Origin of the sequence: Pseudomonas sp. MWU12-2029 (genome assembly GCF_023242425.1) — a bacterium.
GTDB lineage: Bacteria > Pseudomonadota > Gammaproteobacteria > Pseudomonadales > Pseudomonadaceae > Aquipseudomonas > Aquipseudomonas kribbensis.
Genome location: NZ_JALJDY010000002.1, coordinates 1 through 461,373, shown reverse-complemented (window position 1 = coordinate 461,373; position 461,373 = coordinate 1). Strand labels below are relative to the sequence as shown.

At 61.6% G+C, this 461,373-nt stretch carries 400 protein-coding genes, 4 tRNA genes, 4 pseudogenes and 1 riboswitch; of the genes and pseudogenes, 206 read left to right on the top strand and 202 right to left on the bottom strand.

Annotated elements, in window-relative coordinates; genetic code table 11:
• Window positions 1-154 precede the first annotated feature (154 nt).
• From M5B44_RS07005 to M5B44_RS06980, 6 genes are all read left to right on the top strand, one after another.
• A complete protein-coding gene (locus M5B44_RS07005) occupies window positions 155-823 on the top strand; it encodes a DsbA family protein (RefSeq protein WP_248738645.1) in 669 nt (222 codons plus the stop codon).
• A 298-nt stretch (window positions 824-1,121) separates the two neighbouring features.
• Window positions 1,122-2,408, top strand: a complete 1,287-nt coding sequence (locus tag M5B44_RS07000; protein ID WP_085733304.1) for an OprD family porin — start codon at window positions 1,122-1,124, stop codon at window positions 2,406-2,408.
• Between the two features lie 232 nt (window positions 2,409-2,640).
• A complete protein-coding gene (locus tag M5B44_RS06995) occupies window positions 2,641-3,387 on the top strand; it encodes a 2OG-Fe dioxygenase family protein (protein ID WP_114881035.1) in 747 nt (248 codons plus the stop codon).
• Window positions 3,388-3,466: 79 nt separating this feature from the next.
• Complete coding sequence (locus M5B44_RS06990) at window positions 3,467-3,844, top strand: GNAT family N-acetyltransferase (protein ID WP_007952618.1); 378 nt, start codon at window positions 3,467-3,469, stop codon at window positions 3,842-3,844.
• On the top strand, window positions 3,841-4,557 hold the full coding sequence (locus tag M5B44_RS06985; protein WP_085608636.1) for an AzlC family ABC transporter permease: 717 nt from the start codon (window positions 3,841-3,843) through the stop codon (window positions 4,555-4,557). Before M5B44_RS06990 ends, M5B44_RS06985 begins: the two co-directional genes overlap by 4 nt.
• On the top strand, window positions 4,536-4,853 hold the full coding sequence (locus M5B44_RS06980; RefSeq protein WP_007952614.1) for an AzlD domain-containing protein: 318 nt from the start codon (window positions 4,536-4,538) through the stop codon (window positions 4,851-4,853). The genes M5B44_RS06985 and M5B44_RS06980 overlap by 22 nt, the downstream gene beginning before the upstream one ends.
• Here the strand turns inward: M5B44_RS06980 and M5B44_RS06975 are convergent.
• The gene (locus M5B44_RS06975; RefSeq protein ID WP_115076202.1) at window positions 4,770-5,696 is read right to left on the bottom strand and encodes a LysR family transcriptional regulator; all 927 of its coding nucleotides are present in this window, start codon (window positions 5,694-5,696) and stop codon (window positions 4,770-4,772) included. The genes M5B44_RS06980 and M5B44_RS06975 overlap by 84 nt on opposite strands.
• A 379-nt stretch (window positions 5,697-6,075) precedes the next feature.
• Here M5B44_RS06975 and M5B44_RS06970 point away from each other — a divergent pair, with 379 nt between their 5' ends.
• The gene (locus M5B44_RS06970) at window positions 6,076-6,294 is read left to right on the top strand and encodes a tautomerase family protein (RefSeq protein WP_065257763.1); all 219 of its coding nucleotides are present in this window, start codon (window positions 6,076-6,078) and stop codon (window positions 6,292-6,294) included.
• 49 nt (window positions 6,295-6,343) lie between these two features.
• Window positions 6,344-7,054, top strand: a complete 711-nt coding sequence (locus M5B44_RS06965; RefSeq protein ID WP_248738644.1) for an SDR family NAD(P)-dependent oxidoreductase — start codon at window positions 6,344-6,346, stop codon at window positions 7,052-7,054.
• A 58-nt stretch (window positions 7,055-7,112) separates the two neighbouring features.
• Here the strand turns inward: M5B44_RS06965 and M5B44_RS06960 are convergent, their stop codons facing one another.
• Window positions 7,113-7,379 carry a DUF3077 domain-containing protein gene (locus M5B44_RS06960; protein WP_248738643.1) on the bottom strand — a complete coding sequence of 89 codons (267 nt, stop codon included), beginning with the start codon at window positions 7,377-7,379 and terminating at the stop codon, window positions 7,113-7,115.
• A 526-nt stretch (window positions 7,380-7,905) separates the two neighbouring features.
• Here M5B44_RS06960 and M5B44_RS06955 point away from each other — a divergent pair.
• Entirely contained in the window at window positions 7,906-8,331 is a 426-nt protein-coding gene (locus tag M5B44_RS06955; protein ID WP_248738642.1) for a type II toxin-antitoxin system HicB family antitoxin, read from the top strand.
• A 422-nt stretch (window positions 8,332-8,753) separates the two neighbouring features.
• On the opposite strand, the gene M5B44_RS06945 is transcribed toward M5B44_RS06955, so the two are convergent.
• The 8 genes from M5B44_RS06945 to M5B44_RS06910 all read right to left on the bottom strand — a co-directional run bounded on the left by M5B44_RS06945 (window position 8,754) and on the right by M5B44_RS06910 (window position 15,255).
• A complete protein-coding gene (locus M5B44_RS06945) occupies window positions 8,754-9,605 on the bottom strand; it encodes a hypothetical protein (RefSeq protein WP_248738641.1) in 852 nt (283 codons plus the stop codon).
• Window positions 9,606-9,710: 105 nt separating this feature from the next.
• Window positions 9,711-9,786 (bottom strand) — tRNA-Thr (locus M5B44_RS06940).
• 75 nt (window positions 9,787-9,861) lie between these two features.
• Window positions 9,862-10,698 (bottom strand): FkbM family methyltransferase, encoded by an 837-nt coding sequence (locus M5B44_RS06935; protein WP_248738640.1) that lies wholly within the window; start codon window positions 10,696-10,698, stop codon window positions 9,862-9,864.
• 344 nt (window positions 10,699-11,042) lie between these two features.
• A complete protein-coding gene (locus tag M5B44_RS06930) occupies window positions 11,043-12,278 on the bottom strand; it encodes a methyltransferase (RefSeq protein ID WP_248738639.1) in 1,236 nt (411 codons plus the stop codon).
• Window positions 12,259-12,948 carry an ABC transporter permease gene (locus M5B44_RS06925; protein ID WP_085712748.1) on the bottom strand — a complete coding sequence of 230 codons (690 nt, stop codon included), beginning with the start codon at window positions 12,946-12,948 and terminating at the stop codon, window positions 12,259-12,261. Before M5B44_RS06925 ends, M5B44_RS06930 begins: the two co-directional genes overlap by 20 nt.
• A complete protein-coding gene (locus tag M5B44_RS06920; RefSeq protein ID WP_114881079.1) occupies window positions 12,945-13,640 on the bottom strand; it encodes an ABC transporter permease in 696 nt (231 codons plus the stop codon). The genes M5B44_RS06925 and M5B44_RS06920 overlap by 4 nt, the downstream gene beginning before the upstream one ends.
• Before the next feature lie 78 nt (window positions 13,641-13,718).
• Window positions 13,719-14,468 carry an ABC transporter substrate-binding protein gene (locus M5B44_RS06915; RefSeq protein ID WP_085712750.1) on the bottom strand — a complete coding sequence of 250 codons (750 nt, stop codon included), beginning with the start codon at window positions 14,466-14,468 and terminating at the stop codon, window positions 13,719-13,721.
• Between the two features lie 13 nt (window positions 14,469-14,481).
• A complete protein-coding gene (locus tag M5B44_RS06910; RefSeq protein ID WP_007897462.1) occupies window positions 14,482-15,255 on the bottom strand; it encodes an ABC transporter ATP-binding protein in 774 nt (257 codons plus the stop codon).
• 551 nt (window positions 15,256-15,806) lie between these two features.
• On the opposite strand from M5B44_RS06910, the gene gabP reads away from it, so the two are divergent.
• Window positions 15,807-17,198, top strand: a complete 1,392-nt coding sequence (gene gabP / locus M5B44_RS06905) for a GABA permease (RefSeq protein ID WP_085712751.1) — start codon at window positions 15,807-15,809, stop codon at window positions 17,196-17,198.
• 70 nt (window positions 17,199-17,268) lie between these two features.
• Here the strand turns inward: gabP and M5B44_RS06900 are convergent, their stop codons facing one another.
• The 5 genes from M5B44_RS06900 to M5B44_RS06880 all read right to left on the bottom strand — a co-directional run bounded on the left by M5B44_RS06900 (window position 17,269) and on the right by M5B44_RS06880 (window position 20,421).
• Window positions 17,269-17,721: a hypothetical protein gene (locus M5B44_RS06900; protein WP_248738638.1), complete on the bottom strand. Its 453-nt coding sequence runs from the start codon at window positions 17,719-17,721 to the stop codon at window positions 17,269-17,271.
• 6 nt (window positions 17,722-17,727) lie between these two features.
• Entirely contained in the window at window positions 17,728-18,141 is a 414-nt protein-coding gene (locus tag M5B44_RS06895) for a hypothetical protein (RefSeq protein WP_085712753.1), read from the bottom strand.
• Between the two features lie 31 nt (window positions 18,142-18,172).
• Window positions 18,173-19,147, bottom strand: coding sequence for an alpha/beta fold hydrolase (locus tag M5B44_RS06890; RefSeq protein ID WP_248738637.1), 975 nt, complete (start codon window positions 19,145-19,147; stop codon window positions 18,173-18,175).
• Window positions 19,148-19,216: 69 nt separating this feature from the next.
• Window positions 19,217-20,275, bottom strand: a complete 1,059-nt coding sequence (locus tag M5B44_RS06885; protein ID WP_248738636.1) for a PDDEXK nuclease domain-containing protein — start codon at window positions 20,273-20,275, stop codon at window positions 19,217-19,219.
• A complete protein-coding gene (locus M5B44_RS06880; protein ID WP_248738635.1) occupies window positions 20,275-20,421 on the bottom strand; it encodes a hypothetical protein in 147 nt (48 codons plus the stop codon). Before M5B44_RS06880 ends, M5B44_RS06885 begins: the two co-directional genes overlap by 1 nt.
• 115 nt (window positions 20,422-20,536) lie before the next feature.
• On the opposite strand from M5B44_RS06880, the gene M5B44_RS06875 reads away from it, so the two are divergent.
• Window positions 20,537-20,986 carry a carboxypeptidase regulatory-like domain-containing protein gene (locus tag M5B44_RS06875; protein WP_119428649.1) on the top strand — a complete coding sequence of 150 codons (450 nt, stop codon included), beginning with the start codon at window positions 20,537-20,539 and terminating at the stop codon, window positions 20,984-20,986.
• A gap of 42 nt (window positions 20,987-21,028) precedes the next feature.
• Here the strand turns inward: M5B44_RS06875 and M5B44_RS06870 are convergent, their stop codons facing one another.
• On the bottom strand, window positions 21,029-21,340 hold the full coding sequence (locus tag M5B44_RS06870) for a hypothetical protein (protein WP_248738634.1): 312 nt from the start codon (window positions 21,338-21,340) through the stop codon (window positions 21,029-21,031).
• Between the two features lie 168 nt (window positions 21,341-21,508).
• Here M5B44_RS06870 and M5B44_RS06865 point away from each other — a divergent pair.
• From M5B44_RS06865 to M5B44_RS06855, 3 genes and pseudogenes are all read left to right on the top strand, one after another.
• A pseudogene (locus M5B44_RS06865) lies at window positions 21,509-22,003 on the top strand (RNA polymerase sigma factor); the annotation flags it as partial.
• 7 nt (window positions 22,004-22,010) lie between these two features.
• Window positions 22,011-22,970 (top strand): FecR family protein, encoded by a 960-nt coding sequence (locus M5B44_RS06860; protein ID WP_248738632.1) that lies wholly within the window; start codon window positions 22,011-22,013, stop codon window positions 22,968-22,970.
• Window positions 22,971-23,092: 122 nt separating this feature from the next.
• Complete coding sequence (locus tag M5B44_RS06855; protein WP_248738631.1) at window positions 23,093-25,543, top strand: TonB-dependent siderophore receptor; 2,451 nt, start codon at window positions 23,093-23,095, stop codon at window positions 25,541-25,543.
• A gap of 140 nt (window positions 25,544-25,683) precedes the next feature.
• Here the strand turns inward: M5B44_RS06855 and M5B44_RS06850 are convergent.
• The 4 genes from M5B44_RS06850 to M5B44_RS06835 form a co-directional block, all read right to left on the bottom strand.
• Window positions 25,684-25,759: transfer RNA gene (locus tag M5B44_RS06850), tRNA-Phe, on the bottom strand.
• A 103-nt stretch (window positions 25,760-25,862) separates the two neighbouring features.
• Entirely contained in the window at window positions 25,863-26,135 is a 273-nt protein-coding gene (locus M5B44_RS06845) for an oxidative damage protection protein (RefSeq protein WP_085712761.1), read from the bottom strand.
• The gene (gene mutY, locus M5B44_RS06840; protein WP_248738630.1) at window positions 26,132-27,199 is read right to left on the bottom strand and encodes an A/G-specific adenine glycosylase; all 1,068 of its coding nucleotides are present in this window, start codon (window positions 27,197-27,199) and stop codon (window positions 26,132-26,134) included. The genes M5B44_RS06845 and mutY overlap by 4 nt, the downstream gene beginning before the upstream one ends.
• Window positions 27,196-29,427: an AsmA family protein gene (locus M5B44_RS06835; RefSeq protein WP_248738629.1), complete on the bottom strand. Its 2,232-nt coding sequence runs from the start codon at window positions 29,425-29,427 to the stop codon at window positions 27,196-27,198. Before M5B44_RS06835 ends, mutY begins: the two co-directional genes overlap by 4 nt.
• 354 nt (window positions 29,428-29,781) lie before the next feature.
• Here M5B44_RS06835 and M5B44_RS06830 point away from each other — a divergent pair, with 354 nt between their 5' ends.
• The 7 genes from M5B44_RS06830 (at window position 29,782) to M5B44_RS06800 (ending at window position 35,616) form a co-directional block, all read left to right on the top strand.
• Window positions 29,782-31,446 (top strand): OFA family MFS transporter, encoded by a 1,665-nt coding sequence (locus M5B44_RS06830; protein WP_085712763.1) that lies wholly within the window; start codon window positions 29,782-29,784, stop codon window positions 31,444-31,446.
• A 291-nt stretch (window positions 31,447-31,737) separates the two neighbouring features.
• Window positions 31,738-32,331 carry an imidazoleglycerol-phosphate dehydratase HisB gene (gene hisB, locus M5B44_RS06825; RefSeq protein ID WP_085712764.1) on the top strand — a complete coding sequence of 198 codons (594 nt, stop codon included), beginning with the start codon at window positions 31,738-31,740 and terminating at the stop codon, window positions 32,329-32,331.
• A complete protein-coding gene (hisH, locus tag M5B44_RS06820) occupies window positions 32,331-32,969 on the top strand; it encodes an imidazole glycerol phosphate synthase subunit HisH (RefSeq protein WP_085712765.1) in 639 nt (212 codons plus the stop codon). Before hisB ends, hisH begins: the two co-directional genes overlap by 1 nt.
• Window positions 32,970-33,227: a DUF2164 domain-containing protein gene (locus tag M5B44_RS06815; RefSeq protein WP_085712766.1), complete on the top strand. Its 258-nt coding sequence runs from the start codon at window positions 32,970-32,972 to the stop codon at window positions 33,225-33,227.
• Between the two features lie 42 nt (window positions 33,228-33,269).
• Complete coding sequence (hisA, locus tag M5B44_RS06810) at window positions 33,270-34,007, top strand: 1-(5-phosphoribosyl)-5-[(5-phosphoribosylamino)methylideneamino]imidazole-4-carboxamide isomerase (protein ID WP_248738628.1); 738 nt, start codon at window positions 33,270-33,272, stop codon at window positions 34,005-34,007.
• Between the two features lie 9 nt (window positions 34,008-34,016).
• A complete protein-coding gene (gene hisF, locus M5B44_RS06805) occupies window positions 34,017-34,787 on the top strand; it encodes an imidazole glycerol phosphate synthase subunit HisF (RefSeq protein WP_007909211.1) in 771 nt (256 codons plus the stop codon).
• Window positions 34,788-34,860: 73 nt separating this feature from the next.
• Complete coding sequence (locus tag M5B44_RS06800; protein WP_248738627.1) at window positions 34,861-35,616, top strand: substrate-binding periplasmic protein; 756 nt, start codon at window positions 34,861-34,863, stop codon at window positions 35,614-35,616.
• Here M5B44_RS06800 and M5B44_RS06795 read toward each other — a convergent pair.
• The 5 genes from M5B44_RS06795 to gpmI form a co-directional block, all read right to left on the bottom strand.
• Window positions 35,597-36,976, bottom strand: coding sequence for a Vps62-related protein (locus M5B44_RS06795; RefSeq protein WP_248738626.1), 1,380 nt, complete (start codon window positions 36,974-36,976; stop codon window positions 35,597-35,599). The two genes, M5B44_RS06800 and M5B44_RS06795, sit on opposite strands and share 20 nt — an antisense overlap.
• Before the next feature lie 107 nt (window positions 36,977-37,083).
• Window positions 37,084-37,860 (bottom strand): divergent polysaccharide deacetylase family protein, encoded by a 777-nt coding sequence (locus M5B44_RS06790; RefSeq protein WP_248738625.1) that lies wholly within the window; start codon window positions 37,858-37,860, stop codon window positions 37,084-37,086.
• Between the two features lie 2 nt (window positions 37,861-37,862).
• Window positions 37,863-39,182, bottom strand: a complete 1,320-nt coding sequence (locus tag M5B44_RS06785; protein ID WP_248738624.1) for a S41 family peptidase — start codon at window positions 39,180-39,182, stop codon at window positions 37,863-37,865.
• Window positions 39,183-39,213: 31 nt separating this feature from the next.
• Window positions 39,214-40,518 carry a murein hydrolase activator EnvC family protein gene (locus M5B44_RS06780; protein ID WP_085712772.1) on the bottom strand — a complete coding sequence of 435 codons (1,305 nt, stop codon included), beginning with the start codon at window positions 40,516-40,518 and terminating at the stop codon, window positions 39,214-39,216.
• Window positions 40,519-40,654: 136 nt separating this feature from the next.
• Window positions 40,655-42,181, bottom strand: coding sequence for a 2,3-bisphosphoglycerate-independent phosphoglycerate mutase (gene gpmI / locus M5B44_RS06775; protein ID WP_248738623.1), 1,527 nt, complete (start codon window positions 42,179-42,181; stop codon window positions 40,655-40,657).
• A gap of 153 nt (window positions 42,182-42,334) precedes the next feature.
• Here gpmI and M5B44_RS06770 point away from each other — a divergent pair, with 153 nt between their 5' ends.
• Genes M5B44_RS06770 through secB form a run of 3 tightly spaced genes read left to right on the top strand, consistent with a single transcriptional unit; the run spans window position 42,335 to window position 43,543 of the window.
• Window positions 42,335-42,748: a rhodanese-like domain-containing protein gene (locus M5B44_RS06770; protein ID WP_085712774.1), complete on the top strand. Its 414-nt coding sequence runs from the start codon at window positions 42,335-42,337 to the stop codon at window positions 42,746-42,748.
• A 1-nt stretch (window position 42,749) separates the two neighbouring features.
• Window positions 42,750-43,004: a glutaredoxin 3 gene (gene grxC / locus M5B44_RS06765; RefSeq protein ID WP_085712775.1), complete on the top strand. Its 255-nt coding sequence runs from the start codon at window positions 42,750-42,752 to the stop codon at window positions 43,002-43,004.
• Window positions 43,005-43,057: 53 nt separating this feature from the next.
• Entirely contained in the window at window positions 43,058-43,543 is a 486-nt protein-coding gene (gene secB, locus M5B44_RS06760) for a protein-export chaperone SecB (protein WP_085712776.1), read from the top strand.
• Between the two features lie 61 nt (window positions 43,544-43,604).
• Here secB and M5B44_RS06755 read toward each other — a convergent pair whose 3' ends face one another.
• Window positions 43,605-44,060, bottom strand: coding sequence for a tRNA (cytidine(34)-2'-O)-methyltransferase (locus M5B44_RS06755; protein WP_114881098.1), 456 nt, complete (start codon window positions 44,058-44,060; stop codon window positions 43,605-43,607).
• Between M5B44_RS06755 and M5B44_RS06750 the strand changes: the two genes are divergently transcribed.
• The gene (locus tag M5B44_RS06750; RefSeq protein WP_248738622.1) at window positions 44,059-44,499 is read left to right on the top strand and encodes a hypothetical protein; all 441 of its coding nucleotides are present in this window, start codon (window positions 44,059-44,061) and stop codon (window positions 44,497-44,499) included. The two genes, M5B44_RS06755 and M5B44_RS06750, sit on opposite strands and share 2 nt — an antisense overlap.
• A 410-nt stretch (window positions 44,500-44,909) precedes the next feature.
• Here the strand turns inward: M5B44_RS06750 and ntrC are convergent, their stop codons facing one another.
• From ntrC to glnA, 5 genes are all read right to left on the bottom strand, one after another.
• On the bottom strand, window positions 44,910-46,346 hold the full coding sequence (gene ntrC / locus M5B44_RS06745) for a nitrogen regulation protein NR(I) (RefSeq protein ID WP_085712778.1): 1,437 nt from the start codon (window positions 46,344-46,346) through the stop codon (window positions 44,910-44,912).
• The gene (glnL, locus tag M5B44_RS06740; protein ID WP_085712779.1) at window positions 46,343-47,428 is read right to left on the bottom strand and encodes a nitrogen regulation protein NR(II); all 1,086 of its coding nucleotides are present in this window, start codon (window positions 47,426-47,428) and stop codon (window positions 46,343-46,345) included. The genes ntrC and glnL overlap by 4 nt, the downstream gene beginning before the upstream one ends.
• A gap of 231 nt (window positions 47,429-47,659) precedes the next feature.
• Entirely contained in the window at window positions 47,660-48,283 is a 624-nt protein-coding gene (locus M5B44_RS06735; RefSeq protein WP_248738621.1) for a DUF4124 domain-containing protein, read from the bottom strand.
• A complete protein-coding gene (locus M5B44_RS06730) occupies window positions 48,280-48,789 on the bottom strand; it encodes a DUF4124 domain-containing protein (RefSeq protein ID WP_248738620.1) in 510 nt (169 codons plus the stop codon). Before M5B44_RS06730 ends, M5B44_RS06735 begins: the two co-directional genes overlap by 4 nt.
• 143 nt (window positions 48,790-48,932) lie before the next feature.
• Window positions 48,933-50,339: a glutamate--ammonia ligase gene (gene glnA, locus M5B44_RS06725; RefSeq protein ID WP_085712782.1), complete on the bottom strand. Its 1,407-nt coding sequence runs from the start codon at window positions 50,337-50,339 to the stop codon at window positions 48,933-48,935.
• A 328-nt stretch (window positions 50,340-50,667) separates the two neighbouring features.
• Here glnA and thiI point away from each other — a divergent pair, with 328 nt between their 5' ends.
• Window positions 50,668-52,122: a tRNA uracil 4-sulfurtransferase ThiI gene (gene thiI, locus M5B44_RS06720; protein WP_085712783.1), complete on the top strand. Its 1,455-nt coding sequence runs from the start codon at window positions 50,668-50,670 to the stop codon at window positions 52,120-52,122.
• 139 nt (window positions 52,123-52,261) lie between these two features.
• Entirely contained in the window at window positions 52,262-54,082 is a 1,821-nt protein-coding gene (typA, locus tag M5B44_RS06715; RefSeq protein WP_085712784.1) for a translational GTPase TypA, read from the top strand.
• Window positions 54,083-54,196: 114 nt separating this feature from the next.
• Here the strand turns inward: typA and M5B44_RS06710 are convergent, their stop codons facing one another.
• Entirely contained in the window at window positions 54,197-54,634 is a 438-nt protein-coding gene (locus M5B44_RS06710; RefSeq protein ID WP_007961740.1) for a YkgJ family cysteine cluster protein, read from the bottom strand.
• Window positions 54,635-54,892: 258 nt separating this feature from the next.
• On the opposite strand from M5B44_RS06710, the gene M5B44_RS06705 reads away from it, so the two are divergent.
• The 5 genes from M5B44_RS06705 to M5B44_RS06685 all read left to right on the top strand — a co-directional run bounded on the left by M5B44_RS06705 (window position 54,893) and on the right by M5B44_RS06685 (window position 64,212).
• Window positions 54,893-57,343 (top strand): glycogen/starch/alpha-glucan phosphorylase, encoded by a 2,451-nt coding sequence (locus M5B44_RS06705; RefSeq protein ID WP_085712786.1) that lies wholly within the window; start codon window positions 54,893-54,895, stop codon window positions 57,341-57,343.
• Window positions 57,344-57,445: 102 nt separating this feature from the next.
• Window positions 57,446-61,039 (top strand): DUF2339 domain-containing protein, encoded by a 3,594-nt coding sequence (locus M5B44_RS06700; RefSeq protein WP_248738619.1) that lies wholly within the window; start codon window positions 57,446-57,448, stop codon window positions 61,037-61,039.
• Window positions 61,036-62,400, top strand: a complete 1,365-nt coding sequence (locus M5B44_RS06695) for a DUF3999 domain-containing protein (RefSeq protein ID WP_248738618.1) — start codon at window positions 61,036-61,038, stop codon at window positions 62,398-62,400. The genes M5B44_RS06700 and M5B44_RS06695 overlap by 4 nt, the downstream gene beginning before the upstream one ends.
• Before the next feature lie 195 nt (window positions 62,401-62,595).
• Window positions 62,596-63,606, top strand: coding sequence for a class 1 fructose-bisphosphatase (locus tag M5B44_RS06690; RefSeq protein ID WP_065261556.1), 1,011 nt, complete (start codon window positions 62,596-62,598; stop codon window positions 63,604-63,606).
• Between the two features lie 3 nt (window positions 63,607-63,609).
• Window positions 63,610-64,212, top strand: a complete 603-nt coding sequence (locus M5B44_RS06685) for a DUF924 family protein (RefSeq protein WP_248738617.1) — start codon at window positions 63,610-63,612, stop codon at window positions 64,210-64,212.
• 62 nt (window positions 64,213-64,274) lie between these two features.
• Here M5B44_RS06685 and M5B44_RS28985 read toward each other — a convergent pair whose 3' ends face one another.
• Both M5B44_RS28985 and M5B44_RS28980 read right to left on the bottom strand, forming a co-directional pair.
• Window positions 64,275-65,039, bottom strand: coding sequence for a methyl-accepting chemotaxis protein (locus M5B44_RS28985; protein WP_371320915.1), 765 nt, complete (start codon window positions 65,037-65,039; stop codon window positions 64,275-64,277).
• Between the two features lie 93 nt (window positions 65,040-65,132).
• Window positions 65,133-66,155 (bottom strand): annotated as a pseudogene (locus M5B44_RS28980) (cache domain-containing protein); the annotation flags it as partial.
• 294 nt (window positions 66,156-66,449) lie between these two features.
• Between M5B44_RS28980 and M5B44_RS06675 the strand changes: the two are divergent.
• The gene (locus M5B44_RS06675) at window positions 66,450-66,704 is read left to right on the top strand and encodes a hypothetical protein (RefSeq protein ID WP_007952486.1); all 255 of its coding nucleotides are present in this window, start codon (window positions 66,450-66,452) and stop codon (window positions 66,702-66,704) included.
• A 31-nt stretch (window positions 66,705-66,735) separates the two neighbouring features.
• A complete protein-coding gene (locus tag M5B44_RS06670) occupies window positions 66,736-67,305 on the top strand; it encodes a lipocalin family protein (protein WP_085712791.1) in 570 nt (189 codons plus the stop codon).
• 48 nt (window positions 67,306-67,353) lie between these two features.
• On the opposite strand, the gene M5B44_RS06665 is transcribed toward M5B44_RS06670, so the two are convergent.
• Entirely contained in the window at window positions 67,354-68,718 is a 1,365-nt protein-coding gene (locus M5B44_RS06665) for a formimidoylglutamate deiminase (protein ID WP_248738615.1), read from the bottom strand.
• 145 nt (window positions 68,719-68,863) lie between these two features.
• Here M5B44_RS06665 and hutC point away from each other — a divergent pair, with 145 nt between their 5' ends.
• The 20 genes from hutC (at window position 68,864) to M5B44_RS06565 (ending at window position 92,977) form a co-directional block, all read left to right on the top strand.
• Window positions 68,864-69,574 carry a histidine utilization repressor gene (gene hutC / locus M5B44_RS06660; protein ID WP_162803449.1) on the top strand — a complete coding sequence of 237 codons (711 nt, stop codon included), beginning with the start codon at window positions 68,864-68,866 and terminating at the stop codon, window positions 69,572-69,574.
• Window positions 69,571-70,140, top strand: coding sequence for a HutD family protein (locus M5B44_RS06655; RefSeq protein WP_248738614.1), 570 nt, complete (start codon window positions 69,571-69,573; stop codon window positions 70,138-70,140). The genes hutC and M5B44_RS06655 overlap by 4 nt, the downstream gene beginning before the upstream one ends.
• 420 nt (window positions 70,141-70,560) lie before the next feature.
• Window positions 70,561-72,243, top strand: a complete 1,683-nt coding sequence (gene hutU / locus M5B44_RS06650; RefSeq protein ID WP_248738613.1) for a urocanate hydratase — start codon at window positions 70,561-70,563, stop codon at window positions 72,241-72,243.
• Window positions 72,244-72,324: 81 nt separating this feature from the next.
• Window positions 72,325-73,797, top strand: a complete 1,473-nt coding sequence (locus M5B44_RS06645) for a purine-cytosine permease family protein (RefSeq protein ID WP_085711025.1) — start codon at window positions 72,325-72,327, stop codon at window positions 73,795-73,797.
• A 71-nt stretch (window positions 73,798-73,868) separates the two neighbouring features.
• Window positions 73,869-74,837, top strand: coding sequence for an ABC transporter substrate-binding protein (locus M5B44_RS06640; protein WP_085732540.1), 969 nt, complete (start codon window positions 73,869-73,871; stop codon window positions 74,835-74,837).
• An 83-nt stretch (window positions 74,838-74,920) separates the two neighbouring features.
• Window positions 74,921-75,772 carry an ABC transporter permease gene (locus M5B44_RS06635; protein WP_085711027.1) on the top strand — a complete coding sequence of 284 codons (852 nt, stop codon included), beginning with the start codon at window positions 74,921-74,923 and terminating at the stop codon, window positions 75,770-75,772.
• Window positions 75,769-76,599, top strand: a complete 831-nt coding sequence (locus M5B44_RS06630) for a quaternary amine ABC transporter ATP-binding protein (RefSeq protein ID WP_085711028.1) — start codon at window positions 75,769-75,771, stop codon at window positions 76,597-76,599. The genes M5B44_RS06635 and M5B44_RS06630 overlap by 4 nt, the downstream gene beginning before the upstream one ends.
• Before the next feature lie 69 nt (window positions 76,600-76,668).
• On the top strand, window positions 76,669-78,192 hold the full coding sequence (gene hutH / locus M5B44_RS06625; RefSeq protein ID WP_248738612.1) for a histidine ammonia-lyase: 1,524 nt from the start codon (window positions 76,669-76,671) through the stop codon (window positions 78,190-78,192).
• Between the two features lie 117 nt (window positions 78,193-78,309).
• On the top strand, window positions 78,310-79,842 hold the full coding sequence (gene hutH, locus M5B44_RS06620; RefSeq protein WP_248738611.1) for a histidine ammonia-lyase: 1,533 nt from the start codon (window positions 78,310-78,312) through the stop codon (window positions 79,840-79,842).
• Between the two features lie 100 nt (window positions 79,843-79,942).
• Entirely contained in the window at window positions 79,943-81,148 is a 1,206-nt protein-coding gene (gene hutI / locus M5B44_RS06615; protein WP_248738610.1) for an imidazolonepropionase, read from the top strand.
• Window positions 81,149-81,158: 10 nt separating this feature from the next.
• Complete coding sequence (gene hutG, locus M5B44_RS06610; RefSeq protein WP_134825198.1) at window positions 81,159-81,959, top strand: N-formylglutamate deformylase; 801 nt, start codon at window positions 81,159-81,161, stop codon at window positions 81,957-81,959.
• A gap of 148 nt (window positions 81,960-82,107) precedes the next feature.
• A complete protein-coding gene (locus M5B44_RS06605; RefSeq protein WP_248738609.1) occupies window positions 82,108-83,055 on the top strand; it encodes a choline ABC transporter substrate-binding protein in 948 nt (315 codons plus the stop codon).
• Window positions 83,055-83,960 carry an alpha/beta hydrolase gene (locus M5B44_RS06600; protein ID WP_248738608.1) on the top strand — a complete coding sequence of 302 codons (906 nt, stop codon included), beginning with the start codon at window positions 83,055-83,057 and terminating at the stop codon, window positions 83,958-83,960. The genes M5B44_RS06605 and M5B44_RS06600 overlap by 1 nt, the downstream gene beginning before the upstream one ends.
• Window positions 83,961-84,064: 104 nt before the next feature.
• Window positions 84,065-85,036: a prolyl aminopeptidase gene (gene pip, locus M5B44_RS06595; RefSeq protein WP_114881117.1), complete on the top strand. Its 972-nt coding sequence runs from the start codon at window positions 84,065-84,067 to the stop codon at window positions 85,034-85,036.
• On the top strand, window positions 85,033-85,470 hold the full coding sequence (gene dtd / locus M5B44_RS06590; protein WP_065260939.1) for a D-aminoacyl-tRNA deacylase: 438 nt from the start codon (window positions 85,033-85,035) through the stop codon (window positions 85,468-85,470). Before pip ends, dtd begins: the two co-directional genes overlap by 4 nt.
• A gap of 321 nt (window positions 85,471-85,791) precedes the next feature.
• On the top strand, window positions 85,792-87,606 hold the full coding sequence (locus M5B44_RS06585) for a glucan biosynthesis protein G (RefSeq protein WP_085711291.1): 1,815 nt from the start codon (window positions 85,792-85,794) through the stop codon (window positions 87,604-87,606).
• A complete protein-coding gene (gene mdoH, locus M5B44_RS06580) occupies window positions 87,599-90,169 on the top strand; it encodes a glucans biosynthesis glucosyltransferase MdoH (RefSeq protein WP_248738607.1) in 2,571 nt (856 codons plus the stop codon). Before M5B44_RS06585 ends, mdoH begins: the two co-directional genes overlap by 8 nt.
• Window positions 90,170-90,357: 188 nt before the next feature.
• A complete protein-coding gene (locus M5B44_RS06575; RefSeq protein ID WP_085711037.1) occupies window positions 90,358-91,155 on the top strand; it encodes a transporter substrate-binding domain-containing protein in 798 nt (265 codons plus the stop codon).
• Between the two features lie 135 nt (window positions 91,156-91,290).
• A complete protein-coding gene (locus M5B44_RS06570; RefSeq protein WP_007952431.1) occupies window positions 91,291-92,250 on the top strand; it encodes an amino acid ABC transporter permease in 960 nt (319 codons plus the stop codon).
• Window positions 92,243-92,977, top strand: a complete 735-nt coding sequence (locus M5B44_RS06565; RefSeq protein ID WP_085711038.1) for an amino acid ABC transporter ATP-binding protein — start codon at window positions 92,243-92,245, stop codon at window positions 92,975-92,977. The genes M5B44_RS06570 and M5B44_RS06565 overlap by 8 nt, the downstream gene beginning before the upstream one ends.
• A gap of 54 nt (window positions 92,978-93,031) precedes the next feature.
• On the opposite strand, the gene M5B44_RS28975 is transcribed toward M5B44_RS06565, so the two are convergent.
• The 11 genes and pseudogenes from M5B44_RS28975 to ubiE all read right to left on the bottom strand — a co-directional run bounded on the left by M5B44_RS28975 (window position 93,032) and on the right by ubiE (window position 101,111).
• The gene (locus M5B44_RS28975) at window positions 93,032-93,745 is read right to left on the bottom strand and encodes a methyl-accepting chemotaxis protein (RefSeq protein ID WP_371320914.1); all 714 of its coding nucleotides are present in this window, start codon (window positions 93,743-93,745) and stop codon (window positions 93,032-93,034) included.
• Between the two features lie 141 nt (window positions 93,746-93,886).
• Window positions 93,887-94,831: pseudogene (locus tag M5B44_RS28970) on the bottom strand (methyl-accepting chemotaxis protein); the annotation flags it as partial.
• Between the two features lie 222 nt (window positions 94,832-95,053).
• Window positions 95,054-95,761: a 16S rRNA (uracil(1498)-N(3))-methyltransferase gene (locus tag M5B44_RS06555; RefSeq protein WP_085711040.1), complete on the bottom strand. Its 708-nt coding sequence runs from the start codon at window positions 95,759-95,761 to the stop codon at window positions 95,054-95,056.
• On the bottom strand, window positions 95,758-96,546 hold the full coding sequence (gene tatC, locus M5B44_RS06550; protein ID WP_065261773.1) for a twin-arginine translocase subunit TatC: 789 nt from the start codon (window positions 96,544-96,546) through the stop codon (window positions 95,758-95,760). The genes M5B44_RS06555 and tatC overlap by 4 nt, the downstream gene beginning before the upstream one ends.
• Window positions 96,543-96,995 carry a Sec-independent protein translocase protein TatB gene (gene tatB, locus M5B44_RS06545; protein ID WP_248738605.1) on the bottom strand — a complete coding sequence of 151 codons (453 nt, stop codon included), beginning with the start codon at window positions 96,993-96,995 and terminating at the stop codon, window positions 96,543-96,545. Before tatB ends, tatC begins: the two co-directional genes overlap by 4 nt.
• Window positions 96,996-97,005: 10 nt before the next feature.
• Window positions 97,006-97,284, bottom strand: coding sequence for a twin-arginine translocase TatA/TatE family subunit (locus tag M5B44_RS06540; RefSeq protein ID WP_007952423.1), 279 nt, complete (start codon window positions 97,282-97,284; stop codon window positions 97,006-97,008).
• A gap of 25 nt (window positions 97,285-97,309) precedes the next feature.
• On the bottom strand, window positions 97,310-97,642 hold the full coding sequence (locus M5B44_RS06535) for a phosphoribosyl-ATP diphosphatase (protein ID WP_007952422.1): 333 nt from the start codon (window positions 97,640-97,642) through the stop codon (window positions 97,310-97,312).
• The gene (gene hisI / locus M5B44_RS06530; RefSeq protein WP_025110285.1) at window positions 97,635-98,036 is read right to left on the bottom strand and encodes a phosphoribosyl-AMP cyclohydrolase; all 402 of its coding nucleotides are present in this window, start codon (window positions 98,034-98,036) and stop codon (window positions 97,635-97,637) included. The genes M5B44_RS06535 and hisI overlap by 8 nt, the downstream gene beginning before the upstream one ends.
• Window positions 98,037-98,116: 80 nt before the next feature.
• On the bottom strand, window positions 98,117-99,721 hold the full coding sequence (gene ubiB / locus M5B44_RS06525; RefSeq protein WP_085683997.1) for a ubiquinone biosynthesis regulatory protein kinase UbiB: 1,605 nt from the start codon (window positions 99,719-99,721) through the stop codon (window positions 98,117-98,119).
• The gene (locus tag M5B44_RS06520) at window positions 99,718-100,341 is read right to left on the bottom strand and encodes an SCP2 domain-containing protein (protein ID WP_248738604.1); all 624 of its coding nucleotides are present in this window, start codon (window positions 100,339-100,341) and stop codon (window positions 99,718-99,720) included. Before M5B44_RS06520 ends, ubiB begins: the two co-directional genes overlap by 4 nt.
• Window positions 100,341-101,111 (bottom strand): bifunctional demethylmenaquinone methyltransferase/2-methoxy-6-polyprenyl-1,4-benzoquinol methylase UbiE, encoded by a 771-nt coding sequence (gene ubiE / locus M5B44_RS06515; RefSeq protein ID WP_007952418.1) that lies wholly within the window; start codon window positions 101,109-101,111, stop codon window positions 100,341-100,343. The genes M5B44_RS06520 and ubiE overlap by 1 nt, the downstream gene beginning before the upstream one ends.
• Window positions 101,112-101,276: 165 nt before the next feature.
• Here ubiE and M5B44_RS06510 point away from each other — a divergent pair, with 165 nt between their 5' ends.
• From M5B44_RS06510 to M5B44_RS06500, 3 genes are all read left to right on the top strand, one after another.
• Complete coding sequence (locus M5B44_RS06510; protein ID WP_085711042.1) at window positions 101,277-101,552, top strand: polyhydroxyalkanoic acid system family protein; 276 nt, start codon at window positions 101,277-101,279, stop codon at window positions 101,550-101,552.
• Between the two features lie 160 nt (window positions 101,553-101,712).
• Window positions 101,713-102,135: a phasin family protein gene (locus M5B44_RS06505; RefSeq protein WP_248738603.1), complete on the top strand. Its 423-nt coding sequence runs from the start codon at window positions 101,713-101,715 to the stop codon at window positions 102,133-102,135.
• A 10-nt stretch (window positions 102,136-102,145) separates the two neighbouring features.
• The gene (locus M5B44_RS06500; protein ID WP_248738602.1) at window positions 102,146-102,985 is read left to right on the top strand and encodes a phasin family protein; all 840 of its coding nucleotides are present in this window, start codon (window positions 102,146-102,148) and stop codon (window positions 102,983-102,985) included.
• 58 nt (window positions 102,986-103,043) lie between these two features.
• Here M5B44_RS06500 and M5B44_RS06495 read toward each other — a convergent pair whose 3' ends face one another.
• From M5B44_RS06495 to M5B44_RS06450, 10 genes are all read right to left on the bottom strand, one after another.
• Window positions 103,044-103,664: a TetR/AcrR family transcriptional regulator gene (locus M5B44_RS06495; protein WP_248738601.1), complete on the bottom strand. Its 621-nt coding sequence runs from the start codon at window positions 103,662-103,664 to the stop codon at window positions 103,044-103,046.
• Window positions 103,665-103,694: 30 nt separating this feature from the next.
• On the bottom strand, window positions 103,695-105,377 hold the full coding sequence (phaC, locus tag M5B44_RS06490; protein ID WP_248738600.1) for a class II poly(R)-hydroxyalkanoic acid synthase: 1,683 nt from the start codon (window positions 105,375-105,377) through the stop codon (window positions 103,695-103,697).
• A 150-nt stretch (window positions 105,378-105,527) separates the two neighbouring features.
• Window positions 105,528-106,382 (bottom strand): poly(3-hydroxyalkanoate) depolymerase, encoded by an 855-nt coding sequence (gene phaZ, locus M5B44_RS06485; protein WP_065259455.1) that lies wholly within the window; start codon window positions 106,380-106,382, stop codon window positions 105,528-105,530.
• A gap of 68 nt (window positions 106,383-106,450) precedes the next feature.
• Window positions 106,451-108,130, bottom strand: coding sequence for a class II poly(R)-hydroxyalkanoic acid synthase (gene phaC, locus M5B44_RS06480; protein WP_085711047.1), 1,680 nt, complete (start codon window positions 108,128-108,130; stop codon window positions 106,451-106,453).
• 257 nt (window positions 108,131-108,387) lie between these two features.
• Window positions 108,388-108,765: a gamma-butyrobetaine hydroxylase-like domain-containing protein gene (locus M5B44_RS06475; RefSeq protein WP_085711048.1), complete on the bottom strand. Its 378-nt coding sequence runs from the start codon at window positions 108,763-108,765 to the stop codon at window positions 108,388-108,390.
• Between the two features lie 76 nt (window positions 108,766-108,841).
• On the bottom strand, window positions 108,842-110,179 hold the full coding sequence (gene hslU / locus M5B44_RS06470; protein WP_085711049.1) for an ATP-dependent protease ATPase subunit HslU: 1,338 nt from the start codon (window positions 110,177-110,179) through the stop codon (window positions 108,842-108,844).
• Window positions 110,180-110,227: 48 nt separating this feature from the next.
• Window positions 110,228-110,764 carry an ATP-dependent protease subunit HslV gene (gene hslV, locus M5B44_RS06465; RefSeq protein ID WP_003220875.1) on the bottom strand — a complete coding sequence of 179 codons (537 nt, stop codon included), beginning with the start codon at window positions 110,762-110,764 and terminating at the stop codon, window positions 110,228-110,230.
• Window positions 110,765-110,919: 155 nt separating this feature from the next.
• Complete coding sequence (locus M5B44_RS06460) at window positions 110,920-111,636, bottom strand: SPOR domain-containing protein (RefSeq protein WP_085711050.1); 717 nt, start codon at window positions 111,634-111,636, stop codon at window positions 110,920-110,922.
• Window position 111,637: 1 nt separating this feature from the next.
• On the bottom strand, window positions 111,638-113,374 hold the full coding sequence (gene argS, locus M5B44_RS06455; protein ID WP_134825209.1) for an arginine--tRNA ligase: 1,737 nt from the start codon (window positions 113,372-113,374) through the stop codon (window positions 111,638-111,640).
• Between the two features lie 142 nt (window positions 113,375-113,516).
• On the bottom strand, window positions 113,517-115,736 hold the full coding sequence (locus M5B44_RS06450) for a primosomal protein N' (protein WP_248738599.1): 2,220 nt from the start codon (window positions 115,734-115,736) through the stop codon (window positions 113,517-113,519).
• A 169-nt stretch (window positions 115,737-115,905) separates the two neighbouring features.
• Here M5B44_RS06450 and rpmE point away from each other — a divergent pair, with 169 nt between their 5' ends.
• The 3 genes from rpmE (at window position 115,906) to M5B44_RS06435 (ending at window position 118,401) form a co-directional block, all read left to right on the top strand.
• Window positions 115,906-116,124, top strand: coding sequence for a 50S ribosomal protein L31 (gene rpmE, locus M5B44_RS06445; RefSeq protein WP_007952398.1), 219 nt, complete (start codon window positions 115,906-115,908; stop codon window positions 116,122-116,124).
• A 41-nt stretch (window positions 116,125-116,165) separates the two neighbouring features.
• A complete protein-coding gene (locus M5B44_RS06440) occupies window positions 116,166-116,948 on the top strand; it encodes a thermonuclease family protein (RefSeq protein ID WP_248738598.1) in 783 nt (260 codons plus the stop codon).
• Between the two features lie 184 nt (window positions 116,949-117,132).
• Window positions 117,133-118,401, top strand: coding sequence for a malic enzyme-like NAD(P)-binding protein (locus M5B44_RS06435; protein WP_085711053.1), 1,269 nt, complete (start codon window positions 117,133-117,135; stop codon window positions 118,399-118,401).
• A gap of 162 nt (window positions 118,402-118,563) precedes the next feature.
• Here the strand turns inward: M5B44_RS06435 and M5B44_RS06430 are convergent, their stop codons facing one another.
• A complete protein-coding gene (locus M5B44_RS06430) occupies window positions 118,564-121,008 on the bottom strand; it encodes a penicillin-binding protein 1A (RefSeq protein ID WP_412546963.1) in 2,445 nt (814 codons plus the stop codon).
• Between the two features lie 219 nt (window positions 121,009-121,227).
• On the opposite strand from M5B44_RS06430, the gene M5B44_RS06425 reads away from it, so the two are divergent.
• The 11 genes from M5B44_RS06425 (at window position 121,228) to hemE (ending at window position 136,972) form a co-directional block, all read left to right on the top strand.
• Window positions 121,228-122,292, top strand: a complete 1,065-nt coding sequence (locus tag M5B44_RS06425; protein ID WP_248738596.1) for a pilus assembly protein PilM — start codon at window positions 121,228-121,230, stop codon at window positions 122,290-122,292.
• On the top strand, window positions 122,292-122,858 hold the full coding sequence (locus M5B44_RS06420) for a PilN domain-containing protein (protein WP_192552747.1): 567 nt from the start codon (window positions 122,292-122,294) through the stop codon (window positions 122,856-122,858). The genes M5B44_RS06425 and M5B44_RS06420 overlap by 1 nt, the downstream gene beginning before the upstream one ends.
• Complete coding sequence (gene pilO, locus M5B44_RS06415) at window positions 122,855-123,478, top strand: type 4a pilus biogenesis protein PilO (RefSeq protein ID WP_085711057.1); 624 nt, start codon at window positions 122,855-122,857, stop codon at window positions 123,476-123,478. Before M5B44_RS06420 ends, pilO begins: the two co-directional genes overlap by 4 nt.
• On the top strand, window positions 123,475-123,999 hold the full coding sequence (locus tag M5B44_RS06410; protein ID WP_114881131.1) for a pilus assembly protein PilP: 525 nt from the start codon (window positions 123,475-123,477) through the stop codon (window positions 123,997-123,999). Before pilO ends, M5B44_RS06410 begins: the two co-directional genes overlap by 4 nt.
• Window positions 124,000-124,012: 13 nt before the next feature.
• Window positions 124,013-126,091 carry a type IV pilus secretin PilQ gene (gene pilQ, locus M5B44_RS06405; protein ID WP_248738595.1) on the top strand — a complete coding sequence of 693 codons (2,079 nt, stop codon included), beginning with the start codon at window positions 124,013-124,015 and terminating at the stop codon, window positions 126,089-126,091.
• 4 nt (window positions 126,092-126,095) lie between these two features.
• Window positions 126,096-126,614: a shikimate kinase AroK gene (aroK, locus tag M5B44_RS06400; RefSeq protein WP_011332081.1), complete on the top strand. Its 519-nt coding sequence runs from the start codon at window positions 126,096-126,098 to the stop codon at window positions 126,612-126,614.
• 142 nt (window positions 126,615-126,756) lie between these two features.
• Window positions 126,757-127,857, top strand: a complete 1,101-nt coding sequence (gene aroB / locus M5B44_RS06395) for a 3-dehydroquinate synthase (RefSeq protein ID WP_119429530.1) — start codon at window positions 126,757-126,759, stop codon at window positions 127,855-127,857.
• 10 nt (window positions 127,858-127,867) lie between these two features.
• Window positions 127,868-129,466, top strand: a complete 1,599-nt coding sequence (locus M5B44_RS06390; RefSeq protein ID WP_248738594.1) for an AAA family ATPase — start codon at window positions 127,868-127,870, stop codon at window positions 129,464-129,466.
• Window positions 129,467-129,816: 350 nt separating this feature from the next.
• Entirely contained in the window at window positions 129,817-134,262 is a 4,446-nt protein-coding gene (gene gltB, locus M5B44_RS06385; RefSeq protein WP_248738593.1) for a glutamate synthase large subunit, read from the top strand.
• Between the two features lie 33 nt (window positions 134,263-134,295).
• The gene (locus M5B44_RS06380) at window positions 134,296-135,714 is read left to right on the top strand and encodes an FAD-dependent oxidoreductase (protein WP_007909438.1); all 1,419 of its coding nucleotides are present in this window, start codon (window positions 134,296-134,298) and stop codon (window positions 135,712-135,714) included.
• Between the two features lie 190 nt (window positions 135,715-135,904).
• Window positions 135,905-136,972 carry a uroporphyrinogen decarboxylase gene (hemE, locus tag M5B44_RS06375; protein WP_007952372.1) on the top strand — a complete coding sequence of 356 codons (1,068 nt, stop codon included), beginning with the start codon at window positions 135,905-135,907 and terminating at the stop codon, window positions 136,970-136,972.
• A 56-nt stretch (window positions 136,973-137,028) separates the two neighbouring features.
• Here the strand turns inward: hemE and M5B44_RS06370 are convergent, their stop codons facing one another.
• On the bottom strand, window positions 137,029-138,243 hold the full coding sequence (locus tag M5B44_RS06370; protein ID WP_263860129.1) for an MFS transporter: 1,215 nt from the start codon (window positions 138,241-138,243) through the stop codon (window positions 137,029-137,031).
• A 179-nt stretch (window positions 138,244-138,422) separates the two neighbouring features.
• Here M5B44_RS06370 and M5B44_RS06365 point away from each other — a divergent pair, with 179 nt between their 5' ends.
• Entirely contained in the window at window positions 138,423-139,319 is an 897-nt protein-coding gene (locus M5B44_RS06365; RefSeq protein ID WP_039766450.1) for a LysR family transcriptional regulator, read from the top strand.
• On the opposite strand, the gene M5B44_RS06360 is transcribed toward M5B44_RS06365, so the two are convergent.
• The 22 genes from M5B44_RS06360 to M5B44_RS06255 form a co-directional block, all read right to left on the bottom strand.
• A complete protein-coding gene (locus tag M5B44_RS06360) occupies window positions 139,320-139,757 on the bottom strand; it encodes an excinuclease (RefSeq protein WP_248738591.1) in 438 nt (145 codons plus the stop codon). It abuts the gene before it with no gap.
• A 303-nt stretch (window positions 139,758-140,060) separates the two neighbouring features.
• A complete protein-coding gene (locus M5B44_RS06355; protein WP_248738590.1) occupies window positions 140,061-140,504 on the bottom strand; it encodes an excinuclease in 444 nt (147 codons plus the stop codon).
• Between the two features lie 20 nt (window positions 140,505-140,524).
• Window positions 140,525-141,760, bottom strand: coding sequence for a beta-ketoacyl-ACP synthase (locus M5B44_RS06350; RefSeq protein WP_248738589.1), 1,236 nt, complete (start codon window positions 141,758-141,760; stop codon window positions 140,525-140,527).
• Window positions 141,760-142,488 (bottom strand): 3-oxoacyl-ACP reductase FabG, encoded by a 729-nt coding sequence (gene fabG / locus M5B44_RS06345; RefSeq protein ID WP_248738588.1) that lies wholly within the window; start codon window positions 142,486-142,488, stop codon window positions 141,760-141,762. The genes M5B44_RS06350 and fabG overlap by 1 nt, the downstream gene beginning before the upstream one ends.
• Window positions 142,481-142,945 (bottom strand): hotdog family protein, encoded by a 465-nt coding sequence (locus M5B44_RS06340; protein ID WP_085732583.1) that lies wholly within the window; start codon window positions 142,943-142,945, stop codon window positions 142,481-142,483. The genes fabG and M5B44_RS06340 overlap by 8 nt, the downstream gene beginning before the upstream one ends.
• Window positions 142,942-144,138, bottom strand: coding sequence for a beta-ketoacyl-[acyl-carrier-protein] synthase family protein (locus tag M5B44_RS06335; protein WP_248738587.1), 1,197 nt, complete (start codon window positions 144,136-144,138; stop codon window positions 142,942-142,944). The genes M5B44_RS06340 and M5B44_RS06335 overlap by 4 nt, the downstream gene beginning before the upstream one ends.
• Window positions 144,135-144,617 carry a hypothetical protein gene (locus M5B44_RS06330; RefSeq protein WP_248738586.1) on the bottom strand — a complete coding sequence of 161 codons (483 nt, stop codon included), beginning with the start codon at window positions 144,615-144,617 and terminating at the stop codon, window positions 144,135-144,137. Before M5B44_RS06330 ends, M5B44_RS06335 begins: the two co-directional genes overlap by 4 nt.
• The gene (locus M5B44_RS06325) at window positions 144,617-145,342 is read right to left on the bottom strand and encodes a class I SAM-dependent methyltransferase (protein WP_248738585.1); all 726 of its coding nucleotides are present in this window, start codon (window positions 145,340-145,342) and stop codon (window positions 144,617-144,619) included. Before M5B44_RS06325 ends, M5B44_RS06330 begins: the two co-directional genes overlap by 1 nt.
• Window positions 145,339-146,586, bottom strand: coding sequence for an NAD(P)/FAD-dependent oxidoreductase (locus tag M5B44_RS06320; RefSeq protein ID WP_248738584.1), 1,248 nt, complete (start codon window positions 146,584-146,586; stop codon window positions 145,339-145,341). Before M5B44_RS06320 ends, M5B44_RS06325 begins: the two co-directional genes overlap by 4 nt.
• Window positions 146,573-147,733, bottom strand: a complete 1,161-nt coding sequence (locus tag M5B44_RS06315) for a sodium:proton antiporter (protein ID WP_248738583.1) — start codon at window positions 147,731-147,733, stop codon at window positions 146,573-146,575. Before M5B44_RS06315 ends, M5B44_RS06320 begins: the two co-directional genes overlap by 14 nt.
• Window positions 147,730-150,069 carry an MMPL family transporter gene (locus M5B44_RS06310; protein WP_248738582.1) on the bottom strand — a complete coding sequence of 780 codons (2,340 nt, stop codon included), beginning with the start codon at window positions 150,067-150,069 and terminating at the stop codon, window positions 147,730-147,732. The genes M5B44_RS06315 and M5B44_RS06310 overlap by 4 nt, the downstream gene beginning before the upstream one ends.
• Window positions 150,053-150,655, bottom strand: a complete 603-nt coding sequence (locus M5B44_RS06305; protein WP_248738581.1) for an outer membrane lipoprotein carrier protein LolA — start codon at window positions 150,653-150,655, stop codon at window positions 150,053-150,055. The genes M5B44_RS06310 and M5B44_RS06305 overlap by 17 nt, the downstream gene beginning before the upstream one ends.
• Window positions 150,652-151,077 carry an acyl-CoA thioesterase gene (locus M5B44_RS06300; protein WP_011332100.1) on the bottom strand — a complete coding sequence of 142 codons (426 nt, stop codon included), beginning with the start codon at window positions 151,075-151,077 and terminating at the stop codon, window positions 150,652-150,654. Before M5B44_RS06300 ends, M5B44_RS06305 begins: the two co-directional genes overlap by 4 nt.
• A complete protein-coding gene (locus tag M5B44_RS06295; RefSeq protein WP_248738580.1) occupies window positions 151,070-152,614 on the bottom strand; it encodes an HAL/PAL/TAL family ammonia-lyase in 1,545 nt (514 codons plus the stop codon). Before M5B44_RS06295 ends, M5B44_RS06300 begins: the two co-directional genes overlap by 8 nt.
• Window positions 152,595-153,542, bottom strand: coding sequence for a glycosyl transferase (locus M5B44_RS06290; protein WP_248738579.1), 948 nt, complete (start codon window positions 153,540-153,542; stop codon window positions 152,595-152,597). The genes M5B44_RS06295 and M5B44_RS06290 overlap by 20 nt, the downstream gene beginning before the upstream one ends.
• Window positions 153,539-154,273 carry a glycosyltransferase family 2 protein gene (locus tag M5B44_RS06285; RefSeq protein WP_085711079.1) on the bottom strand — a complete coding sequence of 245 codons (735 nt, stop codon included), beginning with the start codon at window positions 154,271-154,273 and terminating at the stop codon, window positions 153,539-153,541. Before M5B44_RS06285 ends, M5B44_RS06290 begins: the two co-directional genes overlap by 4 nt.
• Window positions 154,266-155,945, bottom strand: coding sequence for an acyl-CoA synthetase family protein (locus M5B44_RS06280; protein WP_248738578.1), 1,680 nt, complete (start codon window positions 155,943-155,945; stop codon window positions 154,266-154,268). The genes M5B44_RS06285 and M5B44_RS06280 overlap by 8 nt, the downstream gene beginning before the upstream one ends.
• Window positions 155,942-156,487 (bottom strand): hypothetical protein, encoded by a 546-nt coding sequence (locus tag M5B44_RS06275; protein WP_085711081.1) that lies wholly within the window; start codon window positions 156,485-156,487, stop codon window positions 155,942-155,944. The genes M5B44_RS06280 and M5B44_RS06275 overlap by 4 nt, the downstream gene beginning before the upstream one ends.
• Entirely contained in the window at window positions 156,484-156,738 is a 255-nt protein-coding gene (locus M5B44_RS06270; RefSeq protein WP_007909503.1) for an acyl carrier protein, read from the bottom strand. Before M5B44_RS06270 ends, M5B44_RS06275 begins: the two co-directional genes overlap by 4 nt.
• Window positions 156,739-156,747: 9 nt before the next feature.
• Entirely contained in the window at window positions 156,748-157,008 is a 261-nt protein-coding gene (locus M5B44_RS06265; RefSeq protein WP_085711082.1) for a phosphopantetheine-binding protein, read from the bottom strand.
• Window positions 156,989-157,798 (bottom strand): lysophospholipid acyltransferase family protein, encoded by an 810-nt coding sequence (locus tag M5B44_RS06260; protein ID WP_248738577.1) that lies wholly within the window; start codon window positions 157,796-157,798, stop codon window positions 156,989-156,991. Before M5B44_RS06260 ends, M5B44_RS06265 begins: the two co-directional genes overlap by 20 nt.
• A complete protein-coding gene (locus M5B44_RS06255; protein WP_248738576.1) occupies window positions 157,774-158,499 on the bottom strand; it encodes a beta-ketoacyl synthase chain length factor in 726 nt (241 codons plus the stop codon). The genes M5B44_RS06260 and M5B44_RS06255 overlap by 25 nt, the downstream gene beginning before the upstream one ends.
• Before the next feature lie 370 nt (window positions 158,500-158,869).
• Between M5B44_RS06255 and M5B44_RS06250 the strand changes: the two genes are divergently transcribed.
• Complete coding sequence (locus M5B44_RS06250; RefSeq protein ID WP_085711085.1) at window positions 158,870-159,640, top strand: ParA family protein; 771 nt, start codon at window positions 158,870-158,872, stop codon at window positions 159,638-159,640.
• Window positions 159,641-159,770: 130 nt separating this feature from the next.
• Here M5B44_RS06250 and trxC read toward each other — a convergent pair whose 3' ends face one another.
• From trxC to M5B44_RS06225, 5 genes are all read right to left on the bottom strand, one after another.
• Complete coding sequence (trxC, locus tag M5B44_RS06245) at window positions 159,771-160,205, bottom strand: thioredoxin TrxC (protein WP_248738575.1); 435 nt, start codon at window positions 160,203-160,205, stop codon at window positions 159,771-159,773.
• An 81-nt stretch (window positions 160,206-160,286) separates the two neighbouring features.
• Window positions 160,287-161,750 (bottom strand): protein adenylyltransferase SelO, encoded by a 1,464-nt coding sequence (selO, locus tag M5B44_RS06240; RefSeq protein WP_248738574.1) that lies wholly within the window; start codon window positions 161,748-161,750, stop codon window positions 160,287-160,289.
• A 48-nt stretch (window positions 161,751-161,798) separates the two neighbouring features.
• Window positions 161,799-165,152: a mechanosensitive channel MscK gene (gene mscK, locus M5B44_RS06235; RefSeq protein ID WP_248738573.1), complete on the bottom strand. Its 3,354-nt coding sequence runs from the start codon at window positions 165,150-165,152 to the stop codon at window positions 161,799-161,801.
• Window positions 165,153-165,186: 34 nt separating this feature from the next.
• Window positions 165,187-166,929 carry a potassium/proton antiporter gene (locus M5B44_RS06230; protein WP_085711091.1) on the bottom strand — a complete coding sequence of 581 codons (1,743 nt, stop codon included), beginning with the start codon at window positions 166,927-166,929 and terminating at the stop codon, window positions 165,187-165,189.
• A 157-nt stretch (window positions 166,930-167,086) separates the two neighbouring features.
• A complete protein-coding gene (locus M5B44_RS06225) occupies window positions 167,087-168,712 on the bottom strand; it encodes a methyl-accepting chemotaxis protein (protein WP_134825239.1) in 1,626 nt (541 codons plus the stop codon).
• 278 nt (window positions 168,713-168,990) lie between these two features.
• On the opposite strand from M5B44_RS06225, the gene M5B44_RS06220 reads away from it, so the two are divergent.
• The 3 genes from M5B44_RS06220 to M5B44_RS06210 all read left to right on the top strand — a co-directional run bounded on the left by M5B44_RS06220 (window position 168,991) and on the right by M5B44_RS06210 (window position 171,558).
• A complete protein-coding gene (locus M5B44_RS06220; RefSeq protein ID WP_007952320.1) occupies window positions 168,991-169,221 on the top strand; it encodes a hypothetical protein in 231 nt (76 codons plus the stop codon).
• On the top strand, window positions 169,218-169,520 hold the full coding sequence (locus tag M5B44_RS06215; protein WP_011332115.1) for a cell division protein ZapA: 303 nt from the start codon (window positions 169,218-169,220) through the stop codon (window positions 169,518-169,520). Before M5B44_RS06220 ends, M5B44_RS06215 begins: the two co-directional genes overlap by 4 nt.
• Window positions 169,521-169,620: 100 nt before the next feature.
• Window positions 169,621-171,558: a methyl-accepting chemotaxis protein gene (locus tag M5B44_RS06210; protein WP_248738572.1), complete on the top strand. Its 1,938-nt coding sequence runs from the start codon at window positions 169,621-169,623 to the stop codon at window positions 171,556-171,558.
• 74 nt (window positions 171,559-171,632) lie between these two features.
• Here M5B44_RS06210 and M5B44_RS06205 read toward each other — a convergent pair whose 3' ends face one another.
• Together M5B44_RS06205 and putA are read right to left on the bottom strand one after the other, a co-directional pair.
• Window positions 171,633-173,435, bottom strand: coding sequence for an acyl-CoA dehydrogenase (locus M5B44_RS06205; RefSeq protein ID WP_248738571.1), 1,803 nt, complete (start codon window positions 173,433-173,435; stop codon window positions 171,633-171,635).
• A 143-nt stretch (window positions 173,436-173,578) separates the two neighbouring features.
• A complete protein-coding gene (gene putA / locus M5B44_RS06200; RefSeq protein ID WP_248738570.1) occupies window positions 173,579-177,532 on the bottom strand; it encodes a trifunctional transcriptional regulator/proline dehydrogenase/L-glutamate gamma-semialdehyde dehydrogenase in 3,954 nt (1,317 codons plus the stop codon).
• A 458-nt stretch (window positions 177,533-177,990) separates the two neighbouring features.
• Between putA and putP the strand changes: the two genes are divergently transcribed.
• From putP to M5B44_RS06180, 4 genes are all read left to right on the top strand, one after another.
• Window positions 177,991-179,475 (top strand): sodium/proline symporter PutP, encoded by a 1,485-nt coding sequence (gene putP / locus M5B44_RS06195; RefSeq protein ID WP_248738569.1) that lies wholly within the window; start codon window positions 177,991-177,993, stop codon window positions 179,473-179,475.
• 228 nt (window positions 179,476-179,703) lie between these two features.
• Window positions 179,704-181,719: a type VI secretion system tip protein VgrG gene (locus M5B44_RS06190; RefSeq protein ID WP_248738568.1), complete on the top strand. Its 2,016-nt coding sequence runs from the start codon at window positions 179,704-179,706 to the stop codon at window positions 181,717-181,719.
• The gene (locus M5B44_RS06185; RefSeq protein WP_248738745.1) at window positions 181,709-182,416 is read left to right on the top strand and encodes a DUF4123 domain-containing protein; all 708 of its coding nucleotides are present in this window, start codon (window positions 181,709-181,711) and stop codon (window positions 182,414-182,416) included. Before M5B44_RS06190 ends, M5B44_RS06185 begins: the two co-directional genes overlap by 11 nt.
• A gap of 334 nt (window positions 182,417-182,750) precedes the next feature.
• A complete protein-coding gene (locus M5B44_RS06180) occupies window positions 182,751-183,068 on the top strand; it encodes a hypothetical protein (protein ID WP_248738567.1) in 318 nt (105 codons plus the stop codon).
• A 74-nt stretch (window positions 183,069-183,142) separates the two neighbouring features.
• Here the strand turns inward: M5B44_RS06180 and M5B44_RS06175 are convergent, their stop codons facing one another.
• Entirely contained in the window at window positions 183,143-183,556 is a 414-nt protein-coding gene (locus M5B44_RS06175; RefSeq protein WP_248738566.1) for a hypothetical protein, read from the bottom strand.
• Window positions 183,557-183,678: 122 nt separating this feature from the next.
• Between M5B44_RS06175 and M5B44_RS06170 the strand changes: the two genes are divergently transcribed.
• On the top strand, window positions 183,679-184,518 hold the full coding sequence (locus M5B44_RS06170) for a 23S rRNA (adenine(2030)-N(6))-methyltransferase RlmJ (RefSeq protein WP_085711101.1): 840 nt from the start codon (window positions 183,679-183,681) through the stop codon (window positions 184,516-184,518).
• 49 nt (window positions 184,519-184,567) lie between these two features.
• Here the strand turns inward: M5B44_RS06170 and msrA are convergent, their stop codons facing one another.
• The 5 genes from msrA to aceE all read right to left on the bottom strand — a co-directional run bounded on the left by msrA (window position 184,568) and on the right by aceE (window position 194,572).
• Window positions 184,568-185,233 carry a peptide-methionine (S)-S-oxide reductase MsrA gene (gene msrA, locus M5B44_RS06165; RefSeq protein WP_085732613.1) on the bottom strand — a complete coding sequence of 222 codons (666 nt, stop codon included), beginning with the start codon at window positions 185,231-185,233 and terminating at the stop codon, window positions 184,568-184,570.
• Window positions 185,234-185,338: 105 nt separating this feature from the next.
• Window positions 185,339-188,035, bottom strand: coding sequence for a putative bifunctional diguanylate cyclase/phosphodiesterase (locus tag M5B44_RS06160; RefSeq protein ID WP_114881165.1), 2,697 nt, complete (start codon window positions 188,033-188,035; stop codon window positions 185,339-185,341).
• Window positions 188,036-188,274: 239 nt separating this feature from the next.
• Entirely contained in the window at window positions 188,275-189,672 is a 1,398-nt protein-coding gene (locus M5B44_RS06155) for an alkaline phosphatase D family protein (protein ID WP_248738565.1), read from the bottom strand.
• A 278-nt stretch (window positions 189,673-189,950) separates the two neighbouring features.
• Window positions 189,951-191,915 (bottom strand): dihydrolipoyllysine-residue acetyltransferase, encoded by a 1,965-nt coding sequence (gene aceF / locus M5B44_RS06150; protein WP_248738564.1) that lies wholly within the window; start codon window positions 191,913-191,915, stop codon window positions 189,951-189,953.
• A gap of 11 nt (window positions 191,916-191,926) precedes the next feature.
• Window positions 191,927-194,572, bottom strand: a complete 2,646-nt coding sequence (gene aceE / locus M5B44_RS06145; protein ID WP_248738563.1) for a pyruvate dehydrogenase (acetyl-transferring), homodimeric type — start codon at window positions 194,570-194,572, stop codon at window positions 191,927-191,929.
• Between the two features lie 384 nt (window positions 194,573-194,956).
• Between aceE and glnE the strand changes: the two genes are divergently transcribed.
• The 16 genes from glnE to M5B44_RS06065 all read left to right on the top strand — a co-directional run bounded on the left by glnE (window position 194,957) and on the right by M5B44_RS06065 (window position 213,577).
• Window positions 194,957-197,899 carry a bifunctional [glutamate--ammonia ligase]-adenylyl-L-tyrosine phosphorylase/[glutamate--ammonia-ligase] adenylyltransferase gene (gene glnE, locus M5B44_RS06140; RefSeq protein ID WP_248738562.1) on the top strand — a complete coding sequence of 981 codons (2,943 nt, stop codon included), beginning with the start codon at window positions 194,957-194,959 and terminating at the stop codon, window positions 197,897-197,899.
• A gap of 51 nt (window positions 197,900-197,950) precedes the next feature.
• Window positions 197,951-198,985 carry a lipopolysaccharide heptosyltransferase II gene (waaF, locus tag M5B44_RS06135; protein ID WP_248738561.1) on the top strand — a complete coding sequence of 345 codons (1,035 nt, stop codon included), beginning with the start codon at window positions 197,951-197,953 and terminating at the stop codon, window positions 198,983-198,985.
• Window position 198,986: 1 nt separating this feature from the next.
• Window positions 198,987-200,048, top strand: coding sequence for a lipopolysaccharide heptosyltransferase I (waaC, locus tag M5B44_RS06130; RefSeq protein ID WP_085711109.1), 1,062 nt, complete (start codon window positions 198,987-198,989; stop codon window positions 200,046-200,048).
• Window positions 200,048-201,169: a glycosyltransferase family 4 protein gene (locus M5B44_RS06125; protein ID WP_248738560.1), complete on the top strand. Its 1,122-nt coding sequence runs from the start codon at window positions 200,048-200,050 to the stop codon at window positions 201,167-201,169. Before waaC ends, M5B44_RS06125 begins: the two co-directional genes overlap by 1 nt.
• Window positions 201,170-201,976 (top strand): lipopolysaccharide core heptose(I) kinase RfaP, encoded by an 807-nt coding sequence (gene rfaP, locus M5B44_RS06120; RefSeq protein ID WP_248738559.1) that lies wholly within the window; start codon window positions 201,170-201,172, stop codon window positions 201,974-201,976.
• Window positions 201,976-202,710 carry a lipopolysaccharide kinase InaA family protein gene (locus tag M5B44_RS06115; RefSeq protein ID WP_085711112.1) on the top strand — a complete coding sequence of 245 codons (735 nt, stop codon included), beginning with the start codon at window positions 201,976-201,978 and terminating at the stop codon, window positions 202,708-202,710. The genes rfaP and M5B44_RS06115 overlap by 1 nt, the downstream gene beginning before the upstream one ends.
• Entirely contained in the window at window positions 202,707-203,459 is a 753-nt protein-coding gene (locus M5B44_RS06110; RefSeq protein ID WP_248738558.1) for a lipopolysaccharide kinase InaA family protein, read from the top strand. The genes M5B44_RS06115 and M5B44_RS06110 overlap by 4 nt, the downstream gene beginning before the upstream one ends.
• Entirely contained in the window at window positions 203,459-204,910 is a 1,452-nt protein-coding gene (locus M5B44_RS06105) for a lipopolysaccharide kinase InaA family protein (protein WP_248738557.1), read from the top strand. The genes M5B44_RS06110 and M5B44_RS06105 overlap by 1 nt, the downstream gene beginning before the upstream one ends.
• Window positions 204,911-205,069: 159 nt before the next feature.
• Window positions 205,070-205,405: a YceK/YidQ family lipoprotein gene (locus tag M5B44_RS06100; protein ID WP_248738556.1), complete on the top strand. Its 336-nt coding sequence runs from the start codon at window positions 205,070-205,072 to the stop codon at window positions 205,403-205,405.
• A gap of 272 nt (window positions 205,406-205,677) precedes the next feature.
• Window positions 205,678-207,435: a carbamoyltransferase gene (locus M5B44_RS06095; RefSeq protein WP_007952261.1), complete on the top strand. Its 1,758-nt coding sequence runs from the start codon at window positions 205,678-205,680 to the stop codon at window positions 207,433-207,435.
• Window positions 207,419-208,549: a glycosyltransferase gene (locus tag M5B44_RS06090; RefSeq protein ID WP_248738555.1), complete on the top strand. Its 1,131-nt coding sequence runs from the start codon at window positions 207,419-207,421 to the stop codon at window positions 208,547-208,549. The genes M5B44_RS06095 and M5B44_RS06090 overlap by 17 nt, the downstream gene beginning before the upstream one ends.
• Entirely contained in the window at window positions 208,549-209,445 is an 897-nt protein-coding gene (locus M5B44_RS06085) for an antimicrobial resistance protein Mig-14 (protein ID WP_248738554.1), read from the top strand. The genes M5B44_RS06090 and M5B44_RS06085 overlap by 1 nt, the downstream gene beginning before the upstream one ends.
• A gap of 8 nt (window positions 209,446-209,453) precedes the next feature.
• Window positions 209,454-210,899, top strand: coding sequence for a PIG-L family deacetylase (locus tag M5B44_RS06080; RefSeq protein ID WP_248738553.1), 1,446 nt, complete (start codon window positions 209,454-209,456; stop codon window positions 210,897-210,899).
• A complete protein-coding gene (locus M5B44_RS06075) occupies window positions 210,896-212,050 on the top strand; it encodes a glycosyltransferase family 4 protein (RefSeq protein ID WP_248738552.1) in 1,155 nt (384 codons plus the stop codon). The genes M5B44_RS06080 and M5B44_RS06075 overlap by 4 nt, the downstream gene beginning before the upstream one ends.
• Before the next feature lie 14 nt (window positions 212,051-212,064).
• Entirely contained in the window at window positions 212,065-212,949 is an 885-nt protein-coding gene (locus M5B44_RS06070) for a glycosyltransferase (protein WP_305833384.1), read from the top strand.
• A 4-nt stretch (window positions 212,950-212,953) separates the two neighbouring features.
• Complete coding sequence (locus M5B44_RS06065) at window positions 212,954-213,577, top strand: CatB-related O-acetyltransferase (RefSeq protein WP_248738550.1); 624 nt, start codon at window positions 212,954-212,956, stop codon at window positions 213,575-213,577.
• A gap of 4 nt (window positions 213,578-213,581) precedes the next feature.
• On the opposite strand, the gene M5B44_RS06060 is transcribed toward M5B44_RS06065, so the two are convergent.
• Together M5B44_RS06060 and M5B44_RS06055 are read right to left on the bottom strand one after the other, a co-directional pair.
• The gene (locus M5B44_RS06060) at window positions 213,582-214,802 is read right to left on the bottom strand and encodes an acyltransferase family protein (protein WP_248738549.1); all 1,221 of its coding nucleotides are present in this window, start codon (window positions 214,800-214,802) and stop codon (window positions 213,582-213,584) included.
• A gap of 2 nt (window positions 214,803-214,804) precedes the next feature.
• The gene (locus M5B44_RS06055) at window positions 214,805-216,670 is read right to left on the bottom strand and encodes a bifunctional O-antigen ligase/aminoglycoside phosphotransferase family protein (RefSeq protein WP_248738548.1); all 1,866 of its coding nucleotides are present in this window, start codon (window positions 216,668-216,670) and stop codon (window positions 214,805-214,807) included.
• Window positions 216,671-216,824: 154 nt separating this feature from the next.
• Between M5B44_RS06055 and msbA the strand changes: the two genes are divergently transcribed.
• From msbA to hldE, 4 genes are all read left to right on the top strand, one after another.
• On the top strand, window positions 216,825-218,627 hold the full coding sequence (gene msbA, locus M5B44_RS06050) for a lipid A export permease/ATP-binding protein MsbA (protein ID WP_248738547.1): 1,803 nt from the start codon (window positions 216,825-216,827) through the stop codon (window positions 218,625-218,627).
• A gap of 163 nt (window positions 218,628-218,790) precedes the next feature.
• Window positions 218,791-219,495 (top strand): sulfotransferase family 2 domain-containing protein, encoded by a 705-nt coding sequence (locus tag M5B44_RS06045; protein ID WP_248738546.1) that lies wholly within the window; start codon window positions 218,791-218,793, stop codon window positions 219,493-219,495.
• Window positions 219,488-220,096 carry an adenylyl-sulfate kinase gene (gene cysC / locus M5B44_RS06040; RefSeq protein ID WP_248738545.1) on the top strand — a complete coding sequence of 203 codons (609 nt, stop codon included), beginning with the start codon at window positions 219,488-219,490 and terminating at the stop codon, window positions 220,094-220,096. The genes M5B44_RS06045 and cysC overlap by 8 nt, the downstream gene beginning before the upstream one ends.
• A gap of 102 nt (window positions 220,097-220,198) precedes the next feature.
• A complete protein-coding gene (hldE, locus tag M5B44_RS06035) occupies window positions 220,199-221,623 on the top strand; it encodes a bifunctional D-glycero-beta-D-manno-heptose-7-phosphate kinase/D-glycero-beta-D-manno-heptose 1-phosphate adenylyltransferase HldE (protein WP_248738544.1) in 1,425 nt (474 codons plus the stop codon).
• 66 nt (window positions 221,624-221,689) lie between these two features.
• Here the strand turns inward: hldE and M5B44_RS06030 are convergent, their stop codons facing one another.
• The 4 genes from M5B44_RS06030 to M5B44_RS06015 form a co-directional block, all read right to left on the bottom strand.
• The gene (locus M5B44_RS06030; protein WP_248738543.1) at window positions 221,690-222,658 is read right to left on the bottom strand and encodes a metal ABC transporter ATPase; all 969 of its coding nucleotides are present in this window, start codon (window positions 222,656-222,658) and stop codon (window positions 221,690-221,692) included.
• 31 nt (window positions 222,659-222,689) lie between these two features.
• Window positions 222,690-223,502 carry an aldo/keto reductase gene (locus M5B44_RS06025; protein ID WP_248738542.1) on the bottom strand — a complete coding sequence of 271 codons (813 nt, stop codon included), beginning with the start codon at window positions 223,500-223,502 and terminating at the stop codon, window positions 222,690-222,692.
• Window positions 223,499-224,674, bottom strand: a complete 1,176-nt coding sequence (locus M5B44_RS06020) for an NAD(P)/FAD-dependent oxidoreductase (RefSeq protein WP_248738541.1) — start codon at window positions 224,672-224,674, stop codon at window positions 223,499-223,501. The genes M5B44_RS06025 and M5B44_RS06020 overlap by 4 nt, the downstream gene beginning before the upstream one ends.
• Window positions 224,675-224,802: 128 nt before the next feature.
• Entirely contained in the window at window positions 224,803-225,135 is a 333-nt protein-coding gene (locus tag M5B44_RS06015; RefSeq protein ID WP_085608473.1) for a DMT family transporter, read from the bottom strand.
• A 102-nt stretch (window positions 225,136-225,237) separates the two neighbouring features.
• Here M5B44_RS06015 and M5B44_RS06010 point away from each other — a divergent pair, with 102 nt between their 5' ends.
• A complete protein-coding gene (locus M5B44_RS06010; RefSeq protein ID WP_119429471.1) occupies window positions 225,238-226,140 on the top strand; it encodes a LysR family transcriptional regulator in 903 nt (300 codons plus the stop codon).
• Between the two features lie 11 nt (window positions 226,141-226,151).
• Entirely contained in the window at window positions 226,152-227,432 is a 1,281-nt protein-coding gene (gene waaA, locus M5B44_RS06005; RefSeq protein WP_248738540.1) for a lipid IV(A) 3-deoxy-D-manno-octulosonic acid transferase, read from the top strand.
• A 31-nt stretch (window positions 227,433-227,463) separates the two neighbouring features.
• Here waaA and M5B44_RS06000 read toward each other — a convergent pair whose 3' ends face one another.
• Entirely contained in the window at window positions 227,464-228,897 is a 1,434-nt protein-coding gene (locus M5B44_RS06000) for a TolC family outer membrane protein (protein WP_114881190.1), read from the bottom strand.
• A gap of 206 nt (window positions 228,898-229,103) precedes the next feature.
• Window positions 229,104-229,209: riboswitch (TPP riboswitch) on the top strand.
• A 146-nt stretch (window positions 229,210-229,355) separates the two neighbouring features.
• Between M5B44_RS06000 and thiC the strand changes: the two genes are divergently transcribed.
• Together thiC and cytX are read left to right on the top strand one after the other, a co-directional pair.
• Window positions 229,356-231,245: a phosphomethylpyrimidine synthase ThiC gene (gene thiC, locus M5B44_RS05995; protein ID WP_085711132.1), complete on the top strand. Its 1,890-nt coding sequence runs from the start codon at window positions 229,356-229,358 to the stop codon at window positions 231,243-231,245.
• Window positions 231,246-231,339: 94 nt separating this feature from the next.
• Window positions 231,340-232,632: a putative hydroxymethylpyrimidine transporter CytX gene (cytX, locus tag M5B44_RS05990; protein WP_134825272.1), complete on the top strand. Its 1,293-nt coding sequence runs from the start codon at window positions 231,340-231,342 to the stop codon at window positions 232,630-232,632.
• On the opposite strand, the gene M5B44_RS05985 is transcribed toward cytX, so the two are convergent.
• Window positions 232,601-233,347, bottom strand: a complete 747-nt coding sequence (locus M5B44_RS05985) for an RsiV family protein (RefSeq protein ID WP_192552768.1) — start codon at window positions 233,345-233,347, stop codon at window positions 232,601-232,603. The two genes, cytX and M5B44_RS05985, sit on opposite strands and share 32 nt — an antisense overlap.
• A gap of 230 nt (window positions 233,348-233,577) precedes the next feature.
• Between M5B44_RS05985 and M5B44_RS05980 the strand changes: the two genes are divergently transcribed.
• From M5B44_RS05980 to M5B44_RS05940, 9 genes are all read left to right on the top strand, one after another.
• Complete coding sequence (locus M5B44_RS05980) at window positions 233,578-234,195, top strand: NUDIX domain-containing protein (protein ID WP_134825273.1); 618 nt, start codon at window positions 233,578-233,580, stop codon at window positions 234,193-234,195.
• Window positions 234,186-234,638 (top strand): DUF1249 domain-containing protein, encoded by a 453-nt coding sequence (locus tag M5B44_RS05975; RefSeq protein WP_085711136.1) that lies wholly within the window; start codon window positions 234,186-234,188, stop codon window positions 234,636-234,638. Before M5B44_RS05980 ends, M5B44_RS05975 begins: the two co-directional genes overlap by 10 nt.
• Before the next feature lie 116 nt (window positions 234,639-234,754).
• The gene (gene cpdA / locus M5B44_RS05970; protein WP_248738539.1) at window positions 234,755-235,570 is read left to right on the top strand and encodes a 3',5'-cyclic-AMP phosphodiesterase; all 816 of its coding nucleotides are present in this window, start codon (window positions 234,755-234,757) and stop codon (window positions 235,568-235,570) included.
• Window positions 235,571-235,666: 96 nt separating this feature from the next.
• Window positions 235,667-236,275 carry a YqiA/YcfP family alpha/beta fold hydrolase gene (locus M5B44_RS05965; RefSeq protein ID WP_085711138.1) on the top strand — a complete coding sequence of 203 codons (609 nt, stop codon included), beginning with the start codon at window positions 235,667-235,669 and terminating at the stop codon, window positions 236,273-236,275.
• A 51-nt stretch (window positions 236,276-236,326) separates the two neighbouring features.
• The gene (gene parE / locus M5B44_RS05960; RefSeq protein ID WP_248738538.1) at window positions 236,327-238,234 is read left to right on the top strand and encodes a DNA topoisomerase IV subunit B; all 1,908 of its coding nucleotides are present in this window, start codon (window positions 236,327-236,329) and stop codon (window positions 238,232-238,234) included.
• Window positions 238,234-239,223, top strand: coding sequence for an esterase-like activity of phytase family protein (locus M5B44_RS05955; RefSeq protein WP_248738537.1), 990 nt, complete (start codon window positions 238,234-238,236; stop codon window positions 239,221-239,223). The genes parE and M5B44_RS05955 overlap by 1 nt, the downstream gene beginning before the upstream one ends.
• Window positions 239,220-239,744, top strand: coding sequence for a TIGR02281 family clan AA aspartic protease (locus tag M5B44_RS05950; protein ID WP_134825277.1), 525 nt, complete (start codon window positions 239,220-239,222; stop codon window positions 239,742-239,744). Before M5B44_RS05955 ends, M5B44_RS05950 begins: the two co-directional genes overlap by 4 nt.
• Before the next feature lie 7 nt (window positions 239,745-239,751).
• Window positions 239,752-242,016, top strand: a complete 2,265-nt coding sequence (parC, locus tag M5B44_RS05945; protein WP_085732649.1) for a DNA topoisomerase IV subunit A — start codon at window positions 239,752-239,754, stop codon at window positions 242,014-242,016.
• A gap of 231 nt (window positions 242,017-242,247) precedes the next feature.
• Window positions 242,248-242,958, top strand: coding sequence for a membrane integrity-associated transporter subunit PqiC (locus tag M5B44_RS05940; RefSeq protein WP_085711143.1), 711 nt, complete (start codon window positions 242,248-242,250; stop codon window positions 242,956-242,958).
• 237 nt (window positions 242,959-243,195) lie between these two features.
• Here M5B44_RS05940 and M5B44_RS05935 read toward each other — a convergent pair whose 3' ends face one another.
• On the bottom strand, window positions 243,196-244,707 hold the full coding sequence (locus M5B44_RS05935) for an AhpA/YtjB family protein (protein ID WP_134825279.1): 1,512 nt from the start codon (window positions 244,705-244,707) through the stop codon (window positions 243,196-243,198).
• A gap of 134 nt (window positions 244,708-244,841) precedes the next feature.
• Here M5B44_RS05935 and serB point away from each other — a divergent pair, with 134 nt between their 5' ends.
• Window positions 244,842-246,056 carry a phosphoserine phosphatase SerB gene (serB, locus tag M5B44_RS05930; protein ID WP_007952163.1) on the top strand — a complete coding sequence of 405 codons (1,215 nt, stop codon included), beginning with the start codon at window positions 244,842-244,844 and terminating at the stop codon, window positions 246,054-246,056.
• Between the two features lie 39 nt (window positions 246,057-246,095).
• Here the strand turns inward: serB and M5B44_RS05925 are convergent, their stop codons facing one another.
• Complete coding sequence (locus tag M5B44_RS05925; protein WP_248738536.1) at window positions 246,096-247,850, bottom strand: molecular chaperone; 1,755 nt, start codon at window positions 247,848-247,850, stop codon at window positions 246,096-246,098.
• Window positions 247,851-248,071: 221 nt separating this feature from the next.
• Here M5B44_RS05925 and M5B44_RS05920 point away from each other — a divergent pair, with 221 nt between their 5' ends.
• On the top strand, window positions 248,072-248,473 hold the full coding sequence (locus tag M5B44_RS05920) for a lectin OAA (protein WP_085732653.1): 402 nt from the start codon (window positions 248,072-248,074) through the stop codon (window positions 248,471-248,473).
• 60 nt (window positions 248,474-248,533) lie between these two features.
• Here the strand turns inward: M5B44_RS05920 and asd are convergent, their stop codons facing one another.
• From asd to M5B44_RS05905, 3 genes are read right to left on the bottom strand one after another with little or no spacing between them, the layout of a single operon-like run.
• A complete protein-coding gene (asd, locus tag M5B44_RS05915; RefSeq protein ID WP_065258758.1) occupies window positions 248,534-249,394 on the bottom strand; it encodes an archaetidylserine decarboxylase in 861 nt (286 codons plus the stop codon).
• Between the two features lie 18 nt (window positions 249,395-249,412).
• Entirely contained in the window at window positions 249,413-250,228 is an 816-nt protein-coding gene (locus tag M5B44_RS05910) for a rhodanese-like domain-containing protein (protein WP_248738535.1), read from the bottom strand.
• Window positions 250,229-250,267: 39 nt separating this feature from the next.
• Entirely contained in the window at window positions 250,268-251,806 is a 1,539-nt protein-coding gene (locus M5B44_RS05905; protein ID WP_248738534.1) for an HDOD domain-containing protein, read from the bottom strand.
• Between the two features lie 166 nt (window positions 251,807-251,972).
• Between M5B44_RS05905 and motA the strand changes: the two genes are divergently transcribed.
• Window positions 251,973-252,824, top strand: a complete 852-nt coding sequence (motA, locus tag M5B44_RS05900) for a flagellar motor stator protein MotA (protein ID WP_169428596.1) — start codon at window positions 251,973-251,975, stop codon at window positions 252,822-252,824.
• 3 nt (window positions 252,825-252,827) lie between these two features.
• A complete protein-coding gene (gene motB / locus M5B44_RS05895; protein ID WP_248738533.1) occupies window positions 252,828-253,904 on the top strand; it encodes a flagellar motor protein MotB in 1,077 nt (358 codons plus the stop codon).
• A 48-nt stretch (window positions 253,905-253,952) separates the two neighbouring features.
• On the opposite strand, the gene rsgA is transcribed toward motB, so the two are convergent.
• A complete protein-coding gene (gene rsgA / locus M5B44_RS05890; RefSeq protein ID WP_085711151.1) occupies window positions 253,953-254,984 on the bottom strand; it encodes a small ribosomal subunit biogenesis GTPase RsgA in 1,032 nt (343 codons plus the stop codon).
• A 107-nt stretch (window positions 254,985-255,091) separates the two neighbouring features.
• Between rsgA and orn the strand changes: the two genes are divergently transcribed.
• From orn to M5B44_RS05860, 6 genes are all read left to right on the top strand, one after another.
• Window positions 255,092-255,634 (top strand): oligoribonuclease, encoded by a 543-nt coding sequence (gene orn / locus M5B44_RS05885; protein WP_065258764.1) that lies wholly within the window; start codon window positions 255,092-255,094, stop codon window positions 255,632-255,634.
• 145 nt (window positions 255,635-255,779) lie between these two features.
• On the top strand, window positions 255,780-256,391 hold the full coding sequence (locus M5B44_RS05880; protein ID WP_064379088.1) for a trimeric intracellular cation channel family protein: 612 nt from the start codon (window positions 255,780-255,782) through the stop codon (window positions 256,389-256,391).
• A 124-nt stretch (window positions 256,392-256,515) separates the two neighbouring features.
• Window positions 256,516-257,547: a hypothetical protein gene (locus tag M5B44_RS05875; RefSeq protein ID WP_248738532.1), complete on the top strand. Its 1,032-nt coding sequence runs from the start codon at window positions 256,516-256,518 to the stop codon at window positions 257,545-257,547.
• Window positions 257,548-257,911: 364 nt separating this feature from the next.
• Entirely contained in the window at window positions 257,912-259,282 is a 1,371-nt protein-coding gene (locus M5B44_RS05870) for a leucine-rich repeat domain-containing protein (RefSeq protein ID WP_248738531.1), read from the top strand.
• A gap of 289 nt (window positions 259,283-259,571) precedes the next feature.
• Window positions 259,572-260,519, top strand: a complete 948-nt coding sequence (locus M5B44_RS05865) for a hypothetical protein (protein WP_248738530.1) — start codon at window positions 259,572-259,574, stop codon at window positions 260,517-260,519.
• Entirely contained in the window at window positions 260,516-265,357 is a 4,842-nt protein-coding gene (locus M5B44_RS05860) for an RHS repeat domain-containing protein (protein ID WP_248738529.1), read from the top strand. The genes M5B44_RS05865 and M5B44_RS05860 overlap by 4 nt, the downstream gene beginning before the upstream one ends.
• A 22-nt stretch (window positions 265,358-265,379) precedes the next feature.
• On the opposite strand, the gene queG is transcribed toward M5B44_RS05860, so the two are convergent.
• Window positions 265,380-266,462, bottom strand: a complete 1,083-nt coding sequence (queG, locus tag M5B44_RS05855; protein WP_248738528.1) for a tRNA epoxyqueuosine(34) reductase QueG — start codon at window positions 266,460-266,462, stop codon at window positions 265,380-265,382.
• A 63-nt stretch (window positions 266,463-266,525) separates the two neighbouring features.
• On the opposite strand from queG, the gene M5B44_RS05850 reads away from it, so the two are divergent.
• The 12 genes from M5B44_RS05850 (at window position 266,526) to M5B44_RS05795 (ending at window position 281,521) form a co-directional block, all read left to right on the top strand.
• Window positions 266,526-268,025, top strand: a complete 1,500-nt coding sequence (locus M5B44_RS05850; protein ID WP_248738527.1) for an NAD(P)H-hydrate dehydratase — start codon at window positions 266,526-266,528, stop codon at window positions 268,023-268,025.
• Entirely contained in the window at window positions 268,013-268,483 is a 471-nt protein-coding gene (tsaE, locus tag M5B44_RS05845) for a tRNA (adenosine(37)-N6)-threonylcarbamoyltransferase complex ATPase subunit type 1 TsaE (RefSeq protein ID WP_248738526.1), read from the top strand. The genes M5B44_RS05850 and tsaE overlap by 13 nt, the downstream gene beginning before the upstream one ends.
• 51 nt (window positions 268,484-268,534) lie before the next feature.
• Window positions 268,535-269,920, top strand: coding sequence for an N-acetylmuramoyl-L-alanine amidase (locus M5B44_RS05840; RefSeq protein ID WP_371320912.1), 1,386 nt, complete (start codon window positions 268,535-268,537; stop codon window positions 269,918-269,920).
• Entirely contained in the window at window positions 269,917-271,824 is a 1,908-nt protein-coding gene (gene mutL, locus M5B44_RS05835) for a DNA mismatch repair endonuclease MutL (protein ID WP_248738525.1), read from the top strand. Before M5B44_RS05840 ends, mutL begins: the two co-directional genes overlap by 4 nt.
• Window positions 271,824-272,795 (top strand): tRNA (adenosine(37)-N6)-dimethylallyltransferase MiaA, encoded by a 972-nt coding sequence (miaA, locus tag M5B44_RS05830; RefSeq protein WP_248738744.1) that lies wholly within the window; start codon window positions 271,824-271,826, stop codon window positions 272,793-272,795. The genes mutL and miaA overlap by 1 nt, the downstream gene beginning before the upstream one ends.
• Window positions 272,796-272,888: 93 nt before the next feature.
• Window positions 272,889-273,149, top strand: a complete 261-nt coding sequence (gene hfq / locus M5B44_RS05825; protein ID WP_007902656.1) for an RNA chaperone Hfq — start codon at window positions 272,889-272,891, stop codon at window positions 273,147-273,149.
• Between the two features lie 12 nt (window positions 273,150-273,161).
• Complete coding sequence (hflX, locus tag M5B44_RS05820; protein WP_064379099.1) at window positions 273,162-274,463, top strand: ribosome rescue GTPase HflX; 1,302 nt, start codon at window positions 273,162-273,164, stop codon at window positions 274,461-274,463.
• 96 nt (window positions 274,464-274,559) lie between these two features.
• Window positions 274,560-275,732 carry an FtsH protease activity modulator HflK gene (gene hflK / locus M5B44_RS05815; RefSeq protein ID WP_085711157.1) on the top strand — a complete coding sequence of 391 codons (1,173 nt, stop codon included), beginning with the start codon at window positions 274,560-274,562 and terminating at the stop codon, window positions 275,730-275,732.
• Complete coding sequence (hflC, locus tag M5B44_RS05810) at window positions 275,732-276,601, top strand: protease modulator HflC (RefSeq protein ID WP_027611416.1); 870 nt, start codon at window positions 275,732-275,734, stop codon at window positions 276,599-276,601. The genes hflK and hflC overlap by 1 nt, the downstream gene beginning before the upstream one ends.
• Window positions 276,602-276,914: 313 nt before the next feature.
• Window positions 276,915-278,102 carry an ATP phosphoribosyltransferase regulatory subunit gene (locus M5B44_RS05805; RefSeq protein ID WP_248738524.1) on the top strand — a complete coding sequence of 396 codons (1,188 nt, stop codon included), beginning with the start codon at window positions 276,915-276,917 and terminating at the stop codon, window positions 278,100-278,102.
• 54 nt (window positions 278,103-278,156) lie between these two features.
• Window positions 278,157-279,446 carry an adenylosuccinate synthase gene (locus M5B44_RS05800; protein ID WP_085711159.1) on the top strand — a complete coding sequence of 430 codons (1,290 nt, stop codon included), beginning with the start codon at window positions 278,157-278,159 and terminating at the stop codon, window positions 279,444-279,446.
• A 140-nt stretch (window positions 279,447-279,586) separates the two neighbouring features.
• Window positions 279,587-281,521 (top strand): methyl-accepting chemotaxis protein, encoded by a 1,935-nt coding sequence (locus M5B44_RS05795; protein ID WP_134825289.1) that lies wholly within the window; start codon window positions 279,587-279,589, stop codon window positions 281,519-281,521.
• A gap of 41 nt (window positions 281,522-281,562) precedes the next feature.
• Here M5B44_RS05795 and M5B44_RS05790 read toward each other — a convergent pair whose 3' ends face one another.
• From M5B44_RS05790 to M5B44_RS05775, 4 genes are all read right to left on the bottom strand, one after another.
• Window positions 281,563-283,128 carry an ABC transporter permease gene (locus M5B44_RS05790; RefSeq protein WP_248738523.1) on the bottom strand — a complete coding sequence of 522 codons (1,566 nt, stop codon included), beginning with the start codon at window positions 283,126-283,128 and terminating at the stop codon, window positions 281,563-281,565.
• Window positions 283,128-284,138 (bottom strand): extracellular solute-binding protein, encoded by a 1,011-nt coding sequence (locus M5B44_RS05785; RefSeq protein ID WP_134825291.1) that lies wholly within the window; start codon window positions 284,136-284,138, stop codon window positions 283,128-283,130. The genes M5B44_RS05790 and M5B44_RS05785 overlap by 1 nt, the downstream gene beginning before the upstream one ends.
• 188 nt (window positions 284,139-284,326) lie before the next feature.
• Window positions 284,327-284,413, bottom strand: a tRNA-Leu gene (locus M5B44_RS05780).
• A gap of 180 nt (window positions 284,414-284,593) precedes the next feature.
• A tRNA-Leu gene (locus tag M5B44_RS05775) sits at window positions 284,594-284,680 on the bottom strand.
• 225 nt (window positions 284,681-284,905) lie between these two features.
• Here M5B44_RS05775 and rnr point away from each other — a divergent pair.
• The 11 genes from rnr (at window position 284,906) to M5B44_RS05720 (ending at window position 301,582) form a co-directional block, all read left to right on the top strand.
• The gene (rnr, locus tag M5B44_RS05770) at window positions 284,906-287,536 is read left to right on the top strand and encodes a ribonuclease R (RefSeq protein ID WP_248738522.1); all 2,631 of its coding nucleotides are present in this window, start codon (window positions 284,906-284,908) and stop codon (window positions 287,534-287,536) included.
• Window positions 287,533-288,300: a 23S rRNA (guanosine(2251)-2'-O)-methyltransferase RlmB gene (gene rlmB / locus M5B44_RS05765; protein ID WP_248738521.1), complete on the top strand. Its 768-nt coding sequence runs from the start codon at window positions 287,533-287,535 to the stop codon at window positions 288,298-288,300. The genes rnr and rlmB overlap by 4 nt, the downstream gene beginning before the upstream one ends.
• A 306-nt stretch (window positions 288,301-288,606) precedes the next feature.
• Window positions 288,607-289,035, top strand: coding sequence for a 30S ribosomal protein S6 (gene rpsF, locus M5B44_RS05760; protein ID WP_007950702.1), 429 nt, complete (start codon window positions 288,607-288,609; stop codon window positions 289,033-289,035).
• Between the two features lie 28 nt (window positions 289,036-289,063).
• The gene (gene rpsR, locus M5B44_RS05755) at window positions 289,064-289,294 is read left to right on the top strand and encodes a 30S ribosomal protein S18 (RefSeq protein WP_002551829.1); all 231 of its coding nucleotides are present in this window, start codon (window positions 289,064-289,066) and stop codon (window positions 289,292-289,294) included.
• Between the two features lie 37 nt (window positions 289,295-289,331).
• A complete protein-coding gene (locus tag M5B44_RS05750) occupies window positions 289,332-290,222 on the top strand; it encodes a hypothetical protein (protein WP_248738520.1) in 891 nt (296 codons plus the stop codon).
• Window positions 290,223-290,241: 19 nt separating this feature from the next.
• Window positions 290,242-290,688: a 50S ribosomal protein L9 gene (gene rplI, locus M5B44_RS05745; RefSeq protein ID WP_003186385.1), complete on the top strand. Its 447-nt coding sequence runs from the start codon at window positions 290,242-290,244 to the stop codon at window positions 290,686-290,688.
• A 120-nt stretch (window positions 290,689-290,808) separates the two neighbouring features.
• Entirely contained in the window at window positions 290,809-292,206 is a 1,398-nt protein-coding gene (gene dnaB / locus M5B44_RS05740) for a replicative DNA helicase (RefSeq protein WP_085711165.1), read from the top strand.
• A 112-nt stretch (window positions 292,207-292,318) separates the two neighbouring features.
• Complete coding sequence (locus M5B44_RS05735) at window positions 292,319-294,631, top strand: YgiQ family radical SAM protein (protein ID WP_085711167.1); 2,313 nt, start codon at window positions 292,319-292,321, stop codon at window positions 294,629-294,631.
• Window positions 294,632-294,841: 210 nt separating this feature from the next.
• A complete protein-coding gene (locus M5B44_RS05730; protein WP_248738519.1) occupies window positions 294,842-298,114 on the top strand; it encodes a DUF2126 domain-containing protein in 3,273 nt (1,090 codons plus the stop codon).
• An 88-nt stretch (window positions 298,115-298,202) separates the two neighbouring features.
• Window positions 298,203-300,689, top strand: a complete 2,487-nt coding sequence (locus M5B44_RS05725; RefSeq protein WP_248738518.1) for a circularly permuted type 2 ATP-grasp protein — start codon at window positions 298,203-298,205, stop codon at window positions 300,687-300,689.
• Window positions 300,689-301,582 carry a transglutaminase family protein gene (locus M5B44_RS05720; RefSeq protein WP_248738517.1) on the top strand — a complete coding sequence of 298 codons (894 nt, stop codon included), beginning with the start codon at window positions 300,689-300,691 and terminating at the stop codon, window positions 301,580-301,582. The genes M5B44_RS05725 and M5B44_RS05720 overlap by 1 nt, the downstream gene beginning before the upstream one ends.
• A 69-nt stretch (window positions 301,583-301,651) precedes the next feature.
• Here the strand turns inward: M5B44_RS05720 and M5B44_RS05715 are convergent, their stop codons facing one another.
• Together M5B44_RS05715 and M5B44_RS05710 are read right to left on the bottom strand one after the other, a co-directional pair.
• Window positions 301,652-301,831: a hypothetical protein gene (locus M5B44_RS05715; RefSeq protein ID WP_085701299.1), complete on the bottom strand. Its 180-nt coding sequence runs from the start codon at window positions 301,829-301,831 to the stop codon at window positions 301,652-301,654.
• A gap of 68 nt (window positions 301,832-301,899) precedes the next feature.
• Window positions 301,900-302,487 carry a TIGR00730 family Rossman fold protein gene (locus M5B44_RS05710; protein WP_085711171.1) on the bottom strand — a complete coding sequence of 196 codons (588 nt, stop codon included), beginning with the start codon at window positions 302,485-302,487 and terminating at the stop codon, window positions 301,900-301,902.
• A 339-nt stretch (window positions 302,488-302,826) separates the two neighbouring features.
• Between M5B44_RS05710 and azu the strand changes: the two genes are divergently transcribed.
• Window positions 302,827-303,273 carry an azurin gene (gene azu / locus M5B44_RS05705; RefSeq protein WP_065258792.1) on the top strand — a complete coding sequence of 149 codons (447 nt, stop codon included), beginning with the start codon at window positions 302,827-302,829 and terminating at the stop codon, window positions 303,271-303,273.
• A gap of 57 nt (window positions 303,274-303,330) precedes the next feature.
• On the opposite strand, the gene nadE is transcribed toward azu, so the two are convergent.
• The 3 genes from nadE to M5B44_RS05690 form a co-directional block, all read right to left on the bottom strand.
• Complete coding sequence (gene nadE / locus M5B44_RS05700) at window positions 303,331-304,158, bottom strand: ammonia-dependent NAD(+) synthetase (RefSeq protein ID WP_248738516.1); 828 nt, start codon at window positions 304,156-304,158, stop codon at window positions 303,331-303,333.
• A gap of 4 nt (window positions 304,159-304,162) precedes the next feature.
• Window positions 304,163-305,386: a nicotinate phosphoribosyltransferase gene (gene pncB / locus M5B44_RS05695; protein WP_085685119.1), complete on the bottom strand. Its 1,224-nt coding sequence runs from the start codon at window positions 305,384-305,386 to the stop codon at window positions 304,163-304,165.
• Window positions 305,387-305,493: 107 nt separating this feature from the next.
• Window positions 305,494-306,399 carry a LysR family transcriptional regulator gene (locus M5B44_RS05690; RefSeq protein WP_248738515.1) on the bottom strand — a complete coding sequence of 302 codons (906 nt, stop codon included), beginning with the start codon at window positions 306,397-306,399 and terminating at the stop codon, window positions 305,494-305,496.
• On the opposite strand from M5B44_RS05690, the gene M5B44_RS05685 reads away from it, so the two are divergent.
• The 10 genes from M5B44_RS05685 to M5B44_RS05640 all read left to right on the top strand — a co-directional run bounded on the left by M5B44_RS05685 (window position 306,398) and on the right by M5B44_RS05640 (window position 317,545).
• On the top strand, window positions 306,398-306,550 hold the full coding sequence (locus tag M5B44_RS05685) for a hypothetical protein (RefSeq protein WP_170931610.1): 153 nt from the start codon (window positions 306,398-306,400) through the stop codon (window positions 306,548-306,550). The two genes, M5B44_RS05690 and M5B44_RS05685, sit on opposite strands and share 2 nt — an antisense overlap.
• A gap of 10 nt (window positions 306,551-306,560) precedes the next feature.
• Complete coding sequence (locus M5B44_RS05680; RefSeq protein WP_248738514.1) at window positions 306,561-308,051, top strand: aldehyde dehydrogenase family protein; 1,491 nt, start codon at window positions 306,561-306,563, stop codon at window positions 308,049-308,051.
• 173 nt (window positions 308,052-308,224) lie between these two features.
• A complete protein-coding gene (locus M5B44_RS05675) occupies window positions 308,225-309,508 on the top strand; it encodes an NAD(P)/FAD-dependent oxidoreductase (protein ID WP_248738513.1) in 1,284 nt (427 codons plus the stop codon).
• Window positions 309,509-309,872: 364 nt separating this feature from the next.
• Complete coding sequence (locus tag M5B44_RS05670; RefSeq protein WP_248738512.1) at window positions 309,873-311,006, top strand: branched-chain amino acid ABC transporter substrate-binding protein; 1,134 nt, start codon at window positions 309,873-309,875, stop codon at window positions 311,004-311,006.
• A gap of 145 nt (window positions 311,007-311,151) precedes the next feature.
• On the top strand, window positions 311,152-312,066 hold the full coding sequence (locus M5B44_RS05665) for an ABC transporter permease subunit (RefSeq protein WP_007950661.1): 915 nt from the start codon (window positions 311,152-311,154) through the stop codon (window positions 312,064-312,066).
• A 3-nt stretch (window positions 312,067-312,069) separates the two neighbouring features.
• Window positions 312,070-313,371 (top strand): high-affinity branched-chain amino acid ABC transporter permease LivM, encoded by a 1,302-nt coding sequence (gene livM / locus M5B44_RS05660; RefSeq protein ID WP_114881230.1) that lies wholly within the window; start codon window positions 312,070-312,072, stop codon window positions 313,369-313,371.
• Complete coding sequence (locus tag M5B44_RS05655; protein WP_065258801.1) at window positions 313,368-314,240, top strand: ATP-binding cassette domain-containing protein; 873 nt, start codon at window positions 313,368-313,370, stop codon at window positions 314,238-314,240. Before livM ends, M5B44_RS05655 begins: the two co-directional genes overlap by 4 nt.
• Complete coding sequence (locus M5B44_RS05650; protein ID WP_248738511.1) at window positions 314,237-314,953, top strand: ABC transporter ATP-binding protein; 717 nt, start codon at window positions 314,237-314,239, stop codon at window positions 314,951-314,953. The genes M5B44_RS05655 and M5B44_RS05650 overlap by 4 nt, the downstream gene beginning before the upstream one ends.
• A 747-nt stretch (window positions 314,954-315,700) precedes the next feature.
• Window positions 315,701-316,465, top strand: coding sequence for an SDR family oxidoreductase (locus M5B44_RS05645; protein ID WP_115076362.1), 765 nt, complete (start codon window positions 315,701-315,703; stop codon window positions 316,463-316,465).
• Between the two features lie 174 nt (window positions 316,466-316,639).
• Complete coding sequence (locus M5B44_RS05640; RefSeq protein ID WP_248738510.1) at window positions 316,640-317,545, top strand: cation diffusion facilitator family transporter; 906 nt, start codon at window positions 316,640-316,642, stop codon at window positions 317,543-317,545.
• Between the two features lie 39 nt (window positions 317,546-317,584).
• Here the strand turns inward: M5B44_RS05640 and M5B44_RS05635 are convergent, their stop codons facing one another.
• The 7 genes from M5B44_RS05635 to M5B44_RS05605 form a co-directional block, all read right to left on the bottom strand.
• Entirely contained in the window at window positions 317,585-318,718 is a 1,134-nt protein-coding gene (locus tag M5B44_RS05635) for an AGE family epimerase/isomerase (RefSeq protein WP_248738509.1), read from the bottom strand.
• A 100-nt stretch (window positions 318,719-318,818) separates the two neighbouring features.
• Window positions 318,819-319,391: a HupE/UreJ family protein gene (locus M5B44_RS05630; protein WP_248738508.1), complete on the bottom strand. Its 573-nt coding sequence runs from the start codon at window positions 319,389-319,391 to the stop codon at window positions 318,819-318,821.
• A gap of 27 nt (window positions 319,392-319,418) precedes the next feature.
• On the bottom strand, window positions 319,419-320,033 hold the full coding sequence (ureG, locus tag M5B44_RS05625; protein ID WP_007950645.1) for an urease accessory protein UreG: 615 nt from the start codon (window positions 320,031-320,033) through the stop codon (window positions 319,419-319,421).
• A gap of 23 nt (window positions 320,034-320,056) precedes the next feature.
• Window positions 320,057-320,731 (bottom strand): urease accessory protein UreF, encoded by a 675-nt coding sequence (locus tag M5B44_RS05620; RefSeq protein ID WP_248738507.1) that lies wholly within the window; start codon window positions 320,729-320,731, stop codon window positions 320,057-320,059.
• The gene (ureE, locus tag M5B44_RS05615; protein WP_085711182.1) at window positions 320,728-321,228 is read right to left on the bottom strand and encodes an urease accessory protein UreE; all 501 of its coding nucleotides are present in this window, start codon (window positions 321,226-321,228) and stop codon (window positions 320,728-320,730) included. The genes M5B44_RS05620 and ureE overlap by 4 nt, the downstream gene beginning before the upstream one ends.
• A 203-nt stretch (window positions 321,229-321,431) precedes the next feature.
• Complete coding sequence (locus M5B44_RS05610; RefSeq protein WP_007950628.1) at window positions 321,432-322,064, bottom strand: TetR family transcriptional regulator; 633 nt, start codon at window positions 322,062-322,064, stop codon at window positions 321,432-321,434.
• A gap of 175 nt (window positions 322,065-322,239) precedes the next feature.
• A complete protein-coding gene (locus M5B44_RS05605; RefSeq protein WP_248738506.1) occupies window positions 322,240-322,704 on the bottom strand; it encodes a hypothetical protein in 465 nt (154 codons plus the stop codon).
• 375 nt (window positions 322,705-323,079) lie between these two features.
• Here M5B44_RS05605 and M5B44_RS05600 point away from each other — a divergent pair, with 375 nt between their 5' ends.
• A complete protein-coding gene (locus M5B44_RS05600) occupies window positions 323,080-325,155 on the top strand; it encodes an AsmA family protein (protein ID WP_248738505.1) in 2,076 nt (691 codons plus the stop codon).
• A gap of 102 nt (window positions 325,156-325,257) precedes the next feature.
• On the opposite strand, the gene M5B44_RS05595 is transcribed toward M5B44_RS05600, so the two are convergent.
• Both M5B44_RS05595 and M5B44_RS05590 read right to left on the bottom strand, forming a co-directional pair.
• The gene (locus M5B44_RS05595; protein ID WP_085711185.1) at window positions 325,258-325,788 is read right to left on the bottom strand and encodes a ferritin-like domain-containing protein; all 531 of its coding nucleotides are present in this window, start codon (window positions 325,786-325,788) and stop codon (window positions 325,258-325,260) included.
• Between the two features lie 90 nt (window positions 325,789-325,878).
• The gene (locus tag M5B44_RS05590; RefSeq protein WP_248738504.1) at window positions 325,879-326,808 is read right to left on the bottom strand and encodes a LysR substrate-binding domain-containing protein; all 930 of its coding nucleotides are present in this window, start codon (window positions 326,806-326,808) and stop codon (window positions 325,879-325,881) included.
• Between the two features lie 108 nt (window positions 326,809-326,916).
• Here M5B44_RS05590 and M5B44_RS05585 point away from each other — a divergent pair, with 108 nt between their 5' ends.
• The 3 genes from M5B44_RS05585 (at window position 326,917) to M5B44_RS05575 (ending at window position 328,843) form a co-directional block, all read left to right on the top strand.
• Window positions 326,917-327,555, top strand: coding sequence for an FMN-dependent NADH-azoreductase (locus M5B44_RS05585; protein WP_114881240.1), 639 nt, complete (start codon window positions 326,917-326,919; stop codon window positions 327,553-327,555).
• The gene (locus M5B44_RS05580) at window positions 327,556-327,861 is read left to right on the top strand and encodes a DMT family transporter (RefSeq protein ID WP_011332220.1); all 306 of its coding nucleotides are present in this window, start codon (window positions 327,556-327,558) and stop codon (window positions 327,859-327,861) included.
• A 91-nt stretch (window positions 327,862-327,952) separates the two neighbouring features.
• Window positions 327,953-328,843: an esterase/lipase family protein gene (locus M5B44_RS05575; protein WP_248738503.1), complete on the top strand. Its 891-nt coding sequence runs from the start codon at window positions 327,953-327,955 to the stop codon at window positions 328,841-328,843.
• On the opposite strand, the gene M5B44_RS05570 is transcribed toward M5B44_RS05575, so the two are convergent.
• Complete coding sequence (locus M5B44_RS05570; protein WP_248738502.1) at window positions 328,840-329,733, bottom strand: DMT family transporter; 894 nt, start codon at window positions 329,731-329,733, stop codon at window positions 328,840-328,842. The two genes, M5B44_RS05575 and M5B44_RS05570, sit on opposite strands and share 4 nt — an antisense overlap.
• A 98-nt stretch (window positions 329,734-329,831) precedes the next feature.
• On the opposite strand from M5B44_RS05570, the gene M5B44_RS05565 reads away from it, so the two are divergent.
• The 3 genes from M5B44_RS05565 to M5B44_RS05555 all read left to right on the top strand — a co-directional run bounded on the left by M5B44_RS05565 (window position 329,832) and on the right by M5B44_RS05555 (window position 332,107).
• A complete protein-coding gene (locus tag M5B44_RS05565) occupies window positions 329,832-330,626 on the top strand; it encodes an AraC family transcriptional regulator (protein ID WP_248738501.1) in 795 nt (264 codons plus the stop codon).
• A gap of 63 nt (window positions 330,627-330,689) precedes the next feature.
• Window positions 330,690-330,995, top strand: coding sequence for a PsiF family protein (locus M5B44_RS05560; protein ID WP_248738500.1), 306 nt, complete (start codon window positions 330,690-330,692; stop codon window positions 330,993-330,995).
• A 98-nt stretch (window positions 330,996-331,093) separates the two neighbouring features.
• The gene (locus M5B44_RS05555; RefSeq protein WP_085711192.1) at window positions 331,094-332,107 is read left to right on the top strand and encodes an AI-2E family transporter; all 1,014 of its coding nucleotides are present in this window, start codon (window positions 331,094-331,096) and stop codon (window positions 332,105-332,107) included.
• 61 nt (window positions 332,108-332,168) lie between these two features.
• On the opposite strand, the gene M5B44_RS05550 is transcribed toward M5B44_RS05555, so the two are convergent.
• Window positions 332,169-333,443 (bottom strand): Hsp70 family protein, encoded by a 1,275-nt coding sequence (locus tag M5B44_RS05550; RefSeq protein WP_248738499.1) that lies wholly within the window; start codon window positions 333,441-333,443, stop codon window positions 332,169-332,171.
• Between the two features lie 292 nt (window positions 333,444-333,735).
• On the opposite strand from M5B44_RS05550, the gene M5B44_RS05545 reads away from it, so the two are divergent.
• Window positions 333,736-334,686: a DnaJ C-terminal domain-containing protein gene (locus M5B44_RS05545; protein WP_248738498.1), complete on the top strand. Its 951-nt coding sequence runs from the start codon at window positions 333,736-333,738 to the stop codon at window positions 334,684-334,686.
• Window positions 334,687-334,709: 23 nt separating this feature from the next.
• Complete coding sequence (locus tag M5B44_RS05540; protein WP_119429418.1) at window positions 334,710-335,015, top strand: chaperone modulator CbpM; 306 nt, start codon at window positions 334,710-334,712, stop codon at window positions 335,013-335,015.
• A gap of 5 nt (window positions 335,016-335,020) precedes the next feature.
• Here M5B44_RS05540 and M5B44_RS05535 read toward each other — a convergent pair whose 3' ends face one another.
• Entirely contained in the window at window positions 335,021-336,148 is a 1,128-nt protein-coding gene (locus tag M5B44_RS05535; RefSeq protein ID WP_248738497.1) for a sensor histidine kinase, read from the bottom strand.
• 178 nt (window positions 336,149-336,326) lie between these two features.
• On the opposite strand from M5B44_RS05535, the gene M5B44_RS05530 reads away from it, so the two are divergent.
• Window positions 336,327-343,367 carry an NEL-type E3 ubiquitin ligase domain-containing protein gene (locus M5B44_RS05530; protein ID WP_248738496.1) on the top strand — a complete coding sequence of 2,347 codons (7,041 nt, stop codon included), beginning with the start codon at window positions 336,327-336,329 and terminating at the stop codon, window positions 343,365-343,367.
• Window positions 343,368-343,416: 49 nt separating this feature from the next.
• On the opposite strand, the gene ureC is transcribed toward M5B44_RS05530, so the two are convergent.
• The 24 genes from ureC to cbiE all read right to left on the bottom strand — a co-directional run bounded on the left by ureC (window position 343,417) and on the right by cbiE (window position 367,264).
• Window positions 343,417-345,117: an urease subunit alpha gene (gene ureC, locus M5B44_RS05525; RefSeq protein WP_248738495.1), complete on the bottom strand. Its 1,701-nt coding sequence runs from the start codon at window positions 345,115-345,117 to the stop codon at window positions 343,417-343,419.
• Window positions 345,118-345,267: 150 nt separating this feature from the next.
• Window positions 345,268-345,573 carry an urease subunit beta gene (locus tag M5B44_RS05520; RefSeq protein WP_248738494.1) on the bottom strand — a complete coding sequence of 102 codons (306 nt, stop codon included), beginning with the start codon at window positions 345,571-345,573 and terminating at the stop codon, window positions 345,268-345,270.
• A complete protein-coding gene (locus tag M5B44_RS05515; RefSeq protein WP_248738493.1) occupies window positions 345,573-346,106 on the bottom strand; it encodes a GNAT family N-acetyltransferase in 534 nt (177 codons plus the stop codon). Before M5B44_RS05515 ends, M5B44_RS05520 begins: the two co-directional genes overlap by 1 nt.
• Before the next feature lie 5 nt (window positions 346,107-346,111).
• A complete protein-coding gene (locus M5B44_RS05510) occupies window positions 346,112-346,645 on the bottom strand; it encodes a GNAT family N-acetyltransferase (RefSeq protein ID WP_248738492.1) in 534 nt (177 codons plus the stop codon).
• A 9-nt stretch (window positions 346,646-346,654) separates the two neighbouring features.
• Window positions 346,655-346,957: an urease subunit gamma gene (gene ureA, locus M5B44_RS05505; RefSeq protein ID WP_248738491.1), complete on the bottom strand. Its 303-nt coding sequence runs from the start codon at window positions 346,955-346,957 to the stop codon at window positions 346,655-346,657.
• A 33-nt stretch (window positions 346,958-346,990) separates the two neighbouring features.
• Window positions 346,991-347,830, bottom strand: a complete 840-nt coding sequence (locus tag M5B44_RS05500) for an urease accessory protein UreD (protein ID WP_248738490.1) — start codon at window positions 347,828-347,830, stop codon at window positions 346,991-346,993.
• Window positions 347,831-347,860: 30 nt separating this feature from the next.
• Window positions 347,861-348,559 carry an urea ABC transporter ATP-binding subunit UrtE gene (gene urtE, locus M5B44_RS05495; protein ID WP_248738489.1) on the bottom strand — a complete coding sequence of 233 codons (699 nt, stop codon included), beginning with the start codon at window positions 348,557-348,559 and terminating at the stop codon, window positions 347,861-347,863.
• Window positions 348,560-348,573: 14 nt separating this feature from the next.
• On the bottom strand, window positions 348,574-349,446 hold the full coding sequence (urtD, locus tag M5B44_RS05490) for an urea ABC transporter ATP-binding protein UrtD (protein ID WP_248738488.1): 873 nt from the start codon (window positions 349,444-349,446) through the stop codon (window positions 348,574-348,576).
• The gene (urtC, locus tag M5B44_RS05485; protein WP_248738487.1) at window positions 349,443-350,522 is read right to left on the bottom strand and encodes an urea ABC transporter permease subunit UrtC; all 1,080 of its coding nucleotides are present in this window, start codon (window positions 350,520-350,522) and stop codon (window positions 349,443-349,445) included. Before urtC ends, urtD begins: the two co-directional genes overlap by 4 nt.
• A complete protein-coding gene (urtB, locus tag M5B44_RS05480) occupies window positions 350,522-352,024 on the bottom strand; it encodes an urea ABC transporter permease subunit UrtB (protein WP_248738486.1) in 1,503 nt (500 codons plus the stop codon). Before urtB ends, urtC begins: the two co-directional genes overlap by 1 nt.
• A 157-nt stretch (window positions 352,025-352,181) precedes the next feature.
• Entirely contained in the window at window positions 352,182-353,447 is a 1,266-nt protein-coding gene (urtA, locus tag M5B44_RS05475) for an urea ABC transporter substrate-binding protein (RefSeq protein ID WP_248738485.1), read from the bottom strand.
• Between the two features lie 206 nt (window positions 353,448-353,653).
• Window positions 353,654-354,664, bottom strand: coding sequence for a FecCD family ABC transporter permease (locus M5B44_RS05470; RefSeq protein ID WP_248738484.1), 1,011 nt, complete (start codon window positions 354,662-354,664; stop codon window positions 353,654-353,656).
• The gene (locus M5B44_RS05465) at window positions 354,661-355,608 is read right to left on the bottom strand and encodes an ABC transporter substrate-binding protein (RefSeq protein ID WP_248738483.1); all 948 of its coding nucleotides are present in this window, start codon (window positions 355,606-355,608) and stop codon (window positions 354,661-354,663) included. Before M5B44_RS05465 ends, M5B44_RS05470 begins: the two co-directional genes overlap by 4 nt.
• Window positions 355,605-356,393 carry an ABC transporter ATP-binding protein gene (locus M5B44_RS05460; protein ID WP_248738482.1) on the bottom strand — a complete coding sequence of 263 codons (789 nt, stop codon included), beginning with the start codon at window positions 356,391-356,393 and terminating at the stop codon, window positions 355,605-355,607. Before M5B44_RS05460 ends, M5B44_RS05465 begins: the two co-directional genes overlap by 4 nt.
• A gap of 12 nt (window positions 356,394-356,405) precedes the next feature.
• Window positions 356,406-358,532, bottom strand: a complete 2,127-nt coding sequence (locus tag M5B44_RS05455; RefSeq protein WP_248738481.1) for a TonB-dependent receptor — start codon at window positions 358,530-358,532, stop codon at window positions 356,406-356,408.
• A gap of 161 nt (window positions 358,533-358,693) precedes the next feature.
• Window positions 358,694-360,073, bottom strand: a complete 1,380-nt coding sequence (locus M5B44_RS05450) for a PepSY-associated TM helix domain-containing protein (RefSeq protein WP_248738480.1) — start codon at window positions 360,071-360,073, stop codon at window positions 358,694-358,696.
• An 80-nt stretch (window positions 360,074-360,153) separates the two neighbouring features.
• The gene (locus tag M5B44_RS05445; RefSeq protein ID WP_248738479.1) at window positions 360,154-362,274 is read right to left on the bottom strand and encodes a TonB-dependent copper receptor; all 2,121 of its coding nucleotides are present in this window, start codon (window positions 362,272-362,274) and stop codon (window positions 360,154-360,156) included.
• Window positions 362,275-362,358: 84 nt separating this feature from the next.
• Complete coding sequence (locus tag M5B44_RS05440) at window positions 362,359-362,799, bottom strand: DUF2946 domain-containing protein (protein WP_248738478.1); 441 nt, start codon at window positions 362,797-362,799, stop codon at window positions 362,359-362,361.
• Window positions 362,800-362,820: 21 nt separating this feature from the next.
• Complete coding sequence (locus M5B44_RS05435; RefSeq protein ID WP_248738477.1) at window positions 362,821-363,300, bottom strand: copper chaperone PCu(A)C; 480 nt, start codon at window positions 363,298-363,300, stop codon at window positions 362,821-362,823.
• 48 nt (window positions 363,301-363,348) lie between these two features.
• On the bottom strand, window positions 363,349-363,750 hold the full coding sequence (locus M5B44_RS05430; RefSeq protein ID WP_248738476.1) for a DUF2946 domain-containing protein: 402 nt from the start codon (window positions 363,748-363,750) through the stop codon (window positions 363,349-363,351).
• 47 nt (window positions 363,751-363,797) lie between these two features.
• On the bottom strand, window positions 363,798-364,109 hold the full coding sequence (locus tag M5B44_RS05425; protein ID WP_134825329.1) for a hypothetical protein: 312 nt from the start codon (window positions 364,107-364,109) through the stop codon (window positions 363,798-363,800).
• A gap of 128 nt (window positions 364,110-364,237) precedes the next feature.
• Complete coding sequence (locus M5B44_RS05420) at window positions 364,238-364,966, bottom strand: cobalt-precorrin-6A reductase (RefSeq protein ID WP_248738475.1); 729 nt, start codon at window positions 364,964-364,966, stop codon at window positions 364,238-364,240.
• Window positions 364,963-366,060 (bottom strand): cobalt-precorrin-5B (C(1))-methyltransferase, encoded by a 1,098-nt coding sequence (locus M5B44_RS05415; protein WP_248738474.1) that lies wholly within the window; start codon window positions 366,058-366,060, stop codon window positions 364,963-364,965. The genes M5B44_RS05420 and M5B44_RS05415 overlap by 4 nt, the downstream gene beginning before the upstream one ends.
• The gene (gene cbiE / locus M5B44_RS05410; protein ID WP_248738473.1) at window positions 366,053-367,264 is read right to left on the bottom strand and encodes a precorrin-6y C5,15-methyltransferase (decarboxylating) subunit CbiE; all 1,212 of its coding nucleotides are present in this window, start codon (window positions 367,262-367,264) and stop codon (window positions 366,053-366,055) included. The genes M5B44_RS05415 and cbiE overlap by 8 nt, the downstream gene beginning before the upstream one ends.
• Before the next feature lie 144 nt (window positions 367,265-367,408).
• On the opposite strand from cbiE, the gene cobG reads away from it, so the two are divergent.
• The 4 genes from cobG to cobJ are packed head-to-tail and all read left to right on the top strand — an operon-like array spanning window position 367,409 to window position 371,760.
• On the top strand, window positions 367,409-368,707 hold the full coding sequence (gene cobG / locus M5B44_RS05405; protein WP_318653919.1) for a precorrin-3B synthase: 1,299 nt from the start codon (window positions 367,409-367,411) through the stop codon (window positions 368,705-368,707).
• Window positions 368,700-369,326 (top strand): precorrin-8X methylmutase, encoded by a 627-nt coding sequence (locus M5B44_RS05400; protein WP_085609238.1) that lies wholly within the window; start codon window positions 368,700-368,702, stop codon window positions 369,324-369,326. The genes cobG and M5B44_RS05400 overlap by 8 nt, the downstream gene beginning before the upstream one ends.
• On the top strand, window positions 369,323-370,057 hold the full coding sequence (locus tag M5B44_RS05395) for a precorrin-2 C(20)-methyltransferase (protein ID WP_007951035.1): 735 nt from the start codon (window positions 369,323-369,325) through the stop codon (window positions 370,055-370,057). Before M5B44_RS05400 ends, M5B44_RS05395 begins: the two co-directional genes overlap by 4 nt.
• A complete protein-coding gene (gene cobJ / locus M5B44_RS05390) occupies window positions 370,057-371,760 on the top strand; it encodes a precorrin-3B C(17)-methyltransferase (RefSeq protein WP_248738472.1) in 1,704 nt (567 codons plus the stop codon). The genes M5B44_RS05395 and cobJ overlap by 1 nt, the downstream gene beginning before the upstream one ends.
• 57 nt (window positions 371,761-371,817) lie before the next feature.
• On the opposite strand, the gene M5B44_RS05385 is transcribed toward cobJ, so the two are convergent.
• From M5B44_RS05385 to gcbA, 13 genes are all read right to left on the bottom strand, one after another.
• The gene (locus M5B44_RS05385) at window positions 371,818-372,411 is read right to left on the bottom strand and encodes a MarC family protein (protein ID WP_119429392.1); all 594 of its coding nucleotides are present in this window, start codon (window positions 372,409-372,411) and stop codon (window positions 371,818-371,820) included.
• Window positions 372,412-372,508: 97 nt separating this feature from the next.
• Complete coding sequence (locus tag M5B44_RS05380) at window positions 372,509-375,286, bottom strand: hybrid sensor histidine kinase/response regulator (RefSeq protein ID WP_114881273.1); 2,778 nt, start codon at window positions 375,284-375,286, stop codon at window positions 372,509-372,511.
• 102 nt (window positions 375,287-375,388) lie between these two features.
• Window positions 375,389-376,681: a phosphoribosylamine--glycine ligase gene (purD, locus tag M5B44_RS05375; RefSeq protein WP_248738471.1), complete on the bottom strand. Its 1,293-nt coding sequence runs from the start codon at window positions 376,679-376,681 to the stop codon at window positions 375,389-375,391.
• 189 nt (window positions 376,682-376,870) lie between these two features.
• Window positions 376,871-378,478 (bottom strand): bifunctional phosphoribosylaminoimidazolecarboxamide formyltransferase/IMP cyclohydrolase, encoded by a 1,608-nt coding sequence (purH, locus tag M5B44_RS05370; protein ID WP_248738470.1) that lies wholly within the window; start codon window positions 378,476-378,478, stop codon window positions 376,871-376,873.
• Between the two features lie 82 nt (window positions 378,479-378,560).
• Complete coding sequence (fis, locus tag M5B44_RS05365) at window positions 378,561-378,881, bottom strand: DNA-binding transcriptional regulator Fis (protein WP_003186237.1); 321 nt, start codon at window positions 378,879-378,881, stop codon at window positions 378,561-378,563.
• The gene (dusB, locus tag M5B44_RS05360; protein ID WP_085711228.1) at window positions 378,878-379,888 is read right to left on the bottom strand and encodes a tRNA dihydrouridine synthase DusB; all 1,011 of its coding nucleotides are present in this window, start codon (window positions 379,886-379,888) and stop codon (window positions 378,878-378,880) included. Before dusB ends, fis begins: the two co-directional genes overlap by 4 nt.
• 185 nt (window positions 379,889-380,073) lie before the next feature.
• Window positions 380,074-381,345, bottom strand: coding sequence for a DUF3426 domain-containing protein (locus tag M5B44_RS05355; protein WP_248738469.1), 1,272 nt, complete (start codon window positions 381,343-381,345; stop codon window positions 380,074-380,076).
• A gap of 30 nt (window positions 381,346-381,375) precedes the next feature.
• Window positions 381,376-382,254: a 50S ribosomal protein L11 methyltransferase gene (prmA, locus tag M5B44_RS05350; protein ID WP_085732735.1), complete on the bottom strand. Its 879-nt coding sequence runs from the start codon at window positions 382,252-382,254 to the stop codon at window positions 381,376-381,378.
• A 166-nt stretch (window positions 382,255-382,420) separates the two neighbouring features.
• Complete coding sequence (accC, locus tag M5B44_RS05345) at window positions 382,421-383,779, bottom strand: acetyl-CoA carboxylase biotin carboxylase subunit (RefSeq protein WP_085711231.1); 1,359 nt, start codon at window positions 383,777-383,779, stop codon at window positions 382,421-382,423.
• A gap of 17 nt (window positions 383,780-383,796) precedes the next feature.
• On the bottom strand, window positions 383,797-384,264 hold the full coding sequence (accB, locus tag M5B44_RS05340) for an acetyl-CoA carboxylase biotin carboxyl carrier protein (RefSeq protein ID WP_248738468.1): 468 nt from the start codon (window positions 384,262-384,264) through the stop codon (window positions 383,797-383,799).
• A 24-nt stretch (window positions 384,265-384,288) separates the two neighbouring features.
• Window positions 384,289-384,744 (bottom strand): type II 3-dehydroquinate dehydratase, encoded by a 456-nt coding sequence (gene aroQ / locus M5B44_RS05335; RefSeq protein ID WP_064585783.1) that lies wholly within the window; start codon window positions 384,742-384,744, stop codon window positions 384,289-384,291.
• 174 nt (window positions 384,745-384,918) lie between these two features.
• On the bottom strand, window positions 384,919-385,962 hold the full coding sequence (locus M5B44_RS28965; RefSeq protein WP_412546962.1) for a methyl-accepting chemotaxis protein: 1,044 nt from the start codon (window positions 385,960-385,962) through the stop codon (window positions 384,919-384,921).
• Window positions 385,963-386,916: 954 nt separating this feature from the next.
• Complete coding sequence (gcbA, locus tag M5B44_RS05325; RefSeq protein WP_085711233.1) at window positions 386,917-388,587, bottom strand: diguanylate cyclase GcbA; 1,671 nt, start codon at window positions 388,585-388,587, stop codon at window positions 386,917-386,919.
• Window positions 388,588-388,911: 324 nt separating this feature from the next.
• Here gcbA and M5B44_RS05320 point away from each other — a divergent pair, with 324 nt between their 5' ends.
• From M5B44_RS05320 to M5B44_RS05270, 11 genes are all read left to right on the top strand, one after another.
• On the top strand, window positions 388,912-390,060 hold the full coding sequence (locus M5B44_RS05320; protein ID WP_248738467.1) for a DUF2515 family protein: 1,149 nt from the start codon (window positions 388,912-388,914) through the stop codon (window positions 390,058-390,060).
• A 113-nt stretch (window positions 390,061-390,173) separates the two neighbouring features.
• The gene (locus tag M5B44_RS05315; RefSeq protein ID WP_248738466.1) at window positions 390,174-390,779 is read left to right on the top strand and encodes a hypothetical protein; all 606 of its coding nucleotides are present in this window, start codon (window positions 390,174-390,176) and stop codon (window positions 390,777-390,779) included.
• Entirely contained in the window at window positions 390,758-391,264 is a 507-nt protein-coding gene (locus M5B44_RS05310; protein ID WP_248738465.1) for an Hcp family type VI secretion system effector, read from the top strand. The genes M5B44_RS05315 and M5B44_RS05310 overlap by 22 nt, the downstream gene beginning before the upstream one ends.
• A complete protein-coding gene (locus tag M5B44_RS05305; protein WP_248738464.1) occupies window positions 391,261-391,737 on the top strand; it encodes a hypothetical protein in 477 nt (158 codons plus the stop codon). The genes M5B44_RS05310 and M5B44_RS05305 overlap by 4 nt, the downstream gene beginning before the upstream one ends.
• Window positions 391,738-391,873: 136 nt before the next feature.
• Window positions 391,874-392,941, top strand: coding sequence for a DUF2333 family protein (locus tag M5B44_RS05300; protein ID WP_085711234.1), 1,068 nt, complete (start codon window positions 391,874-391,876; stop codon window positions 392,939-392,941).
• Window positions 392,942-392,944: 3 nt separating this feature from the next.
• Window positions 392,945-393,502, top strand: a complete 558-nt coding sequence (locus M5B44_RS05295) for an NUDIX hydrolase (RefSeq protein ID WP_248738463.1) — start codon at window positions 392,945-392,947, stop codon at window positions 393,500-393,502.
• A gap of 187 nt (window positions 393,503-393,689) precedes the next feature.
• Complete coding sequence (locus M5B44_RS05290; RefSeq protein ID WP_085732741.1) at window positions 393,690-394,061, top strand: translation initiation factor Sui1; 372 nt, start codon at window positions 393,690-393,692, stop codon at window positions 394,059-394,061.
• Window positions 394,062-394,280: 219 nt separating this feature from the next.
• Complete coding sequence (speA, locus tag M5B44_RS05285) at window positions 394,281-396,194, top strand: arginine decarboxylase (RefSeq protein ID WP_248738462.1); 1,914 nt, start codon at window positions 394,281-394,283, stop codon at window positions 396,192-396,194.
• Window positions 396,195-396,426: 232 nt separating this feature from the next.
• Window positions 396,427-397,770, top strand: coding sequence for a type VI secretion system Vgr family protein (locus tag M5B44_RS05280; protein WP_248738461.1), 1,344 nt, complete (start codon window positions 396,427-396,429; stop codon window positions 397,768-397,770).
• Window positions 397,767-398,561, top strand: coding sequence for a DUF4123 domain-containing protein (locus M5B44_RS05275; RefSeq protein ID WP_248738460.1), 795 nt, complete (start codon window positions 397,767-397,769; stop codon window positions 398,559-398,561). The genes M5B44_RS05280 and M5B44_RS05275 overlap by 4 nt, the downstream gene beginning before the upstream one ends.
• A gap of 17 nt (window positions 398,562-398,578) precedes the next feature.
• On the top strand, window positions 398,579-399,454 hold the full coding sequence (locus M5B44_RS05270; protein WP_248738459.1) for an alpha/beta hydrolase: 876 nt from the start codon (window positions 398,579-398,581) through the stop codon (window positions 399,452-399,454).
• On the opposite strand, the gene M5B44_RS05265 is transcribed toward M5B44_RS05270, so the two are convergent.
• Together M5B44_RS05265 and M5B44_RS05260 are read right to left on the bottom strand one after the other, a co-directional pair.
• Window positions 399,448-400,797: an MATE family efflux transporter gene (locus M5B44_RS05265; RefSeq protein WP_248738458.1), complete on the bottom strand. Its 1,350-nt coding sequence runs from the start codon at window positions 400,795-400,797 to the stop codon at window positions 399,448-399,450. The two genes, M5B44_RS05270 and M5B44_RS05265, sit on opposite strands and share 7 nt — an antisense overlap.
• A gap of 37 nt (window positions 400,798-400,834) precedes the next feature.
• Window positions 400,835-401,128, bottom strand: a complete 294-nt coding sequence (locus M5B44_RS05260) for a hypothetical protein (RefSeq protein WP_248738457.1) — start codon at window positions 401,126-401,128, stop codon at window positions 400,835-400,837.
• A gap of 145 nt (window positions 401,129-401,273) precedes the next feature.
• Between M5B44_RS05260 and M5B44_RS05255 the strand changes: the two genes are divergently transcribed.
• The 5 genes from M5B44_RS05255 to M5B44_RS05235 all read left to right on the top strand — a co-directional run bounded on the left by M5B44_RS05255 (window position 401,274) and on the right by M5B44_RS05235 (window position 405,705).
• Window positions 401,274-401,576: a MazG-like family protein gene (locus M5B44_RS05255; protein ID WP_011332275.1), complete on the top strand. Its 303-nt coding sequence runs from the start codon at window positions 401,274-401,276 to the stop codon at window positions 401,574-401,576.
• Window positions 401,576-402,325: a methyltransferase gene (locus M5B44_RS05250; RefSeq protein ID WP_248738456.1), complete on the top strand. Its 750-nt coding sequence runs from the start codon at window positions 401,576-401,578 to the stop codon at window positions 402,323-402,325. The genes M5B44_RS05255 and M5B44_RS05250 overlap by 1 nt, the downstream gene beginning before the upstream one ends.
• Window positions 402,326-402,337: 12 nt before the next feature.
• The gene (locus M5B44_RS05245; RefSeq protein WP_248738455.1) at window positions 402,338-402,949 is read left to right on the top strand and encodes a DUF4136 domain-containing protein; all 612 of its coding nucleotides are present in this window, start codon (window positions 402,338-402,340) and stop codon (window positions 402,947-402,949) included.
• 54 nt (window positions 402,950-403,003) lie between these two features.
• Window positions 403,004-403,561, top strand: coding sequence for a DUF4136 domain-containing protein (locus M5B44_RS05240; protein WP_085711244.1), 558 nt, complete (start codon window positions 403,004-403,006; stop codon window positions 403,559-403,561).
• Between the two features lie 146 nt (window positions 403,562-403,707).
• Complete coding sequence (locus M5B44_RS05235) at window positions 403,708-405,705, top strand: pilus assembly protein TadG-related protein (RefSeq protein WP_248738454.1); 1,998 nt, start codon at window positions 403,708-403,710, stop codon at window positions 405,703-405,705.
• On the opposite strand, the gene M5B44_RS05230 is transcribed toward M5B44_RS05235, so the two are convergent.
• Together M5B44_RS05230 and M5B44_RS05225 are read right to left on the bottom strand one after the other, a co-directional pair.
• Window positions 405,702-408,452: an ATP-binding protein gene (locus tag M5B44_RS05230; RefSeq protein ID WP_248738453.1), complete on the bottom strand. Its 2,751-nt coding sequence runs from the start codon at window positions 408,450-408,452 to the stop codon at window positions 405,702-405,704. The two genes, M5B44_RS05235 and M5B44_RS05230, sit on opposite strands and share 4 nt — an antisense overlap.
• The gene (locus M5B44_RS05225) at window positions 408,449-408,895 is read right to left on the bottom strand and encodes a TadE/TadG family type IV pilus assembly protein (RefSeq protein ID WP_114881290.1); all 447 of its coding nucleotides are present in this window, start codon (window positions 408,893-408,895) and stop codon (window positions 408,449-408,451) included. The genes M5B44_RS05230 and M5B44_RS05225 overlap by 4 nt, the downstream gene beginning before the upstream one ends.
• A 75-nt stretch (window positions 408,896-408,970) precedes the next feature.
• Here M5B44_RS05225 and M5B44_RS05220 point away from each other — a divergent pair, with 75 nt between their 5' ends.
• Together M5B44_RS05220 and M5B44_RS05215 are read left to right on the top strand one after the other, a co-directional pair.
• Complete coding sequence (locus tag M5B44_RS05220; RefSeq protein ID WP_248738452.1) at window positions 408,971-409,441, top strand: prepilin peptidase; 471 nt, start codon at window positions 408,971-408,973, stop codon at window positions 409,439-409,441.
• A gap of 125 nt (window positions 409,442-409,566) precedes the next feature.
• Complete coding sequence (locus tag M5B44_RS05215; RefSeq protein WP_305833128.1) at window positions 409,567-410,343, top strand: response regulator transcription factor; 777 nt, start codon at window positions 409,567-409,569, stop codon at window positions 410,341-410,343.
• A 37-nt stretch (window positions 410,344-410,380) separates the two neighbouring features.
• Here M5B44_RS05215 and M5B44_RS05210 read toward each other — a convergent pair whose 3' ends face one another.
• The 8 genes from M5B44_RS05210 to cpaB are packed head-to-tail and all read right to left on the bottom strand — an operon-like array spanning window position 410,381 to window position 417,834.
• On the bottom strand, window positions 410,381-410,653 hold the full coding sequence (locus M5B44_RS05210) for a DUF3613 domain-containing protein (RefSeq protein WP_085711249.1): 273 nt from the start codon (window positions 410,651-410,653) through the stop codon (window positions 410,381-410,383).
• A gap of 16 nt (window positions 410,654-410,669) precedes the next feature.
• The gene (locus M5B44_RS05205; protein ID WP_248738450.1) at window positions 410,670-411,392 is read right to left on the bottom strand and encodes a tetratricopeptide repeat protein; all 723 of its coding nucleotides are present in this window, start codon (window positions 411,390-411,392) and stop codon (window positions 410,670-410,672) included.
• A 15-nt stretch (window positions 411,393-411,407) separates the two neighbouring features.
• Window positions 411,408-412,292, bottom strand: a complete 885-nt coding sequence (locus M5B44_RS05200; RefSeq protein WP_248738449.1) for a type II secretion system F family protein — start codon at window positions 412,290-412,292, stop codon at window positions 411,408-411,410.
• Between the two features lies 1 nt (window position 412,293).
• The gene (locus M5B44_RS05195; protein ID WP_085711252.1) at window positions 412,294-413,178 is read right to left on the bottom strand and encodes a type II secretion system F family protein; all 885 of its coding nucleotides are present in this window, start codon (window positions 413,176-413,178) and stop codon (window positions 412,294-412,296) included.
• Window positions 413,179-413,196: 18 nt separating this feature from the next.
• A complete protein-coding gene (locus M5B44_RS05190) occupies window positions 413,197-414,465 on the bottom strand; it encodes a CpaF family protein (protein WP_248738448.1) in 1,269 nt (422 codons plus the stop codon).
• Window positions 414,462-415,652, bottom strand: coding sequence for an AAA family ATPase (locus tag M5B44_RS05185; RefSeq protein ID WP_248738447.1), 1,191 nt, complete (start codon window positions 415,650-415,652; stop codon window positions 414,462-414,464). The genes M5B44_RS05190 and M5B44_RS05185 overlap by 4 nt, the downstream gene beginning before the upstream one ends.
• Window positions 415,649-416,872: a type II and III secretion system protein family protein gene (locus M5B44_RS05180; protein WP_114881296.1), complete on the bottom strand. Its 1,224-nt coding sequence runs from the start codon at window positions 416,870-416,872 to the stop codon at window positions 415,649-415,651. The genes M5B44_RS05185 and M5B44_RS05180 overlap by 4 nt, the downstream gene beginning before the upstream one ends.
• Before the next feature lie 20 nt (window positions 416,873-416,892).
• Entirely contained in the window at window positions 416,893-417,834 is a 942-nt protein-coding gene (cpaB, locus tag M5B44_RS05175; RefSeq protein WP_248738446.1) for a Flp pilus assembly protein CpaB, read from the bottom strand.
• A 331-nt stretch (window positions 417,835-418,165) separates the two neighbouring features.
• Here cpaB and M5B44_RS05170 point away from each other — a divergent pair, with 331 nt between their 5' ends.
• The 4 genes from M5B44_RS05170 to M5B44_RS05155 all read left to right on the top strand — a co-directional run bounded on the left by M5B44_RS05170 (window position 418,166) and on the right by M5B44_RS05155 (window position 421,757).
• Window positions 418,166-418,375 (top strand): Flp family type IVb pilin, encoded by a 210-nt coding sequence (locus M5B44_RS05170; protein WP_085711257.1) that lies wholly within the window; start codon window positions 418,166-418,168, stop codon window positions 418,373-418,375.
• 117 nt (window positions 418,376-418,492) lie between these two features.
• On the top strand, window positions 418,493-418,705 hold the full coding sequence (locus tag M5B44_RS05165) for a Flp family type IVb pilin (RefSeq protein ID WP_085711258.1): 213 nt from the start codon (window positions 418,493-418,495) through the stop codon (window positions 418,703-418,705).
• 63 nt (window positions 418,706-418,768) lie between these two features.
• On the top strand, window positions 418,769-419,176 hold the full coding sequence (locus M5B44_RS05160) for a response regulator (RefSeq protein WP_248738445.1): 408 nt from the start codon (window positions 418,769-418,771) through the stop codon (window positions 419,174-419,176).
• 190 nt (window positions 419,177-419,366) lie between these two features.
• Window positions 419,367-421,757, top strand: coding sequence for an autotransporter outer membrane beta-barrel domain-containing protein (locus M5B44_RS05155; RefSeq protein ID WP_248738444.1), 2,391 nt, complete (start codon window positions 419,367-419,369; stop codon window positions 421,755-421,757).
• 17 nt (window positions 421,758-421,774) lie between these two features.
• Here M5B44_RS05155 and M5B44_RS05150 read toward each other — a convergent pair whose 3' ends face one another.
• The 4 genes from M5B44_RS05150 to M5B44_RS05135 all read right to left on the bottom strand — a co-directional run bounded on the left by M5B44_RS05150 (window position 421,775) and on the right by M5B44_RS05135 (window position 427,692).
• Entirely contained in the window at window positions 421,775-423,445 is a 1,671-nt protein-coding gene (locus M5B44_RS05150) for a ShlB/FhaC/HecB family hemolysin secretion/activation protein (RefSeq protein WP_248738443.1), read from the bottom strand.
• Between the two features lie 134 nt (window positions 423,446-423,579).
• A complete protein-coding gene (locus M5B44_RS05145; protein ID WP_248738442.1) occupies window positions 423,580-425,133 on the bottom strand; it encodes a collagen-like triple helix repeat-containing protein in 1,554 nt (517 codons plus the stop codon).
• Window positions 425,134-425,482: 349 nt separating this feature from the next.
• Window positions 425,483-426,337, bottom strand: a complete 855-nt coding sequence (locus M5B44_RS05140; RefSeq protein WP_248738441.1) for a MaoC family dehydratase — start codon at window positions 426,335-426,337, stop codon at window positions 425,483-425,485.
• A gap of 2 nt (window positions 426,338-426,339) precedes the next feature.
• Window positions 426,340-427,692, bottom strand: a complete 1,353-nt coding sequence (locus M5B44_RS05135) for a 3-oxoacyl-ACP reductase (protein WP_248738440.1) — start codon at window positions 427,690-427,692, stop codon at window positions 426,340-426,342.
• Between the two features lie 177 nt (window positions 427,693-427,869).
• On the opposite strand from M5B44_RS05135, the gene M5B44_RS05130 reads away from it, so the two are divergent.
• Window positions 427,870-429,147, top strand: a complete 1,278-nt coding sequence (locus M5B44_RS05130; RefSeq protein WP_248738439.1) for an acetyl-CoA C-acetyltransferase — start codon at window positions 427,870-427,872, stop codon at window positions 429,145-429,147.
• Between the two features lie 49 nt (window positions 429,148-429,196).
• Here the strand turns inward: M5B44_RS05130 and M5B44_RS28960 are convergent, their stop codons facing one another.
• Window positions 429,197-429,925 carry a methyl-accepting chemotaxis protein gene (locus tag M5B44_RS28960; RefSeq protein ID WP_371320909.1) on the bottom strand — a complete coding sequence of 243 codons (729 nt, stop codon included), beginning with the start codon at window positions 429,923-429,925 and terminating at the stop codon, window positions 429,197-429,199.
• 129 nt (window positions 429,926-430,054) lie between these two features.
• A pseudogene (locus M5B44_RS28955) lies at window positions 430,055-431,143 on the bottom strand (cache domain-containing protein); the annotation flags it as partial.
• A gap of 445 nt (window positions 431,144-431,588) precedes the next feature.
• On the opposite strand from M5B44_RS28955, the gene M5B44_RS05120 reads away from it, so the two are divergent.
• Together M5B44_RS05120 and M5B44_RS05115 are read left to right on the top strand one after the other, a co-directional pair.
• Window positions 431,589-432,485 (top strand): PA4780 family RIO1-like protein kinase, encoded by an 897-nt coding sequence (locus M5B44_RS05120; RefSeq protein WP_085684872.1) that lies wholly within the window; start codon window positions 431,589-431,591, stop codon window positions 432,483-432,485.
• A gap of 56 nt (window positions 432,486-432,541) precedes the next feature.
• Window positions 432,542-433,759 carry an MFS transporter gene (locus M5B44_RS05115; RefSeq protein WP_248738437.1) on the top strand — a complete coding sequence of 406 codons (1,218 nt, stop codon included), beginning with the start codon at window positions 432,542-432,544 and terminating at the stop codon, window positions 433,757-433,759.
• Here M5B44_RS05115 and cueR read toward each other — a convergent pair.
• The 3 genes from cueR to M5B44_RS05100 all read right to left on the bottom strand — a co-directional run bounded on the left by cueR (window position 433,713) and on the right by M5B44_RS05100 (window position 437,008).
• Window positions 433,713-434,126 carry a Cu(I)-responsive transcriptional regulator gene (gene cueR, locus M5B44_RS05110; protein WP_248738436.1) on the bottom strand — a complete coding sequence of 138 codons (414 nt, stop codon included), beginning with the start codon at window positions 434,124-434,126 and terminating at the stop codon, window positions 433,713-433,715. The genes M5B44_RS05115 and cueR overlap by 47 nt on opposite strands.
• Window positions 434,123-436,513: a heavy metal translocating P-type ATPase gene (locus M5B44_RS05105; protein ID WP_248738435.1), complete on the bottom strand. Its 2,391-nt coding sequence runs from the start codon at window positions 436,511-436,513 to the stop codon at window positions 434,123-434,125. Before M5B44_RS05105 ends, cueR begins: the two co-directional genes overlap by 4 nt.
• A 108-nt stretch (window positions 436,514-436,621) precedes the next feature.
• Window positions 436,622-437,008, bottom strand: a complete 387-nt coding sequence (locus tag M5B44_RS05100; protein WP_248738434.1) for a hypothetical protein — start codon at window positions 437,006-437,008, stop codon at window positions 436,622-436,624.
• Window positions 437,009-437,156: 148 nt separating this feature from the next.
• Between M5B44_RS05100 and M5B44_RS05095 the strand changes: the two genes are divergently transcribed.
• Window positions 437,157-437,354, top strand: a complete 198-nt coding sequence (locus tag M5B44_RS05095; RefSeq protein ID WP_248738433.1) for a heavy-metal-associated domain-containing protein — start codon at window positions 437,157-437,159, stop codon at window positions 437,352-437,354.
• A gap of 117 nt (window positions 437,355-437,471) precedes the next feature.
• On the top strand, window positions 437,472-438,674 hold the full coding sequence (locus M5B44_RS05090; RefSeq protein ID WP_248738432.1) for a multidrug effflux MFS transporter: 1,203 nt from the start codon (window positions 437,472-437,474) through the stop codon (window positions 438,672-438,674).
• A gap of 11 nt (window positions 438,675-438,685) precedes the next feature.
• Here the strand turns inward: M5B44_RS05090 and M5B44_RS05085 are convergent, their stop codons facing one another.
• The 3 genes from M5B44_RS05085 to M5B44_RS05075 all read right to left on the bottom strand — a co-directional run bounded on the left by M5B44_RS05085 (window position 438,686) and on the right by M5B44_RS05075 (window position 440,364).
• Window positions 438,686-438,859 (bottom strand): hypothetical protein, encoded by a 174-nt coding sequence (locus M5B44_RS05085; RefSeq protein WP_167443758.1) that lies wholly within the window; start codon window positions 438,857-438,859, stop codon window positions 438,686-438,688.
• A 166-nt stretch (window positions 438,860-439,025) separates the two neighbouring features.
• Window positions 439,026-440,039 (bottom strand): zinc-binding alcohol dehydrogenase family protein, encoded by a 1,014-nt coding sequence (locus M5B44_RS05080; RefSeq protein ID WP_248738431.1) that lies wholly within the window; start codon window positions 440,037-440,039, stop codon window positions 439,026-439,028.
• 31 nt (window positions 440,040-440,070) lie between these two features.
• Window positions 440,071-440,364, bottom strand: a complete 294-nt coding sequence (locus M5B44_RS05075; protein ID WP_248738430.1) for a putative quinol monooxygenase — start codon at window positions 440,362-440,364, stop codon at window positions 440,071-440,073.
• 116 nt (window positions 440,365-440,480) lie between these two features.
• On the opposite strand from M5B44_RS05075, the gene M5B44_RS05070 reads away from it, so the two are divergent.
• The 3 genes from M5B44_RS05070 to M5B44_RS05060 all read left to right on the top strand — a co-directional run bounded on the left by M5B44_RS05070 (window position 440,481) and on the right by M5B44_RS05060 (window position 443,958).
• Window positions 440,481-441,410 carry a LysR family transcriptional regulator gene (locus tag M5B44_RS05070; protein ID WP_085711274.1) on the top strand — a complete coding sequence of 310 codons (930 nt, stop codon included), beginning with the start codon at window positions 440,481-440,483 and terminating at the stop codon, window positions 441,408-441,410.
• A gap of 307 nt (window positions 441,411-441,717) precedes the next feature.
• Entirely contained in the window at window positions 441,718-442,452 is a 735-nt protein-coding gene (locus tag M5B44_RS05065; RefSeq protein WP_248738429.1) for an ArsR/SmtB family transcription factor, read from the top strand.
• Window positions 442,453-442,578: 126 nt separating this feature from the next.
• Window positions 442,579-443,958 carry an MFS transporter gene (locus M5B44_RS05060; protein WP_248738428.1) on the top strand — a complete coding sequence of 460 codons (1,380 nt, stop codon included), beginning with the start codon at window positions 442,579-442,581 and terminating at the stop codon, window positions 443,956-443,958.
• 48 nt (window positions 443,959-444,006) lie between these two features.
• Here the strand turns inward: M5B44_RS05060 and M5B44_RS05055 are convergent, their stop codons facing one another.
• The 3 genes from M5B44_RS05055 to M5B44_RS05045 form a co-directional block, all read right to left on the bottom strand.
• Window positions 444,007-444,960 (bottom strand): adenosine deaminase, encoded by a 954-nt coding sequence (locus M5B44_RS05055; protein WP_011332312.1) that lies wholly within the window; start codon window positions 444,958-444,960, stop codon window positions 444,007-444,009.
• An 80-nt stretch (window positions 444,961-445,040) separates the two neighbouring features.
• Window positions 445,041-446,006 (bottom strand): 2-oxoglutarate and iron-dependent oxygenase domain-containing protein, encoded by a 966-nt coding sequence (locus tag M5B44_RS05050; protein ID WP_248738427.1) that lies wholly within the window; start codon window positions 446,004-446,006, stop codon window positions 445,041-445,043.
• A gap of 76 nt (window positions 446,007-446,082) precedes the next feature.
• Window positions 446,083-447,156, bottom strand: a complete 1,074-nt coding sequence (locus tag M5B44_RS05045) for a BMP family ABC transporter substrate-binding protein (RefSeq protein WP_248738426.1) — start codon at window positions 447,154-447,156, stop codon at window positions 446,083-446,085.
• Between the two features lie 285 nt (window positions 447,157-447,441).
• Between M5B44_RS05045 and M5B44_RS05040 the strand changes: the two genes are divergently transcribed.
• Entirely contained in the window at window positions 447,442-448,533 is a 1,092-nt protein-coding gene (locus M5B44_RS05040; RefSeq protein ID WP_134825384.1) for a calcium:proton antiporter, read from the top strand.
• Between the two features lie 62 nt (window positions 448,534-448,595).
• Here M5B44_RS05040 and M5B44_RS05035 read toward each other — a convergent pair whose 3' ends face one another.
• From M5B44_RS05035 to M5B44_RS05025, 3 genes are all read right to left on the bottom strand, one after another.
• Window positions 448,596-449,954 (bottom strand): 8-oxoguanine deaminase, encoded by a 1,359-nt coding sequence (locus tag M5B44_RS05035; protein ID WP_248738425.1) that lies wholly within the window; start codon window positions 449,952-449,954, stop codon window positions 448,596-448,598.
• 183 nt (window positions 449,955-450,137) lie between these two features.
• Window positions 450,138-450,833 (bottom strand): SDR family oxidoreductase, encoded by a 696-nt coding sequence (locus M5B44_RS05030; RefSeq protein WP_248738424.1) that lies wholly within the window; start codon window positions 450,831-450,833, stop codon window positions 450,138-450,140.
• A gap of 27 nt (window positions 450,834-450,860) precedes the next feature.
• Window positions 450,861-451,211: a MerR family transcriptional regulator gene (locus tag M5B44_RS05025; RefSeq protein WP_114886573.1), complete on the bottom strand. Its 351-nt coding sequence runs from the start codon at window positions 451,209-451,211 to the stop codon at window positions 450,861-450,863.
• Window positions 451,212-451,294: 83 nt separating this feature from the next.
• Between M5B44_RS05025 and M5B44_RS05020 the strand changes: the two genes are divergently transcribed.
• Window positions 451,295-451,723 (top strand): hypothetical protein, encoded by a 429-nt coding sequence (locus M5B44_RS05020; RefSeq protein ID WP_248738423.1) that lies wholly within the window; start codon window positions 451,295-451,297, stop codon window positions 451,721-451,723.
• Here M5B44_RS05020 and M5B44_RS05015 read toward each other — a convergent pair.
• The 6 genes from M5B44_RS05015 to M5B44_RS04990 form a co-directional block, all read right to left on the bottom strand.
• Window positions 451,691-452,617 carry an ABC transporter permease gene (locus M5B44_RS05015; RefSeq protein ID WP_248738422.1) on the bottom strand — a complete coding sequence of 309 codons (927 nt, stop codon included), beginning with the start codon at window positions 452,615-452,617 and terminating at the stop codon, window positions 451,691-451,693. The genes M5B44_RS05020 and M5B44_RS05015 overlap by 33 nt on opposite strands.
• Window positions 452,617-453,723, bottom strand: coding sequence for an ABC transporter permease (locus tag M5B44_RS05010; RefSeq protein WP_248738421.1), 1,107 nt, complete (start codon window positions 453,721-453,723; stop codon window positions 452,617-452,619). Before M5B44_RS05010 ends, M5B44_RS05015 begins: the two co-directional genes overlap by 1 nt.
• 11 nt (window positions 453,724-453,734) lie before the next feature.
• Entirely contained in the window at window positions 453,735-455,285 is a 1,551-nt protein-coding gene (locus M5B44_RS05005) for an ABC transporter ATP-binding protein (protein ID WP_248738420.1), read from the bottom strand.
• A 537-nt stretch (window positions 455,286-455,822) separates the two neighbouring features.
• Window positions 455,823-456,404: an IMPACT family protein gene (locus tag M5B44_RS05000; protein ID WP_248738419.1), complete on the bottom strand. Its 582-nt coding sequence runs from the start codon at window positions 456,402-456,404 to the stop codon at window positions 455,823-455,825.
• A gap of 7 nt (window positions 456,405-456,411) precedes the next feature.
• Window positions 456,412-457,062 carry a TetR/AcrR family transcriptional regulator gene (locus M5B44_RS04995; protein WP_248738418.1) on the bottom strand — a complete coding sequence of 217 codons (651 nt, stop codon included), beginning with the start codon at window positions 457,060-457,062 and terminating at the stop codon, window positions 456,412-456,414.
• 94 nt (window positions 457,063-457,156) lie between these two features.
• Window positions 457,157-458,077: a LysR family transcriptional regulator gene (locus M5B44_RS04990; RefSeq protein WP_007958517.1), complete on the bottom strand. Its 921-nt coding sequence runs from the start codon at window positions 458,075-458,077 to the stop codon at window positions 457,157-457,159.
• Window positions 458,078-458,216: 139 nt separating this feature from the next.
• On the opposite strand from M5B44_RS04990, the gene M5B44_RS04985 reads away from it, so the two are divergent.
• A complete protein-coding gene (locus tag M5B44_RS04985; RefSeq protein ID WP_248738417.1) occupies window positions 458,217-459,566 on the top strand; it encodes an aspartate aminotransferase family protein in 1,350 nt (449 codons plus the stop codon).
• A gap of 76 nt (window positions 459,567-459,642) precedes the next feature.
• Window positions 459,643-461,136, top strand: coding sequence for a CoA-acylating methylmalonate-semialdehyde dehydrogenase (locus M5B44_RS04980; protein ID WP_248738416.1), 1,494 nt, complete (start codon window positions 459,643-459,645; stop codon window positions 461,134-461,136).
• The last annotated feature ends 237 nt before the right edge of the window (window positions 461,137-461,373 follow it).

The following is a 461,373-nucleotide window of genomic DNA, read 5'->3' as shown; positions in this document are numbered from 1 at the left end:
GTGGTTTGATTGTGTCAATTTGTTTCTGGTTTGTATCTGCGCGGATAACGACGGCATTCGACCGATTGCCGAAACAGACTGAAAGCCATTCCGGCGTTTTTCCGCAACCGCCGAGGGACTAACGTGGCTGCCATCGATTTCCCGGAGTTTTCAGATGATCCTTCACTACATTTACGACCCTCTGTGCGGCTGGTGCTACGGCGCCAAACCTTTAGTCCAGGCCGCACAGCAAGTGTTGCCGGTAATCGGCCACGCTGGCGGCATGATGACGGGTGCCAACCGCCAGAGCGTTTCACCGCAACTGCGCAATTATGTAATGCCTCACGACCGGCGCATTGCCGAGTACACCGGGCAGCCGTTCGGCGAAGCCTATTTCGAAGGCCTGTTGCGTGATCACACGGCTGTATTTGATTCGGCTCCGCCGATTGCCGCAGTCATGGCAGCAGAAAGCATCGATGGGCGTGGACTGGAACTGCTGGGTCGTTTGCAAACCGCACACTATGTAGAAGGCCGGCGAATTGCCGATGAGTCCGTCCTCGTGGAGTGCGCGGTAGAGATGGGCTACGAGGCGGACACGTTCCTCAAAACCCTGAAAGCGACTGACACCGATCAACACATAAAGAACAGCCGCGCACTGTTGGCGAAACTTGGTGGCCAAGGCTTCCCGACCTTCGCGCTGGAACAGGACGGCCAGTTCACCCTGATCGATATCGGCCCGTGGCTCGGCAAACCGCAGGCGTTTGCACAATGGTTGAGCGAGTCGATTCCGTCGGCACCCGACGCGCAAGGCCTGCCGGTCTGTGGCCTCGACGGTTGTGCGTGACCGGGCATCAAATCCCTGACTACAGGCATTTCCCCGCACGAAGCTTTCGAAAAATTTACTTTTATTAGACGATTTTTGCCTATTTAAAGACGATTCTTGAAATTGACACATTGTTCAGGGCGCGGCTACGATTCGGCCCAACGCCTGTGGCTAACCGCCATGACTCAAAATCAGGAGCAGGCCCGCCATGACATTGTCTTGAGCGGGCCTTTTTGTTTCGGGGTGAATAAAAGAGTGCATCAAGCGCCGTTTCAGCCGTTCGACACAGCGCGTTTCAACCCGTAATAAGGAAAACAAAATGTTGAACAAGCGGATCAGTCTGATCGCATTGGGGATGTTGAGCGCCACTCAGGCCATGGCTAACGACCAGGCCGAGTCCAAGGGTTTTGTTGAAGACAGCAGCCTCAAAGTGCTGCTGCGCAATGCCTACATCAATCGTGACTACAAAGACGGCAACAAGGACAAATCCGAGTGGGGCCAGGCGGCCATCGGTACGTTCTCGTCCGGTTTCACCCAGGGTACTGTCGGTGTCGGCGTTGACGCATTCGGCCTGTACGCCCTGAACCTGGAGCGCAGCGAAGATCGCAGCGGCGCCGGCGGCATCGACTTCTTCAAGAAGGGCGACAGCGGCAAACCGGCCAACGACCTGTCCAAGGGCGGCGCGGCGGTGAAATTCCGCCTGTCCAACACCACCCTGACTTACGGTGACCAGATGCCGGCCCTGCCGGTGCTGAACTACGACAACTCGCGTCTGCTGCCGGAAAGCTACACCGGTACCTTGATCACTTCCAAAGAGATCAAAGGCCTGCAACTGGATGCCGGTCGTTTCACCGCCGAGTCGCGCAAGAGCGCTGAAGGCCGTGACAGCGGTGGTCTGAAGTCGATCAACGTATTGGGCGGTAGCTACCAGTTCACCGAACAATTCAAGGCTGCGCTGTACGCTTCCGACGTCGAAGACGTGCTGAAGAAGCAATACGTGAACGCCAACTACGTGTTCCCGATCGACAAGGATCAGTCCCTGACCCTGGACTTCAACGGTTACCGCACCAAGCTGGACAACTCCTATGTCCGCGAAAACGGTGTGACCGGCGACGACAACAAGATCTGGAGCCTGGCAGCGACCTTCGCCACCGGCCCGCACTCGTTCACCGTGGCGCACCAGCGTTCCACCGGCGACAGCAACCTGGGTTACGCCTACGGCGGCTACCAGAAAGGTCAGGGTCGCGTGGGTGACGGTGGCAACACCATCTACCTGGCTAACTCCTACTGGTCGGACTTCAACGCTGAAGACGAGCGCAGCTGGCAACTGGGCTACGGCCTGGACTTCGGCGCATTCGGCGTACCGGGTCTGAGCTACAACTTCGCGTACGTACGTGGCGACAACATCACCACGTCCACCAGCGAAGGCGGCACCGAGCGCGAAATCTTCAACCAGTTCAAGTACGTCGTGCAAAGCGGCCCGGCCAAAGACCTGAGCGTGAAAGTACGTAGCTCGATCCTGCGTGTGTCGCAGAAGTCCAGCGAATACAACGTCAGCGGCAACGAGCTGCGTGTGTTCGTGGATTACCCGATCAACATCTTCTGATGATCGGTTGAACCCGCGAAAAGCGATAAAAAACCCCGACTGGTTCGGGGTTTTTTTTTGACGATTTTTCTGAAAAAAACATGAAAACCCGTGTTTTTGTCATTTGAAATGCACTTTCAAGCCGTTTCAAATCGCGTTTCAAACAGGGCTTTAAATGCCTGAAATTCTTTCTCATGGACGCAAATTCTCCACCTAATAGATTAGGCCGCTCAATGCAGCGGAGAATTTGGTAATGATCGTTTTAACCAGAGAAGTGGGCGAATCGCTACGGCGCGACAAGTACGCCAATGTGCAGGGTGCTGACTTCAATCTCTACGGTCATTTCGCCGACTTCGTCAGACTGACCAAAAGTTGGGAAAACATGGAGCCTGACAGTTACTACGGTCAGGCCGAAGCCGGCATGCGTTACCGTCGTTACAGCGACTTTGAATACAACCCCAAGACGCGCGAGCTGAAGCAGCTGGAACACCGCGCATACGTGCAGTCCAAGGAGAACAACGCCTACGTGGGCGGTGTGGTGCGACACTTCCAGGACTTCTCGGACGAAGTCATCGAATCGCCCGTGATGCGCAGCCTGATCGACACCGATTTCGAAGTGTACAAAAGCGTGCTGCCGGAAGAGCTGCACGATGAAATCTGGCAATGCCAGATCCATCAGATCCGCATCGAGATCAAACCGGGCAAACAACTGGAAATCACGCCGGAAGGCATTCACTGCGACGGTTACCCGTTCAGCGGTGTGCACTTCTGGGGTCGCAACAATGTCGAGGGTGCCGAAAGCCGCCTGTACGACATTCACGAGCAGCAACTGGCGTCGACCACCTACCAGGAAATCCTCGACACCACTTACTTCCTCGACCGCGACATGCGCCACTACGTGACACCGGCGCGCAACACCCATTCCCATGCCATGGCGTACCGGCAGATTCTGGCGATTTCCTTCTCGCGGCCCGGGACCGCTTTCGACATTGTTCGCTAATCAGATCACCCAAATCGACGGCGTCGAATGTTCGACGCCGGTGGTGCTGCGGCGCGCGACGGCCAAGGACGCGCAGCGCATGGAGCGTTTCTTCCGCCAGTTCGACGAAGTGTCGTTCTGTGAATGGCAGGACGCCAAGTGCCTGCGCGGCGTGCTGATCCAGAAAACCACCACGGCGTATCTGGCCTTCGATGTTGAAGGCGAGATCGTCGGGGCGGTGCTGGGCGGCATGCTCGGCAGTCGCGGCACCATCAACCATCTGGCGGTCAGCCTGCGCTATCGCAGCCAGGGCGTCGGCCAGCGACTGGTAGAAGCGGCGTCGGCCGACATGAAGCGGGTCGGTGTGCTGCGGATGTTCCTGTTCGTCGATGATGCTAACCTCGCGGGCAAGCGTTTCTGGACTGCCCAGGGTTTCTGCGAACCTCACGGCGAACGGACATTTGAGAGGGATCTATGAATGAAACATCCGGCAGTGCGCCGCTGATGGTCGACCGTCAGCCGTCGCGCACGTTTGCCGAAGCCAGCCCGGTGGTGGCCGGTTATTTCACCGTGTCGTTCGTGTTCGGGCTGATGGCGGTCAACGCCGGGCTGCCGTTGTGGTTGCCGGTGGCAATGTGTCTGTTCGTGTATGCCGGGGCTTCGCAATTCGCGGCGCTGGCGCTGATCAGCAGCGGTGCGTCGCTGACCACCATCGTGCTGACCACGTTTCTGATCAACGCGCGGCACATGCTGATGTCGGTCTACATGGCGAAGGCCCTGCGGGCGCTGGGCCTGAGCCGCATGGAGCGCTGGTGCTACGCCGGCGGCCTGACCGATGAATCGTTCGCCTTCCACAGCGTCAAGTTGGGCACCGGTGCGCCGGTGAACATCCGTTATCTGATCGGCTTCAACCTGTTCTGCCACACCTCCTGGGTGATCGGCGGATTGCTCGGCGCCCTGTGCGCGCAGTACGCCTCGCACCTGATCAAGTATCAGCTCGACTATGCGCTGACTGCGATGATGCTTTATGTGCTGGTCTCGCTGTGCAACACCCGCAACAAACTCATCGCCGCCCTGGCCGCAGTGGTCTGCATGGGCGCACTGAGCCTGGTGGGCAGCTCGCCGTTCAACGTTTTCATCGCCACGTTTGTGGGCTGCGGAGTGGGTGTATGCCTGACCAAACGTTCCTGATTCTGGTGGTCGCGCTGATGATGGCCGTGACCTTTCTGCCACGGGCGCTACCGCTGCAGGTCAACACCGAGCACTGGCCACCCTTCGTCGCCCGGGCGCTGGAATACCTGCCGGTGGCGATCGTCGCTGCGATCAGCCTGACACCCTTGTTGATCAAGGATCAGCACATACAGCTCGACCGCCCGGAATTCTATGCAGCGATTCCGACGCTGTTATGTGCGTATTTCAGCAAAAACCTCTTTCTCAGTGTGGCGGTTGGGACGGCTGCGTACATTGCGCTCGGCTCGTTCATGTAGCGGCAGATCGACCACGTCGTTCAACGCCTGGCCGGACAGATCCGGGTTGTTCACCGCCAGGCGCACTTCGAGGAAATCCTCGAACCCGGGGAAAATCGTCAGGCCGTTCTTCTGCGCGGCCTCGCGAGAGACCATGCCGACGGCGTCCATCTGCGTGATGAGCGACAGGGTCAGCGTTTCGCTGCAGGAATAAATCGTCCGCTGACTGTTCTCGTGATTACCCAGCCCGGCGTCGAGAAAACGCAAAAAGCTGTGGGAATACGGGCAATCTTCTGCAGGACGCACCTGAAACTTGTTGCCTAGCAACGTCAGCGGATCGTTCTCCTGACCGCAGTGCGCGCCGACCACTTGCACCTGCACATCCGGCAGGACAATGCTCGGCAACCCCGGACGCTGCGGGCCGATCAGCACCGCGAGGTCGAAGTCTTCGTTCTTCAGCTTGCTGAGATTTTCCATCGACTCGGCGTAGCTGAATTCCATCTGGTAGTCGGGGAACACATCGATCAGGCGTCCGATCAATCGCCGGTTGAAGTCCGGGTCCAGCGTGGTGTTCAACGCCACTTTCAACGTGCGCTGTCCCGGCACCTTCAATGCTTCGACTTTCTCTTCCATCTGCCGCGTGGCAATCAGCACTCTGTCCATATAAGGCGTCAGCTCGGTGCCTTGCGGCGTCAGCGTCAAACCTTTGTTGGAACGGCGAAACAAGCGGAAACCGAACTGTTCTTCGACCTTGTTCAACTGCGCGGCCAGGGCCTGCACGGTCAGGCACGAATGCTCGGCTGCGGCCGACAAGGAGCCGGTCTGCACGATGCGCATGAGGTTGCGTAAGGTTCTGCTATCCATGGGTAATGCCCTCTGAAGTGGGCTGGGTATTGTTGTGTACGTGACGGCCTGAACGGCTCCATTTGCCGGCTATATTCCTGTACCTGAGCATAGTTGTCGCGCAATTAGTAGCGAATTGATGTCCCCGCCGATGGCTGGAGGCTGACACAGGATCGGGGTTTTTGGTGACGCGGGGGTGATTGGGGTCAAAAAAAGTGCACGGTTTGGGTGCGTTTGGGCGGATTTTCAAAGGAATTTTGGCGCGATTTTTACAGACTATTCATTACACCACCTCACAAATGAAGTACCCCACCCCTACTTTTTCCCCTCCCGGCTCACGCCTAAATTGAGCTCCAACACCTGACCATCATCCCGAGGGCAGGTCACTGGAGTCGTCGTCATGCCATTTGTCAGCGTACGCATCACCCGCGACGGTGTTACCCGTGAGCAAAAAGCTCAGGTTATCGCCGAAATCACTGAGACCCTGGAACGCGTCCTCAACAAACGCCCGGACCTGACCCACATCGTGATCGAAGAAGTCGACACCGATAACTGGGGCTACGCCGGTATCACCACCACCGAATACCGCCGGCAACTGGCGGAGCGGAATCAGTCCTGACCGCGCCCGCTGTCTTGTCGATCACCATCAATCTGTTGAGGATTTCATCATGAGCAATTCAAAAAAAACCGTCGTCATCACTGGCGCCTCCCAAGGTCTGGGTGAAGGCATGGTCAAGGCCTTCCGTGAACTGGGCTACAACATCGTCGCCACTTCGCGCTCGATCAAACCGTCGAACGACCCGCAGATCCTGACTATCGCCGGTGACATCGGCGATCCGGCCACCGCAAAGCGCGTGATCAGCGAAGGCGTGGCACGCTTCGGCAGCATCGACACCCTGGTCAACAACGCCGGCATCTTCGTCGCCAAACCGTTCACCACCTACACCCCGGAAGACTACGCCGCGGTGCTGTCGGTCAACCTCAATGGCTTCTTCTACATCACCCAACTGGCCATCGCCGAAATGGAAAAACAGGGCAAGGGCCACGTGGTCAACATCACCACCAGCCTGACCGACCATGCGGTAGATGGCGTGCCCTCGGTTCTCGCGTCACTGACCAAGGGAGGCCTCAACGCCGCCACCAAATCCTTGGCCATCGAATACGCCAAGCGCGGGATCCGGGTGAACGCGGTATCACCGGGCATCATCAAGACACCGATGCACGGCGAGGAAACCCACGCGGCACTGGGCGCGCTGCATCCGGTTGGGCACATGGGCGAGATTGACGACATTGCGCAGGCTGTGGTGTATCTCGATAAGGCGAAGTTTGTGACAGGCGAGATTCTGCATGTGGATGGTGGGCAGAGCGCCGGGCACTGATTGATCCGGTAACACAAAGCCCTTGCAGCGATGCGAGGGCTTTTTTGTGGGCGACATTTTATGGATCTGGACTCAGCACCTTGACCGCGTCATCGACCAGCGCCTTGCTCAACTCCTGCAAGTATTGCGAAGCGCAGGCGTGGAGTTCCGGATCGTTGGCGGCAGAGGTATCCGAGGTGAGCAGTTTGGAAATGTGGAGCAGATGGGACGCGTGGGATAGGGCGGTGGCGACCGGGACGCCGGAATTGGTGCGGAAGAGTGCGTGGTTGGACTGGAAGGAAAAATGGGTGAGGCCGAGGGTTTTCAGATCGTGTGGACGGGTCATGGCTTCACCTACCGTTTGCTGGAAGATGGAAAGGGCAGACTCTGGACGGATCGATGCTAATCATTTGTGAAACTCCCTGTATCAAATGAGCGCTGCCACTTCGTTCTCAGGCGAAAGGGTGGCAGCTATGCGCAGGCTGAGAAACCGGAGATACAGGAACCCGGCAGGTCCGAAGACCTCCCACGCACAGCCGCCATTGCACGGAAATGCAGGCACAAAAAAACGCCGGCAAACGTGGGTTGGGGCGCTGGTGCGCCTGCATCTTACGCGGGTTCTCAGGCCCGGTCGCTGAATTGGCAGCGACGGGTTTGACGGTAGCGTGGGAGAGGGATGTGCGCAATCGTGGCCAGGTGGTGGCGGTAGGCAGACATACTCGCATGCAACACTTATGTTGCATGGGTAACAAATATCTTGCACGGTCTCTCTGCTGAAATAGCGCGTGATGCGGATAAGCGACATTGAGCTTCGGCGATGCAGCTAGGCCACAAGGGTGAGGCTGAGTTTGTACCCCATGAGAGGAAACGTGATGTTCGAATATGCGTTGGAAGTCCACGAGGAGCCGAGCAGTGTCTGGTTGTCCTGCGCAGAAATTCCAGAGATGCACGCCGCTGGCGACACCCTCGAGGAAGCACTCGACGGCGCCATTGATGCAATGGAAACAGCCTTGTCGATCTACGTTGATGATCGCCGGTTGATTCCGACAGGTGATGCGGGAGAACAGGAAAGTGACGCGGTATTGCGTCTGCCTGCACTGACTGCGGCAAAGGTTGGGCTCTGGAATACGCTTTTGGAGTTTGGGGTGAGCAAGGCTGAACTGGCACGACGCTTAGGTGTGCAACGACCTCAGGTAGATCGGTTGGTCGATTTCCTACATCACTCCAAGATAGAGAATGTCGAGCGTGCATTGCAGCAGCTTGGGCGCCGGATTTTGCTTTCGGTTGAGGCTGCGTAGGTTCACCAACTGAGCGTTGGAGAAAAATAATTGGATGATGAGATAGCGATGGTCGATGAGCTGGAGCAGTTTCGGAAGGACTTGCTGGACTCTGTACTTCAGATGAAGTCTGCAAAGGCATCGCGTGTTACGGAGGAGCCGTTCTCCGCAAATGCAGTAGCACTGGCGGAGGCCGGCGTTTCACAAATTGCTTTCGTGAAGCCTTGCCCAGCAATATCAGACAAGAGTTGAATCGAGAAGGGCGGGTAAGAGAGGCATTACCCTAGGACAATGTTCACTGCTACGCCGCTGAGATATACCCAAAATAAACCGGTTTCAGGCGCTCTTGGTTTTAACCAAATTTGGATATTTATAAATCGCTTTGAATCAACAGAAACCTAGCGTCAATACTTAGGAGTAGGGTATCGAGTTACTCCCCAGGGCTAGTCGGTTAGGTTTTTTTTTGCGTATAAATCATCGGCACGCAAGAAATATCTCTTGATCACATAGGCGGCACCAATGCTGAGCACTAGAAAGCTGGCGATGAACCAGTTTTCATTTCTTTCCAGCCCTCCAGTTATCAAACCAAGCTCGTCAATGAATTTTCTCATAGACATAGCACCAGCCAGCCCACACCCCAGCATTGACGCTAGGGCGAGGCCATGATTAAACAATCTGGCTAATTGTTTAGAGAAAATGAATGCGTGAGTGAAGTATGTTGTTAAGGCGATTACACAGAAAATAAAATAGATAACAAGTTTTATTGGACTAGCAGTAGCTACGGATGAATCTACGATCGTGATCTCCCGTACCCCTGCAATCCGCGCTTTTACGCTGATAGCTGGGTTTGGACCAGACGTGATTATTGATAAAAAGACCTTGTCATTGGGGTTTGAGAGAAAAGGTGCAATAGTGACTTGTGTCGGTTCGACCCCGACTTTTACAGGGATGTCTTTAGGCTCAGTGAGGTCAACGCGGGCGCTTACAAAAGTAAGGCCATTATTTCCAGCGAATATGATTGGTGACTCAAAGTCAGAGTTGAGAATCGGTTTGGATCCAGAATTTACAAGCTCATATATTGAAAAATACGGATTGACTAGTTCGACACCATTTACCGTCATTTTTACATCATAAATTTTTGAGGTGGCGAAGGGTTGGAGTGAGGACGATGAGAGCAACCGCACTGAAATGTCGTGTGCTTTAAGGTCAGACTGCCATAAGTAGACGGGGAACATGAGGCTCGCAATCGCCAGCGCTGTGGCGAGGAGATACTTCCAATCGAAGCTCCATTTCATTGGTGTCCCTCAGGCGATACCGTAGCTTTTGACGGATTCCAGAATGCCTTGTTACGTAATGCAGATAAACAAAAGGCCCGCATTTCTGCGAGCCTTCGTTTTGTATGGTGCCGGCACCAGGAATCGAACCCGGGACCTACTGATTACAAGTCAGTTGCTCTACCATCTGAGCTATACCGGCGTGTGGGCGACGATTATAGCGACTGGGTTGGTTCTGTAAACCCCTGAATTCTGACTATTTTTGCGCGGGCTTCGATCAGGCTCGGCGCAGGACGTTGCGCAGTTTCTGGATGGCTCGCCAGGCGCGGTTGTTCTGGAGGGCGCGCAGTTGGGCTTCGGCGTGTTCGGCGCGTTGCGTGGCGGCGCTGATTTGCGCCAGGGCTTCGGCTTCGCCGGGGCTGACAGGGTGGGCGAAGGGGTGGCCGAGGCATAGCTGGAAGTTGTCGAGCTGGCAGGGCGGCATGTCGAAGGCCGGTTTGAGGTTCAGGTGTTCGTCGGCCAGGAAGTAGCTGTTGAGGCCGTCGAAGCAGACGTTGGTGTAGCCCGCGTCGGTGATCAGGTGTTCCCAGGTGTGGTCGCGTTCGAACGGGGTTTCGATGAGGATGATCCACGGGCGGAAGCGGACGAAGTCCATGCCGCGCAGCACGGTTTCTTCGTGGCCTTCGACGTCGATTTTCAGGAAGTGGATTTCGCGGCCGGCGACGTGTTCTTCGCAGATCGAGGTCAGGGTGCGGGCCTTGACGGTGAGGCTGCGCACATCGAGGCCAAGGTCGCGACGCTCCTGGGCGGTGACCGGGTCGGCGGTGGACAGGCCGGTGCCGGGAATGCCGTAGAAGGTCACTTCGCCGGGTTCATCGCTGGCGATGCATTGCAGCGTGGTGTCGCGGGGGCGTTGCTGGCGCAGGGCGTCGTGGAAGTTCTGCATCGGCTCGACGTTGATGCCGCTCCAGCCGCGATCATAGAACGCCTTGGTCACCGAATCGTGGGTCGGGTCGTTGGCGCCGACATCTATATAGAAGCCATTCTCGAAGAATTTAAGGGCGCGCCACAGGCGGATGTCTTCGAAATTCTGTGCGTAAGAGATGAACGTCACGGTCGCTCCCTGTCGGTCAGGTTCTTCTTGTTCGTGCGTGCGCTGCCGGCACGGTGTGAGCCTGTATAGCAAGGGTGGTTGGCAGGTGCAATTTTCCGTTCCCCCCGTCCGCGATTCGGCGGTTATGTCCTTTTGCTTGGGGGCTTATGCACAACGGGCTTTGAAGAGAGCGGGCTTAGAGGGGATTTTGTGGACGGGTTCTCATTTGATGCGCAAATCCCTGTTTTACCGGTTTTTTATTTGTGTGAACAAAAAATGACCAAGGCTGTTAATGGCTTGAAACAGGCGTGGATATTGGATCCACGAGAATTCCATCAACAGAGTTATCCACAGGCTGTAAAGATTTAAACGCATTCCGCTAGCAGCAGGAAATTGCGCGGTGTGAGCGGCGCTTCGCAGAAGGTGCCGAGACGTACAACGTATCCCTGCTCGGTGAGGAAAAGTGCCCGATCAAGATTCAGCCAAAGTTCCAGCGGGCGTCGGAACAGTCCGCGGAGCAATTCCAGGTTACGAACTTCGGCCAATCGCTGCCAACCGGCGGTTTCCAGTGCCGGCCAATCCTGCTCGCCGATTGTGGATAACTCTTTCAACGCTGCCAGGTCGCGGCAGAAGTCGGCGAACGGTTTTTCCAGCCATGCGATCGGCAGGGAAGGTGTCGGCAGGTATTCGTCGATGCCGCGTACTTGCCGTTGCAGCAAATCGAAAGCCAGTCTGCGGGCCATGGAGGTGTCGCGTTGACGTCGGACGCGGGCACCGGCGGTGACGGTTTCGCTCATCGGCAGGGACAGATCTTCCAGTGAGAGCTGTAGGTTTGATCGCGAACCTGCGGAGGACAATGGCTGATATTCAGTGCGACTGATCCGGTTGTAGCAGCATGGTGCGATCGCCAATTGTCGGCATCCAGTCGCCGAAGCCAGTTGCATCAGGCGCACATGCAAGTCGCCGCAAGCGTGCAGGGCGACAGGTGTGTGTTCGGTGTTCAGCAATAAAGCCGTGTCCGCCGCGAGCACATCCTGCTCGACATGCAGCGCATGCAGGTGATGACGCTCACTCAGCGCCTGACCACTGGCGACCAGCGCCGGGTCATATTCCAGACATGTGAGCTGCTGACCAGCGCCGAGCAGGCGCCGCCCCAAATGGCCTTTGCCCGAACACCAATCCAGCCAGTGCTTCGGTTGTGAGGCAAACGACAAGCGGCTGGCGAAGGCCTCGATCTGCCGCCATTTGCGCCCCGGTACATCGACATTCAGGCGATGGCTGGCGGCTTCCAGTGAGTGTGCGGGCAACTCACCCACCACACTCAGCTCAAGCGACAACGCCGCCAATGAAGCAAACGGCTCCGGCGCATCAAAGAGTTCGGCAGGATTGTTGTGGGCGTTTTCCGCATCTTCCAGCGAGCGTCCACGTAGCCACGCGGACAGTTCCGGGCAGGACGCTTCCCAGGGAAGTTGCAGATGAGTAAACGGGCGAGGCTTCCACAGCGTCTGATGCGCTGTGAGAAATGTATCCAGTGCGGTGAAACGGGCGAGTAGGTCCTCGCCCATCAGCACGTAAGAAGAATCAGCGTCCCTGGCACGCATCGACGCGCAGCCAGCGTTCCAGCAATTTGAAACCGCGAACCAGCACGTAGGCCATCACCAGATAGAACAAGCCGGCAGCGAAGAAGATCTCCACCGGCAGGTAAGTGCGGGCAATGATCGTGCGCGCCATGCCGGTCAGTTCCAACAAAGTCACGGTGCTGGCCAGGGCGCTGGCCTTGAGCATCAGGATCACTTCGTTGCTGTAGGCCGGCAGGCCGATGCGGGCGGCGCGCGGCAGGATGATGTAGAACAGCGCTTTCGGCCGGGACATGCCTAGCGCCCGCGCCGCTTCGATTTCACCCGGCGGAATAGCCTGGATTGCACCGCGCAGGATCTCGGCGATGTAGGCGGCGGTGTGCAGGGTCATGGTCGCGGTCGCACACCAGAAAGGATCGCGCAGGTATGGCCACAGCGCGCTGCTGCGTACCGCGTCGAACTGCGCCAGGCCGTAATAGACCAGAAACAGTTGAACCAGCAACGGTGTGCCACGGAAAAAGAAGATGTAGGCGTAGGGCAGCGAGCGCACATACCACAGCTTCGAAGAGCGGGCGATGCCCAGCGGAATTGCCAGCAGCAGACCGGCGATGACTGCGATGGCCACCAGTTCCAGAGTCAGGGTCGCGCCCTGCGCCAGTTTCGGCAGCCACTTGATGATGACTTCCCAGTTCATTGAGCGCTCCTCGCGAAGCCGCGGGCGGCGCGTTTTTCCAGGAAGTGCATGCCGGTCATCGCCAGTACCGTCAGGCACAGGTACATGAGGGCAGCGACCATATAAAAGGTGAACGGCTGTTTGGACACGGTCACGCCGATCTGTGCGTGACGCATGATTTCTTCCAGGCCGATGACCGACACCAGCGCGGTGTCTTTCATCAGGATCATGAACAGATTACCCAGGCCTGGCAGGGCGATGCGCCACATCTGCGGCATGATCAGCCTGGTGAAGATCCGCCATTTCGACAGGCCCAGGGCCACGCCGGCCTCACGGTGGCCCTTGGGAATGGCGAGGATTGCGCCGCGGAACACTTCCGTGGCGTAGGCGCCGAAGCACAGGCCCAGCGCGATGACGCCGGCGGCGAAGGCGCTGAGTTCCAGTTCGGGATTGCCGAAGAACTCTCCGAGTGCGCGCATGGCGTTGACCGTACCGAAGTAGATCAACAGTACCCAGAGCAATTCCGGGACGCCGCGCACCAGGGTCGAATAAGTGCCGCCAAGCCATTGCAGCGGCTTGTACGGGGAAGTCTTGGCCAGGGCGCCGAGCAGACCGAGCACCAGCCCGAGGCACAGGGCCGTAAGTGCCAGTTTGACGGTCATCAGCGCGCCGGCGGCGAGCGCCGGGCCGAATCCGTAGAGGTCGATAATCATGGATTTCTTTTCAAATCGCGGCAGGCAAGGCCGGGAGCCTGCACCGTTGGATCACGGCGCAGGTCCCGCACGTCAGGATCAGTAGATGCTGAACGGGAAGTACTTGTCGTTGATCTTCTTGTAGGTACCGTCGGCGACGATTTCCTTCAATGCGGCGTTCAGCTTCTCACGCAGCGGGTCACCTTTGCGCACGGCGATGCCGATCTTGTCGCTTTCCACGACCGGGTCGCCCTTGAACTCGTAGTTCTTGCCGGCATCGGTTTTCAGCCAGTCATAGTTGGCGTACTTGTCGGCGAGGATCGCGTCGACACGACCGGAAGTCAGGTCGAGGTAGGCGTTTTCCTGAGTGTCATAGAGTTTGACCTGGATATCGCTACCGTAGGTGTCTTCAAGCCAGGTGCCGGCCAGGGTCGCGCGCTGCGTGCCGATGATCTTGCCTTTGAGCGCGTCCTTGTCGGTTTTGAAATCGACGTTTTTCGGCGCGATGAACTGCAGTTTGTTCGAGTAGTACGGGTCGGTGAAGTCCACCGCGCCCTTGCGCTCGTCGGTGATCGACAGCGAGGAAATCAGGAAGTCGAACTTCTTGGCGTTCAGGGCCGGGATGATGCCGTCCCAGTCGGAAGTCACGACGCTGCACTCGACTTTCATCTTGGCGCACAGGGCGTCGCCGATGTCTTTGTCGAAGCCAACAACCTGGCCGCTGGCGTCTTTATTGTTGAACGGCGGGTAAGCGGCTTCGATGCCCATCTTCAGGGTCTCGGCCATGGCGCCGGCGCTGAACGCCAGGGAGACGGCGGCGGCCAGGAAGACCTTTTTGTAGTTCTGCATGCGGGTAGCTCCGTTAGCGGTTGCTGGACATGAATTGTTTGCAGCGCGCCGAAAGCGGGTTTTCGAACACCTGCTGTGGCGATCCTTGCTCTTCGACCAGGCCCTGGTGGAGGAACACCACTTCACTGGACACCTGACGGGCGAACCCCATTTCGTGGGTCACGAGCAGCATTGTGCGGCCTTCTTCGGCCAATGCGCGGATGACATTAAGTACTTCCTGGACCATTTCGGGGTCAAGGGCGGAGGTGGGCTCGTCGAACAGGATCACCTTGGGCTGCATCGCCAGCGTGCGGGCAATCGCCGCGCGCTGTTGCTGACCGCCCGACAGTTGCGCCGGGTAGGCGTGGCGCTTGTCGGCGATGCCGACCTTGGCCAGCAGGGCTTCGGCGACTTCGATGGCTTCGGCCTTGCTCTGGCCGAGCACGCGGCGCGGGGCTTCGATGATGTTGTCGAGCACGCTCATGTGCGGCCATAGATTAAAGTTTTGAAACACAAAACCAATCTCGGAGCGCAGGCGATTGATCTGCTTGCCGTCGGCGGCAACCAGCTCGCCATTCTTGGCGGCCTTGAGCTTGAGTTCTTCGCCGGCGACCAGGATCTGGCCCTGGTGCGGGTTTTCCAGCAGGTTGATGCAACGCAGGAACGTGGACTTGCCGGAACCGGAGGAACCGAGGATCGAGATCACATCGCCGTCGCGGGCGGTCAGCGAGATGCCTTTGAGCACCTCAAGCTGTCCGTAGCGTTTGTGCAGGTTGCGGATTTCAAGCGCGGGCGTGGCCTCAGCCATGTGCGTTCCTCATATATGTTGCGCTCCAGCTGTTGGTGGCCTTCCTGGCGAGGCGGCCAAGCTAGCATAGCGTTTCAATGGCAGCCAACAGCGCTACGAGCGGTAAACGGATGGCATGTGGCAGGTTGTCGCATCAGCGCAGCAGACTGTCGCCCCGTCAACAACCGAACGGGTGTTTGAACGTTGATTCCCGTGGGTGTCGCGTAAAAAAAGGCGCGATGTTGCCACCTTTGGCGGGGTGTTGGAAGCGCTATCCGGCCGAACGTTCCTCATTCGCCCTTTTATTGTGCATCCCGCACTTTTTCAGTGTGTTTCTGGTGCGCCCGTTCGTTTGAAAAGTGAGTCGCAGGGTAACGCTTTGGCGAAAGGCCAGTATTCTCAAGGACTTGCGATGACCGTCCGGTCGCGCTAAAAACCGCGGGCCAGAAGACTTTGAAACATTTTGGCGCAATTATTGCGTGCAGAATCTGGAACGCCCCGTTGGATTCTTTTTACGAGAAGGAACGCCAGACGGGCCGGACGCAATCGCTTTCCTCGCAAAGGTAGTTTCAATGAGCAGTACCCCAAGCTCCAATGGCCTCGAACAGGGGCTCAAACCGCGTCATGTGACCATGCTGTCGATCGCCGGTGTGATCGGTGCAGGTCTGTTCGTCGGCTCCGGCCACGCCATCGCTGCCGCCGGCCCGGCCGTGCTGCTGGCTTACGCCGCTGCCGGCATGCTGGTTGTGCTGGTCATGCGCATGCTCGGCGAAATGGCCGTTGCCTCTCCGGATACCGGCTCCTTTTCGACTTATGCCGACCGCGCCATCGGCCATTGGGCCGGTTTCACCATCGGCTGGCTCTACTGGTGGTTCTGGGTCTTGGTGATCCCGCTGGAGGCCAACGCCGCCGCGACCATCCTGCACGCCTGGTTCCCGAGTGTGGAGATCTGGGCCTTCGCGCTGATCATCACCATGCTGCTGACAGTGACCAACCTGTTCAGCGTAAAAAACTACGGTGAGTTCGAATTCTGGTTCGCCCTGCTCAAAGTCGTGGCGATCATCGGTTTCATCATTCTGGGTGTGGCAGCGATTTTTGGCTTCCTGCCGAACAGTCAGGTGAGCGGCGTTTCGCACATCTTCGACACTCAAGGCTTCCTGCCAAACGGCCTGGGCGCGGTATTGGGCGCGATCCTGACCACCATGTTCTCCTTCATGGGTACCGAGATCGTGACCATCGCGGCCGCGGAATCGAAGAACCCTGGCAAGCAGATTTCCAAGGCCACCAACTCGGTGATCTGGCGGATCGGTCTGTTCTACCTGGTATCGATCTTCATCGTCGTAGCCCTGGTGCCATGGAATGATCCAGCGCTGGCCAGCCTTGGCTCCTACCAGACTGTGCTTGAGCGCATGGGCATCCCTAACGCCAAGATGATCGTCGACATCGTGGTTCTGGTTGCTGTGACCAGCTGCCTGAACTCGGCGCTGTACACCTCTTCGCGCATGCTGTTCTCCCTCGGCAAGCGTGGCGATGCTCCTGCCATGGCAACTCGCACCAACAAGAGCGGCACGCCTTACTGGGCGGTGATGCTGTCCACTGGCGCGGCGTTCCTGTGCACCTTCGCCAACTACGTGGCCCCGGCTGCGGTGTTCGAGTTCCTGCTGGCCAGCTCCGGCGCCATTGCGCTGCTGGTGTACCTGGTGATCGCGATTTCGCAACTGCGCATGCGTAAACAACGTATGGCTCGCGGCGAAAAAATCGTCTTCAGCATGTGGCTGTTCCCGGGCCTGACCTATGCGGTGATCGTGTTCATCGTGGCCGCCCTGACCATCATGCTGTTCCAGGAAGCCCACCGCGTGGAAATCCTCGCGACCGGCCTGCTGAGCCTGGTGGTTGTCGCGACCGGCATGCTCGTGGCGCGTCGTCGCAAGGCAGAGAACCGTGGTGCGGTGGTGTTGAACTGATCCGTATCGCGTAATGCAGAACGGCCGCTGTCAGCGATGACAAGCGGCCGTTTTTGTTTGCGGGCGAGGTTTATTCGCTCTTTTCTTCCTGCGCTTCGAGCGACTGGCCGTAGGTGTCCAGTGCCTTTCCGAAATCGGTGATGAACTGCGGCTCGCTCAACCAGGCCTGAGCCGTCTCGCGATCCATGCCATCGGCCCACATGCGGTAGTCGATCAGCATGTCGGCGGCCAGGTGAGTGGCAGCCATGCCTTCGTCGTCGGCGTTTTCCATGTCCAGCAGTTCAGGATGGTCGACGATGATGAACGCCAGCTCCCGCAGCAGGGTCAGCAGCATGTCGTCGCGGCTGACGGCTTCGGCGTCGCGCATCTTGCTGAACATCGCCAGGGTGTATTCCGGGATCGGCTCGGCCAGGTGACCGTGGTCATCATCCAGGGCCAGAGGTTTGCGGCCGACCATGCGGATCTGCTTGGCTTTGGCCTTGGCGCGTTTGGCGCGTTTCTGCTGTTTGTTCAGGGATGCCATGGGAACTCAGTCTTTCTGTTGGGTTTGCGCGGCGATCGCGTCGGACGCGGCCACATAGTCTTTCTGGAAATCAGGCGACTCGATCCACGCCAGGGCACCGGCTTCGTCGGTCTCGGTGGACCACTGGCGGTACTCGATCAGGGCGGCGAGGATGAAATCCATCGCGCCTTCTTCGCCTTCCTGCTCGTACACCAGCTCCAGCAGCGGGTCCTCGAGGAACGCGGTGCACATGGCCTGCTGGCTGATCTTCTCGGCGTCGATCATTTTCTTGAACAGTTCGGTCAGGTCCACCGATTCGAAATCGATGCGGTCGTCGTTCGGGTCCAGCTCGACCGGTGCCTCGGCGCGTTTGGTACGGTTCTGCTTGGCCTTGGTCTTGGCCCGGGCGGCGCGTTTTTGCTGCTTGTTGGCGGAAGCCATGGTGTGTGTTCCGTGATGCGTTGGAGGGGACTCAACTGCGCGGCACTTGCCGCCCCGGTGTGTCGGGGGCCAGTGCGCCGGTCTGCAGCCAGGTCAGCGCGATGGGCCATAGTGTGGCTTGGTATGCGCTGCGAAAAAAGGCGAAATGTCCGACTTCCTGTTCACCGATGTCCTGCGGCTCGATTCGCAGGTGGGTCTTTTGCGCGTTGTGGAAGTAATCCAGCAGGCGTTCGGTTGCCGGGATGGTTCCGTAAGGATCGTCGCCGATGCTGATCGCAAGGGTATTTGCTCGGACGTTGGCGAAGGGCAGGTGGCCGTTTTTCGCCAGCATCACCCGACCGCTTGGGCGTCGTTCATACCGCGCGCTTGGCGTGCTCCAGTCACGCACAACACCAGCGGGCGTGTCCTCCAGCCAGCCGAGACGCTTGCCGGGGAAGTAGCCACAGAACAGCGTCAGCAGCGGCATCAGCAGATGCCATTTGCCAAACATGCGCCAGCGATGTTCCGGGGCATAATCACGCCAGTAGGCGAACTGAGCGCCGACGGTTACCAGTCGTCGGATCGCTGATCCGGAAGCGCCAAGTCCTGCCGCACAACCGCCGAAGCTATGCCCGACCACATCGATCGGCTGGTCGGGAAACTCCCGCTGAGCACGATTGAGCATCGCCTCGAAATCCAGTGCACCCCAATCCGTCCACGAAGCCTGCAAATGCCTCATCGACGTTGGTCGCGACTCGCCAATACCCCGGTAGTCGAAGATGATCACATCGAAATTTTGGGCGAACAGGTAAGCGGCAAAACGCGAATAGTGACGGCAACGCACCGAGGTTGCGGCGTTAATGATGACCACCGGGCGCTGTGGGTCAGGCACCGCGTGGCGCCAGGTGAAGCCGCCAAGGGGATAACCATCGGCGGCGGGCTCCCGGAAGGGTTCGTCCTGAACGTCGCTTGTGAGGGCGACCCTGTCCCGAGCATTTTCCAGTGCGTGCGTCTCTTGAAAACCCATGGCTCTCGACCTTCGCGAAGTAGCTGCCAACGATAGTCTCGGCAGGCCTGGTGAACAATCCGTCAGTGTTTATTCACTCGACTGATTGCGCAGGCGCTCTTCGAGTTGAAGCTGTTCGCGATTCAATTCCGCTCGCAATTCATCTTCGCTCGGCAGCACCAGTTTGTAGCTGCTGGCGAACAGTTGTTCGTTGCCCTTGAGCATCGAGTAGTGCGCGACCGATTCATTCTGTTGCGCACAGAGAATGATCCCGACTGTGGGCCCGTCGCCCTCGCTGCGTTTGAGGTCGTCGTACATGCGGATGTACATGTCCATCTGCCCGACATCCCGAGCGCTGAGTTTGCCGCGCTTGAGGTCAATGATGACGAAACATTTGAGCAGATAGTTGTAGAACACCAGGTCGATGTAAAAATCATCGTCGCCGGCGCTGATGCGTTGCTGACGGCCGACAAAGGCGAAGCCCTTGCCCAGTTCGAGGAGAAAACCCTGGAGCTGATCGATCAAGGCCTGTTCCAGTTCGGACTCCTGAAGCTTGCCCGGTGAGGGCAGGCCGAGAAACTCCAGAAGGACGGGATCGCGGATGAATTCCCGGGGATTGCTTTTCATCGCGGCGATATTGGTCGCTGCCTCTGCATAGAGGTCGGTCCTGTCTCGGCTCATCAACAGACGTTCGTAGTAGAGCGTGTTGATCTGCCGATCCAGGGCGCGGCTTGACCAGTTTTGCGAGGCGGATTCGTTCATGTACCACTGCCGGGCTGATTCGCTTTCGACCTGTATCAAGCGGCGGTAGTGGGTCCAGCTCAATTCGTGACGCAGTGCGTCACGAATTGGAAATGCTTGATAAAACAAGCGCATATAACGGAGGTTTGATGCATCGAAGCCCTTCCCGAAATCCTCGGTCAGTCGCTTGGCCAGCGTAGCCAGCAGATGCTTTCCATAACCCGCCCGCTTGGCCCCCTGTTGTTCAAACTCGACAATATGCCGTCCGATCTGCCAGCAGGTCTGGACCTGAATCGTGTCGACCGTTCGTAATACTTTCTTTCGCGCTTCACGTATCAATTCACCGAGGTCGCCCAGCAACGAATCGAGTTTCGGATCTTGCGCTTCAGCAGGTTCAAGTTGGCTCATCAGGTCTTCCGGCTCAGGAGAAACAGAAGCGAGAGCATGCCAATAACCCACGGCTTGGCGATGCCGGCCATGTCTGGTTCAACTGAAGGAAGGGTGAACGGATTTTGCGGGATCTGACCGAAGACGGCGATGATTGGGGAATACAACGCGTAGTCCTTTTCGCACCCAGGACAACTCCCAATCAATCTAAAACCAGCCTTGCATCGCAAAATCTAAACAGGAGTAACGATTGGGTTCTGCGAGAACCCGGGAGTACTCATCATGAAACGCGTCACTTCACTCATGTTGCCCGTCGCCGCTGTGGCGATTCTGATGTTCCCGCTCATGGCGCAGGCCACGAGTGCCGAGCCTGTCGAAAGCGCCGGCGTGCAAGTCCAGCAGCAACAGCAGAACGGGATCAATTATCTGTCCGGCGGGATTGGGCTGGACGAGTCGCGGGCCATTCAACAGTCCGCTGGTTACAACCTGCACATGACCTTCGCGGTCGGTGCGCAAAATCTGTACACCTCGGACGTCGACCTCGTTGTGCAGAAAGCGACGGGGCAACCGGTGCTGAATCTGAACCAGATCGGGCCGCTGGTTTATGCACAGTTGCCTCCGGGCAAATACACCGTGGTTGCCACGCGCAATGGCGAGGTGCGCCGGGACGTTGCCAATGTCGGCAGTGGTGCAGCCAGCAATCTGGTGTTCCATTGGGACTGGCATCAATAGCGTCGGCAGGACGGGATTCGCCCTGAATCCCGTCCTTCACGATCACTTGCGCACTTTCCGGTAGATCCGTAAGCCGAACAGCGCAACGCTCACCAGCATTAGGGGGATGAGGCTTTGCCACACGACTTCGAACCAGTACCTGCGCGGTTGCAGATCCCGGAGGAAAGTTGTGCGCGGGCCGCGGTTCGTCGTCGTAATCGAGCCACTGATCAGGCTGTCGATGATCAGGTAGATCGACGCGCCGATGGCGAAAGTCATCAACACCCCGACCAGAAGCGTCAGCCAGAATGAAGCCCGGCTTTGCCGATAAGGGGGCGGATGGGGCAGGGGAATGCGGGTTCGTTTCTGGTTCATCGACGTGATGACCCTCTTCCGTAAGGGGCGGCCAAAGTATCGCGGATCCGCAATGACCGAAACCCGTCAGCGTTGAAAACTCATCGTTCAATGATTGATACTGTTTCTCATTAACGCCCGTGAAAGGATCACATTGGCTCAGTCAAACGAACCCGGACTCGCCCCTCGATGCCGCCAGCCCCCCGCCTGTTGCTGAGTTTTCAGGAACACTACGACGACTTGCTGAATTACCTGACCCGACGCATGAGCGACCGGCAGCGAGCGGCCGACGTGGCGCAGGAAACCTATCTGAAGCTGCTGAACATCGACGAGTCGGTGGCGGTGCTCAACGACCGTGGTTTCATCTTCCGGGTGGCGGGCAATCTGGCAATCGATACTTTGCGTCGCGAGCAGCGATTGAGCGGCGGTCTCGGCGACGATCTGGAATATTCACAAGCCGTCGATCCTGCTCCCGCGCCGGAGGCGGCGTTTCTCGCCAAGGAGCGCCTGGGGATTCTCGACGACGCCCTGCAGCAGTTGTCGCCCAATGCGCGGCAGGCATTGCTGCTCAATCGCCTCGAAGGCTTGACCCAGGCGCAAATCGCCGTTGAACTGGGCGTCTCCGAAAGCATGGTGGCCAAGTACATCGGCCAGGCCCTGCGTCACTGTCGCGACTGGTTGAAGACCAACCATGCGTGACCTTTCCCTCTCCAGCCACGATGCCGCCATGACCGACCCTTCGCAAAGCCTTGAAGACACCGCACTTGACTGGGTGGTGCTGCTCAACTCGGGCAAGGCCACTGCGGCCGATCGGCTCGCCTATCAACAGTGGTGCAGCGAAAGTCCGATTCATCAAACCCTGGCCGATGAGGCGCAGATGCTGTGGTCGATGATCGGCCAGACTTCGACCGCCAGGCAGCACTCCAAAACGCATCTGGCTGCACGTCGGCGCATGCACTGGTGGCTGGCGCTGGCCGCCTCGGTGGTGCTGGCGATTGCCGGAGTGACAGGCTGGCAGCAATGGCCGGCGCTCAGTTCCGACTATCACACCAGCGTCGGCCAGCAGCAGCGCGTGACGCTGCCCGATGGCAGCCAGGTCATCCTCAACAGCGCCAGCGCGTTTTCGCTGGCCTATTCCAATGATGAGCGCACCGTGATCCTTCGCGAAGGCGAAGCGCTGTTCGAACCCGCGTCGGATCCCCGGCCGTTTGTTGTGCGCATAGGCGATGAGCGTCTGCAGGCCAGTGGCGGAGCCTTCAGCGTACGCCGCGATGGTGACGCCGTGACACTGGTGGTCAGCACCGGTCAGGTCCAGCTCAGCGGCCAGCACCAGCCGATGCTGGTGCAAGCCAATCAGCGACTGGAGCATCAACCGGGCCAGCCGCTGCTCGCCGGGCAAAAAGTCGACGCTGCGAGTCTGACGGCCTGGCAGCGCGGCAAGCTGATCTTCAACGGGCGCCCGCTGGGCGAAGTGATCGGCGAGCTGGAGCGTTATCAGCACGGCAGGATCCTGATTTCCGACCGCGAGCTGGCAGCGCTGCCGGTCAGCGGTGTGTTCGAACTCAACGATCCACAAGGCTCGCTGCGAACGCTGGAGCAACGCTATCCGCTGAAGGTCACCTACCTGCCGTGGCTGGCGGTGCTGCACTGATCTGAAACTTTTTTCATAAAGCGACTGCAAGTTCCTTCCTGCCGAATCGTCGTAGTGGGACTGAGAAGAAACTCATTCTCATTGACGCATTCATTTTGGCTGGGAAGGAAGACGTGAAAGGTATGTTCAAGCAGTCGGCACAGACGCGCAGCAACCACGGCAGAAACATCGTGCACCGGACCCTGTTGGCTCAGGCGATCATCGCCGGCCTGTTCGGTTCGACTTTGGTGCAGGCGCAAACCAAGGATGCTGCCGCACAGGAAACCGGTGCGCAGCAGCGCCAGGTGACGCTCTCGTTGCCTTCCCAGTCCCTCGATCAATCCCTGACCGCGTTTGCCGATCAGGCCGGCTTGCGCCTGCTCTACACCACCGCCGACGTCGAAGGCGTGCAGGCCGATGCGCTGAACGGTTCGATGAGCGTCGCCCAGGCGTTGCAGACGCTGCTGGCAGGCAGCGGCATGAGCTGGGAGTTCAGCGACGCCCGGACGGTGATCCTGCGCCGTGCAAAGGCGCCGACGGACGCCATGACGCTCAAGCCGATCGAAGTCAGCGTGGCCTCGCGCACCAGCACCGCCATCAGTGAGATTCCCGGCACGGTCTGGGTCGTCGATCAGACCCAGTTGCGCGAACAACTGCAAACCGGTGTCAGCCTCAAGGAGGCCATCGGCAAACTGGTGCCGGGGCTCGACCTGGCGCCGGAAGGGCGCACCAACTACGGCCAGAACATGCGCGGGCGCAACGTGCTGGTGATGATCGACGGCGTCAGCCAGAACAGCTCTCGCGGGTTGTCGCGCCAATTCGACAGCATCTCGCCGTTCAACGTCGAGCGCGTCGAAGTGCTGTCCGGCGCCAGTGCGATCTATGGCGGCGGCGCCACCGGCGGCATCATCAACATCGTCACCAAGAAGGCCACCCCGGGCCCGGCGCAATTCGAAACCCAGATCGGTGCCAGCAGCGGCTTCAACAACAGCGACGATCTCTCCACGCGCATCGCGCAATCGGTCAGCGGCGGCAACGACAACATCAGCGGTCGCCTCGGAATTGCCGGCGAGCAGAACAAGGCGTTCTACGACGGTGCCGGCGACCAGATCTTCATCGACAACACCCAGACCGACCTGCAATACAACCGCACCATCGACGTCATGGGCAGCCTGGCGATGCGCTTCAACGACGAGCAGACCCTCGATCTGCTGGCGCAGTATTACGACTCGGGCAACAACGGCGACACCGGCATCTACTTTCCCAACCTGAAATACCAGAAGCCGTCGAACCTGGAAGATGCCGAGTTGCGCAGCGGTTACTCGACCGATCTCGATCCGCGCACCAAGCGCGTGCTGCTCAATGCCAACTACCACCACAGCGATGTGCTGGGGCAGGACTTCTACCTGCAAGCGTCGTATCGCAAGGAAGACAACAACTTCTACCCGTTCCCTTACTACAACACCGGCAAACCGGTGGGTTCCAAAGGCGTGTACTTCGCCGCTTCGCAACAGAACTTCGAGGTCAGCAGCCTCAAGGCGTTGTTCGCCAAGGAGTGGCAGTCCTTCAAGTTCACCTATGGCGTGGACCTGGACCGCGAGCGCTTCAACGCCGAGCAGAGCACCTTCGACCAGCGCGTCTCGTCGGAAAGCGGCGGACTGGATCTGGATACGTTGAGCAAGGCACCGCGCTATCCGAGCTACCGCGTCGACGGTCTCTCCGGTTACGGCCAGCTCGACTGGTACGCCACGGACAACCTGACCGTCTCCGGCGGCATGCGCCGTCAGCAGATGGACGTGGATGTCGGCAACTTCAAAGGCATCGCCGGCGGCAGCAACGATTACGCCGTCAACCTGTACAACCTCGGAACCATCTACGACTTCAAGAACGGTCATCAAGTGTGGGTCAACTATGGCGAAGGCTTCGATCTGCCGGACCCCGCCAAGTTTTACGGCAAGCCGGGCCTGAGCGTCGCTGACAACCCGTTGGCCGGCATCAAGAGCCGTCAGGTGGAAACCGGCTGGCGCTACTCCGACAGCGACTGGGACGCTCAGGCGGCGCTGTATTACATCTGGTCGGACAAAGTCATCACCACCGACAGCGCCACCCTGACCATCGACGTGATCGACCAGAAGAGCCGCGACTACGGCTTCGAAGGCGCGCTGACCCGACACTTCCAGAGTGGCTGGGAAGCGGGTAGCACTCTGCACCTGGTGCGTTCGGAAGAGGAGGGCGCCAACGGCGGCTGGATCAAGCGCGACGCCCGCTACGCCTCGCTGTCGAAATCCACCGCGTTCATCGGCTGGAAGGGCGACCGCACCAGCGCCCGCCTGCAAGGCAATCACGCCTTCACCCTCAAGGACGACGCCGACCACAAGATCAGCGGCTACACAACCTTCGACCTGCTCGGCAGCCGCGACACCGAATTCGGTACCTTCAGCGGCGGCATCCAGAACCTGCTGGACAAGCAATACAGCACGGTCTGGGGTCAGCGGGCGACGCTGTTCTACTCGCCGACCTACGGCCCGGCGTACCTGTATGACTATCAGGGGCGTGGGCGGACGTATACGTTGAGCTGGTCGATGGCTTATTGATCGGCTGAAAACACAAAACCCGCGATCTCTGGAAAGGGATCGCGGGTTTTTTTCGGGCTGCGAGATGGGCCGGATTAGGCCGCCATCAAATCGCAGGCATAAAAAAACCCTGAATCTTGCGATTCAGGGTTTTCGGTATTTGGTGCCCAGAGACGGAATCGAACCGCCGACACGGGGATTTTCAATCCCCTGCTCTACCGACTGAGCTATCTGGGCAACGGGGCGCATTAAAAGGGTTTTTCGGATTTACGTCAACGACTTTTTTAAAATTTCTTAAATTAATTCCGTCGCTTACGATCAGACCCCCGATTTCCGCTGATTATTCCGCTGGCGGAACGTAGCCTTCGGCCTGGGCGTATTCCTCGCCGGAGAAGTACTTGTCCATTTCGCCCTGCAGATATTTGCGGTCTTCGGCGTTCATCATGTTCAGGCGTTTTTCGTTGATCAGCAGGGTCTGGTGTTTCTGCCAGTCGGCCCAGGCCTTGGCCGAGACGTGTTCGAAGATGTCCTGGCCCTTGGCACCCGGGTACGGTGGGCGCTCCAGACCTTCGAGTTGTTCTTTGTACTTGCGGCACATTACGGTGCGGGTCATGTCGACTCTCCTGCATTCAAGACGGCGGCCGCGCGTTCGAGCAAGGTCTTGACCGGGGCGGCGAGGCCCAGGCGCGGCGGGGTGGCGAGGTTATACCAGAGCCAGTCGGCCTCGGCCACGTGACCGCCGGCTTCCTGTACCTGGACCAGCCAGGGTTCGATGGACAACTGGAAATGGCTGAACGTGTGGACGAGGCTCGGCAGCGCCTGCTGCTCGCCCAGTTCCAGCGAGTGCTGCGCGGCGAGGTGTGGCAGGTCGTCGAGGTCGTCGAGTTCCGGCAGGCTCCACAAACCGCCCCACAATCCGCTGGACGGGCGGCGGTAAAGCAGAATCGCGCCGTCCTCGTTGGCCAGCAACGGCATCAGCGTGCGTTTCTGCGGAATGGCTTTGCGCGGCTTGGGAATCGGGTAACGGGTCTCCAGGCCAAGCATGTGCGCTTCGCAGCCCTTTTCCAGCGGACACAGCAGGCAGCTCGGTTTGCTGCGGGTGCACAGCGTGGCGCCCAGATCCATCATCGCCTGGGTATAGGCGTTGACCCGATCCTGCGGCGTGAAGCGTTCTGCGTTGGCCCACAGCTGTTTGGCGACCTTCGGCTCGCCGGGGTAGCCTTCTTGCGCGGTAAAGCGCGCCAGCACCCGTTTGACGTTGCCGTCGAGGATCGGTGCGCGCAGGCCCATGCTGATGCTGGCAATCGCGCCGGCGGTGGACAGACCGATGCCCGGCAAGTCCGTGAGCTTTTCCACATCCCGGGGAAACTCGCCGCCGTACTGGCTGACGACGATCTTCGCGGTCTTCTGCAGATTACGCGCGCGGGTGTAGTAACCCAGGCCCGTCCACAGGTGCAGCACTTCGTCCTCCGGCGCTTCGGCCAAAGCCTCGACCGTTGGCAACGCAGCCATGAAACGGTCGAAGTAATTGAGCACGGTGCTGACCTGGGTCTGCTGCAACATGATCTCGGACACCCACACCCGATACGGGTTGATGTTCTGTTGCCAGGGCAAATCATGGCGGCCGTGGCGGTCGAACCATTCCAGCACCGCCGTGGAAAACTGCTCCGCTCTCATCGCTTGAACAGCCCCTTCAATGCGTTTTTCAGTTCCGGGCTGACTTTGTCGCCCAGTTTTTCGTCGATTTTTTCGCTGAGTTTGTCGCCGGCCATTTTGGTCGCGACCTGGCCGAGGCGCTCGTTATCCACGCGGCAGGCCTTGGCGCCCAGTTCCAGCGGGCCACGGCAGCGCAGCGGCCATTCAATGCCGACGAACTTCTCGCCGACCTGGCAGGCCGGGTCCGGCATGGCGCTGGTGTCGCCTTCGACGATGATGCCGACGCGATAGTCCATACCCAGCACTTTCAGGTCGATATCGCCGTCACCGTTGACGGTCATGCCCGGGATGCGCACCTTCAGGTCCGGATTGTTGGCCACGCCGTTGCGGAAGGTCAGGTTGCCCTTGAGTTCCTGGAACGGCGTGTCCTTGCCGCGCGGCTCGCCGCTTAGGGATTTGCGGTTGAGGGTGGCGATGCCCTTGCACAGTTGCTGCTCAAGGTTGGCGTTGAGCAGCACGCCGTTGTTGATCACGAAGCTGGCGTTGCCGTTGAGGGTTTCGATCAGCGCCTGCCGGCTGTTGCCGCTACCGGTGACGGTGCTGGTGAGGTTCACCAGGCCTTTGACCGGCGGATTCTTGCCCTGGCTTTCGAGGATTTTTTCCACCGGCACGCGGTTGATCCGGGTTTGCAGGTTCAACAGTGGTGCATTCGGGCGTACGTCGAGGGTGCCCTTGGCTTCGAAGTCGCCGTTGTACAACTCGCCGCGCAGGTTTTCCAGGGTCAGCAGGCCGCCCTGGCCGGTGGCCTTTAGTGCAGCGTTCTGGATTGGCAATTTATCGAGGGTCAACTGGCCGAAGGTCAGATCGGCGTTCACGTCCAGTTTGCTCAGGCGCTCCACCGGAAACAGGCGCTCGGTGCTCCAGGCGCTTTTGCTCGGCTTGTCCGGCAGCGGGGTGCTGCCGGCGCCGGCCATGGCATCGGCTTCGGTGCTGGCGACTTCAGTCTGGCGTGCCTGGGTGGCGCTGGCGGCTTTTTCCGATTTCGGCGGCAGGTAGCGGTCGACGTTGAAGGTGTCGGCCTTGAGGATCGCCCGCAGCGATTGCTTGGCGAAGTCTTCGACGGCGATGCGGCCGCTGAAGCTGCTGTCGTCGAGTTTCAGGTTGATGTTGTCCAGCGCCAGGCTGGTCGGTGTGGCAGCGACACGGCTGACCAGTTCGACCTTGCTCAGGCTGCCTTCGGCCATGGCCGGCAGGGTCTGGCCGATGCTGTCGACGAACTTCGCCAGGTCGAACTGGGCGATGGAGATCGCGCCGGTGATTTGCGGGGTCTTGTCCAGATCGTTGGCCTTCAGTTCGCCCAGTGCGCGCAACTGGTTGGCGGAGATCTTGATCCCGGTCCATTCGGCGACGTTGGCGGCCTTGTCCAGCAGCATCTGCCCTTGGGCGGAGAACGTCATGGCTTTGCCTTGCAGCGGATCGCCGGTCAGTTCGCCGGACAGCTTCAGATCTTCGAACTTGTAGCGTTGCAGGGCGCGCTCGATGCGCAGCTCGCCGTTCAGCTCGGTGCGTACCCGCAGCACAGGCTGATTGGTGCTGAGGAACGCCGTGGCTTTCAGCGGAATGTTGGTCGAATCGTGCACCGCACCGGTGCTCAGCTGGATGCTTTCGGCGCTGAACTGCTTGCCGGTCTGCTCATCGTTGTATTCAACCCGGGCGTTGTTGACGGTCAGGCTGTCGATGTCGAGGCGGATCGGCTGCGGTGGCTTTTCCGGCTGGGCAGGTGTTTCGACGACCGGTTCGCCGGCGGCCACTGGCGGGGCGCTGCCCGGCGCAGGGGCGGCAGTCGGCAGCTTGCCGATGTCTTCCCAATTACCGTGGCCGTTCTTGTCACGGTTCAGGCGCAGGTTCAGGCCTTCGACGCGCACGTCGCTCATCTGCACTTCGCGGCGCAGCAGCGGCAGCACGCGCACCGACAGACCAAGCATCTGCAGATCGGCATACGGCTCGTCAGGCTTGATCAGGGTGGCGACGCTGGCCTCGTGCAATTCCAGGCCGAGCCACGGGAACAGGCTCCAGCCGATATCGCCATTGAGCGTCAGCTCGATGTGGGCCTTGTCGCGGGCTATCTGGCGGATCTCGTTTTTGTAGTCGTTGGGATCGAAGAAGTGGGTCAGGGCGAAGCCCGCCGCCACAATGATCAGCAACAGCCCGAGAAGTACCAGACCCAGGATTTTGCCGAACGCTTTCATGGGCGAGTCCTTGTAGTTAGTCGAATTCGTAATTTAGCCGGGGAGTATAGCGCTGCCTGACCCCGTGCTGGTGCGGTGTCCTGAGGAGCCTCTTGAACCGCGGCGTGCAGCGCTTCGACAACGGTCGGCGGGAGGGTTCCCCGGTCATATGAGATCAGATGACTCGAAAAAGGTGATATCAGTTTGGTTTTTCTGTCACGTGCAGATGGTAACCTTCGCCCGTTCGTCCGTCCCTCTGCGACTTTTGGTCGCGCTTCAAGGAGCTCCACCCACCAACACGGTCATGCCTGCGTGCATAAAGGCCGGGGGTGAGCAGTGGCTGACGAACGCATACTAATAATTGGGGGATACACAATGAGCACGAGCATCACGGCGGACGGCCTCAGCGCCGCCCAGCCTGCGTTCCTGTCCAAGGAACGCATCATCGCCAAGCCCGGTTTCAACCGCTGGCTGGTCCCACCGGCCGCTCTGGCCATTCACTTGTGCATCGGCATGGCCTACGGTTTTTCGGTGTTCTGGCTGCCGCTGTCCAAGGCACTGGGCATCACCGCGCCAGTGGCTTGCGCGCCGGACATGGGCTTCATTGCACAAGTCTTCTCGTCGCAGTGCGACTGGCCGATCTCCATGCTCGGCTGGATCTACACCCTGTTCTTCATCTTCCTCGGCTGCTCGGCAGCGATCTGGGGTGGCTGGCTCGAACACGCCGGGCCACGCAAGGCCGGCGTTGTATCGGCACTGTGCTGGTGCGGCGGTCTGCTGATTTCCGCGCTGGGTATTTATACCCACCAGATCTGGCTGATGTGGATCGGCTCCGGCGTGATCGGTGGTATCGGTCTGGGCCTGGGCTATATCTCGCCGGTCTCGACCCTGATCAAGTGGTTCCCGGACAAGCGCGGCATGGCCACCGGCATGGCGATCATGGGCTTCGGTGGTGGCGCGATGGTCGGTGCTCCGCTGGCAACTGCTCTGATGAGCCATTTCGCTTCGCCGACTGGTGTGGGCGTATGGCAGAGCTTCGTGGCCATGGCCGCGATCTACTTCGTGTTCATGATCGGTGGTGCACTGGCTTACCGCGTGCCGCCGACCGGCTGGAAGCCTGAGGGCTGGACCGCGCCGGCGAAGAAAGCCTCGAACGCGATGATCACCCACCGTCACGTTCACGTGAATGTGGCGTGGAAAACTCCGCAATTCCGTCTGGTGTGGCTGGTGCTGTGCCTGAACGTGTCCGCCGGTATCGGCATCCTCGGCATGGCTTCGCCACTGTTGCAGGAAGTGTTCGGCGGCAAGCTGCTGGGCAATGATCTGCCGTTCGGTCAATTGGACGCCGGTCAACTGGCTTCCATCGCTGCGATTGCGGCCGGTTTCACTGGTCTGTTGAGCCTGTTCAACATCGGCGGTCGTTTCTTCTGGGCGTCGTTCTCGGACTACCTGGGCCGCAAGAACACTTACTTCGTGTTCTTCGCGCTGGGCTTCGCGCTGTACGCGTTGATCCCGAACCTCGGTCACCTGGGCAACGTTGCGCTGTTCGTGGCGGCGTTCTGCATCATCCTGTCGATGTACGGCGGTGGTTTCGCAACCGTTCCGGCCTATCTGGCCGACCTGTTCGGCACGCAAATGGTCGGTGCGATCCACGGTCGCCTGCTGACCGCCTGGGCTGCCGCTGGCGTGCTGGGTCCGGTGCTGGTGAACTACCTGCGTGAGTATCAGTTGAGCATTGGCGTTGAACGCGCCGCGGCTTACGACATCACCCTGTATATCCTCGCCGGCCTGCTGGTGCTGGGTTTCCTGTGCAACCTGCTGGTGCGCCCGGTGGCGGACAAGTACTTCATGACCGACGCCGAACTGGCAGCCGAACAGGCGCTGGGCCACGACAAGGGTGCTGACAGCAGCACCGTGCTGGAGTGGAAAGCCGCGCCGGGCAGCAAGCCGCTGGCAATCGCTGCGTGGCTGGTGGTCGGGATTCCGTTGGCGTGGGGTGTGTGGGTGACCCTGCAGAAGACGGCGGTTCTGTTTCACTAAGTAGCCAGGCGCTGGCCTGAAAATCTTCAGGTCAGCGCCAAATCCTGTGGGAGCGAGCTTGCTCGCGATTGCGGTCTGACAGTCGACAGTGATGTTGAATGTGCGGCCCTCATCGCGAGCAAGCCCGCTCCCACAGTTGTTTCGGGCTATCCGAAATGGCTTGTATGGACATGTCTATCCCCGACAGCACGGGCTTCTATCCGTCTGCCATATCACGTCTCGTGTTTCTGTTTCGGCCCCGCGTGCCTATAATGGCTGCCTTTTTCGCCCAATGATTTTGCGGAGCTGGTGATGGCCGAACGTAAGGCGTCTGTCGAGCGCGACACTCTGGAAACCCAGATCAAAGCCTCGATCAACCTTGATGGCACCGGAAAGGCCCGATTCGATATCGGTGTTCCTTTTCTTGAGCACATGCTGGATCAGATCGCCCGTCACGGGTTGATCGACCTGGATATCCAATGCAAGGGCGATCTGCATATCGACGACCACCATACCGTGGAAGACGTCGGTATCACCCTCGGCCAGGCCTTCGCACAAGCCATCGGCGACAAGAAAGGCATCCGTCGCTACGGCCACGCCTACGTGCCGCTCGATGAAGCGCTGTCGCGTGTGGTCATCGACTTCTCCGGCCGTCCGGGCCTGCAGATGCACGTGCCGTACACCCGTGCCACCGTTGGCGGTTTCGATGTCGACCTGTTCCAGGAATTCTTCCAGGGCTTCGTCAACCACGCGCTGGTCAGCCTGCACATCGACAACCTGCGCGGCACCAACACTCACCACCAGATCGAAACCGTGTTCAAGGCTTTCGGCCGCGCGCTGCGCATGGCTGTCGAACTGGATGACCGCATGGCCGGCCAGATGCCTTCGACCAAGGGCGTGCTGTAATGCAGACGGTTGCAGTCATCGATTACGGCATGGGTAACCTGCACTCGGTGGCCAAGGCCCTCGAGCACGTTGGCGCCGGCAAGGTGCTGATCACCAGCGATGCGGACGTGATCCGCGAAGCCGACCGGGTGGTTTTCCCCGGCGTCGGTGCGATTCGCGATTGCATGGCGGAAATCCGTCGCCTCGGTTTCGACTCGCTGGTGCGTGAAGTCAGTCAGGACCGCCCGTTCCTCGGCATCTGCGTCGGCATGCAAGCCTTGCTCGACACCAGCGAAGAGAACGACGGCGTCGACTGCATCGGCCTGTTCCCGGGCGCAGTGAAGTTCTTCGGCAAAGACCTGCATGAAGACGGCGAGCACCTGAAAGTCCCGCACATGGGCTGGAACGAAGTGAAGCAGTCGGTGGATCACCCGCTGTGGCACAACATTCCGGACCTGGCGCGTTTCTACTTCGTGCACAGCTACTACATCGCCGCCGGCAATCCGCGCCAAGTGGTCGGCAGCGGTCATTACGGCGTCGATTTCGCCGCAGCGCTGGCCGAAGGTTCGCGTTTTGCCGTGCAGTTCCACCCGGAGAAGAGCCATACCCATGGCCTGCAATTGCTGCAGAACTTCGCAGCGTGGGACGGTCGCTGGTAAATGGCCGCCAAGAAGAAACCGCCGATCCTGACCCTCACGCCCGAGCAGGAAAGCGATGCCAACCGCAAGATCCAGCGGTTCATGGAGGATCGTTTCGAACTGGACCTGGGTTCGTTCGAGGCGGCGGAAATTCTTGAGCTGTTTACCCGCGAAATTGCTCCGCACTATTACAACAGGGCGATTTTCGATGTGCAGACCCACCTCAAGGAGCGGTTTGAAAGCATCGAAAGCGACCTGTGGGCGCTCGAGAAAAACTGATTTCCGAGCCAAGCTGAACATTCAAATTTGAAGGTTTGCCAGATGCTGATTATTCCCGCTATCGATCTCAAAGACGGTGCCTGCGTACGTCTGCGCCAGGGCCGCATGGAAGATTCCACAGTGTTCTCCGATGACCCGGTGAGCATGGCTGCCAAGTGGGTGGAGGGCGGTTGCCGTCGTCTGCATCTGGTCGATCTGAACGGCGCCTTCGAAGGCCAGCCGGTCAACGGCGAAGTGGTGACCGCGATTGCCAAGCGCTACCCGAACCTGCCGATCCAGATCGGCGGCGGCATCCGTTCGCTGGAAACCATCGAGCACTACGTCAAGGCTGGCGTGAGCTACGTGATCATCGGCACCAAGGCTGTTAAAGAGCCGGCGTTCGTCGCCGAAGCCTGCCGCGCATTCCCGGGCAAAATCATCGTCGGCCTCGACGCCAAAGACGGTTTTGTTGCCACCGACGGCTGGGCTGAAATCAGCCAGGTGCAGGTCATCGACCTGGCCAAGCAGTTCGAAGCCGACGGCGTGTCCTCGATCGTTTATACCGACATCGCCAAAGACGGCATGATGCAGGGCTGCAACGTACCGTTCACCGCTGCGCTGGCTGCTGCCACCAGGATCCCGGTGATCGCTTCCGGCGGCATTCACAACCTGGGTGACATCAAGTCGCTGCTCGACGCCAAGGCACCGGGCATCATCGGCGCCATCACCGGCCGGGCGATCTACGAAGGCACTCTCGACGTCGCCGAAGCGCAAGCTTTCTGCGACTCGTACCAAGGCTGAGGACTGACCATGGCGCTGGCCAAACGCATCATCCCTTGCCTGGACGTGGACAACGGCCGGGTCGTCAAAGGTGTGAAGTTCGAGAACATCCGTGACGCCGGCGACCCGGTGGAGATCGCCCGTCGCTACGACGAGCAGGGTGCCGACGAGATTACCTTTCTCGACATCACCGCCAGCGTCGATGGCCGCGACACCACGCTGCACACCGTCGAGCGCATGGCCAGCCAGGTGTTCATCCCGCTGACCGTCGGCGGTGGCGTGCGCACCGTGCAGGACATCCGCAACCTGCTCAATGCCGGTGCGGACAAGGTCTCGATCAACACCGCTGCCGTGTTCAATCCGGAATTCGTCGGCGAAGCGGCGCAGCATTTCGGCTCGCAATGCATCGTCGTCGCCATCGATGCGAAGAAGGTGTCCGGCCCGGGCGAAACCCCGCGCTGGGAAATCTTCACCCACGGCGGCCGCAAGCCGACCGGCCTCGACGCCGTCGAGTGGGCGAAGAAAATGGAAGGCCTGGGTGCCGGTGAAATCCTCCTGACCAGCATGGATCAGGACGGCATGAAAAACGGCTTCGACCTTGGCGTGACTCGCGCCATCAGCGATGCGCTGGGCATTCCGGTGATCGCTTCCGGTGGCGTCGGCAACCTGCAGCATCTGGCTGACGGGATTCTCGAAGGCCACGCCAGTGCAGTACTGGCGGCGAGTATTTTCCACTTCGGCGAATACACCGTTCAGGAAGCCAAAGCCTACATGGCTAAACGCGGCATCGTAATGCGTTAAACCATACAGGCCAGTGGACAGCATGGCGTACCCGAGGCACTCTTGGGCACGCCATGGATTTCGGTAGCCCGACATGATCAAACGCCTGCTTCTCGCCCTCGCCAGTGCCTCCGTGTTGTTGATCAACACTGGCCACGCCGCAGAAAATCCCGACACCGATCTGGTGCTCCTCACCGAAAACTTCCCGCCGTACAACATGGCGAAGAACGGCAAGAATTTCGCCCAGGACGAAAACATCAACGGCATCGCCACGGACATCGTGCGCGAGATGTTCAAGCGTGCCGGCATCACTTACAGCCTGACCCTGCGCTTCCCCTGGGAGCGGGTCTACAAGCTGGCGCTGGAGAATCCCGGTTACGGTGCTTTCGTCATGGCGCGTCTGCCGGATCGCGAGACCCTGTTCAAATGGGTCGGCCCGATCGGCCCGGATGACTGGGTCATGCTGGCCAAGGCCGACAGCAAGATCACCCTCGAAACCCTCAATGACGCGCGCAAATACAAGATCGGCGCCTACAAGGGCGATGCGATCGCCGAGACCCTGGCCAAGCAGGGCCTGAAGCCGGTGGTGGTATTGCGCGATCAGGACAACGCCAAAAAGCTTGTCAGCGGCCAGATCGACCTTTGGGCCACCGGCGATCCTGCCGGGCGTTATCTGGCTCGGCAGGATGGCGTGACCGGGCTGAAGACTGTGCTGCGCTTCAACAGCGCCGAACTGTATCTGGCGCTGAACAAGGAAGTGCCGGACGCCGCCGTTGCCAAACTTCAGGCTGCGCTGGATCAAATGCGCAAGGATGGCGTGGTCGACGAGATCATGGGGCGGTATCTGTAGTCACCATCACTTGTTCCGTCGGCAGGACGGGGATTTCATCCTGCCCGAAAGAGGCCTCGCCCTGTTCATGATCGGATGCCTTCGGCGAGGGGCAGGTGATCACGGCGTCTTTTTCGGACGGGTACTGGCTCAGAAATAGGCTTTCGTCATCGCTGTACTCGACGCCGAATGTCACTGCCGTGTTGTCCACACGCAGCAGCCGGTACTCGCTCTGCAATTGATATACCGCAACCATCGTGTTTTTCGCTGCCAGGGCGACAACCTCCAGGGGATAGAATTTCCCCCATCCGCCGGACGATGTTTCGGTGTGAGTGAAGGTTTTGGTCAGGCTGGCCGAAAATCGTATCGCCCAGTTATCACCGGGTGTCCTGATCGGCCAGGCCCTGTCGAACTCGATGGCTGTCAGTCGATTGAACACTTGCAGTAAAGACGCATTTTGAGCCCGCGCTGCCGTCCATTTGACAGATCGATATTGGTCCCCCGCGTTATGCTCGTGACCGACCAACACGTACCGATCCGCTCTTTCAAGGCGGTAGTACGGCGATAGCCGCAGCTGTTCGAGCGGGTGCATATCGTCTCTGACTGCGAACCACGGAAGCCGGGTGACCTGAGTAACCGTAGCCGGCTCGATGGGGGAGGGCGATCCGAACCCCGACAGCATCGGGGTTGCTGGCGCGGCGTTAGACTGCACGGTGAGCGGTACTCGCAACGCGTAGGAAGCCAGGTATGACGAAGGTCTGGAATGGCTCTGCACGCCGGTGAACGTGCCGGGTAAAAAGCAGATTTCTCCTGCTTCCGCGATCGGTGGCTCAATACTCCAAGCGCTGAAGTTCTGCTTTGCGCCGCTGCCTTTATCACTCCAGATCAACGGGCCGGCAGTGGCAGGCGTTACCAGATCCATACGTACGCAACGTACCGAATTGACCGATGGTTTTTCATGATCACTGGCGCATACCAGACCAAGAGCGACGTAGCCTTCAGGAGGGATCGGGCGCCAGATCGAGACGTAGGTTTTTGCGCCCGAGCCTGAGTCCTTCCAGACCAGTTCGAAGTTGTCGGGCCGCCTGAGTGCTTTGCCCTTGGTGCTGTCGATGCTCGGGGAGTCCGCCTCTCGTACAACGGCCGCAACGTTCGTGCCGTTGATGTTGGCAAATCCGGGAATCGCAATATCGCCCATCGAGAAATAACCCGGCAACACATCGGGGGGCGGGGCGGGGCGCCAGAAGCCGGCCGGGCTCGAGCGAAGGTTTTTGGTGTCCCACACCCGCTGAAATTCTGTGGTGAAGCTGATCAGCAGGTTGTCGAGCTTGATGGGTTCCATTGGCCGCGAAGGGGCGGCGTTGTTGTCATTGATCGTCATGGTGAGTCCTGATAGTGAAAGGCGACTCGGCTGAGTCGCTACCGGTTGCAGGTTTCACTATCCGGAAGTGGGTGAGGGGGCTGGCGGTAACTATGTATGGGCCGGCATTAGCGATAGACACCGTCTTTGCCATGAGCGGCCGTGGCGCGATTGCTGCGCACACTGATCATCTGCTTTATGTCGATCCACTCGATGCCTTGAGCTTTCAGCTTCGGCAGCTCCTGCTCCAGCACCGCCAGCGTCTGTGGATAAGGATGGCCGATCATCACCGCCGAACCCTGTTTACGCGCCAGAGTGATCGCGGTCTGCAGTTGGGTATAGATCGCCGCTTCGGTGCGCTCGTCATCGAGAAACACGTCCCGCGAAACGCTCGCCAGATCGATCTTCTGCGCTTGTTGCGCAGCGACGGTCTGGGCGCTGGTGCGGCTGTCGACGAAGAACTTGTGGCGGCGTTGCAGCTCGCCCATCAACCACGCCATCGCCACCGGTTGTGCCGTCATGCGGCTGCCCATGTGGTTGTTGATGCCGGCGGTGTACGGGACCATTTTGAATGCAGCGTCGAGACGCTTCTCAAGCTCTTCGATGGGCAGTTCGGGATGCCAGGCGAACGGGCCGGTGGCCGGGTCCATCGGCATGTGCAGGATCACGATCTTGCCGGCGCGATGGGCTTCGCGGGCGAATTCGGTGGCGTGCGGGGTGTCGGGCATGATCGCCGTGGTGACCGGTCCGGGCAGGGCCAGCACGCGACGATCCCGAGGCAGGTTCTGCCCCAGGTCGTCGATGATCAGTGTCAGGTAGGCTTTTTGCGGTGTCGGTCTGGCAGGTTCTGCGTGAACAGCACCCGCCAGACAGCACAACAGGACAAAGACGAAACGCAAAGACATCCTCAACGGCCGGACGTAATGCTCAGGCCTTTGAGCAGGCTCAGGGCCTGGGCCAACTGGTAATCGTCATCCTGCGGCATGGCTTTCGGTTTGGCGCCGGAGCCGGTCGGTTTGTCCGCGCCGCCGTTGCCGTTGCCCAGGTGACCCTGCAGGTCGGCTTCCTTGAAGTAGTCGCCGTCCGCCTCGTTGGTGATCTTGGCCTTGCGCACTTCGATGTCCGGGACGATGCCCTGGGCCTGGATCGAGCGGCCGTTCGGCGTGAAGTACAGCGCGGTAGTGATCTTCAGCGCGCGGTCGTTGTTCAGCGGCAGCACGGTCTGCACCGAGCCTTTACCGAAACTGGTGGTGCCCATGACCACGGCGCGTTTCTGGTCCTGCAGGGCGCCGGCGACGATTTCCGAGGCCGAGGCACTGCCACCGTTGATCAGCACGACCATCGGTACCGCTTCGCTTTCGTCCTTGCCGGTGGCGGAGAATCGCAGCTCGGAGTTGGCGATCCGGCCTTTGGTGTAGACGATCAGGCCCTTGGTGATGAAGTGGTCGACCACTTCCACCGCTGCCTGCAGCACACCGCCCGGGTTGTTGCGCAGGTCGAGGATGATGCCGTTGAGCTTCTTGCCGTTGTCCTTGCGCAGCTTGGCCAGGGCCTTGGAGACTTCCTCGCCGGTCTTGACCTGGAACTGGGTGATGCGGATCAGGCCGTAACCCGACTCGAGCAGTTGCGCCTTGACGCTCTTCACCTGGATCACCGCACGGGCCAGAGTCACATCGAACGGCGTGCCGCCGTCGCGGACTAGGGTCAGGGTGATTTTCTGGCCGATCTTGCCGCGCATCTTGTCCACGGCTTCGGTCATGGTCTGGCCACGGGTCGGCGCGCCGTTGATCTTGACGATGAAGTCACCGGCCTGGATGCCGGCCTTCGACGCGGGCGTATCGTCGATTGGCGACACGACCTTGATGAAACCGTCTTCCGAGCCGACTTCGATGCCCAGGCCGCCGAACTCACCGCTGGTGCTTTCCTGCAGTTCGGTGAAATCTTCCGGGCCGAGGTAGGCCGAGTGCGGGTCGAGGTTGCTGAGCATGCCCTTGATGGCGTTTTCCAGCAGGGTCTTGTCGTCCACCGGTTCGACATAGGCGGCCTTGATCCGGTCCATGACCTCGGCAAAGGTGCGCAGCTCTTCCAGCGGCAGCGGGGCCTTGGAAGTCGCGGCAGTGCCTGCCGGAGCGACAGCCGGGGCCGGTTGAGCGGCAAACGCCAGAGGCGCGCCGATCACCAGGGCGATCGTCAGGGCCAGCGAGGTAAGGCGGGACAAATGCAGCATGTCGAACGAACTCCTGAATTAGGCGACGCGCTTATCCTTGCGCGTGACACCATTGCGCCGGATCACTCGGGTGACCCTGCTGACGAATTGCGAAATACAGCGCTGGTGTGTCCTGCCCGCCACTGTTACCGACAGTGGAGATGGACTCACCGGCTTTTACCACGTCACCAGCCGACTTCAGCAGCGTCTGGTTATGACCGTAAAGACTCAGAAAACCGTTGCCGTGATCGAGGATCACCAGCAACCCCGCACCGCGCAACCAGTCGGCAAACACCACGCGCCCGCCGTGTACGGCGTGAACCTGGCTGCCGGCGGCGGCGCTGATCATCACGCCGTCCCACTTGGTGCGGGCATCGTCGCCACGGGTTTCACCGAAGCGTGCCAGCAGTCGACCATCAACCGGCCATGGAAGTTTTCCCCGAGTGGCAGCAAAAGGGCCGCCGAACGTCTCGCCGCTGCTGGAAACCAGCGCGCCAGGGGTTGGTCTGGCTTTTGGGCGTGGGGCGTCGCTGGTGTCCGAGTCCGCATCGGCGCGGGCCTGGGCCTCACGTAAACGCTTTTTTTCGGCTTCCTGCTGGGCGATCAGCGCTTTCTGCCGCGCTTCTTCTGCCTCACGGGCCTGGCGGGCCAGGGTTTCTTCAATGGTTTTAAGGACTTTAGACAGGTCTGCCTGATCCTGCTCGCGGGCGGCCAGTTTCTGGTCGCGGGCTTTCACGTCGTCATTGAGCTTGGCCAGCACTTGCTGGCGCTCCTTGCGAACCTTGTCGAGGGCGTCACGCTGGGTGTCGAGGTCGCTTTTCTGCACCAGCAACTGGGCTTGCTGCGAGGAAATGTCTTTTTCGACATTGGCCAGCTGACGCAGGGTTTCGTTGAAGTTCTTCAACTGCTCCAGGCGGGCCTGGCTCAGATAGTCGTAATAGGTGAGGGTGCGGGCGAATTTCTCGGGATTCTGCTGGTTGAGCAGCAGCTTGAGGTATTCCTGCCGGCCGTTCTGATAGGCCGCGCGGGCCTGGATGGCGATCAGTCGTTGCTGTTCAGTGCGCGCGCTCTGGAGTTTTTTTTTCTCCGCATCGAGCCGCTGCAGCTCGGATTCGCTCTTCTTCAGCTCTTTTTGCAGGGCATCGACCTGCTTTTCGAGCTTGCCCATCTCGGTTTCGGTGCCCTTGAGCTCCTTTTGCACCCCGGATTTTTCTTCCTGGAGCTTGCCCAGCAGCTTTTTCAGCTCGGCGATGTCCTGACGCGTGGCGTCCAACTGCTGTTGGGTTTGCGCACGCTCGTCAGCGAAGGCCGGTTGGAGCAGGCATGTCAGAGCGAGGGCGATCAGGACGCGAAGCATAGGGGCGGGCGGCACCAGGGTAAGGGACGGCCTAGTATGCCCGCCCCACGCGGCAAAAAAAACGCCTCAAAGCCAACTGCTTTGAGGCGTTCGTCATAAAAAGCCGTTTCAGGCTGATTACAGGGCGTTTTTGATATCAGACCAGAATCGAAGTGCCAGTCATTTCCGCCGGTTTTTCCAGGCCCAGCAACTTGAGCATGGTCGGCGCCACGTCCGCCAGTACGCCGCCTTCACGGACCTTGAGGTCACGCTTGCCGACATAGATGAACGGTACCGGCTCGGTGGTGTGCGCGGTGTGCGCCTGGCCGGTGGCTTCGTCGGCCATTTGCTCGACGTTGCCGTGGTCGGCCGTGATCAGGGCTTCACCGCCGACTTTTTCCAGGGCCTCGACGATGCGGCCGACGCAGGTGTCCAGGCATTCCACGGCTTTCACCGCTGCTTCGAACACGCCGCTGTGGCCGACCATGTCGCCGTTGGCGTAGTTGACCACGATCACGTCGTAGCGCTGATTCTCGATGGCATCGACGATGCGGTCGGTGACTTCCGGCGCGCTCATTTCCGGTTGCAAGTCATAGGTGGCGACTTTCGGCGACGGGATCAGAATGCGCTCTTCGCCCGGGAACGGTTCTTCGCGACCGCCAGAGAAGAAGAAGGTCACGTGGGCATATTTCTCGGTTTCGGCGATGCGCAACTGGGTCTTGCCGTTTTTCGCCAGGTAGTCGCCGAGCACGTTTTCCAGGCTGCCCGGCGCAAAGGCTGCAGGGGCCGGAATGCTGGCGGCGTACTGGGTCAGGCCGACGTACTGCACTTTTGGCTGGCGTGCACGCTCGAATTCCTTGAAACCGTCTTCGACAAACACACGGCTCAGCTCGCGGGCACGGTCGGCGCGGAAGTTCATGAACACCACGGCGTCGCCGTCTTCGACCTTAACCGGTTCGCCAATGCTGGTGGCCTTGACGAATTCGTCGCTCTCGCCACGGGCGTAAGCGGCTTCCAGACCTTCCTGGGCAGTGGCGGCGGTGAATTCACCTTTACCGTCGACGATCAGGTTGTAGGCCTGGGATACGCGATCCCAACGGTTGTCGCGGTCCATGGCGTAATAGCGGCCGATGAGGCTGGCGATGCGGCCCTTGCCGAGGGCCTGGAAGGTCGCGTCGAGCAGTTCGATCGACGAAGCAGCGCTTTTCGGTGGCGTGTCGCGGCCGTCGAGGAAGGCGTGCAGGTAGATTTTTTCGGCGCCACGCTTGAAGGCCAGCTCTGCCATGGCGATCAGGTGATCCTGGTGGCTGTGCACGCCGCCGTCCGACAGCAGGCCCATGAAATGCACGGCCTTGCCGGCGGCCACGGCTTTGTCCACAGCGGCGCAGATGGTCGGGTTCTCGAAGAACTCGCCGTCGCGGATCGCCTTGGTCACGCGGGTGAAGTCCTGATACACCACGCGGCCGGCGCCGAGGTTCATGTGACCGACTTCGGAGTTGCCCATCTGGCCGTCCGGCAGGCCGACGTCCATGCCGCTGCCCGAGATCAGGCCGTTCGGCACGGTGGCCCACAGGCGATCCAGCACAGGCTTTTTGGCCGCGAAGACGGCGTTGGATTCGGGGCTGTCGCTGTGACCGAAGCCGTCGAGAATCATCAGGACCAAAGGTTTAGGCGTGGTAGTCATGGAATCCACTCGTGGCTAATAAAGAAGAGGGCGATGGAAAAGGGAGTTGGAGTTTAAAGCGAAGTTCCTGCGGCGTCACCGCCGGACGGGGTTTGGCCGACCATAGTGGCTGTGTATACTGGCCGACATTTTAACGCCCTGGAACCTCCTTCGATGGTTGCTCACCTGATTGAATTTGCCACTAACCACTACATTCTTGTCGGTATCTTCGTCGTACTGCTGGCTTTGCTGCTGGCGCATACGGTGCAGGGCGGCGGTAAAAGCCTGAGCACGGGCGAGCTGACCGCACTGGTCAACAAGGAAGCCGGCGTGGTGGTGGACATCCGTCCGAGCAAGGAATACGCCGCCGGTCACATCGTTGGCGCGGTGAACATTCCCCAGGACAAACTGGCCGCCCGCATCGGCGAGCTGGAAAAGCACAAGGCCAAGACCATCATTCTGGTCGACGCCCTGGGCCAGACCGCCGGCACCCACGCCCGCGAGCTGATGAAATCCGGCTTCACCGCCGCCAAGCTGTCCGGCGGGATCTCCAGCTGGAAAGGCGACAACCTGCCGCTGGTGAAGTGATATGAGCGAAGTCATCGTCTACTCCAGCGATTACTGCCCTTACTGCTCGCGCGCCAAGTACCTGCTCGCGAACAAAGGCGTGGCCTTCGAAGAGATCAAGGTCGATGGCAAGCCGCAAGTGCGCGCCGCCATGGCCCAGAAAGCCGGACGCACGTCCGTGCCGCAGATCTGGATCGGCGACACCCACGTCGGCGGATGTGACGATTTGTACGCCCTGGAGCGCGCCGGCAAGCTCGACGCGCTGCTCAAGGCCTGAACTGCTGCACCTCACCAAGAACCCAAAAGACCCAAGATCAGAAAGGATCTGAGATGACTGACCAACAGAACACTGCAGCCAGCGAAGAAGAAACCGCACCGCAATTCTCCTTGCAGCGCATCTACGTTCGCGACCTGTCCTTCGAAGCTCCGAAAAGCCCGGCGATCTTTCGCCAGCAGTGGGACCCGACCGTCGGTCTGGATCTGAACACCCGTCAGAAAGCGCTGGAAGGCGATTTCTACGAAGTCGTGCTGACCCTGTCCGTGACCGTGAAAAACGGTGAAGAAGTCGCCTTCATCGCTGAAGTGCAACAGGCCGGTATCTTCCTGATCAAGAACCTGGACGCGGCTTCGATGAGCCACACTCTGGGTGCGTTCTGCCCGAACATCCTGTTCCCGTACGCTCGCGAAACCCTGGACAGCCTGGTCACCCGTGGTTCGTTCCCGGCCCTGATGCTGGCCCCGGTGAACTTCGACGCCCTGTACGCGCAAGAGCTGCAGCGCATGCAGGAAGCCGGCGAGACTCCGACCGTTCAGTAAGCGGTCGATGCAACAACGAAAAAAGCGCCGTTACAGGCGCTTTTTTCATGGGCGGTGATCGTTACTTGAAGCCGTTCTGTCGCCAGGCTTCGTACACGGCCACTGCCACGGTGTTGGACAGGTTCAGGCTGCGGCAGCCTTCGCGCATCGGCAGGCGCAGGCGCTGTTCGGCGGGCAGGGCGTCCAGCACTTCCGGCGGCAGGCCACGGCTTTCCGGGCCAAAGATGAAGGCATCGCCCGGGACGAACGCGGCATCGTGAAACGGTCGCGAACCCTTGGTGGTGAAGGCGAACAGCCGTGGGTGGCCGAGACTTTCCAGGCAACTGGCCAGGTCGGCGTGGCGTTGCAGCGTGGCGTACTCGTGGTAGTCGAGACCGGCACGACGCAGGCGCTTGTCGTCCATCTCGAAGCCCAGCGGTTCGATCAAATGCAGGTGGCAGCCGCTGTTGGCGCACAGCCTGATAACGTTACCGGTGTTCGGTGGAATTTCCGGTTGAAAAAGGATGACGTGAAACATGCACGGCTCCGAAGGTAAAGATGACGCGCATTCTACGCCGCCAGCCGACCCGCGTTCGAAACTATTCCCGCGAGTCATGGGTTCGCTGGCGATTTTCGGCCTGATGGTCGGGATGATGATCGGCCGCTTGACCACCCCCGACCCCAGCGTATTGCAACAGGTCGAGGTGATCGATGGCGGTCTGGCGGTCTGGTTCAACAATGAGCCGAAGCTGCATGGCGAAATCGTCGATGGCACGCTCGCCCTGTTGTTTCAGGCCGAGGGCAAGGCACAAAAGGGCCAGTTGAAGATCAACGGCAAAGACGGGAACTGGCGGACGCGATTGAGTGACGGTGGTTTACTGCTGACGGTGCTGGCGGCGCGGCCGCTGCAAGGGGAGTGGGCCGGCCAGGCGGTCGATGACCGCTGGCGGCTGGAGATCCGTCTCCGGGAGCAATAAAAGAGGGAATCCCCGGCCTGCCTGTACCAAGGTTCCCGAAACGGGCGGGCTCATCGCATGGCGTGCTGAGCCGGTGTAAAGAAGGAACCCCTGACCTGCCTGTATCAAGGGCCCCAAAAGGGTGGGCTCGATGAGCCCGGTGTAAAGAGGGGAATCCCCGGCCTGCCTGTACCAAGGCCCCCGAAAGGGTGGGTGAATCGAATCACCTGAAAGGGTTACTGCAGGGGGCGTGCCAGTTTTTATCGTTTTGAAACAAAAAAGCCCGGCACCATGACGAAGGCCCCGTAATACGGGGCCTTCGTCTTTTCACCGGATGGTTTTTTCAGCGTGTTGCGACACAAGGTCGAGCCAGCGACCGTGCCCGATTACGGGTCACGGTGCCTTGCGGCGGTGCAGGCCGGCACTGAATCTCAGCCCTCATCACCCTCATCGTCATCCCCGCCATCGACCTTCATGCCGAGCTCCTTGATCTTGCGGGTCAGGGTATTGCGGCCCCAGCCCAGCAGCACCGCAGCGTCACGGCGACGCCCGGCAGTGTGCTTCAACGCTGTCTCGATCATGATCCGCTCGAACGCCGGCACCGCGCTGTCGAGCAGACTCGACTGACCACGTGCCAAGGCCTGGTCGGCCCACTGGCGCAGCGCCTGCTCCCAGTTGGTCACCGGTGCTGAATCCTGCGGCAGGCTCAGAAGCTCCGGCGGCAGGTCGCCGATGTGCACTTCACGCCCGGACGCCATCACCGTGATCCAGCGGCAGGTGTTTTCCAGCTGCCGCACGTTGCCCGGCCATGGCAGGTTCTTCAGATATTCCTCGGTCTCGCTTTTCAGCAGCTTAGGCTCCACCGCCAGCTCCTGCGCGGCGCGGCTGAGGAAGTGCTTGGCCAGGGTCGGGATGTCTTCGCGACGGTCCGACAGGCGCGGGATATGGATGCGGATCACGTTGAGGCGGTGGAACAAGTCCTCACGGAATTTCCCGGCGTGAACCAGGGTTTCCAGATTCTGGTGAGTCGCCGCGATGATCCGTACATCAACCTTGACCGGCACGTGCCCGCCGACGCGATAGAACTCACCGTCGGCCAGCACCCGCAGCAGTCGGGTCTGGGTATCCGCCGGCATGTCGCCGATTTCATCGAGGAACAGCGTGCCGCCATCGGCCTGTTCGAAACGCCCGCGACGCAGGTTGGCTGCGCCGGTGAACGCGCCTTTCTCGTGGCCGAACAGCTCGGACTCCATCAGGTCTTTCGGGATCGCCGCCATGTTCAGCGCAATGAACGGCGAGGCCGCCCGGGGGCTGTGGCGGTGCAGGGCATGGGCCACCAGCTCTTTACCGGTGCCGGATTCGCCGTTGATCAATACGGTGATGTTGGAGTGGCTCAGGCGCCCGATGGCGCGAAACACTTCCTGCATCGCCGGCGCTTCGCCGATGATTTCCGGGGTGCGGGTCAGGGCCGGCACCACTTCCAGGCCTTGCTGCTCCTGGGCGTGCTGGTTGGCGCGCTTGACCAGCGACACTGCTTCGTCGACGTCGAACGGCTTGGGCAGGTATTCGAAGGCGCCGCCCTGATAGGAGGCGACAGCGCTGTCCAGATCGGAGTGAGCGGTCATGATGATGACCGGCAGGCGTGGGTGCTGCTCGCGAATCCGCGCCAGAAGATCCAGACCGCTGGCACCCGGCATGCGGATGTCGGAGATGATCACGTCCGGCTGCTGGCGGGCCAGGCGGCTCATCACGCCATCGGCACTGTCGAAGCTCTGGGTGGTCATGCCTTCCTGTTGCAGGGCTTTTTCCAGGACCCAGCGGATAGAACGGTCGTCATCGACGATCCACACGGTTTCACTACGGCTCATGTCGATGTGGCTCCTTGTTCCAGTGGCAGAAAGATCGAGAAGGTGGTGTGGCCTGGATGGCTGTCACACTCGATCAGGCCCTGGTGCTGGCTGATGATGTTCTGGGTGATGGCCAGGCCGAGTCCGGTACCGTCCGGACGTCCGCTGACCATGGGAAAGAAAATGGTTTCCTGGAGTTCCGCCGGAATCCCCGGACCGTTGTCGATGATCTCGATCTTGGTCACCAGACGATGGCGGATATGGCCGATGGTGAACTGGCGCATGGCGCGGGTGCGCAGGCTGATGCGGCCCAGGCGCAGCTCGTTCTGGCTGCTGATCGCCTGCATCGCGTTGCGCACGATGTTCAGCACGGCCTGAATCATTTGCTCGCGGTCGATCAGCACGTCCGGAATGCTCGGGTCGTAATCGCGCACCAGGGTGATGCAGCCCTGGCTTTCGGCCTCGACCAGTTGGCAGACGCGCTCCAGCACTTCGTGGACGTTGCACAACGCCAGCGACGGCAGTTTGTTCGAGCCGAGCATGCGGTCGACCAGATTGCGCAGGCGGTCGGCCTCTTCGATGATCACGTTGGTGTAGTCGCGCAGGCTGTCCTCCGGCAGCTCCCGGGCCAGCAATTGCGCGGCGCCACGGATGCCGCCCAGCGGGTTCTTGATCTCGTGGGCGAGGCCGCGCACCAGCATCTTGCTGGTTTCCTGCTTGGACAGTTGCGCCTCTTCCTTGGTGATCCGCAGCAAGCGATCGCGAGGGTGAACCTCCAGCAACAGCAGGGTCGCGCCGCTGCTCAGGATCGGTGTCACCGCGTAGTCCACGGTCAGGGTCTGGCCGGTGAGGGCGGTGAGCATCGCTTCGCGCTTGGTGAACGGGTGTGCCTGTTCCACCGCCTGGCGCAACGAATTGAGCGCCTCGGTGGATTCGGTGAACAGCTCGCTGATGAACTGGCCATGGCTGCGCTGACCGCTGATGGCCAGCAGCATCTCCGCCGCCGGGTTCATGTACTCGAGGCGCAATTCGGCGTCGAGCAGGATGGTGGCGGTGGTCAGGTTGTCGAGCAGCAATCGGTGGAGTGCGTCGCTTATGGTCATCAGGACCTCTTTTGGAGCAAGGCGTGCGCGAGAAACGAAGCGCCGGTGCGAGGAAAATGCAAAAACCAAACCAAGGCTCCGAAAAGAAGCGTTCATCCCCTGAAACGGGCGTTTGACGCTCGTTTGCGTGGCGATCAGCCGGCCCTGGCGGGTACTTTCGAACCAAAATGGGTTGGATTGTGAGTACGGTGCAGACTCTTGCACCAATATAGTGCGCAAAGCTGAACGGCGTTAGAAGAAACGCAGGAAGGGGTTTTTCGGTTCGACGGGTTTGTCTTTCAGCGGGCATTCCGGGCGAACGCCGTAGTCGTCGGCGGTGCAGGGTTTGACCTGGCGCTTTTGTGCCAGGGAAATGCGCTGCATGTGGAACGGCTGATTGGCGGTGCGCTCTACGATGCGATCCTGCGCATCAAGGATCTCCACCGACAGGTTATGGCTGCCGCGATCGATATTGCTCAGCGGGAACACCGGGCTCAGTCCGGGTTCGCCGGTGGGCTGGCCGTCCAGCAACAGGCGATAGCGATGACCTTTTTGCAGGCCGGGTTCGCTGGTGATGCTGACGATCAGTTCGCCGGCGCTGCTGCGAATGGTGGCGTCCGGCTCCGGGACCAGCACCCGCAGCATGTCGTAGCGGAACAGCGGTTGCTCCGCTGATTTTTTGGCCTTGGTGATGGGCGCCGCCCCGGTCGGGTTCGAGGCCATGCGATTGCTGGTGGCCAGCGGCACACGCTTGGCATTGCCTCGCGGTTGATCGGTGTAGACGCGATTGCCCTGTGCGTCGATGTAAGTGAACACCTCGGCCGATGCGCTGAGCGCGATCAGCGACAAGCACAAGGCAATCAATCCTCGCGTCATGGCTTGTGCACTCGCTGCACCGTAAACACCACCGCAGGACTCTGCTGAATGATCGCCTCGCCATCGATCACCTGAACCGCCAGCCGATGCTCGCCCCGGTCGACGTTCACCAGTTGCAGGATCGGCACGTTGCTCGGCTGACCATAAGGCGCGTCGTCCAGCAGCAGGCGCAATTGATGTGGCGGTTGCAGGCGCGGCTTGATCAGCACGCTGACGGTGAACGTGCCGTTGTTGGCGCGCAGGGCTTCTTCGGTGGGCAGACCGGTCAGCTCCAGCACTTCATAGGCATTTCGTACAGGCGCCCGACTGGCCGTGTCCGACGACGGCGCATTCGGTGCCTGAGGCTGGACGCTGTTGAGCGGCGGCAACTCCACCGCCTGTGCCTTCACGCCGTCCGGCGAGTGATCGCTGTACACCGTGTTGCCGTTGGCGTCGGTGTACTTGTAGATCTGCGCGGCGGCGGGCAGGGCGATCAGCATCAGGATGTAGAGAAAGGTGCGACCCATGAAATCGACCGGAAAAGAAAACGATGGGTTGCAGCATAGGCCAGTCGGGCGAGGATGGCTCGGACGGTAAACATCCGGGCAATAAAAAAGGCCTCCCGAAGGAGGCCTCTTTTTGTCACGCCGCCTAGTGCAGCGCTACCGGATCAGCAGCTGTAGTACAGCTCATATTCCAGTGGGTGTACGAAGGTGCGGACCTTGATTTCTTCTTCGGATTTCAGCGCGATGTAAGCATCGATGAAGTCGTCGGAGAACACGCCGCCCTTAGTCAGGAACGCGCGGCCCTTGTCCAGCTCTTCCAGGGCTTCTTTCAGGCTGCCGCAAACTTGCGGGATCTCTTTCGCCTCTTCAGGCGGCAGGTCGTACAGGTTTTTGTCAGCGGCATCGCCTGGGTGGATCTTGTTCTGGATACCGTCCAGACCGGCCATCAGCAGTGCTGCGAAAGCCAGGTACGGGTTGGCAGCCGGATCCGGGAAACGTGCTTCGATACGACGGCCGCGTGGGCTGTTGACGTAAGGAATACGGATCGAGGCGGAGCGGTTGCGAGCCGAGTAGGCCAGCATCACCGGAGCTTCGAAACCTGGCACCAGACGCTTGTAGGAGTTGGTGGCCGGGTTGGTGAAGCCGTTCAGGGCCTTACCGTGCTTGATGATACCGCCGATGAAGTACAGGGCGGTTTCGGACAGGCCGGCATAGCCTTCGCCAGCGAAGGTGTTCTTGCCATCTTTGGCGATGGACATGTGAACGTGCATACCCGAGCCGTTATCGCCGTACAGAGGCTTCGGCATGAAGGTCGCGGTGCGGCCGTAGGCATCGGCCACGTTGTGGACAACGTATTTCAGAGTCTGAACTTCGTCAGCTTTCTTCACCAGGGTGTTGAACTTGACACCAATTTCGTTTTGACCGGCAGTTGCCACTTCGTGGTGGTGAACTTCAACGGTCTGACCCATTTCTTCCAGTGCGTTGCACATGGCGGTACGGATTTCGTGGTCGTGGTCGAACGGCGGAACCGGGAAGTAGCCGCCTTTCACGCCTGGACGGTGGCCCTTGTTGCCGCCTTCCACGTCCTGGTCGGACATCCACGAGCCTTGCTCGGAGTAGATCTTGAACATCGAGCCGGAGATGTCGGACTTGAACTTCACTTCGTCGAAGATGAAGAACTCAGGCTCTGGACCGGCGAATACGGTGTCACCGATACCGGTGGTCTTCAGGTATTCCTCGGCGCGGTGGGCGATGGCGCGCGGGTCGCGATCATAACCTTGCATGGTCGAAGGTTCGATGATGTCGCAGACCAGGATCAGGGTCGGCTCTTCGGTGAACGGGTCCAGAACGGCGGTTTCGTCGTCCGGCAGCAGGATCATGTCGGAGGCTTCGATGCCTTTCCAGCCAGCGATGGAGGAACCGTCGAACATCTTGCCAACTTCGAAGAAGTCGTCTTCCAGCGCATCGCGAGCCGGCATGGTCACGTGGTGCTGAGTGCCTTTGGTGTCCGTGAAGCGCAGATCAATCCACTTGACGTCATGATCTTTGATGAGTTGAACCGACTTCGACATAGTGTCCTCCGGGTGGCTTAGGGCTGGTAGTGGATGCCCTTAAATGTTGGTGATGCCGGCGCGAATACTCTGCCAAGGCAACCTGCCTCACAAGGGAGCAAATTGCATGCCAGTGCCCCAGCATGGGTTTTTTGCCCCAAATTCACGCTTATTAAGGTGCGAAACGCATAAAGGCTGAAAATCTCGCCCTTTAATGTAGCGCTATAAGTCGAAAATGACCCGTTTTGGTGCATGCAAAACCTTCTGCACATTAACTGGTTAAACCTTGAGCAATTTCCGCTATAATCCGCGCCCCCCTTTTTCGGCTGGCCCAGCGCGCGCTGTTTTCATGAAACTAATCGTAAAAGTCTTCCCCGAGATCACCATCAAAAGCCGACCTGTCCGGACGAAATTCATCCGCCAGCTGGCCAAGAACATCCGCACCGTGCTCCGCGACCTGGACCCGGCCGTGGTGGTGAACGGTGTGTGGGACAATCTCGAGCTGGAAACCCGCGTGACCGATCCCAAGGCCCTGAAAGAGATGGGCGAGCGCCTGACCTGCATGCCGGGCATCGCGCACTTTCTGCAGATCGACGAGTACCCGCTGGGCGACTTCGACGACATCACCGAGAAGTGCAAGCAGCACTATGGCGATGCACTGGCCGGGAAGATTTTCTCGGTGCGCTGCAAACGTGCGGGCAAGCATGCATTCAGCTCGATGGACGTCGAAAAATATGTCGGCAGCAAGCTGCGCCGTGAGTGCGGTGCCGCCGGAATCGACCTGAAAGCGCCGGAAATCGAAGTCCGCATCGAAGTTCGCGACAAACGGTTGTTTGTCATCCACAGCCAGCACAATGGCATCGGCGGCTACCCGCTCGGTGCGCTGGAGCAGACGCTGGTATTGATGTCCGGCGGCTTTGACTCGACGGTTGCGGCCTACCAGATCATGCGTCGCGGCCTGATGGCGCACTTCTGCTTCTTCAATCTGGGCGGTCGTGCCCACGAACTGGGCGTGATGGAAGTCGCGCATTTCATCTGGAAGAAGTACGGCAGCTCGCAACGCGTGCTATTTGTCAGTGTTCCATTTGAAGAAGTCCTGGGCGAAATTCTCGGCAAGGTCGATAACAGTCATATGGGCGTCGTATTGAAGCGTATGATGTTGCGCGCCTCCTCGGCCATCGCCGAGCGCCTGCACATTGATGCGCTGGTCACCGGCGAGGCGATCTCCCAGGTATCGAGCCAGACGCTGCCGAACCTGTCGGTGATCGACTGCGTGACCGACAAACTGGTCCTGCGTCCGCTGATCGTCGCCCACAAGCAGGACATCATCGACACGGCCAACGAGATCGGCACTGCCGATTTCGCCCGGCACATGCCGGAGTACTGCGGGGTCATTTCGGTCAATCCGAAGACCGCCGCCAAGCGTGGCCGGGTCGAGCACGAAGAGCAGGAATTCGACATGGCGGTGCTCGAGCGTGCGCTCGCAAACGCCAGACTGGTGCCGATCGATCGGGTGATCGACGAATTGGGCCAGGATTTGCAAATCGAAGAAGTCAGCGAGGCACTGGCCGGCCAGATCGTCATCGACATCCGTCACCCGGATGCCGCCGAGGATGAGCCGCTGGAACTCGAGGGCATAGAAGTACAGACGATGCCGTTCTATGCAGTGAACGCACGTTTCAAGGAACTGGACCCTACTCGCCAGTACCTGCTGTATTGCGACAAAGGCGTGATGAGTCGCCTGCATGCCCACCATTTGCTCAGTGAGGGGCATGCCAATGTGCGCGTTTATCGACCGAGCTAAGTGCCCGGGGCTGTTTGCCTGTGGCCTGCGTCACCGGCCCCCCGACACCGCCGTCAAGCTGTAACGGCCATGCCGGACACTACTGCTAATCGCTGCCAAGACTTGTCAGCAAACCGAATCCTCTGATCGAGATACACAAGTGATCGAAAATCTACGCAACATCGCCATCATTGCCCACGTTGACCATGGTAAGACCACCCTGGTAGACAAACTCCTGCGTCAATCCGGCACCCTGGAGCGCAACGAGCTCAACGACGAGCGCGTGATGGACTCCAACGACCAGGAAAAAGAGCGCGGCATTACCATTCTGGCGAAAAACACCGCCATCAACTGGAACGGCTACCACATCAACATCGTGGACACCCCGGGCCACGCCGACTTCGGCGGCGAAGTTGAACGCGTAATGTCCATGGTTGACTCCGTGCTGCTGCTGGTCGACGCTCAAGACGGCCCTATGCCGCAAACCCGTTTCGTGACCAAGAAGGCTTTCGAAGCCGGCCTGCGTCCGATCGTGGTGATCAACAAGGTTGACCGTCCGGGCGCGCGTCCTGACTGGGTTCTGGACCAGATCTTCGATCTGTTCGACAACCTGGGCGCCACCGAAGAACAACTGGACTTCCAGGTTGTTTACGCTTCGGCCCTGAACGGCATCGCCGGTCTGGACCACACCGCCATGGGCGAAGACATGACCGCGCTGTACCAAGCGGTTGTCGACCACGTTCCAGCTCCGGCTGTTGACCGTGACGGTCCGTTCCAGATGCAGATCTCCGCTCTGGACTACAACAGCTTCCTGGGTGTTATCGGTGTTGGCCGTATCGCTCGTGGTCGCGTCAAGCCGAACACTCCGGTTGTCGCTATCGACGCCAACGGCAAGCGCCGCAACGGTCGTATCCTGAAGCTGATGGGTCACCACGGTCTGCACCGCGTTGACGTTGAAGAAGCAGCGGCCGGCGACATCGTCTGCATCAGCGGTTTCGACGAGCTGTTCATCTCCGATACCCTGTGCGACATCAACACCGTCGAGGCGATGAAGCCTCTGACCGTTGACGAGCCAACCGTTTCCATGACCTTCCAGGTAAACGACTCGCCATTCTGCGGTAAAGAAGGCAAGTTCGTGACCTCCCGTAACATCAAGGACCGTCTGGACAAAGAGCTGCTGTACAACGTTGCACTGCGCGTTGAAGAAGGCGACTCGGCTGACAAGTTCAAGGTATCCGGCCGTGGTGAGCTGCACCTGTCGGTACTGATCGAAACCATGCGTCGCGAAGGCTTCGAGCTGGCCCTGGGCCGTCCTGAAGTGATCATCCGTGAAGTTGACGGCGTGAAGCAGGAACCGTTCGAAAACGTGACCATCGACATCCCTGAAGAATCCCAGGGCAAGGTCATGGAAGAAATGGGTCTGCGTAAAGGCGACCTGAGCAACATGGTGCCGGATGGCAAGGGCCGTGTTCGTCTGGAATACAACATCCCTGCTCGCGGTCTGATCGGTTTCCGTAACCAGTTCCTGACCCTGACCAACGGTGCTGGCATCCTGACCTCGATCTTCGATCGTTACGCTCCAGTGAAGTCGGGCCACATGTCCGGCCGTCAGAACGGCGTTCTGGTTTCGGTTGAAACCGGCAAGGCGCTGACCTACTCCCTGGAAACCCTGCAGGCTCGTGGCAAGCTGTTCGTAGAACACGGCCAGGAGATCTACAACGGTCAGATCGTTGGTCAGAACTCCCGCGACAACGACCTGGGTGTGAACCCAACCAAAGGCAAGAAGCTCGACAACATGCGTGCTTCGGGTAAAGACGAAACCATCGCTCTGGTACCACCTGTTCGCTTCACCCTGGAACAGGCTCTGGAATACATCCAGGAAGACGAGCTGTGCGAAGTTACTCCTAAGTCCATCCGTCTTCGCAAGAAGATCCTGGACGAAAGCGAGCGTACCCGCGCTGCCAAGAAAGCCAAGGCGTAATTTAGCTCTGGCTTAAAAAAACGCCCCCGGTCGAGAGACCGGGGGCGTTTTTGTTTGTCTGGGCTTTTTTGATATCTCGTTCCCACGCAAAGCGTGGGGACGATCAAGAGCCGATCAGAACTTCTCGATCGACCGCGAATTCTGCACCCGCTCCACTTCCTTCGGCTTGTACGCGCAATATCCCGGGCGCGGGCCGATCTTCGGGTGGTTGCGGCAGGTGTCCGGGCGTTTGTCATAAATGGTGCACAACCGGCTCTTGCGATCCAGGTAGTAGCAATCGTTGTTGCTCATGCGCTGGAGCGTGAAGATTCCCGACTTCTGGTTGAAGCGCTCCACCAGACCTTCCTTTTGCAGGCGCTTGGCGATGTTCTTCGGCGGGTCGCCCAGTTCGAACTCGTCGACCACACCGATGCGCACCAGGTCCTTGATCTTGACCTCGACCGGCAGCGTGCAGCAGCTGGAAACGCACGAGCCGCACATCGGGGCCGAATATTTGGCCCAGGTATCGAGACGGTCGATCTCGGCTGCGGCGATCAGGTTGGGCTTCATCATCGGGGTTTACCAGGCGTGTGCATCAGGGCGCGCGATCATACCGGGACTGGTGGATTTTTGAACAACCTTTCGCCAGATTTTTTCTTTCTGTCATCACCGGGGCCGACAATTCGGCACGGCCCCTGCATTCATTCAGGCATTCGCCAAGGTATTGCCGAACGATCCCGCACTCTCAGGAAAAACTGCCGAACCAGAGCCGCCACCGTCGGTCAGACCGTCTAGGCTCTGACAATTCCCCGCTCGCTCGAGGTCCTATCGATGACTCAAGAACCACTAGTTCGCGAAGCAGAGGTGGCCGCATTCCGCGACGCCGTCCTGACCAAACTCACCTACGCGGTGGGCAAAGACCCGGATCACGCCTTCGACCATGACTGGTTCGAAGCCATCGCCCTGGCGGCCCGGGACCACATGGTCGAGCACTGGATGGACCACACCCGGCAGATCTACCGCAAAGGTCAGAAGCGGGTGTATTACCTCTCGCTGGAATTTCTCATCGGCCGTTTGCTGTACGACAGCCTGAGCAACCTCGGCCTGCTCGACGTCGCTCGTGAGGCGTTGACCGAACTGGGCGTGGATCTGGAGCGCATCCGCCTGCTGGAGCCCGACGCCGCGCTGGGCAACGGCGGCCTCGGACGGCTGGCGGCGTGCTTCATGGAAAGCATGTCGACCCTCGGCATCGCCGGTCACGGCTACGGCATTCGTTACGAGCACGGGTTGTTCCGCCAGGCCATCGTCGATGGTTGGCAGCAGGAACAGACCGAGCACTGGCTGGATTTCGGCAACCCGTGGGAGTTCGAGCGGCCGGAGGTCGTCTACAGCATCGGCTTCGGCGGCAGCGTCGAGACCGTCACCGATGTCAGCGGCAAGAGCAAACAGGTGTGGCACCCGGCAGAAACCGTGCGGGCGATTGCCTACGACACCCCGGTGGTCGGCTGGCGCGGGGCGAGCGTCAACACCTTGCGCTTGTGGCGCGCCCGGGCGATGGAGGACTTGCACCTGGAGCGCTTTAACGCCGGTGACCACCTGGGCGCTGTGGCCGAAGTGGCCCGGGCCGAAAGTATTTCCCGCGTTCTTTATCCGGCAGACAGCACCGAAGCCGGGCAGGAATTGCGCCTGCGTCAGGAATACTTCTTCGTCGCCGCCTCGCTTCAGGATCTGCTGCGCCGTCATCGCAACATGCACACCTCGGTGCTGACCCTCGGCGATCACGCGGCAATCCAGCTCAACGACACGCACCCCTCGATCGCCGTCGCCGAACTGATGCGTCTTCTGGTGGATGTCTATGACGTGGCCTGGGATGCGGCGTGGCAAGTCACCGTCGATACGCTCTCGTACACCAACCACACGCTGTTGCCCGAAGCACTGGAAACCTGGCCGGTGGGGTTGATGGAGCGCATGCTGCCTCGGCACATGCAGATCATCTACCTGATCAACGCCCAGCATATCGATTCGCTGCGGGCCAAGGGCATCCACGATTTCGACGTGCTGCGCGCGGTGTCGCTGATCGAGGAAGACAACGGCCGCCGGGTGCGCATGGGCAATCTTGCGTTCCTCGGCTCCCACAGCGTCAACGGCGTGTCGGGCCTGCACACGCAACTGATGCGCAAGACCGTGTTCGCCGAACTGCACAAGCTCTATCCGGAGCGAATCAACAACAAGACCAACGGCATCACCTTCCGCCGCTGGTTGTACCAGGCCAACTCCGAACTGACCTCGATGCTGGTCGATGCCCTCGGCCCGGATGTGCTCGACAACCCCGAAGAGCGTTTGCTGGATCTTGAACCGTTCGCCGAAAAAGCGGCCTTCCGCAAGGCCTTCGCCGAGCAGCGGCTGCACAGTAAAAAGGCGCTGGCCTACCTGATCCACGAGCGGCTGGGAATCGCGGTGAACCCGGCGGCGATGTTCGACGTGCAGGTCAAAAGGATCCACGAGTACAAGCGTCAGTTGCTGAACCTGATGCACACCGTGGCGCTGTATCAGGCGATTCGTGCCCAGCCGGAAACCGACTGGGTGCCGCGAGTGAAAATCTTCGCCGGCAAGGCTGCCGCGAGTTATCACCAGGCCAAACTGATCATCAAACTGACCAACGACATCGCCCGGGTAGTGAACAACGACCCGACCGTGCGCGGGCTGCTCAAGGTGGTGTTCCTGCCCAACTACAACGTCAGTCTGGCGGAGAGCATCATCCCGGCGGCGGACTTGTCGGAGCAGATATCTACCGCCGGTTTCGAGGCCTCGGGCACCAGCAACATGAAGTTCGGCCTCAACGGCGCGCTGACCATCGGCACCCTCGACGGTGCCAACGTGGAAATGTGCGAGCGCATTGGCGCCGAGCACATGTTCATCTTCGGCCTGAGCGCCCAGCAGGTCGAAGCGCGCAAGCAGAATCACGAGTTCAGCGCGGTGCCGGACATTGCGGCGTCCCATCGCCTCAATGACGTGTTGCAGGCGATCCGCAGCGGCGTGTTCTCGCCGGACGACACGTCGCGCTATACCGGGCTGATCGATTCGCTGGTGGACTACGACCGCTTCCTGGTCTGCGCCGACTTCGATTCTTACTGGGAAGCGCAGATGCGCGTCGATGCGCTCTGGCACGATTCCAACAACTGGTGGCGTTCGGCGGTGCTGAACACCGCGCGGATGGGCTGGTTCTCTTCGGACCGGACGATTCGCGAGTACGCCACGGATATCTGGAAGGCACTGGAGTAACTTTTAGCGACAAATGTGCGCCCGGCCCCACGCTTGTTGGGCCGGGCCGATATACTGAGCCCTGGTTTCGCCCCGTTCCGGGGCTGCTCAGGGATATCGACCATGCAATGGATGTTCATGTTGATCGGGCTGGTGCTCGGTTGGCTGCTCGACGAATCGTTCAGTTCTGCGCTATTGGGCGCCCTGCTGGGCCTGGTGATCGGGCAGACGATCCGCATCATGCGCCTCGGCTCGCAGGTGGCGGAGCAACAGCGGCAACTTGAACAGACAAAGGTGGCGTTGCAAGGCGTCGCGCAGCGTCTGTATCTGCTGGAGGGATCGCCCTCGCACGCGGTGCCGGCGCCAGGCGTAGAACCGGTCCCCGAGCCATTGGTCGAGCCCGCCGAGGTCGCCGAAGAGGCTGCGGCCCCTGAACTGGTCTGGGAGTTGCCACCTGAACTCGAACCTCTCTCCGCCGTCGCCAGCGAAGCCAGTCAGCCGCTACCGGCCGATGCCTGGCGTCTCGACGCCGTAACCCCCGACGCTCCCGAACCACAGCAACCTGCCGAACCTCGTGGCCCGAACCTCATCGAGCGCGGCATCAGCGCTGCGCGTAACTGGTTGTTCGGTGGCAACACCGTGCTGCGGGTCGGCGTGGTGCTGTTGTTTTTCGGTCTGGCCTTCCTGCTGCGCTACGCTACCGAAGGCATGGTGGTGCCGATCGAAATGCGTTACGCCGGGGTCGCGGCGGCGGCGCTGGGATTGCTGGCGCTGGGCTGGTGGCTGCGCCATCGCAACACGAGCTACGCCTTGATGCTGCAAGGCACCGGGATTGCAGTGTTGTACCTGACGGTATTTGCGGCGATGCGTCTGCATCCGCTGCTCGATCCGTCCGCCGCGCTGGGATTGCTGGTGGCGGTGACGGTGTTCTCGGCCATTCTGGCCATCACCCAGGATTCCCTCGCCCTGGCCTGCGTCGCCGCGTTGGGCGGTTTCGCTGCGCCGATTCTGACTTCCACCGGCGCCGGTAATCATGTCGCACTGTTCAGCTATTTCGCGTTGCTCAACGCCGGCATTCTGACCATCGCCTGGTTCAAGGCCTGGCGCCTGCTCAACCTGATCGGTTTCGCCGGCACTTTCGGCATCGGTTTCGCCTGGGGCGTGCGTTCGTATGCGCCGGAACTGCTGTGGAGCACCGAGCCGTTCCTGATTCTGTTCTTCCTGATGTACCTGGCCATCGGCCTGCTGTTCGCTCGGCGCAAGCTGCTGGACATGCCGGACGCCCCGGCGGATGGCGATCGCGAGGCGCTGCTGAATTGGTCGGCGCGCAAGGGCGACTACGTCGACGGCACCATGCTGTTCGGGCCGCCGCTGGTGGGTTTCGGTCTGCAATTCGCGCTGGTGCAGCATCTGGAATTTGCCGCCGCGTTCAGTGCACTGGCACTGGGCATGATTTACATGGCGCTCGCCCGGGTATTGATGGGTGGCCGAGCGCTGCTGCTGGGCGAGACCTGCCTGGCGCTCGGGGTGATTTTCGCCAGCCTGGCGATTCCGCTGGGGCTGGATGCGCGCTGGACTTCTGCGGCCTGGGCGGTGGAGGGCGCGGGGATTTTCTGGCTGGGTCTGCGTCAACATCGCCCGTTGGCCCGGGCGTTTGCGATGCTGCTGCAACTGGGTTCGGCGCTGGCATTTACCAGCCACTTGCGCGCTGGCGAGGCCAGTCTGGTCGACGGTGCGCCGCTGGGCGCGTTGATGCTCGGGTTGGCGCTGCTGTTCAGTTTCTATCAATTGCGCAAGGCGTTGCCGGACCAGACTTCAGCGTGGGAGCGCGAGAGCTTGCCGGTGATGGCCAGTCTGGGCCTGGGTTTCCTCTATCTGCTGGCGCCGCTGTTTTTCTTCGTCCAGTTCACGGCAATCAGTTGGGCCCTGGCCGGACTGGTGACCTTGTTCGCCGGCTTGCGCCTGCAATCGCGGACGTTCCTTTTCTGCGCATTTGCCGTGCAACTGCTCGGCGGTGCGTTGTTCCTGTTGCGCCTGCAAGGGGCGGGTGAGGATTCGGCGGCCGTGTTCAGCGCTGGCTGGAGCGGTTTGCTCAGCGCCTCATTGATCGGTCTGGCACTGATCGCCGGCATGCTGCTGGCGGCGCGTGACGAAATGGTGCGCAGCGATGTGCGGCTGCTGCGCGGTTTGTCGGTGGTGCTGCTGGCGGGGTTGGTGCTGATCAATCTGGCGGTGTTGTTCGTGTTGCCGTGGCAGACCGCGAGCGCGGTGTGGGCGGCCAGTGGCTTGCTGATCATCTGGCTCAGCCTGTACCTCAAGCAGCGCGTGAGTTTTGTCTTCGGTCTGTTGTTGCAACTGATCGGCGGCGCGGCGTTTTTGCTGGCTGGTCCCGAGTTGCTCGGGCCTTTGTCCAGCGAAGGTCTGCGGCCGCTGGCCCATGGTGGATTCTGGACGCCACTGGTGCTTGGGCTGGCGGCGATGATCGGTGCGTGGCGCCTGCAAGTGGGCAATCATGCCTCGGCGTTCGATGTGCTGAGTTTGCAGCGGTTGTCCGAAGTGCTGCTGGTGTGGGGTGCCGGTTGGTGGGCGCTGGCGTGGGTCAGCGAGGTGCTGCGTTTTGCGCCGCTGAATCTGCAGGCGACGTTGTTGCTGCTGGTCGCCGCGTTGAGTGTCGCATTGTGGACAGTGTTGGCATTGCGCCTGAAATGGCCGTCGCTCGGGTTGCTCTGCACTTTGCTGATTCCGGCGGCCGGACTGGTATTGCTCGCCGCGTGGCACTCGCGTTATCAACCGGCGGCCAACTTCGGCTGGCTGGCGTGGGCGGCGGTGTTCGCGGTGCATTTCTTCAGCCTGCGGCGTCTGGCGCCGATGCTGCCGGCGCGGGCCTTGAGCACCGCGCATGTGCTCGGTTGCTGGCTGCTGATCGGCGTGCTGGCGCTGGAGCTGCGCTACGGCTTGCTGCTGTTGTCCGAGCAATACAACGCCTGGCGCTGGCTGGGCTGGGCGATTCTGCCGAGCGTGTATCTGTTGCTGATGGCCGCGCCGCGCAACTGGCCGTGGCCGGTGGCAGCGTTCCCTCGCGAATATCGCCTGTACGCAGCGGCGCCGCTGGCGGTGCTGATGCTCGTCTGGTTCTGGCTGGCGAACGGGGTGAGCGACGGCAACGCCGAACCGCTGCCTTACGTGCCGCTGATCAACCCGCTGGAGCTGGGCCTGTTGATCGCGTTGTTCAGCGTTTATGTCTGGTCGCGCAGTGCGGTAGCCGGGTTGTCGATCCGCAAGGACTACGCCGCTCACGCCTCGCAACTGATTGCCGGTGTTTCGCTGTTCGCCTTCTGCACCGCGCTGGTGACCCGCGCCGCGCACCATTGGGCCGGGATCCCGTTCGAGCTGGACCTGTTGCTTGAATCGATGCTGGTGCAGGCCGGGTTGTCCATCGTCTGGACGCTGATGGCGCTCGGGCTGATGATCGGCGGGCACCTGCGCCATCGCCGCGAAGTGTGGCTGATCGGTGCGGCGCTGATTGCGCTGGTGGTGGCCAAACTGATTTTTGTCGAACTAAGCAACCGTGGCGGGCTGGCGCGGATCGTCTCGTTTATCGGCGTCGGCGTGTTGCTGCTGGTGGTGGGTTACTTCGCGCCACTGCCGCCCAAACGCGTCGAAGCTGCACCGGAGGCGGACAAGCCGGCCCCGGAAACCGAAGGAGTGTCGTCTTGAGTCGCAAGCTTAATCTCGGGTGGCTGTTGCTGGGCGTGGCCATGACGGCCGGCGCCCAGGAAAAACCGGCGGACTTCGCCGCGCAGGTGCCGTTGTCGGTCAGCGGCTCCGGCCCGTGGTATCGCCTCGAACTGCCGCTGAGCGTCCAATTGCAGGCCCGCCAGACCGATCTCAGTGACTTGCGGGTGTTCAACGCCGCCGGTGAACCGCAGGCCTATGCGCTGGCCCGGGAATCGGCGCAAACCCGCGACGACGGCCACATGAACACGGTGAAGTGGTTTCCGCTGTACAACTCGGCGGATGCCACCGAGCGCGCGCCGAGCGTGCGCGTGCAATCGACGACCACCGGCACGCTGGTGGAAGTGCAGCCGTCCAGCCAACTGGAAGCGGGTGAAGAAGTGCTGCGCGGCTGGCTGCTGGATGCCAGCGCAATCAAGGCACCGCTGCAGCAACTGATCCTCGACTGGACTAGCGAGCGCGACGGCTTCCAGCGTTTCAGCATCGAGGCCAGCGACGACCTGCAGCACTGGCAGCCGTGGGGTGAAGGCCAGGTCGCGCGCCTGACTTTTTCCGATGAGCGCATCGAACAGCATGAAGTCGCGCTGCCGGGGCAATCGGCGCGCTATCTGCGGTTGTTGTGGGATTCGCCCAGTGCGGCCCCGACCCTGACCTCGGCGCAGTTGAAAAGCAGCGACCCGCAAAACCTGCCGTTGCCGCTGGTCTGGTCGCCAGCGCTGGCCGGCAGCAGCACCAAGGCCGGGGAATACACCTGGGAGTTGCCGATGGGGCTGAATGTCGAGCGGGTCCAGATCGAATTGAAACAACCCAACAGCCTGGCGCCGGTGACGCTCTCGGGGCGCCGCGAAACCAGCCTGCCATGGCAGACGTTGAGCAGCGGTCTGCTCTATCGCCTGACCCAGAATGGCCAGGACGTGGTGCAGAACGAATTGCAGCTTTACGGGCAGACCGTCCAGCAGTTGAAGCTGACAGTCGACGAACGCGGCGGCGGCCTCGGCGAACAGGCGCCGAGCATCAAGTACGCGGTGCGCGCCACTCAGGTGATCTTTCTTGCACGCGGTGACGGGCCTTACAGCCTGGCGCTGGGCAATCCGACGGTGAGAACGGCAAACCTGCCGCTGACCACACTGATCCCCGATTTCAAACCAGAGAAACTGGCCACGCTGGGCAAGGCCACGGTGCAGGGCGATGCAGTCGCGACGCAGACAACGACGGCGACGACAGCAGCTGTCGCCGAGACCAACTGGAAGAAAATCGGATTGTGGGCGGTATTACTGTTGAGTGTGCTGTTTCTGGCCGCGATGGCCTTCAGTCTGCTGCGCAAGCCGCCGGCGAAGTCCTGAATATGACGGGTGTGGCCTCTACACCCGTCGGGTTTCCAACTACGCTGAATCCCGTGCCTGAACTCTCCCGGTTCGATCACGTCTGATAGCAGGAATTGCACCCGACGCACGTTAGCGGGCGTCATTGCTCGCTACGGTTTCAGACTCCCTGTAAACTGCGCGGGTTTTCAGCCCCCCATTCCACCGGAGCCGTCCATGTCCCGCGTTACCCTGAGTCGCTATTTGATTGAGCAGACCCGCAGCAACAACACTCCTGCCGATCTGCGCTTCCTGATCGAAGTGGTGGCGCGTGCCTGCAAAGAGATCAGCCACGCCGTGTCCAAAGGCGCCCTGGGCGGTGTTCTGGGCAGCATGGGCACGGAAAACGTGCAAGGCGAAGTGCAGAAGAAACTCGACGTGCTGTCGAACGAAATCCTGCTCGAAGCCAACGAGTGGGGCGGTCACCTGGCCGGCATGGCGTCCGAAGAAATGGACAATGCCTACCAGATCCCGGGCAAATATCCGAAAGGCGCCTACCTGCTGGTATTCGACCCGCTGGACGGTTCGTCGAACATCGACATCAACGCCCCGGTCGGCACCATTTTCTCGGTACTGCGCTGCCCGAACGAATACCTGAGCCAGAACGAAGCCCTGAATGAAAAGGCCTTCCTGCAGCCAGGCACCCAGCAGGTTGCAGCCGGTTACGCGATCTACGGTCCGCAGACCATGTTGATCCTGACCCTGGGCAACGGCGTGAAGGGCTTCACCCTGGACCGCGAAATGGGCAGCTTCGTCCTGACCCACGAAGACATCACCATTCCTGAAAGCACCCAGGAATTTGCGATCAACATGTCCAACCAGCGTCACTGGGAAGCCCCGGTACAGCGCTACGTTTCGGAACTGCTGGCCGGTGAAGAAGGCCCGCTGAAGAAGAACTACAACATGCGTTGGGTCGCGGCGATGGTTGCCGATGTGCACCGCATCCTGACCCGTGGCGGTCTGTTCATGTACCCGCGCGACAGCCGCGAGCCATCCAAGCCAGGCAAACTGCGCCTGATGTACGAAGCCAACCCGATGTCGTTCCTGGTGGAACAGGCGGGCGGCGCTTCCACCGACGGTCACCAGCGCATTCTCGACATCCAGCCTGAAGGCCTGCACCAGCGCGTAGCGGTGTTCCTCGGCTCGAAAGAAGAAGTCGCCCGCGCCACGGCTTACCACAAGGAATAAACCATGACCGCGCCCTGGCAGCCGTTGCTCGATTGGTGGTTCGGTCATGCCGAGTCAGCGACTGAAGTGACGGCGCAACAGGGCAAGTTGTGGTTCGGCAAAAAAGACAGCCAGGACCTCGAAGCGCGTGAGCGTTTCGGGGTCTTTGTCGATCAGGCCCTCGCCGGCGGATTGACCGAGTGGACGCAACGTCCCGAAGGTTGGCTGGCGGCGGTGCTGCTGCTCGATCAGCTTCCGCGAATGATCTTTCGCGATACACCCAAGGCTTTTTCCGGCGATCTGCGGGCGCAGAAACTGGTTGCCCAAGGCATCGCGGCGGATTTCGACCGGCAGTTGAAACCGATTCAGCGACTCTTCATCTACCTCGTCTTCGAACACTGCGAAAACCTTGCGGTGCAGAATGAAGCGGTCTCGCGATTCATCGAACTGGTGGCTGAACAGCCGGAGGCGGAGCGCGGGGTGTTTGCCGACAACCTGGATTATGCCGAGCGGCATCAACGGGTGATTGCGCGGTTCGGGCGGTTTCCGCATCGCAATGCGGTGTTGGGGCGGGAGTCTACGGCGGAGGAGTTGGAGTTTCTTTCGCAGCCGGGATCGAGTTTCTGAATCAGCATCCAGACGACTGACCTCTTCGCAGAAAGGCCTGCGAAGAGATCAGTAAGAGCGCCTTAGATCCGGAAACTACCCACCAACTGCTTCAACCGCGCAGCCTGCTGCTCCAGATCCGCACAAGCGCGCAACGTCGCCTGCAGGTTCTCCACACCTTCCTGGTTCAGCGTGTTGATCTCGTTGATGTCGACGTTGATCGACTCGACCACCGCCGTCTGCTCTTCGGTCGCGGTCGCCACCGACTGGTTCATCCCGTCGATCTCGCCGATGCGCTGGGTCACGCTTTCCAGACGTTCGCCGGCCTGGTTGGCGATGCCGACGCTGCTTTCGCTCTCGCGCTGGCTCTCGGTCATGATGCCGACCGCCTGACGCGCGCCGACCTGCAGTTCTTCGATCATGCTCTGCACTTGCTGCGCCGAATCCTGGGTGCGGTGCGCCAGGTTGCGTACTTCGTCGGCGACCACGGCGAAACCACGACCGGCCTCACCGGCACGGGCCGCTTCGATGGCGGCGTTGAGCGCCAGCAGGTTGGTCTGCTGGGAGATGCTGGTGATCACTTCCAGAATCTGCCCGATGTTCACGGTGTTGCTGTTCAGGGTTTCGATGTTGCCGCAGGAGTCGCTGATCTTCGCCGACAGCTGCTGCATTGCGTGGATGGTTTTATCCACAACCTGCTGGCCGTCGACCGCCAGGCTGCGCGCGTCGCTGGAGTGCTGCGAGGCGAGGGCGGCGTTCTGGGCGATTTCCTGGGCGGCGGCGCCGAGCTGGTTGATCGCGGCGGCCACGCTGTTGGTGCGCGAAGCCTGCTGGTCGGAATTGAACATCGACGAGTTGGACGCCGCGACCACCCGCAGGGCGACTTCGTTGACCTGCCCGGTGGCCGAGGACACTTCGCGGATCGAGGTGTGGATACGCTCGACGAAACGGTTGAACGACAAACCCAGCGCGCCGAACTCGTCGTGGCCATGGATTACCAGACGCTTGGTCAGGTCGCCTTCGCCTTCGGCGATGTCATGCATGGCGCGGCCCATGGTCAGCAGCGGTTGCATCAGCACGCGGATCAGCATGCCGAGCAGGGCGATGATGATCACCACGGCGATGACCATGGCGATCAGCGCCGAGGTGCGGAACTCGCTGAGCATCGAGAACGCGGTGTCCTTGTCCAGCACCAGACCCACGTACCAGTCGGCCGACGGCACGCCGTTGACGCGGGTGAAGGAGATCAACTGCGTCTTGCCGTCGAACTCGACTTCTTTCAGGCCCGGGCTGACTTTCGGCGCACCGTTGGGATAGGCCTCGGCCAGGGTCTTGAGCACCAGTTTGCTGTCCGGGTGGATCAGGATTTTGCCGTCGGCACTGACGATGAACGCGTGGCCGTGGCCGCCGAAGTTCAGCGAGTTGATGATCGCGCTGACGCTGCTCAGGTCGATGTCGGCGCCGGCCACACCGATCATCTGGCCCTGACGCTGCACCGGGGTGGCGACGGTGATCACCAGTTTGCCCGACGACGCGGCGATGTACGGTTCGGTGACGATGGTCTGCTGGGCGCTGTTCGCGGCCTTGTACCAGCCACGGGCGCGCGGGTCGTAGTCCGGCGCGCGGTTGCCGGCCGGGACCGAGAACATCACGCCGTCGGCGCCGCCGAAATAGCTGAGCTGGAAATTGCCGGTGTAGGCGGGCAGGTCGATGATGCGTTTCAGGCTGGCCGGAGCGCTGCCGTCGGCGACAACCTGCTGCGACATCGATTGCAGCAGCTGGATGCGGCTTTCCAGCCAGGTCTGGATGTTGCTGGTGGTCAGGCTGCCCAGCTCCTGCATTGACGCTTCGGTGCTGCTTTGCAGGGCTTCGCGTTGTCGATAGTCGTTGAACAAAATGAAACAGGCGAACGCTACGGCCACCACGAGGGCGGCAGCCAACAAGATCTTGTGGCTGAATTTCATGTTTCTGGTCATTAAGTGAGCTACCGCGAAGGGGCTGGTCAAGAAAGGGCGGCAATTTGCCACACTCTCGGGCTTTGCGCTGCTCTTATTTCGACCGCCGCGCGACAAAGATGAGGACGCTTTTGTTAAAGGCGACGAAATGCTCAATAGCCCTACAAAGTGTCTGATTTACCGATGAATGCCGGACGAGCGGGCCAATAAATAGCCACCTGCCGAGGGAACCAGACAGGGGTTTTCTCTTCTAAGCTTCTGGTTGGCGCCAGGCCATCCCCCTTCCGTTCCAGGAGTTACACCATGTCGCTGCGATCTATCGCCCTTCTGTCGTTTTGCGTGCTGCTGGCCGCATGCAGCAAGGTCAATCAGGAAAACTACTCGAAGCTCTCGGCCGGCATGGCCAAGGCCGAGGTGGAGACGCTGCTTGGCAAGCCTACCGACTGCTCGGGTGCGCTCGGCATGTCCAGTTGCACCTGGGGCGACAAGAACAGCTTTATCAGCGTGCAGTACGCCGGTGACAAAGTGTTGATGTTTTCCGGCCAAGGCCTGAAGTAAACCGGGGCTACGCGCCCACGGGAGAAAAACAATGAAGCGGTTATTGCTTGTCCTTTTTGCCGGCCTGGTACTGGCCGGCTGCGCCACCACCGGTGAAGATCCGCTGGCGCCCAAGACAGTCCACAGCGTCAATCTCAAGCGTTACCAGGGCACCTGGTACGAGCTGGCGCGACTGCCGATGTATTTTCAGCGCAATTGCGCACAATCCGAAGCCCGTTACACCCTCGAATCGGACGGCAACCTGGGCGTGTTTAACCGTTGCCTGACCAAGGACTGGCAATGGGAAGAGGTCAAGGGCACGGCTTATCCACAGGTGCCGGGCAAGACCGACAAATTGTGGGTCGAGTTCGATACCTGGTTCTCGCGGCTGATTCCGGGCTCGGCGAAGGGCCAATACTGGGTGCTGTACGTCAGCGACGACTACAAGACTGCCATCGTTGGCGACCCGAGCCGACGTTACCTGTGGCTGTTGTCCCGCACGCCGACCGTGAATGGTGTGGTGCGCGAAGAACTGCTGAGCAAGGCGCGTCAGCAGGGTTATGACACCACGCGGTTGATCTGGCGGGCATCGGATCAGCAGATGGCCAAGACGTCCAACTGACGCGCAACAAAAAGCCTGTGGAGGTTGCCCTCCACAGGTTTTTTTGTGTCAGCCCAAAAGGTCTCGCAGGACTTGGGTGAAGGCGCGATTGCTGTTCTCTTCCCCGGCATGTCGCCCCTCGCGAACGACCCACTGACCGTTGACCAGCACGTCGCGCACCTGACGGTCGCCACCAGCAAACAGCCAGCGGTTGAGGATGCCGTCACCGCTGGCCGTGGCCAGATACGGATCGCTGCCATCGAGCACAATCCAGTCGGCGCGTTTGCCGACCTCCAGCGCGCCGATCGGCTGGCCCAGCGCCTGAGCGCCGCCGTCCAGTGCGGCGTCATACAACGTGCGGCCAACCATCGGCTGATCCGCACCATACAAGCGGTTGCGCCGCTGATCGCGCAGACGCTGGCCGTATTCCAGCCAACGCAATTCTTCCACCACGCTCAACGACACATGGCTGTCGGAACCGATGCCCATGCGTCCGCCCTGAGCGAGGAAATCCACCGCCGGGAAAATCCCGTCGCCAAGGTTGGCTTCGGTGGTCAGACACAGACCGGCAATGGCGCGACTCTTGGCCATCAGCGTGACTTCTTCCGGATTGGCGTGGGTCGCGTGGACCAGGCACCAGCGCTGATCGACTTCGGTGTTTTCGTACAGCCATTGCAGCGGACGGCGACCGCTCCAGCTCAGGCAGTCATCGACTTCTTTCTGCTGTTCGGCGATGTGGATGTGCACCGGGCATTGCTTGTCGCTGGCCGCCAGCACTTCGCTGATCTGCTGCGGCGTGACCGCGCGCAACGAGTGGAAACACAATCCCAGCGACTGGGCCTTCTGCTGCGCCAGCAACGGTTGCAGGCGCGATTGCAGTTTCAGGTAGTTTTCGGTGCTGTTGATGAAGCGGCGCTGACCTTCGTTTGGCGTCTGGCCACCGAAACCGCTGTGGCTATAGAGCACCGGCAACAGTGTCAGGCCGATACCGGCGGAGCTGGCGGCCTGGCTGATGCGCAACGCCAGCTCGGCCGGATCGGCGTACGGCTGACCGTTGTGATCGTGGTGAACGTAATGGAATTCGGCGACCGAGGTGTAACCGGCCTTGAGCATTTCGATGTACAGCTGACGGGCAATCACGCCGAGCTGGTCCGGGCTGATTTTTCCGACGAGCCGGTACATCAGATCGCGCCAGGTCCAGAAACTGTCATTGGGATTGCCGGCCACTTCTGCCAGCCCGGCCATCGCTCGCTGGAACGCGTGGGAGTGCAGATTCGGCATGCCCGGCAGCAGCGGACCGCTCAGCCGTTCGGCGCCTTCTGCGGTGGAATCGGCCTGGATTCGGGTCAATACGCCGTCGGCGCTGACCTCGAGACGTACATTGTTGGCCCATCCGTTAGGCAGCAGCGCGCGTTCGGCAAAGAAGGCGGACATGGTTCAGCACCCCATCGTGTGTTATTTGTATATACATATACAGACGTTTGCCTGCCCGGTAAACTCCGGCAAGCTAGCAACCTTATCCAATGAACAGGGATCCATCGTGCCGACTCCGCCTCCAGTTTCTCCGTTGGCCGCGAACATGGGCGACAGTCCGGCGCCCTTGTACGCCCGCGTCAAACAGATGATTACCCAGCAGATCGACAGTGGTAACTGGCCGCCGCATTACCGCGTGCCGTCGGAAAGCGAGCTGGTCAGCCAGTTGGGTTTCAGCCGCATGACCATCAACCGCGCGCTGCGGGAAATGACCGCCGACGGTCTGTTGGTGCGCATGCAAGGCGTCGGCACCTTCGTCGCCGAGCCGAAGAGCCAGTCCGCGCTGTTCGAGGTGCACAACATCGCCGACGAAATCGCGTCCCGTGGCCATCGCCACACCTGCCAGGTGATCACCCTGGAAGAAGAGGCCGCCGGTTCCGAGCGCGCGCTGGCGCTGGATATGCGCGAAGGGCAGAAGGTGTTCCATTCGCTGATCGTGCATTACGAAAACGACATTCCGGTGCAGATCGAAGACCGTTTCGTCAACGCGCTGGTCGCCCCGGAATACCTCAAGCAGGACTTCACCCTGCAAACGCCATACGCCTATCTGAACCAGGTCGCGCCGCTGACCGAAGGCGAGCATGTGGTCGAAGCGATCCTCGCCGAGCCGTCCGAATGCAAATTGCTGCAGATCGAAAAAGGCGAGCCTTGCCTGCTGATCCGTCGCCGTACGTGGTCGGGCCGTCAGCCGGTAACCGCCGCGCGTCTGATTCACCCCGGTTCCCGTCATCGTCTGGAAGGTCGGTTTCATAAATGAAAGAGTTGAAGGTTTTACGCGCCGAAGGTTACCCGCGCATGCCGTGGAAAAACGGCGGCGGCAGCACCGAGGAAATCACCCGTGACGCCGGTGCCGGCCTTGATGGTTTCGGCTGGCGCCTGTCGATTGCCGACATCGCCGAATCCGGTGGTTTCTCGACGTTTACCGGTTATCAACGGGTGATCACGGTGTTGCAGGGCGACGGTATGACCCTGTGTGTCGACGGCGACGACACCCGGCCGCTGTTACCCCTCGATCCGTTTGCCTTCAGCGGTGAAAGCCAGGTGTCCTGTACCTTGCTCGGCGGGGCGATCCGCGATTTCAACCTGATCTATGCGCCACAGCGTTACAGCGCGCGCTTGCAGTGGCTGGAGGGCGAGCAGCGATTTTTCAGCTCCGCCGGCACCGTTCTCGTTTTCAGTGTCAGCGAGTTACTGCAAGTGCAGGTCGGTGACAGCGCTTCGCAGCTTGGCCGGCATGATTGCCTGCAACTGGACGGCAACACCGGTCTGGTGGAAATCGCCGTCAACGCGGGCTGCTGCGTGATCGAACTGACTGCACGCTGATCCGGTTCTTGAAAAACCGCCGCTTTGAACAGTGCCCATAAGGGCTGTTGAGGGCGGCGGTTTTTTTCATCCCGACGTTCCCGAACGCGCACCAACTTGTTACCGAACGCCCCAGCGTGGCGCAAAACCACGCACATGAACTCGCCTTCCGCTTGTTCAAACCAACCCCGCGAAAAAATTCATACACGCCACAACCCTTGATTCAGGCGTCCTTCAGCCGTCCCTGCATTTTTATTGATCAACCCTCCAACAAGTTGGCCGCTCGATTGCATATGCTTGTATGTACAAGTAAAGACGTATGCGTATGAGTCGTCAGAGGTTCTCCGCAGCGTCCCTGATTCGCTTGTCGCGCATTGAAGCGCACAGGCCGCTTGCCCATCGCCAGGGTTGGTTTGAATTGATCGCTGAGGAGTCTTTTTCGTGACTGACAATAAGCCTACAAAATATCGTGACGTTGAAATTCGTGCATCGCGCGGCAACAAGCTGACCGCCAAGAGTTGGCTGACCGAAGCGCCGCTGCGCATGCTGATGAACAACCTCGACCCGGAAGTGGCCGAGAACCCGAAAGAGCTGGTGGTCTACGGTGGCATCGGCCGCGCCGCGCGCAACTGGGAGTGCTACGACAAGATCGTCGAAAGCCTGACCAACCTGAATGACGACGAAACCCTGCTGGTGCAGTCCGGCAAACCGGTCGGCGTGTTCAAGACCCACAGCAACGCCCCGCGTGTGCTGATCGCCAACTCCAACCTGGTGCCGCACTGGGCGACCTGGGAACACTTCAACGAACTCGACGCGAAAGGTCTGGCCATGTACGGCCAGATGACCGCCGGCAGCTGGATCTACATCGGCAGCCAGGGCATCGTGCAGGGCACTTACGAAACCTTCGTCGAAGCCGGTCGCCAGCATTACGATTCCAACCTCAAGGGCCGCTGGGTCCTGACCGCCGGCCTTGGCGGCATGGGTGGCGCTCAGCCATTGGCCGCGACCCTGGCCGGTGCCTGCTCGCTGAACATCGAATGCCAGCAGGTGAGCATCGATTTCCGCCTGAAAAGCCGTTACGTCGACGAGCAGGCCAAGGACCTCGACGACGCTCTGGCACGCATCACCAAATACACGAAAGAAGGCAAGGCGATCTCCATCGCGCTGCTGGGTAACGCCGCCGAAATCCTTCCGGAACTGGTCCGTCGCGGCGTGCGCCCGGACATGGTCACCGACCAGACCAGCGCCCACGACCCGCTCAACGGCTACCTGCCGGCCGGCTGGACCTGGGACGAATACCGCGCCCGCGCCAAGACCGAACCGGCCGCTGTGATCAAGGCCGCCAAGCAGTCGATGGCGGTCCACGTCAAAGCCATGCTGGACTTCCAGAAGCAAGGCATTCCGACCTTCGACTACGGCAACAACATTCGTCAGATGGCTCAGGAAGAGGGCGTCGAGAACGCCTTCGACTTCCCGGGTTTCGTGCCGGCCTACATCCGTCCGCTGTTCTGCCGTGGCATCGGCCCGTTCCGCTGGGCGGCGCTGTCGGGTGATCCGCAGGACATCTACAAGACCGACGCCAAGGTCAAGGAACTGATCCCGGACGACGCCCACCTGCACAACTGGCTGGACATGGCCCGCGAGCGCATCAGCTTCCAGGGTCTGCCGGCACGTATCTGCTGGGTCGGTCTGGGCCAGCGCGCCAAGCTCGGTCTGGCGTTCAACGAAATGGTCCGTCGCGGCGAGCTGTCGGCCCCGATCGTGATCGGTCGCGACCACCTCGACTCCGGCTCGGTGTCCAGCCCGAACCGTGAAACCGAATCGATGCAGGACGGTTCCGACGCCGTCTCCGACTGGCCACTGCTCAACGCCTTGCTCAACACCGCGAGCGGCGCGACCTGGGTGTCGCTGCACCACGGCGGCGGCGTCGGCATGGGCTTCTCGCAACACTCGGGCATGGTGATTGTCTGCGACGGTACGGATGAAGCAGCCGAGCGTATCGCTCGCGTGCTGCACAACGACCCGGGCACCGGTGTGATGCGTCACGCCGATGCCGGTTACCAGATCGCCATCGACTGCGCCAAGGAGCAAGGGCTGAACCTGCCGATGATCACCGGCAAATAAAAAACGGCGGGTGCGAGCGTGCTCGCTCCCGCGCAAGCCAATACAACAACAAAACCCAGAACAATCCACAGAGGTTGAATCATGGCTGGCAACACCGATCGTGCAAGCAACAAACCGTTGATCGAAAGGCGTTCGATCGACTACATCCCGGAAGCGGAAAGACACGGTCGTCTATTCAGTCAGTTCACCCTGTGGATGGGTGCCAACCTGCAAATCACCGCGATTGTCACCGGGGCGTTGGCCGTGGTGCTGGGCGGTGACGTGTTCTGGTCGTTGATCGGTCTGTTGATCGGTCAACTGCTGGGCGGCGGCGTCATGGCGCTGCACGCGGCGCAAGGGCCGAAGCTGGGCCTGCCGCAGATGATCTCCAGCCGTGTGCAGTTCGGGGTGTATGGCGCGGCGATTCCGATCGTGCTGGTGTGCCTGATGTACCTCGGCTTCACCGCCACCGGCACGGTGCTGTCCGGTCAGGCGCTGGGCCAGTTGTTCGGGGTCAGCGACACCGTCGGCATCCTGCTGTTCGCCAGCGTCATTGTGGTGGTCACGGTGCTCGGCTATCGGGTGATCCACTGGATCGGCCGTATCGCCAGTGTCATTGGCGTGATCGCTTTTGTTTATCTGTTCAGCCGTCTGATGAGTCAAGTGGACGTCGGCGCACTCCTGCAAATCCGTCACTTCAGCTGGAGCAGTTTCCTGCTGGCGGTGTCGCTGGCGGCGTCCTGGCAGATCGCCTTCGGCCCTTATGTGGCGGACTACTCGCGTTACCTGCCGAGCAAGGTTTCCTCGGTGAAAACCTTCTTTGCTGCCGGCGCCGGCTCGGTGATCGGCGCGCAAGTGGCGATGATTCTCGGTGTGTTCGCGGCGGCTTCGGCCAACGGCCAGTTCGCCGGCCATGAAGTGGCTTACATCGTCGGTCTGGGCGGCACCGGTGCCACCGCTGCGCTGCTGTATTTCAGCATCGCGTTCGGCAAGGTGACCATCTCCACCCTGAACTCCTATGGCAGCTTCATGTGCATCGCGACCATCATCAGCGGCTTCCGTGGCCACCTGACGGTCACCCGGATGCAGCGCCTGGTGTTCGTGCTGGTGATCGTCGGTGCCGCGACCCTGATCGCCTTGCTCGGCCAGCACTCGTTCCTCGGTGCCTTCAAGTCTTTCATCCTGTTCCTGCTGGCGTTCTTCACGCCGTGGAGCGCGATCAACCTCGTGGACTACTACTGCATTACCCGTGAGCACTACGACGTGCCGGCGCTGGCCGACCCGAACGGTCGCTACGGTCGCTGGAACCTCCTCGGGATCAGCGTCTATGTGTTCGGTGTGCTGGTGCAGCTGCCGTTCATCTCCACCAAGTTCTATACCGGTCCGCTGGTGGCCGCACTGGGTGATGTGGACATCTCGTGGATCATCGGTCTGGTGCTGCCCGCTGCGCTTTACTACGTGTGCGCAAAGAAATGGCACGGCAGCGTGCCCGATCACCTGATTCTGCCGGTCGAGCAGAACAGCGTTGTACAACCTGAAGCAAACGGGACCGGCCGCGCTGCGGCGCAGGCCTGATCTGGACGTGGACAGGGCTGGATGCCTCTTGAACTGCCGTAAGCCAATTCATGATTAGGAGCGTCACAACAATGAAATCGAACAAGACCCTGCTGACCACATTGCTGTCCATGGGCCTGCTGGCCAGTGCCGGTGCCACCCAGGCCGCCGGCTGGTGCGAATCCGGCAAACCGGTGAAATTCGCCGGCCTGAACTGGGAAAGCGCGATGTTGCTGACCGACGTGCTGCAGGTCGTGCTGGAGAAAGGTTACGACTGCAAGACCGACAGCCTGCCGGGCAACTCCATCACCATGGAAAACGCCCTGAGCAGCAACGATATTCAAGTTTTTGCCGAAGAGTGGGTCGGCCGCAGCGAGGTCTGGAACAAGGCCGAGAAGGCCGGCAAGGTCGTCGGTGTCGGCGCGCCTGTCGTCGGTGCAGTTGAAGGCTGGTACGTGCCGCGCTACGTGATCGAAGGCGATGCCAAGCGCAAGATCGAAGCCAAGGCCCCGGACCTGAAAAACATCGCTGATCTGGGCAAATACTCGGCGATCTTCAAGGACGCCGAAGAGCCTTCCAAGGGCCGCTTCTACAACTGCCCGGCCGGCTGGACCTGCGAGCTGGACAACAGCGAAATGCTGAAAAGCTACGGCCTGGAAAACAGCTACACCAACTTCCGTCCGGGCACCGGCCCGGCGCTGGATGCGGCGGTGCTGTCGAGCTACAAGCGCGGCGAGCCGATCCTGTTCTACTACTGGTCGCCAACCCCGCTGATGGGCCAGATCGACGCGGTCAAACTGGAAGAGAAACCGGGCGTCGACAAGCGCGTGACCATCAAGGTCGGCCTGTCCAAGACTTTCCACGAGGAAGCCCCCGAGCTGGTGGCCGTGCTGGAAAAGGTCAACCTGCCGATCGACCTGCTGAACCAGAACCTGGGCCGCATGACCAAGGAGCGGATCGAGTCGCCGAAGCTGGCGAAAATCTTCCTCAAGGAACATCCTGAGGTCTGGCATGCGTGGGTCAGCGACGACGCTGCCAAGAAAATCGACGCGGCGCTGTAGGTCGATACCTCCCGGCTAACCGTGAGGCTGGCCGGGAGAATTGCCGTCATCGCTTGATTGAGATTTCTGATTGAGAGCCGCTTATGTTTCCCGAACGCTTTACGTTTTCCATCGCCGACTGGGTCAACGGTTGGGTCGATGCACTGGTCACCAACTACGGTGACGTGTTCCGCCATATCTCCGACACCCTGCTGTGGGCCATCGTCAACCTTGAAGGCCTGCTGCGCGCCGCACCGTGGTGGTTGATGCTGGCCATCGTCGCGGGCGTTGCCTGGCACGCCACGCGCAAGGTCGTGACCACCGCTGTGATCGTTGGCCTGCTGTTCCTGGTCGGCGCCGTCGGCCTCTGGGACAAACTCATGCAGACACTGGCGCTGATGATGGTCGCCACGGTCATCTCGGTGCTGATCGGTGTGCCGCTGGGGATCCTCTCGGCCCGCAGCAATCGCCTGCGTTCGTTCCTGATGCCGCTGCTCGACATCATGCAGACCATGCCCAGCTTCGTGTACCTGATCCCGGTGCTGATGCTGTTCGGCCTGGGCAAGGTGCCGGCGATTTTCGCCACCGTGATCTACGCCGCACCGCCGCTGATCCGCCTGACCGATCTGGGCATCCGCCAGGTCGACGGTGAAGTGATGGAAGCCATCAACGCTTTCGGCGCCAACCGCTGGCAGCAACTGTTCGGCGTGCAACTGCCGCTGGCCCTGCCGAGCATCATGGCGGGGATCAACCAGACCACCATGATGGCCCTGTCGATGGTGGTGATCGCCTCGATGATCGGTGCCCGTGGCCTGGGTGAAGATGTGCTGGTGGGCATCCAGACCCTCAACGTCGGACGCGGCCTTGAAGCCGGTCTGGCGATCGTGATTCTCGCAGTGGTCATCGACCGCATTACCCAGGCGTATGGTCGGCCACGGCATGAGGTGAGCAAATGAGCAACGCAACCGTGAGCAAGATCGAAGTCAAAAACGTCTTCAAGATTTTCGGCAACCGTTCCAGGGACGCGCTGGCCATGGTCGGCCAGGGCAAGACCAAGGAGCAGGTACTGAACGAGACCGGTTGCGTGGTCGGGGTCAACGACCTGTCCCTGAGCATCGGCACCGGCGAGATCTTCGTGATCATGGGCCTGTCCGGCTCCGGCAAATCCACGCTGGTGCGCCACTTCAACCGCCTGATCGACCCGACCAGCGGCGCGATCCTGGTGGACGGCGTGGACATCCTGCAATACGACATGGACGCCCTGCGCGAATTTCGCCGGCACAAGATCAGCATGGTGTTCCAGAGCTTCGGCCTGCTGCCCCACAAGACCGTGCTCGACAACGTCGCCTACGGCCTGAAAGTGCGCGGCGAGAGCAAGCAACTGTGCGCCGAGCGCGCGTTGCACTGGATCAACACCGTGGGCCTCAAGGGCTACGAAAACAAATACCCGCACCAGCTCTCCGGCGGCATGCGCCAGCGTGTCGGCCTGGCCCGCGCGCTGGCGGCGGACACCGACATCATCCTGATGGACGAGGCGTTCAGCGCCCTCGACCCGCTGATCCGCGCCGAGATGCAGGACCAGTTGCTGGAGCTGCAAAAGACCCTGCACAAGACCATCGTCTTCATCACCCACGACCTCGACGAGGCCGTGCGCATCGGCAACCGCATCGCGATCCTCAAGGACGGCCGCCTGATTCAGGTCGGTACGCCGAAAGAGATCCTGCACTCGCCGGCGGACGAGTATGTCGACCGCTTCGTGCAGCGGCGGGCGGCGGTGGTTTGAGGTTCGTTCCCACGTCGAACCGTCAGCGTGGGAATGCATTTCGTGACGATCAGGTTAAAGAGGTTTTAGATGTCCCAGGCTGAAAAAATCGTTATCGCCGACGCCCCGATGCGTTGGCAGGATGTGGTCGCGGTAGCCCGTCACGGCGCGCAGCTCGAGCTGTCGGCCCAGACCTGGGCGCGCATCGAAAATGCCCAGGACATCGTCCAGCGCATCGTCGCCAGCGGCGAGCGCGCCTATGGCGTCAACACCGGGCTGGGCGGTCTGTCCAACGTCTCGCTGCAGGGCGAACAACTCAGCCAGTTGTCGCGCAACACCTTGCTCAGCCACGCCTGCGGTGTCGGCCCGGTACTGGCCGACGAGCAGACCCGCGCCATCATGTGCGCCGCGATCCGCAATTACAGCCACGGCAAATCCGGGATTCATCGCCAAGTAGTCGAAGCACTGCTGGCGTTGCTCAATCGCGGTATCACTCCGCAAGTGCCGTCCCAGGGTTCGGTGGGTTACCTGACCCACATGGCTCACATCGGTATCGCGCTGCTGGGCGTGGGCAATGTCAGCTATCGCGGGCAAGTGATTTCCGCGCAGCAGGCGTTGGCCGAAGAAGGCCTGCAACCGGTGCAACTCGGGGCGAAGGATGGTTTGTGCCTGGTCAACGGTACGCCGTGCATGACCGGTCTCGGTTGCCTGGCGATTGCCGATGCCACGCGTCTGGTGCAATGGGCCGACGTGGTCGGCGCCATGAGTTTCGAAGCACAACGCGGCCAGATCGCCGCGTTCGATGCCGAGATCATCGCGCTCAAGCCGCACCCGGGCATGCAACAGGTCGGCGTCAATCTGCGGGCGCTGCTCGACGGCAGTGAAGTGATCGCGAAGAGCAAAGGCATTCGCACCCAGGATGCGCTGAGCATCCGCTCGATCCCGCAGGTGCACGGCGCCGCCCGCGATCAACTGAAACACGCGATCAAGCAGATCGAAACCGAACTCAACGGCTGCACCGACAACCCGTTGCTGCTGGGCACGCCGGACGCCTTCCGGGTCATGTCCCAGGCCAACCCGCACGGTCAATCGGTGGCACTGGCGGCGGATTTGCTGGCGATCGCAATGGCCGAAATCGGCTCGATTGCCGAGCGGCGTCTGGATCGTCTGATCAACCCGCACGTCAGCGGTCTGCCGGCGTTTCTGGTGGCCAATCCGGGGGTGAACTCCGGGATGATGATCGTGCAATACGTCGCCGCGTCGCTGTGCGCGGAAAACCGCCATTTGGCACAACCGGCGGTGCTCGACAACTACGTCACTTCGGGCCTGCAGGAAGACCACTTGAGCATGGGCACCAACGCCGCGCTGAAGCTGCATCGCGCACTGGAAAACTGCACGCAGATCCTCGCCATCGAGTATCTGCTGGCGGCTCAGGCCTTTGAATTCCTCAAGGAACAACGCTTCGGCGCCGGCACCGATGTGGCGTGGCGACTGCTGCGCGAGAAGGTCCCGGCCTACGATCAGGACCGCTGGCTGGCGCCGGATATCGCCGCTGCCGCGAGCGTGTTGAAAGTCCCGGATCTGCTGCACCACGTACTGCCGAATTTGCACTGACAATTACCCATACCAGCGTGCCAAGGCGCGGATCGTCCAAAAGACGAGAAGCGACGGATAACGGAATGCTCCGGAGCGACTGGTAGTTAATAACAATGCCTCAAAAGGAGCATTTAAATGACTGCGCTGAACCTGATTCCCGGCCAACTGAGCCTGGCCCAACTGCGTGATGTCTATCAGCAACCGGTCAAGCTGACCCTCGACAACAGCGCCAGCGCACAGATCGAAGCCAGCGTCGCCTGCGTCGAGCAGATCCTCGCCGAGAACCGCACCGCCTACGGCATCAACACCGGTTTCGGCCTGCTGGCCTCGACCCGCATCGCCAGCGAAGACCTGGAAAACCTCCAGCGTTCGCTGGTGCTGTCCCACGCCGCCGGCGTCGGCCAGCCGATCAGCGATGAGCTGGTGCGCCTGATCATGGTGCTCAAGGTCAACAGCCTCAGTCGTGGTTTCTCCGGTATCCGTCGCGTGGTGATCGACGCGCTGATCGCCCTGATCAACGCCGAGGTTTATCCGCACATTCCATTGAAAGGTTCGGTCGGTGCGTCCGGCGATCTGGCACCGTTGGCGCACATGTCGCTGGTGCTGCTGGGCGAGGGCAAGGCGCGCTACAAGGGGGAGTGGATGGAAGCGACCGAGGCGCTGAAGGTCGCCGGTCTGACCCCGCTGACTTTGGCGGCGAAGGAAGGTCTGGCGCTGCTCAACGGCACTCAGGTGTCCACCGCATTCGCGTTGCGCGGTCTGTTCGAAGGTGAAGACCTTTTCGCCGGCGCGCTGGCGCTGGGTGGTCTTACAGTTGAAGCGGTATTGGGCTCGCGTTCGCCGTTCGACGCACGCATCCACGCCGCCCGTGGCCAGAAAGGCCAGATCGACACCGCCGCCGCTTACCGCGATCTGCTGGGCGAGCGCAGTGAAGTCTCCGATTCGCATCAGAACTGCGAGAAGGTCCAGGACCCGTACTCGCTGCGCTGCCAGCCGCAAGTCATGGGCGCGTGCCTGACCCAGTTCCGTCAGGCCGCCGAAGTGCTGGTCATCGAGGCCAACGCCGTGTCCGACAACCCGCTGGTGTTTGCGGCTGAAGGCGACGTGATTTCCGGCGGCAACTTCCACGCCGAACCCGTCGCTATGGCTGCCGACAACATGGCGCTGGCCATCGCTGAAATCGGTTCCCTGAGCGAACGTCGTATCTCGCTGATGATGGACAAACACATGTCGCAACTGCCGCCGTTCCTGGTGGCCAACGGCGGTGTGAACTCCGGCTTCATGATCGCTCAGGTGACTGCGGCGGCACTGGCCAGCGAGAACAAGGCACTGGCTCACCCGCACTCGGTGGACAGCCTGCCGACCTCCGCCAACCAGGAAGACCACGTGTCGATGGCCCCGGCTGCCGGCAAGCGCCTGTGGGAAATGGCCGAGAACACGCGCGGCATTCTGGCGGTGGAATGGCTGGCGGCGGTGCAGGGGCTGGACCTGCGCAACGGCCTGAAGACCTCGACCAAACTGGAAAAGGCCCGGGGAATCCTGCGTCGCGAAGTGCCGTTCTACGAGAAGGACCGTTTCTTTGCGCCGGACATCAATGCCGCGAGCGAACTGCTGGCTTCGCGCATCTTGACTGAGCTGGTTCCGGCGAAGTTGCTGCCGAGCCTGTGATGCACTCATCGCCAGCAGGCTGGCTCCCACAAGAGCACCGCGCAACCTGTGGGAGCCAGCCTGCTGGCGATTCGATTTTGAATACTGTGGAGACTAAGGGATGAAAACCCTCTGGCAACACTGCCACGTCGCAACCATGGCGCAAGGCGTCTACTCGATCATCGAGGATGCGGCCATCGTGACGTCCGGTGCACACATCGAGTGGATCGGCCCGCGCACTCAATTGCCGTCCGGCGAATACCCGGCGGTCAACGATCTGCAAGGCGCGTGGGTCACCCCCGGCCTGATCGACTGCCACACTCACACCGTGTTCGGCGGTAACCGCAGCGGTGAGTTCGAGAAACGCCTGCAAGGCGTCAGCTACGCCGAGATCGCCGCAGCCGGCGGCGGCATCGCCAGCACCGTGCGCGCTACCCGCGAAGCGTCGGAAGACGAACTGTTCGCCAGCGCCGCCAAACGCCTGAAAAGCCTGATGCGTGACGGCGTGACCACGGTTGAAATGAAATCCGGCTACGGCCTCGACCTGGCCAGCGAACGCAAGATCCTGCGGGTCATCCGTCGCCTCGCCGCCGAGCTGCCGATCAGCGTCCGTAGCACCTGCCTCGCCGCCCACGCGATGCCGCCGGAATACAAGGATCGCGCTGACGATTACATCGATCACATCTGCGCCGAGATGCTGCCCGCACTGGCCGCCGAAGGGTTGGTGGATGCGGTGGATGCGTTCTGTGAATACCTGGCGTTTTCTCCCGAGCAGGTCGAGCGGGTGTTCATCACCGCGCAAAAACTGGGTCTGCCGGTGAAGCTGCACGCCGAGCAATTGTCGTCGCTGCACGGCTCCAGCCTCGCGGCGCGCTATCACGCATTGTCCGCCGACCATCTGGAATTCATGGATGAAGACGACGCCATTGCCATGGCCAAGTCCGACACCGTCGCGGTGCTGTTGCCGGGCGCGTTCTACTTCCTGCGTGAAACCCAGTTGCCGCCAATGGAAGCCCTGCGCAAGCACAAGGTGAAAATCGCCATCGCCAGCGACCTCAACCCCGGCACTTCGCCGGCGCTGTCGTTGCGCCTGATGCTGAACATGGCCTGCACCTGTTTCCGCATGACCCCGGAAGAAGCCCTGGCCGGCGCCACGATTCATGCAGCGCAAGCCTTGGGAATGGCTGATACCCACGGTTCGCTGGAAGTCGGCAAGGTCGCGGATTTTGTCGCCTGGCAGATCGACCGGCCGGCGGACCTCGCTTACTGGCTGGGCGGTGAACTGGACAAACGCGTCGTGCGTCACGGCGTTGAATCAAGTCTGTAGGAGAGCGGTTGTGGATAAGGTTCTGAACTTCAAACAAGGTCGCGTGCCGCTGCTGATCAGCATGCCCCACGCGGGCGTGCGCCTGACCCCGGCGGTCGAGGCCGGATTGATCCCGGACGCGAAAAGCCTGCCGGACACCGACTGGCATATACCGCAGCTCTACGATTTCGCCGCAGAACTGGGCGCCAGCACCCTGGCGGCCGAGTATTCGCGGTTCGTCATCGACCTGAACCGGCCATCCGACGACAAGCCGTTGTATGCCGGCGCCACCACCGGGCTGTACCCGGCGACGCTGTTCGATGGCATTCCGTTGTTCAAGGAAGGCAAGGAGCCGTCGAAAGAAGAACGCGCGACGTACCTGGAGCAGATCTGGACGCCGTACCACCGCACCCTGCAGGAAGAGCTGGCGCGGCTGAAGGCCGAATTCGGTTACGCACTGTTGTTCGATGCGCACTCGATCCGTTCGATCATCCCGCACCTGTTCGACGGCAAGCTGCCGGACTTCAACCTCGGCACCTTCAACGGTGCCAGTTGCGATCCTCAACTGGCCACGCAACTGGAAGCGATCTGCGCCCGTCACGGCGATTACAGCCATGTGCTGAACGGACGCTTCAAAGGCGGCCACATCACCCGTCACTACGGCAACCCGGCCGAGAACATCCACGCCGTGCAACTGGAGCTGGGCCAGTGCACCTACATGGAAGAGTTCGAACCGTTCCGCTACCGCGCCGATCTGGCGGAGCCGACGCGGGTGGTGCTCAAGGAGTTGCTGCAAGGGCTGCTCGCGTGGGGCGCAAAGCACTACAACTGAGTCTGTTTTGGAGAGCGCCTGTCGCCACCGTGCAAATCCCGGTCGCCACAGGTCGCTTTTCCGTCTCGCCTGCTGCGTAATGTTTCGGCCACGGTGCAAGAAGACACCGATCCGAACAATAAACCGCTGCCGCACGAGACGATCCCACATGAAAAAACTGTTCACTCGTTGTGCGTTAATCCTCACCGGCAGTGCGCTGCTCAGCGCCGGCGCCATGGCTTCCGACGATGCATCCTGCAAAACCGTGCGCATGGGCGTGGTCAACTGGACCGACGTGATCGCCACCAGCGGCATGGCCGACGTGCTGCTCAACGGCCTCGGCTACGAAAGCAAACAGACCAGCGCCGTGCAGCAAATCATCTTTGCCGGCATTCGCGACAAGCGCCTCGATATCTTCCTCGGCTACTGGAAACCGGCGATGGACAAGAACATCGCGCCGTTCCTGGCTGCCAATCAGGTCAAGGTGATGGACAAGCCAAGTCTGGCCGATGCCCAGGCAACCCTGGCAGTGCCGGACTACGTTGCGGCGGCGGGGCTGAAGACCTTCGGCGATATCGCAAAATTCAAGGATCAGCTCGGCGGCAAGATCTACGGCATCGAGCCCGGCAGTGGCGCCAACACCACGATCAAGACCATGATCGAAACCAACCATTTTGGCCTGAAGGATTTCAAGATCATCGAGTCCGGTGAGGCCGGCATGCTCGCCGCCGTGCAGCGCGCGGTGAATCGCAAGGAGTTCGTGGTGTTCGTTGGCTGGACGCCGCATCCGATGAACATCAACATGAAAATCACCTACCTGACCGGCAGCGAAGACGTCTACGGCCCGAACGAAGGCGCCGCCACCGTTTCCACGGTCACCTCGCCGGACTACGCCGAGCGTTGCCCGAACGTCCATCGACTGCTGGAAAACCTGACTTTCACCGCCGCTCAGGAAAGCCAGTTGATGGTGCCGATCATGGAGCGCAAGACACCTCAGGAAGTGGCGAAGACCTGGCTGCGTGAGCATCCCGAAGATCTGCAGCGCTGGCTGGCGGGTGTCAGCAGTTTCGACGGCAAGGACGGCGTGGCCACGGTTCAGGCCAGCCTGAAAAACTGATGAGCACTTATCCACTTTCACCGGCGATGGCGGCGTTTGTCGCCAGAACCGAAAGCTTCGCCAGCGATGACAGCAGCTTCGCCGGATTGCGCCGTGGCTATGACGAGATGTGCCGGGCGTTCACTCCGACGCGCCCGGCAGGACTTGAGGTAGAGGACTTTCGGTTGGGCGCGGTGCCGGTTCGCGCCTATCGCCCACCTGCGGCGTCACCATCCTGCGTGGTGTACCTGCACGGTGGCGGCTGGGTGGTCGGCGGGCTCGATTCCCACGACTTCATCTGCTGCGAACTGGCCATGGCGCTGGGGGCGATGGTGCTGGCGGTGGATTATCGGCTGGCACCGGAGCATCCGTTTCCCGCCGGGTTTGACGATTGCCTGAGTGTCTGGCGTGCCCTGCGCAGTGGGTCGTTCGGCTTCGACCCCGAGCGGATGTTGGTGGCCGGCGACAGTGCCGGAGGCAATCTCGCCGCTGCGTTGTGCCTGGCCCTGCGCGATGCAGGCGAGCCGATGCCCAAAGCCCAAGTGCTGATCTATCCCGGACTGGGTGGCGGCGAGCATCTGCCGTCACGCAGCGAGTGCGCCGATGCGCCGTTACTCTCCAGCAGCGATGTGGATTGCTACCACGCGCTGTACCTGCGCGGCACGCCACAACCGAATGCCCGGGCCATGCCGTTGCTCGCCGATGACTTCAGCGGATTGCCCCCGGCCTGGATCGGCGTGGCGCAGTTCGATCCGTTGCGCGACGACGGTGTGCGCTACGTCGAACGACTGTCCGCCGCCGGGGGCGAAGCCACGCTGTATTACGGCGAAGGGCTGGTGCACGGCTGCCTGCGGGCGCGACATCAGGTCGCCGAAGTCGATCGCCTCTACGAAAACCTGCTGGGGTTCATGGCTGACAAAATGTGACAGCGTGCGGGCATGCTCATTGACGTAAATCGGGTTTATGATGCCGGACGGCAGAATAATAGAAGTCCCCCCAGGGATGACCTCGACCCCTTACGGAGCGCGCAATGCAGACTTTGTTTCCGCAGATCAAACCTCACGCACGGCACGATCTGGCCGTCGACGACACCCATACGCTGTACGTCGACGAAAGCGGTTCACCGGAAGGTTTGCCGGTGGTGTTCATCCATGGTGGCCCGGGCGCCGGGTGCGATGCCCAGAGCCGTCGCTACTTCGATCCGAACCTGTATCGCATCGTCACCTTCGACCAGCGTGGCTGCGGACGCTCCACCCCCCACGCCAGTCTGGAAAACAACACCACCTGGGATCTGGTCGAAGACCTCGAGCGTATCCGCAAACACCTGGGCATCGAAAAATGGGTGCTGTTCGGCGGTTCCTGGGGTTCGACTCTGGCGCTGGCTTACGCGCAGACCCACCCGGAGCGTGTGCATGGTCTGATCCTGCGTGGGATCTTTCTCTGCCGTCCGCAGGAAATCGAATGGTTCTACCAGGCCGGTGCCAGCCGTCTGTTCCCCGATTACTGGCAGGACTACCTCGCGCCGATCCCGCTGGACGAGCGCGACGACCTGCTTAGCGCCTTCCACAAACGCCTGACCGGCAACGACCAGATCGCCCAGATGCATGCCGCCAAAGCGTGGTCGACCTGGGAAGGGCGCACCGCGACCCTGCGCCCGAACCCGCTGGTGGTCGACCGTTTCTCCGAGCCGCAGCGCGCCTTGTCGATTGCGCGGATCGAATGCCACTACTTCACCAACAACGCCTTCCTCGAACCGAACCAGCTGATTCGCGACATGGGCAAGATCGCTCATTTGCCGGGCGTGATTATCCATGGCCGTTACGACGTGATCTGCCCGCTCGACAATGCGTGGGAGCTGCATCAGGCCTGGCCGAACAGCGAGCTGCAGGTGATCCGCGATGCCGGTCACGCTGCGTCCGAACCGGGCATCACCGATGCACTGGTGCGCGCCGCCAGCAAAATGGCCCGGCGCCTGCTCGACCTGCCGCCCGAAGAAGCATGAAGGGGCTTTTGCAGCGCGTGAAAGGCGCGCGGGTCGAAGTGGCGGGGGAGGTGGTCGGCAGCGTCGATCAGGGTTTGCTGGTGCTGGTGGCGGTCGAACCCGACGACACGCAGGCCAGCGCCGACAAACTTCTGCATAAGCTGCTTAACTATCGAGTATTCAGTGACGCCGAGGGCAAGATGAATCTGTCTTTGGCGGATGTGGGCGGCGGGCTGCTGCTGGTCTCTCAGTTCACCCTGGCTGCCGACACCAAAAGCGGGCTGCGTCCGAGTTTCTCGACCGCCGCCCCTCCGGCGCTGGGCGAGGAATTGTTCGACTATCTATTAAGCAAAGCGAAACAGATGCATGGCACTGTGGCATCAGGTAGATTCGGCGCGGATATGCAGGTGCACCTGGTCAACGATGGCCCGGTAACCTTCCTGTTACAGACATGAAAGCGCTTGAAACAAGTTTTTAAGGGCTTTTCGACTGAAAACAGGGAATTTTCGCGATAAATACTTTGTTACCCCTGATGCGTTGTCACGCGGGCTACTAGATAATCGCGCGCTACGGGGATCAGCGTTCGTTGGTCCATTTTGACTTAGGTAGAGACTTGTCCGGATCCGATTGGGGAATCATTTCGACCCAGCGGAGTCGGAACAATGCTCGCCAACTTGGCAAGGGTGCCCTGCAAGGCCGGTATTTTTGTACCGAAAACCTCACAGGCACTTCATCTGGCCGTTGGTTTATTGATCTGTTTTCGGCGAGGGTTGCTCGTGATTGTTAGTCCCTGTAATGCAGCAAAATTGTCTGCCAAACGCTTGCGCAGCGCTCTGGTAGCGGGCTCGGCAGTACTCTGCCTGCTCAGCGCCGGCCAGCTCTGGGCATTCAATCTTGACGATGTGTCGGCCAAGGCCAAAGAGCTGGCCGGGCAAAAATTCGAAGCCCCGCGCAGCAACCTGCCGAACGAATTCCGTGACATGAAGTTCGCGGACTATCAGAAGATTCGTTTCCGCACCGAAAAAGCCGAATGGGCCGACCAGAAGAACCCGTTCAAGCTGTCCTTCTATCATCAGGGCATGCACTTCGATACGCCGGTGAAAATCAACGAAATCACCGCGAACACCGTCGAAGAGATCAAATACGATCCAAGCCGTTTCGATTTCGGCGATCTGCAGTTCGATCCTAAGGCCACAGAACAACTGGGCTATGCCGGTTTCCGTGTGCTGTACCCGATCAACAAGGCTGACAAGCAAGACGAAATCATGACCATGCTGGGCGCGAGCTACTTCCGCGTCGTCGGCAAGGGTCACACCTACGGTCTGTCGGCCCGTGGCCTGGCGATCGATACCGCTCTGCCGTCCGGCGAAGAATTCCCGCGTTTTCGCGAGTTCTGGATTCAGCAGCCGAAGCCGGGCGACAAGCACCTGGTGATCTTCGCCCTGCTGGACTCGCCGCGCGCGACCGGCGCCTACCGCCTGATCCTGCGCCCGGGCAGCGACACCATTGTCGACGTCAAAGGTCAGATGTTCCTGCGTGACAAGGTCGGCAAGCTCGGCATCGCGCCGCTGACCAGCATGTTCCTGTTCGGCGCCAACCAGCCGTCGAAAGTGCTCAACTACCGTCGCGAACTGCACGACTCCAGCGGTCTGTCGATCCATGCCGGCAACGGCGAGTGGATCTGGCGTCCTCTGAACAACCCTAAACATCTGGCCGTGAGCCAGTTCAGCGTCGAAAACCCGCGTGGTTTCGGTCTGCTGCAGCGTGGCCGTGACTTCAGCCACTACGAAGACCTCGACGACCGCTACGACAAGCGTCCAAGCGCCTGGATCGAGCCGAAGGGCGACTGGGGCAAAGGTACCGTCGATCTGGTCGAGATCCCGACCGCCGACGAAACCAACGACAACATCGTTGCGTTCTGGAACCCGGAAAAACTGCCGGAGCCAGGCCAGCCGCTGGACTTCGCCTACCGCATGCACTGGACCATGGACGAAGCGGCGATTCACGCGCCGGACAGCGCCTGGGTCAAGCAGACCCTGCGTTCGACTGGTGACGTCAAGCAATCGAACCTGATCCGTCAGCCGGATGGCAGCGTTGCCTATCTGGTCGATTTCGAAGGCCCGTCCCTGGCGGCTCTGGCCCCGGATGCGGACGTTCGCAGCCAGGTCAGCGTCGGCGACAACGCCGAACTGGTCGAGAACAGCGTGCGCTACAACCCTGAAACCAAGGGCTGGCGCCTGACCCTGCGGATGAAGATCAAGGACGCGAGCAAGTCGACCGAGATGCGTGCCGCACTGGTGCAGAACATCGTTCCGGCCGATCTGGCCAAGACCTCGCTGCCGGCTTCCAACTCCTCGGTTGCCAAGGCCGACAAGATCGCCGCCAAGCAACAGGAAAAAGCCGACAAGGAAGCCAAGGCCGCCGAAGCCAAACAGGCCGACGCCAAGCCAGCGGCAGATGCCAAGGACAAGGCCAACAAAGACGCCAAGCAGCCAGCGGCTGCGGACGCGGCCCCAGCCACACCGGAACCGGCCTCGACTGAAGAAGTCCTGACCGAGACCTGGAGCTATCAGTTGCCTGCCGATGAGTAACTCTCAAGTACAGCCAGAGACTCTGTCCGAGTATCTGGCGCATCTGCCGATGACCGACGAGCAGCGCGCGGAACTCGCGGGCTGCCAGTCCTTCAGCGAATTGCATCAACGCCTGTCGTCCTCGACGTTCGACGCGCCGACCGAAGCCGCCCAGGCTTCGGTGGGCAAGCGCCTGACCCTGAGCACTGCCGAAGAGCTGGAAGACGCGGAAATGCTGGTGCTCGACGCCAGCGGCCGGGTCAGCCTCAAGGCCACGCCGCCGATCCGTCGGACCAAGGTCGTGCCGGAGCCGTGGCGCACCAACATCCTGGTGCGTGGCTGGCGTCGCCTGACCGGCCGGACCAACCCGCCGCAGCCGCCGAAAGACCAGAACGTGCTGCCGGCTGCCCGCTGGCGCACCGTCGGTTCGATCCGTCGCTACATCCTGCTGATCCTGATGCTCGGCCAGACCATCGTCGCCGGCTGGTACATGAAAGGCATCATGCCGTACCAGGGCTGGTCGTTCGTCGATCTGGAAGAAGTCCTGCATCAACCGCTGCTGCAAACCGCCACGCAAGTGCTGCCGTATGCGCTGCAGACCAGCATCCTGATCATGTTCGGGATTCTGTTCTGCTGGGTGTCGGCCGGTTTCTGGACCGCGCTGATGGGCTTCCTCGAGTTGCTCACCGGTCACGATAAATACCGGATCTCCGGTAAAAGTGCCGGCAACGAGCCGATTCCGAAAGATGCTCGCACCGCGCTGGTGATGCCGATCTGCAACGAAGACGTGCCTCGGGTGTTCGCTGGTCTGCGTGCGACCTTCGAGTCGGTTGCGGCCACCGGTGACCTGGATCGCTTCGACTTCTTCGTGCTCAGCGACAGTAACGACACCGATATCTGTGTTGCCGAACAGCAGGCCTGGCTGGATGTCTGCCGTGAAGCCAAGGGCTTCGGCAAGATCTTCTATCGCCGCCGTCGCCGTCGCGTCAAACGCAAGAGCGGCAACCTCGACGACTTCTGCCGTCGCTGGGGCGGTGACTACAAGTACATGGTCGTGCTCGACGCCGACTCGGTGATGAGCGGCGAGTGCCTGACCAGTCTGGTGCGCCTGATGGAGGCTACGCCGGACGCCGGTATCATCCAGACCGCGCCGCGCGCTTCGGGCATGGACACGCTGTATGCACGCATGCAGCAGTTCGCCACTCGCGTTTACGGTCCGCTGTTCACCGCCGGCCTGCACTTCTGGCAGCTGGGTGAATCCCACTACTGGGGTCACAACGCGATCATCCGCATGAAGCCGTTCATCGACCACTGCGCCCTGGCGCCGTTGCCGGGCAAAGGTGCCTTCTCCGGTGCGATTCTCTCTCACGACTTCGTCGAAGCCGCGCTGATGCGCCGTGCCGGCTGGGGCGTGTGGATTGCCTACGACCTGCCGGGCAGCTACGAAGAACTGCCGCCGAACCTGCTCGACGAGCTCAAGCGTGACCGTCGCTGGTGCCACGGCAACCTGATGAACTTCCGCCTGTTCCTGGTAAAAGGCATGCACCCGGTGCACCGCGCGGTGTTCCTGACCGGCGTGATGTCTTACCTGTCGGCGCCGTTGTGGTTCTTCTTCCTAGTGCTGTCCACCGCACTGCTGGCGGTGAACACGCTGATGGAACCGCAGTATTTCATGGAGCCACGCCAGCTCTATCCGTTGTGGCCGCAATGGCATCCGGATAAAGCGGTTGCGCTGTTCTCGACGACCATCGTGCTGCTGTTCCTGCCGAAACTGTTGAGCATCATCCTGATCTGGGCCAAGGGCGCGAAAGAGTTCGGCGGCAAGTTCAAGGTGACCCTGTCGATGCTGCTGGAGATGCTGTTCTCCATGCTGCTGGCGCCGGTGCGGATGATTTTCCACACCCGTTTCGTTCTGGCCGCGTTCCTCGGCTGGGCCGCGACCTGGAACTCGCCGCAGCGTGACGACGACTCCACGCCATGGAGCGAGGCGGTCAAGCGCCACGGTCCGCAGACCCTGCTGGGCTTCTTCTGGGCGCTGCTGGTGATCTGGCTGAACCCGAGCTTCCTGTGGTGGCTGGTGCCGATCGTCGGTTCGCTGATGCTGTCGATTCCGGTGTCGGTGATTTCCAGCCGTGTGGGCCTGGGCCTCAAATCCCGTGACGAGAGCCTGTTCCTCATTCCCGAGGAATACAATCCGCCACAGGCACTGCTGGCCACCGATCAGTACACCCACGAAAACCGCTGGCATGCGCTGAACGACGGCTTTGTCCGTGCCGTGGTCGATCCGCAGCAGAACGCCCTGGCGTGCTCGCTGGCGACCTCGCGTCACGGTCAGGCCGAGCCGATCGAGTGGCTGCGTCAGGAACGTGTGCGTCACGCGATCAAGGTCGGCCCGGCCGGGCTGAACAACCATGATCGCCTGCAGCTGCTGAGCGATCCGGTGGCCCTGGCCCGTCTGCACGAGCAGGTGTGGGCCGAAGGTCACGCTGAGTGGCTGGACGCGTGGCGGGCCTCGGTGAAAGCCGATCCCCATGCGCCGCTGTTGCCGCTCAAGCCTGTGAGCTTGCAGGCGCAACCGGCCTGATGAAGAACCCCGCGAAAGCGGGGTTTTTTTTGCCTGCCGAATGCTGGCATCGGTCAGCCACTCATGAAAAAACCTTGTGCAAACGGACGAGTGCGTTAGCATCCGTCCCCGAATTGGCGCACCCGGACACTTTTGTCCATCTCTGTCGGTTTTCGCGCCGCAAACGCAATGGTTTTGGGGACTTGAAGATGAAGAAGTATCTGTCGATGCTGCTGGTCGGCGTCACGGCACTGGTTGCAGTCAATGCGGCGCAGGCCGGCGCAATCGATGACGCGGTCAAGCGCGGCACCTTGAAAGTCGGCATGGACCCGACCTACATGCCGTTCGAGATGACTAACAAGCGCGGCGAGATCATCGGTTTCGAAGTCGACATCCTCAAAGCCATGTCCAAGGCCATGGGCGTCAAGCTGGAGCTGGTTTCGACCGGTTACGACGGTATCATCCCGGCGCTGATGACCGACAAGTTCGACATGATCGGCAGCGGCATGACCCTGACCCAGGAACGCAACCTGCGCCTGAACTTCAGCGAACCGTTCATTGTGGTCGGCCAGACCCTGCTGATCCGCAAGGAGCTGGAAGGCACCATCAAGTCCTATAAAGACCTGAACACCGCCGACTACCGCATCACCTCCAAACTCGGCACCACCGGCGAAATGGTCGCCAAGAAGCTGATCGCCAAGGCCAAGTACCACGGCTACGACAACGAGCAGGAAGCCGTGCTCGACGTGGTCAACGGCAAGGCTGACGCCTTCATCTACGACGCGCCGTACAACGTGGTCGCGGTGAACAAGGTCGGCGCCGGCAAGCTGGTGTTCCTCGACAAGCCGTTCACCTACGAGCCGCTGGCCTTCGGTCTGAAGAAGGGTGATTACGACAGCATCAACTTCATCAACAACTTCCTGCACCAGATCCACGAAGACGGCACCTACGATCGCATCCATGACAAGTGGTTCAAGAGCACCGAGTGGCTCAAGGACATGGAATAAGCGCTGGTCAGACTGACCGCGTCGCGCCCATCGCCAGCAGGCTGGCCCCACATTGGAATGCGTTTCCCTGTGGGAGCGGGTCTGCTCGCGATAGCGGCCTCCCCGGCGACACAACTTTCGGATTTCGCTAAACCCATGAAACAGAAAAAAGCCCAATGGCCCTGGCACGTCCTGACCGTGCTGGTGCTGGTCGGCCTGGCTGGCGCGCTGTATTACGCCACGTCGCTGATGTCCTACGAATGGCGCTGGAACCGCGTGCCGCAGTACTTCGCCTATCAGGCCGAGGAAACCCAGCGTGCGACTGACATCTCCACCGTCAGCGAACTGGTGCGCAAGGGCGGCAGCGCGCAGGTCACCCTGCGCAACGATGCCGGTGACGAGCAGCACCTGACCGTCGACGAAAACAGCCTGCAATTCGCCCAGGGCGACGATGTGGCCGAAGGTGACGTCGTGGGCGTAACCCGACATTGGGCGGCGGGTCCGCTGCTGTGGGGCCTGTGGACGACGCTTTGGCTGTCGGTGGTGTCCGGCGTGCTGGGGCTGCTGATCGGTCTGGCGACCGGGCTGTGCCGCTTGTCGAGCAACCCGACCCTGCGCGACCTGTCGACGATCTATGTCGAACTGGTACGCGGCACGCCGCTGCTGGTGCAGATCTTCATTTTCTACTTCTTCATCGGCACGGTGATGAACCTGTCCCGGGAGTTCGCCGGGATCGCCGCACTGTCGCTGTTTACCGGCGCCTATGTGGCGGAAATCATCCGTTCCGGCGTGCAGTCGATTGCCCGTGGGCAGAACGAAGCAGCGCGTTCGTTGGGTCTGAGCGCTGGTCAGTCGATGCGTCATGTGGTGCTGCCGCAAGCGTTCAAACGCGTGCTGCCGCCGCTGGCCGGGCAGTTCATCAGTCTGGTGAAAGACACCTCGCTGGTGTCGGTGATTGCGATTACCGAGCTGCTGAAAAGCGGCCGTGAAGTCATCACCACCTCGTTTTCGCCGTTCGAAATCCTGTTCTGCGTGGCCGGCCTGTACCTGTTGATCAACCTGCCGCTGTCGAAAATCGCCAGCCGGCTTGAGCGGAGGCTCGCGCAAAGTGATTGAAGTCCGCGATCTGGTAAAAGTCTTCGACACCCGTGGCCAGGTAGTCCGCGCCGTGGATCACGTCAGCACCCACGTGGCCAAGGGCGAAGTGCTGGTGGTGCTCGGTCCGTCCGGTTCCGGCAAGTCGACCTTCCTGCGCTGCCTCAATGGCCTGGAAGAGTTCGATTCCGGCTCGGTGAGCATCGACGGCCTGCAACTCGCCGACCCGAAAACCGACGTCAACGCCTACCGCCGCGAAGTCGGCATGGTGTTCCAGCACTTCAACTTGTTCCCGCACATGACCGTGCTGGAAAACCTGTGCCTGGCGCAGAAAGTCGTGCGCAAGCGCGGCCAGAAGGAAAGCGAGGCCAAGGCCCTGGCGTTGCTGGAGAAGGTTGGAATTGCACAGAAGGCCCGCGAATACCCTTCGCGCCTGTCCGGTGGTCAGCAGCAGCGCGTGGCAATTGCCCGGGCGCTGGCGATGGATCCGAAGGTCATGCTGTTCGATGAGCCGACCTCGGCCCTTGACCCGGAAATGGTCGGTGAAGTGCTGGACGTGATGAAGAACCTGGCTGTGGAAGGCATGACCATGGTCTGCGTGACCCACGAAATGGGCTTTGCCCGGGAAGTGGCGGATCGGGTGCTGTTCTTCGATCACGGCAAACTGCTGGAAGATGCTTCGCCGACGGAGTTCTTCGACGCGCCGAAGGATCCGCGAGCCCAGGCGTTTCTGCGGCAAGTCCTCTAAACGCAGGACAAAAAAAATCGCAGCCAATGGCTGCGATTTTTTTGTTTGCGCGGTTTAAACCTTGAACCGCCCCACCAGCGTTTGCAGGTGAGTGCCCAGGCGCGCCAGTTCGACGCTGGACGCCGCCGTCTCTTCGCTCGCTGCCGACGTCTGATCCGACACATCCCGCACGTTCAGCACGCTGCGGTTGATCTCTTCGGCCACGGCGCTCTGCTGTTCGGCCGCCGCGGCGATCTGCTGGTTCATCGCCTGAATCGCCGAAACGGTGCGGGTGATGCTTTCCAGCGAACCACCGGCACGGCGGGTCAGCTCGACGCTGCTGTCGGTCAGGGTGCGGCTGTTGTCCATGATCGTCGCCACTTGCTGGGTGCCGTTCTGCAGGCCGACGATCAGCTCTTCGATCTCTTCGGTGGACTTCTGGGTGCGCTGGGCGAGGCTGCGCACTTCATCGGCGACCACCGCAAAACCGCGTCCGGCCTCGCCGGCACGGGCCGCTTCGATGGCGGCGTTGAGGGCCAGCAGGTTGGTTTGCTGGGCCACGGACTTGATCACGTCGAGGACGCTGCCGATCTTGTCGCTTTCACGCTTGAGCTCGCCCATGGCCTCGGTGGAGTGGCCGACTTCAGTGGCCAGACGTTCGATCTGGGCTATGGCTTCACCGACGACCTTGTCGCCTTCACGGGCCTGCTGGTCAGCGGCGACGGCGGCTTCCGAAGCTTCCTCGGCGTTGCGCGCAACTTCCTGCACGGTGGCAGCCATTTCGTTCATGGCGGTGGCGACCTGATCGGTCTCGACTTTCTGATTGTTTACGCCGGCACTGGTCTGTTCGGTCACGGCGGACAGTTCTTCGGCGGCGCTGGCGATCTGGGTGACGCCGTCGCTGATCCCGCCGATCAGTTCGCGCAGGCCTTGGGTCATGCTCTGCATCGAACGCTGCAACTGGCCGAGTTCGTCGCGGCGCTGGGAGATCAGGTTGTGGGTCAGGTCGCCGGAGGCTACGCGTTCGGCGACTTTCAGGGTCTGGTTCAGCGGAATGATGATCTGCCGGGTGATCGCCCAGGCGGCCAGCAGGCCGAAAGCCACGGCCAGCAAGGTGGCGATCAGCAGCTGATTCTTGGCGCTGGCGGCGTCGGTGTCGCGAACGACGGTCTGGGATTCGGTGAGCTGCTTGCTGACATCGAGCAGGATGTCGCCCTGCACCGACATGCGGGCCAGAGCCTTGGCGCTGGCCACCTGGGAGTCGCGGAACTGGCTGACGGCAGCGCGATACGCCTTGAGCGAATCGGTGGCCTGTTGCAGGTTGGCGATGTGTTGCTCAGGCAGCTTGGCCGGCAGGGTCTCGAGGTTTTTCAGGGCGTTGTCGATGGCGTCGAGGGCCGGTTGCTCGGCTTCGGTCTTGCCGCTGTAGGTGTAGCCACGGACCTGGAAGCGCGCCTGCTGGATCAGCTTGCTCAGGTCGATCACCGCGTTGAACTGGGCAACGCTGTCGCCCTGAAGCATGGATTTTTCGACTTCGGCGACCTTGGCCACGGCGTTGTCGGCGGTGGCGCCCAGTTTGCTGCGGGCATCTTCGCGGTTGGCGCCGGCCTGCACCATGTCGGCGAAGGCTCGTTTGTACTCGGCGACGGCCGCCAGTTGCTGATCGACTTTCGTGGCGTCCGACGGTTGCTCGATCAGGCTACGGGCGGTTTGCAATCCGCTGTCGAGTTTGCCGAGCAGGTCATTGACTGTGCCTGGGCCTTGTTCGCCACGGCGCATTTCGTAGTCCAGACGCGCCAGACGCAGGTCCTTGGTCAGCTCGTTGAGGCTGGAGATGAAACCGAGTTTGTCACCGCGGCTGATGATGCCGCTCATGCCGGTCCAGCCGGTGAAGGTGATCAACAGCGTCAGCAGCAGCACCAGGCCGAAACCGATGCCCAGCTTGCGTTTGACGCTGACGTTTCCAAGATTCTCGGCTAACCAACGGTACATGCGACGACTCCCCTCGGACCACTAATTGGACTTATGGAGACTGTATCGGCTGGATGATGGCAATCTGTAACGCGATTTGTCCGGCGCCGAATGGCGCCGGCAGGTTCAGAACAGGCGGGCGAGCAGGGCGGTGACGGCGGTTTCGACCCGCAGGATGCGATCGCCCAGTTGCACCGGTTGCAGGCCGGATTTGCCCAGCAGGTCGATTTCGTAGGGAATCCAGCCACCTTCCGGGCCGATGGCCAGGGTCACCGGCTCACTCAGGGCGCGGGGGCAGGGCGGGAAGTTGCCCGGATGGCCGACCAGGCCGAGGGTGCCGTCGGTGATGGCCGGCAGGCGATCTTCGACGAACGGCTTGAAGCGCTTCTCGATGATGATTTCCGGCAGCACGGTATCGCGGGCCTGTTCGAGGCCGAGGATCAGATTCTCGCGAATCGCTTCCGGTTCCAGGAACGGCGTCTGCCAGAAGCTTTTCTCGACGCGATAGCTGTTGACCAGAATCACCTTCGACACACCCATGGTCGCTACGGTCTGGAACACCCGACGCAGCATCTTCGGGCGAGGCAGGGCGAGTACCAGGGTCAGCGGCAGTTTGGCCGGCGGTGGCTGATCGAGGGTGACCCGCAGTTCGGCTTCGCCCGCTTCCAGGCGCAGCAGCTCGGCGGAGCCCATCAAGCCGTTGATACGCCCGACCCGCAGGCTGTCGCCGACTTCCGAGCGATGGACTTCCTGCATGTGAGTCAGGCGTCGGTCGCGCAGCACGACGCGGTCGGCCGCAATGAAATCGGCCTCTTCGAGCAACAGCAGGTTCATGGCTGGGTCGCTGGCGGCTGGTCGTTGTGGTCGTCGACGGTTTCGTCCGGGCGCTCGCGCTTGCTGACCAGGCTGCCGAACAGAATGCCGACTTCAAACAGCATCCACATCGGTACGGCCAGCAGGGTCTGGGAGAAGATGTCCGGCGGGGTCAGGATCATGCCGACCACGAAGCAGCCGATGATCACGTACGGGCGGATCTTCTTCAGGTATTTGACGTCGACCACGCCGATCCACACCAGCAGCACCACGGCCACCGGGATTTCGAACGCCACGCCAAAGGCGAAGAACAGCGTCATGACGAAATCGAGGTAGCTGGTGATGTCGGTCATCATTTCCACGCCGGCGGGGGTGGCCGAGGCGAAGAACTTGAAAATCAGCGGGAACACGAAGAAGTAGGCGAAGGCCATGCCGGTGTAGAACAGCAGGATGCTGGAAATCAGCAGCGGCACCGCGACACGCTTCTCGTGCTTGTACAGGCCCGGCGCGATGAAGCCCCAGATCTGGTGCAGGATCACCGGGATCGCGAGGAACAGCGAGACCATCATCGTCAGCTTCAGTGGCGTCAGGAACGGCGACGACACGTCGGTGGCGATCATCGTCGCGCCGGCCGGCAGGTACTGGCGCAGCGGCGTCGAGACGAAGGTGTAGATCTGCTGGGTGAAGGCGAACAGCCCGGCGAAGATGATGAAGATCGCCGCGACGCAACGCAGCAGGCGGGTGCGCAACTCGGTGAGGTGCGATACCAGCGGCATGTGCTGGTCGTTTTCGGGGAGATCGCTCATGGGGCTCGCGGCGGCAATGTTGGGTCGTGAGGGGCCGGCGCAACAGGCGCAGCCGCAGGTGCAACGGGTTCGACAGGCTTCATGATCGGCGTAGCTTCAACGGCGGTGGCAGAGACGTGTTCGACGCTCGCCGGCTGCTCCGAAGCGGGAGCCGCAGGCGTCTGCTCTGCCGCCGGCTGCACGGGCGTCGGCTCCTGCTGAACCGGTGGCGTGAAGATCTTCCGCGCCTCCTGTTCCAGCGACAGGATGTGTTCGTTGTGCAGTTGCCGACGGATTTCGTCGGCACCGATTTCACGTTCAACTTCCTGTTTGATCGCGTTGAAGCTGCGCTTCAGCCGCCCGACCCACAGGCCGGCGGTGCGCGCGGCACCCGGCAAACGCTCGGGGCCCAGCACCAGCAGGGCAACGAGGCCGACGAGCAGCAGTTCAGAGAAGCTGATACCAAACATTAGTCAGTGCTCACACGTCTTTGCGGATCGGCTCTTCGACTTTCTGCGCCTGCACGTCGATGGTGTGCGGCGGGTTGGCCTGAGCGGTGGCTTGCGGCTGCACCGGTGGTACCGGCTGCGCAGGCGTGACGGTCGGATCGGCCGGTTTTTCGTCGTCGTTCATGGCTTTACGGAAGCCCTTGATCGACTCGCCGACGTCGGTGCCGAGGTTTTTCAGTTTCTTGGTGCCGAACACCAGCACCACGACAACCAGAATGACGATCCAGTGTTTCCAGTCAAAAATGCCCATGTTGCTGTTCCTCTCTAAAAGTTGTTCAGGCGGACGGACGCGAGGCTTTCTCGACGTGTCCGGACAGGCCGAAGCGACGATCCAGTTCGTCGAGTACAGCCTGCGGATGCTGCCCCAGCTGGGCGAGCATGACCATGCTGTGGAACCACAGGTCGGCGGTCTCGTAGATCACGTCGCTGCAGTCACCGCTGACGGCGGCGTCCTTGGCGGCAATGATCGTTTCGACCGACTCTTCGCCGACCTTCTCCAGAATCTTGTTCAGGCCCTTGTGATACAGACTAGCTACATATGAGCTGTCGGCAGCAGCGCCCTTGCGCTCTTCAAGCACCTGAGCGAGGCGGGTCAGGGTGTCACTCATGTTTGTGTCCTGCGGAATAGATAGCGTGCGGGTCTTTCAGGACCGGGTCGACCGTTTTCCAGTCGCCGTTTTCGAAGACGCGGTAGAAGCAGCTCTGACGGCCGGTATGGCAAGCGATGTCGCCAATCTGTTCAACCATCAGGATGATCACGTCGGCGTCGCAGTCCAGACGCATTTCATGCAGGGTCTGCACATGGCCGGACTCTTCGCCCTTGCGCCACAGCTTGCCACGGGAACGTGACCAGTAGATGGCACGGTTTTCGGATGCGGTCAGCTCCAGGGCTTCGCGGTTCATCCAGGCCATCATCAGCACGCGTCCGGTCTTGTGATCCTGGGCAATCGCCGGCACCAGGCCATCGGCGTCCCACTTGATCTCGTCCAGCCAGTTTTTCATCTTCGACTCCGACAGCGAACCCACACTTCAATAGTCGGGTTCAGGCGTTGAAACAGTGTGCCAGCCGATCACGCAACTGGCTATCGGCGAACGACCAGATACAAGCCGACTGCCACCATGATCCCGGCAGGCCAATGCCCCAGTTCATTCAGCGGGCCACCGGCGGCGAGGATCGTGCCGCCCGCCAGATGGGCGCTGCCGAGCAGGCGCAGGAACCAGTCGTCCTTGCGCTTTTTCCACGGCGGTGGCGGGTCGTTGGCGTGGGGTTGGGACATGCGCTCGAGCAGGTCGCGGGCCATGTTGGCCAGGTGCGGCAGCTGTTCGAACTGGCTCTGCACGTTGCCGATCAAGGCTTTCGGGCTGACGCGTTCGCGCATCCAGCGTTCGAGGAACGGCTGCGCGGTATTCCACAGATCCAGGTCCGGGTACAACTGACGACCCAGGCCTTCGATGTTCAGCAGGGTCTTTTGCAGCAGTACCAGTTGCGGCTGCACTTCCATGTTGAAGCGGCGCGCAGTCTGGAACAGGCGCATCAGCACCTGGCCAAATGAAATATCTTTTAACGGTTTTTCGAAGATCGGTTCGCACACGGTACGGATCGCTGCTTCGAATTCGTTGAGTTTGGTTTCCGCCGGCACCCAGCCCGAATCGATGTGCAACTGCGCCACGCGGCGGTAGTCGCGTTTGAAGAAGGCGAACAGGTTGCGCGCCAGATAATCCTGGTCTTCCGGGGTCAGGCTGCCGACGATGCCGCAGTCGATCGCAATGTACTGCGGGCTCCACGGATTGACGGTGCTGACGAAGATATTGCCCGGGTGCATGTCGGCATGGAAGAAACTGTCGCGGAACACCTGGGTGAAGAAAATTTCCACACCGCGCTCGGCAAGCATTTTCATGTCGGTGCGCTGGTCGGCGAGGGTCGCCAGATCCGTTACCTGAATCCCGTAGATGCGCTCCATCACCAGCACTTTCGGCCGGCACCAGTCCCAATAGACCTGCGGCACGTAGAGCAGCGGCGAGCCTTCGAAGTTGCGCTTCAACTGGCTGGCGTTGGCCGCCTCGCGCAGCAAATCGAGTTCGTCGTAGATGGTTTTTTCGTAGTCGCTGACCACGTCCACCGGGTGCAGCAGGCGGGCGTCGGCGGAAACCTTCTCGGCGGCGCGGGCGAGGATGAACAGCCACGCCAGATCCTGGGCGATCACCGGTTTCAGGCCCGGGCGGATCACCTTGACCACCACTTCTTCGCCGGTCTTGAGTTGCGCGGCGTGTACCTGCGCCACCGAGGCCGAGGCCAGTGGCTCGACGTCGAAGCGGCTGAACACTTCGCTGATCTTTTTGCCCAGCTGTTCTTCGATCAGCTTGACCGACAACTGCGAATCGAACGGCGGCACGCGGTCCTGCAACAGCATTAGCTCATCGGCGATGTCTTCCGGCAGCAGGTCGCGGCGGGTCGAGAGGATCTGCCCGAACTTGATGAAGATCGGCCCCAGGTCCTGCAAGGCCAGGCGCAGGCGTGCGCCACGGCTCAGGTCCAGCGGCTTGCGCGGGAACCAGCGCCACGGCAGGACATAGCGCAGCGCCAGCAGGAACCACGGCAAAGGCAGATCGAACAGCAGATCATCGAGGCGGTAGCGGATCACGACGCGCTGGATGCGCAACAGACGGCGGACGGCGAGCAGCTTCATGCGTTATCGCTTGGGTCGAGGGATCGGGAAAGGCGCTCGAAGCGCGCCTCGAGACGTTCCAGATCGAGTTTGATCCGGTCCAGTTCGCTGAAGCGGGCTTCGGCTTCGCGCTGCCCGACGAGGGTGCGCGATTCTTCGGCCAGGTATTCGGCGAGGTTCTGGTTGAGGCTGGCAAATCCTTGTTGATACCAGCGGGCGCGGCTGCGCAGGTGACCGCCGACCAGTTGCGTGGCGACCGGGCCGAGCCAGCGCGAGAGTTCGTACTCCCAGTCCAGCTCGAGGTCCTGCAGCACACCCGCCAGTTCCAGCAGCACGCCGCTGTCGCCGTCGAGTTCGACTTCCGGTGCGTGCAGCACCGCGGTCTTGTCCTTGCTCAGGGCCAGTTTCACCAGGCTCGAAGCAGGGGCGCGCAGGGTGCAGTCGACGCCGGTTTCCCAACGGGACGCCAGCACCAAACCTTCATCGCTCGGCAGGATGAACAGTTGCAGCGCCGGGCTGCGGCAATCCACGGCAATCACTTTGCCGGTCAGATGCGCCAGTCGCGGCAGCGCGGTGCTGTCGAGACGCAGCACGCGGTTCAGGCCGAGTTCGACGCTGGCCAGCAGCCCGGTCAGCAGCATCAGGGCTTGATGCCGCGGTGCAGGGCAACGATGCCTGCGGTCATGTTGTGATAGGTCACGCGGTCGAAACCGGCGTCGACCATCATCGACTTCAGGGTTTCCTGATTCGGGTGCATGCGGATCGATTCGGCCAGATAGCGATAGCTTTCCGAGTCGTTGGTGATCAGCTTGCCCATCAGCGGCATGAAGGCGAACGAGTAGGCGTCGTAGGCCTTGGACATCAGCGCGTTGGTCGGCTTGGAGAATTCCAGCACCAGCAGACGGCCGCCGGGCTTGAGTACGCGCAGCATGGAGCGCAGGGCGTCTTCCTTGTGCGTCACGTTGCGCAGGCCGAAGGCGATGGTCACGCAGTCGAAATGGTTGTCCGGGAACGGCAGTTTTTCTGCGTCGGCCTGGACGAACTCGACGTTGCCCGATACGCCGACATCCAGCAGGCGGTCACGACCGACCTTGAGCATGGATTCGTTGATGTCCGCGAGAACCACCTGACCGGTCGGGCCGACCAGGTGCGAGAACTTTTTGGTCAGGTCGCCGGTGCCGCCGGCGATGTCCAGCACGCGGTTGCCGGCGCGCACGCCCGACAGCTCGATCGCGAAGCGCTTCCACAGGCGGTGCATGCCGCCCGACAGAAGGTCGTTCATCAGGTCGTACTTGGCGGCCACGGAGTGGAACACCTCAGCGACTTTTTCCGCTTTCTGGCTTTCCGGAACGTTTTTGAAGCCGAAGTGAGTGGTGGGTTCGGCATCGCTGCCTTTGCGCTGATCAGTCATATCGCTGTCACCAAAAGAGAATGCGCGACATTCTAATCCCCAAGCCATGCTTTGTCTTGGAATGGCTAAAGGTAAGATGGGCAACCTTCGGGACGATTTGCCGCAGTGGCGGTCAAGATTCGTTGCAGGCATTCATAGCCCCATTCAAAAAGCAGGAGTCATTCCATGGCCCATATCAGTGTTGAGCGTGCCCACAGCCTGGGCAAGGAAGTTGCCCGCGAGAAAGCCGACAAACTGGCGCAGAAACTCTCCGATCAATATGGCCTCGAGCCGCAGTGGGCGGGTGACACCCTGAACCTCAAGCGTTCGGGCGTGAAGGGCGCGGTGCATGTGGCCGAGGATTCGATCCGGGTCGATGTCGAGCTGGGCCTGATGATGTCGGCCATGAGCGGCATGATCAAAGCCGAGATCGAAAAGGCGCTGGATAAAGCGCTGGTCTGATCAGGACAAACGGGGAGCTTCGGGCTCCCCTTTCTTTTTTCGTGCACCTGCCTTTTATGTCAGTTGTTAGGGTGCCGTTTCTAATTTTTCTCCCTACTTTGTGCCTGAGCCCGACACTCGTCAGGGCAGTTCCTCAAACCTTCTGCGCGTGAGGTGCACCATGGCCAAAGCTATTTTGAAGAAAAAAATCGACGCCTCGACTTCTGCCCTGAGCGACGTCAAATCCTATGCCCGCAAGATCTGGCTGGCAGGCCTGGGTGCCTACACCAAGGTCGGTCAGGAGGGCAGCGAGTACTTTCAGGAGTTGATCAAGGCTGGTCAAACTGTTGAAAAGAAAGGCAAAAAAGCCGTCACCGAAAAACTCGAAGCGGCCAACGCCGAGATCGACGAAGCCAAGAGTGAAGTCAGCTCTTTCAAAGGCCGCGTCGAAGTTCAGCTCGACAAGGTCGAGAAGGCGTTCGACACGCGTGTCGCCAGTGCCTTGAATCGTATCGGCATTCCGTCTAAACATGACGTTGAGGCACTCTCTGCTAAGCTCGATGAGCTGACGGCATTGCTCGAACGCGTCGCGCGTAAATCTTAAGGAGAACGGGATGGCTGGTAAAAAGAACACCGATAAAGAAGGCAGCTCGTGGATCGGAAAAGTCGAAGACTATTCCCGCAAGATCTGGCTGGCTGGTTTAGGCGTGTACTCGAAGATCGACACTGACGGCAGCAAGCTCTTCGATACATTGGTCAAAGACGGCGAGAAAGCCGAGAAGCTCACCAAGGCTGCGGTCGGCAAGAAAGTCGATGCTGCCAAGGACACCGCGAGCTCGGCCAAATCGCGCATCAGCGGCGTGAAAGATCGCGCGCTGGGCACCTGGGATCAGCTGGAAGGGGCTTTCGACAAGCGCCTGAACAGTGCGATTTCGCGCCTGGGCGTACCGAGCCGCAATGAGGTGAAGGATCTGCACAAGAAGGTCGATACCCTGACCAAGCAGATCGAGAAACTCACCGGCCTGAAAACCCAACCTGTCGCGGCCAAAACCGCAGCAGCCAAGCCTGCGGCCAAAACCGCTGCCAAGCCACTGGCTAAAGCCGCCGCCAAACCGGCAGCAAAACCAGCAGCCAAAACCGCTGCGGCCAAGCCTGCAGTAAAAGCCGCAGCCAAACCGGTCGCCGCCAAGGCCGCCGCCAAACCTGCTGCAAAACCAGCGGCCAAGCCAGCAGCGAAAACCGCTGCCGCCAAACCCGCTGCCAAGCCTGCCGCCAAACCGGCTGCAGCGAAAAAACCTGCAGTGAAAAAACCGGCCGCGCCGAAAGCTGCCGCACCAAAACCGGTGACCACACCGCAAGCACTGGCCAGCACGTCGAACTCCGCCTCGGCTCCAACCCCGGCACCTGTTTCGACTGTTGCATCGACTCCGTCGACGCCGACCAGCCAGTCCTGATTTTCAGGGCTCAAGAAAACGCCCGGCCTGTGAAGGTCGGGCGTTTTTGTTTGGGCGGTCACTCGTGATCTTCGAGGTATTGCAGCGCCATCCGCTCCGTCGCCACCTTCACCGGCGGCAACAGGTGCGTCGCCACCAGCATCATGATCTGGTAAACCACCAGCCTCACTTCCCCCTCGCGATCAAGAATCCGCTGATAGTCCAGCGAGAACAGCAGCGTCATGGTGATCTGCTCCACCAGTTGCCCCAGCGCCTGGGTATCGCTGACCAGTTGCCCCGAGGCCTTCAACCGCGCCAGCAGTGACGCCAGCGTGCGTTTCAGGACGTTGAGAAAATTGCGGATGCCCTTGGCCAGTTTCGGCAGACGTCCGGCCAGGTTCGACAGGTCCTGGAACAGGAACCGGTACTGCGCCAGCCGCTCGACGATCAAATGCAGGAACAGCCAATAATCCTCAGGTGCCAGTTCGACATCGGCGGGCGGGTCGAGCAGAGGCGCCAGCTCGCTCTGAAAGCGCTCGAACAGCCCGAGGATCAGCGGCTCCTTGCCGTGGAAATGGTAGTAGAGGTTGCCGGGACTGATCCCCATTTCATTGGCAACCTCCATGGTCGAGACGTTCGGCTCGCCCTTTTCGTTGAACAACTGCAGGGCACATTCGAGGATCCGTTCGCTTGTTTTCATCCAGTCTTCTTAAAAGGCGGTTGGGGCCGGTCAGCGCACACGCACGTAAGTGCCGGGCGCCGCCTCCATCGGTGGATAGTTCGCGTTGCCAAGGGCCATCTGGGTTTCGCGCAGGGTGCCGGAGCGCTGCTGGACCCATTCCAGCCACTGCGGCCACCAACTGCCGTCGACTTTTTTCGCGTCGTAGTACCAGGCGCGAGGGTCGCTGCTCATCTTGCCGTTTTCGACGTAGTTGGCCTTGGGGTTGCTCGGCGGGTTGAGAATGCTCTGGACGTGGCCGCTGTTGGACAGCACGAAGCGTCGTTCGCCGCCCAGCAGCAGGGTCGAGCGATACACCGCATCCCACGGCGTGATGTGGTCGTTCATGCCGGCCACGCTGAAACTGTCGACCGTGACTTTCTGCAGGTCGATCGGTGTGCCGCAGACTTCCAGGCCGCCCGAATGAATCAGCGGGTTGTGCTTGAAGAAGTCCAGCAGGTCGCCATGAAACGCGGCGGGCAGACGGGTGCTGTCGTTGTTCCAGTAGAGGATGTCGAACGCCGGCGGCTCCTTGCCCAGCAGGTAGTTGTTGACGAAGTAGCTCCAGATCAGATCGTTGGGCCGCATCCAGGCGAACACCCTGGCCATGTCGCGACCGTCCAGCACGCCTTTCTGATAGGAGCGACGCTTGGCCGCTTCGAGGGTCTGCTCATCGGCGAACAGCGTCGCCGGGGAGTCGATCTGACTGTCGAGCAGGCTCACCAGATAGGTCGCGCTGGAGACCCGCCGCAGCTGCCGCTTGGCCTGCAAGTGCCCCTGCAGCGCAGCGATGGTCAGCCCGCCGGCGCAGGCACCCATCAGGTTGACCTCGCGGGCACCGGTGATCGCCCGGCAGATGTTCATCGCTTCTTCCACGGCCTCGACGTAGGTCGACAGGCCCCACTCGCGATGACGCACGTCCGGGTTGCGCCAGCTGATCATGAAGGTCTGCAGGCTGTTCTTCAGGGCGTACTGGACGAAGCTGTTGCTCGGGCTCAGGTCGAAAATGTAGTACTTGTTGATTTGCGGCGGCACCACCAGCAGCGGTTTCGAATACTGCTTTTCGCTCATCGGCTTGTACTGGATCAGCTCGAGCAGTTCGTTGCGAAACACCACCGAGCCGGTGGTGGTGGCGACCGTCTTGCCGACTTCGAAAGCCTGTTTGGTCACCTGACGCGGCAGGCCGTCGTTGTGCAGCAGGTCATCGAACAGATGACTCAAACCGCGTACCAGACTGTGGCCGCCGGAGTTGAACAGCTCCTTGATCGCCAGCGGATTGAGCAGCGTGTTGGAGGGCGCCACGGCGTCGTTGATCAGGGAAAAAGCGAAGTGCGCACGGGCGCGATCGTCGTCGCTCATGCTGCTTTCGTCGATCCAGCTCTTCACCTGTTTCTGCCAGCTCAGATAGGCCTGCAGGCCCCGGCGGTAAAACGGGTTGAGACTCCAGGCCGGATCGGCGAACCGGCTGTCATTGGGGTTGGTCGGATGCAGGGTTTCACCGAGCAGCACGCGTCCGAGCGCGCCACCGAGTTTCAACGCGTGCTTCGCGCTGTGAATGGGGTTGCGCAGACCATGGGCGGCTACGCTGCGCAACGTCGAAATCAGATCGCGGCCTCGCAGGCCGGTCATTGCACTTTGTGCATTGATGAAAACGGCGGGACTGGGCACTACGCCCGTCGCTGGTTTGTCGCGCATGACTCAACACTCCTTCGTCTTCAGGTCAAAAACAAACACACCGAACCAGAACACCATAGACGCTGTTGCGGCTTGTTGCCTGCGCGGCGTCCTGCCACGCACGTTGAAAAAGCTCTGCAAGGAGCTGTCCAGAAAACCGGACCGGGCCGGTTATCCGCCCAGCGGTGTCGGGTGGGGGTGCATCACTGCGCGAAGACGTTCCTCCTGGAGAAATTTCATGATGATCGGCGCCACGGCTTCGGCCCGGGTGATGAGGAACAGATGCCCGTCATCGATGATGTGCAATTGCGCGTTGGGGATGCGCCAGGCGAGCAGGCGCATGTTGATCAGCGGGATCAGTGGATCGTCGTCGCCGGCCAGCACCAGGGTCGGCTGATGGATCTTGTGCAGCCAGTGAATGCTGGTCCAACCAAGGCCCGCGAACAGTTGCCAGTAGTAGCCGAGCTTGCCCGCCGAACGCACCTTGGCCGCATGGCTGGCGGCGAGCGTCGGGTCGCGACGGAACGAGCCGCCGTAGATCATCGGGGCGATGCGGATCACATGGGACGGCTGGATGTAGCGGCGCGGGCTGGCCATCATCCACAGCACCTTCGGCTTGCCCGGCACCATCACCGCGCCTGCCGCCGTGGCCGCCAGTACCAGCTTCTTGCAGCGCTCGGGATAGTCATGGGCGAATTGCTGCGCCAGCGCGCCACCCCAGGAAACGCCGATCACATTGACCTGGCCGTAGTCGAGGTAATCGAGCATCCGTGCCGTGAGTTTGGCCAGGCCCGGAAAGCGATACGGCCGGCTCGGCGTCGAAGAACCACCGACACCGGGCACGTCGAAGGCGATCACTTCCAGGTCCGGATCCAGCGCCGCGACAAAAGGAAACACCAGCTCCAGGTTGGCGCCGATGCCGTTGAAAATCAGCAAGGGCGTCAAGTGAGGCTTGCCGGGGCGTACGGCGGTCCGGAGGGTCTGGCCATCCAGCTCGACGGTACGGAAGATGAACGGTTGCGGCATGCTTCAGGGCCCTGTGGGTCGCAATCTCAGTGTTCACCTCACTCCCCGCAGGGAGTGAGGTGTATCGGTTACCGCTCGTGTACGTATGTGCCCGGCGAGGCTTCGCCTGCCGGGAACGCCTTGTTGCCCAGCTTCGTCGGGGCCTTTTTCAGTTCGCCCGAACGCGCTGCCTGCCAGGCCTGCCAATGCAGCCACCAGGAGTCGGCGTGCTTGGTCGAGTTTTCCTGCCAGTCATCGGCATTGGCGGTCATCTCGTCGCTGGTCATGTAGCGCGATTTCGGGTTGCCCGGCGGGTTCAGAATGCTCTGGATATGCCCGCTGCTGGACAGCACGAATTCCACCTTGCCGCCAAACAGCTGCGCCGACTTGTAGCAGGACTTCCACGGGGTAATGTGGTCGTTGGTGCCGGCCAGCGAGAAGATGTCGGCCGTGACCTTCTTGAGGTCGATCGGCGTGCCGCACACTTCCAGTGCATCGGGACGGGTCAGTGGGTTGTTTTTGAACATCTCGATCAGGTCGCCGTGGAACGCCGCCGGCAACCGGGTGGTGTCGTTGTTCCAGAACAGGATGTCGAACACCGGCGGCTCGTTGCCGAGCAGGTAGTTGTTGACCCAGTAGTTCCAGATCAGATCGTTGGGGCGCATCCAGGCGAAGACCTTGGCCATGTCTTTGCCTTCGAGCACGCCGGCCTGATACGAATGACGCTTGGCCATCTCCAGGGTCTGCTCGTCGACGAACAGGGCGACGTCACTGTCCAGCGTGGTGTCGAGCACGCTGACCAGCAGGGTCAGGGCATTGACCTTGTTTTCGCCGGTGGCGGCGTAGTGGCCGAGCAGGGCGGTGCAGGTGATGCCGCCGGAGCAGGCGCCCAGCATGTTGACGTCCTTGCTGCCAGTGATCGCGGTGACCACGTCGACCGCTTCCTTCAGGGCTTCGATGTAGGTCGAGAGGCCCCACTCGCGCTGTTCCTTGGTCGGGTTGCGCCAGCTGACGATGAAGGTCTGCACATTGTTGCGCAGGCAGAAGCGCGCCAGGCTCTTGTCCGGGCTCAGGTCGAATACGTAGAACTTGTTGATCTGCGGTGGCACTACCAGCAGCGGGCGCTCGTGGACTTGCTCGGTGATCGGCTTGTACTGGATCAGCTCCAGCACGTCGTTGCGAAACACCACCGCGCCTTCACTCACGCCCAGGGTCTTGCCGACCTCGAAGGCGCCCATGTTGACCTGGCTCGGCATGCCGCCGTTGTGCACCAGATCCTTGGCCAGGTGCGAGAGGCCGTCGAGCAGGCTCTTGCCGCCGGTTTCGAAGAAGCGTTTGACCGCCGCCGGGTTGGCCGCGGTGTTGGTCGGCGCCATGGCTTCGGTCATCAGGTTGATCACGAAGTGGCCGCGCGCGATGTCCTTGGGCGAGAGGCTGCTGTCGTCGATCCAGGCATGGAGTTCCTTGCGCCACGCCAGATAGGTTTGCAGGTAACGTTTGTACAGCGGGTTCTGACTCCACGCCGGGTCGACAAAGCGACGGTCATCGCCTGCCGGTTGCAGTTCTGATTTGCCGAACAGCACGTTCTTCAGTTCGATGCCGAAATGAGTGACGTGTTTGACGCTATGGATCGGTTGTTTGATGGCCTGGGTCAGCACCATTCGAGCAGAGGCCAGCAGATCCTTTCCGCGAAGCCCAACGACAGGATTCAGCCCCAGGGTGTTTTCCGAGGCTTGGTACTTCAAATCATCGTTATTCTTGTTACTCATCTACGACGCTCCATTGTCCTGAGACGAGTACCCGGTTTCTGCTGTGCAGTTCCACAGCCAATGCCAGGTACTACTGCTCGGGTGACCGTTGATTCTGCATAGCTGCTTTACAGTCGTAGAGCACTGCAGGGAACTTGCCAGCTCCATTGGTTACCCGAGTTTAATTTTTTTCGCAAGCAGCCGATCCCGGGCCGCTTTAGCGGAGCATTCAAACAGATGAATTTAGAAAATGCCCTCTAAACAGTCCGAGGCGCGGACTAGAGCATCAGCTTGACGACGGACTCGTCCGGGTCGCGGGTTTTGCCAGCGGCTTTGAGCTCGGCCAGATAATCCGCCCAGAGTGCGTCATAACGTCGCCCCAGTTCGTAGAGGTAATCCCAGGTAAACAGGCCGCTGTCATGACCGTCGTCGAAGGTCAGTTTCAGTGCGTACTGACCGGCTGGTTCTACCTTGGTCAGGCCGACGTGCAGCTTGCCGAATTGCAGGATCGGTTTGCCGTGGCCCTGGACCTCGGCGGAGGGGGAGTGCACGCGCAGGAATTCGGCGGGCAGGGTGTATTCCTCGCCGGACGCGTATTTGAGCGACAGGGTTTTCGAGGCTTTGTGCAGTTTGATGTCGGTGGGGAGTTGGGTCATCGCCGGCGTTCCGTCAGGTGAAAAAAATTGTGGGAGCCGATGGCTCCCACAGTTTCACGACCACTTTAAGTATGGCTTACAGAATATAACGGGACAGATCTTCGTTCTGCGCCAATTCACCCAGGTGGCTGTTGACGTACTCGGCATCGATCAGGATCGCCTTGTCGTCGTGGGCGCTGGCCAGGTCGCCGGCACTGAACGACACCTCTTCCAGCAGACGCTCGAGCAGCGTGTGCAGGCGACGGGCACCGATGTTCTCGGTCTTCTCGTTGACCTGCCAGGCGATCTCCGCCAGACGCTTGATGCCTTCAGGCTGGAACTGGATGTTCAGGCCTTCGGTTTTCAGCAGCGCGCAGTATTGCTCGGTGAGCGAGGCGTGCGGTTCGCTGAGGATGCGCTCGAAGTCTTCCGGGCTCAGGGCCTTGAGTTCGACGCGGATCGGCAGACGGCCTTGCAGCTCCGGCACCAGATCGCTCGGCTTGCTCAGGTGGAACGCACCGGAGGCGATGAACAGGATGTGGTCGGTCTTGACCATGCCCAGCTTGGTGTTGACGGTGCAGCCTTCGATCAGCGGCAGCAGGTCACGCTGAACGCCTTCGCGGGATACATCGGCGCCGCCGACATTGCCGCGCTTGGCGACCTTGTCGATTTCGTCGATGAACACGATGCCGTGCTGCTCGACCGCTTCCAGGGCCTTGGCCTTCAACTCTTCTTCGTTGACCAGGCGACCGGCTTCTTCATCGCGCACCAGCTTCAGCGCTTCCTTGACCTTGAGCTTGCGGGCCTTCTTCTTGCCCTTGCCCATGTTGGCGAACAGGGACTGCAGCTGGTTGGTCATTTCTTCCATGCCCGGAGGCGTGGCGATCTCGATGCCGGCCATTTCGGCGACTTCGATCTCGATTTCCTTGTCGTCCAGTTGACCTTCGCGCAGGCGCTTGCGGAACAGCTGGCGAGTGTTGGAATCCTGGGTCGGCGCGTCTTCGTTGCCGAAGCCCATGCGTGCCGGCGGCAGCAGGGCGTCAAGGATACGATCCTCGGCAGCGTCTTCGGCGCGGTGGCGCACGCGGGTCATTTCCTGCTCGCGCAGCATCTTGATCGCGGCATCGGCCAGATCACGGATGATCGATTCGACGTCACGGCCGACATAGCCGACTTCGGTGAATTTGGTCGCTTCGACCTTGATGAACGGCGCGTTGGCCAGCTTGGCCAGACGACGAGCGATCTCGGTTTTACCGACACCGGTCGGGCCGATCATCAGGATGTTCTTCGGGGTCACTTCAACACGCAGCTCTTCAGGCAGCTGCATGCGGCGCCAGCGGTTGCGCAGAGCAATCGCGACGGCGCGCTTGGCATCGTCCTGGCCGATGATATGGCGGTTGAGTTCGTGGACGATTTCGCGGGGAGTCATGGACATAATAATTGACGGTCCTCAAGCAGAAACAAGCCGTGGCGCAGGGCCGACTCAGGCTTCTTCAGCGAGATCCTGCTCCTCAATGGTCTGGGTGTGGTTGGTGAATACACAGATGTCGGCGGCGATGCCGAGAGCGGTCTCGACGATTTCGCGGGCCGACAGGTCGGTCTTCTTCAGCAGCGCGCTGGCAGCGGCCTGGGCGTAACCGCCACCGGAACCCATGGCGATCAGGCCGTTTTCCGGTTCGACCACGTCACCGTTGCCGGTGATGATCAGGGAGGCGTCCTTGTTGGCGACCGCGAGCATCGCTTCGAGGCGGCTCAGGGAGCGGTCGGTGCGCCATTCTTTGGCGAGTTCGACGGCGGCACGGATCAGGTGGCCCTGATGTTTCTCGAGCTGGCCTTCGAAACGTTCGAACAGGGTAAAGGCGTCGGCGGTGGCACCGGCGAAACCGGCGATGACCTGGCCGTGGTACAGGCGGCGAACTTTCTTCGCGTTGCCTTTCATCACGGTGTTGCCGAGAGAAACCTGGCCGTCGCCGCCCATGACGACTTTGCCGTGGCGGCGGACTGAAACGATGGTGGTCAAGGGAAGAGTCTCCACACTGCGGGGCGAAAATGCCTTATGCCCATTCATATGGGGGTGGTGGAGAGGATTTCAACTGCGGGGAGGGAGAGGGGACGAGCGGTGTTGTCGCGCTGATCCTCCCCACGCAGAGCGGGGGAAGGATCATTCAGGGGGAATCAGCGGCTCTGGCGTTGTTGTAACAACAGGTTGCTGAAACCGGCGCCCGCCAGTTGTTTCTGGGCGGTGGTCAGTTGTTCGCGGTTGCTGAACGGGCCGACCAGTACGCGATACCAGGTTTCATCCTTCACGGTTCCGGACTCAACCGCGACCGCCTGGCCGAGCAGAATGATCTGCGCGCGGACCTTGTCGGCATCTGTCTGCTTGCGGAACGAGCCGGCCTGCAGGAAGAACTTGGTCACCGGTGCAGCCTTGGTCACCGGTGGCGCTGGCGGCGGGGTGATCCCGGCCAGCGCAGCCTGGGCGCGTGCGGTGTCGATCTTCGCCGCTTCAGCCGGGGTCACCGGCGTGGTCGGGATCGCCGGCACCTGTGGCGTCGGCAGGGTTTTCTCCGGCACGGCGTCAGGCGGCACGATCACTTCCGATTCCGGGAGCAGGGTGTAGAAGTCGTATTTCGGCTTCACCGGTTGCGTCGGGCTCGGCGGGGTCTTGTTGGCCTCGGCGATCTTGGTGGCTTTCTGTTGTTGCTGTTGCTCGACCTTCTCGCGCTTGACCGTGTCGCTGCCCTTGCCCGGCTCCAGTTTCATCAGGAACACGATGAACGCACCGACCGTCAGGCCGATGGCCATCCACAGCCAGCCCGGGATCGGTTGCTTCGCAGGAGCTTGGTAACGGCTGGCGCCACGCTTGGGTGCAGGTTTTTTCTTGGCAGCCAACTTACATACGCTCCAGGGTTTCCAGGCCGAGCAGTTCCAGGCCTTGCTTGAGGGTACGGCCGGTCAGCGCGGCAAGGCGCAGACGGCTTTGCATTTGTGCCGGGGTCTCGGCGGCGAGGATCGGGCAGTTCTCGTAGAAGCTGGAGAACAGGCCTGCCACGTCGTACAGGTAGGTGCACAGAGTGTGCGGCGTGCCCTTTTCCGCGACGTTGTTCAGCACTTCACCGAACTGCGCCAGTTTGGCCGCCAGTTCCTGTTCGTGCGCCGCTTCGAGGACGATCTGGCCGTCGACTTCGCTGAAATCCTTGCCCAGTTTGCGGAATACGCCGGCGACGCGAGTGTAGGCGTACAGCAGGTACGGCGCGGTGTTGCCTTCGAAGTTGAGCATCAGGTCGAAGTTGAAGCTGTAGTCGCTGGTGCGGTGCTTCGACAGGTCGGCGTATTTCACCGCGCCGATGCCCACGACTTTAGCGATGTTGCGCAGCTCGTCTTCGGCCAGCTCCGGATTCTTGTCTTTCACCAGGGTGTAGGCACGTTCCTGAGCTTCGGTCAGCAGATCGATCAGCTTCACGGTGCCGCCATCACGGGTCTTGAACGGACGGCCGTCGGCGCCGTTCATGGTACCGAAGCCCATGTGTTCCATTTCCATCGGATGGGTCACGAAACCGGCCTTGCGCGCCACGGCGAACACTTGCTGGAAGTGCAGGGCCTGACGCTGGTCGACGAAGTACAGCGCACGGTCGGCCTTCAGTTTGCCGCTGCGGTAGCGCACGGCGGCCAGGTCGGTGGTGGCGTACAGGTAACCGCCGTCAGCCTTGACGATGATCACCGGCAGCGGTTCGCCTTCGGCATTCTTGAACTCGTCGAGGAACACGCACTGGGCGCCGTTGCTTTCGACCAGCATACCGGCGGCCTTCAGGTCGTTGACCACGTTGATCAGGTCGTCGTTGTAGGCGCTTTCGCCCATCACGTCGGCCATGGTCAGTTTGACGTTGAGCAGTTCGTAGATCTTCTGGCAGTGCGACAGCGAGATGTCCTTGAACTTGGTCCACAGCGCCAGGCATTCGGCATCGCCGGCCTGCAGCTTGACCACCAGGCCACGGGCGCGGTCGGCGAACTCCGGGGACTCGTCGAAGCGCTGCTTGGCGGCGCGGTAGAAGTTTTCCAGGTCCGACAGTTCGTCGCTGGTGATCGGGTTTTCCTGCAGATACGCCATCAGCATGCCGAACTGGGTGCCCCAGTCGCCGACGTGGTTCTGACGGATCACGGTATCGCCGAGGAATTCGAGCACACGGGCCACGCCGTCGCCGATGATGGTCGAGCGCAAGTGGCCGACGTGCATCTCTTTGGCCAGGTTCGGCGCCGACAGGTCGACCACGGTGCGTTGCGCCGGGCCGGCCTTGCGCACGCCAACGTGAGCGTCAGCCAGGGCGGCGTCGAGGCGCGAGGCCAGCGCTTGAGTGTTCTGGAAGAAGTTGATAAAGCCGGGGCCGGCGATTTCGGCCTTGGTGACGTTTTCGTCAGCCGGCAGGGCGGCGATGATTTTTTCCGCCAGGTCACGGGGCTTCATGCCCGCAGGCTTGGCCAGCATCATGGCGATGTTGCTGGCGAAATCGCCGTGGGTCTTGTCCCGGGCGTTTTCCACCTGGATCGCCGGCGTCAGGCCTTCAGGCAACACACCTTCGTTGACGAGTTGGGTGAGGGCTTGTTGGATCAGCTGGCGAATGGTGTCTTTCATGGTCTTCTCTTTCGACCGCAAGCGCGGCGGCGCATCGATGCGCGGGTGGAAAAACTGGGCATTATCCGTTGCGAAGACGGGCTTGCCAACCTTAGCAGGCAGGATGTGGATGTGTGGTGACAATTCGAGCGGTTTTGCCCGGTCAGTACAGATCCACCGGATCGACATCCAGCGACCAGCGCACCGCCCGGCCGCTCGGCATCTGCTCCAGCACCAGCAGCCAGCTCGCCAGCAAGCGGTGCAGCGGCGCCCGGGCCGTGGCCTGCAAGAGCAGTTGCGCGCGGAAGCGTCCGGCCCGGCGTTCCATCGGTGCCGGCACCGGTCCCAGCAGTTCAATGCCGGTCAGATTCTGTTCGGCCAGCAAACGCTCGGCCTCGCTGCAGGCCTCATCGAGAAAACCTTCGGCCTGCCCCGGCTTGTGCGCTTCGGCCCGCAGCAGGGCGAGGTGGGCGAACGGCGGCAGGCCGGCGGCGCGGCGTTCGCTCAGGGCTTGTTCGGCGAAGGCGAAATAACCCTGCTCGGTCAGTTGAACCAATAAAGGATGGTCGGCCAGATGGGTCTGGATGATCACCTTGCCCGGCTCCTCCGCCCGCCCGGCGCGCCCGGCGACCTGTACGATCAGTTGCGCCATGCGCTCGCCGGCGCGGAAGTCACCGGAAAACAATCCGCCGTCGGCGTCGAGGATCGACACCAGGGTGACGCGGGGGAAGTGGTGACCCTTGGCCAACATCTGGGTGCCGACCAGGATGCACGGCTGGCCTTTCTGGATCGTGGCGAACAACTGATTCATCGCATCCTTGCGCGACGTGCTGTCGCGATCAACGCGCAGTACCGGATAGTCCGGGAACAGAATCGCCAGCCGTTCCTCGGCGCGCTCGGTGCCGGCGCCCACCGGCCGCAGATCGACCTTGTTGCACTTCGGGCACTGGCGCGGCACGCGCTCGACGTAACCGCAGTGGTGGCAGCGCAGCTCGCCGTAGCGCTGGTGCACGGTCATCCGCGCATCGCAGCGCTGGCATTCGGACATCCAGCCGCAATCGTGGCACAGCAGGGTTGGAGCAAACCCTCGGCGGTTGAGGAACACCAGCACCTGCTGGCCGGCGGCGAGGGTCTGGCCGATGGCTTGCTGCATCGGCCCGGAAATACCGCTGTCCAGCGGACGGCTTTTCACATCCAGGCGCAGGAAGCGTGGCTGCTTGGCGCCGCCGGCCCGTTCGTTCAGGCGCAGGAGTCCGTACCGACCGGTGTAGGCGTTGTGCAGGCTTTCCAGCGATGGCGTCGCGGAACCGAGGACGATCGGGATGTTTTCCTGTCGCGCCCGCACCAGCGCCAGATCCCGCGCGTGGTAGCGCAGGCCTTCCTGCTGTTTATAGGAGCCGTCGTGTTCTTCGTCGATGATGATCAGCCCCGGATTTTTCATCGGGGTGAACAGCGCCGAGCGGGTACCGATAATAATGTCGGCTTCGCCATCCCGGGCAGCTAGCCAGGCATCGAGGCGATCGCGGTCATTGACCGCCGAGTGCAGCAGGGCGATGCGTGCATTGAAACGTTGCTCGAAGCGGGCCAGGGTCTGCGGGCCGAGGTTGATCTCCGGGATCAGCACCAGCGCCTGTTTGCCGGCTTCGAGGGTTTCGCGGATCAACTGCAAATAGACTTCGGTCTTGCCGCTGCCGGTGACCCCGGCCAGCAGGAACGCGTGATAACTGTCGAACCCGGCGCGAATCGCCTCGTACGCGGCGCGTTGCTCGCTGTTGAGTGGTAATTCCGGCTGGGCCAGCCAGTGTTCGTGACGAACGCCAGGGGCGTGGCGGCGCACTTCGACCTGCACCAGATCCTTGGCCAGCAGCAGATCGAGGCTGTCCTTGCTCAGCATCAGTTTGCTCAGTAACTGATGGGCGACGCCGTGAGGGTGCTGGGCCAGCGTCGCCAGGGCTTCTCGCTGGCGCGGGGCGCGGGCGATGCGCGGGTCATCAAGGCTGGCGCCGGGGGCGGCGGACCAGAAGCGTTCCTGGCGGGCTTCGGCCAGTTCGCCTTGGCGCAGCAGCACCGGCAGTGCCCAGCTCAAGGTGTCGCCAAGGCTGTGCTGATAATACTGGGCGGTCCACAGGCACAGCTTGAACAGCGCGGGTGGCAGCGGCGCGGTGGCGTCGAGCAGGGCCAGCGCCGGTTTGAGCTTCTCCACCGGTACTTCGCTGGTGTCAGTGACCTCCACCAGAATCCCGATCATCTCCCGCCGCCCGAACGGCACCCGCAGGCGCATGCCCGGCTGCAACTGCGAGCGCAGCACACCGGCCGGGGCCCGGTAGTCGAACAGGCGGCGCAGGGGCGAAGGCAGGGCGAGGCGCAGAATGGCGTCGGGCACGCGGGGGGATCTCAATGGGCGGGTGGGTAAAGAAGGGCCGGAGCCTAGCAGACGGTCGGTCTCAGTGACAGCTTGCGTGATCGGGATTGTCTGGTAGAATCCGCGGCCTAATTACGTGCGGTATTCAACAATCGTGTTGGATGGCGGCACGCCAGCTGAGGAAAACACCATGAAAGCCGATATCCACCCGAATTACCCAGAAGTTGCAGTAACTTGCAGCTGCGGCAACAAGTTCGAAACCCGTTCGACCTTCGGCAAAGCCCTGGCGATCGACGTTTGCAACGAGTGCCACCCGTTCTACACCGGTAAGCAGAAGACTCTGGACACCGGTGGTCGCGTTCAGAAGTTCGCCGACCGTTTCGGTGCTTTCGGCGCGAAAAAGGCCTAAGGCCCCTCATTCTGGAAAACCTCAGCGGCTTTTCCGGTCTGATGAAAAAGGCGTCCCTTGTGGGCGCCTTTTTTGTGTCCGCGATTTGGCTGTCCGGCGCCCAGGCGTTCTGCCCGAAGCCCTCGGGGCTGTCGAGCGTGGTGGTGCAGCGGGTCGTCGATGGCGACACGGTCCGCCTGAGTGACGGCCGCAGCGTACGCCTGATCGGCCTCAACACGCCTGAGCTGGGCAAGCAGGGGCGCAGCGACGAGCCGTTTGCCGTGGCGGCACGCAAACGCCTGGAAACCTTGGTGGCTGACAGTGGCGGTCGGGTCGGTTTGCGCCTCGGTGCGCAAGAAAAAGACCATTACGGGCGTACGCTCGCCCATCTCTACAGCGTCAGCGGCGCCAGTCTCGAAGCGCAAATGCTCGCCGATGGCCTTGGATTCCAGGTCGCGGTGGCACCGAATGTCGATCTTGTCGATTGTCAGCAAGCCGCCGAACGCAGCGCGCGGCAGGCCGGGCTTGGCTTGTGGAAGCGCTCGCCTGTACTGAAAGCGGAGCAGATCGAACGCTCGGGTTTCGCCATCGTCAGCGGGCGTGTGAGCAAGGTTCAGCGCAATCGTGGCGGAATCTGGATCGAGTTGCAGGACAAGCTTGTACTGCGTGTTGCACCCAATCTGCTGGAGCGTTTTGATGGCAACGCCCTGCAAGCGCTGAAGGGCAGGCAGATCGAGGCTCGGGGCTGGGTGGTCGACCGCTCACGACGGGGCGGATTGAAACCCGGTCAGGCTCGCTGGCTGTTGCCGCTGACCGACCCTTCGATGTTGCAATCGTCCCGCTGAAGAAAAAGTTGTAGACATTTTTTATGTCGATTGTGAACAGTCTAGCCCTTGTGCGCCGTGGCTCTTGGCCCAAAGTCGTAGGGCAGGGCGCTTGACAGGGGTGACCGGGCAGTCTTGTGGGGACTTTGCGAGGCGCGTATCCTCGCTGACCAGTCTGTCCAACAGTAAAAAGCGGAATGCCAAAATGTCTGATCTGAAAACTGCCGCTCTCGAATATCACGCCAATCCTCGTCCAGGAAAGCTGAGTGTCGAGCTCACCAAGGCCACTGCTACCGCCCGCGACCTGTCGCTGGCCTACAGCCCCGGCGTAGCTGAACCAGTGCGCGAGATCGCCCGCGATCCTGAACTGGCCTACAAGTACACCGGCAAGGGCAACCTGGTTGCAGTCATTTCCGATGGCACCGCGATTCTGGGCCTGGGTAACCTCGGCCCACTGGCTTCCAAGCCAGTGATGGAAGGTAAAGGCGTGCTGTTCAAGCGCTTCGCCGGCATCGACGTCTTCGACATCGAAGTCGACTCCGAAAGCCCGCAAGCCTTCATCGACACCGTAAAACGCATTTCCATCACCTTCGGTGGCATCAACCTGGAAGACATCAAGGCACCTGAGTGCTTTGAGATCGAGCGCGCTCTGATCGAGCAGTGCGACATTCCGGTATTCCACGATGACCAGCACGGCACCGCGATCGTGACCGCTGCGGGCATGATCAACGCCCTGGAAATCGCTGGCAAAACCCTCGGCGAAGCCAAGATCGTCTGCCTGGGCGCCGGCGCTGCCGCCATCTCCTGCATGAAACTGCTGGTGAGCATGGGCGCCAAGGTCGAGAACATCTTCATGATCGACCGTACCGGCGTGATCCACGCAGGCCGAGACGACCTGAACCAGTACAAGGCCGTGTTCGCCCACGCGACCGAAAAGCGCACCCTGGACGACGCCATCGAAGGCGCTGACGTATTCGTCGGCCTGTCGGGCCCGAACCTGCTGAGCGCCGAGCAACTCAAGCGCATGGCGGCCAACCCGATCGTCTTCGCCTGCTCCAACCCGGATCCGGAAATCTCCCCGGAACTGGCTCACGCCACCCGCAACGACGTGATCATGGCCACCGGCCGTTCGGACTACCCGAACCAGGTCAACAACGTGCTGGGCTTCCCGTTCATCTTCCGCGGTGCCCTGGACGTTCGCGCCAAGCGCATCAACGAAGAAATGAAGATCGCTGCCGCCAACGCCCTGCGCGAACTGGCCAAGCTGCCGGTTCCTCAGGAAGTCTGCGACGCCTACGGCGGTATCTCCCTGGAATTCGGTCGTGAGTACATCATTCCGAAGCCAATGGACAAGCGCCTGATCACCGTGATCTCCGACGCCGTGGCCAAGGCTGCGATCGAGACCGGCGTAGCGACCCTGCCGTATCCGAAGAACTACCCGCTGAAAAGCGTGGATGACGTGTTCAACGGCTAAGTCGTTGTAGCGCTTCAAGCGAAAGCCCCGGCTCGTGAGAGTCGGGGCTTTTTTGTGTCTGAGGGTTTTGTATCGAGTCTGGCCGGTTCATCCACCACAATCCTGAAGGCAATAAAAAGCCCCGCCCTTCTCACGAAGGCAGGGCTTTTTGGCAGGTCAGGATCAGAACAGATCGATCGGCGCCTGTTCATCCGCCGGCAGCGGGCTGCCCGGTGCCGTGCCATTGCCGATCTCGTTGACCGACGGCGGCGTGTCTTCGGCCTTGAACAGTTCGAAGTAGGCGCCTGGTGTGCTCGGCGAAGCCGCGCGGCCGCTGACCGGGTCTACCCGCAGGCTGAGGATGCCTTCCGGTTCGGCCTGTACATGCGGCGGCTTGTCCTTGAGCGCGGCGCTCATGTAGTTCATCCAGATCGGTAGCGCCACGGTGCCGCCGAACTCCCGGCGACCGAGGCTTTCCGGTTGGTCGAAGCCGGTCCAGACCGTGGTCACGTAATCGGCGTTGTAACCGGAGAACCAGGCATCCTTGGATTCGTTGGTGGTACCGGTTTTGCCCGCGATGTCGCTGCGGCCCATGGCCAGTGCGCGACGACCGGTGCCGAGCTTGATCACGTCCTGCAACATGCTGTTGAGGATGTAGGTGGTGCGGCCATCGACGATGCGCTCGGCGACTGCCGGAGCTTGTGGCACCGCTGCAGCGCCCGGTGCTTCACCCGGAATCGGTGCTGCGTCGACGGTGATCGGTTGGGTCGTCGGTGCCGCGATGCCGTCGGTGGCCGAGGCGCCTTGTGGCACGGTCGGTGGGTTGGCGACGAACAGCGTGTCGCCATTGCGGCTTTCGATCTTGTCGATGATGTACGGGGTGATCTTGTAACCGCCGTTGGCGAAGGTGCTCCAGCCAGTAGCGATTTCCATCGGGGTCAGGGTCGCAGTGCCCAGCGCCAGGGACAGGTTTGGCGGCAGGTCCTGCTTGTTGAAGCCGAAGCGGGTGATGTAGTCGATGGTCTTGCCTACGCCCATCGCCTGCAGCAGGCGGATCGAAACCAGGTTGCGCGACTTGTACAGCGCTTCGCGCAGGCGGATCGGGCCGAGGAAGGTGTTGGTGTCGTTCTTCGGACGCCAGACCTTGTCCAGATACTCGTCGACGAACACGATCGGCGCGTCGTTGACCAGCGTGGCGGCGGTGTAGCCGTTATCCAGCGCGGCACTGTAGACGAATGGCTTGAAGCTCGAGCCCGGCTGACGCTTGGCCTGCATGGCACGGTTGTAGTTGCTCTGCTCGAAGGCGAAACCGCCGACCAGCGAGCGGATTGCACCGTTCTGCGGATCCAGCGACACCAGCGCGCCCTGGGCCTGCGGAATCTGGCTGAACTTCAGCGAATTGTTCGGCTGGCGCTGTACGCGCACCAGGTCGCCGACCTGCGCGACATCCGATGGCTGACGCGGCGCGGCGCCCATGCTGTTGGTATTGAGGAACGGACGGGCCCATTTCATGGTGTCCCACGCCACATGCTCTTCACCGGTACGGGTCAGCACTTGCAGGCCGTTCTTGTCGACCTGGGTGACGATGGCCGGTTCGAGGCTGCTGATGGTGCGTTGCTTGGTCAGCTCGACGGCCCAGGCTTCGCGGGTCTTGCCCGGCAGGCGCGACTCAGGACCACGGTAGCCGTGACGCTGGTCGTAGGTCATCAGGCCTTCGTGCAGTGCGGTGTTGGCCATTTCCTGCAGGTTGCTCGGCACCGTGGTGGTGACGCGGAAACCTTCGGTATAGGCGTCGCTGCCATAGCGGCCGACCATTTCGGCGCGGGCCATCTCGGCGATGTACGGCGCGTTCACTTCCGGGGTCGGCACGTGGTAGCTGGCGTTCAGCGGCTCGTTGATGGCGGCGGTGTAGTCGGCTTCGGTGATCTTGCCGAGCTTGTACATGCGCCCGAGGATCCAGTCGCGACGCTCCTTGCTGCGCGCAGGGTTGGCCAGCGGGTTGAAGCGCGACGGGGCCTTCGGCAGGCCGGCGATCATCGCCATCTGCGCCAGGCTGACCTCGCGGATCGATTTGCCGTAATACACCTGCGCCGCCGCCTCGATGCCGTAGGCGCGGTTGCCCAGATAAATCTTGTTCACGTACAGCTCGAGGATCTCGTCCTTGGTCAGCTGGCGTTCGATCTGCAGGGCCAGAAGGATTTCCGTGGTCTTGCGCGAGAAGCTGCGTTCGCTGGTCAGGAAGAAGTTCTTCGCCACCTGCATGGTGATGGTGCTGCCGCCGGACTGGATGTGCCCGCTCTTGACCAGTTGGGTCGCGGCACGCATCAGGCTGCTCGGATCGACGCCATAGTGATTGGCGAAGTTGTCGTCTTCAGCACTTAGTAACGCATTGATGAAATTGGGGGGAATGTCGGCGAAACGGATCGGAGTACGGCGCATTTCGCCAAATTCTGCGATCAACTTGTTGTCGCTGCTGTAGACCCGGAGCGGAATCTGCAACTGAATGCTTCTCAGCGCCTCCACAGATGGCAAACCCGGACTAAGGTAAAGAAACGCGCCGCTGAGAACTAAAAGCAGTCCGCAGAAAACGGCGACGATGGACCAACCGAAGAATTTCAGCAGACGAATCAAGGCTTTTGGACATCCAGGGCAAAGAATGAATTGGGCGACAGGGTTCCGGGAACACACAGAACGGCCCGCGCCGGCAGTAAAAAGCGGAAAAAATCGCTGGGCATTATAAGCACTTTTCCGCTGGGGGCGTCATTTGCGCTTCTGTCAAGACGGGGCGAGGGAACGCAATGCGCATTACAGAGTCCGTAACTCACGGAAAGTCATAGGGAATTGGTAGTGCTAGGACTCTTCAATAAAAAGACCAATACGTTGCTGGGGATCGATATCAGCTCCACTTCGGTGAAGCTGCTGGAGCTGAGCCGTCAGGGCGAGCGCTACCGGGTCGAGGCATACGCGGTGGAGCCGTTGCCGGCCAATGCCGTGGTCGAGAAGAACATCGCCGAGCTTGAAGGCGTCGGGCATGCCCTGTCCCGGGTGCTGGCCAAGGCTCGCACCGGGCTCAAGAGCGTGGCGGTGGCGGTGGCCGGCTCGGCGGTGATCACCAAGGTCATCGAAATGGACGCCGGGCTGTCCGACGACGAGCTGGAAAACCAGCTCAAGATCGAAGCCGATCAATACATTCCCTATCCGCTGGACGAGGTCGCCATCGATTTCGAAGTCCAGGGCGTTTCGCCGCGCAATCCCGAGCGGGTCAACGTGCTGCTGGCCGCCTGTCGCAAGGAAAACGTCGAAGTCCGTGAGGCGGCGCTGGCCCTTGCCGGCCTGACCGCGCGGGTGGTCGACGTCGAGGCTTATGCGCTGGAGCGCTCGTTCGGCCTGCTGGCCACGCAACTGGCAGCCTCGCAGGAGCGCCTGACCGTTGCGGTGGTCGACATCGGCGCGACCATGACCACCCTCAGCGTCCTGCACAACGGGCGGATTATCTACACTCGCGAGCAACTGTTCGGCGGGCGCCAGCTGACCGAGGAAATCCAGCGCCGCTATGGCCTGACCCTCGAGCAGGCCGGGCTGGCCAAGAAGCAGGGCGGTCTGCCGGACGATTATGTCGGTGAGGTCCTGCAGCCGTTTCGCGAGGCGCTGGTGCAACAGGTGTCGCGTTCCCTGCAGTTTTTCTTTGCTTCCGGCCAGTACAACGCGGTCGATCACATTCTGCTGGCCGGCGGCACGGCCTCGGTGCCGGGGCTGGACCGGTTGATCGAAGAGCGCCTCGACACCCCGACCCAGGTCGCCAATCCGTTTTCCGACATGGCCTTGAGCAGCAAGGTCAACGCCGGGGCCCTGGCCAGTGATGCGCCGGCCCTGATGATTGCCTGCGGGCTCGCGCTCAGGAGTTTCGACTGATGGCGCGGATCAACCTTCTCCCCTGGCGCGAGGAGCGCCGCGAAGAACGGCGCAAACGCTTTCTGCTGACCCTGACCGGCGTGGTGGTCGGTTCGGTCGGCGCGGTATTCATTGCCGCTCAGATATTCAGCACGGCCATAGAACATCAGCAGGCGCGCAACGATTACATCGGCAAGCAGATTGCCGTGGTCGATGAGCGGATCAAGCAGATCAGCGAACTCAAGGCGCGTCGCCAGCAACTGTTGGAGCGCATGCGCATCATCCAGGACCTGCAGGGCAACCGGCAGGTCAGCGGGAGGATCTTCGATCAACTGGCGCGCACCCTGCCCGATGGCGTCTATTTCACCAGCGTGAAGATGGTCGGCAAGACCCTGTCGATCAGCGGTGCGGCGGAATCGAACAACCGGGTCTCCGACCTGATGCGCAATCTTGAGGCGTCCGACTGGTTCGATGCGCCGACCCTGAACGAGGTCAAGGCAACCACGGCGGGGCAACTGGATCAGGCCAACGTGTTCCAGTTGACTGTCCATCAGACCCGGCCGAAAAACCTGGAGGACGACCAATGAAACCGTCCGAATGGCTGGCCAGCCTGCGCAATATTGACTTCAACGACCTGGATACCAGCAACATCGGCTCCTGGCCGCCGGCGGTGAAAGGCCTGGCCGGGGCGCTGCTGATGATTCTGGTGCTGGCCCTGGGCTACAACTTTTTCGTCAGTGACATGGAGAGCGAGCTCGAAACCAAACGCACGGAAGAAGCCACGCTCAAGGAGCAGTTCTCCAGCAAGGCGCACATGGCGGCCAATCTGGAGCTGTACACCCAGCAGATGAAGGAGATGGAGAATTCGTTCGGCGTGCTGTTGCGGCAATTGCCCAGTGACACCGAAGTGCCGGGATTGCTGGAGGACATCACCCGCACCGGTCTGGGCAGCGGTCTTGAGTTCGAGGAAATCAAGCTGTTGCCGGAGGTGACGCAGCAGTTCTACATCGAATTGCCGATCCAGATCACCGTCACGGGCGCCTATCACGACCTTGCCACCTTCGTCAGCGGCGTGGCCGGACTGCCGCGGATCGTCACGCTGCACGACTTCGAGCTGGCGCCGGCCAACCCGGAAGGCGGGACCAAGTTGCGCATGAGCATCCTCGCCAAGACGTACCGCTACAACGACAAGGGGCTGCAAAAATGAGCCCGATCCGTTTTCTTCTGTTGTCGGCATTGATGCTGGGGCTGAGCGGTTGCGGCGGCAACGACTTCGGCGATCTCGATGCGTACATGAATGAAGTGCGTCTGCGGCCGCCGGGCAAGATCGAGCCGACGCCGACCTTTCGTTCCTACCCGACGTTCACCTACAGCGCGTCCAATCTGCGCAGTCCTTTCTCGCGTCAGGTGCGGGTCGATCTGGCCGGGCAGCAGCACGGCTCGCGCAACGTCAAGCCGGACCCGAACCGGGTCAAGCAATACCTCGAAGGTTTCAACATCGAGCAGTTCGAGATGGTCGGCACGATTTCCAATGCCTCCGGTTCATTCGCGCTGCTGCGCGGGGCGGGCGGGGTGCATCGGCTGAAGGTCGGCGATTACCTGGGGCGCAACGACGGGCGCATCGTCGCGATCAGCGCCTCCCAGGTCGATGTGGTCGAAATCGTTCCCGATGGCGAAGGCGCCTGGCTGGAGCGGCCGCGCACCATTCCTTTGAAAGAGCACTCATAGTGGAAGTCGAACAATGAACAGGATTTTCTCCACCCTCGGTTTTTCGCTATGGATAGCGCTGCTTTCACCGATGGTTCACGCGGCCAACCTGAAGACGCTGGACGTTGCCGCGCTGCCGGGTGATCGCATCGAGCTGAAGCTGTCGTTCGACGGCCCACCGCCGCAGCCCAAGGGTTACACCACCGATTCGCCGGCGCGGATCGCCCTCGACCTGCCGGGAGTGGCCAGCCAGCTCGCGACCAAGACCCACGACCTCGGTAGCGGCAATGCGCGCTCAGCCACGGTGGTCGAGGCCAATGACCGTACCCGGTTGATCATCAATCTGACGCAACTGGCGCCGTATGACGCCCGGGTCGAGGGCAACACGCTGTTCGTGGTGGTCGGGCAGGGCACCAAGGCCAGCGCACCGCGACCTGTCGCGAAGACACCGCGTGCCACGCCGGTGGCAGCGCCGGCGCGGACTTACGCACCCGTCGCCAGGGCCATTCGTGGCGTGGACTTCCAGCGCGGCACGGCGGGTGAGGGCAATGTGGTCATCGACCTGTCCGACCCGACCATCGCGCCGGACATCCAGGAGCACGACGGCAAGATCATTCTCAATTTCGCCCGCACCCAGTTGCCCGAGCCGTTGCGGGTGCGTCTCGACGTCAAGGATTTCGCAACCCCGGTGCAGTTCGTCAATGCCGGCGTCAGCGGGGATCGGGCAACTATTACCGTCGAGCCCGGTGGCACGTTCGACTATTCCACCTACCAGACCGACAACAAGCTGACGGTGAGCATCCGTCCGTTGACCATCGACGACCTGCAAAAGCGCAACGCCGACCGCAACAGCTACAGCGGTGAAAAGCTGTCGTTGAATTTCCAGGACATCGACGTGCGTTCGGTGCTGCAACTGATCGCGGACTTCACCAATCTCAATCTGGTGGCCAGCGATACGGTGCAGGGCGGGATCACCTTGCGCCTGCAAAACGTACCGTGGGATCAGGCGCTGGATCTGGTGCTCAAGACCAAAGGCCTGGACAAACGCAAGGTCGGCAACGTGTTGCTGGTGGCGCCGGCGGATGAAATCGCCGCCCGCGAACGGCAGGAGCTGGAGTCGCAGAAGCAGATCGCCGAACTGGCGCCGCTGCGCCGTGAACTGCTCCAAGTGAACTACGCCAAGGCTGCGGACATCGCCAAGCTGTTCCAGTCGGTCACCAGCGCCGAGGCCAAGGTCGATGAGCGGGGTTCGATCACCGTCGATGAGCGCACCAACAACATCATCGCCTACCAGACCCAGGATCGCCTCGACGAACTGCGGCGGATTGTGGCGCAGCTGGATATCCCGGTGCGCCAGGTGATGATCGAGGCGCGGATCGTCGAGGCCAACGTCGATTACGACAAGAGCCTGGGTGTGCGCTGGGGCGGATCGATCCAGAACAAGGGCAACTGGAACACTTCCGGGGTCAGCAATGGCTCGTCGACCACCATCGGCACGCCGGGCAGCACCAGTACCAACTCGCCGTTCGTCGACATGGGCACGGTCAACAACACCTCCGGGATCGGCATTGCGTTCATCACCGACAACGTTCTGCTGGACCTTGAACTGACGGCGATGGAGAAGACCGGCAACGGCGAAATCGTCTCGCAACCCAAGGTGGTCACCTCCGACAAGGAGACCGCGAAAATCCTCAAGGGCACCGAGATTCCGTATCAGGAAGCCAGTTCCAGCGGCGCTACGTCGGTGTCGTTCAAGGAGGCCTCGCTGTCGCTGGAGGTCACGCCGCAGATCACCCCGGACAACCGCATCATCATGGAGGTGAAGGTCACCAAGGACGAACCGGACTACCTGAACAAAGTGCAGGATGTACCGCCGATCAAGAAAAACGAGGTCAACGCCAAGGTGCTGGTGAACGACGGCGAGACCATCGTGATTGGCGGGGTTTTCTCAAATACTCAAAGCAAGGTCGTAGATAAGGTGCCATTTCTTGGCGATGTGCCGTATCTTGGCCGCCTTTTCCGGCGTGATGTGGTTTCGGAGAAAAAATCCGAGCTGCTGGTATTCCTCACTCCGCGTATCATGAATAACCAGGCGATTGCTGTGAGTCGTTGATTCTGTGCGAAATTTGATTCTTGTAGGACCGATGGGCGCTGGAAAAAGCACCATCGGCCGATTACTGGCCAAAGAGCTGCGCCTGCCGTTCAAGGATTCCGACAAGGAAATTGAACTGCGTACGGGCGCCAATATCCCGTGGATCTTCGACAAGGAAGGCGAGCCCGGTTTTCGTGATCGTGAGCAGGCGATGATCGCCGAGCTGTGCGCGTTCGACGGCGTAGTGCTGGCGACGGGCGGCGGCGCGGTGATGCGCGATGCCAACCGCAAGGCCCTGCACGAGGGCGGGCGGGTGGTGTATCTGCACGCCTCTGTCGAACAGCAGGTCGGCCGCACCTCCCGCGACCGCAATCGCCCGCTGCTGCGTACGGCCAATCCCGAGAAAACCCTGCGCGACCTGCTGGCGATCCGCGATCCGCTTTATCGGGAAATCGCCGATCTGGTGGTGGAAACCGACGAGCGGCCGCCACGCATGGTGGTACTCGACATTCTTGACCGTCTGGCGCAACTTCCACCCCGTTAAAGCGCCGCCCGAAATGCGCTATCCTCGGCGTCCTGTCGAGGGTTGTGGCGGATCGCACGCAAGCGGCGTCACACCTCTCAAGACCGGGGACATCCGATAATTCAAGGCAGGACGCCTGCTTCCATCTTCACTGTGGGGACACATGCAGACACTCAAGGTCGATCTAGGCGAGCGCAGCTACCCGATTCATATTGGCGAAGGACTGTTGGATCAGCCTGAATTGCTGGCGCCGCACATCCACGGGCGGCAAGTGGCAATCATCTCCAACGAGACCGTTGCGCCGCTCTATCTCGAGCGTCTGACCCGCAGTCTGTCGCAGTTCTCGGTGGTTTCCGTGGTGCTGCCGGACGGCGAAGCCTTCAAGAACTGGGAAACCCTGCAACTGATCTTCGACGGCCTGCTGACGGCCCGTCATGATCGTCGCACCACGGTGATCGCCCTCGGTGGCGGTGTGATCGGCGACATGGCCGGTTTTGCAGCCGCCTGCTACCAGCGCGGCGTCGATTTCATCCAGATTCCTACCACGCTGCTGTCCCAGGTCGATTCGTCGGTGGGCGGCAAGACCGGCATCAACCATCCGCTGGGCAAGAACATGGTCGGCGCCTTCTATCAGCCGAACGTGGTGCTGATCGATACGGCGTCCCTGAAAACCCTGCCAGCGCGCGAGCTGTCGGCAGGTCTGGCGGAAGTCATCAAGTACGGCCTGATCTGTGACGAGCCGTTCCTGACCTGGCTCGAAGACAACGTCGATGCCCTGCGTGCGCTGGACCAGAAAGCCCTGACCTATGCCATCGAGCGTTCCTGCGCCGCCAAGGCTGCGGTGGTCGGCGCCGATGAGAAGGAAACCGGTGTACGCGCCACGCTCAATCTCGGCCACACCTTTGGCCACGCCATCGAAACCCACATGGGCTATGGTGTCTGGTTGCACGGTGAAGCGGTCGCTGCTGGCACGGTAATGGCGATGGAGATGTCCGCGCGCCTCGGCTGGATCAGCGAGCAGGAACGCGATCGCGGCATTCGTCTGTTCCAGCGTGCCGGCTTGCCGGTGGTTCCGCCGGAAGAAATGACCGAAGCCGATTTTCTCGAACACATGGCAATTGACAAAAAAGTGATCGACGGTCGTCTGCGCCTGGTGCTGCTGCGCCGGATGGGCGAAGCGGTAGTGACCGACGATTATCCGAAAGAGGTTCTACAGGCCACGCTGGGAGCGGATTACCGCGCTCTGGCTCAGCTTAAAGGTTAATAAGATTCCGATGACTAGTTTGCATGCCGACGAGGCGTTCCTCGGCCATTTCCAGTTAAGTCATGACCCTTTCGCTCCACGGGTCCCGGGCTTCAAATTCTTCCCGGCCCAGCGCAAACCGGTGCTGGGGCAACTGCATCACCTGGCGCGTTACAGCCAGTTGCTGCTGGTGGTCACCGGCCCTCAGGGCAGCGGCAAGACGTTGCTGCGCCAGGCGCTGGTGGCGAGCACCAACAAGCAGTCGGTTCAGAGTGTTGTCGTTTCGGCCCGAGGTGCTGGCGATGCGGCCGGTGTGCTGCGTCAGGTTGCTCAGGCGCTGAATGTGGCCCAGGCCGAAGTCGGGGCGATCCTCGATCAGGTGGTGCAACTGGCGTTGACCGGCCAGGAAGTCTACCTGCTGGTGGATGACGCCGAGCAGCTCGACGAGTCCGCCCTCGAAGCCCTGATGGCTTTGGGCGCTGGCGCACCGGAAGGCCGTCCCCATGTGTTCCTGTTCGGTGAGTCGTCGCTGATCGCCCAGCTCGAGGCCCTGCACCTCGAAGAAGAGCGCTTCCACGTCATCGAATTGCAGCCGTACACCGAAGAAGAAACCCGCGAGTATCTCGACCAGCGGCTCGAAGGTGCCGGCCGTGGTGTCGAACTTTTCACCGCGGATCAGATCTCTGATATTCACGAAAGCTCCGAGGGTTGGCCCGGCAACATCAACCAGGTCGCTCGCGATGCACTGATCGAAGTCATGATTGCCAGCCGCTCTGCGGTGAAGCGTCCAAGTATGGGGTTCAACATGCCGAAGAAACACGTATTGGCGATTTCCGCCGTCGTCGTGGTGGCGGTCGCTGCCGCCTGGCTGATGCCCGGTCGCAACAAGGCGCCGACCACCGGCGCGCCGGCCAATGAACAGGCTCAGCTGCCATTGGGCCAGGGTGGTGCGCCGAACGTGGAGTTCGCCGGTAACACCCAGCCGATGCCGTTGCCGCTGGTCGGCAATTCGCAACCGGTCATGCGCAAGCCATTGGCCGAAGCGGCCGGCGGGATCACCGAAGGTGACGACGGCGTACCGCTGGAAGGCTCGAGCAATACACCGCCGACCGTGACCACCACCGCGCCACCGGCCGGTGTGCCTGCCGGTCCTGCGCCGACGCCGGTTCCGGTCCCTGCGGCCAAACCGACGCCGGCACCGACTCAAGTTGCCGCGGCCAAGCCAGCGCCTGCTCCGGCTGCGCCAGTTGCGAAGCCAGCCCCCGCACCTGCCAAGCCTGTCGCTGCGGCCAAACCGGCCGAGAAAGCCGCCGAGAAGCCGGTCACCGTCGCCAAGGCCGCCGGTGGCAGCTGGTACGCCGGCCAGGCCCCGGGCAACTACGTGGTGCAGATCCTCGGCACCAGCTCCGAAGCCGCTGCACAAAGCTTCGTCAAGGAGCAGGGCGGCGAGTACCGTTATTTCAAGAAAGTCCTCAACGGCAAGCCGCTCTACGTGATCACCTATGGCAGCTTTGCCAATCGTGATGCGGCCGTTTCTGCCATCAAGGCCTTGCCAGCGAAGGTTCAGGCTGGTAAACCTTGGCCTCGCACTGTCGCCAGCGTCCAACAGGAACTGGCAACAACTCGCTGAAGATTCGGCGGCCTTACCCAGGCCGCCTCTCCAAGCACCTCAAAATTTCTACAAGTGCGCGCCGCCCTTACGGGCCGCGTGCCTTGTGGTGTCTGCGTCACAGTAGTCTTTGAGTCGTTGCGGTCAAAATTAAAAAAGTTTTGACTAGCACAGCAGATCGCTTTAAACCTTTCACAAATGCGACATAGATTTGCGACATTTCGTCGTCAAATTTGTGAGCGTCTGTGTCGCTGTGTACAATGACCACCCTTTTGCCCCCGCAAAGCCGGCGTACGTTCGGCGCGAGATGCAAGTGGTTGAATTGAAAAGAAATTTGCCTCGAAAAGAGGCAGCCTGGTGAGAAAGTGTCTATGAAAGCAGGTCTGTACCAACCAGATGAATTCAAGGATAACTGCGGTTTCGGCCTGATAGCCCATATGCAGGGCGAACCCAGTCATACCCTATTGCAAACGGCCATCGAGGCCCTGACCTGCATGACCCACCGCGGTGGGATTAATGCCGACGGCAAGACCGGTGACGGTTGCGGTCTGCTGATTCAAAAACCCGACGCCTTCCTGCGCGCCATTGCCCAGGAAACCTTCAGCGTCGAGTTGCCCAAGCAATATGCCGTGGGCATGGTCTTCTTCAATCAGGATCCGGCCAAGGCCGAAGCCGCTCGCGAGAACATGAACCGCGAGATCCTGGCCGAAGGCCTGCAACTGATCGGCTGGCGCAAAGTGCCGATCGACACCAGCGTCCTCGGCCGCCTCGCCCTTGAGCGCCTGCCGCAGATCGAGCAGGTGTACATCGGCGGCGAAGGCCTGAGCGATCAGGACATGGCGGTCAAGCTGTTCAGCGCCCGTCGTCGTTCGTCGGTGGCCAACGCCGCCGACACCGACCACTACATCTGCAGCTTTTCCCACAAGACCATCATCTATAAAGGCCTGATGATGCCGGCCGACCTGGCCGCGTTCTATCCGGACCTGGGTGACCAGCGCCTGCAAACCGCAATCTGCGTGTTCCACCAGCGCTTCTCCACCAACACCCTGCCGAAATGGCCGTTGGCCCAGCCATTCCGCTTCCTCGCCCACAACGGCGAGATCAACACCATCACCGGCAACCGCAACTGGGCCCAGGCCCGTCGCACCAAGTTCACCAACGATCTTATGGATCTGGAAGAACTCGGCCCGCTGGTGAACCGTGTCGGTTCCGACTCCTCGAGCATGGACAACATGCTTGAACTGATGGTCACCGGTGGTATCGACCTGTTCCGTGGCGTGCGGATGATCATTCCGCCAGCGTGGCAGAACGTCGAAACCATGGACCCGGATCTGCGTGCGTTCTACGAGTACAACTCGATGCACATGGAACCGTGGGACGGCCCGGCCGGCGTGGTAATGACCGATGGTCGCTACGCGGTGTGCCTGCTCGACCGTAACGGTCTGCGCCCGGCGCGCTGGGTCACCACCACCAACGGTTTCATCACCGTCGCCTCGGAAATCGGCGTCTGGAACTACCAGCCGCAGGACGTGATCGCCAAGGGCCGTGTCGGTCCTGGCCAGATCCTCGCCGTGGACACCGAAACCGGTCAGATCCTCGACACCGACGCGATCGACAACCGCCTGAAATCCCGTCATCCGTACAAGCAATGGCTGCGCAAGAATGCCCTGCGCATCCAGGCGACCATGGAAGACAACGATCACGGTTCGGCTTTCTACGACGTCGATCAGCTCAAGCAATACATGAAGATGTATCAGGTCACGTTCGAAGAGCGCGATCAGGTACTGCGTCCGCTCGGCGAGCAAGGCTACGAAGCCGTTGGCTCGATGGGCGACGACACGCCGATGGCCGTGCTGTCCCAGCGCGTGCGCACGCCGTACGACTATTTCCGCCAGCAGTTCGCCCAGGTGACCAACCCGCCGATCGACCCGCTGCGTGAAGCGATCGTGATGTCGCTGGAAATCTGCCTCGGCGCCGAGCGCAACATCTTCCAGGAATCGCCGGAGCACGCCTCGCGCGTGATCCTCAGCTCGCCGGTCATTTCCCCGGCCAAGTGGCGCTCGCTGATGAACCTCGACCGCCCGGGTTTCGAGCGGCAGATCATCGACCTCAACTACGACGAAAGCGTCGGCCTCGAAGCGGCGATCCGCAACGTCGCCGATCAGGCTGAAGAAGCCGTGCGTGCCGGTCGTACCCAGATCGTCCTGAGCGACCGCCATATCGCCCCGGGCAAACTGCCGATCCACGCCTCGATGGCCACCGGTGCGGTGCACCACCGCCTGACCGAAAAGGGCCTGCGCTGCGATTCCAACATCCTCGTTGAAACCGCAACTGCTCGCGATCCGCATCACTTCGCGGTGCTGATCGGTTTCGGCGCCTCGGCGGTCTATCCGTTCCTGGCCTACGAAGTGCTGGGCGACCTGATCCGTACCGGTGAAGTGCTGGGCGACCTCTACGAGGTGTTCAAGAACTACCGCAAAGGCATCACCAAAGGTCTGTTGAAGATCCTGTCGAAGATGGGCATCTCGACCATCGCCTCCTATCGCGGTGCTCAGCTGTTCGAAGCCATCGGTCTGTCCGAAGAAGTCTGCAACCTGAGCTTCCGTGGCGTGCCGAGCCGCATCAAGGGGGCGCGTTTCGTCGACATCGAAGCCGAGCAGAAAGCATTGGCCACCGAAGCCTGGAGTCCGCGCAAGCCGATCCAGCAGGGCGGTCTGCTGAAGTTCGTCCACGGTGGCGAATACCACGCGTACAACCCGGACGTGGTCAACACCCTTCAAGCCGCCGTGCAGCAGGGCGACTACGCCAAGTTCAAGGAGTACACCTCGCTGGTGGACAACCGTCCGGTGTCGATGATTCGCGACCTGTTCAAGGTCAAGACCCTCGACACGCCGCTGGACATCAGTGAAGTCGAGCCGCTGGAATCGGTGCTCAAGCGCTTCGACTCCGCCGGTATCTCGCTGGGCGCCCTGTCGCCGGAAGCTCACGAAGCCCTGGCCGAAGCCATGAACCGCCTCGGTGCACGTTCCAACTCCGGCGAAGGCGGCGAAGACCCGGCGCGCTACGGCACCATCAAGAGCTCGAAAATCAAACAGGTCGCGACCGGCCGTTTCGGCGTGACCCCGGAATACCTGGTCAACGCCGAAGTGCTGCAGATCAAGGTCGCTCAAGGTGCGAAGCCGGGCGAGGGCGGGCAACTGCCGGGCGGCAAAGTGAACGGACTGATCGCCAAGCTGCGTTACGCAGTGCCGGGCGTGACCCTGATTTCGCCTCCGCCACACCACGACATCTATTCCATCGAAGACTTGTCGCAGCTGATCTTCGACCTGAAACAGGTCAACCCGAAGGCGCTGGTTTCGGTGAAGCTCGTGGCTGAAGCGGGCGTCGGCACCATCGCCGCCGGTGTGGCCAAGGCCTATGCGGACTTGATCACCATCTCCGGCTACGACGGTGGCACCGGTGCTTCGCCGCTGACCTCGATCAAGTACGCTGGCGCACCGTGGGAACTCGGCCTCGCCGAAACCCACCAGACCCTGCGCGGCAACGACCTGCGCGGCAAGGTCCGGGTGCAGACCGACGGCGGACTGAAAACCGGCCTCGACGTGATCAAGGCAGCCATCCTCGGCGCCGAGAGCTTCGGCTTCGGTACCGCGCCAATGATCGCGCTGGGCTGCAAATACCTGCGTATCTGCCACCTGAACAACTGCGCCACCGGCGTTGCGACCCAGAACGAGAAGCTGCGCAAGGATCACTACATCGGCACCGTCGACATGGTGGTGAACTTTTTCACCTACGTCGCCGAAGAAACCCGTGAGTGGCTGGCCAAGCTGGGCGTGCGCTCCCTCGAAGAGCTGATCGGTCGCACCGATCTGCTGGAAGTCCTCGAAGGCCAGACTGCCAAGCAACATCACCTCGATCTGACCCCGTTGCTGGGCAGCGATCACATCCCGGCGGACAAACCGCAGTTCTGCGGCGTCGAGCGCAACCCGCCGTTCGACCAGGGCCTGCTGGCCGAGAAAATGGTCGAGATGGCGACGTCGGCGATCAACGACCTCAGCGGCGCCGAGTTCGATCTGGACATCTGCAACTGCGACCGTTCGATCGGCGCGCGGATCTCCGGTGAAATCGCGCGCAAGCACGGCAACCAGGGCATGGCCAAGGCGCCGATCACCTTCCGCTTCAAGGGCACTGCGGGTCAGAGCTTCGGCGTGTGGAACGCCGGTGGCCTGAACCTGTACCTGGAAGGCGACGCCAACGACTACGTCGGCAAAGGCATGACCGGCGGCAAGCTGGTCATCGTGCCGCCGAAGGGCAGCGTTTATCAGACTCAGAACAGCGCCATCATCGGCAACACCTGCCTGTACGGCGCCACCGGCGGCAAGCTGTTCGCCGCCGGCACTGCGGGCGAGCGTTTCGCCGTGCGTAACTCCGGTGCCCACACCGTCGTGGAAGGCACCGGCGATCACTGCTGCGAGTACATGACCGGTGGTTTTGTCTGCGTCCTGGGCAAGACTGGTTACAACTTCGGCTCTGGCATGACCGGCGGTTTCGCCTACGTGCTCGACCAGGACAACACCTTCGTTGACCGGGTCAACCACGAACTGGTGGAAATCCAGCGGATCAGCGGCGAGGCGATGGAAGCCTATCGCAGCCACCTGCAGAACGTGCTGAACGAGTACGTCGCGGAAACCGACAGCGAGTGGGGTCGTGAACTCGCCGAGAACCTCGATGACTACCTGCGTCGTTTCTGGCTGGTCAAGCCGAAGGCTGCCAACCTGAAGTCGTTGCTTTCCAGCACCCGTGCCAACCCGCAGTGATATGCGCCTGAAGAGTTTGATGAGGTTTTAACAATGGCTGAACGTCTGAATAACGACTTCCAGTTCATCGATGTCGGGCGCAAGGATCCGAAGAAGAAACTGTTGCGTCAACGCAAGAAAGAGTTCGTGGAAATCTACGAACCGTTCAAACCCCAGCAGTCGGCCGACCAGGCCCACCGCTGCCTGGGTTGCGGCAACCCGTACTGCGAATGGAAGTGCCCGGTGCACAACTTCATTCCGAACTGGCTTAAGCTGGTGGCCGAGGGCAACATCCTCCAGGCCGCCGAGCTGTCGCACCAGACCAACACCCTGCCGGAAGTCTGCGGCCGGGTATGCCCGCAGGATCGTCTGTGCGAGGGTGCGTGCACCCTCAACGACGGCTTCGGCGCGGTGACCATCGGTTCGGTCGAGAAGTACATCACCGACACCGCGTTCGCCATGGGCTGGCGCCCGGACATGTCCAAGGTCAAACCGACCGGCAAGCGTGTCGCGATCATCGGTGCAGGCCCGGCGGGCCTCGGTTGTGCGGACGTGCTGGTGCGCGGCGGCGTGACTCCGGTGGTGTTCGACAAGAACCCGGAAATCGGCGGTCTGCTGACCTTCGGCATCCCCGAGTTCAAGCTCGAGAAGACCGTGCTGAGCAATCGCCGCGAAGTCTTCACCGGCATGGGCATCGAATTCCGCCTCAACACCGAGGTCGGCAAGGACGTGACCATGGAGCAACTGCTCGCTGAATACGATGCCGTGTTCATGGGCATGGGCACCTACACCTACATGAAGGGCGGTTTTGCCGGTGAGGATCTGCCGGGCGTTTATGACGCGCTGGACTTCCTGATCGCCAACGTCAATCGCAACCTGGGCTTTGAAAAGTCGCCGGAAGATTTCGTCGACATGAAAGGCAAGAAGGTCGTGGTGCTGGGCGGCGGCGACACGGCGATGGACTGCAACCGCACGTCGATCCGCCAGGGCGCCAAGTCGGTGACCTGCGCCTATCGTCGTGACGAAGCGAACATGCCCGGCTCGCGCAAAGAGGTGAAGAACGCCAAGGAAGAAGGCGTGAAATTCCTCTACAACCGTCAGCCGATCGCCATCGTTGGCGAAGACAAGGTCGAAGGCGTGAAAGTGGTCGAGACCCGTCTCGGCGAACCGGACGCCCGTGGCCGTCGCAGCCCCGAGCCGATCCCGGGCTCCGAAGAGATCATCCCGGCCGACGCCGTGGTCATCGCGTTCGGTTTCCGTCCGAGTCCGGCGCCGTGGTTCGAGCAGTTTGAAATCCAGACCGACAGCCAGGGCCGCGTCGTTGCGCCTGAGCAAGGTCAGTACAAGCACCAGACCAGCAACCCGAAAATCTTCGCCGGTGGCGACATGGTGCGCGGTTCCGACCTGGTGGTGACGGCGATCTTCGAAGGCCGCAATGCGGCTGAGGGGATCCTGGATTACCTGGGCGTCTAAACCCGGTTCGAAACTGCACCGCAATACCTGTGGGAGCTGGCTTGCCAGCTCCCACATTGTTTTCAGGGTGTTGCTGAAATCCGCGAAATCATTGCGACAAATTGACCCGATAGACAAAAGGCTGACCTGCAACCGTGCCTTTTGCGTCGCGCTCTGAGAAAATGCCCGCACTTTTTTTCCGGATGCCGACATGACTGCCCTGAAGAACGACCGTTTCCTCCGCGCCCTGCTCAAGCAACCCGTAGACGTCACCCCTGTGTGGATGATGCGCCAGGCCGGCCGCTACCTGCCGGAATACCGCGCCAGCCGCGCCCAGGCCGGTGATTTCATGAGCCTGTGCATGAATCCGGAATTCGCCTGCGAAGTCACGCTGCAACCTCTCGACCGCTATCCGCAACTGGACGCGGCGATCCTGTTCTCCGACATCCTCACCATTCCCGATGCCATGGGCCAGGGCCTGTACTTCGAGACCGGTGAAGGTCCGCGCTTCAAGAAAGTCGTCAGCACCCTGGCCGACATCGAAGCCCTGCCGATCCCCGATCCACACAAAGACCTCGGCTACGTAATGGACGCGGTCAGCACCATCCGCCGCGAACTGAACGGCCGTGTGCCGCTGATCGGTTTCTCCGGCAGCCCGTGGACCCTCGCCACCTACATGGTCGAAGGCGGCTCGTCGAAAGACTTCCGCAAGACCAAGGCGATGCTCTACGACAACCCGCAAGCCATGCACCTGCTGCTGGACAAGCTGGCGCAGTCGGTGACTTCGTACCTGAACGGCCAGATCCAGGCCGGTGCGCAAGCGGTGCAGATCTTCGATACCTGGGGCGGCAACCTGTCGGCGGCGGCGTATCAGGAATTCTCGCTGGCCTACATGAAGAAAATCGTCAGCGGCCTGATCCGCGAGCACGACGGTCGCAAGGTGCCGGTGATCCTGTTCACCAAGAACGGCGGCCTGTGGCTGGAAAGTATCGCCGACGCTGGCGCCGACGCATTGGGCCTGGACTGGACCTGCGACATCGGCAACGCCCGCGCCCGTGTTGGCGACAAAGTTGCGCTGCAAGGCAACATGGACCCGACGGTGCTCTACGCCAAGCCTGAAGCGATCCGCACCGAAGTCGGGCGCATCCTCGCCAGCTACGGCAAAGGCAGCGGCCACGTGTTCAACCTCGGCCACGGCATCACGCCGGAAGTCGATCCGGAACACGCAGGTGCGTTCCTGCGTGCGGTGCACGAGTTGTCGGCGCAGTATCACGAGTGAACATGTTTCAATAAAGAACGCCCGGCTTATGCCGGGCGTTTTTTTGTGGGCGGGAATCAGGCCTTGACGCCACCCAGCGGCGGCAACTTCGCCAGCTTCAACGCCACCAACAGCGCCACCAGCAACAACACACCGATGAACAGACCAATCCCGTTCCACCCGGCCATGTGCCAGAACACCCCGCCCACCGTCCCGGCGATGCTCGACCCGGCGTAATAGCTGAACAGGTACAACGACGACGCCTGGCCCTTGGCCTTGAGCGCCCGACGGCCGATCCAACTGCTGGCCACCGAGTGGGCGCCGAAGAAGCCGAAGGTGAAGATCAGCATGCCGATGATCACCAGCGGCAGCGGTGTGAACATCGTCAGGGCGAGGCCGGCGAACATCAGGGCGATGGTGGCCCACAGCACTTTGCGGCGGCCCAGTTTGTCGGCCAGTGAACCGATTTTCGCCGAGCTGTAGATGCCCGACAGATACACCACCGACAACAGCCCGACAAACACCTGGTCCAGGTGATACGGCTCGGCCAGCAGGCGGTAGCCGATGTAGTTGAACAACGTGACGAACGCGCCCATCAGCACGAACGCCTCAAGAAACAGCAGCGGCAGGCCGGCGTCGCGAAAGTGCATGGTGAAGCCGTCGAGCAGGCTGCGCGGATGCAGTGAACGGGAGCGAAAGTTGCGCGACTCCGGCAGGATCTTCCAGAACACCGCCGCCGCGATCAGCGCCAGGCCACCAATCACCATCATCGCCGTGTGCCAGCTGACGAAGTCGATCAATACGCCAGTGATCAGGCGCCCGCTCATCCCGCCAATCGCGTTGCCGCCGATGTACAGGCCCATCGCCAGACCGATGTGCTGCGGATGGATTTCCTCGCTCAGGTACGTCATCGCGACCGCCGCCAGACCGCTCAACGACAACCCGATCAGCGCTCGCATGATCAGCACGCCGTGCCAGCTCGGCATCATCGAACTGGCGATGGTGCACAGGGCCGCGGCAAACAGTGCGGCGACCATCACCGGTTTACGCCCGACCCGATCGGAAATCGGGCCGGTGATCAGCAGACCGAAGGCCAGCATGCCGGTGGCCACTGACAGGATCAGGCTGCTCTGCGCCGCGTTGATCGAATATTCGTGGGACAGCAGCGGCATCATCGGCTGCACGCAGTACAACAGGGCGAAGGTCGCGAAGCCGCCGCTGAACAATGCCAGCACCGTGCGCATGAACGCGGGCGTGCCTTTCTCGATGTAGATCTCTTGCAGTTCGGTCATTACATCGTCCGCCGCAGCGGGCGGGACTTCATGGGCCAGTGGAGCAACGGCGGTTTTCACATCAGACCTCGAAGGGCGCGGACAAGCAGGCAATGAAAAAAATCATATAGCTGGCTAATGTTTCTATCCAATATATTGTTCGACCTGTTTGATAGCTTTTACGACCTAATGGGGTGTCCATGGAATTGCGTCATCTGCGCTACTTCATCGCCGTTGCCGAAGAACTGCACTTTGGCCGCGCCGCACAGGTGCTGGGCATCTCCCAGCCACCGCTGAGCCAGCAGATTCAGGCGCTGGAACAGGAAGTCGGCGCACGGCTGTTCGAGCGTACCAATCGTCGGGTCGAGCTCAGCGAAGCCGGGCGACTGTTTCTGGAAGAGGCGCGGCTGGTGCTCGCGCAAGTCGACAAAGCGGCGGACGTTGCCCGGCGCGCGCAGCTTGGAGAGCTGGGGGAGCTGAAGATCGGCTTCACCTCGTCGGCGCCGTTCAACTCGACCATTCCCCAGGCGATTTTTTCCTTCCGCCAGCGTTTCCCGGCCGTGCACCTGAACCTGCGGGAGATGAGCAGCACCATGGTGGCCGACGCGCTGGTGGACGAGTCGATCGAGGTCGGCATCATGCGGCCGCTGGGTTTGCCTGATTCGTTGAGCGTGGTCGAGCTGATGCGCGAGCCGCTGGTGGCGGTGCTCAGTTCCAAGCATCCGCTGGCCCAAGGCAGCGAGGAAGGCCTGTTTCTGTCGGCGCTGGCTCTCGAACCGTTCGTGTTCTTCCCCCGCAGCTACGGCAGTGGTCTGTATTCGCAACTGATCAGCCTGGCCCGTGACGCGGGTTTCAGCCCGCACTTCGCTCAGGAGGCGGGGGAAGCCATGACCATCATCGGTCTGGTGGCAGCAGGTCTGGGGGTGTCGGTCATGCCGGCCTCGTATCAGCGGATGCGCATCGACGGCGTGGTCTATCGACCGCTGCTGGATCCCGAGGCCGTGACGGCGGTATGGCTGGTGCAGCGCAAGGACCAGAAATCGCCGATGGCCAAGGCGTTTGTCGAATTGCTCACACGCAAGGTCGAAGCCGGTTGATCAGGGCAGCCGCACCAGATCCCCCTTCAACGCCACCCGCGTCACAAACACTCCGGCCCGGCATTCGTAAGTGTTCAGATCCTTGCGTACATGCTGGTCGTAGTAGCTGACGATATTGGTCACCGCATTGGCCCCGACGCGCTTGGCCTGGGCCTGCAGCGCAATCAGGTTCGATTGCAGTACCCACTCGCAGGAATCGTGATCGCTCTTGTTGAAGCCGTTGGTCTTCAGGTCGCTGACCACACCGCGCTGCAACATCCGCTGAGTCCCCTGAGGTCCATTGCCGATCAGGTAAAACTTCACACTGCCATCCAGCCGCCCGGCCCGAATCGCATCCGACAGCACGGTTTCGAACGGCATGTACATCAGGTTGGTGGCGTGACTGGCGCAGGGAAGCAGGCTGAAGAGGGCGGCGGCGATCAGGGCTTTCGCTTGCATGGTCATCTCCTTGACGATGAAAGAGAACCGCGAGTGCTCGATCGACCGGGCTCGCCGTTCCGGCAGGCGTTGTGTGTCGGCCTGTTTGAGCGAGTGTAGATGGTGCATGCAAAGGTGCAGCGAAATGCCAGCGTTGTGGGGAGTACCTTTTCAGGCAATACTGCCCGCGTTCCCGAAAGGGGCTTGTGAGACTCTGAGGATCCTGGGCAACCAGCCATCGCAGAGCCAGACAGGTGACAGGCGATGACAAGCCAGCCTGTTTGTGAAAGGGCGCCGAAAGGCGCCCTTTGTCGTTTCCGGCGATTACTGAACCGTCGCCAGATCACCCTTCAACGCAACGCCGGCCATGATCGCGCCCGCGTGGCATTCGTAGTTTTTCGCATCCTTGCGCTCATTGCTCTTGTAGAAGCTGACGATGTTGGTCACGGCATTGGCGCCGGCGTTTTTCGCCGCCTGGTGCAGGCTGATGATCGCCGATTGCACGACCCACTCGCAGGCTTCCTGGTCGGACTTGTTGAAGGCGTTGGTCTTCTTGTTGGTCACCGCGCCGGGGCTGACGACGCTGACTTTGCCGGCCGGGGCGTTGCCCGCCAGATAGAACTTCACGCTGCCATCGATCTTGCCTGTGCGGGTTGCCTCGGCAACCGCCTTGTCGAACGGCAGGTACACCGCCGTGTCACGGGCCTGGCTGACGGCGGGCAAGGCGCAGAGCAGCAGGGTGGCGGCAGCGAGTTTGTTCAAACGCATGGAGGTCTCCTTGACCTGGATTAATTCGGTTGCGTCCAGCGGCGGAAAATCAGCGAGGTGTTGACCCCGCCGAACGCGAAGTTGTTGTTCATCACGTAGTCGTGGTGCATCTGGCGGAACTCGCCGCGCAGGTAGTCGAGCTGGCCGCAGTGCGGATCGACTTCGTCGAGGTTGAGTGTGTGCACGTACAGGTCGCGGTTGAGCATTTCGATGCTGAACCACGACTCCAGCGCGCCGCAGGCGCCCAAAGTGTGGCCGAGGAAGCTCTTCTGCGAGCTGATCGGCATGTGTTCGCCGAACAGGCTGCTGGTGGCCAGGGTCTCGGCGATGTCGCCCTGCTCGGTGGCGGTGCCGTGACCGTTCACGTAACCGATGGCGTCAGGCGTGAGGCCGGCGTCTTCCAGTGCCAGCTCCATCGCACGGCGCATGGTGACCTGTTCCGGGCGGGTCGTGTGCTGGCCATCGGCGTTGCTGCCGAAGCCGACGATTTCGGCGTGAATGTGCGCACCGCGAGCGAGGGCGTGTTCCAGTTCTTCGAGCACCAGCATGCCGCCGCCTTCACCGATCACCAGGCCGTCGCGGCCCTTGTCATACGGGCGTGGCGAGGTTTGCGGCGCATCGTTTTTCAGGCTGGTGGCGTACAACGCGTCGAACACCATGGCTTCGGTCGGGCACAGCTCTTCGGCGCCGCCGGCGAGCATCAGCGGCAGGCGGCCGAACTTGATCGCCTCGTAGGCGTAGCCGATGCCCTGGCTGCCGCTGGTGCAGGCGCTGGAGGTCGGGATCAGGCGACCGGTGAGGCCGAAGAAGATGCTGATGTTCGCCGCCGTGGTGTGCGGCATCATCCGCACGTAGGAGTTGGCGTTCAGGCCTTCGGCCACCGAATTCAGCAGCATGTTGCCGAACGCCTTGATCTCGTCGGTGCTGCCGGTGGACGAGCCGCAGGCCACGCCCATGCGCCCGTCCTTGATCGATTCGTCGCCCAGCAGGCCGGCATCGGCCAGTGCTTTTTCCGCCGCGCCGACGGCCAGCCGCGAGACCCGGCCCATGCTGCGCAGTTGCTTGCGGGTCCAGTGCGCCGGCACCAGGAAATCATCGATCGGCCCGGCCAGTCGGGTGTTCAGCTCGCTGAAGCGATCCCACTCGTCCATCCGGCGGATGCCGCTGCGGTTGGCGGCGAAATTGCCGGCGATGGTGTCCCAGTCGCTGCCCAGCGAGGTGATGCCGGCCATGCCGGTGACGACAACGCGCTTCATCAGCACAAGCCTCCGTTGACCGCCAGGACCTGGCGGGTGATGTACGACGCTTCCGCCGACATCAGGAAATTCACCGCACCGGCCACCTCTTCAGGGGTGCCCATGCGTTGTGCCGGGATCATTTTCAACAGTTCTTCCACCGGCACGTTTTCGTCGAGCATGGCCGTGTCGATCAGGCCCGGCGCGACACAGTTGACTGTAATTTTGCGCTTGGCCAGCTCGATCGCCAACGCCTTTGCGGCACCGATCACACCAGCCTTGGAAGCGCTGTAGTTGACCTGGCCACGGTTGCCGATCAGCCCCGAAACCGAGGTGATGCAAACAATGCGACCGGCGGCGCGACGGCGGATCATCGGCATCATCACCGGGTGCAGAACGTTGTAGAAACCGTCGAGGTTGGTGCGCAACACCACATCCCAATCGTCATCGCTCAAGGCCGGAAACGCGCCGTCGCGGGTCAGGCCGGCGTTCAGCACCACGCCGTAATAGGCGCCGTAAGCTTCGACGTCGGCTTCGAGGATGGCTTTGCAGGTTTCGCGGTCAGCCACGTCGAATTGCAGGATGCGCGCATTGCGACCCAGCGATTCGATTTCGGTTTTCACCCCTTGCGCCTCGGCCACGCCACTGCGGCAATGCAGGACGATATCGTGGCCTGCCTTGGCCAGGCGCAGTGCAATGGCGCGGCCGATGCCACGGCTGGAGCCGGTGACCAGTACGAATTCAGTCATCGTTCGACTCCTTCAATTGTTCAAGATATTGCGCCGCGTGCGGCGGGCGGAACACGTTCAGCCGGGCGCTGGCTTCGATGCCGGGCGCATTGATATGGCATTCGAACACGCCCATGCCGTTGTCATCTTCCAGCGAGCGGATGCCATGGATGGTCAGTTCGCAGCCGACCGGAAACGCCTCGACATTGCATTCGAATTTGCGGGTGCCGAGCAGAAAGCCCAGCTCCACCGCATTGCCTTTCTGTCGTGCATGGCAGCCGGCGAATGCAGCGACGCTCTGCGCCATCAGCTCGACGCCGACCCATGCTGGCAGGCTGCCGTCGGGCAGGTTGAACAGGCCATCGGGCTTGACCGTGAGGGTAGTGTGGATCTGCTCATCGTCGAAGCTCAGGATCCGGTCGATCAGAATCATGTCGCCAGCGTGGGGCAGCAATTCGGCGAGCGGCCAGTCATTCATGGAGCGTCTCCGATAATCAGGCTGACGTTATTGCCACCGAAGGCAAACGAGTTGCTCATCAGGTAGCGGGGTGCAATGGACGCCAGGCGTTCGCTTGCGGTCACCCACTTCAGCGCTGGCAGGTCCGGATCGGCCTGGCCGTCCCAGACGTGCGGCGGCAAGGCGTGGTCGGGGTTGTCGGTGCTCAGGCTCAGCCAGCAGAACGCGGCTTCCAGTGCACCGGCAGCACCGAGGGTGTGGCCGGTCATCGGCTTGGTCGAGGAACACGCCACACCCTGCGGGAACAGCGTGGAAACGGCCAGGCTTTCCATCGCGTCGTTGTGCTGGGTGGCGGTGCCATGCAGGTTCAGGTAGCTGATTTGCGCGGCTTGCAGTCGGGCGCGATCCAGCGCCTGTTGCATCGCTTGCAACGCGCCCCGGCCGGACGGTTCCGGTGCAGAAATGTGGTGCGCATCGGAGCTGGCGCCAGCGCCCAGCAGGGCAATGGCCGGGCCGTCGCCGCGCTGTTTGCTCATCACGAACAGCACCGCTGCCTCGCCGATGTTGATGCCGTTGCGGTTGGCCGAGAACGGATTGCAGCGCTTGTCGGACACCGCTTCCAGCGACGAGAAACCATTCAGGGTCAGCTTGCACAGGCTGTCGACACCGCCGCACAGCACCGCGTCGCACAGCCCCAGATCCAGCAGGCGCCGGGCGCTCATCAGGGCCCGGGCGCTGGAGGTGCACGCCGTGGAAATCACGTAGGTCGGGCCGCTCAGTTGCAGCCAGTCGGCGAGGAAGGTCGCCGGGGCGCCGAGTTCCTGTTGCCGGTAGTCGTAATCGGCCGGGAACTGTTGGTTGCGAATGTAATGCGCCAGACCCTGGCTGGCCTCGTCGATACCCGAGGTGCTGGTGCCGAGCACCACACCGATACGCTCAGGGCCGTAGGCCTGAATGGCAGCGTCGATGTCTTCGCGAATCTGCAACGCGGCTTCCAGCAGCAACTGATTGTTGCGGCTCTTGTGCGCCGCCATCTGCGGCGGAATGGGCGCCAGATCACCGCGCACGGCGGCCACCGGCAACTCACGTTCCGGCACCCAGCCAGCCTCGCGGCGCATGCCCGAGCAATCGCCGGCGAACAGGTGGCGGGCGACTTCTTGCTTGTCACGGCCCAGGGCGCAGATCACGCCGAGTGCGTTGAGGTAGGCGGTCATGGCGTCGATTCACCTAAGGGAGACACGCGATAGTGCGGGCCTTGGGGCAGATTCAATTCGAAGCTCGACGGTTGTGAAAAGCGGACGTCCCAGCGTACCGGCAAGGAGCGTTGCCCGTCGTGTTGCTGCGCGGTGGGGTAATTGCGTGACAGCTCGTCGGCAGGCGTCAGGGCGAACAGCAGCGCGGCGAACAACTCCCGGGCTTCCGGATTCGGCGGCAGCAGGCCGTCGGCCTGCCAGCGTCCGTCGATCAGTTGCTGACGGGCCTGGGGAATGCCCAGCGGATCCATCATCGACCAGCGGATGCCCGGGCCCTCGCGCTGGATCACCAGCAACCAGTCCTGACGCTGTCCGGCTTGCTGGCGCTCGATGTGCAGTTGCAGCGGCAAGGGCAGCGTCGGGTTATCCACAGGCAGCGGCGCCTGGCTGGCGCAAGCGGTCAGCAGCAGGACGCAGGCGAGCAGCAGAACACGCAGCATCAGACAGCCTCTTCCAGCGGTTTGCGCGCCACGACGTTGACCAGGGTTTCTTCACGCTGGCCAAACGGTTTCGGCTTGCGCAGGCCAAAACGTTCCAGCAGGCCGAAATCCTTCGCCCGGCTCCACCACAGGTACGGGTAGGAAACATTCCGTTCGCCGAACTCGAAGCCCTGCTGGCGGATCATTTCCAGATACTGCGCCGCACTCTTCTGCACATGCATCGGATGACGGAACAGCCAACGGATGACCCACGTATCAATGTAAGCCTCGGTGGACTCGGCGAACAGCAGATAACCGCCCGGTTTGAGCACCCGGTAGAACTCGGCCAGGGCCTTTTCCTGCTCCACCAGATGATGGAAGGTCTGGTGACAGAACAGCAGATCGACGCTCGCATCCGGCACATTGAGCGTCGCGCAGTCGCTGCCGATCAGCTCGACGGTGAAACCCTGGCGCGCCGCTTCTTCAGCGCTCAGCTCCAGGCTGTGCGGGTCGGCATCGACGCCGATCAAACGCTGTGGGGCGAAGGTCTGGCGCAGGTGGCCGAAGGATTTGCCCTGGCCGCATCCGGCATCCAGCAGCACCGGGTTGGCCGGCAGCGCTTCGCTGAACAAGCCTCGCAAATCGTTGATCGCCACGCGCAACACATGGTGCTGCCAGGTGTGGCTGCGCAGGAACCAGAAGCCGAAACGGGTTTCCTCGACGTAGCTATCGCTCAAGTAATTCATGTGTCGTCCTTTGCACAGAGTTCGGAAATCGTCTTCAGCCGGCGGCGTGCTTCGCTGACGAACGGGTTGCGTTCGTCCCAGGCGTAACCGGCGAGAATCGAACAGATCATGCGACGGATGTCCGGGGAGGCCTGCTCATGGAAAATCACGTCCTGGAAGGTGCCGGCGTACCAGCCCTCGACGTAGGCGCGGAAGGTGTCGACGCCGCGTTTCAAGGGTTCGGCGAACTCGCTTTGCCAGTTCACGGTTTCGCCCTGCAACTGCCGGTGCAATACACCGGCGGCCATGCTCGCCGAGCGCATAGCGATGGTCACGCCGGAGGAAAACACCGGATCGAGAAACTCCGCCGCGTTGCCCAACAAAGCAAAGCCCGGGCCGTGCAGGGTTTTCACGTTGGCCGCATAGCCGCCGAGGGTACGCGCCGGGGTGTCCCAGACGGCGTTGTTCAGCACCTTGGCCAGACTCGGGGTTTCAGCGATGAAACCGCGCAGGCAGGCGTCTAGATCGGCATCGCGACCATTGAAATGTTCAGCGGCAGCGACCACGCCCACCGAGCAGCGACCGTTGCTGAACGGGATCGTCCAGAACCAGATATCGCGATGCTGCGGGTGGGTGGTGACGAGGATTTTCTCGCGGTCGAAGGCCGGGTGGTCGATGTGATCTTCGACGTGGGTGAACACGGCCTGGCGCACCGGGAAATTCGACGGTGCTTCCAGATCCAGCAGGCGTGAAAGTACGCGGCCATAGCCGCTGGCATCGAGAACGAAACCGGCCTCGACACGGTACTCGCTGCCGTCTTCGCGACGCACATCGAGTTGCGGACGCGGGCGGTCGAAATCGACGCTGACGATGGCATCGCCATAACGGATTTCCACACCTTGCAGCGCGGCTTGATCGGCCAGCAGTTTGTCGAAGTCGGCGCGTTGTACCTGGAAAGTGGTCGGTTTGCCGCCGGTGAACGTATCGCCGAAATCGAACGCGCTATAGCGCTCGCCCCAGGCGAATGCCGCGCCGGTCTTGCGCTGGTATCCGGCGGCGTTCACCGCTTCAAGCATGCCCGCTTCTTCGACGAAGTCCAGGCAATGACTGAGCAGGCTTTCGCCGATGGAAAACCGCGGGAAATGCTGGCGCTCGATCACCAGCACGTCGTGCCCCTTGCGCTTGAGCAACGCAGCGGCGATGGCGCCGGAGGGACCGGCGCCGATGATCACGACCTGACGGGATTCCATTTCAACGATTGGCACGCGAGCTCCTGGGTACGGCAATAGGGTTCAGTGACGCACGGTGCAGGCCGATGAAGGCCGGCAACAGCGTCGCGATCAGCCCCATCAGCATCAGCGCAAAGTACAGCGCCGGGCTGATGAGTTGTTGTTGCAACAGCAGGTTGAGAAAGACGATTTCACTCAGGCCGCGAATATTCAGCAGCACGCTTTCGCGCCAGCGGCTGGCGCCTTCGAACGAGGCACCGGCCCAGCCGAGGCCCAGCCAGTTGCCCACGATTTTGCTGGCGACCGGCAACAGCAGCAGCGCTGCCCATTGCACAGCGCCGAGGCTGGCGAGGGCGCTGTGCACATCGATCTGCACGATGCCGAAAGTGAGGATCAGCGGAATCGCGATCCACGTCTGCAAACGGTTCATCCAGCGCGCCGGCAGCGGCAGCACCAGCGGCACTTTCAGCACGGCCATGCACAGCAAATAGCCGATGCCGAAAATCAGTGCATTGAGCTTGTAGTGTTCGGCCAACACCAACAGCGCAAAAAAGCCGAGGCTGTAAGTCAACGGCCGGCGGATACCGAACACACGCAACAGCAACGGCACGCAGGCCAGCCCCAGCGGCAGCAACAGGCTGCTCAGGTGCAGGCTGCCCTGGGCGAGGCCGAACAGGGTCCAGCAGGTCAGGTCGATCAGGATCGCGGTCTGCACCAGGCGCCGGGTGGCGGCAGGCGGATAGTCGATATGGCGCAGATACAGATACAGCACCGGGATCGCGGTGATGGCGAACACCAGACCGATGGCCAGCGAGTTGATCCACGGTTGCGCCGGCAGCAGCCAGTACGCCGTCGCCAGCCCGCAGGCGAACGGCACGGCGAAACTCGGCAGGGCGATTTTCACGCTCTGGCGATCCAGGCGCAGGTCGATCACGTCGCTGAGGATGTGTCCGAGCAACAGCGCGAAGCTCAGGCTGTAGAGGTTTTTCAGCCAGTCCGGCGCAATCAGATCGGCGTCGCTGAGCTGCCAGCCCGGTTCGATCCAGAAATACATCAACAGCGGCAGCACGAAACTGGCCAGCAGCAACTGGCTGACGATCGGAATCAATCCGAAATATCGACCGACACGGGTGGCCACGGCGAACAATGCCAGTGCCATCAGCCAGAAAATCACGATCATCATGCTGCCGGCTCCGCGACTGTCACCGCATGGGCATGACGCCCGGCCCACGGCGCCAGCATGAAACTGAACGCCAGGCCGAGGCTCACCGACAACCCGAAGTTGCTCACCGCCGGCGTACTCGACACCGCCAGCAGGCCGAACGACAGCCAGGTCGTCAGCGCCGCCAGCAAGGTGCCGAGCAGACTGACCGCCGCGCCGCCAACCTGCTCGCGCATCAGGATCGCGTAATCGACGCTGATCGCCGTCACCAGCAGCAGGCCGAACAGGCTGAACAGGGTCAGCGGCTGACCGAGCCAGCCGAGGCTGGCCAGACTGCACAGCGCCGCGAGCAGCGGCAGGGAAACGATGCGCAACGCGCCACCGAGACCGAACGGCAGGATCAGCACCAGCACGATCAGCACGCAGGAGGCGAGTTTCAGTTCGGCGGCGCTGATCTGGGTTTCGGCAAACACCCGGTTCAAGTCACCGAGGCGATCCACCAGCTCCACGCCGGGCAGGTCCAGCGCCTGCACCCGCAGCAGTGCGGGGTTGTTCAGTCCTTGCAGGCTGACCATCGCCGCCACACCACCCTCGACCGGGCCGAGCCACAAGGTGCGGTAGGGCTCGCCGAGCGGACCGCTGAGCGCGGTGTCGATGTCTTCGGCGGGCAGGGCTTGCAGTTGCGCGAGTTCGGTTTGCAGCGCTGTCAGGGGTACGCCGACTTCAAGCAGCGGCTGCCAGAACTGCGGCAATTTGTTCAGCGCTTCGCGAACCTGCTGCTGCTGGCTCGGCGGGCTGACCAGTTGGTTGAGCGCCAGAAAACCCTGCAACTTGTCGAGGTTGACCAGTTGCTCCAGTCGTTCACTCAGCGCGGCCTGACGCTCCAGCAGCTGCTCCTGGTTTTCCGCGCGCACCAGGAAAAACTGGCTGGTCGGCTGATAACCGGTGATGCGGGCAATGGCCTGCGCCTCATCGGTCAGATGCTGCGGCGCGCCGACCCACTGGCGGATATCGTTCTTGCTTTGCAGTTGCACCAGACCGCCGGCGCAGAAGGCAATCAGCAGGGCAAACAGAATCGGTGTGCGTACGTGTTCCAGCAGGGTTTCCCGAAGGTTGACCATGCGCTCGGCGAGCCGCAACGGCCACTGCGCCGGACGTAATTCGACATTGTTCAACAGCGCCGGCAGCAGGCACACCGCCGACAGGTAAGCCCCGATCAGCCCGGCGGCGGAGAACACGGCAATCTGGGTCAGGGCCGGGAACGGCGTCCAGGCCAGCGCCAGATAACCGATGGCGCTGGTGATCAGGCTCAAGGTCAGGCCCGAGACGGTCAATCGCAGCGCCGGCCAGCTGCGCCAGGGTTTGAGGCTCCAGCTCTTGGACAGGTAGTGCAGCGGGTAATCCACCGCCACACCGATCAGGCTCGAACCGAGCACCAGCGTCATGACATGCAGATGCCCGAACAGCGCCACGCAGGCCACCGCGCCGAACAACATGCCCACCAGCACCGGAATGAACGCCAGCAACACCCGCCAGCGGCGGAAGGCGAGCAACAGCAGCAACAAAATGCCGAGGGTCGCGCCGCCGCCGACCCAGGAGATTTCCCGGGTGGCTTGTTGTTGACCGTTGGCCGCGTAGAGCAAACCGCTGGCGGCCAGCAGTTGCACATCGGATTTCGCTGCTTGCTCGCGGCTGTGTTGCAGCAGCGTGGCGACCTGCAGCGGCAGGTTCATGTCGAAGGCGTTGCCGGTGGTGCGTGCGCGCAGCAGCACCCAGCTCTTGCCGTCGGCATCGGCGATCAGCGCGCCGCTGCCGATGTCCAGTTGCACCGCGCCGTGCTGCGGCTGGCTGTTCTGGATGCGTCCGGTCAGGCCCAGCCAGTCGTCCTGGCTCGGCACCAGACTGAAACCGGTGAACGGATCGAACAGCGCCTGCACCCGCTGCTGGATGAAGGCATCCGGGTGTTCGATCAGCAGTTGCCGATCATCCGCCGAGAGCATCGCCAGTCGCCCTTGCAGCAATTGCGTGCGCAGGGCGGGAAGGTCGGCTTGCAGGTTCCACTGCACTTTTTCAAACAGGCCGCTGGCCTGCCACTGCTCGCCCAAAGTCTGGGCCATGGCGACGGCTTGCTGGCGATCCGTGTGACCGACCAGCACCAGCATTTCCCGGTTGAGCGGTTCCTGCATGCGTTGTTCGGCACGCTGCTCGACCGCGTCCGGATGGGTGCCGGGCACCAGCTCCATCAGGTTCGCCGACAACGGTGCGCCGTCGCGCCACTGCCAGGCACCCAGTGCGACGACGGCCAGCAGCAGGATCAGGAACAGCCAGGGCAGCCTGCGTTCACTCGGCAAAGTCATGTTGCTCCGCGTCGCTCAACGGTTGGCCGGCGGTGCTGTCCTGCATGCGCAGCACAGTGCTGTCGCCCTGGGTTTCCAGCAGTTCGATGGTATTCACCAGTGTGCCGCCGGTGATGTTGATCTGGTTGAACACCTGCTTGAGCAGCACCGAGCGCGGGGTCAGTGTCAGATGCCATTGCTGCGCATCGCCGCTCAGGGTCAGTTCGAAATCCCGTTGCAGGCCACTGCTGTCACCTTGCAGCACGGCGAGGAACAGACGGTTCTGTTCGGCGCCGGCGCTCTTGCCGGGCAACAGTTGCCAACCGCTGACGTCACGACGGGCGATGCCTTTGGCGTTGATGCGGTAGTCCTGCTGCAGAGGGGTTTTCAGCAGCCAGAGCAGACCGTAATGCTTGGCGAGGACAAAGTTGCCCTTACTGATCAGCGGCTGGGGCAGGGCACGCAGGTGCTTTTCCTGGATGAACTGGCCGTGGATCACGTCCGGTTTCGCCAGTTGATCGCTCAGCTGTTGCAGGTCGAAGGCATTGGCCAGCGACGACAGCGTCAACAGCGCCAGGGCCCCAAGGGATTTCACAAACACATTCATCGCAGCATCCTTTCCACGGCATCGGTGAAGACTTTCGGCGACGCCAGTTGCATCTCGCGGCTGCTCACCTCGACGGCGACCTGCACCGAACTGGCGCGGGTCAGGCGCTCGCCGGTCTGGGCGTCGGTGATCAGGTAGTGAATCTTCAGACGGTTTTCCCATTCCACCAGGCTGGCGCGCACGTTCAGCCGCTGACCGAACACCGCGCCGCGCACGTAGCGCAATTGCAGGTCGATCACCGGCCAGGCGTAGCCCGAGTCGACCATCTGGTTGTAGTTGTGGCCGATCTTGTCGAGCAGCGCGCAGCGCGCCACTTCCAGGTATTTCACGTAATGGCCGTGCCAGACGACGTGCATGGTGTCGACGTCAAAGAACGGCACGAGGATTTCCGTATCGGCGTGAAGCACTCCGGCGCTACGCATGCAGCCTCCAGTGTTGCTCGGCAATACGTTGCAGGCACAGGCGCAGTTCGCCTTCCAGGGCGCGGTCTTCGATCACCGGCGGGAAGTCCTGGGCCAGCGCTTCGTGCATCGCGGCCAGCGACGGAGGCAGTGGCCGTGCGTCTTCATCACGGCCACGCAGCCACACACCTTGGTTGGCGGCGAGCAGCGTGGCGGCGGCCACCTGTTCGGTCAGCTCCAGCACGCGAATGGCGTCGCGGGCGGCGATGGTGCCCATGCTCACCTTGTCCTGGTTGTGGCACTCGGTGGAGCGCGAGAAGACGCTGGCCGGCATGGTGTTTTTCAACGCTTCGGCGGTCCAGGCGCTGGCGCCGATCTGCACAGCCTTGAAGCCGTGGTTGAGCATCGCCCGGTCGGCGCTGGCGCCGGACAGATTGCTCGGCAAACCGTGGTTGTAACGCTCGTCCACCAGCAAGGCGAGTTGTCGGTCGAGCAGGTCGGCGACGTTGGCCACGAGGTTTTTCAGGCTGTCCATGGCGAACGCGATATGTCCGCCGTAGAAGTGCCCGCCGTGCAGCACGCGCTCGGCTTCGGCGTCGATGATCGGGTTGTCGTTGGCGCTGTTGAGTTCGGTCTCGATGAACGAACGCAGCCAGTTCAGGCTGTCGGCCAGCACGCCGAGCACGTGCGGCGCGCAACGCAGCGAGTAGCGATCCTGCAGGCGATGCAGCGGCGCGGTTGGTGCGTCGATCGCCAGATCCTTGCGCAGCCACGCGGCGACCTGCATCTGCCCCGGATGCGGCTTGGCGGCGAACAGACGCTCGTCGAAGTGCTCGGGATTGCCTTGCAGCGCCACCACGTTCAGCGCGGTGATGCGCGTGGCCAGTTGCAGCAGGTAATCGGCGCGGGCGTAGGCCAGGCAGGCGAGTCCGGTCATCACGGCGGTGCCGTTCATCAGTGCCAGCGCTTCTTTCGGGCGCAGCACCAGCGGGGTCCAGCCCAGTTCACGGTGTACGTCGGCGGACTGGCGGCGTTCGCCACGGAACATCACCTCACGTTCGCCGGACAGGGTCGCGGCCACATAGGACAGCGGCGTCAGATCGCCGCTGGCGCCCACCGAACCCTCTTCGGGGATCAGCGGCAGGATGTCGTGTTCAAGGAAGGCATGCAGGCGTTCCAGCAGTTCGATGCGCACCCCGGACACGCCGTGGCACAGCGACTGCAAACGCGCCGCCAGCACCGCGCGGGTGGCCTGGGCGTCGAGCAGTTTGCCCAGTCCGCAGCCGTGGAAGGTGTAGAGATGCTGCGGCAGCGCTTCGACGTGATGCAGCGGCACCGCCACCACGCAGGAGTCGCCGTAACCGGTGGTCACGCCGTAGATCACGCCTTCCTTGTCCAGCAGCGAATCGAGGAACCGCGCGCCTTTGGCGATGCGTTCGCGGTAGTCGGCGTCGCTCTGCAACTGCACGGGCGCCTGACGGTTGGCCAGGGCCAGCACGTCTTCGATGCGCAAAGGGCGTTCGCCGAAGGTTACCGGCTCATGGGTTGGCGTCGTCATCGGTCTTCCAGAAAGGGTAAAAGTTGAACCATTGCTTGGGGGCTTCGAGGCAATAGTGACTCAGGCGTTCGGCGTAGCGGGTCGCCCACTGATGAATGACCTGTTCGCGGTCGCGGCGGGTCCAGGTCACGGCCTCGGTGAACGGCTCCAGGGTCAGGCGATAGTGGCCGTCAGGTTGCTTGAGGCACATCAGCAGATTGACCGGGCATTTCAGCAGGCCGGCCAGCAGCCACGGACCTTGCGGGAATCGCGCTGGATGACCGAGGAAATCCACGGTCACGCTGCGGCCGCCATGCAGCGGTACGCGATCACCGGCAATCGCCAGCCATTCGCCGCGCTCCAGGCGTTCGTTCAGCTGCAGCATGACCCCCGGGTCTAGCTCGCTGACCTGGATCAGCCGCAGATTGGTCGCCCCGGCTTCGCCCAGCAGACGATTGAACTGTTCGGCGTGCTTGGTGTGCACCAGCACGTTCATGGTGACCTTTTCGCCGATCTCCGCCAGCGCCCGGCACACTTCGAGGTTGCCCAGATGCGCGCCCACCAGCATTTGCCCGCGACTGCCGCGCAACTGATTGCGCAGCAGCGCCGGGTCGATGATTTCGATCTGTTCGATGCTCAGCTTGCGGTTCCACACGTCGAGCTTGTCGAGCAGCGAATCGGCGAACGCCATGAACTGGCCGAACACGCGCCAAAGGCTCGGGCGCAATTCCTGGCGACCGCTCCAGTCGGCGAGGCGCTGCTGATACTGCCAGGCACTGCGCCGTGCCGTGCGGCCGAACAGGAAGAAATACAGGACGATGCCGTACAGCAACGGGCTCAGCAGGCGTCGGCCAAGGACCTTGGCGGCGAACGCGGTGAATTTCATCAGCAGGAAACTGCCGCGCTCTTCGCGGTCGGCCCAGTGCTTCTTGTCGGTTTCGACGGTCATGCGCGCCACCGTCGCCAGAGGATCGCGGGCGAGCGCAGCAACATGCCGAAGAACAGGCGCGTGTGCATGCTCGAAATCAGCACGTTGTCGTGGAACATCCGAAAGTGCGACACACCGTCCAGCGGGTAGTGCACGCTGGTTTGCAGCCAGCGCATCGGCTGGTTGCGCCAGGACAGGCGCACGAGGATGTCCGAGTCGAAATCCATGCGCTTGCCGATCCGCGCCGAGTCGATCACTGCCAGTGTCGGCTCCAGCGGATACACCCGGAAGCCACACATCGAATCGCGGATCTGCAGCGACAGGGTGTTGATCCACACCATCACGTGCGTCAGGTAACGGGCGTACAGGCGACCCTTGGGCACGCTGGCGTCGTACAGCGGATAACCGCAGATCAGCGCTCGCGGATGGGCACGGGATTCTTCGACGAACCGCGCGACGTCCTGCAAGTCGTGCTGACCGTCGGCATCGACCTGCAAGGCGTGGCTGAAACCCAGTCGCGCCGCTTCACGCAGGCCGGTCATCACTGCGCCGCCCTTGCCCTGATTGGTGGTGAGGCGCACCAGGTACACCCGCTCGCGTTCGGCCAGCACATCCAGCACGGCTGCACAGGATTTGCTGCTGGCGTCGTCCACCAGAATGCACGGCAAGCCTTGGGCGAGCAGGGCATCGACCACCGTGGTAATCGCGGTTTCGTGGTTGTAGACCGGGATGACCGCGCAAGGATTATGCATTGTCAGTCCCCAGCAGAATCCGCCCGCTGGAACAGGTGGCGGTGTCGTTTCGGTAGGCGAAATACAGCTTGCCGCGTTCAGGATCGAAGCGCAGGTGCAGCTGGATTTCATCGCCGGGGCGCACCAGTTGCTGGAACTTCAGCACTTCCATGCCGGCGAACGCGCCGGACAGGTTCAACAGTTGGCGACCAAGGTTCAGCGCCCATTCGACCTGCACCACGCCGGGTAATACCGGGGCCTTGGGGAAGTGACCGCTGAAGTAAGCGAGGTCTGGCGGCACGCTCAGTTGCAGGCTCCACTCGCCTTCGGTTTCGGTCTGCTCCAGAACCTCCGGTGCCTTCGGACGCGGCGCCAGCAGCAAGGCTTCGACATCTGCCTGGGGCAACTTGCCCTGAGGGTTCAGCGGCAGTTGTCGCAGCAAGCGCCAGCGCCGTGGCAGGGCGAGGGCTTCGCAATGCTCGCCGAGGTGACGGCGCAGGGTTTCGGTGAGGCTGCGGCGGCCGTGCTCACGCAGGGCAAACAGGCCGGATTCGCTGAGCACCAGCAAGGCGCCGAGGGATGCGCGGTTTTCTTGCACCACGCCCAAGCGCGCTTCGGCCACCCAATCGTGGGCGACCAGCGCTTGTTCCAGCATCGGCAGGGAGATACGTTTTTCTTCCAGTTTGACGATCCGATCCAGTCGCCCCAGCAGTTCGAAACGACCATCGGCCTCGATGCGCGCGGCATCAGCGGTGTGTTCGATATGGCCGACGGGCAAGTACGGCGAGGCGATCAACAGGGCGCCGTCGCCATCCTGGCTCAGCTCGACACCGGCGAATGGCTGCCACAGCTGTTGGCCCTGACGCCAGGCGATGCCGCCGGTCTCAGAGCTGCCGAGAATTTCCGTCGGCCACTGCTGCAAGCGCTGGTGCAGGCTTTTTGCAGCATCTGCCGGCAACGCGCCGCCGGAGGAAAACACCCGGCGCACGGCGCTCAGGGCCGGCCAGTCGAGGTTGTCGCCCATGCGCTTGAGCAACGCCGGGCTGGCCACCCAGGCGAAGGCCGGGTGTTCGCGGCTGGCGCGCTGCATGTCTTCAGGAAAGGCCAGTTGTTTGCGCAGGAACGGGCGCCCGGCACAGAGCGGCCACAACACACGGAACAACAGACCGTAAATGTGTTGGGTGGCGACGCTGCCGATGATGCAGGCCTCACCGAGATCCGCGCCCCACAGTTGCTCGAGGGCTTCGACTTCGTTGGCCAGTTGCCGCAGGGATTTGTCGATGCGTTTGGGCTCGCCGCTGGAGCCGGAGGTGCACAGGCTCAGGCGACACTGGTCGAGATCCAGCTCTGCGCCCGTCAGTGCGGTGTGCTGCAAATCGCTCAGGTGCGCGTCGTCCGCGTGATCGGTCAGCCACAGGTCGACTTCGTTCGACCAGCGCTGGCGGGTCTGCGCTTGCAGATCCGCAGGCAGCAAGACGCTGACGCCGGCGCGCCAGGCGCCGAGCAGGGCAATCGCCAGTTCTGCGGCATCTTCCAGGTGCACGGCCAGACGTCGCACGCCCTTGGCTTGCAGGCCGGCGGCCAGGCTCAGGGCCTGTTCGCGCAGGTGTACGTGATCAAGTGCCGGCGCGACGGTGACGGCGCGCTGCGGCAGATCCTTGAGCAACAGCTGCTCAAGTTTTATCCAGTTCATGGGCGACCTCTTACCCGTTGTCGTATCAGCCATTCAATGGCAAACATCAGGCCGATCAATCCGTAGGAGATCAGGCCGGTGTACAACATCCACCAGTGCAGCGGCGCCCAAAGGGTCAGCAGGGCCGCGCACAAGCCGTTACAGAAAAAAAACACGCTCCAGGCCACGGTGACCTGGCGGGTGTAACGGATCGCCTCGGGCGGCAATTGCGGCTCGCGAATTCGTGCCAGGCGCTCGACCATCGGCGGACCGTATTTCAGGCTCAGGCTGAACAGCACCAGCATGAAGCCGCTGATCAGCACCGGATACCAGCGCAGCAACAGCGGGCTGTCGAACAGCGCCAGCAGCAGGCAGAACACGATGGCCACGCAGGCCATCCACAGACTGCCGGGCTTGCGCTCGCCGGTCAGCGCGCGGGCCAGCCACAGGCTGCCCAGCAGCAGGCCGAACTGCCACGGCGCAAAGTGCTCCATGCCGAAATACACCGCAAAGGGATACAACAGGCCCGCCAGCAGCAGGCCGAGGCCGATCAATCGGCTCATGCGGCCGGTTGAACCAGACGGTAGACCGCCTCGACCACGTCGCCGACGGTACGCACCGACTTGAATTCCTCGGCGGCGATTTTCTTGCCGGTCTGGCGTTTGATGTGGTCGATCAGGTCGACGGCGTCGATGCTGTCGATTTCCAGGTCCTGATACAGGTTCGATTCCAGGCTCACACGGGCCGGGTCCAGTTCGAACAGCTCGACCAGGGCATCGCGCAGGGTGTTGAAGATGTCGTCACGAGTTTGCATGGTCCGGTCTCAAGCTGCCTGTTTTGCCGTGACGAACGCCGCGAGGCTCGCCACGTTGGTGAAGTGGTTGCGGGTGTCCTTGGCGTCGGCGTCGATCTTGATGCCGTACTTTTTCTGGATGGCCAGGCCGAGTTCCAGGGCGTCAACGGAATCCAGGCCAAGGCCCTCGCCGAACAGCGTCTGGTCGTCGCCAATATCGTCGACGCTGATGTCTTCGAGGCCCAGGGCGTCGATGATCAGCAGTTTTATCTCACGGTGCAGATCGCTCATCTTCGGCGAGCTCCTTGATAAAAAAATGGTGCAGAAAGTCGTTGAGCTTGCGCGAGGCCTGCGGTGCAGGGCCTTGTGCGGCAAAGGTCTGTGGGTCTATATCGGCCCCGACGCGAAAACTGAAGTGAACACGGCGGCTCGGGATGCGATACCACGGCTCGGCCTTGGTCAAAGTGGTCGGGCTGACCTTGATGATGACCGGAGTCAGGATTTTCGCACCGCGCAGCGCGATGGCCGCTGCCCCCCGATGAAAGGCCGGGGCCTGACCGGGTTGGGTGCGCGTGCCTTCCGGGAAAATGATCAGGGTCTGGCCATCCTGCAATGCGCCGGCGGCGGCATCGAGCATGTCCATGCTGCCGTCGTTGCTGATGTATTCGGTGCTGCGCAGCGGGCCGCGGGTGAAGGGGTTTTCCCACAGCGTTTTCTTCACCACGCAATTGGCGTGGCGCACCAGACCGATCAGGAACACCACATCGATCAGCGACGGGTGGTTGGCGATGATCATCTGCCCCGGCCGGCCGAGGCGTTCGGCGCCCTGGATGTCATAGGTCAACACGCCGGTGCGAGCCATGAACCGGACGAAAAACCAGAACAGCCGACTGACGGTCTGCCGCGCCCGCTCGCGATGGGTTTTAGCGTCGCCCGGCAGGCAGCCCAGCAGCGGAAACACCAGTAAACGCAGGCACAGCCCGCCGAGCCCGAAGAGGGCGAAGCTGAGGGCAGTGGCCAGCAGACGCCAGTAGTAGGCGTCGCGGTTTTTTTCGGTCACGGGTTGCGTTGCCAGGTCCATACACGATTTTTCCAGGCATGTTGGCAAAGGGTTTGCTGGCCGAGCAGGGTTTGCAGCAGATTCAGTGCGTGGGGCCATTGCGCTTTTGACAGTGCTTCGGGAGCGCTGTTCAGGGTCAGCCGCCAGTCGGTACCGGGGGTCAGAAGCAAGCCGACCGCGTACGGAAACGGCACATCATCGACCCACGCCGAATAGGCCTGGGGCGGTTGTTCTTCAGTGATCACCAGCAGTACCGCTGGGGCGCCCTCGTCCAGCAGGGCGGCGGCTTCCAGCACGCCGTGTTCAAGACCGTCGCCAGCGGCGGCGAGGGCCGTCATTTCGCTGATTTCGCCGCGCATGATCGACCACAGGCCGATGATCGCGTTGTGCACGGAGAGGCTGAACTGGGTCGGTGACAGCGGCTGCTCGTTGGCCAGGTCACTGAGGATGTCGAAGGTGCGCGGCGTTTCGCCGTGACGGGACACGAACACCAGCGGCAGGTTTTCCCGACCGTCGGCCAGTGGCCAGCCGACACTGAAGGCCATTCGCGCCAGGCGGCTGAGACGGCGGCGCTGCATGGCGGGAAGGAACGACACATCGGGCGCGGCATCGCTGCTCGGGAGCACGACCGGCTGTCGGCTCCAGGCTTGCCAGGCGTCCACGCTGTCGAGCCCGGGAGCCCAGGCGCGCCATTGGGCGATGTTGAAGTTGATCACGGACATTCATCCCGCCCCTGCGGGCTAAATTTGACGCTGTTTTGCCAGCGCCGCGGACGCGCTGACCTTGCCGGAAGTGGCGTGGCGCTTGGCCCCGGGTGGCGCGCATTATCCCGGTGCGACGAGTGTGTAGCAAATGCTGGTTACATTTTGCGCTCTGAAATGGACCGAAGGGTACATGGCAAAAACTGTCACATGGCCATTATCCACGCTGATCGGGATTTTTCTGTCAGGCATATCAGCGGCCAATGGCAGTCTTTGCGCCGTGTTGAATGAGAGATTGGCGTCTGACTCTGTAGTCCGCATCCATGAAGGTAGCGAAGCGGGGCCGGGCACCACTACACTCGGTCATTCTTTGATACACGGAGGTTTTGTCATGCGGCGCGTGGTGTTCAATCAGAAAGGTGGCGTGGGCAAATCCAGCATCGCCTGCAATCTGGCGGCGGTCAGCGCCAGCGAGGGTTATCGCACGCTGTTGGTGGACCTTGATGCCCAGGCCAACTCCACTCAGTACCTGACCGGACTCACCGGTAATGACATTCCGATGGGCATCGCCGACTTCTTCAAGCAGACCCTGTCTTCGGGCCCGTTCTCCAAGAAGAACAAGGCCGATATCTACGAAACCCCGTTCGACAACCTGCACATCATCACCGCCACGGCGGAGCTGGCCGATTTGCAGCCCAAGCTTGAGGCCAAGCACAAGATCAACAAGCTGCGTAAGTTGCTGGAAGAGCTGGACGGCGAATACGACCGCATCTACCTCGATACCCCGCCAGCCTTGAATTTCTATGCAGTTTCGGCGCTGATCGCGGCTGATCGAGTATTGATCCCTTTCGACTGCGACAGCTTCTCCCGTCAGGCGCTATACGGGCTGATGTCGGAGATCGAAGAGTTGAAGGATGACCACAACGAAGGCCTGGAAGTCGAAGGCATCGTGGTCAACCAGTTCCAGGCCCGGGCCAGCCTGCCGCAGCAGATGCTCGACGAGTTGATCGCCGAAGGGTTGCCGGTGTTGCCGGTTTACCTTGCCAGCTCAGTGCGCATGCGCGAATCGCACCAGGCCAGCACACCGCTGATCCACCTCGACCCGCGGCACAAACTGACGCAGCAGTTCGTCGAACTGCACAACCTGCTCGAAGACGCCTGACCGTCTGAGCCGGCATAAAGAACTGTGGGAGCGAGCCTGCTCGCGATAGCGGTCTTTCATTCAAACCATTTGTTGAATGAGCAACCGTCATCGCGAGCAGGCTCGCTCCCACAGGGAATGTGCGCCGCGATCAGATGCCTTGGCTACGCAACCACGCCATCAGTTGCGGCAGCGGAAATGCGCCACTCTGCCGCGCCACCTCCCGGCCATTTTTGAACAGGATCAGGCTCGGAATCGAACGGATCCCCAACTGCGCCGACAACTGCTGATTGGCTTCGCTGTCCAGCTTGGCCAGCCTGTATTTGCCCGCCAGTTGCGCCGCCGCCTGCTCGAACACCGGCGCAAACGACTTGCACGGCCCGCACCAGTCCGCCCACACATCCACCAGCAACGGCAGATCGCCCTTGATCTGGCTGGCGTAGTCGCCTTGCTTGAGGTCGAACGGCTTGCTCAACAGCACCTCGGACTTGCAGCGCCCGCATTTCGGGTGGTCGCCGAGGCGCTCGGCGGGAATGCGGTTGAGGCCGTTGCAGGAGGGGCAGGGGATGAGGAGTGGGTCGGTCATGTCGGGCTCGATGAAAAGAGTGTGATCGTACGGCTGATCTGGAGCCGTACGGATCGATTATCAAGGTTCAAGTCGTCGCACTCACGACGAACAACTGATCTCCAAATGCTTGCCCCATTCCGGTGGCCGTTCCGCATAGCTTTCCATTCCAGGCTGTTCCTCGAATGGATTGCTCAACACCGCATGCAGCCGACGCACCTCCGAGTAATCACCCTGTTCTGCCGCATCAATCGCCTTCTGCGCCAGGTAATTGCGCAGGATGTACAACGGATTCACCGCATGCATTCGCGCCCGGCGTTGTTCCTGATCGCTCGCGCCATCGCGCGCGACACGGTCGACATAACGCTCGCCCCAGGCGTCGAAGCCACGGATATCGACGAAGTCATCGCGCAGCCGGGCGACCGCCCGGTCTGCTGATTCTTCGCCCAGGCGACGGAAGAACAGCGTGTAGTCGACGCCACTGTTCTGCATCAGTTGCAGCAGTTGCTCCAGCAGTTGCTGGTCGTCGTCCTCGGCCGTGGTGAAGCCGAAACGGCGGCGCATCAGGTCGAGGTAGTGCGCCTGGAACAGCGGCAGGTACAGGCCAAGGGTTTCGCGCAGGGCTTCGACGCTGATGAACGGCGTCAAGGCCTGGGCCAGGGCGCTGAGGTTCCACTGGCCGACGGGCACCTGATTGCTGAACGAGTAACGGCCCTGATCATCGGAATGGTTGCAGATGAAGTTCGCGTCGAAGTCGTCGAGGAAGGCGAACGGGCCGAAGTCGAAGGTGATGCCGAGGATCGACATGTTGTCGGTGTTCATCACCCCATGGCAGAAACCGTAGGCCTGCCACTTGGCGATCAGTTCGGCGTTGCGCTCGACGATTTCGCGGAACATCGCCAGATAGGGTTCCGGCTGCTCCAGGCACTCGGGGAAGTGCATCGCCAGCACGTGCTCGCCGAGCTGCTTCTGCTGCTCGGGCCGCTTGGTGTAATAGAAATATTCGAAATGGCCGAAGCGCACGTGGCTTGGCGCCAGGCGCAGCACCATCGCGGCGCGTTCCTGTTTCTCACGCCACACCGGGGTGTCGGAACCGATCACGCAGGCGGCGCGTGAGGACGGGATGTTCAGCGCATACAGCGCTTCGGACGCGAGAAATTCACGAATCGACGAACGCAGCACGGCACGACCATCGCCCATGCGCGAGAACGGCGTCTGCCCGGCGCCCTTGAGGTGCAGGTCCCAGTGTTCGCCGGCTTCGTTGTAGACCTCACCCAGCAACAGCCCGCGACCATCGCCCAGTTGCGGCGTATACCCGCCGAACTGATGCCCGGAATAGACCATCGCCCGTGGCTCGGCATCGGCCCACAACTTGTGGCCGCCGAACAGTTCGGCAAATTCCTGGGTGTCCGCAGTCGCCGGTTCCAGATCCAGCAGCGCCAGGGCCGCCGGGCTGGCAACCACCAGTCGCGGATTGTCGATCGGTTCGGGCAGCACATGGGCCGAGAACGCGTCGCCCAGGCGGGCGAAGCGGTTGTCGAAGGTCAGTTCGTCGAGGGCTTTCAAGGGCCGGCTCCAGCAGAATGTCCGAGCATTCTGCTGGGATTAGCCCGGTTAGTCGAGTTTGGCGGGCGGCGGTTCTTGCAGCGGTTTTTGCTCGCCGCTGACAGGCACGATGGTTTTGCTATCGTCTTCGACCGGCACCAGTTTGTACTCCTGACCGTGGAGGTTCTTCAGGTACACCTCCATCTGCCGGAACGAGATGTTGATGTGCTGTTTCTTGAACTCGCGGTTGATGAAGCGGTTGACCTCGTCGATCACCGGGTTACGGTCACCGAGGTCGCGCACGTGCATGCGCAGCTCGTGGTCGAGGGTGCTTTCGCCGAAGTTGAGGAAGTACACGTGCGGCTCGGGTTCCTTGAGTACACGCGGGTTTTCCCGGGCGGCCTTGAGCAGCAGCTCCTTGACCAGATCCAGATCCGAACCGTAATCCACACCGAGTTTCAGGGTCACCCGGGTAATGGTGTCGGTCAGCGACCAGTTGATCAGTTGCCCGGTGATGAACGTCTTGTTCGGGACGATGATGTCCTTGCGGTCGAAGTCGGTGATGGTCGTGGCGCGGATGCGGATCTTGCTCACGGTGCCCGACAGGTTGCCGATGGTGATGGTGTCGCCGATCCGCACCGGGCGTTCGAACAGGATCATGATGCCGGAGATGAAGTTCGCGAAGATCTCCTGCATACCGAAACCGAGGCCCACCGACAGCGCCGCCACCAGCCATTGCAACTTGTCCCAGCTCACGCCGAGGGTCGACAGGGTCGAGACGAAGCCGACCCCGGCGATCACGTAGGACAGCAGCGTCGTGGTCGCGTAGGCACTGCCCTGGGCCAGATTGAGTTTCGACAGCACGAACACTTCAAGCAGGCCCGGCAAGTTGCGGGCGAGCGCAAAGGTAATGCCGATGATGATCAGCGCGCCGAGCATGTCGCCGATGCTGATCGGCACCATGCTCATGTTGGCGCCGGTGCCGCTGGTGTATTCGTAGAGGGTGATGTTGTCGAGGTACGAGAACACCGTGATCAGGTCGGCCCAGACCCAGTACAGCGCGGCGATGAAACCGCCGAGCAGCGCAAGGCGGATCAGGCGCAGGGACTGTTCGTTGACCTTTTCAATGTCGAGGGTCGGTTCTTCGATCACCGCTTCGCCGTCGCCGGCTTCTTTCGCTGCCTGACGTTTGGCCAGTGCGCGCTGGTAGGCAAGACGGCGTGCCGCGACCGCCAGACCACGGACGAACGTGGCTTCGATCACCAGCCAGAACATCAACAGGTACAGGGTGTTGATCAAGCGGTCGCTGAGTTTCAGCGCGGTGTAGTAGTAGCCGAAGCACACCGCGACGAACAGCGCGATGGGCAACAGGGTGAACATGATCCCCACGGCCTTGCGGAACAGCGAGGCGTTTTCGTGGGTCGGGCTGCTGATCAGCAGGCGACTGAGCAGCCACGCCATCAGCGCGTAGCAAGTCAGCACCACCGGCATGCCGATGACGTCATCGGCCAGCGCCGCCGGCTGCAGTTCGGCGACTGCCACCACCGCCACGAGAGCCATGACCACCAGACCGAGACGACGTACCCAGCCCTGCAGGAATTCGACCTGCGGCTTCTCCCAACGGAAGTGCAGTTCAGCCACACCGCCCGGCGCAAGAATCCGGTAAGCGGTGTAGAACACCAGCCACGCCTGACCCATTTGCAGCAAGGCGGCGCCCATGTTGGCGTTCTGGCCCCGGGCGTCGATCTGCAGTGCCAGCCCGCACAGCGCCAGCCCTAGCGCCACCGGCATCGCCAGCAGGATGTTGATCAGGATCGCCTGCGGCGTGTGCCACTGGCTATCGCGCTTGAAGTGGCCGATGTCCTGGTGAACCTTGTTCAGGCGTGCATACAGCTGCTTGCGCCGCCACAGCAAGGCGCCGATCAGCAGCGCCAGCGGCAGGAACAACAGCGGGCGCTGGGTCAAGCCGTCGGTCAGTTCGCTGAGGCTGGAGGCCAGCGGCAAAGTGTCGATCTGGCGTTTCAGGCGCTCCGGTACGCCGCGCAACCACTCGGAGTCCAGCGGCTTGTTGCTGGGAATCCAGAACATCTGCTCGTCGAGGGTCGCGCGCAGGCTTTGCGCGGTGCTCAGCAGTTGTTTCTGGTTCAGTTGCAGGGTGATCGATTCATTGAGCATCGCGCTCAGTTCGCGACTCAGCCGCTCCAGCAGATCGACGCGGGTATTGGCCAGATCCAGCAGGTTTTTGCGAAGTTGCGGTGTGACTTGCTCTGGCGGCTGGGTGGACAGCAGGGTGTCGACGTAAGTCGCCGGATTGCTCAGCTGTTCGCGCTGCTGGTTGATTTCGAACTGGTACAGGCGAATGTCGGCGATCTGGTCCGCCAGGTCGCGGTCGACCTTGAGGCGCGGCAGCGCCTGCTTCTGTTTATAGAGAATCTTCGACAGCAGCAGGCTGCCCTTGAGCACGTTGATCTGCTCGTCGAGGGCTGAGTCGCTCTGGGTCACGCTGTCCAGTTGCTGTTTGGTCTGCAGATTCTGCTGGGTCAGCTCGTTGAGGCGGTCGGTGCTTTTGAGCAGGTAGTCGGAAAGTTTGAGGTTGGCCGCGCTTTCAGTAGCGAGCAGGGTGCTGCTGCCGGACTTCTGAGCCTCGATCGATTGCTGCGTCACGGTTTCCTGAGACAGGGTCAGACGCTTCTGGTTGATCAGGGTCTGTAGTTCCTGAATCTCGTGGTCCAGGCGGTCGGACTTTTCCGTGAGCAGGTCATGCTGGCTGTTGCCCAGATCCTGCAACTGGTTGTTGCCGGCCAGTTCCTGGCGGCGCAACGGGATCAGTGCATTGAGCGCCGCCAGCTCGGCGTTGAGCAGGTCGCGTTGCTCGGCACTCAGGGTCTTGCCACTGTCCTTGCCGGTCTTGAGGATGTTGTTGATCTGCTGGATGCGCGTCTGGCTGCTGGCGATTTCTGCCTGGGCGCGCTCCGGACGGGTCTGGGCGGTGATGATCAGGCTGTTGGCGTCGGCCAGGGCTTTTTGCAGGTCGCTTTGCTGGGTCGAGCGCTCGGTGAGCATCTGTTCCAGCTGCTGGATGTTCTCTTTGGTGAAGCGCTGCGCCACCGGTACCACGGCGGTGGCCTTGAGGCGTGCCAGTTCGCGGGTGTTCTCGATGGTCTGCTTCGGTGCCGTGGCCAGTTGCTGCTTGAGGTCGATCAGCTTCTGATCGTAGTCACGCCGGTTGTTGAGCTGGTTCAGCGTGTTCTGCAGGAGCGTTTGCAGGGCCTTTTTGTCGGCCTCGGGCAGTTTGCTGTCGGTGAGCTTGTCCAGGTTCGCCTGCACGGCTTCGCTGGACGGCGGTTCTGCGGCCTGCAGCGGGCCGACAGTAAGACTCAGGCCCAGCAGGGCCGCGAGGAAAAAGGAGCGCAGGGTAGGCATAGAGACCGGTCAAGCAAGTGAGAGTGGAGGCAGTTTAGAGGAAGAGCCCGGGGCCCGGGCGACTTCCTTCGGGGAATCTGACGCCCACTTTGGCGATCTTGTTCCCGTCCATGACCGCCACCGTCCAGTGGGTGTTGTTCCATTCCACCTGGTCGCCAACGATCGGTGCACCGCCGACTTTCTGGGCAATGAAGTGGCCCAGGGTCATGTCCGGATCGATGCCTTCGGCCGACAGGCCATAAAGGGCCGCAACCGCTTTGAGCTGGGCGTCTCCTTCGAGTACGAAGTCGCCGAAGAAGCGCAGGTCGAGGCCCCTTTGCGGTGCCTGGCTGAACAGTTTTCCAAGGGCCGGAAGGTTGTGTTCGTGGCCGATAACACACAGCAAATCATCGACTTCCAGCACCGTACTACCCGACGGATGGAGCAGTTGCTGGCCACGAAACAGGGCCGCGATACGGGTGCCTTCGGGCATTTTCAGCTCGCGCAGGGGCGATCCGATGCACCATTTCTCTGCGCCGAGCTTGTAGACGAACAGTTCCCACTCGCTGGTGATGTGCACTTCCAGGGCCGAACGGGAGATCGGCGCAGGTTCCGGCGGCACCGTTACCTTGAGCAGTCTGGCTACCCACGGCAGGCTCGTGCCCTGCACCAGCAGCGACACCAGCACGATAAAGAACGCGAGGTTGAAGTACAGCTGCGCATTCGGCAGCCCGGCCATCAGCGGGAACACCGCCAGAATGATCGGTACCGCGCCACGCAGGCCGACCCAGGAAATGAAGGCCTTTTCGCGACCATGGAACGCCTTGAACGGCAGCAACCCGACCACCACCGACAGCGGCCGCGCGAACAGAATCATCCATAGCGCCAGACCCAGGGCCGGCAGGGCAATCGGCAGCAAGTCATGCGGAGTGACCAGCAAGCCCAGAACCAGGAACATGCCGATCTGCGCCAGCCACGCCATGCCGTCGAGCATGTGCAGGATGCCGTGGCGGCTGCGCACCGGACGGTTGCCGATCACCAGACCGCACAGGTAAACGGCGAGGAAGCCGCTGCCGTGCAGGGCGTTGGTCAGGGCGAACACCACCAGACCGCCGGCGATCACCAGAATTGGGTAGAGGCCGGTGGCGAGGTTGATCCGGTTGACCAGCTGCAACATCAGCCAGCCGCCGCCGAGGCCGATCACACCACCGATGCCGAACTCGCGGATCAGGTGGGTCAGCAGGCTCCAGTGCAGGCCGGTCTGGCCGCTGGCGAGCATGTCGATCAGGGTCACGGTGAGGAACACCGCCATCGGGTCGTTGCTGCCGGATTCGATTTCCAGGCTGGCGGTCACCCGTTCGTTCAGACCCTTGCCGCCGAGCAGCGAGAACACCGCCGCGGCGTCCGTGGAACCGACGATGGCGCCGATCAGCAGGCCCTGGATCAGATTAAGGTCGAACAACCACGCGGCGGCCATGCCGGTGAGGCCGGTGGTGATCAGAACGCCGACCGTGGCCAGCGACAGGGCCGGCCACAAGGCCACGCGGAAACTGGATACCCGGGTGCGCAAGCCGCCGTCGAGCAGGATCACCGCCAGTGCGAGGTTGCCGACCAGATAGGCCGTCGGGTAGTTATCGAAAATGATGCCGCCGCCATCGACCCCGGCGGTCATGCCGACCGCGAGGATGATCACCAGAATCGGGATGCCGAGACGCGACGAAAGGGAACTGACAAGAATGCTCGCACCTACCAGCAACGCGCCGATCAAGAACAGGCTGTTGATGGTCGTCGCATTCAAAGGCAGTACTCCAGAAGCGGAAAGACGGGCACAAACTGACCATGCAGTCTGCGTGCCAGCGATTCTAACCTGTTGAAATGTGATGCTGTCAAAAAGGTTTTTCAGCGAGGTGAAAGATCGTCCCCACGGGCGTGGGAACGATCAGTCTTGCGCAGGGTTAGAGGCTGAACCGCCCAACCATATTGTTCAGATCCAGCGCCAGACGCGACAGCTCGTTGCTCGCCGCACTGGTCTGATTCGCGCCGGTCGCCGATTGCACCGACAGATCGCGGATGTTCACCAGGTTGCGATCCACTTCACGTGCAACCTGCGCTTGTTCTTCGGCGGCGCTGGCGATTACCAGGTTGCGCTCGTTGATCTCGACGATGGCGGTGTTGATGGTGTCCAGCGACAGGCCGGCGCCACGGGCGATGTTCAGGGTCGACTCGGCGCGCTCGGTGCTGTTGCGCATCGAATCCACGGCGTGTTCGGTACCGCTCTGGATGCTGCCGATCATGCGCTCGATTTCGCTGGTCGACTGCTGGGTGCGGTGCGCCAAAGCACGAACTTCGTCGGCCACCACGGCAAAACCACGACCGGCTTCACCGGCACGGGCCGCTTCGATGGCGGCGTTGAGTGCCAGCAGGTTGGTCTGGTCGGCCAGGCCGCGAATCACGTCCAGCACCTTGCCGATGTCACGGGATTCGTTGGCCAGATCGCCAATCAGGGTCGCGGTGCTCTGCACGTCGGCGCTCATGCGTTCGATGGCGCTGACGGTTTCCTGCACCAGATCGCGGCCGTCGCCAGCGGAAGTGGTGGCGTTTTTCGAGGCTTCCGATGTGCTGACGGCGTTGCGTGCAACCTCTTCAACAGCGCTGGTCATCTCGTTGACCGCCGTGGCGGCCTGCTCGATTTCATTGTTCTGCTGGGTCAGGCCACGGGCGCTTTCGTCGGTGACACTGTTCAGCTCTTCGGCGGCGGAGGCCAATTGGGTGGCCGAGCCGGAAATCCGCTGCAGGGTGTCGCGCAGCTTCGATTGCATCTTGGCCATGGCCGCCAGCAGGCGTCCGGCTTCGTCGGTGCCGTCAACGTGGATCGGCTGGGTCAGGTTGCCTTCGGCGATGGTTTCCGCCGCATCCAGCGCTTTCGAGATCGGCTTGGTGATGCTCAGGGTCAGCAGCCAGGCGAACAGGAAGGTCAGGCCGGTGGCGATCACCAATAGCGTCACCACCAGACTGAAGGCCGAAGAAAACTGCTCGGCGGCTTGCTGGTTGGTCTGGCTGATCTGCTCGCCGTTGATCTGCATCAGACGGTTGAGCACGGTGTTCATTGCTTCGGAGTTGTTCAGCAATTCGGTGTTCAGCAGGTTGCGCAGCTCATCCACCTGATTATTGCGCGACAGGGTTTTCATCCGGTCTTCGATCTGGCGGTACTGGCCCAGCAACTGCACGTATTGGTCATAGGCCGCACGTTCGGCCGGGCTGCCGATCAACGGCTCGTAATCGGTCTGGGCCTTGCGGATCTGCTGGTTGCGCATTTCCAGCAGTTCGACGGTTTTCTGCTGAACATCCGGCTCGCGGTTCACCAGCAAGCGGTATGACAGCACCCGCAGACGCAGGGTCAGTTGGGTGAACTCGTCGAGGTTCTTGATGCTCGGCACGCTGGTAGTGGTGATGTTTTCGGCGGCGCCGCGGATCTTGCTCATCTGGTTCAGGGCGAACACGCCGAGAATCAGCATCAGGCCGCCGATCAGGGCGAAGCCGGTGAACGCCCGGGGGGCGATATTCATATTGCGAAGGGACATGGTGCGATTACCAGGGAAGGGCCGCATCCATGCGGGCTGAGACTGCTGTTGGATGACTTATCGGTCATACGACTAAAGTCTTGAGGCGGTGCGCGTATTTGTCGCATAAGGGGTCGGGCGACGAAGTGCAGGAACCAGATCGGCAGATCACAGTCTCTAACACTCGCAGGAATGGTCGACTGCCAGGAAAATCAAGGCTTTGCGCCGGTTTAACCCTGGCATCCACGACGACTTTTCTTTATCGTACGCGCCCTTTGAAAAAGCCCTGGAATATCAAAATGTTGGAAGCATCCCTCAGCCAATTGGAACAGCTCGTCAGCGACCTGGTGCAACAGAACCAGACCCTGTCGGAAACCAACCAGACCCTGTCCACGGAACTGGCCCAGGCCAAGGATGAAAACGAAAGCCTGCAACTGAGCCTGATGGAACAGGAAGAAAAGCACGGCGCCACCGCCGCACGCATCCAGGCCCTGGTTGATCGCGTCAACGCGGGTCCTGTCAGCGCATGAACCACGGCACAGCAGGGGTAAAAGTCATCTCCATTCTCGGGGAGGACTATTCGATCAAGGCACCGGCCGGGGAAGAACAGACCCTGCTGGACGCTGCATTGATGCTCAAGGCTGCGCTGGCCGACACCAAGCGCAAATACCCGACCCTGATCGGTGACCGCCTGCTGGTGCTGGCGGCGATGAATCTGTGTTCGCAGCAGATTGAAATGAAGAAGCAGCACCAGCAGGAACTCGAACGTTACCAAGAGCAAGTCAGCGCCACGGTCGAGACCATCGCCAAGACCATCAATCAGGGTTGATGGGGTTGCGCACAACCAAAGAATAAGATTGTCGATTGTGTTGTATACAATCGGCACGGCTGTTGCAGTGTTTCAGCCTCTTATTCTTTGGGGGTGCTCCATGCAGTTCTGGCGTCGCAGTATTCAATGGCAGCTGATCCTCGGCATGGGCACCGCCCTGCTGGTCAGCATCCTGATCGTGGTTGGCATTTATACCCTGGTGGTCAACCGCCTCGCCCAGAGCTATCTGGTCGAACAGGCGTTGCCGTCGAGCATCGAAGCGACGCGCAACGACATCGAGCGAATCCTCGTTCAACCCCTCACCGCCGCCAAGGACATCGCCAGCAACACCATGGTCCGTGACTGGCTGGCCACGGGTGAAGACTCCGCCAAAACAGCAGGCTTCGCACAGTATCTGGAAGGCATCCGCGCCGAACACAAGGCGTTCACCGCGCTGATCATCGGTACCGAATCCAATCACTACATCACCGAAAAAGGCCTGGATCGCACCCTCAGCCGATCCAAACCGGCCGATGCCTGGTTTTACTCTTTTCTCGACAGCAATCAGCCCCGAACCCTGAACATCGACAACGACGGGGCCACCGGTGAGTTGGCGCTGTTCATCGACCTGAAGGTCGAGCAGGCCGGAAAAGTGGTCGGCGTTGCGGGGCTCGGGTTGAGCATGAAAGAGCTGTCGGAGTTGATCCACAACTTCAGCTTCGGCGAGCGCGGGAAGGTCTATCTCGTGCGTTCTGACGGTCTGATCCAGGTCCATCCCGAGGCACAGTTCAGCGGCAAGCGCACCTTGAGCGAGCAGATCGGCGGATCCGCAGCGCAAGCGGTCATGGGCCACAAAGTGGCGACCAACAGCAGCTTCCAGCGCGACGGTGAAGACTTTCTCGCCTTCAGCTTGCCCTTGCGCGACCTCGGCTGGACCCTGGTGGCCGAAGTGCCGCAGTCGCAGATCTACGCCGAAGCCCGCCGGGCGATGTGGATGAGCAGCGGCATCGGTCTGGCGGTGGCGCTGGTTTGCCTGGCGCTGGTGATCTGGCTGGCCCAGGGACTGGTGCGACCGATTCGTCAGGTAACAGCTGCACTGGTAGCAATCGGTAGCGGTGGTGGAGATTTGACCCATCGGTTAGATTCCAGCCGCGCCGACGAGCTGGGCGACCTTGCCCGGGGCTTCAACCGTTTCCTCGACAGCCAGCGCGGGATGATCGGCGAAGTGCTGACCACCAGCGAGCGTCTGCGTGTCGCCGTCGGCCAGGTGGCCAGGGTTGTGGATAACACCGCCGAGCGCTCCGGCCGCCAGCAGGAAATGACCGACATGGTCGCCACCGCCGTCCACGAAATGGGCCTGACCGTGCAGGAAATCGCCCAGAACGCCGGCAACGCTGCACTCGCCTCGCAAACCGCCCGTGATGAAGCGATGCAGGCGCGGGAAGTGGTCGGCGGCTCGATTCGCCATATAGAAAGCATGTCCGACGAAATCGGCGTCGCGGCCGGCGCGGTGGGTGAGCTGGCGCATCAGGTGGCGTCGATCGATCAGGTGTTGGCGGTGATTCGCGGGGTGTCCGAGCAGACCAATCTGTTGGCGCTGAATGCGGCCATCGAAGCAGCGCGGGCCGGCGACATGGGGCGTGGTTTCGCAGTGGTGGCCGATGAAGTGCGCACCTTGGCGCGCCGCACCCAGGCATCCACTGACGAGATCCAGCAGATGATCGGCAGCCTCAAACAAGGGGCGGAGAATGCGGTGTCATCCATGCGCACCGGTCAGGCTGCGACGGGGACTGGGGTTGAATCGAGCCAGCGCACCGGGGCGTCGCTGACTGCAATTACCGGGCAGGTCGAGCGCATCAGCGACATGAACCATCAGGTGGCGACGGCGACTGAGGAACAGTCGGCGGTGACCGAGGAGATCAACCGCAACGTGCAGGGGATTTCCGATCTGGCCCGGGCCACGGCGGGGGAGGTTCGCGCCTGTCGTGAGGATTGTCAGATGTTGCAGCGGCTGGCGGATGATCTGGCGCGGCAGATGGGTGGGTTCAAACTTACCTGATTAATGCGGCGCCCGTGATGGCGCCATCGCGAGCTTGCTCGCGATTGGATCTTGACCGTTATACAAGGCTCGGATCAGAACCACGCATCCTGCATCCCCAGACACGTATCATCCCGAGCCTCCAGCAACGCCAACTCATGCTGGCAACCCGGCACTTCCCACGTCAGAAAATACCGCGCCGCCTGCAACTTGCCCTTATAGAAGTCGGCATCCGCCGCATTCCCCTTGGCCAACCCTTCTTCGGCCCGAATCGCCTGCTCCAGCCAGCGCCAGCCAATCACCGTGTGCCCGAACACTTTCAGGTACAGCGCCGAATTCGCCAGGCTGCTGTTGACCTTGCCCTGAGCCAGATCGGTCAGCAGGCCGATGGTCACGCTCTGCAGGCGTGCGACCAGTTTCTCCAACGGCTCACGCAGCGCTGTCAACGATCCGTACGCCACCGCGCGTTCGGCGGTGGCGGCAATCAGGCGGATCAATTGCTTGAGCCCGGCGCCACCGTTCTGCGCCAGTTTGCGTCCCAGCAAGTCCAGCGACTGAATGCCGTGGGTGCCTTCGTGGATCGGGTTCAGACGGTTGTCGCGGTAGTACTGTTCCACCGGGTATTCGCGGGTATAGCCGTGGCCACCGAGAATCTGGATCGCCAGCTCGTTGGCTTTCAGGCAGAACTCCGATGGCCAGGATTTGACTATCGGCGTCAGCAGATCCAGCAATTCATGGGCCTGTTTACGCTCGGCTTCGGTCTCAAGCGTGGTGGTGTCATCGAACAGTCGCGCCGCATATAAGCCGAGATCGAACGCACCTTCAACGTAGGACTTTTGCGTCAGCAGCATGCGTCTGACGTCGGCGTGCTGAATGATTGCCACCGGCGCCGTCGTCGGGTCCTTGCTGTCCGGCACCCGGCCCTGTGGGCGTTCGCGAGCGTATTCCAGCGAGTACAGGTAACCGGCGTAACCGAGCATCACCGCGCCCATGCCGACGCCGATCCGCGCCTCGTTCATCATCTGGAACATGTAGCTCAAACCGTGGTGCGGCTTGCCCACCAGATAACCGACGCACTCGCCGTTATCGCCGAAGTTCAGCGCCGTGGACGTGGTGCCGCGCCAGCCCATTTTGTGGAACAGCCCGGCCAGCAGCACGTCGTTGCGCTTGCCGAGGCTGCCGTCATCGTTGACCAGAAACTTCGGCACGATAAACAGCGAAATCCCCTTCACCCCGGCCGGCGCGTCCGGCAGCTTGGCCAGCACCATGTGCACGATGTTTTCCGAGAGCGGGTGATCGCCACCGGAAATGAAGATCTTGTTGCCCTTTAGGCGATAGGTGCCGTCGGACGCCGGTTCGGCGCGGGTACGAATATCCGACAGCGACGAACCGGCATGGGGTTCGGTCAGGGCCATGGTGCCGAAGAAGCGACCTTCGATCATCGGTTGCAGGAAGCGTTGCTTCTGCTCGTCGGTGCCGAAGCTTTCGATCAGGTTGGCCGCGCCCATGGTCAGGAACGGATAGGAGGTCGAAGCCGCGTTGGCCGACTGAAAGTGGGCGAAGCAGGCCTGGGACAATAATGTAGGAAGTTGCATGCCGCCGGCGTCGAAACTGCGCGCAGCGTTGAGGAATCCGGCTTCGAGGAAAGCATCCACCGCCGGTTTCACTTCGGGGATCAGAATCGCCTGACCGTTCTCGTAGCGCGGTTCGTTCTCGTCGCCCTTGCGGTTGTGCGGTGCGAAGTACTTCTCGGCGATGTTGCGCGCGGTGCCGATCGCGGCATCGAAGGTTTCGCGGTTGTGTTCGGCAAACCGCTCGCGCCGGGTCAGGCCCTCGGCATCGAGGACTTCGTACAGCTCGAAAGCCAGATTGCGGGAACTGAGCAGCGTCTCGGACATGGCGGCCTACCTTTTTTTGGAATGGACCGAGTCTAGGCGTACGAATAAAGGCTGAACAGGAAGATTGATAACGGTGATGGAGAGGCCAAAAAAATGGGCGCCGGTGAGGGCGCCCATTTTTATGTGGCTGGCAGAGTCGCTGATTAACCGATGGTCATCAGGCTGGCGTTACCGCCCGCTGCTGCGGTGTTGACGCTCAATGCGCGCTCGATCACCAGGCGCTCCAGCGCAATGTTGGTCTCGCCCTGGGACAGGCCCTGAACCCCAACGATGGCACCGGCACGTTTGGCGATCTGCTGGCAGACCGCACGCAATTGGTCGGAATGGCCGTGATGCAGAACCGCATCGAACACCACATCGTCCTTGTTCCAGTCGGAAACCAGTTTGATCCGCGTCTGAATCTCCTTCGGCAGGCGTGCGAACAATGCCTTGCTGGTGTCGGACTCCGGCCATACCGCCGAACCGCCCACTGCCAGTACCGCTGCGAGTTGGGTCAGCAGATCACCTTCGATGTCCGCCAGGCACAGAACGTGCTCGCGTGGCAGGATCGCGTAGCTGTTCTTTTCGCCGGTCGGGCCGGCCAGTACGCGGGTGATGCCGCTTTGCGACTGGGCCGCGTACTGCACACACAAGGTGCTCAGGTCGGCGAACTTGTTGCTGTCGGCCCAGGCTTTCAGGGCAACTAGCGGTTTGCTCAGGGCATCGCGCAGACGAACGTCCGGTGCCACGGCAGCATCACCGCGAGCGAAGGATTGTTCGATCGCGTCAGTAGGGCGGGTCGACAGCAGACGGTACAGGTACAGCGGGCCACCGGCTTTCGGGCCAGTACCCGACAGACCTTCGCCACCGAACGGCTGGACGCCGACCACGGCACCCACAATGTTGCGGTTGACGTAGACGTTACCGGCGTTGACGTTGTCGATCACCTTGGCGATGGTCTCGTCGATGCGGGTGTGCACGCCGAGGGTCAGGCCGTAGCCGGAGGCGTTGATCTGGGCGATCAACTGGTCGATCTCTTTACGCTTGTAGCGCACCACGTGCAGCACCGGGCCGAAGATCTCGCGTTGCAGCTCGTCGAAGCTTTCCAGTTCGATCAGGGTCGGCATGACGAAGGTGCCGCGTTTGACTTCCTCGGCATCGGCGATGGCCACCTGGTACACGTTGCGACCTTTGTCGCGCATGCCCTGGATGTGTTTCTCGATGCCGGCCTTGGCTTCGGCGTCGATCACCGGGCCGATGTCCACGGACAGACGCTCCGGGTTGCCGAGACGGCTTTCAGCCATCGCGCCCTTGAGCATTTCGATGACGCGATCAGCGGAATCTTCCTGCAGGCACAGGACGCGCAGGGCCGAGCAACGCTGGCCGGCGCTGTCGAAGGCCGAGGACACCACGTCGATCACTACTTGTTCGGTCAGTGCCGAAGAGTCGACGATCATCGCGTTCTGCCCGCCGGTTTCGGCGATCAGCGGAATCGGGCGGCCCTGGTTGTCGAGACGACCGGCGATGTTACGTTGCAGCAGGCGCGCGACTTCGGTGGAACCAGTGAACATCACGCCTTTGACGCGCTCGTCGCCCACCAGACCGGCACCGACGGTTTCACCGCGACCCGGCAGCAGTTGCAGAACGCCTTCCGGAATCCCGGCTTCGAGCAGCAAACGCACGGCTTGTGCGGCGACCAGCGGAGTCTGTTCGGCCGGTTTGGCCAGAACCGGGTTGCCGGCGGCCAGTGCGGCGGCAACCTGGCCGCTGAAGATGGCCAGCGGGAAGTTCCACGGGCTGATACAGACCACCGGGCCCAGTGGGCGGTGGGCGTCGTTGCTGAAATCGTTGCGTGCCTGCACTGCGTAATAACGCAGGAAGTCGACGGCTTCGCGGACTTCGGCGATGGCGTTGGCGAAGGTCTTGCCGGCTTCGCGGGCCAGCAGGCCCATCAGCGGCTGGATTTCGCCTTCCATCAGGTCAGCGGCGCGTTCCAGAATCGCGGCACGCTCGGCTGGCGGGGTGGCCTGCCAGATCGGGGCGGCGTTCAGGGCGCATTGAATGGCGTTGTCGACGTCTTCGACGGTGGCTTCCTGCACGTGGCCGACCACGTCACGCAGATCGGACGGGTTCAGCACCGGTGCCGGCGCTTCGTTGCTGGAGGCGCAGCCGAGCATCGGCGCGGCTTTCCAGTTGTTGTGCGCGGTGGCCAGCAGGGCACAGGACAGCGATGCCAGACGATGTTCGTTGGCCATGTCGATGCCGCTGGAGTTGGCGCGCTCGGAACCGTACAGGTCACGCGGCAGCGGAATGCGCGGGTGCGGCAGGCCGAAACCACCTTCCACGGTTGCCATCTGCTCGATCTGCGCAACGGGATCGGCCACCAGTTCCTGGATCGAAATCGACTGGTCGGCGATACGGTTGACGAACGAGGTGTTGGCGCCGTTTTCCAGCAGACGACGTACGAGGTATGCCAGCAGGGTTTCGTGGGTGCCGACCGGGGCGTACACGCGGCACGGACGGTTCAGTTTGCCTTCGGAGACCTTGCCTACAACCTGCTCGTACAACGGTTCGCCCATGCCGTGCAGGCACTGGAATTCGTACTGGCCCGGGTAATAGTTCTGACCGGCAATGTGATAAATCGCCGACAGGGTGTGGGCGTTGTGCGTGGCGAATTGCGGGTAGATGACTTCCGGTACCGACAGCAGTTTGCGTGCGCAGGCGATGTAGGAAACGTCGGTGTACACCTTGCGGGTGTAGACCGGATAGCCTTCCAGACCTTCGACCTGGGCGCGCTTGATTTCGCTGTCCCAGTACGCGCCTTTCACCAGACGGATCATCAGGCGATGACGGCTGCGACGAGCCAGGTCGATCACGTAGTCGATCACATACGGGCAACGCTTCTGGTAGGCCTGGATCACGAAACCGATGCCGTTCCAGCCAGTCAGTTGCGGCTCGAAGCACAGACGCTCGAGCAGATCCAGCGACAGCTCCAGGCGGTCGGCTTCTTCGGCGTCGATGTTCAGGCCGATGTCATATTGCTTGGCCAGCAGGGTCAGCGACAGCAGACGCGGGTACAGCTCGTCCATCACGCGCTCGTACTGGGCACGGCTGTAACGCGGGTGCAGGGCCGACAGTTTGATCGAGATGCCCGGGCCTTCATAAATCCCACGGCCGTGGGAGGCTTTGCCGATCGAATGAATGGCTTGTTCGTACGAGGCCAGGTACTTCTGGGCGTCGTGTTCGGTCAGCGCCGCTTCACCGAGCATGTCGTAGGAATAACGGAAACCCTTGGCTTCGAACTTGCTCGCGTTGGCCAGTGCCTCGGCGATGGTTTCGCCGGTCACGAACTGCTCGCCCATCAGGCGCATGGCCATGTCGACGCCCTTGCGGATCATCGGCTCGCCGCTCTTGCCGATGATGCGGCTCAGGGACGAAGTCAGGCCGGCTTCGTTGTGGGTCGACACCAGTTTGCCGGTCAGCAGCAGACCCCAGGTCGCCGCGTTGACGAACAACGACGGGCTGTTGCCCAGGTGCGGCTGCCAGTTGCCGGTGCTGATCTTGTCGCGGATCAGTGCATCGCGAGTGCCTTTGTCCGGGATACGCAACAGCGCTTCGGCCAGGCACATCAGCGCCACGCCTTCCTGGGACGACAGGGAAAATTCCTGCAGCAGGCCCTGAACAATGCCTGCACGACCGCCGGCACTCTTCTGGTTACGCAGTTTTTCCGCGATGTTGGCTGCAAGTTTGTTGGTGGCTTCGGCCATCGGTGCTGGCAGGCGAGCCTGTTCGATCAGCATCGGCACCACTTCCGGCTCAGGGCGGCGGTAAGCGGCGGTGATTGAGGCGCGCAGCACCGATTGCGGCAGGATGCTTTCGGCGAATTCAAGGAAACATTGGTGAGCGTGATCGGTGTGGACTTCGCCCGCGTCGTCGGCGTCCTTGGCGGTCAAACCGTTCAGCTCGGTCAGGGTTGCACCACCCTCGAGTTTTTCCAGGTAATTGAAAATTGCCTGCTTGATCAGCCAGTGCGGCGTGCGATCAATCGAGGTTGCGGCGGCCTTCAGGCGCTCGCGGGTCGGGTCGTCAAGTTTGACCCCAAGGGTGGTGGTAGCCATATTTTTATCCTCATAGGTGCCGCAGTTGCGCGACAACAGCTGGCCGCAAGATTAGCCGCGAGCCGAAAGAGGTGCAACCGGGTGCAACCCTTTTTTTGTCGGAATATTCGGCAACTTGTCAGGAATAAATTTCAGCTTCGCGAGGATCGCTCTAGATAGGTGCTTTCAAGGCACATTGCGGGGTGTGACTGCGCCGCAACGGTGCAAAAACGGCGGTTTGCGGCCGAAAAAACGACGTAGGTGCAACTAATTCTCAAGAAACTGGTTGCACCTGTTTTGCTTTGTTGCATAGGATTCGCGCCCAAGGTGCAACCGGGAAACCCGGTGTGCCGGCCAATGGCTTTCCTGGGGAAACATTGGTCATAAATGCGCGGCCGTGCGAATCGTCTGTCAGACGTCAGTCTGCAAGCGGTGCAACCGCCGCCGCTACATAAAAACAAAGCCAGGGCACGTACGTAATGAGCGCAAGCAATCCAACCCTGATCACGTTCGTGATCTACATCGCAGCAATGGTGCTGATCGGCTTCATGGCCTATCGCTCCACCAACAACCTTTCCGACTACATTCTGGGCGGCCGCAGCCTGGGCAGCGTGGTGACCGCATTGTCCGCCGGCGCTTCCGACATGAGCGGCTGGTTGCTGATGGGCCTGCCGGGCGCCATCTACATGTCCGGCCTGTCCGAAAGCTGGATCGCCATCGGCCTGATCGTCGGTGCCTACCTGAACTGGCTGTTCGTCGCCGGCCGTCTGCGTGTTCAGACCGAGCACAACGGCGATGCCCTGACCCTGCCGGACTACTTCGCCAGCCGTTTCGAAGACAAAAGCGGTCTGCTGCGCATCATTTCGGCGGTGGTGATTCTGGTGTTCTTCACCATCTACTGTGCTTCCGGCATCGTTGCCGGTGCCCGTCTGTTCGAAAGCACCTTCGGCATGTCCTACGAGACGGCACTGTGGGCCGGTGCTGCGGCGACGATTGCCTACACCTTCGTCGGCGGTTTCCTCGCGGTGAGCTGGACCGATACCGTTCAAGCCACCCTGATGATCTTCGCGCTGATCCTGACGCCGATCATTGTGCTGCTGGCCACCGGCGGCGTGGACACCACGTTCCTGGCCATCGAAGCCAACGATCCTGGCAACTTCGATATGCTCAAAGGAACGACTTTCATCGGCATCATCTCGCTGATGGGCTGGGGCCTGGGTTACTTCGGTCAGCCGCACATCCTCGCGCGCTTCATGGCCGCTGACTCGGTGAAATCCATCGCCAACGCCCGTCGCATCTCCATGACCTGGATGATCCTGTGCCTGGGCGGCACCGTGGCCGTGGGCTTCTTCGGTATCGCGTACTTCTCGGCCAATCCGGATGTGGCAATGCCCGTGACCGAGAACCACGAGCGTGTGTTCATCGAACTGGCGAAAATCCTCTTCAACCCGTGGATTGCCGGTGTCCTGCTGTCGGCCATTCTGGCTGCCGTGATGAGTACCCTGAGCTGCCAGTTGCTGGTGTGCTCGAGCGCCCTGACCGAAGACTTCTACAAGACCTTCCTGCGTAAGTCCGCCTCGCAAGTCGAGCTGGTATGGGTCGGTCGCGCCATGGTGCTGGTGGTTGCGCTGATCGCCATCGCGATGGCCGCCAACCCGGACAACCGAGTGCTGGGTCTGGTGTCCTACGCCTGGGCCGGTTTCGGCGCAGCCTTCGGCCCGGTCGTGCTGATCTCGGTGATCTGGAAGAAGATGACCCGCGACGGCGCACTGGCCGGCATCCTGGTCGGCGCGATCACCGTGATCGTGTGGAAGCACTTCGAAGTGCTGGGCCTGTACGAAATCATCCCGGGCTTCATCTTCGCCAGCCTGGCCATCTACCTGGTCAGCCTGATGGGCCAGCCAAGCACTGGCATGGTTCAGCGCTTTGAAGCGGCCGAGAAGGACTTCCATCTGAACAAGTGATGGGAATGAGCTGAGGCTCACAAAAGAACGGCCCGTTTCCTGCCAGGAAACGGGCCGTTTTTTATTGTCTGCGATTTTTCTGAAGGAAAAGTCTGTAGTCGAATGCGCCGATTGTTGAAGGGGAGATCGAAGTTTCAAGTAGGGAAAATCTGATTTTCCGGTCACCCAACCTGCACCCCTTGCCCCTCATGCAGAATCGCCCGCCTTCATACTGCAGAGAGACATCGGATGTTCGCGCCTGCCAATCAACCGCGTTTCACGTTGACCGTCGAAGGCGCCCAATTTGACCTCAAGGTCCTTGAGTTCACGGGCAAGGAAGCCATCAGCCAACCCTTTCGCTTTGACCTGGAGCTGATCAGCGAGCGACCGGATCTGGATCTTGAAAGCCTGCTGCACTGTCAGGCATTTCTGAGTTTTGATGAAGGCGGTTCCGGTATCCACGGTCAGATCTATCGGGTCGGGCAGGGGGATTCCGGCAAGCGTCTGACCCGCTATCACGTCAGCCTTGTTCCGCGTTTGGCCTATCTCGGCCACCGGATCAATCAGCGGATTTTCCAGCATCAAAGCGTGCCGCAGATCGTGACGCAGATCCTCAAGGATCACGCGATCCTGCGCGATGCCTTCGAATTTCGTCTCGGCAGCGATTACCCGCCCCGTGAATATTGCGTGCAGTACGCCGAGAGCGATCTGGCGTTCATTCAGCGCCTGTGTGCCGAGGTCGGTATTCATTTCCACTTTCAGCACAGCACGGACGGGCATCTGTTGGTGTTCGGCGACGATCAAACGGTATTTCCGCGTCTGGCCGAACCGACGCTGTACCTGCCGGGCAGCGGCATGGCTGCGGCGGCGCCGGCGATCAAGCGCTTCACCGTCCGCGTGGAAACCCGCACCAGCGTGGTCACCCGGCGTGATTACGACTTCACCAAGCCACGTCTGTCGTTGCAGAGTCGGGTGGAAAGCGAACAGCGCCCGGTGCTGGAGGATTACCACTTTCCCGGCCAGTTCACCGAGCGCGAAACCGGCAAGCAACTGGCCCGGCGCACCCTTGAGCGACATGTCGCCGACTACCGTCAGGCCGAGGGCCGCAGCGATCAATCCACCTTGGTCAGCGGACATTTCCTGCAACTGAGCGAGCATCCGCGCCAGGATTTGAATGACCTCTGGCTGCTGACTTCCGTCGAGCACCATGGCCGGCAGCCGCAAGTGCTGGAGGAATCGGTCACCAGCGATGGCGACGAATTCCAGGGTTACCGTAATACCTTTCTCGCCACGCCGTGGGACGTATTCTTCCGTCCGCCGATGGGGCCGGAAAAGCCACGGATGCTTGGTTATCAACCGGCCGTGGTCACCGGCCCGAAAGACAGTGAAATCCATTGCGATGAGTACGGTCGGGTCAAGGTGCAACTGGCCTGGGATCGCGACGGCGAACTCAACGAGCATTCCAGCTGCTGGCTACGGGTTGCCAGCGGCTGGGCCCATGACCGTTATGGCAGCGTGCTGATTCCACGGGTCGGCATGGAAGTGCTGGTGGGGTTCATCGACTCCGACGCCGACAAACCGCTGGTCATGGGTTGCCTGCCGAACGCCGCCACGCCGGTGCCGCTGGATCTGCCGGCCGACAAGACCCGCAGCATTTTCCGCAGCCAGAGTAGTCCCGGCGGTGGGGGCTACAACGAACTGCGCATCGAGGATCGCAAAGGCGCGGAGGAAATCTACCTGCGCGCCCAGCGAAACTGGACGCAGCATGTGCTGAATGATCAGCAGCTTCAGGTCGACAACCAGCGCAGCGTCGTAGTGACCGGTCTCGCCAAGCATGAACTCAAAGCTGATGAACAACGCATTACCCACGGCCAGCGCCAGACCGAAGTGAAGCAGGATGACCACCTTACGGTGACCGGCGACAGGCATATTCGGGTGAGCAGTCAGGCGATCAACGCCAGTGCGCAATTCCACGTCAGCGCCGGCCAGCAGGTGGTGATCGACGGCGGGGCGAGCGCGACGATCCAGGCGGGCGGGCAATGGATCAACATCGGCCCCGGCGGGATCTTCAGCAGCGTGCCCATTGTGGTGGGAGGTGCGCCGATGGCGGCGATGAGCGCCGCGCCGACCGTGCCGGGGTTGCCGGAAAAACTGACGGCGGCACCGGCAGCGATTTTGACCGCTGCGCAAATCATGAGCCTTAAAGGTGACGCGCCGTTCTGCGAAGAATGTGAGCGCTGCAAGGAGGGTGTCTGTGCGGCCTGATCAATGGTTGAAGGGAGAGCCGCTGAAACCATCGGAGCAGCTGTTCGCAATTTTCAGTAGCGCCAGTGCGGTGGAACCGTTGAAAGCCTGGCCGTCGAATGCGCAGATGCCGAAACCGGTCTGGGCGGAAACGATTTATGCCGAGTGGGATGCGGTGATGCCCTATGTGGGAATCGTCGACGCGGGCAGTGAGTTTCTGGATTGGGTGGCGACCACTGAGTCTCGTGACTGGGGCTGGCTGGCGGTTTCTTCGGCAAGTCTTGAGACAGTGGTCGAGCATTTTCGCAGTCTGACTCAGGTGCTGATGCCGGACGGGAAAGCGGTGTTCTTCCGGTTTTGGGATGGGCGGTATTTGTTGCCGATCCTTGAGTCGCCCGAGGTGGATGCCGGGCAATTGCTGCCGGTCCTTACGCGAGGGTTGATCAACGGTCAGACCGTGGAGATCGAGGGCAGGGCGCAGGTCTCGGGTCGGGAGTTTCCTTGGTGGCCGGTGCCGGAAAAGCTGCTGTCGCAGTTCGGTGGTGATGCCCGGATCAACAACGCCTTGCAGTGGTTGAGCGAGGAGCAGCCGGCGTTGTTCGAGACGTTTCCCGCCGTTGTATTGCGCTGCAAGGTTGTCAGGTTTTTTGCGGTTACGGCGTCGGACGAATCTTCGGCTTCGGCATTGCTGGACTACTTGCGGGACGAGTCAGAGTGAAATTTCCGGGCAAAGGCTTCGGACGTTTCCTGCGAGTTGCGGCGGTTTGCGTGAACTGGTGGGCGCGGTGGTGCGGGGATAGTCTTTTGGCTGTCACCGCGAGAGTGGTGACAGGGCGTAGGAACCCTTGGAAAACTCACCGTGCATCAGCTCTGTCCTTTGATTGCGGCACTTGAACGTGCCCATGACATTGTTCGCGGCGGCTGTGCGCGGGAACGCTTCGGCGTAGCTGAGTTTGGTGGGTTCCTCAGTTTCCTACTCTCGCGTACAGCTGCCACCCAAACCTGTAGGAAGGTCGTTGGCAGCTTCACTTAACCTGCCGAGGTGCAAACAAATGTCGACGTTAAAACCTGATCCACCCTACGAACCTTTCATCCCTCACCCCAACAACCGCCTCATGGCGCTGACCAGCAACTGCAACGACATGCCCACCCTGTTCATCGACACCCACGCCCCGCTCGATGTCCTGATGGACGCCGCCAACTACCGCATCCGCGCCGTAATCCAGGTCCTGGAAAACATGTGCATGCGCGGCTCGGTCGAGTGCGACTCGGTCATCCTCAGCGACTTTGCCCAGCTCTGTGTGATTCCGTTGCGTGACGGTTGTGATGTCTTGGATGTGATTGGCAAGCGCCTGCGCGCGCAGCCCTGACAGACGATGCAGACTCCCTCGCCAAAACAGCGAACTCAAAGGATTGCTCGAACGAAACCTCTCCCGTTGGGTGATCATTCCGAGATGTAAGCGTCCTGGGTCTTGATGAAACTGTCGAAAGCCTGGGAGTTGTAAACTTCAAGGCACGCGTAAAACACAACTTTCCGATTCGAGTGCTGGCTGGCCGAGGGTGTCTGATCGTAGGCAGCGAGCACGTAGTTTTCGGTTTCCTTGTAAGGATCGTGCACGACTTGCAGCGTGTCCTCATTCTGAACAACGGTGTGCAGGCCTTTGCCCATGAACGAGTAGGCTCCGGCGGACAGTTTGATGTCTTTTTCCAGTGCGGACTGTTCTTTGAATGGCGCCAGGATGCAGTGGCTCAAGCCGTAGTTCTTGAGATTCTGGCGTGCCTGTTCGGTGTGGTCTTCACCAGCGAAGGCGTGTAATGAGCCCGGCAGGCACAGGAGGGCAATGATCCGGCGGTACATGATTTTCAGACTTCCTGTCAGGTGGTTGCGGCCAGTGTAACGCCGGGAACGCCCACTCAGCCCCCAACCCCTGACTTGCCGCCCGGTAAAAGGTAAACTTCACGGCCCTCGCAGGAGCAGCCATGAATTATCGTCACGCCTTCCATGCCGGCAATCACGCCGATGTGTTCAAACACCTGACCTTGACCCGCCTCATCGCCCTGATGTCGCGCAAGGAGCAGCCGTTTGCCTATCTCGACAGCCACGCCGGCATCGGTCTGTATGACCTGCAGGGCGATCAGGCCAACCGTACCGGCGAGTACCTGGAAGGCATCGCGCGGTTGTGGGATCAGCCGGATCTGCCGGCACTGACCGCCGACTACATGAACGTGCTGCACGAGATGAACCCGGACGGCCAGTTGCGCTATTACCCGGGTTCGCCGGAGCTGGCGCGGCGTCTGACCCGTTCCCAGGATCGGGTGTTGCTCAACGAGAAGCACCCGGAAGACGGCGTGCTGCTCAAGGACAACATGAAGGGCGACCGTCGTGTGGCCGTGCATCTGGGTGAGGGTTGGCATGTGGCGCGGGCGTTGCTGCCGGTGGCCGAGAAGCGTGCGGTGATGCTGATCGACCCGCCGTTCGAGAAACTCGACGAGATGCAGCGTTGCGCGGCGTCCTTGAAAGAGGCGATCTCGCGCATGCGCCAGACTGTGGCGGCGATCTGGTATCCGGTAAAGGATCAGCGCGCATTGCGTCGTTTCTATCAGGATCTGGCCGGCACCGGTGCGCCGAAGTTGCTGCGGGTCGAACTGCTGGTGCATCCGCTGGACACGCCGAACAGCCTGAACGGTTCCGGGCTGGCGATTGCCAATCCGCCATGGGGGCTGGAGGAAGAATTGCGCGAGCTGCTGCCGTGGTTGTCCAAGAAGCTTGGGCAGACCCAGGGTGGGTGGCAGATGGACTGGTTGATCGCCGAGAGCTGATCAACCGTCAATCGCTCCCACGCCAAGCGCGGGAGCGATCAGGGCGGGCTTAGTTACCTGCCAGGCTCGGTGGCATGCAAACGCCAGTGCCGCCAATCCCGCAGTAGCCTTCCGGATTTTTCGCCAGATACTGCTGGTGATAAGTCTCGGCGAAGTAAACGGTCGGGGCCTGTTCAATCTCGGTGCTGATTTCACCCAGACCCGCCTTCGACAGCTCGGCCTGATACACGGCCTTGCTCTTCAGCGCCGCATCCAGTTGCTCCGGGTGGGTCGCGTAGATCACCGAACGGTACTGGGTGCCGATGTCGTTGCCCTGACGCATGCCCTGGGTCGGGTTATGCAATTCCCAGAACATCGCCAGCAGCTCTTCGTAGCTGACCTTGGCCTTGTCATACACCACCAGAACCACTTCAGCGTGGCCGGTCAGGCCCGAGCAGACTTCTTCGTAGGTCGGGTTCGGCGTGTAACCGCCGGCGTAACCGACCACGGTGCTGACCACGCCTTCGCGCTGCCAGAAGCGGCGTTCCGCACCCCAGAAGCAACCCAGACCGAAAATCGCGAAGTCGACGTCCTGAAAGAACGGGCCCAGCAACGGCGTTTCGGTGAAAACAAAGTGTTTTTCAGGCAGGGCCATCGGGGTTTCACGGCCGGGCAGAGCTTGTTCTTTAGTCGGTAGCACGTTTTTGTTCACCAGAATTTCCGAGCGCAGAACCATGATCGTTCCTCTCAGTCAGGATGGGATGTAAATAAGCAGACCACCAGTGTGCCCAATGATGCCAAGTTAATCACCAGGCAAAGTGTGCGGATAGTGCCCGGTGGGTTACAGGCAGAGCGGGCCGCGCGGGTAGCGCTTGAGCGCCTGGATCAGCTCGCCGCCCGGAATCGGCCGGTCGAACAGGTAGCCCTGGCCGACGTCGCAGCGGTGGCGGCGCAGGAATGCCAGTTGTTCGGCGGTCTCGATGCCTTCGGCCACGACCTTGAGTTTCAGGTTGTGGGCCATGGCGATCACGGCGGAGGTGATTTCCATGTCGTCCTGGTTGTCCGGGATTTCATGGATGAAGCTGCGATCGATCTTGATGATGTCGATCGGGAATTTCTTCAGGTAGCTGAGCGACGAGTAGCCGGTGCCGAAGTCGTCCATGGCCAGGGTCAGGCCCAGGCGCTTGAGCTGGTCGAGCTGCAAGTGGGTGTCTTCGGTGGCTTCCAGCAGCAGGCCTTCGGTCAGCTCCAGCTCCAGCAGATTGGCCGGCAGCGCTTCTTCCTTGAGGATGTTGGCGATGGAGGCCACCAGGTCCGGGTCGGAGAACTGCTTGGGCGACAGGTTGATCGCCACTTGCAGGTTGCCCATGCCGGCGGCGGTCAGCGCTTTGCTCATGCGGCAGGCCTGGCGGGCGATCCACTTGCCGATCGGAATGATCAGGCCGGTTTCCTCGGCGACGCTGATGAACTGGTCCGGGCGGATCATGCCGCGCTCCGGGTGATTCCAGCGCAGCAGCGCTTCCATGCCCAGCAACCGACCGCTGCGCAGGCACAGCTTCGGCTGGTAGAACACGTCCAGCTCGTTCTGGGTCAGGGCCCGGCGCAGGTTGTTCTCGACGAACAGTTTGTAGCTGGCCTCGGCGTTCAGCGCCTCGGTGAACACCTGCACCTGGTGTTTGCCGTTGGCCTTGGCCTTGTGCAGGGCGAGGCCGGCGTTACGCATCAGGGTCTGCGGGTCGCGGCCGTGCAGCGGCGCGCAGGCCAGGCCCACGGAGCCGGTGACGCTGATCAACTGGTTATCGACGAACATCGGTTTGTCGAGAGTCATCAGCAACTGGCTGGCGATCTGTTGGCCGGCCTCAAGGTCAGTGTTGTCGAGCAACACCGCGAATTCGTTACTGGCGAACCGCGCCAGGCTACCGCTCGGGCTCAGGCTGTTGCGCAGGCGTCGGGCCAGGCTGATCAGCAACTTGTCGCCGGTCTGGTGACCTAGGCTGTCGTTGATCCGCTTGAAGTTGTCGATGTCCACCAGCAGCAGGCTGATCGGGGTATCGCTGTCTCGGGCGAAGCGTTCGTCCAGATTGCGGATAAATGCAGGCCGATTACCGAGGTTGGTCAGGTTATCGGTGTACGCCAGACGCTCGATGCGCTGCTGCGCCAGTTTGGTCTGGGTGATGTCTTCGTAGATGCCGATGTAGTGCGTCAGCTCACGGTTGTCGCCATAAACCTTGGAGATCGACAACTGGCCCCAGTACGGTTCGAGGTTTTTGCGCCGGCTCTTGAATTCGCCCTGCCAGCTGTTGCTCTTGGCCAGCGCGGAGGGGGCGTCGAACAGCAGCTCGCTGAGGTTTTCCAGGGCCGGCAGTTCCGACAGGCGCTGGCCGTGGACTTCCTCGGTGGTGTACTGGGTGATCGCGGTGAAGCTCGGGTTGACGTATTCGACCACGCCGTCGCAATTGACCAGCAAAAAGGCGTTGGCACTTTGCTCGACCGCACGCTGGAACAGGTGCAGGGCGCTGGTGGCGGTGCGGCGGTTGTGATTGTTGATGACCTGGGCGAACTGGTCGGCCAGCTCGCCGGCAAAGGCGATTTCGTCGGACTGCCAGGCGCGGGTGACGCCGGTCTGCTCCAGGCACAGCACGCCGACCACTTGGCCATCGACACGGATGCTGGCGTCGAGCATGGCGTTGACGTCACGGGGGCGCAGGGCTTCGGCCATTTCCCGGGTACGCGGGTCGCGCATCGCGTTGTGCGCGTCGATGGCGCGACTGCCGTGCAGCGCTTCCATGTAATCGGGGAAACCGCTGACGTCGATCACGTCCGGCAGGATGTATTCCTGGGTGGCGCGGTGGTAGGCCGAGATCGGCACCAGTTTTTGGCCTTCGAGGTTCCACAGGCTGGCGCAGTCGATTTCGTAGATATCGCAGGCGCAGCGGGTGATCAGTTCGGCGGCTTCTTGCAGGGAGTTCTGGCTGCTGTAGCGCTGGCGGGCCAGCAACAGGATCAGATCCTGCTGGGCGCGCACCCGCTCCAGGTGCTGCAGTTGTTCCTGCTGGGCGCGCTGGTTGAGCTCAAGGGCGATTTGCAGGCGCGAGTTCTGGGTTTCCAGGTCGACGGACGGCAGCGCTGGTGCCTCGTCAAATACGTCGTCGACCGCCAGCAGGTAGCCGCGCAGCAAATGACGGTTGTGCTGTTTGTAGGCTTCACCGAGTTCGAGAATGCTCAGGGCGCCGGCGGCGGTGTGCAGGGTGTAGCGCACCAGGTAATGCGGGCTTTGGCCGAGTTGCTGCTGGATCGCGTCGTGCAACTGATAGCGCGCTTCGGGCTCCATCAGGCTGGCGTAGGGCGAACCGACCAGGGCGCAGAGTTCGACGGCGGGCTGGCCGAACTGGCGTTCGCAGTTGGGATCGAGAAACAGCATCGCCCAACTGGCTTCATTCAGGCGCTCGAAACGCAGCATGCCGAGCCGCGAGGGCACAGGCAACTGCGTCACTACCTCGGCCGCCATACGGCTGGCGGCATCGGGTTGGCTCTTCATGAAGGGAACTCGCTTGGAAATTTGCTGAACGCGCCGGGCTCTCGCCCTCTTTACTGTTGCCTGCGGCAAGGTTGCATCATTGCGGCACCGACTGACAAGAGACATGAAGGCCAAGTGCTATAAGAATATGTCGGCTGCGGCGGGCATTTCTCCAGCGGGTGGCGGAAAGTAATGCGCGATCGCCGGGAAAGTGCCGTTCCAGAGCCTTTCGGCATCCGGAACGGTCGTGCCGCTGGTTTTTATCTCAACGGAATATCGATGGATTGCAGGCGTCTGCCATCGCGGTCGTGATAGTTGACCTGGATCCGCCCGGTCCCAACCACCAGGTGCGCGAAGTTGTCCTCGCTGACGACCTGGCTGGTCAGCTCGTGTTGGTATTCGCCGTCTGCGGTGCGGGCCAGAGGCTGATCGAGGATGAATGTGGAAGCCTTGGCATATGGCAGCAATTTGCTGTTGCACAGTGGCGAAGAGACGATGGTGTGCACTTCGAAATCGGAGTCTTCAGTATGCGTGAGGCGTGAGGTCAGAGAGCCATGGACATCGCCGCTGACGAAGATGACATTCAAGATCCGGTGGGTGCGAATGACTTCCAGCAAGCGCAGCCTTTGCTCCGGGAAGGCTTTCCAGGCATCGTCGCCGTGAGCCTTGCGATCGGGATAGAACATGACGCTGGTGACCACGAACTTGACCCGCGCCGGACTTTCGATCAGCCACTTGCACAATGCCTGCTCCTGTTCTTCATCGAGAATGCGCCGGTCAGTCGATGACAAGTTGCGGCGAGTTCGACTGTCGGTCACAAACCATTCGATATCACCGTCGCTGAACTGATACCAGTAATGATCCAGTGATGAGCGTTTGACTTGTCCGTTAGTATCCAGTGGATGTACGGGGCTGTGACTGGCTTGATATAACTCGTAGGCTGCCATGGCGTTGCGATATAACTCATGGTCGTTTTTTCCGGCATTGGCCGGCCAGTTGTCTTCAATCTCATGATCATCGAGGATCATGTAGGTTGATAGTCCAGACATCAAACGCTGGATGTTTGGCTGAGAAAACGCCGCACGATACTTCTTCAGAATGTCCTGGTATTCGCGATCGGGCGCAATGATATTCAAGTCATCGACATAGATCTGGTCTCCGGTCATCAGTGCTGCACTGACCGGAGGCTGGCTGCCTTCGATCAATTGGTTGATAGAGGCGAAAATCCGGTCGCCCGATTGGGGGGAAGACGGCTTGCCGGCGGTCATTCGCAGGTAGCGGCAGGAGCCGACAATGTAGGCCCGGTCTTGCTTTGCCTCGCTTGAGCGGGTGCGCAGACGGTAGACCTCTCGTGGCCATTGCAGTGGCAGTTCAGCGACGCTTTCTACGGTATGTACCGGGCTCATCGGGCTGAACCACCCGGTCTGATACTCGTATTCGGTATCGGCGCACAAGTTGTTTATTGCGAATACGGTGGACATGTCGTGCAAGACACTTAAAGTCGCAAAGATGCTTTTTATCCATTGTTCTTTTCCAGACTTTCGGTAACGAATGCCTGCAAAGACCCTGGTGTTTTCCTGTTGCTCTCCGCGTATGAATATGCGTGCGTGATTAGTTGTTGTGTGGCCGATAATAGGGCCGACAGTGGGTTTTAACATGTTCGAATCCATTCGAGTTATCAAGAAGTTGTGTTCGAGAGTGGCAAAGTTATTTAGTTAACTTTGTTGGGGGAGATTAGTTGTCTTGCGATAAAAAATATCGATAGGAATTCGACTGGATTCGTGGCTTATATCAGCGCAAGTTGTAGGAAAAGTATGGGTGCGAGTTATTTCAGGCAAAAAAAAGCCCCGCCAAACTGACGGGGTTGAGGTACGAGCGTGTGGCGCTCGAAAACGTGGAACGCAGTCGGCCCTCCGTTGCCGGAGGGCCGAGCGCTTTACAGCAGGATGGTGCGGATGTCCGCCAGCAGATCGCTCAGACGCTTGGTGAAGCGTGCAGCAGCGGCGCCGTTGATCACACGGTGATCGTAGGACAGCGACAGTGGCAGCATCAGTTTCGGCTGGAAGGCTTTGCCGTCCCAGACTGGCTGGATGGTTGCCTTGGAAACACCGAGGATCGCCACTTCCGGCGCGTTGACGATCGGCGTGAAGCCGGTGCCGCCAATGTGGCCGAGGCTGGAAATGGTGAAGCAGGCGCCTTGCATCTCGTCCGACGAGAGCTTCTTGGTCCGGGCCTTTTCAGCCAGGGAAGCGGCCTCGGCGGCCAGTTGCAGCAGGCTCTTCTGGTCGACGTTCTTGATGACCGGTACCAGCAGGCCATCCGGGGTGTCGACGGCGAAGCCGATGTTCACGTATTTCTTGCGGATGATCGCCTTGCCGCTTGGAGCCAGCGAGCTGTTGAAGTCCGGCAGTTCCTTGAGCAGGTGTGCGCAGGACTTGAGCAGCAACGGCAGGATGGTCAGCTTGACGCCGGCCTTCTCTGCGACAGCTTTCTGTGCGTTACGGAACGCTTCCAGCTCGGTGATATCCGCCGAGTCGAATTGCGTCACGTGCGGCACGTTCAGCCAGCTGCGGTGCAGGTTGGCGGCGCCGACCTGCATCAGGCGGGTCATCGGCACTTCTTCGATTTCGCCGAAGCGGCTGAAGTCGACGACCGGAATCGGCGGGATGCCCGCGCCACCGGTTGCGCCAGCCGCAGCGGCCGGAGCTTCCTTGGCCTTCTGCATCATGGCTTTGACGTAAGTCTGCACGTCTTCTTTCAGGATGCGACCGTGCGGACCGCTGGCGCCGACAGCGCTCAGCTCGACGCCGAATTCGCGAGCCAGTTGACGCACGGCCGGGCCGGCGTGAACTTTCGCACCAGGCTTGGCTGGAGCGGCAACCGGAGCGGCAGCAGCAGGTGCAGCGGCCGCCGGAACAGCAGCGGCTGGCGCCGGAGCACTCGGAGCAGCAGCGGCAGCTGGAGCCGGGGCAGCAGCCGGAGCGGCGCCTTTGACTTTCAGCTTGAGGATCAGATCGCCGGTGCCGACTTCGTCGTCCAGCTTGATGGAAATGCTTTCCACCACGCCAGCGGCAGGCGACGGGATTTCCATGCTCGCCTTGTCGGATTCCAGGGTGATCAGCGACTGGTCGGCTTCAACGCTGTCGCCAGCCTTGACCAACACTTCGATGATCTTGGCCTTGCCGGCCGAACCGATGTCCGGAACGTGGATGTCCTGAACGCTGTCGGCAACCGGTGCGGCAGGTGCAGCAGCCGGAGCCGGCGCAGCGGCAGCGGCTGGAGCGGCAGCCTGGGCCGGAGCGGCAGCCGCAGGGGCCGCAGCACCCGCCACTTCCAGATCCAGGATCAGGTCGCCGGTGCCGACTTCGTCATTCAACTTGACGCTGATGGCCTTGACCACGCCAGCGGCAGGCGACGGGATTTCCATGCTCGCCTTGTCGGATTCCAGGGTGATCAGCGACTGATCAGCCTCGACCTTGTCGCCGACCTTGACCTGGATCTCGATGATCTGGGCCTTGCCCGACGAACCGATGTCCGGCACGTGCACTTGCTGAACCGAAGCGGCAGCAGGGGCAGCGGCTGGCGCGGCAGCAGCAGGAGCGGCAGCCGGTTTGGCTTCAGCTTTTGCAGCCGGCGCAGCGGCAGGCGCTGGGGCCGCTTGCGCGGCGCCCTCGACTTCCAGCTCCAGCAGTTCGTCACCTTCTTTCAGGCGATCGCCCAGCTTCACTTTCAGGCTCTTGATGACGCCGGCCTTCGGGGCCGGCACTTCCATGCTGGCCTTGTCCGATTCCAGAGTCAGGATGCTCTGGTCGGCTTCGATACGGTCGCCGACCTTCACAAACAGTTCGATTACTTCACCTTCACCGCTGCCGATGTCAGGTACGCGAATGAGTTCGCTCACAGAGTTTCTCCTCAGCAGTCCAGTGGGTTGCGTTTTTCCGGGTCGATGCCGAACCTGGTAATGGCCTCGGCCACGACTTTAGGTTCGATATCGCCACGGTCAGCCAGTGCTTCCAGGGCTGCCAACACCACGAAATGACGGTCGACTTCGAAGAAATGACGCAGTTTCTTGCGGCTGTCGCTGCGGCCGAAACCGTCGGTGCCCAGGACTTTGAATTCCTTGGACGGTACCCACTGACGGATCTGCTCGGCGAACAGTTTCATGTAGTCGGTAGAGGCAATGACCGGACCTTTACGGCCGCTCAGGCACTCTTCGACGTAGCTGCGCTTAGGCTTCTGGCCTGGTTTCAGACGGTTGCTGCGCTCTACGGCCAGGCCGTCGCGACGCAGTTCGTTGAAGCTGGTGACGCTCCACACATCGGCGCCGATGTTGAACTCTTCACGCAGGATCTTCGCCGCTTCACGGACTTCACGCAGGATGGTGCCGGAGCCCATCAGCTGAACGTGGTGCGCCGCATCGCGGGTGTCTTCTTCGAGCAGGTACATGCCTTTCTTGATGCCTTCTTCGGCACCGGCCGGCATGGCTGGCTGCTGGTACGACTCGTTCATCACGGTGATGTAATAGAAGATGTCCTGTTGCTCTTCGGTCATCTTCTTCATGCCGTCCTGAATGATCACCGCCAGCTCGTAGCCGTAGGTCGGATCGTAGGTGCGGCAGTTCGGGATGGTGGCAGCCAGCAGGTGGCTGTGACCGTCTTCGTGCTGCAGGCCTTCACCGTTCAGGGTGGTACGGCCGGCGGTGCCGCCGATCAGGAAGCCACGGGTGCGGCTGTCGCCGGCAGCCCAGGCCAGGTCGCCGATACGCTGGAAGCCGAACATCGAGTAGAAGATGTAGAACGGCAGCATTGGCTGGTTGTGGCTGGAGTACGAAGTACCGGCGGCGATGAAGGAACTCATGGCGCCTGCTTCGTTGATGCCTTCTTCAAGGATCTGACCTTTCTGGTCTTCCTTGTAGAACATCACCTGGTCTTTATCGACTGGCTCGTAGAGCTGGCCGACGGACGAGTAGATGCCCAGCTGACGGAACATGCCTTCCATACCGAAAGTACGGGCTTCGTCCGGGATGATCGGAACGATGCGCGGGCCGATTTCCTTGTCCTTGACCAGTTGCGCGAGGATCCGCACGAAGGCCATGGTGGTGGAAATTTCACGGTCGCCGGAACCGTCGAGGATTGCCTTGAGGGTATCCAGATCCGGGGTCGGAACGCTGAAGCTCTGTGCGCGACGCTGAGGCACGAAACCGCCCAGTGCAGTGCGACGCTCGGCCAGGTAACGGGCTTCGGCGCTGTTCGGCTCAGGCTTGAAGAACGGCAGGTTTTCCAGCTCTTCGTCTTTCACCGGGATGTCGAAGCGGTCGCGGAACAGCTTCAGGCTGTCGACGTCGACTTTCTTGGTGTTGTGCGCGGTGTTCTTCGCTTCGCCCGCACCGGTACCGTAACCCTTGATGGTCTTGGCCAGAATGACGGTCGGCTGTTCCTTGTGGTTGACCGCTTCGTGGTACGCCGCGTAGACCTTGTACGGGTCGTGGCCGCCACGGTTGAGTTTCCAGATCTCGTCGTCGGACAGGTCGGCAACCATCGCCTTGAGTTCAGGCGTGTTGAAGAAGTGTTCACGCACGAACGCGCCGTCTTTGGCTTTGTAGTTCTGGTACTCGCCGTCGATGACTTCGTCCATGCGACGTTGCAGGATGCCGTCGACGTCTTTGGCCAGCAGTGGGTCCCAGAAACGGCCCCAGATGACTTTGGTCACGTTCCACTGAGCACCGCGGAACACGCCTTCGAGTTCCTGGATGATCTTGCCGTTGCCGCGAACCGGGCCGTCGAGGCGCTGCAGGTTGCAGTTGATGACGAAGATCAGGTTGTCCAGCTTCTCGCGGCCGGCCAGGGAGATCGCGCCCAGGGATTCCGGCTCGTCGCACTCGCCGTCGCCCAGGAAGCACCAGACTTTCTGTTTGCCCGGCTGGATGAAACCGCGGTGTTCCAGGTACTTCATGAAGCGAGCCTGGTAGATCGCCTGGATCGGGCCCAGACCCATCGAAACGGTCGGGAACTGCCAGAAGTCAGGCATCAGCCAAGGGTGCGGGTAGGACGACAGGCCCTGACCGTCGACTTCCTGACGGAAGTTGTTCATCTGGTCTTCGGAAATGCGGCCTTCCATGAACGCACGGGCGTAGACGCCTGGCGAGGTGTGACCCTGGAAGTAGATCAGGTCGCCGCCGTGTTCGTCGGTCGGGGCCTGGAAGAAGTAGTTGAAGCCGATGTCGTACAGGGTTGCGCTGGAGGCGAAGCTGGAGATGTGACCGCCCAGGTCAGAATCTTTCAGGTTCGTACGCATTACCATGGCCATCGCGTTCCAGCGTACCAGCGAGCGAATGCGGCGTTCCATGAACAGGTCGCCAGGCATGCGTGCTTCGTGGGTAACCGGGATGGTGTTGCGGTAAGGCGTGGTGATGGCGTAAGGCAGTTGCGAGCCGCTGCGGGTCGCGAGTTCGCCCATACGGGTCATCAGATAGTGAGCACGGTCTTCGCCTTCTTTGTCGAGAACCGATTCCAGGGCGTCCAGCCATTCCTGGGTTTCGACGGGATCGAGGTCTTGCATGGCTTGCTCCAGGGCGGAAAGGCTTCCAGAATCGGTTGCCTGAGTTTGCGACTGGCCTTGTGGGCAGACGATTTAAAATTCTTGGATTGCCGACAGGTTGTTCCGGCGGCGTGTAGTTTTACTACAAATCATCCGGCATTTCAGCCTTTCGAATGTATAGACGAGTAGTAAAACTACAGATGAAAGGCTTGTGGCCTCCGACTGCGTTGTGAGAATAATCGTTAAGGTTGGTCTTTAGCCATCCGAAAAAGGTGAAAGTTTGATGCTGGCTGCCAAAGAAAAACAAATTTCAGCTATTTCTCACTTTTGTTCGACAGTCCTTCGCGTAGCGGTTTTTCAATCATCACTACAAGCGGCCATTTACACGCCGATCAAGGATAGACCATGACCCTGCCCGCGCTTGCCGAACTGCCCGCCATTCTCCTGCCGTTGGTCAGCCGATCCGAGCAGTCGTTCCGTACGGCCGTCGGCGGATTGACCGAAGGCGATCACGGCTTCTCCACCTGGACTCCGGAGCGCTGGGCGCAGTTCGCCCGCGTCACTGGCGCCAGCGATTTCGTGATTGAACAGAGTGTTCGTGACCCTTTGATGTTGCTGTCGCTGGTGCAGTCCGGCGAACTCGACCGGCCGTTCGCCCCCGGCGAGCTGTGCGGGCAGATCGCCGCTGCAGTGAACACTGCACAAACAGAAGACGAGCTGGGCCGCGTCCTGCGTCGCCAGCGTGCCCGGCATCAGGTGCGGATCATCTGGCGCGACCTGACCCGCCAGGCCGATCTGGTGCAGACCTGCCGTGACCTTTCCGACATGGCCGACGCCAGCATCGACCAGGCCTATCAATGGCTGTACAGCCGCCATTGCCAGCAATTCGGCACGCCGACCGGCCGGCGCAGCGGCGAACCGCAGCAAATGGTCATCCTCGGCATGGGCAAGCTCGGCGCGGTCGAGCTGAACCTTTCTTCGGACATCGACCTGATCTTCGCCTACCCCGAGGGCGGCGAAACCGTCGGCGTGAAGCGCGCGCTGGATAATCAGGAATTTTTCATCCGCCTCGGCCAACGCCTGATCAAGGCCCTCGACCCGATGACCGTCGACGGCTTCGTGTTCCGCGTCGACATGCGCCTGCGTCCGTACGGCTCGTCCGGCGCGCTGGTGCTGAGCTTCAATGCGCTGGAGCAGTATTACCAGGATCAGGGCCGCGACTGGGAACGCTACGCGATGATCAAGGCGCGAGTCGTTGCGGGCGATCAGGTGGCGGGCGCGCAGTTGCTCGACATGCTGCGGCCGTTCGTTTACCGGCGCTATCTGGACTTCTCGGCGATCGAAGCGCTGCGCACCATGAAGCAGTTGATCCAGCAGGAAGTCCGGCGCAAGGGCATGGCCGACAATATCAAGCTGGGCTCCGGCGGCATTCGTGAAGTCGAGTTCATCGCCCAGGCCTTTCAATTGATTCACGGTGGTCGCGATCTGAGCCTGCAGCAGCGTCCTCTATTAAAGGTGCTGGGCACGCTTGAAGGGCAGGGCTATCTGCCGCCGGCGGTGATCAGCGAGCTGCGTGAAGGTTACGAATTCCTGCGCTACACCGAGCACGCGATCCAGGCGATTGCCGACCGTCAGACCCAGATGCTCCCGGACACTGCGCAGGATCAGGCGCGCATCGCCTTCATGCTGGGTTTCGCCGATTGGGACGCCTTCCATGAAAAGCTGATGTTCTGGCGTGGCCGGGTGGCCTGGCACTTTGCACAAGTGATCGCAGACCCCGATGAAGAAGAGGGCGCCGATTGCGAAGTGGTGGTCGGCGGTGAATGGCTGCCGCTGTGGGAAGAGGCGCAGGACGAAGAAGCCGCCTGCCGCCAACTGGAAGAGGGCGGTTTCGCCGACGCCACCAAAGCCTTGAAAGCGCTGGCCGGCCTGCGCAGCAGCCCGCAATTGCGGGCGATGCAGCGTTTGGGGCGTGAACGCCTCGACGCCTTTATTCCGCGCCTGCTCGCTCAGGCAGTAGAGCACGACAACCCGGATCTGGTACTTGAACGGGTTCTTCCATTGGTCGAGGCGGTGGCCCGCCGTTCGGCTTATTTAGTGTTGCTGACGGAAAACCCCGGCGCGCTGCGTCGCTTGCTGACGCTGTGCGCCGCGAGCCCGTGGATCGCCGAGCAGATCACCCGTTTCCCGCTGCTGCTCGATGAATTGCTCAACGAAGGCCGTCTGTTCAAACCACCGCTGGCGCCAGAACTGGCCGCTGAATTGCGCGAGCGCCTGACCCGGATCCCGGAAGACGACCTCGAACAGCAGATGGAGGCCCTGCGCCATTTCAAACTGGCGCACCGCTTGCGCGTCGCCGCCTCGGAAATCGCCGGCAGCCTGCCGTTGATGAAAGTCAGCGATTACCTGACCTGGCTCGCCGAGGCGATTCTGGAACAAGTGCTGGCCCTGGCCTGGCGTCAGACCGTGGCCAAGTACGGCACGCCGCTGCGCACCGACGGCACGTTGTGCGATCCCGGCTTCATCATTGTCGGTTATGGGAAAGTCGGCGGGATCGAGTTGGGGCATGGTTCGGACCTGGATCTGGTGTTCATCCACGACGGCGATCCACAGGCGGAAACCGACGGAGCGAAACCGATTGATGGTGCGCAGTTCTTTACCCGGCTCGGTCAGCGGATCATTCACCTGCTGACGGCGCAGACCAACTCCGGCCAGTTGTATGAAGTGGACATGCGCCTGCGGCCGTCCGGTGCGTCCGGGCTGTTGGTGAGTTCGCTCGGCGCGTTCGCCCGCTATCAAGAAAATGAAGCCTGGACATGGGAGCATCAGGCGTTGGTGCGGGCGCGGGTGCTGGTGGGCAGTCAGGATGTTGGCCAGGCGTTCGAGAAAGTCCGGGCCCAGGTACTGGGCAAGGCGCGGGATCTGGCGACGTTGCAACAGGAAGTGAGCGAGATGCGCGCGAAGATGCGCGACAACCTCGGGAGCAAGAGCACCTCCGCCGGTACCGGGGCGAATGCCTTCGACGCTGCGGCGCCGTTCGACCTCAAGCAGGACGCCGGAGGTATCGTCGATATTGAATTTATGGTGCAATACGCGGCCCTGGCGTGGTCGCAAAGCCACCCGCCGCTGCTGCGCTGGACGGACAATATCCGCATTCTGGAAGAGCTGGAACACGAAGGGCTGATGCCCGTCGAAGACGCCAGCCTGTTGCGCGAGGCCTACAAGGCCTATCGTTCCGCCGCCCACCGGCAGGCCTTGCAGAAGGACGCCGGCGTGATACCGGGCGACCAGTTCGCGGACGAACGGCGGCAGGTGATGCGGATCTGGCGAGAGCTGGGGCTAAGCTGATTCTCGAGACGGGGAGGCGTAAGGCCTCCCCGGTTCGTTTATGGAAACCACATGAATATTCTGATCGTTGGGCCCAGTTGGGTCGGTGACATGGTGATGGCGCAGACACTGTTTCAGTGTCTCAAGCAGCGCCACCCGCAGTGCGAAATCGACGTGCTGGCCCCCGAGTGGAGCCGGCCGATCCTCGAGCGCATGCCCGAAGTGCGCAAGGCCTTGAGCTTCCCGCTCGGCCACGGCGCGCTGGAGCTGGCAACCCGCCGGCGGATCGGCAAATCCCTGGCCGGCCAGTACGACCAGGCGATCCTGCTGCCGAACTCGCTCAAATCCGCGCTGGTGCCGTTCTTCGCCGGCATCCCGAAACGCACCGGCTGGCGCGGCGAATTCCGCTACGGCCTGCTCAATGACGTGCGCACGCTGGATAAAGAACGTTATCCGCTGATGATCGAGCGTTTCATGGCGCTGGCCTACGAGCCGAACGCCGAACTGCCGAAACCCTATCCGCGCCCGACCCTGCAGATCGACCCGGTCACCCGCGAGGCGGCGCTGGCCAAGTTCGGCCTGACCCTGGATCGTCCGGTGCTGGTGTTGTGTCCCGGCGCGGAATTCGGTGAAGCCAAGCGCTGGCCGTCCGAGCATTACGCCAAGGTCGCCGAGGCGCGCATTCGCGAAGGCTGGCAGGTCTGGCTGTTCGGCTCGAAGAACGATCACGCGGTGGGCGAAGACATTCGAGCGCGCCTGATTCCGGGCCTGCGCGAAGAGTCCGTGAACCTCAGCGGCGGCACTTCGCTGGCCGAAGCCATCGACCTGATGTCTTGTGCGGACTCTGTGGTCTCCAACGACTCCGGTCTGATGCACGTTGCTGCAGCGCTGAACCGTCCGTTGGTGGCGGTCTACGGTTCGACCTCGCCGGGCTTCACCCCGCCGTTGGCCGAGCATGTGGAAATCGTCCGCCTGGGCCTCGATTGCAGCCCTTGCTTTGACCGGACCTGCCGTTTCGGCCATTACAACTGCCTGCGCCAGCTGATGCCGGACGCGGTCAACGATGCCTTGCAGCGTTTGCAGGGCTCCGTGGTCGAGGTTCATTAAGTTGCGGGTATTGCTGATCAAGACTTCATCGCTGGGCGACGTGATTCACGCGTTGCCGGCGCTGACCGACGCGGCCCGGGCCATCCCCGGGATCAAGTTCGACTGGGTGGTGGAAGAAGGCTTTGCCGAAATCCCGACCTGGCACCCGGCCGTGGGCAAGGTGATTCCGGTGGCGATCCGCCGCTGGCGCAAGAACCTCTGGAAAACCATCACCAGCGGCGAGTGGAAACGCTTCAAGCAATCCGTTCGGGCGAACAAATATGACCTGGTGATCGATGCTCAAGGCCTGCTGAAAAGCGCCTGGCTGACTCGCTACGTCAAAGCGCCGGTGGCCGGCCTCGACAAGGGCTCGGCCCGCGAGCCGATCGCCGCGCGTTTTTATGACCGTAAACTGGCGGTGGCCCGAGGGCAGCACGCCGTTGAGCGCGTGCGTCAGTTGTTCGCGATTGCATTGGGTTATGACTTGCCCAAGGGCCTGGGCGATTACGGCCTCAATGTCGAGCGTCTGGTCGAATTGCCGCGCAAGAATGCCTACGTGGTGTTCCTGCATGGCACCACCTGGGACACCAAGCACTGGCCGGAAAGCTATTGGCGCGAGCTGACCGAACGGGTCGGCTACCTCGGCGTCGGGATCAAGCTGCCGTGGGGTAACCCGCTGGAGAAGGCCCGGGCCGAGCGCATCGCCGCCGGTTTCAAGCACGCCGAAGTCCTGCCGAAGCTGAACCTGGCCGGGGTCGGCAAGGTGCTGGCCGGCGCCCAGGCCTGCGTTGCGGTGGACACCGGGCTCGGCCATCTCGCTGCGGCACTGGACGTGCCGACGATTTCACTGTTCGGCCCGACCAATCCGGGCCTGACCGGCGCCTACGGCAAGCTGCAGATTCATCTCGGCAGCGACTTCCCGTGTGCGCCGTGCCTGCAAAAGAAATGTACGTATCAACCGACCGCGCAGGATGCCCGTCAGTTTGACCTGAAACGCGAGTTGCCTTTGTGCTTCACGCGTCTGAATCCCGAGCGTGTCGCCAGCCGACTGAGCACGTTGTTGATGGCTGAGGAGCTGCGTTGATGCAATTGGCATTTGTCCTTTACAAATATTTCCCGTTCGGTGGCTTGCAGCGCGATTTCATGCGCATCGCCCTCGAATGCCAGAAGCGTGGCCACCAGATCCGCGTCTACACCCTGATCTGGGAAGGCGACGTGCCGCCCGGTTTCGAAGTGCTGGTGGCGCCGGTCAAGGCGTTCTTCAATCACCGCCGCAACGAAAAGCTCAGCGCATGGATGGAAGCGGACCTGGCCAAGCGCCCGGTGGATCGCCTGATCGGCTTCAACAAGATGCCGGGGCTGGACGTCTACTACGCCGCCGACGGCTGCTTCGAGGACAAGGCGCAGAACCTGCGCAACTCGCTGTACCGTCGCTGGGGCCGCTATCGCCACTTCGCCGAATACGAGCGCGCAGTGTTCGCCAAAGACGCGAAGACCGAAGTATTGATGATTTCCGAAGTGCAGCAGCCGCTATTCATCAAGCATTACGACACGCCGCTGGAGCGCTTCCACCTGCTGCCGCCGGGCATCGCCCAGGATCGTCGGCGTCCGGCGGATGCGGACGAGATTCGCGCTGGTTTCCGCGCTGAATTCAATCTGAGGGACGACGAACTGCTGCTGGTGCAGATCGGTTCCGGGTTCAAGACCAAGGGTGTCGATCGCAGCCTGAAAGCGCTGGCCGCATTGCCCGCCGAACTGAAGAAACGCACCCGGCTGTTTGTAATCGGCCAGGATGACCCCAAATTGTTCCAGATGCAGAGTGCAACTTTGGGTCTGGGCGACAACGTGACGTTCCTCAAGGGGCGCAGCGATATTCCGCGCTTCCTGCTCGGCGCCGATCTGTTGATCCACCCGGCGTACAACGAAAACACCGGTACGGTGCTGCTTGAAGCACTGGTCGCCGGGTTGCCGGTGCTGGTCAGCGCGGTCTGCGGTTACGCCCATTACATTGCCGAGGCTGATGCCGGGCGCGTGCTGGACGAACCGTTCGATCAGGCGCAACTGACGCAATACCTGACCGACATGCTGCACGACGACGCTGCACGGGCGGCCTGGAGCCGCAACGGTCTGGCTTTCGCCGAGACGGCCGACCTCTACAGCATGCCGCAGCACGCGGCCGATGTGATTCTGGCGGAGCACGCATAAATGAAGTTGATGCTGGCTGAACCGTTCAAGAGCCTCTGGGCCGGCCGCGATGCGTTCGCGGAAGTCGAGGGCTTGCAGGGCGAGGTGTACCGCGAGCTGGAAGCCCGCAGGACTTTGCGCACGGAAGTCGACGGCAACGGATTTTTCGTCAAGATCCACCGTGGCATCGGTTGGGGCGAGATTTTCAAGAACCTGCTGACCGCCAAGCTGCCGGTGCTCGGCGCGGGTCAGGAGTGGAAGGCTATCCAGCGTCTGCAGGAAGTCGGCGTTCCGACCATGACCGCCGTTGCCTACGGCGAGAAGGGCAGCAATCCGGCGGATCAGCATTCGTTCATCGTCACCGAAGAGCTGGCGCCGACCATCAGCCTTGAAGACTTCAGCATCGACTGGGTCAAGCAGCCGCCGCAGCCGAAACTCAAGCGCGCGCTGATCGCCGAAGTTGCACGCATGACCGGCATGATGCACCGCGCCGGGGTCAACCACCGCGACTGCTACATCTGCCACTTCCTGCTGCACATCGACAAACCGGTCACTCCGGAAGATTTCAAACTCTCGGTGATCGACCTGCATCGTGCCCAGACCCGTCCGGCGATCACCCAGCGCTGGCGCAACAAGGATCTGGCGGCGCTGTACTTTTCTGCGCTGGACATCGGCCTGACCCGCCGCGACAAGCTGCGCTTCCTCAAGGGCTATTTCCAGCAACCGCTGCGCCAGATTCTGGCTGAAGAAGCGTCGTTGCTGAGCTGGCTCGAAGGCAAGGCCAACAAGCTCTACGAGCGCAAGCAGCGATACGGGGATGCGCTCTGATGGCGGGTTGGAACCTTGAACCCGGATACAGCGACCTCGCAGCGGATTTTGGCAGCCTTGAAGCGGTATTCGCGCTGGAAGGCGAGCGCCTGACCCGCGATCCGCTGTCCGAAGTCATCCGTGTGCAGCGCAACGGCGTCAACTATTACGTCAAACGCTACTCCGGCGCCGGCAAGGGCTTGCGCCGCTATCTCGGCAAGCCGCGGGTAAAGATGGAGTGGCAGAACCTCAAGCGTTTCGCCAAGTGGGGCATTCCCACTGCCGAAGTGGTGGCCTGGGGGCTGGAGCGCAACGGCATGGCCTACGACCGCGGGGCGATGATTACCCGTGAGCTGCCGCGTACCGAGGACCTCTCGGCACTGGCCGAACGCAACGATCCCAAGCTGCGCAATCACAGCTGGGTCGACGCCATCAGCCGGCAACTGGCCGTCTATACCCGGACGATGCACGATCATCGCTTTACCCATAACGATCTGAAATGGCGCAACCTGCTGATCGACGATCAGGCGCAGCTGTTTCTCATCGACTGCCCGAACGGCGATTTCTGGCGCGGTTTCTGGCTCAAGTACCGGATCACCAAGGACCTGGCCTGTCTCGACAAGGTTGCCAAATATCACCTGTCGAACACCCAGCGTCTGCGCTTCTACCTGCAATACCGCCAGCGTGACCGGCTCAATGCCGCCGACAAAAAACGGATTCGTCACGTGGTGAGATTTTTCGAGGGACGCGAATGACTGATTTTCTCGCCGCTGAAGACCGTGCGCTGCTGGAGCGTTACGGTCTCGGCACGTTCGATGCGCTGTGGGCCAAGCAGCTCGAAGCGGTGGATGAGCCGAACACCGACGGTGGCGGCTGGAGCAGTGTGTTTCGCCTCGAACTCGAAGGTCATGGTTACTACCTCAAGCGCCAGAGCAATTACCTGACCCGCACGTTGCATGCGCCGTTTGGCGAGCCGACGTTTGCCCGGGAGTTTCGCAACATCAGCCGTTATAACCAGCTCGGTATTCCCGCATTGCAGGCGGCGTTTTTCGGCCAGCGCAAGGTCAACGGCGAAGTGCGCGCGATCCTGCTGACCCGAGCCCTCGACGGTTGGGATGATCTGGATTCGCTGCTGCAGCGCTGGTCGGACCTTGATGCATCGCAGCAATCGGCAATCCTCAAGGCCTGCGGCCAACTGGCGCGGCTCCTGCACGGTGTACGTCAGGTCCATGGTTGCTTCTATCCGAAGCATATTTTCCTGCGGGCCGAAGGCGCCGGTTATCAGGCGCAACTGATCGATCTGGAAAAGACTCGCCCTCTGCTGTTCGGTCAGCGTGATCGGGTCAAGGATCTGGAGCCACTGTTGCGTCGAGCTCCGGAGTGGACTGATGCCCAGTTGCGCGAGTTGCTGGCGGCGTATCTCGATCAGTCGGTCGACGACTCGCTGGTCGATAGCTGGGTCACGCGGTTGACCGCGCGGCGCAGTCGCAAGGAGACCCGCTGATGCAGTTGTCCGACCTGAAACACGCCGGACGCACGCCGAGCCTGCCGCTGACGGTTTCGCTGGCCGATGCGGCGGGGCCGGCCGATCTGCAATTGCTCAGTCTGTTGCGGGTATTGCCGGGGCAGCGTTATGTTGGTGCTGGCGTATGGCGCGGGCGTCCGGTGCTGGCCAAACTGTTGGTCGGCAGCAAGGCGGCACGGCATTTTCAGCGTGAGCTGGAGGGCGTGAAACTGCTCGCCGCCCAGGGCATGACCACGCCGTTGCTGCTGGCTGACGGCCTGAAGGACGGCGAGGGTGGCTGGCTGCTGTTCGAATTCCTCGAAGGCGCCGAAAGCCTGGGCGACGCCTGGAACAAGGTTGAATCCTTGCCGGTGCTGGCGGACGAGCAATCGGCGGTGCTGGCCGAAGCGCTCGGTGCCATTGGCCAGTTGCACGGCAAAGGCCTGTGGCAGGAAGACCTGCACCTGGACAACCTGCTGCGTCACGGCGGGCAGTTGTACCTGATCGATGGCGCCGGCATCTGTGTGGAAACTGCCGGCCAGCCGTTATCCCGGCAGAAAGTGCTGGAAAATCTCGGGGTGTTTTTCGCCCAGTTGCCCAAGTCGCTGGAACCGTTCACCGAAGAATTGCTGGTGTATTACCTGCTGAGCAACAGTGAGCACGCACTGCCGCTGGAAGCCTTGCAGAAGCAGATCGACAAGGTGCGCGCCTGGCGGCTGAAGGATTTCCTGATCAAGGTCGGTCGCGAATGCACGTTGTTCAGCGTGCGACGTGGAGCCTTTGGCCTGCGGTCGATCCGTCGCGAAGAAGAGCCCGCGATGCTGCCGGTGCTGGAGCAGGCCGATGCCTTGCTCGATCAGGGGCACCTGTACAAGACCGGCGGCGCAGCCAGCGTCGGCAAGGTCGAAGTGGCCGGACGGCCGCTGGTGATCAAACGTTACAACATCAAGAATTTTGCCCACTGGCTCAAGCGCTTCTGGCGCCCGAGTCGTGCCTGGCATTCGTGGCGAGAAGGCAATCGCCTGGCATTTCTCGGTATCGCTACACCAAAGCCATTGGCGGTGCTGGAGACGCGGTTTTTCTGGCTGCGCAGCAAGGCGTACCTGATCACCGAGTACCTGGCCGGGCCGGACATCATCGAGCGTTTTGCGCCGTATGTTGAAAGCGGTGAAGCGCCGGAAGCCGAGTTGCAGGCACTGGATCAGCTGTTTGCGCGGTTGATTGCCGAGCGCATCAGCCATGGCGACTTCAAGGGCCACAACCTGTTCTGGCATGAGGATCGCTGGGCGCTGATCGACCTGGATTCGATGTGTCAGCACGGCTCGGCGGGCAGCTTTGCTCCGGCCTATGCCCGGGATCGTGCGCGGTTCATGCGCAACTGGCCCGAGAGCAGTGCGCTGTATCAGGTGATTGATCAGCGTTTGCCCAAGGATGCATCGGCCGCTGCGTGATTATTTTCGCAAGCGCGTAAGACGTTTCTGCAATGAAAATCGGGCAAGGCATGTGGCGACAGATCCTTGTGACTTGTCCTACAGCCTTCCCGGAACCCATGAACTGCCCCCCTCAAAGCCCCGATGCTAGTTTGCCCCGACGTTCCCGGAGGGCAAATCTTGACCATCAAAATAACTATCGCTATCGGCGCATTTTCCCTGGCTCTATCTGGCTGTGGCACTGCCGTCACCGTGTTGCAGGACGACGAAGACGCCACGCGCGGCCTGCGCAAGCAGAAGACCTACTGCCAGTCCATTCCGCGCATTTACAGCGGTCTTGCCCACGACTTCTGCCTGCTGCACGCGCCGCCCGATCCCACCGGGATTCTGGTGCCGGTCGTCCTGCTCGACCTGACCCTGTCCGGCGTCTTCGACACGGCTTTCCTGCCATATACGATCTATCGCCAGGCGGTGGACGGGAATATCAGTGTTTATTGGCGGCCGAGCCGTGGGTGAGGCTTTTAAAACTTTTGCGGCTTCCAGAAAGCGAAAAGCCCCGGTGATCTCACCGAGGCATCAACGCCGACCGGGATCTCCCAGTCCATTTGCAGGGGAGTCTAAGTTGAAGCTTCTGATGCGTCAACGCACCGGCCGGCCAGTTCCGCTAGAGGTTTGTCGGCGCTTTTAAGCTATAATCCCGCCCTTTAGCTGTCTCTCGCCCGGTGCGAGGGCACATCATTTTTCAAGGCGCATCGCGCCTGAATGCAGACTAAAGAGGCTAGACCCCTGTGGCATTGACGATTCTTGGCCTGTCCGGCGCCCTTAGCCATGATCCTTCAGCAGCCCTGTACATCGACGGCAAGCTGGTCGCGGCGGCTGAGGAAGAGCGCTTCGTACGCGATAAACATGCAAAGAACCGCATGCCCTACGAATCGGCGAAGTTCTGCCTGGAGCAGGCCGGCATCAAGCCGTCCGACGTTGACGTGGTGGCGATTCCGTTCGCCCCGATCAGCATTTTCGGCAAGGCCCGCTGGCAGTACGCCAAGCGTTACTGGTACGCCCCGGACCGTGCACTCGACGCGATCCTGATGGGCAACCGTCGCTACAAGCGCTATCGCAACAAGATCGTCTGGTGCCTGGAGCAACTGGGCTTCGATCCGAAGAAAATCAAGATCGAACCGGTTGAACACCACCTGGCCCACGCTTCCAGCGCCTACCACTGCTCGGGTTTCAAAGAGAAAACCGCGATCCTCGGCATCGACGGCAAGGGCGAGTACGCCACGACCTTCTTCGGTTATGGCGAAAACGGCAAGATCCACAAGATCAAGGAATTCTTCGATCCGGACTCCCTCGGCGGCCTGTACGGCGCGATCACCGAGTTCCTCGGTTTCGACATGCTGGACGGTGAGTTCAAGGTCATGGGCATGGCGCCGTACGGCGACGCCAGCAAATACGATTTCTCGCGTCTGGCCTCGTTCGAGAACGGCGAGCTGGTGATCAACACCGACTACGCCAACGTGATCGGCCTGCGTCGTTACAAAGAGAAGGGCAAGGGTTACTACTTCTCGCCGAAGCTGATCGAGTGGCTGGGTCCGAAGCGCGAAGGTGACATCGCCGATGAGCCGTACATCCACTACGCCGCCAGCATTCAGGCGCTGTTCGAAAAAATCGCGCTGCAGATGATCGACTACTACCTGGGCGACGTGCTCAAGGAAACCGGCAAACTGGCCTACGCCGGTGGCTGTGCGTTGAACGTCAAGCTCAACCAGAAAATCATCGCCCGCGACGACGTCAAGGAGCTGTTCGTACAGCCTGCCTCCGGCGATGCCGGCACCGCCGTCGGCGCAGCGGCCTATGTGTCGAACGCCCGTGGCGTGCCGGTCGAGAAGATGGAACACGTCTACCTCGGCCCGTCGTACAGCAACGAAGACGTGATCGCCGCGTGCGCCCGTCACGAGAACAAGCCGACCTGGCGCAAGCTCGACAACATGCCGGAGCAGATCGCCAAGATCATGGTCGATGGCAACCCGGTAGCCTGGTTCCAGGGCCGCATGGAGTTCGGTCCGCGTGCACTGGGTGGTCGTTCGATCATCGGCTGCCCGAGCGTGGCTGGCGTGGCTGACCGCATCAACCACCAGATCAAGTTCCGCGAGCGCTGGAGGCCTTTCTGCCCGTCGATGCTCGACACCGTTGCGCCACAGATGATCAAGATTGATCACCCGGCGCCGTTCATGACCTTCACTTTCGAAGTGGCGGAAGAGTGGAAGACCCGCGTGCCGGAAGTCGTCCACGAAGACGGTACTTCCCGTGCCCAGGTGCTCAAGCGCGAATACAACCCGCGCTACTACGACATGATGAAGGCGCTGGAAGTGCTGACCGGCAACGGCGTGTCCCTGAACACCTCGCTCAACCGCCGTGGTGAACCGATGATCTGCTCGCCGACCGATGCCCTGAACATGTTCTTCGGCTCCGATCTGCAGTACCTGATCATGGAAGACATCCTGGTGGTCAAAGAAGGCGCAAACGCTTATGACACGCTCGGCTGAACGCCATGTGCTGCAGTTCTGTCACGGCTATGACGGGCCGTTCCTCGACTGCGCGCGGCAGTACGCCAGCCTGTTCGCGGGCACCGGTTATCGGGTCACCACGGTCTTTCTGACCGGGGCGGCCGATAGCGAGGTGGCCGCGGCCTGCGCCTCCGACGAAGTGTTGTTCATGGAATACAGCTCCAAGGCCATTCGTGGCCTGAAGCTGGGCGCCATCGGCGATCTGCGCAAGATCGCCGCTTCACGCAATTTCAGTTTCTGCATTGCCCATCGCTTCAAGCCGATCTACATCGCCTTGCTCGGCACTTCGCTGCCGGTGATTGGCGTGCACCACGCGTTTGGCGATTACAAACGCGGCTCGCGCAAATTGTTTGCGCATATTTTCCGCAAGCGCCTGAGCCTGCTCGGTGTGTCCGACGCGGTGCGCGACGACATGCGTCGTTGCCTGCCGAAATGGCCGGCGGCGCGCATCCAGACCCTCTACAACCGCATCGATGTATCGGCGTTGCAGATGAGTCAGGTGTCCGCCCGTGAAGCCCGCGAGACCCTGGGTCTTTCTGCAGACGCATTCATCGTCGGCAACGTCGGTCGCCTGCACCCGGACAAGGATCAGGCCACGCTGCTGCACGGTTTTGCCGCGGCGCTGCCCGGTCTGCCGGCCAACAGCCAACTGGTGATTCTCGGCAAGGGCCGTCTTGAGGACGAACTCAAGGCGCTGGCTCGCGAACTGGGTGTCGGTGATCGTGTGCTGTTCCTCGGTCAGGTGCCGGACGCGCGCAATTATTTCCGGGCTTTCGATGTGTTTGCCCTGAGCTCCGACCACGAACCGTTCGGCATGGTGCTGCTGGAGGCCATGGCTGCCGGCGTGCCGTTGCTGGCGACCGCGTGCGGCGGGGCGAAGGAAGTGGTCGAAGGCGTGGGCATTCTGTTCCCGCTGGGCGATGCCGAACATCTGGCCCAGGGCCTGAAGCATCTGGCCGGCATGGACGAGCAGCAACGCCGTCAGTGCGCCGAGATGATGTTCGATCGCCTGCGCGAACGCTTCTCCGACCGCGCCGTACGCGACACCTTCTGGCATTTGCCGCAAGTTACCGATCTGGCACCGAGGGGCTGATGCTCAACCGATTTCAAGGCTGGCGCGAACGTGGCTGGTCGCCCGTTGACGCCTCAACTTATGCACAGGCCTGGCAGCGATTTGGCGGCAGCGTCGCGACACATCCCATGGTCGTCGAGCGGCTGGCGGACCTGGCCGGCATTCCGGTGCGTTATCTGGCCTGGGAGCAGCAGGGCGAAGTCAAAGCGGCGATCCCGACCTGGGGCCGCGATCTGGCCTTGTCCAAGGACGTGCTCAAGCGCAACGGCAAGAAAGGCCTGTTCGATCTCGGCAACGCCGAACTGATCCTGCCGGCCGCCGCCGATGCCCAGGCCCCGCTGCGCCATCGCGGGCGTTACCTGTCGGCGCTCAACGAGAACCGCTTCAGCGGCCTCAAGTTGCAGACCGAGCAACTGGCCATGGCCCGCACCCCGGAAGAACTGTCGAAAAAGTTTCGCTACAACCAGCGCCGCGAGCTGCGCCTGCTGGAAGAGGCGGGCGGTGTCGTACGGCCGGTCAGCGAGTTCACGAGTGCCGAACTGGCCGCGATTTACTGCGACCTGTTCCAGCGCCGCTGGGGTTTTCCGGCCACTGGCGCGGCACGCATGGCCGAGGTCATCGAACTGCTGCGTGAGCTGTTGATCGGTTCGGTGATCTTCCTCAACGACGCACCGATCGCGATTCAACTGGTGTACCGCGTCGAAGCGCCGGAATGGATCAGCGTCGAGTACATCAACGGCGGCGTCGATCCCGAAACTCGTGAATTCAGCCCCGGCAGCGTCCTGAGTTTCATCAATACGCAAAGTGCCTGGGAGCACGCTCGGGCACTGAACAAGCCGCTGCGCTTTTCCTTCGGTCGCGCCGACCGTGAATACAAGGATCGCTGGTGCAATCCTGTGCCGGTCTTCACCGTATGAGTCAGCCCATGAGCCGCAAACAGCAACTGCTCAAGCGCCACCGGCGCAATAAACGGATCAGCCTGTTGGTTGCACTGATCGTGTTGATCGCCCTCGGCGTGCTGGTGGCCTGGTGGTTGCCGCTGGTGCTGGCGGTGGTTGGCTGGATCGCTCACGAAGCGTGGTTCGCCGATCACTTGTTCTATTCGCCGAAAGACGATTACCAATACAGTTTTCCGCCGTTCACACCGCAGCCGAAAGTGCATTTGAGCGGTGAGCAATTGCGCCTCGACGAGGGCGTGATGCTGGTGGATGACGCCACGCTGATCCTCGCCGTGAAGATCAAAAGCAGCTTTCTGGGACGCTTCTTCGATCCTCGGGTCGAGTTGGTGGGTGGAACAAGTCCCGATACCCAGACCTTCGAACGTGGCGTCAACGGCCTGCGTTATCTGAACCTCAGCGGTCAGGCGCAAGCGTTGTCTCAAGGTCTGCTGCGCCTGCGGGGGCGCTTTTGCCGGGTGTCCGGCGAGCCGGTGCTGTGGGCGCTGGAACAACCGGACTACCGCCAGCAGCGGGTAATGGTCATCGCTCCCCACGCCGACGATGCCGAACTGGCCGCCTACGGTCTGTACAGTCAGGCCAAAGAAGCCTGGATCGTGACCCTGACCGCCGGCGAGATCGAAGCCGAACACTATCAGCAGATGGGCCTGAACAAGGTCGAGGCATCTCGACTCAAGGGCCGCTTGCGGGCCTGGGACAGCCTCGCCGTGCCGCGCTGGGCCGGCGTTCCACAGGAACACTGCGTGCAGCTCGGTTACTTCTGCCTGCAACTGGCGGCGATGCAGGCTGCGCCGAGTCAACCGGTGGGCTCGCGGGAAGCCGATCTGAGCGACACGCGGATTTTCCGCCAGTTGAATCCGTTTGCCTTGCCCGGCGATGCCGACGGCGCGCCGACCTGGAACAATCTGCTGGCCGATCTGCGTGACGTCCTGTCTCGTGCCCGTCCGGATGTGGTCGTGTTGCCGCATCCGACGCTGGATCCGCATCCCGATCATATCTGTGCCCAGGAAGCCGTGCTGGAAGCCCTGCGCGGTCTTGACTGGCATCCGACCCTGCTCGGCTACGCCAACCACTTGCACGATAACGACCGCTGGCCGATGGGCGACAGCGGGCAGGGCATCGCTCTGCCGCCGACATTCGATGCAACCAATGCGATGCAACCGCTATGCCTGCCGCTGTCGGTCGAATTGCAACGGGACAAGGCCATGGCGCTGGGCATGATGCATGACCTGCAGCCGCCGGCGCCGTTCAAGCGTCGCCTGCGCCGGTTGTTTCAGCGACTGCTGGCCGGTCGGGCGCCATCGGTCTATGGCGAGAACGAATTTTTCCGCAAAGCGGTCAGGCGCCAGGAGCTGTTCTGGGTGCTGAAACAAAGCGAAACAGGCGCGACGGGTTCGCCACGGGGAGAGTCATGAGTCAACGCGCAAAGGTTCTGCAGCTGCAACCCGACTACAACGTCAAATCCCATGACTTCGCCGACCTCGCCGAACAGATCGTCAAGGCCCTGCCGACGGATCATTATGAGGTGACGGCCGCCTTTCTGCGTGGCAAACCCGGGCCGGGTGCAGCCGTCAGCCGGGCCGACCGTTCGGTGTATTTCGAATTTTCCGACAAGTCCCTCAAAGGCATGCGCCTGCGGGCGATGTGGCAGCTGTACAAGTTCTGCCGTCGGGAAAAGTTCGACGTGGTGATCTGCAACCGCTTCAAGCCGGTGAACATGATGCTGACCCTCAACCGATGGTTGAAAGTGCCGTTGTGCATTGGCATTTCCCACGGTTTCGGCGAGTACGACCGCTTCTATCGCCGTCGTCAGACGCAACGCCTGATCGACCGGCACTGGCGCTTCGTCGGCGTGTCGCCGGCGGTCAAGCAGTACCTGCTGGACTGCGATTGCGGTTTCACCGACCAGAATACGTACGCGATCACCAACGCCATCGACATCGAACAGGCCGAAGGCTTGCAGCACAGCCGCGAGTGTGCCCGCGAGCTGCTGGGTATCGACCCGAATGTGCGCCTGATCGGTGCGCTGGGGCGGCTGGTGTCGGTCAAGGGCCACACTTATCTGTTGCAGGCTTTCGCCCAGCTGAAAGACAAGTACCCGAACACCCAACTGGCAATCATCGGTGCCGGACGCCTGCAAGCGACGCTGGCGGCCGAGATCGAACAGCTCGGTCTGAGCGGTCGCGCCCACCTGCTGGGCTTCAAGGAAAACGCCCTGCAATACGTGCGTGCGTTCGATATCTGGACCATGCCGTCGCTGGCCGAAGGCCTCGGCCTGGCTTTGCTGGAAGGCATGAGCGGGCACCTGCCGGTGATCGCTTCGAACGTGCCGGCCATGTTGCCGCTGATCGAAGGGGCCGGAGGCCTGGCGATCACGCCCAAGGATGTGTCGAGCCTGGTCGCGGCGCTGGACACCTACCTCGGGCTGTCGGATGACGAGCTCAAGGCCAAGGGTGAGCAGGCCTATCGCTATTTGCAGGAACAGCACGACATCGAAGTCTTCCGCCAGGAATACCTGAACCTGATCGACTCCGGCCTGGCGCAGGCCCGCAAGGAGCAGCCATGAGTGAGGTCACCGCCTTGAGCGATGCGCAACCCCTCGTCACCGTCATCATCGCGTCCTACAACCACGGCCCGTACATCGAGGAAAGCATCCTCAGCGTCATCAACCAGAGCTACAAGAACATCGAGCTGCTGGTGGTCGACGACGGCTCGAAGGACGACAGTGTCGAGCGCATCAAGGCCTTGCAGGAACAGCACGGCTTCGATTTCCGGGTGCAGCAGAACCAGGGCCTGACCAACACGCTCAACGGCGCCATCGCACGGGCCAAAGGCAGCCTGATCGTACCGTTCGGCTCCGACGACATCATGTACCCGGACCGCATCGCCACCCAGGTCGCGTACATGGACGGCAAGCCGGAAGTGGGTATCTGCGCCGGCAACATCGAATTGATGGACGCCGACGGCAACCTCTACCCGGAAAAGCGTCAGCGCCGGGACGTGCCATTCCGTCGTCTGGACTTCGATGACATGTTCCTGGAGCGCAAGCCGTATCCGCCGGCGCCGACCCTGATGATTCGCCGCGAGGCACTGGACAAGGTGGGCGGGTTCGATCCGACGATTCGTCTCGAGGATCTGTACATCGAGCTGAAAGTGACCCGCGCCGGTTACTTTATCGATGGTCTGAACGTGGTGATGGCGCGCTATCGCAAGCACGCTACCAACTCTTACAAGAATCATCGTTTCATGATCGAGAACATCCTGCGTACCTACGCGCTGTTCAGCGATCACCCGCTGTACGACGAGGTGCGTTACAAGTCGCTCAATTCGATGTTCCTGAAAACCGCCAACCGCGACCGCAAACTGGCGCGGGAGCTGCTGGCGCAGATTCCGTTCAAGGCGTGGAACAAGAAAACCTGGCGCGGTCTGGGCCGGTTACTGTTTTCGCCGCTGGAAAAGGACTGAAACCATGGGCTGGCTCCAGCGCTGGCGTGAGCGCCGCGCCAAACGGGCGATTCGCAAGTTGCCGAAGATCGAACGCGGTGCTGCACGGTTCGCCCAGGCTTATCCTGACTACGCTTTTGGCCGGGGCAGTTATGGTCTGCCGATCGTTCATGACTGGAAGGAAGGCTCGACGCTGAAGGTCGGTGCCTACTGTTCGATTGCCGAAGGCGTGCAGATCTTTCTTGGCGGGCATCACCGGGCGGACTGGGTGACCACGTTTCCGTTTCCGGCGATGCTGCCGCAGGCTGCGCACATTCCCGACTACAGCGGTACTCACGGGGACGTGACGATCGGCAACGATGTCTGGCTGTGCTCCGACTGCACGATCCTCTCGGGCGTGACGATCGGGAGTGGCGCGATCATCGCTGCCGGTGCACTGGTGACGCGGGATGTCGAACCCTACGCGGTCATGGGCGGCAATCCGGCGAAATTCCTGCGCTGGCGCTTTCCCGAGGAGCAGCGCCAGCAGTTGTTGCAGAGTGCCTGGTGGGACTGGCCGGAAACCGAACTGCACGGCCTGGCGCAAACGCTGTGCAGTGACGACATCGAGGGCTTCCTCACTTACGCCCGCCAGCGCCAGCCCTCCTAGCCGCTCAACGGTCCCGAGCGGCTTCCTCGGCCAGTTTTTTCGGGCGCTGCTTCTGGCGTAGCCAGTGCAGGAATGTCTTTCCGGCTTCGATTCCAGGCTTCTCGATGTACAGGAATGTCAGGCTGGCAATGACGATCAGCAGACAGCTGCAGACGACCATCAACAGCAGATAGAGAACCGGGCTCTGTGGATTGAAGGACATCAGGTGTGGCAACTGCTGCACCATGATCCAGAGCACATAGCCGTGCAGCAGATAAGTGCTGTAGCTGATCTCTCCCAGCCAGCGGACACTGCGCAGGCGCAGAGCCCCCCAAAGCGGATTGCCCGACGCCACGATGACGAAGAATGTGCCCAGCAGCAGAAGCGGCAGCAAGCTGAAGGCGCGTTTGAACAGTGTCATCGTCAGAATCAGGGCCAGCAGGGCAACTGCAGTGGCTACGTGGGTCTGGCCCCATGCCACCAACTGTGGGCGTCGTACCCAATAAGCCGCCGCGATGCCGCCCAGAAAACTCGCCAGAAAATGCTTCTTCAGCGAATGCTCCCAACCGACGACCTGGTACAGGGCGTAGATCCCGATCAGGCACAGCACGACTTGCAGCCAGTGCCCGCGGTAGATGAATACCAGTCCCAGCAGGGGCAGTCCCAGATAGAAGAACACCTCATAAGCCAGTGTCCAGGTGACGTTGGAGATCAACATGCCACTCTGGTGGTACTGATTGATATCAGGCCGGTCGAATGTCAGCCAGCCCAATACCTGCCCGGCCACTTCTGCGGGTGAGTCCTTCAGTTCCCAGTCCTGCAGGTTGAATACGGTGACAAACACAATCAGCATCAGTGGCAGGTAAAGGGGATAAAGCCGGAATACCCGTGATACCGCAAATGCCAGCCAGTCGTGCTGGCGCCCCTGTTTGAGCAGACGGCTCCAGAACAGAAACCCGGTGATCATGAAAAACAGCGCAACACTGGCCTGGCCCAACTGCGAGTAGAAGTTGCTCGGCGGAAAGTCGATCACGCCGGTGTGCAGGTAGAACCAGGTAATGATGGCGTGATGTATGAATACGCCAAAGGCCAGATAACCGCGCAGACCGTCGATGGTGCTGTAGCGGCTTTCGCCATTGTGCTGCAGGTGCAGGGCGGCTTTGGGAATCAGGCGCAGGAACATTATCGAAGTCGCGATAGCGAGCAAATACGCTACCGCGGCGAAGAGAGGATTGGTGTCCATCATATTCAATGGGCCCGGGCAGGGCGGCCTCCCTGTTGCACTTGCCTGTGCAGATTATCGACCGCCGCTCGGGAGGCCGTCGTCGAATAACCCTGGAGCAGGGCATCGAAGTGGTCCTCGAACAGCCAGCGCTTGTCTTCCGTGTAGCGCTGCATGTGGCGCAGGTTGCGTTGACGCAATGAAAGGCTCAGTGGGGACGGGTAAATGCGCAGGTCAGCCAGGTCGATCAATCCGAACTCACCGTCCTCCAGCACCAGAACGTTGCCCAGGTGCAGCGAGCGGAAATACACGCCCTGTTCATGCAGGCGGGCCATGAATTTGCCGAAACGCTCGACCAGGGCCTGCCGCACGGCCGGTGCGGTGATGCCCTGAAGTACCTGGCGCAAGGTGTGGCCCGGCAGCGGCGCGTAATGCACTGCACTGCTGCCATCGTCGAGGCGGTACAGGTTCAGTACCTGTGGGGTCGGGATGCCCATCCGGCGCAATTGTTCGCTATTGATGGCGAAGCGTTCGGAGTAAGGGTTGAAGTTGCCCGAGGTGTACCAGCGACGGCGGCGGAACAGCTTGAGGAAGCTGCCATCGGTCAGGCGCAGCACTTTGGGGCCGAGGCCGTCTTCTTCGATCACCTGAGCATCGGCCGCCAATGGCTGCAGGCCGGTGGCTGACAGTTTCTGTACCGGAACGGTCAGCAGGCGGCGGGCTCGCTGGTTGATACTCAGTGCCGCGATCAGCGCCAGAGGAATCCACAGCAGGAACCAGTGTTCCTTGGGGCGCGAAATGATGCCACCGCCTTCGGTCAATCCGGCACCGATGCCGAATACCAGCCAGGTGGAAGCAATGATCAGCAACGGCTGAACCCGCTGACGCCAGCTGCTCAGCAAGCCCCATGCCTGGAAAAACAGCCATGGCAACAAGCCGAGGATTCCGACGTAGTAAAGGACGCCAAGGAAGAAACTGTGGGGTTCCTGAAAGTTGTAGCCAACGCCCGGATCAATCGCCAGATCGGCGTTATAGCCATGACCGATCCACGGGTGCTCGGAAATCTTTTGCAGGGCGATCTGCCAGATTTCAAAACGGTAAGAGTCGCCACGCTCGGTGATCATCTTCGAAAACAGGCAGACCACGCTGATGCCCATGGTGGTCAGGGCCCCCAGCATCACCAGCGAACGACGGTTCCAGCAGATGAAGCTCAGCCACAGCGCAGCCATGGTCAGTGCGACCAGTGGCGTTCTTGAGCCGGTGGCGATCACGGCGGCAAACATGACCAGCATCGCCGGCAGGCTGAGCCAGAGCAGGCGGCCATGCCTGCACGACATGCTGATGCTCATCCAATAGGCACAGAAGAAGCCGAACAGGTGGGAGCTGAGCAAGGGATTGTCGAAAGCGCCACCGCCAACGAGACGCGCGCCGGGCTCGTAATGAAGGGTGAACGGGACCAGAAAACAGGTGGTGGCGACCAGTGCGACCATGGCCGCGACAAATAACATCGGTGCAAGAATGTCACTGCGATATCGCACCAGCAGGTAACAGCCGACGAACAGCAGCAAGGTATGCAGCGGCGGCTTGAACATGCCACCGAACGACTCGCCGTCGACTGGCCCCCAGCTCAGGCTGAGCATCGCCCAGGCGACGAACACCAGCAAAGCTACAATCATCGGTTCGCGCAGCAGTTCCTTGAACCCCTGCGGTCGCAGGCACAGCGCAATCAGCGCCGGAATGCTGAACAGGCCATAAAACAGCTTGTGGTGCAGGCTTCGGCCAGGCAGGAAGAACAGCGCGCACAGGAGCAGGAAGTAGCCGACGGGAAGTATCCACAGGCTGATGAAATCGAAGACTCGACTGGACGTACTGCTGAAGCCGCGAAGTTGCATGCTGTGAGATTCAATCCTGAAGTTGATCGGCCATTTCGTTGATGGCTATTTGATGCTGAAAAAGACGCATAACAATAACAGCCTTTGGCCGATTGCCAGAACCCTTAAGAAGCTGTGCTAAAGTCAGCGTCCTTTTTATCGACTTTCGCGTGATATGACCGACTCCAGTCCCGCCGCAAGCCCTTCGAGCTTGAAAATCTACTTCCGCCTGCTCGGCTATGTCCGGCCGTATATCAGTCTGTTCCTGATCAGCATCGTCGGTTTTCTGATTTTCGCATCGACCCAGCCGATGCTCGGTTACATTCTCAAGTATTTCGTCGACGGTCTGTCCAATCCCGAGGCGGTGCTGTTTCCCACCGTGCCTTACCTGCGCGACCTGCAGCTTTTGCAGGCCGTACCGCTGCTGATCATCCTGATCGCTGCATGGCAGGGCCTGGGATCCTATCTGGGCAACTACTTCCTGGCCAAGGTTTCCCTGGGCCTGGTCCACGATCTGCGGGTGCAATTGTTCAACAACCTGCTGGTGCTGCCGAACCGGTATTTCGACAAGCATAACTCCGGTCACCTGATTTCACGCATCACCTTCAACGTCACCATGGTCACGGGGGCGGCAACAGATGCGATCAAGGTCGTAATCCGTGAAGGCATGACGGTCATCTTCCTGTTCGCCTCCCTGCTGTTCATGAACTGGAAACTGACACTGGTGATGGTTGCGATCCTGCCGTTGATCGCCGTGATGGTGCGCACCGCCAGCAAGAAATTCCGCAAGCAGAGCAAGAAAATCCAGCTGGCCATGGGCGACGTGACCCATGTGGCGTCGGAAACCATCCAGGGTTATCGCGTCGTACGCAGCTTCGGCGGCGAAGCCTATGAAGAGAAACGCTTCCTCAATGCCAGCCAGAGCAATACCGACAAACAACTGCGCATGACCCGTACCGGCGCCATCTACACACCGATGCTGCAACTGGTGATCTACACCGCCATGGCCGTGCTGATGTTCCTGGTGCTGTTCCTGCGCGGTGACGCTTCGGCGGGGGACATGGTGGCTTACATCACCCTGGCTGGCCTGCTGCCCAAGCCGATTCGCCAGTTGTCCGAAGTCAGCTCGACCATTCAGAAAGGCGTGGCCGGTGCCGAAAGCATTTTCGAGCAACTGGACGTCGAGCCGGAAGTCGATACCGGCACGGTCGAGCGCGATGCGGTCAGCGGTCGTCTCGATGTGCGCAATCTGAGCTTCACCTATCCGGGAACCGAGCGTCAGGTACTCGACAACATCAGCTTCTCGGCCGAACCCGGGCAGATGGTGGCGCTGGTCGGCCGCTCCGGCAGCGGCAAGTCGACCCTGGCCAACCTGATCCCGCGCTTCTACCACCACGACAAGGGCGAGATCCTGATCGACGGTGTGGAAGTCGAGCAATACAAGCTGCTCAACCTGCGCCGCCACATCGCCCAGGTCACCCAGCACGTCACGCTGTTCAGCGACACCGTGGCCAACAACATTGCCTACGGCGATCTGGCCGGGGCGCCGCGTGAGGACATCGAGAAAGCCGCACGTGACGCTTATGCGATGGACTTCATCGCGCAGTTGCCCGAAGGCCTGGATACCCAGGTCGGCGAGAACGGCGTGCTGCTTTCCGGTGGCCAGCGCCAGCGCCTGGCGATCGCCCGTGCCTTGCTCAAGAACGCGCCGCTGCTGATTCTCGACGAGGCCACTTCGGCCCTCGATACCGAATCCGAGCGGCACATTCAGGCAGCACTGGATCAGGTGATGAAGGGGCGCACCACGCTGGTGATTGCCCACCGTCTGTCGACCATCGAGAAGGCTGACCTGATTCTGGTGATGGATCAGGGCCGGATCGTCGAGCGTGGCACTCACAGCGAACTGCTGGCGCAAAATGGCTACTACGCGCGTCTGAACGCCATGGGCCTCGACGCCCCGGCCGAAGACATCGCCTGATCCCGCCTTGTGAACGCCGGGCGTGCAATGCGCCCGGCGATTTGTATCGAAATACTTACTCTTCTTGACCAAACCTGCATAAAACCCGACACCGCGCTTGTTAAGGTTCCCGACGAACTCTGACTTCCATCGAAGGGGCCATCCCCGTCGCGCGGGTACTTTCATGTTGCAACGCTATCTGTGGAAACTGCTGCCCAAGCCGCAGCGGGCTTTTCTGCTGGGGCGCCTGTCGGTGGTCGATCGACAGGCAGTGAACAAGTCCATGTCGGCCTGCCTGCGCTTTCCCGAAGCCTTCGAACAACACTCCTGCCTGTTCATTCACGTCCCCAAATGCGCCGGCAGCAGTGTGTGCGAGTCGATGTTCGACGGCTGGCGTCCCGGTCACTTGCCGTTGTACTGGTATGAAGAGCAGTTTCCCGCGCAGTTCGCCGCCTCCTTCAAATTCACTTTCGTGCGTGATCCGCTGGAGCGTGCCTATTCCGCCTATGCCTTCCTGCATGGCAACGAACTGGGCGGGCGTGATCAGGCCGCGCAGCAACTGGTCAGGCACTACCGCGACTTTGATGACTTCGTTGCGCGCTGGCTACATGCCGACACCATCGGGCGACAATTGCACTTCGCCGCGCAAACCGACTTTCTCACCGATTCACTGGGGCGCCTCGCCCTGGACTTTGTCGGGTATCAGGAACATCTGGAGCGGGATTTTCGCCTCGTGTGCGAGCGCCTGGGTCTGACCAGCCAGTTGCAACGCATCAACACTTCCCGGCAGAGACGTCCACAGCCGGCCCGTGACTTCTGTACGCAACGCACCCGACGCCTGGTACGGCGAGTCTATGCACGTGATTACGAGATGCTCGGTTATGAGTGAGGCTCTGTCAGTATCGCCGCCACCGGCGATCCGTCCCTATGCGCTGTCTCTTCCCGCCGAGGCGCGTGCCGCGCAAAAGGTGCAGCGCCCCCGTTGCCTGTGGCTGACAGGTCTGTCCGGCGCCGGAAAGTCGACCCTGGCCAATGCGCTGGAACTGCATCTGCATCAGTTCGGGCTGCACACCTTCCTGCTCGATGGCGACAATCTGCGCAGCGGTCTGTGTCGTGATCTGGGCATGAGTGACGCCTGCCGGCGCGAGAACATTCGGCGCACCGCCGAAGTGGCGCGATTGATGGTGGACGCCGGGTTGATCGTGATCGTGGCTGCCATTTCACCGTTTCGTGCCGAGCGGGATACGGCACGCCGGCTGTTTGCCGAAGGTGATTTCATTGAAGTGCATGTCAGCACCTCGCTGGAAGTCTGCGCCCGACGGGACCCGAAGGGTTTGTACCGGGCGGCGCGGGAAGGGCGGATCAAGGACTTCACCGGGATCGACAGCCCGTACGAGGCGCCGCTGGCGGCCGAGTGCCGGATCGATACGGACGAGGTCGAGCTGGCCGATGCCTGCCATCGACTGGCGGCGTTCCTGTGCAAAAAATGAGCAAAAAAGCCTGTCGTTTCATCCTGTTGCAGCCGCCGCACAAGCCTTCGCCAACCCTGTGTTAATATCGCGCCCCTGTTCATTTTGTATGTGGGTTGCTCCATGAAGTTGTCCATGCCGCGATTCGATCAAGCCCCTGTCTTGGTGGTCGGCGATGTCATGCTCGACCGTTACTGGCATGGTGGTACCTCACGGATTTCCCCTGAGGCGCCGGTTCCGGTTGTAAAGGTCGAGCAAATCGAAGACCGCCCGGGCGGTGCCGCCAACGTTGCCTTGAACATTGCCGCGCTGGGTGCGCCGGCGTCGCTGGTCGGTGTGACCGGTGACGACGAGGCCGCCGACAGCCTGAGCAACAGCCTCAAGGGTGCGGGCGTGCGCGCCTTGTTCCAGCGCATCGCGCACCAGCCGACCATCGTCAAGCTGCGGGTCATGAGCCGGCACCAGCAACTGCTGCGTATCGACTTCGAAGAACCGTTCGCCACTGACGCCCTCGCCCTTGCTTCCCAGGTCGACGACCTGCTGGAAGGCATCAAGGTGCTGGTGCTATCCGACTACGGCAAAGGCGCCCTGAAAAACCATCAGGCGCTGATCCAGGCCGCCCGGGCCAAAGGCATTCCGGTGCTGGCAGACCCGAAGGGCAAGGATTTCTCCATCTACCGTGGCGCGAGCCTGATCACCCCGAACCTCAGCGAGTTCGAAGCCATCGTCGGCGGTTGCGTCGATGAGCACGAACTGGTGAGCAAGGGCGCGAAACTGATGCACGACCTCGAGCTCGGCGCACTGCTGGTGACCCGTGGCGAGCACGGCATGACCCTGCTGCGCCCGGATCATCCGGCGCTGCACCTGCCGGCCCGGGCCCGTGAAGTGTTCGACGTGACCGGTGCCGGCGACACGGTGATTTCCACCCTGGCGGCCGCGATTGCCGCAGGTGAAGAACTGCCGCATGCGGTGGCGCTGGCCAACCTGGCAGCGGGCATTGTGGTCGGCAAGCTGGGTACGGCGGCGATCAGCGCGCCGGAACTGCGTCGCGCCATTCAGCGCGAGGAAGGTTCGGAACGTGGTGTGTTGGGTCTGGAGCAGCTGATACTGGCGGTTGCCGATGCCCGGGCGCACAATGAGCGGATCGTGTTCACCAACGGCTGCTTCGACATCCTCCACGCCGGGCACGTGACCTACCTCGAGCAGGCGCGAGCGCAAGGCGATCGCCTGATCGTGGCGATCAACGACGACGCCTCGGTCAGCCGCCTGAAAGGGCCGGGTCGACCGATCAACAGCGTCGACCGGCGCATGGCGGTTCTCGCCGGCCTGGGCGCGGTGGACTGGGTCATCAGCTTCCCTGAAGGCACCCCGGAAAACCTGCTGCGCGAGGTCAAGCCGGACGTGCTGGTGAAGGGCGGCGACTATGGCATCGACCAGGTTGTCGGCGCCGATATCGTCAAGGCCTACGGCGGCACCGTGAAGGTGTTGGGGCTGGTGGAAAACAGCTCGACCACGGCGATTGTGGAAAAAATCCGCAAGTCCGAGTGATGCAAACATGAAGACCGCGCCTGCGATGACTCTCTGGAGTCACTCGCAGGCGCGGTCTTTTGCCGTTCAGGAACTCACTTTCTTGCGCGGCACGATCTTCTTCAGCAGTTGCTTCGCCTTGCCGCGCAGTCGCGCCAGCCCCGTGTCCTTGGGTGGCGGCGTCAGGCCCTGTTGGCGCAGCCAGTCCTTCCAGCGAATCCGTTCATCGCGCACCAGCCAGCCGTCCTGTCGGGCGAAGCTTTCGGCCAGATACAGGCCTCGGGTGCCTGCCGGGGATAACTGACCTTTCTTCAGCGTATACAGCTCGGGCAGTGGCTCGCCGTCCTGCAGCGGCATCAAGTACAGATCGGGTCGTTTGCGGTCGAGCCGGGCGACCAGTTGATCGCCTTCCAGCCGCTCATCGACATGGAACAGGCTCAGGTTCTTGGCTTCCTTCGGCACGTCCAGTCGCAGGTCATAGATCAATTGCAGTGAGGCGGTCGGCAAGTGCACGTAGGCTCTCGGCCGTTCGAGCAATTGCAGATTGGCGCAGCGCACTGGCCGGGCCGAACCGGACAGCGGCGTCAGGCGAAAGGGCAGGGCCTCGCGATAATGCAGCGCCGACGCGTACGGCGCCGGCAGCCAGGTGTCGTTGAAACGCCCGCCGAGCCAGCCTTCCGGGGTTTCCAGCAGGCATTCTTCGGCGATCTCCTGAATCGCCGTGTGCAACGGGATATTCAACTCGTGCGCCGGCACGTAGCCGGAAATCAGCTTGAGCACGACATCGCCGCGATCCTGCCGCCGCTGGCGCACCAGCACCCAGTAATCGCGATTCTGCCAGTGCAGGGTCAGACGCACCGAGACGCCGAGGTTGGCCAGCTCCAGCGCAAAGCGCTCGGCATCCGCCACGCTGACCGGTTTGCGCCGTTGCAGGGTCTGGGTGAAATTCAGCGGCATGCCGACGCTCTGATACGTCAGGCCTTCGGGTGTCGCTTCGACGAACAGTGGCAGCGTCTTGAAGTTGCTCGGGTTCTTTCTGATGAGCGTACGCGGCATGTCGGCTCCTGCTTAAGGCCGCGGGGCGGCGTCAGTGACCACGAAGGACCTGGGCAACGGTCGCAACGTTATGGGCGAGGTGCAGCGGATTGATTGTCCCGACGATGGCACTCGCCACGCCGGGCTGGGCGAACAGCAACTCGAAGCTGGCGCGTACCGGATCCACGCCGGGACTCAGGCACACGTGACCGCTGGCCAGGGCCTTCTTCACCAGAATGGCTTTGCCGTGGGCAGCAGCATAGTCAATGACCGCCTTCTCGTTTTGTTCGTTCAGATTGTAGGTGACCATCGCGCAGTCGCCTTGCTCCAGCGCTTTGAGGCCTCCGTCGACGGTTTTGCCGGAAAAGCCGAAGCCGCGAATCTTGCCTTCGGCCTTCAGCGCCGCGAGGGTTGCATAGACTTCGCTGTCATTGAGGATGGCCATGTCGTTGCCATCGGAGTGCACCAGCACCAGGTCGATAAAATCCGTTTCCAGACGTTGCAGGCTGCGCTCCACCGACATCCGGGTGTGAGCGGCGCTGAAGTCGTGGGTCGACTGGCCGTCGACAAATTCTTCGCCGACCTTGCTGACGATCACCCAATCCTGGCGCTCGCCGCGCAGCAGCGGGCCGAGGCGCTCTTCGCTGCGGCCATAGGCCGGCGCGGTGTCGATCAGATTTATGCCCAGCTCCCGCGCCTGCTTGAGCAGCATGCGCGCGGCGTCGTCATCGGGGATCTGGAACCCGTTGGGGTATTTCACGCCCTGGTCGCGGCCAAGCTTTACGGTGCCCAGGCCCAGCGGCGAAACCAGCAGGCCGGTGCTGCCCAGCGGGCGATGCAGATCGTGCAGGGTCGGCAGGCTCATGGCAGCAGTTGCTCCCAGGCCGTAACGCCCATCGGTGGTTTCGGCAATTCCGGCAACGGTGCCGGGTGGCTCGGCTGGATGCCGTCGCGTTGCAGGGAAGCGATCACCCGGTCAGCGAAGTCCGGCGCCAGAGCGAGTTTGGTTGGCCAGCCGACCAACAGGCGACCTTCTTCGGCGAGGAACGCGTTGTCCGGGCGAGTCAGGCCGGTTTGCAGCGGTTCGGCGCGGTCGACGCGCAGGGTCGCCCATTGCACGTTGCTCAGGTCGATCCACGGCAGCAACTGTGCGATTTCCTTTTGCGCAGTGGCGATCTGCTCGGCCGGCTCGCGAGCCACGCCTTCGGATTCGGCAATATCGCCACCCATGTACCAGACCCACTGGCCGTCGGCAGCCGGGTGAGTGGTCACGGTGATGCGCGGCTTGGTGCCGCCACCCAGGCAATGGGCGTACAGCGGCTTCAGGCCCGGGCCCTTGGCGATGATCATATGCAGCGGACGGCGTTGCATGGCCGGTCGGGTCAGGCCGAGGGTTTCCAGCAACGCTGCGGTGCCGGCACCGGCGCTGAGGACGATGCGCTGGGCGCGGATCTCGCGGCCGTCGACCTTCAGGCCGACCAGCACGCCGCTTTCCAGCAGCGGCTCGATGTTCTGACCGGCCAGCAAGCCGTCACCGGCGAGGTCGGCAAGACGCTGGATCACGCTCGGCACGTCGACCACCAGTTCGGCGAGGCGGTAGACCTTGCCCTTGAAGCGTTTGTCCTGCAGGGCCGGCGGCAACTGGTCGCCCTTGACCTGATCGACCCGGCCGCGCACCGCTTTGCTGGCGAAGAAACTGGTGAGGTTGCCGGCCAGGGTGCCCGGCGACCACAGGTAGTGGGCTTCGGACAGCAGGCGCACGCCGCTCAGATCCAGTTCGCCGTTGCCGGCCAGGGCTTCACGCCAGCGGCGCGGCATGTCGGCGATGGCTTCCGAGGCGCCGGTCAGTGCGCCGTGCAGCGCGTACTTGGCGCCGCCGTGGATGATGCCTTGGGATTTCACGCTCTGTCCGCCACCGAGGCTGGCGCTTTCCACCAGCACGGTCGAGAAACCCTGGCGGCGCAGGCGCGCGTTCAACCAGAGACCGGCGACACCCGCGCCGACAATCAGCACGTCGGTGGAAATTGGAGATGGCATGCAACGACCTCAGTGTTCAAGACGAGGGCGCAGTATACAGACTCGGGGAAAAGGGGATTTGTCGATGATCAACAGAGGGCAGGCATGAGCCCTGCAGGCGCGAGTGCCTGAAGGGGCTCATGTCAGAATCAATGGCCGGCGGTTTTCGAGAACAGCTGGATCACTACAACACCGAGCACAATCAACGCCATCCCGAGCATTGCCGGCACGTCCAGCTTCTGCCCATAGATGAACAACGCCGCAACGCTGACCATCACAATGCCCATGCCAGCCCACACCGCATAGGCCACGCCCACCGGTACGCTGCGCACCACCAGGGTCAGCATCCAGAACGCAATGGCGTAACCGACGATAACCAGCACCAGCGGCAAAGGCGTGCTGAAGCCTTTGACGGCCTTCATCGAAACGGTGGCGATCACTTCGGCGCAAATGGCGATGGCCAGATAGACGTAAGCGTTCATGTTCAATTCCTCGTGTGAAGCGTTGCTTTCTGAGGCGGCATTCTAGTGACTGCCCGGATGGGGTAAAGTCATTACCTATCTGTTTTGAAGATGGGTTGCCCGATGGACATGCAGTGGAATCTGGATCAGTTGCGGGTGTTCGTCGCGGTCGCCGAACAGCGTTCGTTCTCCGCCGTGGCGCGCCAGCAGCGCAAGGCGCAATCGGCGATCAGCAGCGCGATTGCCATGCTGGAAGACGACCTCGGTGTCAGTCTGTTCGAGCGTAGCAGCGGTCGCCAGCCGAGTCTTACCGAAGCGGGTGAAGCCTTGCTCGAAGAGGCGCGGGAAGTGCTGCGCCAATGCGAGCGCCTGAACGGCCGGGCCATGGCCATGTTGCGCGGTCAGGAGGCGCAATTGCGGGTCGCCCAGGATGAGGCGATGCCGTATCAGGCACTGGTGGAAAGCTTCGGCGCGCTGGCCGAGCAGTTTCCGAGCCTGGAGGTGCAACTGACCAGCGCCGCACAGGGCGAAGTCTCGCGCAAACTGGTGGAGCGCCGGGCCGATCTCGGGCTGTTGTTCTATCACGATGAAATCCCCGAAGCGCTGGAGCGTCGGGTGTTGGGCAGTGTGGAAATGGTCACGGTCTGTGGCGTCAATCATCCGCTGGCCGCGCAATCCCGGGTCAATTGCCAGCAACTGGCGCAACATCGGCAACTGCTGATGTCGACCCAGACCAGCGTCTACCCCGGCAGCGAGCCGGCCAGTCCGCAGGTGTGGCGCGCCGACAGTTTCTACGTGATGGCCGAATGGCTGGTGCGCGACCTCGGCTGGGCCTGGCTGCCGCGTCATGTGGTGCAGTACTCGGCCTATCAGGGCCTGATGGTGGAACTCGACAGCGAATGGACGCCGCCGGCGCTGGTGGTGGAGCTGGTCTGGCGTCGTGACGAACCGCTGGGGCCGGCGGCACGTTGGCTGGCGGAGCGATTTGCCATACACCTGCGGGCGATCGGCGGCAAAAGCCGATAAACTCCGCCGCCATGAATAGAACTCTCTACACCGCGCTGTTTTACCTGGGGCTGCCATTGGTGGCGATTCGGCTATGGCTGCGTTCGCGCAAGGCGCCGGCGTATGCCAAACGGATTGGCGAACGATTCTCCTACGGGATGCCGACGCTGCAACCTGGTGGTATCTGGGTTCACGCCGTGTCAGTGGGCGAAAGCATTGCGGCCGCGCCGATGATCCGCGCGCTGCTGCAACGTTATCCACAACTGCCGATCACCGTGACCTGCATGACGCCGACCGGCTCGGAACGCATTCACGCGTTGTTCGACAACGAGCCACGCATCCAGCACTGCTACCTGCCTTACGACTTGCCCTGCGCGGCGGCGCGTTTTCTCGATCGTGTGCAGCCGAAGCTTGCCGTGATTATGGAAACCGAACTCTGGCCGAACCACATCCATCAATGCGCCAAACGCGGGATTCCGGTGGCGCTGGCCAACGGACGCCTGTCCGAGCGTTCGGCCAAAGGCTACGCCCGGTTCAGCAAACTGACCGCGCCGATGCTGGCCGAGATGAGCCTGTTCGCCGTGCAGACCGAAGCCGAAGCCCGGCGCTTCCGCGATTTGGGCGCACGCCCGGAGACGGTCGAAGTCACCGGCTCGATCAAATTCGACCTGACCATCGACCCGCAACTGCTGCAACGCGCCGCTGAACTGCGCGGCCAATGGCAGGCGCTGGAGCGTCCGGTGTGGATCGCCGCCAGCACCCATGAAGGCGAAGACGAGGTGGTGCTCAATGCCCATCGCCGTTTGCTGGCCAACCATCCCGATGCGCTGCTGATTCTGGTGCCGCGTCATCCGGAGCGTTTCAACTCGGTGTTCGAACTGTGCCAGCACGAAGGGTTTGCCACGGTGCGTCGTTCGACCGGCGCCAACGTCGATGCCGCAACGTCGGTGCTGCTCGGCGATACCATGGGCGAGTTGCTGTTTCTCTACGCCCTGGCCGACAGCGCCTTTGTCGGCGGCAGCCTGGTACCCAACGGCGGGCACAACCTGCTGGAGCCGGCGGCTCTGGCGAAACCGGTGATCAGCGGCCCGCACCTATTCAACTTCCTCGACATCGCCGCGCAGTTGCGCAGCGCCGGGGCGTTGGCCGAGGTGGATGACGCCGAAGGTCTGGCGACGGAAGTGCAGCGCCTTTTCGAACTGCCGCGCGATGCACAGCGCATGGCCGAAGCCGGATTGGGCGTGATGCGCCGCAATCAGGGCGCTCTTCAGCGATTGCTCGATGGCCTGGGACGGTTGATCGACCGCCCATAAAAAAACGCAGCCTCAGGGCTGCGTTTTTTGTTTAAGGCCGGGCCTTGAGCTGTTCTTCGGCGGCCTTGGCCAGATCCGGCGGCAGGAAGTCCTTGTCCGGGTTGTAGTCGGCTTTCAGATAACGGGTCAGGTCCTGCAGGTCACCCGGGTTCAACGTCCCCGCCGCCTGCTTCAGGCGCAGGTTGTCGAGGATGTAGTCGTAGCGGGTGTTGTTGTAGTTGCGCACCGAGGTGTAGAGCTGACGCTGGGCGTCGAGCACGTCGACGATGTTGCGCGTCCCCACCTGATAACCGATTTCCGTGGCTTCCACCGCGCTCTGGTTGGAGATGATCGACTGGCGGCGCGCCTGCACCTGTTCTACGTCGGTGTTCACCGCGCGGTGCAGGTTGCGGGTGTTTTCCACGATCTGCCGGCGCAGGCTTTCGCGCTGCTGCTCGCTCTGATCCAGTTGTGCATAAGACTGGCGCACCTGAGAGCTGGTCAGCCCGCCGCTGTAGATCGGGATGTTCAGTTGCAGGCCCACGGTGCTCTGCTCGACGTTACCGTGATACGGCGTGCCGAAGGCGCTCGGGTTGGAGAAGCCGAGGGCGTCGTTGTCGCCTTTTTCGTATTTGGCCACGGCGTCGAGGGTCGGCAGGTGACCGGCCTTGCGCTGCTTCAAGGTCTGTTCGGCGGAGCTCACCGCATAGTTGCTGGCCAGCAGATTGAGGTTCTGCTTGGCGGCGGTGTCGACCCAGGCCTTGGCGTCGTTCGGCGCCGGCGGCAGGATCGGCAGGGTGTGGACAATACCCTGGATCGAATTGTACTGGCGGTTGGTCAGGGTGATCAGCGCTTCGAACGCATCATCCACCTGACGCTGGGCGACGATCCGGTTGGCCCGGGCGGTGTCGTAACTGGCTTGCGATTGAAGTACGTCGGTCTTGTCCGACAGGCCCACGTCGAAGCGTTCGTTGGACTGGTCGAGCTGGCGCTTGAACGCGGCTTCTTCAGCCTTGGTCGAGGCCAGGTTGTCCTGGCTGCGCAGCACGTTGAAATAGCTTTCGGCCGATTGCAGGATCAGGTTCTGCTCGGTGGCCGACAGTTGCAGCGCGGCCTGCTCGTTGACGTCCTTGGCGGCCTGGTACTGGAACCAGCGATCGGCGCGGAACAGCGGCTGCGCCAGGGTCGCCTGATAGGAGTGCGCGCTGCGGTTGGCGATGGCCGAAGGCTGGTCGATCGAGGTGCGCACGCTGGCGGTTTCGGCGCCGCCGGAGAGGTTCGGCAGCAGCCCGGCGCGGGCCTGGGGCACCACTTCTTTCTGGGCGCCGTACTGGGCGCGGGCGGCGGCCAGATCGGCGTTGTTGTCGACCGCTTCCTGATAGACGCTGACCAGATCGGTCCTGGTCGACAAGGGCGCTTCTGCTGCCCAGACCATTGCGTTGGACGCACAAGACACGGCAACAGCCAGTGAGAGTTTGCGCAGCATGAGGCGATCCCTAGCATGAATATTATGGAAATAATCCGGGCGCCAAAGGTAAGGCGCGGGCCGCATAGCGTCAAGGCGCAGCAGGGCAAGGCGAGTGTAGTAGCGCATTGAGGCGCTCACAATCCTGTCGGCCGCCGCAATTGCGCCATTCATCATGGTGTTTGCTGCGGTGTTGGCGTTCTTTGCCGGTTGTGTCTAGACTGGCCGGGTTCTTGTCGGGGTGCCTTGCTATGAGGCTGAGATCGAATAATTTCGGATCCCGTTGAACCTGATCAGGTTAGCGCCTGCGTAGGGAACAAGATTTCTCGTCACCCGGCGAGTCCTCTTGTGCTTCGTCCGGGAAATTGTTCGACAATCGAACGCTCGACGACGATGCACAGCACCAGTCCTGGTGCGTCCGTGCCTTTCAGGTTCTGCTCCGACAATCCACTGCCTGGATGCTGTCTGGAGAGCCCGTGATGACTACAAAATCTAAAAACGCGATCAACCTGAGTGACTCGGCCAAGGTCGACGAGCAGTCGGTTCAACCGTTCACCCGTTCGCAAAAAGTCTACGTTCAGGGCTCCCGCCCGGACATCCGCGTGCCGATGCGCGAAATCACCCTCGATGTGACCCCGACCGACTTCGGCGGCGAAATCAACGCACCCGTAACCGTCTACGACACCTCCGGCCCGTACACCGATCCGAACGTGGTGATCGACGTACGCAAAGGTCTGGGCGATGTGCGTTCGGCGTGGATCGACGACCGTGGCGACACCGAGCGTCTGCCAGGCCTGAGCTCGAATTTCGGTCAGGAGCGTCTGGCCGATCCGGAGCTGACCAAGCTGCGTTTCGCCCACGTCAACAACCCGCGCCGCGCCAAGGCCGGGGCCAACGTCAGCCAGATGCACTACGCCCGCAAAGGCATCATCACCGCCGAGATGGAATACGTCGCCATCCGCGAAAACATGAAGCTGCAAGAAGCCCGCGCCGCCGGCCTGCTGAACCAGCAACACGCCGGCCACAGTTTTGGCGCGAGCATCCCGAAAGAAATCACCCCCGAATTCGTCCGCGAAGAAATCGCCCGTGGCCGCGCGATCATTCCGGCCAACATCAACCACGTCGAACTGGAACCGATGATCATCGGCCGTAACTTCCTGGTGAAGATCAACGGCAACATCGGCAACAGTGCACTGGGTTCGTCCATCGAAGAAGAAGTGGCGAAACTGACCTGGGGCATTCGCTGGGGTTCGGACACCGTCATGGACTTGTCCACCGGCAAACACATCCACGAAACCCGCGAGTGGATCATCCGCAACTCGCCGGTTCCGATCGGCACCGTGCCGATCTACCAAGCGCTGGAAAAAGTGAATGGCGTCGCCGAAGACCTGACCTGGGAGCTGTTCCGCGACACGCTGATCGAGCAGGCGGAGCAGGGCGTCGACTACTTCACCATCCACGCCGGCGTGCTGTTGCGCTACGTGCCGCTGACCGCCAAGCGCGTGACCGGCATCGTTTCCCGTGGCGGCTCGATCATGGCCAAGTGGTGCCTGGCGCACCACAAAGAGAACTTCCTCTACACCCACTTCGACGAAATCTGCGAAATCATGAAGGCCTACGACGTCAGCTTCTCGCTGGGCGACGGCCTGCGTCCGGGCTCGATTGCCGACGCCAACGACGAAGCGCAATTCGGCGAACTGGAGACCCTCGGCGAGCTGACCAAGATTGCCTGGAAACACGACGTGCAGTGCATGATCGAAGGCCCGGGCCACGTGCCGATGCAGTTGATCAAGGAGAACATGGACAAGCAGCTGGAGTGCTGCGACGAGGCGCCGTTCTACACCCTCGGCCCGCTGACCACCGACATCGCACCGGGTTATGACCACATCACTTCGGGTATCGGTGCAGCGATGATCGGCTGGTTCGGTTGCGCGATGCTTTGCTACGTGACGCCGAAGGAACACCTCGGCCTGCCGAACAAGGATGACGTGAAGACCGGGATCATCACCTACAAGATCGCGGCCCACGCAGCGGACCTGGCCAAAGGACATCCGGGCGCGCAGATCCGTGACAACGCCTTGAGCAAGGCGCGGTTCGAGTTCCGTTGGGAAGACCAGTTCAACCTCGGTCTGGACCCGGACACCGCCCGTTCGTATCACGATGAAACCCTGCCGAAGGATTCGGCGAAGGTCGCGCATTTCTGTTCGATGTGCGGGCCGAAATTCTGCTCGATGAAGATCACCCAGGAAGTCCGCGAATACGCGGCCAACCAGCGGATCGACGCGGTCGACGTGGACGTCGCCCAGGGCCTGGCGGAACAGGCCGAGCGGTTCAAGAAGGAAGGCAGTCAGCTGTACAAGAAGGTTTGATCTGACCTGAAAGGGTGGGGCCTGTGCAGGCCCCATCGCCAGCCTGCTGGCGATTGATCGACACAACAACAAATGTCCCTCTGAGATAACACCCTTGAGCATTCAACCCGGTACTTATTCCCCCGACCTCGCTGTGCCCGCCGACAAGCGTGTGTTCGGCGGTCGCGATCTGTTTTCCCTGTGGTTTTCCCTCGGCATCGGCCTGATGGTCTTGCAGACCGGTGCGCTGCTGGCGCCAGGGTTGGGGCTGTCGGGATCGCTGCTGGCGATCTTCCTTGGCACCCTGGTCGGCGTCCTGTTGCTGGCCGCCGTTGGCGTGATCGGCAGCGACACCGGCCTGTCGTCGATGGCCGCGCTGAAACTCAGCCTTGGCAGCAAAGGCGCGAGCCTGCCGGCGCTGCTCAACCTGCTGCAACTGATCGGTTGGGGCTCGTTCGAAATCATCGTCATGCGTGATGCCGCCAGCCTGCTGGGTACCCGTGCGTTCAGCGAAGGTTCGCTGTGGGCAAGTCCGATGTTGTGGACGTTGTGCTTCGGTGCACTGGCGACGTTGCTCGCGGTCAGCGGTCCGCTGACATTCGTGCGCAAGATCCTGCGCAAATGGGGCATCTGGCTGATCCTGGCCGCGTGCATCTGGCTGACCTGGAACCTGTTCGCCAAGGCCGATCTGGGCGCCTTGTGGGCACAGGCCGGGGATGGTTCGATGCCGCTCGCCGTGGGCTTCGACATTGCCATCGCGATGCCGCTGTCGTGGCTGCCGCTGATTGCCGACTACTCGCGTTTCGGCAAGCGGGCGAAGAACGTGTTCGGTGGCACGGCCATTGGTTTCTTCATCGGCAACTTCTGGCTGATGAGCCTGGGCGTCGCTTACACCCTGGCCTTTGCGCCGAGCGGTGAAGTCAACGCGCTGCTGCTGGCGCTGGCCGGTGCCGGTCTGGGGATTCCGCTGTTGCTGATTCTGCTGGACGAGTCGGAAAACGCCTTTGCCGACATTCACTCGGCAGCGGTGTCCAGCGGGATTCTGCTACGCCTGAAAGTCGAGCATCTGGCCTTGGCCATCGGTGTGATCTGCACCTTGATCGCGCTGCTCGCGCCCCTGGCGCAGTACCAGAATTTCCTGCTGCTGATCGGTTCGGTATTTGCGCCGCTGTTCGGCGTGGTGCTGGTGGATCACTTCATCCTGCGCAAGCGCAGTGGTCAGGTGGCTTCGGCCGCGTTGCGCTGGCCGGCGCTGTTGGCCTGGCTGGGTGGCATCAGTACTTACCACCTGCTGGCCAACCTGTATCCGGATGTCGGCGCAACCCTGCCGGCACTGGTCCTGGCAGGGCTGCTGCAACTCGTGCTGGGCCGGGCCTTCAGTTACGGCCGGGAAACAGCTCGGGCTTGATGATGCCGTTCAGGCGCGGGTAAGGGATCTTCAGTTCGACGTGGCCCAGCGCGTAAGGCGCGATGGTGCTCACGTCGTACTTGAGGATCACGCCGCCGTAAGTCAGGGCCACGTGCGGGGTTTTGACGAACGGCCAGTTTTTCACGTACTCCGGTTCCTGATCGAGCTTGGTGCTGATCAGCCAGCTGTTATGCGCCACTTGCGCAGCCTTCCAGAACGCTTCTTCCTGACCTGGCACCAACATGTCCGACAGGCTCAGCACCTTGTGCTGCTGGCGCGAATAGTTGATGAAGCCGCGGCCCGGGGTGCCATGGGCGCCGCCGGTGTCCAGGTAGCTCGACACTTCGACAATCACCAGACCGTCATGCTGCTCGCGTACTTTCGCCTGCAAATAGCTGCTGTTGCGCGGGCCGGCCGTGCGCAGGAATTGCTCGCGATAGGCCGCCAGGGTCGGCGCCACCGGGGCGTTCGGCTCGGTGCGGGTGAATTGCAGCAGGCGTTTTTCGATGATGCCGTCCAGCGCAGGCTCCGCCGGGAAGTGCAGGGTGTCGATGTTCACCAGCGGGCAGTCCGGGTTGGAACAGCCGGGTTTCAGGGTTTCCGAGGCGTCGCGGGTGGTTTCCAGCGGCGTGCGGTAGTTGGGCTGGAACAGGCTGGCACAGGCGCCCAGGGTCAGGGCGATGGCCGCCACGGAGGCGATTTTGAAAAGCGACATGGGCGTCCTTTCTGAAACAGGGGAAGGCAAAAAGTTACCGCTTCGACTCTCTGTGAAGCGGTCAGTTCGCCACTAAGCTAATTAGAGTGGGTTTCGCCTCCACCGTCCATCCCGCTGACGGTAAAGGGGCTGCATCAAACATCGCGGGCGCGTTAGGATGGCGCGAAGTCGAGGTTGCCCGTCACAAAAAACGCAGCCTCGTATTGGAATTGCAGTAAACGAGGATGCCCATGACCGATCTTGCCAAAGCCACTCCCGCCGCCATCGATATCGTGCGACGCGAACAATGCTACAAGGGCTTCTACAAGCTCGACCGTGTGCATTTGCGCCACGAACTGTTCGCCGGCGGCATGAGCCGCGAGATCAATCGTGAAGTGTTCGTGCGGCACGACGCCGTGTGCCTGCTGCCCTACGATCCGCAGCGCGATGAGGTGGTACTGATCGAACAGTTTCGCGTCGGTGCCATGGGCAAGACTGCCAACCCGTGGCTGGTGGAGCTGGTCGCCGGTCTGATCGACAAGGAAGAAGTGCCGGAAGAAGTTGCTCGCCGCGAAGCGCAGGAGGAAGCTGGACTCGACATCAAGGCGTTGTGGCCGATGATGCAATATTTCCCGTCGCCGGGGGGCAGCAACGAATTCGTGCATCTGTTTCTGGGGCGTTGCAGCACCGAAGGTGTCGGCGGCCTGCATGGGCTGGAGGAAGAGGCAGAAGATATCCGCGTCACGGTCTGGGCATTCGAGGATGCGCTGCAGGCCGTACGCGACGGCCGGATTGCCAATGCGGCGAGCATCATCGCCTTGCAGTGGCTGGCGCTCAATCGCGCCGAAGTGAGGGGGTTATGGTCGTAAACAAACTGCGCGATCGTTATCGTGTCGACCTCGTGGGCCTGCAAGCCGCCTGCGAGGCCAACTACGCGCGCCTGATGCGACTGCTGCCGGACATGCGCCGCGAACCTGAGGCGCGGCGCATCGCCGTGACCCAGGGCGACCAGATGCTCGGCGTGCTGGCCATCGAAGTGTTGCAGACCTGCCCATACACCACGACCCTGCAAGTGCGTCAGGAACACAGCCTGCCGTGGCTGCCGGTGCCACAGCTGGAAGTGCAGGTCTATCACGACGCGCGCATGGCCGAAGTCATCAGCGCCGAACATGCGCGGCGCTTTCGCGGCGTCTATCCTTACCCCAATGCGGCCATGCATCAGCCGGACGAAAAGGCCCAGCTCAATCTGTTCCTCGGAGAGTGGCTGAGTCATTGCCTGGCCTGCGGTCACGAGTACGCCGCCGTTCGATAGTTTCTATTACAGCGGCAAGTTGTGAACTGTGTCCGGTTCGGCGGTTTCTTCCCGGGGCCTTCCCCCAGCATAATTGCGAACCTTTCCGACCCGGCGTCCAGCCCTGGGAGAACGCCTTGCCGAGCGTATCGACTCTGACCACTGCCGATGCGGCGTTGCTGGTGCAACTGTCCGACAGTCATCTGTTCGCCGAGGCGGACGGCGCGCTGCTGGGCATGAAGACTCGCGAGAGCCTGCAAAAAGTCATCGAGCTGGTGCTCGAACAACAGCCGCAAATCGACCTGATGATTGCCACGGGCGACCTGTCCCAGGACGGCACCCTGGAGTCCTACCAGCAGTTTCGTCAGATGACCGCGCAGATCGATGCACCCGCCCGCTGGATCCCTGGCAACCACGACGAACCGCAGATCATGCAAATGGCTGCGGTGCAAAGTGCGCTGCTGGAACCGGTGGTGGATGTCGGCAACTGGCGCGTGACCCTGCTCGATTCGGCGGTGCCGGGCTCGGTGCCGGGGTACTTGCAGGATGACCAGTTGCAACTGCTGGCCCGTGCCCTGAGCGAAGCGCCGGAGCGGCATCATCTGGTGTGCTTGCATCATCACCCGGTGTCGATCGATTGTGCCTGGATGGAGCCGATCGGCTTGCGCAATCCCGAAGCGTTTTTCGAGGTGCTCGACCGTTTCCCGCAGGCCCGGGCCGTGTTGTGGGGACATGTGCATCAGGAGATCGACCGCGAACGCAACGGCGTGCGGCTGATCGCCTCGCCGTCGACCTGCATTCAGTTCGAGCCGCGCAGTGTCGACTTCAAGGTCGGCGAGCAGGCGCCGGGCTATCGCTGGTTGCGATTGCTGCCGGACGGGCGGATCGAGACAGGCGTGGAGCGTGTCACCGATTTCCGGTTCACGGTCGACTACGGCTCCAACGGTTACTGATTCAGGGGTGCAGCGCTGATTTCCTCGGGTGCTGGCCCAACGACCCTCGACTCCCTGTAAACTCCGCTTTCTTTAGCCGACACCCAGGGAGCTCAAATGTCCGGTTCGATCCTCTATATCCACGGTTTCAACAGCGCGCCGGCCTCGAAGAAGGCCTGTCAGTTGGTCGAGGTGATGGAGCGTCTGGGTTTGAGCGATCAACTGCGTGTCCCGGCGTTGCATCACCACCCCCGTGAAGCCATCGGTCAGCTGGAACAGGCAATTGCCGAGCTGGGCCGGCCGTTACTGGTGGGAAGCTCGCTCGGCGGCTACTATGCGACTCATCTGGCCGAACGCCATGGCCTCAAAGCCCTGCTGGTCAACCCGGCCGTCAGTCCGCACCGGATGTTCGACGGATATCTGGGGACGCAAAAAAACCTGTACACCGATGAAACCTGGGAATTGACCCACGACCACGTGACGGCCCTGGCCGAACTGGAAGTGCCGGCGCCGCAGGATTCGCAGCGTTATCAGGTGTGGTTGCAGACCGGGGACGAAACCCTGGACTATCGCCACGCCCAGCAGTATTACCGGGCCTGTGCCTTGCGCATTCAGGCCGGCGGCGACCACAGTTTTCAGGGGTTTGCCGGGCAGTTGCCGGCGTTGCTGAGTTTTGCCGGTATTGGCGCCGATTTGTTTCAGGCAATCGATTTCACCGCGCTGTGAGCGGTTGCCCCCTTAATTTTCTTATTCACCGAACACTGACGACGAGACCTTATGGCCACTCCCAGCGCTAGCTCCTATAACGCCGACGCCATCGAAGTCCTCTCGGGCCTCGACCCGGTGCGCAAACGCCCCGGCATGTACACCGACACCAGTCGGCCGAACCACCTTGCCCAGGAAGTCATCGACAACAGTGTCGACGAAGCCCTGGCCGGCCACGCCAAATCGATCCAGGTCATCCTCCACGCCGACCACTCGCTGGAAGTCTGCGATGACGGCCGTGGCATGCCGGTCGATATTCACCCGGAAGAGGGAGTGTCGGGCGTTGAGCTGATCCTCACCAAGCTCCATGCGGGCGGCAAGTTTTCCAACAAGAACTACCAGTTCTCCGGCGGTCTGCACGGGGTAGGTATTTCTGTGGTCAACGCTTTGTCGACCCAGGTGCGGGTGCGGGTCAAGCGTGACGGCAACGAATACGAGATGACCTTCGCCGACGGCTACAAGGCCACCGATCTTCAGGTGATCGGCACCGTCGGCAAGCGCAATACCGGGACCAGCGTGTACTTCGCGCCGGACCCGAAATACTTCGATTCGCCAAAATTCTCCATCAGCCGCCTCAAGCACGTGCTCAAGGCCAAGGCCGTGCTGTGCCCGGGTCTGCTGATCAGCTTCGAAGACAAAGGCACCGGCGAAAAGGTCGAGTGGCATTACGAAGACGGCCTGCGTTCCTACCTGGTAGACGCTGTCAGTGAATTCGAGCGTCTGCCGGACGCGCCGTTCTGCGGCAACCTGGCCGGGACCAAGGAAGCGGTCGAGTGGGCGCTGCTGTGGCTGCCGGAGGGGGGCACCTCGGTCACAGAAAGTTACGTCAACCTGATCCCGACGGAGCAGGGCGGCACCCACGTCAACGGTCTGCGTCAGGGCCTGCTCGATGCGATGCGCGAGTTCTGCGAATTCCGCAGCCTGCTGCCGCGCGGCGTGAAGCTGGCGCCGGAAGACGTCTGGGAACGCATCGCCTTCGTGCTGTCGATGAAGATGCAAGAGCCGCAATTCTCCGGCCAGACCAAGGAGCGTCTGTCGTCCCGTGAAGCGGCGGCGTTCGTCTCCGGTGTAGTCAAGGACGCGTTCAGCCTGTGGCTCAACGCCAACCCGGAAACCGGTCTGGCGCTGGCGGAACTGGCGATCAGCAACGCCGGCCGTCGCCTGAAAGCGAGCAAGAAAGTCGAGCGCAAGCGCATCACCCAGGGGCCGGCGCTGCCGGGCAAACTGGCGGATTGCGCCGGGCAGGACCCGATGCGTTCCGAGCTGTTCCTGGTGGAAGGTGATTCCGCCGGCGGTTCGGCCAAGCAGGCGCGGGACAAGGAATTCCAGGCGATCCTGCCGTTGCGCGGCAAGATCCTCAACACCTGGGAAGTCGACGGCAGCGAAGTGCTGGCCAGCCAGGAAGTGCACAACATTGCGGTAGCCATCGGTGTCGATCCGGGCGCCGAGGACATGAGCCAGCTGCGCTACGGCAAGATCTGCATCCTCGCCGACGCCGACTCCGACGGTCTGCACATTGCCACCTTGCTCTGCGCCTTGTTCGTCCAGCATTTCCGTCCGCTGGTGGATGCCGGTCACGTCTACGTGGCAATGCCGCCGCTGTACCGCATCGACCTGGGCAAAGAGATCTACTACGCCCTCGACGAAGCCGAGCGCGACGGGATCCTCGACCGTCTGGTGGCCGAAAAGAAACGTGGCAAACCGCAGGTCACCCGATTCAAGGGCCTGGGTGAAATGAACCCGCCGCAGCTGCGCGAAACCACCATGGACCCGAACACCCGGCGCCTGGTGCAACTGACCCTCGGCGAAGACTTCGCCCAGACCTCGGAAATGATGGACATGCTGCTGGCGAAGAAACGCGCCGGCGACCGCAAGTCCTGGCTCGAATCCAAGGGCAACCTGGCTGAGGTCCTGGCCTGATGCGCTTTTGCTGGGCCCTGGCGGGTGCGTTGCTGCTGGGCTCGATGACGGTGTCGGCCGAGCCCGTGCAGGAACTGCGCGTGCTCTCCGAGCATCCGGTCGAAGGCATGCGCGGCGGCAACCTCTCGGGGCTGGCAATGTGCGGCAACGAGCTGTGGACGGTCTCGGACCGCGACGATGATCAGATCTATCGTCTCGATACCCGCGATCCGGTCTGGCAGGCCACGGCCGTGCGCATCGATCCGCCGCCAGTGCCCGACAGCGGCTTGCCGTGGGGCATCAAGTCACGGACCTGGGCGGCGTCGTTCGTCCGTGGCGGCGATCTGGATTTCGAAGGGATCACCTGCGACAGCGCCGGCAATCGCTACATTGTCAGCGAAGGCCACGCCGCCGTCTTGCAAGTGCCGCCGCAGGGGCCGTCTTCGTGGCTGAAAATCTCGCCGATGATGGTTCGCGAGGCGCGGGCCAGCGGCATGCTGCTGCAATTCAACGCGATCTTCGAAGGCCTGGCGATCAATCCGGCAGGTGATCAGATGTGGTTGGCCGCCGAACGGCAAAACCGTGGCCTGCTGCTGATCAAGCGTCAGCAGACGGTCTGGGACTGTGACGGTCGCTGCGTACTGCTCAGCGAGGGCGGCATGGAAATGCAGCCGCCGCAGTTTCCAAAAGCCAGACCGGTCAACCGGGACTTTTCCGACCTGTCATTGTTCAACGGCAAGCTGTTCACCCTTGAGCGCAACGCCTACCAGATCTGTCGCCGCGATCCGCAGACGGCCAAGGTCGAGCGCTGCTGGTCGTATGCCGACGAACTGTTGCAGGGCAACCGTCGCTACGCCCAGAACTTCGGGCTCGAAGAGGCGTTGGTGATTGATACGGAGGGTGCCTGGATCGGCGTCGACAACAACTTCGGCCCTCGCGCCGATGGCGAAGTCCGCCCGATCGTCTGGCGTTTCGCCGCCCCCGAGGGTGGCTGGAGTGCCAAGCCTTGAGCCAGCAGCCACCGGGCAAACGCGCCGGTCGGGTGTTGATGATTCTGGCCTGGTGCGCGGCGCTGTTTCTGGCCACGCGGTTTTTCGGCCAGTGGGAAGAGCGCCAGCGTAATCCCAACGTGGTGGTCAGTTCGGAGCAGGTGGGCGGCGTGATCGAAGTGAAACTGGCGGGTAACGCCCAGGGACATTTCGTCGCCAGCGGACTGATCAACGGCCGGCCGGTGGAGTTCATGCTCGACACCGGCGCGACCGACGTGGCAATCCCGGCCGAGGTCGCGAAAGACCTGCGGCTGGAAGAAGGTTTCGGTGTGACCCTGAGCACGGCCAACGGCCTGAGCCAGGGCTATCGCACCCGTATCGACCGCCTGCAACTGGGCGACATCGTGCTGCGGGACGTCCGCGCACTGGTGGCGCCAGGGCTGCATGGCGACCAGGTGCTGCTCGGTATGAGCGCCCTGAACAAACTTGAATTTACCCAGCGCGGTGGCACCATGCTGCTGCGCCAGACAACGAACCGATGAGGCCCGCATGAGCGACTCCCTTGATCTCAGCCTGGACGGTGTAGAACGCCGGTCACTGGCTGACTTCACCGAAAATGCCTACCTCAACTACTCCATGTACGTGATCATGGACCGTGCCCTGCCGCATATCGGCGACGGTCTGAAACCGGTACAGCGGCGTATCGTCTACGCCATGAGCGAGCTGGGGCTGGACGCCGATTCCAAGCACAAGAAGTCGGCGCGTACCGTCGGCGACGTGCTCGGCAAGTTCCACCCCCACGGCGACTCGGCGTGCTACGAAGCAATGGTGCTGATGGCCCAGCCGTTCAGCTATCGCTACACACTGGTGGACGGCCAGGGTAACTGGGGGGCGCCGGACGATCCGAAATCCTTCGCCGCCATGCGTTACACCGAAGCGCGCTTGTCGCGTTATTCCGAAGTGCTGCTCAGCGAGCTGGGCCAGGGCACTGCGGACTGGGGCCCGAACTTCGACGGCACCCTGCAGGAACCGCTGGTGTTGCCGGCACGTTTGCCGAACATCCTGCTCAACGGCACCACCGGTATCGCCGTGGGCATGGCCACCGACGTACCGCCGCACAACCTGCGGGAAGTCGCCACCGCCTGCGTACGCCTGCTCGATGAGCCGAAAGCCACGGTCGAACAGCTCTGCGAACACATTCAGGGCCCGGACTATCCGACCGAAGCGGAAATCATCACCCCGCGCGCCGACCTGCTGAAAATGTACGAAACCGGCAAGGGCTCGGTGCGCATGCGCGCCGTGTACCACGTAGAGGACGGCGACATCATCGTCACCGCGCTGCCGCACCAGGTCTCCGGGGCCAAGGTGCTGGAGCAGATCGCTGCGCTGATGCAGGCCAAACCGTCGAAAGCGCCGCAGATCGCCGACCTGCGTGACGAATCCGACCACGAAAACCCGTGCCGCATCGTGATCATCCCGGTCAACAGCCGCGTCGATCACGAAGCGCTGATGCAGCACCTGTTCGCCAGCACCGAGCTGGAGTCGACCTACCGGGTCAACGTCAACATCATCGGTCTGGACGGCAAGCCGCAGCTGAAAAACCTCCGGGCGTTGCTGGTGGAGTGGCTGGAATTCCGCGTGCTGACCGTGCGTCGCCGCCTGCAATTCCGCCTCGACAAGGTCGAGCGTCGCCTGCACCTGTTGGACGGTTTGCTGATCGCTTACCTCAACCTGGATGAAGTGATCCACATCATCCGCACCGAGGATCAGCCGAAAGCCAAACTGATCGAGCGCTTCGCCCTCAGCGAGATCCAGGCCGATTACATCCTCGACACCCGTCTGCGTCAGTTGGCGCGACTGGAAGAGATGAAGCTGCGCGACGAACAGGACGAACTGCTCAAGGAACAAGCCAAGCTGCAAGCGCTGTTGAGCAGTGAAGCCAAGCTGAAGAAGCTGGTTCGCAGCGAGCTGTTGAAAGACGCTGAAACCTACGGCGACGACCGTCGGTCGCCAATCGTCGAGCGCGCCGAAGCCAAGGCCCTGACCGAACACGATCTGCTGCCGAACGAGAAAGTCACCGTCGTGCTGTCGGAAAAAGGCTGGATTCGTTCGGCCAAAGGCCACGAGATCGACGCCACCGGCCTGTCGTACAAGGCTGGCGACGGCTTCAAGACTTCGGCGGCGGGGCGTTCCAACCAGTCAGCCGTGGTCATCGACTCCACCGGTCGCAGTTATTCGGTGGCCGCCCACACCTTGCCTTCTGCACGGGGCCAGGGCGAGCCGCTGACCGGCCGTCTGACGCCGCCGCCGGGTGCCACGTTCGAATGCGTGCTGATGCCGGAGGACGACGCGCTGTACGTGATCGCCTCTGACGCCGGCTACGGTTTCGTGGTGAAAGGCGAAGACCTGCAAGCCAAGAACAAGGCCGGCAAGGCCCTGTTGAGCCTGCCGAACAACGCCAAGGTGATCGCGCCGCGTCCGGTGGCCGACCGCGAGCAGAACTGGCTGGCCTCGGTCACGACCGAGGGTCGCCTGCTGATCTTCAAAATCAGCGATCTGCCACAATTAGGGAAGGGCAAAGGCAACAAGATCATCGGTATTTCCGGTGAGCGTGTGGCCAGTCGCGAAGAATATGTCACGGACATCGCCGTTCTGCCGGAAGGCGCCACGCTGGTGCTGCAGGCCGGAAAACGTACCCTGTCGCTGAAAGCCGACGACCTCGAACACTACAAGGGTGAGCGTGGTCGTCGTGGCAATAAACTGCCACGGGGCTTCCAGCGGGTGGACGCGCTGCTCGTCGAAAACCTCAATTAAGCGGCCAGGGGGCATTCGCACTGATTTCTCCGACGGAGAAAATGAGTGAGAACGCCTCTCTAGAGCGTCCGATCTTCGATTTAACCCGTAGATCGGCGCTTTGGCGCTGGAGTCGGAACGCATATTCACGGATGATATGGCCTTTCCAAGCGCCGGCGTGGCCGAGCGTTCTTCATATTTTTTGAGTATTTTCACTGTGGTCAGCCTTGTGGCGGCCACCTGGACGGGATGATGACTTCTCTGCGCCCCCTTATTTTCCTGCTCGCCGGCGTTCTTGGCCTGGCGGGTTGCAGCGTCCACCAGCCGGTGTCGCTGTATCAGCTGGACAGCGGAAGTCCGGCTCAGCCTGCGCAAAGCGCGGGCATGGCGGTTTTGCTGGGCCCTGTGACCGTTGCCGATTACCTGCAACGTGAAACCCTGTTGCAACGTCAGCCGGACGGCAGCCTGCAGGCTGCGGTCGATGGCCGCTGGGCCGGCAGCCTTTCGTCGGATATCGATCAATTGCTGCTGCGTCAGGTTGCCGGTCATCTGGACAGTCAACGTGTAGTGCTGGCACCGGCCACCACCGGGTTCACTCCGGATGTGCAGGTGCTGTTGACCATCACGCGTCTGGACTCCGGTGCCAAGCAACCGGCGATTCTCGACGCGCAGTGGCGCCTGATCGACCGTCGTGGCCAGGTGCGGGACAACCGCATCGTTCACCTGCAGGAACTGCACAGTGGCGGCACGGCTTCGCAGGTTCAGGCCCAGGGCATCCTGTTGCAGCGTCTGGCCGAGCAGCTCTCGGTCGCGCTCAAACCGCTGGCCAACCAGCCACCGGTTGCCGAAGCACCGCGCAAACCGGCACCAAAACCGGCCGCGCCGGCGGCGGAAGCCGAGAAACAGCCGAAGATCCCGATGGCTTCGCCGATTCGTACGGATATGGAAGTGTTCCGCTTCTGAGGCTGGAACGAGTCAGGACAGAGCCCGCCTTGTGCGGGCTTTTTTGTGTCTGGGGGCTGAGTAGAAGACCAAAAGCGCCCTCATCGGAAACGCCGCCCGCCCAGCCCTCCCGAAACGTCGGACCGCCCGGAGGGAGAGGGTGAGGGGCTCTTCAAGGCTAGGCGCAATCACGAAACCACCACACACAAAAAAGCCCGCAGACAATCACTCATCTGCGGGCTTCTTCACATCAAGGCCTCAGGCCCGACGCTCATGCATCCGCGCCAGTTGCCGCTCGAGCATCGACGGATAAGGCTCCATCAAGCGCTCAACACAGCACGCGCCTTCAGGGCTGGCAATCGGCCGGATCCGCGCACGCTGGCGGATCAGCGCGTCGTCACCGATCTTGCGCTCCACCAGCAGCAGGTTGCGGCTGTGTTGCGACAGGGCCAGGGCGTCCTGGGCGGAATCGGTCAGCAGCAGGTCGATCTGGCTCAGCCCGAACAGCTCATCACCGAGAGTCAGACCCAGCTGCAATTGCAGGGTGATGCCGCTGTCGGCGACTTCGATCTGCAACTGGTGACCCAGGGCTCGCAGCAGTTCGCCGCAGCAGATGGCGTTGGTCAGGTAATCGTCGCCGCTGTCTTCGGTGTGGAACAGCATCAGCGTGCTGCCGTCGTTCAGGGTTTCGATTTCACCCTGATACAACGAAGCAGCCTGCTCCAGGCAGTCACGATAGCGCTCCTGCAACTCTTCCAGGCGTGCCCGTGGCAAACGGCGCAATTGCTCTTGCGAACCCAGTTGCACGGCCAGCACCGCAGTGTGTTGCGGCACGCTCGGGGTTGGCTGGCGAACGGCAGGTGGTGCGGTTTCGTTCAGCGACTCGTCACGCAGGTCAGCAAACGGATCCTCGTCATCGTCGTCTTCAACGGTGCTGACCACATGGCGTGGCGCAGGTTTCTGTGCGGCCATCGGGCGGGTTTCGTCAAAGCTCGGATCACGCAGGTTGCGCACTTCGAATTCCGGCTCGACGTCATCGTCCTCGAACTCGGGCTCCGGCTCAGGCTTGGGGGCGGGCTCCGGGGCAAAGTTGGCGTGCAGTTGACGGGCAAGATCGCCGATCTCGTCCTGACGCTCGGTCCCCGGCGTGTATTCGTCGATCCGGCGCAGCCAGACCCGCAGTTGCAGCAGCGGCGTGGAGATGTGCCGGCCAAGACGCAAGCTCAGGGCCAGAGACAGCGCCAGCAGGATCGCACTCAGAATGCCCATGCTCTGCAGGCTGATGGTCATCGGCTGCTGGAACTGATCCATGTCCAGGCTGATGCGCAGTTGCCCGGCAGTCACGTCCTGGAAGGTGATCTTGCTCTCGTACATGCCTTCGGCTTCGCCCAGCAGGCTGTGCTTGGGCCGCTGACCGGATTCGGCGAGGATGCGGTTGTCCACGCTGTAGATGGCGGCGTGGGCCACCAGCTTGTTCTTGGTCAGGTTGTTGAGCAGCACGTTGAGACTGAGGATGTCGTTGGACACCAGCAGCTCGGTCGCGGAAGTGGCGGTCTGCGTGGTCAGGCTTTCGCCCAGCGCATCGGCCTGCTCGTGCATGGCCTGCTTGAACTGCAAACCCATCACGCAGGCATAGATCACCAGGGCCAGGGCGACCAGGATCACGTTATGGCTGGCAATGCGCAATGCAATCGGTACACGGCGGTGGCGCAGTGCACGGAAGATCAGCAGGAAGAAGTTATCGGTTTTAACTGGCGTGGGCCGGTTCACTGAGCTCGGCTCTTTTGTCCGTGAAGTTGACGCGCAGTATAGCGACAGGCCCTAGACCGGCAAAGCGCTGGCGGTGCCCGATGGTCACTGAAAGTGGGTAGAATGCGGTTTTTTTCCAGTTGCGGGGGTGCGCGTTGCGCGAAATCGTCCTGATTAACATCACGGGAGTCGACCGTCCGGGTCTGACGGCGGCCATTACTGGTGTTCTGGCCCAGGGTGGTGTGAATATCCTCGACATCGGTCAGGCGGTGATCCACGACATGCTGTCGTTCGGCATCCTCGTCGAAATTCCCGACTCCGAGCAAGGCAAGTCGGTGCTCAAGGACATCCTGTTCAAGGGCTACGAGCTCGACCAGCAGGTGCGTTTCACCCCGGTGTCCGAAGAGGATTACCAGCAATGGGTGGGCAATCAGGGCAAGAAGCGCCACATCGTCACCCTGCTGACCCGCAAGGTCACCGCCGGCCAGTTGCAGGCCGTGAGCTCGATCACCGCCAAATATGGCCTGAACATCGACCATATCGACCGTCTGTCGGGTCGCATGCCGCTGGACACGCCGGCCGACAAGGGCAAGGGCTGCATCGAGTTCTCCGTACGTGGCGAAGCGGCCGATCCGCAGGCCCTGCGCGCCGAATTCCTCAGCGTGGCCCAGGAACTGAATGTCGACATCGCCTTCCAGGAAGACTCGCTGTTCCGTCGCAACCGTCGCCTGGCGGTGTTCGACATGGACTCGACCCTGATCGAAGCCGAAGTCATCGACGAGCTGGCCAAGGCCGCCGGTGTGGGCGACCAGGTGTCGGAAATCACCGAGCGGGCGATGGCCGGCGAGCTGGATTTCCGCGCCAGCTTCAAGGAGCGTCTGGCATTGCTCAAGGGCCTGGATGTCAGCGTGCTGGATTCGATCGGCGCCTCCCTGCGCCTGACCGAAGGCGCCGAAACCCTGTTCGCCGAACTCAAGCGTCTGGGCTACAAGACCGCGATCCTGTCCGGCGGCTTCACTTACTTCGCCAAGCAACTGCAGGCCAAGCTCGGCATCGACTATGTGTTCGCCAACGAACTGGAAGTGGTCGACGGCAAGTGCACCGGCGTGGCAATCGAGCCCATCGTCGATGCCCAGCGCAAGGCCGATCTGCTGAAACAACTGGCTGAAAAAGAAGGCTTGCGCCTGGAACAGACCATCGCCGTGGGCGACGGCGCCAACGATTTGCCGATGCTGGCGATTGCCGGTCTGGGCGTGGCGTTCCGCGCCAAGCCGCTGGTCAAGCAGTCGGCGAAGCAGGCCATTTCCACCCTCGGGCTGGATGGCGTGCTGTATCTGCTGGGCTTCCGGGATCGCGACGGGCAGCTCTGACATAGGCAAAGGATCGCGGCCCTCGGCTGCGATCCTGGCTCAAAGGGATTTCCACAACGAGTCGAAATCCTCCTCGCTCCCGCCATTCTGCGCGGCCTCCAGCGAACGATAGGCAAACTGATTGAAACTGTGTGTGCTTGCCACCCGCCGATCCAGCCCGGCGCGGTGCTCTTCACCCTGGGTGTTGATCAGCACTTTGTTGCCTTCCTGAAACGGCAATCGCGGCGCCAATAGCGTTGCGGGCAAGTCGATGGCGCTGATTTCCGGCAACAGCAAACCTCTCAGGTAATGATTGTGATCGTCCCGGGTGCGCACCAGTTGCAGTCCGCAGGGCTGGGCGTGTGGCGCTACCAGTTCGATGCCCATTTGTGTCCCGGCGCCGCGCACCTGACGGATCCAGCGCACCACGGCAATGCTCCAGCCCTGATTCGTGGTGTCCTGGATGCCGATCATTTCCCCGGTCTGCAATTCGGCAGGCACTTCTTTTGGCCACGCCAGGCAGTAACCGCCGGGACTGTGGTTGATGACCGGCAACGCATAAGTCGGGTAATGCGGCGGGCTGTCGGCGTCGCCCTCGTCGTCGGCCAGCGGTTCGTAGCGGATTTCCTCGTAGGGCAGGAATTCGTCGGCCTTGCTCTGCGGCGCGGCATCGAATGCCTGACTCCAGCTGTCCTTTTCCCCTTGGGCTACCGCACGACTGAAGTTTGCGGCGCGCGAACCCGGGTGCTTGAGCAATTCGCTGAATGTGCGTTCACCGCCCAGATAGAAGTGCAGGGCGCTCATGCCAACACACACAGTCAGGTTGCCCTGGCCGACGGTGCGCTGAAAGCTGCGTTCGGCGGCCTCGCCCCAGGTGGCGTGCAGATGTTGCAGGGTGTCGAGGGTCAGGCCGGCCGGCACCGGCAGCGGTGTCGACGTGTCCTGATGCAGCAGGTGAGCTTCGATGGCATTCACCAGTGGTTGCGGATCGAAGCCGAGCAGCCCCGACTGCTGTTCGCTGCGAAATTTGCTGCGATAACGCGGGCCGGCGTCGATCTCCGCAGAAATCGCGAACAGCCCTTCGCCCGAGGCACCGGGATGCAGTTTCAGCCAGGCACTCCAGGGTTCAAGCACCTGCGCGAGTTGGGCGATCGGATTCTGCCGCATCTGATTGCAGCGGGCGCTGCCCAGCAGCAGAGCGGCGATATAGGTCTGTTCGACGCTCAATTCACCGGCCAGGCTCGCCAGGTCGTCGCGGACCCGACGGTGTTGCAACTGCAAGTCGCAGGCACAGCGAAATAATTGGTGCAACTCAAACCACAACTGTTCCGGCGCGGGGCTGTACAACTGCGTGGCGCGCACCAGTTGTCCTTTCAGTGCATGAACGGCGCGTTGCAGCGCCTCGCTCAACAAGGCGGCCCGGTCTTTTGAGTATTTGGGGGCGATCCGCAGAACAATCTGCTTGTAACCGATGGCCAGATGACTTTGCAGGGCCTGACACAGGTTGCTGATCTTGCGTGAGCGCTCGTCGAGCATGATCGCCTGATGCAGAAAGTGCCGCTCAAGGTGCTGGCAGACGAAGTACACCTCGGGCCGCAGCAGCTCCAGCAGGTGCAGGCGGTTGTCGCTGGGCGTCAGCAATTGATTGAGTTCGCCAAGGCCCTGATAGAGCTGGCGCGCGGTTTCGCCGATGTTGGCTTTCGGCAGGCCGGCGATCCAGCGCTTGAGATCGCGCGGCGTCGCTTCACAGAAAGACAGGCGCAACTGCGTTGGCGTCGGTGCGCTCAGTTGCGGTTGGAATCGAGGCTCACTCATGCCGTGACCAGCTCCGGCGGCGAATAGGGCAATGCCAAAACTCTAGCAGTTGTGGTCCGTTTCGCAGGCGCTTGTCGGGCTTTTTTACCGTTGGTCTGCTGGCTTGGTGCCATTTCGGCAGGCGCTACTAGGCTCTCTGGCGTGCGATCGGAAACGCACGGTTGCACGGCTTGCCGCCAACGTCGGGCAGGTCTCTGAAAAACTTCAAGGAGATGAGGTTCATGTCTAAATACGCAGTGGCAAACCAGTGGGGCGGTAGTTCGGCACCTTGGCATCCGGGTGGAACCTGGGTTCTGGGCGCGCGGGACAACCAGAAAGTCGTCGCCATCGACATCAAGTCCGGCGACGGCGGCAAAAGCTTCACCGGCACCATGACCTACGCTGGCGAAGGCCCTATTGGCTTCAAGGCTCAGCGCACTGGTCAGAACCAGTACAACGTCGAGAACCAGTGGGGTGGCAACGATGCCCCATGGCATCCAGGTGGCAAATGGGTGATCGGCGGTCGGGATAACCAGAACGTTATCGCGTTGAATGTCACCTCGAGTGACGGCGGGAAAAACCTCAGCGGCACCAATACCTACGCCAACGAAGGGCCGATCGGCTTCCGTGGGCAGATAGAGTAACGGCGCCGTTCAGGTCGTGTCCGCCCCTTCGCAGACGTGCGCAGGGGCGGATCAGCAGGTTCAGGCGTTCGACAGTGCCAGGGCCTGACCCATCTGTACCGGCGAGCCGGCTTTCAGTTCTTCAACCCACTTCACCTGATCCGGCCCGAACAGCACGATCGCGGTCGAACCCAGCTTGAAGCGCCCCAGTTCGGCGCCTTTTTCCAGATGAATCGGTGCGCGGGCGGCTTCGTCGTAGCGGAAGGTTTTCAGCTCGCGCTTCGGCGGCGTGACCAGGCCAGCCCACACGGTTTCGATCGAAGCCACGATCATCGCGCCCACCAGCACCACGGCCATCGGCCCGCGCTCGGTGTCGAAGATGCACGCTACGCGCTCGTTGCGGGCGAACAGTTCCGGAACGTTTTCAGCGGTGGTCTGGTTGACCGAGAAGATCCGGCCCGGGATGTAGACCATCTCGCGCAGGGTGCCGGCCAGCGGCATGTGCACGCGGTGGTAGTCCTTTGGCGACAGGTAAACGGTGGCGAACTCACCGCCCATGAACGGCGCAGCATTCGCTGCATCGCCGCCCAGCAGTTCCAGCACGCTGAAGCTGTGGCCCTTGGCCTGGAAGATGCGGCCGTGCTCGATCGGGCCAAGCTGGCTGATCGCACCGTCGGCCGGGCTGAGGATCGCGCCCGGCGTTTGGTCCAGCGGACGGGCACCGTCTTTCAGCGCACGGGTGAAGAAGGCGTTGAAGTGCTCGTAAGCGGTCACGTCTTCAACCAGCGCCTGGGACATGTCCACCTGATAACGCTTGGCGAACCAGGTGGTGAAGGCATTCTTGAACCAGCGCACGCGGCACTCGGCAATGCAGCCGGCCAGACGCGACAGCAAGTGGTGAGGCAGCAGGTACTGGCTGATGATAAACAAACGCTCTTTCATGACTGTCCTTAAAAATCCTTAAAGCTCGACGGGGGTGTCGGGGTGGTTGCCCCATTCGCCCCAGGAACCGGCGTAGCCCTTGACCCGCGGATAACCGAGGGCCTTGGCCACCAGATAAGTGAAACCGGACCGGTGGTGGGTCTGGCAGTGAGTGATGATTTCTTTGTCCCTGGTGATCCCGAGGTTTTCGAGGATCTGCGGCATGTCGGTACGGATGCGCAACTGGCGCGACTGATCCATACCTGCCGTCCATTCGAAATTGACTGCGCCGGGGATGTGTCCACCCTTGGCCGCCAAGACTTTCTCGCCGGAATACTCCAGTGGCCCGCGAGCATCCCAGATCGCCAGGTCGTCGGCACCGAGGCGGCTTTGCAGGTATTCGCGGGTGGCGGTCGGTTCGTCGTGCAGGGTCAGGGCCACCGGGCCGCCGACCGCAGGAGGAACCTGGATCGACATCGGCGATCCTTCCGCCAGCCATGCCGGCAGACCGCCGTCAAGGTAGTGGTACTGGTCGTGACCGATCACGTCGAGCAACCAGATGAAGCGTCCGGCCCAGCCACCGCCTTCGTCGTCATAGACCACGTAGACCGCGTCCTTGTTGTGGCCCAGCTCGCCGAACAGTTCCTCGAGTTTTTCTTTTGTCGGCAGCAGGCCCGGAGCCGGTGCCTGGCCCAGTTGGGTGCGCTTCGGATCGACGAAGCGTGCGCCGGGAATATGACCCTCGGCATAGCGGGCGGCGCTGGTCAGATCCACCAGAATCAGGTTGCGGGCGTCGAGGCGCGGGAGCAGGTCGCTCGGCTCGATCACCAGCGCCAGGCCAGAGAAGTCAGACATGTGAGGTCTCCAGAGCACAAAGGGGAAGGATTGTAGCTGTCATTGGCCGCGCTGGCTAAAGCTGTGCAGGGCTTTCTCGATGCACTGCGCGGTTTTGCCGAAGGCTTGCACGGTGATGTCGGCGAACGGTCCGCCACCCTGGTCGGCGACCACAATCATGATCACCCGGCCGTTATGGACCAGCGAGCGCAGAAACAGATGCTCGCCACGGAACAGCGTACGCAGGGACGGCGGCAGCAGGGCGGAAAACTGGGCGTTGTTGTCCGGGGTGATCCGCACCTGTGCCTGCTGCGCGAGCAAGCGTTGCAACACCGTGCTTTGGCTGACGACGAAGTTCAGCGCGGCGGCTTCCTTGGGCAAACCGGAAATCTGATGTACACGCAGACTGGACTGGGTGCGGTCGGCCATCAGGATCATCACCCGGCGCATGCCGCTGGCCACCAGCGCGTCGCGGGCCGCAATGGTCAGGTGCATGGCGTTGGTGAAACGGCTCGGCTCGGCCAGCAGCTCGGCGCATTGCCGGCGCCATTTGGCCAGGTCTTCTGCACTCGGCGCGGCAGCGGGCAGCATGCCGGCGGGCAGGCGCCGGGTGCCCCACGGCCACAGCAGCGAAACCGCCGGGTGCCACAGATCCGGCATTGAATGCCGGCGCGCACTGTTGGCAGCCTGCTGGTGCAACTGTTGTTGCACCTCGTCCATCGAGATTTGCAGATAGAGGCTGGTCAGGTACTGCCAGCGCTCGCTGTGCGGACTGTCCCAGGCCTGTTGCGCCGACAGCGCCAGGCCGTTGGCCAGCAGCACGGTGTTGGCCGGTTGATTGAGCCAGTGGCGCAGGGTCGGGTCGTCATCGAGGCGATTCTGCTGGCGTAGCGGGTGATCGACATCGCGGGCGATGCGCAAAACCTTGACCAGTTCGCGCTGCTCGGTGAGCAACAATCGATAACCCTGCTGCACCCAGATCGGCAATCGCCAGACTTCGACCAGTGCCGCACCGATCTTCAGCAGGCGCACGCCGAACAATTGCTTTTCCACGTCGCGGGCCGATTCGCCCTTGTGGATAACCCGCACTTCCCACTCTTCGAGCAGTTTGGGAAAGGTCAGCGCCAGCGGCCACAGCGGCGACAGAAACAACAGGCTGCCCCAATGAATGTCCTGCCACAGCCGCGCCAGGCGACTGGCAAAAAAGCCGTTGGCCTGTTGCGTGGCGTGCTGACTGATCATCTGTATCTGGCGCAAGGCCTGGGGAATTTGTGCCTGCGGTTCGGCGGGCAGGCGTGCCAGCAGTTCTTCGGTGCGGGCGAGGCCAAGGCGATTGATCGCGACCTCAAGGTTTTCCGCCGGCGCGGTCATGCTGCCCTGGGTGTGGCGGTTGGCTTCGCGGATGATGCTCAGGGCCAGCGCCGGGCTGTCCTGCATCAGGTCGGCAATGTCGCGTAATGAGCTGCGATTATCGCGGATGGCGCGGCAGACACGATCGTGAGCTTCTTGCGGCACTGGCAGGCGCACGCCGTCGAGCAGCTTCACCCAGCCATCGAGTGTGGTGGGTTTTACGTGTGGGACGTTCGTTTCATTAGCCATGTCTGGACGAGATCTTCACTGACTGTAGACGCGCCCGGCATGGGCTAAATTGGCTTTTCGCCTGAACTGGCTATAGTCTGGCGCAGTTTTGCCGATAAGTAGAAGAAGAGATTTTTTAACTTCCGAATATGACCTTGAACCCGACTTAAATAAGTACTTTCTACCTATGGCTAAAATTATCGGCATCATCGTCGTATTCGCGAGCGTGCTCGGCGGATACGTGCTCTCCCACGGCAAGATTGCCGCCCTGATCCAGCCCTTCGAGGTGATGATCATCGGCGGTGCGGCACTCGGAGCATTCCTCCAGGCCAACCCCGGTTACATGACCATGCACGTGCTCAAGAAATCCCTGGGCATGTTCAGCTCGCGTTTCAGCCACACGTTCTATCTGGAAGTGCTTGGCCTGATCTACGAAATCCTCAACAAGAGCCGCCGTGAAGGCATGATGGCCATCGAAGGCGACATCGAAGATGCCGCTGCAAGCCCGATCTTCGCCAAGTACCCGGCGGTGCTGAAAGACGAACGCATGACCGCGTTCATCTGCGATTACCTGCGCATCATGTCCTCCGGCAACATGGCGCCGCACGAGCTGGAAGGCTTGTTCGACATGGAACTGTACAGCCTCAAGGAAGACCTCGAGCATCCGTCCCACGCGGTGAACGGCATCGCCGACGCCATGCCGGGTTTCGGTATCGTCGCGGCGGTACTGGGTATCGTGGTGACCATGGCCTCCCTGGGTGAAGGCGATCAGAAGTCCATCGGTCTGCACGTAGGTGCGGCACTCGTGGGTACCTTCTTCGGTATTCTCGCGGCGTACGGTTTCTTCGGCCCGCTGGCGCACTCCCTGGCGCACGATGCCAAGGAAGAGCTGAACGTCTACGAAGCCATCAAGGCCTCGCTGGTGGCTTCGGCTTCCGGCATGCCGCCATCGCTGGCTGTCGAGTTCGGTCGCAAGGTTCTGTACCCGGCTCACCGTCCAAGCTTTGCCGAGCTGGAACAAGCCGTTCGCGGTCGTTAAGTCATGGAAAATAACCAGCCGATAATCATCAAGCGCGTCAAGCGCATCGCCGGCGGGCATCACGGCGGGGCGTGGAAGATCGCCTTCGCCGACTTCGCGACGGCGATGATGGCGTTCTTCCTGGTGTTGTGGCTGCTGTCCACCGCGACCCCGGAACAGAAGATCGCCATCGCCGGTTACTTCAAGGACCCGGTCGGTTTCTCCGAGAGCGGCACGCCGTACATCATCGACCTGGGCGGTACGCCGACCCTGGCGCCGGAAAACACCCTCAACCCTGAAGTGAAGTCGCAGCCGCAGCCGGACAAGGTCACGGTCGACACCGAACAGGTTGAAGGCATGGCCGAGCAGGTCGAGAAAGAACGCCTGGAACTGTTGCTGCAGGAACTGCAGAACAAGGTCGACGAGAACCCGCAACTGCAGAAATTCAAGGACCAGATCCTGTTCGAGATCACGCCGAACGGCTTGCGCATCCAGATCATGGACGCCGAGAACCGGCCGATGTTCGACTCAGGTTCCGCACGCCTGAAGCCTTACTTCGAAGACATCCTGCTGGCCATGGCCGACACCATCAAGGCGGTGCCGAACAAGATCAGCATCAGCGGTCATACCGATGCCAAGCCGTACACCGGCACTGGTGATTTCGGTAACTGGGAGCTTTCGGCCAACCGTGCCAACGCCGCCCGGCGTGCATTGGTGGCGGGCAGCTATCCGGACGGTCAAGTGGCTCGTGTGGTGGGTTACGCCTCGTCGGCACTGTTCGACAAGGAGAACCCGTTCAACCCGGTCAACCGCCGTATCGACATCGTGGTGCTGACCAAGAAGGCCCAGGCCGCCATCGAAGGTTCGCAAGGCGCTGAGCCGGCGAAACCGGCCGAAGGGCAGAACGGCGTCGATCCGGCCAAACCGGTCGACCCGAACGCCTTGCCGGCGGATCAGCAACCGGTGCCTGCGCACGAGTTGCGCGAACGGCTGAACCTGTTCGACGACCCGCTGCCGAAACCGGCCGAGCCGGGCAGCGCGGCGCCAGCCCCGGCGCCTGCTGCACCGGCCACTGCACCGGCGCCCGCGCCGAAACAGTGACCCACAAAAAAGCCGCGAGATGATCGCGGCTTTTTTGTGTCTGGCTATTTAGTAGCCGTTTTCGGGAAGACTGGCGATGATCGAGCGGTAGCTGTTCATCCGTTGCTGCTGGATGCGTCCGTCTTCAAGAGCCTTGAGCAGTGCACAACCCGGTTCGCGATCGTGCTTGCAGTCGCGGAAGCGGCAGGTGCCGAGCAGGTCGTCGAACTCGATGAAACCGGCCTCGACATCGGCACGGCTGACGTGGCCCAGGCCGAATTCGCGAATACCCGGGGAGTCGATCAGTTCACCGCCGCCGGGGAAGTGGAACAGTCGCGCAGTGGTCGTGGTGTGAGTGCCCTGGCCCGACCATTCGGACAGCGGGCCGACTCGGGTTTCGACGTCCGGCAGCAGGCTGTTGACCAGCGACGACTTGCCGACACCGGACTGACCGACGAACACGCTGATGCGTCCGTCGAGCAGCGTTTGCAATTGCTCCATGCCGTTGCCGTGGTGCGCCGACACTTCCAGCACCGGATAACCCAGGGTGCGATACACCGCCAGAAGTGCGTTCAGCGCCGGGGCGTTCTGTTCGTCGATCAGGTCGAATTTGTTCAACAGCAGCAACGGACGGATGCCGGCGTGCTCGGCTGCGACCAGATAGCGGTCGATCAGGTTCGCATGGGGCTCGGGCAGCGGGGCGAAGACGATGACGATCATGTCGACGTTGGCGGCCACCGGTTTGAGCTGGCCTCGGCTGTCCGGGCGGCACAGTTCGGTGGTGCGCGGCAGTTGCGCGACGATCACACCAATGCCCTGGTTGCCGGCGCGCCAGACCACCCGGTCACCGGTCACCAGTGCGGGCAGGTTGGCTCGCAAGTGGCAACGGAAGACCTGGCCGGCCAGTTCGCCGTCAACGGCCTCGACCTCGACCTGCACACCGAAGTGGGCGATCACCAGACCGTGCTGTTCCGGGCCCAGGTCGCCGCCTTCGAGCGCCTCGACAGCCGAGGACTCGCGTTTGGCGGCGCGGGCGGCGCGCTCGCCCTGAATCTTTTCGATGCGCCAGTTTTGACGACGATTGAGTTGGCGTTTGGCCATGGGTGTTCCGTCTGAAGAATGCAGCGATTAGGTAAAACGGCCGCGAGTTTAGCACGCCCGGGCACCGGCCTAGGCTAAACTGCGCGGCATTGCCTAGGAGCCGAATTATGCAAAACCCGCAGAACCTGATCTGGATCGACCTGGAAATGACCGGTCTGGATCCGGAAAACGATGTGATCATCGAAATGGCCACCATCGTCACCGACAGTGACCTGAACACTCTGGCCGAAGGTCCGGTGATCGCCATCCATCACAGTGACGAAGTCCTCGCCCGCATGGACGAGTGGAACACCCGCACCCACGGTAACTCCGGCCTGACCCAGCGCGTGCGTGAAAGCCGCGTGAGCATGGCCGAGGCCGAAGCCGAAACCATTGCTTTCCTCGAAAAGTGGGTGCCGAAGGGCAAGTCGCCGATCTGCGGCAACAGCATCTGCCAGGATCGTCGCTTCCTTTATACCCACATGAAATCGCTGGAAAGCTACTTCCACTACCGCAACCTCGACGTTTCCACCCTCAAGGAGCTGGCCGCGCGCTGGGCGCCGGACGTGCGCGACAGCTTCAAGAAGGGCAGCACTCACCTGGCGCTGGATGATATCCGCGAGTCCATCGCCGAGCTGCAGCACTACCGCAAGCATTTCATCAAGTTCTGAGATCGGCGGCCTTTGTGGCGAGGGAACTTGCTCCCGCCTGGCTGCGCAGCAGCCAGATCCCCTCGTCACAGACGTTCAGCAAAACGCACTTCTGGTGCCGCCCTGAAATGGCTAGACTGCGCGCCTTCCTGCCAGGATCGCCACCATGTTGCTGATGCTCTACCTCGTCGCCATTACTGCCGAAGCCATGACCGGCGCTCTGTCTGCGGGCCGTCGCGGCATGGACTGGTTCGGTGTGGTGCTGATTGCCTGCGTCACCGCATTGGGTGGCGGTTCGGTACGCGATGTGTTGCTCGGGCACTACCCGCTGACCTGGGTCAAACACCCGGAATACCTGGTGCTGACCACGGTCGCAGCGATGATCACCGTGTTCACGGCACGCTGGATGCGCCATCTGCGCTCGCTGTTTCTGGTGCTCGATGCCGTCGGTCTGGTGGCGTTCACACTGATCGGTTGCATGACCGCTCTGGAAATGGGCCACGGCATGCTGGTGGCTTCGGTCAGCGGCGTGATCACCGGGGTGTTCGGCGGCATCCTGCGCGACATCTTCTGCAACGACATCCCGCTGATCTTCCGCCGCGAACTCTACGCCAGTGTCTCGTTCGCCGCCGCGTGGTGTTACATGCTTTGTCTGTATCTGAATGTGCCGAGCGAACAGGCCATTCTGATCACCCTGTTCGGTGGCTTTCTGCTGCGGTTGTTGGCGATCCGCTTCCATTGGGAAATGCCGAAGTTCGTTTATAACGACGAGCATTGAGAACTGGCTACAGCTTCTTACACTTGATTTCAAGTTCGCTTTTGAATGGCGTGATATTGATATCCGGCTCCGCCCAATAAAGTGCGGGTGCATTGGATCTGATGTCAATCACAGGAGTGAAGGAATGAGTGAGTTTAATGAGCTGTCTGCAGAACGCTCGAATAATTCGGCTTCCCTTGAAAGTATTGAGTTGAAGGTGAAGTTCGATTCAGGGGTCGCGACGCGAAGCAAGGTATTGTTTGGCAACGGGCGTATGCAAGTGAAAGTGCAGGTGCTGGTCTCCGGTTTCGATGAAAACGGTCATCATGTTCCTGTACCGGCTGATGTACTGAATACAGTAGAACTTATTCATTACAATACCGGGAGGACATTGCGGGACGGCTGGAAAGCCAGTGCCGAACAGGGACGGTATACGCTGGAGGCTCCTGTCTCTGCAGATTTGGTGGACGCATCGGACGATGAGTCGCAATACCACGCCCATCCTCATGTGCGCACCTTCTGGGTTTCTTCGGCGGGGGTCGGTACCACGCAGATCGCGGCGCGTATTTTACTGAACGGAACCGTTATTCAAAGCAACGGTACTGGTCTGCTCGATCGTCAGGACAGCAGTATCACGCTGGATGCGCAGTTGCCGATCAGCTATTCGCTTGAGCAGTTTCACTTGAAAAGCGTACGGCGCGGGAATGAAGCGCCAGGTAACCGGATCTCGAATTACTACCTCGGACTCAATCATCAGGGGCAGCAAATAAAACTGGTGGACTGGGTGGCGTCGCGGGGTACAGGCAACTTGATTTTTGCTCACGGTAACTGGCTGGGAGCACCTGCGACCAATTATCTGAAAGGTATTCTGGCGAGTCCTGATCAGGCTGATGTCACTGTAAAGTTGCCGGTCAATGACAACACTTTTTTAGACGTCATATTTTCAGGGCCTGCCAGTGTCTCTTCAGAGGTGAGTCAGGAGTATCTTGTGCGGGTAAACGATCGTCACGGTGAGTTGACTATTGTGCAGGCCATTTCCGAGTATACGTACAGCTACGCCAAGTATACGGTGGATGAGGCGTTTCATTTTTCCGCGATTGATCAATACGGGTCTGAACACAAACTGGCCATTCGAACCGACGCTACGGAAGGTGTGTTCATTCTTGAACGGGGGTGAGCCTGCAACAGGGCAATAGATATATAAACTCACTGTAAAAGAATAAGTCAGTAAGCTGTGATATCGATGATCCCTGCCGGCATTTCGGCAGGGACCACTATTGTCCGTCAGTTCCTTACCGAAATGGGGCTGACTTAATATCGCTCAAGGATGAGAATTGATGCTCAAAAAGCCGCCAAAGGGTTTTGCTCCTGCACCCTCCCCGAACCCACCTACTTCCCGCACTCCAAGTCATGAAACACCGCCGCGAGCGGATGTCGACCTGCCAGATGTGTCACGTCGCGCTGCATTGCCACCTGCGACAACAGACCCTGGCCATTCAGGCAGGCAGGATGCCCTTCCCTCGCCTGTCGTCGAGAACAGCATGATTGTTTCCGAATCTGCATCCCGGGTGCCTGCAACCGCACCGATGCCTCCGGTGTTGGCCGATTTCTGGATCAGCGCTGCAGCTAAACTGCCCGCACCCGATGCTCAGGGATTCAGAATCATCAAGCAGCGCCGGTACATCGAATTGACCGACGGGCATTTTGTCCAGGTTGCCAGGGATCCCGTTACGGGAGATTGGCGAGCAATGCTGGCAAGTGAGCTTGTTCCTTCCGGGCCGTTTCTGTTGCCTGATCAACACCGCCGGTACTGGCACCCGAAAGACAGCAACGGGGTGCAAAAGCTTGCCGGTGTGGACGAAGCCGATGTTGAAACTTTCGCGCCGGGACCTTCCTCGGCACTCTCAGGCCGCCTGATTTCGCAGGCATCTGTCGAGCGTCGAGTGCGAGCGCTGTATCCCGGACTTGCGGACGACGAAGTGACGGCTTTCATCGGAGATCGTTTACACAGTGATCCGCACTCCGTTCTTGTTCGACTGGAAAAAGAGTCTGTAGCGTTGCGTGAAGAACTGAAGGACTGGCTAGGGAGTGCGCGTTCAAGTCATCCCGGCACTGAGTCCGGATTGAGTGCTGAAGTCCTCGCCAGCCAACGACAGAAGCGTGAAAAATTCAGTCAGGATCTGCTAGCGATCTGGCGGCGTGAGTCGGTGCCGGATCAGGGTTTTGCCGATCATGGCTTTTCGACGTTCATCGATTTCTCCGGGGAATTGCCACACTTGTCCGCCCGGTTTGAATGGGTGACAGAGCTGGTGCTGACCGCGCGCAATATCGATGTATCGTTGGGTCGGTTTTTAGACAGTTTTCCCAACGTTCGCTACCTGATTCTGGAGTCTGTGCGAATGGAGGAATTTTCTCCGGCGATCTTCCAGATGCGGGATTTGCAACACCTGATATTGAACGGAAATTCACTTCGACTTTCCGAGAGCAGTACCGAGGGCCTGTCCCGGATCGAAACCCTCACGTTACTGGATTTGAGGGAGAACCCATTGGGCATTGCCCCGCCTGTGGGATTCATGCAGGGGTTGCGAGAGTTGTTTCTGCGCGATTGTGCGATCGACGAGCTTCCGTCCGGGATGGAGCGGTTGCCCGCATTGACTCGCGTGGATTTGCGAGAGAACGACATTGCCATCATCGGCGATGAGTTGTTCGACATTCCGGATACGCAGAATCTTCACCTGGATTTGAGGGATAACCCGCTCGGCGTAGTGGCTCGGCAGCGAATCATCCACTATCTGGAAAATGCCAGTCTCGATCGTAAAGTGCAGATTCGCTCGGATGAGGACGGTCTTGATGTCGATGATTCTTCCGAATCAAGCGACAGTTCTGATAGCGGGGTGGAATCCGACACCTGACAAACACTGAACGGTCGTTGTCTTGCAATAAGTCTGGTTGTAAAAAAATAGATGGCCCACTTTTTTTCTTTGTCTTTTTGGCGTTGAGGAAGTGGGCTTTTTGTTGTGTTTTTTATGTTTTAGAGGGCTGGTTTTATAGTTTGTGTTTCAGGTTGGTGCTTCCGAGTGCTCTGTTTACATGTTGTCAGCTATTGCTGCTGTTATAGGCTTTGGTGATGTGTTTAATATTTGATCGTTCCCTGATTTTTCTGAAGAAAGGGTCAATTGATATTTATACAGGAAGTTATCGATGTTTGAAGAAGTCGTCAGTATTCAGAGGCTCGAAGTCAAGTTTGATTCAGCACCCACACTTCGCCATAAGCAACTCTACGCCAACGGTCGGATGCAAGTACGGGTGCTGGTCTTGATTTCGGGTGGCGATGCCCAGGCCAACGAGGTGTCTCTTCACGGACATCCGGCTATGCAGACCCTTCGCCTGATCTCCTATAACGGCGCACAGCCGCTCTCGGGGGGCTGGAACGTCGAGACCCGGGAAAATCGCTACGCCCATGACATGGCGGGCGGCATCGCCCGGGCCACTCCACTGGTCCCGGCTGCGCATAACCGCATTACCGACCCTGCCGAACCTGTTCAGGTCTATGAGTTCTGGGTCAGCAGCTCCAGGCCGGGCTCGTTGCAAATCGCCGCCGAAATCACCCTGGGCGATGAAGTGGTTCGCAGCAACGGGCAACTGGGGGGCGACAGCAGCGTGACGTTGGAGGCGATATCGCCGGTCAAGTATCCCGTGAGCCACTTTTCGCTGGAAAAGGTCAGTGAAAGCGTCATTGATCGTTTCGACGCGGTTCATCGATACAGCCTGGGTCTTTATGCTGACCGCCGTTCCATTCATCTTCTGGACTGGACCAGCACGCAAGTACAAAAGGATGACGAATACGCGACGTTGTTCTTTGCTTCCGGAAATATTGCTGATTCCCACCCGGGGGGGAGAACTTATTGCGGCTACATGGCGCCGGTCTATGGTGCCAGTGTGACCATTCGCGGTCCGAAAGGATATGTCGGGACGCCAGTCAATCAGCAGCCGGGTAATCTGACGGTATTGAGCTATCTCTCTCCCGACTATCAGCGTCAACCAGTTCGGGATCAGGTTTTTGAACTGACGGTATTCGATGAGTTCGGTACGGCGCACTGGCTTCGTATAAAACCGGATTTTTCCGCACGCGCATTCAAGTTGGTTTGAACAGCGATTTTCCTGCAGATTTTCGCGGGCTTATTTTGTTTGGTTTCAATCCAGTCGGCTTGAACTTCGAAGTTCGTCGAGTGAGTTGGTTCTTGTGTGGTGAAAAAAGGAATTTATATATGGAGAACAAATCTCCGGTCTCCGTGCATTCCAATGCATTCAATTTTGGTGAGTTTGTTACGGGCGGTGTTGATCCTCGGACAGGCTTGTATACCTGCTCCTTGTCTTTGGGAGCTGTTCGATCTGCGGGTCTCAACGGACCTTCGTTCGGACTCGCCCTGGGTTTCAACCCGCTTGATACTCGAAACACCGGATTCGGGCTGGGCTGGTCGCTGGCCACGACCCGTTACGACACGCGCAGCAAGATGATGACCCTGTTCAGCGGTGAGCGTTACAAGGCCGTCGAAACGGTCGCGGGTCTCCAGTTCAGAGAAATGAAGCTGGAAAGCGTCAAGGTCGTGAAAACCGGTGCCGGACGTTTTGATGTTCGGTACAAGGACGGACATCGGGAAGAGTTGACGGTGCAGGGCGGCAGTCTGGTCGCAGTTCCGACGCGGATAGTCGCGGCCAATGGCGCAGGCATCACACTGCTGTACAAAGTGGTCAATCAATACCCGGAGCTGATCGAAGTCAGGGATGGCCAGCGGACGCTGCTGAAAATCTCCCGCAAGGGCACTCTGGTTACGTTGAGCCAGAACCCGGATACGGCATCCGCGGCTGACTTCACAATGAAGCTCGATAGCAACGATCGGGTCGTGGAGATAGGTTTGCCAGAGGGCCGTGGCTGGGATCTTGAATATTCGCTCATCGATGAAATCGGCTACCTGAAACGGGTCGTGACACCCTTGGGGGCCGTCGAAATCATTCGCTACAAGGAGCAGGGGCATCTGCTGCCCGCCAGCGACGCCGGTGCGACGGCGACGCTGCCTCATGTCATGGCCCATGACATTTATCCGGGTCACGGTCAGCCGAAAACGAGCAGAACCTACACGTTTTCGGGCCGTAATTTCCTTGGGCATGGTTTGTCGGTGGAACCATCCGACGACGGTGACCCGCTCTACTCGGCACCCTGGAGTTACCAGTACACGTCCGAGGAACGCCTGGTGGTCGATGGCAAGGTGCACAGTCACATCAAACGGACGTACAACAAATTCCATTTGCTGGTTGCGCAGGTGACGACGTGCGGGGAGGCGGTCACTTCGCAGTTCACCGAGTATCACCTCGCAACAGGAAAGCCTTTCAATGAACAACCGGCACACTTTCGTCTGCCCCGGGTCCAGAGACTGAAGTTCGAAAACCGTCTCGGCAAAAAGCAACGCGAGGAGACGACGATCACCGAGTTTGATGCGGTGGGTAACCTGCTCAGGCATGTGGGGCCCGACGGTGTCACGACGCTGTCCGAGTTCTATCCGGCGGTCGAGTCGCCGGACTGCCCGGTGGATCCGCTCGGCTTTGTCCGTTTCGAGAAGCAAAGGACGGTCATCGCCGCACCCGGCGGCGGGGCCTCGACCTGCACCCGTTTTCGCCATGCCTTGCACCCGGCATTGCAAGGCTCAACGCTGGCCGGCGTCGTGGTCATCGAAGAAAAGTTCTTCGAAAAGGTGGAAGACAAGGAGGTTCTTCGTTCAAAGGTCGAGCACAGTTATTTCGATACACCGGCGGACCGGCTCCGACATGGTGCATTGCAGGAGCAGCGCATTACCCGGAACTGTCGCACCACCCGAACGGCGTTTTCCTCTCGGCTGGAAGGTGCTCGCCTTCATCTGACCCACACTGTTCACGGTTTCGATGGTACTTCGCAAAGCACGACGCAAGTCCTGTCGACACACAGCGGATTGACCTTGTCAGAGACCGACAAGGACGGTGGCCGGATCGACTATGAGTACGACGCCATTGGTCGATGCGTGCGCAAGACGCTCTCCCCGGACGCCGCCCATGCGGCTTCGACGACCTGGGTTTATCAGGAGGCAAGCGGCACTTCGCCAGCGACCGTGACCGTCACGGATCCGGCGGGAGGTGTGCAAGCGGTCACCCACGACGGTTTGGGACGTGTGATCGGCATCAAGGAGCTTGATTGCGACAACCCCGATGAGGGAGCGTCGCAAGAAAGTCTTATGCGCACGGTGTACTCCGCACTTCACGACAAGGCGGGGCATCTGGTGAAGCAGACCCGCACAGACTGGTGGGATGGCGTTGCCCGTCCGGCCATTACTCGACTGGTCTATGACAGTTGGGGGCAAGTGAAACAGACGCATCATGCTGACGGGCGCGTAGAGCATCGCGAATTCGATCCGGTCGCTCTCCGGGAAACCCTCTGGCAGGAGGGAATGGGCAAGACGGTCTCGGTCTTCAACGCTTTCGGCAAGCCGAAAAGTATCGAGATGCTCGATCGGAAAGGGGAGAGTCTGGGCAAGTCGGTCCTTGAGTATGACGGTTACGGCAGAACCCGCAGCCAGACCGATCAGGAAGGCAACAAGACGCTCTACCACTACGACGTCTTTGATCGATTGGTTCGCAGCGAATTGCCGGACGGGCATGCGGTCGAGACTGAATATGCCGATCACAGCGCCGAAACATTGCCGACAAGGATCAAGGTCGACACGCTGGAGTTGGGCCGACAGGTATTCGACGGGCTGGATCGCCTGACTGAAAGTACGGTAGGCGGGCGCACATCCATAACGGGGTATGTGTCGGGCTCCAGCCAGGCCGGATGGCAAATGGGGGCTGACGGTAACAAAGTCGAATTCACCTGGTCGCAGGGAGTGAGCAGGCTGGCTGAGCGCGAGGCTGACGGATTGCTTGCGCGCTTCACCTACGACGCCTTGCATGGCAAGCCTGAAACCTGCATCGAGCAGGGGCGCGAGCATCGTTTCGCCTACTATCCTTCCGGGCGCTTGAAGTCCGAAACGACCGTGTACGGTGAACATCGCCAGACAACATCCCACACCTGGTCGCTGGGTGGGCGGCCGCTGATTTTCATCGATGGACTTGGCAACGAACACAAGTCTGAATATGACAGTTGGGGGCGCAAGTCCGCTTTCACCCAAGGCAGCTTGCGGTTCGAATACACCTATGACACCGCAGGATTGCTGGCGCTGATCGATGCCCGGGATACATCAACCGCCCTGCGCATGAAGACGCATCTGAGCTACGACGATATCGGACGTGAAACGACCCGCCGGTTTGAAGTCGAGGGTCAGGCAAGTCAGACACTGACCTCGAGTTACACCCTCTCAGGCAAGCTGGCGCAGAAAGTCTTGAAGCGCGGCACTCAAGTACTGCGCGCTGAGCGCTTTACCTATGACATGCGTGGGCGACTGAGCCATTACAGCTGTGAAGGCACGCAACGGCCACGGGATCCCTACGGTAAGGAAATCGTCGAACAGACATTCACCTTCGATGCGCTGGACAACCTCCTCACGCTGCAAACCCGTTTCCCCCAGGGCGTCAATCTGACGACTTTCAGCTATAGCAAGGTCGATTTCACCCAGCTCACGGACATCAGTCATTCCCACGCTGATTACCCGCAACCGGTCACTCTGCAATACGACGCTAATGGCCGGATGATCAAGGATGACCAGGGCCGTACGTTGACCTACGACACGCTTGGGCGTCTGACAGGTGTCAGTAATGCGCGGGGGCAGAGGGTGCGGGGCTATCAGTACGACGGTTTCGACCGGCTGATGGCGCTGTCGCAGCCGGGTAGCGCAGACACTCAGCGTTACTATCGCGGTGGACATGCCATCAACGATGTGTGTGGCAGCGATTCGTGCAGTGTCGTGCGCCACGAAGGTCTGTTGCTGGGACAGCACCAGGTCGGAGTGGATGCGGGTGTGAGGATGTTCGGCACGGATCAGCAACAAAGCGTGCTGACACAACTGCAGAATGGCCGGCTTACCGATATCGCCTACAGCCCGTTTGGGCATCGGGAGGCTGAAGGCGGTTTTTTCAGTCTGCCAGGTTTCAATGGCGAGCAGTTTGATCCCGTCGCCGGTCTGTATCTGCTGGGCAATGGCTATCGGGCCTACAGCCCGACCCTGATGCGCTTCATGTCACCCGACAGCATGAGTCCGTTCGGGGCTGGAGGGGTGAATGCCTATGCGTATTGCCTGGGTGATCCGGTCAACCGTGTCGATCCGACGGGGCATTTTTCCTGGCAGTCGATTCTGGGGATTGCGCTTGGGGTTGCGGGGATTGCGCTCAGCTTTGCGACTCTCGGTGTCGGCACGCTGGCTCTCGTGGGGCTAGGCCTGGGGCTAGCTTCCGGGCTGGCGGGAATTGCCGGGGAAGTGGTCAGTGAACTGGCACCGGAATCGGAGGTGGGATCATTACTTGGCTGGGTGAGTCTTGGGCTGGGGATCGTGTCACTGGGCGCCGGGCTGGCAGCCGGGGCAAAAGCAGCAATTCAGACTGGCAGAAAGCTCGAGTCGGCATTCCGACCGGGACTTGCCGGAAAAGGGGCAAAAAAGGCTGCCAAGGAGATGGCCAAAGGGAAGGCGGGAGGCAGTGCGGAACCCCCTCCGAAGTGGACGTTGACTGAAGATTACGCTGCACACGATTACCTGCCCAACGGCAAGCCGGGCAACGTTGCGCGGGCCAAATATGCGGAGTTCAGAGATGACATTGCGGTCAACAACAAATCGCCTTATGACGCTGCCAAGAGTTACCCCGGCAGTAAATTCGATCCTTACCCCAACTATGCGCCGGCGAAGCCTTTTGCAGGTTATGAGCATGCACATACCCGCCTCTCGCAAGCGGACCGGGTGTTTTTCCTGACCAACAATGACACCCGGCACGTCATTATCAAACAGGTGGGTAGTCATGATCCTGCCTGGTAGCGGATAGCACCCACTCGTCGGGCTATTGGTGATTCTGGAGGTCACGACCCGAGTGTTGCTTGAGTGCCCACTCCACGTGTTCACGAACCAGCTCTGACGGATAATCCCGTCGCGCCTTCAACGCTTCCAGCACCGGGATCGTTGACGGCGCATTCCCCAATCCGACCGCCAGATTACGCAGCCAACGCTCGTAACCAGCCCGGCGCAGAGGCGAGCCTTCGGTGCTGCTCAAGAACTTTTCTTCATCCCATAAAAACAGCTCGGCCAGTTCGGCGTTATCCAGATTGTGCCGGGGCTTGAAGTCACTTTCGCCGGACGGGCGGGCGAAGCGGTTCCACGGGCAGCAGATCTGGCAATCGTCGCAGCCGAACACCCGGTTGCCGATCAGTGGTCGCAGGTCTTCGGGGATAGCGTTCTTCAGTTCGATGGTCAGGTAGGAAATGCAGCGTCTTGCATCCAGCACATACGGGCCGACGAAGGCGTTGGTCGGGCAGATGTCGAGACACGCGGTGCAGCGCCCGCAATGTTCAGTGCTGTGGGGTTCATCCACCGGCAGCGGCAGGTCGACGAACAGTTCGCTGAGAAAGAAATAACTGCCGGCCTTGCGGTTCAGCACCAGGGTGTTTTTGCCGATCCAGCCCAGTCCCGCCTGCTCGGCGATGGCTTTTTCCAGCACCGGGGCGCTGTCGACGAAGGCGCGGAAGCCGAACGGGCCGATTTCGGACTGAATCTTGTCCGCCAGTTGTTGCACGCGCTTACGGATCAACTTGTGATAATCGCGGCCCAAGGCATAACGCGAGATGTAGGCCTTTTCCGGTTTGGCCAGCAATTGCGCCATTTGCGTGTCGCCCGGCAGGTAGTCCATGCGCAAGGACACCACGCGCAAGGTGCCCGGCACCAGCTCTTCGGGGTGCGAGCGTTTGCTGCCGTGGGCGCCCATGTAATCCATTTCGCCGTGATAGCCGGCCTCGAGCCAGCGTTGCAGGTGCTGCTCGTGCTCGGCCAGGTCCAGACCGCTGATGCCGACTTGCTGGAAGCCCAGCTCGCGGCCCCAGTCCTTGATGGATTGGGCGAGGGCGGGAAGATCTGTGGTGATGGCGGACATGAGGCGAGAGAAACCGGAGCTGAGGTGCGTATAATTCTGCCAGACATCGGAGCCCGAAGACGCATGCCGCACACTAAAGATCAATTACCCGACGCGCTGTACCGCGCCGCGCAGGTGCGGGCACTCGACGCACGGCTGATTGCCGCCGGCACGCCGGGCTTCGAATTGATGCAGCGCGCCGCCCATGCCACCTGGCGCGCACTGGTGCGCCAATGGCCTTCAGCCAGCGAATTGACCGTATTGGCTGGGCACGGCAACAACGCCGGAGACGGCTATCTGGTGGCTGCGCTGGCTCGCCGTGCGGGCTGGACGGTGCAGGTGCTGGCTGTCGGCGATCCGCAGCGTTTGCAGGGCGATGCGGCCTTGGCACATGCCGAAGCGGTGGCTGAAGGTGTTGCGATTGCTGCGTGGACGGCTTCCAGTGAACTGCGCGGGATTCTTGTCGACGCGCTGCTCGGCACTGGTTTGAGCGGCGAGGTGCGCGAGCCGTACTCGTCTGCGATCGAGGCGATCAATGCCAGCCGCCTGCCGGTGATGGCGGTCGATATCCCTTCCGGATTGTGTGCCGATACCGGCCATGTGCTGGGTCGGGCGGTGCGTGCCGATCTCACGGTGACCTTCATCGGTCTCAAGCTTGGCCTGTTTACCGGGGACGCGGCGGATCATGTCGGCGACCTGCTGTTCAACGATCTGCAAGCGGCGGCCGAAACTTACAGTGACATTGCCGTCGCCGCGCATCGGCTCAATGCCGGTAATCTGCCGCGTCTCCCGGCTCGGTCACCGGCTGCGCACAAGGGGCGTTTCGGCCATGTCCTGCTGATCGGTGGCGATCATGGCTTTGGCGGGGCGATTCTGCTCAGTACCGAAAGTGCCTTGCGTAGCGGGGCGGGGATGGTGTCGCTGGCAACTCGTCCGGAACATATCCCGGCGGCGTTGAGCCGGGTGCCGGAATCCATGGCGCTGGGCATCTCGTCGGCCAATCAGCTGATGGGACTGTTGGAAAAGGTATCCGTGCTGGTGGTCGGCCCGGGGCTTGGACAGGCGAGCTGGGGCCGGGCGCTGCTGTCGGCCGCCGCCAATGCGCCGCTGCCGCAAGTATGGGATGCCGATGCATTGAATCTGCTGGCCTCCGGTTTTGTCAGTTTGCCCAAAAATTGCGTGATTACGCCGCATCCAGGTGAAGCGGCGCGACTGTTGGGGATCAGCACTGCCGAGGTGCAGGCTGATCGGCCGGCGGCGGCGCTGGCGTTGAGCAAAAAGTACACAGCGGTTGTGGTGCTCAAGGGTGCAGGTAGTTTGATCGCCCATCCCGACGGGCGTCTGGCGTTGTGTCATCAAGGCCATCCGGCGATGGCCACCGCGGGCCTCGGTGATGTACTGGCCGGTCTGGTCGGTGCGTTGCTGGCTCAGGGCATGAATGCGTTCGACGCGGCGTGCCTGGCGGTCTGGCTGCACGCCAACGCCGGGGCGCAACAAGGTAAATTCGGCCGTGGGCTGGCGGCCAGTGATCTGATTCCAGCCATTCGTCAGTTGTTGGAGGAGCATGCACCGTGTCTGAAGTAACCCTGTACCTGGCCGATGAACAGGCGATGAGCGACTTTGGCGCACGGATCGCCCGGGTGACCGGCGGCCATGGTCTGATTTTTCTCGAAGGCAACCTCGGCATGGGCAAAACCACGCTGTCGCGGGGCATCATTCGCGGGCTGGGGCACGTGGGTGCGGTGAAAAGTCCGACCTTCACGCTGGTCGAACCCTACGAGATCGGTGACATCCGCGCCTTCCACTTCGATCTGTATCGCCTGGTGGATCCGGAGGAGCTGGAGTTTCTCGGCATCCGCGACTATTTCGATGACGACGCCCTGTGCCTGATCGAGTGGCCCGATAAAGGTGCAGGCTTTTTGCCAAAGCCTGACCTGACCATTACCATTAGCCCGCAAGACAGCGGGCGTTCGCTGACTATTTTGTCCCAGGGCTCGCGTGGCGAGGCCTGGTGTGCCGCATTGGCGTTGGAATCCAAATAAATGATGGGGTTAGGTATGCGCTTTCGCGCGTTGGTGGCTGCCGCTGGACTGATGTTGATGGCAGTAACCGTCAACGCTGTGGCCGAGACGAAGGTCAACAGCGTGCGCCTGTGGCGGGCGCCCGACAACACGCGCCTGGTGTTCGACCTGACCGGTCCGGTGCAGCACAGCGTCTTCACCCTTACGGCACCGGATCGACTGGTGATCGACATCAATGGCGCCACCCTTGGCGCGCCGTTGAAAGTCTCCACCGCCAACACACCGATCACCGCCATGCGCTCGGCCCAGCGTACGCCGACCGACCTGCGGGTGGTCATCGACCTGAAGAAAGCCGTCACCCCGAAAAGCTTCTCGCTGGCGCCGAACGCGCAGTATGGCAACCGTCTGGTGGTGGACCTGTTCGATAACCCGGCCGATGCCGCACCGCCGCCAACCCCTGCGCCGGCACCGACGGTCGCCACTGTTCCGGCCGTTCCGGTAACCCCGGCCGAACCTGCGATCAAACTGCCCCCGGCCCCGGCCGGCAAGCGCGACATCATTGTGGTGATCGACGCCGGTCACGGCGGCGAAGACCCGGGTGCGTCCGGCTCACGCGGTCAGCGCGAGAAAGACGTGGTGCTGCAGATCGCCCGTGAACTGCAGCGCCAGGTCAACGGCATGAAAGGCTTCCGCGCCGAACTGACCCGGACCGGCGACTACTTCATCCCGCTGCGCGGCCGTACCGAAATCGCCCGCAAGAAGGGCGCCGACCTGTTCGTCTCGATCCACGCCGACGCCGCGCCGTCTGCGGCGGCCTTCGGGGCTTCGGTGTTTGCCCTGTCCGACCGTGGCGCAACGTCGGAGACCGCCCGTTGGCTGGCCGACAGCGAAAACCGTTCCGACCTGATCGGCGGTGCCGGCAACGTCAGCCTCGACGACAAGGACCGGATGCTCGCCGGCGTTCTGCTTGATCTGTCGATGACAGCCTCGCTGACCTCCAGCCTCAACGTCGGCCAGAAAGTCCTGACCAACATTGGTCGTGTCACGCCGTTGCACAAGCAACGCGTGGAGCAGGCCGGGTTCATGGTGCTGAAGTCGCCGGACATCCCGTCGATCCTGGTGGAAACCGGCTTTATCTCCAACGCCAACGAAGCGAACAAGCTTTCGGCCTCGAGCCACCAGCAGGCGCTGGCGCGTTCGATCAGCAGCGGCGTGCGTCAGTTCTTCCAGCAGAACCCGCCACCGGGCACTTACATTGCGTGGCTGCGTGATTCGGGCAAGATCGCCCAGGGGCCACGTGATCACCGGGTTAGCCCGGGTGAGACCCTGGCGATGATCGCGGTGCGTTATCAGGTGTCGGCCGCCACATTGCGCAGCGCCAATAACCTGAGCAGCGACGAGTTGAAGGTCGGTCAGCACCTGACCATACCGGGCACTGAACTGGCGTCCAAAGAATGAATCAGGTTCTGAACGCAGCGCGCATCGAACTGCTCAGCCCACGGCTGGCGAACCAGATCGCTGCCGGCGAGGTGGTTGAACGCCCGGCTTCGGTGATCAAGGAGTTGCTGGAAAACAGCCTCGACTCTGGTGCCAAACGAATCGACGTCGATGTCGAGCAGGGTGGCGTCAAGTTGCTGCGGGTGCGCGACGATGGCAGCGGCATTTCCGCCGATGACCTGCCACTGGCGCTGGCCCGTCACGCCACCAGCAAGATCCGCAACCTCGAAGACCTCGAACAGGTGATGAGCCTGGGCTTCCGCGGTGAGGCACTGGCATCGATCAGCTCCGTGGCGCGGCTTACCCTGACCTCCCGCACCCGCGATGCCGATCAGGCCTGGCAGGTCGAGACCGAAGGCCGCGACATGGCGCCCCGCGTGCAGCCGGCGGCGCATCCGGTCGGCACCTCGGTGGAAGTCCGTGACCTGTTCTTCAATACTCCGGCGCGGCGCAAATTCCTCAAGACCGAAAAAACCGAATTCGATCACCTGCAGGAAGTGATCAAGCGTCTGGCGCTGGCGCGTTTCGACGTGGCGTTCCATTTGCGCCACAACGGCAAGACCATCCTCAGTCTGCACGAGGCCCACGATGATGCGGCCCGCGCCCGGCGTGTGGCGGCGATCTGCGGTTCGGGCTTCCTGGAGCAGGCGCTGCCGATCGAGATCGAACGCAATGGCTTGCACCTGTGGGGTTGGGTCGGTCTGCCGACCTTCAACCGCAGTCAGGCGGACTTACAATATTTCTTCGTCAACGGCCGCGCGGTGCGCGACAAGCTGGTGGCTCACGCGGTGCGTCAGGCTTATCGCGATGTGCTGTTCAACGGCCGGCATCCGACGTTCGCGCTGTTTTTCGAGGTCGATCCGGCGGCGGTCGACGTCAACGTGCACCCGACCAAGCACGAAGTGCGCTTCCGCGACGGGCGCATGGTGCATGACTTCCTTTATGGCACCCTGCACCGTGCGCTGGGCGATGTGCGCCCGGAAGATCAGCTTGCCGGTTCGGTCACCACCGCGGTCGTCCGGCCAACCGGCCTCGAAGCCGGCGAGTTCGGCCCGCAGGGTGAAATGCGCCTGGCCGCCAATGCGCTGCTGGAGCAGCCGCAGGCACAACCGGCGTTCAATACCTCGTCGGGCGCGAGCACTGGCGGCGCCTATCAGTATCAATACACGCCACGTCCGCAACCTGCCGTCCCGGCTGCCGAGGCCCAGGCCGCGTATCGCGAGTTTTTCGCGCCGCTGCCCGAGGCCAATGCCAACGCGCTGCCGGCCGGTCAGGAAGACATTCCGCCACTGGGTTACGCACTGGCGCAGCTCAAGGGCATCTACATTCTGTCCGAGAACGCCCATGGCCTGGTTTTGGTGGACATGCACGCCGCTCACGAACGGATCATGTATGAGCGCCTGAAGATCGCCATGGCCAGTGAAGGCCTGAGCGGCCAGCCGTTGCTGGTGCCGGAGTCGCTGGCGGTCAGTCAGCGCGAGGCCGATTGCGCTGAAGAACACGCGGCGTGGTTCCAGCGTCTCGGGTTCGAGTTGCAGCGTCTGGGCCCGGAAACCCTGGCGATCCGGCAGATTCCGGCCCTGCTCAAACAGGCCGAGGCCAACCGTCTGGTGGGCGACGTGCTGTCGGACCTGATGGAGTACGGCACCAGCGACCGGATCCAGGCACACCTGAATGAACTGCTCGGCACCATGGCCTGCCACGGCGCGATCCGCGCCAACCGCCGCCTGGCCTTGCCGGAAATGAACGGCCTGCTGCGCGATATGGAAAACACCGAGCGCAGCGGTCAATGCAACCATGGCCGACCGACCTGGACCCAGCTGGGCCTGGACGATCTGGACAAACTGTTCCTGCGCGGTCGTTGATGAGCCAGCTTCCTCCAGCGATTTTCCTGATGGGCCCGACCGCTGCGGGCAAAACCGACCTGGCCATCGAGCTGACCAAGGTGCTGCCGTGCGAGTTGATCAGTGTCGATTCGGCGCTGGTCTATCGCGGCATGGACATCGGCACGGCCAAACCATCGAAAGAACTGCTGGCCGAGTATCCGCACCGCCTGATCGACATTCTCGATCCGGCCGAGGCTTATTCGGCTGCGGATTTCCGCCGCGATGCCCTGCAAGCCATGGCCGAAATCACCGCGCGCGGAAAAATTCCGCTGCTGGTGGGCGGCACGATGCTCTATTACAAGGCTTTGGTCGAAGGTCTGGCTGACATGCCGGCAGCGGATCCGGAGATTCGTGCGCAGATCGAAGAAGAGGCTGCACGCCTTGGCTGGCAGGCCCTGCACGATCAACTGGCAGTGATTGATCCGGAATCGGCGGCGCGTATTCACCCGAACGATCCGCAACGCCTGAGTCGTGCACTGGAAGTTTATCGGGTCAGCGGTCAGAGCATGACTGAACTGCGGCTGAAACAATCTGTACAAAGTACCGAAGCGGCGGCATCGGGACGGCAACAATTGCCCTATACTGTCGCGAACTTGGCCATTGCTCCGGCAAATCGTCAGGTACTGCATGACCGCATTAAACAAAGATTCACAAATATGCTGGAACAGGGATTCATCGACGAGGTCGTAGCCCTGCGTAATAGAAGTGACCTGCATGCCGGGTTGCCGTCTATACGTGCGGTAGGCTACCGCCAAGTCTGGGATTACCTGGATGGCAAGCTGACGGCGGCCGAAATGCAGGAGCGGGGCATCATCGCCACGCGCCAATTGGCCAAACGCCAGTTTACCTGGCTGCGCAGCTGGGACGATTTGCACTGGCTCGACAGTCTGGATTGCGACAATCTGCCACGCACCTTGAAATACCTTGGGACCATCTCCATATTGAGCTGAGTCCTTGCAATTGCCGTCTATCCTTGGGGGTGTGGCGGCAAAAGCCATCTGATTACCTATTTTTTATATTGAATCCTTAAAGGAGTGCGGCACATGTCAAAAGGGCATTCGCTACAAGACCCTTACTTGAATACTTTACGTAAAGAGAAAGTTGGGGTTTCCATCTACCTGGTCAACGGTATCAAACTGCAAGGCACGATCGAATCGTTCGACCAGTTCGTTATCCTGCTGAAGAACACCGTCAGCCAGATGGTTTACAAACACGCTATCTCTACAGTCGTGCCGGTTCGTCCAATTCGTCTGCCAAGCGCAACCGAATCCGAAGCAGGTGACGCTGAGCCAGGTAACGCCTGATAGGAGTCTCCTTTGTTCTTTGAGCGCCACGGTGGTGGTGAGCGAGTCATCCTCGTTCACTTGGATGGACAGGACCCTGAGGCGCGCGAAGATCCGCAGGAGTTTCAGGAACTGGCAAATTCGGCAGGCGCCGAGACCGTTGCGTTTTTTAACGTACCGCGTCATCGGCCAACCGCCAAATACCTGATCGGCAGCGGCAAGGTCGAGGAACTGCGCGACCTGGTACACGCCGAAGAAGCCGATCTGGTCATCTTCAATCACACCCTTACGCCCAGTCAGGAACGTAACCTCGAACGTGTGTTCGAGTGTCGCGTGATCGACCGTACCGGTCTGATTCTCGATATTTTCGCCCAACGCGCCCGTACCCATGAGGGCAAGCTCCAGGTAGAACTGGCCCAGCTTGACCACATGAGCACCCGGCTGGTCCGCGGCTGGACTCACCTTGAGCGTCAGGGTGGCGGTATCGGCATGCGCGGCCCGGGTGAAACCCAGCTCGAAACCGACCGACGCCTGCTGCGGGTTCGCCTGCGCCAGATCAAGGGCCGCCTGGAAAAAGTGCGCAGTCAGCGCGAACAGTCGCGTCGCGGCCGTTCGCGTGCGGATATCCCTACCGTGTCTCTGGTGGGATACACCAACGCCGGCAAATCCACGCTGTTCAATAACGTGACGAAATCCGAGGTGTACGCGGCCGACCAGTTGTTCGCCACGCTGGACCCGACCCTGCGCCGTCTGGAACTGGACGACCTGGGGCCGATCGTTCTGGCCGACACCGTGGGCTTCATTCGTCATTTGCCGCACAAGCTGGTCGAGGCATTTCGGTCTACGCTCGAAGAGTCGAGCAATTCCGACCTGCTGTTGCACGTGATCGATGCGGCCGAACCGGATCGCATGTTGCAGATCGAGCAGGTAATGGTGGTGCTGGGCGAGATTGGTGCCCAGGACTTGCCGATCCTCGAGGTCTATAACAAACTCGATTTGCTTGAAGGCGTTGAGCCACAAATCCAGCGCGACGAGAACGGCAAGCCTCAACGGGTCTGGTTGTCGGCGCGTGATGGCACTGGTCTGGAATTGCTTGAGCAAGCCATTGCCGAATTGCTGGGCAGTGATTTGTTTGTCGGAACCTTGCGTCTGCCCCAGCGGTTTGCGCGTCTGCGTGCACAGTTCTTCGAACTGGGCGCGGTACAGAAAGAAGAATACGACGAAGAAGGTGTCAGCTTGCTGGCCATTCGATTGCCGCGCTCGGAGCTCAATCGACTGGTCAGTCGTGAAGGCGTTGTGCCGACGGAGTTCATCGAGCAACACACTTTGCAATAAAAGCCTGAAAAAGCGGTTGTGCCGCAACGGCAGGCATTCTGTAGCATTGGTCGGCGCGCCGTGGGTGCGTCTTTGCTTTATCAGATGGAGAGCGCTATGGCTTGGAATGAGCCGGGTGGCAACTCGAACAATCAGGATCCTTGGGGTGGCAAGCGCCGCAATAACGGCGACCGCAAGGGACCACCAGATCTCGACGAGGCCTTCCGAAAGCTGCAGGAAAGCCTGAACGGGTTGTTCGGTGGTGGTAAGAAACGGGGTGGTGATGACGGTGGGGGTTCGGGCAAGAGTGGCGGCTTCGGCGGCCTGCTCGGCATCGGCCTCGTCGTGCTGGCGGCCGTGTGGCTGTACAGCGCGGTTTACGTGGTGGACGAACAGGAGCAGGCCGTGGTGCTGCGCTTCGGCAAGTACTACGAGACTGTCGGCCCGGGCCTGAACATCTACTTCCCGCCGATCGACAAGAAGTACATGGAAAACGTCACGCGCGAGCGTGCCTACACCAAGCAGGGCCAGATGCTGACCGAAGACGAGAACATCGTCGAAGTGCCTCTGACCGTGCAGTACAAGATCAGCAACCTGCAGGACTTCGTGCTGAACGTCGACCAGCCGGAAATCAGCCTGCAACACGCGACCGACAGTGCGCTGCGCCATGTGGTGGGTTCCACCGCGATGGACCAGGTGCTGACCGAAGGTCGTGAGCTGATGGCCAGCGAGATCAAGGAACGTCTGCAACGTTTCCTCGATACCTATCGCACCGGTATCACCGTTACCCAGGTCAACGTACAGAGCGCAGCGGCACCGCGTGAAGTGCAGGAAGCCTTCGATGACGTGATCCGCGCCCGTGAAGACGAGCAGCGTTCGCGCAACCAGGCTGAAACCTACGCCAATGGCGTGGTGCCGGAAGCCCGTGGTCAGGCCCAGCGCATCCTCGAAGATGCCAACGGTTACCGTGACGAAACGGTCTCCCGCGCCAAGGGTGAGGCCGATCGCTTCACCAAGCTGGTTGCCGAGTATCGCAAGGCGCCCGAGGTCACTCGTCAGCGTCTGTACCTGGATACCATGCAGGAAGTCTTCAGCAGCACCAGCAAGGTGCTCGTGACCGGCAACAAGAATGGCCAGAGCAACCTGCTTTACCTGCCGTTGGACAAGATGATTCAGAACAGCTCGGGCAGCAGTGCACCGGTCACCGGTTCAGCCGCCGCCAGCAACAACACGGATGTCGTGCCGCATGTCACTGACCTGCCGCAGACACGTACAAGGGAGACCCGCTGATGAGCAATAAATCGCTGATCGCCCTGATCGTTGGCGTTGTTGTGGTACTGGTTGGCTGGAACTGCTTCTACATCGTGGCTCAAACCGAGCGTGCGGTGCTGCTGCAGTTCGGTCGCGTGGTTCAGGCCGATGTCCAGCCGGGTCTGCATGTGAAGGTGCCTTACGTTAACCAGGTGCGTAAATTCGACGCACGTCTGATGACGCTGGATGCACCGACGCAACGCTTCCTGACGCTGGAAAAGAAAGCCGTGATGGTCGATGCCTACGCCAAGTGGCGCGTGAAGGATGCCGAGCGCTTCTACACCGCGACTTCCGGCCTCAAGCAGATCGCCGACGAGCGTCTGTCCCGTCGTCTGGAATCGGGCCTGCGTGACCAGTTCGGTAAGCGCACCCTGCACGAAGTGGTGTCCGGTGAGCGCGATGCGCTGATGGCCGACATCACGGCGTCGCTGAACAAGATGGCGGAAAAAGAGCTGGGTATCGAAGTGGTCGATGTCCGGGTCAAAGCCATCGACCTGCCGAAGGAAGTGAACCGCAGCGTGTTCGAACGTATGAGCACCGAGCGTGAGCGTGAAGCTCGCGAGCACCGCGCCAAGGGTAACGAGCTGGCCGAAGGCATCCGTGCCGACGCCGATCGTCAACGCCGCGTGCTGCTGGCTGAAGCCTATCGTGAATCCGAAGAGATTCGCGGTGACGGTGACGCCCAGGCCGCTGCGATCTACTCCAAGGCCTACGGTCAGGATCAGGAGTTCTACGGTTTCTACCGCAGCCTGCGTGCCTACCGTGAAAGCTTCGCGAACAAATCCGACGTCATGGTCCTCGACCCAAGCAGCGACTTCTTCCGTTACCTGGAAAAGTCCAAGCCTTGATACGACGTTGACCTGAATCATTCCGCCCGGCGGCTAAAACCTCGGGCGGGGTGATCCTTTCGGAAAACGTGTGTATGATGCGGCAGCCGGGAAATTCCCGGCTTTTTTGCGTCTGCACGTTTGATTGCTGTTTTTGTTGCAGAAGATCGGGTTGAATGACCCGACAGTTTTTCGAGGAAAGTGATGGGCGAAGCCGGTAACAGGCCTTTCGCCGCGTCGTTCATGCGCGTGCGTTTTGAACGGGCCGGTCATTTTCTGCTTCACTCAAGGCTCGCCCTCGGGCTGGCCGCCCGGATCTAAGGGGAATGGCGTAATGGCAACGGTAGACCGCTGGCTGCTGCCAGATGGCATCGAAGAAGTACTGCCACCGGAAGCGGCGCGCATTGAAGTCGCGCGTCGTCAGGTGTTGGATCTGTTCCAGAGCTGGGGTTACGAGTTTGTCGTGACTCCCCATATCGAGTACCTGGAATCCCTGCTGACCGGCGCGGGCCAGGACCTGGATCTGCGTACCTTCAAGGTCATCGACCCGCAATCGGGCCGGCAGATGGGTTTCCGTGCCGACATCACGCCGCAAGTGGCGCGCATCGATGCGCACACCCTGCGTCGCGAAGGCCCGAGCCGTCTGTGCTATGCCGGCAGCGTGCTGCATGCCCAGCCGCGTGCCTTGTCGTCCTCGCGCAGCCCGATCCAGTTGGGTGCCGAGTTGTACGGCGATGCCAGCCCGAGCAGCGACGTAGAAGTCATCAGCCTGATGCTGGCCATGCTGCAACTGGCCGATGTGCCGGACGTGCACATGGACCTGGGCCACGTTGGCATCTATCGCGGTCTGGCCCAGGCGGCCGGTCTGTCGGGTGAGGTCGAGCAACAGCTGTTCGATGCATTGCAACGCAAGGCCATCGACGAGGTCATTACCCTGACCGAAGGCCTGCCGGCTGATCTGTCCGGCATGCTGCGTGCGCTGGTCGACCTGTGCGGCGGCCGTGAAGTATTGAGCGCTGCCCGTGAGCGTCTGGCCAATGCGCCGGCGCCGGTACTGGCGGCGCTGGAAGATTTGCTGGCGATTGCCGAGCGACTGTCGGTGCGCTTCCCGGAGCTGCCGCTGTACTTCGATCTGGGCGAGCTGCGCGGTTACCACTACCACACCGGTGTGGTGTTCGCGGTGTTCGTGCCGGGTGTCGGCCAGTCCATCGCTCAGGGCGGTCGCTATGACGACATCGGCGCCGACTTCGGTCGCGCCCGTCCGGCAACCGGCTTTTCCACCGATTTGAAAACCCTGGTGACCCTGGGGCGTGCTGAGGTCGAGCTACCGTCTGGCGGTATCTGGATGCCTGACAGTACGGATGCGGCACTCTGGCAGCAGGTTTGCCAGTTGCGCAGTGAGGGTCAGCGTGTCGTTCAGGCATTGCCTGGACAACCTTTGGCCGCCGCCCGTGATGCGGACTGCGACCGGCAATTGATCCAGCAGAACGGGCTTTGGCAAGTATCGCCACTGGCTTCTTGAGTTTTCCTGCCGGCCACCGCCGGCACCAAGTTTGCGCGAATGAGGACAAGTGTTATGGGTAAGAATGTCGTAGTCCTGGGCACCCAGTGGGGTGATGAGGGCAAAGGCAAGATCGTTGATCTGCTGACCGAACATGCTGCCGCCGTAGTGCGCTACCAAGGTGGCCACAACGCTGGCCACACACTGGTGATCGACGGTGAAAAAACCGTCCTGCACCTGATCCCGTCGGGCGTGCTGCGCGAAGGCGTGCAGTGCCTGATCGGCAACGGCGTGGTGGTTGCACCTGACGCCCTGCTGCGCGAGATCACCAAGCTGGAAGAGAAAGGCGTACCGGTGCGCGAGCGCCTGCGTATCAGCCCGTCCTGCCCGCTGATCCTGTCCTTCCACGTGGCGCTGGACCAGGCCCGTGAAAAGGCCCGTGGCGAGCTGAAGATCGGTACCACCGGTCGCGGCATCGGCCCGGCTTACGAAGACAAGGTTGCGCGTCGTGGCCTGCGTGTGGGCGACCTGCTCAACATGCCGCGTTTCGAAGACAAGCTGCGTGAACTGGTGGACTACCACAACTTCATGCTGGTCGGTTACTACAAAGAGCCGGCCATCGAGTTCGAAAAGACCCTGGCCGAGTGCAAGGAATACGCCGAGCTGCTCAAGCCGCTGATGCTGGACGTCACTGCCGAGCTGCACGACCTGCGTCGCGCCGGCAAAGACATCATGTTCGAAGGTGCCCAGGGTTCGTTGCTCGACATCGACCACGGTACCTACCCGTACGTGACCAGCTCCAACACCACCGCCGGTGGCGTGGCGACCGGTTCGGGCGTTGGCCCGATGTTCCTGGACTACATCCTGGGCATCACCAAGGCTTACACCACTCGCGTAGGTTCGGGCCCGTTCCCGACCGAGCTGTTCGACGAAGTGGGCGCGCACCTGGCCAAGCAGGGTCACGAGTTCGGTGCGACCACCGGCCGTGCCCGTCGCTGCGGCTGGTTCGACGCCGTTATCCTGCGTCGCGCTATCGATGTGAACAGCATTTCGGGCATCTGCCTGACCAAGCTGGACGTACTCGACGGCCTGGAAACCATCAACATCTGCACCGGCTACAAAGACGCGCAAGGCAACGCCGTAGCGCCGACTGACGCTGACAGCTATGTAGGCCTGCAGCCTGTGTACGAAGAAGTGCCGGGCTGGACCGAATCGACCGTGGGCGCCAAGACCCTGGAAGAGCTGCCGGCCAACGCTCGCGCCTACATCAAACGCGTTGAAGAGTTGATCGGCGCGCCGATCGACATTATTTCGACGGGCCCGGACCGCAACGAAACCATCGTTCTGCGTCATCCGTTCGCTTGATAAGTCGTTGATGTAAAAAAACAAAGGCCCCTTCATCGGGGCCTTTGTCGTTTATGCCTGTTGGACGGCATGACCTTTGCTGTGAATCTGTCTACAAGAGTGCCATCAAATTAATGGCGTCAGAAGTAGAGGGATTCACAGTGTCGGCCGTTCTCTCACTGTTACAAAGCCGTTTGTTGCGGCCCGTATTCGTTACCCTTGGTATCGCCCTTTTGGTGCAAGTGTTAGTGGCCGTCGCCCTGACGCGGAGCACCGTCACCGCGCTGGAAGCCGACCTGGGCACTCGCCTGGGCGCCGACAGCCAGAAGCTCTCCGGTGAGCTGGAGCAGGCCGGGCGCGAAGTCACCTCGAGCCTCGATACCTTATCCACCAATACTCGCCAGCGTTTGACCGCCGGCCTGTCCTCGCGTCTGAAGGAAGAGCAGGCGCAATTGCGTACGACCCTGGAAAAAGACCTGAAGGACTCGGCCAATGACATGGCCCAGTTGCTCGCCTCCGTAGCGCCTCGCGCCATGTGGGACAGCGACGTGCCGACCCTTTCCGAATTCGCCCGTCGGGCCCAGCGCAATCCCAACGTGCTGTTCGTGGTTTACGACGACGCCACCGGCCAGCATCTGACCCGCTATCTCAACCGTGAAAACCCGATCAACAAGGCCCTTCTGGAAAAAGGCCAGGGCGAGCGGGCGCTGGATAAGGTGCTGGATGCGGCGAAGCATGATCCCTCGGTCTACTACCTCGAAGCCTCGATCAATCCCAACGGCGTGGAGATCGGCAAGGTGCTGATGGGCGTCTCGACGGCCTCGGTGGATACCGATCTGGCGGCACTCGATCAGCGCTTCTCGGCACTGATCGCCAGCAGTGATCAACTGGTCGGTGACAGCCTCAAGGGTGCCGCCGCCGACAGCGCCACGGCCATGCGTGCGCGCCTGCAGTCGGCGCAGTCCACGGCTGCGGAGATGAAAGCCAACACGACCAACACCGTACAGGACGCCGCAGCCACGTTGCGCTGGCGTATTGGCATGGGGCTGGCGCTGGTCGGCGCCGGCGTGCTGTTGCTGCTGGCCGTGGTGCTCGGCCACCGCGTGGTCAACCGCTTGAAGATGCTCAACGCCGCCATGGATGATCTGGCAGCAGGCGAGGGTGACCTGACCAAGCGTGTGCAGATCAACAGCAAGGACGAAATTGGCGACATGGCGTCGGCGGTCAACCGCTTTGTGGATAAGTTGCAGCCGATCGTGCGCGAGGCCGGAGATGTGGCTCAGCGTACCGGCGTGGAAATCGGTGCGATGACGTTGCGCAATGCCGGTGCCGACGCGGCGGCCGGGATGCAGCGCGATGAGGTTGCCGAAAGTCTGCGCGCGCTGTCGCAAATGGCTGATGAGGCGCAGTCGGAAAGCCATGCGATGCAGGCGGCGCTGAAGCAGGTGGTGGATATTCGTCAGGCCACCGACGAGAACACCCGCACGTCGGCCAAGGTCGGCAGCCTTATCGAGGCGCTGGCGGGGCAGGTCGATACCGGGGCGAAAGTCATCGAACGGCTGGCACAGCAGAGTGAGCAGATCGAAGTGGTGCTGACCGTGATTCACGGCATCGCCGAGCAGACCAATCTTCTGGCGCTCAACGCTGCCATCGAAGCGGCCCGGGCCGGTGAGACCGGTCGCGGGTTTGCGGTGGTGGCGGACGAAGTCCGGGCGCTGGCGAGCAAGACTCAAAGCTCCACCGGTGACATTCAGGCGCATATCGTGGCCTTGCAGCAGGGCGCCCGTGAGGCGGTTGAGGCGATTGGTCAGGCCGGGCGTCAGGCCAGCGAAGGTTTGCTGGTGTTGCGTGACAGTGCGCGGTTGCAGCAGTCGGTGCAGGCGTCGGTCGAGCAGGTGCATGCGGCGATTGGTCTGGCGACTCAGGCAGCGGCGCATCAGGCGCAGGGTGCGCAGGCCGTGCGCGGTCGGGTCGAGACGATTCATGCCCAGGCCGAGAAAGCCGCTCAGGCGGTGGTCGAAACCACGGCCAGCGGCAAGGTGCTGGATGGTCTGGCGGCGCAGCTCAAGGCCAGCCTGGGGCAGTTCCGGGCCTGATAGTGCGGGCAAAAAAAATCGCAGCTTCGGCTGCGATTTTTTTATCGGCTCAAATACATCCGGGTTGTCAGCAGGTAGACGGGCAGCCCCGACACTACGATCAACAACGCTGCATAAGGCGCTGCGGCTGCGAACTCGACATTCGCGGTGTGTGCCCACACCTCGGTAGCCAAGGTGTTGAGCCCGGTCGGGCTCAACAGCAGTGTCGCCGTCAGTTCCTTCATGGCATCCAGAAACACCAGCGCAAACGCCGCGCCCAGTGCCGGGAAAATGATTGGCAGGGTCACTCGGCAGAACGCCGTGAACGACGACGCGCCCAGAGTGCGGGCGGCTTCTTCCAGTTGCGGTGCGGCTTTGTTCAGCGCCGTGCGGATCGGCGCCTGGGCCAGTGGCAGGAATAGCAGCGCATAGGCGATCAGCAACAACAGGGAAGTCTGATACAGCGCCGGCACGTAATGCAGGGCGAAATACACCAGCGTCAGTGCGATCACCAGCCCCGGCAGCGCGTGCAGCAGATAGGGCAGACGCTCGGCCCAGATCGCCAGTTGGCCTTTGTAGCGCACTACCAGCAATCCGACCGGTACCGCCAGTAGCAGACACAGTCCCGCGCCACCCAGCGACAGCGCAAGCGACGACAGCAGTGCTTCGGTGATTGCCGCCACCGGGAAGGCTGCTGACGAGCCGACCGCTAGCCAGTACGCCAACATTCCCAGTGGAATGCCGCTACCGACAATCGCCAGCATCAGGCAATACAGCTGACCGCCCATTGCCCAAGGTCCGAGTTGCACTTGCTCGGCCCGGCGCGCCGCACCCTGGCCGGTTCGCACGTGACGTCCCTTGCCGCGCACCCGCAGTTCCAGCCACAGCAGCATCAAACACAGCGCCAGCAGCACCGCCGACAGCATCGCTGCATTGGCATTGCTGAATTCCAGCTCGAATTGCTGATAGATCGCGGTGGTGAAGGTTTGCAGGCCAATGATCGACAGTGCGCCGAACTCCACCAGCATGTGCAATGCAATCAGTAGCGAACCGGCCAGCAGCGAAGGCCAGAGCAGTGGCAGGGTAACGCGGAAAAACACGCCCCAGCGATTCTGTCCCAGTGTCCTTGCCGACTCTTCAAGGGAAGGGTCGAGATTGCGCAGGGTGGCTGCCACCGGAAGAAAGATCAGAGGATATTTCGACAGGCTCATCACCAGGATCGCCCCACCGAGTCCTTCGAACTGCGCGCTTAACGAAACCCAGGTAAAGCTGCTGACGAATGCCGGTACCGCAAACGGCAAACACAGAATCACGCCCCACAAACGCCGGCCCGGCAGGTTGCTGCGCTCCAGCAACCACGCCAGCGACAGGCCGATCACGCCGCAAGTCACGGTGACACCGACCATCAGTGCCAGCGTGTTGCGCAGCAGGCCGAATACGTAAGGGCGCCATAGCAAATGCAGCGCCTCGGACCAGCCCGCCTGCCAGGCTTTGAGCCCGACATAGGCCAGCGGCAACAGGCTCAATACCACCAGCAGCAACACCGGCAACACCAGCCAGATCGACGGCCGCTTGCGCCGTGGCACGTATCCCCCGCGCGTGGCGGGGGCGGATAACGAGGCGCTCATCAGTTCAGGCCAACTTCGCGTTCCAGATCCAGTGCTTCCTCGGCATTGCCCAGATCGGCCGGGGTAACGTCCGGGGCTTCCAGCTCACTGAAAGGCTTGAGGCCGCGATCCGACTCCATGCCGTTGTGCAACGGATACTCGGCGGTGGTCTGGGTGATCACGCGCTGGCCTTCCTCGCTGGCCATGTAGGCGAGAAATTGCTGGGCTTCTTTTGGATGTTTGCTGGACTTCAGCACCGCGGCGCTGGAGACGGTGATCAAGCCGCCCACGTCGCCGCCGGTGAAGTAATGCAGTTTGGAGTCGAGCTTGCCTTTCTCCCGCTGCAGGGCGAACCAGTAGTAGTTGTTCACCAATACGGTGGCGACTTCGCCGTTTTCCACAGCCTTGAGGGCGACCATATTGTTGCTGTAGGTCTTGCCGAAGGCGCGCAGGCCGGTCAGCCATTCTTCGGCGGCTTCACGACCATGCTTTTTGATGATGGCGACGGCCTGTTCCTGGAAGGCACCGCTGGTGGGCACGAAGCCGACCTTGCCTTGCCACTGCGGATCGGCGAAATCCAGCACCGACTTGGGCAGGTCTTTTTCATCGACCAGTTTCGGGTTGAAGGCGACTACGCGAACCCGTGCGGTGACGCCGATCCAGGTGCCATTGCCGGCGACGTATTTTTTCGGCAGGACTGCCAGAGTGGCATCGTCGCTCTTGGCCAGCAGGCCGAGTTCACCGAGGTTGTTCAGTGGCGGGGATTCTTCGGTGTAGATCACGTCGGCGGGGGAGCGGTCGCCTTCTTCGATGATCTGGCTGGCAAGCTGGTTGCTGCTGCCCTTGCGTACATTGACGTGAATACCGGTCTTGGCTTCGAAAGCCTTGGCGATCGCGTCGCCGACTTCCTTGTGTTGACCGTTGTAGAGAGTCAGGGAAACCGTATCGGCAGCCTGGGTGAGGGGAGTGGCGAGTGCCAGGCCGAGCAGGGTGAAGGTCAAGCCGCGGCGCAGGGTATTTCGAAACATCATTCGCAGGGTTCCTCACTGTCGCATTGCAAAAACTTGCAACAATGATAAACGATATCGTTTCTCAAATGCTCATTGCGAGCAGGATAAGGGTTTGGTAGGGCTGCTTGAGTTTTTCAGGAAGCCAGAAACGCAAAAACCCGCTTTCGCGGGTTTTTGTGAGATTCAAGATCGTAACCTTGAATTTGAATTGGTGCCCAGAAGAAGACTCGAACTTCCACGACCGTAAGGTCACCAGCACCTGAAGCTGGCGTGTCTACCAATTTCACCATCTGGGCTTCATCTTCAGCGTTGCCGCTGTTGATGTGGCGCACTATACGGAGCGCCTTTTGATCTGTAAACCCCTGATTTGATTTTAATAAATCAATTTCAGAAAAAAGTCGGACGCAGAATGCAAAAACCCGCTTTCGCGGGTTTTTGTGTGAGTCTTGAAACTGATCTAGTCTCAAACTCGAAATTGGTGCCCAGGAGAAGACTCGAACTTCCACGACCGTAAGGTCACCAGCACCTGAAGCTGGCGTGTCTACCAATTTCACCACCTGGGCATCTCGACAGCGTCTGTACGTCGTCGATGGCGCGCACTATACGGAGCGTCTTTTTAACTGTAAACCCCTGCCAGCAAAAAAATTGGTTTTTTTTACCAGCGGTGTTCAAAACCCCTTTCAGACGTCGATACAAGGCTCCAGACGCGCCTTATAGAGTCGGAAATTTCCCGTTTGATGGCGCCTATGCCAAACTAACCCGCATATAGACAAGGTGAAAACTCTCTAATGGCCGATTGGCAGTCCCTCGATCCCGAGGCCGCTCGTGAAGCGGAAAAATATGAAAACCCTATTCCCAGCCGCGAACTGATCCTTCAGCACCTTGCTGATCGGGGTTCGCCTGCTGCCCGCGAGCAACTGGTCGAAGAATTTGGTCTGACCACAGAAGACCAGATCGAAGCCCTGCGCCGCCGCCTGCGCGCCATGGAGCGCGACGCTCAACTGATCTACACCCGCCGTGGCACTTATGCGCCAGTGGACAAGCTCGACCTGATCCTCGGCCGCATCAGCGGTCACCGCGACGGCTTCGGCTTCCTGGTGCCGGATGACGGCTCCGACGACCTGTTCATGAGCCCGGCGCAAATGCGTCTGGTGTTCGACGGCGACCGTGCTTTGGCCCGTGTGTCCGGCCTGGACCGTCGCGGCCGTCGCGAAGGCGTGATCGTCGAAGTGGTGTCCCGTGCCCACGAAAGCATCGTTGGCCGTTACTTCGAAGAGGGCGGCATCGGCTTCGTGGTCGCGGACAACCCGAAGATCCAGCAGGAAGTGCTGGTGACCCCGGGCCGCAACGCCAACGCCCAGATCGGTCAGTTCGTCGAGGTGAAAATCACCCACTGGCCGACTCCGCGCTTCCAGCCGCAAGGCGATGTGATCGAAGTCGTCGGCAACTACATGGCGCCGGGCATGGAAATCGATGTCGCCCTGCGCACCTACGACATTCCGCACGTCTGGCCTGAAGCCGTTCTGAAGGAAGCCGGCAAGCTCAAGCCGGAAGTCGAAGAGAAAGACAAAGAGAAACGCGTCGACCTGCGCCATCTGCCGTTCGTCACCATCGACGGTGAAGATGCCCGCGACTTCGACGACGCGGTCTACTGCGAATCCAAGCCAGGCAAGTTGCGTCTGTTCTCCGGCGGCTGGAAGTTGTACGTGGCGATTGCCGACGTTTCCAGCTACGTGAAGATTGGCTCGGCCCTGGACAACGAAGCCCAGGTGCGCGGCAACTCGGTGTATTTCCCCGAGCGCGTGGTGCCGATGCTGCCGGAGCAGCTCTCCAACGGCCTCTGCTCGCTGAACCCGCACGTTGATCGTCTGGCCATGGTTTGCGAGATGACCATCTCCAAATCCGGCGAAATGACCGACTACTGCTTCTATGAAGCAGTGATCCACTCCCACGCCCGTCTGACCTACAACAAGGTCAGCGCGATGCTGGAAACGCCGAAAGCGACTGAAGCTCGCAAGCTTCGCGGCGAATACACCGACGTCCTGCCGCACCTGAAACAGCTCTACGCGCTGTACAAGGTATTGCTGGCCGCCCGTCACGTGCGTGGCGCGATCGATTTCGAAACGCAGGAAACCCGGATCATCTTCGGCTCCGAGCGCAAGATTGCCGAAATCCGTCCGACCACCCGTAACGACGCCCACAAGCTGATCGAGGAATGCATGCTGGCGGCCAACGTGGCCACTGCCGAATTCCTGAAAAAGCACGAAATCCCTGCGTTGTACCGCGTCCACGATGGCCCCCCACCGGAGCGTCTGGAAAAACTGCGCGCGTTCCTCGGTGAGCTCGGCCTGTCCCTGCATAAAGGCAAGGACGGCCCGACGCCGAAGGACTATCAGGCACTGTTGGCGAGCATCAAGGACCGTCCGGATTTCCATCTGATCCAGACCGTGATGCTGCGCTCCTTGAGCCAGGCGGTGTACAGCGCCCAGAACGAAGGCCACTTCGGTCTGAACTACGAAGCCTATACCCACTTCACCTCGCCGATCCGTCGTTACCCGGACCTGCTTACGCACCGGGCGATCCGCAGCGTGATCCATTCGAAACAGGACACCCCGCACGTTCGCCGTGCCGGCGCGATGACCATTCCGAAGGCGCGCATCTATCCGTACGACGAGGCGGCGCTGGAGCAACTCGGCGAGCAATGCTCGATGAGCGAGCGCCGTGCCGACGAAGCGACCCGCGACGTGGTGAACTGGCTCAAGTGCGAGTTCATGAAAGACCGCGTGGGCGAATCGTTCCCGGGCGTGATCACTGCCGTGACCGGTTTTGGCCTGTTCGTCGAATTGACCGATATCTATGTCGAAGGTCTGGTGCACGTGACGGCGCTGCCGGGCGATTACTACCACTTCGACCCTGTGCACCACCGCCTGGCGGGCGAGCGCACCGGTCGCAGCTTCCGTCTTGGCGATACCGTTGAAGTGCGCGTCATGCGCGTCGATCTCGACGAGCGCAAGATCGACTTCGAGATGGCCGAGAAAACCATCAGCGCACCAATCGGCCGCAAGAAGCGTGGCACCGAAACCGCTGCTCCAGCGGCCAAGGTTGTGGAAGAGAAGGCTTCGGCCAAAACCGCCAGCCGTCGCCCGGCCAAGGAAAAGGTCGCCGAGGCTTATCGCCCGAGCGATGCCGTGGCGAAAAACGCCGAGCTGCGCAAAAGCCGTGAGATGAAGAAGGCCTTGCTGGCCGACGCCAAAAACGGTGGTAAAGCGGCGTCCGGGGGAAAGACCGGACGGTCGGCGCCTGAAAAGGCCTCCGGCAGCAAGCCAGGCAAACCGAGCAAACACCGCAAGGGCCCGCCAAAAGCGGGTTCCGCTCCAGCCAAAAGCGGCGGAGCACGTAAACCGAAGGCGAAGTCATGAGTCAGTTGGAAAAAATCTACGGCGTTCACGCGGTAGAAGCGTTGCTGCGTCACCACCCTAAACGCGTCAAGCAGATCTGGCTGGCTGAAAGCCGCAACGATCCACGGGTGCAGACGCTGATCGAGCTGGCCAACGAAAACCGGGTCCAGATCGGTCAGGCCGAGCGCCGCGAAATGGACGCCTGGGTCGAAGGTGTGCACCAGGGCGTGGTGGCGGACGTCAGTCCGAGCCAGGTCTGGGGCGAAGCGATGCTTGACGAGCTGCTCGATCGCACCGAAGGCGCGCCACTGCTGCTGGTGCTCGACGGCGTGACCGATCCGCACAACCTCGGCGCCTGCCTGCGTTCGGCGGACGCGGCCGGTGCGTTGGCGGTCATCGTGCCGAAAGACAAGTCGGCCACTCTGACACCGGTCGTGCGGAAAGTGGCTTGCGGTGCGGCGGAAGTGATACCGCTGGTGGCCGTGACCAACCTTGCGCGCACCCTGGAAAAGCTCCAGCAGCGCGGGCTGTGGGTTGTCGGCACGGCGGGCGAAGCCGAGGTCAGCATCTATGACCAGGACCTGACCGGCCCGACCATCCTGATCATGGGCGCCGAAGGCAAAGGCATGCGTCGCCTGACCCGTGAACATTGCGACTACCTGGTGCACCTGCCGATGGCCGGGAGCGTCAGCAGTCTCAACGTGTCGGTTGCGACCGGCGTGTGCCTGTTCGAGGCCCAGCGCCAGCGCGGGGCCAAGGCCAAGGCTGCAGCCAAAAAGTCTTAAGCCTTACGCCGTCCAATGTGGGAGCGAGCCTGCTCGCGATAGCGGAGTTACATTCAGCATCATTGTTGGATGTTAAGCCGCCATCGCGAGCAGGCTCGCTCCCACAGTGCTTTGTGGTGTGGCCCGGATTGGTGGCTGTTCAAATAATCACCAATTGCCTTGCACCTCTTCTGTCCCTTCTCTACAATTGCGCCCCTTGCTGTGACGGCAGGCACCCATGTGCCCCGCGCCGGCAAGTCCATAAGTGTCATTCACTCCTTGTCTGACCGTTTTTGAGCGGCAGGCTACAACCCGTAAGGAGCATTCATGCGTCATTACGAAATCATCTTTCTGGTCCACCCTGACCAGAGCGAGCAAGTCGGCGGCATGGTTGAGCGTTACACCAAGCTGATCGAAGAAGACGGCGGCAAAATCCACCGTCTGGAAGACTGGGGCCGTCGTCAACTGGCCTACGCAATCAACAATGTTCACAAGGCTCACTACGTGATGCTGAACGTTGAGTGCACCGGCAAGGCCCTGGCCGAGCTGGAAGACAACTTCCGCTACAACGATGCTGTGATCCGTAACCTGGTCATCCGTCGCGACGAAGCCGTTACCGGCCAGTCCGAGATGCTCAAGGCTGAAGAAAACCGCAGTGAGCGCCGTGAGCGTCGCGAACGTCCTGAGCACGATGGCAGCGCCGATGGCGATGACAGCGATAGCGACAGCGACAACAGCGATAACGCTGACGAGTAATCCACGGACCTTTTAAGGAGCCTATCAAATGGCACGTTTCTTCCGTCGTCGTAAATTCTGCCGCTTCACCGCTGAAGACGTGAAGGAGATCGACTACAAAGATCTCAACACTCTGAAAGCCTACGTATCCGAGACCGGCAAAATCGTTCCAAGCCGCATCACCGGTACCAAAGCTCGTTATCAGCGTCAGCTGGCCACCGCTATCAAGCGCGCCCGCTTCCTGGCCCTGCTGGCCTACACCGACAGCCACGGCCGCTGAGACCGGGTAGTCGACAAGTAAGTAAGGGATCGAATGCATGCGTGCCTTGGCTGAATTCATCATGCGGGGGCGTATGCAGGCCACGCTGGTCGTGGCCGGATCTGCGGCATTGCCGCTGTTGTTCTGGTTGAGTGCCGCTGCAGGTTGCCTTGTGCTCCTGCGGCGCGGTTCGGACGCCTTGAGCGTCCTGGGTGTGGGAGTGTTGTCAGCGTTGGTGAGCTGGCACTACCTCAAAGACCCGACGGCACTGATTGTGCTGCTCGGGGCTTGCGGTCTGGCGCTGGTTTTACGCGCCGAACACACCTGGAATCGCGTGCTGCTGGTCAGCGTGGCCGTGGGATTGTTGATTGCCGTGAGCCTGGGGACCGTTTTCGGTTCCTTCACCGAAGCGCTGGCGCAGACGTTTGAACAAGTCTTGCCGCTGGCGATGGGTGAGGTCTACGAGAAATTCTCGGCAGACCAGAAGGCGATTCTCACGGGATTGGCGGTTCCACTGTCGATCATTTCGACAGCGGTGTCGTTGCAGGTTTTTAGCGTGCTGTGCCTGATTCTTGGGCGCTACTGGCAGGCGTTGTTGTATAACCCCGGCGGTTTCGGTCGCGAGTTTCGCGCCATCCGACTGCCGAAAGGCGTTGCGCTGTCGCTTCTGGCCGTCATGTGTGTGGCACCGTTCTTCGGTCTGCACGCACTGGTTCTGTTGCCGTTGTGCAGTGTGCCGCTGCTCTTCGCCGGTCTGGCCCTGGTTCACGGGCTGGTGGCGCAGAAACGGCTGGCCGGTTTCTGGCTGGTGGGGATATACGTCACGCTCGTGCCTTTCATGCACTTGCTCGGTCCGTTGCTTGTGGTCTTGGCCATTGTCGACAGCCTGATTGATTTTCGCGGTCGTCACGTGTCGAAAGACACCGATAACGCGAACGGTGAAGGTTAAAAGTTAAGAGGATTTCCACATGCAACTGATCCTTCTGGAAAAAATCGCCAACCTGGGCAACCTGGGCGACAAAGTAAACGTTAAGGCCGGTTACGGCCGTAACTACCTGCTGCCTTTCGGCAAAGCCACCGCTGCGACCGCTGCCAACCTGGCTGCGTTCGAAGAGCGTCGCGCTGAGCTGGAAAAAGCCGCTGCCGACCGTAAAGCATCGGCTGAAAGCCGTGCTGCCCAACTGGCCGAGCTGGAAGTGACCATCACTGCCACCGCTGGCGACGAAGGCAAGCTGTTCGGTTCGATCGGTACTCACGACATCGCTGACGCACTGACCGCCTCCGGCGTTGAAGTGGCGAAAAGCGAAGTTCGTCTGCCGAACGGCACCATCCGCAACGTGGGTGAATTCGACGTGGCTGTGCACCTGCACGCCGAAGTTGAAGCCACCGTACGCGTTGTCGTGGTAGCAGCTTAAGCAACACCCTGATCGACTGGCGGCTTGTACGCCAGGCGGTTAACATCGGGCACGATCCTGTTTACAGGTCGTGCCCTTTGTCTTTCTGCAATCCCTGCTTTTCCTGATTAAAAAGTGGCCATGAACGAAATCTCCGCTCCCGAGCAATACGATCTGCAAACCGCCGCGCTGAAGGTGCCGCCGCATTCCATCGAGGCCGAACAGGCTGTGCTCGGTGGTCTGATGCTGGACAACAACGCCTGGGAACGCGTGCTCGATCAAGTCTCCGACGGCGATTTCTACCGGCATGACCACCGTCTGATTTTCCGCGCGATCGCCAAACTGGCCGATCAGAACTCGCCGATCGACGTCGTGACCCTTGCCGAGCAACTGGACAAGGAAGGTCAGACCTCGCAAGTCGGCGGCCTCGGATACCTCGGCGAACTGGCGAAAAACACGCCGTCCGTCGCCAACATCAAGGCCTATGCGCAGATCGTCCGCCAGCGTGCGACGTTGCGTCAGTTGATCGGCATCAGCACCGAAATTGCCGACAGCGCCTTCAACCCTGAAGGTCGCACCGCCGAGGAAATCCTCGACGAAGCCGAACGGCAGATTTTCGCGATTGCCGAGGCCCGGCCAAAAACCGGCGGCCCGGTGGGTGTGAATGACCTGCTGACCAAAGCCATCGACCGCATCGACACCTTGTTCAACACCGCCGACTCGATCACCGGCCTGTCCACCGGCTATACCGACCTCGACGAGAAGACCAGCGGCCTGCAACCGGCCGACTTGATCATTGTCGCGGGCCGTCCGTCGATGGGTAAGACGACTTTCGCGATGAACCTGGTGGAAAACGCCGTGTTGCGCAGCGACAAGGTGGTGCTGGTGTACTCCCTCGAGATGCCAGGCGAATCGCTGATCATGCGTATGCTGTCGTCCCTCGGCCGCATTGACCAGACCAAGGTGCGTTCCGGTCAGCTGGAAGACGACGACTGGCCGCGCCTGACTTCGGCGGTCAATCTGCTCAACGACCGCAAGCTGTTCATCGATGACACCGCCGGCATCAGTCCGTCGGAGATGCGTGCCCGGACCCGGCGTCTGGTGCGCGAGCACGGTGACATCGGCCTGATCATGATCGACTACCTGCAGCTGATGCAGATCCCGGGTTCCAGCGGTGACAACCGGACCAACGAGATTTCCGAGATCTCCCGATCCCTGAAAGCCCTGGCCAAGGAATTCAACTGCCCGGTGGTTGCACTGTCGCAGCTCAACCGCTCCCTGGAACAACGTCCCAACAAGCGCCCGGTGAACTCCGACTTGCGGGAATCCGGAGCGATCGAGCAGGACGCCGACGTGATCATGTTCGTGTACCGGGACGAGGTCTATCACCCGGAAACCGAGCACAAGGGCATCGCCGAAATCATCATCGGCAAACAGCGGAACGGCCCGATCGGCTTTATCCGCCTGGCCTTCATCGGCAAGTACACGCGCTTCGAAAACCTCGCGCCGGGCAGCTATAACTTCGACGACGACGAGTAAGTCCGTCCTCGTCTGACAGCCCCTGATATTTCCGACCACAGCCGTCGGAATTGGTCATTTTTTGTGCTATATTCCGCGCCCGCGATTTTGCACCTCAACACCGGTCATCGACATGCAAGCAGCCAAGCCGTTATTTGACTATCCAAAATACTGGGCCGAATGTTTCGGGCCAGCGCCATTCCTGCCGATGAGCAGGGAGGAGATGGATCAGCTCGGCTGGGATTCCTGCGACATCATCATTGTCACGGGTGATGCCTACGTCGATCACCCGTCGTTCGGCATGGCGATCATCGGCCGGCTGCTGGAGTCGCAAGGCTTCCGCGTCGGGATCATCGCGCAGCCTAACTGGCAGTCCAAAGACGACTTCATGAAGCTCGGCGAGCCGAACCTGTTCTTCGGCGTCGCGGCCGGCAACATGGACTCGATGATCAACCGCTACACCGCGGACAAGAAAATCCGTTCCGACGACGCCTACACCCCGGGTGGCATGGCCGGCAAGCGTCCGGATCGCGCGAGCCTGGTCTACAGCCAGCGCTGCAAGGAAGCCTACAAGCACGTACCGATCGTGCTCGGCGGCATCGAAGCCTCCTTGCGCCGCATCGCCCACTACGACTACTGGCAGGATCGTGTGCGCAATTCGATCCTGATCGACGCCAGCGCCGACATTCTGCTGTACGGCAACGCCGAGCGTGCGATCGTCGAAGTCGCCCAGCGTCTGTCCTACGGTCACAAGATCGAAGACATCACCGATGTGCGCGGCACCGCGTTCATCCGTCGTGACACGCCGGCAGGCTGGTACGAAGTCGATTCCACGCGCATCGACCGTCCGGGCAAGATCGACAAGATCATCAACCCGTACGTAAACACCCAGGACACTCAGGCTTGCGCAATCGAGCAGGAGAAGGGCCCGGTTGATGACCCGGAAGAAGCCAAGGTCGTGCAGATCCTGGCCAGCCCGAAAATGACCCGCGACAAGACCGTGATCCGCCTGCCGTCGATGGAAAAGGTGCGTAACGACCCGGTCCTGTACGCCCACGCCAACCGCGTGCTGCACCTGGAAACCAACCCGGGCAACGCCCGTGCGCTGGTGCAGAAGCATGGCGAGATCGACGTCTGGTTCAACCCGCCGCCGATTCCGATGACCACTGAAGAAATGGACTACGTGTTCGGCATGCCTTACGCACGTGTTCCGCATCCTGCGTACGGCAAGGAAAAGATCCCGGCCTACGACATGATCCGCTTTTCGGTGAACATCATGCGGGGCTGCTTCGGCGGCTGCACCTTCTGCTCGATCACCGAGCACGAAGGCCGGATCATCCAGAACCGTTCCGAAGAGTCGATCATTCGCGAAATCGAAGAGATCCGCGACAAGGTCCCAGGCTTTACCGGTGTCATTTCCGACCTCGGCGGCCCGACCGCGAACATGTACCGCATCGCCTGCAAGAGCCCGGAAATCGAATCCGCGTGCCGCAAGCCGTCCTGCGTGTTCCCGGGCATCTGCCCGAACCTGAACACCGACCACTCGTCGCTGATTCAGCTGTACCGCAGCGCCCGTGCCTTGCCGGGTGTGAAGAAGATCCTGATCGCCTCCGGCCTGCGTTACGACCTCGCGGTCGAGTCGCCGGAGTACGTCAAGGAACTGGTGACCCACCACGTCGGCGGTTACCTGAAGATCGCCCCGGAACACACCGAGGAAGGTCCGCTCAACCAGATGATGAAACCGGGGATCGGCACCTACGATCGCTTCAAGCGCATGTTCGAGAAGTACACCAAGGAAGCGGGGAAAGAGCAGTACCTGATTCCGTACTTCATCGCCGCGCACCCGGGCACCACCGACGAAGACATGATGAACCTGGCCCTGTGGCTCAAGGGCAACGGCTTCCGGGCCGACCAGGTGCAGGCGTTCTATCCGTCGCCGATGGCCACCGCCACCGCGATGTACCACTCGGGCAAGAACCCGCTGCGCAAGGTCACCTACAAGAGCGACGGCGTGACCATCGTCAAGAGCGAGGAGCAGCGTCGTCTGCACAAGGCGTTCCTGCGTTATCACGACCCGAAAGGCTGGCCGATGCTGCGTGAAGCGCTGATCCGCATGGGCCGCGCCGACCTGATCGGGCCGGGCAAGCACCAGTTGATCCCGACGCATCAGCCGGCCACCGACAGCTACCAGAGTGCCCGTCGCAAGAACTCGACGCCGGCCGGCAGCCATAAAGTGGCGAAGGACGTAAAAGAGAAGACCACCAAGATCCTCACCCAGCACAACGGTCTGCCACCGCGCGCCAGCGACGGCGGCAATCCGTGGGACAAGCGTGAACAGGCCAAGGCCGCGGCATTCGCCCGCAACCAGCAGGCCGCCAAGGAGCGCAAGGAAGCGGCGAAAGGCAAAGGGCCGAAGCCGGCACGCAAGCCGGTCGTACCGCGCTGAAACGCACTTGAGTGAACAGAACGCCAACCTTCGGGTTGGCGTTTTGCGTTGTGCCTCGCAACATTTGCGTGCAACTGTGCCAAACCAATTCACCGCATCGCCCGATTTTGGTGCTGTACTGCCCTGAGCATTCCGGGAAAGCGCCGAGGTCTCTGCATGGCATAAGTCTTGCGCGCTTTCGAATACGCTTGGGCTCGCAGGAGGCACGCCGTGTCGATTCATGTCGCATTGCATCACGTCACGCATTACCGCTACGACCGCGCTGTCGAGCTCGGCCCGCAGATCGTGCGCCTGCGCCCGGCTGCCCACAGCCGCACGCGGATTCTGTCTTATTCGCTGAAAGTCTCGCCCGAGCAGCACTTCATCAACTGGCAGCAGGACCCCCAGGGCAACTACCTCGCCCGACTGGTATTCCCCGAGAAAACCGCCGAACTGCGGATCGAGGTCGACCTGCTGGCCGAGATGGCGGTGTTCAATCCGTTCGATTTTTTCCTCGAGCCTTACGCCGAAAAAATCCCCTTCGCCTACGCCGCCGATGAACGCAAGGAGCTGGCGCCGTACCTCGAAACCCTGCCGCTGACGCCTAAATTCAAGGCCTATCTGGACGCCATCGACCGCACGCCGCTGCCGGCGGTGGATTTTCTGGTGGCGCTCAACCAGCGCCTGAGCGAAGACATCAATTACCTGATCCGCATGGAGCCGGGCGTACAGACCCCGGAGCACACGCTTGAACAAGTCTCCGGCTCCTGCCGCGATTCGGCATGGCTGCTGGTGCAACTGCTGCGCAACCTCGGGCTGGCAGCGCGTTTCGTCTCCGGTTACCTGATTCAACTGACCGCCGATGTGAAAAGCCTCGACGGCCCGTCCGGCACCGAAGTGGACTTCACCGATCTGCACGCGTGGTGCGAGGTTTATCTGCCGGGTGCCGGTTGGATCGGGCTCGACGCGACCTCCGGACTGTTCGCCGGTGAAGGGCATATTCCGTTGGCCTGCAGTCCCGATCCGTCCTCGGCGGCGCCGATCAGTGGTCTGGTGGAGCCCTGCGAGTGCGAGTTCAGCCACGAAATGTCGGTGGAGCGGATCTGGGAAGCGCCACGGGTGACCAAGCCCTACACCGATGAACAGTGGCTGGCGATCCAGGCCCTTGGCCGGCAGATCGATGCCGACCTGCTGGAAGGTGACGTGCGCCTGACCATGGGCGGCGAACCGACATTCGTGTCCATCGACGACCCCGACGGCGCCGAATGGAACACCGCCGCGCTGGGCCCGGACAAGCGCCGACTCTCTGCGGAACTGTTCCAGCGCATGCGCAAGAACTACGCGCCAAAAGGGCTGGTGCATTTCGGCCAGGGTAAGTGGTATCCGGGCGAGCAACTGCCACGCTGGTCGCTGAATTGTTACTGGCGCCGCGACGGTGTGCCGATCTGGCACAACAGCGCGCTGATCGCCGACGAGCAGCAGGATTACGGCGCCACGGGTGAACTGGCCGGACGTTTTCTGGCCAGCGTCGCCGAGCGCCTGAAACTGCCGACACGTTTCGTATTCCCGGCCTACGAGGACAATTTCTACTACCTCTGGCGCGAGGGCGCGTTGCCGAGCAACGTCAGCGCCGAAGACGCGCGACTGGAAGAGCCGCTGGAACGTGCGCGGCTGCGCAAGGTGTTCAGTCAGGGGTTGGACAAGGTCATCGGTCAGGTACTGCCGCTGGCACGCACCGCCAAGGGCGATCAGTGGCAGAGCGGGCGCTGGTATCTGCGGGACGAGCACTGCCGGCTGGTGCCGGGAGATTCGCCGCTCGGTTATCGCCTGCCGTTGGGTTCTCAGCCCTGGGTGAAGGCGGCAGAGTATCCGTTCATTCATCCGAACGATCCGAATCAGGAGTTCCCCGAACTGCCCGACACCGATCAACTCAACCACCACGATGCGGCTGCTGCGGACGAACGGGTGCCAAAGATCGACGAGTCCGCCGACTGGCTGACCCGCACCGCGCTCTGCGCCGAGGCCCGGGAAGGCCGCATGTATCTGTTTATGCCGCCGCTGGAGCGGGTCGAGGATTATCTGGAGCTGGTGGCCGCCATCGAAGCCACCGCCGAGGAACTGCACTGTCCGGTGTTGCTGGAAGGTTACGAGCCGCCGAGCGATCCGCGTCTGAGCAACTTCCGCATTACCCCGGATCCCGGCGTGATCGAGGTCAATGTCCAGCCGTCCGCGACGTGGGACGAGTTGGTCGAACGCACTGAGTTTCTTTATGAAGAGGCGCGCCAGACCCGACTGTCCACCGAGAAGTTCATGATCGACGGACGCCACACCGGCACCGGTGGCGGCAACCATTTCGTGCTCGGCGGGGCGACACCGGCGGACTCTCCGTTCCTGCGTCGCCCGGATCTGCTGCGCAGCCTGATCAGCTACTGGCACAACCATCCTTCGCTGTCCTACCTGTTTTCCGGTCTGTTCATCGGCCCGACTTCTCAGGCTCCGCGCGTCGATGAAGCGCGCAACGATGCGCTGTATGAGCTGGAAATCGCCTTCGCGCAAATGCCGGCACCGGGAGAAGAATGCCCGCCATGGCGGGTGGATCGCTTGCTGCGCAATTTGCTGATCGACGTCACCGGCAACACCCACCGCGCCGAGTTCTGCATCGACAAGCTGTATTCACCGGATGGCGCCACCGGGCGCCTCGGTCTGCTGGAGTTGCGAGCGTTCGAAATGCCGCCCCATGCGCGCATGAGCCTGGCCCAGCAGTTGTTGCTGCGGGCGCTGGTGGCGCGATTCTGGCGCGAGCCTTATGCGCCGCCGAAACTGGCGCGCTGGGGCACCGAGTTGCACGACCGTTTCCTGCTGCCGCATTTCATCGAGCAGGACTTTGCCGACGTCATCGTCCAGCTCAACAATGCCGGTTATCCGCTGCGTGCCGAATGGTTTGCGGCGCATCTGGAGTTTCGCTTTCCCAAGGTCGGCGATTACGCCGTCAACGGCATCGAGCTGGAACTGCGTCAGGCCCTTGAACCCTGGCATGTGCTGGGCGAGGAGGGCACGGCGGGCGGTACGGTGCGCTACGTCGACTCATCGCTGGAGCGTTTGCAGGTCAAACTCACAGGGTTGCCGCCGCAGCGTTATCTGCTGACCTGCAATGGCATCCCGGTGCCGCTGCAACCGACCGGGCGGGTGGGCGAGTTTGTCGCGGGTGTGCGTTTCCGTGCCTGGCAACCGGCCAACTGTCTGCAACCGACGATCCCGGTGCACGCGCCGCTCGTGTTCGACTTGCTCGACACCTGGATGCAGCGCTCGCTGGGCGGCTGCCAGTACCACGTCGCCCATCCGGGCGGGCGCAATTACGAGACATTGCCGGTCAACGCCAACGAAGCGGAGAGCCGGCGCATGGCGCGTTTCTTCCGCATCGGACACACGCCGGGAAAACTTCCGATACCGAACCTGACAATCTCCGACGAGCTACCGATGACTCTCGATTTACGACGTTTCTAAGTCGTACGCGACGCCCGGATTTTTCGTATATCCGGGCGTCATGTGCCTGCGTTAGTCTGACCGTTCCTTGCCGGCTGCCGAGCTTTCCATGCCTGACCTGCTTGACCGCTACCCGCTGACGGCGGGCACTTACCACGAACTGCTCGACGCTGGCGGGGCGGTGCGTCCGCACTGGCAGCGACTGTTCGACCAATTGCAGCGCAGCACCCCGGCGCAACTGGTGCAGCGTCAGGCGCTGCTGACCCGGCAGATTCAGGAAAACGGTGTCACCTACAACGTCTATGCCGACCCCAAGGGTGCGGATCGTCCGTGGGAGCTGGATCTGCTGCCCCATGTGATCGCCGCCGACGAGTGGCAACAACTGTCGGCCGGGATCGCCCAGCGTGCGCGGTTGCTCAATGCGGTGCTGGCGGATCTGTACGGGCCGCAGCGGCTGATCAGCGAAGGGCTGCTGCCGGCGGAGCTGGTGTTCGGTCACAACAACTTTCTCTGGCCCTGTCAGGGCATTGCGCCCCCGGACGGGGCCTTTCTGCATCTGTATGCCGTGGATCTGGCGCGCACGCCGGACGGCCGCTGGTGGGTGACGGCGGATCGTACCCAGGCGCCTTCCGGTGCCGGCTATGCGCTGGAAAACCGTACCATCGTGTCCCGAGCCTTCCCCGAGTTGTACCGGGATCTGAAGGTGCAGCATCTGGCCGGTTTCTTCCGCACTTTGCAGGAAACCCTGGCCCGTCAGGCCCCCTGCGACGATGACGCGCCGCTGGTGGTGTTGCTGACCCCGGGACGTTTCAACGAAAGCTATTTCGAACATCTATATCTCGCTCGCCAGCTCGGTTACCCGCTGGTGGAGGGCGGTGACCTGACGGTGCGTGATGCCACGGTCTACCTGAAAACCCTCAGCGGCCTGCGTCGGGTCCACGCGATCATGCGCCGGCTCGACGATGACTTCTGCGATCCGCTGGAGCTGCGCACGGATTCGGCGCTGGGCGTTCCCGGATTGCTGGAGGCCGTGCGTCAGGGCCGGGTGCTGGTGGCCAATGCGCTGGGCAGCGGCGTGCTCGAGTCGCCGGGGCTGCTGGGCTTTTTGCCGAAGATCAATCAATACCTGTTCGGTGAAGAACTGATCCTGCCTTCCATCGCCACCTGGTGGTGCGGCGAGGCGCCGGTGCTGGCCCAGGCGTTGGAGAAACTGCCGGAGTTGCTGATCAAACCGGCCTTTCCGTCGCAGAGCTTCGCCCCCGTTTTCGGGCGTGATCTGAGTGAAAAACAGCGCCAGAGCCTCGCCGAACGCATGCAGGCCCGGCCTTACGCCTACGTGGCGCAAGAACTCGCGCAACTGTCCCACGCGCCGATCTGGCAACCCGAGGACGGCCAGTTACAGCCGCGAGCCATCGGCATGCGCATGTATGCGGTGGCCAGTCATGACGGTTATCGGGTGTTGCCCGGCGGCCTGACCCGGGTGGCGGCCGAGGCCGATGCCGAAGTGGTATCGATGCAGCGCGGTGGTGCGAGCAAGGACACCTGGGTGCTGGGCGACCGACCGCCAAGCGGCGAACAATGGAAGACCCAGCGCAATATCGGCGTACACGATCTGGTGCGCCGCGATCCGTACCTGCCGTCGCGGGTGGTGGAAAACCTGTTCTGGTTCGGCCGTTACTGCGAGCGCTGCGACGACAGCGCGCGGCTGTTGCGTATCATGCTGGCGCGCTACGTCGACGGTGATGACCCGCAGGCCCTGCAGGCTGCCGTGGCGCTCGGCGAGCGGCTGATGCTGCTGCCGGACGAAGGCGATCTGCCAGAGCGCTTGCTCGCAGCGTTGCTCGGCGAGGACTGGTCGTTCAGCTTGCGTTCCAACCTGCAACGCTTGCAGTGGGCGGCGTCGCAGGTGCGCGGAAAGCTCTCGCGGGAGAACTGGCAGGCGCTGGTGGAGTTGCAGCGCGAGGCGACGGAGCTGGACACCGACGAGCCGGATTTCGGCGAGCTGCTGGATTTTCTCAACCGGTTGGTGATGTCGCTGGCGGCGCTGTCCGGGTTTGCGCTCGACGACATGACCCGCGACGAAGGCTGGCGCTTCCTGATGATCGGCCGGCGCATCGAACGCCTGCAGTTTCTCAGCAGCAGTCTCGCCGGTTTCCTGCGTGGCGCCGGGGCGTTCGATCAGGCCGGGCTGGAATGGTTGCTTGAGCTGGGCAACAGCAGTATCACCTATCGCTCGCGTTATCTGGCGGTGGCGCAGTTGATCCCGGTGCTCGACCTGTTGCTGCTGGACGAGCAGAACCCCCATGCGGTGTTGTTCCAGTTGAAACTGGTGACGCGCACCCTAAAGCGTCTGAACGATGATTTCGGTGTGCCGAGGGAGGCCGGGTTGCCGCAACTGGTCGAGCGTCTGGCGCGCTTCGATCTGGGGTGCCTGGAAAACCCATTGTTCGGCGAATCCAGCGTGCGTGCCGCGCTCGACGGGCTGGCGGATCTGCTGCAAGACATCGCCGACGCCAGCGGCCAGGTCTCCGATCGTCTGGCCCTGCGCCATTTCGCCCATGTCGATGATGTCAGCCAGCGCACGGTGTCCGTCTGATGAATGCCCATTACCAGATCCTTCACGACACCTGCTATCACTACGACAGCCCGGTCTCGCTGGCACAGCAGCTGGCGCACCTGTGGCCCCGTGAGTGCGCCTGGCAGCGCTGCACCGAACGGCAATTGTTGATCAGTCCGGAACCGACCACGCGTCGTGACGAGCAGGACGTGTTCGGCAATCCGCTGACGCGCCTGGCGTTCGAACGGCCTCATGATGAATTGCAGGTCAACGCACGTCTGACGGTCGAGGTGCTGGCGCGGCCGGCGCTGGATTTCAATCTGTCCCCGGCCTGGGAGCTGACGCGAAATGCGCTGACCTACAGCAGTCAGCCGTTGTCCGCTGAGCTTCTGGAGGCGTGTCGTTACCGGTTTCAGTCACCCTACGTTCACTTGAAGCGCAGCTTCGTCGAGTTCTCCGAAAGCTGTTTTCCACCCGGGCGGCCGCTGCTGCTGGGCGTGCAGGCGTTGATGGAAAAGATCTTCGACGAATTCACCTTCGATGCCGAGGCGACGCAGGTCGCGACGCCGCTGGTCGAGGTGCTGGAGCGGCGGCGCGGGGTGTGTCAGGACTTCGCCCATCTGATGCTGGCCTGCGTGCGTTCCCGGGGATTAGCGGCGCGCTACATCAGCGGCTATTTGCTGACACGGCCGCCACCGGGGCAACCGCGATTGATCGGCGCCGATGCGTCCCATGCCTGGGTTTCAGTGTTTTGTCCGGTGCTTGGCTGGGTGGATTTCGATCCGACCAACAATGTGCAACCGGCACTGGAGCACATCACCCTGGCCTGGGGCCGGGATTTCTCTGATGTGTCGCCGTTGCGCGGGGTGATTCTGGGAGGGGGGAACCATGATCCCGAGGTCCGGGTCACGGTGATGCCACTGAATGAGTGACGAAGAACACGGCAGGAGCGGAGAAATCCGGTCCTGCCGGTTTTGCGTTCAGTGGTCCTGCGGTATTGCTCAGGCCTCGGGTGCCTGGTCTTTCGGTGCTTCAACATCATCATCGGTCGCCACTTCACCGTCAGGGTTCAGTGCCGCTTCTTCAGCCATCTGTTTCTTGCGCTGAAGCTTTTCCTCTTTCTTCTGTTCCTTGGCCAGGTCACGTTGACGCTTGGCGAAGGAGTAATTGGGTTTGGCCATGGGCGATCCTCTGGGGTCGAAGGTGAGGTTGAGCGGCGCGTATTCTGCCCTGTATCGGTGCCCGTGGGTTAACCGGGTTTCTGGTCGACCCACTTTGGCGTGACGGTCGGCTGCCATTGGTCGAGGGCATCGAGCAGCGATTGCGGCGATTCACTCACTTGCAGCATGTCACGGTGCGGTGCGCGAACGAAGCCTTCGCCGACGATGTGATCGAGAAATGCCGTGAGTTTGCTGTAGAAACCGTTCACTTCCAGCAGGCCCAGCGGCTTGCCGTGATAACCGAGCTGGCCCCAGGTCCAGACTTCGAACAGTTCTTCCAGGGTGCCGAGGCCGCCGGGCAGGGCGATGAACGCATCGCTGAGTTCGGCCATGCGTGCCTTGCGGGCGTGCATGCCGTCGACCACTTCCAGGCGGGTCAGGCTTTTGTGACCGATTTCCTTGTCCATCAGGCTCTGCGGAATGATGCCGATCACTTCGCCGCCGGCGGCCAGTGCGGCGTCCGCGACAATCCCCATCAAACCCACGGCGCCACCGCCGTAGACCAGCTTCAGCTTGCGCTCGGCAATGGCGGTGCCGAGGGCGATGGCGGCTTCGGTGTACGCCGGGGTGGTGCCGGCGTTGGCACCGCAAAATACACAAACGGATGTGAGAGACATGCCTTCCTCCTGGGTCAATCCGTCACAGGGTAATGGCTGGCACGCCTCGATCCAAGGGCTAGACTTCGCGTTTCGGGGTTTCACAGGTGCCGCTGGCGCCACAGGCGTAGGCGGCGAGCAGACTGCACAACAGGCTGTTGAAGAACATGACTGATGCTCCAGTTGAGTTGAGCCCTGAAGATACGTCCCGGCCAAACGTCTGGCTGTTAGATTGTTTCGATGAGTGTCATAGCCTGAAAGTTGTATACAATTTTTGACTCAAGTCATAGGAACTTGCGAAGATTTCAGGCAGTCTTTCCACCATTCGTGTTTTTGTTAACCCTGCCTTGGAGATTCACCATGTTTTCCAAAGTTGTTGCGGTATCCCTGCTGGCGCTGGCCAGCAGCCAATTGATGGCTGCCGAGTGCAAAACCACCGTCGACTCCACCGACCAGATGTCCTTCAACACCAAGGAGATCGTGATCGACAAGAGCTGCAAGACCTTTACCGTCGAACTGACCCACTCCGGCAGCCTGCCGAAGAACGTCATGGGCCACAACCTGGTGGTCAGCAAGACCGCTGACATGCAGCCGATCGCCACCGACGGCCTGGCCGCCGGCATCGACAAAAACTACCTGAAGGACGGTGACGAGCGCGTTATCGCCCACACCAAGATCATCGGCGCCGGCGAAAAAGACTCGCTGACCATCGATGTATCGAAACTGGCTGCCGGCACCGATTACGGCTTCTTCTGCTCGTTCCCTGGCCACATCTCGATGATGAAAGGCACAGTGGTTGTGAAGTAAGAAAACCGCAGTCCAAAAAAAAAGCGTCCCGAGGGACGCTTTTTTTATGCCCTGGATTCAAGGCGCAAACGGCATGACCCGCTTGTGATGGGTCTTTTTGTAGGTGTTGACGATGATGTCGAACGCTTCCTGACGCACTGGCTCGCCGTGCAGGAAAGCGTCGATCTCGGCGTAGGTCACGCCGTGGGACGCTTCATCCGGCTTGCCCGGCGACAGATCTTCCAGATCCGCCGTCGGCACTTTTTCCACCAGCGATTCCGGTGCGCCGAAGCTGCGGGCGATGGCCCGGACCTGGTTTTTCACCAGACCGCTCAGTGGTGCCAGATCGCAGGCGCCGTCACCGAACTTGGTGAAGAAACCCATCACCGCTTCCGCCGCGTGGTCGGTGCCGATCACCAGGCCATGAGCCGCGCCGGCGATGGTGTACTGGGCGACCATGCGCATCCGCGCCTTGGTGTTGCCGAGCACGAAATCCACCGACACCGCGTGCTTGCCTTCGAAGGCTGCGACTTCGCTGGCCAGGGATTTCACCGCCGGGCCGATGTTGACGGTGTGGCGCTCGTCCGGGGCGATGAAATCCACCGAGGCCTGGGCGTCGTGTTCGTCGAACTGCACGTCGTACGGCAGGCGCACGGCGATGAACTTGTAGGCCTCGTCACCGGTGCGCTCGCGCAGTTCACGCATGGCGCGCTGGGCCAGCAGGCCTGCGGTCAGCGAGTCGACACCGCCGCTGATACCCAGCACCAGGGTCTTGAGCCCGGAACTGGTCAGGCAGTCCTGGATGAAGGTGATGCGTCGGGCGACTTCCGCTTCGAGGGCCAGGTAATCGGCGAACGGCGGCTGAACGTTGAGCTGTTCAGCAATCTCACGCTGTACGGCTTGCATGAATTCACTCCTTGCTAGAAAGGCTGGAAACGGCAGGAACCTGGAAAACGTGTCGCAAATAGGCGACGAAATTCGGGTCTTTGCAGTGGGTCTTGCCCGGCTCGTCGGAGATCTTCGCCACCGGTTGGCCGTTGCAGGCGGTCATTTTAAGCACGATGCTCATCGGTTCGACACCCGGAATGTCACAGGTGAGGTTGGTGCCGATACCGAAGCTGACATTGATCCGGCCCCGCAGCGCCCGGAAGATCTCCAGCGACTTGGGCAGCGTCAGGCTGTCGGAGAACACCAGGGTCTTGCTCATCGGGTCGATACCGAGCTTGTGATAGTGAGCGATGCATTTTTCGCCCCACTGCACGGGATCTCCGGAATCATGGCGCAGACCGTCGAACAGCTTGGCGAAGAACAGATCGAAATCGCCGAGGAACGCGTCGGTGGTGATGCAGTCGGTCAGGGCGATCCCCAGCAGGCCGCGGTACTCGCGGACCCAGCAATCGAGGGCGGCAATCTGGCTGTCGATCAGTCGCGGGCCGAGTTGCTGGTGCGCCATGATCCATTCGTGAGCCATGGTACCCAGGGGTTTCATATCCAGCTCGCGGGACAGGTGCACGTTGCTGGTGCCGACGAAACGTCCGGGGAAGTCGTGCTTGAGCACGTTCACCACTTCTTCCTGCACGCGGTAGGAAAACCTGCGGCGCGTGCCGAAATCGGCGACCTGCAACTGCGACAACTCTTCGGCCGAGGCGTTGGCGGTCAGCCAGTCGAACTTGCGGTACAGCTGCTCGCGGGCCTGTTCCAGCACGGTTTCGCGGTAGCGATAGCGGTTGCGCACTTCGCTGACGATCGCCAGCAGCGGCACTTCGAACAGAATCACATGCAGCCACGGCCCGCGCAGGCGGATGAACAGCTCGCCGTTCTCGATGCCGGTGTGCAGATAACGCAGGTTGAAGCGGAACAGACCGAGGAATCGCAGAAAGTCAGGTTTGAGGAAGCTGATGCGCTCGAGGAAACTCAACTGATCGGCGCTCAGGCTCAACTCGGCCAGACGCTCGACCTGGAAGCGGATCTCCGCCAGATACGGGCGCAGATCTTCACTGTTACGGCAACGGAACTCCCATTCGACTTCGACGTTGGGGTAGTTGTGCAGCACCGCCTGCATCATCGTCAGTTTGTAGAAGTCGGTGTCGAGCAGGTTCTGCACGATGCGATCGGCAAACACACTCTCGCTCATAACGGGGTCTCCAGGCGGGCCGCGCGTTGGCGCGGTATCAATCAATGGCGCTAGTGGCGCATATCCGGGGTGTGGATTGCCAGCGATTTTTATCCCGGCGCCGCCCCTCAGACCGCGTCAGGACTGTCGATCTGCTCCAGCATCCACTTCACGAAATCCCGCACCTTGGGCACTTCCGCCGCATGTTCCGGGTAAGCCAGGTAATACGCATCAGTGCTGGGCATTGCATGCTGCCAGGGAATGACCAGTTTGCCGTCGGCCAATTCCTCTTCCACCAGAAACCTCGGCAGCAGCGCTACGCCGCAGCCGACCTGCGCCGCGCGTATGCACATATAAAAGGTTTCGAAACGCGGGCCGTGGTAGCTGTGCTCGGTCTGATGGCCCTGGCTGTCGAACCAGTCGTGCCACGCTTGCGGGCGCGAAGCATTCTGCAGCAGCACCAGATCGGCGAGTTGCGTTGGATCAGTCAACGGAGTGTCCGGCAGACTGCTCGGTGCGCAGACCGGCACCAGCTCTTCGCCGAACAACTTCAGGCATTCGGTGCCGGGGCGTGAACCCTGGCCGAAATAGAACGCCAGGTCGCTGCGCCCTTGCAGCAAGTCATCGGCTTCCTGTTCGTTGCACAGGTCCAGATGAATCGACGGATGACGCAGGCGCCAGCCCTTGAGGCGCGGCACCAGCCAGCGCGCGCCGAAGGTCGAGGGCGTGGAGACTCGCAGGACTTCAGTCTCGCCGCCGTAGGAACGCAGGTAATGGGTCGACATCTCGACCTGGGTCAGGATTTTTCTGACTTCCACCAGGTACAGATCGCCGGCCGGGGTCATCTGCAAACGGCGGCGTACCCGACGGAACAACAAGTGCTGCAGCAATTCTTCGAGCTGCGCCACCTGCTTGCTGACGGCGCTCTGAGTCAGGTTCAGTTCCTCGGCGGCCCGGGTGAAACTCAGGTGCCGGGTCACGGCCTCGAAGCACTGCAGCGCGGTGATCGACGGCAAGTGGCGTTTGTTCAGCATGGGCGATCCTTTTCTTGTCTTTCTGCGCAGCATGAATAAACGGAATGATATCTCGCGTAAAGGTCGTTTGTTGCATGGCCTTCCTGAAGCTACAACTAAAGGCCTGCCCGGTCGTGAAAACGCGACCGCACACATTCAGTTTTTTGCTTGAGGAGTGACCCATGGTTGCCGCATTGCTTGATCGTCTTGGTGTGAACCCGGCCCTGTACCAGAACGGCAAAGTGCCGGTGCATTCGCCCATCGACGGCAGCCGCATCGGCGCCGTGAACTGGGAAGGCCCGGCCGAAGTCGAGCAGCACATCAGTCGCGCAGATCATGCGTTCGAACAATGGCGCAAGGTGCCGGCCCCCCGTCGCGGCGAACTGGTGCGTCAGTTCGGCGAAGTCCTGCGGGAATACAAGACCGACCTCGGCGAGCTGGTGTCGTGGGAAGCCGGCAAGATCACCCAGGAAGGCCTCGGTGAAGTGCAGGAGATGATCGACATCTGCGACTTCGCCGTCGGCCTGTCCCGTCAGCTGTACGGCCTGACCATCGCCTCCGAGCGCCCGGGCCACCACATGCGTGAAACCTGGCACCCGCTGGGCGTGGTCGGCGTGATCAGTGCGTTCAACTTCCCGGTCGCGGTGTGGGCGTGGAACACCACGCTGGCGCTGGTCTGCGGCAACCCGGTGGTGTGGAAACCGTCGGAAAAGACTCCGCTGACCGCACTGGCCTGTCAGGCGCTGTTCGAGCGCGTACTGAAGAATTTCAGCGATGCCCCGGCGCATCTGAGCCAGGTGATCATCGGTGGCCGCGATGCTGGCGAAGCGCTGGTGGATGATCCGCGTGTCGCACTGATCAGCGCTACCGGCAGCACCCGCATGGGCCGCGAAGTGGCGCCGAAAGTCGCCGCACGCTTCGCTCGCAGCATCCTTGAACTGGGCGGCAACAACGCAATGATCCTCGGCCCGAGCGCCGATCTGGACATGGCCGTGCGCGCCATTCTGTTCAGCGCCGTCGGCACTGCCGGTCAGCGTTGTACCACGCTGCGTCGCTTGATCGCCCATGAATCGGTGAAAGAAGAAATCGTCACCCGCCTCAAAGCCGCTTACTCCAAAGTCCGCATCGGTCACCCGCTGGAAGGCAACCTGATCGGCCCGCTGATCGACAAGCACAGCTTTGAAAATATGCAGGATGCGCTGGAGCAGGCGCTGAGCGAGGGCGGCCGGGTGTTCGGCGGCAAGCGCCAACTGGAAGACCAGTTCCCCAACGCCTACTACGTGTCGCCGGCCATCGTTGAAATGCCGGAGCAGAGCGACGTGGTGTGCAGCGAAACCTTCGCACCGATCCTGTACGTGGTCGGCTACAACGATTTCGATGAGGCGCTGCGCTTGAACAACGCCGTGCCGCAAGGCCTGTCGTCGTGCATCTTCACCACCGATGTGCGCGAGGCCGAGAAATTCATGTCGGCAGTCGGCAGCGACTGCGGTATCGCCAACGTCAACATCGGTCCGAGTGGCGCGGAAATCGGCGGTGCGTTCGGTGGCGAGAAAGAAACGGGTGGCGGTCGTGAGTCGGGTTCTGATGCGTGGCGCGCGTACATGCGCCGCCAGACCAACACCGTGAACTACTCGCTGGAGTTGCCGCTGGCGCAGGGCATTACGTTCGACTGATCCCTTCGGTCAAGTGGAGATCCCCTTGTGGGAGCGTGTTTGCCTGCGAAAGCGGTGGTTCAGTCGACATTAATGTTGGCTGAAACGCCGCTTTCGTCGGCGCGTCGTCCGGAGCAGGCTCGCTCCCACATTGTTGAACTGTGTGTTTGTTAGGTTTCTGTTGGAGTCTGGCAATGCCGTTACGCGAAGAATGTCTGTGGGAAAAACTCACGCCGCAACGACCGGATAACACGGCGCTCAGGGGCGAGGTCAAAGTCGATGTCTGCGTGATCGGCGCCGGGTTTACCGGGTTGTCGGCGGCGCTGCATCTGTTGGAGAAAGGCAAAAGCGTCTGCGTGCTTGAAGCCCATCGCGCCGGGCAGGGTGGCTCCGGGCGCAATGTCGGACTGGTCAACGCCGGGATGTGGATCCCGCCGGACGAGATCGAGGCAGGCTTCGGTGAAGCGGTCGGCAGCCAGCTCAACCGCATGCTCGGTGCGGCGCCGGCGCTGGTGTTCAGCCTTGTGGATAAATACAACATCGATTGCCAGTTGCGTCGCGAAGGCACCCTGCACATGGCGCACAACGCCAAGGGCGAGGCGGATCTGCGCAGTCGCGAAGAACAATGGAAGCGCCGCGGTGCGCCGGTCGAACTGCTGACCGGCAAGGCCTGTGAACAGGCGACCGGTACGCAAAAGATTGCCGCCGCGCTGCTCGACCGACGTGCCGGCACGCTCAATCCGATGGCGTATGTCACAGGGCTGGCGAAAGCCGTGTCTGGGCTCGGCGGGCAGATGTTCGATCATTCACCGGTCACGCGCCTTGAACGTCAGGGCCAGCAATGGTCGGTGCAGACCGGGCAGGGTTCGGTGCTTGCCGAGCAAGTGGTGATCGCCTCCAACGCCTACACCGAAGGCGACTGGACCGAACTCAAGCGCAACTTCTTCCCCGGTTACTACTATCAGGTCGCTTCGGTGCCGCTCACCGAAGACGCAGCCCAGGAAATCCTCCCGGGCGGGCAGGGCTCGTGGGATACCCGCCAGGTGCTGAGCAGCATCCGCCGCGACAAGGACGGGCGACTCTTGCTGGGCAGCCTCGGCAACGGTAATCAGAAACCGACCTGGTTCCTCAAGGCCTGGGCCGACCGGGTGCAGCAGCATTACTTCCCCAACCTCAAGCCCGTCGAATGGGAATGCACCTGGACCGGGCGCATCGCGTTCACCCCCGATCACTTGATGCGCCTGTTCGAGCCGGCGCCGGGACTGGTGGCCGTCACCGGTTACAACGGTCGTGGCGTGACCACCGGCACCGTGGTCGGCAAAGCCTTCGCCGACTACCTGTGTAACGGAAATCCTCAGGCGTTGCCGATTCCCTTTGCACCGATGCAGCCCCTGGCGGGCGTGGGCTTGCGCAGTTGCCTGTACGAAGCCGGGTTCTCGCTGTATCACGCGGGCCAGTGCCTGCGCATCGTTATTTGAATGTTGAAAATTGTTGCGTAACGCGGCGCTTTTGCGCGTAGCGACTAGCCTGTAATGGTGCGGGTTGTAGCAGTCCCGCACCAGCAGTGTGCAGTTCGGTGACGCGGGCTGTTACAGGCTGGTTGCACGTCGTTTGGCGCCGCGGTTGCAATGATGGCGCGTGCGGGTTGCGCCTGAAAAAACAAATGGTTTCACCTTCCGCGGTTTAGACGGTTGCACGCCCAATGAAAATGGGAACGAAACAGTCGAAATAACAAGAAAGCAGCGACTTTTTGAAGAATAAAAAACCGATGGCACGGCCCTTGCTCTGAGCATTCCAGTGAAGTCGCAGTGCCAACTAAAAAAAACCTTGGAGCACCACCTCATGTCCCAGACGTTTTACAAGAAAGGCTTTCTGGCCCTCGCAGTGGCTACTGCGCTGGGTGTTTCTGCGTTTGCACAAGCTGATGTGAAAATCGGTGTGGCGGGCCCCATGACTGGCGCCAACGCGGCATTTGGCGAGCAGTACATGAAGGGGGCACAAGCGGCGGCCGATGCGGTCAACGCGGCGGGCGGCGTCAACGGGGAGAAAATCGTCCTGGTCAAAGGCGATGACGCCTGCGAACCGAAACAGGCGGTGACGGTCGCCAAGGACCTCACCAACCAGAAAGTCGCCGGTGTGGTCGGCCACTTCTGCTCGTCCTCCACCATTCCTGCGTCGGAGATCTACGACGAAGCCGGCATCATCGCGATCACCCCGGGTTCCACCAACCCGCAGGTGACCGAGCGCGGCCTGAGCGCCATGTTCCGTATGTGCGGCCGTGACGACCAGCAAGGCATCGTCGCCGGCGACTACATCGTCGACGTGCTCAAGGGCAAGAAAGTGGCCGTGCTGCACGACAAGGACACCTACGGTCAGGGCCTGGCCGATGCGACCAAGGCACAGCTGGAAAAACGTGGCGTGAAGCCGGTGCTGTACGAAGGCCTGACCCGTGGCGAGAAAGACTTCAGCGCCGTGGTCACCAAGATCCGCGCGGCCGGTGCCGACGTGGTCTACTTCGGCGGCCTGCACCCGGAAGCCGGTCCACTGGTCAAGCAACTGCGTACCGAAGGCCTGAAAGACGTGAAGTTCATGTCTGACGACGGCATCGTGACTGACGAACTGGTGACCACCGCCGGCGGCCCGCAATACGTCGACGGCGTGCTGATGACCTTCGGCGCCGACCCGCGCCTGCTGCCGGAAAGCAAGACTGTGGTCGAGCAGTTCCGCAAATCCGGCACCGAGCCTGAAGGCTACACCCTGTACGCCTACGCCTCGATCCAGGCCCTGGCCGCCGGCTTCAACGGCGCCAAGTCCAACAAGGGCGAAGACGCTGCCAAATGGCTGAAAGCCAACCCTGTGAAAACCGTGATGGGCGAGAAGACCTGGGACGCCAAGGGCGACCTGAAAGTCTCCGACTACGTGGTCTACCAGTGGGACGCGACCGGCAAATATCACCAGCTGGAAAAGCAGAAGTAAGGGCTGACGCGATCGGCTGACCTCCGCAGAACTTCTGTGGGGGCAGTCCGGTCGTGGCTGACACTGCTCCGACGTAAATCTGTATTTTTCCTAGAAGAACCGCGCGCCCCCGGGTGTGCAGGTTCTCACTGCGTGAGATTGCGTTATGGATGGTATTTTCCTGCAGCAACTGGTCAACGGCCTGACCCTCGGGTCGGTCTATGGCCTGATCGCCATCGGCTACACAATGGTCTACGGCATCATCGGCATGATCAACTTCGCCCACGGCGAGGTTTACATGATTTCCGCTTACCTCGCGGCAATCAGTCTGGCTCTGCTGGCTTACTTCGGTATCGAATCCTTCCCGCTGCTGATGCTCGGCACACTGGTCTTCACCATCGTCGTCACGGGGGTGTATGGCTGGGTCATCGAACGCATCGCCTACAAACCACTGCGCAACTCCACCCGACTGGCTCCGCTGATCAGCGCCATCGGTATCTCCCTGATCCTGCAAAACTATGCCCAGATCAGCCAGGGCGCCCGCCAACAGGGTGTTCCGACGCTGCTTACCGGCGCCTGGCGCATCGACGTCGGCTCGGGCTTCGTCCAGCTGACCTACACCAAGATCTTCATTCTCGTCGCGGCGTTCGTCGGAATGGGCCTGCTGACCTATGTGATCAAGTACACCAAGCTCGGCCGCATGTGCCGCGCGACCCAGCAAGACCGCAAGATGGCCTCGATCCTGGGGATCAACACCGACCGGGTGATTTCCTATGTGTTCATCATCGGTGCAGCGATGGCGGCCCTGGCCGGCGTGCTGATCACCATGAACTACGGCACGTTCGACTTCTACGCAGGCTTCGTCATCGGCATCAAGGCGTTCACCGCCGCGGTGCTCGGCGGGATCGGCTCGCTGCCTGGCGCCATGTTGGGCGGGATCATCCTCGGGATCTCCGAGTCGCTGTTCTCGGGCCTGGTCAACTCCGACTACAAAGACGTGTTCAGCTTCTCGCTGCTCGTACTTGTTCTGGTCTTCCGGCCTCAGGGCCTGCTGGGCCGTCCTCTTGTGTCGAAGGTGTAAGCGATGTCTTCAACCACTACAAAATCCATTGATGTCAAAAAAAGCCTGGTTGAGGCGATTCTCGCCGGTCTGATTGCCCTGATCGTGTTCGGGCCGATTGTCGGCGTGGTACTCGACGGCTACAGCTTCAACCTCGAACCGACCCGCGTGGCGTGGATCATTGCCATCGTCATGGCCGGCCGCTTTGCCCTGAGCCTGTTCCTGCAAACCCCCAAGGGCCTGAAAATCCTCGAAGGTTTCGAGAGCACCGGTTCCGGCGTGCATGTGCTGCCCGCCGATCACAAGTCCAGGCTGCGCTGGATCATCCCGCTGCTGATCGTGCTGGCGGTGATCGTGCCTTTCGTTTCCAATTCCTACCTGTTGGGCGTGGTCATCCTCGGACTGATCTACGTGCTGCTGGGGCTGGGGCTGAACATCGTGGTCGGTCTGGCCGGCCTGCTCGACCTCGGTTACGTGGCGTTCTACGCCATCGGCGCCTACGGTCTGGCGCTCGGTTATCAGTACCTCGGGCTGGGTTTCTGGACGGTGCTGCCGCTGGCGGCGATCACCGCTGGCCTGGCCGGTTGCATCCTTGGCTTCCCGGTGCTGCGTCTGCACGGTGACTACCTGGCGATCGTGACCCTCGGCTTCGGTGAAATCATCCGTCTGATCCTCAACAACTGGCTGTCCCTGACCGGCGGTCCGAACGGTATGCCGGCGCCACTGCCGACCTTCTTCGGTCTGGAGTTCGGCAAGCGGGCGAAGGATGGCGGGGTGCCGTTCCACGAGTTCTTCGGCATCGCCTACAACCCGGACGTGAAGTATTACTTCATCTACGCGGTGCTGTTCCTGGTGGTGCTGGCCGTGCTGTACATCAAGCATCGTCTGGTGAAGATGCCGGTCGGCCGCGCCTGGGAAGCCCTGCGTGAAGACGAGATCGCCTGCCGCTCGATGGGCCTCAACCACGTGCTGGTCAAGCTCTCGGCGTTCACCATCGGTGCATCCACGGCGGGTCTGGCAGGTGTGTTTTTCGCCACCTACCAAGGCTTCGTCAACCCGACCTCGTTCACCTTCTTCGAATCGGCGCTGATCCTCGCCATCGTCGTGCTCGGCGGTATGGGTTCGACCATCGGTGTGGTGATCGCAGCGTTCGTGCTGACCGTCGCCCCGGAACTGCTGCGCGGCTTCGCCGAATACCGCGTGCTGCTGTTCGGGATTCTGATGGTGTTGATGATGATCTGGCGACCTCGCGGGCTGATCCGCATCAGCCGTACCGGGGTCACTCCACGCAAAGGTGCCATTCACTATGAGAGGACTGCGCCATGAGTGAAGTCGTACTCTCTGTTGAAAAACTGATGATGCACTTCGGTGGCATCAAGGCCTTGAGCGACGTCAGCCTGAAGGTCAAACGCAATTCGATCTTCGCCCTGATCGGCCCCAACGGTGCCGGCAAGACCACAGTGTTCAACTGCCTGACCGGTTTCTACAAGGCCTCCGGCGGCAAGATCGAGCTCAACGTGCGCGGCCAGCAGACCAACGTCATCAAACTGCTGGGCGAGTCGTTCAAACCGACCGACTTCGTCTCGCCGAAAAACTTTGCCAGTCGTCTGTATTACAAAATGTTCGGTGGCACCCACCTGGTGAACCGCGCAGGGCTGGCCCGGACGTTCCAGAACATTCGCCTGTTCAAGGAAATGTCGGTGCTGGAAAACCTGCTGGTGGCCCAACACATGTGGGTCAACCGCAACATGCTGGCCGGCATCCTCAACACCAAGGGCTATCGCAAGGCCGAAAGCGACGCGCTGGACTGCGCGTTCTACTGGCTGGAAGTGGTGGATCTGGTGGACTGCGCCAACCGTCTGGCCGGTGAACTGTCCTACGGTCAGCAACGCCGACTGGAGATCGCCCGGGCCATGTGCACGCGGCCGCAGATCATCTGCCTCGACGAACCGGCCGCCGGCCTCAACCCTCAGGAAACCGAAGCGCTGAGCGCGATGATCCGGCTGCTGCGCGACGAGCACGATCTGACCGTGGTGCTGATCGAACACGACATGGGCATGGTAATGAGCATTTCCGATCACATCGTGGTGCTGGACCACGGCATCGTCATCGCCGAGGGCGGTCCGGACGATATCCGCCACGATCCGAAGGTGATTGCGGCTTACCTGGGCGCCGACGAAGAGGAAGTCGTATGACGCAACCCATCCTCGAACTCAAGGATCTGGACGTGTTCTATGGCCCGATCCAGGCACTCAAAGGCGTCTCGCTGCAGATCAACGAAGGGGAAACCGTCAGCCTGATCGGCTCCAACGGTGCGGGCAAGTCGACGCTGCTGATGTCGATCTTCGGCCAGCCACGGGCGGCGGGCGGGCAGATCCTTTATCAGGGCGTGGACATTACCCACAAGTCATCGCATTACATTGCCTCCAACGGCATCGCGCAGTCGCCGGAAGGGCGGCGGGTGTTCCCCGACATGACCGTCGAGGAAAACCTGCTGATGGGCACCATTCCGATCGGCGACAAGTACGCCAAGGAGGACATGCAGCGCATGTTCGAGTTGTTCCCGCGGCTCGAAGAGCGTCGCACCCAGCGCGCCATGACCATGTCCGGCGGCGAACAGCAAATGCTCGCCATCGCCCGGGCCCTGATGAGCCGACCCAAGCTGTTGCTGCTGGATGAGCCTAGCCTGGGTCTGGCGCCGATCGTGGTGAAACAGATCTTCGCGACCCTGCGGGAACTGGCGAAAACCGGCATGACTATTTTCCTCGTCGAGCAGAACGCCAACCATGCGTTGAGGCTGTCCGACCGGGCCTATGTGATGGTCAACGGCGAGATCCGCCTGACGGGTACCGGCAAGGAATTGCTGGTGAACGAGGAAGTGCGTAACGCCTATCTCGGCGGGCACTGAATTCTCAGGTTTTCCACAGCGATAAAGAGCCCCGAGACGCCAGTCCCGGGGCTTTTTTGTATCCAGAATCGATCACGATCCACGCCATTCCCGAAATTGTGGAAAACAAAATCACCAACCTGCCAAAGCGCGACATATAGACGCTGCAAATCGCTGTTTTTCCACAGTTTTGACTTGTCCCCGTTTGCTGTGGAGCCGGCTGTGAATAACGTGGGAGTAGCTGGCTGATAGCCTTTAAAACCGTGGCTTGCAGGCGTGTGGTTGTTTTTTGATCAGGGTTTTTGCCGGTTGCTGGAGACCCGTTTGTCAACCTTTTTATGGCCACGGCAAAACAGACGAATGCATGTGAGCAAGCCTGTGGATAAGTCTGTGATTAAACTCTGGAAAGACTGCGCTGAGGGCCGTGATTACTGGCCCTGCGCAATCACGGCGGTGACCGGCCGGTCGTGCAGAATGCCTTGCCCGGCACAAACGGCGGATCAGGGTCAAGCGAAAAACTTTGCTTTTGCCGCGCAAAGCCTTGTGTGGCGCGGCTTTGCGTATTTCCACTTGCCCCCGGAAACTGTGGAAGGGCTTGTGGATAACGTGCGTGCACATGGCTACAGGCCACGGTGCGTATGGCGTAGCGGCGATTGATCAATTAATGAGCAGGGTTCGGTGGTTGCCGGTTAAAGCAGGGCCGGGCATGCTGCCTGCTGATTTTCTATTCCAATGGCCGCCCCGGGTGGCCGAAGCAAGGAGAACACGATGTCCAACACCCTGTTTATCACCGGCGCGACGTCCGGTTTTGGTGAAGCCTGTGCCCGTCGTTTTGCCGAGGCCGGCTGGAAACTGGTGCTGACCGGTCGTCGTGAAGAACGCCTCAACGCGCTGTGCGCCGAGCTGTCGAAGCAGACCGAAGTGCATGGCCTGGTGCTGGACGTGCGTGATCGCAAGGCGATGGAGGAGGCGATTGCCAACCTGCCGCCATCCTTCGCCAAACTGCGCGGCCTGATCAACAACGCAGGTCTCGCGCTGGGCGTGGACCCTGCCCCCAAGTGCGACCTCGACGATTGGGACACCATGGTCGACACCAACGTCAAAGGCCTGATGTACAGCACTCGCCTGTTGCTGCCACGCCTGATCGCCCATGGTCGCGGCGCCGGCATCGTCAACCTCGGTTCCATCGCCGGTAACTACCCGTACCCGGGCAGCCACGTTTATGGCGCGACCAAGGCGTTCGTCAAACAGTTCTCGCTGAACCTGCGTTGCGACTTGCAGGGCACTGGCGTTCGCGTCAGCAACATCGAGCCGGGCCTGTGCGAGAGCGAATTCTCGCTGGTGCGCTTCGCCGGTGACCAGGCGCGTTACGACGCGACCTACGCCGGTGCCGAGCCGATCCAGCCGCAGGACATCGCCGAAACGATTTTCTGGGTACTGAATGCGCCGGCGCACATCAACATCAACAGCCTGGAACTGATGCCGGTGAGCCAGACCTGGGCGGGTTTTGCCATCGAGCGTAACAAGGTTTAAGACCGCTTAACGGCCCATCGCCAGCAGGCTGGCTCCCACATTGATTGCATTTTAATGTGGGAGCCCGCGGGCTGGCGAAGAGGGCAAATCGGCCAGAATCTGGCAGTAAGGTAGACTCATCCCTCAACAACCCAACCGCACCCTGCGGTTATCAAGGTTTTTCGAGGAGTCAAAGTGAGTAACCGAGGTGAGCAGTCGCTGCTCAAACAATCGACCCTTCTGATGTTCGCCGTGTCGATCGCCGGGATCGCCACCGGTTTTGTTTCGGGTTCCCAGTCCATCCTGTTCGATGGCTTTTTTTCGCTGATTGCCACGTTCATCAAAGTCCTGATGCTGATCACCGCGAAGCTGATCGCCAAGCAAAGCAACCAGCGTTTCCAGTTCGGTTTCTGGCACCTGGAGCCGATGGTGCTGCTGATCGAGGGCAGCTTCCTGCTGCTGATTGCGATCTACGCGTTTCTCAACGGCGTGTTCGGCATCATCAATGGCGGTCGTGAAATCGAGCTGGGCCTGGTGATCATCTACGCGGCGGTGTTCACCGTTGTCGAGTTCGCCTACTTCTTTTATGTACGCCACCGCAATCGCAAGCTCAAGTCGAGCCTGATCCAGTTCGACAACATCAGCTGGCTGGTGGACGCGATGCTGTCCGTGGGCCTGTTGATCAGTTTCCTCGCGGCGCTGCTGCTCAAGTCCCAGGGCTATGGCGAATGGGCGAAGTTCGTCGACCCGCTGATCCTCATCGTGCTGGCCCTGACCATGCTGCCTCCGGCGTTCAAGATCCTCGGTCCGGCGCTGCGTGACGTACTCGGCATTGCGCCGGACACGCTGGACGAGCAGGTGCGCGAGGTGATGGAGGTGGCGAAGGTCGAGCATGGTTTCGATGATTATGTGTCCTACGTGCAGAAGCACGGGCGGGCGCGATTTATCGAGATTCATGTGGTGTTGCCGGCGGATTACCGGTTGCAGAGCGTCGGTCAGCTGGATGGGCTGCGTGAGCAGATTTCCGCGAAGCTGGGCAAACCGGATGCGGCGCGCTGGCTGACCATCAGCTTCACCGGCGACAGGAAGTGGATTGCCTGATGTTGCGTGGCGAGGGAATTTGCTTCCTCGCCACTGCAGTCAGCTCAGATAGTCGGCGAGGCCGCGATAGCAGGTCGCCAGGTGATACGGCGTGGTCGACGGCATGTCCTTGCGGCTGACCTCGCCCTGTTCGTCGCGGCATTCATGCCAGCCACCCGCGTGCAGGAAGCGCTGCTGCAACGCCTGCAACTGGCGCAACACGGCGGCTTCGCTGTCCGGGCGCAAGGTCAGGGCGCGCAGGTATTCGGCCTGGGCCCAGATGCGCTGGGTCGAATCTTTCGGCCGCCCGTCCATATTCAGATCGAGCATGGCCCGTACCGCGCCGGACGATTGCACCACGCCGTATTGCTCGGTGAAGGCAAAGGCCCGGTCCAGCGCGGCATGCAGTTTCGAACCGCGCAGCAGAGCCGATGATTCCAGCAGGAAATACCACTCGAACTGATGGCCCGGCTCATACCAGTTATCCACAGCCCCCAGCGGTTTTTCCATCAGCACACCGGCCTGCGGATCGACGAAGTGCTTGTGCATGGCTGTGCATAACTCGCTCAGCGCTTGCTTGACCGGCGCATCTTCACGCACGGCCAACGTGGCCAGGAAGGCTTCGGCCAGGTGCATCAGCGGGTTTTGCAGCGGGCCGGTTTGCAGCGTGATCCAGTCGCGGTCGAGGCAGGCTTCGTAGAGGCCGTCACCGGTGGCGAAGCGCCGGCCGATGACTTCCAGTGCAGCGTTCAGGGTCGATTCCACCAACGGCTCACGAGACTTGTCCCAATAGTGGGCGCAAGCGAACAGGATGAAGGCGTGGGTGTAGAGGTCCTTGCGCTGATCCAGCGGTTTGCCCTGTGGATCGATGCTGTAAAACCAGCCGCCGAATTCGGCATCGTGGAAGTGCCGTTGCAGTGAGCGGAACAGAGCGGCTGCTCGAACTTCGGCGTTATCCACAACCCCGATCAGGCTGGAAAACAGGTACAGCTGCCGTGCGCAGGCCATGGCCCGATAGCGTTGCGGTGGCAGCGGCTGATGCGCGGCGTCGAGCGCCTCGTAAGGCAGTGCCATGTCGGCGTTCCAGCCCGGTCCTTGCCAGAGGGGCACGATCACGTCCAGAAAGTGCTGTTGCACTTCACCGAACAGGGTGGTCAATTCAGGCAGGGAGGCGGAGCGGGAAGCGTGGGGCATGGGCGGACGTCGTCACGGCAGGGGCGATTGCGCGACATGGTAGCAGAGAGTGGCGATCGATCGTTCCCGCGCCATGCGCAGGAACGATCAGAGGTGCCATTCAGCCTGCCAGCAACCACGCGCCGGTTACCGCCGAAGCGGCTCCGGCCAGTCGCACCAGCGGCGCGGCAGCCTGAGGCAGAAAACGCACGACCGCATAACCCGCCGCGTGCAACGCAGCCGTCGCGGCCACGAAACCGGCGGCATACGCCCAGGGGCTCGACATGTCCGGCAACTCCAGACCATGGGCCACGCCATGGAACAGTGCAAACAGCGCCGTCGCTGCCACCGCCATTACCAATGGCGGACGCACCGCCAGCGCCACCGCCAGACCCAGCGCCAGCACCGAAGCGGCAATCCCGCTTTCCAGCCCCGGCAACTCAAGTCCTTCAAAGCCGAGCAGGCCGCCAATCAGCATGGTGCCGACAAAGGTGCACGGCAGCGCCCAGCGCGCGGCGCCTTGCTGCTGCGCCGCCCACAGGCCGACGGCCACCATCGCCAGCAAATGGTCGAGGCCGCCGATCGGGTGGCTGATGCCCGCCACCAGGCCAGAGTCGCCGTGGCCGGGGTGAGCGAAGGCCAGTGCCGGTGTCAGCAGGAGTGCGACGGCGCCGAGAATGCGTTTGAGTGTCATGGAGAAGCTTCCTTGTTGATCTGTGAATCAGGCTGCAGTCAGCAGGCCCTGGCGTTCGATGAAGGCGATGATGTCTTCCAGGCCCTGACCGGTTTTCTGGTTGCTGAACACGAACGGCTTGCCGTTGCGCATGCGTTGGGTGTCGCTGTTCATCATCTCCAGCGAGGCCCCGACCAGCGGCGCGAGGTCGATCTTGTTGATCACCAGCAGGTCGGATTTGCAGATGCCGGGCCCGCCCTTGCGCGGCAGCTTGTCGCCGGCCGACACGTCGATCACGTAGATGGTCAGGTCGGACAGTTCCGGGCTGAAGGTTGCGGAAAGATTGTCGCCACCGGACTCCACCAGAATCAGGTCCAGCCCCGGAAAGCGCCGGTTCAGTTGATCTACCGCTTCGAGGTTGATCGAGGCGTCTTCGCGGATCGCCGTGTGCGGGCAGCCGCCGGTTTCCACGCCGATGATGCGTTCCGGCGCCAGAGCTTCGTTGCGCACCAGGAAGTCGGCGTCTTCGCGGGTGTAGATGTCGTTGGTGACCACTGCCAGGTTGTAGCGCTCGCGCAGCGCCAGGCACAGGGCCAGGGTCAACGCGGTTTTGCCGGAACCGACCGGGCCGCCAATACCGACGCGCAGGGGTTGTGTGTTCATGTGATTCTCCAGACTGAAAGGCCCTAGGAACGGAACAGGCGGCTGTACTGGCGCTCATGGGCCATGCACGCCAGGGACAGACCGAACGCGGCACTGCCGAGGTGTTCGGGATTGATTCGGGTGGCGTCCTGCTGGGCCTGTTGCAACAGCGGCAGCAGTTCGCTGGTCAGGCGCTGGGCGGCTTGCTGGCCCAGCGGCAAGGTTTTCATCAGCACCGCGAGCTGGTTTTCCAGCCAGCTCCACAGCCAGGCGGCGAGGGCGTCCTGCGGGGTGATCTGCCAGGCGCGGGCCGCCAGTGCCCAGCACAGGGCCAGATGCGGTTCGTCGCAGTGTTCGAGAAAGTCCCGCGCGGCCTGATCGAGTTCGGGCAAGCCGTTGAGCAATTGCTGCAACGAGTAACCCATCTGCCGGCTCTCCAGATGCAGTTCGCGAGTTTCGCGGCTGGCACGGTGGCTTTCGCAGAGCTTGCGCAATTCATCCCAGCGTTCGTCCGCTGCCGCCTGGCAATGGGCGAGTAGCAGGGGAGCCTCGAACCGCGCGAGGTTGAGCAGTAATTGATCGCTGATCCAGCGCCGGGCGCTGTCCGGGTTATTCACTCGGCCGTTATCCACAGCCATCTCCAGACCCTGGGAATAGCTGTAGCCGCCAATCGGCAGTTGCGGACTGGCCAGGCGCAGCAGCGCCCAGGCCGGGTTCACAAACGGACGCCGAACTGGTGGAGTTTCGGCGCGTAGTTGAAGTCTTCTTCACCGTGCCGCGAATGGTGGTGGCCGCCACCGTAGGCGCCGTGTTCCGGTTGGAACGGGGCTTCGATGGACTCCACCTGCGCACCCAGTTGCTCAAGCATGGCTTTGAGTACGTAATCGTCGAGCAGGCGCAACCAGCCATCGCCGACTTGCAGCGCTACATGGCGATTGCCCAGGTGATAGGCCGCGCGGGTCAGTTCGAAGGCGTTGGCGCAGGTGACGTGCAACAGTTGTTCGGGGCGGGCGCAGACCCGGACGATCCGGCCATCTTCAGCCTGCAGGCATTCGCCGTCATGCAGCGGCGGCTGGCCGCGCTCCAGAAACAGTCCGACGTCTTCGCCGTCGGCACTGAAACAGCGCAGACGGCTTTTGCTCCTGGCCTCGAAGGTCAGGTGCAACTCGGCGGCCCAGACGGGTTGGGGATCGATTCTGCGATGAATCACCAGCATCGGAAAGCTTCCTGCTAAGAACAATGCTCAGGCTAGAGCAAGGGGCTTGCCAATCGGACGAGACGTAGGAAAACCCTGTCGGAGACTAGCGGATGTTTCAAGATGTTGCAGGATTGTGAGGTGTTTTGGTGCATGAAGTTTTTTACATGCACCAATTTGCGGCGCAAAAAAAATCGCAGCCTTGGCTGCGATTTTTTGCTGACTCACTCGGTACTGCCGAGCCCTTGCCAGTGCTTCAACCCGATAAAGATGAAGCGCAACTGCTGGGTGATCTTCGCCTGGGGCGTCAGATGTTCGGGCAGGGCTTCGGCGGGCGGGTCGATGATGTCCGGCAGGGTGGCGAACACCGATTTGACGATCAGGTCGGCCATCACGCTCAGTCCCTCGCGATTGAGGTGCTGGAGCTTGGGCATGAGGGCCAGGTCCGCCGCCAGGTCGGAGCTGATGTCCTCCCGCAAACGGCCAATGGCCTGACGTACCGGCAGCGATCCGCCGTACTGCTCACGGGCCAGAAACAGGAATTGCGAACGGTTGGCGCTGACCACGTCGAGGAAGATCCGCACCGAGGCATCGATGATCCCGCCCATGACGAATTCGTTGTGGCGCACCAGGCGGATGGTTTCGCGGAAGGTCTGGCCGACTTCGCTGACCAGTACCAGACCGAGTTCGTCCATGTCGGCGAAATGCCGGTAGAAACCGGTGGGCACGATGCCGGCGGTTTTCGTCACTTCACGCAGGCTCAGGCTGCCGAATCCTCGGCCGCTTTCCATCAAGTGGCGGGCAGCGTCCATCAGGGCGTTGCGGGTTTGTTGTTTCTGTTCGGCGCGGGGCAGCATCGCAAGGGTGTGTTCTTAGGCAAGACAAGCGCCGCACTCTAGCAAATCGGCTTTGCCGGCGTCGAACGGCAGCGGGGGAGAGTGAGCAGGGAAATCTCGACTTCTTTTATGCCGGCATCTGAAAAGTCAAAAGCCCAATCCGGGGATTGGGCTTTTCTTCCAGGCCGCCACGGGCTTAGCTCAAAGCGCTGTTGCGTTCGATCACGCGGTCACCACCACCTTCGGCCAGGGTTTGACCTTGTGGGGTCTTGTCGTAGCCGTCGGAAGCCAGGGTCTGACCTTGTGGGGTCTTGTCGTAGCCGTCAGCAGCGAGGGTTTGACCTTGTGGAGTCTTGTCATAACCGTCCTGGACCAGACCTTTCTCTTCCAGACGATCACGGCCGCCTTCAGCTAAGGTTTGGCCTTGTGGGGTCTTGTCATAGCCATCTTGAACCAGACCTTTTTCTTCCAGACGGTTGCGACCGTTTTCAGCCAGGGTCTGGCCTTGTGGAGTGCGGTCCGAACCGTCAGCCGCGACAGTCTGGCTGAACACCGAGTGGCTGGATTTCACTTGCGGGGTAGCCTGATCGGTAGCTGGCAGAGCGAAAGCGGTGCTGGCCAGCATCGAGAGGGCAAGACTGAACAGAAGTTGGCGTTTCATGATGGGTTGCTCCTTGGGAGGGCGATAAAGTGGGTACGAAGCCAATGCTACTCTCGATAAGTCGATATAAAAGTTCATAAACACAATGGTAATAATCAACAGAATTGATTGTTCGCTTGGGAGGCTCTAGCTCGGGCGTTTCAGGCGGGCGGTTTTGCACTGCGGTGGGTATTTTCCACCCACTTGCGCCCCGCAAAAGTGCGGGGGCGGTAACGCCGATTCGACCGATCGGTCAGAATGGCCACCGTTTTTTGGCCCCGATGGGGCTTTCGATTAAACCTGCGGGCGGTTTGTCAGTCGTAGACTTCATGAGGGCCTTGCATGGCCCGTTGTATCAGCGGCGTCGATCCGCAGTCGTTTTCAGGAGCTTTGTGCATGACGCGCACCCGTAAAATCTTCGCCTGGACCTTCGCCACCCTCGTGCTGTTGCTGGCGGTGCTGGTCCTGATCATCGTGTTCTTCGACTGGAACCGGATCAAACCGCCGCTCAACGCCAAAGTTTCGGAAGAACTGCACCGACCGTTCGCCATCAATGGCAACCTCGCCGTGGTCTGGCAGCGCGAACCGGACGAGGGCGGCTGGCGCGCCTGGGTGCCGTGGCCCCATGTGGTGGCCGAAGACCTGACCCTGGGCAACCCGGACTGGTCCAAGCAGCCGCAGATGGTCACCCTCAAAAAGGTCGAGTTGCGCATCTCGCCGCTGGCCTTGCTGGCGCAACGGGTGACGATCCCGCGCATCGACCTGACCGAACCCAACGCCCAATTGCAGCGTCTGGCCGATGGCCGCGCCAACTGGACGTTCAAATTCGATCCCAAGGACCCGAATGCGGAACCGTCGAACTGGGTGGTGGACATCGGCGCCATCGGTTTCGACAAGGGACACGTCACCCTGGACGACCAGACCCTCAAGACCAACCTCGATCTGCTGATCGATCCGCTGGGCAAGCCGATTCCCTTCAGCGAAATCGTCGGCGACAAAGCGGCGAAAACCGCGCTGGAAAAGGGCGGTGCACCGCAGGATTACGCTTTTGCACTGAAAGTCACCGGCCAGTACCACGGTCAGAAACTCACCGGACAAGGCAAGGTCGGCGGCCTGCTGGCCCTGCAGGATGCGGCCAAACCGTTCCCGCTGCAGGCCCAGGCGAAGATCGGCGAAACCAGCATCGAACTCGCCGGCACCCTGACTGATCCGCTGAACCTCGGCGCCCTCGACCTGCGCCTGAAACTGGCGGGTGCCAGCCTCGGCAATCTCTATCCGCTGACTGGCGTCACTCTGCCGGATACGCCGCCGTATTCCACCGACGGTCATCTGATCGCCAAGCTGCATGAGCCGGACGGCGCGCAGTTCCGCTACGAGCAGTTCAACGGCAAGATCGGTGGCAGCGACATTCACGGTGACCTGGCTTACGTTGCCAGCCAGCCACGGCCCAAACTCAGCGGAGCGCTGCTGTCCAATCAACTGCTGTTTGTCGACCTCGCGCCGCTGATCGGCGCAGACTCCAACGACAAGCAAAAGGCCCGTGGTGGCGAGAGCAAGCAACCGGCGGACAAGGTTCTGCCGGTGGAAGAGTTCAAGACCGATCGTTGGCGGGCGATGGACGCCGACGTCGAATTTACCGGCAAACGCATCGTTCACAGTGAGAAGCTGCCGTTCACTGACCTCTATACCCACCTCAAGCTCAACGACGGCGAACTGAGCCTGGAACCGCTGCGCTTCGGCGTGGCCGGCGGGAACCTTGATGCGCAGATCCGCCTCAACGGCCGCACCGAACCTTTGGAAGGCCGGGCGAAACTGACCGCACGCAAGTTCAAGCTCAAGCAGCTGTTCCCGACCTTCGAGCCGATGAAGACCAGTTTCGGCGAGCTCAACGGCGATGCCGACATCAGCGGTCGCGGCAACTCGGTGGCCAAACTGCTGGGCGGCGCCAACGGCAACCTGAAGATGCTGATCAACGACGGCGCGATCAGCCGGGAGTTGATGGAGCTGGCGGGACTCAACGTCGGCAACTACGTGGTTGGCAAGGTCTTTGGCGACAAGGAAGTGAAGATCAATTGCGCGGCGGCGGATTTTGATATCAAGACCGGCCTGGCGACCACGCGGCTGTTCGTGTTCGATACCGAGAACGCGATCATCTACATCGACGGCACGGCGAACATGGCCACCGAGCAACTGGACCTGACCGTGACACCGGAATCCAAAGGCTGGCGTCTGATTTCCCTGCGTTCGCCGTTGTACGTGCGCGGCAAGTTCATCAAGCCGGACGCCGGGGTCAAAGCGGTGCCGTTGATGCTGCGCGGTGCCGGCATGGTGGCGCTCGGCGTGATCGCTGCACCGGCGGCGGGGTTGCTGGCACTGGTGGCGCCGAGTGGTGGCGAGCCGAACCAGTGCGCGCCGTTGCTGGAGCAGATGAAGGCGGGCAAGGCACCCGTGACCGTCAAACCCACCAAATGATTCTTTAGCGTTTATCAGAAAGCTATCGCGGGCAAGCCCGCTCCCACAGGTTCAGTGAAAACCCTGTGGGAGCGGGCTTGCCCGCGATTGGGTCTGGAGTAATCAGAGGTCTTTCAGGATGTCCGCCATGTCATCGGCATGCTCTTCTTCCTGAGCCAGGATGTCTTCGAAGATCCGGCGCGTTGTCGGATCCTTTTCGCCGATGTACTGGATGATCTCGCGATAGCTGTCGATGGCGATCCGCTCGGCCACCAGGTCTTCGTAGACCATTTCCTTCAGGGTTTTGCCGGCCACGTATTGCGCGTGGGACATCTTCGACAGCAGATCCGGGTTGAACTCGGGCTCGCCGCCCAGTTGCACGATGCGCTCGGCGAGGCGGTCGGCGTGAGCCGCTTCCTGAGTGGCGTGCTCGAGAAATTCGTCGGCGGCGACGTTGGCTTTCAGGCCGTTGGCCATGAAGTAGTGGCGCTTGTAGCGCAAGACGCAGACCAGTTCGGTGGCCAGCGATTCATTGAGCAGGCGCAGCACTTCTTCTCGATTGGCGCTGTAGCTTTCGGTCACTGCGCCGTTTTCGACGTGTTGTCGTGCGCGCTCGCGCAGGGTTTGAACATCAGACAAATGCAGGTCACTCATTTCAGTCTCCTGGAGGCTAATCCGATTGGCGCCACGTTCTGCCGACGTGATCGCTACCCAGGTTGTGAGTGATGCGCGCTGCAAAAAGTTTTATGTATTTTTCGCGGATCTCGGTGATAGCCCGGACAGCTGCGCCTCTTCCTGCAACCAGGCGAAGAATGCGCGTACCGGCGGATGCCGCTCGCGACCCGGCACGCACAGTGCGCTGTAGCCCGCGCCATCGACCTGCACCTCGCCCTTGTACGGCACCAGCAAACCGCTGGCGACGCTCTCCGACACCAGAATATTGCTTGCCAGCACCAACCCCTGTCCGGCGATGGCCGCTTGCAGGGCGTAGTGTTCTTCGTCGTATTCGCGGATCACCGGATGCTGGTTCATCCAGTTCTCCCCGGACTTGCCGCACCACGCTTCCCAGCCATGGGCGTACAGCTTCGAGTTGTGCCAGTGCACGCTGATCAGCGATGGCGTGCGACGGGCGGCCAGCGCCACCTGCTCCGGCGAGCCGTAAACGCCGAAGGATTCATCGAACAGGCACAACCCGTAGAGGTTCGGGTAATCGTCGAGGCTGTAGCGCAGCACCAGATCGACGCTGGCGTCCTGATGCAGGTCGATCACTTCGCAATGGGTGTCCAGCCGCACGTTGATGTTCGGGTGCTTTGCATAAAACCGTCCCAGTCGCGGCACCAGCCACAGCGCGGCGAACGCGGCGGTGGTCGACAGCGTCAGGCTGCTGCCGCTGCGCTGCGGGCGCAGGGTGTCGACGCTTTGTGCCACTTCCAATAGCGCGCCGTGCAGGCTGCGGAACAGCCGCTCGCCGCCCTCGGTCAGGCGCACCTGACGCGGCAGGCGTTCGAACAGCGCCACGCCGAGCCAGTCTTCCAGCGAGCGGATCTGATGAGAAATCGCCGTCGGCGTCACCGCAAGTTCTTCGGCGGCCGCCTTGAAGCTCAACAGGCGTGAGGCGGATTCGAAGGCGCGCAGGGCGGTCAATGGCAGTGAAGCGAACATGGAAAGCTCCATGGATGAAAACAATTCATCCAGACTGATTTTTGCTCATTTGAGGTGAAGAAGTGATGCCTGCAATCTGGCGCCACACAGTCACTCAAGTCTAGCCCCAAGGAGTTTCAGATGAGCAAGATTCTTGCGATCCATGCCAGCCCACGCGGTGAGCGTTCCCATTCACGGCGCCTGGCGGAAAGTTTTCTCAGTGCCTGGCAAGTCCGTCATCCACAGGCACAAGTCACCCGCCGCGAGGTGGGGCGTGCACTGATTCCGGCGGTCAACGAGGCATTTGTCGCGGCGGCGTTTTATCCGGAGCCCGAAGCACGGCCGTTGTCGATGCAAGCCGATCTGGCCCTCAGCGATCAACTGGTGGGGGAGTTGTTCGATCACGACCTGCTGCTGATTTCCACGCCGATGTACAACTTCAACGTGCCCAGCGGCCTCAAGGCCTGGGTCGATCAGATCGTGCGGTTGGGCCTGACGTTCGACCACACCCTAGACAACGGCGTGGCCCAGTACACGCCGCTGTTGAAGGGCAAGAGAGCGCTGATTGTCACCAGTCGCGGTGGCTTCGGTTTCGGCCCGGGTGGTGAGCTGGAGGCGCTGAACCACGCCGACCCGTGGCTGCGCACGGCACTGGGCTTCATCGGCATCAACGACGTCACGGTGGTCGCGGCCGAGGGCGAAGAATCCGCCGAACGCACCTTTGCGGTGTCGGTGGCCGAGGCCGAGCAGCGCTTGCTCGACCTGGCCCGGGAGTTCTAGGTGGCCTGGCTGTTTCTGCTGATCGCCGCCGGGTTCGAAGTCACCTTCGCCATGGGCATGAAATACGCCGAAGGTTTCACCCGGCTGTGGCCGTCGCTAATCACCGTGGTTGCGGCGGTGGGCGGGGTTTATTTCCTGACCCTGGCCATGCGCGAGCTGCCGGTGAGCATTGCCTACCCGATCTGGACCGCCATCGGCTCGCTCGGTACGGTGTTTCTCGGTTTCGCGCTACTGGGCGAAAGCCTGACGCTGGTGAAGTTGCTGTCGGTGGGGCTGATTGTGGCGGGGGTGGTGGGGCTGAAGTAGGCTGGTCGTGGAGTTGTCATCATCAAGGAGGATGCTTGGCGGGCGTTTTGCACATCATGCCTCCACCCACCGACCACAGGGATGTCTGCCCATGTCGCAGGATTCGGCCACACGTTATCCACTGGTGCTGGTGCCGGGAATGCTCGGTTTCATCCGTCTGGTGCTGTACCCGTACTGGTACGGGATCATCAAAGCGTTGCGCCGGGGTGGGGCGACGGTGATTGCGGTGCAGGTGTCGCCGCTCAATTCCACCGAGGTGCGCGGCGAGCAGTTGCTGGCGCGGATCGATGAAATCCTGCGCGAGACTGGTGCGGACAAGGTCAATCTGTTCGGCCATAGCCAGGGCTCGTTGACGGCGCGTTATGCGGCAGCCAAACGCCCGGATCTGGTGGCCTCGGTGACCTCGGTGGCCGGGCCCAATCATGGTTCGGAACTGGCTGACTATCTGGCGAAGCACTATCCGGCGGACAGCGCTCGGGGCCGCATCCTCGAGGCGCTGTTGCGTTTTGTCGGCTGGCTGATGGCACTTATGGAAACCGGTTACCACGGGCCGAAACTGCCGGTGGATATCCATGCTTCGCACAACTCCCTGACCACTGAAGGGGTGGCGCTGTTCAACCAGCGTTATCCACAGGGCTTGCCGGAAACGTGGGGCGGGCACGGGCCGGAAGAGGTCAACGGCGTGCGTTATTACTCATGGTCCGGCACCTTGCAGCCGGGCAAGACCGATCACGGCGGCAACCTGTTCGACGGCACCAACCGCAGCTGTCGGTTGTTCGCCAAAACCTTCGTGCGCGAGCCGGGACAGTGCGACGGCATGGTCGGACGCTACAGCTCGCACCTCGGCACGGTCATCGGCGATGACTACCCGATGGATCACTTCGATATCGTCAACCAGTCACTGGGACTGGTCGGCAAAGGGGCGGACCCGGTGCGGCTGTTTGTCGAGCACGCGGCGCGGTTGAAAGCCGCCGGGGTCTAGGCGGCGCTTGGAGTGCGGGAGCGGCCGAGGACGGTGGTCCAGCGCTCGGAAAGAATCACCCCGCCCAGCGTCAGCAAGCCACCGACCAGGTGATACATCGCCAGTTGTTCCTTCAGCACCACCGCAGCAATCAGCGCGGTGATCAGCGGCAGCAGGTTGAAGAACAGCGTGGTCCGGCTCGGCCCCAAACGCTGCACGGCCTGCATCCACGCCAGCGGCGCGAGCATCGAGGCCAGCAGGCACGCGTACAGCACCAGCGGAATGTTTTGCGGGGTCAGGCCGGTCTTCGGGGACATGGCGTACAACGGAAACAGCACCACCACCGCCACCAGCACCTGAAGGTACAGCAACACCAGCGGCGGCAGGCGCAGCTGCCATTTTTTCAGCAGCGTGCTGTAGATCGCGTAGGCGAGGGTGGCAATCAGCATCATCGCGTCACCCAGGTTCACCCCGTGTTGCAGCAGCGCGCCGAGGCTGCCGGACGACACCACCACCAGCACACCGGCAAATGACAGCACCGCACCGACCAGCGCGCCGGCGGTCAGGCGCTGGCCGAGACTTATGATTGCCATGGCCAGCGACATCAACGGCATCAACGACAGGATGATGCCCATGTTGGTGGCGCTGGTCATGGTCGCCGCGAAGTAAGCCAGGCTCTGATAGACCGCCATGCCCAGCACGCCGAGGATGAAAATCTTGCCCAGGTTCGGGCGGATCTGCGGCCAGTGTGCAATCACCTTTTTCAGCATGAACGGGGTGAACAGCAGCCCGGCGAGCAGCCAGCGGTAGAAGCCGATTTCGGCGGGGAAGATCGCGCCGACGGCCAGCTTGTTGATCACGGTGTTGCCGGCCCAGATGAAAATCGCCAGCAGGGGAAACGCGTATTGCATGGGAAGAGAAACCAGTACGTTGATGAACGGTGATTATCCCCTGTCTGGATGCAGGCCTATACTGCGAACCGGACAATCCGCCCCAGATTCCGGACAGCATGAACAGTAAACACATCGATCTGCTGGATTTCAGCGAATTGCCGTCGGCGGTGTATTTCCGCTATGCCGACTTCAACGCCCACGAATACGCCGCGCCGCACCGCCACCCGTGGGGCACGCTGGAATACGCGGCCCACGGCGTGCTGCACATGGATGTCGACGGCAGCCGCTTCATGTCGCCGCCGCAATATGCGGTGTGGGTGCCGCCGCAGGTCGAGCACAGTTTCTACAGCCATCAGCCGGTGAATTATCGGGCGGTGTGCCTGGCGCCCGAGGTCTGCGCGGACTTGCCGGCGCAGGCTTGCAACCTGGCGATCAGCGATATTCTCAAAGCCATCCTCAAGGACTTCGCCGCCCGGGATGTGAAGATCCCCGCGTTCGACGCCGACCAGCGTCTGGCCCAAGTGCTGGTGGATCAACTGCGCCAGGCACCGGTTCACCAATGTTATCTGCCCTATGCCAGCAGCCCCCGTTTGCTGACCATCCTCGAAACCCTGCAGGCCGAGCCCGGCAACAACGAGCCGCTGGCGCACTGGGCGGCGCAGGTGCATGTCAGCGAACGCACCCTGGCCCGGCAATTCGTGCGGGAGCTGGGGATGAGTTTCGGCGAGTGGCGCCAGCGCCTTCGCTATCTCGCGGCGATCGAGGCACTGGAAAGTTCGCGCAGTGTGCAGGAAATCGCCTTCGATCTCGGTTACAGCAGCGGCTCGGCGTTCATCGCCATGTTCGCCCGTCAGGCCGGGTGCACGCCGGAGCAATACCGGCGCAGTCACCTGGAGAGTAGGAAGGTGTAACAAGCTTTGACTACACTCAGCCGGAGGCCGTATCCATCGATGCGGCGACAAGGAGAAAACTCCATGAAGATGCTGCGTGTCCCTTTGTTGATGATCGGTCTGCTGCTGTGCTCCCAGGGTTTCGCCGCCACGGCGCAACAGAACAAGATGACCACCTGCAACGCCGACGCCACGGCCAAGAGCCTCAAGGGCGACGAGCGCAAAGCCTTCATGAGCACTTGCCTGAAGGGAGCGCCGGCGGCCAATGACGCCAAGACCCTGACCCCGCAGCAGGAAAAGATGAAGACCTGTAATGCCGACGCCAAGACCAAGGCCCTGACCGGCGATGCGCGCAAGGCATTCATGAGTGATTGCCTGAAGAAAAAATAAGATCGACAGATCGCAGCGAGCGGCAGGGCATCCGCTCGCTTCGGCGCCGGATCGCTGGCAGACTGCCAATCCTTTTACGCCGTTCGTTTTGAGGCTGTATGCCAACGTTTTCTGAGCGTCATGTTGTGTTCTGGGTCAGTTGCATCATCATTTTCGGCGGTTTGCTGCTGGTACTGCCGCTGCGCTTGTTGCCCAGTCTGTTGGCCGGGTTGTTGGTATTCGAGCTGGTCAACATGCTCACTCCGCAACTGCAACGGCTGATCGAAGGCCGCCGCGCGCGCTGGCTGGCAGTGGCATTGCTGGGCACGCTGGTGGTGAGTGTGCTGGCGCTGATTTTTGCCGGGGCCATCAGTTTCCTGCTGCACGAGGCGGAAAATCCCGGGGCTTCCCTCGACAAATTCATGGGTGTGGTCGACCGTGCGCGCGGGCAACTGCCGCCGTTTCTCGACAGCTACCTGCCCGCCAGCGCCGCTGAATTCCGTGTGGCCATCGGTGAATGGGCGAGCAAGCATCTGTCCGAGCTGCAACTGGTGGGCAAGGACGCGGCGCACATGTTCGTGACGCTGCTGATCGGTATGGTGCTCGGCGCGATCATCGCCCTGCAGCGCGTGCCGGACGTCACCAAGCGCAAGCCGCTGGCGGCCGCACTGTTCGACCGTCTGCACCTGCTGGTTCAGGCGTTTCGCAACATCGTCTTCGCACAGATCAAGATTTCCCTGCTCAACACCTTCTTCACCGGGATCTTCCTGGCGGTGATCCTGCCGCTGTTCGGGATCAAGCTGCCGCTGACCAAGACCCTGATCGTGCTGACGTTCCTGCTCGGTCTGCTGCCGGTGATCGGCAATCTGATGTCGAACACGCTGATCACCATCGTCGGCCTGTCGCTGTCGATCTGGGTGGCGGTTGCCGCGCTGGGCTACCTGATCTTTATCCACAAGCTCGAATACTTTCTCAACGCGCGCATCGTCGGCGGGCAGATCAGTGCCAAGTCCTGGGAGTTGCTGCTGGCGATGCTGGTGTTCGAGGCCGCGTTCGGCCTGCCGGGGGTAGTGGCGGGACCGATTTATTACGCGTATCTGAAGAGTGAGTTGAAGCTGGGCGGGATGGTTTAAGGACAGCGAAGATCTTTGTCAGATCGTTCCCACGCAGAGCGTGGGAACGATCATCGTGGTGTCAGTTCATCGAGCCGTAACGCTTCATGGCCTCAATCGCCAGACCGCTGCCGATGCTGCCAAAGATATTCCCTTCCACATGCCGCGCGTTCGGCAACATCGCCGAAACGCTGTTGCGCAGCGCCGGGATACCGCTGGAACCGCCGGTGAAGAACACCGTATCGACCTGACCCACCGCCACATTGGCGTCCGCCAGCAATTGCGTGACGCTGCCGCGTACCCGCTCAAGCTGCGCCTCGATGGCCGATTCGAACAGGGCGCGGGTCAACTCGACGTTCAGCCCGGATTCGATCCGGTCCAGCGGTACGTGACGGCTGTCGTTGTGGGTCAGATGAATCTTGGTTTCTTCCACTTCCATCGCCAGCCAGTGCCCGGCGCGCTGTTCGATCAGCTTGAACAGACGGTCGATGCCGCCGGTGTCCTCGATGTCGTAGCGCATGCTGCCCAGGGCCAGGGTCGATTTCTGCGAATACACCGAGTTGATGGTGTGCCAGGTCGCCAGGTTCATGTGGTGGCTGGTCGGCATGAATGCGCCGCTCTTCATGCGGCTGCCGTAGCCGAACAGCGGCATCAGGCCCTGCAGGCTCAGTTGCTTGTCGAAGTCGGTCCCGCCGATGTGCACGCCGCCGGTGGCGAGAATGTCGTCGTGACGGTTATCCATGCCCCGACGCTCGGGTGACAGGCGCACCAGCGAGAAGTCCGACGTACCACCGCCGATGTCGACGATCAGTACCAGTTCTTCCTTTTCGATGGTCGACTCGTAGTCGAAGGCCGCGGCAATCGGCTCGTACTGGAAGGACACGTCCTTGAAACCGAGCTTGCGCGCCACTTCCACCAGGGTGTCTTCGGCTTCCTGGTCGGCCAGCGGATCGTCGTCGACGAAGAACACCGGGCGGCCCAGCACCACCTGCTCGAACTCACGACCGGCGGCCGCTTCGGCACGGCTCTTGAGCTGGCCGATGAACAGCCCGAGCAGGTCCTTGAACGGCATCGCGGTGCCGAGGACGCTGGTGTCGTGCTTGATCAGCTTGGAACCGAGCAGGCTCTTGAGCGAGCGCATCAGCCGGCCTTCGTAGCCTTCCAGGTATTCGTGCAGCGCCAGGCGACCGTAGACCGGGCGGCGCTCCTCGATATTGAAGAAGACCACCGACGGCAGGGTGATCTTGTCGTCTTCCAGCGCGATCATCGTTTCCATGCCGGGGCGCAGCCAGCCGACGGTGGAGTTGGACGTGCCAAAGTCGATGCCGCAGGCACGGGCTGGAGAGGCGTCTTTCATGTCTTTCGGTTCCGGTCAAAAAAACGGCCGCGCAGTGTATGTCAGTGCGCGACAGATTCGAAGGCCGGTCATCCGCTATTTCGCGTCTAAGCTTGCTTGAAAGTCGGCGCTTTGCCCCAAACTTGCTGGCATGGGCCGGCAGACACACCGGCGGTCGCAAGAACCGCCGTCCACTGCCGATAAACTTCTGCTGCGCCACCCGGTCACAACCTTGAGATCGGTCAACCGGCCTTGCGCGAATCGGCGCATGCTGGCAACGGCGCGAAATCGATAACGGATGGTGATTCCTTCGATGGACTTCAAAGACTATTACAAGATACTCGGCGTGGAGCCGACGGCTGACGACAAGGCAATCAAGGCTGCCTATCGCAAGCTCGCGCGCAAATACCACCCCGATGTCAGCAAGGAAAAAGACGCCGAGGCCAAGTTCAAGGACGCCTCGGAAGCCTATGAAGCGCTGAAAAGTGCCGACAAGCGCGCCGAATACGACGACCTGCGTCGCTACGGCCAGCACGGTCAGCCGTTCCAGGGCCCGCCGGGCTGGCAGAGCCGTGGCGGCTTCGGTGGCGGTGGTGGCGAAACGGGTGATTTCTCGGACTTCTTCAGTTCGATCTTTGGCAATCGCGGCCCCGGTTTCGGTGGCGGCGCTGGCCGGCAATCCCGCAGCGCCGGGCGCCGAGGGCAAGACGTGGAACTGGAACTGCCGATTTTCCTGGAAGAAACCCTGTCGAACGAATCGAAAAAGATCAGCTTCCAGGTGCCGCAATACAACGCCAGCGGCCAGCACGTCAGCAACACCAGCAAGAGCCTGAACGTGAAGATCCCGGCGGGCGTGACCGACGGCGAGCGCATCCGCCTCAAGGGCCAGGGCGCACCGGGCATCGGTGGCGGCGCCAATGGCGATCTGTACCTGACCATCCGTTTTGCGCCGCACCCGAAATTCGATGTCGAAGGCGAAAACCTGATCATCACCTTGCCGCTGGCTCCGTGGGAACTGGCGCTGGGCACCGAAGTGGCCGTGCCGACCCTGACCGGCAAGATCAACCTCAAGGTGCCGGCCGGCAGCCAGAACGGTCAGCGCATGCGCGCCAAGGGCCACGGTCTGCAGAACAAGGCCGGCGAACGCGGTTACTTGTTCGTCCAGCTCAAGGCCGTGATGCCGAAGGCCGCCGGCGATGACGTCAAGGCGCTGTGGCAGGAACTGGCGAAGAAGGCCGCCTTCAATCCGCGAGAGAACTTCTGATACTGACGACGGAGTAGCCCATCATGAGCAGCCCCCTGATCGTTCAACTGGACATGGCAGAATTCTGTGAGGCGGCCGATCTGTCGGACGTCTACGTGATCGAAATCGTCGAACACGGCATCCTCGAACCTCAGGGCGCACAGCCCCGGGAATGGCGCTTCACCGATTACGAACTGGCCCTGGCCAAACGCGCCGCCAAGCTGCGGCGCGACCTGGAGCTGGAATGGGAAGGCGTCGCCCTGGCGCTGGACCTGCTGGAAGAAGTGCAGGAACTGCGGGCCGAGAACCGCATGCTCCGTCAGCGGTTGGGGCGGCTGGTGGTCGAGTGACCGCTTCAGGTCTTCCTTGGCAGCATTACGCTGAACAGCGTCCCTTCGGTTTCGCTTGAGCTGACTTCGATCGTCCCGCCGTGGGCGGTCACCACTTCCTTGACGATGAACAGCCCCAGACCGAGGCTGGTCGATGGCTGGCCAAGTTCTTCGTCGGCGCTGCGTACCAGCGGATCGAAAATCGTGCCGATGGCTTCATCCGGGATCGGCTCGCCATAGTTGTGCACCGACAGATGCACCGCGTCGTTCTCGCCGCGCAGGGTCACGATCACTTCTCGCGGATTCGAACCATGCTGCAGGGCGTTGCCGATCAGATTCTGCAGCAACTGATCCAGCCGCCCGGCATCCCAGACACCTCGGGTATCGCCGTCGATCTTCAGGGTCGGATCGCATTCGGGATTACCGGCGCAGGCTTCGGCGATGGCCGCTCGCACCGTGTCGGCCAGATCCATCGGCGCCGGTTCGATGGGCAGGCTCTTGCCGAGGCGGCTGCGCACCAGTTCCAGCAGATCGCTGACCATCGCCGCCATGTGCCGCGCGCCGTGTTTGATATTCAATGCGCAGGTCAGCGCATCGCCTTCCAGAGTGGTTTTGCGCATCAGCAGCTCGGTCGACATGCTGACCGCTTGCAGCGGTGCGCGCAGGTCGTGGCCGAGGATCGCGAGAAAAATGTCGCGCGAGCGGTTGACCTGCTCGGCGTAGGCGGCGGTCGATTCGGCGAGGGCTTCGTCGATGGCTTCGTTGAAGCGGATCATGTCCTGGAAGTACGCCATGTCCGGCGACTGCAACGTGCCGACCCACAAGCGGATCACGCAGGCGCGCAGGTGGCGGAATTCCGAAGTCATCTGCACCAGGTCGAAGCCCACGGTATGGCGCAACTCACCGTGGCTGGCGCCGGCCTCGTCGAGGCTCGGGGTTTTCTCCGGCCCTTCGCCCTTGGCCTTGGCGAGCTGCTCGCTGGCGGTCTGTGCGGTTTCCATGTCGCGTGCGGCGGCCAGCAGAATCGCCCGGGCATGGTCGCGCAGCGCCGCCTGGTCCAGAGTGTCGGCCGCCGGAGTGATGGTCCTGGCGAACTGTTCCCATTCCTCGACGATGTGATCCGCGTGTTGCCGGATGAATTCGGATAAACGCATGTCCGGGTTCCTGGAAATTCAAGGCGGGGCGTTCGAATATTAGCCCCTTTGCGCGGGAATGAAAGCGCCGCTCGGGTCTGAAATTTCCGCTGACAAGACGTCTTGCGACAAGACATATGTACCTCAGCCCCGGCGGTTCTCCATGGTCTGCTTTCGCTCCATTTCAAGGAGCGAAACCATGTCCGAAATCCCCGCCGCTTCACCTTCTCCGGACAATCTTGCACCGCCGGGTCCGTTCGTGACGCAAAGCCTGCACGCCGGCTGGCTTCAGCAGTCCAGCCCCGAGTGGCTGATCAATGCACCCATGCGTCAGCGCGAGGCATTGAAGAATGCCGACGCCGTCCCGCCGGAATGGTACAGGCGCGCCTCCCGCGAGCAACGCAAGGCCGTGGGTGATGCTGCGGCCGCCAGCCTCGCCGCCCGGTCGCGCCTGGACAAGGCCATGTCGACCTTTCAGGACATCGACAGCTTCGCCGCGCCATTGCTGACCCAGGCGCTCAAGGACCGTTTCAACGTGACGCTGGATGTCAACAAGACCTGGCTGGTCCTGAACAAACCGGTGGAGATGGGCATTTTCGCCATTGAAATCGATTTTTTCGAAGTCTTGAAGCTGCCCTTGCTACAGGCAGCCCTGCATAACTTCGAAGCCCGTGAATGTAAAAACGGGGCCTTTCATCGCACATCGGGATTTCGCCTCGAAACCTCGACACCAGGAACCCTGGAACCGTTGAGTACCCGTCTCACGGTCGAACAGTTCACCGGCTTGTGCCGTTCACTGGACATCGGGGCGAAGTATCAGGCGTATCTCAAGGATTTCCTGCACCCCAAAGACGCGGTGGCCGAACATGTGCTGCGCGACAAATTCATCGACGCGCACAAGAGCGCTCTGCGTGCGGCCGCCGAGCTGGCCCTGGTCAAGGGCGACATCGGGCGCGAAGACTACGCTTCGATTCGCTCGGTCCTCAATGGCGAGCTGGCGCCCCGTCAGGGTCATCGGCAGATCTGGTTTCGTGATCTGGGACTGATGGGCCGGCGCATGACCGGCTGCGTACTGTTCACGATCTGCGAAAAGTACCGCTACAGCGACGACTCGATCCTCTATGTCCCGAGCGATCCTTTCCACCCGCTCAAACGCTACAAGGACCGGGAAATGGAAGCGATGTTCAAGCAGCGCTTCACCACGCGGGACGCCAGTCAGGCACATCCCGCAGAGCCGAATGCCTACCAGCGCTTTTTCAGCCAGTTCGTCGCCTATGCTGACCGGCCACGCTTTTTCAGTCAGTTCACCGACGACACGCCCGACCGGACATTCGCACAGAGACTGGAGCCCCACGCTCCGCTGTTCAATGAGATTTTCAAGGCCCTCAACCCGATCAACGCGGCGCTTACCGGGATTCGTGAGTTGCCGCCGGCGTCACCGGTCGCGCAGGTGCCGAATGCGGATCCGTATCTGAATCCGGTGGACCTGTCCCGCAAGGGCCACGGGATCTGGGCGGATAATGTCGATCTGTGGAATTACCTGTTCGACCAGCATCGTGAGCGACTGATTGCCGATGCTCGCAGCCATGCGGTACCCACGGCGGATGTCGATGCCAGAGTGCGCTCGGAAAAGCTCGCCGCGCTGCTGAACATCGGCATGCTGGTGCTGACCGGCATTTCGATGTTCGTGCCGGTATTGGGCGAAGTGATGATGGTGGTGATGACCGGGCAACTGCTCGAAGAAACCTTTGAAGGCGCCATCGAGTGGAGTGAGGGGGATCGCAAGGCTGCAAAGGGACACCTGATCGATGTCGCGCAAAACCTCGCGTTGATTGCCTTGATGGCGGGGGCCGGCAAGGGGCTTGCCCGGCTGACTGCTGCCAGATCGACACCGGTCATCGAGAACCTGCATCAGGTACAGATGCCAGACGGCACGACCCGATTGTGGAAGCCTGACCTGCACGGCTACGACAGTCCGGTCACTCTGGACTCGCGTGCGGCACCGAACGCACTGGGGCAGTACCGGGTCGGGCAAAACCACTACATTCGGCTTGAAGGCAAGACGTACCGGCAGACTTACGACGAGTCGCTCAAGGCATGGCGAATCAATCACTCGGACGATCCGCAGGCTTATCAACCGCCGCTGGCCCACAACGGCGCCGGCGCCTGGCGACATACGCTCGAGCGTCCGCAGGAGTGGGACCGGCTGACACTCCTGCGGCGCATCGGCCACAGCACTGATGTTTTCGCTGACGAGCAGTTGCTGACCCTTGCCGATATGGCCGGTGTCAGCGATGGCGCCCTGCGCAAGATGCACCTGGACAATGCCTTGCCACCCCCGGAGCTGGTGGAGGCCATGCGCCTGTTCAACACCGAGCGGGATGCCGGACTGATCGTCGAGCAGATTTCAGGACGACAACCCATTGATGATCGCTATCTGCAGGTGCTGCCGCTGCTGCCCGACATGCCACGCTGGCCGTGGGGGCGGCAGTTGAAGGTCTACGATGCTGCCGATCTGTCGGGCACTGCGCACGGCTACGGGGTGAAGCGCGGGGGCAAGGCACCGATCCGGATCAGCCGGGCCGAGGTGCTGAGCGGTGCGTTGCCGGCGCGAATTCTCGCGGCGCTGGATGAAGCCGAGACGGTTCGTCTGTTGGGTGGCGAGCCTGCACGCGTCCGGGCGGCGCGGACGCAGGAACTCGCCGGACAAATTGCCGACTTTGCCAGCGCCCGTCAGCCTGCGTTGTTCGACAGCCTGCTCAAAGGTGCTGCTCCGGTGTCAGCCCGGACGGCAAAGCTGCAACGGATCTTCCCCGCCCTGACCGAGCAAGGGGCATCCGCTGTCCTGCGTCAGGCGAGCGCAGGAGAGCTGGCGAGGCTGGACAGCACCGCGAAGATTCCGTTGCATTTGCAGGAGCTCGGTCGCTGGTATGGCCAGACGGGTCGCCTGACCCGGGCTCTGGCCGGGTTGCGCAGTGAAACCATGGCTTCTGCCGACAGCCGCCATCTCGCATTGCAGACGTTGGGGCGACTGCCTGGCTGGTCCAGTGATGTGCGTCTGGAAATCCGCGAGAGCAGCATCAGCGGCCCGATGCTGGACGCCATCGGCAGCGAAACCGCCTTGACGCGCAAGTACCTGGTCAAGTACGGGGATGCCTATCAGGCTGTCAATGAGCGTGGCGAGCCGCTCAACAGCATCCCGCACAAAGGCGACAATTTTTACCCTTCGTTGATGCATGCCTTGCCCGATGAGGCACGTCATGGGCTGGGCCTGCCGAATGCCTGGCAGGGCAACGATCTGCAACGCACGATCATCGAACGGGCGCTCGCCGAACGCAGCCAGTCGGCCCGGATTCTACGGGTGGGCAGCGTCGACAAACCATGGTTCAAACCACCGCAACGCATCGCACCCGGCGTGCTCGGTTATCCCGCCAGTGGCGACGGCCCGGGGCCGAGTCAGGCGTTGACCGTTCACGTGCAGAACGTTTATCCGGGCTTGAATGACGCCCAGGCCCGAGGTTTCATTCTTGAACAATGGCGGGCGGGCAGGAGTGATCAACAGATTTTTCATCTGCTCAACAACCGGTTGAGCGAGTGGCGGGAGCTGGAGGCAACACTCGATCAATGGTTGATGGCGCAGAACCTGCGTTTGCGCACCACCCGTGACGAGTTCGTCAACGTGGTGCAAAGCGTCAAGGACTGCTGGCGCAATGCACCGCTGGCCGAACACAGTCCGCACGCGGCCCGCCTGACGCTGATCAGTGACGCACCTCTGCCGTCATTGACGGCGGACTTTACCCACGTTCGTGAACTGACACTGCATACCCCGCTGGTCGGCGATACGCTTGCCGCGTTTCCCAATGTCGAGAAACTCGCCCTGAGCGCGAGTGTGGCGGAGTTCGACAAAGTGCTCGCGACATTGAAAACACTGCGACACATGACCCGCCTGAAACTCTCCACGCCGATTACCGGCCAGGTGGCGTCGCGTGTGCGGGAGCTGACCCGGCTGGAAGAACTGGAACTGCGCTGTACCGCCAGCGGAGTGAATCCGGTGGTGCCGATGACACTCGATGTCGGCGGCATGCGGCAGTTGCGCCGGCTCGTAGTCGGCAGTCCGCAGATGCACCAATGGCCGCACGGGGTTCTCGATCTGCCGCGACTGGAGCGCCTGAATCTGCGATCGACCGCGATCAATACCCTGCCGATGGAAATCTATGAAGGCCATCAACGACTGTTGTCCGGTCTGTCACTGGACTGGTCGAAATTTCCGCGTCGGGTGTTCAAGCCGATCTATGAGTTTGTCCGGAATCAGCCTCGGCATCTGCTCGACCTGGATGAAATGGTCGCCGACTACTGTCGCGGCGAACTCAAGCGTTTTGTCGGCATGGAACCGAGCCTGTTCGATGTCTTGAGTACCGGGTTCAAGGCGCAGTGGACGGACGTCGGCAGTCGTTTCGCCGCGATCGAAACCTTGAGTGAGCAATTCAGTGAGCTGAACCGGCTTCAGGAATGGGTCGGCTCCGAGCCGACAGTGTCAAATGGCGGTGCAGCACGCTCGGCGGTGGCCGAGGCGTTGAGAAGCAGTTGGCGCAGCGGGTTGTTCCAGCGCTATGGCGCGCGCACCGAAAGCCTGTTCTACAACTTGTATGTGAGCCTGCCCAATGATGCCTCGGTGCTGGATATTCTCGGCTCGCCGGTGGAGAGCCTGCCGACCTTGTCCGCTGAAGGTTTCACCCACGTCAGAAGCTTGCACCTGGCAGGATTGCAGGCTCCGGTTGATCAACTGCGCGGGTTCATCCGTACGTTTCGCAATGTCGATACCCTGGACCTGAGCCATTGCGGTTTGTCGGCGCTGCCACTGGAGCCTGGTGATCTGCCGGCGCTTGAAACGTTGAATCTGCATGACAACCCGTTGAGCAGGATCGACGTACGCGGGATGAATCGCCTGATGGCGCTGGACTTGAGTGCCACGGCCCTGCGCGAATGGCCGAGCGGTATCGAGGAGCTGCCGGAACTGACCTGGCTGGACCTCAGTGACAGCCAGTTGACCTCGCTGCCGGATGCGCTGCTGGCGCGTGATGCATTACTGCTCGATACCAGCCTGACCGGCACTCCGTTGAATCCGCAAGCCAAAGCAGCTCTTGCCACTGCGCGGCAGAGGGTTGAAGAGAGTCGAGGCCTGGTTCCCGGTTCATTGCAGCGTTTTGCGCTGGAAGAGACGCGTCACCGTACACCGCCCACCGAAAGTGGCTCGGTCATTGCCCGACGATTGCTGCCGTTACCGCCGTCGCTGGGAGTTGAAGGCCCGGCGGGCTGGGTCGCACGCGTCCAGCGCCTGCGCCCGCAGTACGACAGCGCCCGGGCGCAACAGGCCATCGAGCGGATGCAGGTCGCGGGACTGACCGAGGTGCAGATCGGTGAGCAAATCGACGCATGGGACCGCGACTTCGAGTCCCTGACGCGGCGTCTGAACGATTGGCTGTTCACCCATGAAACCCGGGGCATGGATTGGGTCGTGTCATCGCGCACCCGCCAACTTGCCGCACAGCGCATCATGGAATGCTGGCGCGAAGGCACGGTCGACTGGAATGGTGTTGCGGATCGCGAGCTGGACCTCAACGGTCTGCAGGTGGGCAACCTGCCCGAGCCGGGCGCAACGTTCGCGGCGGTGAATAGCCTGAATCTCGGGGGCGTCAAACTTACTTCGCAAGGCTCCAGCGGTTTTCTCAGGGCATTCACTCACCTGCGCCGCCTCAGCCTCAGCGGCAATCACCTGCCGGCGGTGCCCGAGCCGGTGACACAAATGCTTGAGCTGGAGCAGCTGGAACTGTCGCTCACCGGCCTTGCGGACTCCGCTGCTGCGGGTCATGCGCTGGAGACGCTTACACAGTTGCAGTGGCTGGACCTGAGCCACAACAGCCTGCGTTCCTTCAGTGTCACGGGGTTCGGGCAGCTGGAGCGGCTGGATCTGAGCGATAACCTGCTTACCGCCTGGCCGGAGGGCGTATTGCAAGCCCCACGCTTGCAAATGCTCGACTTGAGCAACAATGAAATCGCATCGATCCCCACAGCGTTGTATGACGGCAGACATGCGGTGTTACTGGCCGGCAGCAACCTGGCGGAAAACTACGAGATATCGCAACAAAGTCTGCTCAGGCTGCGCGAATACGCCGATGCCCATGGACGGCGTGACGTGCTGGGCCTGACGTATGCCGACATCGACCGGATGATCGATGACATGGACAGCACCACCGAAAGCGATGCCGAAGAGCTGGAGGTCGAAAGCGAACCTGATGAGGTCCTTCCGGCACTGGCCGGAACGGTCCTTGAGCAGCAAGTGACTCCGTGGATTGAAAACCTCCCCGAGGAGGACGCCGGGCGTTATCGGGCGATGTGGCAGCGGTTGGCTGCCGAACCCGACAACGAAGCCTTCTTCCATCTGCTTTCCCGGATGCCGGACACCGAAGAGTTCCGGGTTTTTCGCGCCGATCTGACCCGACGGGTCTGGGGAATCGTCGAGGCGGCCGCTGACAGTCAGGAGCTGCGTGACACGCTGTTTTCCATGGCGACCACGCACACGACCTGTGTCGACGGGCGAACCTTGGCGCTCAGCGAGATCGAGGTCAAGGTGTATGAGTACAACGCCTTGCGGCACCTGCAGCCAGGTCTTGCAGCGAAAGGTCGGGCGTTGCTCGATTTGTCGCGTCAACTGTTTCGCCTGGGGCAGGTGGAAAAACTCGCGGCCCGCCGCATGGGCCGTCACGCCGATCCGGCGGAAGTGCGTCTGCAGTATCGAATCGGTCTGACGTCGGGCTGGGAGGACGGTCTGCAACTGCCGGGGCAACCCAGTCACATGCGGTTTGCCCGGCCGCTCAGGGGCGATGATCTGGTAGCGGCCCGCGCGGCGGTCATGCGAGCCGAAACGAGTGAGCAGTTTTATGAAGAACTGATCAGCCGTGATTACTGGGTTCAGTACCTGACCGAGAAATACCCGGCTGAACTTGACGCGCTCAAGCGCAACGCGGATGAAAAGCTGCAACGACTCGAGGATGAATACGAAGACGTGACCAGCATGGCGTACCAGGAGGCGGTACAGATGCTTGAGGTTGAGCGCAGTATTGAGCGCAACCAGCAACTGATTGCCCTGTCGCGCCTGGAAACAGGCGAGCCGGTGATGGTCGGGCTCGACGATGAGCGGCCCGGAACTTCGCGGTACTCGATGGACACTTCAACCCGCTGAGGCGTTGGCAGCCCCGGTCGTCGAAAGGCTCGAAGACCGGGGCCAGACATCAGAACAGAAAGTAACGCTGGGCCATCGGCAGGGTTTCGGCCGGTTCACACCAGAGCAATACGCCGTCGGCCTTGACCTGGTAGGTCTGCGGGTCGACATCGATGTTCGGCAGGTAATCGTTGTGGATCAAGTCGGTTTTCTGCACGTCGCGGCAACCTTTGACCACGGCGATTTTCTTCTTCAGGCCCAGTGCTTCGGGCAGCCCGGATTCCTGAGCCGCCTGGCTGATGAAGGTCAGGCTGGTGGCGTGCAGCGAGCCGCCGTAACTGGCGAACATCGGACGGTAGTGCACCGGTTGCGGGGTCGGGATCGAGGCGTTGGCGTCGCCCATCAGGCTCGCGGCAATGGCGCCGCCCTTGAGGATCAGCGTCGGTTTCACGCCGAAGAACGCCGGGCGCCACAGCACCAGATCCGCCCATTTGCCGACTTCCACCGAACCCACTTCATGGCTGATGCCATGGGTGATCGCCGGGTTGATCGTGTACTTGGCGATGTAGCGTTTGGCGCGGAAGTTGTCGTTGTCTTCGCCGTCCTGAGGCAGCGGGCCGCGCTGCTTTTTCATCTTGTCGGCGGTCTGCCAGGTGCGCGTGATGACTTCGCCGACGCGGCCCATGGCCTGGCTGTCGGAGCTGATCATCGAGAACGCGCCGAGGTCGTGGAGGATGTCTTCGGCGGCAATGGTTTCGCGGCGGATACGGCTTTCGGCGAACGCCACGTCCTCTGCTATGCTCGGGTCGAGGTGGTGGCAGACCATCAGCATGTCGAGGTGTTCGTCGATGGTGTTGCGGGTGAACGGCCGGGTCGGGTTGGTCGAACTCGGCAGCACGTTGGCGAAGCCGCAAGCCTTGATGATGTCCGGCGCATGGCCGCCGCCGGCACCTTCGGTGTGGTAGGTGTGGATGGTGCGACCCTTGAACGCGCCGAGGGTGGTTTCGACGAAACCGGATTCGTTGAGGGTGTCGGTGTGGATCGCCACCTGCACGTCGTACTGGTCGGCGACGCTCAGGCAGTTGTCGATGCTCGCCGGGGTGGTCCCCCAGTCTTCGTGGAGCTTGAGGCCGATGGCGCCGGCCTTGACCTGTTCGATCAGCGGCTCCGGCAGGCTGGCGTTGCCCTTGCCGGTGAGGCCGATGTTCATCGGAAACGCATCCGCCGCCTGGAGCATCCGCGCCAGATGCCATGGCCCGGAAGTGCAGGTCGTTGCGTTGGTGCCGGTGGCCGGCCCGGTGCCGCCGCCGATCATGGTGGTGACGCCGCTCATCAGCGCTTCTTCGATCTGTTGCGGGCAGATGAAGTGGATGTGGGTGTCGATACCGCCGGCGGTGAGGATCATGCCTTCGCCGGCAATCACTTCGGTGCTGGCGCCAATGGCGATGGTCACGCCGGGCTGCACGTCCGGGTTGCCGGCCTTGCCGATGGCGGCGATGCGCCCGTCCTTGAGGCCGACGTCGGCCTTGACGATGCCCCAGTGGTCGATGATCAGCGCGTTGGTGATCAGTGTGTCGACCACTTCAGCGGCCAGCAGCTGGCTCTGGCCCTGGCCGTCGCGGATCACTTTGCCGCCGCCGAATTTCACTTCTTCGCCGTAGGTGGTGAAGTCCTGTTCGACCTCGATCCACAGCTCGGTGTCGGCCAGGCGCACCTTGTCGCCGACGGTAGGGCCGAACATGTCGGCGTAGGCTTGACGCGAGATCTTCATGTGTTCGCCTTGGAATTCAATTGGTTTTGAGATCGTTCGCTGCGCTCACTTTCGCGAGCAGGCTCGCTCCCACAGGGGATCGGATTCCAGCTGGAGGAACTCGGTTTAATGTGGGAGCGAGCCTGCTCGCGACGGGGGGCACTGCAAAATTCAGAGGTCACCCATGACCCGCCCGGCAAACCCGAACACCCGGCGATGCCCGGCGTAATCCACCAGTTCCACCTCGCGGCTCTGGCCCGGCTCGAAGCGCACGGCGGTGCCCGCCGGGATGTTCAGGCGCATGCCGCGGCTGGCGTCGCGGTCGAAGGTCAGGGCGTCGTTGGTTTCGAAAAAGTGGTAGTGCGAACCGACCTGGATCGGTCGGTCGCCGCTGTTCGCCACTTTCAGGCTGATCGTGCGGCGACCGACGTTGAGTTCGATATCGCCGGGCTGGATTTTGTACTCGCCGGGAATCATCAGTTCGCTCCTTGCAGGACTTTGTAATAGAGGGCCGTCGGGCGATAGGTGCCGTTCGGGTCGCAGGCGTAGTCGGGGATTTCCCCGGCGCGGATGTAACCCAGGGCCTTGTAGAAATCTTCGGCGGGGGAGCCGGCCTCGGTGTCGAGGTAGAGCATGCCGCGCTTGTACTGGCGGGCCGTCAGTTCCAGCGCTTCCATCAACTGCTGGCCGAGGCCGCGCCGGCGGGCCTGTTCGCGCACCAGCAGTTTCTGCACTTCGGCGCGGTTCAGGCCGTTGGCCTTCTGGCACAGACCCAGTTGTACGCTGGCCTGCACCTGTTCGTCCTTGACCACCACCCACAGCAAGACGTTGCCCTTGTTCAGGTTGTCCTGCACTTCATCGAAATAGGCGCGGGCCTGCGCGGCATCGAGATCGGCCATGAAGCCGACGCTGGCGCCATAACCCACAGCGTCCAGCAGCAGCTCGATCAGGCCCTGACGATAGTGCGCAAAACTTTCAGCATTGACGCGTCGCAGTTGGGCGGGGTTCATCGGTGTCACTCCTTGTTGGCGGGCGGCGGCTCCGCGCCAGGATTGAGGGTCAGTTGCATGAAGGTCAGGTCGAGCCAGCGGCCGAACTTGGTGCCGACCTGCGGCATCTGCCCGGTGGTGATGAAACCGGCGCGCTCGTGCAGGCGGATCGACGCCGCGTTGCCGCTTTCGATGGCGGCGACCATGACGTGCTTGCCACAGGTTTTTGCGCGTTCGATCAACGCGGTCATCAATTGCGGGCCGAGGCCGTTACCGCGCTGGTCGCTGCGCACGTAGACCGAATGCTCGACGGTGTGACGGAAACCGTCGAACGGCCGCCAGTCACCGAACGAAGCGTAGCCGAGGGTGGTGTTGTCGGCGTCGACGATCACCAGGATCGGATAAGCCTGAGCCTGGCGGGCGCTGAACCACGCCTGACGATTGCCGAGATCGACGGCGGATTCATTCCAGATCGCCGTGGTGTTGAGCACGGCGTCGTTGTAGATGTCGCGGATCGCCGGCAGGTCGGCGTGCAGGGCATCGCGGATGGTGTAAGTCATGGCGCGGCCTCAGACGATCGGTTGGTGGACGGTGACCAGTTTGGTGCCGTCGGGAAACGTCGCTTCGACCTGGATCTCCGGGATCATTTCCGGGATGCCTTCCATTACCTGCTCGCGGGCCAGCAGGGTGGTGCCGTAGTGCATCAGCTCGGCCACGGTCTGGCCGTCGCGGGCGCCTTCGAGCAGCGCCGCGGAGATGTAGGCCATCGCTTCCGGGTAGTTGAGCTTCACGCCGCGGGCCAGTCGCCGCTCGGCCACGAGGCCGGCGGTGAAGATCAGCAGCTTGTCTTTTTCGCGTGGGGTCAGGTCCATCGTTTGAAATCCATTGTCGGCAGTTGAAGAAAATCAGGTGTTCCAGATTCGGGGAGGCAGGGTTTCGCGGCCAAGCAGCGCAGGCCTGAGTAATCGCCAGAGTTCGATCAGCCAGGCCCGCGCCAGCAACGCTTCACTGGCCAGACAACGCGCAACCAGCAACCCCGGCAATTGCGTCAGATCCCCGCGCACTTCATGCCCCAGCGAGCGGCAGCGCTCCAGCAATTCAGCATCAATCTCGCCGGTGACCAGCAACGTCGCAAACACCGGATGGCCGTCCAGTCCGATCGGCGAATCAAGCAAGCCGTCAGCGCCGACGATGCGCTGGCGTTCATGCCACAGCAACCGGCCATCGCGGCGAATATCCAGATGCGCCTGGAAATGCCCGAGGTCGAAACGCTCGCCACTGGCCGGGCGCCCGAGGGCCACCACGTCCCAGTAGAACAGCCGCGCATCGCCTTCAAGCTCGATCGAGGTCGAGAGTTCCGCCTGGGCGGCGCTGTAGACGATGGTTTCCTGGGGCAGCCACTCCAGTGTCGCGCCGTCAGCGACGCGCAGGTCCAGCGACTGATAAGCGGGGCCCGCCGCGCGATACCACTTGGCCGCGCCGGGGCTGGTGATCTGTGCCCAGGCGCCCGGTTCCACGCGGGCGCTGATGTTCAACCGGTCACCGCCGGCAATGCCGCCCGGCGGGTGGACGATGATGTGCTGGCAGACCTCGGGCCCTTCGGCGTACAGATGCTTTTGCACCCGCAGCGGGCCGAGGTGGCGACGACGGGTCGGGCGCGTGCAATCGCCGAAGCGGGCATAGGCCAGCTCCAGCTCCGCATGCCAGCTCGGGGTAAACAAGGCAGTCGCTAAAGGTAAGTTCATGTTTTCTGATTATCGTTAGGACGCTACAGGTTAGATCGTAACCAGTCCGCGCACACCCTCGCTTTCCATATTTTCTCCACGGCCCTGCTGCACGATCTCGCCCCGGGACATCACCAGGTACTGATCGGCCAGTTCGGCGGCGAAATCGTAGAACTGTTCCACCAGCAGAATCGCCATGTCGCCCCGGGCCGCGAGCTTCTTGATCACTGCGCCGATTTCCTTGATCACCGACGGCTGGATGCCCTCGGTGGGCTCGTCGAGAATCAGCAGGCGCGGGCGGCTGGCCAGTGCGCGGCCGATGGCGAGCTGTTGTTGCTGACCGCCGGACAGGTCGCCGCCGCGGCGCTGTTTCATTTGCAGCAGCACCGGGAACAGTTCGTAGATGAATGCCGGAACTTCTTTGGCTTCGCTGCCGGGAAAACGCGACAGGCCCATCAGCAGGTTTTCTTCCACGGTCAGCCGGCCGAAAATTTCCCGGCCCTGCGGCACGTAGGCGATCCCGGCGTGTACCCGTTGATGCGGCTTGTACGTGGTGATCGGTTTACCTTCCCAGTTCACCGCGCCTTCCTTGGCCGGTAGCAGGCCCATCAGGCATTTGAGCAGCGTGGTCTTGCCCACGCCGTTGCGGCCGAGCAGGCAGGTCACTTCGCCGACCTTCACGTCAAAGCTCAGGCCGCGCAGGATGTGGCTACCGCCGTAGTACTGATGAAGTTTTTCGACTTGCAGCATGTTGGAATTCCTCTTCAGCGCCCGAGATAGACTTCGATCACGCGCTCGTTGTCCTGCACCTGTTCCAGCGATCCTTCGGCCAGCACGCTGCCCTGATGCAACACGGTGACGTGGTCGGCAATCGAGCCGACGAAGCCCATGTCGTGTTCCACCACCATCAGCGAATGCTTGCCCGCCAGCGACTTGAACAGCTCGGCGGTGAACTCGGTTTCGGCGTCGGTCATGCCGGCCACCGGTTCGTCGAGCAGCAGCAATTGCGGGTCCTGCATCAGCAGCATGCCGATTTCCAGAAACTGTTTCTGCCCGTGGGACAGCAACCCCGCCGGGCGATTGACCGAGGTGGTCAGGCGAATGGTGTCGAGCACTTCGCTGATCCGGTCTTTCTGCTCGCCGCTCAACTTCGCCCGCAGACTGGCCCACACCGACTTGTCGGTTTTCTGCGCCAGCTCCAGGTTCTCGAACACGCTCAACGCTTCGAACACCGTCGGTTTCTGGAACTTGCGACCGATGCCGGCCTGGGCGATCTGCACTTCGCTCATCTGCGTCAGGTCGAGGGTTTCGCCGAACCACGCCTTGCCGTGGCTCGGCCGGGTCTTGCCGGTGATCACGTCCATCAGCGTGGTCTTGCCCGCGCCGTTGGGGCCGATGATGCAGCGCAGTTCGCCGACGCCGATGTACAGGTTCAGAGCGTTCAGCGCCCGGAAGCCGTCGAAGCTGACGCTGATGTCTTCCAGGGTCAGGATCGTGCCGTGACGGGTGTTCAGCCCAGGCTCCACACGCTGGCCGAGACCGAGGGCATCACGGCTGGTGCCGGCGTCCTTGTTCGGTTCCAGCGGCGGGAAGAAGGCCGGTTCCAGCATGAATTCAGCGCTCGCCGTGACTCTCATGATTCACCTCGTTTCTTCAGCAGACCGATCACGCCTTTGGGCAGGTACAACGTCACGACGATGAACAGCGCGCCGAGGAAGAACAGCCAATACTCGGGGAACGCCACGGTGAACCAGCTCTTCATGCCGTTGACCACGCCGGCGCCGAGCAGCGGGCCGATCAGCGTGCCGCGTCCGCCAAGGGCCACCCACACGGCGGCTTCGATCGAGTTGGTCGGCGACATTTCACTCGGGTTGATGATCCCAACTTGCGGCACGTACAGCGCACCGGCCAGACCACACAACACCGCGCTCAACACCCAGACGAACAGCTTGAAGCCGCGCGGGTCGTAGCCGCAGAACATGAGGCGATTCTCCGCATCGCGCAGGGCAGTCAGCACCCGGCCGAACTTGCTGCGGGCCAGGCGCCAGCCGATGAGCAGGCTCGCCACCAGCAACAGCACCGTCGCCAGAAACAGCACCGCACGAGTGCCGGGTTCGGTGATGCCGAAACCGAGGATCGTGCGGAAATTGGTGAAGCCGTTGTTGCCGCCAAAGCCGGTCTCGTTGCGGAAAAACAGCAGCATCCCGGCGAACGTCAGGGCCTGGGTCATGATCGAGAAATACACGCCCTTGATCCGCGAACGGAAGGCGAAGAAACCGAACACCAGCGCCAGCAATCCGGGCGCCAGCACCACAAGGCACATCGCCCATAGGAAGTTGCCGGTGCCGCTCCAGTACCACGGCAACTCGGTCCACGACAGGAAGGTCATGAACGCCGGCAAGCCGTCACCGGCGGCCTGACGCATCAGGTACATGCCCATCGCGTAACCGCCGAGGGCGAAGAACAGACCGTGGCCCAGCGACAACAGACCTGCGTAACCCCAGACCAGATCCAGCGCCAGGGCGACGATGGCGTAGCAGAGAATCTTGCCGACCAGCGTCAGGGTGTAGGCCGAGACGTGCAGCGCACTGTCCGAGGGCAACAGCGACAGCAGCGGCAGGGCGATCAGTAGCGCTAGGACCACCGCGCCGATGACGAGGGTGACTTTGGGGCCGGCCTTTTGTGTGGCCGTGACTAGCAGAGGCTGATTCATCAGTCGATCACCCGTCCTTTCAGTGCGAAGAGGCCTTGCGGACGTTTCTGGATGAACAGAATGATCAGCGCGAGGATCAGGATCTTGCCGAGCACCGCACCGATTTGCGGTTCAAGAATCTTGTTGGCGATGCCCAGGCCGAACGCGGCGAACACGCTACCGGCCAGTTGCCCGACGCCGCCGAGCACCACCACCAGGAACGAGTCGATGATGTAGCTCTGGCCGAGGTCCGGGCCGACGTTGCCGATCTGGCTCAGGGCTACGCCACCGAGCCCGGCAATGCCCGAGCCGAGGCCGAAGGCGAGCATGTCGACGCGCCCGGTGGGCACGCCGCAGCAGGCGGCCATGTTGCGGTTCTGGGTGACGGCGCGCACGTTCAGACCGAGGCGTGTCTTGTTCAGCAGCAGCCAGGTCAGCACCACCACGAACAACGCAAAAGCGATGATCACGATGCGGTTGTACGGCAGCACCAGATTCGGCAACACCTGAATCCCGCCGGACAGCCACGCCGGGTTCGCCACTTCAACGTTCTGCGCACCGAACACCAGACGCACCAGTTGAATCAGCATCAGGCTGATGCCCCAGGTCGCGAGCAGGGTTTCCAGTGGGCGGCCGTAGAGGTGACGGATCACCGTGCGCTCCAGGGCCATGCCGATGGCGGCGGTGACGAAGAACGCCACCGGCAGCGCGATCAGCGGATAGAACTCGATGGCCTGCGGTGCGTAGCGCTGGAACATCAACTGCACGACGTAGGTCGAGTAGGCGCCGAGCATCAGCATCTCGCCGTGGGCCATGTTGATCACACCCAGCAGGCCGAAGGTGATCGCCAGACCGAGTGCCGCGAGTAGCAGAATCGAACCGAGGGACATGCCGCTGAAGGCCTGGCCGAGCAGTTCGCCGATCAGCAGTTTGCGTTTGACCTGGGCGAGGCTGGTTTCGGCGGCGGTGCGCACATTGGCATCGGTTTCGACGCCGGGTTCGAGCAGGCCTTCGAGGCGAGTGCGGGCCAGCGGGTCGCCGGTTTCACCGAGCAGACGCACGGCCGCGAGACGCACCGCCGGGTCCGTGTCGACCAGTTGCAGGTTGGCCAGCGCCAGGCTCAGGGCGGCATGGACGTTTTCATCTTGTTCGCCAGCCAGTTGCCGGTCGAGGAATTTCAGCTGCGCCGGTTTGGCGCTTTTCTGCAATTGCTGCGCGGCGGTCAGACGGGTTTTGGCGTCGGCGGCGAGCAATTGGTGGCTGGCCAGAGCGGTGTCGATCAGACCCCGCAGGCGGTTGTTCAGGCGCAGGGTTTTGGGTTGGCCGTCGATGGTCAGTTCGCCTTGTTGCAGGGCGTTGATCAGCTCGATGCGGGCCGGGTCGGGCTGCGCGGCCCAGGCTTCCAGCAGTTTTGCCTGTTGCACGGGGTTGGCGGCGACGAAGTCTTCGGCGTCGCTGGCGTGGGCGGCCATCGGCAGTAAAAATACGAGGGCCAGGATCAAGCGGTAAAGGGCAGTGGGCATGGAGAGTCGCCTTGCTCGGACTATTGTGGGAGCGAGCCTGCTCGCGATAGCGGTGGTTCAGTCACAGTGATGTTGAATGTGCTGCCGTCATCGCGAGCACGCTCGCTCCCACAGGGATTTGTACCCGCCTCAAGTATCGAGACGGGCATCCAATGGCTCAGTTGCTCTTGACCGCATACTCCGGCTTCTTGTCATTCCCCGGAATGAACGGGCTCCACGGCTGCGCACGAATCGGCCCTTCGGTCTGCCACACCACGTTGAACTGACCGTCGGCCTGGATCTCGCCGATCATCACGGGTTTGTGCAGGTGGTGATTGGTCTTGTCCATGGTCAGGGTGTAGCCGGACGGCGCGGCGAAGGTCTGGCCGCCGAGGGCTTCGCGGACCTTGTCGACGTCGGTGGACTTGGCTTTCTCCGCCGCCTGCGCCCACATGTGGATGCCGACGTAAGTGGCTTCCATCGGGTCGTTGGTCACGGCCTTGTCGGCGCCCGGCAGGTTGTGTTTCTTCGCGTAGGCTTTCCAGTCATCGACGAACTTCTTGTTCACCGGGTTTTCCACCGACTCGAAGTAGTTCCACGCCGCGAGGTTGCCCACCAGCGGTTTGGTGTCGATGCCGCGCAGCTCTTCTTCGCCCACCGAGAACGCCACCACCGGTACGTCGGTGGCCTTCAGGCCCTGGTTGGCCAGCTCTTTGTAGAACGGCACGTTGGAGTCGCCATTCACGGTGGAGATCACCGCAGTCTTGCCGCCGGCCGAGAATTTTTTGATGTTGGCGACGATGGTTTGATAGTCGCTGTGGCCGAACGGGGTGTAGACCTCTTCGATGTCCTTGTCCGCTATGCCTTTGGAATGCAGGAACGAACGCAGGATCTTGTTGGTGGTGCGCGGGTAGACGTAATCGGTGCCGAGCAGGAAGTAGCGCTTGGCGCCGCCACCTTCTTCGCTCATCAGGTATTCAACCGCCGGGATCGCCTGCTGGTTCGGCGCGGCGCCGGTGTAGAACACGTTCGGCGACATTTCTTCGCCTTCATATTGCACCGGGTAGAACAGCAGGCCGTTGAGTTCTTCGAACACCGGCAGCACCGATTTGCGCGACACCGAGGTCCAGCAACCGAACACCACCGCGACCTTGTCCTGGGTCAGCAACTGGCGGCCCTTTTCCGCGAACAGCGGCCAGTTCGACGCCGGGTCGACCACCACCGGTTCAAGCATCTTGCCATTCACCCCGCCCTTGGCGTTGATCTCGTCGATGGTCATCAACGCCATGTCCTTGAGCGATGTTTCGGAGATCGCCATGGTGCCGGACAACGAATGCAGAATCCCGACCTTGATGGTCTCGGCGGCCTGTACCGTCCAGGTCATGCCCATCGCGGCAATGGATGCCGTGAGTGTGAAAGCCTTGATCAAACTGCGACGCTTCATTGTGCGATCTCCACGAACGTTAAAGTTTTTTATGGTTGGCAGATGCGAACGACTGAAGGCTGTTTTGCAAGGGCTGTGCCCGGTCGGGATCGGGCAGGGAAATGTCGGTTTAGAGCGGTTGCGCGCAGATCCGGCGCACCATGAAGGGACGTGTTGCAGGCAAGGGTGCAGCGGGGTGCGCCAGATTGGGGCGCGACCCCGAGGGTTCAGCGGCGGCGCATCAGGCCGATGAAGAACAATCCGCCGAGGGCAGCGGTGGCAACACCAATGGGCAAGTCTTCGGGGGCGATCAGCGTGCGTGCGGCGACGTCCACCCAGACGAGGAAAACGCTGCCGAGCAACACGCACACCGGCAGCAGGCGTCGATGTTCTGCACCGATCAGGCGCCGGGCAATGTGCGGCACCATTAACCCGACAAAACCGATGGAGCCGCTGATCGACACCAGCACTCCAGTCATCAGCGAGGCGATCACGAACACCCGCAGGCGCACCGACCGGGCATTCAGGCCAAGGGTGACCGCAGTATGTTCGCCGGCCATCAAGGCGTTCAGCGGACGGGCCATGCCCAGCAGCAGAATCAGCCCGAGCAACACGCAGAGCGCCGGCACCGCCAACAACTCCCAGCGCGCCAGACCGAGGCCGCCGAGCATCCAGAACATCACCGCCGAACTCGCCCGGTGATCGCCCATGAACAGCAGCAGATTGGCGATCGCCATCATCACGAACGACACCGCCACGCCACATAGCAGCAGGCGATCACTGTCCAGTCGGCCGTGACGGTTGGCGATGCCCAGCACCAGAAACATGCTCAACAACGCGCCGATGAACGCGGCAATCGGCAAGGTCAGCAGACCGACGATTTCACCGACGTGCAGCACCACGATCACTGCACCGAGGGTCGCACCGGAAGTGACACCGAGCAGATGCGGATCGGCCAGCGGATTGCGCGTGACCGCTTGCAGCACCGCGCCGATCAACGCCAGTCCAGCCCCAACCAGCGCACCGAGCAACATGCGCGGCACGCGGATCAGCCAGACGATGTGCTCCTGGCCGGCGCTCCAGTCCGGCACGCCGAGGCCGAACAACTTGTGCAGCAGAATCCGCCACACAATGTCCACCGGCACCCGCGCTGGGCCGAAGCCCAGCGACACCACGCACGACACCAGCAGCACCGCGCCGAGGGCAATCAGCAGCCAGCCGTAACGACGATTGATCATTCGCCGTGGAACCCTTTGGCCAGAGTTTTAACCGCCAGCACGTTGTCGATCCCCGGCGTGGCCTGCACGTAAGGGATGACAATAAAGCGCTGGTTCTTGATCGCGTCCACCGACTGCAGGGACTTGTTCTTCAACAGGAATTCGATCTTCTGCTCGGCGGTGATTTCGCTGTAGTCGACGATGACGATCACCTGCGGGTTGCGCTCGACCACGGTTTCCCAGTTGACCCGGGTCCAGCTCGCATCGACGTCGTCGAGAATATTGCGCCCGCCGGCGGCGTCGATCAGCGCTTGCGGCATGCCGAGGCGGCCGGAAGTCATGGCGCGGTCCTCGCCGCTGTCGTACAGGAACACTCGGGGTTTTTCGGCGGGCAGGTCTTTGCGGATTTCCGCGACCTGGCTTTGCATGTCGGCGATCAACGCGTCGGCGCGGTCCTGCACGTCGAAGATCTTTCCGAGGTTGCGCAGGTCGTTGTAGGTGTCGTCCAGCGTGGCGGCCGGGCGCTTCATCACGAAGGCACAGGACTCGGTCAGTTCATAGACATTGATGCCCAGCGGTTGCAGGGTCTGCGGCGTGAGATTGCCACCGACGCGCATGCCGTAATCCCAGCCGGCGAAGAAGAAATCGACATTGGCGTTGAGCAACGTTTCCACCGACGGGTATTTGGCTGCCAGCTCCGGCAGGCCATCGAGCAGCGACTGCATTTCCGGCGTCACCGACTTCCAGCCACTGACGCCGCTGTAGCCGGCCATCTTCGACTTGAGACCTAGGGCAAGCATCATCTGGGTCATGTTGATGTCGTGGCTGACCGCGTGTTTCGGCGCTTCCTTGAAGGTCACTTCGCGGTTGCAGCTGTGGATTGTCAGCGGGTACTTCGTGGCCTCGGCGAAGGCATGGGTGGTGCCCAGCAGCAGAGCAAGGCAAAGCAGGGAGCGCACAGTCATGGTCGGGTTATCCAGGTGATTCGCGGGTAGCCGTGGAGGGGGTGTGGATCGATCAATGCTTCGACGCCGAACACGTCGCGCAGCAATTCAACAGTGAGCACTTCTTGCGGCGTGCCGCTGGCGACGATGCGACCGTGGTTAATTACATACAACCGGTCACAGAACGCGGCGGCCAGGTTCAGGTCGTGGATGCTCGCCAACGTGCCGATCTGCAAACGCTTGACCAGTTGCAGCAGCTCCAGCTGATAACGCGGGTCGAGGTGGTTGGTCGGCTCGTCGAGGATCAGCAGTTGCGGTTGCTGGGTCAGGGCGCGGGCCAGGATCACCCGCTGTTTTTCGCCGCCGGACAGCGTGGCGAACGCGTGATCTTCGAAGCCATCGAGGCCCACGGATTTGAGGGCCTGAGTGGCGAGATTCCGGTCTTCCAGCGTGTCGCCGTCGAACAGGCCTTTGTGCGGCGTGCGGCCCATGGCGACAACTTCTTCGACGGTCAGACCGAAGGCGTCGGGGAATTCCTGCAGAACCACTGCGATGCGTTGCGCGCACCAGCGTGAGGATTGCTTCCAGACGTTGTGGTGCTCGAGTCTGACCTCACCGTGCTCCGGCTGACTGAAACGGTAGGCGCAGCGCAACAGGCTGGTCTTGCCACTGCCATTGGGCCCGATCAGCCCGACGAACTCACCGGCGGCCACTTGCAACGAAGCGTCACGCAGCTGGAACTGGTGATGGCAGTGGTCGTGGCCCAAGGGGGACCATCTCAGGTGGGTGAGGGTCAGGGAGGTCATTTCGTTCCTGTTCTAGAAGGTGTAGTCAGCCGTGACAAAGAACGAACGAGGCTCACCCAGAATCCACTGCTGCCCCTCATTGTATTGGCTTTGCGCGTACGTCCGGTCAAACAGATTGTTCACCTGCAAGCCCAGCGTGGTGTTGCGCAGGGCTTTCCACGACAGCGTCGCATCGACCACGGTGTAGCTCGGCAGTTCGTTGCGGTTGGCCATGTCGGCGTAGCGCGCATCGACATAACGTACGCCGGTGCCGGCTTTCAGGTCATCGGTCAGCGCCTTGCTCAGCCACAGGTTGGCGGTGCGGCGTGGCACGTCCACCGGGCGATTGCCATTGCGCGACACCGGTACGCCGCCGACCACCTCCTCGAAATCGTCGTACTTGGCTTTGACGATGGCGGCGTTGGCTTGCAGTTGCCAGGCGTTCGGCAGTTGCAGATCAAGGCTGGCTTCCAGGCCGTTCGACGATTGCTGGCCGACCTGCTGCTTGAGCGTCGGGTTGCCCGGATCGTCGGTCAGCAGCTTCTTCTTCACGATGCGATACGCCGCCAGGGTGAACTCGCCGCGTTGATCCCAGAACAGCTGCTTCAGGCCGATCTCGGTTTGCCGCGCGGTGGACAGGTCGTACTGCTGCTGGCTCAGGCTCAGGGAAATCAGGCCGCCGATGCCGTCGGTGCTGGTGGCGACCTGGCCGTAGAACGAAGTGTCCTGGGTCAGCGCAAACACCAGACCGGCCTTCCAGTTGTTGCCGGTCAGGGTCTTGTCGCTCTGGCTGCCGTCGACCAGATTGGTGCGATCCACGTGCACATAGTCGCGGCGCACACCGGTCACCAGCGACCAGCGTTCGCTCAGCTGCGTGCGGTTTTCGGCGAACACCGACATCTGTCTGGTGGTGCTGTCGAACTGGTCGCGATACGGGTTGGCACTCTCGAAGTAACCGGTTTGCGGGTGGTACAGATCCAGCGGCTGGCCATTCGGCAACAGGTCGTTGAACGGCGAGTTGCTGTCGAGCTGAAAACGGATGCGGTTGTAATCAACGCCGGTCACAGTCTGGCTGTCGAGGCCGAACAACGAATGCTTGAAGGTGAAGGTCTGGCGATCGCCGACCTGCTCCTGTTTGTGACCGATGCCGAAGTAGCCGCTGCGGCTGAGCTGTTGGCTGTCGGCGTCGAAATTGTAGTTCTCGGCGTTCTGCCAGCGGCGCTGGGCCTTGAGGTAATACAGCTCGTTGCTGGCGCTGACTGCATCGTTGATCTGCCAATCCGTGGTCAGGCGCGTCCATTGATCGTTGTAGTGCTGCTTGTCGTTGCGCACGTTGTAGTTCTTGTTGCGCAGGCTGTCCTTCAACTGGCCGTTGATCAGTGGCGTACCGAAGTAGTTCTGCGGGCGCTGATCGCCGTAATCGTGAGCCAGGGTGAAGGCCAGATCGTCGGTAGCCTGCCAGCGCAGGGCGGCGCTGATGAAATCGCTGGACGAGTCTCCGCGATCGACCCAGCCGTTGCTGCGCAGTCGATTGAGGTTGAGGCGATAGCTCAGGGTGTCGGTCAGCGAACCGCCGCTATCGAACGCCTGTTGCTGGCGGTCGTACGAGCCGTAGCCGACGCGCACGTGGTTTTCGATTTCGCCTTCGAACGGCTTTTTCGGGATCACGTTGACCACCGCACCGGTCGCGCCTTCGCCGTACAGCACCGAGGCCGGACCGCGCAGCACGTCGACGCGCTCCACCGACCAGGTGTCGACCGGGAAGGTCACGGTGCCCATGCCGGTGTACATGCGGTTGCCGTCATACAACTGCATCACCGAACTCTGCCCGGTAAATCCCCGGGCCTGCAACGAAGTGCCGCCATCGCCCGGCGTGCCGGTGCGGCTGATGCCGGTGCTGCGCGACACCGCGTCCTGCACGCTGCGATCACCACGGGCGCGGACCTGCTCGCCGCTGAGGCTTTCGACGCTGGCCGGAGTTTCCATGGCGCTGAGGTTCAGGCGCGAGCCGGCGCTGGTCGGCGTGGTCAGGCTGACGTTCTGGTCGTCATTGGCCAGGGCGGTGATGGTGCCGGTGGGCAACGTCAGCGGCGCGCTGTCGGCATGGGCGCTGTTGTTCAGGGCGAACAGACAGAGGCTGGACAAGAGGTACTTGTTCATCGGGGCGGTGGATCACTTCTTCAAATGAAAAGCCCGCAGGCTCATGACCATGCATGGCTGCGGGCAGAGCAGCAATTAGTGTTATACAGTAACACTAAAAATTGCCGGAGTTTAAGCCCCGGCAGTTTAAAGATCTGTCTAGGTCGCGCATCTCGCCTGTTTCATGATGAAGTTGAGGCAGATTCAGTTTGCCGGCCCAGACGCGACAACAGCAGCCGATCCAGCAACCACACCACCACCAGTGAAGCCCCCACCAGCGGAAACACCACCGCCAGCACCAGCATGATCGCCACCCCGGTTTTCCACTTCGGCAGATCGTGACGCAGCGGCGGAACGCCGAACTTGCCCTGTGGCCGGCGCTTCCACCAGATCACCACGCCGCTGACGGCGCTGAGCAGGATCATCAGGCAGATCAGCAGCACGATGATCTGGTTGAAGGTGCCGAACATCTTGCCTTCGTGGAGCATCACGCCGATTTCCGTTGCCCGGGCCACGGCGCCGTAGTGCTCGAATCGGACGTCGGCCAACACCTTGCCGGTGTACTGATCGACATGCAGCGTGGCATCGTTGCGCGGGTCGTCGGCGAACACCGCGATGGTGAACACGCCGGTGGCGGTGGTCGGCATCGTGATGCTGTAGCCGGGCTCGACCTTGCGCTCGACGGCGATGTTCTGCACATCCTGCAGGCTGATGGCCGGCGCGGCGGGGCCGTGTTGCATGCCGCCGTGAGCCATGTGTTCGGCGTGGTCCCCGGACATCGGCATCGGGGTGTTCTCCATCGCCCACGGTACGGTCTGGCGAGCGGCGTTGTTGAGGCTGCCGGCCTCGACGTCGGAGGCCGGCACGTTATTCCACATCGCCGCCGGAAATACGTTCCACACCTGGGCGTATTGCTTGCCCCAGAAACCGGTCCAGGTCATGCCGCTGAGTAACATCACCAGCAGCAACGCCGCGCCCCAGAATCCGGTAACCGCATGCAGATCACGCCACAGTACACGACCGCGCCTGTTCAGCCGTGGCCACAGAATCCCAGCGGCCTGACCGCGCGGCCACCACAGGAAAACCCCGGACACCACCAGCACCACGCCCCAGCCGGCGGCCAGTTCGATCAGTCGGTCACCGACGGTGCCGATCATCAGTTCGCCGTGGATGGCCCGGGCGAGCGCTTGCAGGTTCTGCTTGGCATCCTGCTCGCCGAGGATGTCGCCGTGGTACGGATCGACAAACACGTTCAGCTCATGGCCGGCATTCTTCACCACGAATTGCGCACTGCGCTCGGCGTTCGCGGGTGGCAGGTACTGGGTGACCTGTCCCTGTGGATAAGCGCTTTTGACCTTTTGCAGCAGGTCATCGGCCGGCACGGTGTGATGCCCGGCCGGGACGTTCAGCAGGCTGCTGTACATCAGCGAATCGAGCTGCGGTTTGAACAGGTAAATGATGCCGGTCAGGGCCAGCATCACCATGAAAGGCGCGACGAACAATCCGGCATAGAAATGCCAACGCCAGGCCAGGTTGTAGAAATTCGGTTTGGGCTGTTTCATCACGAGTGCTCCGCTTGGCTTGGATCTTCTAGTTGTCTGTTGTCACTCGCTCCCCCAAGGGGAGCGAGTGCCCTTGAGGGTTAGAAACTCATGTCCACCTTGGTCCAGAGCGTGCGCCCCGGCTCATTGATGGCTTGCGGGTCGTTGGCCGGGTAGCCGAACCCGGCGTTGCCCGCCAGGTTGAGGTGTTCGGCGTAAGCCTTGCCGAACAGGTTGTCGACGCCGGTACTGACCTTCCAGTTCTTGTTGATCCGGTAGGCACCGTTGAGCGAGAACACGCCGAAGCCCGAACTCTTGTCGTAATCCTTGCCGACCACGTTGCCCTTGTTCTGGTCGATCCGATTTTGCGCGGCAACCACTCTCCACAGTGCGCCTGCGCTCCAGTTGTCTTCGCTGTAGGTCAGGCCGAAACGTGCATCCAGCGGCGGCATCTGCGGCAGGGCCTTGCCGTCGCTGCTGTTCTTGCCCCAGGCGTAGGCCAGGGTCGCATCGGCTTTCCAGTTGTCGGTGAGCTTGTAGGCGGCACCAAGTTCACCGCCCATGATCCGCGCGTCGATGTTCTCGGCGCGAGAGGTGCTCATGCCCATCATCGTCGGGGTGTAGTCGAACAGGATGTAGTCGCGCACCACGCCGATGTAGCCCGAGGCCCAGGCTTCGAGGTCGGCGTCCTTGTAGTTCACGCCGAAGTCGAGTTGGGTGGTCTTTTCCGGTTTGATCGAATCGAACGCATTGACCGAACCCGCCGGGCCGGACTTGGGCGAAAACAGCTCCCAGTAATCCGGGAATCGTTGTGAGTGACCGAGGCCGGCGTAGAGCGTGGTCGGACTGTCGGCCAGGTCATGCTCGTAACGCACGAAGCCGCTTGGCAGGGTGTCGGCGCGGGTATCGCCGGCGGTCGGATTCGGCCGGGACATCATTCCCGATCCGGTGGTCTGCCGGAAATCCCTGGCCGAGGCGCGGTCGACCCGGGCACCAGTGATCAGCCGGTCGCGGTCGGCGGCGTACCAGGTCATTTCGCTGAACACGCCGTAGTTATGGAAATCGGCGTCCTTGGTGTACGGCTGATCCTTGTAAGTATCGATGCCCATGCCGCTGCGCTGACGGTGTTCGTTGGTCTGCGCATCGAGGCCGGTGATCAGCTGGATATCGGCCCAGCGCCAGGTAGCCTTGATCCGCGCGCCGAGGGTGCGACGGTCGACGTTGGACGCCATGGGGCCTGCCATCATCCCGGTGCCGGACGGCGTGCGCAGGGTGTAGTTGTCCATCACGTGGTCGGCGTAGTTGTAGTAGACCTGGGCTTCGAGCTTCTCCAGCACGTCGGTGATGTTGGATTTCTCGAAACGCAAGCCGAGGCTTTCCCGCAAGAACTGCGAGCCGTCCATGCCGCGTCCGGCGTAGCGTGCTTCGCCGTCACCCTTGCCGGCGGTGAGTTCGATCAGGGTGTCGGCGTCCGGGGTCCAGCCCAGCGCCACGTCACCGTTCCACTTGTCATAGCGCGAGGCGACGGTGTCGTTGTTGCCGTCGCGGTAGTCGTCGGAATGTGCGGTGTTGCCGATCACCCGCACGTAGCCCAGCGGTCCACCGGCAGCGGCATCGACGACTTTGTCGAAGCGTCCGTTGGAGCCCGCCAGCACGCTGGCATTCACGCGGGTGCCGAGTTCGCCGAAGCTTTCCGGTTCGCGGTCGAACAGGACTGTGCCGGCCGAGGCGCCCGGTCCGTAGAGCACGGTTTGCGGGCCTTTGATCACGGTGAGTTTGTCGTAGGTCTCGGGCGAGATGTATGAGGTTGGCGCGTCCATCCGGCCGGGGCAGGCGCCGAGCATCATGCTGCCGTTGGTGAGGATGTTCAGGCGCGAACCGAACATGCCGCGCAGTACCGGATCACCGTTGGTGCCGCCGTTGCGCACCAGGGCGAAGCCGGGAATGGTCTTCAGGTAGTCGCCGCCATCGCTGGCCGGCACCGGTTGGCGCGGGTCTTTCGGGTTGGTGACGATGGTCAGCGGCGAACTCGGGGCGATGGCGGTGATCACCGTCGGGCTCAGTTCTTCAGCGTGGCCGGCATGTTCATCGGCGTGGACCAGCGGGGACAGCAGGACGCCGCAAAGGACGGCGGTAGCGTGCCTGAAACGGATGCGCGATTCGTTCAGGGCGAAGGACGCCGGGGCAGAACCCGAGCGTGGGACAGCAGAAAACCTGGACATGACAATTTCCATCAAACAGTCGTAAACGACACGGCCGGCAGCCTGAAGCTGTCTTCTCAACCGTGTGCAATCAGAGGTGGGTGTTTACGCTGCGACGGGCGGGGCGCGGGTGCGGGCGCCGGGGAAGAAGGTCTGCCGGGCATGGCCCAGACGCGGGGAGGGCGGGGTGAAGGTATTGATGTGGGCGATGCTGAACGTGGCAAAAGTGCCGCCACCGGTCAGCGCCGGGCAGTTGAACAGCAGGCTGCAATAGCCGCACTTTTCCCACAGCACATGGTGCGAGGATTGCGGCGGGCAGTGTTCGGCCGAGGGTTTCGCTTCATGCGCGGAATGATCCATGCCCGCCATGGCCATCGACATGTCCATGGGCATGGAAGGCGAGGCGTGCTGATCCATCGGCATCGACTGAGAAATCAGCGGGCCGATGAAGATCATCAACATGGCGAACAGGGCGATCCAGCTGCCGCGTGTCAGGTGTTCGGTCTGACGGCGTTGCATGGATGCCCTGGCGCTGCGCGGGCGCACGGGCGGAGTCTGCCGGAACGGTTATTGGGCGTGCGCGTGTTCCGGCATGTCCTGCGGTGGTTTCTTCTGCACGGCGACTTCGACGGTCACGTCACCGGCCTTCTCGAAGTGCATCGTCAGCGGGAAGCGCTTGCCGTCGGTCAGCAGGCTGCGGTCGGTCGGATTCATCAACATCACGTGATAGGCCATCGGCGCGAAAGTCACGTTTCCACCGGCCGGGATCGCCACGTTCGGCACCTGTTGCATCTTCATCAGATCACCCTGCATCACGTGTTCGTGCAGTTCGGCTTTCGGAGCGATGGGCGAGTCGACGCTGAGCAGGCGGTCAGCGGTTTTGCCACCGTTGTGAATGATGAAATACGCGGCAACCGTCGGCGCATTCGGCGGCAGTTCCTGCGACCACGGGTGGGCGATTTCCAGCTCGCCGGCCTTGTATTCGTGGGCATGGGCGAAGCACGCAGGCAGCAACAGCGCAGCGATGACGATGAATTTGTTCAACATGGCAGTTCTCCAGAACGATTTGAAACGCAGGTCAAATGCGGGAACAAATCAAACCAGAGGAGAGGCGCGGGGATTGAGGCTCGGCCATTGCTGGCGCGGTGTCGGGGTTTGCAGCAAGGCGGGCGCCACACTGCGATTGCTTTCGTATCGGGCGAAGTACAGCTGCGGTGAATGCCCCGGCAACGCCACCACGGGCGCCGATCCGGAACAGCACCAGCAATGCTGCATGGTCGAATGATTGTCACCGTTTTGCGGCGCTTTCTGATCGAGGCTGCCGATGTCGATCGCCACCATCTTCGTGCCGCTGCCGGTGCAGAAACTGCTCCACAGCAACTGCTCGGCCGGCGTCTGCGCCGCTTGCGCCATCGCTCCCGTCAACGGCATGGCGAGCATGTTGAACAGCACTGCGAAGCAGGCGATCCAGGCAAATGCAAGCCGGTGTCGGGTCATGGGACAGGTCCGTAGGGTGGGCGATCAGGCGCGGCTATTTAGCCTGATCAGGGCCGATAAGTAAAAAAGCGTCGTGCGGTTTGGTGTCGCAGCGCTACATGCAGTTGTGCGAGTAGCATGCTTGCCAGTTGCGTCTCGCCGTTATGAAAGAGTGTAGCGGCTTCGATTCGCAATGCCTGTGCGAAATCCGGATCAGATTGAATTCTCAATCGGATGGTCTGCTTATAGTCTCGGAGCGCCACGCGGTTGAATCGCCCATCGCCTGAGTCCAGTTCCGAACATGCCTTGACGTAGTGCACCAGTTCAGCAGGCGTGTGGAGAAAGTCCTTGATGTCGAAGCGGGTGAATTTTCCGGTCATTGGAACGTGCTCACAAATTCGATGAAACGCTAAACGTAAGCCTGGGCAGCTCACGCAGATAGTCAGCGAATCTTTAAATTCTTGTGGGCAGTGTCCTAGCACTCAGTAGGACTTGAGCTTTTTGTTTTTCACGGTCGGACTTCGGCCGTTAGGGCAGCGATGGCTTCATCAATCGTCCAAAACTCCCGATCAACCCCCGCCAACTCCGGCCGTTTCAACACCATCACCGGCACCCCAAGCTCCCGCGCCACTTCCAGCTTCGGCTCGGTTGCGGTGCTGCCGCTGTTCTTGCTGATCAGCACGTCGATCTGCCGGCGTTCGAACAGCGCTCGCTCATCCTCCAGCAGAAACGGCCCCCGGGCACCGATGACTTCGCAGCGTTCGTTGCCGGGATAGACGTCGAGGGCGCGCAGGGTCCAGAACTGGTGCGCGGGGATTTCATCGAGGTGTTGCAGCGGTTCGCGGCCGAGGGTGAACAGTGGGCGGCGGAAGGGTTCGAGGGCGGTGATCAGTTCGGCCCAGTCGGCGACTTCGCGCCAGTCATCGCCCGGTTGTGGTTGCCACGCCGGGCGGCGCAGGGCCCAGCAGGGGATGCCGGTGAGTTGTGCAGCGGTGGCGGCGTTGTGGCTGATTTGTGCGGCATACGGATGGGTCGCGTCGAGCAGCAGATTGATGCCTTCGTCGCGAATGAACTGCGCCAGCCCCTCGGCACCGCCGTAACCGCCGACGCGCACCTGGCACGTCAGATCGGTCGGCACCCGGCCCACTCCGGCCAGGCTGTAAATGTGTTTCGGCCCCAAAGTGCGTGCGATGGCCAACGCTTCAGTCACGCCGCCCAGCAACAGAATCCGTTTCATGCAAAAGCCCCCGCATGGCCGACGATGCCGCCCTGACGATCAATCGCAAACACCTCGACCTGCACCTGCGCGGGCACCACGCTGCGGGCGAATTCCAGGGCATGACGGCAAACTTCATCACCCAGGGCAACACCCGCCGCACTGGCCATCGCCAACGCCTGCTGACTGGTGTTCGCCTCGCGGATGGCTTGCTGCAAGGTGTCGTCGGCGCCGAGCGCCGCCGCCCATTCGGCCAGTTGCGGCAGGTCGATGCTCGAATGGCGCGAGTGCAAATCCATGTGCCCGGCCGCCAGTTTGCTGATCTTGCCGAAGCCGCCGCACAGGCTGAGTTTATCCACAGGCACTTTGCGCAGGTGCTTGAGCACGGCGCCGACAAAGTCGCCCATTTCGATCAGGGCGATTTCCGGCAGGTCGTAGACCCGGCGCATGGTGTCTTCGCTGGCGTTGCCGGTGCAGGCGGCGATGTGCAGGTAGCCGTTGGTTTTCGCCACGTCGATGCCTTGATGGATCGAGGCGATGTACGCCGCGCAGGAAAACGGCCGGACGATGCCACTGGTGCCGAGGATCGACAGGCCACCGAGAATGCCCAGGCGCGGGTTCATGGTCTTCAGCGCCAGTGCTTCGCCGCCCTCGACATTCACCGTCACCTCGAAGCCGCCGCGATAGCCGGATTCTTCGGCGAGCAGGGTCAGGTGATCGCTGATCATCTTGCGCGGCACCGGATTGATCGCCGGCTCGCCGACGCCCAGCACCAGCCCCGGCCGGGTCACGGTGCCGACGCCTTTGCCGGCGATGAAGCGGATGCCCGGCTCGGCCATCAGTTGCACGCGGGAGTAGAGCAGGGCGCCGTGTGTCACGTCCGGGTCGTCGCCGGCGTCCTTGATGGTTCCGGCTTCGGCGCCGTTCTCGGTCAGCCGACAGAACTCCAGTCGCATCTGCACCTGCTTGCCCTTGGGCAACACGATCTGCACGGCGTCAGCCACCGCTCCGCCGAGCAGCAGGCGTGCTGCCGCGAGGCTGGTGGCCGTGGCGCAGCTGCCGGTGGTCAGGCCGCTGCGCAGGGGCGCGGGTTGTTCGGCGGTTTCGTCACGCATCAAGGGGTTTGACCAGATCGAGCAGGGTGATCGGCAAGGCCTGGCGCCAGGTGTCGAACTCGCCCAGCGGCTGCGCCTGGGCGATGTGGATGCGGGTCAGTTCGCCGCCGTGGCGTTCGCGCCAGCTCATCAAGGTCATTTCGCTTTGCAGGGTTACGGCGTTGGCCACCAGTCGGCCGCCGGGTTTGAGTTGTTCCCAGCAGGTTTCCAGCACGCCTTCACGGGTCACGCCGCCGCCGATGAAAATCGCGTCCGGACGTTCCAGCCCGGCGAGGGCCTGCGGGGCACTGCCGCGAATCAGTTGCAGGCCGGGAACACCCAGCGCATCGCGGTTGTGTTCGATCAACTGTTGTCGGCCGTCATCGGCCTCGATGGCCAGGGCGCGGCAGCTCGGGTGAGCGCGCATCCACTCGATGCCGATCGAGCCGCTGCCCGCGCCGACGTCCCACAGCAGTTCGCCCGGCGTCGGCGCGAGGCGGGCAAGGGTGATGGCGCGCACGTCGCGTTTGGTCAATTGCCCGTCATGTTTGAAGGCCGAGTCCGGCAGGCCGGCCAGGCGCGACAGGCGTGGTGTCTGCGGATCGGCGAGGCACTCGATGGCGATCACGTTGAGATCGGCAATGAGCGGGTCGTTCCAGTCGTTGGCGGTGCCATCGATCCGGCGTTCGGCGCTGCCGCCCAGATGCTCCAGAACGCTCAGGCGACTGGCGCCGAATCCACGCTCACGCAGTAACGTGGCAACAGCCGCCGGGCTTTGACTGTCATTGCTCAGCAGCAACAGGCGCAGGCCGCTGGACAACTGACCATTGAGGGCCACCAGCGGTCGGGCCACCAGCGAAAGAATGCTGATCTCCTGTAACGGCCAGCCCAGTCGGGCCGCCGCCAGAGAACATGAGGACGGCGCCGGCAGCACCAGCATTTCGGTGCCTGGAACCTGCCGCGCGAGGCTCGCGCCGACGCCGTAGAACATCGGATCACCACTGGCCAGCACACACACCGCTTCGCCACGCCGTTCGAGAACCGGGGCCAGGGAAAACGGGCTCGGCCACAACAGGCGCTCGCCACGGATGCACACTGGCAACAGATCCAGCTGACGCTGACCGCCGATGATCCGCGAGGCGCCTATCAGGGCGCGCCGGGCATTCTTGCCCAGGCCCTTGAAGCCGTCTTCACCGATTCCTACTACTGTCAGCCAGGGTGACATCTGTAGCCCCTCAAAAAAGTGTCCGCAAACGCGCCGTTCCGACGGGCAGACTTTTCATGCCGTCGGACAAAGCAGGCATAATACCGCGCCTTCGCCCGCGAAGCGCCTTTCCCACTGAGCTGCCAGCCCTTGAACGAACGCCCGATGTCCAACGCCATACGCCCCTCGGCCTGTCCGGGGTTGCTGCGTATCGTCCAGGCGCTGGATGGCGGGATCTGCCGGATCAAGCTCGATGGCGGCTCGATCACGGCCGATCAGGCCGATGCGGTGGCCAATGCCGCCGGGCGGTTTGCCGGCGGGGTGATCGAGGCGACCAACCGGGGCAATCTGCAGATCCGCGGCATCGGCGACCAGTCCGCATCGCTGATCGACAACCTGTTGGCCGCCGGTCTCGGGCCGCGTACCACAGCGGGCGACGATGTGCGCAACCTGATGCTCAGCCCGGCCGCCGGCATCGACCGACAGATGCGCTTCGATACCCGTCCATTGGCCGGGCAGATTCTCGAGACCCTGCAAAGCCATCCACGTTTCCATGAGTTGAGCGCCAAGTTCGCCGTGCAACTGGACGGCGGTGAAGCACTGGTGATGCTCGAGCATCACCATGATCTGTGGTTGTCGGCATTCAAAAGCGGTGAAAACACGTTGTTGGCGTTCGGCCTGGCGGGTAGCCCGACGGATCGACCGCTGGCCGCTGTGGCGCTTGCGGACGGACATGCGCTGGTGGTCGCGGTGCTGGAATTGTTTCTCGAACTGGCCCGACCGGAGCAGACGCGGATGCGTCATCTGCTGGATGAATGCCCGGTGCCGGTGTTCCTCGAAAAACTCGGTCAGCGGATCAGCCTGCAAAGCGTCGGCGAGTGGCAGCGTGAATCCGCGCCGGAAGGCTTGCAACTCGGCGTTCATCCTCAGCAATGGATTGGTCAGGTGTATATCGGTGCCGCACCAGTGCTTGGTCGTCTCGATCCGGCCATGCTGCGTGGCGCCGCGCAACTGGCCAGAACCTTTGGCGATGGCAGCCTGCGTTTCACCCCTTGGCAGAGTCTGTTGTTGCCCAATGTGCGTGAGGCGGATGCCGCTCAAGTGCTCGATGCACTGAGCAAGCTGAACCTGCTGACCCAGATTGACGACCCGCTGTCGCACCTGATCGCCTGTACCGGCTCCAACGGCTGCGGCAAAGGCCTGGCCGACACCAAACACGATGCCCGCCTGCTGGCTACGCTGTTGCCACACGCCGTGGATGTGCACTTGTCCGGCTGCCCGCGTTCCTGCGCCGCTGCGCACCGGGCTGCAGTGACTTTGCTGGCGGTCGCTCCCGGTCACTACGATCTCTATTTTCGCGATGCAGCGACGCCCGGTTTCGGCGCGCTGCACGCTCACAACCTTACTATCGAAGCGGCCGCGACCTTGCTCGCCGCCCGCTCACGGAGCCCCCTTGATGCTTGATTACATCCGCGACGGTCAGGAGATCTATCGCAACTCCTTCGCGATCATTCGCAGCGAGGCCAACCTCGCGCGCATCCCGGCCGACCTGGAAAAACTCGCGGTGCGGGTGATCCACGCCTGCGGCATGGTCGAGGCCATCGACGGGCTGCAATTCTCCGAAGGCGCGGGCAAGGCCGGGCGCGATGCGCTGGCTGCCGGTGCGCCGATTCTGTGCGATGCGCGGATGGTTTCCGAAGGCGTGACCCGTGCGCGCCTGCCGGCCAACAACGAGGTGATCTGCACCCTGCGCGACGACAGCGTGCCGGAGCTTGCGCGCGAGCTGGGTAATACTCGCTCCGCTGCCGCTCTGGAACTGTGGCGTCCGCATCTGGAAGGCAGCGTGGTGGTGATCGGCAATGCGCCGACCGCGCTGTTCTATCTGCTGGAAATGCTTGACGCCGGCGCCCCGAAACCGGCGCTGATTCTCGGCTTCCCGGTGGGCTTCGTTGGCGCTGCCGAATCCAAGGCCGAGCTGGCCGCCAACAGTCGTGGCGTGCCGTTCGTGATCATGCAGGGCCGCCTCGGCGGCAGCGCCATGGCCGCCGCTGCGGTCAATGCCCTCGCCACGGAGATCGAATGATGCAGGCTCAAGGACGTTTGATCGGCCTGGGCGTCGGCCCCGGTGATCCGGAACTGATTACCGTCAAGGCCCTGCGCCTGCTGCGCGAGTCGCCGGTGGTGGCGTATTTCGTGGCCAAGGGCAAGAAGGGCAACGCGTTCGGCATCATCGAAGCGCACCTGCAGGACGCGCAGAACCTGCTGCCGCTGGTGTACCCGGTGACCACCGAAGTGCTGCCGGCGCCGCTGTCCTACGAACAGGTGATCAGCGATTTCTACGATGACGCTGCCGAGGAAGTGGCTGCGCATCTGGATGCCGGTCGAGACGTGGCGGTGATCTGTGAAGGGGATCCGTTCTTCTACGGCTCCTACATGTACCTGCATGATCGCCTCGCCAGCCGTTACGAAGCCGAAGTGGTGCCGGGCGTCTGCTCGATGCTCGGCGGCGCTTCGGTGCTGGGTGCGCCGCTGGTGTATCGCAATCAGAGCCTGTCGGTGCTGTCCGGCGTGTTGCCTCATGACGAGCTCAAGCGCCGCCTGGCGGATGCCGATGCGGCGGTGATCATGAAGCTGGGGCGCAATTTCCCGAAAGTGCGCGACGTGTTGGCAGAACTGGGTCTGGCCGAGCGTGCGCTGTACGTCGAGCGCGCGACCATGGCCAACCAGAAGATCGTGCCGCTGGATGAGGTCGAGCCGATGTCGTCGCCGTACTTCTCGCTGATCATTGTTCCCGGCGAACGGTGGCAAGGCTGATGACTCATTCCACACCGGCCATCGTCATTCTCGGCCAGGGCGCGCTGGCCACGGCCCGTCGTCTTCAACAGGTCTATCCGGGCGCGCAGATTCATGGCCTCTCCGGGCGCGTCGAAGGTGCCGACCTGACTTACAGCGAGTTCGGCGCGACCCTGCGCGAGCTGTATCAGCAGGACACACCGATCATTGCCCTGTGCGCGGCGGGTATCGTCATTCGCACCCTGGCGCCACTGCTGCTGGAAAAAGGCGTCGAGCCGCCGGTGCTCGCCGTGGCTGAAGACGGCAGCGCCGTAGTGCCGCTGCTTGGCGGCCTGGGTGGGGTGAATGTCATGGCCCGCGAGATGGCGGCTGCGCTTGAAGTGGCAGCGGCAATCACCACCAGCGGCGAGCTGCGCTTCGGCACCTGCCTGCTCAATCCACCCAGCGGTTATGCCCTTGGCGATCTGGAGCAGGGCAAGCGCTTTGTCTCCGATCTGCTCGCCGGTCACAGCGTGCGCATCGATGGCGCCGCACCCTGGCTGGCTCAGGCGCAGTTGCCGGAAGATCCACAGGCGCAGCGCTCGATTCATGTCGGCAGCGATGCCCGCGTGGCGAGTTCCAGTGAGTTGCTGATTTATCCGCGCAGCGTGGCGGTTGCGGTCGGTTCAGAAGTGACTGACCTGCCGGGCTCGATTCGCGATGCGTTGCAGCAGGCCGGGGTGGCGATTCAATCGCTGGCCTGTCTGGTGGCGGCCGATGTTCAGATGGCCAGTCCGGCACTGCGTGAAGCGGCGCTTGAACTGGCAGTGCCGTTGCGCTTTGTCGCGCCGGCGAATGACATCGGTGAGCTGGCTCGCGATGCAGTCTCTCACGCTCGAATCATCACAACCTCCCACGACATTGCCATCGCCGTGGCCGAACAGCCGCTGGATGTTTCACAGGTTGGTCGTCCGCGTGGGCGCCTGGCAGTCATCGGTCTCGGCCCTGGTGCCGCCGAGCTGATGGTGCCGGCGGTGAAAGCCGAACTCGCTCGAGCCACCGATGTGCTGGGCTATGAAACTTACGTGCGTATGGCCGGCCCGTTCCGCGACGATCAGGTGCAGCATTGCACCGACAACCGCGAAGAAATGCAGCGCGCCCGCCATGCATTCAGGCTGGCCGCCGAGGGTCGTTCGGTGATTGTGGTTTCGTCGGGCGATCCAGGCGTGTTCGCCATGGCGGCGGCGGTGCTCGAAGCGTTGCACGAATCGACGGATCCGGCCTGGCACAGCGTCGACCTGGAAATCCTGCCGGGTGTTTCCGCGTCGCTTGCCACCGCCGCTCAGGCCGGTGCACCGCTGGGGCACGATTTCTGCGTGATGTCGCTGTCGGACAACCTCAAACCGTGGTCGATCATCGAAAAGCGTCTGGATCTCGCTGCCGAGGCCGATCTGGCATTGGCGTTCTACAACCCGATCTCCCGCGCCCGTCCGTGGCAACTGGGGCGCGCGCTGGAAATCGTCGCGCAGCATCGCGCGCCGCAAACGCCGGTGGTGCTGGGCCGTGATATCGGTCGTCCGGGGCAGACACTGCGGGTGACGACGTTGGGTGCGCTGACACCGGATCAGGTGGACATGCGCACGATGGTGCTGATCGGTTCGTCAACCACCTGCACGTTCCCTCGAGCCGAAGGCGGGGAGTGGGTATATACGCCGCGTTGGTATGGCGAGAAACCCAATACCTGAGACATGAAAAAGCGGCTCTTCGGAGCCGCTTTTTCATTTCATGTCATGGGTGGCGGGTCAGCCAAGATAACCCTTCACCCCGGTAAAGATGATCTGCGCAGCCAGTGCACAGACAAACAATCCCATGAGCCGGCTGACGATCTGCAACCCCTGATCGCCAAGAATCCGCTCGATCCGGTTCGACAGATACAACACCACGCCGACGGTAAAACTGGCGAGCGCGATGCTCATGATCGCGATCAGCTTGTCATCCCAGTGCGGCTGGCTGACGCCCATCACCAGCAGCGCACCGATGGTGCCGGGGCCGACCGTCAGCGGGATGGTCAACGGGACGATGGTGACGTCCTGCTGCACGTTGTCGGCCTGCACCGCCGACTTGCCCTGCGCCATGCCCAGCGCCGAGATGAACAGCACGCTGCCGGCCCCGATGCGGAAGGCATCCACGGTGATGCCGAACACGTCGAAGATCACCCGCCCGAACAGGTACAGCAACACGCTCGATACCAGGGTGGCGATCGCTACTTTCCAGGCCAGGCGCCGTTGTTCCTTGCGCGAATAACCCCGGGTCAGGCTGATGAAGCAGGACAACACGAAGAACGGGCTGTAGAGCACCAGCATCTTCAGGTAAACGCTGAACAACACATGGAGCATGGTTAAAACTCGCGCGGGCGGAAGTTGAACGGAGTCTATCAGGCGGATCTGGCGTCATCACGGCAAGATCCGTTGGGAAGGTGGCCGCTCGCCGAGATCAGGGCGTTCGTGCCGTCGTGCGATTTTGCTGATCACGCTGGGCCACCCAGTGCTCGATCAGCTCGCGCAGTTGCGACAGCTCCACCGGTTTGGCCATGTGCCCGTCCATGCCGGCCTGGCGCGCACGCTCCTTGTGTTCGGCGAGGATGTGCGCGGTCAGCGCGACGATCGGCGTACGGATGCGCTGATTGCCGACTTCCCAGGCCCGTAGCTGCTGGGTCGCGGAAAAACCGTCGAGGATCGGCATTTCGCAATCCATCAGCACCAGGTCGTAGCGCTGGGCCTTCATGGCCTGCAAGGCTTCTTCGCCATTGCTGGCGGTGTCCGGTTGCAGGTTGAGCTTGCCGAGCATGCCGCGAATCACTTTGGTGGAAATCGTGTTGTCTTCGGCGACCAGAATGCGGAAATCGCTCGGAACCTTGACGGCCGTGGCCGGGCCGGTCGGTTGTGGCTGGAATACGGCCTGGCCGCGGTTGCGCTGGTTCAGTTCGTCGGCCAGCGTGGTCTTGAGCGTGTAGCCGGCCACCGGTTTGGCCAGGATGCGTTTGATCCCCGAATTGCGCGCGATGATCTTGCTCGGCGCATTGCTGATGCCGGTGAGCATGATCAGCAGGATGTCGTGGTTCAGGCTCGGATCTTCCTTGATCTTGGCCGCCAGTTGCATGCCGGTCATGCCGGGCATGTTCTGGTCCAGCAAGACCACGTCGAAGTAATCACGCAAATGCGCCTTGGTGCGCAACAGGGCCAGCGCTTCCTTGCCCGACGGCACCGCACTGACGTTCAGGCCCCAGGCGCTGCACTGTTGCACCAGCACTTTGCGGCAGGTGTCGTTGTCATCGACCACCAGTACCCGCGCGCCTTGCAGCGGACTGTCGAGGTCGGAGGTCGGGTGCTCCAGGCGGTCGGGATCCAGCGGCAGGGTCAGCCACAGCGTGCTGCCCTGGGTGGCGCCGCTCTTGATGCCGAACTCGCCCTGCATCAGGCGAATCAGTTGCCGTGCGATCACCAGCCCGAGATTGCCGCCCAGCCGGTTGGCCGACAGGAAGTGCTTGCTGTGCAGCTCGGCGTGCATCAGCGCATCACGTTCTTCCTGGTCCATCGGCTGGCCGCTGTCCTGCACGGCAATGCGCAGGCGCGGTTTGCTGCTGCGCTCATCGAGGGCGACCACCACCAGCACTTCGCCTTCTTCGGTTTTCTTCAGGGCGTTTTCCAGCAGGCTCAGCAGCGTCTGGCGCAGACGCGTCGGGTCACCGCTGATGACCCGTGGCACTTGTGGCTGGATGAAGCTGATCAGCTCGACGTTCTGCTGCTCGGCCTTGGCGCGGTAGATGCTCAGGCAGTCGTCGATCAGCGCGTTGAGGTCGAACTGCACATCGTCCAGTTCGATCTGCCCGGACTCGAGGCGAGAGATGTCGAGGATCTCGTTAATCAGGGTCAGCAGTTCGTTGCCGGCGCTGTGAATGGTCTGCACGTAGTCGCGCTGCTTGACCGACAGCGGCGTGCCGAGCAGCAGTTCGGTCATGCCCAGCACGCCGTTCATCGGGGTGCGGATCTCGTGGCTGATCTTGGCCAGGAATTCGGCCTTGGCATTGATCTCGGCGTTGCTCGCGGCGAGGTCGCGGCTGATGCTGAAACGGCTTTCGGTGATGCTGCGCTGGCGCTCGCCGAGGGCGATGCTCATCAGCAGGCCACTGATGCAGATGAATCCCATCAGGGTCATGATCAGGCCTTGCGGCGCCACCAGGGTCAGCCCCAGCAAGGCCGGGAGGATGATCAGCGTGCCGATGTTGAACACCACCATCGCGGCGACGAACAGTCGGGCAGGGCGGTAGCCTTTCTGCCAGTGATAGAACGCCACCAGCAACATGCTCAGCCCGGCCAGAGCCACCAGCGCGTAGGTGATGATGTTCAGCGGCAGGGTGTTGACGAACAGCAACAGCAGGCTGCAGATCACGATGAACAGGATATCGCCCAGCAGCAGTTTGTTCAGCGGATGAGGGCCGAGCGGGGCAAAGAAGCGGTAGGCGAACATCAGGCCGGCCGGTGCGGTCAACAGCAGGGCCAGGTAGGCGCCAGGGGTCTGGATCGCATGCCAGTTCGGCAGCCAGGGGCCGGCGAGGTTGAGCAACAGCAGCAGGCTCAGGCTCAGCAGGCCTTCACACACCGCCAGCCACAGGCTGCTGCGCGAACGGGTGTAGGCGTAGCGGATCAGGTTGTGCAGGATCAGCATGGCGAGGCAGCCGAACAGCAAACCGTAGATCAGCGTCTGGTTATGGTTGGCCGCGCCCATCACCGCCGATTGCAGGGTGATGTACGGACGCAACTGGTGGTCGGAGACCAGTCGCAGATAGACGTCGAGGGACTTGTCACTTTGCGGCAACGGCAACAGGAAGTCGCTGCTGGGCAGCGGACGTTCGACCTGAGCCTGGGTGGTGCCGGTTTCCCGCTGTTCGATCAGCCGGTCGCCATCGAGCACGTACAGGTTGAGGTGTGACAGGTCGGGGGCGAAGATGCGCAGCACTTGTTCGTGCTTGCCGGGCGCCAGTCTGAAGCGCAGCCATAATGCGCCGTCGGGTTCGGCCGCGGTGAGGCGGTCAAGCTCGATGGGGCTGAATTGATTGGTGTAGCGGGCGGAGCGAATGTCGCTCAGCTGGAGGTTGCCCTGATCGTCGAGCAATACCGACCAGCCACTGCCTTGCGCGGCCTGGGCCGGGAGCATGCAGAGCAAGGTCAACAGTGTGACGGTGAAACCTATGGCAATCCTGAGCCAGCGCACGGCGAAATCCCTTCGTAGGTTGATGCCAGAATATAACGATGCGCAGCGTCGGAACAGTCCGGCAAGGACCAAGGGCCCTTGCCGGAAACACAGCGTAGCTTATTACCGGTTTTCGCCGCGTTCACGGGCAATGGCACGGTAGCCGATGTCGGTGCGGTAGAAGCAGCCTTCCCAGTCGATGGCCTTGGCCAGTTTGTAGGCCTGCTCCTGGGCAGCGCCAACGCTGGCACCCATGGCGGTGGCGCAAAGCACCCGACCACCGGCCGTCACGACCTTGCCGTCCTTGAGCGCAGTACCGGCGTGGAAGACCTTGCCTTCCAGTGCGGCGGCTGCGTCCAGACCGTTGATCGGTGCGCCCTTGGCGTAGTCGCCCGGGTAACCGCCGGCGGCCAGCACGATGCCGACGCTCGGACGTGGATCCCACTGCGCTTCAACCTTGTCCAGCGCCTGGGCCAGTGCCGCTTCGACCAGCAGCACCAGGCTCGACTGCAGGCGCAGCATCACCGGCTGGGTTTCCGGGTCGCCGAAGCGGCAGTTGAACTCGATGACCTTCGGATTGCCGGCCTTGTCGATCATCAGACCGGCGTACAGGAAACCGGTGTAGACGTTGCCTTCCTCGGCCATGCCGCGCACGGTCGGCCAGATCACCTGGTCCATCACGCGCTGGTGCACGTCGGCGGTGACAACCGGAGCCGGGGAGTAGGCACCCATGCCGCCGGTGTTCGGGCCGCTGTCGCCGTCGCCGACGCGTTTGTGGTCCTGGCTGGTGGCCATCGGCAGGACGTTCTTGCCGTCGACCATGACGATGAAGCTGGCTTCCTCGCCGTCGAGGAACTCTTCGATCACGACGCGGGAGCCGGCGTCGCCGAAGGCGTTGCCGGCGAGCATGTCGCGCACGGCGTCTTCGGCTTCGGCCAGGGTCATGGCGACGATCACGCCTTTGCCGGCGGCGAGGCCGTCGGCCTTGATCACGATCGGCGCGCCTTTTTCACGCAGATAAGCCAGAGCAGGCTCGATCTCGGTGAAGTTCTGGTAATCGGCGGTCGGGATCTTGTGGCGAGCCAGGAAGTCCTTGGTGAAGGCTTTCGAGCCTTCCAGCTGCGCGGCACCGGCAGTCGGACCGAAGCAGTCCAGGCCACGGGAGCGGAACAGGTCGACGACGCCGGCAACCAGCGGAACTTCCGGGCCGACGATGGTCAGGGAGACGTTCTTCTCGGCGAAGTCAGCCAGTTGCTCGAGGGCCAGCACGTCGATAGCGACGTTTTCGCACTTGGCTTCAATCGCGGTGCCGGCGTTGCCTGGAGCCACGAAAACCTTCTGCACGCGCGGATCCTGAGCCACTTTCCAGGCCAGGGCGTGTTCGCGGCCACCGCTGCCAATGATCAAAACATTCATTTCAAAAACCTCGGATGACGCTAATTCTGTTTTAGAACCTGAAGCGCTTCACGCTCCAGGAGGTCGCAATGAAGTCGGTAGATGCAAGGCGGAGTCGACCTCGGTGAGCGGAGTTGCCTTTTGGCAATGAGCATCATCGAGGTCGGCTCCAACGCAGCAGATGCCGGCTTCAGTGCGGCCGTTGTCTGATTAGTGGCGGAAGTGGCGCATGCCGGTGAACACCATCGCGATGCCAGCCTCATCAGCAGCAGCAATCACCTCAGCATCACGCATCGAACCACCCGGCTGGATCACCGCCGTGATACCGACCTTGGCCGCATTGTCCAGACCGTCGCGGAACGGGAAGAACGCGTCCGATGCCATCACCGAGCCGGCCACCTGCAGACCGGCGTGCTCAGCCTTGATCGCGGCGATACGCGCCGAGTTCACGCGGCTCATCTGGCCGGCGCCGACACCGATGGTCTGACGGTTCTTGGCGTAGACGATGGCGTTGGATTTGACGAACTTGGCCACTTTCCAGGCGAAGATCAGGTCGTGGACTTCCTGTTCGGTCGGGGCACGCTTGGTCACCACTTTCAGGTCGTCGGCGCCGATCATGCCGATGTCGCGGCTCTGGACCAGCAGGCCACCGTTGACGCGCTTGTAGTCCCAGGCCGGAACACGATCAGCCGACCACTCGCCGCAGGCCAGCAGGCGTACATTGGCCTTGGCTGCAACGATGGCGCGGGCTTCTTCGCTGACGCTTGGCGCGATGATCACTTCGACGAACTGACGCTCGACGATGGCCTTGGCGGTCTCGGCATCCAGTTCACGGTTGAAGGCGATGATGCCGCCGAATGCCGACTCGGTGTCGGTGGCGTAGGCCAGTTCGTAGGCCTGACGGATGCCGCCTTCGGCGTCCGGGCTTACGGCCACGCCGCACGGGTTGGCGTGCTTGACGATCACGCAGGCCGGTTTGACGAAGCTCTTCACGCATTCCAGCGCGGCGTCGGTGTCGGCCACGTTGTTGTACGACAGCTCTTTGCCTTGCAGCTGGGTGGCGGTGGCGATGCCGACTTCGGCAGGCTTGGCTTCCACGTAGAACGCCGCGCTCTGGTGCGGGTTCTCGCCGTAACGCATTTCCTGGGCCTTGATGAACTGGCTGTTGAAGGTGCGCGGGAATTCGCTGCGACCTTCAGTGCTGAGGGTGTCAGCAGCCTGGTTCACGGTGCCCATGTAGTTGGCGATCATGCCGTCGTAGGCAGCGGTGTGTTCGAACGCCTTGAGCATCAGGTCGAAACGCTGAGCGTAGGTCAGGCCGCCGGCCTTGAGGTTTTCCAGGACGTTGGCGTAATCGCTGGCATTCACCACGATGGCCACGTCTTTGTGGTTTTTCGCCGCCGAACGGACCATGGTCGGGCCGCCGATGTCGATGTTCTCGATGGCAGTCGGCAGGTTGCAGCCTGGCTTGCTGATGGTGGCTTCGAACGGGTACAGGTTGACCGCTACCAGATCGATCGGCTTGATGCCGTGCTCATTCATGATGGCGTCATCGATACCGCGACGACCGAGGATCCCGCCGTGGATTTTCGGGTGCAGGGTTTTCACCCGACCGTCCATCATTTCTGCGAAACCGGTGTAATCCGCGACTTCCACTGCGGCCACGCCGTTGTCCTGCAGCAGTTTGAAGGTCCCGCCGGTGGAAAGGATTTCCACGCCCAGGGCTTCCAGCTCCCTGGCGAATTCGAGGATCCCGGTCTTGTCGGAAACACTGATCAAGGCGCGGCGGATCGGCAGGCGGGTAGTCTGGTCGGTCATCTCAATTTCCATCAAAAGCAAGGGAAGTCAGCAAAAAAGGCGACCGGTTTTACGCGGGCGCCTTTCTGGTTGGATTGAATGCTTACAGCAGATCGTACTGCTTGAGTTTCTTGCGCAGCGTGCCGCGGTTGAGTCCGAGCAGCTCGCTGGCCTTGGTCTGGTTGCCCTTGACGTAGTTCATCACGCTTTCGAGCAGGGGAGCCTCGACTTCGGAGAGCACCAGGTTGTACACGTCCGTGACGGCTGCGCCCTCAAGGTGGGCGAAATAATTGTGCAGCGCCTTCTCGACACTCCCGCGAAGGGTCTGGCCTTCTTCGCTCGGGGTATTGAGGTGCTGTTTCAAATTCACGTTGTCGCTCACGGGTGTTGTTCCACTCACTAAAGTCTCGGTCATCATCGTCATGCGGCCACCCCTTCTCCGTCCCCTGTCAGGCTCTTGTAACGTTCGGCGAAGAACTCCCGAACGTTGGCGCATTGTGTTTCCGTACCATCCAAACGATTGAAACGGGCGCGAAACTCCTTGGCGCCCGGCAAGGTTGCGAGATACCAGCCCACATGCTTTCGGGCAATGCGTACGCCCATCACGTCCCCATAAAAGGCGTGGAGGGCAGCCAGATGCTCAAGCAGAATGCGTTCCACCTCGGACAGCTCCGGCGCCGGCAGTTTTTCGCCGGTACGCAGGAAGTGTTCGATCTCACGAAAAATCCACGGCCGCCCCTGGGCAGCCCGGCCGATCAACAGGCCATCGGCACCGGTCGCGTCGAGCACGTAGCGGGCCTTTTCCGGCGATACGATGTCGCCGTTGGCAAAGACCGGAATCGACACCGCCTGCTTGATCGCGGCAATGGTGTCGTACTCGGCTTCGCCGGTGTACAGGTCGGCGCGGGTGCGGCCATGCACCGCCAGCGCCGTGATCCCGGCCTGCTCGGCGATCTTCGCCACCGTCAGGCCGTTCTTGTTGTCGCGATCCCATCCGGTGCGGATCTTCAGGGTTACCGGCACATCAACCGCAGCCACCACGGCGTGCAGGATCTCGGTAACCAGTGCTTCATCCTTCAATAATGCGGAGCCGGCGGCCTTGTTGCAGACCTTTTTCGCCGGGCAACCCATGTTGATATCAATAATCTGTGCGCCCAGCTCGACGTTGGCCCGGGCCGCATCCGCCAGCATCTGCGCGTCGCCACCGGCAATCTGTACCGAGCGTGGCTCGGGATCGCCTTCGTGGATCATGCGCATGCGCGACTTGCGGGTATTCCACAGGCTCATGTCGCTGGTGACCATTTCCGAGACTACAAGCCCTGCGCCCAATCGCTTGCACAACTGACGAAAGGGCTGGTCGGTGACACCCGCCATGGGGGCGAGGATCAAGCCGTTCTGCAATGTATATGGGCCGATGCGTACCGCCGACATAGGACTTCCCTGAAGTGGGGCCGGATCATGAGAGTTCGAAAAAGGGTTGGCATGATACCCGCTCTCGATGACTGGATAAAGGCTGAATTGAACAAAATCTGAACAGTCATTTCGTTATTGCCTGCGGTTTGGTCGTGCAGGGCAAAGTCAGAAAACTGCCGTCAATCCTGGAGCGCTGAAGTGTTTCACTCGGGGGAGTGGAAACTCAGACTGTAGTTCACCGCTTTCGGCCCCGGATCGAGGATGTCCAGAGCGATGTGGATGGGCGTTTGCGGCGGCATTTCCGCCATGCCCTCGAGATCGCCGTTGAGGTATTCACCGGGTTTGAACCGGCGACTGGCGATCAGGTGGCCGTTGAGGTCGGCAAAGCGCAACTCCAGCAGCGGAAACGGTTGCGAGAACGGGGCGCGGTTGTAAATGATCGCGTCCACTACCAGCGCACCGCTGAATTCCGGGTGGCTGCGTACCACCAGGTTGCTGCTCTTGATCTTGGCGATATCGACCTTGGACGGCACCGTGCAGCCAACTTGCGGGCACAGTTGCTGGAACCACGGGCGGTACTGGTCCTGGCGGGCCAGTTCGTCGAAGTGATAGGCGATGTACTGGCCGGCGAGACCGGCGGCAGCCAGCAATACCAGCAACAGCCACAGCAGGCGTCGGCCCCAAGGCGAGCGGCGTTTTTGCCAGTCCAGTTGCAACGGATCGTCGGTCAGGTCCTGCAAAACCTCGGCGCGCACGCCGGGTTCGTCACGTTCGCGCTTTTTGCGTGGGGGTTCGATTGCAGGCAGATCGTCGTCGACGTCTTCGCTGGCCGACAGGCGCTCATGGCGGGCGGAAGGGTCGATCGGATCGTGCAGGCGCAGTTGCGGAATGGGAGGCTCGTCGTCGAGGTCTACCGGTTCCAGCGACAGCGAAGGCTCGGTGCGTTCCGGTTTCACCGGTTCGAAATCGGCGACTTCGGCTGTGTGTTCAGACTCGATGGTCCGCTCGTCCGCCGGTTCGCTGAACAGGCTGCCTGACCACGGCTCGTCTTCCGGTTCATGGCTGTCGCGGCGAGCACTGAGGGATTCCTCGCGTGCACGGCCGAATTCGGTGGTCGGCTGGATTTCCCGCTGCTCGAGGCGGGCCAGTTCTTCGTCCAGATCAAGGCTGTCGAGATCGAGCTCGGCCGCGCTCCACTGCTTCTGGCTGATGGCGCGAGGTTCGGGCGGTTCGATTGGCTCCGGTTGTCTGGCGACGACCGGCGCTTCGATAACCGGTGCCGGTTCGACAATGGCTGGCGCTACCGGCGTGACTGCTTCCTTGCCTGCGCGTTGTTCAAGCAGCTGTTTGGCGGCGTTGAACACTTGCAGGCAGGAGCCGCAACGAACCACCCCGCGGGCCACACTCAATTGAGTGTGGCTGACGCGGAAACTGGTTTGGCAATGCGGGCACTGGGTGACGAAGCTGTCGGTCATGCGGCGATCCGGATTGAGCAGGCGGTCATTCTAGCGCCGACGGCCAGTGATGCGCACCCAGCCGTCGCGATTGGCAATTGGATCGAGATCGAAGTCCTGCGCGTAGGCGGCGGCGACTTCTTCGCCCTGTTCGGCGAGGATCCCGGACAGCGCCAGACGGCCGCCTGACTTGACCAGGCCGGACAGTTGCGGCGCCAGGGAAACCAACGGACCGGCCAGGATGTTGGCCACCAATACATCGGCTTTGACCTGTGGCAGATCTTCCGGCAGATACAGCGGGAACAGCTCGTCGGCAATGCCGTTGCGACCGGCGTTGTCGCGGGAAGCTTCAAGCGCCTGCACGTCGATGTCAGTGCCGACCGCTTCTTTCGCGCCGAGCAGCAGGGCGGCAATGGCCAGAATCCCCGAGCCGCAGCCGAAGTCGAGCACGTTGCAATCTTTCAGGTCCTGACCGTCCAGCCATTCCAGGCACAGGGCGGTGGTCGGGTGGGTGCCGGTGCCGAAGGCCAGACCCGGATCCAGCAGCAGGTTGACCGCATCAGGTTGCGGCGCGGCGTGCCAGCTCGGCACGATCCACAGGCGCTGGCCGAATTGCATCGGCTGGAAACCGTCCATCCAGCTGCGTTCCCAGTCCTGGTCTTCGATCACTTCGCTGTGATGCTCGGGCAGCGGGCTGCCGGTCAGCAGTTCCAGATGGGCCAGTACCGGAGCGGCTTCGGTGCCGCCCTCGAACAGGGCCAGCAGGTGAGTGTGCGCCCACAGCGGGGTGGTGTTGAGTTCCGGTTCGAAGATCGGCTGATCTTCGGCGTCCATGAAGGTCACCGAAACGGCGCCCACTTCAAGGAAAGCGTCTTCGTAGGTTTCGGCTTGTTCTGGGCTGATGGCGAGACGGACTTGCAGCCAAGGCATGGCGGGCACCTGTGAAAAAGATTGATTGCAGCCTAGCGGCCTGCGAGAAGCGCGCAAGTTTACGCGAGCGCGACGGTTTTGTGGGAGCGGGGGATGTGTGAGCAGATGAAACCTGCAGAAACAACAAGGCCGCCCGAAGGCGGCCTTGTCATGTGCGGGCTTGAGCTTAGTGCTTGTCGCCAGCCAGCTTGTGCTCGAGGTAGTGAATGTTCACGCCCCCTTTGCAGAAGCCTTCGTCGCGGGTCAGATCACGGTGCAGCGGGATGTTGGTCTTGATCCCGTCAACCACGATTTCGTCCAGGGCGTTGCGCATGCGTGCCATGGCTTCGTCGCGGGTGGCGCCGTAAGTGATCAGCTTGCCGATCAGCGAGTCGTAGTTCGGCGGAACCGCATAACCGCTGTACAGGTGCGAATCGACGCGAACGCCGTTGCCGCCTGGAGCGTGGAAATGCTTGACCGTGCCCGGGCTCGGCATGAAGGTCTTTGGATCTTCAGCGTTGATCCGGCACTCCAGCGAGTGACCGCGGATAACCACGTCATCCTGAGTGAACGACAGCTTGTTGCCAGCGGCGATGCTGAGCATCTCCTTGACGATGTCGATACCGGTGACCATTTCCGAAACCGGGTGCTCCACCTGAACACGAGTGTTCATTTCGATGAAGTAGAAACGACCGTTCTCGTACAGGAACTCGAAGGTGCCGGCGCCACGGTAGCCGATGTCGATGCACGCCTTGACGCAGCGAGCGAGGACTTCCTTGCGCGCGTTCTCGTCGATGCCCGGTGCCGGCGCTTCTTCGAGAACCTTCTGGTGACGGCGCTGCAGCGAGCAGTCACGGTCGCCCAGATGGATGGCGTTGCCCTGGCCGTCGGACAGTACCTGCACTTCGACGTGACGCGGGTTGGTCAGGAATTTTTCCAGATAGACCATCGGGTTGCCGAACGCCGCGCCAGCTTCGGAGCGGGTCAGTTTCGCCGAGGCGATCAGGTCTTCTTCCTTGTGCACCACGCGCATGCCGCGACCACCACCGCCGCCGGCGGCCTTGATGATCACCGGATAACCGACTTCGCGACCGATGCGCAGCGCCGTTTCTTCGTCTTCCGGCAGTGGACCGTCAGAGCCTGGAACGGTTGGAACGCCCGCTTCGATCATCGCGTGCTTGGCCGATACCTTGTCGCCCATCAGGCGAATGGTCTCGGCTTTCGGGCCGATGAAAGCGAAGCCGGAGTTCTCGACCTGCTCGGCAAAGTCGGCGTTTTCCGCGAGGAAACCGTAGCCTGGGTGAATGGCGGTAGCGCCAGTCACTTCAGCGGCTGCAATGATTGCCGGGATGTGCAGGTAGGAGTGCGCGGCAGAAGCCGGGCCGATGCAGACGGATTCGTCTGCCAGACCCAGGTGCATCAGCTCTTTGTCGGCCTTGGAGTAAACGGCGACGGTCTTGATGCCCATCTCTTTGCAGGCACGCAGAATCCGCAGGGCGATCTCACCGCGGTTAGCGATCAGAACTTTTTCCAACTTCGCAGTCATCAAAGGCTCTCCGCAGTTCAAACGATGGTGAACAGCGGTTGGTCGTACTCAACCGGCTGGCCGTCTTCGACGAGGATGGACTCGATCACACCGCTGGTTTCAGCTTCGATGTGGTTCATCATCTTCATGGCTTCGACGATGCACAGGGTGTCGCCTTTCTTCACGGTCTGGCCGACTTCAACGAAAGACGGCGAGGTTGGCGAAGATTTGCGATAGAAGGTGCCGACCATCGGCGAACGGGCAACGGTGCCGTTCAGCGCCGGAGCAGCAGCGGCAGCTGGAGCGGCGGCAGCAGCAACCGGAGCGGCAGTGGCCGCAGGTGCAGCGGCCGGAGCCTGCATCGGAGCCGGAGCGTAGTACTGCTGCGCCGGAGTCTTGCTGTGACGGCTGATGCGTACGGACTCTTCGCCTTCCTTGATCTCGAGCTCGTCGATGCCGGACTCTTCCAGCAATTCGATCAGTTTCTTAACTTTACGGATATCCATGAATCATCAACTCCCAAGGGTCGGTCAGGGGCGTATAGCTTGTTGTTCAAGCTGCTCTAGTGCAGCCTCCAGGGCCAGTCGGTAACCGCTGGCGCCAAGGCCGCAGATCACTCCCACCGCTACGTCGGAGAAGTAAGAGTGATGGCGGAAAGGTTCGCGTTTGTGCACGTTGGACAAATGCACTTCGATGAATGGGATGCTCACTCCCAGCAGCGCGTCACGTAATGCGACACTTGTGTGCGTAAAAGCTGCCGGATTGATAAGAATGAAGTCCACGCCTTCGCCGCGCGCGGCATGGATACGGTCGATCAATTCGTACTCGGCATTGCTTTGCAGGTGCAGCAGATGATGGCCGGCTTCGCGGGCGCGGCGCTCCAGATCCTGATTGATCTGCGCCAGGGTGGTCGACCCGTAGGTCCCGGGTTCCCGGGTGCCGAGCAGGTTCAGGTTGGGGCCATGCAGCACCAGTAGCGTTGCCATCTGCGTGTTCCTTGTTATGGGTGAGCCTCGTCAGAACCCGGCGACTATGCCGCAAAGACTTTGTGACTGTCCAGTTCTCTGCAATAGCCAGCACGATCTCCGATGTTTGCGCGAAATATGTGACTGAGTGATCAGATCCGGTCATTCACACCGCCAATCCCGGCACAATCGCGATCAGACGCGGAAAGCCTGCACCGCTGTATGCAGTTGCCCGCCCAATACCAGCAGATTCTCCCCCTGTTCGCGTCCTTCACCGATGCGCAGCAGGTTATCCCCACCCAATTGGTGAATCCGTTCGCTGTGATCGCGGATTTCGCTGACCGCGCCGCTCTGCTGCGCGGTGACATCGGCAATGCGCACCGCGGTGTCGGAAATGGTCTGGATTGCGCCGACGATCTTGTCCAGCGCACCGTCCGCCGATTGCGCCTGATTGGCCGTGGCTTCGGCGTGTTCGACCTGGGCGCGCATGCCTTCGACCGATTGTCGGGCGGCGGTTTGCAGGCCGGCGATCAAGGTCTGGATTTCTGCGGTGGCGCCGGCGGTGCGTTGCGCCAGTGAGCGGACTTCTTCGGCCACCACGGCAAAGCCACGGCCCATTTCCCCGGCGCGAGCGGCTTCGATTGCCGCGTTGAGCGCCAGCAGGTTGGTCTGATCGGCAATCGAGCGGATCACCGTCAGTACGCCGCCGATGGTGGCCGACTCTTCGGCCAGATGCTCGATCATCTGCGCATTGCCTTGCACTTCTTCTACCAGTGCATGCAGGCCGGTGAGGCTCAGGCCGATGACTTTTTGCCCATGTTCGACAGCCTGTCCCGCGTGATGGCTGGCGTCCGCAGCCTGACGCGCGTCGCCGGCCACTTGCTGGATGGTCGCTTCCAGTTCGCTCAGGGAGTCACGGATCAGTGCCGTATCGCCGGCCTGATGTTCGGCGCCGCTGTGCAGGTCATTGCTCAGTTCCGCCAGGGTGCGGCTGCTGCCCGCCACTTGTTCGGCATTGCCGCGAATGGTCCCGACCAGATCCACCAGATAGGCACGCAGACGATTGAGCGAGGCTTCGATGTCGTGCAGCTCGCGGTTGGTCTTGCCCAGATGAATGTCACGGCTGAAATCACCCTCGGCCCAAGTCGACAGCGCAGGGGCAAGGTTGGTCAGGGTGCGGGCCAAGCGTCGCTGCAGGGTGTCGATCAGCAGGGCGATGAGCAGGATCAGGCCGATCATCACGCCTTGCATCAGACGTACTTCGCTCTGGATCTGCCCGTGCTGGGCGCGTACCACCGGTTCGAGCCCGGCGATGGCTTGTTGCACGGCGGCGATTTTCTGGTGGGTCGCGGTGCTGAGGTCGGTGCGTTTCTGGATCTGGTCGCGAGTTCGCGCCAGTTCTGCCGGGTAGCGATTGAGCAAGCTGTTGAGGTCGCGTTTGAGGCCTACGCCGGCGTCTTCGGCGACTGCCTTTTCAGTGCTTTCAATGCCCATCATCGAGGCGAAATCGTCGCTGCCGGATTCGCTGCTGGCGACCACGCCGAGCAAGGGCAGAGCATCGATTGCCTGAGCCTGGGTGCGGATGTTGGTTACCTCGCGTTCGACATCGGCGGCCAGCTCGCTGCGCCCGCTGCTGACCAGTTTGTCCCTGGCCAGCGACAGCTTGCCCAAATGCTGAGAGGCGGCGAGCAACGGTGTCAGGTACGCCACGTTGCCGCCGGCATAAGTGCTGAGCTGATCGAGGCTGGCACTCAGTTCCCGTTCGGCTTGCAACAGCAAGGCTTGCGGATCGCCGGCCAGTTTGCCGGCAGCGAGGAGGTCGGTCTTGCTGAATTCTTCGAGGCCCGACAGGCTCGGACGCAGCGTCTCGGCCAGCGCCGGTGGCAGTTCGCCGAGTTCTTTCTGCAGGCTGTCGATGGCCTGGCTGGCACTGCTCAGACGCAGGGCATCGCCGCTGCCGAGGTAGTCCTCGACGTTGCGCGCGACTTCATTCTGAAATTGCTGGGACAGCCCGAGGTAGCGCTCCATCAACAGATACGGGCGTTCAAGGGCTTTTTGCGACCACCACAGCGTGGCGCCGAGGGCCACGCAGACGGCGACCAGCAACAGCGTGTTGAGATTGGTGAGCAACTTCAGGCGCATGACGGCTACCAACGGCAGTAATGGTAAGCGCCTGAATTTATTGCGGTTCTGTTACAGGGTTATGACCGAATCGGTGGATTCCGGTGAAAAAGTGGCACTTTGCTTTGAGTCCCTTGCGGTCTGCACCCGATTGCGGCCTTCACCCTTGGCGCGGTATAGCGCCTCGTCGGCCTGGCTGGCCATCATCAGGCTGTCGGAGTCGTCGTGCATCTCCACCACCCCGGCGCTGAACGTGCACCACAGATCCTGTGGCTGGGCCGGGTAATGGATTTCGGCGAAGCGCTGGCGGATTTCGTCGAGCACTTTGTGTGCGGCTTCTATATCGGTGTCGGGCATGACGATGGCGAATTCTTCGCCGCCATAACGGCCGATGAAATCGGTCTTGCGCAGACGCTGCTTGAGGAACAGCGCCAGGCTCTTGATCACCCGGTCGCCCATGGGATGGCCGTGGCTGTCGTTGACCCGTTTGAAGTGGTCGATGTCGAGCATTGCAAAACTCAGCGGCTTGTTTTCGCGGCGGGCGCGGAACGAGCAGTCTTCCAGCAACTGGAGAATGTGCGTGTGGTTATACAGACCGGTGAGGCTGTCGCGGACCATCCGCGCCTTGAGATTGCGTGCCCGCGCCGCGCGGTTGCGCACCGTGGTGATCAGGTGGCGCGGTTTGATCGGTTTGGTCAGGAAGTCGTCGCCGCCTTCGCTCATGGCGTCGAGCTGTTTGTCCAGGTCGTCTTCGGCCGACAGGTAAATGATCGGCACGCTGACATAACGGTCGTTGTGACGGATGACCTTGGCCAGTTCGGTGCCGGTGCAGGCCGGCATGTACATGTCGAGGATGATCAGGTCCGGCTGGAAATCCGCCAGCTCGGCCATGGCCTGAATCGGCTCGATCAGCGTGCGGGTGACGATCCCTGCACTGTTGAGCAGGCGCTCGGTGTGCATCGCCTGGGCGCGGGAGTCGTCGATGATCAGCACTTTATAAGGCTCGTACTGGGCGACGCAGGTCAGGACTTCGATTTTCTCCAGCAGGCTCGAGGCTTCGAGCGTGCCGGTGAGGAACTCCTGACCGCCGGCGCGCACGGCGGCGAGGCGGGTCGGGGTGTCGGTTTCGTGCAGGCTGAAGAACAGCAGTGGCAACGGTTCTTCCAGACCTTGCTGCGCTTCGGCCGCGAGTTTCAGGCCGACGCCGGCGCCGCTGAAGTCCACGTCCATGACAATCGCGGCCGGCAGACGCTCGACCATCGACGAGCGGAACGCCGACACACTGTCCAGCGCCTGAGCACTGAGACCGAAGAATTCCAGTTGTTTGGCCAGCCGTTCGGCGCGGTCGTGATCCTGAAGCATCACGTAGATCGGTTTGCGCAGGGGCGGCAGAAAGGTCTGGTCGAGCTGATCGCCATGGCGCAGGCCGGTACGCGACAAGCGCTGCATCAAACGGTTGAGGTCGGTGATCAGGCCGCTGCTCAGACGTCCGCGATTGGCATCCACCGCTTCCAGCGACTGGCTGATGTGGTGGGCCAGTTGGGTATGCTCGGGCTGTTCGAAGCGCTCGGCAAAACGCAGCAGGCGCAGATTGGCCTCGCTCAGTTCGGCGAGGTCGGCAGTGGACCACTCACTGCGTTGCAGGCGCTGCCATATCTCAAGAATCTGACGTGCCTGATGAATTACCCGCTGGGCAAAGTGGTGCTTGAGGCGCTCACGGCTGGGGTCTTCTGGCTCGGTCATATCCTGACTACTAGTTAGGGTGCATGCTGAGATCGACTGGTGGCTCTATGCTAGCACCTCTTTTCCCTTACATGAGTGTCGTACGTCAATAATCTGCGGTACGTCACTATTCAGTTTCTGACCGTTTGGTTTTATTTTGGACTCTGTCGTCGCTCAAATACCCGTGAACGGGGTTCTTCAGGACGTTTCCCAAGGCTTTTGAGGAGGCTTCCTTGTGCCTGGCGGTCTTCGTCTGTCAGGGCATTCTGATTTTTCTCCAAGTCGGTTTCGACAGAGTTTCGGACTGGTAGGGTCAGGGAAACCCCTACAAAAAATTCCCCGAATATGAGCCAGTGTTTCAACGAGCACACCAGCGATAACCAACGTCTGAATCACAGCACCCGGCCAGTTGCAGATTGTGAATGCAACGAAGAAACGTTGTATGGCGAGAAGATGCGGGTGACTGAGGTACCCGTGCTGACGTGCCAGTGCATCTGGCGCCGCTTTCAGCAGGAGGCCGAAGCCGTTGTCGCCCCCGATGGCGTGCTGATTGCCGATCCGGTGCAACGCAACCGGGCGATCAACGCCGCCTATGCCCGGCTGTGGCTGCATGACGCGCGATTCCAGTGGGCAGGTCTTGCAGCGTTTGCTTCGAAGCAGGTGGGCTGCGGGTTGCTGCATGCGGCCGACAGCATCGAACTGATTCGTCAGGAGCACGAAGCACGGCAACGAGTGCGAGACGGGCGCCGCGAGTCCGGACTGCTGACCCCCGCGAGAATGCCCGGGCAGGCCGAGGCCTTGAGTGACTACGAAGAGACGAGGAGCCGCAATCCGGTGCCTGCGCTGGATCTGCGCTTACCGGGTGAAGAGCTGTCGTTGGTGCAGCAACAGTACCGCCACGTGTACGACATGATGGCGATGGGCAATACCACATTGTTTCTGGATGTCTATCCGCTGCATCGGTTTTATGCGGTGCGTGGGTTGGAGGAGTTGAAGAAGTGTTTGGAAACACGGGTAGGCATTCATGGGCATGCAAAGTTTCCAGTGCTTTGGCCGGTGGGCCAGGAAACGCTTCCTTTTGGGCAAGCGTTTGAACAAATCCTGAAAGCCTTCAAGGCAATAGAGGCGGGGGAAATTGCCTCAAGCGTGCAGTCTCTGGCCTGGCACGAACAGCGAAACATTCTCCAGCCGAGCATCTACGAAAACCGCCAATTAGTGATGTTGTTGCGTGGCAACCACTTTTCCTACGTGACCGGCTTTCCTTCCGGTGTGGCCCAGGCAATCGAGTTGACGCTCACCAGTCAATGTCAGCGAGTCGATGACGGTCGCACCATCGATTTCGGCCGCAACCCGCTGGCGGACTTGTCCGATCTCGATCAGCGAATGGCTTTTGTCCTGCGGGCCGCAGCCCGTTTTCACCAGATGCTCAATGACAGCAACAGAGACGCACTGGCGCAATCCATCCGTGAGATCGCTGCCATGGAGGACGCTTGATGCGCTGGCGATCCTGTCTGTCCAGATGGCGTTGTTGGGCATGGCTGCTGCTCTGTAGTGTTTTGGCAGTGGCAGCCGCACGCCAGTTGACGCAGCCGTTATGGGGCGACTCCATGATCGCCATGTCCATAGGCGGAACCTATGAATACATGCGTGACCATTCGACCGCACCCCTCGTTATATGGGGCCATGTTGGCAGGCGCGTCTGGGGTGGCGCTTCCAGGACAGATGCGCGCCTGCGATTTGTCGATCCGCAGTACGGTTTCGAAACGCCGCTGGCGCGGTTCTTTACGTTCACGTTCGAGGGCCACCTGGTCGGTGATATCCGCATGTCTCCTCAGGTCGAGCCCCTGTTGATCGATGATGCCTTGAAGGTCGTTCTCGATCTGCAAGCCCAATGGTGCGCGAAAGGGTGGAGGCCGCTGGGGACCCCGTTACATCCCACCATCGCGGACACCCCGGAGTGGCGAGCCTATCTAAGACCGGGGATACGGACTGGAACCACTTACTGGAAGGCCGGCGACCAGTACGAAGCGATGTTGTTCCTTGGACGATTCGCCGATTCCAGACACCCCGACCAGGAGCGCTATCTCATCACCCTGGAACTCAGCAAACCCTGGCGATTCGGGGAAATGGAACACGTCGACGTAGTACCTCACCCCTTTCCCCCACCTCAACCGCAAAAAGGAGCGCTCCCATGCCAACCCCTGCCTTCATGACCCTCCACGGCAGCCGCCAGGGTCTGATCAGCGCCGGCGCCTTTACCGAAGCATCGGTGGGCAACAGCTATCAGACCGGGCGCGAGGACAAGATCATGCTTCAGTCCCTGAGTCATGGCATTGTCGTGCCCAGAGGCGCCGGTGCCGGGCGACGGCTGCACAAGCCTCTGGTCATCACCAAAACCCTCGACAAGGCATCGCCGTTGATCCAGATCGCAATGTGTTCCGGTGAACTGCTGAGCAAGTGTCGTGTGGAGTTGTATCGCACATCGGCCCACGGCACTCAGGAGCACTTCTATACGATAGAACTGGAGGACGCGCTGATCGTCAGTGCCGAAGTATTGATGCCGGATTGTCAGGACCCGGGCGTTTCCCACCTGACGCAACGGGAAAAGGTCCAGTTCAGCTACCGACGCATCTACTGGCGGCACGAGATCAGCCGGACGATGGGTTCCGATGAATGGCAGAGCGAGGGTCAGGTGTGAGGCTGGTTCATCGTTCGCAGGTTACCCAACTCGAGCACAGCCAGGTTTATCCGGTGGATCAGGCGCTGGAGCGGGTGTGCAAGGTGTTGCTTGACCGGCAACCGCTCGAAGGTCTGGATCAGTTGCGGGCCAGCCTTGCGATCGATCTGGACAGCGAAGTGCTGGAGCAGGTCGAACAGGGTGAATGGCTGTTGCTCATGGTCGACGCAGAGGTTGGCGACTGGCCGGTCGCCGCGGCAGTCTTCGATCAGGCGGTGCTGGATCTGATGAACAATCCTCCGCCCCAGCCAACCCGAACCCCGCGGATCTTTCGCCTGGTCGACAGCATGACGGGTGAGCCTCTGGCACAGCAGCCATACATTGCAACGGTTGACGGGGTTCCCACCCAGCGCCGCACTGACGCCTCGGGCATTGCACATCTATTCACGGCGGATGATGTCCGGCAGATTTCGATGCGGATCTTCAACATCTGAAGCGTGCGTCTATCCTTTCGCTCACCGGCGGTGTCCGGTTGTTTCAATTCGATGCCCGATCGTGGGTGCCGGGTCGAGGCACGTTGTTGTATGGTTGCTGTCGAACCGTTGAACCCAAGATTGAAAGGATATCGCCATGCTGGACTGGAAGAATCGCGCGGGCAGCGCGCCCGAACGTGCCGCCGAGCCGAAATCCGCCGCCCGCAGCTATGTGGGCGGCCTGTTGTTCAGCCGCGCGCTGGCCACGCTGGTCGGTATTTACCTGTTGGTGACCATCGCCCTTGGCTGGTACTGGAGCGAAGAGCCGGCCCTGTTCCCCGTGGCGCAGAACGCCCAGCTGGCCGCCGAGAAGGAAGGCAAGCAGATGGTGGTCGGCTACACCACCGTCGAAACCCTCAAGACTGTCGCCGGCACCTTGCTCAACAAACCGGGCGGCTACATTTCCAACGACCGTTTCCCGCCGGGCCTGTGGATGGACAACATGCCGAGCTGGGAATATGGCGTGCTTGTTCAGGTGCGTGACCTGACCCGTGCCCTGCGCAAGGACTTCGCCCGCTCGCAGTCGCAATCGGCTGAAGACGCTGATCTGGCCAAGGCCGAACCGCGCTTCAACTTCGACAACAAGAGCTGGATCCTGCCGTCCAGCGAGTCGGAATACCAGGAAGGCATCAACTCCCTGAGCCGTTATCAGGCACGCCTGTCTGACCCGACGCAAAAGAATGCGCTGTTCTACGCCCGCGCCGACAATCTGAACAACTGGCTGGGTGACGTCGGGACGCGTCTCGGTTCACTGTCGCAACGACTGTCGGCCAGTGTCGGCCGGGTCAAACTGAATACAGCGCTTAAAACCGAAGTCCCGGCGGTGGGTGAAGTGCCGCAGGTCGACGAGGAAGTCGTCGAGACCCCGTGGATGCAGATCGACAACGTGTTCTATGAAGCCCGTGGCCAGGCCTGGGCGTTGTCGCACCTGTTGCGGGCCATCGAAGTCGACTTCGCCGACGTGCTGGCGAAGAAGAACGCCACGGTCAGCGTGCGTCAGATCATCCGTGAGCTGGAGGCTTCCCAGGAAACCGTCTGGAGCCCGATGATTCTCAACGGCAGCGGTTTCGGCATTCTGGCCAACCACTCGCTGGTGATGGCCAACTATATTTCCCGGGCCAACGCCGCCGTGATCGATCTTCGTCAACTGCTCAATCAAGGCTGAGTCATGAGCGACAACGCCAGAGAGGCGGCCCACCGCGCCGCCTCGGATGCCGAACAGATCGCCTGGGTTGACGAGCAGGATAACCTGCTCGGATCCCTTGTCCGTTCCGATCTGCGCGAGCGCGGGCTGATCGGCCGCGGCACCTACATCATGCTGTTCAACTCCGCCGGTGAACTCTGTGTCCATCGGCGGACCCTGAGCAAAGCCATTTATCCCGGCTACTGGGATGTGGCGGCCGGCGGCATGGTGCAGGCAAACGAGACATACGCCGAGTCGGCGGCCCGTGAGCTGGAAGAAGAGTTGGGGGTGAGCGGCGTCGAGCTGACGGCCCATGACCATTTTTACTTCGAGGACCCCGGCAATCGCCTGTGGTGTTCGGCGTTCTCGGCCGTGTGGGACGGGCCGCTGATCCTGCAGCCGGAAGAGGTGCTCGAAGCACGCTTCATTCCGGTCGATCAGGTGATGCTGGAAATCGAGCAAAAGCCTTATTGCCCGGACTCTCTGGCAGCCTTGAAGCGCTATCTGACGGCTCAACGAAGCGACGTCGCAAAGAACTCATAAATTGGCGCCGATTGGCACTTAGCAATCGGCGTTTTTGCCGTTACACTGCGCGACCTTTTCAAGCTGTGCCGGCCTGCTTTACAGGAGCAACCGGTGCAGTAGCGCTGCCCCTGCCTGAGTGGGGCTTCGCGGTCGATAGCCTTGCCCAAGGCTGCGATCAGTCTTTGTCCTCCCGAGAGGATTGCCGGTGGCCAAAAAAGCCGCATCCTTCGCCGCCCTGGGCGGCCTGGTATTTTCCACCGACGCAGGTCGTCATTGCCCGGAATGCAGTAAGCCGGTGGACGCCTGTATCTGCAGACAAACCGTGATCCCGGCCGGCGACGGCATTGCCCGCGTGCGTCGCGAGAGCAAGGGCCGTGGCGGCAAGACGGTGACCACCATCACCGGCGTGCCCCTGGCCGAAGACGCACTCAAAGAGCTGGCGACAACGTTGAAGAAGCGTTGCGGCACCGGCGGTGCGTTGAAAGACGGGGTCATCGAGATCCAGGGCGATCATGTCGAGCTACTCTTGGCCGAGTTGATCAAGCACGGTTTCAAGGCGAAGAAGTCCGGCGGCTAGCAGCCTCTGTGAAAACCACCAGCGGCTTGATCCGGCTCTGATGCTCATCAGTCCCGGCGTCGTCTCCATGGTTTTCACAGAGCCTGTTCATGACCGGTTTCTAAACTCAACGCTGTCAGCGCGGTCTACCGCCCCGCTGACGAACCGTCATTTTCATTCTTTAGACTGCGCCGGCCTGCAATCAGGCGACGCACTATGACTTCTTTATAGGGGACTTCGATGTCCGTACGACGCACACGCAAAGACGATGGCAGCCAATGGACAGTTGCGGACAGCCGCAGTGTTTACGGGATTCGCCATTGGGGGGCCGGGTATTTCGCGATCAATGACGCCGGTCGCGTCGAAGTTCGTCCGAACGGTCCGAGCAGCTCGCCTATCGACCTGTTCGAACAAGTCGACCAATTGCGCAAGAGCGGCCTGTCGTTGCCGTTGCTGGTGCGTTTCCCCGACATCCTGCAAGACCGCGTGCGTCAGCTGACCGGTGCTTTCGACTCGAACATCGAGCGTCTGGAATACCAGAGCAAATACACCGCGCTGTACCCGATCAAGGTCAACCAGCAGGAAGCGGTGATCGAAAACATCATCGCCACCCAGAATGTCTCCATCGGTCTGGAAGCCGGCTCCAAGCCTGAGCTGCTGGCCGTGCTGGCGCTGGCGCCGAAGGGCGGCACCATCGTCTGCAACGGTTACAAGGACCGCGAGTTCATCCGTCTGGCGCTGATGGGCCAGAAGCTCGGCCACAACGTGTTCATCGTGATCGAGAAAGAGTCCGAAGTCGGTCTGGTGATCGAAGAAGCCGCTTCGCTGCGGGTCAAGCCACAGGTCGGCCTGCGTGTGCGCCTGTCGTCGCTGGCTTCGTCGAAGTGGGCGGACACCGGCGGCGAGAAATCCAAGTTCGGTCTGTCGGCGGCGCAACTGCTGTCGGTGGTCGAGCGCTTCCGCGCGGCGGGTCTGGATCAGGGCATCCGTCTGCTGCACTTCCACATGGGCTCGCAGATCGCCAACCTGGCCGACTACCAGCATGGCTTCAAGGAAGCGATCCGTTATTACGGCGAGCTGCGCAATCTGGGGCTGCCGGTCGATCACATCGACGTCGGCGGCGGTCTGGGTGTGGACTACGACGGTACCCACTCGCGCAACGCCAGTTCGATCAACTACGACATGGATGACTACGCCGGTGTCGTGGTCGGCATGCTCAAGGAGTTCTGCGATGCGCAGAGCCTGCCGCATCCGCACATTTTCTCCGAGAGCGGCCGTTCGCTGACCGCGCACCACGCGATGCTGGTGGTGCAGGTGACCGACGTCGAGAAGCACAACGACGACGTGCCGCAGATCGAGAACAAGGAGTCGCTGCCGGAAACCGTGCAATGGCTGGTCGACCTGCTCGGCCCGACCGACATCGAAATGGTCACCGAAACCTACTGGCGCGCCACCCACTACATGAGCGACGTGGCGGCCCAGTACGCCGACGGCAAGCTGACTCTGGCCGAGAAAGCCCTGGCCGAACAGTGCTACTTCGCCGTGTGCCGTCGCCTGCACAACTCGCTGAAGGCGCGTCAGCGTTCTCACCGTCAGGTGCTGGACGAGCTCAACGACAAGCTGGCCGACAAGTACATCTGCAACTTCTCGGTGTTCCAGAGCCTGCCGGACACCTGGGCGATCGATCAGGTGCTCCCGATCATCCCGTTGCACCGTCTCGACGAAGAGCCGTTGCGTCGCGCGGTGCTGCAGGATCTGACCTGCGACTCCGACGGCAAGATCAACCAGTACGTCGACGAGCAGAGCATCGAGACCAGCCTGCCGGTGCACGGGCTGAACGAAGGTGAAGACTACTTGCTGGGCGTGTTCCTGGTCGGCGCCTATCAGGAAATCCTCGGCGACATGCACAACCTGTTCGGTGACACCGACTCGGTGAACATCTACCAGAACGCCGACGGCAGCGTGTACCACGCCGGGATCGAGACCCACGACACCATCGAAGACATGCTGCGCTACGTGCACCTGTCGCCGGAAGAGCTGATGACCCACTACCGCGACAAGTGCGCCAGTGCCCGCATCAGCGCCAGCGAGCGCACCCAGTTCCTCGATGCATTGCGCCTGGGTCTGACCCGTTCCTCCTACCTGTCTTCCTGACGGCAGGTTTCGAATCCATCAGGTTGTCTGAAATTGTTCCGCACGCAGCGGAAGTTTCAGATGGCCTGACGCGACTTCTCTTTTTCTTCCAGCGAAATGACCTTCATCCTCACAAGAAAAGTGATGTCGTCTGCTTTTCGCGTAGGCCATTTCCTAATTTGTACTTCGGCTCTCTACTCGGCCATGGCTCTCGGCGAGAATCCCCGGCCGCCCCTCCTGTAGAGAATCGCCCATGTTCGATCCAGTCGACGAGTCGTCGTTTCGTCTCGATGTCGCGGGTCTGTCCGCCCCCCTCGAAGTCCTGGCCTTTACCGGTTGCGAGGCGATCAGCGAGCCTTTTGTGTTCGAAATCGATCTGCTGATCGACGATCCTCATCTCGACCTTGCCGGTCTGTTGTATCGCTCGGCACGCCTGTGCTTCGGGCCTCCTGGCAATGGGGTGCACGGACAATTGCAGAGTCTCGTCCAGCATGAACATGGCGACGGAGTCCGGTTGTGCCGGGCGCGGCTGGGTCCGAAGCTGGGTTGTCTGGGACTGCGCCATAGCCAGCGAATGTTCAGTGGCCGATCGGTGCCGCAGATTCTCGATCAAGTGCTCAGGGAGCACGGCATTACCGGCCATCAGCGCCGGTTCGAATTGCAGGCCGATCATCCGGCCCGCAGATTCTGTACCCAATACGGTGAATCGGACCTGCAACTGGTGCAGCGTCTGTGCGCGCAGTCGCGGATCCACTATCACTTCGAGCATGGACGCGAGAGCCATTGTCTGGTGTTTGGCGACAATCCGGCGCGGTTGCCGCGTGCGGGGGAGGTGCGATTCGATGCTCAGGCGTCGGCACCGGCTATGCGCCGCTGGCTGATTCGAGAGCAAGCCAGCGAGGCCTCTGAAGCTGCCATGCGTACGCGAACGGCGCAGGGGCATTCGGACGTGCCAACCCTGCGTTGCGGTCGGTGGCTGAATTTGTCCCCGCAGCCGTTTGCCGAATGCGACAGGCACTGGTTGCTGACGCGTATCGAGCACCGTGCCGATCAGATGCTAGAACCGCCCTACAGCAACCGGCTCCGTGCGGTCGACGGTCTGCAGGCGTGCGGGCCGGTCGTCGAGCGCCCAGTGTTGAGCATGGGCAGTCTGCAGCGGGCCTGGGTGGTGGCGGTCGATGAACCTCAGCCTGATCACTCGCGCCCGGTCGCGGTGCAATTTGACTGGCTCTATCAGGGGGAAGGGGCAAAACCCAGCCATTGCTGGCTGCCATTGGCCCCCGCGTTGGCGGATACGGCACTGACGTCATTGCATGAAGGCGTTGAGGTGGTCGTGAGCTTTATCGAAGGCGATCCCGAGCAGCCGGTGATCAGTGGTGTTCTGCAGCCGACGGCAACCTCCGGGAGCGATGAGGATGATGAACCACCGCCGCTGCCCGACACCCTGGCCAGTGAAGGCCTGGCGCCATGGTTGAGTGCGCGCGAGCCTTTGCTGCTGTTGTGCCTGATGCCGGGGGGCGGCAGCTACCGGCACTGTCGGGAGTCGGTCTGCAGCTGCCGGCTGGTCGCCGGGCTCAGCCCTGGCGATGGACGATGAGCGGCAAGGCACCGGGGCAGCGTGCGCAATGGCTGTTGTTGGATGTCATGCATGCACCGCAGGCGTTGAGCGTGTTGCGCCAGGCATTCTCCGGCGTATCGAGCCTTGAGCTGTTTGACGGTACGGAGTTTCAACCCGTGTGCGAACAAGGGCCGTTATTGGTCGATCTGCGCGATTGCCCGGCGCTGTCTGCGTTGTGCCACACCGACCCGCGCACCTGGTGCGGGCTGTTGCTGGGCAGCGACGCCACGATCGAATCGCTGCGTGCACATCTGCAGCGGATGCTGACCGTTTCTGTGGGCCTGAATCATCGTGCGCTGCTCAATTACTACGACCGGCAGACCGCCAGCTACTTTTTCGACGCCTGCGATGCTCGTCAATTGAGCTGCTGGCTCGGGCCGATCAACTGGCTGCGCTGGTTCGGCGGTACCTGGGCCGATCGGGCGAGTGGCAGTCTGGGCTGGCAACAACTGCGTAACCCGGGCCTGGACGTAGAGCCACTGATGATTGAACAGGGGCTGACCCGTCATCAACGCGAGCGCTTGCATCGCTGCCTGCTGGAACAACACATCTGGCGCTGGAGCCAATCGACGGGAACCGATTACCGCACGCTGTCCTCCCACATTGAACAAGGCCTGACACTGGGTTTCAGCGAGCGGGCCGTGCTGGACGACTGGTTGTGGCTACGCTTGCTGCATCCGCATGCAGAACTGGTGCAACCACCGCAAGGATTGACCCAGCAAGAGCGGCTCGATCATCTGCGTCGCCGCTGGCAGAACGACCCATCCTGACACGAGGTTTCGCGCGCATGGCCCACTCTTTACGGTATTGGTTTTGCGCGATTCCCGCTGGTTTTCTGCTGTTGCTGCTCAGCGGTTGTTCGCCGCTGAAAATACTCAACGGCCTGACGCCTGCGGACAGCTACGTCAAAACCGCAGACATCGCTTACGGAGAAGAGCCGCGTCAGAAGCTCGATGTCTATGTGCCGCGCCATCAGATCGAAGACGCCCCGGTAGTGGTGTTTTTCTATGGCGGCAGCTGGAACAGCGGTGACCGTGGCGATTACCGGTTTGTCGGCGAGGCGCTGGCCTCCCGGGGCATTGTGGCGGTGGTGGCGGACTATCGGTTGTACCCGCAGGTGCGTTACCCGTTGTTTCTCGAGGACGGAGCCCGCGCCGTCGCTTGGACCAAGGCCCATATCCATGAATATTCCGGCGATCCCCGGCGGCTGTACCTGATGGGGCATAGTTCCGGGGCCTACAACGCATCGATGCTGGCGCTGGATTCGCGCCTGCTGGGCTCGGTCGGGATGTCCCCCGCCGACCTGAGTGGCTGGATCGGTCTGGCCGGGCCTTACGACTTTCTGCCGATCAAGAATCCCGAGGTGCGTCCGGTGTTTTTCTGGCCGGACTCACCGCCGCAATCGCAGCCGATCCGACATGTCAGCCATGGCGCGCCACCGGCACTGTTGATTGCCGCGAGCCGCGACAGCCTGGTCGATCCGACCCGAAATACCGGCGGCCTGGCGCGAACACTGCGCGAGGCCGGGGTGCCGGTACAGGATTTGTACTATGCCCGGCCCAACCACGCGACGCTGGTGGCGACAATGTCTCGGCCATTACGTTGGCTGGCACCGGTACTGGATCAGGTTGTCGGTTTTATCCGGCACACGCCGTCTCAGTGAGTTGCGCCGGCAAACCAGCCGTCATTGCGCCGCAATCGCCAGGCCAATGTGCCGAGGGTCAGGCTGCGCAGAACCATGAACAGCAGGAAAGATATCCACAAGCCGTGATTGCCCAGCCCGCTCAGCACCCAGGCGAAGGGCAGCAGCAGAGCGACCGTCAAAAGCATGCCATTGCGCATTTCCCGGGCGCGGGTGGCGCCGATGAACAGGCCGTCGAGCAAGTAGCTCCACACCGCGATCAACGGCAGGATGGCGAGATAGGGCAGATAGATGAACGCGGTTTCGCGCACGCTCTGAATATCGGTCTGCATTTCGATGAACAAGTGCCCGGCGAACAGAAACAACGCAGCAAAACCCAGGCTCGCCAGCAACGACCAGCCGCCGGCCACCACCAGCGAGCGACGCAGCGCAAGACGATCGCGGGCGCCGATGGCATGCCCGCACAAAGCCTCGACCGCGTGGGCCAGGCCGTCCAGTGCATGGGCGGTCAGCAGTAGGCCGTTGAGCAGCAGCGCATTGGCCGCGACGGTGGCATCGCCCAACCGCGCGCCTTGTACGGTGATCAGGAAAAACACCGATTGCAGCGCCAGACTGCGGATGAAAATGTCGCGGTTGACCCCCAGCAGCGGCCGCCAGTTCTGCCACACCCTCAATGCCGCCCAGACGATATGCCCGGGGTAAGCGCGCAAGGCCTTGCGGGTGAGCGCCAGGCCGAGCAGGGCGCCGCACCATTCGGCGACCACCGAGGCCCGGGCCGAACCGACCACGCCCCAGTCCAGACCGATGACGAACCACAGGTTCAGCACGATATTGATCAGGTTGGTGGTCAGCAGAATCGCCAGTGGCGCCCGGGCGTTCTGGGTGCCGAGGAACCAGCCGACCAGCGCATAACTGGCCAGCGCCGCCGGCAGGCCGAACAGGCGGGTGTGGAAAAAGTCGCGGGTCAGTTGATTGAGCTCCGGCGATGGCTGCATGAAGTGCAGGGCGACCCCGCTCAGCGGTACACCCACGGCACCCAGCAGCAAGGCCAGCCCCATCGCCAGCAGCAGACCTTGCAGCAGGATCTGTCGCAGCGCCGCACCATCGCTGCGCCCTGCGGCCTGCGCGGCGAACCCGGTGGTGCCCATGCGCAGGAAGCCCATGGCCCAGGCCAGCACGGTGTACAGACTGGCCCCGACCGCCACCGCACCCAACTGATGGGCGTGAGGCAGGTGACCGATCACAGTGCTGTCGACCAGCGCCACCAGCGGCACGGAAATGTTGGAAAGGATCATGGGGGCGGCGAGGGCCCAGACCCGGCGGTGGGTCGGGCGGTCGCGCCAGTCGGCGATCAGGTTGGACATGCGGGCTCCTTGGGGAGCGGCATTGTAGCGGGAGGTGTCAGTGAATGATCCAGCTCAGCAGCCACAGGCCCAGCAGCAACCAGATGATCCCGGCAATGATCGACGCATTCATGAAGGCGCGAATCGCCGACCACAGCAGCATCAGGCCGACGATCAGCGCGATGATGCTGATGATCGAAGTGTCCATGCCCAGCGCTTTCGCGAGGCCGTCGACGAAGTTGCCGCCGGCATGGCTCAACAGATTGAACAGGCCGCTCAGGCCGTCGACGATGAAGCGGATGATCGAGCCGAGCGCCTGGCCCAGCCATTCGAAAAAGCTTTCTACCTGCATGTTTGCATCCTGATGAAAGAGCTGAGCCTTGGGCCGCGCCGGGGGCGGCCGAGTTCCCTGCAAGCATAGAGGGTTTGCCGGGTGGTGGCTGCCCCTTGCCTTCGCGCGGTATCCCCCCGAAGCTATACGCCTTCAGGAGAACCCGATGAACCTTGTTGAACTGACCGAACGCCTGCACGCCATTCGCGACCGCAATGACTGGCGGCAATTTCACAGCCCGAAAAACCTGGCCATGGCCGCCAGCGTGGAAATGTCCGAGCTGGTGGAAATCTTCCAGTGGCTGACTGAAGACCAGTCCCGCGAATTGCCGGCGGACAAACTGGCCCACGCCGGCCAGGAAGTCGGCGACATCGTCCTGTATCTGTTGCTGCTGTGCAGCGAGCTGGGGCTGGACATGAATGAAGTGGTGCGCAGCAAGCTCGCCGACAGCGAACGGCGGTTCAGCTGATGAGCGACCGTCATTTCGATCAGTTGGCGACCCGTTTCGCGGAAAAAATCTACGGCGGCGCCAAAGGCGCGATCCGCCTCGCGGTGCTGCAGGCCGATCTTGCCGAAGCCTTGCCGGATCGGCCGTTGCGGGTGCTGGACATCGGTGGCGGCCTGGGCCACATGTCGTTGTGGCTGGCCGAGCGCGGGCACGAGGTGACCTTTACCGAGCCGGCCGAGCCGATGCTCGAAGGCGCGCGTCAGCGTTTCGCCGAGGCCGGGCAGACCGCAACGTTCATTCAGGCGCCGTGGCAGGAACTGCTCGGGCAACTCACCGAACCCTATGACGTGGTGATCTGCCACGCGGTGCTTGAGTGGCTCGCCGAACCCCATGCGATCCTGCCGGTGCTGCATCAACTGACCAAACCCGGCGGCTGGCTGTCGCTGGCGTTCTACAACCGGGATGCGCTGGTCTATCGCAACCTGCTCAAAGGCCATTTCAAGAAAATGCGCAGGAACGACATGGCCGGCGAAAAGCAGAGCCTGACCCCGCAGCAGCCGCTCGATCCTCGGGAACTGGCCACGCAACTCGACGGGTTGTGGCAGGTCGAAACCCAGAGCGGGATCCGGGTTTTCCACGATTACATGCCGGTGGAGTTCCAGGCCCGTGCCGAGTTGATTGATTTGCTCGAGATGGAGCTCGCTCACCGTCGTCACCCAAGCTTCGCCGGGCTTGGGCGCTACTTGCACTGGATCTGCCGGCCGATCTGATCGGAGCGTGAAATGAAAGGTCATTCAGGGTTATTGCTGATCTGTCTGGGGTTGGCCGCGTGCCAGGGCAGCAACCCTTATGTGGCGCAGTCGCGGCCGTTGCCGCCGGCGCCACCGCAAGCCGCGACCACCTTCGACCGCAGCGCCTACCCCGCGTCACCACGGGATTACGGGCGCTACCGCAGTTGGGCGTGGCTCAACGGGCGCCTGCCACCCGGCAGTGCCTGGGCGGATTCGGCGCAAGTGGCCGAGGCGGTCAGCAGTGCGCTGGATCAACGGGGCTTGCGCCCGTTGCACGACAATCGCCCGGCCGACCTTTTTGTCAGCGCCAACCTGAGCCTGGAAACCCGCTTGCGTCAGGTCCAGGACGATTACGGTTACTACGGCGGATACGGCGGCTATGACCGTTACGGCCGCGGTTACGGCATGTACAACACCGTGCCGATTGTCCGTACTTATCAGGAGCAGGTCGTGGTGGTACGGGTCGATCTGTTCGACGCCGGCACTGGTCAGCCGGTCTGGAGTGCCAGCGCCGAAACCGGCACCCAGGGCAATCAGAGTGACCGGGCCGATGCGATCCGCGAGGCTGTCGAAAAGGCCATGTCGGCGTATCCTCCCAGTTAGCTTCCCGTGAACCGGAAGCTCCCTCAGGTTCATGTTTTCCACCGGAGAAAAACCATGTTCCGCCGTTTTGCTTTACTGGCCATGGCCGCGCTGCTCAGTGCCTGCGCCGCCAACCAGGTCAATCATGACTTCGACGCCAGCCGCGACTTTGCCGCCTACCGCAGCTGGAGCTGGAAAGAACCCGCCCTGCAATACCGCCCCGACGATCCTCGGATCAAGAGCGACCTGACCGAACAACGGATTCGCCAGTCCGTCGCCGATCAACTGGACCAGCGCGGCCTGCGTCCTGCCGCTGCGGGCACCAAGGGTGACTTGAATGTGCAAACCTACCTGATCGTCGAGGATCGCCAGCAGCAGGTCACCACCAACTATGGCGGTGGTTGGGGTGGCCCATGGAACGGTTACTGGGGCGCACCGATGTACAACGAAACCCGCAACATCACCTACAAGGTCGCGACGATCCAGATCGACTTGCTCGACGGCAAGGACGGCAAACTGGTATGGCGCGGCAGCGATGAACAGATGCTCAGCCGCACGCCGAACCCGGCGGATCGCAGCAGCGCCATCCATGAAACGGTGACGCGGATACTGTCGAACTACCCTCCGCGCTGAGCCTGCGCACAAAAACGGGAGCCAATGGCTCCCGTTTTTTATGGGGAAGCGGCTGGCGCGTTGCCAGCAGTGTCGTTGCGCCGGGTCTACACTGACATCCACCAATGGAGCTTGCGCCCGGCCGTGCGCCGGCAAAGGAGTGCGCCATGTCGCGTCTTTCGCAATGTCGCGGCCCCGCCCGACAACGCGGGGCCATCGGCTTGATGGCGGCCGCAACCCTCAGTCTCGCGCTGATCCTGATGTTGTTGGTGGTGGACACCGGCCGTCTGTACATGGAACAGCGCAAATTGCAGCGGCTGGTGGATAACGCGGCGCTGGAGGCGGTCAGCCGTGGCGGCAATTGCCTGCCGGGCCTCACGGCGGCCAGTTACGCGGGGCAAAGTGCGACACGCAACGGTTTTGTCACGGACGCGAATAACGTGCTGGTGGTCGACTGCGGCACACTGGTAACGGCCTCCAGTGGTTTGCGCACGTTCAGCGTGGATGCCACCCAGGCGGTGGCGGTCAAGGTCGCGGCCAACCACACCGTGACCACCAGTTTCGCCGGCGGTGTGCAGTCACTCTTCAGCGGCACACCGTTGAGCCTGAACACCGTGCTCTATGCCTCGGCCGTGGCCGCGCAACCCCAGCCCACCGTGGCCCAACTGAATATCCGCAGCAACCTGGCCAACATCAGCACCGCCCAGTCGAGCATCCTCAACCCGCTGGTTTCCGGCCTGCTGGGCGGCAGTGTGAATCTGACGGCGGTGGGCTGGAACGGCCTGCTCAACACCGACATCAACCTGCTCAGCTACCTGAATCAACTGGCGATCAACCTCAACGTCGCCGCCGGCAATTACACCCAGTTGCTCAATACCCAGACCACCGTGACGCAATTAATCCAGGCCGCGATTACGGTGGTCCAGCTCAATGGCGCAACTGCCGACGTGATTACCGCGCTGGGGCAACTGCAAGTGGCGGCGATCAATGCTGCGCCGCTTAAACTTGGCGATATCCTGCAGTTGCAGACCGGCACCACGGCGGCCGGGCTCGACGCCAATCTGCAACTGTTGCAACTGATCCAGGGCGTGATCCAGCTGGCCAACAGCAACAGCGCGGTGGCCGCCACCCTGCCGATCAGCGTGCTGGGGCTGGCGAATGTCACGGTGCGGGTCAAGGTCGTCGAGCCGCCGCAATTCTCCGCCATCGGCGATCCGGCGCTGGCCAAGGCCAACCCCACCGGGCCGAACCGGATTTATGTGCGCACTGCGCAGATCCGCACGATGCTCTCGGTGAATCTGCCGGTGTTGACCGGGGTGGCCGGGTTGACCAACGCCGTGCTGGGACTGGTCGGAACCCTGACCCCGACGCTCAATGCGTTGCTCAGCCTGAATCTGGTCGCCACCCTGAATTCGGTGGGTTGCCTGCTCGGCGCCGGTTGCCAGCAATTGGACCCGTTGCTGCTGCCCTCGCCGGAAATCGACATCAGCCTCGATGCCGGCGGCGCCATCAGTTACGTCACCGACTACAGCTGCCCTACCGGCAACACCGGGACCAAGAGCCTGACGGCCCACACCATCACCTCTGTTGCCGATCTCAAGGTGGGCAAAATCGACCCGACCAATGCCTTTTCTTCCTCCGCCGAACCCACGGTCACGCCGTTGCCGCTGGTGGATTTGGGCACCGTGACCTGTCACAAGATTCTGGGGATCGGCAGTTGTGACGAAAGCACCCATGTGCAATACGGCGCCGGCGGCATCGCGATCATGGTCAACACCAGTGTGGCGCAGAACACTCAGGATCTGGTGTTTTCCAGCGGCACGCCGTTCCCCACGCCACCTAACCTGAAACAGCCGCCGAGCGTGATTTCCGCTGCGCCCACCAGCAATATCGTCAACAGCCTGGCGAGCACGCTGGCGGGGATCAACCTGATCGTCTACAAACCCCAGGGCAGCAACCCGCTGGGGGCGATCATCACCGGCGTTGCCAGCCTGATCAGCGGTGTGACGACAATCCTGCAACCGCTGATCACCAATCTGGTCAGTCCATTGCTCGACCCGCTGCTGAACAACTTGCTCAACGGGTTGGGAATCAATTTGATGGACGTGGACGTCGGCGCCAACATGACCTGCGGCCAGACCGGCAAGGCGTATCTCGTCATCTAGTCATCGGAGGCGATCGGCAGTTCGATGCAGAACCGCGCGCCGTCCGCCGAGTTGCGCACGCTGAGATGGCCGCCCATGTTTTCGATGATTCCGTAACTCACCGACAACCCCAGACCGGTACCGACGCCCACCGGTTTGGTGGTGAAGAACGGCTCGAAAATCCGCTCCAGCAGACGCGGATCGATGCCGCCGCCGTTGTCCTCGACCCACAGGCGCACCTTTTCTTCATCGCGCTCGGCATAGATTGAAATCCACGGTTTGAACCCTGACTCCGACTCGCGCTTGCCCAGCAATGCATCCCGGGCGTTGACCATCAGGTTGATCAACACCTGCTCCAGCTGATCGACGTAACCGCGCACCTGAACCTCGAACGGGGTTTCACTGATGCGCAAATCCACGCCTTTGCCGCGCATGCCTTCGGCCAGCAGCGACAGCGTGCCTTCGATGGCGCTGGCCGGGTTGAACAGCTGTTGTTCGATCTCCGAGCGACGGCCGAACACCCGCATGTGATCCACCACTTTCGCGGCACGCTGGACCTGGGCGTCGATGCGGTTGAGTTTGTCGGTCAGGTAATCGATCTGCACATCGCCGTTGCTCAGGCGCTTCTGCACGTTGACGATGGCCATGCGCATGACGTTCAGCGGCTGGTTGATTTCGTGGGCGAGGCCGGTGGCCATTTCGCCGAGGGTGGCCATTTTTGCGCTTTGCGTGAGTTGCTGCTGGGAACGGCGCACTTCGGTGTTGTCGCGGCCAACGGCTTGCACTTCGATCAGTGTCCCGTGCTCATCGAACACGCCGCGATCCGACCACACCCACCACGCATGCTCGCGCCCCGGCAATTGCAGGTTGATTTCGGCGGTGCTGACGGGGGACTCCGGGGTCAACAACGCCAGACGCTCGACGAAGTCTGCGCGTTGTACGTCCGACATCCAGCTGCCCAGATTGACCCCGGGTAATTCTTCGGGCGCGCATTCCAGATACTTCGCCAGCGGCTGGTTGCCGAATGTCAGGATCAGATCCGGACGATAACGGCAGATCATCGCCGGCGAGTCCTCCACCAGGATCCGATAGCGTTCTTCACTCTGTCTGACTTGTTCGGCGGCCAGCGTGGCTTCGGTGACGTCCAGCCACAAGCCGACGGCTTCCACCGGCAGGCCGAGGTCATTGCGCAGCAGCCGGGCCTCGTCGAGCAGCCAGTGGTAATCGCCGCGGCTGTCACGCAGGCGATAGCGGGCGCGTACCGAGCCCTCGCGCAACAGCTGGCGGGTGCGTTCGAAATACAGATTCCGGTCATCCGGGTGGATCCGCTCCACCAGCGCACCGGCATCGAAGTCTTCCAGACTCCAGCCCAGCAGCGGTTGCAGACTGGCGCTGAAAAACGCCGGCAGCAATGCGCCTTCGACGTAGTGCTGGACATAGATGACCGCCGGCGAACTGGCGATCAGGTTGTCCAGTCGCGCATGGGCCGCAGCGGCCAGTTGCTGCTGGTTCTTGATGTCGCTGATGTCCAGCATGAAGCCCGCCAGCCTGCGGTGATCGCCGGTGCCGCTGACCTGCCCCTGAAGGCGATACCACGCGGGCGTCTGACTGGCATCGCGAGGATAAAGACGCACGCATAGATCGAGGATTTCGCCATGCATCTGCAGGGCTTGCAGGCGGCTGCGCACTTCTTCGCGGTCAGCGGGGTGGATCAGGTTCAGCCAGTGTTCCAGGGTCAGCGTCGAGCTGTCCTGTTGCAGGGTGACGGCCAGCGTCGGGGCCAGCTGAATCTGTTCGCCACTGCTGCCGATTTCCCACCAGCCGGTGCCCAGCAATGTCTGCAACGACTCGAGGCGTTCCAGTTGCAGTTGATGCTGCTGCTCACGCAAGCGCCCGAGCAACGGCCCCGCCAATGCGCCGGCCAGCATCAGCCAGTCACGGTCGGTCAGATACGGCGCGGTCTTGTCGACTGCGTAAAAGCCGCAGAGCAACCACGCCATGACGCCTCGATCATCGCTGTAAGGCACGGCGAAACCCTCGGCATTGCCGAACAGCCCTTGCACCCGTGTGTGTTCATACTGGCCGTAATGCGCGCCGAGGCGTTGCGGGCCGGTGCCATTGAGGCTGTCCAGCGGCGTGCCGAGGCGCTGGCCGTCGTGCCACAGCGCGGGAGCGTCGTGGGCGTGGAACTGGCAGTGAACCTGCCACACCTGTTCCTGCTCATTGAGCAAGGCGAGCGCCACACAGGGGATCTGCCAGCGCTGAGCGATGATCTGCAGTTGATCGCTGACGACCACCGGCAGTCGTCCCAGGCTGCAACTGCGTAACTGCTTGCTGATCTGCCCGGCAATCCCTTGGCACGCCTCGCGTTGATGGGCTTGCTGGCGTTCGGACAAAAGGTCGGCAATGTCGATCAGTTGCAGCAGCCAACCGTTGCCCAGAGGCTGGGCCCAGCCGCGCAGGTGCAGGGTCTGTTCGCCCAGTCCGGGGAAATCCAGGTCCAGCAGCAGCCCTTGCCATTCCTGTGGCCGGCCTTCGATCGCCAGGGTGCTGTGGGGTAGCAGTAAATCGTGCAGCGGCAACGGTTTGTCATGGGGCATCTGCTGTGCCAGCAACAGGCGCAAGGGGCCGGCCATCTGCAACACGGCGCCGTCGCCATCGAGGTACAGGTGCAGGCCCGTCGCGGGGGAGCCGAGCACGTCCGGCAGGTCGCCGGCCAACGGCGCGCGCTTGAGCAGGCGGCCGAACAGATTGTCCCCGGCCGTCAAAATTTCAGGCTCGAGCTGGCGGTCAGGTTGGTGGGCAGGCTGGGGACGGCGCCGACGCCCGGCAACACCAGAAACGGAATGACCTGATTGAGTTTGCTGACGGGGTAATTGACGCTGACCGTGAGCGTGCCCTGCGTCGTGTCATAGACCGCTGAGGTGTCCACGCCGACCACCACGTTCAGCGCGCTGGGCAGGCCCGAAAACTGCTGGGTCAGGGCGGCATTGGCGGTGTTGACGACAACTGTCGAGTAGTTGGGCGTCGTGGGATCGACCGCCACGCTGCGACGGACCGCTTCAGCGGTGGCCTGATTGAACGTCTGCATCAGCACGAACGGCAGGGCATAGCTGACCAGGCCGTAAAACACCGCGAAAAAGATCACGAACACCAGGGCGAATTCGATCGCCACCGCGCCTTTTTGCGCCTTCCGAGAGCCGGTTTTCATCCGTGCGTCTACCCTGACAGTCACTGCGTAGTATCAGCATAGAATCATTCAGCCAAAACGGACGGTTTTTACCGGATGCAAAGCCTTGTTCTTCTGATCTGGTTGACCTTGTGTGCGGCCCAGGATGCCCGGCAACGGAGGATCGCCAATGCCATGACGTTGGGTGTTGGGGCTCTGGCACTGGTTTATCTGCTGTATTTCGGAACGACCTGGACGGGGGCCGCAGCGGAGCAGGGCGGCTGGGGCTGCCTGATGGCGCTGGCGTTCACCCTGCCGGGGTATTTCATGGGGCGCATGGGGGCCGGCGATGTGAAATTAATGACAGCCCTCGGCCTTGCGACGGACGGTCTTTCGTTGCTCGGGGTTTTTATCGGCGCCGGCGTCGCAAGCGTCGTCTGGATCCTGCTGGCGCCAAGAGTCTGGCTGCATATGAGTCAAGGGCTTAGGCATCGTCTTCGATATATGGCGCCATCCATGTCAAAAAAGCTGCCATTTGCGCCGTTCGTGCTGATCGGTTTTCTGCTTGTACTACCTTGGATCCATTAGTCGCCAAACGCCACTAGTCTTATGTACATAGTCGGAAAGTGCGTCTACTTTCAAAGGTACTGGTTATACGGCCAACGGCTGACAGTACAGGAATGGTCAGTTTTGGCCCGGGCATGGAGTGGCACGTGAACAAGCTTACATCTGCGGTAAAAGTCCTCGTTGTCGATGATCAGGCGCTGATCGTCGAGGAGCTCTGTGAGTTCCTCGAGAGCAACGGCTATCGCTGTGTCCCCTGCGGGTCCGGCAAAGAGGCCGTCGAGCGTTTTGCCGAGGATCCGGCGATCGGTCTGGTGCTGTGCGATCTGCACATGCCGGACCTCGACGGCATCCAGTTGGTGCAGGAGCTGCAGCGACAGGCCGGCAAGGCGCGGGTGTTCGAGGCGATCATGCTCACCGGCCGTGCCGACAAACAGGATGTGATCAAGGCGTTGCGCGCCGGGATTGCCGACTACTACCAGAAACCGGTCAACCTCGACGAACTGCTCGAAGGTCTGCAGCGTCAGGAGGTGGTGCTGCAGGAGCGGCAGAAAACCCTGCAACTGGGGCACTTGAATCAGAAGCTGCAGGACCTGTCGTCGTCCATCGATGATCTGTATCAGGATCTGGACAAGGTGCGCCGCGGGCCTGCTCCCGTCAGTGAGCAGGCATCGGGTGACACCGACGCGCTGGAGATCCCGGCCATCTTCAATCAGCTGTCGCCGCGGCAACTGGACGTGGCGCGCCTGGTGGGCAAGGGGCAGACCAATTACCAGATCGCCTGCGAGCTGGGCATCACCGAAAACACCGTCAAGCTTTACGTCTCGCAGGTGCTGCGCCTGACCCACATGCACAACCGCACCCAACTGGCACTGGCCTTGTCGCCAAGTGCGGCGGCGTTGCGGCAGCGGGTAACCGCGCACTAGTCCGTTGTGCCTGGCCGCCATCGTGCGGCCAGGGACGTCAGTTCTTCCTCTCGATCTTGCCCCCGGCATCGGGGTCATAGAAATCGGGGATGTCATATTTGTATTTCTTCAGCCAGCGCTGCATGGCCAGTTCACGTTCGGTCGCCGTGGCCGCCTGCGGATCGGGGGAGGCGGCCTTGTTGCGGCTTTGCAGCAACAGCCAGCCTTCGGTTTCCTGCTGTTGGGCCGAGGCGGGGCCGGCGTCGATGGCCAGCGCGCCGAGCGGCAGGCTCAACAGACTCATGCAGCACAGTGTCTTGCAGATGTTCATGTGGCCTCCCTGAGGTTCACTTGATCGTCGCCGGTTGCGGGTCGGCCACCACCGCGACCTGATTGCCGGTGGCAGGTTTTGCCTTGATCGGGGACTTGAGTTTTTCCGCCCGCTCCTGAGCGTCGGTGAACTGTTCCGGGGTCAGGTGCGCGCGACTGACGATTTCGGCGGCCTGCTGCCAGTTGTTCTGGTAGATCAGCAGGGTGATCAGGTTCAGCGTCGCCAATTGATTGTTCTGCTTGAGCTCGATGGCGGTGAGGAACTCGAAGCGCGCGTCTTCGAGCCGCAGCTGATTGAGGTACACCACGCCCAGATCGTTGTGGATGTTTTCATTGGTCGGTGCCAGTCGAACGGCCCGTTGCAGGTGAGCCTGGGCCTGACCGTTATCGCCACGGGCGGCATACAGCTGACCCAGACCGTGTTCGGCGTCGGCGCTCAGGCAGGTGCCGAGCAGGCCGCGATACAGCGGTTCGGCTTCGCTGCGCCCCAGCAGACGATAGACCTTGGCCTTGCGCAGACGCACCTCCACGAGGTTATCGGGCAGGCCCTGCAGGTTGGCCAGGCTGGCGTGCAGCTTGCCGTCATTGGCCAGGTCGTCCACCAGATTCAGCGACAGCTCCTGCTCGGCGCTCAGCTTGCTGCAACTGGTGGGCGCCAGCATGGCGGTCCACGGCGCCTGACCATCGGTTGCGCAACCGCCCAGCAGCAACAGGCTTGCCACCACCATCAGTGCTTTCATCAAACGCTCTCCATGTCAGGACGCAAACGCCCGGGTGATTGCGGTAAATCCGGGGCCCGCCAGTACGATCAGCAAGGCCGGAAACAGGAACAGCATCATGACCACCGACATCTTCGCCGACATCTTCGAGATGTATTCCTGCAAGCGCGTCAGGCGTCGGTCATCCAGCAGTTGCTTGAGCGCCAGCAGCGATTTCATCGCGCCGCCGCCCTGTTGAATCAGTTGTTGCAGGATCACGCAGGTGTCGGTGAACTCATCCACCGCCAGCATCACCGCCGCTTTGTTCAGCTCCTGGCCCAGCTCCAGCCCCGAGTCGACACGGGCGAGGATCAGGCGCAATTCGCTGGTCAGTTCCGGCAGCAGCTTCTGCCCCTCGATGCTCAACACGCGCAATGCCTGTTCGACCGCCATGCCGGACTCGAACAGGATGCGCAGCAGAGGAATGAACGTCGAAACCTCCACCGAAATGATTTTTTGCCGGCGGGCGGCGGCATACGCCAGCAGGCGCTTGGGCAGCAGGTAACCGGTGCCGGTGGCGAACATCGGCACCAGCCAGCCCTTGGGCGCCTGGGGAAAGAACACTTCCTGCAGAAACAAACCGATGCCCAGTGCCAGCAACGGCGTGCCGATCTGGCACGCGGCAAACAGCGAGCGTTCGCTGGCCCGTCGCCAGCCGAGACGGTTGAGCAGGGTCTGGGTTTCGCTGTCCATGCTCACCGAACGCTGGCCGAACCGGCTGTTGCCCAGCGCTCGCAACAAGCTGCGCAAACGGCTCTCGCGCACCAGATGGCCCTGCAGGCGCTGGTTGACCTGACGCACCCGGCGACGTTCGGTCAGCAAGTGGTTGCCGACCAGCAAGAACGCCCCGAGCAGTAGCATGAGACTGGCCAGGATCACCATCTCAGACACTCCTCAACATGCGCCACAGCGCCAGGCTGCCGATGACCTGCAATACCACCGCGATGATCAGCATGGTCTGGCCACCGGGGTCTTTCCACATGCCGAGCATGTACCCGGGATTGGTCAGCATGAAGTAGCTGACGATGATCACCGGAAGCGATCCCAGCACCCACGCGGTCAGGCGGGTTTCGCCGGTGAGGGCGCGCAGCTGGCGGGCGCCCTGATCGCGTTCGCGGATCAGCTTGATCAGGTTTTCCAGCAGCTCGCTGGCATTGCCGCCGTAGCGGTGATTGACCTTCAGCCCCAGGGCAAACATGCGCAGTTCGTCCTGTTCGTAGAGCTCGGCGAAGTCGCTCACCGCATCTGGCAGGTTCACGCCCAACTGCACGTTGCGCTGGACCCGGCCCATTGCGGTCTTCAGCGGATCCTCGCTGGAGTCGATGCCACCCAGCACGGCATCGTTCAGGGTGCGCCCGGATTTGAGGCTGCGCACCGTGTGGTCCAGCAACTGCGGCAGTTGCTCGATCATGCGGTTGAGCCGGCGGCGATACCGCCAGGCGATGTACAGGCGCAACACCAGGGGCGGCGCCAGCATCATGATCAACAGGCCGATCCACTCGGCGGTCAGGTAACCCAGCATCATCGCGATGGCCCATAACGCCAGCCACAACCCCAGACGCTCGCCGGGGCGGCCCAGGCCGGCCCGCAGGAACATGCGTTCGAGTCCCGTCCAAGTAGTTTTGCCGGGCGCTGTCTGCGGTTGCCCGGCAGCCAGTCGCGTGAGCACCCGTTCGTTGGCGGTCTTGCGCACGCCATGCAGGAACAGGCGAATCGACAGCCCCAGCAGCATCAGGCAAATGACGATGAGAATCACCGGCCCCATCATGACGAAAGCTCCATGCGCTCAGCCCAGGCTCGACTCGTGCCGCAACTTGTCGCCGGCCGGATTGACCGCTTCGCGCAGGAAGCCGAACCCGGTGCGTCGATCGAGGCGGAACAAGGTGTTGGTGACGTAGATGTCTTCGCGCACACCGACCACTTCCACCACCTCGCTCACGCAGCGGCGGCCGTCGGGCATGCGGGTCAACTGGATGATCATGTCGAGCGCGGCACAGATCATTTGCCGCAACGTGCGCTCGGCCACTGTGCGACCAGTCAGGCCGACCAGGGTTTCCAGACGCAGCAACGCATCCTGGGCATTGTTGGCGTGGACCGTGCTCATCGAACCGTCGTGGCCGGTGTTCATCGCCGTGAGCACGTCGAGCACTTCAACGCCACGGATCTCGCCGAGGATGATCCGGTCCGGGCGCATCCGCAGGGCGTTGCGGATCAGATCGCTGGCCTTGACCTCGCCATGGCCCTCGGCATTCGGCGGCCGGGTTTCCAGGCGCACCACGTGCGGGTGGCCGAGCTGCAGTTCGGCGACGTCCTCGATGGTCACCAGCCGTTCGTGGGGGTTGATCAACTGACTGAGAATGTTCAGCAAGGTGGTCTTGCCGGTGCCGGTGCCGCCGCTGATCAGGATGTTGCAGCGTTTGCCCACGGCCTCCTGGAAGCAATCGAAGATCGCCAGGTCGATGGTCTGCATGGCGATCAGGTCGCTGCTCTTGAACATGTCCTTGCGGAACTTTCGAATCGACAGACACGGCCCGTCGAGGGCGATCGGCGGGATGATCGCGTTGACCCGGCTGCCGTCGGGCAGGCGCGCATCGACCATCGGCGACGACTCGTCCAGCCGTCGCCCGAGCGGCGCGAGAATGCGCTGCATGACCCTTTCGACGTGATGCGCATCGATGAAGCGCAGGTCACTCTGGTGCAGCACGCCGTCGCGTTCGATGAATACCCGGTGCGGGCCGTTGACCAGAATCTCGGTCACGGCGCTGTCGCGCAGCAGCACTTCCAGCGGACCGAAACCGGTCAGTTCATCGACGATTTCTTCCGCCAGCCGCTCCATCTCGTAACGGGAAATCGCCAGGTGCAGACGGGCGATGTATTCGGCGACCTTGTCGGTGACGAACTGCGCCAGCAGTTGCCGCGAACCTTCCAGCAGGTTTTTTCCGGATTCCTCGATGGCATCGATGATGTAGCGATGCAGGACCAGTTTCAGGCCTTCGTGGTCGGTGTTGCCCGACTGACCGCGAGCCGGGGCACCGAAGAGTTTTTCCGGACTCATGAGCTGCCTCGCAACCGGTCGAACCAGGTAACTTTGGGTTTGACCAGGCCTTCGGAGCGTTTGGCCAGACGCTCGCCAAGTGCGCGCAGGCTCTGGGTGAGTTTTTCCCGGGGGGCCAGTTCGAACAGGCTGACGCCCTGATTCTTGGCATTCAGACGCAACTCCGGGCTCAGGGCCAGCACGGCGATCACTTCCAGATTGAAGGTCTTGCCGAGGGTGTCCGCATCCGGCGCGACGTTGCTCAGATAGCGGTCGACCAACAGCCGTCCGTGATCGAGCTTCATGCCTTTTTCCCGCCACAGGTTGAACATTGCCAGGTTGCGCCGGCAATTGAGCACGTTCTGGTCGGTGTACCAGATCAGCTTGTCGCAATGGCTGACAAAGGTGCGCAAGGCTTCGCTGTCAGGCTGGCCGGTGAGGTTCACGACAATGTGCTGGAAGTGCTGGCGCAAGGCGCTGAGCAGCATGTACAGCTCGGCGGCGCTGGTGCTCTCCAGTGGTTCGTCATTGTCGGCGTACGCGAGAATCCGCAGCCCGGATTCGGCGCTGGTGAAGGCGCTGTCGATCAGCGTGGCATCGAGCCTGCGCAAATGGCGCAAGGCATCGCCGAAGTGGAACGAGCTCTCCAGCCCCAGCAGCGCCAGACTGTCGCCACGGGGCAGGCCGAGGTCCAGCAGCAGCGTCTGTTGTCCGCTCTTTTGCACCACCAGCGCCATATGGTTGGACAACAGCGCGCCGTCGGAACTGCTCTGCACACCGTACAGAACCGTCAGACCACCCAGTTGCGTGTTGTGAGTCACCGGCGGCATGCGTTTGCTCAAGCGGCGTACCAGCCCCGCGACTTCGCTGGAGCGCGAGCCGTAGGCGACAAAATCCCGTGCCCCGGCGCGCATGGCGTTGAGTACCAACTGATTGTCCATGCCGTCGCCGAGGGCGACGATTGCCAGCATCGGCTTGGCTTCCAGCGCGCCTTCGATCAGCGCGCTCTGGGCCACCACGTGTTCACGGTCGAGGCCGACGAACACCAGGCTGGCGAAGGTGACATCTACCAGTGCGAGCAATTCATCGAGGCTGCCCGTACCGGCGCTGACCACTTGCCCCAGCGGCGCGAGCGCGCTTTGCAGCCATTCCAGATCGGTGCTGTTGCGGGTGATGGCGAGAAAGGTCTGGCTCAGGCTCTGGCTCATTGGGACAACCCGCTGCGCTTGTCGAAGTTGCCGTTCTCCATGAAGAACATGCGATAGAAGTTCGGGTCGTAGTTGCGCAGTTTTTCTCCCGGCAGCGACGGCAGTTGCGCTTCCGCCGACAGTGGACGCACCAGATGCGGGGTGACGATCATCAACAGTTCACGCTCTTCGCGTTTGATCTGCGAGCTTTTGAAAAACGCCCCGAGCACCGGGATATCGCCGAGCCCCGGAAACTTGTCGACCTGGGAACTGTTGGTGGTGCTGATCAGGCCGCTGATGACAAAGCTCTCGCCATCGGCGAGGGAAATGCTGGTGTCGGTGCGGCGGATGGTCAGGGCCGGCACCGTGGTGCCGGCGATCTGCACCGCATTGCTGAAGTCCAGTTCGCTGACTTCCGGTGCGACCTTCAGGGCGATGCGGTCGTGGCTGATGATCGTGGGCGTCAGGGTCAGGCGGATGCCGAACTCCTTGTATTCGATGGACACGCTGTCGCTGCCGGAGCTGGGGACCGGAATCGGGATCTGGCCACCGGCAAGGAAACTTGCGCTCTGCCCGTTCAGCGCCACCAGGCTTGGCCGCGCCAGGGTGTAGGCGAAGCCGCTGCCCTCCAGGGCGTTGATGATCGCCATGGTGTTGCCGCCGATCCACGAGAAGTTGAACAGCGAGTTGTCCACCGGCAGTCGCGGCTGCGGCACGCCATCGATGGGCGGCAGTGTCCCGGGGGAGCCGAACAGGAAGTTGCCGCGGGTGCCGATCAGTTTGGCCGAGGCCTGCTTGAGCTTGGTGCGGCTGACTTCAACGAAGCGAATATCGGTCTGTACCTGCGAAGGCAGTTGCGCGTCATCTGAAGGCAACGGGCCGGCGCCGGTGAGGGCGTTCGTGGCAGCGCCCTGGACGAATACCATGCTCTGGCGCGGCTCGCTGGAGCAGCCGGTCCAGACCATCAGGCTGGTGGCGCCGGGGGCTACGCCCGTGAGCAGGAACGACGAGTTGCCGGTGGCGTGCACGTCGGCGATTTTCGGATCGCCAATGGCCAGGCGGGTGATTGCCACCGGCGATTGCAGATCCTTTTGCCAGCCTTCATTGACTTCGATTACCGGCGGCAGTCGGCTCAGGGCCGAACAGTTGCCGGTGGCCGCCTGGGCGGCGTTGATCGACAGTCCCGTCAACAGCAAGGCCCGGAGCAGGGGATTGAAGGTCGGCCAGAAACGACTCTGCATGCACTTGGATCCTTGCTCTGTCATGGGTTCTGTTGGGTGATCTGATTGCCGCGAATCACTTCCACCGCCGGACGCGTTGCACCGCTGTGCTCGCCGCTGGACGGGACTTTCGGCGCAGTGCCCAGCGCAAGCTGGGTGAACTGGAAGAGTTGGCTGTTGGCGGCCACCAGTTTGTCCGGTGCCTGGTTTTCGCCGGCCCAGTATTTGGCCAGGCGCTGTTCCTCACTGCTGCGCACGGCCAGGCGCAAGGTGCCGACCTGAGTGGCGAGCATCATCCGGCTCAGCAGTTGTTCCGGTACCGCCAGCACCACGGTGCGTGCGGTGAGTCGGCGCTGATCCTGTTTGAGTTTGTCGTCGGCGCTCAGCGCGGGTGTGGCCGGCTGACCGTCGTTGGTCAGGCCGTACTGTTCGCCGACGCCGAGTACGCGCATCGCCGGTACTACAATCTGCGCCGACTGCTGTGGGTTGCTGGCGTCTTGGCGCAGGTAGAGCAACACATCGACGTAATCGCCGGGAATCAGTTGCCCGGCGGCACCGATGACTTCATCGACCGACACCGCCAGTGCGCGCTCGTCGCTGTGGATCATGCGCGCCAGTGCACCGCCGGCCTCGAAGCTTTCAGCGTTGAGCCAGGTGCCGGCACTCAGGTGACGCCACGGTATGCGGCCCACGGCCTGATCGATTGCACTCAGGCTGCCGGCGGGGGCGCTGCGCAGTCTCTCGATGGCCAGGTCGGCGGCGGTGAGCGGAGTGAACGGCGGAACGTCATGCACCAGCACCACCACAGGCTGGCGGGTCTGGTCTTCGGCGGTGGCGACGGTCTTTTCCACGGTGACCACCGCAGGTGCCGGTGCCTCGGCAACCGGTGCCGGTTGCCGGCTGAGCACCAGGCCCCAGTAGCCGACGACGATGGCCCCCAGCAGAAGCACGGCGGCAAGACCCATGGTGACACGACTGTTCATGACGGCTCTCCCTTTCCTGCTGCACTACCAGCCCGCACTTCCAACCAAGGGAACATCGCAATCAGGCAGCTATGAACATCCAACTATTTCGCTATTTCCACGCTAGCTGAAACAAGCCAAAACGCCATTACTGGCCGGCAAATAACCTACGAAAGTATGGGTGTTGGCCAATTAGCAGTCGAAATCCGGGGATCGACGAAGCGGTTAATCCTTTGTGATTAATCCGTTCTTACAGTTGTTGACGGGGGCTTTGTTGACAATGCTCAGATAGCACGGTGGAAGCTTTGCCGCTGTCGCGACATCGGCGCCATGGGCGCAAAGGAGTGGACGTATGATTCTCGATTATCTGCTGGCCAGAGCCCGTTTGTTTTTCAAGAGTGAGGAAGGGGCTTCGGCTATCGAGTACGCGATCGTGGTAGCGATGGTGGCGGTGGTGGTCGTGGTGTTCGTGACACCGATGGGCACCAAGGTCTTCAATATTTTCAGCGCGATCCTGACCTCGCTCGGTGGCACTGCCCCGACCAAGCCCGGCATTCCTTGACCGAACGCTCTCTCCCTCTGTCGATGCCTGTCTGCTGCTGAACAGGAGCGTTCAGGCATTGCCCCGATCATTGGCTTTCCGGTGCCCGGAAAATCCCGGGCATGAAGGAGAATGTCCATGCTCTTCGAATACCTGATGATGCGTGCCCGGTCGTTCCTGGCAAGCACCGAAGCCGCGTCGGCCATCGAGTACGCAATTGTGGTGGCGATGGTCGCCATTGTGGTTGTGGTGTTTGTGACGCCGGTAGGCGCCAAGGTGCTGGCGATCTTCAACAACATCCTCGTGGCGCTGGGCGGTACGGCACAGACTGCGCCGACGCAGTTACCCTGACTCGATGGGTGGCAAATCTCGCACTACACTCGGTTCCACCTTCAGTTTCTCAGGGATTGACCAATGACTGCTTCTTCACTGCCCCGCCAACAGTTGCTTCTGGTTGACGATGAAGAGGACGCATTGCTGGAGTTGGCGGAGTTGCTGGAGGGCGAGGGCTTCGTCTGTCATACCGCGACCTCGGTGAAGCTCGCCCTGCACCATCTGACCCGCCATCCCGACATCGCCCTGGTGATCACCGATCTGCGCATGCCGGAGGAAAGCGGCATGTCGCTGATCAAGCGATTGCGCGAACACACCTCGCGCCAGCACCTGCCGGTGATCGTGACCTCGGGGCATGCGGACATGGAGGACGTCAGTGACATGCTGCGCCTGCAGGTGCTTGACCTGTTCCGCAAGCCGATCTATCACGTGCGGCTGCTGGAAACCCTGGACAATCTTTTCCCCAAGCCCAAGGCCAACGTTTCCTGAACACTGGCCTTGTTCGTTCCGGTGCCAGACTTGTGACGCCGTTCATTTGACATTTTGATGGTGTCGAAATGATGGCTCGTGTACATTCGCCGCGCCCAGTCCAGACTACCTGGTGGGTTCGGTAGGGATGCCTGAATGAATGTTTGAACCCTGCTGAAACTGTTTTTCATGTTTTGGAAGGGAATCCCGTTTGAACATCGTTCGCTTGCGCCACTCGCTCCTGGCGCTGTCTATCGCTGCAGCCACGCTGCACACCTCCGTTGTTACCGCCGCCGGCGCCAGTCTGAACTACGACCTGAGTGGCGGGCCGTTGAACAGCAACCTGCAGAACTACGGGCTGGTCGATTTGAACGGCAACGGGACCATCGCCCCCGGTTCGCCGTCGACCTTGACCTATGGTGCACAGTTCACGGGACTGGCAGCCGACCAGTTGCGCAATAACGGCACTATCCGCATAGACGGGGCCAATCATGGCATGGGCATCTCGCTGTCCACTGCCGGGGCAGTGCCGAGCAAAATCAAGTACAGCTTGATCAACCAGGGTTCGATCATCGTCAACGGGCTACCGGGGTCAGGGAGCTCCGTCGGTATTTCCGATATTGGCAGTACGCTGGGTGAAAGCCTGGTCAACTCCGGCAGTATCGACGTTTCCGGCGCGAGTGCCAGTGGCGTGATGATGGTGCACACCGCCATGGGCGGACTGAGCAACAGCGGCACAATCAGTGCCAGTGGCACTGATGCCTTGGGGATTCTGCTGGACGGGGTGAGTCTGAGTGGCTCCGTCAGCAACACCGGCACCATTCGCGCCAGTGGTTCCGATGCCGAAGCACTGGTGTTCGAAGGGGCGATCTCCAGCGGTCCTGCCGGCAGCTTCAATCTGGTGAACTACGGCACGATCGTCGGTGAGTCCACGGGTGTTCACATCAGCGGTCAGGCTGTCGGCGTTCCATTCACGATCTATCAGGGGAACGGGTTGATTGAAGGGGGCCGCGCGGCGATTCAGGTCGACGACGGAGTCACGTACTTCAAGTTCTATGGCGGTGCAGTCAAAGGTGACTTGCTGGGACTGGCGGGTGTCAGCATCGACGGTGATGCAACCTTCGACGGCTCGACCATCAAGTCCGGCTACGTCACCATCGAGGAAGGCACGCTGACCCTGATGAAGCCGCACACCACGATCATCGGCGACTTCGACATGGAAGAACCCAACTCGGTGCTGGAGATGTACCTGGGCAACGACACCAATCCGGCGTTGCCGGTGCTGAAAGTCACCGGCACCACCGATATCGCACCGGGCGCGACATTGCGTCTGCTGGCGCGCTCCAGTGATTTCCGCGTGACCCCGGGCGGTACGAAATACACCCTGATCAGCTCGGGCAATCTGATCGGCGGCAACAACCTGACTGTGACCTCCACCTCCGCGTTGCTGGACGTGAAAAGTTTCGGCGTCGTGGGCAACGACATCACGTCGGTGGTGACGAACAAGTCCGAAGAGGTTCTGGCGCAAAACACCCTCGTGGCAGGCGGCAGTCGCAACGCGGCAACGGCGGTGGGCCGGGTGTCGGGTCTGCTGTCCCGACTCGACGAACAGGATCCGGTGTTCCAGGCATTCGCCAACGCCAGTACCGACGCGCAACTGGCGCGGCTGTCCGAAACCCTCAGTCCCGATGTCAGCCGTGGGGTGATTCATGCCGCCACCAACAGCCAGACGCTGGTTTCCGGAGTGATCAACGAGCGCTCCAGTCGCGCCCGTGATACGGCAGCTTCGATGGAAAAAGGCGTCTGGTTGCAAGCCTTGAACAGCGACGCCAGCCAGGATCAGCGTCGCGGTGTCAGCGGTTATGACGCCGACAGCCACGGTATCGCCGTCGGCGCCGATGGTCAGTTGAATGCCGATATGGCGGTCGGTCTGGCGTACAGCTATCTCGACACCGACGTGAAATCAGATCGCGGCAACAAGACCAAGGTCACCGGGCATGCCCTGACCCTGTACGGCAACTGGACCCACGACAACTGGTTCGCCGATACGTCGCTGATGTACGGCTGGAGCGACAACGAATCAAAGCGCTACATCGCCGGCACCCGGGCCAAGGGTGATTACGACAGCAACGTGTTTGGTGTCAGCGCGTTGGCCGGTTACACCGTGCGCCTGATGCCGGACGTGGTGCTCGAACCCCAGGTTGGCGCGCGTTACGCCAACGTGAGCATGGACAGCTATCGCGAGAAGGGCAGTTCGGCCTCGCTGAATGTCGGCAGCCAGCGTTACGAAGTGGGTGAAGTCGGTGCCGGCGCGCGCCTGGCCGCAGCGTTTGCCATGGGCTCGGGCAGTCTTGAACCGGAAGCGAAACTGATGGCCTGGCATGACGTCATTGGTGACCAGACCGCGACCACTTCCTCGTTCGTGCTGGGCGGTGATTCGTTCACCAGCCGGGGCACGACACCGGTTCGCGACAGCTATGAGTTGGGTCTGGGTGCCAACTATCGCATGGGCCCGTGGAGTGTCGGCGGGTCTTACAACTACGTGACCGCCAGCGGTTTCAACGCTGACGGTTTCACCGCAAAAGTGCGTTACGCCTTCTGACCGCACCGCCGGCCGGGCTACAGCTGATAGCTGAAACTGATGCTGTAGCGCGGCCGGCGGTTGTAGGTATCCAGCGCTTCATCCGACATGGGTTTGGCCGCTTCCAGGGCGATGTTGTAGTACTTGGCATCGCCAAATCTGAGGCCCACGGCTGCCGATGACAGGCTGTTGGCCTGCACCGGCAACTGGTTGAACCAGCTGCGGGAGCGGTCGAGCACGACATAGGGTTGCAGGATGCGCACCCAGTTGCCGTCGCGGTTGAAGCTGTAGTTGACCTCGTAAGCCACGCCCCAGCCCTTGTCACCGGACGCCTGATCGTCCGGGTAGCCACGGCCGAAATTCTGCCCGCCGAACACCGCGCGTTCGCTGTCGGGCAGGGTGTCGTCGGTCCAGTACAGCGCGCCGGACAGCACGCCTTGCCAGTTATCGAAGAACTTGTCGCTCTGCACCCCGGAAAGGCGCAGGCGCAGGAAGTTGAGATCGATGGCGCTGTTGTTGGTGCGCGCCCCCATGCTGTCCAGCCCTTGATAGACGCCGCCGCTGAGAATCCGCAACTGGCGGGCGTCGGCCTTGCGCCAGTCACTTTCGAAGGCGAGGGCGCGGATGTCGGTGCGTTCTTCGACACTCAAGGGGTAGCCGATCACGTTATAGCGGGTCTTGTCGTTGACCGCGTACAGGCGCGCTCCGGCGGTCAGCAGTTCGTTCGAGGCGGCAATCAGCGGCAGGCTGAAGCCGACCGAGTAGCGGTCGTTCTCGCGGTGGGGCTTGAGTTCCAGGCCATTGTCCAGCGCGACGTTGGTGCCGGGGTCGGCACGGTAGCGCGAGGCGGACAGGTTCAGTTGCGTGCCTTCGGCGTCGAGAAACTGGCTGTAGTCCAGACGGTAGTAATGCTCGTGATCCTTTCCCGGTGGAAACAGCCCGCTGAGCGTCAGCTGTTCGCCCATCGACGTCTGTGAGTTGCTGCTCACACCGAGCAGGGCCTGGGTGCCCTTGCGGTTGTCTTCGGTGGTGCTCAGGGAACTGGTGAAAGGTTTGCGGCTGGCCTGGGCGACCAGCGTGGTCGCGCCGTCGGTGGTCCCCGGCGGTGGCACCTGGGCCTGGATCGTGACGCCGGGAATGCGGGTCATCAGTGTGGTGTAGCGTTCGAAGGTCTTGCGGGTCAGAGGACGTTCAGCCTGGATTTTCGCCGCCAGTCTGTCGAGCAGTCCCTTGACCCGGCCCACGTCGCCCTGCACCTGCACATCCCGCACATAGCCTTCCACCAGCACCACGCGCGCCACACCGTTATCGAAATTCTGTTTCGGCAGGAAGGCGTAGGACAGCAGATAACCGTCGTTCTGGTAGCGTCGGGTGATATTGCGGGTGGCTTCAATCAGATCGGCGAGGCTGGACTCATGGCCGATCAGAGGCTTGTAGATCTCTGCCAGCTCGTTCAGCGGGTAGATCGTGCCGCCTTCGATCTGCACGGTTTTCAGGTTGATCTTCGTGCCCATCATCAACGGCTCGGCCGCTGCGGCACCGGGCTCCGGGACTTGCAGCGGAGCTGCGCTCGGACGGTAGGCGTCGGCAGGCAGGTTCGGCACCGGCAGGTTGCGGATGGTTTCGTTACTGTTGAGAAAGCTGGGCAGGGTGTCGGCGAGGGCGGTGGAACTGAGACTGAGCAACAGCAGGGATGCCATAACGCGCATAGGACACTCCATGTTCAAACCGCAGCACCGGGCAGGGTTTTCCTAAGAAAAAAAGCGGAAGACTCACGGGAATCTTCCGCCCTCAACCAAGCGTAGGCGCTGTAGGTTCGGCCGTCGAATCGGCCAGGTGCAATTCAGCGTTTGTTGCCGCCCAGCGCGCCGCTCAGGCCACCGAGCACACCGCCCAGACCGCCACCGACGCCAGTGCCGGTACCCCCGGTGGATGCGCCACCGTTGACCAGCCCGCCGACCGCCGCCACGGTACCGCCCACGTTGCTGACCAGGCCACCGACGGCGGTGGTGACCGGGTTGTTGGTGGCGGCGATGGCGCCACCGAGATTACCCACCGCACCGCCCACCTGGCTGGTGATGCCGGCCACCGGAGCACCGAGCCCGGTGGTGCTGCCGACGTTCTGGGTCAGGTTGGTGACCGCGCTGGTGACAGGTGCGAGCCCGCCACCGACGCCGCTGCCCAGACTGGCCAGAGGCGTAGTAGGGCTGGTGATCGGCGAGCCCGAGCCGCCGAGGACAGTGTTGAGCGAAGCCACGGTATTGCCGGCCGAGACCAGCACGTTGCCCGGTGCGCCGAGTGTGCCGTTGCCTGCACCCAGCCCGGCGCCGACGTTGACCACTGCGCCGCCGACGGTTTGCAGCAGGCCATTGTTGCCGAGTCCGCCACCGAGCCCGCCACCCACGCCGGTGCCCGATCCGGTGCCGTTGTCCACCAGCCCGCCGGCCTTGCCGACGGCAGTGCCGACGTTGCTCAGGGCGCCGCCGACGGTGTTGGTCAGGGCGTTGCCGTTACCGGCTGCGGTGACGTTGTCGCCCACGCCGTCGACGGTGCTGCCGACTTTTTGCAACACGCCGTTCAATGGCGCACCCAGGCCAGTGGTATTGCCCAGTTTGTCGGTGGTGCTTTCGACCATGGCGATCACCGGTACGAGACCGTTGCCGACGTCTTTGGTCACCGAACCGAGTGGGCCGGTGGTGGTGGCCGTGCTCAGGGTATCGCCGAGCATGGTGACTTTTTCACCCACCCCGTTGAGCAATGGCGCAACTTTGGTAACCACACCGCCGACCACGGGAACGCTGCCGGTGGCGGTGGTCAGTTTGCTGCTCAGGTCCGATACGCCGTTGCCGACATCCTGCACCACGCCACCGACCGCCGAGGCGGTGACGCCCAGGCCGTTGTCGGTGGTGCCGAGTTTACCGAGGCCGTTGGCTACGCCGTCGCCCAATGTTGTGACCACGTTGCCGGCGGTTTTGGCGGCGCTTTGCACGACACCACCGACCACGGGCACACCACTGAGGGAGTCACCGACCTGACCGACACCACTGCCGACACCGGCGACGGTGCTGCCGACATCCTGCACCAGCGTCGAGGTGACCAGTGCCTGCGGTGTGTTCGGGTTGGTTGGGTTGGTCGGATCCGTCGGATTGGTCGGGTTAGTCGGAGTGGTCGGGTCCGTGGTGCCGGTGCCACCTGTTCCGCCCGTTCCGGCAGTGCCGCCGGTCCCCGTCGTACCGCCGCTGCCGCTTGTTCCGCCAGTGCCGGCGGTGGAGCTGTCCGGAGTCGAGCTGCTGGAGCTGCTGTGATGACCGCCACCGCCGCTGCTGCAACCGGCCAGTCCGAGGGAGAGGATCAATGCCAGCGCTGTTGCCGATTTGCACCACACTTGAGTTTTCATGATGGTAATTCCTTGCACCTGTCACAACGTTCGTTGTCTTCGATGGCTCGCCGATTCTGTTGTCGGCAATGCCTTCGCCCGTTGTGCCCATATCAATCGCAAGGCTGGATCCACGCCATTCTCGAGTTGGTATTAACGCCTTTATATAGATCGGTGAACCTGCTGCTTAACGACTAATGCCGAGGATATAAACGCGCAAAAAAAAGCCTTGAGAATCAAGGCTTGGTGTTTGGTGTGCGGGCGGGTGGCGGACGTAAAAACTTAAGTTATATACACACAATTAATCATGTTGCGCCGCTGTGATCCGCCCCCCTCAGCGACGGGAGAGCGGCTGAAGCGGCGTATCGATTCAGGCAATCGGTTGCCAGTTGCCGACCATGTGCTCGAGTTCTCCGGCACCGATCAGACGCAATTCACCGCTGGAGCCCGCCGCACTGGCGAACAGCGATACTTCGCTCGGCAGGCGCACAGGCTTGCGAAAATGCACGGTGACTTCCAGATTGGCCCGGGGCAGGTGATCCGCCAGGGCTGCCAGCGTACGTGCCTTGTTCCACAGGCCGTGGGCAATGGCGGTGGGGAAACCGAACAGCTTTGCACTGGCCGCGCTCAGGTGGATCGGGTTGTAGTCGCCGGAGACTTTGGCGTACTGCCGGCCGATGTCTGCCGGGGCTTTCCACTGCGCCACCTGCATCAATGGCAGTGTCGGCTCCCACGCCTGTTCGAGCGCCTCGCCCTCTAGTTTCACGCCGCGACAGAGCATCCGGCTTTCGGCCTCCCACAGCGGGCCGAGCTGATCGTCGAGGGTGGTCAGCAGGTCGAACGTCGCGCCTTTCGGATGGGGTTGCAGGTTGTGCACCCGAACGCTGACCTGTGCACGACTGATCCCGCCCATCGGCCGCAGCACGCGAATGCGGTTGCTCAGGTGAATCAGCCCCAGCAGGGGGAAGGGAAAGTCCTTGTCCGTGAGCAATTGCATCTGCAACGCAAACGCCAGGACGTGTGGATACGTCGGCGGCAGCAGACCGTCATCGGCAAAACCGCAGACCTTGCGATAGGCCGCAAGGCGTTTGCCGTCGACGTCGACCCAGCAGCGCAAACCGCTGTCGGGCAACGTAGTGCCGGTGATTTTTCGCCGGGTCGCCGCCCGGACATACAACCCCGGCAGACTCGGCTCCCGGTGCAGCGTGTGCCATTCGATGCTCATGCCTAAGCCCCCAGAACACTTTGTCCACAGACCCGCAGCGCCTGCCCGGTGAACGCGCCGGTGCCCGGTTGCGCCAGCCACGCTACCGCTTCGGCGACGTCCTGCGGCAGGCCACCCTGGCCCAGCGAACTCATGCGTCGTCCGGCTTCGCGCAGGCCAAAGGGAATGTGCGCGGTCATCTGGGTTTCGATGAAGCCCGGCGCCACGGCGTTGATGCTGATGCCGCGTTCCAGCAGCGTCGGTGCCCAGGCCTGGGCCAGGCCGATCAGCCCGGCCTTGCTTGCGGCGTAATTGGTCTGCCCGCGATTGCCGGCGATGCCGCTGATCGAGGCGAGCAGAATCACCCGCGCGTTATCGTGCAGGGTGCCGCTGTCGAGCAGGGCCTTGGTCAGTACCTGCGGCGCGTTGAGGTTGACCGCCAGCACCGCGTCCCAGAACTCGGGCGTCATGTTGGCCAGGGTCTTGTCGCGGGTGATGCCGGCGTTGTGCACCAGAACGTCGAGCCCGTCCGGCAACTGTTCGATCAGTTGCGCGGCGGCGTCTTCGGCGCAGATGTCGAGGGTGATGGCGCGGCCGCCGAGGCGTGCGGCCAGGGCTTCGAGATCGGTTTTCGCTGGCGGTACGTCGAGCAGGATCACCTCGGCGCCGTCACGGGCCAGGGTTTCGGCGATGGAGGCGCCGATGCCGCGAGCCGCTCCAGTGACCAGCGCCTTGCGCCCGGCCAGCGGGCGCGTCCAGTCGGTTACCGGCGTGGCGCAAGGATTCAGGCGAATAACTTGCCCGGAGACGAACGCGCTTTTCGGCGAGAGGAAAAACCGCAGCGGCCCTTCGAGCTGATCCTCGGCGCCTTCGCCTACGTAAATCAATTGCAGCGTGCCGCCGCTGCGCAGTTCCTTGGCCAGCGAGCGGGAAAAACCTTCAAGCGCTCGCTGTGCGCTGGCGGCAAACGGATCGCGCAAGGTTTCCGGGGCGCGGCCGAGGATCACCAGGTGCGCGCTGTTGTCGAGGTTCTTCATCAGCGGCTGGAAGAACTCGCGCAGCTGCTTGAGCTGGTCGGTGTGCTGCAGATCGCTGGCGTCGAACACCACGGCCTTGAGTTTCGGACCATGGCCGGGAATCCATTGGGTGGCAGACGCAGGCTGGTCGCCGTAGCGGTAAATGGCATCGGTCAGCCGATTGGCGAAGGCGCTGACCCGTTCGGCCAGCGGCCCGCCGCCGATCAGCAGCGCGCCCTCCACCGGCCGCAGGCGCCCCGCCTGCCAGCGTTCCAGCCGCACCGGCGACGGCAGGCCCAGGGCCCCGACCAGTCGATGGCCGATGGACGAGTTGGCGAAGTCGATATAGCGGTCAGACATGGAACGCTCTCCAGAAGATGGGGTTCAAAGTGTGGACTGCGAAGGGCAATCAATCGTTCGATCCACACATTTAGGCCTACGCTAGAACAGCAGAGTAGTTTGCCCCCGGTGTTTTTGGGGCCCGGCGGGATTTTCAGTGCCCGATTTTCAGACTGGATATTTCACAAGGAGTTTTTCATGAGTCAGCTGCGCCGCGTCGCGATCATTGGTGGCAACCGCATTCCGTTCGCCCGTTCCAACGGCCCGTACGCCACCGCGAGCAATCAGGTGATGCTCACCGCCGCCCTGGAAGGCCTGATCGAGCGCTACAACCTGCACGGCCAGCGCATGGGTGAAGTGGTCGCGGGGGCGGTGCTGAAATTGTCACGGGATATGAATCTGACCCGCGAATGCGTGCTCGGCTCGCGCCTGTCACCGGCGACTCCGGCCTATGACATCCAGCAGGCCTGCGGCACTGGCCTGGAAGCTGCGCTGCTGGTGGCGAACAAGATCGCTCTCGGGCAGATCGATTGCGGCATTGCCGGCGGCGTCGACACCACGTCAGACGCGCCGATCAGCGTCAGCGAAGGCCTGCGCAAGATCCTCCTGCAAGCCAACCGCGCCAAGACCACCGGCGACAAGCTCAAGACCTTCCTGCAATTGCGCCCGAAACACTTGATCCCCGAATTCCCGCGCAACGGTGAACCGCGTACAGGCCTGTCGATGGGCCAACACTGCGAGCTGATGGCGCAGACCTGGAACATTCCTCGCGAAGAGCAGGATCAACTGGCACTCGAAAGCCACCACAAACTCGCCGCGTCCTACAGCGAAGGCTGGCACAACGACCTGATGACGCCGTTCCTCGGCCTGACCCGCGACAACAACCTGCGCCCGGACCTGACCCTGGAAAAACTCGCGACCCTGAAGCCGGCCTTCGAGAAAAGCGCCAAGGGCACGCTGACCGCCGGCAACTCCACGCCACTGACCGATGGCGCATCGGTGGTGTTGCTGGGCAGTGAAGACTGGGCGAAAGAACGTGGCCTGCCGATCCTCGCTTATCTGCGGGACGGCGAAGCGGCGGCAGTGGATTTCGTCAACGGCGCCGAAGGATTGTTGATGGCCCCGGTGTACGCCGTGCCACGCTTGCTGGCGCGCAATGGTCTGACCTTGCAGGATTTCGACTACTACGAAATCCACGAGGCCTTTGCTGCGCAGGTGTTGTGCACGCTCAAGGCCTGGGAGGATCCGGAGTACTGCAAGGCCCGGCTCGGGCTGGATGCGCCGTTGGGCTCGATTGATCGCAGTCGTTTGAACGTCAAGGGCAGCTCGCTGGCGGCAGGGCATCCGTTTGCCGCGACGGGCGGGCGAATCGTGGCCAACATGGCGAAGTTGCTGGATGCGGCGGGGCGGGGGCGTGGGTTGATTTCGATTTGTGCGGCTGGCGGACAAGGTGTGACGGCCATCATCGAGCGCTGAAAGAACAGGAATTCCCTCTCCCAAAGGGAGAGGGAATTCCAAAGGTTACTCAGGTACGGAACCTGCGCACCAACCCATCCAGCTCATTCGACAACCCCGCCAGACTTTGCGAATCCAGCCGCGCCGAATTGGCCAGTTCGGCCACCAGCTGCGCATCACCATGAATCTGGCTGATATGCCGATTGATGTCCTCGGCCACCTGATGCTGCTCTTCCGCCGCCGTCGCGATCTGAGTGTTCATGTCACGAATCACATCCACCGATTCGCGGATCTGACCAAAGCTTTCCCGCGCCTCACCGATCCGCGCCACCGATTGCTGCGACACATCGAGGCTGGCGCGCATCTGCTGGGTCACGGCGCTGGTGCGCTTGGCGAGGTTGCCCAGCAAACCGTCGATTTCCGCCGTCGAATCCGCCGTGCGTTTGGCCAGTGCACGAACCTCATCGGCCACCACCGCAAAACCACGTCCTTGCTCACCGGCGCGCGCCGCTTCGATAGCGGCGTTGAGCGCCAGCAGGTTGGTCTGTTCGGCGATGGAGCGGATGGTGCCGAGGATCGACTGGATGTCGTTGCTGTCACGCTCCAGTTGCTGCATCGACTGCGCCGACTGTTCCAGCTCCTGGCTCAGTTGATCGACGCTGTGCACCGCCGCATCGATCTGCTGCTGACCCTCGCGGGCCTGGCGCTGGCCGCTGTCGGCCGACTCCGCGGCCTGGCTGCACGAACGGGCGACTTCGTTGGCGGTGGCGACCATTTCGTGGAATGCGGTCGAGACCATGTCCACGGCTTCGCGCTGGCGTCCGGCGGCTTCGGCCATGTCGCCGGAGACCCGGGTCGAACTCTGCGAAGTGGCGAGGATTTTCCCGGCGGCGCCGCCGATGTGCTGGATCAGGCTGCGGATCGCAGTCAGGAACTGATTGAACCAGTTGGCCAGTTGCGCGGTTTCGTCGCTGCCACGGATGTCGAGGTTCTTGGTCAGGTCGCCTTCGCCTTGGGCGATGCCTTCCAGACCGCTGGCCACGCTGCGGATCGGTCGCACGATGAGGCTGGCGAAACTGGCACCGACCACCGCGAAGATGACCGCCAGCACGGCGGCAATGATTGCGATCAGCCAGGTGAGTCTGGTGGCCGAGCTCATTACGTCGTTCTGTTTGATCAGGCCGATGAAGGTCCAGCCCAGTTGCTCCGACGGCCAGACGTTGGCCATGTAGCGCTCGCCGTTGAGCTCGACTTCCACCAGGCCCTTGCCGGCCTTGGCCAGTTGCGCGTAGCCCTCGCCGAGACTGTCGAGGGGTTTGAAGTTATGTTCGGGCTGCTTCGGATCGACCAATACGGTGCCGCTGTTTTCCAGCAGCATCAGGTAACCGGTTTCGCCGAGTTTGATCTGTTTGACGATCTCGGTGAGCTGCTTGAGCGTGACGTCGATACTGACCACGCCACCGTTGCTGCCGAGTTTGTTGTCGATGGTGCGCACGGTGCTGACGTAGGTCGCATCGTCCTGCGCCCAGTAATAGGCGGCGGTGCGGAACGGTTTGCCGGGTTTGGCCTGCGCGGCCTTGTACCAGGGGCGCTGGCGCGGATCGTAGTTGCTCAGTTTGGGATCATCGGGCCAGGAGACGTAACCGCCGGCAGCCGTGCCGACAATCGCGTAGGCGTAGGCCGGGTGGCTGTTGCCCAGATCCTGCAGGAAGGAGAAGACCTTTTTGTCCATCTCGCCCTGCGGGACGCTTTCGGCGTTGGCGCTCATGTAGGTCTTGAGGCTGTCGTCGGTGTTCTTGATCAGCGGTTGGGTCGCCAGGTAATCAACGTTCTGGCTGATACCGTCAAAAAACAGCTGCATGGCGTTGCTGACCTGTCGGATCTCGCGTCCGCTGCTGTCGACAAAGCCTTCCCGGGCATCGCTGCGCAGGTTCAGTACCACCAGGGTGGCGACCAGCACCACGGGCAAACAGGCGATGATTGCAAACGCCCAGGTCAACTTCTGTTTGATGTTCATCCGCGCTCCAGATTTTCTTGTAGGCCCACGCAGTGCAGATGACTCGCGGTTTATTGGCAGCCGAAAAACGTTGTTTTCCACTCCACTCCTTGAGTGCGACATCGAAGTTTTTTTGGAACGATTGTCGGACAAATTCCTCTGTCTCTGAGGACTTCGGCTGCCGAAGAGGGAAATTGAGGCTGTAAGAGAAAATTCTTACGAAAGGAACGAAGCTGGATGTCAGATTCTGTCGCAAATGCCCTCAAGTCCTTGCGCCAACAAGTTCGACAGGCTCGGCTATGATTCGCAGCGGTCGATACAAGAGCGGTGGATTGACGTATTTGATCCGGCACAGTGTGTGCATCCACAGGTTCACAGGTCGGCAACCCTTCCCCGTGATGCGGGGATTGCCGTATAACGAGTGACATTCGCGTGTTTGGCAATAAAGGACCCACAATAAAAGCTGATGAAGACTCCAAAACGCATTGAACCCCTGATCGAGGACGGTCTGGTCGACGAAGTGCTGCGTCCACTGATGAGTGGCAAAGAAGCAGCTGTTTATGTGGTGCGCTGCGGCAATCAGTTACGTTGCGCAAAGGTCTACAAGGAGGCGAACAAACGCAGTTTCCGCCAGGCGGCCGAGTATCAGGAAGGCCGCAAGGTTCGCAACAGCCGACAGGCCCGGGCGATGGCCAAGGGCTCCAAGTTCGGGCGCAAGGAAGCCGAAGACGCCTGGCAGAACGCCGAAGTCGCGGCGCTGTTCCGCCTGGCCAATGCCGGGGTGCGGGTACCCAAGCCGTACGACTTCCTCGAAGGCGTGCTGCTGATGGAGCTGGTGGCCGATGAATACGGCGATGCCGCGCCGCGTCTGAACGACGTGGTGCTGGAGCCGGATCAGGCCCGCGAATACCACGCGTTCCTGATTTCGCAGATCGTGCTGATGTTGTGTACCGGTCTGGTGCACGGTGACCTCTCGGAGTTCAACGTGCTGCTGACACCGACCGGCCCGGTCATCATCGACCTGCCGCAAGCGGTGGACGCTGCTGGCAACAACCATGCGTTCAGCATGCTGGAGCGTGACGTCGGCAACATGGCGTCGTACTTCGGCCGCTTCGCCCCGGAGCTGAAGAAGACCCGATACGCCAAGGAAATGTGGGCGTTGTACGAAGCGGGTACGTTGCACCCGGCCAGCGTGCTGACCGGCGAGTTCGACGATCCCGAGGACCTGGCCGATGTCGGCGGGGTGCTGCGCGAGATCGAAGCGGCGCGTCTGGACGAGGAGCGCAAGCAAGCCATCCGCGCGGCGGACGACGAGCCCAAGGGCAAGTCCGACGAACCGCCTCCGCCACCGTGGATGCAGTAAGCATCTGAAAAACAAAACCCGGCTTCGGCCGGGTTTTACACATTCAAGGATTGATTGTGACCACCACCTCCCGCAATGCCCGGCTGATCATCACGGCCCGGCTGATTTCCGATTTCGGCGCTTTCCTGAACATGGTGGCGCTGGCCACTTATGTTTACCTGCTGAGCAACAGCGCCATGAGCGTCGGGATCTTCCTGGCCAGTCGGGTGGGCGGCGGGATTTTCGCCAGCCTGATCGGCACCGCGTTTTATCGCCGATGCAGCGGTCGTTTGCCGTTGATTGCCTTCGATCTGCTGCGCGCTGCTGTCCTCGGGTTGTTGCTGATCGTGCCGGTCAGTCAGCAGGCGCTGTTGCTGCCGCTGATTGCGTTCGGCCTGGGCTTCGGCAATTCGATGTTCGCCATCGGCCTCAACAGTCAGTTACCGCGATTGATCGAGCCGGCGCAGTTACTCAAGACCAATGCCTGGATCACGTCCGCCTCTTCCATGGCGATGGTCGGCGGCAGTCTGGTGTCCGGGCTGCTGGTCGCGGGGTTTGGTTTTGAAACGGTGTTCGCTCTGAACGCGCTGACCTATCTGCTGGCTGCAGCGTTGATTGCGCCGCTGCGGTTCAGCGCACCCGAGCCGGTGGCCGAATCAAGCGCTAGACAGGGTGAGTGGTCGGCGCTGTTGCAGGGATTGCGCAGCGCTCCGGTGGTTGCGGCGATGCTGGCAGTGACGATGGCCGACACTTTGGGCAGCGCTGCACACAACGTCGGATTTCCGATCATTTCCAGACTGCTCACGCCGGACTCGGCGAGCACCACGCTGGGCCTGATGCTCGCGGTGTGGGCCTGCGGCAAATTGCTGGGCGCGCGGATTGCCAGTCGCTTGAACGGCTCGGAAAACATTCATCTGGAGCGCCGCTATTTCGGTGGCGTGCTGCTGATGTCCTGCGGTTTCATCCTGATGTTTCAGCAGCACAGCGTCGTCGGTCTTTTGCTGTTTTCGTTGCCGGCCGGGCTGGGCGACGGGTTCTCGGAAGTGGGGCTGATGTCACGGTTGCAACGGGAGCCTGAGCCCCTTCGCCTGCCGATCTTCAGCTTCCTGACGCTGTTGCAGATGACCGGGTTCGGCGTCGGCATGCTGATCGCCGCACCGTTCTACAACGGGTGGGCACCGGGTGCCGTGGTGTTGCTGTTCCACGGCATTCCCCTCGTCACGGTGCTGTCGATGAAGATCCTGTTGCTCAGACGCGAGCAGGTTGCGCGCAGCAGCCAGACGCCAGCTCCTTGAGGATCGGGCAGTCCGGGCGGTGGTCGCCGTTGCAGTGTTCCACCAGGTCCTGCAGGGTGTCGCGCAGCTCGCCGAGTTCGCGGATCTTCTGATTCAGCTCGTCGATGTGCTGGCGGGCCAGGGCCTTCACATCGGCGCTGGCGCGCTGGCGATCCTGCCAGAGGGTCAGCAGCTTGCCGACTTCCTCAAGGGAAAAACCCAGGTCCCGCGAGCGCTTGATGAACGCCAGGGTATGCAGGTCATCGTCGCTGTAGACGCGATAGCCGCTGTCGGTGCGATGGGCGGCCTTGAGCAGGCCGATCGACTCGTAATAACGGATCATCTTCGCGCTCAGGCCACTGTGGCGGGCCGCTTGGCCGATGTTCATCGGTTGTCCTCCAGATCCTCGGGTTTCCAGGTTTTCAACAGTAGCGCATTGCTCACCACACTGACGCTCGACAGCGCCATCGCCGCGCCAGCCAGCACCGGATTGAGCAAGCCGAACGCCGCCAGCGGAATGCCGATCAGGTTGTAGACGAAGGCCCAGAACAGGTTCTGGCGGATCTTCGCGTAAGTCTTGCGGCTGATTTCCAGCGCTGCCGGCACCAGTCGCGGATCGCCGCGCATCAGGGTGATGCCGGCGGCGTGCATGGCCACGTCGGTGCCGCCACCCATTGCGATGCCGATATCGGCAGCGGCCAACGCGGGGGCGTCGTTGATGCCGTCGCCGACCATGGCCACGACGCCGGTTTTCTTCAGTTCGGCGACGGTGGCGGCTTTGTCCGCCGGCAGCACTTCGGCATGGACGTTCTCGATGCCCAGCGCTTCGGCCACCACACGGGCGCTGCCGCGGTTGTCACCGGTCAGCAGGTGACTGTGGATATGTCGCGCAGCCAGTTGTTGCACCGCATGCAGCGCGCCGGGCTTGAGGGTGTCGCCAAACGCGAACAGACCGAGTACACGGGGAACGGGACTTTGTTCGATCAGCCAGGACAGTGTTCGGCCTTCGGTTTCCCAGGCCTTGGCGGACTCCGCCAACGTGCCGGCGTCCAGACCGGTTTCCTCCAGCAGTCGACGATTGCCCAGCGCCAGGCGCCGACCGTCGAGATGACCGGCGATGCCGCGACCGGTCAGGGACTGGCTGTCGCTGACATCCGGCACAGTCAGATTGCGTTCGGCACAGGCATCCAGTACCGCTTTGGCCAGTGGATGTTCACTGCCGCGTTGCAGCGCGCCGGCCGCTGTCAGCAGGGCGTCTTCGTCACCGTTGATCGCACTGAAATGCGCAATGCGCGGGGTGCCGGAGGTCAGGGTGCCGGTCTTGTCGAACACCACGCTGTTGACTTCATGGGCACGCTCCAGCGCTTCGGCGTCCTTGATCAAAATCCCGTGGCGAGCGGCGACGCCGGTGCCGGCCATGATCGCGGTCGGTGTCGCCAGACCAAGAGCACAGGGGCAGGCGATCACCAGCACCGCGACGGCGTTGATCAATGCGGTTTCCAGCGGTGCGCCGTACAGCCACCAGCCGATCAGCGTGGCCAGGGCCAGCAGCAGAACCGTCGGCACGAACACCTGACTGACTTTATCCACCAGTTTCTGGATCGGCGCCTTCGCGGCTTGAGCGTCTTCCACCAGACGGATGATCCGCGCCAGCACGCTTTCCCCACCGAGCGCCGTGGTGCGCACCAGCAGGCGGCCTTCGCCGTTGATCGCACCGCCGGTGACCTTGTCGCCCGGCTGCTTGGGCACCGGCAGGCTTTCGCCGCTGATCAGCGCTTCGTCGGCGTGGCTCTGACCTTCCAGTACTTCGCCATCCACCGGAAAGCGTTCACCGGGTTTGACCAATACGAGGTCGCCGAGGCGCAGGGCGCTGATGGCGATGTCCTGTTCGCGGCCATCGATGACTTGAATCGCCCGCTCCGGCCGCAGCGCTTCCAGTGCGCGGATGGCGCTGGCGGTCTGGCGTTTGGCGCGGCTTTCCAGGTACTTGCCGAGCAGCACCAGCGCGATGACCACTGCCGAGGCTTCGAAATACAGGTGCGGCATGCCCCCGGTGGTAGTGGCCCATTCATAGAGACTCAGGCCGTAACCGGCGCTGGTGCCGAGGGCCACCAGCAAATCCATGTTGCCGGCCCCGGCGCGCACGGCCTTCCACGCGGCCACATAAAAACGTGCACCGAAGATGAATTGCACCGGAGTGGCGAGGGCGAATTGCGCCCAGGCCGGAAGCATCCAGTGAATGCCGAACGGTTGCAGCAGCATCGGCAGCACCAGCGGCAAGGCGAGGGCGATGGCGCAGATCAGCGCCCAGCGCTCGTGACTCAGGCGTTGCTGCTGATTGTCGGTCTGGTGTTCATGTTCGAAGAGGCTGGCCGAATAACCGGCCTTGCTCACGGCAGCGATCAGGGTTTGCGGGTCGACTGCGCCGAGCAGCTCGAGGTGGGCGCGTTCGTTGGCGAGGTTGACGCTGACGTTTTTCACTCCCGGCACTTTGTTCAGGGCACGTTCGACACGACCGACGCAGGAGGCGCAGGTCATGCCGTCGATGTTCAATTCCACGGTTTGCTGCGGCACGCTGTAACCAGCGCGCTCTACCGCTTCCATCAGCGCCGGCAGGCTGTCGCCGGGGGCCTGCACCCGGGCCTGTTCGGTGGCGAGGTTGACGCTGACGGCACTGGCGCCGCTGACTTTGCTCAAGGCGCGCTCGACGCGGCCGGCGCAACTGGCGCAGGTCATGCCGCTGATGGGCAGATCGAACGTGATGGAATCGGACATCGGTCGTACTCCCTGTAGTGGATGCCTACAGGATCAACCTTGCCATGCTGGCAAGGTCAAGGCCAAAAAAAGGGGGAGCCTGCCGGCTCCCCCTTTTCGGGCCCTGGCTCAGTATTCGAGCGCGGCTGGTCGCAGGTACAGTCCCCTTTGATCGTTGGACGCGATCCGGTACTTCACCACACTGCCGGCCTTGAGCGTGATTTCCTGCGCCGGTGGTGCCAGCATCCCCGGCTTGCAGCCCGGCATCTGGCTTGGCTCCAGTTTCAGACGAATGGAGACTTTGCCGTAGGGCAGATTGAACGACGTGGTCTGTTCCTGAAGCAGCCGCCCGGCCAATTGATCCTGGATGTACACGCCGATCTCGCAGGAGGTCGGCACTTCCAGACGCTCGCGGGAGATGATCAGAACGGCGTAATCCTCGCCGGTCGCGTTGGCTTGGGGCAGGCAGGAAAAGAAGCTGAGTAGGCCAAACAGGCTGAAAGCTGACCAGCGCATGGCTGAATCTCCTGAATTGATGTCATGGATGCACGCAGCTTGGCCGAGCGCGGCGCCGATTGCCAGCCCGGCAGTTGTTTACAGAACTTGACCTTGCCATCGTGGCAAGCTCGACACTGCCGGCAACCTCACTCAAAGGAGTCATTCCATGCAAGTGTTCAGTGTTGAAGGCATGTCCTGCGGTCACTGCGTCAAGGCCGTTACCCAGGCGGTGCAGAGCAAGGATCCGGCGGCCAGCGTGCGGGTCGATCTGGCGGCGAAGGAAGTCGGTGTCGAAAGTGCGTTGAGCGCCGAACAAGTGATCGATGCGATCAGCGAAGAAGGCTACGCCATCAAACTCGCCTGAACTTTTTAATAGTTAGCGAGCTACCGGATTGTTCAAGGCGTCCTCGCGCGGCTAGACTGTCGGGCTGCACTCTTAACCAAAGTGCCCGCCCAACTGCCTGCCAAACCTGGACGCCTGATGAACTTCCGTACCATTCTGATTCTCGGTGCCTTGACCGCTTTCGGTCCGCTGGCGATCGACTTCTATCTCCCCGCATTTCCCTCCATGGCGCTGGCGTTCGGCACCGATGAGAAACACGTCCAGCTGACGCTGTCGGCTTACTTTTTTGGTTTGTCCATCGGTCAACTGGCTTACGGTCCGGTGGCGGATCGTTTCGGACGGCGGATTCCATTGCTCACCGGCCTTGTGCTGTTCACCCTGGCGTCATTGGCCTGCGCTTATGCGCCGAATCTGGAATGGCTGATCGGTGCGCGATTCGTTCAGGCACTGGGCGGTTGTGCGGGGATGGTGATCGGCCGGGCGGTGGTCGCCGACAAATGCGATGCCGTGGGATCGGCGAAGGTCTTTTCGCAACTGATGCTGGTGATGGGGCTGGCACCGATCCTGGCGCCGATGCTCGGCGGTCTGCTGGTCAACACCACGGGGTGGCAGTCGATCTTCCTGGTGCTGACCGGGTTCAGTGCCATGGCCGGTCTGGCGGTTGCCCTCGGCCTGCCGGAAAGTCTGCCGGCCCATGTTCCGCGCCAGCCACTGTCCGGTGCATTGCGGCAGTACGGTCGCCTGCTGACTGATCCGATCTACATGGGCCATGCCCTGACCGGTGGCATCGCCATCGCCGGGATGTTTGCCTACATTGCCGGCTCGCCCTTCATTTTCATCAAGCTGTACGGCGTTCCGCCCGAGCATTTCGGCTGGCTGTTCGGCACCAACGCGGCGGGCTTCATTCTGGTGGCGCAGATCAATGCGCGACTGTTGGCCAAGCGCGGCCCGGCGTTTCTGTTGTCGCGGGCGGTCTGGGTCTACTTCGGTGCCGGGCTGACATTGCTCGCGGTCAGCACCCTGCACACCGAGGCCCTGTGGCCGCTGCTGATTCCATTGTTCATCTGCGTGGCCAGTCTGGGTTGCATCAGCCCCAATGCGGCGGCGAGTGCGATGAACGGCCAAGGCGCTCGCGCCGGCAGTGCTTCGGCATTGCTCGGGTGCATGCAATTCAGCGTCGCCGCCGGGGCTTCGGCGCTGGTGGGGGTCTTGCACGACGGCACCGCCGTGCCGATGGCCATGGTCATCAGCCTGTGCGGTCTGTTGGTGGTCAGCGCGGCGATGCTCACCCGGCGCATGCAGAATGCCCGGGCGCTGGCAAAGGCGCAGGCCGAAGTCTGAACGGAAGAAACTCAGCCGACAGCGCGTTGCTGGGTAATCTCGGGAATCTGATGGGGCGCGTGCAGACGCGCTTCGAGGGTGCGGGTGAAGGCCAGGGCTTCGGCTTCACTGCGGAATGTCACGGCGTGCTGGTCAAGGCGAACTTGCCATTGGGACTTTGCCACTTCTTTTATCAGGATCTTCATTGCTGACCTCCCGTACGTAAAAGATTGCATCGCAGAGGTTTCGATTGTAGACCCGAATACGATCGCAATTGTGACAAGGGTCAAGCATCTGACTGACGGCAAAAAACGACCGCAGCCCCCGAGTCAGCCACTTCTGGCGCTGACGAAGACTGCGGCCTCCGGAGTTTTAGAAACTTTCTAAAACAATTTTCCCCTTGGCCTTGCCGCTTTCCAGCAATTCATGGGCACGGCGCAGGTTGCTCGCGTTGATCTTGCCGAAGTGCTCGCCCACCGTGGTTTTCAAGGTCCCGGCATCGATCAGGTCCGCCACGCGGTTGAGCAATGTGTGCTGTTCGATCATGTCCGGCGTTTCGAACAGCGAGCGGGTGTACATGAACTCCCAGTGCAGCGACAGGCTCTTGCGCTTGAGCTTGGTCACGTCCAGCGACTTCGGATCATCGATCAGCGCCAGTTTGCCTTGCGGCGCCAGGGCCTCGACCAGTTGGTCCAGGTGCTGATCGGTCTGGGTCAGGCTGGCGACGTGTGTCACGTGGGCCAGGCCGGCGCGCTTCAGTTCTTCGCTCAACGGCTGGCTGTGATCGATCACCAGGTCAGCGCCGAGCCCGCTCACCCAGTCGCGGGTCTGTGGACGGGAAGCGGTGCCGATCACTTTGAGCCCGGTCAACTGGCTGGCCAGTTGGGTGAGGATCGAACCCACGCCGCCGGCCGCGCCGACTATCAACAGCCTTTGACCTTCGTCAGTGTTGCCCTCGCGAATCTGCAGGCGTTCGAACAACAGCTCCCACGCCGTGATGGCGGTCAGCGGCAGGGCGGCGGCTTCGGCGAAACCGAGGCTTTTCGGCATATGGCCGACGATCCGCTCATCCACCACGTGCAGTTCACTATTGCCACCGGCCCGGGCGATGGAACCGGCGTAGAACACCTTGTCGCCCGCCTTGAACAGTGTCACTTCACTGCCGACCGACTTGACCACACCGGCCACGTCCCAGCCCAGCACCTTTGCGGCGCCGCCTTCCGGCGCGACGTTCTGCCGAACCTTGGTGTCGACCGGGTTGACCGAGATGGCTTTGACTTCCACCAGCAGGTCGCGCGGGCCGGCCACCGGCTCCGGCAGCTCGATGTCTTGCAGGGATTTTTCGTCGCTGATGGGCAGGGATGCGTAATAAGCGATGGCTTTCATGTTTGGCTCCACAAACTAATAGAAGAAGGGCTCAGGCGATGGCGCCCAGGCGTTTTAACTGGAAGTGTTCGATGCAGTGGCCGGCGGTGGCCTGGAAGTTCTGAAAATGCGCGCTGGCATTGTGTGCCTGAAGGACTTCCTCGCTGGCCCAGTGCTCGATCACATAAAAGGTCAGCGGATCGGCCAGGTCGCGGTGCAGGTCGTACTGGCTGCAGCCATCCTCGGCGCGGCTTGGTTCAACCAGTGCGCGCAGGGCGTTTCTGAGTGTGTCCTGCTGGCCGGACTTGGCGATCAGGGTGGCGATAGCGGTGAAAGGCTGGGACATGGTCGACTCCGGAACGGGATGAATTCGATGGGAGGCATGATTGGCTATTTCTACGCGAGATAAAACCGGCTAAAAGAGCAGTCTCTTTCAATATTTTTTTGATAATCGAGGCTGGAATGCTGCGTTTCGATGACTTGCAGTTGTTTGTCCGGGCGGCGGATCTGGGCAGTCTGTCGGCGGCGGCACGGGTGATGGACATGTCCGCCGCCGTGGCCAGCGCGGCGCTCAAGCGTATCGAGCAACAGCTCGGTGCACGGCTTCTGGCGCGTTCCACTCGCAGCCTGCGGCTGACGTCCGAGGGCGAAGGCTTCCTCGAATATGCCCGGGCGGCGCTGAGCAACCTGGATGAAGGGCGTCGTCTGCTGGCCAGCGGTCAGGATCAGGTCAGCGGGATTCTGCAGCTGTCGGCCCCCTCGGATTTCGGCCGCAACCTGCTGCTGCCGTGGCTCGATGAGTTTCAGCGCGAACACCCGAAACTGACCGTGCGTCTGCTGCTGGGCGACCGCATCGCCGACCTGTTTCGCCAACCGGTGGACATCGCCTTGCGCTACGGCGAACCGGAAGACTCCAGTCTGGTCGCGTTGCCCATCGCCGCACAGAACCGGCGGGTGCTTTGCGCCTCTCCCGGCTATCTGGCGAAACATGGCGAGCCGACGCAACTGGAGCAGCTCGCGCAGCACAATTGCCTGTTGTACATGCTGGGCAGTCGGGTGCACGACCACTGGAGTTTTCATGACGGCAAACGCGAAGTCGGCCTGACCGTCAGTGGCGACCGTTTCAGCGACGATGCCGATGTGGTGCGTTTATGGGCCGTCGCGGGGGCGGGCATCGCGTACAAATCCTGGCTGGATGTGGCCGGTGATGTTCTTGCGGGGCGATTGAAAGTGTTGCTGCCGGGGCTGCTCTGCGAGCGGGCTCCGCTGAATCTGCTGTGCGCCCATCGCGCACAATTGAGTAAGCCGGTGAACCTGTTGAGGGAGATGCTCGCCAGCCGTTGCGCGGAATTGAGTAGCCGATTTCCCGCTTTTCCGCAGGTTGATCATTAGTCGCAGGCAAAAAGCGAAATTTCTGTCAGGAACAATCACCAGATGGACCGGCTCCGGCGCAGGACGCTGCGGGCAACCCGCTTATACTAGCGTCCGCCTGAAGCCTGCACCCGCACGCAGGCACAGGCATGATCGGACTGACACCGGCCGGGTAGCGGTGACAGTCGTGTCGAGTACTGCGAATAGCGGGTGGCAGTGTGTTGCCTTGCCTCGGATCAAGGCGTTTTTGCGCGGCTTGGCCGACGACTGATTACTGGTCAAGATGTCTCTGAGCAGTAGACGATACGATTCAACAGGGAGTGAATACATGGAACATGCACCTTGCATCAGCCAGATCGCCACGTTGCTGGCCGATCCCAAACGCAGCGCGATGATGTGGGCGCTGATGGATGGCTCGGCCCGGCAGACCGAGGAACTGGCGCTGCTGGCGGGGCTGTCGCCCTCATCGGCCAGTGCGCATCTGGGGCGCTTGTCCGCTGGCGGTCTGTTGAAGGTCGAGGCTCGCGGGCGCAAGCGCTTCTTTCGCCTGGCGGCTCCGGAAATCGGCGCGGCCATCGAGGCTTTGGCCAGCGCCACGCTCGCCAGTGCTCCGCGGGAAATTCCCGATGTCTTCAAACGCGCCACCCCCATCGCCAGACCCCAGTCCGCGCCATCTTCCCTGTTGCGTGCGCGTTTTTGCGACGACCATCTGGGCGGTACGCTGGCGGCCGACCTGTACCAGCGTCTGCTCGATGCCGGCTGGATCGAACAGCTCGAGCATCGGGTGGTGGTCACTCACAAGGGAGCGACACAATTGGCCAGTCGCGGGGTCTTCATCCAGGCGCTGGCCCACCGTAACGCACAGGTCGCCTGTGCGTGCCCGGACTGGAGCGAGCGGCGCCCGCACATGGGTGGCTCGCTGGGCGCGGCGTTGTTGCAACTGTTCATGCAGTCCGGCTGGTTGACGCTGCCCAACGACTCCCGCGCCCTGCAGCTGACGGCGGCGGGACAGCGGGAAATTCATCGATTCGCCCGGGAAACCGAGCTGGAAATGGCGCTGTAGAGCGCTTTGCTCCATTGGCCGGATGACTGGCGTCGTCTACGGCTGCGAACAGGTCGCATCTGGCACAAAGGCTGAACGGCTATCGCGCACACTCGATCCGCAGACATTTCGGATGGAGGAGGTGGCATGGACACGGGAAGCTTCAGCGCGGCGGATCGACTGGAACGCCTGCCGGTCAGCGATTATCACCGGATCATTTTCATCATCATCGCCCTGGCGTTTTTCTTCGACTCCATGGATCTGGCGATGATGACCTTCCTGCTCGGCTCGATCAAAACCGAATTCGGCCTGAGCAGCGCCGAAGCCGGTCTGCTTGCCAGTTCGAGTTTTTTCGGCATGGTGCTGGGGGCGTCGCTGTCTGGACTGCTGGCCGATCGTTTCGGTCGCAAACCGGTGTTCCAGTGGAGCATCGTGTTGTGGGGACTGGCCAGTTACCTGTGTTCCACGGCGCAAACGGTCGAGAGCCTGACACTGTTCCGCATCCTGCTGGGGATCGGCATGGGCATGGAATTTCCGATTGCCCAGTCGATGCTGTCGGAGCTGATACCGGCCAAGCGTCGCGGGCGATACATTGCCTTGATGGATGGCTTCTGGCCGTTGGGGTTTGTCGCTGCCGGTGTGTTGTCGTATTTCCTGCTGCCGTTGATTGGCTGGCGCGACATCTTTCTGGTGCTGGCGGTACCGGCGGTGTTTGTGCTGGCGATCCGTTTTTTCATTCCCGAATCGCCACGCTGGCTGGAGCAGGCCGGCAAGCATGAGGCGGCGGACAAGGTGTTGTGCGGGATCGAGGATCGGGTACGCAAGTCGCTGGGCGGGGTCGCGTTGCCGGAACCGGTTCGCCTGCCTCGGGTGATCACGCCACCGGGTAACTTCCTTTCGGCCCTCGGGCAGATCTGGTCGCCACTGTACCGTCAGCGCACGATGATGATCTGGAGCCTGTGGTTCTTTGCATTGCTCGGGTTCTACGGCCTGACCTCCTGGCTCAGCGCGTTGCTGCAACAGTCGGGGTTTGCGGTGACTCAGTCGGTGTATTACACGGTGCTGATTTCCCTCGGCGGGATTCCCGGGTTTCTGATGGCGGCATGGCTGGTGGAGCGCTGGGGGCGCAAACCGGTGTGCATCATCACGTTGCTCGGCGGCGGGGTGATGGCGTTTCTGTATGGCCAGAGTGCGGTGTTCGGCGGCAATGTCGGGTTGCTGATCGGCACGGGCCTGTTGATGCAGTTTTTCCTGTTCGGCATGTGGGCGGTGCTCTACACCTACACGCCTGAGTTGTACCCGACATCGGCACGGGCAACGGGCTCGGGGTTCGCCTCGGCCATCGGGCGCGTCGGTTCGCTGCTCGGGCCGTTGGTCACCGGGCTGGTGTTTCCGATTACCGGGCAGGGCGGGGTGTTTGCGTTGGGGGCTTTGTGCTTTGCGATAGCCGCAGGAGTGGTGTGGCTGTTCGGAATGGAAACCCGGGGCAAGACGCTGGAAGAGTTGACCGAAGCGGTTGTGCGCTGAGACCGGAAAGCCGTTCGAACACGGGGGTGTTCGAACGGCTTTCTGCTGTTACGGTTTTACCAACCGTGCATCCAGGCTGTTCTGCGCCAGGCGCTTGGCCTGATCCTGGGTCATGCCCAGATGTTCGTGCAGCGCATGGAAGTTCTCGGTCACGTAACCACCGAAGTACGCCGGGTCATCGGAGTTCACCGTGACCTTCACGCCGCGTTCGAGCATGTCGAGGATGTTGTGCTGCGACATGTGGTCGAACACGCAGAGCTTGGTGTTCGACAGCGGGCATACGGTCAGGGGGATCTGCTCGTCGATGATGCGCTGCATCAAACGCTCGTCTTCGATGGCGCGCACACCATGGTCGATGCGCTGGATTTTCAGCAGGTCGATGGCTTCCCAGATGTACTCCGGCGGGCCTTCCTCGCCGGCGTGGGCGACGGTCAGGAAGCCTTCGTGACGGGCACGGTCGAACACACGCTGGAACTTGCTCGGCGGGTGACCCATCTCGGAGCTGTCCAGACCCACGGCGACAAACGCATCACGGAACGGCAGCGCTTGGTCGAGGGTTTTCTGCGCTTCGTCTTCGCTCAGGTGGCGCAGGAAACTCAGGATCAAACCGCTGGTGATGCCCAGTTGCTGCTCGCCATCCTTCAGCGCGGCGGCGATGCCGTTGAGCACCACTTCGAACGGGATGCCACGGTCGGTGTGGGTCTGCGGATCGAAGAACGGTTCGGTGTGGATCACGTTCTGTTCTTTGCAGCGCAGCAGGTAGGCCCAGGTCAGGTCGTAGAAATCCTGGGAGGTGCGCAGCACGTCGGCGCCCTGGTAATACAGGTCGAGGAATTCCTGCAGGTTGTTGAAGGCATAAGCCTTGCGCAGGGTTTCGACGTCGCTCCACGGCAGGGCGATCTTGTTGCGTTCGGCCAGGGCGAACAGCAGCTCGGGCTCCAGCGAGCCTTCCAGATGCAGGTGCAATTCGGCCTTGGGCAGGGCGTTGAGCCAGTCGTACATATTCTTTTCTCATCAGGTGCAATGACGGCATTCTACAGATGCGCGCCGAAACAATTGGCAAAACCTGACCAACCGATCCATCACACCGCTTCCTGCTCCCGTCGGTAGGCATAGGTATCGGCGAAGCGCGACAGCAGGAATTCGGCGCAGGTGGTGGTCGGATATTTCGCCGGATGTCGGTCGTCTTGGCAACCGGGAAGGCATTCGATGCGAGTGTCCGGGTGCGGTTCGGCGAAGAACGGCATCGAATAGCGATCCACGCCGAGCGGGCTGATCACCCTGTGCGGGGTCGAGCGGTAACGGTCGTTGCTCCAGCGTGCCATCATGTCGCCGAGGTTGACCACGAAGGTGCCCTCAATTGGCGGTGCGTCGATCCACTGGCCTTTGACGTTTTTCACCTGCAAGCCGCCGGCGGCATCCTGATACAACAGCGTGATGCAGCCGTAATCGGTATGTGCCCCCGCACCTTGCTGTTCGGTGGAGCTGGCAGTGTGGCGCGGCGGGTAGTGAATCATCCGCAGGACGCTGACCGGTTCGTTGAAGCGTGTATCGAAGAAATCACGTTCGATGCCGAGTGCCAATGTCATGGCCCGCAGCAGGGTTTGCGCCAGGGCCTGCATGTCGAGGTAGTGCTGTTCCATCAGCGTCTCCCAGCCGGGAATGGCCGGGTGACGATTGGGACCACGCAAGGGTTTTGCCGCCAGCACGTCGGGATGATCGGCCGGCAGGTGCAGGCCCATGTCGAAGGTTTCCTTGAGATCGCTGGGTTTGTCCGGGTCCAGTTGTTCGGTGGCGATGGCGCCGTAGCCGCGGTGATGGACGGTCCGGGTGATGTCGATCTTGAGTTTTTCTGCTGTCGGCAATGCGAAGAAGTGCCGGGCGTGATCGAGCAGGGATTCGATGCGCTGCGCAGGAATCGGGTGGCCCTTGATGTAGAAGAAGCCCCATTCGCGGCAGGCGTGATCGATCTGTTCGGCGACGGCGGGCCAGGCGTTCTGGTCGTCGGAGTAGAGCGGCGAGATGTCGATGATCGGGAGTTGGTTCATTTCGAATGCTCTCTAATGATCGTTCCCACGCGGACGGTTCGACGCCTCGACGTGGGAACGATCAGGATCAGGTGGATTACTTCGGCATCTCGGCCTTCATGCCTTCGACGTAATAGTTCATCGACGCCAGTTCCACGTTGGTCGCGCTCTTGCCCGCCGGGATTTTCTCGACCCCGGCCTGATCCTTGATCGGCCCGGTGAACGGCTGCAGGGCGCCGCTCTTGATGTCGGCAATGATCTGCTCGGCTTCGGCCTTCACCGGTGCCGGCACCAGATCGCTGATCGGCAATTCGACCGTGCCTTCCTTCAACCCGCCCCAGTAATCCTGGGATTTCCAGTTGTGGTCGATCACGCTCTGGGTCGCCTGAATATAGTGCGGTGCCCAGTCGTTGACGATCGATGTCAGCACCGCTTTCGGGCCGAAGTGCGCCATGTCCGAAGCGTAGCCCACGGCATAAACACCACGTCGTTCAGCAGCCTGGATCGGTGCCGGGCTGTCGGTGTGCTGGAACACCACGTCCACGCCCTGGTCGATCAGCGCGTTGGCGGCGTCGGCTTCCTTGCCCGGGTCAAACCACGAGTTGACCCACACAACCTTGATCTCGGTGCCGGGGTTGTACTTGTTCAGGGCCAGCTGGATGGCGTTGATGTCGCGGATCACTTCCGGGATCGGGAACGAGGCGACATAGCCAATCTTCTTGGTCTTGGTCATCTTCGCCGCGAGGAAACCACCGACGTAACGGCCCTCGTAGGTGCGCGCCAGATAGGTGCCGAGGTTCTTGTCTTGCTTGTAGCCGGTGGCGTGTTCGAAGGTCACCTTGGGAAACTGTTTGGCGACTTTCACCGTCGGGTTCATGTAGCCGAAAGACGTGGTGAAGATCAGGTCGTAATTGTCCTTGGCCATGTTGCGGATCACCCGCTCGGCGTCGGCGCCCTCGGCGACGTTTTCCACGTAGTTGGTGGTGATCTGCGTGCCGAGTTTTTCCGCCAGCACCTTGCGCCCCTGTTCATGCTGATACGTCCAGCCGTGGTCGCCGATGGGGCCGATGTAGACGAAGCCGACCTTCAGTGGATCGGCGGCACTGGCGCCCAGGCTGAGGCCGAGGCCCATGGCGATGCACAGCAGTTTCTGCAATGGACGTTTTTGCATGAAGGCGAACTCCCTTTTGTTGTGTGTGGGGAGGGCAATGCAAAAGACTGACCAAGCGGACAACAATCTGGCTCGAAACCGAGGCGCGCCCATCGCGGGCAAGTCCGCTCCCACAAAAACGCCGCGATCCCTGTGGGAGCGAGCCTGCTCGCGATGAGGCCGGCCGGGCCGAAAAAGTGCATGTCCGTAAAGGGACGCTATCCACTGGTGCGCTAAGGTGTAACGAACCATCAGTTCCGCTTCGCAGTCAGTAACTCATTCGACCCCGGCAACCGAAGGCCCGCCATGCTCACGATCCTCAAGCAAGAAAGCTTTCTGCTGCTGGCCCTGATCGCGGCCGTCGTTGCGTATCCGCTGGAGCACTGGTTGCTGCACAGCGGCCAGGTCGTCGCCCTGACGGCCGGGCTGGTGCTGATCGCGTTCATCGTCGCCGCGTCGATGCGCGTCGCCCATCAGGCCGAACTGCTCGCGGAAAAAGTCGGCGACCCGTACGGCACGATGATCCTGACCCTCGCCGCCGTGCTGGTGGAAGTGGTGATCCTGGCGATCATGATGAGCAACGAAGCCTCGCCGACGCTGGTGCGCGACACGATCTATTCGGCCGTGATGCTCGACATCAACGGCATCCTCGGCCTCGCCGCGCTGATGGGCGGGATCAAGCATGGCGAGCAGTCCTACAACGACGATTCTGCCCGCAGTTACAGCGTGATGATTCTTACCGCGATGGGCGTGTCGATGGTGGTGCCGGAGTTCATTCCCGAGGCCAACTGGAAAATCTATTCGGCGTTCACCATCGGCGCGATGGTGGTGCTTTATGCGTTGTTCCTGCGGATGCAGGTCGGGCCGCACAGTTATTTTTTCAGCTACAGCTACCCGGATAAACGCCGCAAGAAACAGCCGCCGGAGGAGGAGCCGGAAAAGGTCAATCTGCCGCTGTCGATTGCCATTCTGGTGTTCGGTGTGGTGGTGATCGGTGCACTGGCCGAGGTGATGTCCAAGACTCTCGATCTGGGGCTGGAAGGGACTGGGGCTCCGCCGGTGATCACGGCGATTCTGGTGGCGGCGATCTCGGCGGCGCCGGAGATTCTGACCGCGTTACGAGCAGCGTTGGCCAATCGCATGCAGTCGGTGGTCAACATTGCGATGGGCGCATCGTTGTCGACGGTGATCCTGACCGTGCCGGTGATGGAGGCGATGGCGCTCTATACCGGGCAGCCGTTTCAGATGGCGATGACGCCGGTGCAGACGGTGATGATCTTCATCACGCTGATCGTCAGCGCGATCAACCTCAATGACGGCGAGACCAATGCCATTGAGGGCATGACGCACTTTGTGCTGTTTGCGACGTTCATCATGTTGTCGCTGCTTGGACTTTGAGCCCACCAGAAACCACTGTGGGAGCTAGCAGGCTAGCTCCCACAGGTTTAACCACCGGCGAATCAGGAACCGGCGATCAACTGCCTAGCCGCCTGACTGTGATCTGCAATCAGACCTTTGAGATCCAGCCCTTCAACCTGCCCGTCAACCACGCGCCACTTGCCGCCGACCATCACCCGATCCGCACGGTCCGCGCCGCACAACAGCAGCGCCGAGATCGGGTCATGACTGCCGGAGAAGCGCAGCTCATCGAGCTTGAACAACGCCAGATCCGCCTGCTTGCCCACCGCCAGTTCACCGATGTCGGTGCGGCCCAACAGACTCGCCGAGCCCTTGGTCGCCCAGCCCAGCACACGCTCCGGGGTGATCTTCTCGGCACCATAACGCAGGCGCTGGATGTACAGCGCCTGACGCGCTTCGAGGATCATGTTCGACGCATCGTTGGACGCCGAGCCATCCACGCCGAGACCGAACAATGCCCCGGCATCGGTCAGTTCGATGCTCGGGCAGATTCCGGAGGCCAGGCGCATGTTCGAGCTCGGGCAATGGCAGATACCGGTGCCGGCCGCGCCGAGGCGGGCGATTTCGTCGGGGTTGAAGTGGATGCCGTGGGCCAGCCAGGTGCGCGGGCCGAGCCAGCCGACGCTGTCCAGATAATCCACGGTGCGCAGGCCGAAGCGTTGCAGGCAGAAATCTTCTTCGTCGAGGGTTTCGGCAAGGTGAGTGTGCAGACGCACATCGAGTTTGTTCGCCAGATCGGCGCTGGCGGACATGATTTCCGGGGTCACCGAAAACGGCGAGCACGGCGCCAGGGCGATCTGGATTTGCGCGCCGTCGCCACGTTCGTGGTACTCGTGAATCAGCCGCTGGCTGTCGTCGAGAATCACCTGACCTTCTTGCACCGTCTGTTGCGGAGGCAGGCCGCCGTCCTTCTCGCCGAGGCTCATCGAACCGCGGGTGAGCATGGCGCGCATGCCCAGTTCGCGCACGGTTTCGACTTGCACGTCGATGGCGTTTTCCAGGCCGTCCGGGAACAGGTAATGGTGATCGGCAGCGGTGGTGCAACCCGACAGCAGCAACTCGGCCAGCGCGACTTTGGTGGCGAGGGCGAGTTTTTCAGGCGTCAGGCGCGCCCACACCGGGTACAGGGTTTTCAGCCACGGGAACAATGGCTGGTTGACCACCGGTGCCCAGGCGCGGGTCAAAGTCTGATAGAAGTGGTGATGGGTGTTGATCAGGCCTGGCAGGATCACGTGCTCACGGGCGTCGAACACTTCATTGCACGGGGCGGAAGGTTGCTGGCCGGCGCCGAGTACTTCGGTGATCACACCGTCTTGCAGCACCAGACCGCCACGGGCATCGAGACCGTTGGCCGTGAAAATGGCGAGGGGATTTTTTAACCAGATACGGGTCGCAGGCATTGTGGCCGGCTCCTCTGAAAGTTGGGTTCAGGGTTGCCAGCTCAGTGTTGCCCTGTCTGCTGATCCAGGGTCGCCGCGAAGGACGAGGTGCGGAGTTTCGAACAAAATGTTACGGCGGGCAAGCCCAACCCGACCAGACACCGGGATAACCCTGTGGGAGCAGGCTCCCACAGGGTCCAGTGCTTACCAGGGAATGGTTTCACCCTTGTAGTTCACGAAGTGATGGCCACCCTTGCCGGCAAACGCGTCCACCTGATCCACCAGGCCACGGGTGCTGGTCTCCACGTCGATGTCGGCGCCTTCGCCGCCCATGTCGGTTTTCACCCAGCCCGGATGCAGCGACAGCACGGTGAGTTTCTGCTCACCCAACTGCGTGACGAAGCTGTTGGTCATCGAGTTCAGTGCCGCTTTACTGGCCTTGTACAGCGCCAGTTCCGGCGCGTCGGGCATGGTCACACTGCCCAGCACCGAGCTCATGAACGCCAGCACGCCGTTGCCGTCGCGGATCTGCCCGACGAAACGCTGGGCCAGGTTGATCGGTGCCACGGCGTTGGTGAAGAACAGCTGGCCGACTTCGGCCAGCGTCGCGCCGCCCGGGGTCTGCACGTCAGGACCTTTGACTCCGGCGTTGACGAACAGCAGGTCGAAGGTCTCGCCCTTGAGCTGCTGGCTCAGGGCAATCACCGCTTGCTGGTCGTCCATGTCGAGTTTTTCGATCTGCACGTTGCCCAGTGCTTTCAGCGCCTCGGCGTTCGCAGGGTTGCGAACCGTGGCGGTGACTTGCCAGCCGTCGGCCAGCAGGGTTTTCACCAGACCCAGGCCCAGGCCCCGGGAGGCGCCGATGATCAGTGCGTGCTTGGCAGGATTAAGTGCGGACATGATTGGCTTTCCTTGAAAGTTGAAAGATCACGGGTTCAATGGACAGCGTTGACCGAGCCGTTGCTGCAACTCGTGGCGCAGCTCGCCCAGTTCGGCCATGCGGGTTTCGATCAGCTTGAGCTTGTCTTGCAGCAGTTGCGTGACGGCGGTGTCCGGATCCGGCGATTGCCACAGCGCGCCAACGCTGCTGCCAATCTCACCGAGAGTAAAGCCCAGACGCTGCGCCGTCTTGATGTACAGCACCAGTTGCACCATTTCCGGCGGATAGTCGCGATAGCCGTTGGCGCTGCGTTGTGCCGCGATCAATCCGCGTTCCTCGTAGAAACGCAGCGTGTCACGGCTGACATCGCAGCTCTGGGCCAATTCACCGATGCGCATCAAGGACATCTCGAAAGTGTTTGACCCTGGAGCATACTCCAGGCTTTACCGTGGTTGCTCCCTGAATTTTCGGAGCAAGGACGATGTGGACTTCAACGCAGTATCGCAACGTGGTGCGTGGCAGTGCCTGGTATGACTTGATCGTCACGGCGGCGTTTGCCACGCCGTGGAGTTTTGCCGCGCTGCATGGGGTTTTGACGGCGCTGAGTCAGAAGCTGAACCTGCCCGGCGAATTGCCACCGTTCGAGCCAGTGCATCTGTTGATGGCGAACCTCTTGGGTTCGGTGGTTTGCGTGTGGGCGGTGCTGCGGATTCGCGATCCGCAGCAGGTTTATGGACGCTATGACGCGGTGGCGCGGTTTCTGTTCGCCGCGTGGCAGGCGTATGCCCTGGCCCACGGCGCCAGTTCGTTGCTGGTGGGTTTCCTGGTCTTCGAACTGGCGTGGGGTATTGCACAAGTGTTGCCTGTTAAAAGCCCCTCAGTGTCCGGCCTGCCACGGCTGGCCCAGTGACACCGGCGCATACAACCGCGTACGCACTGCATCCCGCGACAACAACACCAGCACCAGGATGGTCGCGACGTACGGCAACATTGCCAGCAGACTCGATGGAATCGCCAGCCCCAACCCCTGCGCCACCAGGTGCAGGATGCTGGCGAGGCCGAACAGATACGCACCGAGCAACAGCCGCCACACCCGCCAACTGGCGAACACCACCAGCGCGAGGGCAATCCAGCCGCGTCCGGCGGTCATGTTCTCGGCCCACATCGGCGTGTACGCCAGCGAAAGATAAGCCCCGGCCAGTCCGGCCATTGCGCCGCCGAACAATACGGCCAGCGTACGCACGGTCAGCACGGGGAGGCCCATGGCATTGGCCGCATCGGGATTCTCGCCGACCGCTTGAATGATCAGTCCGACACGGCTTTTCACGATCACCCAGGCCACCAGCGCAAACAGCGCGAACGACAGGTACACCAGCAGATCCTGGGCAAACAGCATTCGGCCGATCAGCGGAATTTCACTCAGGTAGGGAATCGCCAGCGGCTCGAATCCCGCCAGCGGTTTGCCGACCCACGCCGCGCCGACAAAGGTCGACAGACCCACGCCAAAAATTGTCAGCGCCAGTCCGGTGGCTACTTGATTGGCGTTGAACACTAGCGCCACCAGCGCAAATAGCGAAGACAGCAACATCCCCGCCAGCATCGCCAGTAAAACGCCGAGCCACAGGTTGCCGCTGTTGAAGGCGACGATGAAACCGATCACCGCGCCAAACAGCATCATCCCTTCCTGCCCGAGGTTGAGCACACCGCTCTTCTCGCAGATCAATTCACCCAGCGCCACCAGCAACAGCGGTGTGCCGCAACGCACCATGGCGTAGAAAACATTGCTCAGCAGATCGATATCCATCACAGCGCTCCGGCGGTTACGGCGGTGGTTGAAGTGCGCCGCACCCAGCGCAGGTTCAGGCGTGGCCGGTAGAGGATCAGCACGTCACAGGCCAGCAGGAAAAACAGCATCATTCCCTGAAACAACTGGGTGATCGCCTGCGGCAGATTCAGCGTCATCTGCGCGCTCTCGCCGCCGATGTAGAGCAACGCCATCAACAGGCTGGAAAACAGAATACCGATGGGATTGAGCCTGCCGAGAAACGCCACGGTGATCGCTGCATAGCCATAACCGGGCGAGACTTGCGGCACCAGTTGCCCGATCGGCCCGGTGACTTCGCAAACACCGGCAAGTCCCGCCAATCCACCGCTGATCAACAGTGCGAGCCAGATCAGCCGCTTCTCGCGAAACCCGGCGAATCCCGCCGCGCGTTTATCCAGCCCGAGCACTTTGATCTGGAAGCCGACGAAGCTTTTCTGCAACAACACCCACACCGCCACCAGCGCGAGCAGGGCGAAATACACCCCGGCGTGAACCCGGCCATCCTCCATCAACAGCGGTAAACGGCTGGCGTCGCCGAACATTGCCGACTCGGGAAAGTTGTACCCGGCCGGGTCCTTCAACGGCCCGTGGACGCAGAACAGCAGCAGGTTCAGTGCGATGTAATTGAGCATGATGCTGGTGAGGATTTCATTGGAGTTGAAGCGCGTGCGCAGCCAGGCCGTGAGCCCGGCCCACGCGGCGCCGGCGAGGGTGCCGGTGAGCAGGATCAGCACCAGTGCCCAGCGGCTTTGCATGTCGATGATGTTCACCGCCAGCGCACTGCCGGCCAATGCACCGAGCAGCAACTGGCCTTCGGCACCGATGTTCCAGATCCGCGCCTGATAGGCCACCGCCAGGCCCAGCGCGCAGAGCAGGATCGGCAACGCCTTGACCAATAATTCGGAGACGCCATAAAGATCGCTGACCGGTGCGATCAACAAGGTGTGCAAGGTTTGCAGCGGATCATGACCGAGGGCGATGAACAGCAGCGAGCCACAACCGAGGGTCAGCGCCGCCGCCAACAGCGGCGAGCACCACAGCATCAGGCGCGATTGCCGGCCACGGGGTTCGAGGGAAAGCAGCATGGGAAACTCCGTTAAACCGTGGCGGGTTGTGGTTGAGGGCTGTGGAACTGGCCGGCCATCCAGCCACCGACATCGCTGATTCGGGTTTGCGCCGTGTCTTGCAGCGCCGACATCCGCCCGCCGCAGAGCGCGCCGAGGCGATCGCTGATCTGGAACAGTTCGTCGAGGTCTTCAGAGATCACCAGAATCGCCGCCCCGGCATCGCGCAGGGCGATCAAGGCGCGATGGATCACCGCCGCCGCGCCGACGTCCACGCCCCAGGTCGGGTGCGCGGCGATCAGCAGTTTCGGCTGCTGGAGGATTTCCCGGCCGAGGATGAATTTCTGCAGGTTGCCGCCGGACAAGCTGCGAGCGCTGGTTTGGGTGTCCGGGGTTTTCACCCCGAAGCGCTGGATGATTGCCTGGGCGAGGGATTCGACGTTGTTGCGCTCGATCAAACCGTGGCTGACCAGCCCTTGCTGAAAGGCTGTAAGCAGGGCGTTGTCCGCCAGGCTCAGCTCCGGCACCGCGCCGTGACCGAGACGCTCGGCGGGGACGAAAGCCAGGCCGAGTTTTCGGCGTGCATCCGGGCGCAGGTCAGCGACGGCGTGTTCTCGGAAACAGATAGTTGGCGCTGCGTCGCGGGCCAGCGTCTGTTCGCCGCTCAGCAGTGCCAGCAATTCATCCTGACCGTTTCCCGCCACCCCGGCGATGCCGACGATTTCACCGCTGCGCACCTGCAAGTGGATGTCGGTCAACGAACAGCCGAACGGATCGGGGTTGTGCCAATTCAATCCGCTGACCCGCAGGAATGTCGCGTCGCCATTGGCTTTCGGATACTCGCTGATCAATGCTGCCGACTCGCCGACCATCAGTTGCGCCAACTCTCGGTCGGAACATTCGGCGGGTACGCAATGCCCCGCCACCCGGCCACCGCGCAGAACCGTGGCGCTGTGGCACAAGGCGCGAACCTCGCCAAGTTTGTGGCTGATGAAAAGAATGCTGCAGCCCTCGGCCGCCAGCCGGCGCAGTGTGATGAACAGTTCCTCGGCTTCCTGCGGTGTGAGCACCGAGGTCGGTTCGTCGAGAATCAGCAGGCGAATGTCCTGCATCAGGCAACGCACGATCTCCACCCGTTGGCGCTCGCCGATCGACAGGCTGTGGACAAGTCGTTCCGGTTCCAGCGCCATTCCATAACGGCGAGACACTTCTCGGATTTTCGGCTCCAGTTGTTTTGGCGTCCCGGCTGCCGAGCCCATCGCCAGTACAATGTTCTGCGCCACGGTCAGAGTTTCGAACAGCGAGAAATGCTGAAACACCATGCCGATGCCTAACTGCCGGGCCTGGGCCGGGTTGCGCATGTTCACCGGTTGCCCTTGCCAGAGCATTTCGCCCGAGTCGGCCTGGGTGGCACCGTAGATGATCTTCATCAGCGTGCTTTTGCCCGCGCCGTTTTCACCGAGCAGGGCGTGGATTTCACCGGGAGCGATACTCAGGTCGATGGCGTCATTGGCGAGGCAACCGGGATAACGTTTGCTGATCCGGCGCAGTTGCAGGCGCGGGGTGGACGTGGGATTTGGCATGACAGGCTCGGGTCGCTTGGAGTTGTGCCTGTGGATAAAGCAATTTCCTGGCCATTGAGTCAGGAACCCTTCAAGCGTTTGCCCGGCGCCCCTTCACGTAGAGCCACGAAGGCAAAATTGCTCCGATTCGCGGCACCAATACAGCGCAAAGCCTTTGATCAGGCTCCAGTTTTGCTCGTGAAATTCTGGTTAAAAAACGAGCAATCCCGCCGGAGCCAAGCTGCACCTGCGGCTACGGGAGTCATGAACGGGTTATCCACAGGTTGCTCCACAGTATTTGTGCGCAATCGGACAACCTTGGCATAAGCGCAGCGGTGCTATCTCCCAATGGCGATAAACAGATCTAACTGATTGTTTTTGCTTGGAATTAAACTTTTTTCATGTGCTTTGGGCGAAAAGTGTACAAATCGCGCAAAGCCACGTGACAGAAGGGTTACAGCGGTGTGTGCTCAGGTTATCCACAGTCGGGTGCACAGGTGATGTGGGCAACTCTCTGGAATATGGGAATTTGCTCATGCCCCGAAATATTGCAGGTGTTCAGCGCTGAAGCAGGATGCGTCCACGGCTGAGATCGGCCAGCTGGTTTTGCAGCAATGGAATCTGCGCCTCACCCACTGCGAGCTGTAATTCGACGCCATTGGCGGTGAAGGTTTCTTCCACCACCAGACCGCCGACATCCGCCACTCGCAACTTCACCAGTGCCAGTTCAGCAAATGCGCAGGCACAGCGCAGGGGCACACGGCTGATCAATTCGATTTTCGGCGCGGCTTGCAGGCATTTGTTGGCGCCGCCGCCATAGGCCCGGGCCAGTCCGCCGGTGCCCAGTTGAATGCCGCCGTACCAACGGATCACCAGCACCGCGACCTGATCACAATCCTGCGCCTCGATGGCCGCGAGAATCGGCCGTCCGGCGGTGCCGCCCGGTTCACCGTCGTCGTTGCTGCGGTATTGATCGCCGAGTTTCCACGCCCAGCAATTGTGCGACGCGTTCAAGTCGCTGTGCTGCTCGATGAAGGCTTGCGCCTCGGCAGGGCTGCCGATCGGTGCGGCGAAGGTGATGAAACGGCTTTTGCGAATCTCTTCGCGGAACTCGCAAAAGCCGCTGAGGGTAAATGGCATAAACGTCTTATCGAGAAGGAGTGAGGCCGCAGCCCTTGAGAATGATGCGGATCAGATTGTTGCCGGCGTCTTCCATGTCCTGTTTGGTCAACTTGCTGCGACCGCTGACGCGGCAGATCTGCGTTGCGAAGTCGGCGTAATGCTGGGTGCTGCCCCACAACAGGAAGATCAGGTGCACCGGATCCACCGGGTCCATTTTGCCGGCGTCGATCCACGCCTGGAACACGGCGGCCCGGCCCTGGAACCAGGCGCGGTAGTCCTGGTTGAAATACTCGGTCAGGCATTCGCCGCCGCTGATCACTTCCATCGCGAAGATTCGTGACGCTTGTGGCTGACGGCGGGAAAACTCCATTTTCGCGCGGATGTAGCGGGTCAGCGCTTCGGCCGGATCGTCCTCGGCCGTGAGGGTGTTGAAGGTACTGTCCCACAGCTCGAGGATGTTGCTCAGCACCGCCACGTACAACCCGAGCTTGTTGGTGAAGTAGTAATGCAGATTCGCCTTCGGCAACCCGGCCTTGGTGGCGATGGTGTTCATGCTGGTGCCTTTGAACCCGTGACGGGCGAACTCGTCTTCGGCGGCTTTGATGATGGTCTCTTCGTTCTTCTGACGAATGCGGCTGGCAGGTTTGCCGCCGTGAGCGGGGACTTCAAAGGTCATAGGCACTTCCGGGATTGTCTGTGGGGTGCAACCAGTTGCGTTGATAGCGCAACCATCGGCCTGGGACAAGCCCCGGGCAACAAAACGCCGGTCATCAGCGGGTGGCGGCGAGGCTTTCGAGAAAGCTTTCCAGCACCAGATGCGGACGCCGGCCCTTGCGGGTGACCGAGGCCAGGCTCAAATCATAGAAGCGGGTACTGGCCTTGAGCGCACGCAGCCGTCCCTGTTGCACCCAGAGACTGGCGTAGTGATCCGGCAGATAACCGATGTAGCGACCGGTCAGAATCAGGAATGCCATACCCTCACGGTCAGAAGCGCTGGCCGTGCAATTGAGGGCCTGATAGTGGGCCTGGATCTCCGCCGGCAGACGGAAGGTCGGAGCAATGGCGTCCTGACTGTTCAGGCGTTCGTCGTCCAGTTGCTTGTCATCGACGTAAAACAGCGGATGGCCGACCGCGCAATAGAGCAGCGAGCGTTCGCTGTACAGCGGCTGATATTCCAGTCCCGACAGCGCACTGGCCTGCGGCACCACACCGACGTGCAGGCGTCCGTCGAGCACGCCTTGTTCGACTTCGTTGGGGGCGATCATGCGGATCTGGATCTGCACGTCCGGCCCGCGCTCTTTCAATTGCGCCAGTGCGTGGGTGATGCGCATGTGGGGCAGGGTGACGAGGTTGTCGGTCAGGCCGATGATCAGTTCGCCGCGCAAGTGCTGGTGCAGGCCGTTGACCTCGGTGCGGAAACTTTCCAGCGCACTTAGAAGCTGTAACGCCGATTGATAGACCTCGCGGCCTTCTTCGGTCAGGGAGAAACCGGCACGGCCGCGCTGGCACAGGCGCAGGCCGAGGCGTTGCTCCAGGTCGCTCATCTGCTGGCTGATTGCTGAGCGTCCGATGCCAAGCACGGTTTCCGCCGCCGAGAAGCCACCGCACTCCACGACGCTGCGAAAAATCCGCAGCAGGCGGATATCAAAGTCACTGACTTGGGCCAGCGGATCGGGGCGGCGGCTGCTCATCTTGTTGTTCTCATTGTTTAGCAAGGTTCTAACTGAAGGTTAGAAAAGTTGGATTTCACCGACTTTATCGGCGTGGCAACTTAGCTGCAACAACGACTTTTATCTCCCTGAAGCTTATTGCCCTGCGAGGTTTTGCCCGATGAACATGCCTGAAAACGCGTCGTCGCCACTGGCCAGCCAACTGAAGCTGGACGCGCACTGGATGCCGTACACCGCCAACCGCAATTTCCAGCGCGACCCGCGTCTGATCGTTGGTGCCGAAGGCAGCTGGCTGATCGACGACAAAGGTCGCAAGGTGTACGACTCGCTGTCCGGTCTGTGGACCTGCGGCGCCGGGCATACCCGCAAGGAAATCCAGGAAGCGGTGGCCAAGCAGTTGGGCACCCTCGATTACTCGCCGGGCTTCCAGTACGGCCACCCGCTGTCGTTCCAGCTGGCGGAGAAAATCACCGAGCTGACCCCGGGCAACCTGAATCATGTGTTCTTCACTGACTCCGGCTCCGAGTGCGCCGATACCGCGGTGAAAATGGTCCGTGCCTACTGGCGCCTGAAAGGTCAGTCGACCAAAACCAAAATGATCGGTCGTGCCCGTGGCTACCACGGCGTGAACATCGCCGGCACCAGCCTCGGTGGCGTCAACGGTAACCGCAAGCTGTTCGGTCAGGCGATGATGGATGTCGATCACCTGCCGCACACTCTGCTGGCGAGCAATGCTTTCTCCCGTGGCATGCCGGAGCAGGGCGGTATCGCACTGGCCGATGAGCTGCTGAAGCTGATCGAACTGCACGATGCGTCGAACATCGCTGCGGTGTTCGTTGAGCCTCTGGCCGGCTCCGCTGGCGTGCTGGTTCCGCCGCAGGGCTACCTCAAGCGTCTGCGTGAAATCTGCGACCAGCACAACATCCTGCTGGTGTTCGACGAAGTGATCACCGGTTTCGGCCGTACCGGCACCATGTTCGGCGCCACCACCTTCGGCGTGACCCCGGATCTGATGTGCATCGCCAAGCAAGTCACCAACGGCGCGATTCCGATGGGCGCGGTAATTGCCAGCTCCGAGATCTACCAGACCTTCATGAACCAACCGACCCCGGAATACGCCGTGGAATTCCCGCACGGTTACACCTATTCCGCGCACCCGGTGGCTTGCGCCGCAGGCCTGGCAGCACTCGACCTGCTGCAAAAGGAAAACCTGGTACAGAGCGTTGCCGAAGTCGCACCGCATTTCGAAAACGCCCTGCACGGCCTGAAAGGTGCGAAGAACGTCATCGACATTCGTAACTACGGCCTGGCCGGTGCGATCCAGATCGCGGGCCGTGACGGCGACGCCATCGTGCGTCCATTCGAAGCCGGCATGGCGTTGTGGAAAGCCGGGTTCTACGTGCGCTTCGGCGGCGACACCCTGCAGTTCGGCCCAACCTTCAACAGCAAACCGCAAGACCTCGATCGTCTGTTCGACGCGGTCGGCGAAGTGCTGAACAAGCTCGACTGATTTTTCCTTCTATATAGCTATGCAAATAGCAGGCGCTCGTTGCGGGCGTCTGCGCACAAGAATTCAGGAGTTTTCGATGAGCGTTATCCCGCATTTGATCAATGGTGAACTGGTGACCGAGAACGGTCGCGCGGTTGATGTGTTCAACCCGTCCACCGGTCAGGCTATCCACAAGCTGCCGCTGGCCAGCCAGGAAACCATCCAGAAAGCCATCGATGCCGCCAAGGCTGCGTTCCCGGCCTGGCGCAATACGCCACCGGCCAAACGTGCCCAGGTCATGTTCCGCTTCAAGCAACTGCTGGAGCAGAACGAAGCGCGCATCTCGCAATTGATCAGCGAAGAGCACGGCAAGACTCTGGAAGACGCTGCGGGTGAACTGAAGCGTGGCATCGAGAACGTCGAGTTCGCCTGCGCAGCGCCGGAAATCCTCAAGGGTGAGTACAGCCGCAACGTCGGCCCGAACATCGATGCCTGGTCGGACTTCCAGCCGCTGGGCGTGGTGGCCGGTATCACCCCGTTCAACTTCCCGGCCATGGTGCCGCTGTGGATGTATCCGCTGGCGATCGTCTGCGGTAACTGCTTTATCCTCAAGCCGTCCGAGCGTGATCCGAGCTCGACCCTGCTGATCGCCCAACTGCTGCTGGAAGCCGGCCTGCCGAAAGGCGTGCTGAGCGTAGTGCACGGCGACAAGACTGCGGTGGACGCGCTGATCGAAGCGCCGGAAGTCAAAGCGCTGAGTTTCGTTGGCTCGACGCCGATTGCCGAGTACATCTATGCCGAAGGCACCAAGCGCGGCAAACGCGTTCAGGCACTGGGTGGCGCGAAGAACCACGCGGTGCTGATGCCGGATGCGGATCTGGACAACGCCGTCAGCGCACTGATGGGCGCGGCTTACGGTTCCTGCGGCGAGCGCTGCATGGCGATTTCGGTAGCCGTGTGTGTAGGCGACCAGGTAGCGGACGCACTGGTGGCCAAACTGGTTCCACAGATCAAGGCGCTGAAAATCGGTGCCGGTACTTCGTGTGGTCTGGACATGGGGCCGCTGGTCACTGGTCAGGCGCGCGACAAGGTCAGCGGGTATGTCGAAGACGGCGTGGCGGCGGGCGCGACCCTGGTGGTCGACGGTCGTGGTCTGAGCGTTGCCGGTCACGAAGAAGGCTTCTTCCTCGGTGGCTGCCTGTTCGACAACGTCACCCCTGAGATGCGCATCTATAAAGAAGAGATCTTCGGGCCGGTGCTGTGCGTCGTTCGGGTGAACAGCCTGGAAGAGGCAATGCAACTGATCAACGATCACGAGTACGGTAACGGCACCTGCATCTTCACTCGTGACGGTGAAGCGGCGCGTCTGTTCTGCGACGAGATCGAAGTCGGCATGGTCGGTGTCAACGTGCCGCTGCCGGTGCCGGTGGCTTACCACAGCTTTGGCGGCTGGAAGCGTTCGCTGTTCGGTGACCTGCATGCCTATGGTCCGGATGGCGTGCGCTTCTACACCCGTCGCAAGGCGATCACCCAACGCTGGCCGCAACGTGCGAGCCATGAAGCCTCGCAATTCGCATTCCCTAGCTTGTAAGTAGAAGGGCATTGCAAAGAAGGCCGACCTTTTTAAGGTCGGCCTTCTTGTTTTCGGGCTTTTTTGACCGATGTGACAGATTTATGAAAATAGGGGTTGACGGCAGATTCTGAGTCTCTATAATTCGCCCCACTTCCGGCGCAGTCGAAACGGAAAACTCCTTGAGATTCAACGAGTTGTGTAAGTTTCGATAGCGGGCGGCTTCAGATCATCGAAGCCTGGAAGGAGTTGGAGATG

Coding starts and splice junctions, on each gene's coding strand:
- M5B44_RS07005 (WP_248738645.1), top strand. CDS start 155: ATGATCCTTCACTACATTTACGACCCTCTGTGCGGCTGGTGCTACGGC.
- M5B44_RS07000 (WP_085733304.1), top strand. CDS start 1,122: ATGTTGAACAAGCGGATCAGTCTGATCGCATTGGGGATGTTGAGCGCC.
- M5B44_RS06995 (WP_114881035.1), top strand. CDS start 2,641: ATGATCGTTTTAACCAGAGAAGTGGGCGAATCGCTACGGCGCGACAAG.
- M5B44_RS06990 (WP_007952618.1), top strand. CDS start 3,467: ATGGAGCGTTTCTTCCGCCAGTTCGACGAAGTGTCGTTCTGTGAATGG.
- M5B44_RS06985 (WP_085608636.1), top strand. CDS start 3,841: ATGAATGAAACATCCGGCAGTGCGCCGCTGATGGTCGACCGTCAGCCG.
- M5B44_RS06980 (WP_007952614.1), top strand. CDS start 4,536: ATGCCTGACCAAACGTTCCTGATTCTGGTGGTCGCGCTGATGATGGCC.
- M5B44_RS06975 (WP_115076202.1), bottom strand. CDS start 5,696: ATGGATAGCAGAACCTTACGCAACCTCATGCGCATCGTGCAGACCGGC.
- M5B44_RS06970 (WP_065257763.1), top strand. CDS start 6,076: ATGCCATTTGTCAGCGTACGCATCACCCGCGACGGTGTTACCCGTGAG.
- M5B44_RS06965 (WP_248738644.1), top strand. CDS start 6,344: ATGAGCAATTCAAAAAAAACCGTCGTCATCACTGGCGCCTCCCAAGGT.
- M5B44_RS06960 (WP_248738643.1), bottom strand. CDS start 7,379: ATGACCCGTCCACACGATCTGAAAACCCTCGGCCTCACCCATTTTTCC.
- M5B44_RS06955 (WP_248738642.1), top strand. CDS start 7,906: ATGTTCGAATATGCGTTGGAAGTCCACGAGGAGCCGAGCAGTGTCTGG.
- M5B44_RS06945 (WP_248738641.1), bottom strand. CDS start 9,605: ATGAAATGGAGCTTCGATTGGAAGTATCTCCTCGCCACAGCGCTGGCG.
- M5B44_RS06930 (WP_248738639.1), bottom strand. CDS start 12,278: ATGCGTGCCAGGGACGCTGATTCTTCTTACGTGCTGATGGGCGAGGAC.
- M5B44_RS06925 (WP_085712748.1), bottom strand. CDS start 12,948: ATGAACTGGGAAGTCATCATCAAGTGGCTGCCGAAACTGGCGCAGGGC.
- M5B44_RS06920 (WP_114881079.1), bottom strand. CDS start 13,640: ATGATTATCGACCTCTACGGATTCGGCCCGGCGCTCGCCGCCGGCGCG.
- M5B44_RS06915 (WP_085712750.1), bottom strand. CDS start 14,468: ATGCAGAACTACAAAAAGGTCTTCCTGGCCGCCGCCGTCTCCCTGGCG.
- M5B44_RS06910 (WP_007897462.1), bottom strand. CDS start 15,255: ATGGCTGAGGCCACGCCCGCGCTTGAAATCCGCAACCTGCACAAACGC.
- gabP (WP_085712751.1), top strand. CDS start 15,807: ATGAGCAGTACCCCAAGCTCCAATGGCCTCGAACAGGGGCTCAAACCG.
- M5B44_RS06900 (WP_248738638.1), bottom strand. CDS start 17,721: ATGGCATCCCTGAACAAACAGCAGAAACGCGCCAAACGCGCCAAGGCC.
- M5B44_RS06895 (WP_085712753.1), bottom strand. CDS start 18,141: ATGGCTTCCGCCAACAAGCAGCAAAAACGCGCCGCCCGGGCCAAGACC.
- M5B44_RS06890 (WP_248738637.1), bottom strand. CDS start 19,147: ATGGGTTTTCAAGAGACGCACGCACTGGAAAATGCTCGGGACAGGGTC.
- M5B44_RS06885 (WP_248738636.1), bottom strand. CDS start 20,275: ATGAGCCAACTTGAACCTGCTGAAGCGCAAGATCCGAAACTCGATTCG.
- M5B44_RS06875 (WP_119428649.1), top strand. CDS start 20,537: ATGAAACGCGTCACTTCACTCATGTTGCCCGTCGCCGCTGTGGCGATT.
- M5B44_RS06870 (WP_248738634.1), bottom strand. CDS start 21,340: ATGAACCAGAAACGAACCCGCATTCCCCTGCCCCATCCGCCCCCTTAT.
- M5B44_RS06860 (WP_248738632.1), top strand. CDS start 22,011: ATGCGTGACCTTTCCCTCTCCAGCCACGATGCCGCCATGACCGACCCT.
- M5B44_RS06855 (WP_248738631.1), top strand. CDS start 23,093: ATGTTCAAGCAGTCGGCACAGACGCGCAGCAACCACGGCAGAAACATC.
- M5B44_RS06845 (WP_085712761.1), bottom strand. CDS start 26,135: ATGACCCGCACCGTAATGTGCCGCAAGTACAAAGAACAACTCGAAGGT.
- mutY (WP_248738630.1), bottom strand. CDS start 27,199: ATGAGAGCGGAGCAGTTTTCCACGGCGGTGCTGGAATGGTTCGACCGC.
- M5B44_RS06835 (WP_248738629.1), bottom strand. CDS start 29,427: ATGAAAGCGTTCGGCAAAATCCTGGGTCTGGTACTTCTCGGGCTGTTG.
- M5B44_RS06830 (WP_085712763.1), top strand. CDS start 29,782: ATGAGCACGAGCATCACGGCGGACGGCCTCAGCGCCGCCCAGCCTGCG.
- hisB (WP_085712764.1), top strand. CDS start 31,738: ATGGCCGAACGTAAGGCGTCTGTCGAGCGCGACACTCTGGAAACCCAG.
- hisH (WP_085712765.1), top strand. CDS start 32,331: ATGCAGACGGTTGCAGTCATCGATTACGGCATGGGTAACCTGCACTCG.
- M5B44_RS06815 (WP_085712766.1), top strand. CDS start 32,970: ATGGCCGCCAAGAAGAAACCGCCGATCCTGACCCTCACGCCCGAGCAG.
- hisA (WP_248738628.1), top strand. CDS start 33,270: ATGCTGATTATTCCCGCTATCGATCTCAAAGACGGTGCCTGCGTACGT.
- hisF (WP_007909211.1), top strand. CDS start 34,017: ATGGCGCTGGCCAAACGCATCATCCCTTGCCTGGACGTGGACAACGGC.
- M5B44_RS06800 (WP_248738627.1), top strand. CDS start 34,861: ATGATCAAACGCCTGCTTCTCGCCCTCGCCAGTGCCTCCGTGTTGTTG.
- M5B44_RS06795 (WP_248738626.1), bottom strand. CDS start 36,976: ATGACGATCAATGACAACAACGCCGCCCCTTCGCGGCCAATGGAACCC.
- M5B44_RS06790 (WP_248738625.1), bottom strand. CDS start 37,860: ATGTCTTTGCGTTTCGTCTTTGTCCTGTTGTGCTGTCTGGCGGGTGCT.
- M5B44_RS06785 (WP_248738624.1), bottom strand. CDS start 39,182: ATGCTGCATTTGTCCCGCCTTACCTCGCTGGCCCTGACGATCGCCCTG.
- M5B44_RS06780 (WP_085712772.1), bottom strand. CDS start 40,518: ATGCTTCGCGTCCTGATCGCCCTCGCTCTGACATGCCTGCTCCAACCG.
- gpmI (WP_248738623.1), bottom strand. CDS start 42,181: ATGACTACCACGCCTAAACCTTTGGTCCTGATGATTCTCGACGGCTTC.
- M5B44_RS06770 (WP_085712774.1), top strand. CDS start 42,335: ATGGTTGCTCACCTGATTGAATTTGCCACTAACCACTACATTCTTGTC.
- grxC (WP_085712775.1), top strand. CDS start 42,750: ATGAGCGAAGTCATCGTCTACTCCAGCGATTACTGCCCTTACTGCTCG.
- secB (WP_085712776.1), top strand. CDS start 43,058: ATGACTGACCAACAGAACACTGCAGCCAGCGAAGAAGAAACCGCACCG.
- M5B44_RS06750 (WP_248738622.1), top strand. CDS start 44,059: ATGCACGGCTCCGAAGGTAAAGATGACGCGCATTCTACGCCGCCAGCC.
- M5B44_RS06755 (WP_114881098.1), bottom strand. CDS start 44,060: ATGTTTCACGTCATCCTTTTTCAACCGGAAATTCCACCGAACACCGGT.
- ntrC (WP_085712778.1), bottom strand. CDS start 46,346: ATGAGCCGTAGTGAAACCGTGTGGATCGTCGATGACGACCGTTCTATC.
- glnL (WP_085712779.1), bottom strand. CDS start 47,428: ATGACCATAAGCGACGCACTCCACCGATTGCTGCTCGACAACCTGACC.
- M5B44_RS06735 (WP_248738621.1), bottom strand. CDS start 48,283: ATGACGCGAGGATTGATTGCCTTGTGCTTGTCGCTGATCGCGCTCAGC.
- M5B44_RS06730 (WP_248738620.1), bottom strand. CDS start 48,789: ATGGGTCGCACCTTTCTCTACATCCTGATGCTGATCGCCCTGCCCGCC.
- glnA (WP_085712782.1), bottom strand. CDS start 50,339: ATGTCGAAGTCGGTTCAACTCATCAAAGATCATGACGTCAAGTGGATT.
- thiI (WP_085712783.1), top strand. CDS start 50,668: ATGAAACTAATCGTAAAAGTCTTCCCCGAGATCACCATCAAAAGCCGA.
- M5B44_RS06710 (WP_007961740.1), bottom strand. CDS start 54,634: ATGATGAAGCCCAACCTGATCGCCGCAGCCGAGATCGACCGTCTCGAT.
- M5B44_RS06705 (WP_085712786.1), top strand. CDS start 54,893: ATGACTCAAGAACCACTAGTTCGCGAAGCAGAGGTGGCCGCATTCCGC.
- M5B44_RS06700 (WP_248738619.1), top strand. CDS start 57,446: ATGCAATGGATGTTCATGTTGATCGGGCTGGTGCTCGGTTGGCTGCTC.
- M5B44_RS06690 (WP_065261556.1), top strand. CDS start 62,596: ATGTCCCGCGTTACCCTGAGTCGCTATTTGATTGAGCAGACCCGCAGC.
- M5B44_RS06685 (WP_248738617.1), top strand. CDS start 63,610: ATGACCGCGCCCTGGCAGCCGTTGCTCGATTGGTGGTTCGGTCATGCC.
- M5B44_RS28985 (WP_371320915.1), bottom strand. CDS start 65,039: ATGTTCAATTCCGACCAGCAGGCTTCGCGCACCAACAGCGTGGCCGCC.
- M5B44_RS06675 (WP_007952486.1), top strand. CDS start 66,450: ATGTCGCTGCGATCTATCGCCCTTCTGTCGTTTTGCGTGCTGCTGGCC.
- M5B44_RS06670 (WP_085712791.1), top strand. CDS start 66,736: ATGAAGCGGTTATTGCTTGTCCTTTTTGCCGGCCTGGTACTGGCCGGC.
- M5B44_RS06665 (WP_248738615.1), bottom strand. CDS start 68,718: ATGTCCGCCTTCTTTGCCGAACGCGCGCTGCTGCCTAACGGATGGGCC.
- hutC (WP_162803449.1), top strand. CDS start 68,864: ATGGGCGACAGTCCGGCGCCCTTGTACGCCCGCGTCAAACAGATGATT.
- M5B44_RS06655 (WP_248738614.1), top strand. CDS start 69,571: ATGAAAGAGTTGAAGGTTTTACGCGCCGAAGGTTACCCGCGCATGCCG.
- M5B44_RS06645 (WP_085711025.1), top strand. CDS start 72,325: ATGGCTGGCAACACCGATCGTGCAAGCAACAAACCGTTGATCGAAAGG.
- M5B44_RS06640 (WP_085732540.1), top strand. CDS start 73,869: ATGAAATCGAACAAGACCCTGCTGACCACATTGCTGTCCATGGGCCTG.
- M5B44_RS06635 (WP_085711027.1), top strand. CDS start 74,921: ATGTTTCCCGAACGCTTTACGTTTTCCATCGCCGACTGGGTCAACGGT.
- M5B44_RS06630 (WP_085711028.1), top strand. CDS start 75,769: ATGAGCAACGCAACCGTGAGCAAGATCGAAGTCAAAAACGTCTTCAAG.
- hutH (WP_248738612.1), top strand. CDS start 76,669: ATGTCCCAGGCTGAAAAAATCGTTATCGCCGACGCCCCGATGCGTTGG.
- hutH (WP_248738611.1), top strand. CDS start 78,310: ATGACTGCGCTGAACCTGATTCCCGGCCAACTGAGCCTGGCCCAACTG.
- hutI (WP_248738610.1), top strand. CDS start 79,943: ATGAAAACCCTCTGGCAACACTGCCACGTCGCAACCATGGCGCAAGGC.
- M5B44_RS06605 (WP_248738609.1), top strand. CDS start 82,108: ATGAAAAAACTGTTCACTCGTTGTGCGTTAATCCTCACCGGCAGTGCG.
- M5B44_RS06600 (WP_248738608.1), top strand. CDS start 83,055: ATGAGCACTTATCCACTTTCACCGGCGATGGCGGCGTTTGTCGCCAGA.
- pip (WP_114881117.1), top strand. CDS start 84,065: ATGCAGACTTTGTTTCCGCAGATCAAACCTCACGCACGGCACGATCTG.
- dtd (WP_065260939.1), top strand. CDS start 85,033: ATGAAGGGGCTTTTGCAGCGCGTGAAAGGCGCGCGGGTCGAAGTGGCG.
- mdoH (WP_248738607.1), top strand. CDS start 87,599: ATGAGTAACTCTCAAGTACAGCCAGAGACTCTGTCCGAGTATCTGGCG.
- M5B44_RS06575 (WP_085711037.1), top strand. CDS start 90,358: ATGAAGAAGTATCTGTCGATGCTGCTGGTCGGCGTCACGGCACTGGTT.
- M5B44_RS06570 (WP_007952431.1), top strand. CDS start 91,291: ATGAAACAGAAAAAAGCCCAATGGCCCTGGCACGTCCTGACCGTGCTG.
- M5B44_RS28975 (WP_371320914.1), bottom strand. CDS start 93,745: ATGAACGAAATGGCTGCCACCGTGCAGGAAGTTGCGCGCAACGCCGAG.
- M5B44_RS06555 (WP_085711040.1), bottom strand. CDS start 95,761: ATGAACCTGCTGTTGCTCGAAGAGGCCGATTTCATTGCGGCCGACCGC.
- tatC (WP_065261773.1), bottom strand. CDS start 96,546: ATGAGCGATCTCCCCGAAAACGACCAGCACATGCCGCTGGTATCGCAC.
- tatB (WP_248738605.1), bottom strand. CDS start 96,995: ATGTTTGGTATCAGCTTCTCTGAACTGCTGCTCGTCGGCCTCGTTGCC.
- M5B44_RS06540 (WP_007952423.1), bottom strand. CDS start 97,284: ATGGGCATTTTTGACTGGAAACACTGGATCGTCATTCTGGTTGTCGTG.
- M5B44_RS06535 (WP_007952422.1), bottom strand. CDS start 97,642: ATGAGTGACACCCTGACCCGCCTCGCTCAGGTGCTTGAAGAGCGCAAG.
- hisI (WP_025110285.1), bottom strand. CDS start 98,036: ATGAAAAACTGGCTGGACGAGATCAAGTGGGACGCCGATGGCCTGGTG.
- ubiB (WP_085683997.1), bottom strand. CDS start 99,721: ATGAAGCTGCTCGCCGTCCGCCGTCTGTTGCGCATCCAGCGCGTCGTG.
- M5B44_RS06520 (WP_248738604.1), bottom strand. CDS start 100,341: ATGCTGCTGACCGGGCTGCTGGCCAGCGTCGAACTCGGCCTGAACCGC.
- ubiE (WP_007952418.1), bottom strand. CDS start 101,111: ATGACTGATCAGCGCAAAGGCAGCGATGCCGAACCCACCACTCACTTC.
- M5B44_RS06510 (WP_085711042.1), top strand. CDS start 101,277: ATGGCCCATATCAGTGTTGAGCGTGCCCACAGCCTGGGCAAGGAAGTT.
- M5B44_RS06505 (WP_248738603.1), top strand. CDS start 101,713: ATGGCCAAAGCTATTTTGAAGAAAAAAATCGACGCCTCGACTTCTGCC.
- M5B44_RS06500 (WP_248738602.1), top strand. CDS start 102,146: ATGGCTGGTAAAAAGAACACCGATAAAGAAGGCAGCTCGTGGATCGGA.
- M5B44_RS06495 (WP_248738601.1), bottom strand. CDS start 103,664: ATGAAAACAAGCGAACGGATCCTCGAATGTGCCCTGCAGTTGTTCAAC.
- phaC (WP_248738600.1), bottom strand. CDS start 105,377: ATGCGCGACAAACCAGCGACGGGCGTAGTGCCCAGTCCCGCCGTTTTC.
- phaZ (WP_065259455.1), bottom strand. CDS start 106,382: ATGCCGCAACCGTTCATCTTCCGTACCGTCGAGCTGGATGGCCAGACC.
- phaC (WP_085711047.1), bottom strand. CDS start 108,130: ATGAGTAACAAGAATAACGATGATTTGAAGTACCAAGCCTCGGAAAAC.
- M5B44_RS06475 (WP_085711048.1), bottom strand. CDS start 108,765: ATGACCCAACTCCCCACCGACATCAAACTGCACAAAGCCTCGAAAACC.
- hslU (WP_085711049.1), bottom strand. CDS start 110,179: ATGTCCATGACTCCCCGCGAAATCGTCCACGAACTCAACCGCCATATC.
- argS (WP_134825209.1), bottom strand. CDS start 113,374: ATGAAAGACACCATTCGCCAGCTGATCCAACAAGCCCTCACCCAACTC.
- rpmE (WP_007952398.1), top strand. CDS start 115,906: ATGAAAGCCGATATCCACCCGAATTACCCAGAAGTTGCAGTAACTTGC.
- M5B44_RS06440 (WP_248738598.1), top strand. CDS start 116,166: ATGAAAAAGGCGTCCCTTGTGGGCGCCTTTTTTGTGTCCGCGATTTGG.
- M5B44_RS06435 (WP_085711053.1), top strand. CDS start 117,133: ATGTCTGATCTGAAAACTGCCGCTCTCGAATATCACGCCAATCCTCGT.
- M5B44_RS06420 (WP_192552747.1), top strand. CDS start 122,292: ATGGCGCGGATCAACCTTCTCCCCTGGCGCGAGGAGCGCCGCGAAGAA.
- pilO (WP_085711057.1), top strand. CDS start 122,855: ATGAAACCGTCCGAATGGCTGGCCAGCCTGCGCAATATTGACTTCAAC.
- M5B44_RS06410 (WP_114881131.1), top strand. CDS start 123,475: ATGAGCCCGATCCGTTTTCTTCTGTTGTCGGCATTGATGCTGGGGCTG.
- pilQ (WP_248738595.1), top strand. CDS start 124,013: ATGAACAGGATTTTCTCCACCCTCGGTTTTTCGCTATGGATAGCGCTG.
- aroB (WP_119429530.1), top strand. CDS start 126,757: ATGCAGACACTCAAGGTCGATCTAGGCGAGCGCAGCTACCCGATTCAT.
- M5B44_RS06390 (WP_248738594.1), top strand. CDS start 127,868: ATGACTAGTTTGCATGCCGACGAGGCGTTCCTCGGCCATTTCCAGTTA.
- gltB (WP_248738593.1), top strand. CDS start 129,817: ATGAAAGCAGGTCTGTACCAACCAGATGAATTCAAGGATAACTGCGGT.
- M5B44_RS06380 (WP_007909438.1), top strand. CDS start 134,296: ATGGCTGAACGTCTGAATAACGACTTCCAGTTCATCGATGTCGGGCGC.
- hemE (WP_007952372.1), top strand. CDS start 135,905: ATGACTGCCCTGAAGAACGACCGTTTCCTCCGCGCCCTGCTCAAGCAA.
- M5B44_RS06370 (WP_263860129.1), bottom strand. CDS start 138,243: ATGACCGAACTGCAAGAGATCTACATCGAGAAAGGCACGCCCGCGTTC.
- M5B44_RS06365 (WP_039766450.1), top strand. CDS start 138,423: ATGGAATTGCGTCATCTGCGCTACTTCATCGCCGTTGCCGAAGAACTG.
- M5B44_RS06360 (WP_248738591.1), bottom strand. CDS start 139,757: ATGCAAGCGAAAGCCCTGATCGCCGCCGCCCTCTTCAGCCTGCTTCCC.
- M5B44_RS06355 (WP_248738590.1), bottom strand. CDS start 140,504: ATGCGTTTGAACAAACTCGCTGCCGCCACCCTGCTGCTCTGCGCCTTG.
- M5B44_RS06350 (WP_248738589.1), bottom strand. CDS start 141,760: ATGAAGCGCGTTGTCGTCACCGGCATGGCCGGCATCACCTCGCTGGGC.
- fabG (WP_248738588.1), bottom strand. CDS start 142,488: ATGACTGAATTCGTACTGGTCACCGGCTCCAGCCGTGGCATCGGCCGC.
- M5B44_RS06340 (WP_085732583.1), bottom strand. CDS start 142,945: ATGAATGACTGGCCGCTCGCCGAATTGCTGCCCCACGCTGGCGACATG.
- M5B44_RS06335 (WP_248738587.1), bottom strand. CDS start 144,138: ATGACCGCCTACCTCAACGCACTCGGCGTGATCTGCGCCCTGGGCCGT.
- M5B44_RS06330 (WP_248738586.1), bottom strand. CDS start 144,617: ATGCTGCGTGTTCTGCTGCTCGCCTGCGTCCTGCTGCTGACCGCTTGC.
- M5B44_RS06325 (WP_248738585.1), bottom strand. CDS start 145,342: ATGAATTACTTGAGCGATAGCTACGTCGAGGAAACCCGTTTCGGCTTC.
- M5B44_RS06315 (WP_248738583.1), bottom strand. CDS start 147,733: ATGATGATCGTGATTTTCTGGCTGATGGCACTGGCATTGTTCGCCGTG.
- M5B44_RS06310 (WP_248738582.1), bottom strand. CDS start 150,069: ATGACTTTGCCGAGTGAACGCAGGCTGCCCTGGCTGTTCCTGATCCTG.
- M5B44_RS06305 (WP_248738581.1), bottom strand. CDS start 150,655: ATGAATGTGTTTGTGAAATCCCTTGGGGCCCTGGCGCTGTTGACGCTG.
- M5B44_RS06300 (WP_011332100.1), bottom strand. CDS start 151,077: ATGCGTAGCGCCGGAGTGCTTCACGCCGATACGGAAATCCTCGTGCCG.
- M5B44_RS06295 (WP_248738580.1), bottom strand. CDS start 152,614: ATGACGACGCCAACCCATGAGCCGGTAACCTTCGGCGAACGCCCTTTG.
- M5B44_RS06290 (WP_248738579.1), bottom strand. CDS start 153,542: ATGACCGTCGAAACCGACAAGAAGCACTGGGCCGACCGCGAAGAGCGC.
- M5B44_RS06285 (WP_085711079.1), bottom strand. CDS start 154,273: ATGCATAATCCTTGCGCGGTCATCCCGGTCTACAACCACGAAACCGCG.
- M5B44_RS06280 (WP_248738578.1), bottom strand. CDS start 155,945: ATGAACTGGATAAAACTTGAGCAGCTGTTGCTCAAGGATCTGCCGCAG.
- M5B44_RS06275 (WP_085711081.1), bottom strand. CDS start 156,487: ATGAGCCGATTGATCGGCCTCGGCCTGCTGCTGGCGGGCCTGTTGTAT.
- M5B44_RS06270 (WP_007909503.1), bottom strand. CDS start 156,738: ATGCAAACTCGTGACGACATCTTCAACACCCTGCGCGATGCCCTGGTC.
- M5B44_RS06265 (WP_085711082.1), bottom strand. CDS start 157,008: ATGAGCGATCTGCACCGTGAGATAAAACTGCTGATCATCGACGCCCTG.
- M5B44_RS06260 (WP_248738577.1), bottom strand. CDS start 157,798: ATGGACCTGGCAACGCAACCCGTGACCGAAAAAAACCGCGACGCCTAC.
- M5B44_RS06255 (WP_248738576.1), bottom strand. CDS start 158,499: ATGTCCGTGATCAACTTCAACATCGCCCAATGGCGCGCCTGGGCTCCC.
- M5B44_RS06250 (WP_085711085.1), top strand. CDS start 158,870: ATGCGGCGCGTGGTGTTCAATCAGAAAGGTGGCGTGGGCAAATCCAGC.
- trxC (WP_248738575.1), bottom strand. CDS start 160,205: ATGACCGACCCACTCCTCATCCCCTGCCCCTCCTGCAACGGCCTCAAC.
- mscK (WP_248738573.1), bottom strand. CDS start 165,152: ATGCCTACCCTGCGCTCCTTTTTCCTCGCGGCCCTGCTGGGCCTGAGT.
- M5B44_RS06225 (WP_134825239.1), bottom strand. CDS start 168,712: ATGTCCCTTCGCAATATGAATATCGCCCCCCGGGCGTTCACCGGCTTC.
- M5B44_RS06220 (WP_007952320.1), top strand. CDS start 168,991: ATGTTGGAAGCATCCCTCAGCCAATTGGAACAGCTCGTCAGCGACCTG.
- M5B44_RS06215 (WP_011332115.1), top strand. CDS start 169,218: ATGAACCACGGCACAGCAGGGGTAAAAGTCATCTCCATTCTCGGGGAG.
- M5B44_RS06210 (WP_248738572.1), top strand. CDS start 169,621: ATGCAGTTCTGGCGTCGCAGTATTCAATGGCAGCTGATCCTCGGCATG.
- M5B44_RS06205 (WP_248738571.1), bottom strand. CDS start 173,435: ATGTCCGAGACGCTGCTCAGTTCCCGCAATCTGGCTTTCGAGCTGTAC.
- putA (WP_248738570.1), bottom strand. CDS start 177,532: ATGGCTACCACCACCCTTGGGGTCAAACTTGACGACCCGACCCGCGAG.
- putP (WP_248738569.1), top strand. CDS start 177,991: ATGAGCGCAAGCAATCCAACCCTGATCACGTTCGTGATCTACATCGCA.
- M5B44_RS06190 (WP_248738568.1), top strand. CDS start 179,704: ATGTTCGCGCCTGCCAATCAACCGCGTTTCACGTTGACCGTCGAAGGC.
- M5B44_RS06180 (WP_248738567.1), top strand. CDS start 182,751: ATGTCGACGTTAAAACCTGATCCACCCTACGAACCTTTCATCCCTCAC.
- M5B44_RS06175 (WP_248738566.1), bottom strand. CDS start 183,556: ATGTACCGCCGGATCATTGCCCTCCTGTGCCTGCCGGGCTCATTACAC.
- M5B44_RS06170 (WP_085711101.1), top strand. CDS start 183,679: ATGAATTATCGTCACGCCTTCCATGCCGGCAATCACGCCGATGTGTTC.
- msrA (WP_085732613.1), bottom strand. CDS start 185,233: ATGGTTCTGCGCTCGGAAATTCTGGTGAACAAAAACGTGCTACCGACT.
- M5B44_RS06160 (WP_114881165.1), bottom strand. CDS start 188,035: ATGAAGAGCCAACCCGATGCCGCCAGCCGTATGGCGGCCGAGGTAGTG.
- M5B44_RS06155 (WP_248738565.1), bottom strand. CDS start 189,672: ATGTTAAAACCCACTGTCGGCCCTATTATCGGCCACACAACAACTAAT.
- aceE (WP_248738563.1), bottom strand. CDS start 194,572: ATGCAAGACCTCGATCCCGTCGAAACCCAGGAATGGCTGGACGCCCTG.
- glnE (WP_248738562.1), top strand. CDS start 194,957: ATGACCCTGCCCGCGCTTGCCGAACTGCCCGCCATTCTCCTGCCGTTG.
- waaF (WP_248738561.1), top strand. CDS start 197,951: ATGAATATTCTGATCGTTGGGCCCAGTTGGGTCGGTGACATGGTGATG.
- M5B44_RS06125 (WP_248738560.1), top strand. CDS start 200,048: ATGCAATTGGCATTTGTCCTTTACAAATATTTCCCGTTCGGTGGCTTG.
- rfaP (WP_248738559.1), top strand. CDS start 201,170: ATGAAGTTGATGCTGGCTGAACCGTTCAAGAGCCTCTGGGCCGGCCGC.
- M5B44_RS06115 (WP_085711112.1), top strand. CDS start 201,976: ATGGCGGGTTGGAACCTTGAACCCGGATACAGCGACCTCGCAGCGGAT.
- M5B44_RS06110 (WP_248738558.1), top strand. CDS start 202,707: ATGACTGATTTTCTCGCCGCTGAAGACCGTGCGCTGCTGGAGCGTTAC.
- M5B44_RS06105 (WP_248738557.1), top strand. CDS start 203,459: ATGCAGTTGTCCGACCTGAAACACGCCGGACGCACGCCGAGCCTGCCG.
- M5B44_RS06090 (WP_248738555.1), top strand. CDS start 207,419: ATGACACGCTCGGCTGAACGCCATGTGCTGCAGTTCTGTCACGGCTAT.
- M5B44_RS06085 (WP_248738554.1), top strand. CDS start 208,549: ATGCTCAACCGATTTCAAGGCTGGCGCGAACGTGGCTGGTCGCCCGTT.
- M5B44_RS06080 (WP_248738553.1), top strand. CDS start 209,454: ATGAGCCGCAAACAGCAACTGCTCAAGCGCCACCGGCGCAATAAACGG.
- M5B44_RS06075 (WP_248738552.1), top strand. CDS start 210,896: ATGAGTCAACGCGCAAAGGTTCTGCAGCTGCAACCCGACTACAACGTC.
- M5B44_RS06065 (WP_248738550.1), top strand. CDS start 212,954: ATGGGCTGGCTCCAGCGCTGGCGTGAGCGCCGCGCCAAACGGGCGATT.
- M5B44_RS06060 (WP_248738549.1), bottom strand. CDS start 214,802: ATGATGGACACCAATCCTCTCTTCGCCGCGGTAGCGTATTTGCTCGCT.
- M5B44_RS06055 (WP_248738548.1), bottom strand. CDS start 216,670: ATGCAACTTCGCGGCTTCAGCAGTACGTCCAGTCGAGTCTTCGATTTC.
- msbA (WP_248738547.1), top strand. CDS start 216,825: ATGACCGACTCCAGTCCCGCCGCAAGCCCTTCGAGCTTGAAAATCTAC.
- M5B44_RS06045 (WP_248738546.1), top strand. CDS start 218,791: ATGTTGCAACGCTATCTGTGGAAACTGCTGCCCAAGCCGCAGCGGGCT.
- cysC (WP_248738545.1), top strand. CDS start 219,488: ATGAGTGAGGCTCTGTCAGTATCGCCGCCACCGGCGATCCGTCCCTAT.
- hldE (WP_248738544.1), top strand. CDS start 220,199: ATGAAGTTGTCCATGCCGCGATTCGATCAAGCCCCTGTCTTGGTGGTC.
- M5B44_RS06030 (WP_248738543.1), bottom strand. CDS start 222,658: ATGCCGCGTACGCTCATCAGAAAGAACCCGAGCAACTTCAAGACGCTG.
- M5B44_RS06025 (WP_248738542.1), bottom strand. CDS start 223,502: ATGAGCCTGCCGACCCTGCACGATCTGCATCGCCCGCTGGGCAGCACC.
- M5B44_RS06020 (WP_248738541.1), bottom strand. CDS start 224,674: ATGCCATCTCCAATTTCCACCGACGTGCTGATTGTCGGCGCGGGTGTC.
- M5B44_RS06015 (WP_085608473.1), bottom strand. CDS start 225,135: ATGAACGCTTACGTCTATCTGGCCATCGCCATTTGCGCCGAAGTGATC.
- M5B44_RS06010 (WP_119429471.1), top strand. CDS start 225,238: ATGGACATGCAGTGGAATCTGGATCAGTTGCGGGTGTTCGTCGCGGTC.
- waaA (WP_248738540.1), top strand. CDS start 226,152: ATGAATAGAACTCTCTACACCGCGCTGTTTTACCTGGGGCTGCCATTG.
- M5B44_RS06000 (WP_114881190.1), bottom strand. CDS start 228,897: ATGCTGCGCAAACTCTCACTGGCTGTTGCCGTGTCTTGTGCGTCCAAC.
- thiC (WP_085711132.1), top strand. CDS start 229,356: ATGACTACAAAATCTAAAAACGCGATCAACCTGAGTGACTCGGCCAAG.
- M5B44_RS05985 (WP_192552768.1), bottom strand. CDS start 233,347: ATGTCGCTTTTCAAAATCGCCTCCGTGGCGGCCATCGCCCTGACCCTG.
- M5B44_RS05980 (WP_134825273.1), top strand. CDS start 233,578: ATGACCGATCTTGCCAAAGCCACTCCCGCCGCCATCGATATCGTGCGA.
- M5B44_RS05975 (WP_085711136.1), top strand. CDS start 234,186: ATGGTCGTAAACAAACTGCGCGATCGTTATCGTGTCGACCTCGTGGGC.
- M5B44_RS05965 (WP_085711138.1), top strand. CDS start 235,667: ATGTCCGGTTCGATCCTCTATATCCACGGTTTCAACAGCGCGCCGGCC.
- parE (WP_248738538.1), top strand. CDS start 236,327: ATGGCCACTCCCAGCGCTAGCTCCTATAACGCCGACGCCATCGAAGTC.
- M5B44_RS05955 (WP_248738537.1), top strand. CDS start 238,234: ATGCGCTTTTGCTGGGCCCTGGCGGGTGCGTTGCTGCTGGGCTCGATG.
- parC (WP_085732649.1), top strand. CDS start 239,752: ATGAGCGACTCCCTTGATCTCAGCCTGGACGGTGTAGAACGCCGGTCA.
- M5B44_RS05940 (WP_085711143.1), top strand. CDS start 242,248: ATGACTTCTCTGCGCCCCCTTATTTTCCTGCTCGCCGGCGTTCTTGGC.
- M5B44_RS05925 (WP_248738536.1), bottom strand. CDS start 247,850: ATGAGTGAGCCTCGATTCCAACCGCAACTGAGCGCACCGACGCCAACG.
- M5B44_RS05920 (WP_085732653.1), top strand. CDS start 248,072: ATGTCTAAATACGCAGTGGCAAACCAGTGGGGCGGTAGTTCGGCACCT.
- asd (WP_065258758.1), bottom strand. CDS start 249,394: ATGAAAGAGCGTTTGTTTATCATCAGCCAGTACCTGCTGCCTCACCAC.
- M5B44_RS05910 (WP_248738535.1), bottom strand. CDS start 250,228: ATGTCTGACTTCTCTGGCCTGGCGCTGGTGATCGAGCCGAGCGACCTG.
- M5B44_RS05905 (WP_248738534.1), bottom strand. CDS start 251,806: ATGGCTAATGAAACGAACGTCCCACACGTAAAACCCACCACACTCGAT.
- motA (WP_169428596.1), top strand. CDS start 251,973: ATGGCTAAAATTATCGGCATCATCGTCGTATTCGCGAGCGTGCTCGGC.
- motB (WP_248738533.1), top strand. CDS start 252,828: ATGGAAAATAACCAGCCGATAATCATCAAGCGCGTCAAGCGCATCGCC.
- rsgA (WP_085711151.1), bottom strand. CDS start 254,984: ATGGCCAAACGCCAACTCAATCGTCGTCAAAACTGGCGCATCGAAAAG.
- orn (WP_065258764.1), top strand. CDS start 255,092: ATGCAAAACCCGCAGAACCTGATCTGGATCGACCTGGAAATGACCGGT.
- M5B44_RS05880 (WP_064379088.1), top strand. CDS start 255,780: ATGTTGCTGATGCTCTACCTCGTCGCCATTACTGCCGAAGCCATGACC.
- M5B44_RS05875 (WP_248738532.1), top strand. CDS start 256,516: ATGAGTGAGTTTAATGAGCTGTCTGCAGAACGCTCGAATAATTCGGCT.
- M5B44_RS05870 (WP_248738531.1), top strand. CDS start 257,912: ATGATTGTTTCCGAATCTGCATCCCGGGTGCCTGCAACCGCACCGATG.
- M5B44_RS05865 (WP_248738530.1), top strand. CDS start 259,572: ATGTTTGAAGAAGTCGTCAGTATTCAGAGGCTCGAAGTCAAGTTTGAT.
- queG (WP_248738528.1), bottom strand. CDS start 266,462: ATGTCCGCCATCACCACAGATCTTCCCGCCCTCGCCCAATCCATCAAG.
- M5B44_RS05850 (WP_248738527.1), top strand. CDS start 266,526: ATGCCGCACACTAAAGATCAATTACCCGACGCGCTGTACCGCGCCGCG.
- M5B44_RS05840 (WP_371320912.1), top strand. CDS start 268,535: ATGTTGATGGCAGTAACCGTCAACGCTGTGGCCGAGACGAAGGTCAAC.
- mutL (WP_248738525.1), top strand. CDS start 269,917: ATGAATCAGGTTCTGAACGCAGCGCGCATCGAACTGCTCAGCCCACGG.
- miaA (WP_248738744.1), top strand. CDS start 271,824: ATGAGCCAGCTTCCTCCAGCGATTTTCCTGATGGGCCCGACCGCTGCG.
- hfq (WP_007902656.1), top strand. CDS start 272,889: ATGTCAAAAGGGCATTCGCTACAAGACCCTTACTTGAATACTTTACGT.
- hflK (WP_085711157.1), top strand. CDS start 274,560: ATGGCTTGGAATGAGCCGGGTGGCAACTCGAACAATCAGGATCCTTGG.
- hflC (WP_027611416.1), top strand. CDS start 275,732: ATGAGCAATAAATCGCTGATCGCCCTGATCGTTGGCGTTGTTGTGGTA.
- M5B44_RS05805 (WP_248738524.1), top strand. CDS start 276,915: ATGGCAACGGTAGACCGCTGGCTGCTGCCAGATGGCATCGAAGAAGTA.
- M5B44_RS05800 (WP_085711159.1), top strand. CDS start 278,157: ATGGGTAAGAATGTCGTAGTCCTGGGCACCCAGTGGGGTGATGAGGGC.
- M5B44_RS05790 (WP_248738523.1), bottom strand. CDS start 283,128: ATGAGCGCCTCGTTATCCGCCCCCGCCACGCGCGGGGGATACGTGCCA.
- M5B44_RS05785 (WP_134825291.1), bottom strand. CDS start 284,138: ATGATGTTTCGAAATACCCTGCGCCGCGGCTTGACCTTCACCCTGCTC.
- rnr (WP_248738522.1), top strand. CDS start 284,906: ATGGCCGATTGGCAGTCCCTCGATCCCGAGGCCGCTCGTGAAGCGGAA.
- rlmB (WP_248738521.1), top strand. CDS start 287,533: ATGAGTCAGTTGGAAAAAATCTACGGCGTTCACGCGGTAGAAGCGTTG.
- rpsF (WP_007950702.1), top strand. CDS start 288,607: ATGCGTCATTACGAAATCATCTTTCTGGTCCACCCTGACCAGAGCGAG.
- rpsR (WP_002551829.1), top strand. CDS start 289,064: ATGGCACGTTTCTTCCGTCGTCGTAAATTCTGCCGCTTCACCGCTGAA.
- M5B44_RS05750 (WP_248738520.1), top strand. CDS start 289,332: ATGCGTGCCTTGGCTGAATTCATCATGCGGGGGCGTATGCAGGCCACG.
- rplI (WP_003186385.1), top strand. CDS start 290,242: ATGCAACTGATCCTTCTGGAAAAAATCGCCAACCTGGGCAACCTGGGC.
- dnaB (WP_085711165.1), top strand. CDS start 290,809: ATGAACGAAATCTCCGCTCCCGAGCAATACGATCTGCAAACCGCCGCG.
- M5B44_RS05735 (WP_085711167.1), top strand. CDS start 292,319: ATGCAAGCAGCCAAGCCGTTATTTGACTATCCAAAATACTGGGCCGAA.
- M5B44_RS05725 (WP_248738518.1), top strand. CDS start 298,203: ATGCCTGACCTGCTTGACCGCTACCCGCTGACGGCGGGCACTTACCAC.
- M5B44_RS05720 (WP_248738517.1), top strand. CDS start 300,689: ATGAATGCCCATTACCAGATCCTTCACGACACCTGCTATCACTACGAC.
- M5B44_RS05715 (WP_085701299.1), bottom strand. CDS start 301,831: ATGGCCAAACCCAATTACTCCTTCGCCAAGCGTCAACGTGACCTGGCC.
- M5B44_RS05710 (WP_085711171.1), bottom strand. CDS start 302,487: ATGTCTCTCACATCCGTTTGTGTATTTTGCGGTGCCAACGCCGGCACC.
- azu (WP_065258792.1), top strand. CDS start 302,827: ATGTTTTCCAAAGTTGTTGCGGTATCCCTGCTGGCGCTGGCCAGCAGC.
- nadE (WP_248738516.1), bottom strand. CDS start 304,158: ATGCAAGCCGTACAGCGTGAGATTGCTGAACAGCTCAACGTTCAGCCG.
- pncB (WP_085685119.1), bottom strand. CDS start 305,386: ATGAGCGAGAGTGTGTTTGCCGATCGCATCGTGCAGAACCTGCTCGAC.
- M5B44_RS05685 (WP_170931610.1), top strand. CDS start 306,398: ATGGGCGATCCTTTTCTTGTCTTTCTGCGCAGCATGAATAAACGGAAT.
- M5B44_RS05690 (WP_248738515.1), bottom strand. CDS start 306,399: ATGCTGAACAAACGCCACTTGCCGTCGATCACCGCGCTGCAGTGCTTC.
- M5B44_RS05680 (WP_248738514.1), top strand. CDS start 306,561: ATGGTTGCCGCATTGCTTGATCGTCTTGGTGTGAACCCGGCCCTGTAC.
- M5B44_RS05675 (WP_248738513.1), top strand. CDS start 308,225: ATGCCGTTACGCGAAGAATGTCTGTGGGAAAAACTCACGCCGCAACGA.
- M5B44_RS05670 (WP_248738512.1), top strand. CDS start 309,873: ATGTCCCAGACGTTTTACAAGAAAGGCTTTCTGGCCCTCGCAGTGGCT.
- M5B44_RS05665 (WP_007950661.1), top strand. CDS start 311,152: ATGGATGGTATTTTCCTGCAGCAACTGGTCAACGGCCTGACCCTCGGG.
- livM (WP_114881230.1), top strand. CDS start 312,070: ATGTCTTCAACCACTACAAAATCCATTGATGTCAAAAAAAGCCTGGTT.
- M5B44_RS05655 (WP_065258801.1), top strand. CDS start 313,368: ATGAGTGAAGTCGTACTCTCTGTTGAAAAACTGATGATGCACTTCGGT.
- M5B44_RS05650 (WP_248738511.1), top strand. CDS start 314,237: ATGACGCAACCCATCCTCGAACTCAAGGATCTGGACGTGTTCTATGGC.
- M5B44_RS05645 (WP_115076362.1), top strand. CDS start 315,701: ATGTCCAACACCCTGTTTATCACCGGCGCGACGTCCGGTTTTGGTGAA.
- M5B44_RS05635 (WP_248738509.1), bottom strand. CDS start 318,718: ATGCCCCACGCTTCCCGCTCCGCCTCCCTGCCTGAATTGACCACCCTG.
- M5B44_RS05630 (WP_248738508.1), bottom strand. CDS start 319,391: ATGACACTCAAACGCATTCTCGGCGCCGTCGCACTCCTGCTGACACCG.
- ureG (WP_007950645.1), bottom strand. CDS start 320,033: ATGAACACACAACCCCTGCGCGTCGGTATTGGCGGCCCGGTCGGTTCC.
- ureE (WP_085711182.1), bottom strand. CDS start 321,228: ATGCTGGTGATTCATCGCAGAATCGATCCCCAACCCGTCTGGGCCGCC.
- M5B44_RS05610 (WP_007950628.1), bottom strand. CDS start 322,064: ATGCTGCCCCGCGCCGAACAGAAACAACAAACCCGCAACGCCCTGATG.
- M5B44_RS05605 (WP_248738506.1), bottom strand. CDS start 322,704: ATGAAACGCCAACTTCTGTTCAGTCTTGCCCTCTCGATGCTGGCCAGC.
- M5B44_RS05600 (WP_248738505.1), top strand. CDS start 323,080: ATGACGCGCACCCGTAAAATCTTCGCCTGGACCTTCGCCACCCTCGTG.
- M5B44_RS05595 (WP_085711185.1), bottom strand. CDS start 325,788: ATGAGTGACCTGCATTTGTCTGATGTTCAAACCCTGCGCGAGCGCGCA.
- M5B44_RS05590 (WP_248738504.1), bottom strand. CDS start 326,808: ATGGAGCTTTCCATGTTCGCTTCACTGCCATTGACCGCCCTGCGCGCC.
- M5B44_RS05585 (WP_114881240.1), top strand. CDS start 326,917: ATGAGCAAGATTCTTGCGATCCATGCCAGCCCACGCGGTGAGCGTTCC.
- M5B44_RS05575 (WP_248738503.1), top strand. CDS start 327,953: ATGTCGCAGGATTCGGCCACACGTTATCCACTGGTGCTGGTGCCGGGA.
- M5B44_RS05570 (WP_248738502.1), bottom strand. CDS start 329,733: ATGCAATACGCGTTTCCCCTGCTGGCGATTTTCATCTGGGCCGGCAAC.
- M5B44_RS05565 (WP_248738501.1), top strand. CDS start 329,832: ATGAACAGTAAACACATCGATCTGCTGGATTTCAGCGAATTGCCGTCG.
- M5B44_RS05560 (WP_248738500.1), top strand. CDS start 330,690: ATGAAGATGCTGCGTGTCCCTTTGTTGATGATCGGTCTGCTGCTGTGC.
- M5B44_RS05555 (WP_085711192.1), top strand. CDS start 331,094: ATGCCAACGTTTTCTGAGCGTCATGTTGTGTTCTGGGTCAGTTGCATC.
- M5B44_RS05550 (WP_248738499.1), bottom strand. CDS start 333,443: ATGAAAGACGCCTCTCCAGCCCGTGCCTGCGGCATCGACTTTGGCACG.
- M5B44_RS05545 (WP_248738498.1), top strand. CDS start 333,736: ATGGACTTCAAAGACTATTACAAGATACTCGGCGTGGAGCCGACGGCT.
- M5B44_RS05540 (WP_119429418.1), top strand. CDS start 334,710: ATGAGCAGCCCCCTGATCGTTCAACTGGACATGGCAGAATTCTGTGAG.
- M5B44_RS05535 (WP_248738497.1), bottom strand. CDS start 336,148: ATGCGTTTATCCGAATTCATCCGGCAACACGCGGATCACATCGTCGAG.
- M5B44_RS05530 (WP_248738496.1), top strand. CDS start 336,327: ATGTCCGAAATCCCCGCCGCTTCACCTTCTCCGGACAATCTTGCACCG.
- ureC (WP_248738495.1), bottom strand. CDS start 345,117: ATGAAGATCTCGCGTCAAGCCTACGCCGACATGTTCGGCCCTACCGTC.
- M5B44_RS05520 (WP_248738494.1), bottom strand. CDS start 345,573: ATGATTCCCGGCGAGTACAAAATCCAGCCCGGCGATATCGAACTCAAC.
- M5B44_RS05515 (WP_248738493.1), bottom strand. CDS start 346,106: ATGAACCCCGCCCAACTGCGACGCGTCAATGCTGAAAGTTTTGCGCAC.
- M5B44_RS05510 (WP_248738492.1), bottom strand. CDS start 346,645: ATGACTTACACCATCCGCGATGCCCTGCACGCCGACCTGCCGGCGATC.
- ureA (WP_248738491.1), bottom strand. CDS start 346,957: ATGGACCTGACCCCACGCGAAAAAGACAAGCTGCTGATCTTCACCGCC.
- M5B44_RS05500 (WP_248738490.1), bottom strand. CDS start 347,830: ATGAACTTACCTTTAGCGACTGCCTTGTTTACCCCGAGCTGGCATGCG.
- urtE (WP_248738489.1), bottom strand. CDS start 348,559: ATGCTGCAAGTCGAAAAACTTCATCAGTACTACGGCGGTAGCCACATC.
- urtD (WP_248738488.1), bottom strand. CDS start 349,446: ATGAGAGTCACGGCGAGCGCTGAATTCATGCTGGAACCGGCCTTCTTC.
- urtC (WP_248738487.1), bottom strand. CDS start 350,522: ATGAATCAGCCTCTGCTAGTCACGGCCACACAAAAGGCCGGCCCCAAA.
- urtB (WP_248738486.1), bottom strand. CDS start 352,024: ATGCCCACTGCCCTTTACCGCTTGATCCTGGCCCTCGTATTTTTACTG.
- urtA (WP_248738485.1), bottom strand. CDS start 353,447: ATGAAGCGTCGCAGTTTGATCAAGGCTTTCACACTCACGGCATCCATT.
- M5B44_RS05470 (WP_248738484.1), bottom strand. CDS start 354,664: ATGATCAATCGTCGTTACGGCTGGCTGCTGATTGCCCTCGGCGCGGTG.
- M5B44_RS05465 (WP_248738483.1), bottom strand. CDS start 355,608: ATGACTGTGCGCTCCCTGCTTTGCCTTGCTCTGCTGCTGGGCACCACC.
- M5B44_RS05460 (WP_248738482.1), bottom strand. CDS start 356,393: ATGACCTCCCTGACCCTCACCCACCTGAGATGGTCCCCCTTGGGCCAC.
- M5B44_RS05455 (WP_248738481.1), bottom strand. CDS start 358,532: ATGAACAAGTACCTCTTGTCCAGCCTCTGTCTGTTCGCCCTGAACAAC.
- M5B44_RS05450 (WP_248738480.1), bottom strand. CDS start 360,073: ATGAAACAGCCCAAACCGAATTTCTACAACCTGGCCTGGCGTTGGCAT.
- M5B44_RS05445 (WP_248738479.1), bottom strand. CDS start 362,274: ATGTCCAGGTTTTCTGCTGTCCCACGCTCGGGTTCTGCCCCGGCGTCC.
- M5B44_RS05435 (WP_248738477.1), bottom strand. CDS start 363,300: ATGTTGAACAAATTCATCGTCATCGCTGCGCTGTTGCTGCCTGCGTGC.
- M5B44_RS05430 (WP_248738476.1), bottom strand. CDS start 363,750: ATGACCCGACACCGGCTTGCATTTGCCTGGATCGCCTGCTTCGCAGTG.
- M5B44_RS05425 (WP_134825329.1), bottom strand. CDS start 364,109: ATGACCGGAAAATTCACCCGCTTCGACATCAAGGACTTTCTCCACACG.
- M5B44_RS05420 (WP_248738475.1), bottom strand. CDS start 364,966: ATGAAACGGATTCTGTTGCTGGGCGGCGTGACTGAAGCGTTGGCCATC.
- M5B44_RS05415 (WP_248738474.1), bottom strand. CDS start 366,060: ATGCGTGACGAAACCGCCGAACAACCCGCGCCCCTGCGCAGCGGCCTG.
- cbiE (WP_248738473.1), bottom strand. CDS start 367,264: ATGTCACCCTGGCTGACAGTAGTAGGAATCGGTGAAGACGGCTTCAAG.
- cobG (WP_318653919.1), top strand. CDS start 367,409: ATGTCCAACGCCATACGCCCCTCGGCCTGTCCGGGGTTGCTGCGTATC.
- M5B44_RS05400 (WP_085609238.1), top strand. CDS start 368,700: ATGCTTGATTACATCCGCGACGGTCAGGAGATCTATCGCAACTCCTTC.
- M5B44_RS05395 (WP_007951035.1), top strand. CDS start 369,323: ATGATGCAGGCTCAAGGACGTTTGATCGGCCTGGGCGTCGGCCCCGGT.
- cobJ (WP_248738472.1), top strand. CDS start 370,057: ATGACTCATTCCACACCGGCCATCGTCATTCTCGGCCAGGGCGCGCTG.
- M5B44_RS05385 (WP_119429392.1), bottom strand. CDS start 372,411: ATGCTCCATGTGTTGTTCAGCGTTTACCTGAAGATGCTGGTGCTCTAC.
- purD (WP_248738471.1), bottom strand. CDS start 376,681: ATGAATGTTTTGATCATTGGCAGCGGTGGCCGCGAACACGCCCTGGCC.
- purH (WP_248738470.1), bottom strand. CDS start 378,478: ATGACCGACCAGACTACCCGCCTGCCGATCCGCCGCGCCTTGATCAGT.
- fis (WP_003186237.1), bottom strand. CDS start 378,881: ATGACGATGATGACCGAGACTTTAGTGAGTGGAACAACACCCGTGAGC.
- dusB (WP_085711228.1), bottom strand. CDS start 379,888: ATGTCGGCGGTACGCATCGGCCCATATACATTGCAGAACGGCTTGATC.
- M5B44_RS05355 (WP_248738469.1), bottom strand. CDS start 381,345: ATGACCGACAGCTTCGTCACCCAGTGCCCGCATTGCCAAACCAGTTTC.
- prmA (WP_085732735.1), bottom strand. CDS start 382,254: ATGCCTTGGCTGCAAGTCCGTCTCGCCATCAGCCCAGAACAAGCCGAA.
- accC (WP_085711231.1), bottom strand. CDS start 383,779: ATGACTGCGAAGTTGGAAAAAGTTCTGATCGCTAACCGCGGTGAGATC.
- accB (WP_248738468.1), bottom strand. CDS start 384,264: ATGGATATCCGTAAAGTTAAGAAACTGATCGAATTGCTGGAAGAGTCC.
- aroQ (WP_064585783.1), bottom strand. CDS start 384,744: ATGGCAACGCTACTGGTGCTGCATGGCCCCAACCTGAACCTGCTCGGC.
- M5B44_RS28965 (WP_412546962.1), bottom strand. CDS start 385,962: ATGATCGGCCTGATCCTGCTCATCGCCCTGCTGATCGACACCCTGCAG.
- gcbA (WP_085711233.1), bottom strand. CDS start 388,587: ATGACCGAGCCAGAAGACCCCAGCCGTGAGCGCCTCAAGCACCACTTT.
- M5B44_RS05320 (WP_248738467.1), top strand. CDS start 388,912: ATGAGCCAGTGTTTCAACGAGCACACCAGCGATAACCAACGTCTGAAT.
- M5B44_RS05315 (WP_248738466.1), top strand. CDS start 390,174: ATGATCGCCATGTCCATAGGCGGAACCTATGAATACATGCGTGACCAT.
- M5B44_RS05310 (WP_248738465.1), top strand. CDS start 390,758: ATGCCAACCCCTGCCTTCATGACCCTCCACGGCAGCCGCCAGGGTCTG.
- M5B44_RS05300 (WP_085711234.1), top strand. CDS start 391,874: ATGCTGGACTGGAAGAATCGCGCGGGCAGCGCGCCCGAACGTGCCGCC.
- M5B44_RS05295 (WP_248738463.1), top strand. CDS start 392,945: ATGAGCGACAACGCCAGAGAGGCGGCCCACCGCGCCGCCTCGGATGCC.
- speA (WP_248738462.1), top strand. CDS start 394,281: ATGTCCGTACGACGCACACGCAAAGACGATGGCAGCCAATGGACAGTT.
- M5B44_RS05280 (WP_248738461.1), top strand. CDS start 396,427: ATGTTCGATCCAGTCGACGAGTCGTCGTTTCGTCTCGATGTCGCGGGT.
- M5B44_RS05275 (WP_248738460.1), top strand. CDS start 397,767: ATGAGCGGCAAGGCACCGGGGCAGCGTGCGCAATGGCTGTTGTTGGAT.
- M5B44_RS05270 (WP_248738459.1), top strand. CDS start 398,579: ATGGCCCACTCTTTACGGTATTGGTTTTGCGCGATTCCCGCTGGTTTT.
- M5B44_RS05265 (WP_248738458.1), bottom strand. CDS start 400,797: ATGTCCAACCTGATCGCCGACTGGCGCGACCGCCCGACCCACCGCCGG.
- M5B44_RS05260 (WP_248738457.1), bottom strand. CDS start 401,128: ATGCAGGTAGAAAGCTTTTTCGAATGGCTGGGCCAGGCGCTCGGCTCG.
- M5B44_RS05255 (WP_011332275.1), top strand. CDS start 401,274: ATGAACCTTGTTGAACTGACCGAACGCCTGCACGCCATTCGCGACCGC.
- M5B44_RS05250 (WP_248738456.1), top strand. CDS start 401,576: ATGAGCGACCGTCATTTCGATCAGTTGGCGACCCGTTTCGCGGAAAAA.
- M5B44_RS05245 (WP_248738455.1), top strand. CDS start 402,338: ATGAAAGGTCATTCAGGGTTATTGCTGATCTGTCTGGGGTTGGCCGCG.
- M5B44_RS05240 (WP_085711244.1), top strand. CDS start 403,004: ATGTTCCGCCGTTTTGCTTTACTGGCCATGGCCGCGCTGCTCAGTGCC.
- M5B44_RS05235 (WP_248738454.1), top strand. CDS start 403,708: ATGTCGCGTCTTTCGCAATGTCGCGGCCCCGCCCGACAACGCGGGGCC.
- M5B44_RS05225 (WP_114881290.1), bottom strand. CDS start 408,895: ATGAAAACCGGCTCTCGGAAGGCGCAAAAAGGCGCGGTGGCGATCGAA.
- M5B44_RS05220 (WP_248738452.1), top strand. CDS start 408,971: ATGCAAAGCCTTGTTCTTCTGATCTGGTTGACCTTGTGTGCGGCCCAG.
- M5B44_RS05210 (WP_085711249.1), bottom strand. CDS start 410,653: ATGAACATCTGCAAGACACTGTGCTGCATGAGTCTGTTGAGCCTGCCG.
- M5B44_RS05205 (WP_248738450.1), bottom strand. CDS start 411,392: ATGAAAGCACTGATGGTGGTGGCAAGCCTGTTGCTGCTGGGCGGTTGC.
- M5B44_RS05200 (WP_248738449.1), bottom strand. CDS start 412,292: ATGGTGATCCTGGCCAGTCTCATGCTACTGCTCGGGGCGTTCTTGCTG.
- M5B44_RS05195 (WP_085711252.1), bottom strand. CDS start 413,178: ATGATGGGGCCGGTGATTCTCATCGTCATTTGCCTGATGCTGCTGGGG.
- M5B44_RS05190 (WP_248738448.1), bottom strand. CDS start 414,465: ATGAGTCCGGAAAAACTCTTCGGTGCCCCGGCTCGCGGTCAGTCGGGC.
- M5B44_RS05185 (WP_248738447.1), bottom strand. CDS start 415,652: ATGAGCCAGAGCCTGAGCCAGACCTTTCTCGCCATCACCCGCAACAGC.
- M5B44_RS05180 (WP_114881296.1), bottom strand. CDS start 416,872: ATGCAGAGTCGTTTCTGGCCGACCTTCAATCCCCTGCTCCGGGCCTTG.
- cpaB (WP_248738446.1), bottom strand. CDS start 417,834: ATGAACAGTCGTGTCACCATGGGTCTTGCCGCCGTGCTTCTGCTGGGG.
- M5B44_RS05170 (WP_085711257.1), top strand. CDS start 418,166: ATGATTCTCGATTATCTGCTGGCCAGAGCCCGTTTGTTTTTCAAGAGT.
- M5B44_RS05165 (WP_085711258.1), top strand. CDS start 418,493: ATGCTCTTCGAATACCTGATGATGCGTGCCCGGTCGTTCCTGGCAAGC.
- M5B44_RS05160 (WP_248738445.1), top strand. CDS start 418,769: ATGACTGCTTCTTCACTGCCCCGCCAACAGTTGCTTCTGGTTGACGAT.
- M5B44_RS05150 (WP_248738443.1), bottom strand. CDS start 423,445: ATGCGCGTTATGGCATCCCTGCTGTTGCTCAGTCTCAGTTCCACCGCC.
- M5B44_RS05145 (WP_248738442.1), bottom strand. CDS start 425,133: ATGAAAACTCAAGTGTGGTGCAAATCGGCAACAGCGCTGGCATTGATC.
- M5B44_RS05140 (WP_248738441.1), bottom strand. CDS start 426,337: ATGAGCATCGAATGGCACACGCTGCACCGGGAGCCGAGTCTGCCGGGG.
- M5B44_RS05135 (WP_248738440.1), bottom strand. CDS start 427,692: ATGTCTGACCGCTATATCGACTTCGCCAACTCGTCCATCGGCCATCGA.
- M5B44_RS05130 (WP_248738439.1), top strand. CDS start 427,870: ATGAGTCAGCTGCGCCGCGTCGCGATCATTGGTGGCAACCGCATTCCG.
- M5B44_RS28960 (WP_371320909.1), bottom strand. CDS start 429,925: ATGGTCTCGACCGCATTCCACGAAATGGTCGCCACCGCCAACGAAGTC.
- M5B44_RS05120 (WP_085684872.1), top strand. CDS start 431,589: ATGAAGACTCCAAAACGCATTGAACCCCTGATCGAGGACGGTCTGGTC.
- cueR (WP_248738436.1), bottom strand. CDS start 434,126: ATGAACATCGGCCAAGCGGCCCGCCACAGTGGCCTGAGCGCGAAGATG.
- M5B44_RS05105 (WP_248738435.1), bottom strand. CDS start 436,513: ATGTCCGATTCCATCACGTTCGATCTGCCCATCAGCGGCATGACCTGC.
- M5B44_RS05100 (WP_248738434.1), bottom strand. CDS start 437,008: ATGCGCTGGTCAGCTTTCAGCCTGTTTGGCCTACTCAGCTTCTTTTCC.
- M5B44_RS05095 (WP_248738433.1), top strand. CDS start 437,157: ATGCAAGTGTTCAGTGTTGAAGGCATGTCCTGCGGTCACTGCGTCAAG.
- M5B44_RS05090 (WP_248738432.1), top strand. CDS start 437,472: ATGAACTTCCGTACCATTCTGATTCTCGGTGCCTTGACCGCTTTCGGT.
- M5B44_RS05085 (WP_167443758.1), bottom strand. CDS start 438,859: ATGAAGATCCTGATAAAAGAAGTGGCAAAGTCCCAATGGCAAGTTCGC.
- M5B44_RS05080 (WP_248738431.1), bottom strand. CDS start 440,039: ATGAAAGCCATCGCTTATTACGCATCCCTGCCCATCAGCGACGAAAAA.
- M5B44_RS05075 (WP_248738430.1), bottom strand. CDS start 440,364: ATGTCCCAGCCTTTCACCGCTATCGCCACCCTGATCGCCAAGTCCGGC.
- M5B44_RS05070 (WP_085711274.1), top strand. CDS start 440,481: ATGCTGCGTTTCGATGACTTGCAGTTGTTTGTCCGGGCGGCGGATCTG.
- M5B44_RS05065 (WP_248738429.1), top strand. CDS start 441,718: ATGGAACATGCACCTTGCATCAGCCAGATCGCCACGTTGCTGGCCGAT.
- M5B44_RS05060 (WP_248738428.1), top strand. CDS start 442,579: ATGGACACGGGAAGCTTCAGCGCGGCGGATCGACTGGAACGCCTGCCG.
- M5B44_RS05055 (WP_011332312.1), bottom strand. CDS start 444,960: ATGTACGACTGGCTCAACGCCCTGCCCAAGGCCGAATTGCACCTGCAT.
- M5B44_RS05050 (WP_248738427.1), bottom strand. CDS start 446,006: ATGAACCAACTCCCGATCATCGACATCTCGCCGCTCTACTCCGACGAC.
- M5B44_RS05045 (WP_248738426.1), bottom strand. CDS start 447,156: ATGCAAAAACGTCCATTGCAGAAACTGCTGTGCATCGCCATGGGCCTC.
- M5B44_RS05040 (WP_134825384.1), top strand. CDS start 447,442: ATGCTCACGATCCTCAAGCAAGAAAGCTTTCTGCTGCTGGCCCTGATC.
- M5B44_RS05035 (WP_248738425.1), bottom strand. CDS start 449,954: ATGCCTGCGACCCGTATCTGGTTAAAAAATCCCCTCGCCATTTTCACG.
- M5B44_RS05030 (WP_248738424.1), bottom strand. CDS start 450,833: ATGTCCGCACTTAATCCTGCCAAGCACGCACTGATCATCGGCGCCTCC.
- M5B44_RS05025 (WP_114886573.1), bottom strand. CDS start 451,211: ATGCGCATCGGTGAATTGGCCCAGAGCTGCGATGTCAGCCGTGACACG.
- M5B44_RS05020 (WP_248738423.1), top strand. CDS start 451,295: ATGTGGACTTCAACGCAGTATCGCAACGTGGTGCGTGGCAGTGCCTGG.
- M5B44_RS05015 (WP_248738422.1), bottom strand. CDS start 452,617: ATGGATATCGATCTGCTGAGCAATGTTTTCTACGCCATGGTGCGTTGC.
- M5B44_RS05010 (WP_248738421.1), bottom strand. CDS start 453,723: ATGCTGCTTTCCCTCGAACCCCGTGGCCGGCAATCGCGCCTGATGCTG.
- M5B44_RS05005 (WP_248738420.1), bottom strand. CDS start 455,285: ATGCCAAATCCCACGTCCACCCCGCGCCTGCAACTGCGCCGGATCAGC.
- M5B44_RS05000 (WP_248738419.1), bottom strand. CDS start 456,404: ATGCCATTTACCCTCAGCGGCTTTTGCGAGTTCCGCGAAGAGATTCGC.
- M5B44_RS04995 (WP_248738418.1), bottom strand. CDS start 457,062: ATGACCTTTGAAGTCCCCGCTCACGGCGGCAAACCTGCCAGCCGCATT.
- M5B44_RS04990 (WP_007958517.1), bottom strand. CDS start 458,077: ATGAGCAGCCGCCGCCCCGATCCGCTGGCCCAAGTCAGTGACTTTGAT.
- M5B44_RS04985 (WP_248738417.1), top strand. CDS start 458,217: ATGAACATGCCTGAAAACGCGTCGTCGCCACTGGCCAGCCAACTGAAG.
- M5B44_RS04980 (WP_248738416.1), top strand. CDS start 459,643: ATGAGCGTTATCCCGCATTTGATCAATGGTGAACTGGTGACCGAGAAC.